The organism is Tengunoibacter tsumagoiensis (genome assembly GCF_003967535.1).
GTDB classification, from domain to species: domain Bacteria; phylum Chloroflexota; class Ktedonobacteria; order Ktedonobacterales; family Ktedonobacteraceae; genus Tengunoibacter; species Tengunoibacter tsumagoiensis.
Genome location: NZ_BIFR01000001.1, coordinates 115,344 through 576,716, shown reverse-complemented (window position 1 = coordinate 576,716; position 461,373 = coordinate 115,344). Strand labels below are relative to the sequence as shown.

Below are 461,373 nucleotides of genomic sequence, written 5' to 3'. Positions count from 1 at the left end.
GCTTACATGTTCTGACTGCTGCGCATAGTAGCGGAAACGGAAGATATCCTCATTGCTGGCACCATCATAGTTGATGGGTGAGGTCGTCGGAATTGGGCTTGGGCAAGCGTTGAAAGATGAAACTCCGCAGGCCTCCTGGTCAGCATAGGAGTCGATATCATGAGCCTGCTGAAACTGGAAGTTCCAGGCCTCATTGGTATACTCCACATACAGATGCAGGTTTGCGTTCAAAGGAGCCCAGACGGGATTACTTTGCGGGCTGGTATAGGGGGTCGTGCCATCGCTGCCATAGAGCACAAGCTGTGCCAGTTTTGTAATATAGTCATCGTTGGCCCGATCGGGTACATTAACGTACAGGTCCAGATTGGTCTCGTTGGCCAGCTTAACCATATACTCGAAAGCCATCTGGTTCCCTTCAAAGCCCGATTCACCCGGTAAGACTTTTTGCTGTGTGGCATAGTTGACCGTGGTGCGATCGGACCAATTGACGGAGCTATTCCAGTTGGTTCCACTCATAAAGCGCATGTAGCTATAGGGTGCAACGGCGCTTTCGATCCACGGCGTAAAGATCGTCGAGGACGCGAATGCAGTTGTGGAACCCTCCGAGGTGGGACGGAAGACCTGCACATTGGTGACACCTGTATTCGTTGCACTGGTGGCCGTCCGTTGCGTATTTTTGAAGGTCAACTGGAAGTTCTCAAAGCCAGTATCAGTCACAACCATATCGACGGTGGTTGTATTGGTTGATGCATTATACTGTTGATTATTGAATTGGGCATAGCTTAGCCCATTCGAGAGCGTCGCTTTTCCATTAAAGCTCAGTTTGTAGGTCCCGTCCATCTGCGTGGCGCCCTGCCAGATGTAGAGCTGAGCATCCTGGGTTGGCCAGCCATTGGCGTCAATAGCAGCATTGTTATTATCGGTTGTGTTGGTCCAGGTTCCTGAATCTTTCATCATATCGGTGAACATGTCAAATTGGAGGCCCATATTCACCCCAACATACGGTTTACTGACAGGCGTAGTCTCAGCATGGCTGGAACGCGTTGGCATCAGCCAGAACAATGCCATCATCAGCATCCCTATACTGAGAATGGTTGCTCCCACATTTACCAGCACTTTGCGAAGATAGTTTGAGCGAGCAATGGTTTTGCCATCCGTGGAGCGTGGATGGTCTGCGTTACGTCTGTGTAACAAAGCTGGTTCCTCCTTATAGCCTGACGAGCGTAGATCGGGACTGTTCGTCATAGCCTGACGAGCGTAGATCGGGACTGTTCGTCATAGCCTGACGAGCGTAGATCGGGACTGTTCGTCATAGCCTGACGAGCGTAGATCGGGACTGTTCGCCCTGCTTTTTCTCACTTTTCGCACGTAAAGCTCGGATAGTAGGTAGACCTACTGTCCGTATGACCGCATAGCTAAGCTCGAGAGCATAGAAAAGGTGAGAACGATACAGCATCCCGTGAGAAGATAGGATGGAAGCACTTCAAGGTCAATCTCCAGCGTTTAGTGTTTGCTACATAAAACTGATGATAATGGAGGACGAGGACCCTTTACAGGCGCATTGAGGATTGAGAGAGTTGCCATAGAATGTAGATGGCGCAGTGTGGCAGGTAGCATAAGGTTATCTGATCCGAAACACTGCCAATAACTTCTCTGTCCTTCCCCTCAGCATTGAAGGTGTTCAAAAACTTTTCATACAGTGAACGATTGACAACTGCTCTATAGCACTTGCTCTATAGCAGTGTAACGTGTACAATGTGATATTGTCAAGGCCTTTACTCAGTAAATCAATGCATTCCAGTGGTGAATAACAAACCTGTTCATGATATTGAGCTATCTGGGTAGTGGACTTGACAAAGTCAAGCTTTATACTTTAGTATATAGCTAATGAAGCAAACAAATAGAAATGTATTGATAAAAAGGGCGGCTTCATAAGATTGGGTAATACCCTGTAAATCAATGGCTTGATTTAATTCGTAACTTTTTCCCTTCTCAGAGATGAGAAGTTGTGTATGTCTGACTGGTGATGCTGTGAAGGGCATCCTTTTTTCATATTCATAACTAATTCATAACTAATAATGAACTATATCCATCCACATATCTGGAGTTATACAAAGAAGTATGCGCTCTATCCACATGAAAAGAATATTTCTACCAAAAAATTTCTACCTTAGCAGTGATTTCAGCAGTGATTTCAAACATCTAAATCCCTATGCTCTCAACTCCCTACTTTGAGTTTTACACTCTGGCTGTTATTACGATGACCAGGAAGGACATACGAATGACAGTACGAGGTTTAAGCATAATGTTGTGCTCAATTCTCAGCAGTTTGTATAGATACTGGAACAACAGGTAGTATGCTTCCCAACACTTTAGTAAAGAGGACGCACATTGTGGAAAGGAGAGAAAGGTCGTCCTTACGTATGGTCATGCAACAATCCTGTCATCCAATATTCATATCGGCCAGGCATTCAATGTACTGATTGCATGGTCAAGGTCCCATTGATTTCACTATGAGTAGTACCATTCGTGGCACATACGTGTGTCATATGAGGAGACATATCATGGATGATGCTCGTCGCTTTCCGGAGATCGCACCGGAAGCGCAACAGAACACCGTTGTCAGGCGACTACGAAGTCGCAAATTTTACTCTCTTATCTCATTGTTATGTATTTTCCCTTTCTTCGCCGGGGTCTTTGCCCTCGTGCAATTTCCACAGCATGTCGTAAAAGCTGCGTCAGCCAATCCAATTCCTCTGGGTGAAGAATATGGTTTTGAGTGGGTCGATCTGGTGAAGGGCGGAGTCCGCTTCCAGAAGATTTCGACAGCCACCACTGATATCACCTATGATAACAATGGCTGGCCCCAGCAGGACTTTGAGTACATCTTCCAGGATGATCGACGCAACAAGCCCTGGTCTGGTCCGGATTTTAACGCAAATCCACGCGATGATAGTGGTACCTATCATCTCTCCTTCACAGGTCAGGCCACCCTGTCCATCGGCCCTGATGTCGATGCGTCTGATTCCCTCAGCATTCAGAATGTGGTCTATGATAGCAACAGCAACACCACCACGGCTGATATCGTGGTCCCAAAGAATCGCTGGCTGCAATCGATCAACTTTACTCAGACAAAACGGCAAGCCAGTGATGCAGCCGGTAATGGCCTGACGAATATGCACCTCTACCGTCCGGGCTATTCGGCCTCAAGCACGCAGATCTTCACTGATCGCTTTGTCAATGCGCTGAGTGCGCTGCACCCAACAACACTTCGTACCTTTGACACCGGGACAACCAACTATAACATCTTCAATGGTACCAATTATGTTGCCCCCCAATGGTCGGATCGCTCGTTGCCTACCGATGGGTACTGGAACCTGCCTTCCAGAAACACTGGGGCAATTCGCGGCTTTGGCGTGCCCTGGGAATACGTCATCCAATTGAGCAATCAATTGCATGCTGATCCCTGGATCAACCTGCCTGTGACGGCGGATGATAGCTACTTTACCAGTCTGGCGAACCTGTTCAAAAATGGTGATACCGTTGGTGGTGTCAACTATCCAGGACTTGATCCCAGCCTGCATGTGTATATTGAGCTGGGCAATGAGAACTGGAACTGTGGTGACTTTACCCAGTGCTGGTATGCCAATGGTATCGCTTCTAATCAGGGTATCTCTGCATTGCAGTGGGAAGCCAAACGCACGTTCCAGATTGCCAATGATTTTGCTGGTGTGTTTGGTTCTGGTTCACTCCCAAATACCGTCCGTCCAGTGGTCATGTGGCAGTATGGACACGCCCTTGACGTACAGTCGGCCCTGCTCTGGAGCGAGGGACAGTTGAATCAACTCTCCAAAGATACGATCTATGGTATTGGTGAAGCACCCTATGTGGATTCGGGCGAGCCTATCTCTACGGATGGCTCTGAGAAAGAGGGTGGACGAGCCGCTTTCCCTGATCCAGCTGATCCCAATGCTGTGAATAATATTATCGATACCCTCTATACCTCCGCGGGTCAGCGCCGACTCTCCTTTATCGCCTGGCAGACCGCCGCCAGTTATCTGGGCGTCCACCAGGTTGGCTATGAGGCCGGTCCATCGCTGAATGCTGGTATTCAAGGAGACGCCACTCGCAGCCCTCGGCTCTCTGATTTTATTCAGCGCTACTTCCAGGAAGATTACTTTGCGACTGGTGGCGATGCTGTCAACTTCTTCGCCTTTGGACAGGGTAGCCCTGGAAACTATGGCGACTGGTATACCTTTGAGAACTATAACAACCTCAATTACGGGAAATACCAGGGTCTTCTGGCTCTGCAAGGGCAGGATCGACCTGCATTGACCGATGGCTTTGTTCTGCCATGGAGCGTCAATACAAGCGTCTCCATCGATCCAAGTCAGCATATCACCGGTGATAATCATCTGGTAGCTCCAGGGACGACCATTAGTATTGGCTGGAATACAGATGGCAGTCAGGAGTATCTGTTGCGCGTTCCTTCCTCGGGTACCTATTCAGTGAAGCTGAATGGAACCGCCAGCACCGCTACTTCTAGCGTCCAGATCTCTGTTGACCACAATTCACTGGGAACGGTTCAACTGCCTCAGGGAACAGCTGGTGATTCGTCGAGCGTCTCAGTCACCCTGACGTCTGGATTGCATACGCTGTTGCTGAATAGCAATGCAGCCTCATCCAGCGATGGTCAGAGTACCTTCTCGACAAATGGTATCGTTGTCACTCTGACCAGTGGTGGCGGTTCGGCCATTGTACCATCGGCTCCGATCAATGTCCGCTCAACGAGTGGTGATGGCTCGGTGGCACTGAACTGGGAGAATGTCACAACGGCTACCAGCTATACGATTAAACGCAGCACGACCAGTGGTGGACCATACACCCAGGTTGGCACCTCATCTACCAATAGCTTTACCGATACTGGCCTTACCAACGATACCATCTACTACTACGTCGTCACAGCTTCAAATACTGCTGGTGAGAGTGCCCTGTCGCCACAGTATCGCATTGTCCCAACGCCAGCCGGAGCTCCAGCTCAGCCAACGGGCGTGACAGGGGCAGCGGGCGGCTCTGATGCTCCCTTCCTGGGTGGTGGTGGTGAGGTTCGTATCAGCTGGCCTACGGTTCCTCATGCCGTAAGCTACAATATCAAGCGGAGCTCTTCTGCTACAGGTCCTTTCACCAAGATTCATTCACAGTACGATAACATCTACTATGATACCAGCCTGGCTCTGAATACCACGTACTACTACGTCGTCTCAGCTGTCAATGGCAATGGTGAAAGTAGCGATTCGTCGGTGATCACCCTGACACCAACGGAAACAACGCCCGATAGCCCCACGAATCTCCAGGCAACCGATAATGGGAATGGCACAGTCTCGCTGAAATGGTCTCCGTCCCAGTGGCAGGAAGCTGGCTTCAATGAGCTTTACAATCTCAAACGCGGCTCATCACAGAATGGTCCGTTCACGACGATTATCAATCTTTCGACCGATAATGTGATTGATTATGATCTGACGAGCGGTAACCAGTACTGCTATGTCGTTTCTGCGGTGAACAGCAAGGGTGAGAGCGGAAACTCGCAAGCGGCCTGTGTGACAGCCTCAGGGAATGGGACGCCGACACCAACGCCAACATCGACACCTACACCAACCCCAACGTCGACGCCAACATCGACGCCGATCCCGTCAGGCTCATTGATCGCTTCTGATCCCTTTAGTGGATCAGCTGGCGCACTTAATGGTCAGACCTCTGGAACGGGCTGGGCTGGCGCATGGTCGGTTCAGAATGCAGATACCTCTGTTCCTGGCTACGCTGTCAGTACCTCCTCTGCCCTGACCTACAGCACCCTTCAGACCTCGGGCAATTATGGGACTGGTGGCTCAGGCTACCTGACGGCTGGACGGAGTCTGGATGTCAGTGGTAGTAGCCCCTTTAGCGCTTACCTGAGCAATGGCAAGGTTGGCCAGTCGGGACAGACGCTCTGGGTTAGCGCCTTGCTCCGCAAGGATGCCAATTCCGATGATGAGGCCTCCCTTAACCTGCACAATAACTCGATCAACTGGAATTCTGGACAGGCGAGCTCTGATGTAGCCATTGGTTACTTTGGAGGAAGCTCGAATTCTGGTGGGACGCGGTATTGGAGCCTGAAAGTGGGTGGAACCGTCTATCAAACGACCACTCCCGTCCAGGTCGGACAGACAGCGCTTCTCGTGTTGCGGATTGATTTCGCGTCGACCAACGCATTGAACCTCTATGTCAATCCCAGCTCATTAGGTGGAAATGCTCCAGGCAGTGCCAGCGCTCAAACGACGACTACGACGAACATTGCGTTCCAGAGTGTCGCGTACTATGGTGGCAATGGCTCTGGCCAGAGCTCCATCGATGAAATTCGCTTTGGAACCTCGTATGGTGCCGTGACTCCTACGAACTAACAAGCGAACGACCGTGATGATTTCTCCGAGGGATGTGCAAATACAATTTGCATATCCCTCGTTTTTACTTTCCTCTCTCCATATCCTGGTTCGAAGGGTTAAGTATTGACAAACTACACCTTTATACTCTAGTATAGAGATATGCATCTTTCATGAGTAAAGGTGTAAAGCTCCTAGCTAATCTAAGCAGTCCAGCCTTAGTGATTGGGAAGAAGACATGGTTATAACTTCCTGTCTTCTTCAAGCCTGGAATTGACCAACCTACAAATAAAGAAGAGATAAGAAATAGGAAAAGATGACCAGGAATAACCAGCGTTTGCAGGGCGTGACAATGTATGAACGCATTGCTCAGGATCTTCGAGAGAAGATTCTGGATGGAAAGTGGGCGATAAATAGTGCTCTTCCAAGCCGCCCAAAGCTGGCAAGTGAATATCAGGTTGCGCCTTTGACCATCGAGCGAGCCATCAATATCCTGTTGGCGGAGGGAGTCCTACACTCGATCAATGGACGAGGAACCTTTGTACACGCACTTCCACAGTCATCTGTACAGAAGCAGAGTGTTCAAGAACTGCCAGTGCCTGAGATCTCGCATAATCATGAACATCTGGTAGGGCGGTCGGCAAAAACGAAGGCTCTGACTGTAGCTCTTATTGATGGCGATATGCCAGCTTCGCCTACCCTCTCGCCTCATCCGAATCCCGAAACCGGACAGGATTGGATGACGCTTATCCTTACCTCCCTCCAGCGGTCCTGGTCACGCATAGGCGGTCGCAGTATCTCGATCAGTCGCTTTGAGGGCATTGATCTTCACTCTGTTTTCACGCTCAAAGAGGCTCTGCTATTAGCAATTGAACAAGGGGCAACTGCTATTGCGATCTCGAATATTTTAGATGTCCAGAATGTCACATCTATAGTGCTCTCGACGATAGACATTCAGGAGATTCCAGTCGTGCTCTTTTCCTGGGAGCCATTGATTACACCTTTGCCCTATGTGATCTATGATCATGCCTACGCAGGATACAGTGCTGTTCAACATCTGTTGGCAGAGGGCTATGATCCTATTTACTATCTTGATATTATCGATTGGTGGTGGAGCAAAGAGCGTCTCCGTGGCGTAAAAGCGGCCCTGCGCGATGCCGGTCGTTCAGAAAGTGAGCTCCAACTTGTTCAAATGGATAAGCTGGCGTTTGAGACGCTGGTACAGTCTCAATCAGCCGATTCCTGGAATCCTTATGCGGAAGGATATGCTGCAGGCAAACACTTCTTTATGGCGAATAAAAAGCCTTCTCAGGCAGGGTTTATTGCTCCAAACGATTGGGCTGCTCTTGGTTGGCTCACAGCCGCTCAAGAGGTGGGTCTGAGTGCAGGGAGAGACTTTGGATTAATTGGGTTTGATAATATTCCACGTGCCGATCGATCTGGTCTGACGACTCTGGCTCCTCCGCTTGAGGAGATGGGGCAGGAAGCTGCACGTCTTTTATTGGCGATGATGCAGGGACATCCAACATCTCTTCATTCTTCTCTTCGCTCACATCTCATGATTCGAACCTCAACCCGCCGTATTCACCCTCGTATATAAGCGATTACATTGATTAATGTCTGAAATAGAGCATGATATGACAAGAAAAGTAGGGCAGGTAGCTTGTCTCCTGCCGAAATGTCCCATGCCACAATGTGAGCCCCTCCATAGCATCCTTTCCCGTTTGCCATTTCACGTTGAGCCATGGCGGGGCTCACACAGCGGAGTGGCAACAGAGGAAAGAGACAAGCGACCTTCCATACTTGACGTGTTTTTATATGTGAAAAAGATTAGGATATGACAAGAAAAGTAGGGCAGGTAGCTTGTCTCCTGCCGAAATGTCCCATGCCACAATGTGAGCCCCTCCATAGCATCCTTTCCCGTTTGCCGTTTCACGTTGAGCCATGGTGGGGCTCACACAGCGGAGTGGCAACAGAGGAAAGAGACAAGCAACTTTCCCTACTTGACGTGTTTTTATATGCGAAAAAGCTTAGGATATGACAAGAAAAGTAGGGCAGGTAGCTTGTCTCCTGCCGAAACGTCCCATGCCACAATGTGAGCCCCTCCATAGCATCCTTTCCCGTTTGCCGTTTCACGTTGAGCCATGGTGGGGCTCACACAGCGGAGTGGGAAGAGAGGAAAGAGACAAGCAACTTTCCCTACTTGACGTGTTTTTATATGCGAAAAAGCTTAGGATATGACAAGAAAAGTAGGGCAGGTAGCTTGTCTCCTGCCGAAACGTCCCATTCCGCGATGTGAACCTCACCATAGCTTCTGTCCCATTTCCAATTTCCCATTGAGCGATGGAGGGGCTCATATCACAGAACCCGAACAGAGGAAGGAGCCTCTTCAGCATACATCTGGGTATGAGCGAGATTTTCAATTGCATTTGGCCCTGAACGCAGACTTGACAAAATGAACCTATATACTTTAGTATATAGCTAGTGATATTTTGAAGAATAATTGAAGTTACGGCATCGTGTCGTTTCCTTTCGTAGAAGAAAAGAAGCTTTGAAGCATTAGCATTGTAATGCATTGATGCACTCACGATCATCCCTTATTTATAAGAAAACCTTAAACGGGCTTCTAAAAATACTCTCTCCAGATGAGAAAGTATTACAGATAATATAGCCCGAATAGTAATCCTCATTACTAAAAATACAGAGAAGTATTACACCTATAGACAGCATACAATGTTGTAACAAGTCGTAACTCTACTTTCTTTACTCGTACATCTGGTCCTTTCACGTGCATACACACTGCCTTTCTGCTGTCATTACACGATCTACGTTGGACATGTGGATGACAGTATAAGTGCTCATGCTCTTTTCGAGTATGGGGCAGTTGTATAGATATGGATAGTATGGAATAGATCAGGGAGTTTCACTGCTTCCAATAAGGATGAAAGGAGGGAGCATCTCATCCTATTTATGACAGGGGTTCGCCACTCTGCATAAACCCTTCTTTTTCAGAGGAGATTCATGCGAAGTGGTGTCGCGCTCAAGAAATTGAGTGGCCAGCACCCGCGAATGGAAGCCTTCTGTCTGTCTTCCGGTTGACCGCTTATCGAAAAGAGCGTGCATTCAACGTTGCGAATGCACGGGCATGTTCTGTGTTGTACAATTCTCGCGTTATGAGGAGACTTTGTCATGGATGATACTCGTCGCCTTCCGCTCGGCCTGGAGATCGCACCGGGCCAGCAGCCTGTCAAGCGACTGCGTAGTCGCACTCTGTACTCACTGATCTCGGTTCTTTGTGTGTTGCCCTTTGTGGTAGGATTTCTGGCAGTGGTTCCCACCGGTCAGCAGACGGCGAAAGCTCAGGCAGCGAAAAAGTCAGCTGCCGCAGTCACCAATCCTGTCCCCTTAGGAGCCGAATTTGGCTTTGAGTGGGTCGATATGGTCAAAGGGGGCCCTCGCTTTCAGAAGATCTCAACGGCGACCACGGATATTACCTATGATGTGAATGGCTGGCCTCAGCAGGATTTTGAATCCATCTTTATCGATGATCGACGCAATAAGCCCTGGTCGGGACCAGACTTTGATGGGACACCCTACGATGATAGTGGCACCTATCATCTCTCCTTCAATGGTAAAGCGACCCTGTCTATTGGCACTGATGTGGATGCGCCTGACTCCCTGAGCATCCAGAATGTGGTCTATGATAGCAACAGCAATACCACCACAGCTGATATCGTGGTTCCCAAGAATCGCTGGCTGCAATCGATCAACTTCACCCAGACTCAGCGCATGCCTGGTGATACCGCTGGCGATGGCGTCACGAATGTGCATCTGTTCCGTCCCGGCTATGATGCCAGCACGACCAAACTCTTGACGGATCGCTCGGTCAATGCGTTGGCTGCCGTCCATCCATCAACCTTACGCACATTTGATACGGGGACAACCGGCTACAACATCTTCAATGGGACTGCGTATGTCGCGCCTCAGTGGTCGGATCGTTCGTTGCCTACTGATAGCTATTGGAATCTGCCTTCCAAAAATACTGGAGCGGTTCGTGGCTTTGGGGTGCCCTGGGAATACATCATCCAGATGAGCAATCAGTTGCATGCAGATCCCTGGATCAACCTGCCGGTGACGGCGGATGATAGCTACTTTACCAGTCTGGCGAACCTGTTCAAGAATGGTGATACCGTTGGTGGGGTGACCTATCCAGGACTGGATCCCAGCCTGCATCTCTATATCGAACTGGGCAATGAGAACTGGAACTGTCAGTTCACCCAGTGCTGGTATACCAATGGGATCTCTTCGAACCAGGGAATTACGGGTCTCCAATGGGAGGCCAAGCGGACCTTCCAGATCGCCAATGACTTTGCCAGCGTGTTTGGTTCTGGTTCACTACCAAATACCATTCGTCCAGTGGTGCTGTGGCAGTATGGGCATGCATTGGATGTCCAGTCAGCCCTGCTCTGGGCTGAAGGTCAGCTGAATCAGCCCACGAAAAACACCATTTATGGCATTGGTGAGGCTCCTTATGTAGATTCAGGCGAGCCTCTTTACACCGACGGGAGCGTTGAGAAAGAGGGTGGACGAGCGCCCTTTGCTGATCCCGCTGATCCCAATGCTGTGAATAACATCATCGATACCTTCTACACTTCCGCCGGCCAGCGCCGTCTCTCCTTTATCGCCTGGCAGACCGCTGCCAGCTATCTGGGGATTCATCAGGTTGGTTATGAGTCGGGCCCATCGCTGAATGCAGGTATTCAGGGGAATGCCACTCGCAGCCCCCGCTTTGCAGACTTTATTCCGCGCTACTATCAGGAGAATTACTTCGCGATTGGTGGCGATGCCGTCAACTTCTTTGCTGTTGGGCGTGGGCGTCCAGGTGATTATGGTGACTGGTATACCTTTGAGGACTATAACAACCTCAACTATGGGAAGTACCAGGGTGTCTTGAACTTACAAGGCCAGGCGCGACCAGCGTTGACTGATGGCTTTGTTCTGCCCTGGAACGTCAGTGGTAGTGTCGCGATCGATCCCAGCCAGCACATCACTGGAGACAATAATCTGGTCGCTCCAGGCTCATCAGTGAGTATTGGTTGGAATACCAATAGCAGCGAAGAATATCTGCTGCGCGCTCCTGCGGCAGGCACCTATGCAATTAAAGTGAATGGAACCGCCAGCACGGCCACCTCAACCCTCCAAGTTCTTGTTGACAACAGCTCACTGGGGACAGTCCAGCTTCCTCAGGGAACGGCCGGAGATTCCACGAGTGTCTCGGTGACGCTCACACCCGGACTGCACACGCTGTTGTTGAATAGTACTGCAGCCTCATCTAGCGATGGACAGAACGCTCTTTCGACCGCTGGTATCGTCGTGACCCTGACCAGTGGTGGTGGTTCGGCCATCGTGCCCTCGGCTCCGATCAACGTGCGCTCAAGCGTCAGCGATAGCTCGGTAGCTCTGAACTGGGAGAGTGTCACGACGGCAACCAGTTACAGTATCAAACGCAGCACGACCAGTGGTGGACCCTACACCCAGATCGGGACATCGAATACAACGAGCTATACCGATACCACCGTGAGCAATGATACCATTTACTACTATGTAGTCTCCGCTCTGAACGCTGCTGGTGAGAGCGCCCTCTCTCCGCAGTATCGGATCGTGCCCACACCAGCGGTAGCTCCAGCTCAGCCAACGGGAGTCGTCGGACAGGCTGGTGGAAATGATGCTCCCTTCCTGGGAGGTGGCGGCGAAGTTCGGATCAGCTGGCCCGCCGTTCCGCATGCCGTCAGCTACAACATCAAGCAGAGCTCTTCTGCCACAGGACCTTTCAATAAGGTTCACTCGCAGTATGGGACCGTCTACTACGATACCAGCCTGGCGAAGGGCACAACCTACTACTATGTCGTCTCCGCTGTGAACAGCGCGGGTGAAAGTGTTGATTCTGCTGTGATTACACTGACACCAACCGAGACGGTGCCTGCAAGTCCAACCAATCTTCAGGCTGTAGCCAATACGGATGGAACGGTCTCGTTGAACTGGTCACCCGTTGCATGGCAATTGGCAGGTTTTGCAGAGCTCTACAACGTCAAACGTGGTTCATCACAGAGCGGTCCGTTTACGACGATTGTCAATCTTTCGACCGACAATCTGACAGACTATGGTCTGACGAGTGGAACGCAGTACTGCTATGTTGTCTCTGCAATCAATAACTCAGGCGAGAGTGCCAATTCACAGCCTGTCTGTGTGACGGCTTCAGGCAATGGGACCCCAACCCCGACGCCGACACCAAGTCCGACAGCGACCCCAAGTCCAACGCCAACGCCAAGCCCAACGGCGACACCAAGTCCAACACCTGTCCCAACGGGCTGGACAACGTGTGCCAATGAGGGGGGCACCTGCACTTTTAGTGGCACGCAGGTGGTCCGCTATGGAGCCAATGGGCACTACTATTATCAGACAGCGACGGGGAGCATTGGTTGCAACAATACCGTCTTTGGTGATCCCATTGTCGGCACATTTAAATCCTGCTCCGTTGCCCCTGTACCTCCAACCAGTTGGACCAAATGTGCTGACGAGAATGGAACCTGTGCAGTCACGGGAACCGTCACCGTAGCCTATGGAGCCAGCGGAAAGTTCATCTATAAGACGGAAAGTAGCAATACTGCCTGTAACAACAGCACGTTTACCGATCCTATCGTGGGAACGGTGAAGGCCTGTTATTATAAGTAGACCCATAGCGAGGCCCGGATCAGGGAAGTTCCTGACCCGGGCCTCATTCTATCCTCTATAGATTTTGTTCACGTTTCCAGTTTCTCATTGAACTATGGAGGAGCTCACACAGCGGAGTGGGAAGAGAGGAAAGAGACAAGCGACTTTCCCTACTTGACGTGTTTTTATATGTGAAAAAGATTAGGATATGATAAGACAAGTAGGGCAGGTAGCTTGTCTCCTGCCGAAACGTCCCATGCCACAATGTGAGCCCCTCCATAGCATCATTTCCCGTTTGCCGTTTCACGTTGAGCTATGGCGGGGCTCATAGAGCGGAGTGGCAACAGAGGAAAGAGACAAGCTACTTTCCCTACTTGACGTGTTTTTATATGTGAAAAAGATTAGGATATGATAAGACAAGTAGGGCAGGTAGCTTGTCTCCTGCCGAAATGTCCCATTCCACAATGGCAGCCTCACCATAATCAATGTTCAAGCTGAGCCATGAAGGAGTGACGATAGTTGAGGTGGAACAGAGGAAGAAGCTTCTTTAGCATATATCTGGATATGAGCAAGATTTTCAATTGCATTCCGCCATGAGCGTAGACTTGACAAAATGAACCTTTATACTTTAGTATATAGCTAGTGATCTTTTTGATAGTGATGTTTTGAAGCATAATTGCAGATGAAACTTAACATCGTTTGTATTTGCAGAAGAAAAAATGCTTTGAAGCACCGATATTGATAGAGCATTGTACTGTATAGATGCACTATCGTTCATATTTGTCAAGAGACCTGTATCCAGGGTATTGTGAAAGCCAGTTTGTAAAAAGTTGAAGAAATCTTTAACAGGCTTCTGGCCATACTACCATATTCGAAGAGATAGTGTTGTATAGTATATAATCTAGTATAATCCAATATAATTCAAATATGAATCCTCATTACTAAAAATACAGAGAAGTATTACACCTATAGACAGAATACAATGTTGTAAAGAGTCGTCACCCTACCTTCTTTACTCAGTACCGCTGGTACTTTCACGTGCGTACACACTGCCTTTCTTTCTGCTGTCATTGTGCTATTTACGCTGGACATGTGAATGACAGTATGAGTGCTCATGCCTTTTTTGAATAGAGGCAGTTGTATAGATATAGATAGTATGGACTAGATCAGGGAGTTTTGCTGCTTCCAATACGAATGAAAGGAGCATCTCATACTATCCTGGGATAGGAAACTTTCTTTTCAGAGGAGATCCATGCAAGTGGTGTCGCGCTCAAGAAATTGAGTGGCCAGCACCCGCGAATGGAAGCCTTCTGTCTGTCTTCCGGTTGACCGCTTATCGAAAAGAGCGTGCATTCAACGTTGCGAATGCACGAGCGTGTTCTATGTTGTACAAATCTCATGTTATGAGGAGACCTTGTCATGGATGATACTCGTCGCCTTCCGCTCGGCCTGGAGATCGCACCGGGCCAGCAGCCTGTCAAGCGACTGCGTAGTCGCACTCTGTACTCACTGATCTCGGTTCTTTGTGTGTTGCCCTTTGTGGTAGGATTTCTGGCAGTGGTTCCCACCGGTCAGCAGACGGCGAAAGCTCAGGCAGCGAAAAAGTCAGCTGCCGCAGCCACCAATCCTGTCCCCTTAGGAGCCGAATTTGGCTTTGAGTGGGTCGATATGATCAAAGGGGGCCCACGCTTTCAGAAGATCTCAACGGCGACCACGGATATTACCTATGATGTGAATGGCTGGCCTCAGCAGGATTTTGAATCCATCTTTGCCGATGATCGACGCAATAAGCCCTGGTCGGGACCAGACTTTGATGGGACACCCTACGATGATAGTGGCACCTATCATCTCTCCTTCAATGGCAAAGCGACTCTCTCGATTGGCACGGATGTGGATGCGTCTGACTCCCTGAGCATCCAGAACGTGGTCTATGATAGCAATAGCAATACCACCACGGCTGATATCGTGGTCCCCAAGAATCGCTGGTTGCTCTCGATCAACTTCACACAGACTCAGCGCATGCCTGGTGATACCGCTGGCGATGGCGTCACGAATGTGCATCTGTTCCGTCCCGGCTATGATGCCAGTACGACCAAAGTTTTCACTGATCGCTCGGTCAATGCGTTGGCCGCCGTCCATCCATCAACCTTACGCACATTTGATACGGGCACAACTGGCTACAACATCTTCAATGGGACTGCGTATGTCGCGCCTCAGTGGTCGGATCGTTCGTTGCCTACCGATAGCTATTGGAATCTGCCTTCCAAAAATACTGGAGCGGTTCGTGGCTTTGGGGTGCCCTGGGAATACATCATCCAGATGAGCAATCAGTTGCATGCAGATCCCTGGATCAACTTGCCGGTGACGGCGGATGATAGCTACTTCACCAGTCTGGCCAACCTGTTTAAGAATGGCGATACCGTCGGTGGGGTGACCTATCCAGGATTGGATCCCAGCCTGCATCTCTATATCGAACTGGGCAATGAGGACTGGAACTGTCAGTTCACCCAGTGCTGGTATACCAATGGGATCTCATCGAGCCAGGGCATTAGTGCTCTGCAGTGGGAGGCCAAGCGGACCTTCCAGATAGCCAATGACTTTGCCGGTGTCTATGGGGCAAACTCGCTGCCAGATACCATTCGTCCGGTAGTGCTGTGGCAGTATGGGCATGCATTGGATGTCCAGTCGGCTCTGCTCTGGGCTGAAGGTCAGCTGAATCAGCCCACGAAAAACACCATTTATGGTATTGGTGAGGCTCCTTATGTAGATTCAGGCGAGCCTCTTTACACCGATGGGAGCGTTGAGAAAGAGGGTGGACGAGCGCCCTTTGCTGATCCCGCTGATCCTAATGCTGTGAATAACATCATCGATACCTTCTATACCTCCGCCGGCCAGCGCCGCCTCTCCTTTATCGCCTGGCAGACTGCCGCCAGCTATCTGGGGATTCATCAGGTTGGCTATGAGTCGGGCCCATCGCTCAATGCAGGTATTCAGGGGAATGCCACTCGCAGCCCTCGCTTTGCAGACTTTATTCCGCGCTACTATCAGGAGAATTACTTCGCGATTGGTGGCGATGCCGTCAACTTCTTTTCTGTTGGGCCGGGGCGTCCAGGCGATTATGGTGACTGGTATACCTTTGAGAACTATAACAACCTCAACTATGGGAAGTACCAGGGTGTCTTGAACTTACAAGGCCAGGCGCGACCAGCGTTGACCGATGGCTTTGTTCTGCCCTGGAGCGTTAGTGATAGTGTCGCGATCGATCCCAGCCAGCACATCACTGGAGACAATAATCTGGTCGCTCCAGGTTCATCAGTGAGTATTGGTTGGAATACCAATAGCAGCGAAGAGTATCTGCTGCGTGCTCCTGCGGCAGGCACCTATTCAATTAAAGTGAATGGAACCGCCAGCACGGCCACCTCAACCCTTCAAGTTCTTGTTGACAACAGCTCACTGGGAACGGTTCAGCTTCCTCAGGGAACTGCTGGCGATTCTACGAGTGTCTCGGTGACGCTCACACCCGGACTACACACCCTGTTTTTGAATAGTACTGCAGCCTCATCCAGCGATGGACAGAACGCTCTTTCGACCGCTGGTATCGTCGTGACCCTGACCAGTGGCGGTGGTTCGGCCATCGTTCCCTCGGCTCCGATCAACGTGCGCTCAAGCGTCAGCGATGGCTCGGTAGCTCTGAACTGGGAGAATGTCACGACGGCAACCAGTTACAGTATCAAACGCAGCACGACCAGTGGTGGACCCTACACCCAGATCGGGACATCGAATACAACGAGCTATACCGATACCACCGTGAGCAATGATACCATTTACTACTATGTGGTCTCCGCTCTGAACGCTGCTGGTGAGAGCGCCCTCTCTCCGCAGTATCGGATCGTGCCCACGCCAGCAGTAGCACCAGCTCAGCCAACGGGAGTCGTCGGACAGGCTGGTGGAAATGATGCTCCCTTCCTGGGAGGTGGCGGCGAAGTTCGGATCAGCTGGCCCGCCGTTCCGCATGCCGTCAGCTACAATATCAAGCAGAGCTCTTCTGCCACGGGACCTTTCAATAAGGTTCACTCGCAGTATGGGACCGTCTACTACGATACCAGTCTGGCGAAGGGCACGACCTACTACTATGTCGTCTCCGCTGTGAACAGCGCAGGCGAAAGTGTTGACTCTGCCGTGATTACACTGACACCAACCGAGGCGGTACCTGATAGTCCAACCAATCTTCAGGCTGTCGCCAATACGGATGGAACGGTCTCGCTGAACTGGTCACCCGTTGCATGGCAATTGGCCGGGTTTGCAGAGCTCTACAACGTCAAACGTGGTTCATCACAGAGCGGTCCATTTACGACGATTGTCAATCTTTCGACCGACAATCTGACAGACTATGATCTGACGAGTGGAACACAGTACTGCTATGTTGTCTCTGCGATCAATAACGTAGGCGAGAGTGCCAATTCGCAGCCTGTCTGTGTGACGGCTTCAAATGGTACTCCAACCCCGACGCCGACACCAAGTCCGACAGCGACACCAAGTCCAACGCCAACGCCAAGCCCAACGGCGACACCAAGTCCGACAGCAACACCAAGTCCAACACCTGTTCCAACGGACTGGACCGCGTGTGCCAAGGAAGGGGGCACCTGCACCTTTAGTGGTACACAGGTGGTCCGCTATGGAGCCAATGGGCACTACAATTACCAGACGGCGACGAATAGCATTAAATGTAACAATGGTGCCTTTGGTGATCCCATCAAGGGGACGAAGAAGACATGCGATGTCGCTCCTGTTCCACCAACCAGTTGGACCAAATGTGCTGACGAGAATGGAACCTGTGCAGTTACGGGAACCGTCTCCGTAGCCTATGGAGCCAACGGAAAGTTCATCTATAAGACGGAAAGCAGCAACACTGCCTGTAACAACAGCACGTTTACCGATCCTATCCCGGGAACCGTGAAGGCCTGTTATTATAAGTAGACACGGAGTGCGTTAAAGTATCAGGCCTGGACCAGCAAATTCGCTGGTCCAGGCCATTCTGTTTCTTTCTATAGCAGAGATGCTACGCTTTTAGAAGCTATAAAAGTGCAAGCATTATTAGATAGATATGTACCATAAATAGTTGCTGTGTATAGTGCAAATGTACGTCCATGGATGTGCTTGAGAAGGCAAAGAAAAGGACGTGTGCGGGGGTCTGCAAGTTGTATATTCGAAAGAGGATACATTGCAAACACAACGACGAGCCTGGAAAGTTTTCCAGCGGTACAACGTAGTGAATTTTGTAGTGAAAACGTTTATAGCTTCAGTCTTTGGATTTGGTTTCATTGGAACACCGCTGAGAGCGCCTGTGGAGGAGATCGATGCACGACCGCTTACCACTTGCTCAAGCACTGACCAGTCCTCACTTTTGCCCAGGGCAGAGATCCTGGAGCAGATGGCAGCATTCTCGCACTATCCAGGGATGATCACGGTACCAGTTCATCCTTTGTACGTTCGCTATCTAGCACTTCATTCTACTCTCTGTGTAGATGCAAAGGGAATAACAGAGAGAGCGAGTCAGGCTGCACAGGAAACGAAAAAAGCACTTCTGGTCGTACCTAATCAGTCGCAAGCCCCGGTATTGCTGCTTAAGCAGGCGGCTCCGGCAGAGCTCATTAAGTCGACTGTTGTTCTGCACGATAGAGCTGCCCACAAACAGGTTGTGGCCTTCGGCATGGAACAGGTATTACCCTATGCACTGCTTGCCGCCGCACGAGCTGGCAGTAGAGCTAATGTGTTTCCTTATGGACAATGTACATGGTGGGCCAACCAGAGGTATTATCAAATACACGGCGTATTTGTACCCTGGCACACCAATGCTAATGCTGGTCAGTGGATTGCGCGGGCTGTCGAATACGGCTGGCGTGTCTCCGGCTATCCAACGGTAGGCTCTATCATCGTCCTTAGCGCTGGTGTGCAGGGGGCGTCTCAATGGGGTCACGTTGGTGTTGTAGAGCAGGTTCTCAATAATGGCACTTCTGTTATCGCAAGTTCGGTGAACTGGGGGAATCATCCAGAGGCGGTTACAGACTCTCAATTTTATCCAGGACCAGGAGTGGCTTTTCTCAGTCAGAGATGAGTTTTGCCGTCAGTTATCTCTGAAGATGACTGACATGTGTTTGGTCACGAATAGTTCTGTACACAGTTTCAAGACCCCATGCATATGAAGGCCGCGCATTTGTGTGAGATGCCGGCCTCCCGCAATTTTTCCTCTTCGCTTATTTCTGTTCCGATGACGATGTACAGTCTCCCCATGCTGGCAGTGGTGTTGGTGTTGGCTCATGTGACGCACCAACTGTTGCCGTCACAGAGGCAGAGTCTATCCCTGTTTCAGTTGCAGTGCTTTTAGCTTTAGGTGTGACCGCAACTGATGGCATTGTGGGTTCAATCGTGGGTGTGATGGAGATAGAACCCGATGAGTCACTGGTAGAAGGTGCTGGCGTTGGTGTCGTTTGTTCTGGCGTACACGCTGGAACTGGCGTGGAACAGGGTTTGGAGGGGATCGAAGTTGCCATTGGGGTTGGGGTTGATCCCTCAGTTGGTAGGGGTGTTGATCCCCCGGTTGGTATTGGGGTTGGCCATTTTCCTATGGAAGTAGTTGTGGCACAAGGAAACGTTCCACCGCCTGAACCAGTTCCACCTCTGGTCATTCCAGCGCGATTGAGCACAAATGCCATGCTACCAACCAGGAAAACGAGGATAATGACGGCTGCTAGAGTCGTCCAACCCTGAAAAGATGACTTTGTTGTACCTTCTTTGACTGCTTTTTGCATAGAATATTTACCGGACCTTTCAAACTTTTCTGACGTTGTAGTCTGACTGGCTGGAAGTATCGTTTCATAGTGATGGTCAATCTGCTTCCATGCTCGAGCCAGGAGCTCCTGTTTCTGTTGTGTTTCATAGTAGCTTTGAAGTTTTTTGATAAGCTGAGCACTCTTCCGCTGCTCCTCTGTATCAGCGTTTCTGGCTAGCCATTCAAGTTGCTCTTCAATGTGCTCGGGCTGAAACGGATCATCGTACGGTTTCATGCTGTTTGCCCCCTTTCTCTTGTTCGTGATAGTGCTGACGTAGGAGTCCGAGCGCGCGTGAAAGAAGCGAACGAATACTGCTTTCGCGCTTTCCGATCTGACTGGCAATCTGAGCACAGCGTAGATTCTCACCAAATCTTAGATACAAGACCCGTTGCTGAAGTGGCGGCAGGCGTTTAATCAACTGAGCCAGCATATTTTCCTCTTCTTGCTGGATGCTGATCTGTTCTGGATCTGGCATTATTTCATCGATAAACTGCTCCTGATTCTCGCGAAAAATTGAAAGAGGCGCTCTCTGTGATTTTCGATAGGTGTCAATGACTTTATTGCGGGCTACCCGCCATAACCAGGCCTGCTGTTCTGGCTCCGTTAATGACGCAAACAAGGTACTTTCAAGAGAGGCCATAAAGACATCGGTCAGAATATCTTCGGCATCCGCAAAAGAAGATACCTGTCGATAGATGTATTCCAATATCTTTGGAGCACATTGTTGATACAGATGAGCAAGATGAGCTCGCTCCAGGATTGGAGAATGTTGCGCTTTCATCCCTGTTTTGTCACCTCCAGGTTCCAGGTACGTTGAGATCTCACCCTTTCATATCGCAAAACTGTTAAAAACGCTGCAATTGGAATCAATCAGTGCTGTTGCGGTATCGTGAAGAGGCATCTCTGTGAGCAAGCGTATAGAACCCAAGAGAAAGATTGACACTCCTGGGAGCCCATGGTTACAATGAAGTAGCCAGCAATAGAAGGAGAACCAATTCCAGTGAACACGACCCAGAATGATCCAGAAGCTGCAATTATTGCATCAACCCGTATTGGTATTATCGGAGGAGGGCAGCTCGGCCTTATGCTTAGTGAGGCGGCCAGAGCTATGGGCTATGCCCGTGTGACTGTTCTTGATCCAACTCCAGATTGTCCAGCCTCAGTAGTGGCGGAACAGATTGTCGGGAGCCTCAAAGATCTCTCCTCGTTACGTCAGCTTGCCGAACAGTCTGATATTTTGACGTATGAGATTGAGCATATTAATACGGAAGCTCTGCGGACTCTTCAGGCTGAAGGTGTAAAGATCTATCCCTCGCCAGAGCTACTTGCGATTATTCAGAATAAATTTGCGCAAAAAGAATTTCTCTCCCAATATGGGATTCCAGTTGCCCCTTATCGTTCTCTCGCCTCAGCGGCTGAAATTGAGCTAGCTGTCAGGGAGTGGGGCTATCCGCTTGTGCTCAAGGCCAAGAAGGATGCTTACGATGGGCGCGGAAACGCTCGTATCAATGGACCAGAGGATATAGAAGCTGCCCTGGCCAAACTGGGCGATCGCGAGCTCTATGTCGAGAAGTGTATCGAACTGGATAAAGAACTGGGCCTGATGATTGCGCGCAATGAGCGTGGCGAGATAGCAGTCCATCCAGTTGTCGAGATGATTCATGAACGCGATATCTGTCTGACAGTCATTGCACCGGCTCCTGTTTCCCTGGAGTTACAGCAGGAGGCCCAGGCTATTGCGCATCAAGCGATCGATCATCTGAATGGGATTGGCATCTTTGGCGTTGAGTTCTTCCTTGATAAGGCAGGAAAGATCTGGCTGAACGAGATTGCGCCCCGCCCCCACAATTCGGGCCACTATAGTATTGAGGCCTGTCGAACTTCGCAGTACACCCAGCATCTTCGAGCTATTACCAATCTTCCACTTACCTCTACTGAGATGCTCTATCCAGTAGCAGTGATGGAGAATATTCTGGGGACGCACAACGGTCCTGCCGAGCCTCGCTGGTCTCAGACATATGATCCAGAGCACGTGTTTGTGCACCTCTATGGCAAGAGAGAGAGCAAATTTGATCGCAAGATGGGGCATATTACGGTTGTTGGGGATGATTCAGCAGCCGTCTATCAGCAAGCAAAGGAGGCGAGGGCAGCGCTCTCGATCTAAATAAAGATATGGCAACAGATGAACAGCATATTGCAGCTCTAGCACAGGAACATGGTGTTCTGGTCTCGCCCGAGGGAATTGGTGCGGCGGCCACAGGTGAGGCCAGAGTGTTGATTACAATGGGCAGCGACTCCGATCTTCCTTTGATGATGAAGGCAGTTGATACGCTTCGCTTTGAGTTTGGTATCTCCTGCCTCGTTCAGATCAACTCCGTCCATCGTGATCTGCGCACCGTTGTCGAACATATCGATCACCTGCCTGAATCGGTCCAGGTGATTATTTCTTGTGCTGGTGGTGCCGCACACCTGCCAGGCAATATTGCCGATCTGCGAGCAGACCTGCCAGTCATTGGCGTCCCTCGTGATCTGGGGCCTCTCAAAGGGGTGGATGCCCTCCTCTCAATGGTTCAGATGCCCGAAGGAGCCCCCGTCGCAGTAATGGCAATCGGCGAGGCCGGGGCAGTCAACGCAGCCATTCATGCCGCTAAAGAACTGGCCATCGGCGATCCCACAATTAAACAGAGATTGCTTGCATATGCCGAGAAGCGTAAAAATCGCGTCAAGGGTCAGAATGAGACATTGGAGCAGAAACTCGCTACCTTCCAGCGGCCCTCATAAGAAATTCTGCCCATTGCTCTAAGGCAGATGTGAATATTTTTGCAATGTCAGCCCACAGACTGGCTGCGAAAAAAGCGGAGGGCTCACTCGACGTTCAGGCTTAACTCTGATATAATGAAAGCACAGATTGTAGAACACTAGTTTCATGTGGGAGTGAGCCATGAGGGATCGCCTCGTTTCGCCCAAGATCAGCGAAGAGGAAGAGATTATTGAGGGGAGCCTCCGTCCACGCCGTCTGGCCGAATATATTGGTCAGGACAAAATTAAAGACAATCTTAGTATTTTGTTAGAGGCTGCTCGCCGCCGTAATGAATCATCAATCGATCATGTGTTGCTCTATGGACCGCCGGGACTGGGCAAGACCACGCTCTGTAATATTATTGCCGCTGAAATGGGCGTGAATCTGCGCACCACCTCAGGTCCTGCCATCGAACATGCGGGCGACCTGGCATCGATTCTTACAGCCCTTCAGCCGGGTGAAGTGCTGTTCATCGACGAGATTCATCGGCTTGCCCGTCCTGTCGAAGAGCGGCTCTACTCAGCGATGGAAGACTTCGCCCTTGACGTCATGATTGGGAAAGGGCCCAGCGCCAAGTCGCTTCGCCTCTCATTGCCACCCTTTACCGTCGTGGGAGCAACCACCCGTGTTGGCTCCTTAACGGCTCCGCTCCGCGATCGTTTTGGGGCTATTTATCGCATGGAATACTACGATATTGACGCACTCAAACATATTGTGACCCGCTCTGCCCGCATTCTAAAAGTACCAGCGGAGATCGATGGCATCGCTGAGATAGCCAGTCGTGCTCGCGGCACTCCCCGTATAGTGAACCGGCTCCTCAAACGTGTCCGAGACTATGCACAGGTGCGTGCAGATGGTATGATCACAAGAGACGTTGCCAGGGCAGCCCTCGATGCCATGGAGGTCGATGAGATTGGCCTGGATCAGACCGATCGCCACATGCTCCTGACAATCATTCAGAAGTTTAATGGTGGTCCCGTTGGATTGGATACTCTGGCAGCCAGCACCAGCGAAGACTCCGAAACAATCGAAGATGTTTACGAGCCCTATCTATTACAGCTAGGTTTTATTGCACGTACGCCGCGCGGACGCATCGCCATGCGAGCGGCTTATCAACACCTGGGCCTGGTCCCTCCACAAGCGGATGGGCCCACACTCTGGACACCACAACCCTGATGAATGAGATAAGAATTAGTGATTTTGATTACGAGCTACCATCCGAATATATTGCGCAGACTCCCCTGGAGCCGCGCGATTCTTCTCGTCTCCTGGTAACCCATCGCTCGACCGGTCAGATGGAGCATCGCCACTTTCGCGATATCGGTAGCTATCTTCGTCCCGGCGATCTCTTAATCGCCAACCAGAGCCGCGTCATTCCTGCTCGTCTGCTCGGTCAGAAGGCCGAGACGGGTGGGGCTGTAGAAGTGTTATTGTTGGCCGAGCGTCCAGATCTTGGACAAGATCGTTGGGAGACCCTGGTACGACCCGGTCGCAGATTGCGCGACGGGGCTCGTATCGTCTTTGGAGAGGACCCTGAGCAGCCACGTCTGCTGGCGGAGGTTGGAGAGCGGACGGAGGCAGGTGGGCGTATTGTCCATTTTACCGTTCCCGAGGGATTGAATGAGGATGATCCCTATAGCGTTATGGCTGTACGCCATCGCATCGATGAGATTGGGAATATGCCCCTGCCTCCCTATATTCATGAGCGATTGGCAGATCCAGAGCGCTATCAGACGGTCTATGCACGCATTCGTGGTTCCGCTGCTGCTCCCACGGCAGGTTTGCACTTTACCCCCCAATTACTGGATCAGCTTCGTCAGCAGGGGGTTCGCACAGGCTTTGTTACCCTGCACGTAGGCCTGGATACTTTCCGGCCCGTCGAGGTAGACAATGTCAGCGAACATAAGATGCATAGTGAAGAGATCGAGCTCGACGCTCAGACTGCCGAATTGATCAACGAAACAAAGCGTGCAGGTGGACGCGTGATTGCCGTGGGCACAACGTCGGTGCGCGTTCTGGAGAGTGTTGCCAGCCTACATGAGGGAGAGATTCAACCCTACAAAGGGAGCACAAGTCTTTTTATTACCCCGGGCTACACCTTTAAGGCAGTAGACGTGATGATTACTAACTTTCATCTGCCACGCTCAACTCTGCTTCTCCTCGTCAGTGCCTTTATGAGCAAAGGTCTGATGGAAGAGGCCTATCAGACGGCCATTAAAGAGCATTATCGCTTCTTTAGCTTTGGCGATGCCATGCTGATATTGTAAGCGATCCTCTCTCCTTAACATAGTTCAATGTGCGAAAATATATATTTTCGATATAAACAGATAATACAAGTAGGGCAGGTAGCTTGTCTCCTGCCGAAATTGCCCATTCCGCAATGGGAGCCCCGCCATAACATCATTTCCCATTTCAAGTTTCCCATTGGTCATGGAGGGGCTCACAGAGTGGAATGGGAGCAGAGGAAAGAGACAAGCGGCTTTCCCTACTTTACATTTCATAATATATTTTTTATGTAGGATATAGCAAAAGCAGTAGGGCAGGTAGCTTGTCTCCTGCCGAAATTGCCCATTCCGCAATGGGAGCCCCGCCATAACATCATTTCCCATTTCAAGTTTCCCATGAAGCGATGGAGGGGCTCACAGAGTGGAATGGGAGCAGAGGAAAGAGACAAGCGGCTTTCCCTACTTGGCATGATTTTATATCATAAATAGAGTAATTTATAACAATACAAGTAGGGCAGGTAGCTTGTCTCCTGCCTAAATTGCCCCTTCCACCATGGTAGCCCCCCCTAACATCATTTCCCATTTCAAGTTTCCCATTGGTCATGGAGGGGCTCACAGAGTGGAATGGGAAGAGAGCCCTCTTCTTAGCCTGTTTGTAAGATAATTTCGTATGGACCGTCACAGATTCGTCCCTGTTCGGTCATAGCCCCACCAATCGGCTTAGCTCTTGCTCCGCCTGCACCAGATTGCCAGCGAGGATCAGACCCATGGGATTGTTGGGCATGCGGCAGATAATGCGTGTTCCCTGCTGCTTGAGTTGCGCATCGCGTTCAGCGATCCGGTCTCGTAATTGGTAGGGATCACAATGGGCTGGCAAGACATATTTGTCGTAGGTAAAGATCCCTTCACGAATGACTGCTTGCATGCTGCTAATAGTCTGTGGGCGCTGCTGTGCTCCAATGACAGTCATAATCGCATCAGTATAGTTGGTCCAGCGTGGATTGCACTCGGCCAGATAAGGGAGCGGAGGCAGCCCACGTAATTTCTGAAGGTGTTGCTCCTGGGGTCCAGGCAAGATAATATCCAGGTTTGCCAATCCTGTAATCGTCGCAACATCGATCCCGCATCTTTGAGCAGTACAGCGCAGTAACTTTTCTAAAAATAGCGCCGTCAGTTCCTCATACTCTGCTTGCCAGCGTTCAAGTTGTGGCGTGGCTGCGACATAGCTGCTGGTCCCGGCGCAGGCTTTGCTGCCATCTCGCTGCAACTGCCCATTCCAGCCCAGTGAAGCAACCTGTTGTTCATGAAGCACAAGCGACAGACCTGGTGAGTCCAGCACGTCCACCATACGGCTAATAACAATACGTGGCTCTTTGAAGGGATCAATCGTTTGCTCCAGATGCGTTTGTGCATCCTGGAGAGCCGTCGCCCAATCAGGATAGAGAAAGGGATGGAGGCCATCTCCATCAACGATCGCAAGAATTTTCTGCTGATATTCTGAGAGCAAGACGCAGCCATAGTTGCCATCCGATTCAGCTCCCCGTATGACCACACCTGACGGATAGTCTGTCATGCCAACCTCATGGAGCAGATCTTCCAGGCCAGCCAGAAAACGGAGCGTAGCCGGTACGAGCTCAGGCAGCACTGCCACTGTATAATCAGGGACTTGAAAGCCCTCCAGTTGCAGTTCATCTAATAATTGATAAAAATCTGCTTTATTCTTCAGGATATGGACCATTGAGGAGGGCAGGCCCCAGGATTGAGCTGCTAGATCCTGCTGAATATAGCGTTCAGTTTCGGGTGTATTGATATAAGGAACGATAAGGGGAGGCTCTTCCTGTACATTACTGGCTAGCTCCACTCCGGTAATGGGCTGGACTTTCTGCTCCAGAAGCCTGCTGAGGTAAGCGATGTGGGAGCTTGTAGCCAGTGTGTGTTCAGTTACCAGCGCAAAGTGTTCACAGGCATTGAGAGGGATATGTCCGCAACGGGCACCATAGTGCGACTCGATCATGCGGATAGTGGTAGTATGGGAGGCGCGAAGCACACCACTGCCAATATTATGAAAACCCACAGCTCTTTTGTGCTGTCCAGGGATAGTAAAGAGTGGAAGATCGCGAAAGCTCATATGTCCTGTCTCTCCTCTGTCCAACTGGTTCTTTTTGCCCGGTCGTTTGCATTATCTTATCACATAAGACGGAGCATATGGTGATAGTATATGCAGATCAGTTACTAGATTAACCAGCAAGTCCTTCTTTTCGTCTTTAGAGAAGGGAACTGTGGTACAATAGCCACGAAATCGAGTGCATTGATGTAGAACTCTGTCAATTGGGCAGAGAAACCAGGCCCCCGGCGTATTTTTTTTGCTTGCAGGAGACCTTCTGAGGAGAGGAAGCGCGTGATGTTGGAACAAACAGATTTATTAGTTGGACTTAATGAACCACAGCGTAAGGCCGTCACAACCACACAGGGTCCAGTGCTCATTCTGGCAGGACCAGGCAGCGGCAAGACCCGGGTCATTACACATCGCATCGCCTATCTCGTCAAACATGAGGAGGTTAATCCCTGGCGTATTCTGGCCGTTACCTTTACCAATAAGGCAGCCCGCGAGATGCGCGAACGCCTGGAAAAATTGGTCGGGATCAATGAGTCCAAAGAGATGATGATTGGGACCTTCCATGCCATCTGTGCCCGCGTCCTGCGCACAGAAGCCGATGCTCTTATGCCCTATGGTCTTAATCGCTCATTCGCTATCTGTGATACCGATGATCAGAGTGTTCTGATTAAACAGGCAGTCAAAGAGCTAAATCTTGATGAGAAGCAGTATCGGCCTGTCCTGATGCAGTCACTGATCTCCCGCGCCAAGAACGAGATGTATGGTCCCGATCAGATGGCCGAGCAGGCAACCAAGTATACTGAAGAAGTGGCTGCCCGTGTGTATAAGGTCTATCAGAAGCTCTTGCGCAGCAATAACTGTGTCGATTTTGATGATCTACTGATGCTCACGGAACAGTTATGGCGGCGTGAGCCTGAGATCCTGAAGCGCTATCAGCGCCGCTGGCAGTATGTTCATGTTGACGAGTTTCAGGACTGCAATCTGCCGCAATATAAATTAATTCGTTTGCTCGGTTTTGGTACTGATGACAATCATGAAGGATTGGGCAACGTCTGTGTCGTTGGTGATGATGACCAGATGATCTATACCTGGCGTGGGGCAAGTTCAGAGAATGTTGTCCGCTTCGAACGCGATTTTCCACGTACCCAGATTATTATGCTGGAACAGAACTATCGCTCAACGCAGACAATTCTCGATGCCGCCCAGGGTGTAGTGCGACGCAATCGCCTGCGCAAAGACAAGAAGCTCTGGACCGAGCAGGGAAGTGGAGAGAAGATTATCTTCTACGAGGCCTTTAACGAAGAGCAGGAGGGCCTCTATACCGCACATGAGATTGTCCGTCTCCTGGCTTTAGGCGATATCAAGAGCCGCAACGATGTCGCTGTAATGTATCGTACCAACGCCCAGACGCGTGCGCTAGAAGAGCAATTTTTACGCCTGAACATTCCCTATAAAGTCATTGGCAGCCGAAAGTTCTATGAGCGTAAAGAGATCAAGGATATGCTCGCCTATATGCGTCTGCTCTCCAATCCCAATGAGGATCTGAGCCTTCAGCGCATCATCAATGTCCCCAATCGAAAAATTGGCCCGAAGACAATGAGCGAGCTCCAACTCTGGGCCAGCCAGTTGAATCAATCTCTGTATGGAAGCCTGGAACATATTCAGCGTCATCCTACGCTGGGCAAGTCAGCCAGGAACGCGCTGGAGAGCTTCCGTTCATTGATTGAAGATCTTACGCATGCGATTGAAGAGCTGAATCTGCCCGAACTTTTGGATCGTATTGCCGAACGTAGTGGTTATGGTCCCGAGCTAAGAGCGACAGGAAGTGATGAAGATATTGATCGCTGGGGGAACGTCCTTGAGCTTCGGCGTGTGGCTGAAGACTACTCAGAGATTGAGACGCGTGTGGCTCTGGAGCTCTTCTTAGAGAATGTTGCGCTCGTTGGCGGCGCAGATACAGCGCAGAATAGCGCGGATGGGACGATCGTACAAGAAGAGAGCACAGATGCAGTGACGTTGATCACCCTGCATGCGGCCAAGGGACTGGAGTATCCTGTTGTCTTCATCGTTGGTATGGATGAAGGTTCGCTTCCACACTCACGTACGCTTAACAAGCCAGAAGATATTGAAGAGGAGCGTCGGTTGGCCTATGTCGGTTTTACCAGAGCTATGCAGCGTCTCTACCTGGTTCGTGCACGCCGTCGTTCAATCTTTGGTGAGACTCAGCATACTGAGCCCTCTCGCTTCCTGGATGATATCCCTCCGCATCTCTTGAGGCAGCGCAATACTGGTAGTACCACTTCGAGCTCAACGACCAGTGCACGCAGCTCATCAGCGAGCACGGCCAGACAGCAGAATAATTGGGAAGAAGATTATAATCAAGATCCTTATGGTGATGAAGGTGGACGCGTCATTGGTAGTGGGAATGCGCCCAGGAGCCCTGCACGCTCTAATTTTTCATCGCCAGTTGTGCCTCCGAGATCAACACAGAAGAATGTCTTTAGCAAGTCTGAACCAGCTAAACCGAGACAGCAGCAGTTTAAACCGGGCGATCGCGTCCGCCATAGCGTTTTCGGAGAAGGCATTATCCTGAAAAGCGAGATGGAGCAGAATACTGAGTTTGTCGAGGTGCAATTTCCAGGTAAGTTTGGCAAGAAACGTCTCAGCCTGGATTTTGCACGTTTAGAGAAGATCTAGCTAAAGCTCTTTTACGAGCGAGATGGACCAGCCATCCATCCCTTTGCCATCACCCTCAAAGGCCTGTGCCGCATTGACCAGGCGAGGATCTGCCAGAATCAGGCGCGTATATTCGGCTGCTCCAGCCGCATGCTCATCGGGTGGAGGATTCTGAAAGGCGCGCCCGCCTCGCACGATATTATCAGCAACTATCAACGTGCCTGGTCGGCTCAATTTGAGGGCCCATTCCAGATAACGTGGATAGCTGGCCTTATCCGCATCAAGAAAAATAAGGTCAAAAGGTGCTTCACCTGCTAGCTTTGGCAACAGCTCAAGGGCTGCGCCGACACGGACTTCTGTACACTTGCTCAAACCAGCTGCGGCAAAGGTTTGACGTGCAATCTCCGCATGCTTTGGATCAAGTTCGAGAGAGATCAGCTTGCCATCGGCTGGAAGGGCGCGTGCCAGCCAGAGGCCAGAATACCCGGCCAGAGCTCCAATCTCCAGAATACGTCGTGCCCCTATCGAAAGTGCCAGTACGTGGAGCATCTTCCCCTGTAGTGGGAGAACCTGGATCGCTGGCACATTCTCAGCATGTGCGCGGGCAATCGAATCGCGCAGTACAGCATCATCTGGTGCAAAGCGCCCCTCTAACTCACGGGAGATCCAGGCGCGTGTCGCCGCATCCTCCCTCAACTGGGTGGGGTCAAACCAGGTCTGATCATCCATAGCTACCTCATAACTCATCTAAAAAAGCTCATATACCAAAATTATATCATATGAAGATACCAGCATCGTTCTACACAGTAGCTTCCATTTTATCCAGGGATGAGTGGTAAAATATCATTTTTGCATGAGAAAGCGAGCATAACAGATGGGGACAATCCTCTATCTCAACGGCAATATTTATACGATGGATACAGGCATGCCACGGGCTCAGGCGCTGGCCATTGAAAGTACAGGTGGGCGCATCCTAGCTGTAGGGAGCAACGACGAAGTGCGCCGTCTGGGTGGACAATATGCAGAGATAGTCGATCTCCGCGGTCGCACGATGGTTCCCGGCTTTATTGATGCTCATATTCATCTTTTGGAGACGGCTTATCGGGCACAGCGCGTCGACGCCTCGTTTTGTGTCAGCGAAGAAGAAGCAGCCGAGCAGGTAAGAAAGCGAGCGCTTCAGACACCAGAGGGAGAGTGGATCCAGGGTGGACGTTGGGATCGCAATCTCTGGTCGAATGGCAATTTTCCAACGCGAGCCTCGCTGGATGCAGCAGCGCCCGGTCATCCGGTGGCCCTTTCGAGCAAAGACGGTCATCTCCTCTGGGTAAACTCGCTGGCCCTCCAGCGAGCTGGTATTACGGCAGAGACTCCCGAGCCCTCAACCGGAGCAATTTTGCGCGATGGGAATGGTGAACCAACCGGAGTATTGCAGGAAGAAGGCGCGACCACATTAATCTACGATGTCATCACACCGCCTGATCCCACCACCAGTCGGCTCTTGCTGGAGCGAGCGTTGAGCGAGCTGCAGCGTAGTGGCATCACCACCATTCATGATATTGAGGGCGAGCTCCCACTCAACATCTTTCAGCAGTTGCGCGACGAAGGGAGACTGGGCGTACGGGTCCAGATGATTCTACCTCGCCAGCTCCTGCCCCAACTCCGGGAACGCGGAATCACCAATGCTCAGAATGACCTCTTACGCATTAACGGCATCAAGATCTTTGCCGATGGGACATTGGGCTCTCAGACAGCCGCAATGTTAGAGAGCTTTACTGGCAGCCCTGGCAACTACGGTATTCTCTCAGTCCCTGAGCCAGAGATGAAAGAGACCGTTCGTAGCGCCGCCGAGCTAGGACTGACCATTGCCATTCATGCCATTGGTGATCGGGCGGCTCGCGTCGCGCTCAACTCAATCGAATATGCGCAGAATATGCTTGCACAATCGGCACAACCTGATAAGGCCCCGGCTCATTTGCGTTATCGAATTGAGCATGTGCAGTTGATAGCGCCGGAAGATCTTGAGAGAATGCGCCGTTTGGGCGTTGTTGCCTCCATTCAACCCTTTCATGCCGTTGCCGATCGCGATATTGCCGAGCGTTTCTGGGGCAAGCGTCATCGTCGTGCCTATGCATATCGGACAATGCGCCAGATGGGGATTCCCATCGCCCTTGGCTCCGATGCCCCGGTTGAGATCTTCGATCCCCTCAGTATCCTCTATGCCGCCACGGTCCGTAGTGATCCCGCAACACAGCGACCATCCTGGCTTCCTGATCAGGCCCTGCCGGTGTCGGACGCCCTCTGGGGCTATACGCTTGGAGCGGCCTATGCAGGTGGAGAAGAAGATCACAAAGGCTCATTGAGCGTCGGTAAGCTGGGCGACGCCGTTGTACTGCGCAATGATCTGCTCACACAACCCCAACAGGGCATCAAAGATAATGGCGTTCAGGCCACTATTCTAGGCGGCAAGATCGTCTACGGCACCCTGTAGTCATGGGAGCTGGCATTGCGGAGCTTGATGATCAGGAAAGAGACGCCCTACTGGTATTGTCACATCATGCTCTATTTTGAATGTAAAATTACGTAAAGTAGGGAAAGTCGCTTGTCTCTTTCCTCAGTTCCCATCCCGCTCTGTGAGCCCCACCATGGCTCATTGGGAAACGGGAAATGGGAAAGGATGTTATGGAGGGGCTACCACTGTGGAGAGGCACGATTTGGAAGGAGACGAGCGACCTTCCCTACTTCTATTATCGTATCTTGTTGTATTTGTGATATAAAACGATGTAAAGTAGGGAAAGTCGCTTGTCTCTTTCCTCAGTTCCCACTCTGCTCTGTGAGCCCCTCCATGGCTTAATGAGAAACGGGAAATGGGGAAAGGATGTTATGGAGGGGCTGGCATGGTGAAGGGGCACGATCAGGAAGGAAACAAGCGACCTTCCCTACTTTTCGATCATTATATCAATAACAGCATTTTGCAGGTATAAAGCGATGTAAAGTAGGGAAAGTAGCTTGTCTCTTTCCTCAGTTCCCATCCTACTCTGGTCACCCCTCCATAGCTCAACGGGAAACGGCAAACGGGAAAGGATGCTATGGAGGGGCTGGCATGGTGGAGCTTCACGATCAGGAAGGAGACAAGCGACCTTCCCTACTTCTATTATTGTATCTTGTTGTATTTGTGATATAAAACGATGTAAAGTAGGGAAAGTAGCTTGTCTCTTTCCTCAGTTCCCACACCACTCTGGTCACACCTCCATTGCCTGATTGGAAGTGATGTTATGGAGGGGCTGGCATGGTGGAACTTCACGATCAGGAAGGAGACAAGCGACCTTCTCTACTGTTATTGTTATCTTATGATCTTTTTTTCTATAAAACCATTTCAAGTAGGGAAAGTCGCTTGTCTCTTTCCACTCTTCCCATCCCGCTCTGGTCACCCCTCCATGGCTTAATTGGAAACGAGGCGATGGGGTGCTGGCATAATGGAGGAAAGGGGCTCCTCTAAACTGGCTTCCGAGATAATGCATTTCAGTAGTGGTATACTCTGAATGATCGTGTTTGCAGATATCTAGTGAGCATTGCATCAAAAAAATATTCGCCCAGGGGTTTTATACCATGACTTTTTTACAAATGATCTTCTTATTTCTGACCGCTGTCATTGCCGGGACATTAAACTCGGTAGCTGGCGGCGGTAGTTTCTTTACTTTTCCCGCTTTAGCCGCAACTGGCGTGCCAACTATCTTAGCCAATACCACCAATACCGTTGCGCTCTGGCCTGGCTCAGTTGCCAGCATGGGGGCCTATCGTCGTGAAATTGCGGCCCAGAAGCGCAGTACACTCATCCTTATGGTCACAACCAGTCTGATTGGAGGAGTTTTTGGAGCCTTACTGCTGATCAAATCTTCGCCAAAAGCTTTTGATCTTGTCCTGCCATTTTTACTGCTCATTGCCACTCTGCTTTTCACCTTCAACGCACCTATCACAACGTATATACGTAGCCGGACAACACATAAAGGGAAGCTTTCTATTCAGGCTTTAGTTGGGGTTGTTTGCATTCAACTCATTATCGCAATCTATGGTGGTTACTTTGGAGGTGGCATCGGCATCCTTATTCTGGCAACCCTGGCCATTATGGGGATGGAAGATATTCATTTTATGAATGGATTAAAGACCCTCCTGGCAAGCTGCATTAATGGTGTAGGGGTAATTACATTTATTCTTGCGAAGGATGTCCTCTGGCCTCAGGCAATAGTGATGATCGTTGGAGCCATTATTGGTGGATATGGAGGTGCCTATTATGCGCGCAAGATCAAGCAGAGATGGATTCGTCTTTTTGTCATGATTGTAGGCTTCTCCCTGACCATGATTTTCTTTGTTAAAGCCTATCTGCTGTAATCAGTAATTACATATGGTTAGCGATCGCGACCAGATTGACCGCATTGGAGCGTCTCAATGAGAGCAGTGCCTGGCTCAGTGACATGAGGACGTGAAATCAAGCATTAAGAATAAATTGTAGCCCTATACACGAAAAGAAAATGGATACCTTCATGAAACAAGATATCCTAATTGCTGAAGAGCATTGGTGCAAATCTCATGGAGCTTGCCTCCTGTAACTCCAGGGCGTAAGTTATCTTTTATCGTTTCCATGACTTCTTTAAGGGCTAGATACGCATTTTTCCATATTTGATTATCAATATCTTCAATCAAGTAGGAGCAAGTCATATCAGATTGATATCCTCGAAATGATACACCCAAATCAACTACAAGGGGATCACCTGCAACCAATTTTCGGGTTTCAACACCAGCATATATAAGTGTAGATCGCGGTCCTGATCCGATTGAAGGTTCAAATGAAAATCCATTCCCCCCAGATGTTGCCATCGTTTTGTAGGCCGTGTAAAGTAAATCGAGCTCAGAACGGTTGGGCGTCAAATTCTGTTCTATCTCGCGGAACACAGCATGAGTAATCTCTGCTGATTTACGTAGCATAAGAATCTCCAGACGATCTTTGACCGCCATAAGATCTGATAATTTTCTTGCCACTGAAATCCATTTAATATTTGATAGTTTTTCCTCTAACTCAAGGAAATCAGAGGCAGTTAAATAGCCATCTACCCCAACGGTAATGCTCTTGTTGCCTAGATATTGAATCAGATCCTCACAGACATCTATTCCATCACTGGTGACAAGCACGTATTTAACTTCTGGTTTTCCAATCCAGTGCCGAATTCGATGATCTGTAATCAAGATGATATCAACCTCAAATTGGTACAATAAATACTGTACCTTACCTAATCTTTCTTTTTGAAATGCCTCTATGCGTTCTATTTTTGTAGCCATTGTTATACCTCCATCTTTTATGAGTGTGGCATTGGATAAAATTTGGGTACAGTATGACTCATTTGTACTTGGGTCAATCGCGGATGAGCAAGTGCGGTGAAAGCTGTTGCTGTGTTTCCGACAAGATTGGGACAAAGTACACGAACAGTACTAAATCCACTACTAGCCATATCTGGAGTAGTTAAATCTATAGAGAAAACGTCAAAACCGGCGTGTTGAAGTTGTACCAAACAATGATTTCTGATTTTATCAGGTTTTTCATTACAAAGCGGTGTTAAGCTAGTATAATATACATCTTCTCCATCAAGTCGCTGCAAAGCTTCGCTGTGAGTCGTTGGATCAAGAAAAAACTGAATATTATAAGCAAGCTGATCCATATCTAGAAAATCTGCTCTGAATACTTCAGAATACGCCCGATTGTCTTGAAATCCTTTGGTAGGAAAGGGGAATTTTTTGTGGCTTATATCCTTCCATAATTGACTATTCGCATTAAGCAAATCAAGGCTCAAACGGCGTAATTGCCATGCTTCTGCCAGAGATTTCTGAATAGCAGCATCAATTTTATGTCGTGCAGCAAAACCAATTGTCAATATGCTATGTATACGATCATATAGACACCCTGCTACAACATACGCAAATTCAGAATCTAGCAATAAACACCATTGCTCAACTGACTGAGGTGGTTCAATAAGAGATTGAATAACACGAATATCTACAATTTTTTTTCCTGGTATACCTCCGTACCACCATCGCATTGTTGCGTCGCGCTCAATAAGTTCTAGCAGTGCAGATGTTTCTGCTTCTATTCGTGTGCGATGAGCGGCAACACCAGCCAAGACAACTGGAAAATGAGCTTTGCTGCCGGTAGAACGGGTCAAGTTTAAATAAACAGCCTCCGCTGGTGCGAAACGTGAAGCCGTATGTTGTGTCAGAGCTTCTGCATTAACCCACCTAACATGTTCATCCTCTGAAATGGCGGAAAGTTTTGGCGCATAATATTCTTCTTGAGCCTTTGATAGATTTCTGAAGAGCGACTGAGATAGAAATTTAACTGCTTGTTGTGTCAGGTTAGACTCGGATTGGAAAGTCAATGTATCAGGAATAAAATTACCGCAATATCTTTCAACAGCCTCACCAATCGAAGCATTTTCAGCTTCTGGTCCAAATGACATTCCAGCACCTGTCACATCAGGAGCCCAATCTGTATACTTACCTAGATGGCCAACTGTAGATACATAACCTTGTAGCTTCTCCGGTTCTCCAGGAAATGGGTTTGCTGGCAATGTAAATAAAATAGGACCAACATATTTATCTATAAAATGTGTATTATTTAAGTGAACATTGTAAAAAGATTCATTATAGGCCTTATCAGTTCCAATAAAAATCGATGCGTAGTCAGATTGAATGTTATGTGAGGGATGATTTCCTGGAAGAGCCACTATTTGAAAAAACAATTCTTGCGTTTAGGGAAAGGACTCATTGGAGAGCAAGCATGGATGCTGGAGGATACTATGCATGGTGCCATTTTCCAGCAAAAGTTAGCGACAAAAAACAGTGCATATTCACATATTCGCTGGCACATAGATTTTCCAGCAACTCATATTTTAGCGCCTGTTGTTTCTATAGGTATCTATTTGGATGCTTCTACAGTTGCTAATGGCTGCCTGCTACTCGTTCCTGCTTCGCATCATTTTCCTCCTGGAAGATTTCAGGCTCCTGCCGAACCTATTGAGGTTGAGCCAGGTGATGTTGTTTGTCATGCGGATCGTATTTATCACGCATCAACGAGGCCAACTGAAAGTGGATCCATACGGAGAACACTTTATCTTTACATGTGTGCTGGTGAATATCCTGGCGAAAACTTACCTTTTAGTAGTGAAAAGACCAAAAAATCGGTTCGGAATCTCTTCACAGCGAATTAAAAGTGGCTTATGAAAGGAAACATTTATGGAAAACGTAGAAAACTCAGCATTTGATATGAGCATTGTCAAAGCATATCTTGACAATATTTTCAGCCCCTTGGCTACAAATCCACAGCATTCTGTAGATTGGCAACATATTTGCAATTTATTCAAACAAGTAGTCCCTTTGCTTGATGAAAATGCAATTGATGAGATTATAGGTGCTACAGCTCTACACCCTGTCCCTGAAGTACGCAAAAGAATGATAGAAGTTTTTACTCCTCAAATTGATCAGTTTCCTTCAGTACAACAATTGTTAATTTGGTGCATGCGCGATACCGATGAGCAAGTCGCCCTACATGCAATTCGAGCATGTGCATCTAGTAACAGCAGTGTGTTTTGGCCTGAACTCTACGCGTTACTTGGCCGTGATGCTAGCCGTGTGCAGGCGAATCAAGAACTAGCAACAATGGGTTTACGTGAAGCAGCTGCGCGTCAGGTTTTACGTGATGTGTATGAGAGAGGATTATTATCTGATTTTGAAGAGCTGGATCCTTATTTAGCAAAAGGTACAGGCGATAATATCCTTATCTTGAAGCATGAAGTTGATGCAACAGATATGGTATACATTGAAGCTGGCCCATTCATTAGCGGACTTCCTATTCTTTACAAAGGCGTTAGCTGGTTCGCAGTTGATGACCTTTTTCCAGAAAGTACAATTGATCTCAAGGCATTCTATATTGACAAAGACCCTGTAACAAACGAGGATTACGATTTGTTTTGTGATCAAATAGAAGAAAACGGTCATTTATGGTGTCATCCTGATGAAACTCCTGGTAAGGATCATAGAAGATCTACCCTGGGAGATGTACGTGTAGAAAAGAATCATCCAGTATGTGGAGTAGATTGGTATGATGCCTTTGCTTATGCTTCTTGGCAAGGGAAAAGCCTCCCAACAGCGCTACAATGGGAAAAAGCAGCTCGGGGATCGAATGGATACCTTTATCCTTGGGGAAACAACTATGATTCTGTACATGTGAATGATGCAGATCGAGTTTACAATTGTGAATTTAAATCTCTAGAAGCGTTATTGGAAGCACAATCATCATTTTCTTCCGAAGAACCACAACATTTCACACTTTCTATTGATGAGCTATCTGGGAATACATCCCCTTACGGCGTACATGGAATGATTGGAAATGTATGGGAGTGGACTCGGAGTAACTATCTTAATAACACCGACATTATTCCCCATTTTCGCGCATTAGAACCAGCAATAGCCATGGAAGACTGGTCATCATGGGTAGTGGTAAAAGGCGGAGCATGGAGTAGCAAGGCTGAACTGCTTCTGCCTGCCTATCGTGGTCGACGACACCTTCTTTTTCGTAGCCCTGATGTTGGCTTCCGCTGTGTTTATGAAGCCTAATCCATGAAAGATCAAAATGATGCTAAATATAATACCAAAAACATACTGTAATCTCCTGGGTCTTAAAGTGTTTCGACGCTTCTGGCTAGGCGCAACACTCTCAGCAATTGGAGATGCTATGAGCCAAATTACTATCGTTTGGCTGGCCATAGAGTTGGCACCAACATATCAAGGCATCGCAATTGCGCTGACCAGCGCTGCCTATCTAGTCCCAGGAGCTGTCAGCGGCATGCTACTTGGAAAATGGCTAGGTAAGCTAGATTGCCGTACTCTTGTTCTGATCGATTGTGGAACACGCTTCATTTTCCTCAGTGCTATTGTCTTCTTACATTCTATTGGATTGCTCTCCTTGGGAATATATATGATATTACTTATTCTCGCAGCTATCACACGCCCTATCGGTGCAGCTGGGGAACGAGTTTTACTTAAAAGTCTTATCCCTCAAGTGGACCTTTTTCCTGCCAATTCTTTATTGAGTATGGCGACACAAATAGCTTCTATTATAGGACCAGCTTGCGCTGGTCTTTTTATAGTAGTTTTTGGTACTGCTAATGTTATTGCACTGGATGCGCTTTCATTTGGTATCTTTGGTGTGATTGTTTGGACTTTATCGAGTGTAGATACTAGCATAAAAGAGTCATCTTTTTCTTCTACTTCTTTACCTCCTATTCCTTTCAAGCGCCTCCTGCAATTACGTATCATTACTGGATTATTTTTGCTTACGTGCTTTTTTCACATTTTGTACGGACCTATCGTCGTTGCACTACCTCTGTATTCCCGATTTCTAGGGGCACAAATAGGTATGTCTGGACCAGTTCTTCTAGGCATTCTATGGTCCAGTTTTGGTATAGGAGCACTACTTGGAGGGTTTGTTGCTGGATTACAACGATCTCTAGCCTCATTTATGATTGCTGCAACTATCGTAGGATTATGGGGTATAGCAGTGGTGCTCATTGGGGCAACTGCTTTGTCTTTAGTAGCAATTATTGCTATGGGAATTGGTGGTTGCATTTATGCTCCATATACTGCGATAATAGCGACAATTATTCAGCGCGAATCTCCTCCTGAGCTTTTAGCACGTGTAAGTAGCTATTGGAGTTCCATGACTAGCGTAGCATCTCCACTTGGAACGATTGTCGCTGGGATTATTGTACCTGCGATAGGTGCTCGATCAGCACTCATCGGTTCTGGACTATTAACTCTGGGAATTGCGTGTGTTTTTGGATTACCAAAATATTTTCGAAGTTGATCTCTTCGCGTACTAATAAGTAAAAGGATTTTTTCTCTATGGAAAAAGAATTACAGTCTCAGGAATACTTAAGGCGCCCATGGTTAAAAGATATTCTCGATTTTTCTGATGCGTATGTAGAGGATAATATTTTTTGTGTAAGCATTGCGTATGATGACACATCAATGAATGATGCTGCTTACCATGATATAGAAGCAGAAAATTATGATAATTACCTTGTTGAAGAAAAAACAGCTTTAGCAGAAGGTTGGATCGTTCCACGGATCGCACAGATGCTAGGTTCTGGAGTCATCGTTGATATTGGTTGTGGAACTGGACGTGTAGCAGAATATCTTGTTAAAGCAGGTAATAAAGTAATCGCAGTGGATCATTCCATGAGCATGCTTCAGAAAACTGTACATAAAATTCCATCACTTGCTCTTGCTCCATTATACGCAGATATACGGCATCTTCCACTTTATACAGGTTCATGTGACGGAGTAGTGTGTTCTGGTGTACTTCACCATACACCAGATTGGCCATTTGTGCTTAGAGAAATTGCACGTATACTTCGTCCAGGGGGGCGTTTAGTTATACGGGAGCCGAATGCTGAGTATGCTCTCAAGTTTTTCACTCCTCTCGAGAACGGATTAGCGAGATTAAACTATTGGTTCACCCGTTCTCGAAAACACCAAATAAATACAGAGCAGTACGCGGAGACTTCATATGAGATTGCTCCATACGAGCGTCATTTCTCTCTCTCAGACTTACGCAGTAACTTGCCATCTCTCTTGCATATAGAGTTTGCAACGGCTACTAAATTTTGGGGTTCATTATACCTTGAACCAGATTTTCCACTGCGAAAGGCCTACTATCAAAAGTCTAATGCAATAGATCGATGGCTATTTGATCATCATTATCCTATTAAGAGAGGTTCACTTTTGTTCGTATTAGCTACTCGTGTTCAAGTTCATTGACACATTTACGTTATATGACATTTTATTTATGTAAAATAATACTTAAAAAATTTAACCGTTATAAAATTAATAAGAAGTTTTGATGGTTGATACGGAGCAGAGAGTAAATTAAAGTGGAACATGATTTACAATCAACGGTAGAAGTGAGAAGAGGCAGAATGAAACTGTAGTCTGGCCGATCCAAGTTAAATCCCCATCATTTTGATGCAACTCAAGTCAAGCTCATCTATTCGTTCTTTTATTTTTTGTAAATTGGCTTTTTCCTTAAGCAAGTAACCACACTGGCTGTACATAGTATTCTCATTTCATCAGGCGAATTGTACCTCAAAGGATTTCGCATCATTTTCTAGGAAGTGAATAAGTCGCTCACCTTCGATAAGCAGCTCGGAACGAATTGACTTAGAAAGCAATTCGAATGGTTCCACGATGAGCTTGGCTATTTCCTTCGCACGTTGGACCTTCCACGTTCCAGCAACGAAGCCATCAACCAGGAATGTGGCACGCACACGTCCAACAGTGAGAAAAACAGAGGAGTGGAACGGCGCTGGTATAATGCGACTTCTGTTGACGTAGGCTAGTAGTAGATTATCAAACTCCGGCAGAAAACGCGGAGGGGCTGAAGCATTCGTGGTCGGTAAGGGTATATCTGGCAAATCAAAGAGTTCAGTACCTTGCTCGTCACGGTAGGTATACAACTCTGATCTCATGGCGTCAAGAACTCCTTTCAGTTTACTTAGCCCTGACCACATTTGGATATCCTTGATACTGGCAGGACCGAATGAAGCAAGATAGCACAGAATAAGATAGTGCAAGCTCTCTTCTGATCCAGCGAATGGTTTTTCAATCCAAGACTCGGCAAGAGCATGCGTCGGGCTACCTGTAAAGTTCCAAGTACCTCCTGGAAAAGTCTGAACCAGCGGCAGATGAGTACGTACAATATAGGCCATAAGTGCGGGATCAGTGTTGGGAAAAACCTCTAGTAACTTGGCACGTATCTCAACAAATGTCCGCGGCTGCTCCTGCACATATTCACGTATTACCTCAACAAACGGTATGACATCGATGCTTTTTGACTCTTTAGGGAAGAAAGCGTGCAGCGCATGTGTCAATGCTGGTTGAAGAGCTGGGCGTAGCATCATATAGTTGCTAGAACACATAAGATGAAGTGTTGAGCGCATCGTAGTAGCACGGACGGCTAACCTGTCTTGTATCAGGTTGCTCAGGTCTTCATGCTGGAATGACTTTAAGCGCGTCCATAAGCCGATTGATGGTGGATTAGCAAGCTGAGCTTGAAGCCCGACAAGCCTCTTGAGCGCTTCTGATGCTGTAAGAGGCGCACGTTCAAGAAGAAGTTGACGCGCCAATGTTGCACGGTTCAGTTCGCGTAGAGTTAGAGAGTACTTGTCCATTGTATTCAATATCCCTTTTTTATCAAATTTTGCTTGGCTCATGTGAATTCGCAAACATACGAGACTGACGCTGTACTTATGGAAAATTATACGCTTTTTTTGAGAACAAAGAAAGAGTTGCAACGCTTAGGAAGCAAAAGAATCCTTTATCTAATAGGATTAAAAATACGCATATACTTTTAATATATATAAAGTGATAGTAACTACTCAGGTGCCCATGCAATAGGAAAAGGGGATCCCTGAAAAACAGCAGCTAAAGAGCCAAGCATGGAACGTCCTTGCTTGCGCATCGTGGACAAATAACTGCAGATGGTGCAAAAGGCGGTAGCACCTTCTTCGCTGCGAAAACAGCCAGAGGTTTTCTGTTGAACTTTGATCATTCTCAAATCGCGTTCCGCCTGATTGTTGGTGAAAGGCAAGGAACAATCATCCAAAAAATCCAGGATCTCGTCGCCACGCAGAAGCAACACATCCAACAAATTCTTGGCTGCGCTTTGTTTGGGTCGTCCTTGTTTCTTGGGTCTTTTCTCCGTTTCGGGGGGAGGTGCCTGAGCTGCAAAACCCGTGGCCAGCAGCTCGAAATACTGTGCCACCCAACTGTCACGCTCCTGGCTGGGAACCCGTGTCGCTCCCTGATCACGCCATTGATGGGTTGCTGGCATCTGGTGGCCTGGCTATTGCCTGTCTTGGTCTGATCTTCATCAGCCAGCTCAATGAACATAGCTCAATCTTTGATATTGTCTGGCGTCTGATTCTGATTGGTATTGGTCAGTCGCTCTTCCAATCGCCGAATAATAGTGCGCTGCTGGGGTCAGCTCCCCGCGACTTGCAGGGAAGCGCCTCGGGATTTCTGGCGACGGGCCGTGTGTTTGGGCAGAGTCTGAGTATTGCGTTAGCCGGAGCCATCTTCGCGGGCCTGGGAGGAGCTGCGGCTGGTGCTATGTTAGCAAGCGGACATGCGAGTCCAGACCAGACACTCGCTCTCCAGCAGACATTTGTGAGTAGCTTTCGTGTAACCTTCCTGGTCTGTGCAGGAATTGCGGCTATCGGAGTCTTCACCTCGCTCATTCGTGGCAAAGATACCCGACGCTGAACTTCTCTTCACACATGCTGGCCTACCTTCGCATGTTACAACAACTGTTCAGGCGCATGGAGCTCTTTAATCGCCGAAAGTTTGCACGGCCTCATTACCACAGGCAAAGGGTATCCCGCACAGGGAAAAGGCTTAGATTGAGACTGATCTGCCACCCAAACATATCACTGACCTTCAAAGAAAAGGCTCCCTGCCAGATTGCCAGGGAGCCTTTTCTTTGAAGAGTTGCAAATCCGGATGTGTAGCAAACAGCATACAGTCACAGCAGAATACTGTTAGTGGATGGTTGGATCACTCCCAGTAAATGGCAACCCCGGAACACCATTTCTATGATAGTTGTTCCCATTGTTGTTTCCGTTGTTGTCATTATTGTTGTTGCCATTGCCGTTGTTGTCATTATTGTTGTTGCCGTTTTCATTGCTATTGCCGTTATTATCATGACTGTTGTTACCGTTGCCATTGTTGCTATTGCCATTGCCATTACCGTTCTCATTGCAATTATTACTCTGGTGATTGTTGCTCGTACAGTGAGGGAAATTTTGTTGTTCTGCAACGAAAACGGTATCAGATGCTGTAGTATCAGGCGACGTAACAATGTTGAGCGTATCAACTTTTGCTGTATCTGTGAGATAAGGAACAGCATTTTTGTTTAAAGTCCCGGTAATAGTAATAGGAGGTAGGATCTCTCCTAACGCAACGGGATAATTTCCTATGTAGACAGCCGTAATCAAAGCCGGGCTATAGTTACTACTCAACGATACCTGCCAGTCAGGGGCATTTACGGTAATGTTATAGAGACCTACAGGAATTACATCCGAGACCGTAATTGTTGTTGAGACAGTAGAATGTGTGGGGGAATTGGCGACCGTAATCACATACGTAACTTTATCCCCAACATAGAAATGACTTCCGCCCAGATTCGTTTTCGTAATTGAAAGCTCAGGAGTATTTTCAGTAGGGGTAGGAGTAACTGTTGGTGTGGTCGTCGGGGTGACCGTTGGAGTGGTTGTCGGAGTGATAGTTGGAGTGACGGTTGGGGTGACAGTTGGAGTAACAGTAGGAGTAACTGTTGGGGTGACAGTTGGAGTAACAGTAGGAGTAACTGTTGGGGTGACTGTTGGTGTGAGAGTTGGAGTAATGGTTGGTGTAACGGTAGGAGTAACAGTAGGAGTAACCGTTGGGGTAACGGTTGGTGTAACCGTAGGCGTAACAGTTGGTGTAAGCGTCGGAGTAACGGTTGGGGTAACAGTAGGAGTGGTGGTAGGAGTGACCGTCGGGGTAGCGGTAGGAGTGGTGGTAGGAGTGACCGTCGGGGTAGCGGTAGGAGTGACCGTCGGAGTAACAGTAGGAGTGACAGTCGGAGTAACGGTCGGAGTAACAGTAGGAGTGACCGTTGGGGTAACAGTAGGAGTGACCGTTGGGGTAACGGTCGGAGTAACGGTCGGAGTAACAGTAGGTGTGACCGTTGGGGTAATGGTCGGGGTGACAGTAGGCGTAACAGTAGGTGTGACAGTAGGAGTAACGGTAGGAGTGACCGTAGGAGTAACAGTGGGAGTTAATGTGCAGGGAGCGCGGGTAATTGTGTTTGTATCTAATGTTACGGCACCATTGAGGGCATAGAGGCTACCATTAGAGGTAGCACCAGTCGTGAAGGTGATAGAAGCAAGAGCTAGAATGTTCCCTGCAAACTGCGTGGCTGTACCTATCGTTGCAGAACTGCCAACCTGCCAGAAGACATTGCAAGATTGAGCGCCATTGATTAACAATACACTGGCATTGCTCGCCGTCGTGAGAGTGCTGCCTATCTGGAAAATAAAAACACTCCCAGGATTTCCCTGACCATCGAGAGTGAGTTGTCCAGTTAATTGAGCAGAAGAAGTGAAACAATAGACGCCTGACGTGAGGGTTTTGCCGCCGAGATCCTGGCCCGTCAGATTTACATCGCAGGATTGTCCAGCAGCATTCACATACGCCGCCGCTGCATCGTTGTGTGCTTGCGATGCAACCGCATCAGCAACATGGATCGTCCCATTCACGAGGCCTGGAGGAAAACCTGTGACCGCACTCCCTGGACTTACTCCCAGATCGCCAGTTACCACCGTTGGGCCTGTATTGGTAACGGTACTTCCACCAAGCACAGCGAAATTGGCAGCGGTGCCAAGAGAGGGTTGAGTTGCAGCGGGATGTGCATATACCTGTAAATAAGGAGCTAAAGAGAAAAGAAGAAGAAACAACAGTAAAGATAGCGCTACACCCGTTAGTGTCAGACTTCTTTGTAGTCTGGGAAATTTTTTCATATGACCATTCTCCTGGTGAAGAGAATACTATTTCCTTAAGATAAGGAAATGAAGGACTTCTTAATAATAGGAATCAGAAGGGTATCTGATTCAAAAATTCGTAAAAGAAGGGAAGAGGAATAGAGAAGATAATTTTTCTCTCCTTTATAAAGTGTACGCTAAAATATGTATAACAAAAATAAATATCTAAATAAAATCTATATTCGGCCATTTTACATGAGCTTCATTAAATAAAAGGGATATTTTTTGCGTAATAGACATAGATTAAAAATACTATAGCTGTCTTATTTTAAGGCAAAAAATCATATATTTAGACAATGAATTGCACAAGAGTATAAATGTGCTATTCAAGTGCAAATAATAGGTATAAAATCGTGTTATATGCGTCATATTTAATAAGGAGTGCCTGGCGTAATGAGTGTTCTGGATGGCATGAGGGAGGTTGTAGTATGGGTATCAGTCAACTTCAAAATTTCAACGGTTATCTACTGATAGGATTAATTTCAGGATTAGTACTCTTCGCAACGTTTATGTTGCTCATTCCAGCTTTTACTCTTCTTCTAACCATAGTGGCCCAATATACGAGAGACTACCGCTGGCATATTCTGGGTTATAGCATCCTGCTAGCCTTCTCGCGGCGTAATACACGTATATATCTTCAGCGTGGTTGGGCCTATCTACAACAAGAAGATTACCTGCATGCTTTGCATGATTGTAATCGTGCCATTATGTTGAGCCCACAGAACGGTTTGGCATATAACAATCGTGCGGCAGTATATATAAAATTAAAGGAATATCAGAAGGCCTTAAAAGATAGCGAACGTTTTGTTGAGCTTCAGCCTGGCATTCGACAATCCTTCTATAATCGTGCGCTGGCCCATTTTTATATGCAGGAATACGCAGCCGCCATCAAAGATTTTGATCAGACGCTGCTGCTGGACCCTGAGTATGCAAATGCCTATCATAATCGTGGCTGTGCCTATATAGGCCTGGGTAATCTGCAAGCCGCCTATCAAGATTTTGTTGAGAGCTGGCTGCTTGATCCGGATGATATCAGTCATAGCTGGATGATGGAATGGTGCAAGCTCTGCCTGGGAAAACAAGATCCCGAGATGGCTGAGCACCTGGAACAGCGAGCGGCTGAGGATAAAGCAACCGTGCTGGCAATGATCTGTTGTGGAGTAGCCTGCTGGCTCCGCGAATCTTTTGTTGAAGCTGAACAACTATTGGAGCAAGCTATTGTACTTGCATCAGATAGTGAAGATGCTCATTTCTGGCTAGGCATGACCTATGCAACCCTCGGTCGAGATAACGATGCAGCAGTTGCGATCCAACAAGCAGTACGTTATGGCCTGCTGCCAGGTCTGCTTCAGCCCCTTCAGATCCTGAAAGAGAAGCGGCCCGAGTTCTTTCAGAACTATGCCGTGACGCTGCTTCAGGAGCAGACCAGACAGGATCATTAACGTGAGCACATAGAGTCATTCTGCATGTGTTTACAGCATTGCCCGGCGGGAGGCCCATCTTTTTACTTGAAACGGACAGGAGAGAGTCAATCTCTCTTTCGACAATATTTATGGTCATCTATTGTGGCAATTCGTTAGAATAGTAAAGACTACATAAATAATAGTGTCTTTCATCTAAAATATCACTTTAATCAGGTATGTATCTATAAAAAAGCATTGACAGTAAATGGTTCGATACATTAAGATATTGATAAGCCAATATATCCACTTTGAAACTGCTCAGGCTGACATTTTTCATAAGCGATGGAAGAGCATAGGGGGGTGGCATGCAGGTTATCATTGGCTTCTGTAGTGGGATCGTCGTTCTGCTGTTTATACTCATTGCGGGGATAGATATGGTAGGGAATATGCTGATGAAGATAGAGAATCATAACCGGGCCATTACTGTCTATACCTGGCTGACGGTACTGATGCCTATGTATGGAGAGGCACGCTTCAAGCGGGGAAAGGCCTATTATCATTTACAAAATTATAAGAAAGCAGTCAACGATTTTGAACTGGCGCACCGTTTAAAGACGCGTTCAAATAGCCTGAACAAATACCTTGGCTTTAGCTGTTATGCGATGGGTGAGTACAAACAGGCCATAAGCTATTTCGACGTGTTCATTGAGCGCGATCAGACTGCTGCAAACGTATACAATGCGCGTGGCTCCTCTTATAAAGAACTTGGTCTTTACGATCAGGCCCTCCCTGATTTTCATAAAGCTCTTGAATTGAAACCCGATTATGTGCTGGCTTATAACAATCGAGCTGCGACCTATCTTAGTATGAACGATCATGAGCATGCTCTCGAAGATATAGAAAAGGCACTTGAGCTGGACCCCAATCTCTTCTGGGCTTATCAGAATCGTGGTGTCATGTATTATCGAATACAAGATTATCGCAACGCGATTCAAGAGTTTACACGTGCGATTATGCTCAATCCTCGTGAGGAAACGCTCTATCTTAATCGAGGTGCCAGTTTTATCCATGCCAAAGAATTTCGTCGTGCAGTGCAAGATTATGATCAGGCCATCGCCCTCCAGCCGGAAGGCTCAGCGGGCTATCATGGGCGAGGGTACGCCTATCTCCATTTAAATAATTTCGAGAAAGGGCAGGCCGATCTATTCAAGAGCTGGCAGATCGCTCCGCGAAAGATTGCTCATGCCTGGATGGTAGAATGGTGTGGAATGTGTTTGCGCAAACCAAATCTGGAGACGGCATTGCGTCTGGAAGCCCATGCTCAGCTTGATGCTCATGGACACGAAGACCTGCCCTTTGTCTGTCGAGGGACGGCCCTCTGGATTCGTGGCTCCTATCAAGAGGCTCTTGAGGAACTGAAACATGCATTGCAAGTGAAACCTCAGTCGGAAGATGTGCATTTCTGGTTGGCAGTTGTCTATGCCTCATTAGAGATGGAGCAAGAAGCCATGGATGCTCTAGATCAAGCATTGAACCTTCCCTTGCCTCGTATTCTGTTCAGTCCACTCTACATCCTTGAACATGAGCATCTGGAGTTTTTTCAACAGTTTACGCTCCCTTTATTCGCAATTGCTGAGGCAACCCAGAAAGGGAACACACCTATTTGAGAGCCATCTGGTAGGTAATTTTCCCTCTTTTTGGCATCTGCTCTCCCACAGACTGGATAGAAAAGTGTACAATAGGCAATGAGATCCACCTCTCATATTTACCTATCTTTCAGTCGCAAGTTCTGTTATTTTCTGGAGAGTATCATTCAGAAAAAATAACCCTTCCTACAATCGAGAACCTGAACCATTCATATCTTTTCTGAATGGATTGTCTTGAGTAGGTGAAATTGTAGTGGCAGTGAGCGACACAAAAAAGGAGCATTGCGTTCATGGCAAAATCAAAGGCAAAGCCTTCTCAGACACAGCAGAAGAAATCTGCGCCAATTGTACAGCAGAAAAAGCAAGATCCGATCGTGCAGCAGCAGCCTCAAATTCAGCAGCAGCAGCAGGCGCCAGTTGTGGCCCCAGCTACCGGAGCTCTTACTCAGCTAACGGCGCATTTCCCCGAATGGCCAACTTCTAAACCAGGCCCACGTTCAACTCCACCACCTCCGGGGATGGCACCCAGTGGTGCCCGGCGCCCAGAACAGGTTGTTGAGCTTGGGTATAATCAGGTCAGCGGTGAGCCAGGCAGTGATAGTCCTTTTCGCTCTTTACCAGATGCGCATACATCCGGACCAACCAGCTCTGATCTTCTCACAGCACAAGAAGCTTTAGGCAAGCGCAAGCAACGCTTGTAAGCACACATTGAGCCTGCTACAAGAACGTTCATTGATGCTCTTCTGCTAAACTATAACCGATGAGCTACAATAAGAAGAGAGAACCTGTTTGGAGCGGCAGGGGTATGTGTGGAGCGTTTGTGCAGTGATTGGTAACATCTCCTGGGCGAATGATGGATTCACGGGCCCTCTGTCGATTTCCAAACAAGGCCATATGTGATCAGAATAGTTTGCCAAAGGAGTCATTTTGATGGATGTGCAGACTGATAGCCCTGAACGGTTGCGCTATTGTGTTATTGGTGGGGCGGCAGGTGTGATGGGCATGCATCGAGCAGCCCTACACCTCCCCTCCGTTGAGCTCGTAGCAATCTCAGATATCAATGAGGCCCTGGGTCAACAGCGAGCAAAAGAGCTTAATTGTGAGTTTTATCGGGACCATTGTGATATGCTCGCTGCGGTGAAGCCTGATGTCACAGTTATCATGACGCCTCATCCGCTCCATGCTCGTCTGGCAATTGATGCGTTAGAAGCTGGCAGTCATGTGCTGGTAGAGAAGCCTATTGCTATTCAGGTCGCTGAGGCCGATGCGATGCTGGCTGTTGCTCAGCAGCACCAGCGCCTTCTTGGCGTTGTTTTCCAGCATCGTTTACGTCCAGAGATTCGTGCAGCTTATCAGGTCATTCAAGAGGGGCGATTGGGCCGTTTGCAACATATTGAGATGACGGCGGTCTGGACTCGGACGGCAACGTATTATCGTTCGGCTGGCTGGCGTGGCTCCTGGCGTGGTGAGGGTGGTGGCGTATTGATGAATCAGGCCCCTCATCATCTCGATCTGCTCTGCCATCTTGTTGGCATGCCTGAGCGTGTTTTCGCCTGGACCCGTCGACTGGTGCATGAGATTGAGACGGAGGATACCGTACAGGCTGCTTTAGAGTGGTCAAATGGAGCACTTGGCTCTCTACATATTAGTACTGCTGAGGCGGACCAATCTGAACACCTGAAGATTGTAGGGACACGAGGGCAACTAGAGCTCATCAATGGAATAGTGTCGTTCCGTGAGCTAGAAACTGATCTGATTGATTTTATCGCCACTCATCCCAAAGCTATGGCCGTTCCTGCCAGCCATGAGGTCTCGCTTCCCCTGACCAGTGGCAGTGGCAATCATGCAGCAGTCTATGAAGAGTTTAATCAAGCTATTCTCCATAAAAAAAGCTTTACCTCAGCAGGAGAAGAAGGACGAATGGCGCTAGAATTGGCCAATGCTATGATCTATTCCAGTCAGCGCCATTGCGAAGTTGTCTTACCTCTCAATCGGCACGACTACGCAGCCCTACTGGCAGAACTTCAGGGCTAAGAGAGGGACGTTCCTTGGCCATCATGAAAGATAGATGTTTCACCCCAGGCGATACATTGCACTTAATTGCACTTATAAGAGCGATGTATCGCATAAGGGTGTCGGGCCCATCATTCATGATGGCCGAAGCCACCCCTGATCATGGCTGTTTCTCTTCTCTTAATGATTGTTCTTCGTATTATGGCTGTTGTGATTATTTTTATGATTATTTTTTTGTTGATCATGCTGTTGAACCTGTTTGGTATGTTGATAGGGACCATGCCAGCCCGCTCCATGAACATAATAACCGGAACAGCCGATAAACAGCACAATCAGTAAGCCACAGCCTAGCACAACCCCTCCAAACCATTCATCGTCACAGCACATATGATGCCCCCATGTATAAAGTAATTCTTTAAAGCCATACATAAAAAAGCTCTTAATGTTATGTTCGGATCAGAAGAATAAAACTATAGGTATGTTTTATCTGTACATCTGTATGCTCTATTTATGTCTGGCGGTACGATGTCAGTGGGATAGCTATTTGAACTGTTCTCTCAAGCGAACAAATCATTCAACGTATCCATACAAGAAAAGAAGAAGAGAAAGAAGGAGACACCGATGGTTATGACATGGCCTCCCCAGGATGTTCCCTGGCTGGTAAATCAGATTTATCGTCAGGTCCTCGAGCGAGGTGTACTGGATCATAATGGGAGCATCATGGATGCCTCAGGTCTGATGACCCACGGCTGCCAGCTGATGAATGGTCAGGCAAGCATTCGCGATGTTGTTCGTGAACTGGCAATGTCGGCTGAATACGCCAGTAAATGCATTGATAGCGTCTCAATGCACGATGCACTTGAGATGTGCTTTGAGCGATTTCTGGGCCGCCAGATCGATGAGCCTGCTCGTCAGCACTATGGTGAGCTCTATCACCATCATCATTGGTCTATGCGAGACATCATCAATGATGTGATTAATAGTCAGGAATATACCAGCTCGTTTGGTGACAATGGCGTTCCTTACCGCCGAGCTGTCCTCGTTTAAGTTTTATCGTTTCTCTGCGCAGCGAAAAGGCCCGCTAACAGAATGATGATACGGGCCTATGAACAAGGCAAGTTGTTATGTACGACCTGCCTTCTTCATGAAGCAAACATTCTCCAGGGGCCTTCTCGCCATCGGCCTCTCTTTCCATCAACTGCAAAAAGAGTTACTCGTATTGTTTGACGAGCTTTTCGACCAGGTTGCCTATCTCGTGCCAGACATGTTTCTGATAATCGAGCATGCGAGACTGATTCAGGTCAAATTCCCGATTGGAGGCATCCTTCTTCGCGTTGTCCGCAAAGCGTTGAGCCAGCTCACCCGTCTTATCTCCACGACCATGTAAATAGACTTCTAGCTCGCGTAGATCATTGAGCAGAGCCGTATATTTTTCGTTGCTTGTTGGCATTCTAAACCTTCTCCTGAATGGAATGATAGATGATCGCTATCATGATAGCATCTCCACTCAGCCCGTGTCATCAGCACCAATACATTGAAGCTGTGGCGAGTACAACCCCCGGACAGGGCCGCAGTCCCATCCGCTGAGCGTGCTGACCCGGCCCGCCGTTCAGATTCATGGCCTCTCCAGCGAGAACTGGAAAGCTACTGTTAGTAGGGATGCATCGTATTACAGTAAAGATGTTGCCCCGGGTCCACCTGGAGAAGCTTCGTAAAATGTTGATAGAAACCGATGCGGTTGAGCACAGCATGAGAGCCAGGATGACCACATTCGCCGCCATTGATAATCATAATTGTCATGCCAAAGCCTGGTAAGCGGCCAGCCTGAATATCAGTAGTTGTTGAATGCCATGTACCACTCATGACTGAATGTGCTGATGGCTTGGGAGGTTGTGGTGTCATCCAGAACCAGAGAGCACTTAAAAAAGAGATGACTCCATCCTTTGTCAGAAGATCAGGTTGTTTGAGTAGATCTATACCCAATGCGGCCCCGGCTGCTCCATAGTTATAATTCCAGGAGAGCTGAAGTGGCCCACGACCATGATAGGTTACACCAGGCATACAGGGGTAAGCAGAATTTCCATGATAGCAGTAAGGATCCAGAATCGTGCTCTGCTCTTCTAAAAAGTAGAGCCCCCAGGCATAGGGTCCATCTGGTGCCTGATCCCAGCCGCCAGTAGTCTCGTGACCACAATTCGCAAAAAAAGCTGCCGCCTCTCTCGTACGCTGCTCCAGTGAACCTTCATTGCAGAAGAGCGGATAGCTTTGAGCGGCCTGAACCAGAGCGGCATAGCTATACAGGCTATTGCGATGCGGAAACATACTTTCATACACTGACTGAGTGATAATCTGAGTCAGGCCAGTGGACCCGGAGGGCGAAAGAATAGGGAGGCAGATGGTCTGTCCTGCATGGATAGTTTTTGCCGTTGCAGCCGTAAAAGGCGTCCCATCAGAATGTAAAATCCTGGTCCAGAGCTGTCCATTTCCTAGTTCACGTTCCGCAATCAAAAACAATGTATCCCCAGTCTGAACGGTATACGAGCGCCCCGCCGAACAGGTCATATGTTTTATCCTCTCTGCCATCTCTGGGATAAGAGCTATGGTAGTCCCTCAAAAATTTTTAATGTATAAACGCTTTTATAAGTACCATGAACGAATAATATAGAGTCATTGGTGAATAATAAAATTACATTGGTGTGTAAGATTTTTGATCAAAAATCTTTATGGAGATAGTATAAGCCAGAGATCAGGCCAATGGTCTCCATAATTTCGTGTATTTTCTGCCCGGCGCTAAAAATAGCCAGAACTAAGTAGAGATACTTTAAATGGAGAATGCACATAAAAAAAGGTTGAAATGCTGATGAATTGCGAATATTTATGGTATACTCCGCTGCTGCCAGGGAATATCTATTTGCAAGCAGAGGAAATCACACATGAGTCGAATACAGCGTCGGATTATAATTATTGCCTTCGTCAATTTTGCTTTTGTGGGGGCTGGCCTCTGGATCTGGAGTATTCTAGCAAACTCAATACTTGCTACTATTATCTCGGCTCTCTTTACAGTTACTAGCGTTACTCTCTCTATCTTACGAGCTTTGCAGCCAGCAAAGCAGTTGTATTCACCAGTAGCCCCCCCACAGACGCTGCTCAGCCGTAGCCAATCTCGTCTGATCGTAGGTATTCTCTTTATAACCTTATTATTGAGCGATAGCGGGATGCTCTGGATTGTTAAAGAGCTTTCACCTGCTCAGGCACCAGTACAAAGTGTGCGGGCAACAGATTTTCAATCTACTCTTCAACTTGCCAATCCACCTTTTCACACAGAGCCACCAACCCGATTTACCTACTCATTTGAGGATGGAGGATTAGATAGTTGGACAAAGACAGGGCATATCAGTACTCTCCAGAACACGATGGTAAATAGTGGCTTTGATGGTAGGCACAGTCTGCAAGTGACATTTTTCTCACAATCTGCACAAGATCAGCCATTTATCTCGGTGAATCCGTCTAAAGGAGGCCCATCCTCGGGTCAGGTACTCAGCGCATATGTCTATGTCCCTGGTTCCGTTCATAGCGTCATTACAGGTCAACTCTATGTGCAAGATAAGAACAATAGGTGGTCTCAAGGGGGTTTTGTTAATCTTGTTGCAGGTGAATGGAACTATCTTAGTTTTATGGTGCCACAACTTGGAGGAAGCGCACCCCAATTAGGTCTACAATTTAGCGCTATGCCCTTCAACCAGGCTGTGACAGTCTATATAGATGATATTGGGTGGAGTTAAGGCCATCATAGTAGCTTTTATTTCATGAAGGAGGTAAGCCGGGAACGGCCATCATTCATGATGGCCGAAAATGCCCCCCCCATTTCCCGTCACCCCCTCAACAAATAAATTGCCCCATTACGAGTGATTTGTCGCCCAAACACGTAAGGCCCATCATTCATGATGGCCGAAAACGCCCCCCCCTCTCTCATTCTCCCCCTGAAGGAGAGAGCCGCCATCTTGCCCTGTTTGCTATCAGGGGATGTTCAACGGCTCTAGTCTCGGCTCATCCCTTACTCACGCAGCTATCATTATGAAGGTCGTGTGCGGCTTATTTGCCAGAGCGAAAGTGAGCAATGTCGCCATCTTTAATCACGTACTCCTTGCCTTCCAGACGGAGGAGACCTTTCTTGGTAGCGGCGGCAAAAGAACCGCATTCCATAAAGTCGGTAAAGCTGGTGACCTCAGCGCGAATAAAGGTGCGCTCGATATCGGAGTGAATCTTACCAGCCGCTTCAGGCGCTTTGGCTCCCCGCGTCACCGTCCAGGCGCGGACCTCATCTTCACCAGCGGTCAGGAAGGTAATCAGATTCAGGAGTCGATAGCCGCCTTTAATGACGCTCTCAGTCCCCAACTGGGGTTTACCCAAAGACTCGAGATACTCATTCGCATCCTCTTCGGGCAATTCGGAGAGCTCAGCCTCCAGGCTGGCGGAGGTCGCCACCGCCTCAGCTTTCTCGGCCCGGGCGCGTAAGCCAACCTGAGCAATCCCCTTTAGTTCTCCCTCTAATGTTGTAGGATCAACCTGCTCGCCAGCCGCAATCTTTGCCAGCAGTTCACCGGCAGCCCCTAACGTGCCTTCAGAGACATTGAGCACATACATACGCGGCTTCACAGTGAGGAGAAACATCTCTTTCAAGAGCGCATGATCCTGCTGCGATAGCTCCATATCGCTGATGAGCTGAAGCTCCTCTAGAGTTGCCTGAAAGCGGCGCAGAATCTCTAACTCTTGAACATATTTTTTATCGCCAGACTTGGCAGAGCGTGTAGAGCGCTCAATACGGCGTTCAACCGAGGTCAGATCGGTCAATTGGAGCTCAGCATTCAAGCTATCCAGATCGCGAATGGGATCAATTGAATTGTAGGGATGCGATACATTATCGTTGGCAAAGGTGCGCAGGACAATTGCCAGAGCGTCTGCATTGCGAATATGACCAAGAAACTCAGCACTCAGACCTTTTTTCTCATTGCCAGCCTGATCCGATTGACCCATACCGGCCACGTCCACAAATTCAACTGTGGTAGGTGTGACCTTCTTCGGCTGAAAGATCTCAGCCAGGGGTTGAAGGCGTGGATCAGGAACCTGAACCACTCCTACATTCGCTTTGACCGTACTGGATGCGTACCCAATCGGGGCACCAGCTTTGGTCAGAGCATTAAAAAGCGAGGTCTTGCCACTCTGCGGCAGACCGATAATTCCTATCGTAAGGGCCATAATCCGTTCATCTCTTTCCTGACGCAGAACTGCTCAATGTGCAAATACTTTATTGTGCAGCAGTACTACAAGTAACAACCAGCGACAACTGGTGAATCGTTGAGTAGTAGGTGGCGCGCAAACAGCGCGTGATCATCTCTTTAGCTGAATCTTACCATGTTGGCTCTGAGCAAGCAATATTGAATGGGATATGCGGATACTCTGCTTGACGCTCAGACCCAACATATGGTAGCTTATTTTGTAGAGCCACTACATATTGTGATGGCCAATAAGCAAAAAGACAAAAAGCACTTGCAGGGGCGACGCTGTCGTGGCGTTGCTATATCATCATTAGTCATTGGGGAAAGTCCGGTGTGAGTCCGGCGCTGTCGCGCAACGGTTATGTAATCCAGAAAGCGGATTGCTAAGCCCGAATGCCCACCTGCGAGATTTGGATTGCTCCTTTCGCGTGAAAAGGAAAGACCAGAAAATGTGGCCTTTCGTCTTGCTCTGAGCCAGTCAGTAGATTGTTTACTGTACTTGCAATGAGATGCAGACGAATGTGCGCCTTTTTTTCTCACTTGCCTGTTCTCATGCGGAGGACAGGCTTTTTGTCGTTCTTCCACATTTGGGAAGAGGAGAGATTGAGAGATGGCGCACTCCGCAGATATTCTTATTCATACGATCCCTGCTGAGAATAGACAAAAACCAGCGTTGAGCATTCAGGATATACAGGCTATTCTGCAAGATGCCTGTCGGGATCTTACGGACATCCCCCAGCTTATGGCTGAGGTACAGTCTACAATCACAATCGAGCTCGCCTCACGAGCTGAGATCTGGCAGGCAATGATTATGGTAGCCCGGACTTATATCGAGCGTGAGCCTGAGTATACCTATGTCGCAGCCCGCCTTCTCTTGCTTTCACTCTATGATGAGATAGCCCTTGATCAGCCCCAATCTCTGAAATTACAAGATGCCCCCGACCTCTATCGCCGCTATTTTGCTACTTATCTTCAGCAAGGCATCCAGGGTGGACTCCTTGATCCGCGCCTGCTGGAATTTGATCTTGATCTGTTGAGTTCTGCCCTACAATCTGAGAATGATCTGCTCTTCGCCTATCCAGGCTTGCAGACACTGTATGATCGCTATCTGATCCAGATCAAAGGACGGCGGATTGAACTACCGCAGCTCCTCTGGATGCGCGTAGCCATGGGGCTGGCCCTCAATGAACAGAAGCGAGAGCAACGAGCGCTTGAGTTTTATCGCTGTATTGCAAACTTCTTCTTTACGCCCGCAACACCAACGCTCTTTAATGCGGGCACCTGCCATCCACAGCTCTCTTCCTGCTATCTTACAACCATACAAGATGATCTGAAACAGATCTTTAAAAGTTATCAAGACAATGCACTGCTCTCAAAATGGGCTGGTGGACTCGGCAATGATTGGACGTATGTCCGGGCATCCGGAGCTCATATTAAGGGCACGAATGGCATCAGCCAGGGAATTATCCCATTTCTTAAAGTTGCCAACGATACAGCGATTGCTGTTAATCAGGGAGGCAAGCGTAAAGGAGCGGTCTGTGCCTATCTGGAGAACTGGCATCTCGATATCGAAGAGTTTCTAGATCTGCGTCGAAATACTGGAGATGAGCGTCGCCGCACTCATGACATGCATACAGCCTGCTGGATCTCCGATGAATTTATGCAGCGGGTGCAGAATGATGAGCAGTGGACCCTTTTCAGCCCCGATGAGGTCCCCGAACTCCATGATGCCTATGGTCAACGCTTCTCTAAACTGTATCGCAACTACGAGCGACTGGCTGACGAGGGTCAGATTACACTGTTCCGTCGTCTGCCAGCGCTTGAGCTCTGGCGTAAGATGCTCACACGACTCTTTGAAACAGGTCATCCCTGGCTGACCTGGAAAGATCCAGCCAATGTGCGCTCGCCACAGGATCATGTTGGAGTCATCCATAGCAGTAATCTCTGTACCGAGATTCTTCTTAACACCGCCGAGGACGAGACAGCGGTCTGCAACCTGGGCTCGCTTAACCTTGTTGCTCATCTGCGCAATGGCCGTCTGGATGAAGAGCAGCTCGAGCAGACCATTGGGACAGCGATGAGAATGCTCGATAATGTCGTAGATATCAACTATTATCCAACCCTTGAGGCAAAGAATGCGAATCTGCGCCATCGGGCGGTCGGATTGGGTCTGATGGGATTTCAAGATGCGCTTAGCCTGCAAGGAATCAGCTATGCCAGTCAGGAAGCCATAGAGTTTGCTGATCGCAGCATGGAATGTATCTCTTACTATGCCATCCTGGCCTCAACTGCTCTGGCGGCTGAGCGAGGATGCTACTCGAGCTATAAGGGCTCAAAGTGGCAGCGAGGAATCTTACCTTGCGATAGTATCGCCCTGGTAGCTTCAGAGAGAGGCGCAGAGATCGCCATGGATCGCAGCATAGGTCGAAACTGGCAGCCCGTTCGTGATGCCATCCAGCGTTATGGCATGCGCAATAGCAACGTCATGGCGATTGCCCCCACCGCAACCATCTCCACTATTGTTGGAGTCAGCCAATCAATCGAACCAGCCTATAAAAATCTGTATGTCAGGAGCAATCTATCGGGTGAGTTTACCATCCTCAATACCTTTCTCGTTCAGGATCTCAAAGCGGTCGGCTTATGGGGTCTAGAGATGCTCGAAGCCCTCAAATACTACGATGGCTCGCTTCAAGAACTGACAATGATCCCTATCGAGATCCGTCGGCGCTATCTAACCGCAGCCGAAATAGAGCCAGAGTGGCTGATTGAATGTGCGAGTCGGCGTCAAAAATGGATCGATATGGGACAATCGCTCAACCTTTATCTTGTAGAGCCCAGCGGCAAAAAGCTCCACGATATCTATCTTCTTGCCTGGCAGAAAGGGTTAAAGACAACCTATTATCTACGGACCATGGCGGCCACCCAGATTGAGAAATCCACAGTAGACATCAATCGGTGGGGAATTCAGCCGCGCTGGATGAAGAATAGCAGCGCCTCCAGCGCCATTCAGATTGAGCGTGAACGGCCCCTGACCTGTGCCCTTGATGAGGATTGTGAAGCCTGTCAATAGTCATCGTACCAACGTCAGAAAGAGAGTATATATGTCAACGAATAAGCAGAATCTAACTGAAAAGAAACAGTTATTGCGTGGAGAGCAGGTCAATGTCAACCAACTTCTGCCCCTAAAATATCGCTGGGCGTGGGAACATTATCTCAATGGGTGTGCTAACCACTGGATGCCCAACGAAGTGCCCATGAATAAAGATATTGAGCTCTGGCATAGTCAGCGGCTCACTGAGTCTGAGCGCTTTATCATCATGCGCAACCTGGGTTTTTTTGCAACTGCCGAGACACTGGTGGGGAACAACCTTGTACTGGCAATTTTTAAGCACGTCACAAATGCTGAGTGCCGTCAATACCTGTTGCGCCAGGCCTTTGAAGAGGCCATTCATGCGCATGCTTTTCTCTATATTGTGGAGAGCCTTGGCCTCAATGAACATGAAGTCTTTACCATGTATCATACGATTCCGGCCATCCAGCGCAAAGACCAGTTTGAGATGAAGCTTACTGCCGCCCTCCTTGACCCGAATTTCTCTACAGACAGCTTTGCGGGTGCGCAACAATTTTTAGCGAATCTCATTGGCTATTATGTCATTATGGAGGGGATCTTCTTTTATAGTGGTTTTGCCATGATTTTATCGTTTCATCGTCGCAACCTGATGACAGGCATTGGAGAGCAGTTTCAATATATTATGCGCGACGAAACTACCCACCTTAACTTTGGCATCGACCTCATCAATGGCATTAAAGCTGAAAATCCTGAACTCTGGAGTCCAGCGTTTCAGCAGCATATGCTTGCATTGATCGACGAAGCGGTCGAGCTAGAGATTGCTTATGCAGAGGATTGTCTACCTTATGGCATCCTGGGACTGCAACCAGGGGCCTTTCGCCACTACGTTCAGCATATTGCTGATCGACGACTGGAACGGATTGGCTTGCCCGTTCAATATCATGCAGCCCATCCATTTCCCTGGCTGAGCGAGACCATCGATCTGAGCAAAGAGAAAAACTTTTTTGAGACGCGCGTAACCGAATATCAATCGTCCTCCGCATTGAAATGGGATTGACATTCGCAACTAGAATTATGCTACACACGTATATATAACAAAAGGAATACTAGCAGGAGGTACAAACGCTATGGTCCAGGAATCAGCGCAAAAAATGGCCTATCCGCGCAGACTAGAGCATGTCAAGCGCCTGGATATCTTTTTTCATGGCTTTAAAACACTTAAATTAGTGGGCAGATTGTTGGGCGACGGGCGTGTACCGCTGTTGAGAAAGGTGCTCTTTCTGGGTTCGATTGCCGGTCTGCTTGTACTGCTTCTGTTCCCAGATGCTCTGGGTGAGGTGGTCTTGAGCACCATCGTGCCGGTCATTGGGACGGTTGCAGGCGTGCCGATCGATGCGGGCTTTGATTGGGCTGCCTTCGCATTAGTCGTTGTGAGCCTTCTGCGCTTCTTTCCAGCCGAGATGGTCTCCGAGCATTATCGCAGCGTCTTCCACAAATAATTCTAGATCGTCATAAAGAAGCGACCAGGCGAAATTTTGCCTGGTCGCTTCTTTATGTGTCGTACTCTACTAGTTGCTAAGATGATCATTTGGCGTTGAAGGTCGGAATTTTGTGCCATCGTTCACGAACACGATCACCGTATCATTTTGTGGCGAGAGATGGATATGGATAATCATATCCGGTTTCTGATCATTGGTTACATCGCGAAACTCGAGCGTAATAGGCGCAATATCGCCGCCATCGCCTACGATAGGAGGTGCCACCGCATAGCTTACAAGCTTGCCAGGGTCACCAGCGGCAATTTCAACCACAATGGGTTGACGATGGAGATTCATCGCCACAAAATGACTTGGATGGGCGGCGCTATCGTTATTGTGTCCTACCACGGCATCAGTCTGAAAGGTACGTGGATTGCCGTAACGATAGTCATCATAGCGTTGTAAGCCCCATGAGAGGGCAGCTGACCCGATCACCCAGAGTGCGAGCGCAGCGATCATCCCCATTCCCACCAGTACCAGCCAGTGCACATTGCGTTTGGCTCTGGGTGGAGGGCTATTACGGTCAATACGCATCGGCGTCTGAGCTGTCACACGGGGTGTCTGTGTTGTCACACGCGGTGGCCGAGGAATATCCCTGGTCATCCCCGAAGGCTGGCGACGCGTTGGAATAGAATTAGTGTTATTCGCAGTTGAACGCCCGCTGGTAATACGTGGTATCGATGAGGTAGCAGAGGGCGGATTATAGCGGGTCATACTACTTGTCTGGCGTATAGTCTCACGATCATCTTCTAATTCGTAATTGACCTCGCTGTTACGCGATGCTCCTGAAGTAGTTCGGCTTATATTCCGGCCATAGTTGGGAACTGTGGTCATAGAATCCTGGCCGACTGTATTTCCTCGTGAACGTCGCTTCGGCTGAGATTCGCCATCTTGAGTCATGGCTCTCCCTTTCTCTCGCTGCGCTGCACTTCCTGCGACTAACGCTGGAAGCCATGTTCTTCTTCCTAATCCAGGCGTTCAGACTGTATCGACAGCCATCATACTATCAGAGTGATCTCACTGTCAAATAAATTGCATCACTTTATGTCAATTTAACATTTTCTTTAGTTTATAAACGATGCAGTTTATCCAAACTGGCATATCAACACTGACGCTCTTTTCGCTCCCTGTATGATGGAAACAGAGAGCATAATTCTGATCACATCACCCAGGAGGGATACGCATGTATACATCAAATTCCCAGGTAAATGGCCCCGCCTATGAACAGTATCGCAGCCTGCCAGAGGTGATGTATAGCCTCTCTAGCCTCTCCAATCTGTATGCACTTGGCCTGGGCTGCAATGCAGATATGGAGGCTCAGGAGCTCCGCTATTCCATCCTCAGCCAGATTCAACGCACCGTTCGCGCTCAAAGCGCTTGCCTCTTCCTATACTACGCAGCTCAACAGCGTCTGGTTACAGCCGTCACTCAGGGCGAGAAGCTTACTTCAAGTTTGCTTGTAAACCTGATTAATGGATTAGAGATGGAGCAGCTTGCGCTTCGCGGTCCTGGCGAGACTATCACTTCTATTAAACTGAACGAACAGCATGTTTTGTTGGTCACGTTGAGCTATAATGGTACATTGCAAGGATTGGTGGCACTTGCGATTGAGGAGGGAGCTACATTGCAGGATGAGCGTAGCCTGCTACTCACTTATATGGGGAATGTGGCGGGAGCTCTCCTGTATAATTATGAGTTGCGTGAGCGTGAGCGGAGCGCTGCCATCGAGCAGGAGCGTAAACGGATTGGGCGTGATCTTCATGATGGGATTCTACAAAACTTGAGCTATGCTCTTCATAAATTAGAATTTATTCAACGTTTGCTAGAACAGCGACAGCCTCAATTGGCAATGACAGAGGTGCCTCGGACCGCTGCAATCGTGGATGGAACGTTGCGCGATCTTCGCTACACCCTGAGCTCCCTGCTCCCCCCGCAATTAGAGCAGCAATCCTTTCAACAGGCGGTCCAGGCACTGTTCCAGGACTATCTTACCTACCATCCTCAGATCAATCTCCATGTTGACCTGTCTGCCTTTCAGAAAATTCCAGCTCACCTCGAGGCCCCCATCTTTCGTATCTTTCAAGAGGGTCTGACCAATATTAGTAAACATGCACAGGCAACCGAGATTGAGATTACGCTCTCGGTCCAGGTTACTAACTTGATGATAGAGCTCCGCGATAATGGTCGAGGGTTTTCTCTTTCGGAGGAAGGAAGCGAGGCGATTGCGGAAGATCACAGCATCCATTCTGGTATTCAGAGTAACCATGAGCAGCTTCAAGACGAAGAAAAGAAGATCCACTTTGGCATTCAGAGTATGCGCGAGCGAGTTCAGGAGGCTGGTGGCACGATGGAGCTGCTCAGTCAGGTAGGAGTTGGCACCAGGATTCGAGCGCAGTTTCCTCTTCTCAATAACCTCTCTGAATTAACGCCTCGTGAGCAGGATGTGCTGCGCCTTGTTGTTTCCGGGCTCAGCAATCGCGATATTGCTCAGCGTCTTGAGATCAGCCACGATACCGTCAAGACCCATATCCACCACATTATTCAGAAACTTCGTGTCAAAGATCGTACTCAGGCCGCTGTGATCGCCGCTCGTCATGGCTGGTTTTAATAATTGCAGCAAGATCCCGTTCTGGAAAATCTCTCCTGTTGACGAGTCGTTGAAGCATTCAGTAGAATACCTCTGAGCCCGGATGAAGTTTGCTGATAGAATATCGTGGTAGAGACCAATTCTCCTGAAAGAACGTGAGTAGAGTGCAAGCAACCGCCCAAAGAAAACCTGATACCAGAACGAATGATCCAGGTACAACGTCCTCATGGTGGACGCGGACAGATCTGTATGCCCTGCTGGCAATTATTCTGGCCACAACGCTACGCATTGGATTGATTGCCTTGAATTGGCCGCCAACAAATAGTGATGAAGGGACGATGGGGATTATGGCCCTTCACATCGCCTATCATGGCGAACATCCTTACATCTACTATGGGCAGAATTATATGGGGGTGACAGAAGCCTATCTGGGGGCTCTGTTCTTTCATCTCTTTGGGGGCCCCTCGCTGTTTGCACTCCGTCTGGGAGTCGTGCTGATGGTGACAGGCTTTTTTATCAATACCTATCTGCTCGCCCGGTTCCTCTTCTCCCCTCGCGTTGGATTAATCTCTGTTCTGACGTTGAGCATTGGCTCAATCCCTTTTCTGACGCGACAGACGATCGCTACAGGCGGTTCATCGCAGACTCTTCTCTTTGGCTCTCTTGCCTTCTTGCTGGCTAGCTGGCTGGCTGTAAGCTATCGGCGGAGGGCATCAGTGCAAACAATACTCAAGCGCTTGCTGGCGTATGGTGGTCTGGGATTAACGATCGGACTGGGGATGTGGAGCGATATGGTTGTGTTGCCAGTTCTGGCGATGGCTGGACTCCTGGTCTTGCTCTGCTGCTGGCGAGACGTACTGACCTGGGCCTGGCTGGTTGTGGGTGTTGGAGTTGTCATTGGGCTAATGCCACTCATTCGTTATGATCATGCCCAGGGACTGAATGCGATTGATATTCTACTGGGTCTGGCCCACGGATCAAATTCGGTCGCTCCCAATACACTGGCTGGTATTCTGCACAACATAAAGTCAACCTTCCTTGTTAGCATGCCAATCGCCACAGGTAATCCGTTCTGTCCAGTGATCGAGATTCCTCAATTGGGGGATAACTCTGCCCCTACAGCCAGTTGTACGTTTGCTCAGGCCAGTTGGGGGACAGGATATGGCCTGTTACTGGGAGGCGCTTTTTTAATCACGCTCTACAAATTAATCGCGAGCTTTGGAAGATGGAGAGAGGATGCACGAGCTGTTCTGACGGGACGTAAGGCTGTGTCTGTCGAGACGCGAGACTCTGGAGAAGATGAACTGGCGAACGTTGTGGAAGAGAAGAGAGGGCCTATAGCGAGAAATGCGATAGTGAGCACAGGGGCCAGACTGGCACAATTGCTGTTACTCCTATCAGCCTTGCTGGCCCTCGGTGTGTATATTATGAGCTCTGGGCCGGTCAGTTGGCCTGGCTTCCATGCTCGCTATCTTATTAGTTTGCTGATCGCTACGCCAGCTTTATTGGAGCCCCTGACACAACTGGCTTTTGTGGCGAGTAAGAGACGCTGGCAGATGTGGACCGGGCGAGCAGCTTTGATTGGCATCTGGGGACTCCTATTGATTGGGACTGGAATTGCCTTTAGCGAGGTACCAGCCGCTCAGGTAGACAGTCAGCAGCGTCAAGAGCTTATTAGCCTGCTTGAGAGTAAGGGAGTTCACCATCTCTACACTAATTATTGGACCTGCCATAATCTGGCCTTTGCGAGCAACGAGAAGGTTATCTGTGCCTCTATTGACGTAAAGGATGGAGTGTTACAGCCTTTACATAATCGCGTACCAGGCTATCTTGACCAGGTGCATGGTGATCCACAGGCATCCTATGTTTTTCCAGATCAGTTGCCGGGACCTATTCCAGCCGCTTTTCAGCATCAGGTATCGCAGACTGGCCTCGATCACTATCGTATCTGGCATATAGCAGGGTACATTGTCTATCAGCCTTCTGGACAATAGCAGAGGTTTAGAGCTCTTCGTCTGGAAGAAGGCCCTGACGGAGAGCAAAGATTGCCACCTGAGTCCGATCGCGCAGGTGTAATTTCTGAAAAATGATCGAGAGATAATTTTTCACGGTTTTCTCAGAGTATGCCAGATGTTCAGCTATCTCCTTATTGCTCATTCCAGCCGCCAGATAGCGAATAATCTCCACCTCTTTCTCAGAGAGTTGAGCGGTCTGTGGACTGCCAGGGCTCTCATGTTGCCGTTTCAGCTCATTGACGATTGCACCCGTTAGAGCAGGTGCAATCGCCATCTCTCCTTGCTGTACTGCTCGTATAGACTGTGCCAGATCATGAACGGTGCTGCTTTTGAGCAGATAGCCTCGAGCTCCGCTCTTCATCGCATCCACAATCTGCTGCTGTTGGCGATGCATCGTCAACATAATCACAGCGATGTCTGGAAATTGGGATGTAATCTGGCGTGTTACAGCGATGCCATCTACGACAGGGAGATGAATATCCATGAGCACGACCTGTGGATGCACCTGACGAATTTTCTCCAGTGCCTCAAAGCCATCTGCGGCCTCGCCGACGACCTGCATATCGCCCTCTAATGTGAGCAATTGATGGAGCCCTTCGCGCATTAAAGCATGATCATCGACAATCAGAACTGTGATAGGCTCATTGCGTCTGCGGTTCTGGGCAGCATCCATCCTCTCATCATTGCCTGCCGAGCGTTCCTGTTCAGGAGAAGTAGCCTCAGTCTCCAGCGTCGTCTCAATAATTGTTGATGGATGGTTGCGCTCATCTCGCTGAGAATGCTTTGGGTTGCCCATAAAGACTCCTTCCAGCCCATGTGCCATTTGTCTGATTTTTAGATACCAGGTAAGGCTACTGCCCTCTTATCTCTAGTATAGCTGTTACACAATGCGAGCTATGGCTTTCATGATGGTGTGTGTTTCATCAAGGAGGTAAGCCGAGATAGGGGACTTTGAGTGCCCTCTATAGCAAGGTGTACCAGAGTGGAGTGGAGTCACTGCGGCCATTATGAATGATTGTTCATCAGGATTATGCGACAGATCGTATAAAAGAGCTTGATCCGTTTCTCATCAGGATCAAGCTACCCAGACGGAGCTAAGAAAGAGAAAGATATTAATCGTAAAGAGAACCACAGAGATAACCAGCCAGCTCTCTTTAAACTGTGGACGTTTTGACCAGATGGCAAGCACGATGATGCACGGAAAAAGCATAAGGAGATAGCGTGGATCGGAAGTGAAAGGGGCCGGGCCTCCATAAGGATACAATAAAGAGTAAAGAATCAGAGCCGCTGCAAAGTAAGCATAGATCTTTGGCAGAAGTCTCCATCCAAGCAACAACACAATGATCGGAAGTAAGGTCAGCAAGAGGTCCATGAGATTGCGCTCGCGATACTGAGGGAGGAAAAGAATACTATACACAGCAGTTGGCAGTCTGCTGAAAGGGATACCCGGATAGCGCCCCCAGTGTTTCTCACCCTCGCTGAATAGGAAAGCATTTCCTTGCACAACCAAGAGGTAGAACATATAGAGCAACAGTCCCAGTGGAATCAGCATACTTGCAGCACCCTTCTGGAGCATCTCGGGCCAGTAGTAGCGCCATCTGCGTCGTTGGGGCCAGAAGCGCTGCAAGAAGGTCAGGGTAAAGGGTACGAGCAGGATCAGCCCGGTCCCTCTTGTCGCCATGGCACAACAGCCAAAACAGCCAGCCAGCCACCAGTTCCATGTTGCACCATGGCGCAGACAGAGAAAGAAGCAGAGAATCAACAACAGAAAGAGGGATTCGGTATAGCCTGCAAAAAAGAAGAGCCCCAGAGGATGAAAGGCCAGCAGAAACAGGCCAGTGCGAGCAATCTCGGGCGAAAAATCCTGGGCCACAAGATGGTAGAAAAGAACGAGCGCCAGCAAAAAGCTTAGATTAGCAATCACAAAGCTCGCGATCACATAGGCTAGATAGCTACCACCACCAATGCTCCCAAACAAGTGGATGAGAAGTGGATAGAAAGGAAAAAAAGCCGCCTCATAACGAGCAAGATCCGGATAGCCATGATAAGCGATCTCCACATAGTGGACCGTATCGAGTTTGAACCACGAGGACGAGCATTGATAAAAAACACTGAAACATTCCTGATGATGGAAAGAGCCAAAGAACGTAACTGCAAAATAGGTCAGGATGAGAATCAACAAACGACTGATTAAAAAAATAGCAATGGCATTCTTCCAGGCATCTTTTTGAAACAATGATAGCTCCTATCTATAGATATATTATTAAAATCAGTACTATCTATACCTTATTCAGAGAGTACGAGATAGTGTTATTTTATACTATCTTTAAAGCTATAGCGCAATGCTCAGACTTGAGATCTGATCTCTGCCTTTATTGAATTTCGTTAATAATTATAAGATTGTTATCCTGAAGGGGGATAGATAAAGATTGTTACCATCTGGAGCGAATTACTGATAGTGCTTTGCCAGGAGCGTTCACTTGTAAGTCTGGTTAGCTATAATTCGTATACTATATTCATACTATATTCAGGTTTCCTGATTTCACATATAACGATTTAAGGAAGGTATTGAATCTGCCATGGAAGCTATCTATGATCAGGCCGAGGTACTGGCCCAGGTTTATACTGAAGTGCAGAAGCGTTTTAAGCAATTTGTGGATCTTGCGCATGGTTGGGAACATATCAGCCGTGTTTATCAGACAGCGCTTTATCTGGCTGAGCGAGAAGGGGCTGATAGTTTCGTCGTAGGGATGGCTGCGCTGATGCATGATCTAGGTCATACCATTGCAGCGGATGAGGCCGAGAGCAAGCGTCATCATGTTGATCATTCGCTGACACTGGCTAGCGAGATCATGCAGGCCCATGCCATTCCTGATAATCAGCAGAAAGCCATCTTACATGCCATTCTGGCTCATAGTTTTAGCCGGGGCATCAAAGCCGAGACCGTTGAGGCCTATGTGGTGCAGGATGCTGATCGGCTGGACGCATTAGGAGCACTGGGCATTATGCGCTGGGCCGTCACTGGTGCTCAGCTGGCCACCGCTGAAGCGCAGCCCTATGAGCCAGAAGACCCCTTTGGAGAGCATCACACCCTGGACGATCGCCGCTATATGCTGGACCATTTTTTCTCTAAATTGCTTCGCATTGGTGAGACCATGAAGACCGAAACAGGTCGTCAACTGGCTCAGAGCCGGACAGAGTTCATGCGCCTCTACCTCCATGAATTTAAGCAAGAACTGGAACTGACCCGCTAACGGTGAGAGTCAGCTTCACACGCTCTTGAAAAGAGCTCTCCTCTGCCCGGCGAAATAAAGGTCCACCCTCACGCGATAAATCGCCCATCATAAGCGATTTATCGCACAAACATGTAGGGCCCATCATTCATGATGGCCGTTGTTCCCCTCTCACATCTTTTCACCATCATGAATAACCAACCATAAGTGATTTATCGCATAAATGTGTAGGGCCCATCATGAATGATGGTCGTCGGCTTTTACGCACACGCCATCATGATAGCTGTTGGCTCGTAATCTTTTGAGGATGAGTCATCGTCCACAGATGAGCAAAGAGCCAGACGCTTCCCAGCATAAGGAGATAGAGTCCAAGATAGATACGTGGAGACATAAAACTCGTAAAAAAGACCGTCGCCAGAGTCAGAATCACAAAGATTGGCAGATTACAGAGAATAATGATATTGAACTGCCTCACTCGGGTAGGATCGGCCTCACGTTTTAAGAGACGTGGAGCACTGGCATGAGGCTTTTTATATTTTGCATATAACCAGGCGGCAAGCAGAAAGAAAGAGGCCATCACCTGCCAGAGCCCAAAGAAGAGATCGGGCTTCAACAGAGCCTTATCCCAATTATCTGCATACAGCTTAATCGGAATAAACATCAGAATCACCGAGAGCAGAAAACAGAAGTTCAGCGTAATCAGCAGAGGATCGTGGCGGCGAATAAAGTGGAAGAGATGATAATGCAATAGCCACGAGATCCCCACAATGACAAAACCGATGAGATAAGTGTGCAACAGAGGCCAGTAACCACTGAGCGACTCAACAGCATTTTTCACATCCTCCAGCCGAACATCCGAGCCCAATGATGGAAATTCAATCTGCGCAATCGCGATCGTAATCGCAACCCCAAACACAGCATCGCTAAACAACTGAATCCGACCAATATCCGTACTACCCAGCGTCGTATTGAGATGATTGCGGTAGATACGTAGAAAGATCCAGCGCACAAAGAGAAAGAGAATGATAATTCCCAGCCCACCTAGCATGACATACACCGTTGCATTAGAGAGAGCCAGAATAATCAGCACAATCAGAGAGAGTAGAAAAGAGACAGGATGTAGAGCCAGCCGAACCAGCGTATACCGTACAAACTTAGCCGGTAAAGATCGATCAAATAAGCGATCCTGATGACTGGCATACCACCAGGTCAATGCCAGAGACAGACCAGCAATGAACTGAGAGCCCACAAAGAGCAGCGCCCCCACAATCACATCCGCCGTAATCTCCCCCTGTTTATCCTGTAAGAAACTGGTAATGCCTTGATTATCCGAACTGAATGCCATGAGCAGGCCGGACCCTGAGCCCATCAGAAAGAGCCCGATAGGGATCACAACAATCGAGACCAGGTAGACAAAGTTTAAAATAACCAGGATGATATTATTCTTCTTGATGTGATGAAAAATAGTGTGATGATCATTCCAGGAAGCTGCAACAATTAAAAATGCAATAATGTACATTGAGCAGCGAAGTAGAATCTGAGTCAGGACGTTTGGATCTAACAATTTATCGATATCTGATGGAATACGAATAGCAATGGCCGCCACAGTAATCGCGAAGGCAATGACACCATCGCTAAAGAGGATCAGGCGTTCATTCTCATTTTCGTTCTCCCGTCTTTCCTGCTCCTGCTCTAAGAAAATATTCTGTTCTAATTGGCTGGACATAAATAAAAAAAAGCCCTTTCATCGGTGTGGAGAGAAATAACAACGTCTCCCTATAGAAAGAACGATCTGTCAGCTTCTTTTTGACAGATCGTTCCACCATAAAGAGAAAAGATAGGTGCTTAACTAAGCGAAGATTTAAAGCCAGCTTCCATTAAGAAAACATCCTCATCTCTTCAGAGACATTTAAAGTCAGTTTCCATTAAGAAAACATTCTTATCTCTTCAAAGACATTTAAAGCCAGCTTCCATTGAGAAAACATCCTCTTCTCTTCAGAAACCTTCTCATTGTTTGATTGTAATTGTATAGAGAGAAGGACGATAAGAAGCGTTAACTCCATAGATACATAGATTAAGCTCCATATTTTGTGACGGTGAAGAGTGCCAGATGTTGAATATGATCATAGATCCAGATCGCGCCTCCCTGGCGATTGCCGCTAACAGGATCAAAGGCGCCATAATACATATTCATACTATTGGCGTAAAGATCGTTCAACGTATTAGAATCATCAGTTCGGTTTGCCAGCTTAATAGCGTCCTGGCGTATAGTATTGAGCTGTGCTTCTGTCTGACTCAATGCCGAATTAATCTGGAAGACCTGTTTACGTTCGTCATTGGTTGTGCCAGGTGTATTGATCAGGCCATTGAGGTGGACCCCTAGATAATTGACATAGCCCTGCGGTTGGGCATGTTCCTGGTCGCGCGTCAAGAGACCCACCTGTGATGCATGGGGATCAGCGAGAAGAGGTGTTCCCTGCGGCACATCAGGCTGTACATATTGCGAACCATCGATATAATCAAGAATCTTTACAGCATTGGTTTGCGAATAATTGGGCGTGTCGCGTGAATCTTTGGCTAACTGCATGATATGCATGGTGTTGCGACGGAACCAGTAGGTTGAGCCGCCCTGGAGGTTGAGTTTTTTTAGAACAGGATCACCATATAGGAGATGGCGCATATGGTCAATCTGTGTAGCACTGGACATGTCCATCGAAGCATTATTGCCTGACATATCCATACTGGAATTAGCACTCTGAGGAATCTCAGCTGTAAAGCGCCAGGTTCCTTTATCCGGCGATGGATTGCTGGGTGTGACCGTGTTGCTCTCCTCCGTCACCAGCAGTCGGCTATGGTTCAAGAGATTATCGTGGACTGGACTACTATAGGTTAATTGTGCAATACCATTTTTATACGTCAATGTGCCGATTGATAATACATTTGCTTCACTATGGGCATTATCTGGAAGAAGCCAGGCATAATAGTTATTGGAAGAGGAGGGTGGATTCAGATTATTGAGGATAACCGTAATGCCATCACAGACCCCTTTAGTACCAGAATCATCAAAGAGTTCAGAGCTCGTAAAGTAAGCATAGCCAACAACAGGATTAGGTGACTGTGGCTGATGAAGTAAGTTATAGACAATCGAGAAAATCAGAACGAAGATGGCAAGGCTAGAAATGGTAACTAATAAGATCCATTTTGTCCTCTGGCTGATGGCATATTGCATATCTTTAAATTTAAGCAGCCGGGGTGGAGGAGCCAGAGGTCGATCGTAACTGGGTGGTGGTGAGCTAAAATGACTGACACGCTTAATGGGAAGAGCTGGTGTGGCCGGGGCTATCTCGTTGACGGACAATTCGCCAGTGGAGCCTTGCGTTAAAGTGAATAATAATCGTTCGAGTACTTTTGGGTAGTCCTGGCCCAGATTATAGGTAGTAAGGTCAGCCCATTCAGGGGGAGCTGGAACGGTCTCAGTGGCTGAAGGGATGATGCGAAGTAAGCCCTGTAGCCCTTGCTGATCTTTGAGCTTAAGCCCTGCGCTGAAGAGCATGCGCGTACGAGGCGCTTGCAGCGTTTCCAGCGTCTGTACAAAGAAAACCCACTGACAGGTTGGTAGCTCACGAGCAATAAACTGAAAAAATTCTTCATCTGTATCGCGGCCTCCATCAACTATCACCTCAGCACCAGCGGCCCGTAGATCAGCGATGAGCTGTTGTACCAGCTGCTGCTCTAAATTGGGTTCTCGTGGTGGGTAGTAGCTAACAAAGACTCGTGGAACATTCATAGGTCGCCTCCTAGAAGTACTGAGTCATGCTGTATTTGACAAACATCACGACTGAAAGTATAACAGAGTGTGGTATGCTTATTCAAGTAGTACGATTATATCGCTATAAAATTTCTATAGCTTATTTGTTGGGATTATGAGGGTGTATGGCACTCTATTCAATTTGCTATGAAGAACAGTTGGATCAATGGTAAGCATACTTATCTGGATAGATGGTATTTGGATCAATGGTAAGCACACTTATCTAGACAGACGGTATAGTGCATCCAAAATGGGGGCTACTAGTGAATAATACATTGTATACGCAGCCAGCGACATCGCTGACCCCTGCCCTGATTATTTATTTGATCGACGCCAGTCATTCGATGAACGATCCCTGCGGGTCAATGACCAGGATTGAGCTTGTCAATCGAGCTCTCCGCGATGTTTTAAAAGATATGGTGCGCCGTTCAATGCGTGATGGCATTGTGCAGCGCAGATATAAAGTAGCTATTCTGGCTTATAGTACTGAAGTCGTGGACGTTCTTGGAGGAATACGAGATCTTCCGGATCTTGTGCGGGAAGGGACGCCAGTGCTCACTGCTGGTGGTGAGACTGATACGAGTGCGGGCTTTGCTGCGGTCGAGACGCTGTTACAGAATAATCTGCCTAAATTCCAGTCGAGTCCAGCTCCGCTGGTCTGTCATCTAACAGATGCTCTCTTTACAGAGAGTGACCCCTCACCGATTATTCGGCGCATTCAATCGATGGCTGTCAATGATGGGCCAGTCTTGATCGAAAACGTCTATGTTGCAGATAAGATGCTGCGTCTTCCGGTAGGTGATTGGCGGAACTGGGGTGGAGTGCTCAAGCCAGGTCAACTGACGAATGACTATGCCCGGCTGCTCTTTCATCTCTCTTCTCCCCTACCAGAGACCTATCGTCAGAATATTAACAACTATGGGTACCACTTGCAGAGCGGAGCAACACTCTTCTTTCCTGGGGTTCATACCGATCTGGTACGCCTGGCCTTTGCTGTCTCTTCGGCGACGCAATTGAAATAGTTCGGAAAGAGAGGCTCTTTATGCCGCAGGACCAGCCGTTCTCTGGCTCCTCAATCCTGGAAACGGACCAGGGGGAAGATCATTTTACACGGATGCCGCTGACCTCCTCGGTCGTGGCGCGTTTGCTCTCTTTCCGGAGCCGCGAGGCCCAGGAGCAGGCTCTGCCCAGTCAAGACTATGCCCGTATTGTCTACTATAAGGATGGGGGCTCCGTAAGTTTCTGTGTCTGCGATGGGGTGAGCAGCTCCTATAAGGGCGATTTTGCAGCCTACTGTCTGGCTCGTTATCTTGTGAAATGGCTACAGGGCCTTTCATCTCTAGAGCAGGCTCCTCAAGAGCTCAAAGAGGAACTGCGCAGTCAATTAACGCGTCTGGCAGGAGAGGCTCAGAAGCAGCTGGTGCGCCTGACGATTCCACATGATACTCCGACTCTAGTCCGTGAGGTGCTGGAAGAGCTCTGTGAGACATATGGCAGCGAGGCGGTCTTCCTATGTGGCCGAATCGATTATGAAGGCCCCTCTTCTGAGCAAGGGCAGATGGGGCAGGCCCTCTTCTGCTGGATGGGTAATGTTACTGCCCGCTTATTTGTGACTTCAGAACAATATATCGTTCTAGGGGAGACCAATGATCGTCATGGGCGCTGGTCGACCCTTAACGGCTGTCGAGGAGAACTTCTAACCTGGAAGCTTGCTCTACCCAATCTTGAACGTTTGATTGTGTATACGGATGGCCTGGATCAGCTTGGGAAGCAGATTCCTGCTCTGGATGATGAGCAGTGGAAAGAGCAGGCCCAGCAATTGCTCACTCTGCCAGGGAGTGATGATATGACGGCCATTGATCTGCAATGGCAATCGATCAGACCAGAAGAAGGATTACTCTCGTGAGTACATTCCAGCCTACGACAAAGAAGTTGCTGCCGATTGGCTCAGCATTCTATCAATTTTTACCCCATCCTTATTTTGAAGATGATCCTGAAGAGGTGTTCGTCATTGAAGGTGGTGAGGCCTTTGTATATAAGATTCAGCACCTTGCGAATAAAACCTTTTATGCTTTGAAGGTTATGAAGCGAGCCTATCGGGATGCCTACAGCCTGGAAGTGACGCGCTGTCTCGCACAACAGATCAACGCGCCTGGACTCTTTCTTGCGCAGCGGGTCTGCCTGACAGCGAAGCACTTCCCTGAGCTCCTGCGCCGTTATCCTGATCTTGAATATGCGGTGTTGATGCCATGGATCGAGGGGCGCACCTGGTCGGGCCTGATGTTAGACCCCATCGGGAGCGCTCTCTATACGCAGAGTAAAGCCCGGTATCTGGCCATAGCGATGGCCCAGGTACTCTGGTATTTAGAGGATCGGGCTCTTGCTCATACAGATATCGCTGGCAGCAATGTCATTTTAAGTCCAGATCTCAGGCAGGTGCAACTGATCGATCTGGATGCGCTCTATATCCGTGGCGTAAAGCCACCGAAGAAGCGCAGCCGGGGCTCACCCGGATATCAGCATCCCCACCTCGACGAACGCGGTCAATATCGTCCTGAAGGCGATCGCTTCGCAGGGGCAATCCTGCTCACCGAAATGCTTACCTGGTGGAATCCCGCAGTACGCGCCCGGACACCCGATGGCTCGGAATCCCTCTTTGCTCCTGCCGAATTACAGCGGCAGGAGCAACCGCGCTGGAAGATCGTACGTGAGACCTTACAGCTTATGCATCCCTCTCTGCTAGAGCTGTTCGATCAAGTCTGGCACGCTCAAACACTAGAGCAGTGTCCAGACTTTGGTACATGGTCAATGAACCTTATTGCATCTTTCATATAGACTCATTGCTATTTTTCGATGAGTGGTGTACATTATAGAAGTGAAAAGGCGTATGCCTTACATTGTTGTTTCAATGGTTTTAACATCATACCTGCTATGAGATGGCGCATGATACTGTATTGTGATTAAGAATCCTTTTACAAGTTATTCAGAAAGGTGATTAAAAAATGGCTGACGGTTACTTAAAGGTTGTACACGGAGAACTGACTGGAGCTGCGGCTGCATTTGATCAGCGCGTACAGGATCTCGAGGCTGCTCTTAAAGCTGTTGAAAATACTGTACAGGGATTGGCTGACCAGTGGGTTGGTCAGGGTAACGAGAGCTTTACCACTGTCATGGGGAAATGGCATACCGATGTCAATAGCCTGAATCAGACTCTTGTTGAGATCAGCAAAAATGTAAAGGGCAGCAATACGCTGTATCAGGATGTTGACCAGGATGTAAAGCGCGCCTTCAGCGGCTTCCAGGGCTAACTTCCGCCTTTGTGACGAGATTGAAGCAGGCAAGTGGCTTCTCTATCCTACGCTCATCTGATGAATATATGCTCTCTGGTAGAGATGCTGCTTGTTTGCTGATACAGGTAATCCGTTCCAGCTATGTGTTGCCAGATAGACTGGTAAGCAGCTTCCTCCCCTCCATCTGAGACGGAGAAGGGCGACCCTCTCTCTTGTTGAGGAGAATGGAGCTTATAGTTATTTATCAGGTATGCATCTTCATCAATGATTGAGCAGTTATTATGCAAACTTTACTTGTCACTATTGCCGGTCCACAGAAATCCTATGATCTAGAACTTCCTGGTGACCTTCCTATTTATGACCTTCTCCCTTTTTTGATCGAGCTGTGTTTTCCAGATGGGCTGGCGCAGGATCTCTCGGCATGGTCTCTTTATCTTCCTCTCTCCTCCACTATTTTGTCGAAAGCGCAGACGCTGATCGGGTCAGGTATTGTCGATGGAGCTGTGTTGCAACTCATGGATCAGCAAGCCCTACGGAAGGTTCAGCAACCAGAACGATCTTTTTCGCCGCGTCAGATCGCGCCGGGGCCGGGTACAGGAGGAATTGGCGTGCGTTGGAGTAAAGAGGAGCTCTAAATAGGAGACACGTGTTTATATGCATGGAACCAAATTTTATCGGCCTGCCAGGGCCTATACGGAAGTTTTGCCATCAGAGCAGATTGTGATCCTCGCTCCGCCGATGCTTGTCCCAGCTCAGAGTGGCTTTGCCAACTGGATGCAGTTTCTGATGCCGGTTGTTGGGAGTATGGGCTCAATGGTCTTTATGTTTGCCTATCGCAGTAATCCGCTTATGATCGTTGCTGGTGTGACCATGATGATCTGCTCAATCGGCGGTGGCATTGGGATGGGGATTGTACGGCGCTCAACTCAGAAGAGGCAGACGAAGCAGAATAGCGAGCTCTATTGTTCGTATCTTGCGCAATCGCGGACGCGCCTCCGCACGATTGAAACACGCCAGCGGCAGGTGAGTACGCGGCTCTATCCGCCGTATCCGCAACTGGCACAGCAGGTGCATGAACGGCTCTACCTCTGGGAGCGCAGGCCAGAGGATGCGGATTTTCTGGACGTGAGGATTGGTCTGGGGCCAGTTCCGCTTGTGAGTAGGGTCATGGTAGGGGTTGATCCGAATCCAATGGTGCAATATATGCCTGAGTTGAAGGCGCTGGCAGATTCGCTGGTCAATGAATATCTCTATCTTGATGATATGCCAGCTTCAATTGCTCTGCGGAACGTTGGTGTACTGACTATCTGTGGCGAGCGTGCGCGCACGCGCTCATTGCTGCATGCAATCATCTGCCAGATTCTGGCTTTTCAATCTCCTGAAGATGTGCGCTGCCTGGCCTATTTTCCAGTGCTGGCGACGCGTCAATGGAGCTGGTTAAAGTGGGCTCCGCATGTACGCCGCCTGCGTCAGATTAAGGCCGAGAAGAAGAATGCACCTGACCCGCTCTGTCTGCTGGCGAACTCGACTGAAGAGCTCCGCGATCTATTGCAGCAGCAGATTAAGCCCGAACTGGATCGCCGCCGCCGTCTTCTTGAAGATAGGGAGAAGAGCCAGCAACTAAAATTGAGCGATGTTACCAGACCACATATTATTCTGGCGATTGATGGTTTTCTCCCTCATGGTCCGCTGGCACAGATTGTCGAGCTGGATGATATTTTGCAGGATGCTGCTCGGTTGGGGGTAACCGTCATCTGTCTGGTGGATGAGATCAGCCATGAGCCAGCGCAGGTCCATGCTCGTCTCTCAATCTCTTCCGTGGGACGCTTAAATTATGAAGAGCTCCATCTGGGTGGTCGCCGCCTTGAGAGTCTGCTTCCTGATACAATCGAACGAAGGATCTGTGAGCAGATTGCGCGTAGCCTGGCTCCGCTCAGTCTGGGTGAGGCCAATGCTCAACAAGATCTGGCACGTGATGTACGTCTGCTTGACCTGCTGAAATTCCCCTCGGCTGATACGCTTCATGCCAGAGATAGCTGGAAGCCGCGCGAGCGAGCAGATCTTCTGCGCGTGCCTTTAGGAGTGCGGGCCGATGGCGAGCCTCTCATCCTGGACTTGAAAGAGGCTGCGGACAAAGGCATGGGCCCCCATGGTCTGGTCGTGGGAGCCACTGGCTCAGGCAAGAGCGAGCTCTTGCGTACGATGATTATTAGTCTGGCGGTTACGCATGATCCTCAGATGGTCAATTTTGTCTTGATCGACTTTAAAGGTGGTGCCTCGTTTGCGGACTTTGCCGCCCTGCCGCATGTTGCAGGCATTATCACAAACCTGCAAGGTGACCTTACGCTGGTTGATCGCGTCTATAATTCGCTCCTGGGTGAGCAGCAGCGCCGCCAGCGCATGCTTCATGAGGCTGGCAATCTAGACAATATCAAGCAATATCAGGCCAAATGGCGTCTGACTCCTGACATGGAACCCATGCCGCATCTGGTCATCATTGCCGACGAGTTTGCTGAGTTAATTGCCAATCGGCCCGATTTTCTGGATCTGTTTGTCACTATGGGGCGTGTGGGACGGAGCCTGGGCATTCACCTGCTCTTTGCCACACAGCGTATTGAAGAGGGACGTATTCGTGGTCTGGAAGGCCACCTGCGCTATCGCATCTGTCTACGGACCTTTAGCGCCTCTGAAAGCAGTTCAGTGCTGGGCAAGCCCGATGCCTATTATCTGCCCTCCGCACCTGGTATTGGCTACTTTAAAGTCGATACTGATACCTATCATATGTTTAAGACGGCCCTGATCTCGCTTCCGTTTGTCCCAGTACGAGAACAGGCCTCGCCTCTCACTCGTATTCGCGACTTTACAGCAACCGGCAAACTGGTCAAACACCAGCCTCAGGTCGCAATTTCCAGCATTGCCACCGCCATCATGGCCGAGGAGCCAAGCGATCTCCATACCGAGATGGACGTAGTGATTGGTCGTCTTGCGGCCTCGCAGACCTTACAACAGGCTCAGAGCGTCCATCAAGTCTGGCTGCCCCCTTTGAGCAAAGCCCTGCCTCTGTACGAGGTGCTGGATCGTTTAGAGGGCCGTGGCACAAATGCCCCCTTTGGACTGCTGAACGTTCCATTGGGATTACTGGATCTGCCTCTGCTTCAGGCTCAAGAACCACTCTGGTTAGATTTCTCCGGCTCTGGTGGCCATCTGGCACTGGTTGGGGCTCCACAAACTGGCAAGAGTACCTTTTTGCGGACGCTCGTTACCTCTTTTATGCTTACACACACTCCCAGGGATGTGCAACTCTACTGTATTGACCTGGGCGGAGGTCTCTTGCGTGTCTTTGAAGCAGCTCCGCATGTGGGAGTCGTCTGCGGTAAATCTGATCGAGATAAAGTACGCCGTGTCATCCGTCAGATGCGCAAGATCATTGAAGATCGTGAATTTCTTTTTCGCGAGCATAGCATTGACAGCATGAACACCTTCCGCACCAGACGGCAGGCGGGTGAACTGAGCGAGATCCCATTTGGTGACGTCTTCCTCATTATTGATAACTTTGCCCTCTTTGTGCAGGAATTTGATATGGAGACTGAGATTGCCGAACTTATCGCCAATGGTCTGACGTATGGCGTCCATATTATCCTGGCCACAAATCGGTGGGCCGAGATCCGCACCAAGTTGCGCGACAACATTGGCACCCGTCTGGAGCTACGGCTCAACGACCCTTCAGACTCCGAATTTGGTAAAGCGACCGCACAGACCATTCCAGTCGGCGTACCTGGCCGTGGCATTAACAAAGAGAAGCTTCAGTATCAGGTCGCGCTCCCGCTGGTTGAAAGCATTGCCACCGAGAATCTTGTCCAGGTCGGAGCCGCTCAGCAGGCTCTGGAAGCGTTTATTGAGCGTGTGCGTGCAGACTGGAAAGGCGAGGTTGCGCCACCAATCCGACTCTTGCCGCCTCTGGTCAAAATTCAGGAACTGCCAGAGCCATCTGCTGAGCAGCCAGCAGGTATTCCCCTGGGACTCGAAGAATTTCGCCTCGACCCCATCTCCATCGACCTTATTGGTGGAGGGCCACACTTTATGATTCTAGGCGACTCCGAGAGTGGCAAGACCACCCTTTTGCGAACCTGGATGCGTGGCATTGAACAGCGCTACACGCCCGACCAGGTCAAATTTGCGATCATCGACTATCGCAAAATGCTGGTCGACTTTGTTGATAGCAAGCATCTGCTCACCTATGTGTATAATCCGCAGACGCTGGCCGAATGCCTTGGCAACTTCCAGGTTGACCTCCAGAAACGCATGAAGACTGGTGCTGATCAGCCTTTAAACAAGCTACGTACCGTACAACGCTGGAGTGGTCGGCACTATTTCCTCTTTATTGATGACTACGACTCACTCTCTAATTCGCCCAGCACCAGTCCCATTGGCCCTCTCGTAGACTTCCTGCTCTCAGGCCGGGATATTGGTTTTCACGTCATCATTGCGCGGCGTGTGGGAGGAATGAGTCGAGCCGCCTTCGAATCCGCCATTCAGCGTCTGCGCGAGATGGGGACCGCCGCCCTCGTCATGAGTGGAGACCCACAGGAGGGCCGCATCATGCACGGAATTGGAGCCACCCAGTTGCCAGCTGGTCGTGGCTACCTCGTCCAGCCCAAGCAGCCCCCAACCCTGGTCCAGATCGCCTATAGCGAGCCCGCCTACACAACCGAAGCGGAGGTGTAGGCTCGCATGATAAATACAATTCCAGGTCGTTGTTGCCCAACCTTTGATGATTGTTTCACTCGTTAGCTAGTACTAACAAGACCTACAAAAGGAGATGTAGATCATGACAAAGTACTTTCGAGATCCAGCAGACGATGGATCAAGCCCTCAAAGCGACGTCGTAAGCTACCCACTTGATGATATGCGCCAGGCAGCCGCTAAAATTCTTGTAGATGCAGATCTGGCCCTCACAAAGCACAATACTCAGTGGTACAGTATCAAAAAATTTGTCGAGCGTTTTCCTGGATTTATGCAAGGAACTATCTTTAATGTCCTCAATCCCTATGAAAAGCGTCTTCGTGACTCCTATCAATGGCAGATGGATTTTGCCACCGCACTATTTGATACTGCTGATCAAATGGAAAATACCGATCAGACCGTGAGCGATAACTTTCAACCAACTGGATTTGATGATGGACATGGTCATCAAGTGATGTAAATATGCTTTAAAACAAGTATTTATGGTAGAAGGAGACAAGGATGAGCTCTGGAAACTGGTTAGATAGCAGATTATCGTTTTTACTCGATCCTCTCAAAGAGATTCAATCAACCCTATTGGTCCTGGATACTACTCATCAAGATGCCGTCAAAGACTTCCAAAAGACTTTTTCAGCCCTCACCAGCGGTCCTAAAGGTTTTCAAGGTGAGGGTGCCACGGCCATGATGGATCTAGTAAACAAATATGTCGCAATCGAAAACTCTGTCTCGGGAAACGTTTATAACAATTCTATATCTATACCGCACACTGGTAGCGGTGGCCCAACTATAAGTACAATTGGATCAGCTTCAGCTGCCATGGCAGTAGCTGTACTGGACGCCACTCCACCAGTAGTCGCAGCAGCAGCTGCTGAGAGTACAGAGGTAGAAGTCGAAGTAGGCCTATTGGTTGCAGATGCCGCCCAGGGAGGAGTTGACCCCATCACTGATGGTGCTTCAATCGGACTGGGCATTAAGATTGGCATTGCAATGCTTGGCGTCGTCATGACGTTGATTGGCATTATCCTTGCCTCATATCTATCCTGGAAATCGCAACTTGATATTTTAGCAAGCACTCCACTTCCCTCCTTACCCCAGAAGCCCGAAGCCCCTACCACCCAGATTGCCCATGACCAGCTTAACCCAACCGTTCCTATCCTGCACGCCCTGACCCAGACCGATCAGAATGACATCGATGACCTTGCAAAAAAGTATTCGAATATAGATGCTGAGTACATTAAAGAACTTTTTGAGATGGGGTATTCTAAAGACGAAGTTGAAAAAATTATTAAAGCTCTACTTAAAAATAAGAGCAGCTATAAAGGCAAGGGTGCTGATAATTACAATAATGCATTGAAATTTGGTTTAGCTGCTCTTCTTAAGCACATTGCTGATGGTATGACCTCGGAAGAATATCAAAAACTCAAAGATGAGAATTATACAGACGAACAGATAAGAGCTATTCTGGCAGCAAATGACCAGACTTTGCCTGAAGTTCTGGATGCTACATTAAAAGCAAAAGCTAGTGGACTTTATCAACAACTTCAAGATCAAGGATTGAGTGAAAGTGAGATTAATTCGATGTTAGGTACTATGACAAAAGATGAAGAAGGTCATAGTGGGCAGTTAAATCGATTGGAGGCTGTTCTTGAGCGCCTGGAAGCAGCAGATAAAAATGGTACTGATCAGAATGGAATGACCAAGCAGCAAATTCATGACCTTTTATTTGATAAAGATCATGGAATCATTTCTGCACTTTTTTCAGGCGAAGATTCAGTAAAACACGAAGGAAAAGTTGCTACGAGTATTATTGAGAAGGTGACTGGTTTTGAGGTGAAATTTGGTCCAGGTGGGAGTATTGGTGAGATTGATATTGAAACTAGTGACTATATAATTGAAGTAAAGAAGGCTGGTGCTAACGTAAGGGCAGACCAAATAAAAGAATTGGAGGCTAATGATATCATGAATCCAGAAATAAATGGAAAAAGAAAGAAGGTATTCATATATGCTCCTGGTTTCAAAGGAAAACAATATGACCCAGATTTATTTCGTAGTATAAGAGAGTTAAGAGAAGCTTTAGGATTAATGGATCTATCATTAATGTAAAAAATGGAGTTAACATGGAACACCCTCATATATTTTTGTCATCCGATGAGATTTCTCTCACTGATTTAGAAGGATTATTAAAGCGAGCAGGTGCACAGATGCTCTATCTGAATGGAAGATCAGGCGTCTTTATGTACGAGCAAAGTCGCGTCTGGGTGAGTCTGGAGGCACTTGAAGATAACGATAAAGAGATCCTCCTGCAAGCAGAACGAATGGTAGGTGCTCCTATTCGTTCCAGTGTCTTGCTTTTGATCTCTAAGGATGATTGGAATGTCGGGTTTCAGATTGCCTACGATTTTGTATACCTCTGCATGCAGCATTACAGAGGTATTATTGACGACTCAATCGAACAATTGCTTGAAGATGAACCTCCATTCTCCAATCTCCACGATAAAGAATGGGTAACAATGGTATATCGAGATCGATATATGTCAAAAGATGTTCCCCCATTAGTAGAAAAACCTGAGGAAGAAACAAATTAGCTCTTTCTTGAGAAGAACCCTCTCGTATAAGAAAAGGAGCCCGTCTGGAGAACCCATATACATTTTTTTCCTGTGATGAGATAAAGGAAGAGGACCTGGCTCGATTGCTCCAGAATTGTGGTGCAGTAATGCTTCATGATAGTGGATCGTTGGCGGTCTTCTCCTATGAAAAAGTCTCTGTCTGGGTGAGCCTGGACGAGGAGGAATGGGAGGCGCAAGATATTGTCCAAAATGCTCAGGCACTTTTAGGTGCTTCTATTCGTTCATCTTTCTCATTACTCAAGTCAAAGAGTAGCGGTGATATTGGAAATCAGCTTATTTATGACTTTGCGTATCTGTGCCTGCAACATTATCGAGGAGTCCTCTCAGATATTAATGGATATATGTCAGAAAGAGAGTGGATAACCCAAATCTACAAAGAACGATATATGTCAAAAGATGTTCCCCCATTAGTAGAAAAGCCTGAGGAAGAAGCAAACTAGCTCACTGTTGAGAAGAATATGAGGCATATGGAACACCCTTTTACGTTACTATCAAGTGACAGGATTCAGAAAGAAGACATTATAAGGATGCTGAAAAATTGTGGTGGGGTATTACTGTTTGACGTGTGGAGGTTGGGCGTAATTTCATACGACAAGAGTCATGTCTGGGTTAGCCTGGGAAATGTTGAAAAAGTCGATAAGAAATCGATAATAGAGGCAGAAAAGATGCTTCAAGCTCCAGTGCTTTCTACTGTTGGGCTATTAACATCTTGTCATGATCCGCAAATTACGTATCAGATGGCCTATGATTTTGCGTATCTGTGTATCCAGCATTATCACTGTGTTCTGGATGATGGGATGGACGAAATAGATGATCAGGAAGTCATTACAGCAATCTATCAAGAAAGGCGTTTTACAGATAGAGTTCCCCCATTAGTAGAAAAACCTGGGGTGTAATCGGGATAGGTATACTCCACTAACCAGGGCTTTCTATAAGCAGCTGCAAAGTTTCTTGCAAAGAAGTAAAGATTTTGTAGATAAACTCCGTAATAGGGAAAGATATGATGGCCCTTCTACGTGGGATGAGCCACGAAGGGAAGTACTTTTTGGGAGTGAGGTATTAGAAGCGGTCAGGCAGCTTACCAAATTAAGTTAGAAAAGTTAAAAAGGTGAATCAAGATTTTTATAATGATTTCTATGTTAATTTAGATAAAATTGATGGAGAGAGACTAAAACGCATCCTGACAACCATTCAAAGTGGAGAAGGAGATGTATCAGACCTTACAAGAGCAATTGAACTGTTTGGGGATGCACACTATTGGGAATCTGTTCCCGAGATGAAGCGCTTGCTTAGCCATGATCATTTTCAGGTACGTTATAGTGCATTGGAAGTGCTGACTCTTAATTTTCGTCTCCCTGAGCTTTGGGAAGTAACACATACTTTTTTAGAGCACGATCCCGATACCAGTTGTCGTATGATCGGAGCTTCCTGTTTAGGGGTGTTAAAACGAAATACAGCCGATCAAAGAACACTTGAGATCCTTGCTTGTGTCGTCGCTAATGCTTCTGAAAAAAGGATAGTTCGTGAAGTGGCTTATGAAGCTATGAAGGACGTTATTGATTATAGTCAGCATCATGCCTCAAGCAGCCCTTTGGATCTCGCTAAAGATGTTAATTGGCAACTTGTTCACCGCTATTGCAAGCAAGAAGAAGTATCTTCTAAACAGACAGATGAAGCAGGCAGCCATGAAATGCTTTTGGACCATGAAAAACCGTTCTGGTTTCTCTCCTCTGATGAAATTACGCAGCAAGATCTCGCCGGTCTGTTAGAGCGCTGTGGCGCTAAGATGTATTATCAAAAAGGATGCCTGGGTGAGATTTCCTATAGGGCGAGCCAGATCCAGATAGACCTGGAAGACCTTAAAACTCAGAATATTAATATAATTCAGAGGGCAGAAAAGGTAATAAAGGCTCCTATACGCTCATCTATTAAGTTTGTAGCTATCTCGGATGATCGAGAGGCAGGGTACCAACTGCTTTATGATTTTGCCTACCTATGTATTCAACACTATGATGGGGTGCTGGCAAACGTAATGTACTCGATTGATTATCGAGCTCCATTAGATGATGATTTTCAACATCCAGATCTTGATACTAAAGAATTCTTGACTGTAGCCTATCAATCGCGCTGGTTTGCAAAATTAGTTCCCCCATTAGTAGAAAAGCCTGAGGAAGAAGCAAACTAGCTCACTGTTGAGAAGAATATGAGGCATATGGAACGTCCTTTGGGGCGAGATGGAATGATGGCTCACCTCGGCCATTATAAATAATGGGCCTTACTCCCTCATGCAATAAATTGCACTTTAAAAGAGATTTATCGCCTAAAAAACGTAGGGCCCATCATTCATGCATCTGGTACAACTAAATTAGAAATCGAGTTGCAAAAAGCTCCAAAAAAGAGGATACTCCTATTTGGTTTCAAAATTCAAAAAACAGGAGATCCTCTTTCATGAAGCATACACCAGGCACGCAAGACCCTGCATCCCCGCACGCCAATGTCTCCCTTCAAGAGCAGATGATCGCCGTGTTTCAACACCTGCTGAACGATACCAACGCCCTCTCAGCACGTCCTTCCAAACGTGGGCGCCCTCCTGTGCTGCCCCCACTGCAGTTGTGGCTCGCCCTGCTGATGGGGATGTTCCAGGCGAAGACCAGTTTTCGCGATATCTGGCGGTTGCTCATTCTGAGCCCTCTGGGGACCTTTCCAGCTGTTCAGATGACCTACGAAGGCATGCGAAAACGCCTGGTCTCTCTGGGATCGGCAACCCTTCAAGAGGTCTATGACCATGTGCGTCTGGTGCTCGCTCAACGAGACCGGCCTGCCGCTCGCTCCGCACTCCCCCTGGCCTCCTTTGCCACCGAGATTGTCGCCCTGGACGAAACCACCCTGCACACCCTCAAACGACTCACCAGCGACCTCAAAGAGCTCCCACCCAACGATCCCCATCTCATCGTGGGAAAATTGGCCGGTCTGTTCGATCTTCGACGCCAACAATGGCGCTGCCTTCAGTTGCGCACCGATGTGTTCGCCTCCTGTTCAACCGGGGCGGCGATGCTCTTAGAGGGCTTACCACGGGCCAGTTTGATTCTGGCCGATCTGGGCTATTTTGGCTTTGCCTGGCTGGATTCTCTCACTGATGCAGGCTATTCGTATCTTTCTCGCTTGCGAGAAAATGGAACCTATGAGATCAAACATATTCTCTACCACGATGAGGAACAGCAGGTCCTGGATGCGATCGTGTGGTTAGGCGCCTATCGTGCAGATCGGGCTGCTCATGCGGTGCGGCTGGTTCAATTTGAACTGCACGGCAAACGCTACCAGTACATCACGAATGTGCTTGATCCTCTGGTCCTCCCGATCCTGGAAATCGCACAATTGTATGCACGTCGATGGGATATTGAACTGATGTTTAAGCTGCTCAAAAGGGATGTGGGGATCCGCATCTGGTGGGCAGCCAGACCAGAACTGGTCGAGATCCAGCTCTGGATTGCTCTGATTCTGGCTCAGATCGTCTGTGCCTTGCGCTTCGATCTTGCAGAACAAGCCAACGTCGATCTCTTTGATGTCTCGTTGCCTCTCCTGATCAAAGTGCTCGGGGGTCTCAAAACGTCGTCGTCTCCGCTGCTGCAAGAACTGGTGACGCATGGTCGTGCCTGGGGGGTCATTCGACCTCATCGGCGTCATACGATCCTGGTGCCTGCCCTCAAACCCCATGGGTATCGCCCTCTGCCCGAAGGGATGGTGCTGCGACGAGCACCGCGCTATGGCTGTCGACATCGGCATCCACGAAAACAGGCGTTTCTTCCACGGTACCAAGATCGGTTTCTCATAGATTCGCCCTGAGGCTTGCGCTGTCAACGAAACGAAGCCCCCATGACCATGGGCCTTTGTGGCCTTTCCGGAAGGAGCAAAAGCGAGAAAAGCAGCGAGAAAACCGTAAAACAAGCACTGCTTGCCTGATGATCGATGATTTCCTGTGGTCTGCTCTTTCTGGGCGAGCGAGAACGGCCTCTTGTTTTGGGAAACAAGAGGAGACTCCTGGCATCCCATCCTCGCTGCGATCCATTCTCTTTTTCATTTAGTTGTACCGGATGTCATTCATGATGGCCGCCGTGAGCCACCCCGCCATTACCCCCCCATTATCTCACCCCTCACGCAACAAAAATCTTCACATAAGCGATTTATCGCGCAAGAAGGTAGGGCCCATCATTCATGCATCCGGTACAACTAAATGAAAAAGAGAATGGATCGCAGCGAGGATGGGATGCCAGGAGTCTCCTCTTGTTTCCCAAAACAAGAGGCCGTTCTCGCTCGCCCAGAAAGAGCAGACCACAGGAAATCATCGATCATCAGGCAAGCAGTGCTTGTTTTACGGTTTTCTCGCTGCTTTTCTCGCTTTTGCTCCTTCCGGAAAGGCCACAAAGGCCCATGGTCATGGGGGCTTCGTTTCGTTGACAGCGCAAGCCTCAGGGCGAATCTATGAGAAACCGATCTTGGTACCGTGGAAGAAACGCCTGTTTTCGTGGATGCCGATGTCGACAGCCATAGCGCGGTGCTCGTCGCAGCACCATCCCTTCGGGCAGAGGGCGATACCCATGGGGTTTGAGGGCAGGCACCAGGATCGTATGACGCCGATGAGGTCGAATGACCCCCCAGGCACGACCATGCGTCACCAGTTCTTGCAGCAGCGGAGACGACGACGTTTTGAGACCCCCGAGCACTTTGATCAGGAGAGGCAACGAGACATCAAAGAGATCGACGTTGGCTTGTTCTGCAAGATCGAAGCGCAAGGCACAGACGATCTGAGCCAGAATCAGAGCAATCCAGAGCTGGATCTCGACCAGTTCTGGTCTGGCTGCCCACCAGATGCGGATCCCCACATCCCTTTTGAGCAGCTTAAACATCAGTTCAATATCCCATCGACGTGCATACAATTGTGCGATTTCCAGGATCGGGAGGACCAGAGGATCAAGCACATTCGTGATGTACTGGTAGCGTTTGCCGTGCAGTTCAAATTGAACCAGCCGCACCGCATGAGCAGCCCGATCTGCACGATAGGCGCCTAACCACACGATCGCATCCAGGACCTGCTGTTCCTCATCGTGGTAGAGAATATGTTTGATCTCATAGGTTCCATTTTCTCGCAAGCGAGAAAGATACGAATAGCCTGCATCAGTGAGAGAATCCAGCCAGGCAAAGCCAAAATAGCCCAGATCGGCCAGAATCAAACTGGCCCGTGGTAAGCCCTCTAAGAGCATCGCCGCCCCGGTTGAACAGGAGGCGAACACATCGGTGCGCAACTGAAGGCAGCGCCATTGTTGGCGTCGAAGATCGAACAGACCGGCCAATTTTCCCACGATGAGATGGGGATCGTTGGGTGGGAGCTCTTTGAGGTCGCTGGTGAGTCGTTTGAGGGTGTGCAGGGTGGTTTCGTCCAGGGCGACAATCTCGGTGGCAAAGGAGGCCAGGGGGAGTGCGGAGCGAGCGGCAGGCCGGTCTCGTTGAGCGAGCACCAGACGCACATGGTCATAGACCTCTTGAAGGGTTGCCGATCCCAGAGAGACCAGGCGTTTTCGCATGCCTTCGTAGGTCATCTGAACAGCTGGAAAGGTCCCCAGAGGGCTCAGAATGAGCAACCGCCAGATATCGCGAAAACTGGTCTTCGCCTGGAACATCCCCATCAGCAGGGCGAGCCACAACTGCAGTGGGGGCAGCACAGGAGGGCGCCCACGTTTGGAAGGACGTGCTGAGAGGGCGTTGGTATCGTTCAGCAGGTGTTGAAACACGGCGATCATCTGCTCTTGAAGGGAGACATTGGCGTGCGGGGATGCAGGGTCTTGCGTGCCTGGTGTATGCTTCATGAAAGAGGATCTCCTGTTTTTTGAATTTTGAAACCAAATAGGAGTATCCTCTTTTTTGGAGCTTTTTGCAACTCGATTTCTAATTTAGTTGTACCAGATGTCATTCATGATGGCCGTCGTAACCTTACAGCTCGACATCAGCAATTGAGTTAAAGATCATAGTGGGGCGATAGGGGAAACGATCGACCTGTTCGCGCGTCGTAACGCCAGTCAGAACGAGGATCGTGCGAAGACCGCTCTCCAGCCCGGCCACAACATCCGTATCCATGCGATCACCAATCATCACCGTATTTTCCGAGTGAGCATTGAGCGTCCTGAGTGCCATGCGCATCATCAGAGGATTGGGCTTGCCCACGAAATAGGGCTGCACTCCAGTCGCAGCACTGATAAGCGAAGCCACCGCGCCGGTAGCGGGAACAATGCCACCAACCCCCGGGCCCATTACATCAGGATTGGTAGCAATAAAGCGAGCGCCTGCACTAATCAGGCGGATAGCCTGAGTAATGTGGGCAAAGCTATAGGTTGTCGTCTCGCCAATCACCACATATTCGGGGTCCTGATCGGTGAGCACATAGCCAATATCGTGCAGAGCCGTCGTCAGGCCTGATTCGCCGATTGCATAGGCGCGTCCATTGGGACGTTGTGAGTGTAAGAACTGTGCAGTTGCCAGAGCCGAAGTATAAATAGCCTCACTGGGGACATCCAGACCTAAATAAGAGAGACGAACCTGAAGATCCCGAGGTGTATATTGCGAATTATTCGTCAAAATTAAGAACGGAATCCCCTCTGAACGTAAGCGCTGAATAAACTCCACCACCCCTGGAATCAGGGTAACGCCCCGTAGAAGCACTCCATCCATATCCGTTAAATAATTTGTGATACCTTCCATCTTGCTCCTCCAATAAGCATTCCTCTATATTCCCAATCTCTCGGGAAAATATATTGGGAATACTCTCAATTATTCCTGCTAGCATAGTATCACAGATTTTTGGCCTGAACCAAAATTGAAGAGCTAAACCCCTCCATCTCCTGGCTCATTTGCTCTCAGCTCTAAAGATGAACGTGAGGGGGAAAGATGAAAAATCCCCAGATACATGTACTGAAAGAAGAAAACGACTGAAATTCTCATCAAATTATCATTTTCAGTCTGTAAGATGAGAGAGGAACTGGGGAGATGAAACTCTTTCTTGCGGTAATAGTATACCAGATGCTTCATCGATCTCCAGTCCTCGTTCTATCCGATAGCTCAATCGTGATCGTGAGAATGGTCGTGGTGAGAATGTGTATGAGCATGGTTATGGTAATCATGTGACATCCCAAAGGAGCTACCAAGATAGACCCGCAGGCAATTGGGCCAGATCAGACGTTTCTGACCAAAGCCATAGCCCACCTGTTCAATCGCGATTGCAGGCATCTCAAAGGTTGCCAGAGTTGCGAGAATAGCCGCTCCTGTTGGAGTAACAAGCTCACCTTCTAATGAAGTTGGAGTCCAGGGAGCTTTAACTTGACTTAGAATCTTCAGGGTTGCAGGGGCAGGGATAGGCATCAGACCATGAGCCATACGCAGATGTCCACGCGTTAAAGGCAATGGCGAAGCATAGAGCTTCGTAATCTCCAGAGCATCAATCGCGATAGCAGCTCCCACTATATCTACAATCGAATCGAGAGCACCCACCTCATGAAAATGAATCTCTTCCAATGGGACACCATGAATGGCGGCCTCAGCCTTGCCAAGTGTGCGGAAGATAGCGCTGGCCTGTTTACAGACCGTTGGTGAAAGATCAGACTGCTCTAAAAGATGAAGAATCTCTTGCAAGCCTCGTACTGGCTGCTCCTGTTGTGCAAGCTCGACCATCAGTTGTGAGCCCGTAATTCCTTGATCACTATATGGGCGCACTTTTAATGTATACCCTTCGATTGGGAGGCTGAGCAAGCGTTGTTGCAATAGCTCAAAAGGGAGCCCTGCATCGAGCATAGCCCCCAGGAACATATCCCCACTAATGCCAGAGTGGCAATCCAGGTAAGCAATTCTGGTAGTCATAGCTGTATTGTATCTTTCCTAAATTCAGTATAAATCTCGTTCTCCACTATGCAAGTTATACGCGTTACTGTCAAGAGAAGCAGCACTCTCAAGCCCTGGTCGAATGAGACGAGCAAAAAATCTGCCAGATCTTGTTCCAGCCTCTGTCTGATTGAAAACTGGAGTCGGGCTAACTGACATAAGAACTAAGGGTTGGAATGATCAGGGAAGCATCGTACAACCGTCCAGGTGTCATTAGGCCAGGTGTTATCTACATAGAGAACATCTTTGCGTTGGCAAGAAACGTCAAAACCTGTTTTTAGAACAGCTACATAAGAAGGTGCCTGGTTTATTTTATCAACTGGAGCAAAAGGGCCAAAAAAGAACCGATTATAGCTTAAGACCCAATATTTCCCATCAATTATTTGGGTATCTGCGTGTGTATAAAAATCCTTAGGATCAGGATGGAGATAAAAAAGGGTATCAGCGTAAGTAGCCCAATCATGATTGGTATTGATATAAATATGTTCATCTTTATGCGCTTGTGATAGAGCGTGTTGAAGAGTGCTATCAAAGCCTGCATTAAATGCAGCAGCATTATCTGCATTAAACGTGCTCAATTGTGGACCGTTATCTGTAAAGTAGTATTGATAAAACAACATATTAGGCAGGAAAATGGTACCCACAAGCACAATGGTAACCACGATTTGATTGTTCAGTGGCTGTACATATTTAAGCAGACAGACGATACCATAAGCTCCAAGAACGATCAGGGGAACATAAATTGAATTAGAGCGATGGACGGTAAAGATAAAGAGGATAAATAGCGGAGAGACAGCGATGAGCCAGAAAACGAAGAGATTTTTTGATAGTGGACGCTGTTTCAAGCTAAAATACAGTCCCAATGTCGAGAACGGTGGCACCAACCATCCCAGAGCTGAGATCCATGGGACACTATTAAAAGTCCAACCATCCTGGTAACCACTAATTAAAAAGCGTAAATTGCTTTTTAAGATGCCTAGCCGCGTATATTGTTCGTTGACCTGATCTAATCGGTTAGATGGAAATAAAGGGATGCTAAATGGTAGCGAAGAGAGATGGCGGATCTGCTTATGGAGTACATAATTTTCTAATATAAAGAGAAAAAAAGGTGTTGCAATAATTAAAAAGATGACAAGACTGGCTAAAAAGCTCCATTTTTTGTGCCAGATTGTTTTATAGTTAAATAGCCAGAAGCTAAGGAGAAACAAAGTAGCTGGAACCAATGCAGTTCCATAAGCATAAAATGACAAGGCCAGGGGGATTAAAGAGAGCGGAATCCATCGTTGTCTCTCTGGCGTATCGTAGCAATAAAGTAAGGTAGCAATATTTAATAAAAAGAAAAAAGGAAGAAGATTTGACTCCATACTCCAGCGAGAGACCATCAAGTGCCATGGAAGAGTGGCCATTAAAAAAGCGGCGAGAAGACCGGTATGAACTCCATAGACTTTTTTTACCGTAAAATAAAGGAGAGGAATAGCCAAAATTCCTAAGGTAACGGGAACAATACGAATAGACAAAAGATTGAGGCCAAAAAGTTTAATAAAAGGGATGCTCAGGTATGCCTCTAAGACATTCTGTCCAGAGCCCCAGTTTGGAAAATAGATAGGGAAACGATTTCCCCAACGATCAGTACCGTTCTGTAACAGTGAATAGGCATCATATCCGTTGGTCGCTTCATCCACCCAAAGCCCGGCGGGTAGATTTGGGAACTTATATAGTCTTAAAATCGCAGCAATGGCCAGAATAAGCCAGAATGCAACTCTTTCCCAGGATGATAAAAGTTTTGTTTGCCAGTGATGTAGATTATTCTTTGATTCAGAACTGATTAGTTGTGGCTGCGTTTTATCTATTAAAGTCTCAGAATTGTTTGTCATGGCAGTAAGAATCTCCCTTCTATAGAGCCTTGAAGAGAATACTAAAGCCATTATATTAAGTCCACTGATTTATAAAATCGGGCAAGAAAACTTATGACGTCTTCAGCTTTGTGGATAAACCGATGGCTCTAAATGAATTCACAGATAGGCTTATCTCAATTTGAAATGCGATAGGCAACCTTTTTACTTCGTAATTTTCTCATTAAGAATGCAGATAGTATAATCGTAATGAAGAATACTGTCAAAAAAGGGTCTACTACACGAAAAAAGTACTGTGAAAGAGTCAAATAAAATTAATGCTATTTAATGTATTAACCAGCTTTATTGTTATTTAACACATCTTTAATGAATTATAAATCGATAATTAAGGAAAATAAAATTAATTGATCTTTTAAGGAGAATAAAAGGTAATTTATTTTATCGTGATCCTTCTATTGTTTTCAACTCTGTTTCTCTCCACAAGAGAACTCAAGGGTGATATTATACAAGAAAAATGAAATGGAGAGTCATGTATGGAAGCACATCATGAACGAACTATTCAACGCCTGATAGAGCTATTCCAGAATGATCCGCGTTTCCCCGCTTTGATTATCTCTGGCTCAATCGCTCATGGGAACGCCAATCCAACTTCAGATGTTGATGTTTTGCTGGTTGCCAGTGATGAAGAGTATGAGCGCCGTTCCGCGGCCAATGATCTCATCTATTTTAATACTGAGATCTGTGATTATCCAGGTGGCTATATTGATGGAAAGATTGTGAATCTGGCGTTTTTGCAAGCAGCGGCTGCTCATGGAAGCGAACCCACTCGCTATGCACTGATAGGTGCCTATCCTGCTTATTCACATATTCCGGGTCTTGACGAACTATTGAAACAGATTACGACCTATCCAGAGCAAGAGAGAGACCGAAAGATGGCCTCTTTCTATAGTCAGATTATGGTCATTCATGGCTATTTTATTGATCAATCAGTTAAATATGATAATGCCTATCTGTTGATTCACAGTATTAGTGATCTGGTCCTGTATGCTGGCCGCCTTCTGCTGGCCTATAATCGACGGTTTTTTCCCTGTCATAAATCGTTATTGGATGCAATCAGTCAGGTCGAACAGAAGCCAGATGATTTTATAGAGCTAGCCAATCGAGCTCTGCGCGAGCCTGATGCAGCCAATGCTAAAGCTTTAGCCAATTGTATTATGAATTATCGCGACTGGGGCATTAATTATATGGAAGCGATTAATCATTTTTCACGAGATAGTGAATGGAACTGGCTGGATGGACGTCCTCCTCTGGCTGATTGCTAATATTGGAGGTCAACCATTCTCTGATTTTGGGCTATTGAAGTGGATGATGCATCATTTTTATTTAGGATCGAGCTCTGGAAGACCAGATGGTTATTCTGAGAAAGAAGGTTATAATGTTTTTTCCTGGAGAGATCTGGCGCGATACTGCGGGCCAGCCCATTCAAGCTCATGGTGGTGGTGTGCTTTATGCGGAGGGGACCTATTACTGGTTTGGTGAGAATAAAGATAAAGATACAATCTATGGACGTGTTGATGTGGTTGGTGTCTCTTGCTACTCTTCGCAAGATCTTTATCACTGGCAGAATGAGGGTGTGGTCTTGCCAGCTGTACTGGATGATCCAAAGCACGATCTCTATCCCCGAAATGTAGCTGAACGGCCTAAAGTCATCTATAATGCACATACGAAGACCTATGTTATGTGGCTGCATGTTGATTCACCTGATTACCTGTATGCGCGCACTGGTATTGCTGTCAGTGAGCGTCCCAATGGTCCCTATCGCTATGTTGGTAGCATTCGGCCAGCGGGAGCCGATAGCCGCGATATGACCCTGTTTCAGGACGATGATGGTTCGGCCTATGTGATCTCTTCTTCTGAGATGAATCGTAATCTAACGATTGCGCGTTTAACCCCCGATTATTTGCAGACGACCGATCAATTTATTAAAGCTCTCGGAAAACCTGATGCGCACCAGGGACGCGAAGCGCCAGCCGTTTTTAAGCATCAGGGCCGCTATTATCTGATCTCATCCGGCTGTACAGGCTGGGACCCCAATATCGCTGAATGGGCGGTTGCTGATACTATGCTGGGGGAATGGAAGACAATGGGAGATCCCTGTACAGGGAAAGATGCTGAGATAACATATCATGCTCAGAGCACCTTTGTACTGCCTGTGACGGGCAGGCCGAATGCCTATATTTTTATGGCAGATCGTTGGAATCGTCACGATCTTCGCGATTCGCGTTATGTCTGGCTTCCTCTTACCTTTGTTGATGGTGCACCACAGATCACCTGGCACGATAGCTGGGATCTTTCAGTTTTTTCACGTTGAGTAGCGTCAGATCCTGCGCCATTTAGCGATATATCACCAATGGTGCAGGATCTGCTTTTACAACAATGCCCTCTGGAAAGCGGCTCAATTCCTCTTTTATCAGCCTGTCTGCCGACATATCTTCATGCTCCCATACAAGAGAGAGCGAATAGGGCATATGACCCATATCGCCAGGTATAGGTATCTATTATACTATCTTTTATAGAAGAGCTAACTATGTATATATCTGTAAATGTATTAGGACGCGTGCAGAAAGCATGGTTTAACTATGGATACATCACCACCACCACTTCGCTGTGATTGTTGCGGTACACCTGTGGATGTTCAGGCTGCTTCAGTCTGCCGCACATGTGGCTATCCCGTTGATAGGGTACAAGAGATTGTTTTTTTACAGCAGCAGGTGCAGAATCTCCAACGAGTTGCAGACCACGGGGGGGCTCAGATTACGATAGCGCAGCTCATTGAACGCTATCGCAGACGTTTACTACAGCTTACACAGGCCTCTGTGGTTGCACAGTCTCCCTCAGAGGAGAAGCCACTGGCTCCAGCGAATGCAGTGTCATCAGAGCAACCGTTGCCTGGAGATTATCCGGCAGCTACACCACCGCCATCTGCAGGATCGCCGCAAAGCTTTCTAACAGAGCAGTCCAATGTAGTCATTGCTTCCCTGGGCGCTTTTTTTATCCTGATTGGCTCCTTAAGTTTTCTTTTTACAACAAAGAATAGTGCTCAGGCCTTTATCGTCCTCCTGATAGTTCATGTCATTTTTGGAGCAATTGGAGTCGTTAGTTATCGTTTTCCACGCTTTCGAACTGTAGGTATCATCTATACAGGAATTTTTGCTTTACAGGTTCCGCTTGTAGGCTACAGTGCCTATCAGCTCGTTGTAGGAGCGGCAGCAACGCTTTCGGCTCCAACACTTGTCATGATCGCGGCCCTTTATGCAACTATCGTCTATGTTGCCCTGGCGCTGTATCAGCGTTTTTCTGTGTTTGGATATCTCGCAGCAGTAGCATTCTTCGTTGCCGATCTGGCGTTTTTGCTAGTAACCAACCTTAATTTCTGGTGGTATGCCATTATACTCTTCGTTCCAGCGTTTGTCTCGCTGGTCGAGATTCCGCGTTTACGCCTGCGACTGGATCTTCAGACGACTCATCCACCGATTCTTAGAGGGGCGCTCTTATTCTTGCGTTATACGAGCTTGATTCTCGCTTGTATCAGTGGATTTCTAACGCTGATCTATGCATTAGGCAATGGATTGGAAGTTACAAGTGGACTTCAACGAGAGATGCGGATCGCCTTTCTCGTCTTCTGCCTTCTCTTGTTTGTCTGGGTGATGGCCTACACATGGCTGGCTCGAGCAAGGGACCTGGCGGGCCTCCTGCCCTGGTTAGCGACGTTAAATGTGCTGGCGGGAGCTTACCTCTATGAGGCATCACGGATTGACTATGTGTTTATCAGTGTAGGCCTTGCGGGCATCTATCATCTAACCAGTGTAGTGCTCCCACGAAGCGGGCGACTGGCTTTTCCAGGTGTGCGGAAGCAACTGGATATTCTCACACTGTCATTGGTTCTACTTATCCCTTGCCTGGTTGATCTATTCTTACCCTTCCAGATTGTACAGCATAGCTATCATTTATCGTTGTTTTTCAACATACAACCAGATTTAAGTTGGGAGACATGGGCAGGAATTGCAAGTATATTGCTTGGTTGCTTAATCAGTATCAGCCTGGTTTTCACGCACACGGGTTTTCAGAAGGTCTTAACGCCAGAGAAGCGGAACTGGCCTTACGTCTTGATTATAAGCGGCCTGTTAGTAACCTTTGTCTATGGGCTGGTACTATTGCTGTGGGGGAAGAATGACTTTGTCTGGTGGTATCTGGCTTTGGCGCTTGTCTGGATTGTCTTTGCCATTGCTATTCGTCGTCTGGTAAACCAACACTGGGCTTATCCATTCGATTGTCTGGCGTTATTGACGACAATTGGAACATTATTATTAGGTTTTGAGCTTTCACCTGATCAAAAATTAATCGTTTTACTGGGTCTGGCGACCATTTATTACGCTGTGTTATTGTATCAACGTCGTGCGCTCTGGCTCTTCTTGCCTGTTGTTCTGGCTATCTGTGCCTTTCCATCTCTCTGGGAGAGACCATATATCCTGGCACTGTTCAGCTTTGTGTTGCCGCTGCTAACGGCTGGAGTACGGAACTGGATGGGGCATAAATCGCGGGAGATCACGCCCTGGGAGGCTCCACTCATGACGATTGCGCTGCTTTATGGGCTCCTTTTTGTGGTGCATGATGGTGGCCTGAACACGAGTAGTCTGCAATCCTGGTTGGGAAGACCTTTTGCATTGCCGTTAGAACTGGCTGGATTGGGCGCTGTGTGGTATCTTGCCGCTGTCTGGGGACGTGTCAGCTGGTGGCAATGGGCAACCATCCTCTATACAGTTCCCGCTCTCCTGTTTCCTCCTCACAACTTCTGGATCTTGATCTGGATTGCGCCAATCCTGGCGCTTCTAGGGTTTGCGGTAAGTAAAGGTTCAGGCCGGCAATGGGCGGCAGCGCCGTATAGTCTTAGTGTGCTGGCTGTGCTGATTGTTGGAACCTATTCCCTGCTCTTTCGTGAATATGATCCAAAGATTACGGCGATCGTTCCATTTGTGCTCTTCGGCTATGTGCTGATCGCTTACAGTTTAATCTTTTTAGAAAAGGTTCCGTTGCTGATCTGGCCAGTGATCGGTCTGACTGCCTGGAGTGTGTTGAGCTTCCCTGAGAGCGAACTCCATTGGGGTAGTGGTGAGATTGCGCTTCTGGCTATGCTGGTTTTCCTCTATGGGCGCTGGCAACATCGGCCTGTGCGGCAGCGAGGTTCACTGTATGGAGTTGGTCTGCTGGTAGCCTTGATAGGAACCTGGGAGCTCTGGGCCTGGCAGCAGTATGATGTGGCACTTCTCGTGCTCTTCCCGGCGAGCTACTTGATTAGTATTGCACCTTTTGTTGATCGTGATAGTGTTCTGAAATCACCAAAAGACTTGAGCAATGCCTGTGCAATTGTTGGAGCTTTACTGCTTTTGCTCCCAACCCTCTGGTCCAGTTTTGGTCCACATGATCTACTCGTGTCATTATTGCTGGTGGGAGAATCATTGCTCCTCTTTATCCTGGGTACCATTTCGCGCATACGTTTCTTCGTGTTGAGTGGGGCTGCAATTGTGATTGTAGGAGCAATCCATCTTCTGTTCCTTCCGTCGCTGGGTATTCCGACCTTTCTCGCTTTTATGCTGGTGGGTGTGCTGCTACTGGTGATGGCGACGCTGTTGCTTCTGATTCGTTCTCGCCTGACTGCTCCAACGGCTTCATAAGCAACGATTGCAAAAGTCAATTCTATAACTGTGCGGCATGGACCTTCGAAGGTCCATGCCGCACAGTTATAGAATTGACCGCTCTCTATTAACAATCTGCGGGCCAGCTTGATAGGAGAAGAGCAGTTCAGTTTGATCGCATAGAGTCAGGGTAGCATTATCTTATGCTACGCACCGATTTGTGGGTGGATGAGTGGATGGAGTACCTGCCAGCCGCGAACCAGCCCTTCATCGAAGCGTTCATTGCAATAGATAGGGTCTTCATATCTACAAGTTCTATAACTCTCTCATAGAAACATCATGCTCCTCAATGCGAGAAAAGTGGAACATGCCAGGTCTTCAACCAGGATCTGCTTTTATGATCGCGCACTCGGATGCTTGCGTAATTGGCATAAGTGCGGATAGAGAAAGTTGGAATAATATCCGGATCGTCATACGAATAGGAAAAACTGGTCAACGCTTTATCGACATGTGGACCTTTATGAGTGCCAGTATACCAGGGTGACATTAAATTCACAAAGGACACAAAGTGGTCCCCATCTCGTTCGCTGACCACGAGCCTGGGAGCCTCCCAGCCAGAATGAGTATGGCCACTGAAGAAGAGGCTTGCATTGCGATGTCGGCTCAGGATATTGCGAATCTCCTGTGAATTTTCGGGTGAGAAAAAAGACTGGAGGGAATTATAATCGCGACCCAGAGCGGGATTACGATCTAGCACAGTATTACGAAGTGGGCAATGCAGAAAGATCAACGCAGGCAGGTTGGGATGAGCAGCCAGACTTTCCTCGAGAAAAGCCTGCGTCTCTTGCGAGATAAAGACCTTCGTTGGATCGGCCAGTGTCAGAGGATCGGGATAGTCCAGCATAATAAAGAGAAGACCTTCAGCCTGCCAGGTATAGCGTGGCGGTTTATCCCAGGCCGCAGTGAAATAGCGCCTGGTTGAGCGTGGATCAATCTCGGGTTCATGATACTCATGATTCCCGATGCCAGGATAAAACGGAATCTGGCCCAGATATGTTTGTAACGTCGACTTCGCAAGATCGTAGTTTTCCTGGGCGCACGTCTCAATAATATCGCCAGGCGAGACACAGAAGGCAGGAGCACCCTCAGCCTGCCAGAGCGCCTGTAAATCTTCAAACATCAAAGCATACCGCTGAGCTTGAAATTCTCGCCAGGGGGCCAGGGCCCGAAAATGTAGATCTCCAAGGGCCCAGAAATGAAGCTGTTCACTGTTCTGATCAGTTGTATGTGCTTGCATAGTTCTTTGTGACTCTTCCTTGTAGCTAGACACTTTTCCATTATCTATTGTACCTCATCATTGTTAGATATGGATAAATCAAAAAAATCTCAAAGCAGAAATTGTGACAGAAGTATGACGAAATTGTCATTCTCTCCCCAAAACTTTTCTGGCCTATTGAAACAGATCTGTCTTAATTTGGGCACACTTTCCGGGCATAATGATCTCTGTAAGCAATTGACAATGTGAGCAGACACCATTGTATAGATTATGTATGCACTGAAAGGATCAATTTCATGAATAAATCATCAGAAAGCTTGCAAATATCAGAGGCCCAGAAAGGCGAGGCGCTGATTCAGATCGAGCATCTTTCGCGCGTTATTGAGACCCGTACAAGCAAAATTACCGTTCTTAATGACATTTCCTTTACCGTCTACCAACAGAGCCTGTTTGCAATTAACGGCCCTTCAGGGAGTGGAAAATCCACCATCCTCAATCTATTGACTGGCATTGACCGAGCGAGCAGTGGACGGATTATCTTCGCTGGGCAGGAGCTGCGCAAGATGAGTGAAGACGCGCTGGCGCGCTGGCGTGGCAAGCATGTTGGCATTGTCTTTCAATTTTTCCAGCTCATTCCTACTTTGACTGCGCTTGAGAATGTACTACTTGCCTTAGAGCTGGGAGGAGGAGCTGGTTTACGGCGTCGGGAGTGGCGTGCACGAGCGCAGGAATGCCTGGAGATTGCTCTTGTAGAGGATTGTGCTCAACGCCTTCCTGGCGAAATGTCTGGTGGTCAGCAGCAGCGTGTTGCGATTGCACGAGCGCTAGTGAACGATCCGCCTGTCATTATTGCAGACGAGCCAACAGGTAATCTCGATTCACACACCGCGCAACAGGTCTTTGCCACATTGGCGAGTCTGACCCGGCGAGGCAAGACCGTGATCTATGTCACCCATGATCTGCAACTGGCCGCTCAGGCCACCGCTCGTATTGATCTGCTGGATGGTCAGATCGTGGGAAGTCATAATGCACGCGCTACAGTTACAGGCGCATTAAAGTAACGTCTACAGGCAAGAAGGAGAGCATGAAAGCTATGCATGCAACCACACGTAAAGCACTGACAGATGTGACCCGGCGCAAAGGCCGGAGCCTGCTTGTTATCCTGGGCATTCTCATTGGCGTGCTTGGTCTGACTGCCGTAAACGTTGCCAGTACTGTCTTAGGAGCCGCCTTTAGCTATAGCAACGATCAGAGCAAGTCCCCTGATATCCAGTTGTTTGTACAGAGTATTGATCAGAAGCAGGCGGATAGTATTGCGCAGATGGAGAACGTCGATCAAGTTCAGCTAGCGACCATCTATCAGACGCGCTGGCAGATTCATAGTGCGTCCGGACATACCCAGATGCAGATCATCGCCTACCCATCATTGGAGCAGATGCGCTTCAACCCTTTTCAGTTAACAAGCGGCCATCTACCTGGTCCAGGAGAGATTGTGCTGGAGTCTGGCGATAATAGTATTCAGGCGACGCGATTGGGTGAGACCATCACAGTGACGACTCCCAATGGAGTAGCTCATCTGCGCGTCAGTGGATTTGTGCGTACGCCGGGAACATTGAGCGTTAGCCTGGGAGGGCGTGTTGGAGCTTATATGACCAGTGCGGCATTGCAAGAGTTAAGTGGGCTCTCGGCAGCGAACGTCGTACAGGTTAAAGTACATCATGTGCAACAGCGTGACGAGACGGCCAGGCAGATTCAGGCAACGCTGCGGGCTCAGCATAGCATCATCTTTGCCGTCTCTATTGGTCAGAGTACCCAATCGCAGAGCATTATCACTGGATTATTGAGCATTATGGCTACGATCGCCATAGTCGCCATCGTTCTTACCAGCTTCTTGATTATCAACACTGTTTCCATGTTAATTGCAGAGCAGACGCGAATCATTGGCTCGATGAAAGCTGTTGGTGGAACAAGTGGAAAGATCATGCGAGGCTATCTACTCTCAGTGAGCATCTATGGAGGAGTTGGCACTGTCCTGGGGATTGGACTGGGGCTTCTGCTGGGCTATCTTTTAGCGAACTATATGGCAACCATCATACTGCTCGATCTGGGTCCATTCCAGTTTCCTGCAACCGCCATCATCATTAGCCTGCTCGTTGGAATGGGTGTCCCCTGGTTAGCGGCTATCCTACCGCTCTGGACGGGGACACGAATTACTGTTCGTCAGGCAATCTCTACCTATGGAGTCAGCTCAGCCTCCAGACCCAGCTGGTCGGGTCAGCACATGACCTGGGTGCCACAGACCACCTGGCTGGGTATACGTGGACTGGTACGAAAGCCCGGGCGTCTGCTTTTAACACTCCTGGCCCTGACACTCTCAGGAGCAATGTTCCTGGCCGTACAGACCACTACGACCTCGATTGATGGGACTATGCAAGAAGTCTTTGGGACATATGATGGCGACATCTTCTTAAACGTCCAGACGACCTCTTATGCGAAATTGTTGCCTCTTTTACAGAGTGAAAGCAATATCCAGCGTATTGAGCGAACCAACGGCGACCTCATTAGAGTGTCAGGTGGACAGGCCAATCTCGTTGGATTACAGGCGGACACTCAGATCTATCATGTTAAGTTGCTAGAAGGTCGCTGGCTCAGTCAAAGCGATAAGCAAGCTCTGGTCATCACAGACAATTTTGCGCAAAAAGCACATGTGAAGGTTGGTGATATGCTTGCCATCTCGGATGGTGTAAACCAGGCCAAGTGGCGAATTGTTGGCGAAGTACATGACATCAACCAGGGATTGGGTATGTTAGGAACCGTCTTTACGCGAGTAGAGGATGTCAACGCCTTGCGTGGGCTTCCCACAGATCTTACCACTGGTGTTATGATTCGCACCCAGGATCGCTCTGAAGTAGCCGTGAACCGCCTTGCCGGTCATATTGATGAGCATTTAGGGAATGCAGGCCTGGCTCCAAATATTCTCACGCAGCAGCAGAATATCCGTATGGATCAGGCACAGTTTCAGATCATTTATGGTCTCTTCTATGCAGTAGCGGTTATTGTTGCCCTTGTTGGTATTCTAGGGCTCTTCAACACATTATCAACCTCAGTATTAGAGCGTCGACGAGAGATTGGCATACTGCGCTCGATGGGGGCTACAAGCTGGCATGTAGGTGGGATCTTCTGGCTTGAGGCCCTGACATTAGCACTGATCTCCTGGGGAATCGGAGTGATCATTGGTGTTCCCTGCGCCTATGGTTTTGTCACCTTCATCAGCGGGGTCCTCATTCCAATTGGCTTCACCTTTCAGCCGTTTAGCTTTCTGGTCATGTTGATTGTTATTCTGATCATTGCCACCCTGGCAAGTTTTACGCCTGTCATGCATGCATCAAGAATGAAGATTGTTGAGACGCTGCGCTACGAATAGCAGCGATGGAAGAGAATAAGCTCCCCGTAACCGCAGCCATATAGCACGGCTGTAGTTGGAGGGGAGCTTACAGAATGAGAGCTCGTAAGAACGCTTACAATTAGAGCTCGCCAGATTTCACACGATTATAGCGATCATTTAATTCAGTCTTGGTGCGGGAATAGAGATCGCGACCCTGAACCAGAGCCTCCTGAGCGCGAGCACGAACCTCATCATTGAGCTGCCCGGTGCGGAGTTGAATGCCCTGTTCAGCCAGCTGAGCACGTGTTGCTTCACCGGATTGAGGAGCAAAAATGATACCTACCAGCACGCCAAGTCCCAGACCAAAAAGTAATCCAGTTATAAACTTCATCGTACGATTCCTTTCTCATCTAACATGTTTTCTTCAGTATAATTGATAGTTGAAAGACCCTACAACAGAAATGACCGGAAGGTCCTCCGGTCATAAAAAAACTGGCTTCCTATCATGAATGATCGAGCAGAGACTCCACCTTATCCAGGAGAGCATTGAGCTCGAACGGCTTCCGTAAGAGATGGACATTCGTATAGAATTGTGGACTGCCCTCAATGGAACGGGTAACCTCTTCAGCCTCCAGCACAGCCGCAGTATACACGATCACGGGGATCTCTGCGGTAGCCGCATCGGATTTCAGCTGTTTAAGGACATCCTGACCCGACATATCGCCAAGCTTCAGATCGAGGATCAGCAGATCGGGAAGCATGCTCTTCGCTTTGGTAAAAGCCTCGCGTCCCTCCTGCAAGATCGAGACCTGATACTGCTCATCTTCCAGAACACGGCGCATCAGGTGCAGCAGTTCATTTCTATCATCGACAACAAGTATACGTTTTGTCACAACAATTCAGTACCAGAACCCGCACAATCAGGTTCAGAGGTACCGCCTCCTGTTCCCGCTGTCGTCTCCCTCTACATCCTCAAAAGATGCGCCTATGAACGAACAGCGTCTCTTCTTGAGTACCGCCAGTAGTGTATCACGTTACAGGGTCTGAAACAAGACATGCCAGCCAGCCAGTAGTCTACCACTGTTCCAGCATGCAAGCAAACCTTGTTTCTAGTAATAGCACGCTTCAAGGCAGTGCTTGGATACATTTTTGGCCCGATTAGATTAAGGACATTCTTTGTTTAAGTTCTTACGTTGTCTGGTGTCAGATAAAAAAAAAAGAGCACATGCTCAGAAAATAGTGGGACTGCATCGTTTTGTCGTGTCTCAGAGAGACGAAGCAAGAGTGAAGATAGTTGTCAGACAACTAGAGGAGAGTGGTGAGCGTGGTGGGGATCGAACCCACGGCAACCCGATTAAAAGTCGGATACTCTACCACTGAGTTACACGCTCGTCTCAATTGACCTTTGTTATTGTAAGGGATTTTTGGCAATTATGCAATAGGTTTAGAGAGCAAAATTTAACCGTGGCGGTCAAATTGGTTAAATTGGCCTCTTGCCGAGGATTTTTCTGCGTCATATACTTACATGGATGCATTTATTTTTGCGATTTTTAGAGATGTTTTAGGAGCAAAAGAACATTATGGCAAGCGAAGAAGTTAGTACGAAAAGTCCATTTGAGTCACTGAAGTCTGAGAAATTTATTCAGTTGACGACCTTCCGTAAGAGTGGTGTTGGTGTTGGGACGCCCGTCTGGTTTGCCTTTGATCCTCAGAATGATCAGAGATTATATGTGAATACTCCCACCACATCTGGGAAGATTAAACGTCTGAAGAATAACGATCGGGTGTTATTGGCTGCCTGCACTCAACGTGGACAGGTCCATGGTCCCGAGATTGAGGCTCGCTGCCACGTTGTCCCCGAGAGCGAGCATGTTCAGGTCAACAAGATCATGGCCAAACAATTTGGCTTTCTGTATTTTGTGTTTGGTATTATTGGGAAGATCAGCCGCTCACAGAGAACTTTTCTCGTCATTGAAGCCTAGCCTGATAAACCAGATCAGAGTCGTTCTCCACTGCAAATAGAGCGGTATCAGGTCCTTGCTTTATGCTGGAACTGGCTCTCTTTTCAGTGGAGAAAAAATGGTGCGAAAAAAAGCTTGACTTTATCGCGCCAAAATGTTATTATGTATAAGTCAAACGAAACCACCTGTATGTGCAGGTGAACCGGTGATCATAGCCAGGAAGGTACACCCGTTCCCATCCCGAACACGGTAGTTAAGCTTCTGAGCCCTGATGATACTATGCGGGCAACTGCATGGGAAAATAAGACATCGCCGTTTCACCCGCCCATGATGGGTGGTTTTTTTATATGCCTTTTCAACGCGTGGTAAGGGATGAGTCTCTCTGGCCAACCAGTCTGAAGGGGCCTGGGATCAGAGTAGGAAGCCTGTGCAAATTTTTTCCTCAGCCAGAAAAAATTGTTGCAAAAGGTATTGACGGAAGCGAAAGAACCTGATATAGTAATGTCCATGCCGAGATAGCTCAGTCGGTAGAGCATAGCACTGAAAATGCTAGTGTCGTCGGTTCGATTCCGTCTCTCGGCACTTTCTTTAAAACACAACCCACTCGAAAGCAGGTTTAAAGCCGCTTTGAGTGGGTTGTGTTTTTGTGTTAACTGTGCATTTGTAGCAACGCTGTAGCACCGTCTCTTAGTATCAAATAAAAGAAGCCCCCATCAACCTGCTTCCAGAGCAAGTTGATGGAGGCTTCTTTTATTTGGATCTACTTATGTTTTATGGGCTGCTTTATTGAAGAGCTGCTTCAGGAAATTTTTGGCTGAGATCCCTGTACAAATGGGCTTACCTGTGAATCGAGCAGGCTCCAGCTTGCATTTTGCGCATGAAATTGAAGCCCTATGGCCCACTCGCCACTGCTTCGGTTGCTGATATGGAGATCAACCGGCCCTTGTTTTTGTTCACCCTGAAGGTGCAGGCAGCTCTCTAAAAGGTTTAGTGGTTCCAGGATAGCTAAAAGCTCTTCCAATGGATCTTGATAGCCCTGTTTGCGCAGATGCTGAACTAGCAAGATCGAGAGATGATGCTGTTCGGCCAGCATTTTTAGAGGCGTAAGGGCACTATAATCTCTGGCTTTACCAGACTCACGATGATGCTCTCTCCCATGCTCTCTACTGTGTGAGCGATTAGTGGTAGGGACTCCAACCTTTGCAAGTGGATCGATCACGATGAGGCGCGTCTGCGGATGAGCATTTAGCCATTCTTCAAGGTCGGCCAATCCTCCCTGAGCAAGCGGAGCCCAGGTACTGGCCCAGGTGAAGTTAGAGGGAGCTGGAGCTCCTTGTAGAAGTCGTGCACTTCGTTCATAAATGCAGCGCATACTATCTTCCAACCCTAAAAAAAGGACCCCACCTGCACGTGTATGTAATGTGTCCAGTGCCAGCTTTCCGCCAGCAATGGCAAGCGCAAATTCCAGAGCAAGCTGTGATTTTCCCATTCGTTCACGGCCAGTAAGAAGCGTCATCCCTTCTGGCAGGAGTCCCGAGATAATCCAGGCAGGTTCCGGAAGCTGCATAGCCAGGAGCGTATCAAGCTGTAAAAGCGGAGCCGGTGGATCGACATGATCGGTTGGTTTGGATGCAGGCCAGCAGCGTGTATTGCTGGCTATCTGGAGTACTTCATCCATAGAGAGTGGAGGTCGGCATTGTAAGAGATTAAACGCGTTGAGCGCAATGCTTAATACTTCATCGCTGGCCCCTGCCTGAAGCAGCACATCAGCGATATGAATCAGTGAAGTGTTGCGGCGTCCCTGTGGAATGAGGAGTGATTCAGGGACCTGACCAAGAAATTGCTTTAAGAGAACGGTCGGCGTGCCATCCTCTTCAATAGCCTGAATGAGAGCTTGTGCCAGTAGATGAAGAGCCGTCTCCAGGGGTTCCGCTTCTTGGATTCTGGCGACATGCTTAAAATTTGGCGAGGTTAAAGCCTGGCGGGCAGAAGGATGTGAGGAGTCTTGTGGATAGAGGGGCCTGGTGTTTTTCATGCTTCTTCTCTTTTCAAAAGGACTGGAGAGAACATTACGAAAGAAAACACTACCACATTCGAGAGGCCGGTATAAAAAACAGCTATACCTGAATTCAGTATACATAGTCGCACCAAATGCAGGGGCATTCTTTTCTTAGCCCTGCTTTGCATATTGCTTAAGCAGATACAAAAGTGAGGAATATCACTACAGATTTATGAGAAAGGAACTTTCTTGATAGCTTAAAGCATGTGATTATTGACTGGTTCGGTTATTGTCACTGTAGTGTTTTTTAGGTATAATACTATTGTTTTTATCTTAATCGTTTGAGCATGCATTTTTAATGCACATACATTTTCACTCTCTTACTGATATTAGCCAGAAGGTAGGTAATCCATATGACATGTTCATCTTGTGGAAAGCCCATTCCTGCGGATGCAATCTTCTGCAATTATTGCGGGCATAAGATTGAGTCTTCAACTGATGCGACAGTAGTGAACAATCAATCTTCTGATCCACATCAGGCTGGAGTTGATGAGACCGTGATCAATGCTCCAGCCTCTCAAATAGGACAATCACAGCAGTCAGAACCATCTTACCAGGCTGTGCCCGGTCCCTATCCATCTTCATCGTTGCCAGCTACTGGTCCACAGCCATCAACGCCTTATGCTGCCCAGACGGGGCCCTATCCACCTGTTCAGCCAGTAGCTGGAGCAAGCGCTTACCCATCTCCTTCTCTCTCGCAACCGACTGGGCAGCAGCCATATTATCCTAATCCTGTGCCTTACCCTGCATCAGTGGGGACGTATCCACCAGTTCCAACAACACCCAGACCAGTTATTCTCCCTGCCCAACCAAATCTGGTGCAGAAAGTCTTGATTCGTCTCTTTCAACCAGCATTAGGAAGTAATCTCTGGCTTGGAATCGTCCTGGGCGGCATCGTTGCGGCCTTATTGGGGGTTATTACCTTCTCTATTTTCGAGCCTGTGCTGGCGAGTATTCTGCATAACCTCGTTGCAGCAAAGACTGATAACAAGTATGTAGACGAGACTGTGAATTTTCTCCTCGGACAAAATCTGTCGATTACTCCTGTACAAAACCCTTTTCGCGATATCCTGCAACTGTTCCTGTCAGCGCATGGCATTGGGCAGCATCTCCAGGCTACTTATAGCTCGACTACAGCCAATGGTGATAATACAGCATCAATAACTGAGAATTTTGCCTTTCCTTTGCATGGTCTGCTCTTTTTGCCAGCCATTTTTCTCATTATTGGTGGCTATATTGCAGCCAGTAGCGATTTTCAGAATCGCCCACGCCAGAGTCTATTGCGTGGTGCAGTGATTGCTCTGCCCTACACCTTTATCCTGTTCCTTTTATCAACACAGGTCAATGGTAACTTTAACAATATTGTGGCAAATACCACAACGCAGGATGTAAACTACACCCTTTCGGTCGATGTGCCCTCTCTCCTGGCCGCTGGTCTGTTCTGGGGAGCGCTCTTTGGCCTGCTTGGAGCCTCGTTAAAACTGGCTCAAGGCAATTGGCGATCGTTGATCCATACATTTTTACATACAAATACTCGACCACAGATGGCGGGGGCTGTAACTGGAAGCCTTGTGGCACTGGGCCTGGGTTTCGGACTCGCTTTGCTCACAGTTTATAGCTTACTTGCCTTCAGTGGTTTTTCAATCCCTTTCTTACAGACGAATCTCTGTGAAAGTACCGATTGGTATAGTATCAGCCTGTTTGGATTGGGCCAGGTACCTATTCATGCTGCAATGCTTCTGGCCTTCTCGCTGGGTGCGCCGATTGATATTACCAACTCTGGGGTTCAGTTAAGTGCTTATAGTTATAATAGTTGTTTTTATACTGCTCGAGGCCAGACCAGCGCCAGCATTAGCCTGATTGGTGGTCATATCCAACCATGGATGTATCTCCTCTTACTTATTCCGGTCATCAGTCTGTTTCTGGGTGGTCGCGTGAGTGCTGCACTTGGTCGCGTTCAGGGAACTGGTCCAGCTGCTATTCAGGGAGCGTTGATTGCTCTGCCCTTTACAGTTTTGATGATGATTCTGGTTGGGATCAGCACCATTACACATAATCAAGTCGCTGTCTTTGGTTCACAGACGCATCAGGTTACGTCTTCCATTGGTGTTGGTGTGCTGAATGTGCTGCTCTGGGCTCTGATTACCTCAGCTCTCATCGGAGCGTTGGGAGGGATGTATCAGATAAGCCAGTTGCGCCCAGGTCTGACGAGCGTTCGCCAGGCACTGGTGACCCCACTGCTGGTGATTGCAATTCCCAGTTTCTTTTTGCTCGATCGTCTGACGGGACAGCCACGTCGAACGCGACAAAGCGGTGCGCGTGCGCTCTTCTATGGAGCTATCATTTTTCTCATTCTACTGACAATCATCTCAATTCTTACTGGTGTTCAGCTAATCAGCCTTAATCATGTGATTACGCTCGATCTTAATCAGCGCATTCGAGATATTGTTGCAACGTTGTTGATTGCTATCCCTGGCTTATTCCTGCTGGCCAGCGGTGCCAGTGCTCTGGCCACTACACCAGAGGGTGTAGTGTTAGCCACACCGCAGCCGGTCTTTCCCTATCCCACTCCTTCAGGTTATCCACCAGTAGGATCACAGCCGAATTATCCACCAGTAGGATCACAGCCGAATTATCCACCGGTGGGGTCGCAGCCAAATTATCCACCAGTAGGATCACAGCCGAATTATCCACCGGTAGGGTCGCAGCCGAATTATCCACCAATAGGCTCACAGCCCGAAGCCCCTCAGACACCATCAGAAGGAGGTTTAGTATAATGTCGGTACCTATTGCGCCTCTTGAACCGGCCACATCATCCAGTGTGGCCACACTTTGGAACAAACGACTGGCCTGGATCGTCCTGCTTCTGGTTATTGTTGCGCTCATTGCAGGCAATCTTTACTGGCTCCAATGGGCTGGACAGACTGGTATTACCCTGGGCTATCCTAAACCGACCGTGAAGATTGCGTCGTTGGCCAGCAGTACTCTGACCCTTTATAAGGCAACGACTTTTAAAGCTCAGGGCAATGGTCGAGATCTGAAGTATACCTGGAATTTTGGCGATACTTCGAGCTCAGGAGGCTTCGGCGGCGGACCGGGCTCGAGCACGCCAAGCAATCAGCCAGTGAATGGCGGTTATCATGGACAGGAGATCTCCTATCAGTATCAGACAAATGGTAATCATATCATTAGCGTTACCGTCATAGATCCTTTGGGTCAAACGAGCAATGATGCAATCAGCGTCCAGGTTTTGCCGCCGCCTCCAACGGCTTCGTTCACCGCGCAGACGTCAACAAGCTACTGGTTCTACGATCAGGTCAGTTTTGATGCTTCATTAAGTGCGGCTGATCCCAGCACTCATATCGCCAGCTATACCTGGGATTTTGGCGATAATTCTAGACCTGAAACCGATACTTATTCTTCCTCAACGTATCATTATTACCAGCAAGATGGCACCTACACAGTGACACTCACCGTGACTGATGAATTGGGTCAGAGCGCGACCTATTCAAATAAAGTGACGGTTGCTAAGCCTGCCAGTAATTAGTGATCTGGTTTTTGCAATGTCAGTTGCTCAATCGTGAAGCCCGACCATGCTTGCCCCTCCATAGGCATCGTTTCCCATTAAGCCATGGAGGGGTTCACAGAGTGGAGTGGGAGCAGAGGAAAGAGACGCCCTACTCTACATCTTTTTACACGCAAAATAGAGCATCAAACAACACTAGAGTAGGGCAGGTAGCTTGTCTCCTGCCAAATCGTGAAGCTCCAGCAATGATAGCCCCACCATAGCTTCTGTTCCCGTTTCCCGTTTCCCATTGAACTATGGAGGGGCTCACAGAGCGGAGTGGGAGCAGAGGAAAGAGACAAGCGACTTTGCCTACTCTACATCTTTTTACACGCAAATAGAGCATGGTATGATAAAACAGTAGGGCAGGTAGCTTGTCTCCTGCCAAATCGTGAAGCTCCACCAATGCCAGCCCCTCCATGTCTTATGTTCCAATGAAGCCATGGAGGGGCTCACACAGTGGAATGGGACCAGAGGAAAGAGACAAGCGACTTTCCCTACTTGAAATTGTATAATATGTTTTTAAAGCATATGACAATATAAAAAGTAGGGCAGGTTGCTTGTCTCCTGCCGAAACGTCCCATTCCACCATGGTAGCCCCACCATAGCTTCTGTTCCCGTTTTCCGTTTCCCATTGAACTATGGAGGGGTGACCAGAGCGGAAGAGGAAAGAGGGGAAAGAGACAAGTGATCTTCTTTAATCGAAAGATTGAGCCTCTTCTACCATATAGCCTTCCTTACGCAGACGTTCTAAAAGCTCCTCACACTGCTTACGATCGCGCGTCTCTAACGTAATGGTCTCTTCCCGCTGCATAATTGGCAACCGGCTGGAGATACGTTGGTGGCGTACATCAATCACATTGATCCGCATCTCAGCAATGACCGAGAGCATGCGCATCAGCTCACCAGGTCGATCCGTCAGGCGTGCATGAATGACAAACGACCTGCCAGCTCCAGCCAGACCATGTTCAATAAAGCGGCTGACCAGATGAATATCGATATTTCCCCCGGTTAAAGGGACCAGAACCTTCTTGCCCTTTAGATTAACGGCACCGCTCAGCAGTGCTGCCAGACCGATTGCTCCAGCGCCCTCTACCAGCATCTTATGGCGCTCCATCAGTAAGAGCACAGCATGAATAGTGGCTTCATCTTCCACCAGAACAATATCATCCACCAGCTTTTGAATCAACGAGAACGTCAATGTGCCGGGCCGTTTGACAGCAATGCCATCAGCAATCGTTGTAATGGATGGTAAAGTGCGTAGTTCGCCGGCAGAGATAGATGCCTTGCAGCTCCCTGCCCCGGCTGCCTGTACACCAATAATAGTAATATCGGGCTTCAGAGCGCGAGCGGCAATAGCGATGCCAGAGATTAGCCCTCCACCACCGATGGGGACCACAATAGCATCCGCATCCGGCAGATCATTGAGCATCTCCAGGCCAAGCGTACCCTGACCGGCAATAATCTCAGGATCATCGAATGCATGGATAAAGGTCGCGCCAGATTGGGCCTGAAGTTCACAGCAATGTTGGTAGGCATCATCGTATGTAGCGCCATAGAGTACCACATTGGCACCATAGCTCTGCGTGGCCATGACCTTTGCCAGAGGAGCATTCTCAGGCATCACAATAGTGCAAGGCGTATTGTGTTGTGCAGCTGCAATCGCCACACCTTGAGCATGATTTCCTGCGGAGGCAGCAATCACGCCAGCCTGATATTGTTCAGGAGTCAGACGAGAGATTTTGTAGCCAGCGCCACGGACCTTAAAGGCTCCGGAGCGTTGCATATGTTCGCCTTTAAGATAGATCTCGGCCCCTGTTAGCTGGCTCAGGGTGCGCGAGTGATCCAGAGGAGTATGATGAATAAGTGGTTTAAGATATTTATAGGCTTGCCAGATATCAGCGATAGTAACGGCGGGCAGAGCCTCATGGCTAGCTCCATCGGTCGTATCATGTTCGATTAAGTGCATATTCTCTTTATGACTCCTTCTTACTCCGACGTAGGAACCTGGCCGTCATGGCAATAGCCTCAGCCTCAACGCCTGATGTATGAAAAGGATTATAGCGTAAGAGAGAAGTCGTGACAACAGAAGAGAAAGTCAAACAATCTTCCAAAAACAAAAACAGGGACGCGCGAGGCGTCCCTGTACTTCTCGCTACTCGCGAGAGCGAAAGATTTTGACCCGTCGATAGGGCTCTTTCCCGCGACTACGCGAGATAAGGTTATAGCGTGTAGCCATTTGATGCTGTAAGCGTCGAATATAAGCATTGGCAGGTGCCAGCTCGGCAGTAGTGAGCCCTTTATTCAGAACCTGATGGATCGCGTCCTCAGTCTCCAACATGGCCTGCTTCGTGGGATCATCGAACTCCGCCATCTCTGATGCTATGCCAGCGCCAGACTCCTCTGCATCCTCATCCGAGACGGGGACCTCTGGGATATCAAAGATGCGCGCGAGTGCATGTTGCATTTGCATGATTGAATTATTTTTAAGAATAATAATCAGCTTGCGCTCTTGCTCAGCCTGCTGCAAGCGTTCGGGCTGACGGCGGTAATAATTTTTCAGCGTAATGACGGCATCGGCCTCTTTTTCATTGTTTGTGACCAGGACAGGGACGCGAAGCTGGCGAGCGGACTCAGCGAGACGATCGCGATTGACGCCAAAGGGATAGACGCGGAGCGTCTTCTTAAGCGAGACATCTGTCACTGGTTCGGCAGCTTGATAGATCCCCTCCTGAATCTCGTTTACCGGACGAACAGCAGGCAGGACCGCAGTTGCAGCCGACGAAGTTCCCGTAGGAGCCAGAGCCTGAACCTGAGGAGAGACCTGTGCAGTAGTCTGGTTTCGTCCTCGTGGATTGCGTGGCCCGCCCTGGGATGGACCCTGGCGGAACTGACCAAAGCCTCCATTGGGGCCTCCGCGCTCGGGCCGTTCGCGCTCGAACATACTGCTGGTAAAGCCCTGGCCCTGGCGTCCAGCCAGATTTGAGCCACCCAGACCAGCGCCCCAGCCGGGGACATCCATTCCACCAGATGTAGCGCGACGTACCGAGACATGACCGGTCTCTTCATCGCGTGTGCGCTCCTCAGAGATAACAGGCTGGCCGCGCAGCATATTATCGACCGTATCGGCCACATCCCGATGCACCGTCACCTCTTCCCAACTCTGCTGCTCAACCACAACATCAAAGGTGGGAGGAGCTTTACGCTCCAGAATACTTTTCTGGGTATGGCGTCGGCGGGCCTCCTCATCACCAAGGGTTACCGTCTGAATGCCACCAACCAGATCAGCCAGCGTTGGATTGACTAGTAGATTGCCAAGAGAGGTTCCGTGAGCAGTTGCGACCAGTTGAACGCCGCGTTCAGCGATCGTCCGGGCGGCAGCGGCTTCGAGCTCAGTACCGATCTCATCGATAACAATGACCTGCGGCATATGGTTCTCTACGGCCTCAATCATGACCGAATGTTGTTCGGCAGTGCGTGCCACCTGCATACGTCGAGCGCGGCCAATACCAGGATGAGGAATATCCCCATCGCCAGCGATCTCATTCGAGGTATCGACCACCACCACCCGTTTATTCGCCTCGTCCGCCAGGACGCGAGCAATTTCACGCAGCAGGGTGGTTTTCCCCACGCCTGGGCGACCAAGAATCAAGATAGACTGACCCTGTTCGACAATATCACGGATCAGGGCAATACTGCCAAGCACCGCACGACCGATACGGCAGGTCAGACCGACAATTCTCCCTTTGCGATTGCGCATAGCGCTAATACGGTGGAGTGTTCGCTCAATACCAGCGCGATTATCATCGCCGAATTCCCCAATGCGTTTGACCACATATTCCAGATCGGCATAGGTCACCGGTGTTGTACTAAGGATCACCTCCCCATCAGGGAATCGGCCTTCGGCGGTGCGCCCAAGGTCCAGCACGATCTCAAGCAGTTCGCTTCGGTTGTCTAGCCGATTAACCGCGTCATGGATATCTGGCGGGAGTGTCGCCAGCAGAGCCTCCAGATCGTCAGTGATCACATGTTGCATAGGCAGTTTTATCACCTCATTATTTTTTGGCGAGAATTGACCGTCCCCAGGCCCTTCAAGCCATAGACTGCTCGTTGCTCTAGTAGGGGGACAGTGCTCTGCCTCGTAGCGAGTAAGGCTACGTGTCGCACGAGCAGGACTTTGGTGGAGGCCTGCTCAAATCCACTATTGCGTAAAGCAGTGATAACAAAAGAGTCGTACTCGCGCACCAGGCAATAGATGCGTCGTACGTCTGCTGCCAGTAGCCGCCTGATGGCAAAACGCAAAAGTGGTTCTGCCAGATCAGTGTGCTCTGGGTGAACAATCAAGGCAATACGATGCGGCTTCGATCCGTTCCCTCGATACAGCCGCACCCAGGCTCCGATGCGCACACCGACGTCACATACATAATTCTCACTCCCCTGGGAAAATACGGAAGGGCGTAGTGATCCGACCTGGAGCCGGGCGTATTCTTCGCTATTCTCCAGCAGTTCTGCCGTTAGAACGCGCTGTGGGGTTACAGCCCGATAGAGCTGATACAAGCCCCACACATGGTGGCGATTCCAACGACGAAGCGAAGGGAGGTCGGGCTCGTGCAGGGGCAGAGAGCCAGGCGCATCTGATTGCTGTGGATCATAGACATACGTCAGTTCCCGAGCATAGCGCTGAAAACCAGAGCGGTGGAACATTTCCAGCTCTGGAATATCGTCCTCGACCTTGGCGAAAACGCGGAGAATTCCATGCATGGCCGCCATCTCTAAGGTGTAGTCAAGCAGGGCGGCAAGGATGTCTTCGCTGGCTAGATTTGCCTGAGCCATCGAAGCTAAATATGAGAGCTCCCATGTTGTATGGGAGGGGCGCTCCAGAACCTGCGCAAATCCAAGTAAGCGCCAGTGATCCTCACAGATCCAGGTTCGAGCGGCAGGATGTAATGGAAGAATATGTCTCAGAATGGGAGGCGGTGGTAATGCATTCTCTACCGGCTCGAGCCAGCACACGAAGTTTGCCAGTTCGTGCTGACGGCTACGAGCCCGGTGGTCAATGGCGTAGATGATCCCCGGCAGATCGACATACAGTACCGGTCGTATCATCCAGTGCTCCTGCGTCTGGTGCTCTTCTAGACAAATGCGTAGGAAATGATCCACAGCGGGCTCATCCTACTTATGTAGAGGCTACCGATTGACGCTCTGTACTATGCGGAGAAAGTACTCATGGAAACGGGTGTCTCCAGACACTTCAGGATGAAAGGCTGTACCCAGGAAGGTACCTTCGCGGACAGCGACGATGGTTCCATCGTCGAGCGTTGCCAGCACTTCTACCGTTGGTCCGACTTTTTCAATCGAGGGACCACGAATAAAGAATGCGTGGAATGGCGCTTCACCTAAAGCGGACACCGACAGATCAGTCTCGAAACTTTCCCGCTGACTGCCAAACGCATTACGGCGGACGCGAATGTCCATGCTTGCCAACAGAGGTTGACCTGCAAGGGCGTTATCCGTCTCCTTTGCTAATAAGATCAGGCCAGCACAGGTTCCCCAGACGGGAAGCCCTTCGCGGAGCTTCTGTTGAAGTACCTCATCCAGACCATAGATGACCATTAACTTACCAATTGTGGTGCTCTCACCACCTGGTATTATTATACCATCTAATTTCTCTAGATGCTCGGGCAGGCGGACGGCTTTTCCGTCTACTCCCAGTTGCGCCAACATTTTCAGGTGGGCTTCAAAATCGCCCTGCAAAGCTAATACGCCGATGCGTGGTCTAAAGTTGTAGTTTTCCATACGAAAATTTCCACTTACCAGCCGCGACGTGCCATCTGCTGTTGCTCAGGCAACTTGTCGACATTGATACCAACCATAGGTTCGCCCAGATTACGAGAGACTTCAGCCAGAATATCCGGGTCCTGATAATGAGTGGTTGCCTTAACAATGGCCTTTGCACGCGCCATCGGGTCGCCTGATTTAAAGATACCTGAGCCTACAAAGACCCCTTCTGCTCCCAGGCGCATCATCAGGGCTGCATCAGCTGGCGTGGCTACACCACCGGCGGAGAAATTAACTACTGGCAGTTTGCCAGTACGAGCAATCTCCAGAACCAGTTCATAAGGTGCGCCCAGCTCTTTGGCTTCGGTCATCAACTGCTCTTCGGGCAGGTTTTGCAGGCGGCGAATATCATCCATGATGGTGCGCATATGGCGTACAGCCTCAATAACATCGCCGGTTCCAGCCTCACCTTTGGTACGGATCATGGCCGCGCCCTCCCCGATACGGCGCAGCGCTTCGCCCAGATTGCGTGCTCCACATACAAACGGAACGGCAAATTGATGTTTGTTGACATGATAGCGCTCATCGGCTGGCGTCAGGACCTCGGACTCGTCAATACAGTCTACACCAATGGCCTGGAGAATCTCTGCTTCGACAAAATGGCCGATACGGCACTTCGCCATTACTGGAATGGTTACTGCCTGCTTAATCTGGATGATCAGTTCGGGATCGCTCATACGTGCGACTCCACCTTGCACACGGATATCGGCGGGGACGCGCTCCAGTGCCATAACTGCGGAGGCACCGGCCTCTTCAGCAATTCTTGCCTGTTCGGCATTGACAACGTCGCAGATGACTCCACCTTTAAGCATCTCTGGGAAGCTGCGCTTAACTTGTATCGTTCCTGTCTGTTTTTGCATGACATGTCTCTCCTGGGGGGGTAGTATAGGGTAGTCTCTTTACCAAGATTCTATCACAGGCATTTGTGGCTCTGCTACAGCCAATTGCAAAGGCAGAGGCCAGCCATCTTCGATTGGCTGTCATCTATTGCCTGATTATATCTTATTCTCCCGTAGCAGCTCATTTGCTTTTTGGGTCAGCAGCAGGTAGTGAGCAACAAAAAAAGACGATATGAGAGATATCGTCTTCCAGATATGAGCGTAAGATCATAAGCCAGATATAAGATCACAAGTATTGGCGTAAGATCAAAATATAGTGATGTTGTGAGCGCAAAGATACCAGCACTTTGTTGTATTAGACATTGATACTCAGGCGTAGGGCTGCATCGACGCGATGCATCTCCTCCGCACTGATCGTGCCCCTTCTACGTACGAGGCGAGACTTTTCGATCGTCATCACCTGTTCACATTTCACATCAGTTGAATCAGTTAACCCGTTTTCTGGACTAGGATTGATCCGCACATGCAAGGGAAGCTCCCGCTCGGTGCGGCTCATGGAAGCGACAATGGTCAAAGGATATGATGGTGAGGCATTGCCACGGTCGTTCTGAATAATTAAGGCTGGGCGCATGCCTTGCTGTTCGGCACCGCGACCAGGGGACCAATTCACATCCCAGATCTCTCCACGGCGAGGGTTTGGGGTAACTGCATACGTATCCTGCTGATTCAGGCTGGGCAGAATCTGCCTGGCCTCGTTACTCATGCAAATATACCTTCAAGCCCGGCCCCAAAAAAAAAGCGCGCCTCTTCGATTGTTTCTGGTGTAGAACCGAGATAGGCGTAGGCTTCATCGAGGGAATTATTGAGGGAGGTAAGTTCACGTTCGCGTTTCTGGATAATCGCAGATTTCAATTGTTCATAGTTATCTTGTCTCATTAGATCCATTATCGTCTCCACTACATCTCCAAGCGAGGAGTCTAATTCAACAGCCAGCTCTTTTAGTTCTTTGTGCTGGTTTGAGGGAATCTGGATGGATTTACGGACGAGGTTCTCATGACGATAAAGGTCCGTATGAGCAATAGCCATGAAATTGCCTCCTAGTCATAACACAACGGCATCTCTTCTTATTGTACAAATCTCCCCCATGATTGTCAATGAATCTGCCTGCTCTATTAGCATGTTATGAGGGTCAGACATGGCCTCTCCAGCCAGATGAAGCAGTTTTTTTGCTCTGCCATCTTGCTCATTATTCCAGCTTTTCTAGTATAGTACCACTGCCCAAAAGTGTTACATGGCTGTTCGACTCAGGCGTAGTGTTAGCAATATTCCTAGCGAGACGGCCAGTAAGACCACTGCCAGGGCAATGGCCTTATCAATATCTATCTCGGTTGCTATATAGACAGCAATGGGCATGGTCTGTGTCACGCCAGGAAAGTTTCCCGCAAATGTAATTGTTGCTCCAAACTCTCCCAGCGATCGAGCCCAGGCCAGGCCCATGCCAGCCAATACGGATGGTCGAATGAGCGGTAAGGTGATGTGCCAGAAGGTATAGAAGGGAGAGGCGCGTAAGGTGTAGGCGGCTTGCTCGTAGCGGCGGTCCAGTTGCTGCAGACCTGCTTTGACGCTATTGATAAGAAAAGGGGCGGAGATGAAGACCTGCGCAAGAACAACTGCAATGGTGGTGAAAGGAATGGTGATGCCAGCTAGAGCCAGGTATCTCCCTATGAGCCCTGAGCGTCCAAAGGTCAGTAGGAGCGCAACCCCGGCCACTACAGGTGGCAGGACGGTAGGCAGAGTGATCAGCGTCTCGATGAACTGTCGGCCCGGGAAGGTGCTCCGAGCCAATACATACGCAACGGGCAATCCAAAGATAAGGGCCAGGATCGTGCTACAACTTGTTGTGAGCAAGCTGAGTTGAAGGGCCTGTAGCACATCAGGCTGCCAGAGCGCATTCCAGAGCAATGCTGGTGGCTCTCTCAGGAAGAGAGCAGCCAATGGTATCCCTATAAAGAGGCAAAAAAGGCTCGCGGCGAATCCTACGCCGATTCTAAGCAACCAGAAATGTCTTCGTCTGAAAATCAGCCTGTTATCTCTTATGAACATATGTTAATGAACCGGGATAAAATGATATTTTTTGAGAATTGCCTGACCCTGCGTTGAGAGCAGATAATCGACAAAGTTTCGAGCCTGGCTCGTCGAGGTGGCTGACTTTAACACAGCGATTGGATACTCAGCAATCACATTCAACTGATCTGGCAGATCAATCAGCTTGACTTTACTGGTAAGATCAGGCGTGACATCTGTGAGATACACAAATCCCGCATCCGCCTCGTTTAATTGCACTTTGTTAACGACCGATTTTACGTTGTCTTCCTGTGAGACAAAATTAGCTTTAACCGCACTTTCGTAGGCCGACCCATAATCGGGAGCTTTACCCAGATTATCAAGCACCTGTAGACCATATTTGCCCACTGGTACAGAAGGGGCTGCTACCACGATCTTTAAACCTGGCCTGGCCAGGTCTTTAAGCTTCTGAATGTGCGCCGGATTGCTTGCAGGAACAATCACGACCAATTTATTTTTTGCAAAGACCTGTGGTTGCTCACTAAGTCCGGCATCAGACACTTTTTTCATCGTGGCCTGATCGGCTGAGGCCAGAATATCAGCCCTGGCTCCGTTAGTCAACTGTTGAGCCAGCACCTGCGAGCCTGCAAATTGATTGGTAAAGGTAACTTCATGGTGAGAGGCGGTATACTGCTGCTGTAATTCTTTAAATGACTCTGTTAAGGATGAAGCGGCAAAAATAGTCAGCTTAACGGGCTGAGGTGTCGAGGGGTTGCTGGTCGCAGGTGCACTTCCACAGGCCGCTAGAAAACTACAGATGAGGAGTAGATACAGGCAGCCAGTGCGAAATTGAAAATGCATGCTATTCTCTCCCTTTTCCAGATGATCCAGGCATACTAAATATTCAAATACTTATAGGTTGAGTATACCATATCGAAGTACGCTACTCATGTGCATTGGCTGACTCTCATCCCATACTTTCTCTTAATATGCTGCCAGCCTCTTATGAGGATGAGTTGATCACTCTGGTGGCATAGAGCATGTATCCGTTCATTCTATTTCATCGAGAGTATCAGCTCCTGTTAGTGAATATATATTCATTTAAAGATGAATATATTTACAGTATTAAATAATATTATCTGGTGTTACTTTTTATGGTAATAGGCGTTTATAACATTGAAGGAGCTAGATACTTAGAGGCTCGATGGAAGGTAGTTGGGTAGTAAGGATCAGTAAAAAAATTTTCTCCTGACATCTTCCCCCAAAAATATTGATAGATAGACACATAGCAGATTCACGCCAGAATCAGTGCAGGACATTTTCAGTCTGGTAAAGGGTGGCAGGGTTGCAAGATGATGAGAACTCCACATGTACAGCAAGCAGGTTGTGGCAGACAGAAATTGCACAACAATTATTCCCACCCGCAATGCTGCCCTCAGAGATGTTTCGTTTTCGCCAGAATATTAAGAGCCGAATGAAAGAGGAGAGGTGCATGAACATTATATTGAAAGATGCGTAATTATTGAATCAATCCTGGACGCGTTTGGATTCATAAATCACAAGTTGTAAGGGAGGATGTATGAGTAGTAGTAGTAGTATGAATAACGCTCGTAGGTTGAACACAGAAGATGTCAGACAGGCTATTCTGGAAAAAGAAGAGGCCCCTCATGTATTGGCCGATCTGCTACCAATCCAGCGGATTGTGAGACGGCCATGGAGCTATCGGTTCAGTAAACGTTGCCTGGATATCTGTGGTGCCCTCTTAGGCCTGATAACGTTGGGAGCCTGTTTTCCTGTCATTGCCTGGAAGATCTATCAAGAAGATCATGGCCCCATTTTCTATAGTCAGAAGCGAATCGGTCGAGATGGAAGGCCATTTTTAGCTCATAAATTTCGTAGCATGGTTGTGAATGCAGATACGCTTCTTGTCCAGCAGACCGAACTTTGGGAAGAATGGCAGCGCCATGGCAAGCTACGCCATGATCCTCGCGTCACCCGGTTTGGTGCTTTCCTCCGTAAAACAAGTCTTGATGAGCTTCCCCAGATGCTCAACGTACTACGAGGTGAGATGAGCCTTGTGGGCCCTCGTGCAATTCAGTCCTCTGAGATCAAGTCGTTTGGTGAGTTGTATGAACTCTACCATGCGGTCAAGCCGGGCCTGACGGGCCTGTGGCAGATTAGTGGCCGCTCTCAGATTAATTATGAACAGCGCAGCCTCCTCGACTGCATCTATATTCTTGAACGCTCTTTTTGTAACGATCTGTTTATTCTGTTCTTGACCATCACCGTAGTCTTCCACGGCGAAGGCGCTTACTAGCAGGGTAAAGGATACATTTTTATGCAGATACATGCTACATTTCGTCATTATGGACGCGTATTTCGTCACCATGCTCGCCTGATCCTGCTCGGCGTAACTCTTGCCACCGGATTGACTGCCGCCCTGAATTTTATGCTCCCTTCTACCTATCAAGCTCGATCGCTCGTCAAAGTGAATGGGAATACAAGCACTACAGCGACAACAACGACCAATGATGTCTTTAGCGCCCAGGCTCAGGCTGTCAGCTATGCTCTCCTGGTAACGAGTCCAGAGGTTCTGCAACAGGCCAGCAAGCAATTACCTGGAGTCGCAGTAGCCGATCTGGCTCAGCAGATCAGTGCCTCGCCCCTTGACAATACTCAGATCATCGAGGTACGTGGGCAAGCGACCAGTGCACAGCAGGCGGCAGACAATACCAATGCAGTCGTCAATGCATTTTTAGCCGTTGAGCAGGCAAAAGAAGAGACACATCTGGACGATCTCTCCAATCAATTGAACCAGCAGCTCACCCAGACAAAGGTCGTGCTCGATAATGCTCAGCAGCAGGTCGCAATTTTGCAGAATAACCATGGCGATGAACAAACGATCGCACAACAAAAAAGCCTTGCGGATGCTCAGCAAGCGAGTTATACAGCTCTGCTCGCCAGTTATAATCAGTTACAGGCTCAGAAGCTGCAAGCGCTCAATATGTTACGCATCGCCCAGGTAGCAGTGCCTCCCGACAGACCTGCTAGCCCTCAGATAGCGTTAAATATCGGTCTGGCTGCTGGCCTTAGCCTGCTGGTCATGCTTGTGCTCGCTCTTGTGCTGGATTGGATGGATACAACGATTAAGACCACCGAAGATGTTGTTCAGTTGGCCGGTTTAGCTCCTCTTGGGGCTATCCCGGTTAGCACGCTGCAAAAGAACGTGCTGCTTGATTTTTCTTATGAGAGCACAGACGTGGCACGTGAGCGACTTTTCCTGCTGGGAGCCCAGTTCCAGGCTCAATATCCAGCGGTCCGTATGCTTATGGTAAGCGGCCTGCATTCTCAGGTGGGAGTAACCACTGTGGCGACATATCTGGCACTCTCGCTGGCACAATCGGGACAACGAGTCTTGCTGGTTGATGCTAATCTGAGGCGCTCATTATTACATAAAATTTTTCAACAGCCAAATGCTGGCGGGCTGGCCAATCGCTTACCAGATGTTCATCGCTTTGCGGATTATGCTGGCCATCATCCCTTTTCCTGGCTTAATCAGTGGGCAACGACCTTTCCTAATCTCTGGCTTTTACCTGCTGGCCCGGCTACTAAACAGCCAACGAGTCTTCTGCGTTTATCAGAGCTACGTCAGCTCAAAACATGGCTATTGGGCCAACATCCGCTTCAGATTGCTCATTCTTTGCCTCGTCTCGTTGATCTTATTATTTTTGATACGCCTGCCCTGGATGCTCATACGGATGCTCAGCTTCTGGCAGATATGGTAGATGGGACACTTCTGGTGTTAGAGGCTGGTAAGGAACAACGAGAGACTTTACAGGAGACTCAAGCACTGCTTCAACGCCTGGATGCTCCGATCTTAGGGGTGGTGATCAATCGTCAAAAGGCTGGTCAGCATAGCTACTTCTATGTCGATCAAGTACCGGCTAAGACTGTACTGCCTTTAAGTCCAACTGGCACTGACGCTGGCAAGCCCCCAGCTTCAGAGATTGAGCGATCTTCTGGTACAAAGGAGCCAGCCAGGGCATCTTTCTCACTAGCTGAGAAGGATTCAGGCACTCGAGAGCTTCAGTCCTTGCAGACGACTAGTGATCCATTGCCTGTTCCCCCTTTGCCGCCCAGGCGTGAGCAAAATCTTTCCACAGAGACGCCAAAACCTTTCCCTATCCCATCCAGTCAGCCACTCAGTCAGGGCCGTGCTCAAGATCGTACTCAGGATTACACTATGGATCGTACTCAGGGCCGCACTATGGAGATGCCAGCTTCATTGCCTGATCCGATAACGGAGCAGCCAGCTGTGAAAAAAATGCAGTTTCGTCCATTGCTCAAGGCACGTGGAGGATACTCTCCACTAGCGGAAAATGAGCAGACTTTATGAGGAGTACGTTTTCTCTCTTTGCATCGCCCATTGTTCCAGTGCAGACGCTTGCACAAAAGCAAAGAGTCCTTCTGGCAGTGGGATGCAGCCTGCTTTTGTTGCTCTGTATTGGATGCACGTATGCTCCCTCTCCATGGATGATGGTTGCTCTGGTTGGGGCGTTGGGATGCAGTATCGGAGCCGTTCTCAGGCCAGATTTTGCTCTCTGGCTGCTTATGTTCTGTGCCAGTTTTCCTGCTCTGGTGCTACCGTTTCCGGGTTATCATCTCCACCTTGTTGAGCCCGCTGTATTGCTCTGCCTGGTTGTCGCAATTATTCGTCATCCAAGTGGTAGATTGACTATTGCTCATCTGCTGGCAGCGATCTTTCTACTGCTGGCAGGACTCTCTTTTGTCCATGTCCCAGCTTTTGCCAGTGCAGACGCTCTCTATGCACCGGATAAACGCTTGATTGCTCTGATATTGATCTTTATTGTCTTTGTGTGTGGAACATTCTTAGTACGCTCCTTTAAGCGGACAACGGGCTTTTTGTGTATGCTTCTTTGTGCCAATCTGCCTCTTTATACGGTTGGCCTGTTTCAAGCATTGGGCATCAGATTACCCGCTTTCCTGGAGTTTGCGGGGGCACTGAATCCTCAGCAGACCCAGGGGCGGTTATGGGGACCGTTTCCATGGTCGGTGAATTTTGGCATGTATCTGGTGAATCTATTTGCTGTTGCTCTATCTTGCTGGCTGTTAGGTAAACGCAGGTCTGAGCGCTGGTCTGGCCTCTTCTTCGTGCTGATCACGTTCTTAGAGATGATAGGGACAGGTACGAAAAGCATTGTAATTGCTGCGATTCTCCTGCTGATTGTTGCTATGTTAATTGTTCGGAGCTATCGTTCCCTCCTGTTCATATTGGCTCTGGGAAGTGGAGTAGGAGGCCTGTTCTGGCAACGGATTGGGCCACTATTTCTCCATGATGAAAGCTCTAATGCTAACCGGCTGCGTATGTGGAGTGAGGTGCTTCAGCTTATCCAGAGCCATCCCTGGCTTGGGATTGGTTTGCAGCAGTTTCATGTATACTATGCTCAACTGATTGTTGGACAGATTGATCAGTTGGGACCGCAAGGCATTCACCCACATGAACAGTACCTCGAGTGGGCTCTAGAGAGTGGCCCTCTTCTGTCTCTCATTGGGATTTTACTCTTGCTCAGTATCCTTTGTCTCTGCGGACGCGCCTATCCTCGGGCAACCTCCTGGCAGAAGCCATTGTTGCTTGCAGCTCTTCTCGCCTGTCTGGGCAATCTATTGGTGGGTCTCTTCGATGCACCCCTGGATCAGTTGGAGGGACCGGTTGTACTCTTCCTACTTGCAGGGATCGCGCTGGGCTCTATCCATCAGTTTCCTGTGCCACTGACTGTACTGATGCAGCAGCACATCGCGCCTCGATTGAGAATGCCTGCCAGGAAAGCCATGTCAGGAGCAAAAAAGTCGAATAGAGAGAGTATATGTATCAAGCCCGATGGAACCTGGAAAGTTCTTCGTCCTGCCACACCGGGGACTGATCTTCGTTCAAGCGATCAGAAGCAGCCTCCAATGTCACTATCCGCCTTCAGTCAGCCCTCAGATGATAGCCTGATGAGAACAAAGAGCTCTTCTGGACAGTCATCATCCCATGGAATGAACAATGAGCAACCTCCAACGATTAACAGGACCGGACGGGCGATCCTGTTGCAATTAGTCTCCTGGGGGACACCTCTACCATTGATCTTTTTTATGACCGCGCTGCTTACACGCTATCTAGGACCAATCCAATATGGCGAATATAGCCTGACTTTCCCTTTCTTGACCGGCTTCGCAGTGTTGACCGGGACCGGTATGGATGATCTGCTGCTACGCCAATTAAGCCATCAACCACGCGCTCAATGGAGTAATCTGCTCAGCTATGCTGCTGGCACTCGTTGTTTGACCGTGGGTTTGAGCACTATTATTGCTCTTTTGCTCTGCTGGCTCTTACCATTGGGGAACGAACAGCGCACGCTCCTCCTGTTAGGAAGCACCACACTGCTCTTTAGTTTTTCATTCAATGGCCTGCGCATTGTTTATACACATGGCTTTCGAGCTGAACAGCGTATCGTCTGGCTTTGTCTGTTGGAGGCTGGAAATCGTCTTTTAACGGCCAGCCTGGTGGCCTTGATTCTGCTGTGGCATCTATCGCTTGTATGGAGTTATGCATTACTCATCTATTCAGATCTGCCAGCCTTCGTTCTGTTAGTGCTGCTGGCGACGCGACGGTTCCATATTATTCCACGGTTCAGTCTGAGGTATTGCTCAATTCATTATTGGTCGGCGGCAGCGTTAACAGGGCGCGAGTTGCTCAGATTAGGTGCCAGTCAGAGCGATCTGTTGCTGCTCTCCTTTCTGGTAGGGCCAGCGAACGTGGGACTGTATGCACTTGCTTCAAGAATTATTGATCCATTGATCATGATTGCGCTCACCTATGCCAATGGCTTCATGCCCTTGCTCTGCCATACCTTTGTTACCAATCGTACAGCCTTCTCTCACCTGTATATACAGATAGTGCGCATTCTGGCACTGCTCATTATTCCGCTGGCAGTACTCATCAGCTTTAAAGCCAATCTCATTGTGTCTGTACTCGGTGGTGTGCATTTTAGCGCCACCATTCCAGTTATTCAGTTACTAATCTGGACAATGATCCTGACCTTTTTTACAACATTGCATGAAAAAGCCTGTCTGGCGGCTCATTTAGAGCGGTCTACTCCCTGGATCACGTTGCAGGCTACGCTGAGTAATCTCCTGCTTAATCTGTGTTTAATTCCTCTCTGGCAGATCAGTGGAGCTGGCTGGGCAGCTCTCTTAAGCGAAGGTATAAGCTATCTGTTCTTTCTGCTTCTTCTGCGTAGAGAAATAGCTGTGCTTGATCTTCATCGCGTACTTTGTGGGATTGGACTTGCTAATCTGCCAGCCTGTGCTCTACTACTCTATCTGCCAGAGCTTTCGTTCTATCTTGCAATTCCACTGGCGCTTGGACTCACATTGAGCTGTTATCTGGTAGCGCGTCTACTGACTCCTGGTGATCTCATGATGATGCGGTTGTTGCTGACAAATCGTGAATCGGCCACTATATATAAAGCTGAGCAGACTCGTCATACACAAACAGACCAGTCCCTGGTTTTGCCGCAGTATAGATAACAACCGAAGTTGAAGTAGAGGGGGAGGATCGATGCTCATTGCTTTTGATATGCTTATTGTAGAACAGGAACAGGGCGAGGCTCTTTTTGCTACGCAGCTTCTTCTGGATAAACTCGCCGTTTCATCTCCAGAATACGACTATCTCATTATTACAGGAAGCCCTCAGAAATATCAGTTTCTGGCCATCAAATCCAATGTGCGGATTCATCTGGTCAAACTACGCCGCTGGCAGGGACTATTAACGCAGCACCAATTGTTATTGCCAAAAATTTTAAAACAGGTCCGTCCAGATATTCTTCATGTACCTGATGCTGCTGCTCCCATCGGCTGGAAGGGCCCGCTGGTGATGGAGATCCACAATCTTTCATACTTTGAGGAGATCTATCTAGCTTCCTATTTTCATGCCCAACTCTATTGGAAACATCTCTTGCGCGAGAGCCTCTGTCGGGCCCAAAGCATTCTTGTCTCCTCTGAAAAGGTGCGAAAAGAACTGCTTTTACGCTGGCCTATTCATTCCGAGCGGATTCACGTAGTGGCTCACCAGGAAGCGGTAGAGAGCACGTTGCGGGTCTATCGTGAGGTCCTGGAGCAGAGGGAGGTTAAGCATGTATGAAGGCGTTCGATCAGAGCAGTATCCCAGCGTCAGCATCATCATTCCCGCTTCTCGACTTCACAAAGCAGAACAAGCGCTGGCTGCACTCAGTCGGCAATGGTATCCAGGACATAGCGAGATCATCATTGTTGGGCCACCTGGCCCCTCGCTAGTGCAACGATGGGAGATTCAGACAGTTCATCCTGAACCTATTGCTGAGCCTGGACGTGCCCGGAATATCGGTGCTTGTACTGCGACTGGAGAAGTCCTCCTTTTCCTGGATGATGACATGATTGTGATGAAAGACTGGATTATGCGGAACGTGTATGAGCTCTGCCGCCCTGAGGTAGGCCTTGTGGGGGCTCGTATGCCTGGCACAGCACATACCTATTTTGCCCGGTGTGTAGATTTTACGAATTGTGGAGATTACCAGCATCGTCGTTATCGAAAACTACCAGTTGGGTCCGGCAGTATGGCTACCACAAAGGCACTTTTTCAGCAGGTAGGTGGCTTTGATGAGCGTTTGCGTTCGGGTGAAGATATCGATCTCTGTTATAGGGTGCAGAAACAGGGCTATCTAACAATCTACCAACCAGAGATAGTCGTGTTTCATGATCATGATAGGCGAACCCTGTCAGGACTACTGTCTTACAACTATCGGCATGGTCTGGCTGGAGGGCTCGTGAATAAGCTTCGGCATCGTGATCTCAAGCGTACTTATCGTTTGTTGCTGCTCTTTCAACAACCGGCAATATTTTTAATCTTACTACCATTATTGGCGTTGGGATCGACCATGCGTATCGTTCTACTTAATCTGTGTGATCAGCCTGAAGTCATAGTTTACGCTCCAGGCATAGTGCTGGGCAAGCTGGCTTATCAGTCTGGTGTCTGGATGGGTTTATGCCACAGAAAATGATACAAGAGAGGAAATAAAGGATGTGGAGAAACATTCAAAATCGTTTGCGGCGTCGGCGCTTTCGTTTCTTTCTTGCGCTCCTCGCCACCGTCCCTCGTCCGCTGACGATCCTTGATGTAGGAGGCACGCCAGATTTTTGGGAGCAGATGCAATTTGCCGATGAGGGAGTCACGCTTACCCTCTATAATCTTGACCCTCTTCAACTGGCCCCTTCACCAGGTGCGATTGGACAGATAGTTGGAGATGCGCGAAATATGACTGCCTTTGCAGATCAGCAATTTGACATCGTTTTCTCCAATTCTGTGATTGAGCATGTCGGGGATTTGCAGCAGCAAGCAGCGATGGCACAAGAGATTCAGAGGGTTGGAAGACGGTATTATATACAGACTCCCAATCGTTATTTTCCAATTGAGCCGCATGTATTGTTGCCTATGTTTCAATTCTGGCCCAGGCAGTGGCAGATCTGGATGCTCACACATTTCAAGACCCCCTGGGGTTGGCGTCTGGAGAGCCTGGAAGAGGTCAAAGAATATGTAGCAGGGATACGCCTGTTGACTGGCAACGAATTGCGACATCTCTTTCCGGGTGCGTGCCTTTATCGGGAGACATTTTTAGGATTGACCAAATCGCTAACCGCATATCGAGGGTGGTAGAGAGCGTTTACTGCGAAGAACGCATGAAGTCACAGAAGGCGAGGCCAGGACACCGCCAATGAGAGAAAGGGAATAGAGCATGCAGACATTTGGGGACAGAATGAAAATATTTTTTAAGACAGCTCAAGGGAGAGAGAAAATAATGCGTACTATGTTACACCCTGGAGACATTCGAGTGGGCCGTATCTACTCAATGTCTAAACAACAAATTTATGTTGACCTGAATGGGGCGCTTGGAGTACTTACCAGTGAAGAGGCTATGAAGGGACATAGCCAGGAGATTCAGCGCTATATCAGTCATCCCTGGGATCTCTTTCATCGAGGCCAGGAGATAGTTGTACGCATCAAAATGATCGACGATGATAAACGAATTATTCTGGGGTTTATGGATGCTCACTAATCATACACGACGCTCTGGCATAGAAAAAAGAATAGAAAGAAGAAAAGGAAGGCGAAATAGAATGGCTCTCATCTGTGGCGAAAAGATGCTCACGGTAGATAAACTCGATCACCTCGTTCTGACGGTTCGCAGTATTGCGATGACCTGTAGCTTTTACGCCCGTGTCTTAGGGATGGAAGTAGTAGAGACTGAACCGGGGCGTAAGGCCCTGAAATTTGGAGACCAGAAGATAAATCTTCATGAAGTAGGGCGTGAGCTTGAGTTGCGCGCCCATCAGCCAATTCCAGGTTCAGCCGATCTTTGCTTTATTACGCGCATGCCTCTCCAGGACGTTATTGCTCACCTCCACGCCTGCAATGTAGAGCTTATTGCGGGCCCCATTCAACGTATGGGAGCACGTCGCAAAATCTACTCCATCTATCTTCGCGATCCCGACTATAATCTCATCGAGCTAGCCAATTACGCCTGAAAGAAGCTTCCTGATACTGCATGGATGGGTCATCGCTTTGCCTATCCATGCAGAGCCTTTACTCAGCATAAAACAGAGACTCTGTGGACAGGCCAGAGCGATTTAATCATGGATTCAAGCATAAGCCAGACGAAAGTTAACGCTTAGTAAATTTCGATCAGACGATTTCTTTACATCTATCCAGGTCATCAGATATACTCTTAAATGAGACAATCTTCCTCATCCTCAAGTGCTATTTTTGCCCGAACTGACCCGACTTTATGTTGTCTCGCTCGAAACAAATTCTAACTGAAACAAATAGGCTGTGAGCAACTATTTGAGACAGATAAACTGATTGGTTCGATGGGTAGGTTGTATGAATCGAAGATTGAATAGCAAAGGATCTCCATGACAGCATACGGTTTTAGCGAACAGGTCTTTGGAGGAAAATATCGGCTGGGTGACTTGATTGGTAAGGGTGGTTTTGGGGTTGTCTATCGTGCGGAACATCTGGATCTGCATCGGCAACAAGCCATCAAAATCCTTCTCGAACAATACCTGAACGATCCTAAGTATTATGAGCGCTTCCTTCGTGAAGCTCATATTGTGGCTAATATGGACCACAAGAATATCGTCCATATCGACGATATTGGCACACAAGAGATCCGCCGTATCAAATTTCCTTACCTCGTCATGCCTTTTATTAGTGGAGGAACGCTTGAAGACCTCTTGCGTGATACACAGGGATTATCCTCATTAGAGGACGTGTCACATTTTCTTGAAGACATCTGCAATGCCCTGGAATATGCGCATTCTGAGAACATTGCGCACCTCGACCTTAAACCCCGCAACCTCCTGCTTCATCAAGATGGTCGGTTAATGTTAACAGATTTTGGGCTGGCCCATTTTGTAAGTCAGAATAGTATTAGTGGTGGCACCAGCCTGAATCATGGCACGCCGCGCTATATGGCTCCTGAGCATCTAGCAGGTAGGCCAGATCGGCGTAGTGATATTTTTTCCGTTGGTGTCCTGCTTGCAGAGATGCTGCTAGGGCTGGACGTCTTTAATGAGCAACTGCCAGCGGAATGTCCACGCCCTCAACTGCGCTCACGTCCTGAGATCCCTGCGGGCATTGAAGATGTGCTTGGAAATGCCCTGGCCAAGCAGATAAAGTATCGCTATCAGACTGCCGCTGATCTGCTCACAGATTTTAAACGGGCCATGAATCAGAAGCCAACGGCCTTCAACATTCCCATCAGCGATCGAAACGAAGGTGCCACCGGCAAAATTGATACATACCGCAATGTTGAGACTCCTACAACCAACTTTCAGGCTACCCAGATTCCACCGGGCACCAGTTTTCTGTATGTTGAAGAGGGTGGCAATAGAGGAGCAGCCTATCCACTTCCCAGCTATGACATTACCCTGGGCCGTAGCCGCGAACGGACCTACTTTATTAACGACGTCTCAGTCAGTCGTGCCCATGCGACCATCCAGGCTCTACCTGATGGTAGCTATGCTATTCGTGATGATGGGAGCGTGAATGGAACCCGTTTGAACGGCACATTTCTCAAACCGCATGTTTCTCAGATCCTTCAGGATCAAGACCAGATCTACCTGGGTTCCCATGTCCTGGTCTTTGTCTTCAACAACCCATCCTGGAACCGACCGACCCCGGCCCCGCCATCGTTTATAAGGAGCAAAGGTAATCCAACCCCTCCCCCCTCCTCTCAGCATCATGGTGCGGGTACACCCAGGCTACTGATCGAGATTGGTAGAGAGCCAGGGCGTACATATGCTTTAACAGACAAAAAGTATAGCATCGGCTCCAATGAAAATTGTAATATTACACTCAACGATCCAGATGTTGAAAGCTGGCATGCATCCATTCTACGAGCCAGCGATGGCACCTATAGCCTGAAGCATGAGAGTATGCTTAATCTCACCAAAATTAACGGGCAGGTTATCAAACGCTTTACACTCCAACCATTACAAAACGGTGATCGTATCCAGATAGGGCAACACGTCTTGGTCTTTTCAGCCTGGTACTGATGCTTAGCGCTGGAAGAGGCGTGCCAGGTTTCGCACACGGACCTCGCCCCCCCAGATTGCTAACATGTGCTCGTAGAGCGTATAAACTTCGCTAAAGGCCAGATCGCTATGAATTTCTTGAGCGGCTCTGGCCGCAGCCTCCAGATAGATACATGTCTGAATCATATTACCAAGCACCAGTGAGGTATAGGTACGATGCTTTAAAAACTCGGCTCGTACACGTGCTGGTGGTGATGGCTTGAAGTCATCAATCTGACTAAATGCCTCCCAGGCCAGGCGTGGCTGACCGAGACGCAAGAAGACCTGTCCTTGATAAAGATACAGCATCGAACGATCACATTGCGCATAGGTGATGCATGGATCATCTTCTGGATGCTCAGGGAAGACAGCAAAGGCCAGCTTAATAAATTGCATGGCCTCAGTATCACGGCCCATTGTCGCCTGAATCTCAGCCAGGCCAGCAAAGATCCAGCTATGTAACATAGGTGAGACATGATTATTGTCTGCATTGATGCGCCGTAGAGCATCGTTGTAGGCAATCAGGGCTGACCCGATCCTTTTGCGAGCAGAGAAGATAATTGCCAGCCGGATCTGAGCCGCAACATACATATTCCAATCTTTTGCCAGTTGACTATAGACCAGCGCCTGCGTCCCATTCGTCTGAGCCGACACATAATCTCCTCGTTGGAGGTCCAGAAGGGCAATTAATTGATAGACCTGTGAGGTCAGGCTGGCAGCCGTCCGTTGATCTGGTCCTGGATAGAGCGTTGGGCGGGCTAACCGGCTAAGATAGGTGGGCATGAGACGTTCAAGTTCTGTCTGCCCTCCTGCCATATACCATTGCCAGCAGGAAGTGAGGCCCATATCCCAGATGACTAAGGCCTCTGGCAGATTAGCGAGCTGCTCTTCTTCACTTACCTCCTCTTCTAGAGGCTTCTCATTTAAGAGCGGTGGTGATTTTTTTCTGTCAAACGATTGTGAAAATCCCAGCTCCTCTGGCGACATCTCAAATGTATGGCAGAGGGCAGTCAAAGAAGAGAGGCGTGGAATCTGTGCTCCGGCCTCCCAGCGAATATACGTGCTACGGCTCACTCCAACCTGGCCACTGGCAAACTCCAATGTCCAGCGTTTCTTCATCCGAGCAGATTTCAATAAATTATTCTGCTTTTCCATGTTCCTCATCCTGACCATGCACATTATCATCGCGACAGTTATAAGCCTATTTTAAAGTGCCGTCAAGTATAAAAACTATTAAAATCTGGAATTTCGCGATACAGTATGATGAAACATGATGAAAATGGCCCTATTCTATATAAAATAGTATGTTCCTATCAGGAAACATGATATTTCGATAAAACTTGTATAATGATTTTTTGTTGATACGCTTGCTTACCAGGTGCGCTCGTTCATGCTGATTCTTATCGACAGCAAGAATGGCTTCAATAGTGCTTTCATCTGAACGGCATTCGCTTCTAAAGATGGAGAGCACAAGCCTGTCTCGTATATAGCAATACGGGATGAGCTTTGCACAGATTCTCACCAGATTGTGCAGAGCTCATCCCGTATTGCAGAGGGCTTCCCAGGAATCAGGATAGAGGTGTCTCTTCAAGAACCTTTTTGTAGATATGATATTGATCAATAATCTGCATACCTGCTCGTTTATAGAGCTTATCAGCATGAGTCAGGCTATCCGCATCAACGTTGAGAACTGCTTTACGCAGGCCGCGCTGATAAAAGGCTTGAAATGAGTGACGTAACAGAGCCATTCCAAGTCCCTGACGCCGCCAGGCTCGTCGTACGCCTAAATGATCAATGACGCCTACCTGTTCATCTTTCACATAATTGAGGGCAATCCCTGCAATCTCGTCGCCATCGTAGGCCAGGAAACACAGAGTTGGATCGGCTAACGGAAGACGGACACGATAACGCCAGTCAGCCAGACTAAGAGGGAGATGATATCCTTTATCTTCTGCCGATTCTTCATCTGCTCGATACGTTGCCTGTAGATCCTTGTCCGGGTCAAACTGACGTACAGTGATCGTTGCAGGCCAGATTGGAGCCTGTGGGGGCTCGCGAAATTCTATTTCCATTTGTGAGAAGGTAATGGACCTGGTATAGCCAGACTGAGCTAGAAAGTCTCGTTGTACAGGTTTCTCACCCATGACATATGCGAGGAATGTCCCTTGAATCCCTTCAGGTAAGAGCTCCAGCAGACGTTGCTCCAGGCAGGACTGAAGATAGAGGCCAACAGACTGATCTGATAGCTCTAACGCTTGATAGATGGAAGGAATAACCACCCAATCTTTGAGGAGCTCAAACCAGGTATAGCCCAGCATCTTCCCCTCTTTATTGGTAACCAACCAGGTATCTGCCTCAAGTGTGAGTTTGCCAGAGCTTAAGCTCTCTTTTAAGAGCTCTTCCTGTAGTACCTCCTGTCCTTGCAGAAGAAGCGCGTTTGTGTGAAGAAAGGTGGTCAGAGCTGGCAGATCATCGGGCGTGACAGGGCGTACTTGAGCTTCCATGGGAAGTCCTACAATCATTGCGAATCCTTTCTCTTAAAATTTGTTATGAGCGTAGAAAATCCAGGGCAGCGCGTGTAAGCACTTCTACAGCAGTAGGGAGGGCATCCTCATCAATATTAAAGCGGGGATGATGATGTGGATAGTCCGTCTCTTTGCTTGTATTTTGCGTACCCACGATAAAATAGCAGCCAGGGGCGGCATTAAGGAAATGCCCCATATCATCGCTACCAGCCGTTAAGACGGCTTCGCCGGTCTCCACTTGATGCTCTCCAACCGTCGCCACAGCCGCCCCATAGACCAGTTGTGTCATTGCTGGATCGTTAACACAGGGTGGGCAGCCATCTTCAATCTTCACAGTACAGGAGCCACCCATTGCTGTCGCAATCCCACTGGCCACCTCTTGAATGCGACGAATGAGATGGGCTCGATGTTCGGTTGAGTAGGCTCGCATTGTTCCCAGCATCTGAGCCTGTTGAGGGATAATATTAAAGGCTGAGCCAGCCTGGATCTGGGCAATAGTAATCACTGCTGGACTAAAAGGAGATGTCTCACGGCTAATCAAGGTCTGAAGTGCTGTAATAATCTGCGCTGCAATCACCACTGGATCAACCGAGAATTGGGGCATTGCTGCATGGCCGCCCTTGCCATGTACAGTAAAAATCAACTTATCTGCACTGGCAAACACAGTTCCTGAGCGTACTCCGATGAGACCCAGGGGAAGGGCACTGATCAGGTGGAGTCCAATCACGCCGTCAACCCCTTGCATAGCCCCTTCTTCAACCATCACATGAGCGCCACCGATACTCTCTTCGGCAGGTTGAAAGAGAAATTTCACATTTCCTTTCAGCTCATGACGCCTCTTGCTGAGAATATCTGCCACAGTCAAAGCAATCGCTGTATGGCCATCATGACCACAGGCATGCATCTTGCCATCTATTTGCGAGCGATAATCAACCTCATTGAGCTCAAAGATGGGAAGGGCGTCCATGTCAGCACGAATAGCCAGTGTTCTGGCTTCCGCATCGGCTGCCTCACCTCGCAAGATCCCAACCACGCCCGTTTTTGCAACGCCGGTCTGGACCTCAAGACCGCAGGCTTTGAGACGCTGGGCCACAATCTGCGAAGTACGAACCTCTTCAAAGGCTAACTCTGGATGTTCGTGAAAGTCGCGTCGCGTCGCAATGAGATCGGGCACCCGTTCATCAATCTCAGCCTTTAAAGTGTCGCCGAAAAATATGGTCATAATTCCTCCTGCAAACTACATAGATATAAGCGTGCGGATTGGCTGGCCACTCACAGCTACTCCCTATCACAAGCAAGCAGCATATGGCTCATGCGGGATCTCTTTACCCATTATCGTATCATATAGCAGACACGACAAGGGCGCTCTCATCTGTCCCAGGATGTTCCAGTTCTTGCAGATGAGGCAAGGAATCGGGAAGAGGAAAAGAGGCGGTAATTTTCATCTTCTTCACTCATCTTCCTGATGGGAAAACCTTTTCTGCTGTCAGAGGACTCACTCAGAACTGGAATGCCCTGTATCTGTCCGAGCGTTTTGTATCTTTGTACTTGATTGTAAGATCTTGATTGCAAGATTAAGAAGAAGTTTGAAGAGTTGGTTCTGGTTTCTATGAAGCTGAAGAGGAGAGAGGTGTTTTGGAGACGGCGCTACGAGCACGATAAAGTTAGAGAAAGTGCTGACGTCGTCTCCCCTACATAACAGGCACCAGAATAGTACTAGGGATGAAAGGCTGTCCCATCATTAATGTAAACCTGTTGTTGTCCGGCAATACTTATAACCAGATCTCGTTTGCCCTGATCATCACGAATCCAACCTTTTACGGGCAAACGGTCTTGACCATTCCCCAGCAATGTCGGACCATAAAAAGCACGTAGATGAGCATTATCACCACCCGGAATCTCAATAATTTCGATGCGCCCTTTGAGATTAGTTAAGATGAAATGAGTTGGATTGGCCGAACTATCGTTATGACCAACCTCTGCATCAAATTGATAAGTCCGTGGATAACCATAGGCGACATCATCTTGATAACCCTGCCACCACGATTGGAAATAACTGATTCCAATTAATAGCAGAATAGTGATAAGCATCCCGATTGATAATGCAATGAGAGGAAAATGCTTGTTGCGTCTGGCTACTGGTGGCTCAGTACGTGGAAGTGCCACAGCAGTTGAAGGAACGGCATTTGTATTTTGAGACGTCAGACTTGATCGTCTGCGAAGTGTCGTATTCTGGCCCGTTGTTCTAACACCAGTCGTCGCGTCGTATGACGTATAGCGCCTTGTGCTACTTGGCATACGCGTCACGTATAGATTATCGCTATCCTCAACGTCGTATTGTACGGGCTGAGGGGGTTTACGGGTATACGTGGTTCCCATCACGCTACCTCCTTCTTCTCAAATTTTTTTCTTTCTTAGAACACAAGTTCTTGTCCAATAATACAATAGAATCTGCGTTCTAGTCAAGCTGAGTGGATCTTATGTCTCTTTACTGGGGAGGGCCCCCTGATCCAGCCTGATGGCTGCCCCACCTATCACTTTGTAAGGATTATAGATTAATATACTTAAGCAAAACATGCAAATATATAACCCTTAAGTCATACCTGTATGACTTACCTGCGACTTATAGATGAGGTAGTTCTCAGATTTCGCTCGTCTGATGAAGATTTTAACATGAATTCTTACAGATGTATAGATATAATAAGTACGTTTTGTCAATCCAATAGCAATTTTGTACTGTGGGGTAATGGAGGGTGTTTTAGAACATTTATTAGAACACCAGGAATTTATAAAAAAGCATCATCTGATGCATTTAATGATTTAAAAAAATTTCTTGTATAATTATCTGGCTTTTCTTGTGTAAAAACACTAAATGCTGGTAACGTGGCTATGCGTCCGGGGAGTGAGATATTATGGGCACCTGGAGAAGATAAGAGGCAGATATTCTATAGCCCACCATATAAAAAATGGTGAGCTATGATATGATCTTTGAGATTATACAATACTTGCATATTCATCGAGGGCCAGGATCTCATCCACCTGTTTTAATAGACTCTGTGCATTTGTGAATCCATAATTGACAGCGTGGGCCTTCCCTTTCATATCCAACAGAACCGTAGTTGGAACCGTCATTACTTGATAGCGATCGGTCAATTCCGGACAGTTAGAGGCATCGATATTAATCACAGAGACCACCTCGCCCCTCGCCTCTACAATCCAGCGCAAGACAGGAGCCTGCAACTGCCGACACTCTGGACTATCTTCGCTCTGAAAGGCCAGGATGCGCACGCGTGACGGCAAGAAAAAATCGCGCTCCTGCCTCCCCTCATTGGGTAGATAGTTTTCTTCATCTGGTAAAATAGCATGTAAAGGCTGACGGCGGCTCTCTACAAGCCGGCGGGCTACCCAGACAATAATAAGCGTTAACGCAACCATAGAGAGTAATACGACCAGACGCACAAGAAGATCAGACATCACACATACACTCCCCGCCAGCAGAGCCTATATCTCTGTGTGGATAGTTTTTGCATCCTCAACACAGGTATTACCCTCCAGCGCCCCAAGGTGATACTACACAAAACGACCAGCCTACAAATCAATGAGTAGAGCACCACACCCCCTCACACCAATCTTCCTTCCGAACTAACTACATTTAGACGATAGCCTCGTGTTAATACCCAGCAGATATAACTTGTTATATCTGGAACAGTCAATCACAAACAATCCAGAGCAGAGTTGAGCAATGGTGCCCTGGTCTACCGAGCGGAATGCTCACCCTTATCCTTTAGAACGTGCTGCGGGGTAACTTTTACAAAGATATTAGCGCTAACCCACATATATATAATACATGATCTATCCAAATAACACGATATACTCACCCGTTTGTCACTGGAGAGCCTGTAGAGACTGTTCATGTGCTCTTTTGATTGCTTCAATATATGTGAAATCTGGTTCCAGGGACGGGAAAAATATCTTATTGTATGGCTATGGCCTGCGTATTGGCGAGACGTTAGCTATTGAGCAGGCTTGCTCTTTTCTCACGGAGATACTGTGCAATCTCTGCTGCATCGTCATTTCGGAGAGCCGATTGTTTTAGCTCACTGATGACGGTACTCCATTGCTCTTTGGCAGGTAGATAGCGTGCATCCAGGCCTACAAGCTCTTCAAAGATGCGGCGTTCGAGCTCATGCCAGACGGTGCGATCTCGTCCATCGATATCGCCATCGTCGGGTATATAGTCCTGATCATTTGTATTATTATCGATGCGTGCGTAAAGTGGTTGAAAATAGTGCTGAACGATCTGCTCCATTGTAACCTGATCCAACGATCCTGCATCAAAGCCAAGCGTTCCAACGAGGTGAATATGCACAACAGGTTTATGCGCTGCGTAATTGGGGCCTTCGCGTCGACAATAGTCTTCTAATCGTGTGTAGAGCGTTGTGGGCTCCGTGAGGCCATCAACGCGCAGATCATAGCGAACGAACGAACGTCGCTGACTGCGGAGGTGAACGGCGTGGTGACGGCGTTCTTTTTTTTCGGGATCGATGATCCGTTCGGGCTCATCTGTATCGATCTCGACATAATAGTAGCCTCGATCATCCCATTGTGATTCTTCGGCTGCGCAGGTCTCTGTCGAGCCAGGGTTGTACATCCAGCCATCAAATTCGTAGGGTTTATGAACATGTCCTAAGGCCAGATAGTCGATACTCTCACGGAGAGGTTGAAACTGAGCCATAGTGGGGAGGCCCTGAACGCGAGCGACTTGTCCATCAACGCCAGTATGCATTGTGAGCAGCCGGTACTCAATTCCCTGGCTTTGTTCATCGGACCGTACTTTCTGTAATGCCTGTGACATTCCTTCTAATGCGCGGGCCGTCGCCGAACCTTGCCAGGGGAGCCCATAAATGCGCAGGCGGCCATCGAGCAGATCGACATACGCTCCTTGCATCTTGTCAGGGCTCCACCGATCGATCTGGGGGGTTCCATCCTGCATGATAGGGGCGAGTAGAACAATATAGTCCTGGTAGCATAAAAATTGGAGCCAGGAGAGGCCATCGCGATAATAGCTGCGATCATGATTCCCCTCAATCGCAATCACGGGAATACGCCGCTCTTTGAGCTTTCTTAAGCCTTCAATAGCATGAATCAACGTCTGCGCATCAATGGCTCTTTTATTAAACAAGTCGCCAGCTATGACCACAAAATCGACCTGTTTTTCGATCGCATCATCGACAATATTCCAGAAGGTCCGACTAAAATCATTGAAACGCTCACGTACACCATACTGCTCATATCCTAGATGGGTATCAGCAACATGAATAAAAGAAGCTCGCATATGCTCTCAACCACTCCTCTCTCTCACCTGGAATACATAGCCCCTTTACCAGGACTTGATAGTCTTAAATATTTGCCTACCAGGATGGAAAGACTACTGGACCCGTCATCCAACCTCTGACACCAGCAGCCACCATAACCAGAGCTGCGATACTATAGAACAGTACGATCTTGCGCTGGTTCTTCTCGTTCGAAGTATAACTCAGCCAGGCGAAAGGGACGGCCAGGGCAACAATGCCACCATAGACATAATGGAGATAGAATAGCCCTTCTCCACCAGCTGGTTTTTTGCCAAGCAGGACCATAATGAGTCCAAGCAAGCCTTGAAGAATGCCCAGGGCGACCGATACAATCAGAGTGATGCGCCAGGCTCGATCGGCTGGCAGATGACGAAAATAGAGCACCAGTCCCCAGATGCCTGCGACCAGGGCCGCTACCAGTATGAGATACACATTGTAGTGGTGTATGAATAAAATAAAGTCGAACAATGTCCTGTACTCCCTTGTGCCACGCAGGGTGGCTCTTCTGATCTTGCTAACGCGAAAGCAATCCAGCACTACTATAGCGCGAGTCGTGATGAAAGACAAGGGCAGTCTCTTGCCTACACAGGAGCTGGCATATAGGTATCAATAATTCTCATCACATCATCCACCACAAAGGGTTTAGGCATCATCGCATCGATCTGCAAGGGGGCCGTTTGCGAGAGCTGGTCAAGGGCTGACATGACGACAAGCACGTGTCTCTGTCGATTCTCTGGCTCTGTAGCCAGTTGCAGGCAGACCTGTCGACCATCAAGGACAGGCATCATCAAATCCAGAAAGACCAGATATGCTTGCTCGCCATTCAAAATATCGAGGGCTTCCCGCCCATTACGAGCAACTTCGACCTGATAGCCCTCCATGTCCAGAATATCTACCATCATATCACGTATGACGGCCTCATCATCCACAACTAGAATTTTCTGGAGCGGCCTGTGTTCATAAGTAAACAACATCTCAATCTACTCTCCAGCCTCTTGCGGCGGTTCAACATACGGCAGATAGAAACTAAATGTAGAGCCTACATTAGTATTACTCTGTTCTAACCAGAGCTTCCCACCCATCGCTTCAATAAAACGGCGACAGATATAGAGTCCTAAGCCAGAACCTCGGATGGGAGTGGTCAATGAACGAGGTGCGCGTACAAATTTTTCAAAGATGCGCTGTCGATCTCCAGGAAGAATACCTTCTCCTTGATCGCGCACCCGGACTAATGCCACCGGGATATCTTTGTGTTCAACTAATAGAGCCGGATCGACTTGATCATCGGAGAGTAGCTCCTGAGCCTCTGATAATTGTAGAACACTGGCGCTCACAGAGATGGCACTCTCAGGTGGAGAATATTTGACGGCATTCTCCATCAGATTCGTCAAGACTTGCCGTAGCTTAGAGGCATCCCCGCGCAGCCAGATGGTTGGAGAGACCTCCAGGAAAATATTCTGTTCGGGTGTCAGGTTTAGCATATTTTTGGCAATCTCGGCGGCTGCCAGCACCTGGACCGACTCAAGATGGAGATCGAGCTTCCGATCTGCCGGTCCAATCTGGGCTGCCTCTGTCATATTGGCCACGAGATCGATTAATTGCTGTGAGGCAACCGCAATCTTGTTCGCAAACTTCTGAACCTGTTGAGGCGTAGCGCGGGCGCTCTGGCGCTTCAGTTGACTTGAATAGCCACTGATGGCAGTTAAAGGCGTGCGGAGTTCATGAGAGGCTGTAACCAGAAACTCATCCTTTAGCTTGTTTAAGCGCTCCAATTCAGCATTTGCAATCTCACGCTGCTCAAAAAATTGTGCGTTACGGATTGCACTGGCCGCCTGTGCTGAGATAGCCAGCAGGGTCCCTACATCCTTTGGCCGAAATGACCGGCTATCTGTTGGCGTCTTGACGGCGAGGAAGCCCATGAACTCCCCCTGGTAGGACATGGGTATGATCAGCATATATTGGATACCCATCTCGCGCAAAAAAATCAACCCACCTTCACTACTCCGGTTGGCCAGCTCCTCCAATTGTGCCGGGTCCAGATAGAAAAAGCCCTCGAAGATCATCGCTTCCAGGAAGGTCCCTTTAAAAGGGATCTGAATAAGATTGATGAGTTGATCGTGCTCAGATTTATGACCATCCTGGACGATTGGCAGACCACTCCCATCGTCAATCATCTTCACGTTTGAAGGAGCATAGAGAGCGTGAGCATATAACTGACTTTTATCGGTTGAGAGCTCAAAGAAGGCACACATCTCAACATTCACAATCTGGGCTACTGAGGTGACAAGCTTATTCAGGAGTTCAGTCACATTGAGCACCGACGCAATCGATTGCAGCGTACTATTGACCGCTGCGAGCTCTGCTTCGCGCTGATTAGCTTCCGTCAAAAGGTGTCGATAGCGCTCTAGAATATCGCGATCGCGTTCATAGAGCTTGGCGTTTTCAATTCCTACCGTCACAATCTGCGTCATAGTCTCAAGCACAAGTATCTCTTCAGGATGATAGGCATGTGGGCGCATACTGGTGATACAGAGCGAACCAACAACGCGATTAAGCATCTTCATGGGTAGGAGCAGAAACGACTCAGCCTGTCGTTGATCTCCCCAGACTCCTGTGAGTAGCTCTTGATATTCAAAGGCTTTATGCGGCTCTTGAGCGGGAGAGAATAAGACGGCTCGATTATCTGGCTGAGCCTGTTGGGTAATATGCCAGAGCAGGGGGCGCTCTTCTTTACGCATCACACGAGGAGTCTCTACAATGCCATGGACGCGTCTGCCATCACGTACTGCCAGCACATCATAGAGCCGGTCCAGATCACGATCATACAATGTCAGCAACATTGAAGAGACATCGACCACGCGGGACACAAATTGATAGACGCTCTCGACCAGATCAGAGAGTTTGACCGAAGTTGGAAAGGTCGTGCTGATCCCTTGCAACAATTTAAGATATTCACTGCTGCGGTGTTGCGCACGATGCAGGCGATTATTCTGTAAATACAGAGCAACACGTTCTGAGTGATCGAGCGCATCCTCTAAATGCTGTTTATGGAGTGCAGTGCCGCTTGCATTTAATTGATAGAGTACAATCACGCCGACTAATTGAGCAGGCTGGGCAGAGCTAAAGCCCTCTTCCATCACCTCACGGATAGGGACAACCAGATAAGAGAGCGGCACAAAGTCGGGATGGATCGGCAGAGGATGATTGGCATGAAAGAGCGTGACATAATCTTCATGGCGCATCGCGTATGCTTCATTTTTATGCCAGGCATAGCCAATGAGATCCTGCCCCATGGGATAAGTCGTACCGACCGCAAAGAGCTCATTCTGCTGGGCTGTTACATCCACCAACTCATTGCTCGTCTGCTTTTTGCGTGTAGAACCGCTATTTGCATCATGAAAGAGTTTTATCGTCACCCGTCTCCCACCAGAACGGCTTCCATCGGTATTGTATTCAGACGACGAGGCTCCTCCTTTGAGCAATTTCATATTCACCAGACGTACATGCGTGTGAATACGCATCTGGCCAATACTCTCGTCATACAAAGCAATACAAGAGCCTTGAGCACCAAACTCCACCATCATCTGTTTCAGCAGAGAACGTAGCAATGCCAATGGATACATATCATCAGCGTTGGACTCAGGCCCTCTCCAGGTAGAGATAGACATCCACAACTCCTCAGTTTCTAGCCAATAGCATCAGGGCACGAAGGTTCAGGAACATGGCAGGTAAACACCAGGTAACATGCACAACTTAGCATATCACAGACCTTAACCATATTCAACACAACATATAAAACGCCCAGAGAGGCATAATTCTCTCCGTTTGTCCTGGGAAATCAACCAGCCAGCCACCCATTGATCAGACAGACGGACCATACATATTGCGTATAAGCGTATGTATGGTCCGTCTGTCTAACACAGCTCGCCTTTGGGAGGCCGGCTGCAACGTTCTTGATGCTAGCTCAGGCTAAAGTCAGTAGTTACTTCCTGAATATTATCACCTGATTGGAAATCCAGCGTATAGGTATTTGTCGATGAGGGTTTTGTTGTGAATACCAGAGAGCCAGTGATTCCCGTTGTACGAGACTTAATAATATCGAAGTTCTGATCATCAGATGAATATTCTGGTGACAGAGATGAGCCATCAACTTTCATGCGACAGAAATCACTTGGGGTGAGATACACTTCGTTATCGGTATCGTTATCAGCATTGAGCTCAATAGTCAGAAAGACCTGACCTTTTTTCGCCTGATTGCCGCCACTCGCGTAACTTTTGATCACATCCTTGATCGTCCATTGCATGCCTGCGTATGTAAACTTTTTGTTGAGAGTATAGGTTTTAGGGTTGAACTGGCTGACATCGGCATCGCTTTTTAATGCAAACTCAATCTGCTCTTCATCCCCGCGTCCAATACGCAACTTCACCTTGGAGAGATCAATGGCCCCTTTGGTTTCGAAGTCGACCCAATTGTCGCGCTTCACGCCCTTATCCGGTCCAGTGGACTCTAATGATTTCGTATAGCTACCAACGTTGCCACCATCGACAACAAGCTGGAAGCCTGTGTAGTAATCAATGTATGAAGAAGTACTGGGCGGAGTCTGCTCAGTAAAGTTCACACGAATATAGTTGGCAGTTGGATCATAAGACTTTTTTGTTGCAAAAGAATCATCATCAAAATGATCGGCCTGACTGATCTTAGAAAAAGTTATCTGATCGTCAGCATAGTTCACTGTAAGATTGAGATCTTTTGATTTAGCAAAGTTGCCACCATGGGAAGAGTTATTGTCAGTCGTTGCTGTTGCTGTGCCAGTAGTATGTATGGTGCTATTGGCCCAGTTTACGATACCATAGCTGCTGCCAATACAGGCAACGAGCACAACGACAATGATCCCAACGACGATCCAGGGCCATTTTGAACGCTTCTTTTTGGGAGCTGGAGGGACAGGATACCCCGTATTGGAATAGGTACCAGCTGAGCCCAATCCATAAGGATCACTGGGTGGTGGTGGTGGCGTGTTCTCATAAGGAGAAGAAGGCTTACTGTCATACTGTGTATGAACAGGTGGATTGCCGGGTGTAGGGACCGAACCATATTGTGGAAAGCCCTGATTGGCTGGTGTGCCATAGGCCTGACCGGAGCCTCCATAAGGTGGCTGTCCAGGGTTTGAAGGTGTTCCGCCATACGGTTGATTCGCAGGTGGTGGCGGTGTTGCTGCAACCGTGGGTGGCAACGGAGGTTGTACGTTAGAGGGACTCCCCACCACATTCTGTGCTACGGGCGAACCACAATTTTGGCAGAATCGTGTTCCAGGTTCAATTGGAGTGCCACAGGCCGAACAAACCTGTGATGGTTGTTGATACAAAGCTATGCTCCTCTTTAATACAATGATTCCAAAATGAAATGTTTGTCCATCACGTAAAGTTATTTTTTATACCATGGCTATTATAATTGCAATATTGGATTCTGTCGATAATAATACTGTTCTTTTATGAGCCTGTATGAGTCTGTGATATCAATCATATCGCTCAAAGCAGCGATTGTTACAGAAACGCGCCCCAATAACGCTTCACTTCTCTATCAAAATAGAACGGAGTTTTGTTTAACAGCTCAAACATCGAGCCTCTAGCAATATGAATTTGACAATCTTCCTATGGCGGGGCTATCATGCTATTTATAAGTACTACGCCTGGAAAGACATGTATTATGCCTGCCAATGAAGCTCAACAGGCACTACACGCCTTGCACACTGAAGGAGCAATCAATGTCAGAAGCCACAGCTAACGGCACTGTATTTCACACTCACACACTCAGCAATGGATTACAGATCGTTGGCCAGCCGATGCCCGACTTTGAATCGGTGGCCGTTTCGTTTTATGTTCGCACAGGTTCGCGCGATGAGTACGATCCACAGGTAGCAGGCGTCTCGCACTTCTTAGAACATATGGTCTTCAAAGGCACCAGCACTCTCGATTGGCAGGAGATCACGCTGGAGTTTAATAAGATTGGTGCTGAGCTTAATGCGTTTACTTCGCATGAGTCCACTGTCTATTATGCTCGTGTGCTGGGCGAATACCTGGATCGTGCAGTTACCCTGCTAAGTGATATGATGTATCCGCGTCTGGCCGAAAGCGATTTTGAGACCGAGAAAGAAGTGATCGTCAATGAGATCGCTCGTTCTGAGGACCAGCCATATAACATTACGTATCGCCGCTTAATGCAGACCTACTTTGGACAGCATCCGCTTGGCCATGATGTTCTGGGTTCGCCTGAAAGTATTCGCGGCATGAAAGTGGAGCAGATGCGAGATTATTGGCAGCGCCGTTATGCTGCTAATAATATGATCCTTTCCATCGCGGGCAAGTTTGATTGGGAGCATATCATAGAGCTGGCTGAGCAGCACTGTAGCCAGTGGCGCACTGGCGAGACCGGACGCGACGTCAGCCACTATGAGCCTGCCACACCCATCAATAATGTGATGGTGGACAAGAAGTTAAAGCAGCAGATTATGATTGTTGCGATGCCTGCTGTCGATATTAAAGATCCAGATTACTATGCGGCCTCACTGGGTGGAAGCATACTGGGCGATAGCGATGGATCACGCCTGTATTGGAATATCTACCAGCGCGGCCTGGCCGAATCTGCAAGTGCTGGTATCTGGGCCATGGAAGGAACAGGTATTCTGCTGATGGAAGCGAACTCAACCCCTGAGGATGCTCCTCGGGTCTTGAAGATGCTTCGTTCGGAGCTAGACAGCCTGCTTGAAGATGGGGTATACGAAGATGAGCTTCGTCGTGCCAAAGATAAATGGATTAGTGGTATCGTTTTGAGTAGCGAATCAACGTTCTCACGCATGCGTTCATTAGCAACGGATTGGGTGACAGAAGGGCGTCTGGTAAGCGTTGAGGAGGAGATCGAACGGATTGAGGCCGTCACCACTGAGGATGTGATGCGTGCTTTAAAGCGTTTCCCTCTCCGTGATAAACAGGTTCTAACAACCCTGGGACCTCTGAGCGAGGCTGAATTACTTGCGTAATGATTTGATGTTTGTCGTCTATCGATAGCTTCAAGAACGGTCGGGGCGACCCCACACTGGTCGCCCGCCATCTTGTATTCCACATTCTAACCATCCCCACAGCCCCAAAATATATGGCATTTGTTTGTTCCTCCACCTGCTACCAGCTCTCTCCACATTCCAAGATTGGCATACTGTTTGTTCCTCCACCTGCTACCAGCCCTCTCCACATTCCAAGATTGAGAAACCGCACCGTTTACTTCGATTCGCCACGGCTCTGTGCCTCCGCCTGTACCCCTCCACTACCTGAGAAAAAGTGAGAATAAATATATGTTCTGCTGTCTCGTTAACGACTTAGTTAGCTGACAGGAAGGCGACACCAGCGCCAGGCTTAAAGGTTGAGTTCACAACGCGAGCTCCTGAGCCAGCCCAATTCATATTGCTAGCAATAACGGAACCATTTGGTTGCACTTTCTCCACAAAGGCTACGTGGCCCAGATTGTATGCACCCTGTACCCATGGCTGTAGAACAATGATATCCCCCACCTTTGGAGTTGTTGATACAGTCCAATTATTTTCACGAGCGCGAGCAACCCACTGCCAGGCATTGGAGTTCGTCGTCCAGGGAACATAGAAGCCATGAACCTGTGAATAACGCTGGCTGGCCCAGAAGGTGCACTGACCATAAGGATAAGGATTGCCACCACCATGGCGGGCAGCAGGTGCTTTAGGAGCGACAGGAGCAGCGTATGCCAGGTCGGCGGTCTGGACGGCCACTGTATTCACCGTTGATGTCATCGTGGCTGCCTGCTGATCCTGGGGAATGCAGATCTGTTGATCGACATAAATTAAATCAGGATCGGCAATGTTGTTGTGCGTAGCCAGCGTTTGCCAGCTTGTACCATTGTTTTCGCCAATGATATTGAGTGTATCGCCAGGAACAACGGTATACGTTTTATCCCCCTGTGGGCAAGCAGCCGCAGCATGGGCATGGAACAGACCAGAGCCAAAGGCACCAGCTCCAAGTACAGCGCTAAACACGGTCATCACGACAACATATCCTAAGATAGTACTGGTGACTCGATGAGCGTTCAAATAGTTTCGGACTCGAGAGGCTTTCATTAACAACTCCTATGTATGTAAGCAAGCGACAGGGTTCGATACCTTTGGGAAGTTCTTCAAACTGAACTTCTTGTAGGTGTCCATATAGTAACGCATCCATACATGGAACACTATGAATCACAATGAAACATAGTACCAATGGTCCAGAGCTAATTCTGTATTGGAAAGTTACTTTGATAAAAACGAAGCATTGTTGAATGTTTTAGTGTATGAAAGAGAGATTTGTAACGCTTAGCAATGTTTTCGAGTGCTCAAAGGGGGGCATCGCGGTCGCTGTAAAGGCGCTTGTTTCTTTTATTGTGAAAACAAACGCCTTTACAATTGGCCGCGATAGTTTATTCCATGCGGAGGAGAGTGCGATTGAAGAGGAGCAAGAAAACTTTTCGGCTGATGGATGAACTACTTCTGATCTGAAGGCTCAGGGATAGCTCACGTTCGGACATTCCTTGGCAAGATCACACTATTCTCATTCTGATCATAGATGATCAGAAGTACCGTATATTTTCCTGTTAACAGGTAGCGATGTGAGGCATGGACAAGATACAGTCCATTATCTCCATTTGAGAGCGCCCCGGCTGTAAAATGCCCATCGCCCCAATTGATCACGGCTTTGAGATCACTCAGTGTGGCGGCCTCAGGATCGAGCAAGCTGGCATTCAGAGTAAATTGGCCAGGTCGTTTCGCAGGTTGAAGTGTATACCCCTTCATCTTGATCGTATTATTGTAATTGTAGGGATCGACAATGGTAGCGATTGCATATGAAGAGAGATGGAGACCATGCGAGCCAAACCCATCAACATAGACAGTAAAGGTCATGCTACCAGTACTCATATATGTATGTTGGACGTTCACCACTGCGCTGCCATCTGCTTGAAAGGTCAGAGACGCGTGTGTATCAACATGGCCAGAGCCCCAATCAATCTTGACAGAAGCATGATGGAGCTGGGACGCGGTAGCTGCGTCAAGCGTTGCTACTGTGCCAATATAAGGGACACATACTAACCCCAGGTAATTTTGACTGACCAGTCCAGATGCGTCAGCCTGAGCGCTTGTGGACGCTACGCTATGCAGGCTTCCTAACAGAATGGCAAGCAGGAGGATCAGACCAACCCTGGTAAGGAGTCTGCGACCCGAAGATATGATTTCTCTCATCTTTAACTCCTAACTCTATAGCAAACATCAGGATCAACTGGATGTTCTGCTTCTATTATGCTTGCCGTCTTAAATTTTGTTTGTCTATGTGAGACTTTTCATGTTTGTCGTGTACAAGAAGACATATATGGGGGGATCTTGTGAGGTCCAGCTTATTGAAGATCTGGCCTGTGTGGAAGAGCCAGGCCAGTTTTGAAGCGGATAGGAGCGTTGAAAGCATAGTACAAAAGATGGGATCTCTTGACTCCCCTATCCATTACTGCTATAACAGTAAATGTCATTTACAACAAAATTAACCCTATTGAGCCGCTAAAGCAGGCTATAGGTTTTTTTATTCGATAAAATATTTTAAAATTTCCTGCTACTAGCGTATGTAGGATATTCAGAAAGGGTTCATTCGATGAAGAAATTTGCGTTGGTTGCATTTATCCTGTCTATTGTTGCTGTTGCGAGCATTGTGGTGATCCGGAATCGAAACGCTGAAGAATAGTACCATCATATCATTTTGATAGATAAAAAGCGGAAGTGATGCATCACTTCCGCTTTTCAATTTGCCTGGAGATTGAGAGTTAGCCCAGGATATTCTGGTTAGTATAACGCTCTGCGTAATCGCCGATGACAGGTAATTTGAAGTATTTGCCCTGGAAGGCATTAACCATGCAGATAATCCAACCAACGAAGGCGGCAAGAAGCAGGAGACCCCAGACACATGATACAACAAGTACCAGGAAGCCAGGAAGAATAGCTTCTGCAACCTGCACAATAATACCAAGTATGGTCATTGCACCAGTAAACAGGATTGACTGCCAGGCATTGAAGCGCACAAAGCGGTTCTGCTTCTCGGTCAGCAGGAAGACCAATCCACCAATCCAGCCAAGAAGGTAGCTTAGACCAGCGGCCAGATTCGGATCGATGTTGAGTGTGCTGCCTGGGCGACCGCCAGGAGCACCATAGGGCTGCTGAGGCTGACCATAGGGCTGCTGATAACCAGGCTGGCCATAAGGCTGCTGAGGCTGGCCATAAGGCTGCTGGTATTGCTGTCCTCCGCTATAGGGATCAGTTGGCTGGGGCTGTTGGGGCTGCTCAGGATTGTAGCCACCACCATATTGAGAATTTGGATATTGGCCCTGCTGATTAGGATCTTGATAGCTCATAATTGCATTTCCTCTCTTTGCAACGTGAGATTTGTGCCAGGCAGACATATTTCATGAGTAGTAAACGGCCAGAGGTACTCTTTTTCACTTATTCCCTTGCGAGAGTAGATTGGCAATTTACTATATGTCTGTTTATAGTCTACCACTTCTGCTCAGAAAAGAGAAATGTAGGGTTAGTATGAATAGAAAAAGATGAGACAGGATTGTTGTACCCTTACGCGTCGCTTGCTCAGAAAAGCCTGTTAGGGGGATATCAGACTGGTACAAATTAAGTACTTTATCCCCCCTAAAAACCTCTACTGATATAATAACGAACGAGAGGGCAATTTATCCAACTTATTTCTCCTCAGTTTCGGCGCGAGCGGAATCTCCATGTTCAGGATGAGAGAACTGATAGGAACTGGAATCAAGATCTTCATTGTCCCGTTTGGATTGGCCGGTGCGTCGTCCGCCGGCGATATTCTCTTGATAAAGCAGGAGATTATCCGGACGTGCTTCTTCATTCTCCGTCAATGGGAGAGGTGGAAGAAGGGCCTGATCAAGTACCTGATCCATATTATCGACCAGCACAAAATTGACCTGTTGCCTGATCTTTGCCGGGATCTCAGCCAGATCTTTCTTGTTGGCAGCCGGGAGGATAATTGTTTTTATATGAGCCTGATGGGCTGCAAGGATCTTTTCTTTTAGGCCACCTACTCCCAGGACACTGCCGAGCAATGTGATCTCACCGGTCATCGTCACATCATTGCGGACAGAGCGATGAGTCAGTGCAGAGACGAGAGCGATAGCAATCGTAATGCCAGCCGAGGGTCCATCTTTTGAAAGTGCATTCTCAGGTAGATGAATATGCAGGTCCGTCGTATCCTGGAAATTGGGATCGATATTGAGCTCATCTGCACGTGTACGGATGTAAGAAAGAGCCGCCTGAGCGGATTCACGCATGACATCGCCCAATTGGCCAGTGATCTGTAAATCCCCTTTACCGACCATCGTAACAACTTCAACGGGCAGGAGAATTCCCCCCATCTCGGTCCAGGCTAATCCCATAGCGGCGCCAATCTGAGTCCGTTGCAGTGGTGGGGCACTGCTATAGCGAGGGGCTCCCAGATAGCTCTCAAGGTTCTTGGGGGTAATGCGAACGGGTGTATTGGGCTTCTCTAGCACTTTGAGCGCTGCTTTACGACAGATGGTTGCCAGTTGACGTTCAAGGCTGCGAACCCCGGCCTCGCGCGTATACTCAGTTACAATATGATCCATGACGGAGGGCTGCATTTTAAACTGCTCCTGGCTCAGTCCGTGTTCATGGCGCACTTTAGGGAGCAGATGGCGCAGTCCGATCTGAATTTTTTCCTCCAGAATATAGCCAGGAAGCTCAATAATATCCATGCGGTCAGCCAATGGACGTGGGATCTGAAACTTCACATTACCAGTACAGATGAAAAAGACCTCTGAGAGATCAAAGGGGAGCTCGAGATAATGATCGGTAAAATTGCTATTCTGTTCTGGATCGAGCACCTCTAGCAGGGCAGCAGCGGGATCACCACGGTACTCTGATGAGAGCTTATCGATCTCATCAAGCAGAAAGACAGGGTTCCGCACGCCGACCGTCTTCATACTTTGAATGATACGCCCGGGTAGAGCGCCCACATAGGTACGACGATGACCGCGTATCTCAGCCTCATCGCCGACGCCGCCTAGAGAGATACGAGCAAATTTACGCCCCAGAGCATCCGCAATAGATTGTCCAAGCGAAGTCTTGCCTACCCCTGGAGGTCCAATCAAGCATAAGATCTGGCCCTGGCTCTCATTTTTAAAGGCAGCGCCACGTTTTGTTGCCTGAATGCGGAGCTGGCGGACAGCTAAGAACTCAATGATGCGCTCCTTAATCCCTTCCAGGCCATAGTGATCATTATCTAGAATCTTGCGCGTCTCCTCAAGATTAAACCGATCTTCTGTGCGTTCGTTCCAGGGAAGAGCGAGCATCCAGTCGATATATGAGCGCATAACAGCGATCTCAGCGGACTGAGCGGGAGTTCGTTCGAGCCGATCGATCTCCTTTAAGACTTTCGTTGCAGCGGCAGGAGGAAGTTGTTTTTCTTTGAGCTTAAGGCGAGCTTCATCAGCCTCAGAGGAGGCCTCCATGCCAAGCTCCTCCTGGATGGCACGAAGCTGTTCGCGCAGATAAAACTCTTTTTGAGAACGATCGACCTGAGAGTGAACGCGATTGCGAATCGTCTTCTCCAGTTCAAGAATCTCGATCTCATTGCCCATAATGACGCAGATCTTTTCCAGCCGTTCGAGCGAATCCAGTGTTGAAAGAAGCTCCTGTTGTTGCTCAATATCTGTCACCAGATGTGCGGCCAACGTATCAGAGAGGCGTTGAGCTGTTTTGAGAGCGATAACAGAATTGATATCTTCGACTGAAAAGCGCCGATTAAGTTGAGCATAGCGTTCAAACAGATTTGTCGCATGGCGTACCAGCGCGTCGGATTGGGGGCCTTTAGGATGAGTTTCGGCGGCCTGAGTTGCGCGGACGCGTAAAAAGGGTTCCGTATCCAGAAATTCGTCAATCGTCATACGGCTAATGCCGCGGACCAGTATCTGGAGAGTAGAATCCTGTTGGCGATGCATAGTGAGCACCTCAGCCAGAGTTGCGGAGGTATAGATATCTTTGGGCTGAGGATCATCGATATCGGGAGAGAACTGCGTTCCAATGATCAGCAAGCGGTCGGGGCGCATCATAGCTTCCTCAAAGGCGCGAATTGTTTTTTCGCGGCCTACGGGAAGAGCGAGTCGATTATGGGGAAACGCAACAGTACTTTTTAACGCCGCAAGTGGGTATTCCTCACTCGTAGCTTGTACCACATTCGGGCGTTCTTGTTCATTCATTGAGTTTCCGCCTGTCTATTCTGACTAATGAACTTACAAAGCTTCATCAGTTTCTTTACACTTGAGACGACCCCTGCCGACAGTGTAGCGAAAGACAGACAAGCGGCAGAAACTATCGTCCACATTTAACTTGAGGCGATAACCGCTACAATTCACCGAAAAATGAAAAGATGAGCCTGCCTAAGCAGACTCATCTTCCGAATATGCCGTGTTACGGTCGCCTCGTGTCACAAGTAACGGTTTATTATGTTCGGTTAGTACTTCACCATTAATAATAACCTTCTTCACGTCTGTACGAGAAGGAATCTCATACATGACATCTTGAAGGACCTCCTCAATGATTGTACGTAATCCGCGTGCACCAGTCCGTTGTTTTAATGCACCTTCAGCGGCAGCATCCAGGGCATCATTTGTAAAGACCAGCTCGACGCGATCGAGCTGCAAGAATTTTTGATACTGCTTGATGATCGCATTTTTGGGTTCAGTCAAGATGCGGACCAGAGCGGCTTTGTCAAGATTATCCAGTGAGACATAGACTGGCAGGCGACCGACAAATTCGGGGATAAGCCCGTATTTGAGCAGGTCATCGGGGTTGAGTTGAGCCAGAATAGACGTCTCGGCTTTTTCAGTCTCAGGCTTTTCAGCGGCCAGTTCGGCTTTGCGGAAGCCCATCGACTTATTGCTGCCCAGGCGCTGTTCAACGATCTTCTCCAGCCCCTCAAATGCGCCACCGCAGATGAACAGGATATTCGCCGTATTGATCTGGATAAAATCCTGATGTGGATGTTTGCGTCCACCCTGAGGGGGAACATTGGCGATTGTCCCCTCAATAATCTTTAGCAGAGCCTGTTGTACACCTTCACCAGAGACATCGCGCGTAATGGAAGGGTTGTCAGATTTACGAGCGATCTTGTCGATCTCATCGATATAGACAATTCCACGTTCAGCGCGGGCCACATCGAAATCGGCAGTCTGAATCAAGCGGAGCAGAATATTCTCAACATCTTCACCGACATAACCGGCCTCAGTAAGAGCAGTTGCATCAGCGATACAGAAAGGAACATCGAGAATCTTCGCCAGCGTCTGAGCCAGCAACGTCTTGCCACTACCAGTTGGGCCAATCATCAAGATGTTGCTCTTGCCAAGCTCAACATCATCGATCTGATTGCCAACGCCAATACGCTTATAGTGGTTATAGACCGCCACAGAGAGCGTCTTTTTCGCCCGCTCCTGCCCAATCACATACTGGCTGAGCTGCTCGTAGATCTTCTTTGGTGTCGGGAGCTTGCCTGTTTGGAGGCGTGGCTTGGCGACGGTGGCTTGCTCTTCTTCGATGATTTCTCGACAGAGATCGATACATTCATCGCAGATATAGACCCCACCGGGACCGGCAATGAGTCGTTGCACCTGGTCCTGGCTTTTGCCACAAAAGGAGCAACGATAGGTCGTACGCATATTTTTCGAGTTTGCCACGTCTATTACCTTTCCTGCGTGTACAACAGAGCATCTGATGGTTGCATGTGATTACTCTACAGACTCCGTCTTGGCGTCAGCAGCATGAGCTGTTGTGTTTGCAGACTCCTCAGTTTGAACATCCTCAAGAGATGCGTTGGTTGCAAGAGCAGCAGCCTCGGCATTCGCGATTGTCGCTTCTTCGGCGGACTCCTCTTCCGTCTCCGCATCGGGATCGGGATCGGTTGTCAACTCGATCAGGCGGCTGAGCGTTTTCTCACGGCGATAGCTAATCATCAGAGAGCGGATCTGTTCTTCTGTCTGTGGGAGCTCCTGGCCGATCTGTGCATAGGCATTGAAAAGGGCCTCGATCTCCTCGGGTAGGACAGTAATATTCTCGCGGCGAGCCAGTTCTTCCAGAACGAGCTGACGTTTAACACGTTTCTCGGCCTCCGGGCGATTCTCTTCCATAAACTCGGCGCGGCTCTTCCGGGTCATAGTGAGATACTGATCGAACGAGAGATGCTGCTGTTCCAGCATATGACCGAACTGATGAGCCATCTCTTCGACCTCTTGTTCAATCAGAACAGGATGGATCGTAAAGGTAGACTGCTCAATCAGAGCATTGATAGCATTTTCGCGCAGCGTCTCATTGGAGCTCCGTTTTTTGGATTCGAGAATATTATCGCTGAGGCCCTTGCTCAACTCTTCCAGCGTCTCATATTGACCATCGCTTACTTTGGCAGCGAAGGCATCATCCAGAGCCGGAGACTGTTTTGTCTCAACGGAATGGACGGTGACCTCATACGCGGCCTCTTTCCCGGCCAACTTTTCGTTACTATAATCGGCAGGAATAGTCGTGGTAAAAGATTTGCTATCTCCAGCTTTCAGGCCAATCAGATGTTCGTCCATACCAGTGAAGAGGCCATGGCGTTCATTGGTGATTTCGAACGTGTTATCTTTCAGGTCCGAGATCTTCTGCTCGCCTGAAGTCAGTTTCAGATCGGCTTTAATGCGATCCCCATACTCAGCGGCGCGTTCGACTGTTTCCCAATTAGATTGTCGATTTTGCAACGACTCGAGCTCTTTATCAACCTCTTCAGAGGTGACGCCCAACTCTTCGCGATCGAAATGCATGGCGGTATAGTCAGCCAGTTCGACCGGAGTAATGATGGGTACAGTCAGGCTAAAGTGGTAGGGCTGGCCCATTTCGAAGACTGGAGCATCAACCGTAGGTTGGGTAATAGGGGTAAGGTCATGTTCTTTGAGAGCATCGCGATAGGCCTCTGAGATCAGATCATCCAGCCCCTCTTGATAAATATATTCTTTTCCGACCCTGCGCTCCAAAATCGTGCGAGGGGCCTTGCCACGTCGGAAGCCCTGGATATCGACCTTTTGTACAAGTTTGCGGTATGCCTTATCCGAAGCCTTTTCCATGTCGTCCCAAGTCACATCAACGTTCAGGACGGCCTCGCTTGTTGGCAATTTTTCAACAGAGACCTTCACGTTTCCTCCAACAGATTGTCTTAAAATGTAGTTTTGTATTTGTACTTGACGGTGTTCGACTTTGAAGTTCGATACGGGTGTGCAGCGAAAGCGGGAAAGCGCAGAGAGGCAAGACCAGAACCATAGACCACCCTCCTACAAAACCAACAACATCTAATGTGAGCATGCTGCATCATGCGATGTGATCTATGTGTGGGTTGCGTATGCGCTGACCCACAGGGGACAAAGATCCTACCAGGCCCCCTGTTGCTTAGGTTGGGAGCGGGAGACGGGGATCGAACCCGCGACTTTCTCCTTGGCAAGGAGATGCTCTACCACTGAGCCACTCCCGCAAATGGTACCACCGGGATCTCGAACGACCGACAGACAAACGAAAGAACTGTGAGCTTGCCAGTGCTCACAAAGCGGGAGACGGGGATCGAACCCGCGACTTTCTCCTTGGCAAGGAGATGCTCTACCACTGAGCCACTCCCGCAGTTTGCCGAAACCAACCAGGATGGATACCAAAAATGCATAGAAAAGATTGTGAGCTTGCCAGTGCCCACAAAGCGGGAGACGGGGATCGAACCCGCGACTTTCTCCTTGGCAAGGAGATGCTCTACCACTGAGCCACTCCCGCGTGTGTAGATTGTGTGTGTCTTGCTTCTGTACCTATGAAATGGGCGGTAAGAGACTCGAACTCTTACGGTTCATCACCAACAGATCCTAAGTCTGCCCTGTCTACCAATTTCAGCAACCGCCCAATGGAAGAAACGAGACGATTTTGCAATCCTCACTTGAGGATAATACATCAGCAACGGGACTCATGTCAAGACAATTGTCCATATCCTTCGACAGATAGAATGGTAAGAGATGAAATCTCAGCTCTACTGCACTATTCCGGCTAATTTTCAAGCAATGTTGGCATTATTTGCCACTGACCTGAATCCTTAATCTGATTGTTTGCCTGATCTATGACCTGGTAGGTTCCTCCCATGCCATCATCGGCTAAGCCAGGGCCAGGGCCCTGGTCAGGACCAGGACCCTGACCAGAAAAACTCGTCTCAGTACCGGGAGTTGATGGTCCAGGCCCTGGGCCAGGATGGCGATAGATATGACCGTTAAAAGAGAGCTTTTGATTGATATTGGGCAAAGTGACTATAAATTGAACCACTAATTCGCCATGAGGGTCATGAACATCGAAGCTCATTTGACTCTGAAATGCTTGATCCTGGCCCATTCCAACAAAATGCCCTTCAAATACAGGACTTTGCGGTTCGTGAGAGAGGTGAATAATCTTGAACTCTGTTATTTTTTTCTGATTCGTGGCCATTGTTCCTGTATAAGCCGTACAGAGGTCGGGATATCCGTCTGGTGGGTGTTGATCGGGACTATCGCCAAACGGTGGGGGACGATGGAGTGGTCTACAATCTGGTGATGGATTGGGCAGCGGGTTGCGAACTACTGATTGTGAATTGGTGTTGGCCGCAGTATTCGTGGCATTCTTTATATTAAGTGAGTAAAGGAAGAGGCCATCGATAACTGCTACTATCAGGATAAGCACGAGTAAGAGCACGAGCCAGATCTTGTGTTTAGTTGAGATTGTTCTACGTATACGTACTGTGACAGGGGTAATCATTGGGGAGTGCTCTACCTCCTCTTCTGTCTGGGGAAGATGTGGTATTTGAGGCAAAGCTGCGCGGCGCAAACGAGGGACAGTTGGTAAGGTATAGGTTTTGTGTTGTGCGCGGTTGCGCAGCCCTACATGTTGGTGTGTCGTCGCAATACAAAGCTCGCGCCAGAAATCTTCTACGCTGGCAAAACGTGAATCACTGCGAAGATGCATGGCTTGATCGATAATGCGAGCAACAGTAAAAGGAAGATGAGGGCAGAGCACATCAGGTGGAATATAAGGGTCATTATCGGTTTGATTCACGCTGCGACTGAGCGCATCAACAGGAACCACTCCCGTTAAGAGCGTATAGAGCGTCGCTCCTAAAGCATAGATATCGGTTCGTGGATTGGTGCCATGACCATATTGTTCTGGGGCCGCATACCCGGGCGTACCACAGCGAAAGACATTGGTTGTCTTATCTTCGATATACTCCTTCGCCAGACCGAAGTCAACCAGCTGCGCATCCAATGCACCGGCTGGCACGATGATATTAGCTGGCTTGATATCGCGATGAACAATAGGACGTTTGCGATTATGAAGATAACTGATGGCCTCGACAACTGGCGTGAGCAGGGTCAATGCCATCGAGAGCGAAAAGCGCTGGTCGGGCTGCTCCAGTCGCAAAACCTCTAGATTCTTGCCATCAATAAAATCCATCAGCATAAAAATACGATTCAGGCGAGTGTTCTCAAAGATTTGATAGACACGAGGCAGCGAAGGATGACCCAATCTCATTAATAGATCAGCCTCAAAAGCCAGATTGCGTCGCTCCTGAGGATTAGGATTGACGATCTCCTTCAACGCAAAAATTTTTTGTTTGTTGTAGCGTTCTCTCACACGATAGACGGCACTAAAGCCACCCTGCCCGAGAACAGCCTCGATCACATAACGCTCCCCATTCTGTCCCTGAACGATTGCTCCAATAGGAAGGATAGTATGTTCTTGTATCACTCTGTACCTCGCGTAATCCATGCATATACAGTTATCTGGATGGCGCCCTTCTCGAAAAATATCAATGTATAAACATACAGCGGCGGCGATTTAAAGTATGCCCATACATGCCTATAAAAGAATCGCAATAATAACTCATACTGATAACGAATGAAAGAAGATCATATAAAAATTGTATGAAATAAATGTATCTTAATTCCAGGAACAAGTAGGTAAGATTGTGGTTAAGGCAAGGTGTTTATTCACTTGTTTCAATGGCCATTTCTTAACTTTGATGAAAAATGTTTTTTGAATGTTTTTGTAAATGTTAAAAACTCCTGACATATTATTTTATAATTCAATAGAAAGATAGCAATAGATGTTTAAATGAAATTTCTCTCGCATTTACCTTAAAGAAATGTTATTGACCTACACAATAATAACATTATTGAAGTTACATGACTAGATAGGTGAAGATATCTTCAAGGTGTTTACTATTATGTGAAGCTACAGGAGATAAAAAATAGGTTAGATATCTATCATTATAATGGCTTTCTATACTAAATTCGAGTCCTGAAGCATAATAACAAGCATGTATGTGAACTTTGATCGACGGTTGCGAGCCCTGGCGGCTCTACCCAATAGTCATGTCGTTTTTTGTGCTCTCAGGAAGTGGTAGATTTAGCGATTGTGGAGGAAGAGAGCCTATGTCTCCTCAGTTATCCTATTTATGGAAGACCTGGTATACTGGCCCATTGTGCTTGTATTTGTTTTTCTGGTTGTGCGCACCGGCATTGGGGGTAGTGCATGCTCATCCCTCTGTCTCCTTAGCATTGCCCTCTCCTTATCTGTCAACAGATATTGGACCTGTGCAGCAAGCGGGGAGCTCCGATTACCAGGATGGGGTATTTACAGTAGCTGGTTCCGGAAGTGATATCTGGCTACAGAGCGATCAGTTTCAGTATGCCTATCAGCCTGTCACACAAGATGGAACCTATGTGGCGCGTGTGGCGAGCCAGACAACAGGGAATCCCTGGGCCAAAGCGGGAATTATGTTTCGTGATAGTCTCGACCCTGCTGCTGCTTATGCTCTGATGGCGCTTACTCCAGGCAATGGAGCGGCTTTTCAGTGGCGCAGCTCGACCGGTGCTTCTAGTTCAAATTATAATCTCAGTACAGATGGAGCGGATAATCCAATAGTTGCTCCTTACTATGTTGAGCTGATCAAAAAAGGGAATCTGATTGAGGGTCTGATCTCGAGCGATGGAGCTACTTTTACCAAAGTTGGTGCCGCAACAATTAACTTCTCTTCATCTTCGTTTGATGCAGGCTTTGCCGTGACCTCGCATGATAATGCCACCGTTGATACCGGCACGTTTGACAATGTGCAGTTTACGGCGGCTCAAACCTCCGGGACAACAACTCTTCCCTCGCCCTATCAGACGCAGGATATTGGTTCTGTCGGCTCGGCTGGAACGACCTTGTATGATAATGGAACGTTTACAGTCTCTGCGTCGGGAGCAGATATCTGGGGGACCTCTGACCAGTTTCGCTATGTCTACCAGTCATTAGACGGTGATGGACAGATTGTGGCTCATGTAGCCTCTCAAGATGACACTGATGGTGGATGGGCCAAGGCTGGTATCATGATTCGCGAGACGCTTGATCCATCATCCGCGTACGCTTTTGCCATGCTCACGCCAGGCAATGGAGCGAACTTTCAATGGAGGACTGGTTCAGGGGTGTCCAGTACGGGGGTCGGGTCGGCCTCGGCTTTTGTTGCCCCTTACTGGCTTAAGCTGACGCGCATTGGGGATGTCTTTACAGCCTATGCTTCCAGTGATAATACCCTCTTTGTTGAATTAGGGACAGTTACGATTCCGATGGCTACTACCGTCACTATTGGCATGGCTGTGACTTCCCATAATAATCAACAAGTCAATACGAGTACGTTTGACAATGTGACGATCACCGCGGTTACAGCGACGGCGACCCAGACGCCAACACCAACGCCAACTCCGACCCCGAGTCCAACTCCGACGCCTTCTGTCGTGGGTGGAGCACTCCCAGGCGGTTACCAGGCTCAAGATATTGGAGCTGTAGGAATTGCCGGTCAGGCTGCATATGACAGTGCGACTGGTACATTTAATCTGTTCTCCTCAGGGAACGATATCTGGAGCAATAGCGATCAGTTTCAGTATGTCTACCAGCCGCTCACTGGGGATGGTAGTATCGTAGCACGTGTGACCGCACAGGATAATACTGGTGGCGGTTGGGCCAAGACAGGCGTCATGATGCGTGAAACCCTTGATCCTGGCTCCGCCCATGTCTCTACTATTGTGACGCCAGGCAATGGAGCAGATTTTCAATGGCGTCCTACTGCAAGCAGTCAGAGCTTTAATCAGTTCGGGCCTGCGAACATTACTCTTCCTTATTGGGTGAAGCTCACACGAGCAGGCAATGTTTTCACCAGTTCAACCTCTAGCGATGGAACAAGCTATACCACAATTGGCACCATCACGATTCCGATGGCCAATACTATCTACGTTGGAATCGCTTCGACTTCCCATAACAATACCACCGGCAATCTCAGCTCATTAGATAATGTGTCGATCACTGGCTCAACGGCCACTCCCACGCCACTCCCAACGGGAACGGTGAGCCCGACTCCAACACCAGAGGATAATGGGCCATTACCTTCTCCTTATCAGACGCAAGATGTTGGCGCAGTTGCTCTTGGAGGGAGTGCGACCTATAACAGCATCACCGGTAAATTTACGCTCAATGGTGCTGGCATTGATATCTGGGATACAAGTGACCAGTTCCGTTATGTCTATCAGCCATTTACTGGAGATGGGACGATCATAGCCCGTGTTGTCTCGCAGGACACGACAAATGGCTGGGCCAAAGCTGGCGTGATGTTTCGTGAGGCCTTAACAACTGGTTCGGCTCAGGCTATGATGGTGTTAACACCGTTTAATGGGGTTAATTATCAGTGGCGCTCGACGACTGGAGCTCCTTCCTCTTCGATCTCTGGGGCTTCTGTAGGCGCTCCCTACTGGCTTAAATTGACCAGAAGTGGTGATACGTTTACTGGTTATGCCTCTAATGATGGCGTGAGCTATACACAGGTTGCAAGTTCTACTATTCCAATGGCCGATGCCATCTATGTTGGTCTGGTGGATACAGCTCATGACAATGGGCTCATCAATACCAGCACGTTTGATAATGTGTCGATCACTCATGTTGCTCCAACGCCAACGCCGACCCCGACATCAACGCCCACGCCATCCTCCTTACCTGCCAGTATTAATGATCTGGATGTTGGCTCAGTTGCTGCCTCTGGCTCTGCTAGCTATAACAGTGGAACAGGAACGTTCACTGTAGACGGCTCTGGTAGCGATATCTGGTTTAATGCCGACGGCTTCCATTTTGTGTATGCTTCATTAACAGGAGACGGGCAGATAGTAGCTCGGGTAGTGAGCCAGGGGAATACTGATCCATGGGCTAAAGCAGGCGTGATGATGCGTGAGACCCTGGATGCAGGCTCTAAATATGCAGCGGCTCTCGTTACTCCTGGGAATGGAGCCTTGCTACAGTGGCGAGCAGAGACCAATCAAAATGCGATAGGTGATAGTCCAATCACAGGAAGTGCCCCTTTCTGGGTCAAGATCGTTCGGTCAGGCAATGACTTTACAGCCTACGCCTCCAGCGATGGGACCACGTATGCGCAGCTCGATACGACCCAGACTATCCCGATGGCCAGTACCATCTATATTGGTCTGGCTGTGACATCTCACAACGATGGTGTTATAAGCAGTGCCACATTTGACAACGTAGACTTTAGTGGCGGTTCGCTTGTTAATACACCCACTCCTGCGCCAGCCTTTATCCCGCATAATCGCTCAAAAACGCTCTCTTTTGATCCGAGCAGTGTTCAAGGAGCCTCCAATGAGAACTTTGCTTATCTCCAGAAGGTAAGCAGCCAACCTGTGGATAGAATACATCCGCTCAAGTTCTCAGCTATGAGCCATTTTGCGATGCTGCTCATGTAACTAAATCATGGCGTCATAAAGCGGTGTTCCTCCAGTAAAATCATTGTGCTGGAGAAGCACCGCTTTATTTTGCCATCATATGTTTGTCTACCTTCACCAACAAATAGTCTCTTCTTAGAAGAAAATCATTATAAAGACTTTCTATACTAAAAATGGCACTGTGTCATAAGAATCGCTTTTTTTAATTATGACCATGCTATCTCACATTGTTGACCGTTATTGCATACAGGAAGCCAACATTTTTAACTATCTTTCAACTGTTTACAGATAGTGACAGAGGCTTTCTAAGGACAAGTAGTGGAGGAATAGAGAGTGTTTTCGAGTTTACAATCCCGACGTTTGCTCTGGCGTACTGGTCCCTTACTCATTTATCTGTTTAGCTGGCTGGTCGCACCAGCTTTGACAACGGTAAGTGCGCGTCCTCAGGAAGCCTTTGCTCTCCCTGGCAGTTATCAATCAGCCGATATTGGAACGGTGCAGACCACCGGTACAGCTGATTATCAGGGGACAACCTTTACCGTCAGTGGTTCGGGAAGTGATATCTGGTTACAGAGCGATCAGTTTCAGTATGTATATCAGCCCATTACGCAAGATGGAACCTATGTAGCGCGTGTGGCGAGCCAGACGGCGGCGAATGCCTGGGCCAAGTCGGGGATTATGTTTCGTGATAGCCTTGACCCCAATGCCGCCTATGCTCTAATGGCGCTTACACCAGGCTTTGGAGCGGCCTTCCAGTGGCGTAGTGCAACAGGTGCAACAAGTTTAAGCGTAAACATTACTTCTAACCCGCCGACCCTACCGCCAACTGACCCACCCACCATTTCAGCTCCTTATTATGTGAAGTTGATCAAACAAGGAAACCTGGTGCAGGGTCTGATCTCAAGTGATGGAACAAACTTCACCAAAGTAAGTGCTGCCACAGTAAACTTTACCTCATCATCAATCTATGTTGGATTGGTCGTAACTGCACATGATAATAGCCTGACCAATACCAGCACCTTTGACGATGTGCAATTTACCGCTGCCTCGACATCGAGCGGCTCGCTCCCCTCTCCTTTTCAGACGCAGGATATCGGTTCAGTTGGTCCAACAGGCATAGCCTCTTATGCAAATGGAACCTATGCCCTCTCTGGTTCAGGTACTGATGTCTGGAATACATCTGATCAGTTTCGCTATGTCTATCAGCCGTTAAGTGGTGATGGTCAGATCGTCGCCCGCGTTGCCTCACAGGAGAATACAGGAGGTGGTTGGGCCAAAGCAGGCGTAATGATTCGAGAAACGCTTGACCCGAGTTCGGCCTATGCTTTTGCCATGCTTACCCCAGAAAATGGAGCCAATTTCCAATGGCGCACCGCTTCTGATATCCCCAGTACAGGAATAGGAGGTCCATCAGCCTTCGTCACCCCTTATTGGTTGAAACTGACGCGTGAAGGGAATCTCTTCACAGCCTATGCGTCCAGTGATGCTAACACCTATACTGTGCTAGGGACGACTATCATCCCGATGGCGAATTCGGTTGAGATTGGACTGGCCGTCAATTCACACGATAACACCCAGATTAATACCAGCACCTTTGATAATGTCACAGTCTCTAATGTCACGGCGACGGCCACGCAGACGCCAACGCCGAGCCCAACCAGTTCAGTGCCAACGCCCACACCAACGCCATCCATTTCAGGTGGAGCTCTTCCAACTGGCTATCAGGCTCAGGATATTGGAAGCGTTGCCATTCCTGGAGAGGCTACCTATGATAGCACCAGCAATACCTTTAATACCTTTTCGTCAGGAACAGATATCTGGAATAGCAATGACCAGTTCCAGTATATCTACCAGACATTGACAGGTGATGGCAGCATCGTAGCTCGGGTTGCTTCGCAGGCCAATACTGGTGGAGGTTGGGCCAAGGCTGGTGTCATGATGCGTGAGACGCTTGACCCGAGCTCCGCTCATGCATTCATGATGCTTTCACCTGGCTATGGCACCAATTTTCAGTGGCGACCCTCTGCTTCTAGCCCTACTTTTAGCCTGGGTGGATCTGCCAGCACGACAGCCCCATATTGGGTGAAGTTGACCCGAACGGGCAATTTCTTTACCGGGAGCACCTCGAGCGATGGTGTGACGTATACCACCGTCGGCTCTGTCAACATCCCTATGGGAAGCAGCATTTATGTGGGATTGGCCTCAACCTCTCACGATAATGCCAACGCGAATATCACCTCGTTTGATAATGTGGCAATTACGGGTTCAACCGCGCCTTCAACCACTCCAACCACGACACCAACGAGCAATGGTCCTCTCCCCAGCCCATACCAGACGCAAGATGTTGGAGCTGTTAATATCGCCGGTTCTGCTACCTACGATAGCAGCAACAGTACCTTTACGTTAAAGGGCTCGGGCACAGATGTCTGGGATGTGAGCGATGCCTTCCGCTATGCTTACCAACCTATTAATGGTGATGCTACCATTATTGCTCATGTGCTTTCACAAGACACCACAGGTGGTGGATGGGCCAAAGCTGGTGTGATGATTCGCGAATCACTTACAAGTAGTTCTGCACAGGCAATGGTGCTGCTGGCACCTTCCTATGGAGCAAACTTCCAGTGGCGAGCCTCAGCAGGAGGAACAACGGTCTCTCAGACAGGCGACCCATCAGCAACAGTTCCGTATTGGGTTCAATTGACCCGAAGTGGGAATCTGTTTACGGCTTCAACTTCTAGCGATGGCACGACGTATACTCAGATTGGAACAGCGACCATTCCGATGGGAAGTTCCGTCTATGTAGGTCTGTTCGATAACTCCCATGACAACTCATTGTTGAATACAGCCAGATTTGACAACGTTTCAATTACTAACACGGCCCCAACACCAACGCCAACGCCAACAATCACGCCAAGTCCAACTCCCACGCCGAGTCCCGTTCCTTTTACAGGCACCTATCTCAGTGATCTCACACCCGCTTCTGCGACCGCAGGCTTTGGAAGCGTCGAGAAGGATCTTTCAGTCAACTTGAATCCTCTTACTTTGAGGGGAAGAGTCTATCCTAAAGGTATCGGAACACATGCGATCTCTGAGATCCACTACACATTGAATGGAAATTACAGTCGCTTCCTTTCAGATGTGGGGGTAGATGATGAAACTGGTAGCGCGGGTACAGTCGATTTCCAGGTCTATGGCGACAATACTCTTCTCTTTGATAGCGGTGTTGTGGCTGGTGGGGCACCAGTACAGACCGTGGATGTCAATGTAGCTGGCGTCAATGATCTGAACTTGCTCGTAACTGATGCTGGTGATGGTATTACCAGTGATCATGCTGATTGGGCCGACGCACGTCTGACAGGTTCAACGGTTACTCCAACGCCCTCTCTGCCAACAGGTATTACCAATCAGGATATTGGTACAGTAGGGGCGGCAGGTTCTGCAAGCTATGATAGCGGAACAGGGACCTTTACTGTCCAGGGCTCTGGCGAGGATATCTGGCAGGCAAACGATGCCTTCCATTTTGTGTATACTTCTTTGACCGGTGATGGAGAGATTATCGCTCGCGTCGTCTCACAGGACAATACGAATGCATGGGCCAAGTCTGGTGTGATGATGCGTGATACGCTGAACTCAGATTCGCTCTTTGCCATGCAGATGCTTACACCAGGCAACGGAGCTGTGTATCAGTGGCGCGATACATCGGGGCCCAATGCTCAAACTACCACCCCTGGGACGGAAACTGTACCTTATTGGGTCAAGCTTGTTCGTAGCGGAGATGTCTTCACTGGCTATGCTTCAAGCGACGGTGTGAATTATACACAGGTAACCTCACGAACGATCCCGATGGGCAGCACCATCTATGCAGGTCTGGAAGTTACGTCGCATAGTTATGGCACATTAAACACCAGCACGTTCGATAATGTGAGCATCAGTAACTCAACGACCATTCAAGCAAAGCCGCATACAGCTGTCTCTGCTCAACCACTCCCTGCGCGGAAGCTGAGCTTTACAGTCGCCGCCCTACCAGTTGTCTTGAATGATTATCGCAAGACCATCTTGTTCAGCCTGCTCTAGCCTGGTTAGAGACAGAGAATTGATCGATAAATTCTCTGTCTCTATCCTCTAACATCATTGAGCCCCACACAATCTGTCATCGGATTGTGTGGGGCTCAGTGATGTTAGCGTTATGTGTTATGAAGAGTAAAGATCGCAAATCTCGCATCTCAGGAAACGATCAGAAGTTTCATAACGGATCATTACCTATTTCATTTCGCTTAGCTCCTCCATATGCCAGCGTTGAGCGTAAAGAAGGAGCTCATAGCACTTTTTGAGGGGCGATCTGGAGCGTCGAGAGAGCGAAGCAGGTCTGATTGACTGTGATCCGATTGACTGTAAAGAAGGAGCAGTAAGCGCTACCTCTGTATAGGTGTATCCTTTGCGAAGACATTTGTAGAGCATCTCTGTGTGCAGTAAGTTATCGCCCCCCTCTAACGAGATGTTGTTAAGACAATCCCTATGGTAAAGCTTAAACGTACAGTTGATATCGCGTACCTGCAAGCCAAAGATGAACCAGACCAACTGCCGCCACAGCCAGGTCCCCATTCGCTGTAAAGATGAGATCTGGTGCTTGTCTCGATAACCAAGCACCAGATCATAGTGCTCAGTTAGCGACAGAAAGGCCTGTATGTCAGCGATCTGGAAGGCTTCATCAGCATTCATCAGCAAGATCAGATCCATTTGTGCCTGATTAATCGCTGCATACAGATTGTTGTACCATCGGACATATGGTTGTCCGGTTGCATCAGATCGCGTAGGAGACGGCTCTGTCCCTGGCTGATGAGATGGAAGATCAGGTGCAGATCGAACAACCAGTATTTCCAGTTCATCGATCAGAGTGTACAAGTTCTGCCTGATCTGCTGGATAACGGATTGAAGTTCGTAGCTATTTTGTTGTGTTGAGAGGATAACCGAAAGTTTGGGAGACTGGATAATACCAGATGAAGGCATAAATGCATCGGTTGTCTTAGAGGTGATAGCCTCTAGAAGCGTTGGCTGTTTTGCTTTTCTCTTTAGTGCCAGACCTGGAAAAGCAAAGAAGAGTAGCGATGTATGTGCCACTGAAAGCTCCAATCTAAAGTCAGGTCACCCACAAAAGCCTGTCTCTCTTCTAAGAATAAAGGTGTCATGCCGGGTGATGAACCCTTTTCATGAACATCTACCAAGATTTTGTAGTTAAGAAAGAGATTCAGCCTTTTTTGTGAGAATAGTATTGTCATGAATTGCCAGGAAGAGAGGTTAAGTAGCTGTCTCAGCAAAATAGAGGGGTTGAGACAACAGATAAACCTCTTACTCTTATTATCAAGTAGTTAGTTAAATCATAAACATCATTAATGATAATCATATTTTATGCTGTAAAGCATCGTCAGTACATAAAAATTACGTTATTTTGAGAGGATTGAGCTAAAGGGGCCAGATTAGTAGGTATACCCTCCATAACGTTGGCAAAGTTTCTCATTATTGAGGATATTGAGAGGAACGGGGCGTGATGGGAGGGTGTTGATATCATTCCGCAGATACAGGCTCAGGCCATCCTTTTCAGTGAGAACGAGCGTAAAATTATCCAGGAAAGCGTCATTATGTGCAAGAGCTTTTGCCACCAGGTCATCAGTATCTTTTGGTCGCATAATGATCCAGTCCACAATCTGTTGAGGTGCAGCTAGAGCCCGGGACCAGTAAGGATCAGAGCCTTCATAAATAATCTTTCGCAATTGAGCTCCAAAGACCTGTCCATTGACCTGAGTTGTATATTCGTCAGTCAAGAGAAAGTTTCCATTATAATGTTGTGAGAGAAAGACATGGATAGGTCGTGAAGTAGAGGAGCAGCTATGATTATAGAGGCCATCGTTGAGGGCCAGATTGCGTCCATCCCCGACATAGAGTGCCTGCCCAACAATCAACAGGATACATAGGACATAGAGAGCTCCCCGCCACTTTCTGAGCCAGTGGCGTATTGGAAGGTGTGCCAGTCCGACCCCTAGAAAGAAGGCCAGTGGGGCAACCATCTCTGAACCATAACGAACATTAAAATATTGTGGAGGAGCCCCAGGAGGCAAAGCACCCGGCAGATAGAGGATAGCCTGCCCCGAGTAAAGGCTATAACAGTAAAAGGCAAATGGCGTCAGGAACGTTGCTACAGCTAGAGTCACTGGTGTAAAACGATACCGTAGAAAGAAAAAGAGGGCAGAGAGCCAGCCTAGAAGAAAGAGCAGCCCACCAATACTTTCAAGACTATCCAGTCCATAGTAGCGAACGGACTGCCACACATTATGATAGGTATAGAGCGTATGGGCCGCCAGAAACTTCATCTGTTGAGCCTGAGCCGAATAGGGACCTCGCTGAAAATAGAGTGGATCGCCAAAGATCATCTTACACCAGGCCAGCCAGATCGCCATTCCAAGGCTTCCCATCAGTCCAAACAGAATCAGGTTCGCCTCAATTCTTTTCCAACCATGTCGTTTCCAGACACCAATCACTGCCACCAGCGCAAAGAGAATTATAAAGAGCGACCAGCCATCATAGCGAATCAGCGAGACCAACAGAATACCAAAAGCCATCAGGACCAGATCCCTTGTCTGATCCTCCTGTACCCAACGCAACACATAATAAAAAGTAAACAGAACAGCGCTCACGCACTCAATTTCGCTCAGGGCTGTCGATTGCAGATAGAGGAGATCTGGATTCAGCAGCATGACCAGAGTACCAATAAAACTGGCCATATTATTATGCGTAAGCTGGCGAATCAAGAGGAACAGATAAGCGCAACCGAGAATATAGGCGCTCATAGAAGGTATGCTGCCTGCGAAACCAGTGCGCCAGAGCGTATCATTCCAGATAAACGGGACCATCAACAGGTGATGTAGCGGTAACCAGACGCCACCGAGCTGGGCAAAGCCAGGGGTAATGCTATCGACCATACTACGAGCTATTCTTATATGTGAGTAGGCATCATCATAAATAAGTGTTTCGCTATTCATAAAAAAGCCTATGGATGCAATAACACTGGCAATACTTGCTAATAGGATCACACTGAGGAGCCAGAGATCGCGCACCAGCACAGCGGGACGGTTCAGTGCTCGTCGATCAGAATTCGAGAAGGCTGCGGGGAGACGAGGAGGAAGAAGGTTCATTAATCGTGGCAGGGGTGTAAGTTTGAGTTCAGTCACAGGGATACCAGGGGTCTCTGTCATCTCACTATCGTCAACAGGTAAGAGATCAGCATGAGCAATGGAATGAGTATTCTCGCCAGATAGATGAGCGATCGAACTGGTCCCTTCCGCTGGTAGATGAGCAACGGATGGTGCGCTCTCTTCTGCAGAGAGAACTGCTTGAAGATGGAGACCATGAATAGTTTTTTCCCAATGATGTGGTTTAAAAAATAATTGAAACAGAGCTCGCATCCCTGCGGCACTCATCAATAACCAGTAGATAGGGATCGTGAGAGCCCATTTGACCAGGGAATACTGGTAACGTCGCACGCAGCCGAACAGGTGGAGATAAATGTAGAAGAAATTGCCCAGAATCAGACAGATAGTCCCCATATACAGGACAGGAGCTGGAAAGAGGCGGTGGTAAAAACCAATAATATTAAAACGAAAAAAAAAACGTAGAAGAGCAGGACCAGCCAGAGGATAGGGTTAAGAAAGATTGTAAGCGTTCGACCCCCAATCAAAAATTGAAGGGCTAGAAATTCTCTGAACATGCCTTGCCGTAACATAAACAATGGACGGCGCATATGGACCAGATAGGTTTGCAGATAGCCTTTAATCCAGCGCGAGCGCTGCCGAATCCAATTATGGACCTGTGGATTTGCCTCTTCATACGTTGTAGAATTGAGAACGACTGTTTTGAGCTTAAATTGCGAGAGTCGAATCCCCAACTCACAATCTTCAGTGACATTAAAGGCATCCCATCCACCCAGAGCTCGCAAGACATCTGTGCGAAAGTGATTGGAGGTACCTCCCAGCGGTAACGGAAAGCGCAGATACTGGAGACCAGGTAACAGAAGATCAAACCAGGCGGAATATTCAGCGGTAAACCAGCGTGTCAGCAGGTTCTGTTTCGTATTATAAAAGTTGAGCTTGGCCTGCACACAGACCATCTCGGGACCATAATTGGCAAAGGTCAACACAGAGCGCTTCAATTGCAAAGGGTCCATCACATCTTCGGCATCGTAGATCACGACAAAATCACCGGTGGCCTGGATTAAGCCATAATTACAGGCGCGAGGCTTTGTCTTTGGAGTACCTGCGGGAACAATCACAATAGAAAAATACTCTGGTAGCTCCATCTTTTGTAAGATCTCATGTGTTTCGAGATCATCCTCTTCAATCAGTAGCAGAACCTGAAGTTTATGAGCCGGGTAGTCCAGCCGTTGTATTGCTCGTGTAAACTGCGGGATAATGGCGGCCTCTTTATAGAGAGGGCAGAGGACTGTGTAGCCAGGCCATTCGACCTCGCCCAGACCATGAATAATCGTATCATCAATATGTTCTTCAAAGTCTGCGATAAAAGTTCGCAATGACATCACAAATTGCAGTGCCAATGAACCAATATAAAGGATAGTAATAAAGAACATGAGAACAACAAGTGTGTCCATATAAGAGAAGGAGATGCCAAGGAGAAGTGCCAATATAAACAGAATGCCAGTGATTTTTTGACCTCTACTGAAGGTTGACAGAGCGGAATAGGTAGGGATAAATGGCGCAAAGGTTCGTATGGTTTTCTCTCCAACAATGACCTTGCGTTGAGCACGTTCCTGGTAACGCTCCTTTTGCTGCTGAATAAGAGCAAGCTGTTGTTGATGATTGAGCTCATGCTGCTGAAGCCACTGAGTATAGCGAGCAATCTGGCGTTGGAGATCTACCTGTGAAGGTTTTTTGCTAATGACAAGGGAAGGTGAGGTATAGATCAGATCTTCTGATAATGGATCGAACACTTTCCTGGAAGAATGTCCCTGTCCCACTATCTGCACCACCCTTTTCTTCTCTACCATTGTTTCGGTTTATGTTACCAGTCATTAGTAGTATAGAGTGCAGCATAATATCCATATGCCGATCAGTAAATATAATTTTGCCTGATGGTCAATCTCTCAAATTTGTAGAGTGCAGCATAATATTCATATGCCGATCAGTAAATATAATTTTTCTGATGGTCAATCTCTCAAATTTGTAAAGCAGAAAAAATCGTTGAGAAAACAGTGCTTTTTTCAAAATTATATGTTATACTGAGTGCACACTGTATAGTGCTTCGTCGCTCAGAATAGATAGTCTATTGTAAGCCGCACAATGCAGAAACCAAGTTGAGTTAGTTTACTCAGGAATTGAGAAAGAAGAAACATGTCATTCACAGATCAGACGCTGTATTGTCGCGACTGCGGCCAGGAGTTCGTTTTCACCGCCGGTGAGCAGGAGTTTTATCAGAGCCGTGGGCTGACCAATTCGCCAACCCGCTGCCCTTCATGCCGCTCTGCGCGCAAAGCCCAGATGGGTGGCCGTAGTGGTGGTAATAGCTACGGTGGTAACAGCTATAGTGGCGGTAGTCGTGATCGTGGCGAGCGTCAGATGTACTCTGCAACCTGCGCCAGCTGCGGCAAAGAGGCGATGGTTCCTTTCCAGCCTCGTGAAGATCGTCCGGTTTATTGTAGCGACTGCTTCCAGAGCTCCAATCCACGCTCCGGTGGCAACAATCGCCGTTCATCATCACGCTGGTAATCTCGCGGCTTACAAAGATCCAATCACACAAAACAAAAAAGATCCGGACAACAATTGCGTTGTTCGGATCTTTTTTGTTTTTATTTCTATTAAAATTTTGTTTCACTACCGTTTCTAAGCCACATAGTTCAAAATGATATGGAATTTTTGACATTTATATGCTATACAATGTAAAATTTAAGAAATGATGCTATCAGGTCTGAGCATGCAAGAGCAATTCACTAAAGAGGTATTTATACTTACTGAGTATAAATAAATTTATATGTATTTTGAATAGTGTATATAAAATCTAGAAAGTTTATTATGAATATAAATTCCAATCCAGTGAGTATTTTTATTTCTTATGTAAAGGAAGATGAAAAGTGGCTTTACGTATTAGAAACACATCTGAGTATACTTCAACGGCAGGGGATGATCTCTCTTTGGAGTGCTAAAGATATTCTTCCTGGCTCCGATTCAGTCCATATCATTGACCAGCGCCTAGAACAGGCATCAATTATTCTTTTACTGGTGAGCGCATACTTTCTAGCATCTGATAATAGTTACAACAGTGAGATGGCATGTGCACTGAAAAAACACAAACAAGGTAAAGCAAAAGTTATTCCTCTTATCATACGCTCTTGTGATTGGCAAAGTGCTCCTTTTGCGCAACTTTCCCCGTTGCCAGCTAATGCTGTAGCAGTAACTGCTTGGACTAATCAGGACGAGGCATTTATGGATATTGTCTCTGGTATTCGCAAGGTCGTTGAAAATCTATCATCACAGTCATCACATTTGACCAGGCCTTCTATTTGGAATATTCCCTATCAACATAATCCTTTCTTTACTGGACGTGATGAAGTCCTTGTAAATATTCATACTCAACTGCAAGCAGATCTAGCCACTCCATTTTTACAATTACCATATGCCATCAGCGGCCTTGGTGGAATTGGGAAAACACAGATAGCTACTGAATATGCTTATCGTTACTATCAAGACTACGAAGCAGTGTTATGGGCGCATGCTGAAGATCGAGATACGCTAATATCCTCCTATGTTGCGATTGCTACACTTCTCAAACTTCCAGAATGTACTACAGAAAAGCAGGAAATTATTATTGAGGCTGTCAAACGATGGCTACAAATCCAGCAAAAGTGGTTACTTATTCTGGATAACGTAGATGATCTGGGCATACTACCACCTTTTCTACCGCCAACTTATAGGGGCCATGTCCTTCTGACAACCCGAACGTTGGCTATGCAACGGTTTGCAACTCGTCTAGAGATAAAGGAGCTTTCTGATGAACAAGGAGCGAGAATGATCTTACGCAGAGCAGGTATACTAGCTCCTTCTCAGGAATTATCACATGCCAATGTCGAAGACCATCGATTTGCGACCCTGTTGACACAAGAGTTAGGTGGATTACCACTGGCTTTGGATCAAGCGGGAGCCTATGTAGAAGCAACTGGCATGAGCTTGCAAGAGTACTTTGAAATTTATAAGCAGTATCGACAAAAGCTGTTGTCTGATCGTCGCTCTCTCATTTTTGATCATCCTGATTCCATATCAAGCACATGGTTACTAACTTTTATCAAAGTGCAAGAAAGAAATGCAGCAGCAGCTGATCTTCTACGTTTATTCTCGTATTTTGCTCCAGATGCTATTGCAGAGGAAATTCTAACAGCAGATTCATCAGTACTTGGATCACTGCTTGCACCACTTGGCTCAGATGCATTTCAACGCAATCAGGCTATCGAAGTCTTAAGAACCTATTCGCTAATTCGACGCAATCCAGTTGAGAAAACACTCTCTATTCATCGACTGGTTCAAGCGGTACTCCAGGATAATTTCGAGAAAAGTGAAAGGCATGTCTGGGCTGAACGAGCAATGCTTGCGATTAATGCAGCATTCCCACAGGCAATACATGGTAAATGGCATAAATGTGAAAGACTTTTAATACAAGCGCTTAAAGGATCTAAAATCATCACAGAATATCAGATTATTAGACGGGAGGCCGGGCATTTACTTTTTAAAGTCGCTTCCTATATGCTTGGTCATGCCAGGTATAGAGAGGCGGAACCTCTCTATCATCAGAGTATGCAGATCTGGGAACATGTGCTGGGATCTGAGCATCTTGACATGGCATATCCACTTAATGGATTAGCCGAACTTTATCGAGAGCAAGGCAAATATAGAGAAGCAGAGCCACTCTATCAGAGAGCTATACAAATTAGGGAACAGAGTCTAGGGCCTGAGCATCCTGATGTGGCATTTATACTCACTAATCTGGCAAACCTTTATACTTTACAAGGCAAATATAGAGAAGCCGAGCTACTCTACCAGAAAACATTACGAATTAGAGAGCAGTTTCCGGGTCCAGAACATATCGATTTGGCCACTTCGCTCAATGGATTGGCAATTCTCTACACTAATCTGGGTAAATATGACGAAGCCGAGTTATCTTATCGTCAGGTTTTACTGATTTGGGAGCAATGGTTAGGGCCTGAGCATCCTAATCTAGCATCTTCACTTAATGGATTAGCCGAGCTATACCGAAAACAAGGTAAATATGTGCAAGCTGAGCAGCTTTATCAGCAGGCTTTGCAAATCAGAGAACAGAGTCTAGGGCCTGAGCATCCCGATGTGGCATTTCCACTTAATGGATTAGCAAATCTGTACTCCGAACAAGGAAACTATGAAAAGGCGGAACCTCTCTATCAGCGCGCTTTACAGATCTGGGAACAGAGCCTAGGATTTGAACATTCTGACGTAGCACTTCTACTCAACAATTTGGCAAACCTCTATATTGGCCAAGGAAACTATGAAAAGGCGGAACCTCTCTATCAGCGCGCTATAAGGATTAATGAGCAGCATCTGGGACCTGAACATCCTGATATAGCGCTTCCACTTAATGGATTAGCCAACCTCTATATTGATCAAGGAAAATATGACGAAGCAGATCTGTTGTATCAACGTGCTATAAGGATTAATGAACAGCATCTTGGACCCGAACATCCTGATATAGCACTTCCACTCAACAACCTGGGAAATCTCTACTTTCAGCAGAATAGGGACGAAGAGGCAGAGCAGCTTTATCGACGTGCCTTACTGATCATAGAACAGAGTCTGGGACCTGATCATCACCTGGCGGCGTATCCACTGATAGGCCTGGCCAATCTGTATGCCGACCAGAGCAAGGATTCTGAATCCGAACAACTCTATCAGCGGGCCCTGCGAATCCGCGAGCAGAGCCTGGGGTCCGAACATGCTCTTACACAACAAGTACAAAAAAATTATGCTCTCTTGTTACGGACAATGAACCAGGATCGAGCATAATCACCCAATAGTTCAATAAAGAAACACCATCCCATCAAACTTCACCTGAAACTGGTAGTTAAGCATATCTTTCAGGGCCCACAACGCACCAACTAGCTGCCCTCCTGCTTCTCGTAGTATTCGGTAACTCCACTAAAATATTAATGAAGGCGTGGCTATACATTTTTTATAAAACGTTGCGCAAAATTATGGATACAACATTCCTGGTCTAGTTCAGGTTGTATTGGTATCAGGAATAAATATTTTAAGGGAGTTTTTACCATGGAATTTTCACAGGCCGCCTCCTGGATCTGGTTGGATGGAGAGGCTGTTCCCCGTAATTTCTGGTTGCGTGCCCGCCAGCTTTTTCTTTGTCCACGAAACGTCTTGAAGGCCACGTTATTGTTGACCGCCGATAGCCGCTATGAGGCATTCATTAATGGTGAGCAGCTTGGCGTAGGACCAGCGCGTTCATATCCCTGGGCGTATAGTTATGATGAATATGACGTAACAGCTTTATTGCAAGAGAATGTTGAAAATGTGCTGGCGGTTCGTGTAGTGCACTGGGGGGATTCTTCTTTCCAATATATCCGTGGTCGGGCGGCCATCCTTGCGGAATTAATCATTGAGTTACAGGATGGTCAGATTCTTCATCTGGGAAGCGACGAACACTGGCTCCTCTCGCCCGATCCAGCCTATATTCGTGAGACTCAGAGAAGCGCCCCTCAGTTTGGCTATGAAGAACATTATGATGCTCGTCTGGCAGAAGATAACTGGGTGTATGCTGACTTCGCCACTCACAACTGGGAGCCCGCCACAATCCTGGGTCCAATTGGAATGGAGCCATGGACAAAGCTCGTGCCGCGTTCAATTCCTTTTCTAAGCTGCGACGATATCTTCCCTTCAAAAGTCGTAGCTGCCGAGCTAGCTCAACTCTTGCCAGGGACCTCCTGGAATTTTAACCTGAGACAGCTACCAGGTCTACCAATTCTAGGATCGGAATCGACCGAGCAAAGTGGTCGAGCTATTGTCACAGAGATCATTGCACCAGATGCCTGTTTGCTACGTATTCATCATACAGTAGATTACTCCTGGCATTCTTTTGCCTGTCGTGGACAGAAGATAAAGGGACAGAGTTGCGAGCTTCAGGCTGGAAGAAATCTCTTTGTCGTAGCTGGCAACACTGAATGGTTAAGCTTTTATTTAGAGTGTGAGCTACCGCTCCAGTTTTCTGCCACGCGGCTCCTGACCGAGCCCTCTTTGCACAAAGAAGAGCCCCCCTGGGCCGTGTTTGCTCCATTAAACGAGAAAACTGAGCTTGCAGAACTTTTGCGCACCGTCACACCTGATCAATTGCCGCCTCATCCTCGTGTAGAGCTTCGTTATGAGGATTTATTAGCGCCTGATGCCTTTCTTCTGACAAAGACCCAGCGTCATCTATTACCAGCTTCGGGTTTTTGTGATCTGCGTATTGCCGGTCCACAACCACGAACCCTTCTACCTGAGCTAACCGCGCCTCTCATTGTACAACCTGACGCCTTATTGCATCAGAATAAAGATTTTACCACTCTCTATCCACAAGCTGAGGGTGATCTTCACCTGGTCATAGAATTTGAGCGGCTCATGGTCGGCTATCTCCAATTTGAACTGGACACCTCCGAAGGAACGATTATCGATGTGAACCTGTTTGAAGAGATCGACGATAGCGGGATCTTCTGGACCGATCTGGTCCATAATAGCCTTCGCTATACCTGTCGTGAAGGTCGGCAGAGCTACCGCTCGAATGTAAGACGAGGTTTTCGCTATCTCTCATTAACCATTCGTGGTGCCAGGAGACCGATCCGCTTCTACAATCTACGGGGACTATTAAGCACCTATCCAGTTGAGAAACGAGGCTCATTTGCGTGTAGCGAGACCACCCTGACAAAGATCTGGGAAGTGGCCGCCTATACAGTGCAACTTTGCATGGAGGATACCTATACAGACTGTCCCACTTATGAACAGACCTTTTACGTGGGCGATGCGCGTAATTCAGCCCTTGTGAACGCCCTGGCCTTTGGAGCCTATGAATTGACCGAGCGCTGTTTGCGTTTGGTAGCCCAATCGCTTGATCCTCAGATTGAACGTGTAAAGAAGCCTCATGAACGTGGAAGACTTCTCTTAACCACCGATCATATTGTAAGTGGCTGGTTTAATGTCATCCCTATGTGGAGCTTTCTCTGGGTCTGGAGCGTCTGGGATCACTATCAACTGACCGGAGATCGTAAACTACTCACAGACCTGTATCCAGCCGTAAAAGAGAATCTCAAGCGCGCATTGAGCTTTCTTACCGAGCGAGCATTGCTCGATATTCCGGATGTCTCCAATCTGGTTGATTGGACGCCGATGGATATGCCACGAGAGGGCGAGATTACCGCCAATACAGTCTTGCTGGTTGAATGTTTGCGTCGTGCTGCGGCCATGGCTGAAGAGCTAGCCAACCTTCAGATGAGCAGTGGCCTGCAAGATTCCATGGACCTGTTAGCGGAAGCGAGCCAGTATATCGTAGATGCCGAGCGTATTCGTATCGCGGTCAACCAGTATTGCTGGTCTGACGAGCGCCAGGCCTATCTTGATACAGTACGAGACGAGGATGCTTACGAGCGCTATTCCTCTCGTCTGCAAGAGCGTGGAGAGCTACCTGAAACCTATGAGCGTTTTCAAGAGCGCAGCCGTATCAGTGAGCCCACCAACACCCTTGTCCTGCTCTGCCACTGTGCTCCACCTGAACGAGCAAAGCAGATCCTTCCAATGGTTTTATCGGCTCAAGAGGCTGATTATGTGAACGTCGACCCCAACTGGAAGCCAAGCTGGACACAGGACAAGCTTGTTCCGGTTGGCAGCCCCTGGTTTCTATTCTTTACCGCTGAGACGCTTGTTGCACAAGGAGAAGTTGAGGCGGCCATTCAGGTAATTAGAAGACATTGGGGCTACATGCTAGAAAAAGGGAGCACCACCTTTTGGGAGATGTTCCGCTTCTGGACCGATGAACATTGGACGCGGAGCCTCTGCCATGGTTGGGCTGGTGGTCCCGTCTACTTCCTTTCGACTCAGGTGCTTGGTGTACGGCCAGCAGAGCCTGGTTATGCAAGAGTTACAATTGAGCCACAACCATGTGGGCTCCAGTGGGCCAGAGGAAGCGTCCCTACACCACACGGAGATGTGCATGTGCGCTGGCAGATAGACGGTCAGGATTGGGAAGTGGAGCTCCAGCTGCCCGGAGGAATTAGCGGAGAGCTCTTATTAAACGAGCTTAGTGAGCGCCCTGTCCTGCTCGCCGGGTCATCAGGCGATGAGCTCGTGCAAAAACAGTCTGACTGGCAGATCAAGCTAGCCCCTGGAGCGCATGTGAAATATCGTTGTCGCCGATTAGTAGATTAATAGTTGCTAGAGAAACGGAGAGCAGTGCCGTTCACAGAGGATGAAATGAGCTTTTAGGTTTTAAAGATTGGTTACGTGAATAAACAAAGGAGGACGTCTCTTTCCTCTGCTCCCGTTTCGCTCTGGTCGTCTTCCAAGGCTCAATGGGAAACGGGCAATGATGGTATGGAGGGGCTGGCATGGTGGAGCTTCGAGATGTGGAAAGAGACAAGCGACCTTCCCTGCTTCTATTATTGTGCTATGATCTTTTTCGCATATAAAAATACGCCAAGTAGGGAAAGTTGCTTGTCTCTTTCCACTGTTCCCATTGCACTCTGTGAGCCCATCTATTGCTCGAGTGGGCAATGGACAATGGGAACAGAGGTTATGGAGGGGCTGGCATGGTGGAATGGGAAATTCAGGAAGGAAACAAGCGACCTGCCCTACTTCTATTGTCGCGCTATGATCTTTTTCGCATATAAAAGCATACCAAGTAGGGAAAGTTGCTTGTCTCTTTCCACTGCTCCCATTCTGTCCTGGTCGCCCCTCCATGGCTTAATTGGAAACGGGGAAACGGGGAAATGATGGTATGGAGGGGCTGGCATAGTGGAGCTTTGAGATGTGGAGGGAGACAAGCGACCTTCCCTACTTGATTTATCTGTTATTGTCAAAAATGAATTATATTGCCCATTAAAATCTGTTAAGTAGGGAAAGTTGCTTGTCTCTTTCCACTGCTCCCATTCTGTCCTGGTCGCCCCTCCATGGCTTAATTGGAAACGGGGAAATGGGGGAAATGATGTTATGGAGGGGTGACTATAGTGGAGCTTCAAGATTCGGAAGGAGACAAGCGACCTTCCCTACTTGAATTGTCTATTTTTGTGAAAAATATATAGTCTTGCACATTAAACTATGTCAAGTAGGGAAAGTTGCTTGTCATGGCTTTATGTGCATGCGTATACGTGCCGACTGGTGTAGGCATCATCATAGCCTACACCAGTCGGCACGTATATGTATCTACAGCTTCTAGAGAGCTTCCAGGCGCAGTAGAACATCGCCTTTTTGAACAACATTACCGCTGACGGCAACCATTTTCACCACGCGGCCACTGGTTTCGGCTGCAATCTCATTAAAGACCTTCATAGCTTCAACGAGAGCCACAACCTGTCCGACCTGTACAATATCTCCAACCGAGGCAAAAGGAGGAGTGCTAGGGGAAGCGGCGGCATAATACACACCAGTGAGAGGTGCAACGACGGGAATCGTTTTATCAGCCTCTTTTGCTGGTTTGCCTGCTGATCTGGGCGCAGGGAGGCCTGGACTCGTCACAGCGAGCGTGGGGACCTCAGATACAGCGGGAGCCAGAACCATACCGGGACTGCGTCGAATAATGATCTCAGTGCCATCCTCAGTCAGCTCCAGCTCGCCAACGCTACTGCCTTCAAGAACAGTAACGATCTCCTCAACGCGTTCCAACCATGCTGATGAAGGGTGTTTGTGTCTATCCATCTCTACCTTACTCTTCATAGCGCTTAAAGATGAGGCTAGTGTTATGACCACCAAACCCCATCACATTAGAGACCGCCACGTTCACATTTGCACGTACGGCTTCGTTCGGTGTATAGTTCAGATCGCATTCGGGATCCGGGTGATGCAGATTGATCGTAGGAGGGATAATACCATTCAGAATACTCTGAATAGAGATCACCGCCTCGACTGCACCAGCGGCGCCCAGCGTATGGCCAGTCATTGATTTGGTGGAGCTAATAGCCACGCGATAGGCATGTTCGCCAAAGCAGGCTTTAATCGCAGCCGTCTCAGTGCGATCATTGGGTCCAGTTGAAGTGCCATGGGCATTGATATAATCGACCTGATCGGGCCGCAGACCAGATTTCAGAAGAGCTTTACGCATGGCGCGGATCAACCCATCGCCACCAGGAACTGGTTCAGTCACATGGTGAGCATCGCTGGTGCAGCCATAGCCTACCAGTTCGGCCAGAATGCGAGCGCCGCGGGCCTTAGCGAACTCGAGATCTTCGAGAATCAAAGTTGCGGACCCCTCACCCATCACAAAGCCATCGCGGGTGGCATCGAAGGGACGGCTGGCCCCTTGAGGATCGTCATTGCGGCGAGAGAGCGCATGCATATTATCGAAAGCCGCCATCGCAATTGGAGTCACAGCTTTCTCGGAGCCACCTGCGATCATAACCTTCGCGTCGCCGCGGCGGATAGTCTCCCAGGCCTCACCAATGGTATTGCCACTGGTAGCACAGGCCGAGACAGCCGCCCAGTTTGGACCTTTAGCGCCTGTCAAAATCGAGACAATACCTGGAGCACCGTCGATAATCATCATATTGATAAAGAACGGGCTAACACGATCAGGCCCTTTTTCGTGTAAAGCAGTAAACTGATCATGAAGAGTGACCAGCCCGCCGATGCCGCTACCGATATAGACACCAACATCTTCAGCGATCTCATCAGTAATCTGGAGATTCGCATGAGCCAGAGCCTGTTTAGCGGTAGCAATAGCGAGCTGTTCATAGGGATCGTTACGGCGTGCCTCTTTGCGATCCATATATGGGGTTGGATCAAACGTCTTGATCTGACCAGCGAAATGGACGCGATGTCTACTGGTGTCGTAGGCAGTAATTTCACCAATGCCGGATCTACCGTGAATGATACCATCCCATGAAGATTCCAGATCATTGCCTAACGAGGTAACCAGTCCCATTCCGGTTACTACTACGCGAGACATAAAGTCACCTCCAGTTTATCTACTGAGGCATCTTATCCGCGATGCCTCGGGTTCGGTTTATGTGCCACAGGTCTATGATAGACAGTGATATCTTAGAGAGAATAATGAACAGGCTTAGATACCCAGAGCTTCAGACTCCTCCTGAATGAAACGTGTATAGGTATCGCCTCTCACAAAGCCCTCATGTTTGAGAAGGCGCTGGTGAAAGGGAATAGTGGTAGTGACACCCTCAATCACGTATTCATCGAGTGCGCGTTGCATGCGAGCAATAGCTTCCTCGCGAGTCTCAGCCCAGACTACCAGCTTGGACAGCAGGGAGTCATAGTGGGGAGGTATCTCATAGTTAGCGATCAGATGGCTATCGACGCGAACGCCAGGTCCACCAGGAGGGAGATACCGTTCGATAGTTCCGGTCTGTGGCCGAAAATCGAGATTAGCATCTTCAGCGGTAATGCGGCATTCAATCGCATGGCCTCGAAGCTGAATATCTTCCTGTTTCAACTGTAACGGCTCACCTGAGGCAATCAAGAGCTGTTGTTTCACCAGATCGAGACTCGTAACCATTTCTGTTACGGGATGTTCTACCTGAAGGCGTGTATTCATCTCCATAAAGTAATAGCGATTCTGCTCATCGACCAGGAATTCGAGAGTACCAGCGTTGCGATAACCGACCTGACGTACAGCTCTAATAGCGCGTTCACCAATCTCGTTACAGAGCTCACGTGGTAGAATCGGGCTGGGTGACTCCTCTAAAACCTTTTGATTGCGGCGCTGGCATGAACAGTTGCGTTCACCCAGGTGGACTCCATTGCCATAATTATCGACCAGAACCTGGATCTCGATATGGCGAGCGCGTGCTAAATAGCGCTCAAAGTAGATCCCATCATCATGGAAAGCCTCCCGCACCTCGTTTTGAGCTACGGTAAAGACTCGCTCTAATTCATCTGGATGGTTAATCAAGCGGATGCCTCGTCCACCACCGCCAGCGACAGCCTTGAGCATCAGGGGATACCCGATCTCTTTGGCTGCCTCTTGCGCCTCGGCCACCGTATGTAAGACGGGGGTACCTGGGAGCATGGGCAGACCAGCTTCAACCATTGCCTGACGTGCGGATACCTTATCGCCCATGATAGCCATAACTTCTGCGGATGGGCCGATAAACGTAATATTCACATCTTTGCAGATCTGAGCAAAGCTGGTGTTTTCGGACAGGAAACCATAGCCGGGATGAATAGCCTCAGCATGAGAGATAATAGCGGCGCTGATGATATTGGGAATATTCAAATAACTCTTCCCACTATTGCCGGGGCCGATGCAGATGCGTTCATCTGCCATTTGAACGGGAAGAGAATCCCGATCCGCCTCGGAGTGGGCAATGACACTACGAATTCCCATTTCGCGGCAAGCGCGAATGATACGTAGCGCAATTTCTCCACGATTAGCAATTAAAATTTTTCGAAACATATGGTGTAGATGAAAATACCCGTTTGTGCGGTTTTTCACCCTGCTCCTCTCACAAAAAGCCCTGGTGAGGGGTGTTGTAAAAGATTATATCACAGGTGAGAATATGGAGCACCACGAGTGGTACTTGAGCGTAGAAATGGCTGCAAATTTTCAAAGGTGAGAGCAAAACTTCTCTGCTTTCACCTTTGAAGACGCTAATTTTGGTCTGTACTTTCACCTGTACTATCGTCAATCCAGCAAAAATGCCTCGTCTTCTGCAAAAAGAAGGACAGAATAGTTAGAATAGAAAGAAAGTAGTAGTCTTGCCAAAAAAACATAAGTTATCCTTGATACATTTGTAGCTGTTTTGACACAGACTATGAAATTTGTTATGCTCTTCTTTGAACTATAGGTGTACTTATCATTCTCACTCTTTACAAGAAAAAAAGCAGGTCTCCTGGAGGGCCATAACTCATGCATCAATCGACCGATCCAACACAGCCAACACAGCCATCTCAGCTGCCAGAAGGATCGTCTGCTTCTGTAGATGAACAACAGATTACCGAAACACCATCTTTTACTGAGGAAGTACCCTCTGCTACTGAAGCAACAGAGGCCCCATTAACAGAGAAAGAAGAGCTCTCTCAAGAGGAAGAGGCTCCTACAGCTGATAAGGTTGAAACAGTTGATGATCCTCAAGAGGAGCAGGTTTCCGAAGCCGAAATTGATGAAGAATACGAGGACGAAGAGGTAGATGATGAGGAGCCAGAGTCACTGAAAAAATACTGGGTTATTTGTGGAGTCCTGGCTGCATTACTTGTGGTCGCATGTATAGGCATTGCAGCCTTTGTCACCCATGGTTTTCGACCAGAACCAGCAAATGGCTGGATTACTACGACCACCAATAACAATCCATCTCATCCAAAAATCGCTATTTTCATCCATTGGAAAAACGACAATGGCAAACTGAAGGGCGAATTGGAGAATGGTATTAAAGACGAAGGTATCTCTTATAGTTTCAATGGCACCTATGATTATGAGAGCCATAAAGTCAAGCTTTTTCTCAGTGTCAATGGACAGCCATTAACATTAAATGGAACTATTAAAGATAATACTTTGACAATCAACGATGACAGTGGCACCAGTGGCCTCCAGAACCTCAAACTGCACAGTGGCTCTGAAGATGATTACGAGAATACCAAATCACAATATGCCTAGCCACTAGCTCGCACTCAATCTCAAAACAGCACATTGGCGTATGATAGAGCGCCAGATGTGTCTGTATATGTTATTATGAGTCATCCCGGATTTTTGAGTAACCCCTAGAAAAAGAAGTTCTGAGAAAAGCTCACAAAAAGGGAAGACTAGGCAAAAAAGACCTCCTGCGCTACACTGTTAGAAATGAAACAAAACAGAACGCACAGGAGGTCTTTCACATCGATGCAGCCTAAGTATGACATACTTCAAGAAAAGGAACAAGATCCTCAACAGGTTTCACAGCAATTAGCGCAAGAACTCGAAAAATTTCTTTCCCCTCTTCTTCTCGTGCTGGATACCATCTTAGATAAGCGGCTTGTACGAACATTTCTTCATTGTTGCGTTGCCATCCTCCGATTCCGAAATCAAAAGCAGGGGCTTTTACTGAGTGAATTGGGATCATATCTTCCCACAAGAGAAGGATGTTCTTCTTCTGCTCCAGCAGGAACAAAAAGGATAAGTAATCTGCTTCGATCAGTGAAATGGTCTTTCTTCTCTCTTGATCGATTCTTACTTCAAGAAGCAGATAAACAGGTGAAAGATCTTTGTAGTCAAAAGAAAGATGTTCTTTGTATTTGGGATGGAAGTGTGATTGAAAAGCCCGAAAGCAATCATATTGAAGGACTTTGTTCTGTCCCTTCAAGTAAAGCAAAGCGATTATCAAGAACGAAAAAAGGGCTTGTTTTTAATCTTCCTGCAAAAAAGGCAGTGACCGTGACTGGTATGCATTGGACCGCCCTTCTGATAGGTGGGATGCAAGGCACAGTGAAAGTTGCAATGGCAAGTTGGTGGAGCACCAAGGGAGAAGAAGCAACAACCACAAGAAAAAAGGAAGAAGAATTGCTCAGGGCCTGTGTCAGGCAATGGGGAGATACGCTCCTCCATATCTTTGATCGTGGATACGCTTCAGGACCCTGGATCAAGCTTCTTCAAACATTTCGGATTCATTTTGTCATTCGATGGAAGAAATCTCACTTTTTCCGGAATGAAAAAGGGGAAGAAAAGAAACTCTGGCAAATTGGGCAAGGAAAAAAGTATCTTGATCACAAAGAAATATATGATGGCTCGACGGGAGAAAAAATGCCTTGTGATGTCTGGTGGGCACCAATCTGGCATAAACACTATGAGTATCAACTCTTTCTTGTTCGTGTTCGAGTACGAAAAAAGGTTTGGTATTTAGTCACAAATGATCCAATACGAAAAAAAGAACAGGCATGGAGGATTGTCTTTGCGTACAAAAGGCGTTGGCAAATTGAAGTGAGTTTTCGCTATGGAAAATGTGAATTAGGGATGGAAAGTCCACGCGTGTGGTCTCTCGAAAATCGCCTAAAGCTTCTTGGGATGGTCACCATTGTCTATGCATTTCTCCTTCATCTCCTCAAACCACAGTATCAATATCTTCTCAAAGCTGTTTTATTGCTCAAATGCCACCGCACAGGAAAGCGGTGCCAGAACATTCCGACACCGCTTTATCGCCTTCGATGGGCTATCAGCCGACTCTGGGACGACTATCACCCTCTTCTTGGGTGCCTCTTTCCGCCGAATCTTCACACTATTCAAGCGCTCGCATCCATTGGAAGTTGGACGTTATCCTCCGTAAATCCGGGATGACTCATATATGCGATTAGGGACGTAAATACAGACAAGTTTTGAGCAAATATACTGTTTAAAAGATCGAAATAAGTTCTCTTATCGCCCGAAAATGCTATTTTATGGAGCCTGTTACAAAATTAAGCGGCTCTCTCGGCTTGTTGAAGAGTGCGTATAATTGAGGATAGATCATTGAGTAAACGTTGTAAGACCTCTACTTTGACTTCAATCGGTTTTAAGCGGCTCATATGGTCCAATTGACGATCGATTGCCTGTAATGAGCGATAGTGGCGATCGGCCAGCTGAGGGCATTCAACTAAATAATTCATCTGGTTGCGAACGAGTTGCATACCCCGACGGATCAAGCCTGTAACCTCAGAATACTCTGCATTGAAGAATTTCAAGTGTGCCATTATAGTTCATCCCTCCTCAGTTATATATTTTATAGAGCGGCCTGCCAGTAGCACTTAATGAGTAATGGTAAAGAACGATTGTCAAACTTCTTCCTGAATTATAGAGAATCTTCGTTAAGTTGACAGTTAAATAGTTCACAAATTACTCATGCGCTTCTGTCTTTTTTGTTGATCTGCCGCTTTTAGTATGTAGAAAATACGTTCTAATTCAAAAGATCCTCTAAATAATCTTCTGTTGTTATAGACGTGGATTCTTCCAATAATTGGGGGATGGTTTGATCCTACTGTAGACTGGCATTCCGCACCTGATGTTTTAAATTCAAGCTTCATCCAGGCCAGGCAGGCCAGAGCACATTGTGGAGATGCTCTCTATCTCTGTATTCCGAAACATCCTGAACTGCCACATTACAAATTTCTTGCGGAATGGAGATTTTAGACAAATGTTTTGCTCTTTGCGAGGGTAAGTCTGGTGAGAGAAAAGATATGCTTTTTTTAAGACCAGGAGGCCAACAGAGTTATAATTGAGGAGGTTGTGAAGCGAGCAAAAAACGTCGCCCAGTCAGGCGGGTGGGATGGTAGCGCCATCTTGAAAGAAAAGGGCAAAGCAAAAACGCCGCCCAGCTAGGCGGGTGAGATGGCAGCGTCCAGCTTGAAAGAAAAATGGCAAGCAAAAACGCCGCCCAGTTAGGCGGGTGAGATGGCAGCGTCCAGCTTGAAAGAAAAGAGAGAAGCAAAAAACGCCGCCCAGTTAGGCGGGTGAGATGGCAGCGTCCAGCTTGAAAGAAAAATGGCAAGCAAAAACGCCGCCCAGTTAGGCGGGTGAGATGGCAGCGTCCATCTTGAAAGAGAAGAGAGAAGCAAAAACGCCATCCAGTTAGGCGGGTGAGATGGCAGCGTCCTATTTTCCCATGCAGTTGCCCGCAGAGTATCATCGGGGCTGAAGAGCTTAACTACCGTGTTCGGGATGGGAACGGGTGGACCCTCTTCGCTACAGCTACCAGCTCACCTGCATATCCAGGTGGCGTTTTCAACAAGACGAATACTACCAGAACCTTTGAGCTTTGTCAAGCCTTTTTTGGTGAGTTCTTTTTTTCACAGGGAGGCAAGGGGTAGGATGGTCGACCCTCCCTGTCTCGTTTCGAGGCGGGAAGAGAAACGCGAATAGGTGCTTAAATGAGTATTGAGAGCAATAAATAACACTACAAGTAGGGAAGGTTGCTTGCCTCCTTCCTCAACTGTGAGACACCGCAATGCCAGCCCCTCCATCGCTTCTTTTCACGTTGAGCTATGGAGGGGCTCACACAGCGGAGGTGGAAGAGAGGAAAGAGACAAGCGACTTTCCCTACTTGACATCATTTTATATGTGAAAAAGATCATGATGCGGTAATAGAAGTAGGGAAGGTCGCTTGTCTCCTTTCACATCTCGAAGCCCCACCATGCCAGCCCCTCCATCGCCCATGGTCACGTTGCGTTATGAAGGGGCGACCAGAGCGGAGTGGGAACAGAGAAAAGAGACAAGCGACTTTCCCTATTTAAAAGAGTAAGATATGATTTTTTGCGTGTGAGGCAAGAAAAGCAGTAGGGAAGGTCGCTTGTCTCCTTCCACATCGTGCCCCTGTACCATGGTTGCCCCTCCATAGCTTCGTTTCCCTATTTTCCGTTTTCCACTTGAGCTATGGAGGGGCTGGCAGAGTGGAGAGGGAAGAGAGGAAAGAGACAAGCAACTTTCCCTACTTGATATCATTTTATATGTGAAAAAGATTATGATGCGGCAATAGAAGTAGGGAAGGTCGCTTGTCTCCTTCCACATCTCGAAGCTCCGCAATGCCAGCCCCTCCATAGCATCATGTCCCATTGGGCCATGAAGGAGCTCACAGAGCGGAGTGGGGAACAGAGGAAAGAGACGCCCTACTTGGCAGTGTTTTATCTTTGAAATAGAGCATGATATGACAAGACAAGTAGAGCGTCTCCTTCCACAATCGTGAAGCTCCGCAATGCCAGCCCCTCCATCACCCATGGTCACGTTGCGTTATGAAGGGGCGACCAGAGCGGGCTGAAACGAGCCCCTTCCCGACGCTTCCCCGCTTCTGCACGAACCAGCAAAGCCCAGCAAAAAGTCACCCCCCTTGACAGCCCCTTTCCCGAGTGCTATACTCCGTGAGCTGTCGTTTCCAGACAATCACTCTCCTGGAGGGTGCTCCTGTCCGCAAACCCCCGGCTGTGCCACGATAACGTGGCCCCTCAGGAAGTTGTCCTTCCCGATGATGTGCACGACCACACGGTTCGTCCGTGGGTCTTTCAGCCCTCTTCAGAGGCCGGAAGCGTCCACACACTGGAGAAGAAGGACTTTTGGGGCAGGCGAAAAACTCAACAAGAAAACGCTTGACAGACCCCGAGGAATGTGAGATACTACAGCAGTCGTCGCGAGAACGCCAAAACAACGCAATCGAGCGAGACACCCGAGAGCTACGGTTCTCGATCAGTCGCACTTTGACAACTGAAGAGTGGAAAGCAGAACAGTAACTGGTTTAGTGAAGAAGTAACAAGACACCAGTTCCTGTCAATTCAATCACTTGGCTCACGCTAAGTGATGCAATCTGCGAACAAGCCAAGCAATAAAATACTTGGACTGGATCGCGAACTACACAATGCATTTTTTCATCCTCCGCTGTGAGGGTGAGGACATAAATTGGATGGCGAGTTTGATCCTGGCTCAGGATAAACGCTGGCGGCGTGCCTAACACATGCAAGTCGAACGCACTCAGCAATGAGTGAGTGGCGGACGGGTGAGTAACGCGTGGATTATCTGCCCCAAAGTGAGGAATACCGGCGAGAAATCGCCGACAATACCGCATATGCTCGCAAGAGGAAAGCTCGCAAGGGCGCTTTGGGATGGGTCTGCGTCTGATTAGCTAGTTGGTGAGGTCAAGGCTTACCAAGGCGACGATCAGTAGCTGGTCTGAGAGGACGATCAGCCACACTGGGATTGAGAACGGCCCAGACTCCTACGGGGGGCAGCAGTGAGGAATTTTCGTCAATGGGGGCAACCCTGAACGAGCAACGCCGCGTGCAGGATGACGGTTTTCGGATCGTAAACTGCTTTTCTTGGGGACGAGAACGGACGGTACCCAAGGAAGAAGCCCCGGCTAACTACGTGCCAGCAGCCGCGGTAATACGTAGGGGGCAAGCGTTGTCCGGATTTATTGGGCGTAAAGCGCACGCAGGCGGTCAGGTAAGTTTGTACTGACAATCTCCGGCTCAACTGGAGAGGGTGTATGAAGACTGCTTGACTTGAGGGCTTCAGAGGGACACGGAATTCCGGGTGGAGTGGTGAAATGCGTAGATATCCGGAGGAACACCAATGGCGAAGGCAGTGTCCTGGGAAGTACCTGACGCTCAGGTGCGAAAGCCAGGGGAGCGAACGGGATTAGATACCCCGGTAGTCCTGGCCGTAAACGATGACCACTAGGCGTTGGAGGGTTCGACCCCTTCAGTGCCGGAGCTAACGTTTGAAGTGGTCCGCCTGGGGAGTACGGTCGCAAGATTAAAACTCAAAGGAATTGACGGGGACCCGCACAAGCAGCGGAGCGTGTGGTTTAATTCGATGCAACGCGAAGAACCTTACCAGGACTTGACATGGAATTGCACCAGCGGTAACGCGCTGTCCCTTCGGGGCGGTTCCACAGGTGCTGCATGGCTGTCGTCAGCTCGTGTCGTGAGATGTTGGGTTAAGTCCCGCAACGAGCGCAACCCCTGTCGTTAGTTGAATGGTCTAACGAAACTGCCGCGATCAACGTGGAGGAAGGCGGGGATGACGTCAAGTCAGCACGGCCCTTACGTCCTGGGCGACACACACGCTACAATGGTCGAGACAAAGAGTTGCGAACCCGCGAGGGGGAGCCAATCTCGTCAAACTTGGCCTCAGTTCAGATTGGAGGCTGCAACCCGCCTCCATGAAGTGGGAGTTGCTAGTAACCGTAGGTCAGCACACTACGGTGAATACGTTCCCGGGTCTTGTACACACCGCCCGTCACACCACGAAAGTCGGCAACACCTGAAGCCGCTGGGCTAACCCTTCGGGGGGGCAAGCGTCGAGGGTGGGGTCGGTGATTGGGGTGAAGTCGTAACAAGGTAGCCGTACCGGAAGGTGCGGCTGGATCACCTCCTTTCTAGGGAGCTTTGATGGACCTTTCTCAGCAATGAGCAAGCCCCTCCATCCACTCCTAGGTCGAAACAGGAAATGGTCGTTACTTTTGCAAGCCAGAGGGCTGGCTGGTTTCCACTCTCCAGTGGTTGGGGTTTCCCCTGATCACGTGCACCTGAACAACTGAAGAGGATATTCCTTCAATTTTGCTGAGCGATGAAGATTGCAAGCACGAGTTGAAGCAGAGCAAGCAAGACACCATCAAGACCAAAGAAAGAACAAGCTACACAGAGTACGAGGTGGATGCCTTGGCACGAAAGACCGATGAAGGACGCGGAGACCGGCGAAACGTTCGAGGGGAGCTGCATACAAGCGATGAACCTCGAGATTCCGAATGGGGCAACCCATCCAGAGTGATGTCTGGATACTCCCTGTTGAACACATAGACAGGGTAGAGGGCAGCGGGCGAACTGAAACATCTCAGTAGCTCGACGAAAAGAAATCAACCGAGATTCCCGTAGTAGTGGCGAGCGAACCGGGAGGAGCCCAAACCATCCGTTCTTCGGAACGGGCGGGGTTGTAGGACCGATAACAAACAATCTCTAGCTACACGAACCTGTTGGAAAGCAGGACCAGAGCGGGTGAGAGTCCCGTAGTGAACAGCCGGAGAGCGTGGATCGGGATCCTGAGTACCACGAGGCACGTGAAACCTTGTGGGAAGCTGGGGGGACCACCCTCCAAGGCTCAACATCTTTCGTGACCGATAGCGAACAAGTACCGTGAGGGAAAGGTGAAAAGCACCCCGAGAGGGGGATGAAAGAGACCCTGAAACCACGTACTCACCAGCAGTCAGAGGCCACTGTTCCAGGAGGAACTAAGGGCTGATGGCGTGCCTTTTGTAGAATGATCCGGCGAGTGCATCGTCGTAGCAGGTTAACCAGCGGTAAAGCTGGGGAGCCAGAGGGCAACCGAGTCTGAAGTAGGCGCGCGTTGCGGCGATGCGACCCGAAACCACGTGAGCTATCCATGAGCAGAGTGAAGCGGATGTGACAGTCCGTCGAGGCTCGAACCCACCAGTGTTGCAAAACTGGGGGATGACTTGTGGATAGGGGAGAAATTCCAATCGAACGTGGAGATAGCTGGTTCTCCCCGAAATGTATTGAGGTACAGCTGCATGTGTTGTCTGTTGGAGGTAGAGCGCTGGAAAGGCTCGGGGCCCTGTGCGGGTTACCAACCCTTCTCAAACTCCGAATGCCAGCAGAGTGGAGCATGCAAGTGAGACAGTGGGGGCTAAGCTTCATTGTCAAAAGGGAAACAGCCCAGATCACCGGCTAAGGTCTCCAAATCACTGCTCAGTGTCAAAGGGAGTCAGTACGCAATAACAGCCAGGATGTTGGCTTAGAAGCAGCCATCATTGAAAGAGTGCGTAATAGCTCACTGGTCGAGTGTAGTGGCACCGACAACGTAGCGAGGCTTAAGCAGTGTACCGAAGCCGTGAATCCTGGTTTTTGACCAGGATGGTAGGGGAGCGTTCTCAAGCAGAGAAGCCAGACCGCAAGGACTGGTGGAGCGACGAGAAGTGAGAATGCCGGAATGAGTAGCGTAATCTCTGTGAAAACCAGAGACACCGAATGCCTGAGGGTTCCTGGGCACCGTCAATCGTCCCAGGGTGAGTCGGGCCCTAAGCCGAGGACGTCATAGTCGTAGGCGATGGAAAGCAGGTCAGAGATTCCTGCACTAGCGTCAGATCGTTTGTAACAATGGGGGGACGCAGTAGGGAAGGTGAACCGATCGAATGGACAGGATCGGCGTGTCGTTTGAAGTGCGAGACCGAGGCAAATCCCGGTCTCCTGTGCATGACAGCGGCACCGAGCGCGAGCAATCGTGCGGAAGTCATCGGACCCCAGGCTGCCAAGAAAAGCCTCTCGTGAGAGCTGATGCTACCCGTACCGCAAACCGACACTGGTAGGCAGGGGGAACTCCCCCAAGGTGATCGAGCGACCCTCTGTTAAGGAACTCGGCAAATTGACCCCGTACCTTCGGTAGAAGGGGTGCCCCAGTAGCGTGTTTCGATGCGTGAGGGGGCTGCAAGAAATTGGCTCAACCGACTGTTTACCAAAAACACAGGTCTCTGCGAACGCGAAAGCGGAAGTATAGGGGCTGACTCCTGCCCAGTGCCGGAAGGTTAAGCTGAGTGGTGTTCGTAGCCACGAGGTGAAGCCCCGGTGAACGGCGGCCGTAACTATAACGGTCCTAAGGTAGCGAAATTCCTTGTCGGGTAAGTTCCGACCCGCACGAAAGGAGTAACGAGTTGAGCACTGTCTCGACAGAGGACTCGGCGAAATTGAAGTACCCGTGAAGATACGGGTTACCCACGACAGGACAAAAAGACCCCGTGGAGCTTTACTACAGCTTGGCCTGGATACGAGGGACAGCGTGCGTAGCATAGGTGGGAGCCGGAGAATCCATCCTTGTGGGGGTGGAGGAGGCACTAGTGAAATACCACTCTCGTTGTGTTTTGTGTCTCACGCCAGACCGTGAACCGGTTGGCAGACAGGACCAGGTGGGTAGTTTGACTGGGGCGGTCGCCTCCCAAAGAGTAACGGAGGCGCTCAAAGGTTCTCTCCGGGTGGATGGACATCACCCTTATAGAGTGTAAAGGCAGAAGAGAGCTTGACTGCAAGGCAGACGCGCCGAGCAGGGACGAAAGTCGGACTTAGTGATCCCACATTCCCGAGTGGAAGGAGTGTGGCTCAACGGATAAAAGCTACCCCGGGGATAACAGGCTTATCTTGCCCAAGAGTTCACATCGACGGCAAGGTTTGGCACCTCGATGTCGGCTCGTCGCATCCTGGGGCTGGAGTAGGTCCCAAGGGTTGGGCTGTTCGCCCATGAAAGCGGCACGCGAGCTGGGTTCAGAACGTCGCGAGACAGTTCGGTCTCTATCCGTCGTGGGCGTAGGAAGATTGAGGGGCGTCATCTCCAGTACGAGAGGACCGAGATGGCTGAACCGCTGGTGTGCCAGTTGGCCTGCCCGGGCCACAGCTGGATAGCTATGTTCAGAAGGGATAAGCGCTGAAGGCATCTAAGCGCGAAGCCGCACCCAAGATGAGTCTTCCCATCACTTTGTGTGATCAAGATCCCAGGAAGAAGACCTGGTAGATAGACGACGCGTGGACGCCTGGTAACAGGTGGAGCGAAGTCGCCCTAATGATCGTACGGCTTGTCACTCTGGTCTTGAGTGGGTGAGCGAGCAAAAATCGGCTTGAACGCGTGGTTGCAAGCGGCGCGCTCGGCAAAATTGAGAGAATATCCTCAACAGTTGGTACCATCAGGTGCAATGGAACAAAGAGAGAGAAGTCAGGATTGTGAGATCCTGGCTTTTTTTGCGTGTGATAAGCCCGAAGTCGTCTATCCCAAAATGGAGTGAGACCTATCTGCACCCCTTATGAGGTCCTACAGGTGATAGAAGCGGTGCTTTAGACCATTTGCTCGCCAGCGAAACGCTCCCGCTTCCACCTGTAGAATTTTTGCGAAATGAGAGATCACATAAGGAGCCTTATTCCTCGTTTGCCCTGAGGAGCCGTTACTAGTGGTAAGTCTACCGTGAACAGGTAGCTCTTGTCTTGAATAAAATGGACAGCTACCCTGAGTTTTGCTCATTCCCTATACCAGCAATATGAGCTGGTGTATAACCAATAAAGTGCTTGAGAGATCTGGTCATATGAGACTGATCCGCATACCCAGCCTGATACGCCGCCTCAAGGAGCGAAACGCCTCGCTCCAGAAGAGTTACTGTCTGCTTCGCGCGTTCGATCTGCGAAATCGCTTTATACGTTAACCCGGTTGCAAATAAGAAACGACGTCTCACTGTGCGCAATGACATTTCATGTTGACTGCCAGCTAAGACCGCCTTCACGATTTCGTCAGAAACCAGCAAGTCCTCACGCACGAGCCTCTCGACAAACGTTTCAACGTTGTCATAGTTGGGAAATTGAAAGCTTGAGCCAGCAAGCTCGAAGAATCTGGTTGCGGCGAGCGACAACGTAGCCTGTTCGTCCAGAAGATTTCTTACAGGCACGATAGGCAAAAAGGTGCCAAGGCGAAACGTGACACCAAACCATGAAGTCCCTTCAGCCTGACTGACAGGAGTCGCTCTGGTTAGTGGTCCCTGCACTGAGACATTCACCTTATCATTCTGTTTGAGAAAGAGCAGATGCCAGTGACCAGATGCCGGGCAAACAGGAGCATAATTATTTCCAGCCTGGCCGCGCCAGACCGCTTCGATATATGGGGAGTCTGACTCCCTTTCCTCAAAGAGCAGATCCATATTTCTCCCTTCGATACATCAGATATGAACGCTATTCCAGCTCGGGTGCATGTCATGTAAGATGGATTAAGAATTGAGTACGGAACGCGGCAACGTATCTGGTTGCGCGTCGAGCACATTGAAGGCACCTATGCTGGGAGCACAAATAGTCTTCTACCTTTTCGTAAAAAGCATCCTTGCTTCTGTTCTTTTGTAGGGCAAGAAAGGTGGTAAATATGAAGAAGAAAGAGGATAAAAATAATTTTTATCATCGGCTGGTTAAGGATATTGAGGTCAGGTCCCTGGCTCCGCCGCATAATGATGCAGAAATCTTCTATAGAAGCGTGTAACCTACACCGGAGGCGTTTAAAAGAGCTCTCTCGATCGTAACACTTACTTATGATAGCTTCTGTTCAGATATACGCGACTCTTTGACCATCTGCCAGGCTTTGTTCTGATCGAGGATTTTATATTGAAGCTTTAAAGTGAGAAGACGGATGATAGAGGCATCGATCTGGCTAACAGAAAGCTGGCCGCTGGTCACAGCCTGTTTGAGGCCAGCGAGCATATTTTGTGTCTCATTCAACCCTCGTGGACCCAGAAGAAGGTCTGTGCCTGCCTGTACGGCTATCACAGCAGCTTGAGGGAGAGGATAGGTATTGCTAATGCCTCCCATCCAGAGCGTATCACAGATAATGACCCCTTGAAATTTCAGCGTATTACGTAAAAGATTTGTGACGACATTTGTAGAGAGGGAGGTTGGAAGCTTGGGATCTAAGGCAGGATTAAGAATATGCGTGACCATGACCATAGGGACAATCCCTGCATCGATCATTGTTTTATAGGGAACCAGATCAATACTATTGAGCTGCTCCAGGCTGCGGTCCATTGATGGGAGCGATTTATGTGGATCAATAGTTGCACTGCCCAGACCAGGGAAATGTTTGAGACAACCAACGATTCCTCCTTCGCTCAAGCCCTTTAAATAAGCTCTTCCCATAGTCGTAACGATGGTGGCATCAGAACTAAATGCACGCTGAGGTAGACCAGGATTATTTGGATTGGTTAGCACATCTACTATAGGCATAAAATTCACATTCAATCCCAGCCCCGTCAGATCTTTCGCCGCTCCATTACCAGCTTGATAAGCCATTTGAGGATCTTTACTTGCTCCAATGGTTGCATTTGACGGCCTTTCGCCTGTAATCTGTCGTAACTCGTTAACAACACCCCCTTCGTAATCGGTAGTAATAAAGAGGGGGATTTGAGAGAGCGTCTGAATCGATTGATTAAGAGCAAGCAACTGATCATGTGTTTTCGCATTGCCATTCTTATTTTCGATGAGCACTCCACCAATTGCATAGCTTTGTATCATCTTTGTAAGATCTGGCGTCGCAGTCTCTCCAGTAAATTCAACAATAGTCATCTGTCCTAGCTTTTCGTCTAGAGTCATCTCTTTCACTAAACGTGTGGCCAGATCTACAGGCGATAGCGATGTAGGGGTAGCTGTAGCGGACTGAGGCGTCGTTGGTTCGACTGTTGGAGATAAACGTAGTGTTGTATTATCCTGTTGAGGAATAATTGAGCAGGCATTGAGAAGCATTGGAAGGGTAGAGAGAGTCAGACAGAGGCTACGACGACTGATCCTATTTTGTAGTAGGGCTGTGTAATGGGTTGAAGACCTCTTATGCATAGTTTACGATCTGCTCCAATCTTATTTATCAAGCGTGCCAGAGCCACCTTATTGAATTATAACGAGCGAGGTAGCGAAGTAACGTGGTTTTGGCCATCTGGACTATTCTCTCCTTGACAACTTGGGAGACGCGACAGATACTAGCTTTGATAAGCAGCCTCTACTGAAAACAATCGACGAAAACAATCGACGAAGGAGTAAGCCTCTAAATGTTTGATAAAGACAAGCTCGGACATAGTTTTCCTCCCTTTCAATTTGAGTTAGAGCGAACCAAAATTCGCGAGCTAGCTCTGGCAATTGGTGATTCAAATCCCATTTATCAGAGCCTGGAAGCGGCTCAGGCAGCAGGGTATAGTGATATTCCGCTCTTTCCAACCGCTCCTACTATTCTTTCTTTCTGGGGCAATACACAGCTATGGGAACAATTAAAGAGTGTAGGTATTAATGTGCTGCGTATCTTACATGGTGAAGAAGAATACAGCTACCTTGCTCCTATTAACGCCGGTGATATATTGACTGGCACTACAACGATCATTGATGGTAAGACTCGTCATAGTAAGGATGGCTCTTCGATGGACATCATTACAACCGAGACGCGTTACACTAATCAGCATCAGCAGACTGTTCTCTCTGCCAAAACAATGTTTGTTGTACGTGAAGATGCCCCTCAGCAGTAGCTGAGAATTGAGGAGACGAGCGACTTATGACGACGAATAGACCTTTGTCAACGCGCCCTTATTTTGAAGATATTCAGGTTGGTGATGAGCTCCCAATCCTTGTCAAAGAGCCAGTCACGCAGGTACAACTGGTTCGCTATGCAGGCGCATCAGGAGACTTTAATCCTTTGCATACCGATCCCAAAGTTGGGGAAGAGATTGGGACAGGCGGCATTATTGCTCATGGAATGCTCATTATGGGCTTTGTCGGCCAGCTTTTGAGTAATTATGTTGGACCTGACGCACTGCGAAAATTTGGTGTGCGTTTCAAAGGAATGACTCATATTGGAGATAGTATTACCTGTAAAGGGTCCATTACCGAGAAATACGAGCTCGATGGAGAGGCATTTATCTCAGGGAAGGTTCAGGCAGTGGATCAGCATGGAGACCTGAAAGTTGCTGGCACATTCACTGCTGTTCTCCCTCGTCGTTCTTAAAATCTTTTTGATCGACACATAATTCCCAGGATGTATCCTCTGAGGTTCTCTCACCATAAGGCAGAGAACCTCATTTTTTGAGTGATGTATCCTCTGAAGTTCTCTCATCAGGAAGCAGAGACCCCCACTTTTTTTAGGGAATAGCCATTGGCTAAATATCTATGAATTTAGCCGCATTCATGATAGAATGAAGCAATAGGAATGTGACGCATTTCGAACAAATTTATTGTCGAAAGAGAGCGTTTTATCTTCTTAATTCAGGAAGAGGCTATTAAACAAGACAGAGATTGTACGCTCTTTGTTGCGTTGTTGCTGCGAAGGGAGAAAAGGAACGTGCGTTATCTCAATGCACTCCCGCGGGCTCTGCTACATTTGCCAGTGGTAGTGGGATTGTGCATCTCTGTAAGCGCGATTATAGTTTCACTTTATTCGTTTTTAGTTGTGCCATGGATTCATGAGAACCCTGTTATTTTTGTTATTCCTATTAGTCTCAGTGCCTGGATGTTTCGCAAAATAGGACTCTTCTGTTGCTTTTCCTGCTTATTGATTCCTGTCTGGATAGCCGATGCCATCCATTACCATAACTTCCTTCTACCAATGAATATCGCCCTCTATTTTGTTGTAAGTGGAATCTCGCTCTTTATTGCAGGTTTTTTTGTGTATTCTCAGCGAGACGCTTTTGATCTGGCTGATCGAGCCCAGAGGGAATTAGGAAGAGCTTATTATCAGCAACAGAGATTAAACGAGATCAAGGATCAGTTCTTACAGAACGTAAATCACGAGCTGCGCACTCCCTTGACTGCTATCTATGGCTACCTTGAACTGCTTCTGGAGCACAATGAACAGCTTGACAATAAGATACGTTCGACGTTTCTAGAGCATGCGATGCAAAGTTGTGATGAACTCCAGCTCCTTGTAAACAACGTACTGGATACTATGGGGATTGAGAGTGAGAAGAAACACATCTATGTAGAAGAGCTGGCAGTCATTGATATTATATCTGAGGTCCTGGAGCGTTTTGATCCTAAAACATTGCAGAGCCATCGAATCGTCATTGATGTTCCTGAATATATTCGTGTGCTGGCTAACGCCCAGTATACTCGTCAGATTTTAAGAAATCTCCTCTCCAATGCCTTTAAGTATGTGCCAGCTCAGACAACGATCACGCTCAGTGCTCGACTGTATGGCGATGTAGTGGCGCCTTTTCATCCCTCGCCTGAAATAGAGATCAGCGTACAGGATGAGGGTCCAGGTATTCCAAAAGATGAACAAGGATTATTGTTTGGTCAATTTGTGCGGTTGCGTCGAGATACCAATGGGCCCGTTCGGGGTTCAGGGCTGGGTCTATATTTAAGTAGGCAATTTGTCTCTTTAATGGATGGTCGGATCTGGTTAGAGAGTGAGGGTATTCCTGGCAAGGGATGTAAATTTAGTTTTACCCTGCCTTGCATTCCTATTCCCTCCGTCCCTGCTAAGACCACAAAAGCAATGCTAGATCCTCTTTACTCCATTGCTTTACCAACAGATGATTAAGGTGGTTTAAGATAATATCTAGAGCATTGGTTTTATAATCTCATGACGTGCTATACTTTGACTGAAGATTTTCCTGCACAGATGTGCTGCCTTTATTACGCATTTATTATTTTTAGATAGTTAGAAAGCTAGAGTCATTCTCTCATAAGATAAGTAGGAAGAAAGGTCCAGATCATGATACAGGCCAGGGCTTTGCATGCATTGTACAAGATTATTAATGCTGAGCAGATTGCTGTTGATCGCGCATCCCTGATTGCCTATGAGGTAGATGCTGGCTTAGATAAAGGGCTTCCTAATGGTATAGTCTTTCCGCGCACTCCAGAAGAGGTAGTTAGAATTTTACAGTGGTCGCACGAATATCAGATCCCATTGGTGGCACGTGGCGCTGGAACAGGTTTATCGGGTGGGTCGGTGGCTGATCGAGGTGGGATCATTGTGGAGTTTGCGCATATGAATCGCTTACGTGAGTTAGATATTCCTGGTCGTCGTGCTGTAGTGGAGCCGGCTTTAATTAATCTCCATTTAGCTGAACAGGTAAAGGCTGCGGGTCTTTATTTTCCTCCTGACCCCTCCAGCCAGCGAGTCTCTACTATGGGTGGGAATGTTGCAGAGAACTCTGGTGGTCCACACTGCTTTAAATATGGTGTCACTACGAACTATGTGCTGGGAATGCAGGTGGCGCTTGCGTCAGGGCGCTTACTGCAATTAGGCGGATTGGCACTGGATTACCCTGAGTATGACCTGTGTGGCCTGCTGACGGGCAGTGAGGGGCTATTGGGGCTGATCACCAGTATTGTTGTCCGTCTGGTGCGCAATCCACCAGGTGTGAAAACGCTTCTGGCCGTCTTTGAGAGTATTGAGCAGGCAGGTGAAGCGGTTTCGGCAGTGATTGCCTCAGGGCTTGTACCAGCAACTATGGAGATGATGGATCAGCGTATTGTTGGGATAATTGAGCCATTTGCGCGTGCCAATCTCCCATTGGATGCGGGAGCTGTCCTGATTGTTGAGGTTGATGGTTATCCAGCGAGCCTGACAGCCCAGATGGACGAGCTCATTCAAATCCTGGAGCGGCATGGTGGGAGACAGATGAGGATTGCCCGTGATGAAGAGGAGCGATACAAGATCTGGCTGGCTCGTAAGAGTGCTGCTGGAGCCATAGCGCGTGAGGCTCCTGCCTATTGCACAGTCGATATCACTGTACCGCGAAGTCGGCTGGCTGAAATGCTGGTTGAGGTGAATCGCATTTGTGATCTTTATCAAGTGCGTGCTGGCCATGTCTTCCATGCGGGAGATGGAAATCTGCATCCTCTCGTATTGATTCCAGATCCTGAAGATCCTGAACTCATTCAACGCGTCCATCTGGCTGGACGTGATATGGTTAATTATTGCGTTAAAATGGGTGGTAGCCTGACTGGTGAGCATGGCGTAGGCATTGAGAAGCGCGAATTTATGCCACTTATGCATACAGCCACCGAACTGATGGCGATGTGGAAGGTTAAACAAGCCTTTGATCCAGATTGCCTGCTCAACCCTGGAAAAGTCTTTCCCAGTCCTCTACCCGATGAGCCAGGACCCTATGCAGGGTATCTCGCAGAGAGCCAGATCGTGCATCAGAGCCAATATCCGTTGCCAGTTTCAGAGACCTTCAATCCATCTCATGCGTTAGAAGCTGCTGATTGGTTACATACTTTGAGCCAGCAGAAGCGTGCGGTACTGATTAGCAATCAGGCTCAGAGAGCAGAGGGAGCACGCATGAGCAGTGAAGGATTAAGGGATATTGTCTGTTATGCGCCTGAGGATATGTATATTACGGTTGGAGCGGGAGCCAGACTGAGTGAGATCCAATCTTTTCTAGCTCAATATGGTAAACAGATAGCTCTTGCATCCCCCTGGCCGATGGCCACTATAGGCGGTCTGGTTGCTGCAAATGTGAATGCGCCATTGAGAATGCGTTATGGAGCGGTGCGAGATCAGGTTCTCTGTGCGACCGTTGCATTAACTGATGGAAATGTGATCCGTACTGGACGGCCAATTGTCAAAAATGTGGCGGGTTTTGATATGACGAAGCTCTTTGTGGGTTCATACGGCACACTGGGTTTATTGACTGATCTTTCTTTGCGTATTCACCCTTTGCCACGGACCATACAGACCCTTTTGATTCCAGTAGATCGTCTGGAGCAAGGTCTGGTCTGGGGCCAGCAATTGGCAGAGATTACACTTAATGCTTCTGCACTTGTGCTCTGTTCAGAAGGACAGGATCAGGCGCGGATGGTTGGCAATAATCTTTTAATCTATACAGTAGAAGGTCTGACCGAAGACGTATCTGCCGAACTTCAACAGGTGCGCAACCTTCTGAAGCAATTAGGAGCGCCAACTCCACTTGAGGCGACCAGGGTAAGTGGTACCGCAATCTGGACCGAGACGCTTGGAAATCAGCTAGAGAACTCCTTGCTTGTGCGGATAGGACTTCCTACAAGCATACTGCATAATTATTTTTTACAGCATGCACATGTTCTGGTTCCAGGAAAAGTGGTACTAGATATCGCCAATGGCTTTTTGTATATTCGTCGTGTGTGTGCCAGTTGTGAAGAGGCTCAGGAGTGGTTAGCAGCTCTGCGTGGGCCTGCACTGGCTGATAGTGGCTATGCCGTCGTGATGGACCTGCCACTTGAATGGGAAGGGCAAATAGAGCGTTGGGGCTATCAAGCACAAAGTCTGCCTCTGATGCAGCGCTTAAAAGATCAGTTCGACCCACAGAGCATTTTAAACCCCTTAGTACTATTCTAGATCATTTTGTTGGAAAGTATCGATGCTAACGGATAAAATATGCTTATTCAATTCTTTAAAGATACATTAGAAACAAGATACCGAATATGTTTTTCGGTTGATAGATTGCCGAAGAACTGATTACGGTAGAAAAGCGCGTATGCTTTTTAGCATAGAGACCATTGGAGGAGGAAGTAGTAGGGATGAGCGAGTCGAAGAAAATTTTACTGGTTGAAGACCATCCGATGTTTACACAAATTATGCAATGTGCTTTAGAATTATACACACCTCATCAGATTTTGCATCAACAGAGTGGAGATCAGATCCTCTCTGTACTCTCCAGCTACCAACCTGATCTGCTGGTGCTAGATTACAATCTTCCAGGCATGAATGGTATTGAATTGTATGATTTTGTTCATAGCACCAAAGAATTCATGCATCTGCCGTCCTTAATGGTCAGTGCCGACCTTCCGGTCCAGGAGATTCGGCGGCGTAACCTGCCTGGATTATTTAAGCCTTTTCCTGTTTCTGAGTTCTTGCAAGCCGTTGGGGAACTACTTCAACCCGGATTGCGGAGATCAGACTATAGTCTCCCTGTCTCTTTTTAGTGATGCCACTACGTACCATTAGAGAAGATCACTACTGTATTGAGAGATAGCCATGTCCATCTGCTTGACAAGCTGGAGGCTTGTAGCCAGGCCACCTGCCAAACTACAAGCCCTGGACATGAGCAGAATTGATCAGGTAAAGAAAGAGAGAAGCGCTATGTCAGAGCAGTCTGAGAAAGCAAAGCAGCCAGAAAAAGCGATTGAGATGGATGTCTATGGTCAGCAGGGAAATCAGGGTATGTATGGGCAGGGACAATATGATAGCGAAGGCAATCCAGATCCATTGGGGAAGCAGGCTCAAGAGATCTATCCAGACGAAGCTGTAAAGCCCGTAACTCCAGAAGTAGAGCAACTTGAAATCCAACAAAAAAAGAAAGAACACCATCAAGAGTAGTGAACAACCACTGAGCGGAAGACTCAGCTTCTTCTTCGGGAGCCATGGCATCTTCCGCTATTCTTTGCATAAACATCTCTTCTTTTGTGGTTGAGAAACTACAAGCGTAAGACCCCATTGAACCAGATACTTATCTATCCTGAGAGGGGAGTTATCCACATAATAGAACATTTGTCCACATAGTTATCCACAATGTAAGATAAGCCAGCGCTAACAGCTTGAGAGAGACAGGTCGATAAGAGATCGACATAGACACATATTACTTGCCCATCTCCTCAAAGTAGCGAACAAAGCTTAGAAAATGATAAGAATCCCCTGAGATTATTCCAAGCTATGGTTAATCTCGTTAACTTATGCTTAGAGAGGCTTACAGCAGAGCTTATCGAGCTCAAAAACGCTTGTATTATCCTTCACAAGAAGCTATCCTATGGATATCACAAGAAAGTGAGGGAAAGAAAAAATGCAAGTTAAAGATCGTGTACAAACCAAAGAGACTCCAGAGATTACCGACGGTATGCTAGTGACCCGCACATTGGCAGGGGATCAGCAAGCGTTTGAAACGCTGGTACGTCGTTATAATACACCACTCTTCAATTTTATCTGCCACTGCCTTGGTGATTATGACCTGGCATGTGACGTTTCACAGCAGGTTTTCTTACAACTGTATATTTCAATGCCCACGTTGCGCACAGGTGAGCCCCTTAAAGCCTGGCTCTTTCAGGTAGCGCGCAATCGTTGTCTCGATGAATTGCGCCGTAAGAAGGCCATTCATTTTTCTGACATGGAATCCTCCAGCGAGGACGATGAGTTATCGCCATTGGCAATTCTGCCAGATAACCAGCCATTACCAGATGAGATGGCGGAGCGCAATGATCTCCAGCAGAAGCTCCGAGCAGCCATTGATGCTCTCCCACCAAAATTCCGATCGGTTGTCATGTTACGCTATACCGGTCAGTTAAGCTTCTCTGAGATTGGAAAAACCTTAAACATGCCTGAGGCAACTGCCAAAACGTATTTCCAGCGCGCACGTCCTTTGCTGCGAGCCGCTATGGGAGCGCACTGGAGACCAGAGCATCAGAAGACAGAAGCCTAGTCACACCACTGGATACTTAGCAAATTTTAAGCTTCCCTCAACCAAAAGATAAGAAACCTTGGAAAAAATGAAACTCTCCTCTTATGTGATCCGTGTCATAACCAGATGATAAATGAGAATAGCATAAGAGGAGTAAGGATATGAAGAACATTTCAACATATGATCTGGTGGCTGATGTGATGTCTGATGAGGATCTGGATGAGCTATTCTCACAGTTAGAGACCTTTGAGGCCCCCGAGATACTGGTAACGAATATTATGAACGCCGTTGCCCAATTGCCCCTCCCCGAGCGTCCCACCTTTGTTCTGCCGGGTTATCAAACTTTGATAGTAGAGATTGATGCTGCAACACAAAACTAATTGCGTGTGTAATGAACGAGTAAGGTGGGGAGGGAAGCATGAAGCCCTCCCCTTTTGTATGCATAAAGGAATATTAGCTATCTTTTTGAAGATACTCGATATAGCCCCCAAATTCGAACGTTCCAGTCTCACCTTTAAAGAGAGGATAGAGATGGCCGAGCAGCCATTCATAGACATCATCCACGTGAGCTGAACCTTTTTCAATTGTTGCAATGACCGAGCTAAGGGTAAGCAGATAGTCTGCCAGAGCTTCTGGAGTCAGGGTAACCGAATAGGTATACATCTGGCGTTCAAGCAAGTTTAGATGAAATGGTCGCAATTCTTCAGTTGTCAGCGGATGCTGTGAGTGCTGTATCACCTGTTCAGTGGTGGGAAAGCGCTGGAGAAAAGTGTTCCGATTCCATTCGGCAAACGTAGGGTTCTCCTGCATCTGGCCCAGATAGCCGTGGTTATAGAGAACCAACCATTTGCCGGGCTTGAGAACGCGCGAGGCTTCAGCTAAAAAGCTTGAACGTTCAAACCAGTGAAAAGCCATTGAGACTGTAATCAGATCAAACCAGCGATGAGGAAAAGGCAGAGCCTCAGCAGAAGCTTGCAGGTAATGAATATTAGCTTCGGATAAGGCTTCGCTCAGCATCTCTTGAGCACTATCAATCCCCACAATATTTTTAGCGATCTCTTTAAGAGCACGCGTGGATTGTCCGGTCCCGCAAGCCACATCAAGAGCTCGTCGTACAGGTTTGTGTATCTCTAATCGAGTCTTTATTTTCTGAATTACACGAGGGTGAAAGTAAGGTCGCGCAGCCGCATAGCGCCTGGCTGCTGTTGGGTACGCAAAGTAGTTCATCGACGAAAACACCTTTCTTCTGAGTGAGAAGCTTCATTGCTATCTACAATTTTCATTGTACTACTTGTAGCGCATAAATTACCAATCATTAGCATAATTGCCTATGTAGACGCAAAATCTAAGAGAAATAGCCGTGTAAAAACTGAGCAATTCTTGCCAACAATTATGTATCGTACACGCTATACTATAGACTTGGAGTTAAACGTATTGTTAATAAGCTATGATAAGCAAAACACTTTGTTCGGGCTGGTAATCGTGGTGTTCCACCATGCCAGCCCCTTTATGATCCAGCTGCAAGTAGAACCAGAAAAAGAAGAAAGAGAATGTGAATAGTCCTCAGATTACATCGCCTGTATGGCTTCGGCAAAAATCTCGATCCGCGCCTCATCTCCTACCAGGGCGATACCATCAGTAATTTTATTGTACTGCATACCAAAGTCAAGGCGATTAATAGTTGTGACGGCTGAGAGACCAATGCGCCATGCGTTGGTAAGAGGGTCGCGGCTCTGTCCTGTATATGTGACCTGAAGTGCAATCTCTTTAGTAATACCGCGGAGCGTAAAATTCCCTTTGAGGATGCAATGATTCTGATCAATAAGCTGGACCTGCGTACTTTCAAATGTAAAGGTTGGGTAGCGAGAGCTATCGAAGAAGTCAGCAGATCGGAGATGAGCATCGCGCCGCAGAGCACCAGTATGAATACTATCAGTCTTGATCACAGCTTTGATAGAAGATCGTTCGGGATTTTGAACGTTAAGATCTATAGTTCCCCGAAACTCCGAGAAGCGTCCCTTAACAATACTAATCATGAGGTGCCGGACAGAGAATTCAACAAGACTATGTAAAGGATCAATTTCAAAAATCATAAATAATACCTTTGCTATTATTCGTAGTAAGTTCAAATGATTATAAACTTATTTTTATAGTTTAATTGTGAGAATAGGAATATGTCAATACAGAGGTAGATTATACAGATGATACAGATGATACAGATTTGTACAACAGAGAGTCTTTCAACTGGATCTATGCCAGTTACTTAGACCATCCAGAAGCCTGTAAGAAATTGCAGCAAGAAAAAGATAGTCAGACTATTTGCGATCAGGGTATATGCTATAAAGCTTTTGTGAGAAGATAACAGAGAGGAAAGCACGATAAAAGCTGGAAAGACTTCCATCACTAACCGCATCTGCGATTGTAATGGAGCTCCATTATTAGAGGGAAAGAGAATGACGAAGAGAAATGCAGCTGCTCCATACAGTGCATATGCCATCGTTGATTGATGAAATCTCCAGGGTCCAACAAAGCTCAGTATAACAAGTGCCAGGATCATGCATCCTGCACTGAGATCAACCACGTTATGAATTGAGGCAAATGTCAGAGGAGGATCGGACAGAATTATTTTTAGTGAAGATAGAAATCCTAAAGGTGGAAGTCTCAGGCTACGTCCCCACACACTCTGGGCATGTGAAAAGGCCAGGAAATCATGAAAGTGCAGTTGGCAATAAACAGCGAAGATTCCCAAGCCCATTGGTATGAGCAAGGCGCCAAGGCCATCAAAACGTATTCTGCGCAGATTGAATTGACGCTGGCGCATATACTCATAGCAGAAAGGAACAAGTAGTAGAATGCCTGCTGAACGTGTCAAGCTTGCAAAAAGTCCGCATAAGCCCGCCAGCCACCAGTTGCCGTGGCGGAAGAAATAGAAGCTTGCAAGGATGCATAGCAAGAAGAGTGACTCGTTGTAGGCAGCGGCCAGAAAGAATGCCGCGGGATAGAGAGAGAGAGAAGATAGTACGCGTTGCATGCTCTTGTTTAAAATCTTGCTCAACTAATGTGTACAGAAGCAATAGCACGCCAAATCCAGCGAGATTGGCGATAAGCAGTCCAGCGATATAAGGATCTTTGACAAGGTAGGAAAGTCCATGTTCTAACAAGGGATAAAGAGGAAAAAAAGCACATTGCCAGGAACCAGTATACCCTTCAACGGCAATTCGCGTAAATTGGCTTGTATCCCAACGATTCCAATCTTGCAGGAGTAAGCTATCAGGTGCAACAGTATTGGAAAAATTTTTGAGGCTAAATAGTATCGCCAGATAGGTTACAACTATATAAATGATATGAGTTATTATATACACAAAGCTTGCTTGTTTGAAGGCCTGTTTCCAACCTCCTTCTGAACGATGGGGGATAGCGGGTATGGGTGTGGTAGGAAGATCTGGAATTGTGTGTTGTGGTGGGAGGAGCGAAGACGTATTGTAGGAAGGAGGAGTCAAAGAAGTGTGTGGGGTGATCTTCTGAGCGTGTTGAGAAGAGAAATGTGATGATTGTGTAGTATCCATAGCTTTAAGTTACTCACATGGGAGAAATATAGACGCCTCTTTAATACAAATAATGCGAGAAAAAGCAGTCTCTTTAGCCAAAAAAATGGAAAGCAGCAGTTCTAAATGCCATTTTAGCACTAAAAAAGCTCATCCATACACTTGTGTTGATAAGCGATGAACGAGCCTCTAGAGCCAGTTTATGGTGGGCGATTAGGGATTCGAACCCCAGACCTACTGCGTGTAAAGCAGCCGCTCTAACCAGCTGAGCTAATCGCCCTTGTTATTTCTCTCATACAGTGCATGCATTGGCAAAAATGCAGGCACCCGATCTGTTTTGAAGTTCCTTTTCGGATGCCCTGAAATGCTCTGTATGCCCCCGAGTGGACTCGAACCACCACGCCCTTTCGAGCACAGGCCCTCAACCTGCCGCGTATACCATTCCGCCACGAGGGCAGTCGTTTAATTGACTACGCGGGATATCATACACCTATCTGTTTACTTTGTCAACAGTTTTTGCCCTGGTTTTTCATCGATATCTCCAAATTGTTGAAGAAGTCCTCGACCGAGTGCCCGGGCTGGTCTGGACGCCTCGCCAGCGTGAGATAGTTCGACCTGAGAGAAGCTCCCCTCCTCTTTTCCTGGTTCAGTTGAACTGGTCAGAACAATACGACGTGGACGCTGTCCATAACGACTGAGCAGACCAGTCCCGGTTGGCGTCAGGCCAGGTCTCTGTGGGACAGAGGGTTGAGAGAGTGGTAATAAAGAATCCGGCTCGTGCAGTCCTGCTAAAAGTGGTTTGGGACTCTTTGGTGATGAAAGTGGTGAATATTCATTGACGTAGAGTGGCTGCAGAGTGCTGTTCTTCTGCTGTAAGATATCCGGAGCCTGTACCGATCGTGGGATTGATACGGGTAACTGTTTTCTTACGTTATAGCCTAGACCAGCAACTACCAGCGCTATCAGCAGTGCCAGCAGCACCATAGCATTTTGCCCTGTACTGGTTTTCGTGGTCTGAAGCGAAGCTTGAGGAGCTGGCTCTTGATAGGTATCGGGCCTGACTTTTAGCGAATCGGTACTGGCATCAATCAGCACATGGTTACGTTGATAGGTATCAGGGAAGGGCGTTGGCGTTGGAGTAGGCGTAGGAGGAGGAGCTTCGCTGCGATAGCGACTCATGTTATTGACGACCTTATCAGCCCAACTATAGGCGCTTGAGGTTCCTACATAAGGCGTGCAGAGGGTGTAGACCGTTGTCAAACCTCGATTGATATATCTGCTTTTAACAATATTAAACCAATCAGTAATTCCATCAGCATAGGTTGGATAAATAGTATAGCCCCCACCACCGATGGCGTAAGCACCACTACCGCGAACCCCTCCAGGATTATGATAGCCCGCCCCGACGCCTGCTGCGCCATCATTTGTCTCAGTCCACCAGACAGCGAGTGCAAAAGCGTCATCGATATTAGTGTCACGGGCAGCCTGTTCAATGACCTGTCCATTGCCAGCCATAGGGCTTCCCAGACGCTTCAGGATCGTCTCTACAGTGGCTGCTGGGAGCGAAGGTGGCCCAACGATAGTGCTGGCATCAGCATGTGTAATAGCAGCCTGTTGAGATTGCCAGGCAAGGGATAGAGCGCCGCCGAGCAGTACTAGAAGCATACTGAGAATAAAAAGATAGGAACGGGTACACCTTACTAATTTTCGTCTTGATAATTTTTGTCTTGATAAATTTTGCATAATGCTGATCCCACCTGACTCGCTTCTTTGTCTTTTCACGTCTTGATAAACAGCAGTAACATGTATTGGTGCTATAGAAATTTGCATAGTAGCTTTACTGATTAGCTTGCCTTTATCGATCCTGAATTGAAGTGAAAAGAACCATCATTATTGGCGTTTGAGGCTTCTGGATAGCCCATCTGTGTAAGAGGATATACCAGATCTCCCAATGCTTCAATGGATTCTGGAGAGATAGGCTATACTATCTTCTATGTAATTATTATGTCACTACAAAAGTGAACCAATGTGCAAAGAATGTCTTGAACGTTCGTTTTCCATAATGAACGTCTCTAATTTAGAACGTATAGTTCAAAATTCACCTTTTTTAAAACAGATAGAAGCGTCCTATAATTTATAGTAGACATTATTCCAATTGTACCATGGTATATGCTTTGCAGGCAGACTAATAGGTAGTATGTCCCAAAGGGGTATGCTATACTGAGGGCGTATCCAGGACAGATGTAGAGAAAAGAGGGGGTCTACAATCAGCGACCGATGGAATGCTCATACCGGCCAACTAGACCGGCGTACCCTGCTCCATAAACGCTATCATATTCAGCGCGTGATTGGTCGAGGAGGAATGGGTGCAGTATATCAAGCAAAAGATTTGAAGCGTCAGGGTACGATGTGTGCCATCAAAGAGATGAGCCTTTCGATGGTGCCTCCCGCTGAGCAAGGCCAGGCTATCCAGAACTTTAAAATCGAGGCCAAGATGTTATGGGGCCTCGATCATCCCTCTTTGCCTCGTGTGATGGGTTTTTTCTCTGAAAATCAACGTTATTACCTGGTTATGGAATATATAGATGGTCAGACGCTTGAGGAACTGTTGGAGCGGAATAAAGGACCATTTCCTGAGCGTCGCGTCCTGGGATGGGCGCGTCAGCTCTGCGAGGTATTAGAGTTTTTACATCAGCAGAAGCCACCAATTATCTTTCGTGATATGAAGCCTGGCAATGTGATGCTGGCACGTAATGGGCAGATTAAGCTGATCGATTTTGGCATTGCTCGTTTTTTTCGCTTTTCAGGGAATCCTGATACGCAATTATTGGGTACACCAGGCTTTGCGCCGCCTGAACAATATGGTAGGGCTCAGACTGATGAACGTTCAGATATTTATGCTCTGGGAATGACGCTCTTTCAGCTTCTGACAAATACGCTCTCGGAAACGGGCTTTGGTCTCAAAGATGTACGCTCCAATTATCCTCAGATCTCTTCAACCGTGGCACGTGCTTTAGAGAAGGCGACGGCGTTAGATGCCGAGCAACGGTATGAGAGTGTGGCGGCCTTTCGTCGCGCGATTCTTGGCGAGGGGAATTTTGTCTTTGAATCGGGTGAGATTGCTTCAACCACTGAAGAGCTTGTTGAGCTCTGTTCTAAATACCCTGAAGAAGCTTCGGATTATCTGGCGGCAGGAGAGATTGAGCTCTGGTTAGATGAGATTGGTGAGCATACGCTCTCGCAGAAGGCACGCCGCATTCATGAAAGTATCTCAGATCCTCATGAATCAATCATGCAGTTTATGAGGTTGATTGTAAGCAATAATCCTCGTGTTCGGCTTCCAATAGCGCGTAGTTCAAATGGGCAGTTGGCGGCAGTGGAGTCACGGGTGGCTGCGCCACCATATAGTCATCCTTCGCAGAGACTTCAGTTGAACCGTCGCCCTACCTCGGGTATTCTAGTAAGTCCACGTATGCTTGACTTTGGTATTGTCTATCCCGGTGGCTCCAGTCCCTTATTGCTAACCATTAGTGGTCAGCAAGGTCAGCCTGTGCGTGGTCGTATTCAGACCAGCGATAACTGGATTCGGATCGATCGCACTGTGTTTGATGGTGTCTCAACCTCTATTGATGTGCGTGTGAACACTATGCAGTTCCATCGCTATATCGGGCGCATGAATGGTTCAATTGTGCTTTTGCCCGAGGATGGTCAGTCAGAGATTGTGATCAAGGTTGAGGCTGACATTCAAGATTATAGCGCGAATGGTGGTTTTCGGCGCGGCAAGACCTGGGTGCCAGATATGGATGATGAGGAAGAAGAGGAAGAGCTGGTGGTTACTCCTTCGGGACAGGTCTTTCTGGGAAATCAACCCTTACCCCATTCCCGGCGCGTACGGGCGGCAGAGTATAAAAAATACGCGCCAGTCTCCTCATTGTCCAGAAATGGGAGCCAGCAAGCACAGTGGGACCCATGGCCAATTACTCCTGTACAACTGTTTTGGCAGCAGCGGGCTCTGACATTTGTGGCGGCCTTTATGACAAGCAGCCTGCTCTATATCCTTAGCTCGTCGCGGCAACCCTTACCTCTCGCTCCTAATCCCTGGGCGCTCTTTGTGCTAGCTGGCATGGTTCCAGCCTCTACAGTAGGGGCATTGCTGGTTGCCTGGAAGAGTGATTGGCCCTGGCAAGAGACGATTAACCGGGCCGTAACGGGAATGACGAGCGTGTTGGGGGGTTTGGCTCTTTCACGTTTGCTGTGGTTCAGCCTCTTGCCACCTTTAGGGGTCCTGCAATTGTGCGTCATGCTTGTACTGGCCGCTACCCTGGCTACAACTGGCGTTGAGGAAGAGATCAGTGTGAAGATGCTGATGGCGGTGCGCTGGTGCTTACTTCGTCTGCCACTTATCTGCAAACTAGGTGCGGTGATTGTTGGAGCATTGCTTGGTTATGCACTGACCTGGGGGGCGGTCTCCTGGGGCTTTACAGGGTTTGGTATGCTAGTTGGTATAGGGGTTATATCGGCGCTTGTCTGGCAGGTAGATTCTCTGCTTAAGCAGAAGCCGCCGCGTTGATAGCGTATTGAAACCAGAGCATTTTATAAGGTGGGTGTAAGGAGAAGAGACAGGGTCTTCTCCTTATATCCCATGGGCAGCGAAAAAGGACATATAAGCAGTGTTGCCACCATTAATTGTGGTCGAAGGGCCAACAGCATCCGGAAAAAGTGCGCTAGGAATCGCGCTGGCCCAACATTTTCAAGGTGAGATCGTCTCAGCCGATTCACGTCAGGTCTATCGTGGTCTGGATATTGGCTCCGCTAAAGTCACGCGAGAGGAACAGGCATTAGTCCCTCATCATCTTCTGGATGTGGCTGATCCACAAGAGCTCTACACTGCCTCTCAGTTTCAAACGGAGGCTATTGCGGCAATCCATGCGATTCTTGCCCGCCATCACCAGCCTTTTCTGGTTGGTGGCTCTCCACATTATATTCAGACCGTCGTTGACCACTTTGATATGCCTCATATTCCACCACAGCCAGAGCTACGTGCCCGGTTAGAATCACAGCCCTTAAGCAGCCTTGTCGAGCAACTGGAGCGGCTGGACCCACAGTCAGCCGCGACGATTGATCGAAAGAATCCGCGTCGTGTCATCCGCGCATTAGAGGTCTGCCTGCTCTCTGGACGGCCTTTCTCACAACAACGCAGGGTTGCGTCTCCTCTCTATCGCAGCCTGTTGTTAGGTATTCACTGGCCGCGTGAAGTGCTCTACCAACGTATCGATAGCCGGGTTGATGAACGCATGGGGCAGGGAATGGTGCAAGAGGTAGAGCGGCTCTTACAGCTCGGAGTGACCTATGAACGTCTGGAAGCATTTGGACTTGAATATCGCTTTATTGGTCGCTTGTTGAAGGGCGAAATTTCTTCTGAGGCCGAAATGGTACAGAAGTTAAAATATGCCATTCATGACTTTACGCGACGCCAACTGACCTGGTTGAGGCGCGATAGCCGTATCATCTGGTTAGAGGGGGGGACGCTTGCGCAATTACAGGCTGCTGCTCTGCCAATAATCGAAGCCTTTTTAGAGGCCGTGTAAGCGAGGAGTAATTCTTTGTGGGGCGCTGTCTCTGGTTAGATCATCTGAATGGTATATAATGCAAAGATACGACGTTTTGTGTTGATAAAAAAGGAAAGGTGTTGGATGGACATGGTTACTTCGGTGGTTTTAATCAATGTACAGCGCGGTCAGGTCAACGAAACCGCCCAACGTTTATTGGAGATAGAGGGTGTTGCCGAAGTCTATTCAGTGACCGGTGAGTATGATCTGGTAGCCCTGCTCCGTTTTGCAAATTATGAACATCTGGCTCAGGTTGTTCCAGAACAGATTCTGTCTATTCCAGCTATTACCCACACGAATACCTTGATGGCCTTTAAATGTTTTTCGCGGGAAGATCTGCAACAGGCCTGGGATATTGGGGTTGAATAATGCAGCTTTCTTCAGAACGTCTTGTTTTGCGTGAATTTACCGAGCAGGATTGGCCTGTAGTGCTCACATACCAATCGAATCCCGATTATCTACGGTTTTACCCCTGGGAGACACGCAATGAGCTAGAGGTACGTTCATTTGTACGCATGTTTATCGATTGGAGCCGAGAACAGCCACGCAAAAAATATCAGGTTGCCATCACCCTCAAAGAGAATGGGCAATTAATTGGAAACTGTGGCCTGCGTATGCAGAGTGCCAACTCTGGTATTGCTGAGTTGGGATATGAGATAGATCGGCACTATTGGGGCCATGGCTATGCTACTGAAGCAGCGACACTTCTCTTACGTTTTGGTTTTGAACGTCTGGCCCTTCATCGTATCTGGGCTTATTGTATTGCAGAGAATATCGCCTCAGCGCATGTCCTGGAGAAGATTGGCATGTCCTATGAAGGTTGCCTGCGTGAGAGCGAATGGATGAAGGAACGTTGGTGGAACACCCTCTATTATGCAATCCTCGACTACGAATGGCAAACACGAAGCTAATTTCCCCTTTCTTTTTTTGCCAGCATCGAAGCATCGCGTTCGACGCGACATAGCTATAAAGGGTTTATGTGTTACAAGGAAACACAGCCTTGCGTTTTTATACAGGAATGATCCTGCATGTCTCTTGTGACACAGAACAAAATTTTTATAGGTGTACTTTACAAAGGATCTTACAGTAAACCTCTTGCTAAGTAGCAGCGCCTATATATACTTGTCTATTTTTGCTCGCAAAGTCATGAAAAGTCGTGATAGGGGGAGTGTGTCGGGGATGGCAAGTTTGTTCCATAAGTGTAGTTGTAAGCTTTCTCTTTTATAGATAACTCATCTTATGTAGCTGAAGAGGCCCTACGTGAAGAGTGCTTATGCATATAGATACAGGAGAAAAAAATTTTCATGTTGAGAAGAAGAGAAAGGGAGACAACGGACGCAGAAGGATCTTTATCCGTACCTGTTGAGAGTCATCCTTCCGACGAGCCAGAGGTACTAGATGAGTCGCCAGAGCGCTCTCTTATACCCTATCTACAAAATCTTCGTGGGCGACGAATGTTGTGGATGATCTCGTTGCTGGCGATAGCTCTGCGCCTGCTCTTGCTCCCGATTGGGCATCCCTGGGATCTAACTGTTGACTATAATGTGTTTATTGACTTGATTCATAACCATTCTCCATACGATACGTTTACAACGTTATCAAATATGGCAATCGCCGGTCATTGGGATCATGTCTATGAATATTATGCCTATCCGCCAGTCCCATTGTATATGTATTATCCATTAGCAAAGATCTACGGAATACTCCACCCACATGCGCAGTATTTTATTGCTTTGCCTGGAAGTTACGCGGTCCCTTCGTTAGGTCTTGACTTCTTTTTCCTCTTTAAGTTGCCTATCTGGATCGCAGATTTTCTGATAGCAACTCTTCTTGCACGAATGGCCGGGACTATTCGGGGGTATCGTGACTACTTACTTAATCCGTTTGTCTTGCTGGTGAGTGGTGCCTGGACGTTTGACGCGATTATGTTATTGGGCCTGATTGCGGCAGTCTATGCCATCTATCGGTCTAAATTCATCTGGGCGGGTATTGCGCTTGCTTTTGGCACGATGGTCAAGTTTTTCCCTATTATTGCGCTACCGGCAATCGTCATCTATCTCATCAAGAAAAATCGTCCTTTGCGTGAGATCTTTTTCTTTGTGGGTAGCTATGTGATCGCTTGTGGAGTCATGTTGGGACCGTTTGCAAATGGCGTTCTCAATGTCCTTACCTTCCATAGCTCACGCCCTGGCGGCGGTATGAACTGGCAAGATATCTGGACCTCCGGAGCCCTCTTTGGTGATCCCAGTACCCTTCTTCCTATTTTGTTAGCCATTGGTGCTTTTGGAACGCCGATTCTGATTATCACATTCATGCTGGCCTGTCTCTACATGTGGAAGGTCGAGATGTCTTTGAATCGCATGATTATTGTGAGCGTGCTGGCCTTCTTTGTCGGATCAAAACTAATCAATGAGCAGTATGCAATGTTGATTATCCCCTTCGCCTGGTTAGAAGCACATCGGGTAAAAGGTGCCTGGGCCTGGTTCTATCGGCTCTTCTGGATTATCCCGATTGCGTTTGTGACTTTCCACGGACCAATCGACCATTTCTTATGGTTGCTCTATTATATGGTCTTTAAGTCACGTGCTGATATCACTGTGCTGACAGGGATGACTGGTTTTGAGTGGACCATGATCCCATGGAAGCATGCTCCATATGCGCAAGCAATTAGTGTGTTTCTGGGTTTTGTATTTAGTATCCTTTCACTTGTTGCGCTTTTATGGCCAGTTGCTCGTTCGACTGAGCGGTGGAAAGGGTTGCAGCGTCTCCGTTTAAAAATAGAAGCGGATCGTCTCCCCTCATAAAATGGCAGTGACACAGCTACCGATGAAGGTATCATCAAGTTACATGAACGAGTTAGAGTGTTTTGCTTCAAGCCAAAACAGGCAATTGCTTTACTCAAGAAGAATACCTATTAAAGCCTGCATGGAGAAATAGAAAGATGCAACGTACTAGAAAAACCTCCTTTACCCCTGGCCTACGAAACTTTATTTCTAAGATCATCACTCCTGCTGTGCTTGTGGCAGGGATGCTTTTATTGATTATAGTAAACTTCAACGGTGTCCTGAAGACAACAAAGACTGACGAAAACCACTTCCATAACGTAGTTGCTTTTAGCCAGGGGGCCCTTTCACTCTCATTTAAGCAGCTATCGGGGACAGAGCGGCCATTAGTTACGTATGGTGGCCATGAAGTACTGAATCTAGCCCAATGGAGCTCGTCGATTTCGGTTGATGGAACGATTACTGGATTGTGGAATGTAGATCAGGGGTACAGTGTTGATGAGGCCCACAATCGTATTTATAGTACAATGACCAGTAAAGATGGTTGGCAAGTTATTCAGACCACTACGCTGATTGATGATCATACCATCACAGTCGCTTATAGCTTCTCGGCCAGCCCCCAGGATAATGTACCGCCAGAAAAATATGTTCTGAGTATTGCCCATGTGCATAATTATTGGTACAATCCGCAGTTTGGTGGGGATGCTTTTACTGGCTATGTTATGAATACGTTGAATGGTGAAGGGTTACAGGGAGATGAAGCCCAGAATCAGGCGGCATCGCTTGGGCAAGTAAAAGTCGCTGTATCTGCTGGTGATGTTGCCCCGCCAAAGTTTGTACCAGGGAGCATGAATATTGCCGCAACGGCAGATGGAAAAGGAGCATCGTGGACAAAATCGTTTACTACTGAGTATACGATTGAACATCCAGCTCCTTCGCGTGTGATCAACCTTGGTACCGAGACCATTACCTTCTCATCAATAGATCAGACTGGAAAGCCGATAGGCGGTCCAGTTATGATCACTCCTGATGCATCGAAATCTGCCAATAAATAGCTTGAGTAGCAGTTTTCCTTCTCTATGCTGTAGCAAGCAGGGGCCCGATATCCAGTATTGGATGTCGGGCCCCTGTTTGAAGAAGACGAGAGGAGATTTTAAAGTGTCACAATGCGTTTTTCTGCTACAGATTGATACGCTCCAAGGATGACCTTAAGGACATCGATGCCTTCAACTTCCGTATTGATGGGGCGGCGCTTCTCCTGAAGGCAGCTGATGAAGTCAGCAATCTCAGCGGCAAAGGTATCAACCTCTGGGAGCTCGATTTTTACCTGCTCCTGACCACGGAGCTTGTAGAAAAGATCGCTACCGTAGCTATAGAGAGCTCCTTTTTCCGCAACGACGGAAAACTTTTCAGTGACGGATGCAGGATCATAGGCCCAGCTGGTTACCAGACTTCCAACCGCTCCATTCGCAAAGCGCACCAGCACCTGTGCCGAATCTTCTCCATCCATGAAATGGAGTCGATGGCTACTGAGCATTGCCGTAACCTCTGTTGGCGTGCTACCAGCAAGGTAGAGGAGCAGGTAGGTAGGATGATACCCTGTATCGATCAGTTCTCCACCCCCACTGAAGGCGCGATTGGCACGCCAGCCAGCATTGGCAGGATCAAAGTTATTGAAGAAACTATCAGTAGTGCGAATCTCATAAACCTGACCAAAGAGGCCCTCTTCAATTAATTCTTTCGCGTGTTTGACGGCTGGCATATAGAGTTGATTGTGGGCGCACATTAACGTAACACCATTACGTTGAACCGCCTCTTCTACTTCATTTGCCTCGTCAACGGTAAGACAGAGAGGTTTTTCACAGAGAATATGTTTGCCAGCGTTAGCAGCAGCTACGATAGCATCTTTATGTAAATGATGGGGAAGACAGATATCTACTGCATCAATGGTTGTGTTGGCAAGCATTTCATGATAATCATTAAAGATCTGTGCCCCACCTACTTGAGCTGAGCGTCTCTGGGCATTGGCTTCTACGACATCACAGACTGCAACGATCCTTGCCTGCTCTGAAATTTTTAAATAGCCTTTGACATGTGGTTCTGCGATTCCTCCGCAGCCGATAAGTCCAATTTGAATTGTCATGGTATTGACCTCCTCGTTGAGTATTTATGCTTATAAATAGTGCCAATCAATGTTTGTATGAGTAACAGGAGAGCCTGTGAACTCTCACTCATGTTTGTCGTTGTTGTTCTCGATACTGCTGCGGCGTTAGGCCCAGGCGTTTCTTGAACACATAGTGGAGATAGCTGCCACTGGTAAAGCCATGGGCGACGGCAAGCTGCTCGATAGTCTGATCTGAATGGGTCAGGGCTATACAGACCTGTGACAGGCGATAATGTTCAAGGTAACCACTAAAGGTCTCATTGGCCTCTTCATCAAGAATGCGTTGCAATTGACGCCCACAAATATGTAGCTCGTCAGCAACCTCTTCTAGAGGGAGAGCGCGGGCGTAATTATCCCGGATATATTGTGTTGCCAGCCGATAACGATAGGTATTCATATCGCGGGCGGGGAGAGCCGTCTGAATCTGAGTAACATGATGAGCTCGCGCAGCCCGCAACAGAATCTGAATGACTGCCTGACGAATAGTAGAGAAGGCACCCAGTTCTCGATCATGCCAGGCACGATAAGCGGTCAAAAACCAGCTCATCGCGTCATATTGATCAAGCGTTGGAAAAGCGGGCATGGTATCCAGTTGTCGGACACATTCTGCTGCTTCGCCTCTTTCCCATTGTTCGCCCCACCCGATGACAGGTTCATCGCCAGTAGAATGAGTCTGAGGAAGTTTGACGATATCGATATGAAGACAGAGCTCATCCATTGCTTCCCATAGATCGGCCTCTTGCTGATGAACGACTTGTGGACCAGTCAGGTAGAACATGCCCGCATGAACTGGATATCTTCCATCCTCCAGCACCAGTGTCCCTTTGCCAGCCGGAATAAAGTGAAACTCATATTCACGATGTTTATGCGCATTAATGATCTGGCCGGCAGGCATAGTGGCCAGATGGCAACGTAGAACCTGAATGCCATAGTTGCCCCAACAGAAGCGTAGATCCAGGCGATCGAGTGCATGCGGATCCTGTTGAAGCAACTTAAATTGTGCTGGATTCATATTTTTACGGTATGTTTGATACTGGGATCGGTTTAGATTTTTGGCTAGAGTCATCTCTCTCTCCTGCCCAATAGAACATAGAGCTTATGAGTGTAAATCCTCAATTCTTACAGGTCGATTGCTTTGGGCTGAGAGATTGGCAGCTTCCATGAGACGCGTGAGATCAAGGGCGGCGGCGATATTCTCTGTTGCACGTGTGCCTTGCTGAATATGCTGAACCCATTGCTGGAAGGCGGACGGCAGTTCTGCTGGTAGTTCGGTCTGTTGATGCCAGCGCTCTCCGTTGTCTCCTCCGACAAGGCTGCTGCGTAAGATGATCTCTTCATCAGGAGTGCCAAAGAAGAGACTACCTTCAGTGCCATGGATTTCAATGGTAAATGGAGAGAAGCGATTAACGAAACCAGCCTCTACGATTCCCAGTGCCCCATCGGGATAGCGCAGGGTCACGACCGCATTATCCTCTACTTCACGTCCTGTTACATAGCCAAACGAGGCACTGACACTCTCGGGAAGTCCCAGAAATAAACGTGCCAGGTACATAGGATGACAGCCAAGATCGATTAAGGCTCCGCCACCGCACTGCTCCCGATTGAAAAAATGTGCAGGAAGCCAGCCCTGAGGATGATCAGGAGTCGCAATAGCGCCATTATGGGATAGGCGCGTTCGCACAAGGGTTAGACTGCCCAGCAGGTTGCGGTCAAGGATTGTTTGAATTGCCTGTGTATAGCTTGCATAGAGTCGAGGAAGTGAGACGACCAGCGAGACTCCAGCATCAGCAACGGCGGCTAAAATTTCGTTTGCTTCCTGAAGTGTTGCAGCCACTACTTTCTCAGTAAAAATATGTTTCCCAGCATGTGCTGCGGCAATCATGACCTCATGATGAAGATTGGTAGGAGTATCAACAATGACTGCATCAATCTCAGGTTGAGCTAAAAGATCTTTGAGCTGAGCATAAAAAGGCACTCCAAGTTTAGCGGCTTCGGCCTGGCCTCTGTCGGGGAGTTCGTCCCAGACAGCCACGATCTCCGTCTCTGGATGTGAGATTACTTGTTTCGCATAGTCTCGTGCATGAACGTGCCAGAAGCTAAGCATTGCGACCCGAATCATCCCTCTTCTCCTTTGAAATTACGACTAAAGATGATCAATATATGTTCATTTTACATGCTATCCATGGGCTTTTACAATCCTATGAGGCGACACATGGGTACGAAAATGCGACAAGCGGGTCATAGATCGCGATAGAAAAGACAGGCTGGAAGGCCATCTAGAGGGCCTTCCAGCCTGTCTTTATCGGTCAATACAGGTACCACAGGGACGCTACTTATTTGAGGTACCAATCAGTACTTGTCAAGTATGGATAATGAACAGTCTTTTTTATGACGCCTTTTGGAGCAGATTGCAGGCTGTGAAATGGGTGGCCCTGCTCGACCAATAGGAGCGTATCGTGCCAGATGGGGGCTGCCCCATCCACGCCTGTTACATCGACCATTGGCGTATTATTATTATTGCCGGCCCAGACGCCAACAACATAATCGCTCGTATAGCCTACCGTCCAGTTGTCCTTAAAGTCTGTGGAGGTACCAGTCTTAGCGGCCGCATCACGGATGGGTCCTGGATTTCCTCCATAGCACTGCTGCATCGTATTGCTATACAAAAAGAGCGAGCTACACTTGCCAAACTCAAATGTACGTGCTGCGTTATCACTTAACACATCAGTGATCATGAAGGCTGCCTGTGCACTCAATACCCGGACCCCCTTAGGCACATAGCGATAAATGACATGATGCTGAGCGTCAGTAATGGTATCTACGGCATGTTTTTCGACCTTGATGCCACTATTGGCAAAGGTGCCATAGGCTGCTGTTTCATCGAGAAGATGAACGCTCAGAGTTCCCAGCACCATTGTGTAATTGGGGATGCCCTCATAATTATTCCCAATCCCCATCACCTGGGCTGTGTGGAGAGCAGGTTCAACCCCAGTCCGCAGCAGAAGCTTGACGGCAGGGATATTGAATGAGTTCTGTAGAGCATAACGATAGGTGATAAGGCCATGATAAGCCATATCATAGTTATGCGGAGAGTAGGCTGGTAGGCCACAGCAGAGCTGAACGGTTAAGGGGCCATCCATCACAGGTTCACCAGGACTGATATGCTGCTGAAAGGCTGTCGCATAGATGAACGGCTTGAAAGAGGAGCCCGGCTGACGAAATCCCTGGGAGGCCACATCGAAATCTCCATCTGTAGGACTATCTGGATTGATATTTCCTACCAGGGCACGAATGGCTCCTGTATGATAATCGATGACCGAGACGGCGGCATTAGACATATGATGCTTTTGAGCCATCTCTGCAATATGTTTTTGGGCAATTGCCAGAACCTTATTCTGGAAAGGGAGATCGAGCGTCGTCTGAACAATAACTCCTGAGCGTGACAGATCAGAGATACGCACATGAAGGTCATTGGCTACTTCGATGAGCGTATAATGAGCAAAGTGTGGTGCCAGACGATTATTAATCTTACCACGTTTAAAAAAAGTGGCTGAATGCGCCTCTTGTAGGGCATCGGTTTTCTGTTGGGCTGTAATGTAGCCCTGGACAAACATCTGTTGTAGAACCTCTTGCATTCTGGTAAATGCAGCCTGGGGATGGAGTAACGGGTCGCGGGCAATTGGTGAGCTGGGAATGCCTGCCAGCATTGCAGATTGGGCAATATCTAACTGAGAGGCTCCGCTTCCCTGGCTAGAATCCTTGAGACCAAAGTAGGCAAATGCAGCAGCCTCCGCACCGTACGCCTGCTCCCCGTAGTAAGTCGTATTCAGATACATTGTGAGTATCTGCTCTTTGGTGTAATAATGGGTGATTTCAGGCGCTAGAATGATCTCCTGTAACTTTCGTAATATTGTAGATTGATTGCCAACGATTGCATTTTTAATCAACTGCTGAGTAATCGTACTTCCGCCCGAGACCACATGCTTGGTGGTAAGATCATCGATGGCAGCACGTAGTATCCCTGTGATATCATAGCCGGGATTTTTCCAGAAGTATTGATCCTCGATTGCAATCTCTGCGTTGGCTAAATGGGGAGAGATCTGAGATAGTGGTTCACTTGTTTGTAAGCCCTGATCCATCATCTGGTAGATCTGCTGGCCATGCATATCATACTCTTTGAGATTATCCTTAGGGAGAATATCTTCCAGCGTGAGCACATCCTGCCCATAGCGCTGTTGCGTTGCCTGGACAAAGCCCACGAGGCCAACAAAGACAATCATCGTCGCCAGAAAGATGCTGAAGACCGTAAAAGCCATTGGAAGCATCGCACGCGTTCCTGTGCGCTCGGTGGCGGCGTAACGAAGCAAGCTCTGCCGAAGATTTTTCCGCTTAAGATAACGGCGTGTGCGCCATCCTGGCGGTCGTGAAAGCTTGTGTGCAACAGGATAAAAGGTGCCAGGTGTTGGTCTGGTAGGTTGATCATAGAGTCGTTGTGCTGCCGCAGCCCGGCTCTGCGGAGGCAGTTTGGCGGGAATCTTATTTGTCATTGTCATTGATACCTGCCCCTCTTCTGATTCTAATCGTTTCTCTGTTTGCATACCCAAATCTACTTTCCCCATCTTACTCTCTTCACCTGCATACAGACTCTGTCCCTATGTATGAGCTTGAATCGCATTGAATAGATAGTCTATTCAATGCCTCTGAATAAATCGGACTTATGCGGCAATAATTTGTACATATAGATGATTATTGGCGAGGCTGGACAACACTAATAAACGATTTTTTGCCAGCCAGCCCTTGCTCCATCCTCTATACTGCGCTATATGCCGCCAGAACACGCTTTGCAGCTTGCTTTCCGGATAAGAAAATCCTGAACAACTCGCGAAGTTGGATCGTACCATTTTCTATGCCTGAGCTTTTCGACGTTGAGATTACCCTGTATATGTAGTAACGCTACATATACAGAGATGGTAACGTGGCTCGAAACCTACCCATTTAGGGGCTGTATCTATAAATAGTGCATTTTATTGAAGAGGAGATGGATGGATCAGGCAACAAGAAGGGCCCCACTCTTCTTTAGATGGAGAGTGGGGCCCTGGCAGGTTCTGTGTTCGGTGAAGCTGTGAACGATGTGTTTGAGCTTACCACACGCCAGGAATAGGTGAACGTCCGTCGACATAGTCATCGGCTGGTGGTGGGAATGCATAGCTAAAGTTATTGGGACAATAGGGTTTTCCATAGGTACCACCAGAAGGTTTCTGGTCTGCTTTGGGGGTACTGGTGGGACTGGGATTTGCAGGGCTGGCTGATTTTGGGGCTGTCCCAGGCAGATACCAGTCGGTTGTCTTCACACCATCGGGATAGGTAACGTCATGGCGTTCGAGGCCACCTGGATTGGGGAAGTCTGTCACCATCGGATGACCCTGCTCGGCGGCGAGCATTGCATCGTGCCAGATTGGTGCGGCTCCCGTGACACCCAGGATCGTACCCATGGATGAGTTGTCGTTATTGCCAGCCCAGACGCCCATAACATAGTCCGTGGTGTAGCCCATGGTCCAGTTATCGTGGAAGTCATTGGTGGTGCCAGTCTTCGCAGCGGCAGCTCGTACTGCTCCACGGTTCCCACTGTAGCAATCTTTTTGAGAGTTAGAGTAGAGCTGGAGCAGGTTACAATCATAGAACTCAGGTAAGCGTGACTGGTTATCGCTCAGAACACTGGTCATCATATAGGCCAGCTGTGGGCTGATAACCTGTTTTCCTTCCTCATTGGGATGAGTATACGTCTGACCATTATTCATATTTACAACTTTGTCGATGGCATAATAAGGCATGTGTTTGCCGCCATTCGCAAAGGTACCATAGGCCGAGGTATGATCCAGTAGGTGGACATCGAGGCCACCAAGCACCAGCGAATAGCCAGGCGTTCCTGTATAGCTCGCTATGCCCATATCTTTGGCAACCTGCATTGCCTTATCGATGCCAACATGCTGAAGCACTTTTACTGCCGGAATGTTAAGCGAGTTCTGTAAAGCACAGCGCAGGGTCATATGGCCGCTGGTTGTCTGACTATAGTTCTGTGGAATGAAGTCTGGTGGATTAGATGTTGGATCGTGAATGACCAATTTATTATCATCGACTGCCTGTCCTGGTGAGGCACCATTCTCAAAGGCTGCAAGGTAGACATAGGGCTTAAATGATGATCCTGGCTGGCGATAACCCTGGGTCGCAACATCAAATTTACCATCAATGGTTTTACTATTATAGTCGACGCTTCCTAAGAGCGTTTTGATTGCACCTGTATGGAAATCAATCAATACTGAGGCTGCATTAGTGACGTGGGTATGATTAACGGGATCAGGTTTGGCCAATTCTGCGATATGATCTTGCATGATCTTCTGAATCTTATCCTGAAGGGTAATATCCAGCGTTGTATAAACGCTGAAGCCAGATACTGAGAGCTGGCTCTCAGTAAGGTGATATTGTTGTTCTAATTGACCCAGGACAAAGTAGAAGAAGTGTGGCGCACGATTTTGTATGCTCTGCGGTGGATCTTTCAGGAAGTCGGGTTTTTGAGCCTCATTCTCTGCGTCAATCATCTGTTCGCGCGTTATATAATTATTTTTGAGCATGAAGCCCAGGATGAGATCAAAGCGATCATAGGCCGCCTTGGGATGTAACTTTGGATTATAGGCTGTGGGTGAGTTAGGGATACCCGCCAGCATCGCAGATTGTGCCAGATCAAGCTGAGCAGATGCAGGCTTATCAGGTTGATCGCTGAGGCCAAAATACATGCTGGCCGCAGAGTCAATCCCTTTAATTTCTGTGCCATTGACAACGCCATAGGAGATACTATTCAGGTACATCTCCATAATATCGGATTTTGTATAGTGGCTATTGATATCTGGTGTGAGCGAGACTTCTTGAAGCTTGCGCAGGAAGTTTTGATTCTGATCCGATATGACGACGTTTTTGATCAATTGTTGCGTAATGGTGCTTCCACCTTCTACAACGTGACCATGACGCAGATCTTCGATAGCGGCGCTCAGAATACGAGTGATGTCGACGCCTGGATTGGTCCAGAAATCTTTATCCTCTGTGGCCACTGTTGCGTTAATGAGGTAGGGCGAGACTTTTTTGAGGGGGACGCTTGTATGGATGCCAAACGTTGTAAGTTCTCCAATTGGAATGCCCTGGCTGTCATACATTTTGAGATTGTCTTTGGGTAGGAGATCGCGCAGGTTCAGCACCTGACTCTGATATTGCGTCTGAGTATCGTTGTAGAAGCGATAGGCTGCATAGCTGCCACCGCCAACAATAATCAGGAATAGCAGGACCAGGGCAAGCGCCATACTGAGCAGGGTCGTCCAGAGGCGGCGGAAAGATCGTTCGTCCTGGAGGCGCACTTCGCGCATATGTTTGCGGGCAACGTGGCGCACAAGAATTTTACGGCGACGCTGGTCGCGCAGAGCCTGGGCTGAGGTTGGCTTGCGACTTCCTTCTATGAACCCATCAGACATACCCATGGCAGGGAGCTGTTCAGGTTTTCGAACTGCGCGAAATTTACCAGTGAGTATCTTTCCCAATGGCAAGAGTGTTGTTTTTTGCTCTTCGATCTCTTGTGGAAGGCGTGTGGTCGGCTGTTTCTCTACATCAAACGGACGGAATTTAACCGTAGCATCATCATCATTGGCAAATTGCTGTCCGCTGGATGGTTTAATCCGCATACGTAGGGTTGGTGGCTCTTCCACTTCTGTGTTCGCTACGACGGGCTGCTCAACAGTGGAAAGCTCAGAGTTGTCCAGAGAAGTTGATGTGACGATGGGCTGCTCAACAGTGGAAAGCTCAGAGTTGTCCAGAGAAGTTGATGTGACGACGGGCTGCTCAACAGTAGAAAGCTCAGAGTTGTCCGGAGAAGTTGGTGCTACGATGGGCTGCTCAACAGTGGAAAGCTCAGAGTTGTCTAGAGATGGTTTCTCCTCATCAGAAGAGAGTGAGATCTCCGTCTCTGATGATGGAGGTAAAATAATGGCAGGCTTTTTTGCCGTCTGAGTAAGATCATCATCAGAATCGAGAAGGTCTGGATCATCATCAGATCTGGGAGCCTCAAACGAGTCGCTTTGAGGAGTTTTGGTATCCTCTTCAAGCGAGTCGCTCTGAGGAGTTTCGGTATCCGCCTCAAACGAGTCGCTCTGAGGAGTTACAGTATCCGCTTCAAGCGAGTTGCTCTGAGGAGTTTTGGTATCCTCTTCAAACGAGTTGCTCTGAGGAGTTTTGGTATCCTCTTCAAAAGAATCTACAGAAGCAGGCTGAGTTTCAGCTATAAGCTCATTAGCTTCGTTTATCTCCTCGGCTGAGTTACTGGTCGTTTCCAGATCTTCTAAGCTCTGATCAGCCGAATCGTGTCTGATAGCCTGAGAGTCTGAAGCAGCCGGAACAATCTCTACTGGAGCTGGCTCCTCTTTGATCTGTTCGTTTGTATCTTGCTGAAGGTCAGAAGTTGTAGAGGTAGCTTCCACTGATGGAGGTTCGGCTGGTTGTTTTGATGCAGGTATGGATGGATGTGACCCTGCTGTTTGCTCGGGTTGTTGTGCATCATGTTGTCTATTCGACTGGAGAGGGAGGTTCTCCTGCGAGTCGTGTCTCTTATCTATAGGCATTGAGATCCCTCAGATCATTTTAATATTTCTTGAAAAGAAAACAAGAAAATGGACGGTAGATACAATATATTCCACTATGTTTAGAGGATAGCGTCTTAGCGGGCGAAAAAAAGCAAGGGGGTGCCATACATATAGATATACTAGATTCATCTACTGGCCAGGCCAGTCTATCTCATTGGAAAACTGGCTGCTTCCTTTGCACGCCCTTAGTATAAAGCTCTCTACTAGTAAAACGAGGAGGTAGATTAAAACGTTTCGTTTTATGGATATTTTCTGCTCGTAAGAGCCCGAGAGTACTAGTTGCGGGTTGAGGAATCACCTTCACCCTGGGCTCCTTCGATCAATGCAGGGAGGATTTCATTGGTAATGGCCTGAATCTGATGAAGTCCTTCGAGCCAGAGGAGATCATGATCGCGTGCTCCGCGAATCTCGGCGACCTGTAGTACTCCTTCATCGATCAGGGTGCGAAAATAGAGAAAAGCCCGTACTGTATCAGCCAGAGGAACATGAGATGTATAGGTAATGGAACCATAGGCATAGCCTAATTCAATGGCTTCTGTACGTAGCAGGGCAGCCTGGGTACCATCGGTAAGGGCACGTAATAAGAGATCGAGCAGACGTCGTCCTAGCTGCCGGTAGGCATCCCGGGCAGCATCATTGAAATGCTGATACCATGGTAGCGTATTAAGGGTGCCGTCAGTAAAGGCGAAGCGCACGCGCCCGAGCACGCTTTGAATGAGTAACTGAGCAGCGGGATCGGCCTTGGGCTCACTCTCCTGACGCAGACGGGCCTCAATATCTGCTTTGCGGAAACGACGATGACCACCACTCGTACGTCGTGAAGGCAGCTCATTGCGATCCGCCCATAGACGCACTGTTGCAGGATGCATCCCCAGGATCTCTGCCGCCTCGCGTAAGCTTAACCACTCTTCTCCGGTCTGTGATGACAAAATTTCCTCCTGAAGGGTGTGTGGCTCTGATATGAAAGTAGCTCAATAAAGGTGTTACAGGTAGTCTAATTGTCCTAGCATGATTTTAGAGAATTCTGCACTTATCGTCAAGTGTCTGGTGTCTATCACAGCTTTTCGCTATACTTGGAAGCAAGCTGTGATAAACAGGTGACTTTGCGCGTATGTATTGTTGCTCTGCTTTGTTGTCATGCACATATTTTAGGATGACATATGTGCAAATCTTCGGGTTGGCTAATGACCGTGAGGATAAGCCTGCTTTCCTCACTAGAAAAAAGGTGAGGAATGTCTCCTACAACCAGATCGCGTCCTCAATCGCAACAGAAGACGTGGTTGCCTACGGTTTTCACGTTGGCATTATGGCAGCTACGCCGTACATGGGGTTTATTGATGCTGGCAGGGATGGGCGTGCTAGCATCGGTAATTCTTGTGTGTGTAGCTCCTTTGTATTCTCAGGTGGCTTCAACTGCCGGTCTGCGCGATACTCTTTCGGCATCCGTCCATAATTCGACATTGATTGTGAGTGGACAGAGTACAAAGTTGTTGCCAGCAGATCAACAGGGCCTGACTTCATTGGTAGATAAGCATGTACAGGATGGGATCGCGCCTTTTATAAAATCGAAACAATTCTCAATAACGACTTCGTTCCTTCCCCTGGAAATCAGGACAACTCCTCAAGAGCCCTTGCATGTTAGCAATGATCTGTTGACCTTTGTCAGCTATCCAATGGATCAGGCACAAGGACATTTGAAGCTGGTTCAGGGGCGTCTGCCCGGCGATGGGTTAGGAGAGGATAAGACGCTGGAGATTGCGCTCACGCAAGAGAGTGCGACCAATCTGCATCTACAACTGGGTTCAGTCATTGGCACAGATATCGCTACAGCCTTTGAACCAGTCTTCCGTAAGGATAATGTCTTTCCTCTCAAGGTTGTTGGCATTTTTGAGCAGCCAGCAGCCGATGATTTTTATTGGCATGGCACAAGTTTTCTCAGTTATGTACAGAATGCCGATGCAAATATAACCCGTTATATCTATTCGCCTCTGGTCTCCAATGTAGCCTTTACCCGGGCTCTGGCCTCGCTGTGGCCAACGGGGAATCAAGTGACGTCTGGGGACCCAACGGCCCTCTCGACTCTTGAGCTGCCTATGACCCTTTCCTGGTATTATAACCTTGAGATGTTAAAAATTACCCAGGGTGATCTTAAAACCCTTACTGCGAGTCTCTCGAATGCGCAGATTGCTACAAGTAATGATCCACAGCTCTATGCAAGTCCAGAAGCCTTTAGCAAGCTAACGGTGCAGAGCCCGGTTGATGCACTGACCCATTTTAGTGATGAGTCTTCTGTCGCAACGATTCCAGTGATGGGTTTTGTCCTCATTATCTTTTTCTTAATTCTTTACTTTGTGAGCTTGATGGCGGACTTCCTGGTTGAGCGCCATGCAGGTGCTCTTGCTCTCTTGCGAAGTAGAGGGGCCAGCCGGCAACAGATCTTCGGGTCGCTACTGGTGCAAAGCAGTATCATTGCCCTTCTCTCATTTCTGAGTGGGCCCTTCCTGGCTGTTGAGGTAGTGTTGTGGTCCGCGAGAGCTCTTCTGCCTGCAAGAAGCCTTAGCGCTGTTAATGTCCTGATAGATCATCCTCTTGCGGCGGCTCTTTCTGTCTGGCTGTATGCTCTGACAACGGCGCTGATTGTCTTGCTGGCGATGATGGTTGCGATTAACAATACAACCTCTTTAGATGTGCTGGCGATGAGGCGTGAGGCTTCACGGGCAACGCGTAAGCCGCTCTGGCTGCGCTGGAATCTTGATCTCGTAGCGGTAGTCATGATGGTCGTTGGATATATTGTCACGGCTTATCTTACCAATTCCAATATTTTAGACCCTCAGCTCCGTTTACTCTTGCTTTCGCCCCTTGTTCTAGCGCGAACAATCTTCTCTGTCCTGGCTGCAATTTTACTTTTTTTACGGATTTTCCCCTATCTGTTGAGCCTGGGCTCCTGGTTAACTATTCGTAATCGGGGAGCGGCTTCGATGGTTGCTCTAGCGCAGATGTCCCGTTCGCCGCGCCAGGCATTGCGTTTAACGTTGCTTCTCTCCCTGGCGACGGCATTTGCGATCTTTGCCTTGATTTTTTATTCATCTCAGGCCCAGAGAGCTTATGATGTTGCTGCATACCAGGTGGGCTCTGATTTTAGTGGGATCCCTGTTCCTATGCTTGATCTGACGAATTTGAACGATGCAACACACAGCTATGAGAACATTCCCGGCGTCAAGTCGGCAAGTCTAGGTTATTATAGCCCTGATCTGAAAGCAGGCGCGAATCTGGACCTGTCATTGAATCTGCTGGCGGTTGACGCTGAGACATATGGGCGGACCATCTATTGGCCACAGGATAATTCAACGGCAACGGTAGGGGATCTGACCAGGCAGTTGAGCGTTCGAAGAGAGGCGGCAATCAAGAATAATCTCGTTCCTGCCATTGTCGACTCTACACTGTGGGATACCCTGGAGTTAACTCCCGGCAAGGAGTTTGTCTTGAGCGATTCAAATAGCCTGGGAACGAAGCTGAGCTTTGTCGCTCTAGCTAAGGTTCAGCATATTCCTTCGCTCCCGCTTCCTGGTGCTATGATTGTTGATGCTACTACATATATGACTGTCTATGGACAGAATGTGGCTAATAGTGCTCCTCTACATTTTAATCGCGTCTGGCTCCAGGCTCGGGACGGGAATAGTCGTACACAGATACGTATTACAACTGCTTTGCAGAACGGTTCCACTGCAGTTGATGGACTTCAGGATCGTCTGGCCCTGATTGATACTCTCCACCATGCACCACTCTATCTAGATCTGATCGGTATTCTGGCTCTTGGTCCAATGACGGTTCTTTTGCTGGCTCTGGTTGGCAATCTATTAGCAAGCTGGTTGAATGCTCATGATCGTTTGAGTAGTTTTGCACTTCTGCGCGCTCTGGGGGCTGCTCCTCGGCAGATCGCGAGTACATTAACCTGGGAGCAATCCATCATTTATACGACTGGTATGGTGTTGGGAGTGCTCTTTGGAGCGTTTGTCTCCACGATGATTGTACCGGCATTGCTATTTACCAGTTCTACAGGAGCGAATACAAGTAGTGAGGAGCTGTATCTGGCGCAGAATATTCCTCCTATTCAGATCATTGTGCCAACTCTGGTAGGGCTTGCCGTTGCAGTTCTATTGGGAGTCTGTATTCTGGCTCTGGGTATGATGATACGAATCGTCTCCCGTCCAGGTATTGCACAGACGCTTCGCCTCAACGAAGATTAGACGAAACTTACACTTGATTAATCTGAAGAATATGTGTTGTCTGCTCAGGTAACTGTTGAAGTTGTTGTTTTAAAAAGGTTGGATAGACTGCCAGTTGTTCGAGTTGAGCAACTGGTAGCCAATCGAAAATCATTGGTAGCTCTTCGTCGTCTGCGTGTCGCTCAAAGGTAGTGTCTCCCTGATAGAGGTAGCAATCATCTGGAAAGTGCATAAGAAATTGAAAATTGATTTCATGGTGGGCATGCCCTTCCTCAGTAAAAAGGTTCTCAACGACAAAGACCAGCCGTTCTACGGTTGCTTCGACTCCAAGCTCCTCCAGCATCTCTCTTTTTAGCGTCGCTTCGGCACTTTCGCCAAGTTCTGCGCGCCCACCTGGAAGAAAACCAAAGACCTCTTTCGGATCTTTCGTGGAGCGTTGAAAGAGGACATGACCGTTGTGAAAAACGATCCCTGCTACGCGATAGGTGAATTTTCGTCCTTGCTCTTTAAACGTAATCATCTTGCGTGCAGAAGTATTAGTGATCTCCATTGCTGTTCCTTGTTTTCTGTGAGCTTAGTGGGTGGGCTACAAGCGCGATACTCCAAAGACGATAATCTACGAGTTCTTTTTGGCATCTCTTTCATTTTAGCTCAACTGTCTAGTGGTTGTATAGCCGTTCGAACCTTTTGCGACTGCAACGCTCTTTGTGGGATCAGCGTGATATAACATGTGTCAGGCAGACCTGTCTCTGTCATGTACATGGAGGACTATGATCGTATCAAGCAGTAAAAAAGGATAATCTCAAGGCAGGGGAAGAGCAATACGGAAGCTAGCCCCTTCACCACTTCGACCCGAGCTCTCCAACCAGACATGGCCCCCCATGGCCTCACTAAGCTGGCGGCAAAGATACAGTCCCAGACCTGCCCCACGTTGAATACTATTCATGGCCGATTTAAGGCGCATAAATTTAAGGAACAGCAGAGGTTGTTCTTCGACTGGAATCCCCGGTCCCCAATCCTGGATGGTAATGATGGCATATTGGCGTTGAGGCGAGAGCATTGTCGTCTGTTGAAGATCTGGAAAGCGCTGTCTTGCTTCATGATAACTTAAGCAGTCCGTGAAAATTGCGATCTGTGATGGATATGACGTATATTTTAACGCATTACTGAGTAGATGGAGCAGAATCTGGCGCAACCGGAGATCATCAGCCCAGACAGTCAGATCTTCAGGAACCTGAATTGAGATCTGGCGCTCATCTCTTTTAATAATGGGGCTTAAAATCTCTACAATGGTTGTTATCGCTTCATACAGGGTTGTTGTCCCCAGTTTTAGCTCTACCTTATCCTGCTCAAGCCGACTGGCATCAATCATATTGCCAATGAGTAGAACAAGTTCCTCACTCGCAATACGAGCATTATCGACAAAGCGCCCTTTCATTTCATCGGATAGTGTCGTATGGAAGGTATCGAGGAGCTCTAAATAGCCCTGAATCGCTGTTAGAGGTGTACGCAGTTCATGAGAAGCAGTCGTTAAGAAGGTATCTTTGATCCGCTCTGAGTCTTTAGCCTGCTTGAGCGCCTTGTGGAGTGCGCTATACATTTGGGCATTTTTAATTGCCAATGCTGCCTGGATTCCGATCTCTCGGAACATATGCATATCGTCGATGGTATAACAATGCTTCTGGCGAGATTGAAGGACCAGCAAGCCTAAGGGCTCATCTCCATCAGGGATGGTCAACATCAACTGAGATTGTATCCCGGGCGCAATCTCAGGCTCAAAGCCTCTGGTAGATCTCTGCTGAAGGTAGTCAGTAAAATCTTCGTGGGTGGGAAAGACGTGATAATCTTTGCTACAATCCACAAAATCTTGGAGATAGTCTGGCGGTGACGTATCGTGAGGGTGAATAATCAGACCCTCCTCAACCACAAAATCTGTCACTAATTGCTTCGCCTCTCGATCATAGTTCAATAACATAAAGGTATCTATGGGCATCAATTGACAGATCTGCTCATAGATACTGTGATAGACCGTTTGAAGATCCTGAAGTGCCTCTGGAATAGAGAGGGCGTGGCTGACTTCAATTAAAGCTACATGTTCTTCATTGACGCGCCTGAGCTCTTCATGGAGATGGGCGCGGCTGAGGGACATGCTGAGCTGACTCGCAAAGAGCGTAAGCAGATGAAGCGTTGCCTGAGTGGTTGTTGATAATGTCGCAGCAGTTTGTAGGAACAGGAGACCCAGCAATGAGCTCGTATCACTTAGCAGAGGAACGACAATGAGCTCTTGTTTGGATGGAATTGTCGTGGTCTTCTGTCTTGCACTATCGTTGCTATTGCCTCCTGGCGAGATGAATAGTTGATAGAGTACTGCTGCCTTCGCATCAGTGAGCTCCGTTACCACTGCACCTGGGGTGCGGTTAGAGGGCTTGCCAATGAGCTCATAGACAAATTCCTGGGTCAGGGATGGTTGCAGATAATAGAAGATTGAATTGGCCTCCTTGAACGAAGACCATCTGGGGGCCAGAGTATGAGGGTCGTCAGACACCGTCTGCGTCTCCACGCGATAAAAATTTTGTGAGCCATTGAGATACACAGCCGTCTGTTCGTAGCCAGGTAAGCCTGCTACGCTGTTGACAATCTGGTCCAGTAGCGAATGAATTTCGGTATGCGAACGGAGTAGCGTACTTTGTTGAGTAATATATGCCAGCAAGCGTTCTTGTTGATCGCTATACGATCCAGTGAGCTGTTGTGGCTTACTGTACTGTGTTGAATCCTGCATGAGCTATTCTTAACCTTTATAGCTTTTATGCTACTTTCATCTCTGGATGAGCTACAGCTTTTTTATAGATCTACCTCCTAAAGCTCGATGCACTAAAGCTTTAGGTAGTATGTACATTCTTAATACTGAATTCCTCTTTGAAACTTCTGTTTTATTATACTCTGTGTTCTGAAATGAAGAAAGCCCCTGGAACAATGATAGTGACTATTGTCAATCTTGTGTATTACAGTCTAAGCGTTGTGAGAGGTATAAGAAGGAGCACGCTCATGGTAAAGAAAGCGCTATGATCCTCCTCTTAGCACTTTTCGTGCTACAATATGAGCATTCATTGACGTTATCTCTTGTAGATAAGTAAATTACTCCCGGACTTTATTCACCACTGTTTTGTAGGATGGTCGAGTAGAGTAGCTATGGTGCTGACGAAAGAGAGAGATTGTTTTGACAAAAACTTCAGCGTTACCTCATTGGAATATGAGTGTTGTCTATCCTGATCTATCATCGCAAGAGTTTGCACAGGGGATGAAAGATCTTACCGGGCAGGTGGGTGCTCTGGCCTCTCTTTTTGATGATGCCCAGGTAGGGAAGCTAGCCAGTGCACCCGGCGTACCAGCAGACTATACCCGGCTTGTCCCAACCTTTGAGAAGGTCCTTGAGAGCTATAACAACGTCCTTGAACAGGCCAGGACTATCTTTGCCTATGTGAGCTGTCTGGTGAGCACAGATTCGTACAATGATCTGGCGCAAGCGAGCATGAGCGAACTCAAGCCAGTGCAAGTGCTCCTGGCACAGTTAGGTACGCGCTTTACTGCCTGGATTGGTTCACTGGATGAAGAAGAATTATTGCGCCATTCTGCGCTGGTTCAAGCCCATGCTTATAGTTTGCGTAAAACCAAAGAACAGTCATCCCATTTGATGTCGCCTGTGGAAGAGGATCTCGCGGCCGAGCTCAACGTTAGCGCTGGCTCTGCCTGGTCAAAGCTTCATACCAACCTTACATCACAATTGCTTGTTACTCTATCTGTACAGAATGAAATGCGGTCGCTACCGATGAGTGCTATTCGTAATTTCGCGTCAGATCCCGACCGAGAGATACGCAAGCTTGCTTATGATGCTGAACTGGAGGGATGGAGACAGATCGCTTTACCATTAGCTGCTGCTTATAACAGCATCAAAGGAGAAGTCAACACGATCTCACAGCGGAGGAAGTGGGCCTCTCCATTAGAAGCCTCTCTCTTTGCCAATAGCATTGACCAGGGTATTTTGAACGCCATGTTGAACGCTGCCCGCGCAGCCTTTCCTGATTTTCGGCGTTATCTACGCGCCAAAGCGCATACGTTACAGCTACCCCAACTGGCCTGGTATGATCTCTTTGCCCCATTGGGCACGCAACAGAGAGCCTGGAGCTTTGAGGAGGCAGAGACCTTTATTATTACCCAATTTAGCACGTATTCCTCGCGTCTGGCAGATTTTGCGCAGCGTGCTTTCCGTGAGCAATGGATTGATGCCGAGCCCCGACCTGGTAAACGCGACGGTGCCTACTGCACCTCTTTACGTGGCGAAGAATCGCGCATATTTGCAAATTTTAAGTCTACCTTTGGTGAAGTAAGCACACTGGCTCATGAGCTAGGCCATGGATACCATAACCTTAATCTGGCCTCGCGCACTTCTCTGCAACGCTCGTTACCCAAGACTCTAGCGGAGACAGCCAGCATCTTTTGTGAAACAATTATCCAGCAAGCTGCTTTGCGTAATGCCAGCAGAGAAGAGCAGATCACCATCCTTGAGGCCTCATTGCAGGGCTCCTGTCAGGTTGTGGTAGATATTTGTAGCCGTTTTCTGTTTGAGCAGCGTTCATTTGAGAGGCGTCAGCGCCGAGAGCTCTCTATAGAGGAGCTCAATACATTAATGCTCGAAGCGCAGTCTGAGACGTATGGTGATGGGCTCGACCAATCCTATCTGCATCCATACATGTGGGCTGTTAAAGGACATTATTATAGTACAGGCCTTTCCTTTTATAACTATCCTTATATGTTTGGTCTGCTCTTTGGTCTCGGCCTTTATGCTCGTTATCAACAAGATCCAGAGTACTTTAAACAGAGCTACGACGACCTGCTCTCTTCAACTGGTCTGGCCGATGCTGCCACGTTAGCAGCGCGTTTTGAGATAGATCTCTATTCAGAAGCCTTCTGGACAGCGAGTCTGGACATTATTCGCCAGGATATCAACCTCTTTTGCGAATTGACGCAGTAAGAAGAGGTCAGCTTCTGGGATTGCATGTGGTTGTGATTGCGTCCTTCTGTACAGTATGCGATACTTTTAGAGCACGATTTTTTGCTGCTAATTTTCCGGGTCAACCTGGTTACTGAAGAGGACATATGGACCACCGCACTCCCTTTGCAACAGGGGCGATTGCTATCGATGAAGATTGGGAACAGGCGCTACAACAGGTGCTCGATCAATTGGGGACGCAAAGCGCTGATCTGGTCTTTCTGTTCGCAAATTATGAATATACACCGCACTTTTCGCAGATCTTGCGCCGGGTGCGTGAGACGTTGGGTTCACCCCTGCTACTTGGTTGTTCTGGTCAGGGTGTGATTGGTGATGATCAAGAGTTAGAAGATCTACCAGCGCTCTCGCTCCTGGCACTCACGCTACCAGGAGCGACCCTGAAGCCAGTCCGGCTGACGCAAGAGATGGTAGAGGATCTCACAACTCCCAACGATTGGCGAACTGCGCTGGCCTGTCCGCCTGAGGAAGTGAATTCCTGGTTACTTTTTGCTGATCCATTTCAGATGGACTGTGAGCGTCTTATTGAGAGAATGGGGAAAGCCTATCCAGGCAAACAGATGCTGGGTGGTCTTGCTTCGGGCGATAGTGAGGATCGCCGCACCTATGTCTTTCTAAATGACGAAGTCTATGATGAGGGTGGCGTGGCGCTGGCATTGGGGGGGACGTATAGTATTCTGCCCCTGGTCTCACAGGGCTGTGAGCCCATTGGTGAGGCCTGGACGATTACCAAGATTCAGGACAATGGACTGATTGCAACTATCTCCAATCGACCTGCGTATGATCTTCTCATTGATACGTTTGAAAGCCTTAGTCCAACTTTACAGCGCCGTGTGCAACGGAACCTGCTGGTAGGGCTGGCTGCCGATGAATATCAAGATACATTTACGCGTGGTAGTTTTCTTATTCGGCAGTTGCTGGGGGTTGAGAAGCGGACAGGTGCGTTGGCAATTGGCGCTCTTCCACGCGTGGGGCAGACGCTACAATTTCAGATGCGAGATGCGGCGACCGCTGATATGGATCTCCGCACTCTCTTAACACAGGCTCGACAGGAATTAGGTCAGATTCAGCCATTGGCTGGCCTGCTCTGTACCTGTAATGGTCGTGGTATGAGCATGTTTTCCGCCCCTAATCATGATGCCGAACTGGTTGAAGATCTGCTGGGCCCCTTGCCTCTAGCTGGATTGTTCTGTAATGGTGAGATTGGACCTGTTGGTAAGCGCCCATTTTTACATGGTTTTACGGCCAGTCTGGCCTTATTTGTACCAGTACACGCTTCCATCTAAAGATGGCAGCCACCATCCCTGGAGAAGATCATGGCCAGCGGCCTGCTCGAGGGGAGATCTTCTCTTCGTTTATGAGGATCTGTTAGAATAGCAGTATCGTTACAGATCGAAAGGATAAAAAGATGATTGATATTACATCGCCCGCCGGGGTGATTACTGCTCTAACGGGTCTGATTGTGGTTATTGTGGTGCCGATATGGGTATTTATTATGGCACGTGCGCGCCGCGATCAGCCTGAATAGAGGCTCCTGATAAGAATGTTCTATGTTAAAGACAAGGTAGTTCTATTATGCCCATTGGACATGGTACTGTAGCTGAGACATTGTCGTCCGAGGCTGTGCAACAGATTATAGCTCAGACATTTGCTGATCTCCCTCTGGTGGGAAAGCGCGTATTAGTGATTATCCCTGATAGCACACGTACTGCGCCTATCCCACTGCTGTTTCGACTTCTGTGCGAGCAACTGAGGGACTCAGTGGCGCGTCTGGATTATCTGATTGCTTTAGGGACGCATCCGCCAATGACAGAAGAGGCGATTGATAGATTAGTCGGTCTGTCGGCGGCTGAACGTCGGCACTATTATCCTGATGTACAGATTTTTAATCACCACTGGTCTGATCCAACCGCACTTGTACCTATTGGTACGATCTCGGGCCAGGAGATTGCTCTTTTGACAGACGGGCTCTTTTCTCAAGATGTTGCCGTGACGCTGAATCGCTTGATTCTGGACTATGATCAGATAGTAATCTGTGGTCCGGTCTTTCCCCATGAGGTTGCAGGCTTTTCGGGTGGTGCCAAGTATCTGTTTCCAGGTATTGCAGGCCCTGACATCATCAATTTTACGCATTGGCTGGGTGCCTGTATGACCAGTATGGCGACGATTGGCGTGCAGGACACGCTTGTGCGTCGTGTTATTCATCGGGCCGCCGAATTATTGCCGCGCCCACTCCTCTGTCTTACCCTGGTGATGCAGGGACAGAGCTTGCATGGAATGTATAGCGGCGACTATCGTGAGGCCTTTCAGGCGGCTGCTGCGCTGTCTGCGCAATTGAATATAGTGCATCTGCCGCAGCGGTACACGCGTGTCCTCTCTATGCCCTCTCTTATGTACGACGATCTGTGGACTGCTGCCAAGGCTATGTATAAGACTGAGCCAGTGATCGCCGATGGTGGGGAAGTAATCATTTACGCACCCCATATCACAGAGGTCTCTTATACCCATGGAAAACTTATTGACCAGATTGGGTACCATGTTCGCGACTATTTTCTCAAGCAATGGGAGCGTTTTAAAGATGTACCAGGGAGCATCCTGGCACACAGCACCCATGTGAAGGGGGCTGGTGAATATTATCTTGAAAGCGGCAGAGAAGTTCCACGGATTCAGGTCACGCTTGCTACTGGCATTCCAGAAGAGCGCTGTCGCCGTATTCAGCTAGGCTACTGTGATTATCGCACTCTGCATCCAGAAGAGTGGGTCGGGCGCGAACAAGAGGGCATTTTATTGGTTGAGCATGCTGGAGAGATGCTCTATCGTTCTCCTCATAGAGGCTAGAGGCCTTCTCGAGGCCTTCTCAATGTAGAATGGACATAGAAACATCTTGAGCTTGACGACAGACGTGACTCTCACATTCTCTACAGGGGGACTGGTAACATCGACGAGAATTGGATGGCGGTGCTTCGCGGTCGTTTGCTCCGTTATATAAATAGATGTTAGAATAAGGTCAGGGTAGAGAGATTGGGAGATTTATTCGATGGATCAGAACATAGTAGCCAAAGCTTCGACATCAGCGGTCGAGCGTCCGGATCTGTATATCAATCGAGAGCTGAGCTGGATTGAGTTTAATCGTCGGGTATTTGAGGAGGCAAAGGATAGCCGCCACCCTTTATTAGAGCGTGTAAAATTTATCTCTATCTTTGAGACAAACCTGGATGAGTTTATGATGATTCGTCTGGCTGGTTTAAAGGATCAGGTAGCTTCGCGCATTACCCGGCGTAGTCCAGATGGACAGACGGCTCAGCAGCAGTTAAAGGCTGTTCGGCAGAGGCTCTCGCCTATCATACAAGAGGTGCGTCAGTACTGGCGTAACGAACTGCTTCCCCTGCTGGCTGAACAGCACATCCATATATTGGATTACGAACAGCTTGATAAGCAACAACGAGATGCTCTGCGTGAATATTTTGAGCAGGATATTTTTCCGGTCTTAACACCCTTAGCTGTCGATACTGGACATCCTTTTCCTCATATCTCTAATCGGAGCTTGAACCTCGCCGTTGTCATTACGGATGCGACGCATAATGAATTCTTTGCGCGGCTCAAAGTCCCCCCTGTTCTGCCGCGTTTGTTGCCAGTGCCATCTGTGCAGTCCCGAGCATTTGTGTGGATTGAACAGGTTATTGCGGCCAATCTGAACCAGCTCTTCCCTGGCTTTGAGATCTGGGAATCCTACCCCTTCCGTGTGTTAAGGGATGCAGATATTGAGCTCCAGGAGGATGATGCCTCAGATCTTCTTGAATATATTGAGCAAGAGGTGAGAGAGAGACGGTTTGGAGCGGTAGTTGACCTGGCCGTTAATCCATCGATGCCCCCACGAATTCGCAGCCTCTTACTGGACAACCTGGAGATTACCTCTGATGACCTCGAGGTGATCGATGGGCCATTGGGAATGGACGGATTGGCAGAGCTGGTAAAGCTACCTATACCTGAATTGAAAGATCCCCCTTTCACCCCACGTACGCCTTCCATTATTCGTGAGCGAGAGAATCTCTTTAAAGCAATTCAAAAATACGATATTGTGCTTCATCATCCCTATGATAGTTTTAACAGCGTCGTCGATTTTATTCGTACGGCTGCCAACGATCCTCAGGTTTTAGCGATTAAGCAGACGCTCTATCGTGTTGGTTCGAACGCGCCAGTTGTGAATGCTCTCTTGCAGGCGGCGGAAAATGGGAAGCAGGTAGCAGTTTTAGTTGAGCTGAAGGCCCGTTTTGATGAGGAGAATAACATTGTCTGGGCGCGAGAGCTAGAAAAAGCTGGTGTGCACGTTGTCTATGGTCTGGTGGGACTCAAAACGCACGCCAAGGTTGCGCTTGTTGTGCGTCGTGAGGAGCAGGGTCTGCGGCGTTATGTCCATCTGGGGACTGGCAACTACAACGCCTCGACCGCAAAAATCTATGAGGATCTCTGTCTCTTCACCTGTCGTAACGATATTGGGATGGATGTGACTGCGCTATTTAATTCATTAACAGGTTATTCGAGGCAGAGCTCTTACCGTAAACTGCTGGTAGCTCCGGTGGGACTGCGTAAAGGAATTTTGGAGCGGATTCAGCGCGAGATTGACCTGCATATAGAGCATGGGGATGGTCGCATCATTTTTAAAATGAACTCACTTACCGATCCTGAGATCGTGCATGCTCTCTATCGAGCCTCGCAAGCTGGAGTCGAGATTGATCTGATTATTCGAGGCATCTGCTGTCTGAGGCCAGGGGTACGTGGAGTAAGCGATCATATTCGTGTGCGCAGTATTGTAGGTCGTTTTCTTGAGCATAGCCGGATCTACTACTTTGGAAATCATGCCCGAGAGGAGCTCTATCTGGGGAGTGCTGACATGATGCAGCGCAACCTCAATACGCGCGTTGAAGTGCTGTTTCCTATCGAATCTCAGACGCTGCGTTCAGAGCTGTATGAGCAGGTTCTCCAACCAGTTCTTTCAGACACAACCAATTCCCATGAACTGCTGGCTGATGGCAACTATATACGCCTCAGGCCAGAGCCAGGTGAAGATCCCTTTGATTGTCAGAGCTGGTTTATGGAACATCCTCTCTTTGAAGTTGATGACGAAGAGCTTGGAAGCACCACAACGATCAGTGCCATTCCTTCAAGTGCATAGAGGCCAGGTGCATAGAGGCGAGCTGCCGTATGCATAAGATCTTCCTCAGAGAGCCCTACCAGATGTGTGCTCTCTCATCCAATCGAGGCGAATACATACGCAAGAGAGGATGAGAGAGCACATAGTGGATATCTGGGCGATCATCCTACCTGCTTTAAAGAAACACCCCGACATGATACAATAGTCCCATCATAAGATTGAGACCAGCGATGCCCGGCTTAATAGTACGCCTGACAGGCCTTTTTATGCGGGCTGTAAACCATTCAAACCCTAATGTAAATCCTATAACAGTGGATGTGCAGATTTTAGCATGCTTGACATCATCATAATGCTAGCTGAAATTTTTCATGCTCAGCAGAAACAACTTTATATGGTCGGTGGCACTGTGCGGGACGTGTTGCTGCATCGCGAACACTCAAGTGATGCTGACATGGCCACCGATGCACATCCCGACGAGATCAAGCGTCTGGTCGCTCCAACCAGACCATCTGCGATTGTCCTGGTGGGCGAGCGTTTTGGCACTGTGCGCCTGCATTATGACACGGCCACTGAAACGGACAAGAGCACGCTAAGTATTATTGAGATTACGACCTTTCGTAGCGAGCGTTATAATCCCGAATCGCGCAAGCCGGAGGTGTGTTTTGGGACAAAACTGGAGGAGGACCTGAGCAGGCGCGACTTTACCATCAACGCTCTGGCCCGCAATCCGTTGACCGGCGAGATAATTGATCTCTTTCAAGGCCAGCAGGATCTCGAGCGCCAGATCATTCGTGCCGTTGGCGATGAGCCTGACAAGCGATTTGATGAGGACCCTCTGCGCCTCTTACGGGCAGTCCGTTTTGCGGCACAGCTCAATTTCACGCTTGAGAGTCAGACGCAGCAAGCCATTGCGCGTCAGGCGGCCAAGCTCCAGAAGATTAGCCGTGAACGAATTCGTGATGAGATGAATAAGCTTCTGCTGTCGGATCATCCTGCGAAGGGGCTGGATCTGCTGGTTGAGCTAGGCCTGATGGAATGGATTATTCCTGAGGTCAACGAGCTACGAGGAGTAACTCAGCAGCCGATACCACGTTCAGTCTCGACTAAAGATGTGTATGCTCATGTTTTACGGGTTGTTGAGCGCTCTACTCCACGTCTTGTCACCCGTTGGGCTGCCCTGTTGCATGATATTGCTAAGCCACGTACAAAGAGCGTTGAAGATAATAAAGTGCACTTCTTTGGCCATGAAGATGTAGGAGCCTATATGGCTCGTGATATTTTAAAGCGGCTGCACTTTGATCGTGAGTTTATTGATACCGTCTCCCGGCTGGTCAAACTCCATATGCGGGCCAACGCCTATACTTCTGATTGGACCGATGGCGCTGTCCGGCGATTAATGTTGGATTGTGGTGAGGCCTTTCCAGAGCTGCTAGATCTTTCACGCGCTGATATTACAAGCTATAGGGCAGATAAAGTCAATCGGGCGACCGCACGCGTCTCTGAGCTAGGAGAGCGCTGCCAGCGGCTTAAGGAAGAGGCCGAACGCGTGCCATTGAAGAGCCCTCTAGATGGTAATGAACTGATGGCTTTGTTTGAACGTGGACCTGGACCCTGGTTGCGGCCCGTCAAGGATCATCTGCTAGGATTGGTTATTGATGGTGTGCTTTCTCCTGATGATAAAGAAGAGGCAGAAAAAATCGCCCGCACTTTATTGGATACGTTTGAGGATTAACGAATTTATGCAGAATGAGAAGGATCTTTCCCCCTCTTCCTGGATGGCGCAGTCCGACTTCTCGGTCAGGGATACATCGCGAGCCGCCTTTTTGATTGATGGGCGGATGACAATGTTAGAGATGTGTCAGCGGTTTGTCAGTGCTCGACAAAGTATCTGTATTGCGGCCTGGGGCATGACCCCCGAGCTCTTGCTGGTACGTGGGATGCACCATCGAGCGGGACCGGATGGGTCGCCAGCCCAACAGGATCTTCTGAAGTGGCTACGTAGCCGCAATCTCTCTGATGAAGATCTGCGCTTCTGGTTCGAGTGCGAAGAGCTGAGCGTCTTAAATGTGCTCCGCTATGCAATCTCTAAAGGCGTAGAGGTCTCCGTCCTGTTATGGGACGCTCTCAGCTGGCCCTTTGCTACAGGCCCCAAACAGATCCATGAGCAGTTGGAGCAGATCGGCGTCCGCTGTCTTCGTGATGATAGCCACCTGACATTAAGCCATCCGATTGCGAGCCTGCATCAGAAGACCATTGTGGTTGATGATCGCTATGCCTTCGTTGGTGGGATTGACATGATGTCTGAAGGTGATGGCGAATATGATCGGTGGGATACCAAAGGGCATCTCTCTGATAATATACTGCGCCGCCGCAAAAATGGCGAGATCGCCCATGGATGGCATGACGTTCATCTCTTTTTTGAGGGATCAGCCGTTGCAGACGTGAAACAGAACTTTCGGCAGCGCTGGAATGATGTTGTAGAGCGCAAGCAGCTTGATCTGCCACTTTTTGCGGATCTGACCGCAGATATTGTGCAGCGGCCAATGGAGACAGAGCGCATTCCCACACAGATCGTGCGCACTATTCCTGCACAGACCTATGCCTTTACACCACCCGATGGAATAGCGACCATCCTGGAAGCCTATCAAAAAGCCTTTGCGCAGGCACAGCATTCAATTTATCTCGAGAACCAGTATTTCTGGCGTCGTACCTATCTTGGTCTGGATACGCCTTTGCTGGGATTAGAGACCACATATATGGAAGCGTTCTTTCAATCTTTGGCAGAAGCTCTGCGCCGTGGGGTAGTTGTTACATTGATATTGCCCGATCATCCAAACGTTGGGCGCGAATTTTCGGACGATGGCCTGCGCTACCTCTGCGAACTAGTGCCGGATGCGGTCGATTCTGGTACACTGCAAGTGTATACATTGGCATCCTCGTTACAGAGACAGAATGATACATACTATCGTCCTATTTATGTACATGCGAAGGTCGCGATCGTGGATGATCAATGGTTGACGCTGGGTTCAGCCAATCTCAATAATCGAGGGATGAGGGATGATGCAGAGCTCAATGTAGTTCTCCTTCAGCCAGCTATGGCTAAAGGGCTGCGCCTATTGCTGATGGCCGAACACCTGGGATTGGTGAACGAGGAAACACTGTTTAACATCGTTGATGTCATGGGGAGGACCGATCCAACTGCGGAGCTTACGCGGATGCGCGAGGACCTGTCTTCTCACTGGGCACGCTTGCATAGTCTTCTGGGCGACCCATTGGTGAGCCGTGATCTTCTTGCTAAACAGGCGCAGGCGAATCTACAGGCAATTAAGCAGCAGAGGCTCTTAGCTGGTCACCTTGTACCATATATCCGTCGTGATCTAGGCGTAGAGTATGGTTTTGAAGTCGATGCAGAGAAAGGTTGGCTCTCTCTTCTTGCCGATGCAGCGCCAGAGCAGAAGCTAGAGAGCACCGCGAGCACCTCTAACGATGAGATTGCGATGCTCTAGCTTGAAATACTCTTGAAATACGCTAAAGAGTAATGCAGCTACAAGGAATACAACAGTGGAGTCCATCAGAGGCTGGAGAGCGAGATTATCCGGGGACTCAGCGTGCTAGCCTGACAATTGAAGTTGAAGAAAGAGGTTTTCTATGACGAAAGTGAACACACCCCAGGGGAAGAAGCAGATGCAGGCTAGCGCAGCCGCGAATGCGAACCAGACGGTTGCATCTTCAGCGCCAGTCGAACTTCCTGCAAAAGCTGGTAGCAAAAAGAAAGGGAAGTCCACGCGACCTCAGATCGGAGGCACCGCTGTTGCCGGAGCGAAATCGACGCAGATACGTGAATTTTCGGGGACTAATAACCCGCAGCAGCAGCAGGAAGAGGCTGCAAATCGTCTGATGCGCCGTCGCATGCAGGCCCTTAACGGTGGGGAAGATCAGCAGGTTGAGTCAGCTCAGATGAAGCGCAAGAAGCAGATCGAGCGCCGTAAGCAACGTCTGGAAGAGCGTCGTGCAGAGCTACGAAAATCGCTGCCAAATGGCGGTAAGTTCTCCCTTGGCCGTCGTAATCTCTATTTTATTCTCGGCGTAGTTGTCATTATCGTGTTATTAATCCTGTTTGCTGTCTTACGCCAACTGCACATCTTCTAAATCTCGCAGCGTTGAGGAGGCTAAACCATGCTCCTCAACGCTTTTTTTCTTAATTTGCTCTGAAAAACCCCTTCTAGCATTAATGCTTTCCTTATCCCTCTATCCGAATTGCTTCAAAAAAAACATCTTTTCAGATCTCCCTTGTGACGATATATCGCCATAGCAAGATGATCCTACTATTGAGATCGATAGCAGCAAGAGCGCCTAAGATTTTGTAAATCCGCTTAATAGATTGATACCAATAAAGAGGTTATGCGTTAATATATATGAGTATACCGCAGAATAGTAGTCTTCTCATATGGAGTCCATTTATAAGTATTCTTACTATTCTGGATGAGTGGTATATCTTCAAGGAGGAATCATGTCAAGGTCGTTGAGTCGTAATCTTTATCTGATTGGATTAGTTATTATTATTATTGGCGTCGTTTTGATTGGAGTTGGAGCCGCTCAAGGCACAACAACAACGACTCTTAACTCTGGCGGTACAGTGACAACCCCCAATAATGCTGGTTTATTTCTGGCTGGTTTAGCCTTGACTATTATTGGAAGTATCCCAATAGCTGTAGCCTGGATTGGAGCTCTGGTTAAAACTGCTCAGCTCGGTCAATGGATCTGGTTTATTCTCTTGATTGTTTTCTCTGGAGTAACCATGCTGGTTTACATCTTTGCCGGCCCGACAACTCCTGCCAATAGCAACAATTATCCAGCTCAGACTCCCAACTATCCTCAGCAATAAAGCCCGGCACCCCTTAAGTAGCAGTCAACATAATTAATGTTTTCCTGATAAATGGACAGGGTCCAAACTCAGCCGTTGATCGGTCCCCTATGATTGCCATAGGGTCCAATCAACGGCTGAATGTAATAAATGTAAGGGCAGCTACTTGAGATTTTTATTTTCTGGTGCTATCTTTAAGGAGACCAGCTAGCATTGCTCTCTAACGAGTTACCTTTTTTGGCACTTTGACGATAAAGAAATTATCGACATTTATAGCAGATGATCTACAGTTAGTTAAACATAGACTAGCAAATTTGTATTCCACTAAATAAAAGTTTTTGCGATGAATCAGACAAAAGTGGTGTATAAACTGTACAATTTGAAACGATTTGGAGCGATTTTGCATACTACAAACAGGCGGTTGCTTGTGCTTCGCCCCACCGTGTGGTACAATTTAAATGGACTCATATAACTTATTTTGGCTTTTACTCCTGTGGTAGAGGCAGGAGTGGAGATAAATGCACTACCCGTTTTATAATGTAATGCCGCGCTTTTGTGTGGTTTAGGAGGTTTTTTATACTTTGACAACAGGAAAAATTCGACTTGTCCCACTAGGTGGCCTGGGGGAAGTTGGAAAGAATATGATGGTCGTTGAATATGGTGATGATATCATCATCATAGATGTTGGCGTGATGTTTCCAGATGAGGAAATGTTTGGGGTTGACCTGGTCATTCCCGATGCGAGCTATCTTCTTGACAAGAAGGATCGTATTCGAGGTATTCTGATTACACACGGGCATGAAGATCACGTTGGCGGTCTCCCTTATATCCTACCTATGCTGGATTTCCCCCCCATGTATGCCACCTTACTAACCCATGGCCTGATCAATGTCAAGCTCAAAGAGCATCGACTCCTCGATAAAACGAGCGTCACGGTTATTGCTCCTGGCGATCAGGTGGAGTTGGGGAGCTGTTTTGCAGAGTTCTTCCGGGTCAATCATAGCATTCCCGATGCTGTCGGTGTGGTTATTCACACTCCTATAGGAGCGGTTGTTCATACTGGCGATTATAAGTTTGACTACACACCGGTTGATGGGAAGCCTGCTGATCTGGGCGTGCTTGGTAAGATCGGTAATGAGGGTGTGCTGGTGATGATGGGTGATAGCACACGCGTCGAATCGCCAGGGTATACTCCCTCTGAGCGCGTCATTAACGATTCGCTTGATAAAATCTTTGCTAATGCGCCAGGCCGTATTCTGCTGGCAACGTTTGCTTCGCTGATCTCTCGTGTTCAGCAGGTGGTAGATACCGCGATCCGTTATGAGCGTTTTATCGCTCTGGTGGGCCGTAGTATGCAGAATAATGTCCAGATGGCGATTGAACTGGGCTATCTGACGATGCCAAAAGGGATGTTGATCCGCGTTGAGGATATCAATAAGTTCCATCCCGATCAGGTTGTGATCATCTGTACTGGTAGCCAGGGAGAACCAACCTCGGCTCTGACGCGCATTGCAAATCAGGATCATCGTCTGGTCAGTATTCAGCCAGGTGATACGGTGATTCTTTCAGCAACGCCAGTGCCAGGAAATGAGAAGTCGGTGCATCGCACCATCAATCGGCTGTTCCGGCAGGGAGCTGAAGTCTTCTATCAGGGCATTTCTAATGTCCATGTCTCTGGACACGGTGCACAGGAAGAGCTTAAGCTGATGCTTAGCCTCATTCGACCAAAGTTCTTTATGCCCGTTCATGGCGAGTATCGTCAGCTTGTGTTGCACGCCAAGCTGGGCTTCTCAATGGGCATCCCAGAGAAGAATATTGTGGTTGCTGAAGATGGCGATGTCGTTGAGTTGACGACTGATCGCATTGGTCTTGTCGGACATATTGCCTCCGGCAATGTGTTTGTGGATGGTCTCAGCGTTGGTGATGTTGGTCAGATTGTCTTGCGCGATCGTAAGGTTCTTTCGCAAGATGGAATCTTGATGGCCGTCCTTACCATTGATAAAGAGACTGGCCAGCCAGTTGCTGGCCCGGATATTGTTTCGCGTGGCTTTGTGTATATGCGCGATGCTGAAGAGCTTTTGGAGGCAGCCCGTATGCGTGTGCTTGCTTCGTTTGAGCATATGCAGCCTCGTCTCTCAGAACATAGCGGCTCAGACTGGTCCTTTGTAAAGGATAAGATCAAACATACGTTAAGCGAGTTCCTCTACGAACAAACTCGCCGCCGTCCTATGATCATTCCTGTCGTGATGGAGGTCTAGCCCTCTTTCCAGGCGATTGATGGCAAACAGATCGCGGTCGTCGTACAGGTGTTTGCTTCATGAGAAGGCAGGTTTTACACAAAACTTGCCTTGCTCTATAGGCATATACTATAATGCGGGCCCTCTGCCATTTGGCGATAAATCACCAAATGGCAGAGGGCCCGCGTTTACGACAGCCTACGATAGCCACAGCAAGATGCGGCTTTCTCTATCCCTTCTGCAAACAACTACTGTAATGAGTGCATTGGCTACGTCTGTTGCTAATTGGTTCATTGGAGAAAAACATGGAGATTACGCAAAAAGTTGTATTGCTTACTGGTGCCTCTGAGGGAATTGGTCTGGCTACGGCCCGCCTCTTCGCTCAGCAAGGTGCACGTCTGGCCCTGGCTGCACGTTCGGCTGATACATTGCAGAAAGTAGCTGCTGAGCTACCAGAGGCCCTGGCGCTTCCCACGGATATGCGTTCGGAAGAGGCTGTCAAGCAGATGGTAGCGCGAACGTATGAGCATTATGGACGTATCGATGTGCTCATCAACAATGCTGGTCAGGGTCTGCATGTGCCCATTGAACAGGTTGATCTACAGCAATATCGTTCAATCTTTGAACTCAATGTTGTGAGCGTGATTGGAGCGATGCAAGCGGTGATTCCACATCTGCGAGAACAGGGAGGTGGGGTAATTGTGAATATTAGCTCAGGCACCTCAAAAATGGTTCTTCCAGGCGTGGGACCGTATGCTTCAACCAAATATGCCCTGAATGCGATCTCTTTGACTGCTCGTCAGGAGCTGGCAAAGGATAATATTCGCGTGAGCCTTGTCCACCCTGGAATGACGAGTACGGATTTCCACAGTCACCTGGCGAATCAGGGTCCCTGGCAACCTTCTGGAGCTCGGAATGGCATAGGAGCGCGTCCAATGGATACGCCCGAACATATTGCGGACAAGATTTTAGAGGCAGTACAGACCGAGGTTGCCGAGGTTTATTCAGATAGCCTCAAAGCGTTTGCGCAACACTGATAGCAGGCCTGGCGAAGTGGGTGTGATCAACATCGATGGCAAGCCTGACAGACCGACATCGAAAGATGAGCTCAACATCGATGGCAGGCCTGACAGACCGACATCAGAAAAAGAAAGAGATAGAGCGAAAACGTATCCGTAAAACGTTCTTATCTCGTATGGTACAATGAGAGCCTAAAAGGACGCTCGACGGGCAAATCACTATCCCACAAGGAGCTATCTATGCACAAACATTCTGTATATTCTCACTATTCTCACTTTACACATAATCGCATGGCACTAACATTTATGAGTTGTGCTTTGCTTCTTTTTGTGTTAGCAGCCTGTGGAGATACCTCTACAGGATCAAAAACCCCATCTGCTCAAGAACTTATCACTAAATCACAGGCGGCCATCCAGAAAGTAACGTCTTATCACTTTAACTTGAAGACAGATAATATTGGTTCTGGTTCGGGCCCAACCTCAATTAACATTCAATCAGCCAACGGCGATGTGCTGGTGCCTGATAAATTAAAGGCGGATGCCAGTGCGTTAATCGCTGGCTTCTCCATTCAGACCACTATTATTGCCATTGGCGATAAGCAATACTATAAAGATCCATTGAGCGGTGGCTGGACGCCTACGTCCAATCTTCTTGATCCTCGCGCTCTATCGGACTCACAGACGGGGGTAGCTGCGATTATTGGTCAGATCCAAAATCCGAGCACGCCCACGGCTAGCAATGTAGATGGAACCGATTGTTGGAGCATCGATGGAAAGCTGCCAACGCAGAACCTTGCAGGTATTACTGGTGGTGGAACCCCAGCTGGTTCAACGGTTGCTACAACGGTCTGTATTGGGAAAGCTGATAACCTTCCTTACCTGATTAAGATCACTGGAGTCGCCGTAAGTGGCGATAAAACCAATACCACACGCACATTTAAGCTCTCCAATTTCAATAAACCAGTAACGATCAACGCGCCAGTCTAAACTGCCATCGTTGGTTTGCCAGATGTGACTACCTGCCACAAATTGGTCATCAATTTGTGGCAGGTAGCTACATACGTTGAAGGCAAGCCTTTCTTATCCTGGGAAAGGATCTCTGATGCAACGGCTTACTCTTAAACGCAATGGGGCGCTTCTAGCGATGCTGGCGGCCTGTGCCGCCGTTTTCTTAACGGCACTGGATCAGACGGTGGTAGTAACGGCTCTCCCACAAGTCATTACCGATCTTAAGATCTCCCCTACGCATCTGGATCGGGCCGCCTGGATTGTGAGTGGTTACCTCTTAGGCTACGTGATCGTGATGCCTCTGATGGGCAGGGTCTCTGACCTCTATGGACGACGGCGCATCTTTCTTCTCTCTCTCACGATCTTTGCTCTGGGCTCTCTCTTCTGTGGACTCGCTCCGTGGCTCGGTGACCTGCAAGATCTAGCCTTTTTGCAGAATGTGGGGGTTGACGTAAGCTCACCTGGATTAGTCTGGCTGGTAGCTGCTCGCTTTATCCAGGCTGTAGGTGGCGGTGCAGTGATCCCGATTGCAATGGCGGTGGCAGGCGATCTGTATGGATATCAGAAGCGTGCCTTGATTCTTGGTTTGATTGGGATGGTTACAGAGGCCGGAGGTGTATTGGGACCGCTATATGGCACCTTGATTATGCAGATCTGGGGCTGGCCTGCTATTTTTTATCTGAATCTTCCCATTGTTGCCTTGCTGGCAGTGCTGATTATTTTCTTTATCCCTGGCTCATTTTCGCGTACTGAACTTCGCCCACGTGGTGCGATTGATCTATGGGGAGCCTTACTCTTTGGCGCTTCCCTTCTCTGTATGAGCCTGGGTCTGGCCCAGGAGGCCGCACAGATCACGCCCCAGAGCGCAACGGCCACTACCCAGGAGACCGCACAAAATAATCCATGGTTGATTGCTGCGTCTGTGGTCTTGCTCCTTGGTTTTGTCCTGGTTGAGATCTGGCTGACTCGCCGAGGGCGCACGCCTCTGATTGATCTCACGCTGTTTAAGCGCCCAATGTTTAGTGCAGCTTCCTTAGTAAGCTTATTGATTGGGGCTGCGCTGATTATTGCCATGGTAGATATTCCCATCTTCTTCATCACCGTATTGAATCGTCCACTTATTGAGAGTGGTGTTGCGTTACTGCGGTTGACCGCCATGATTCCCGTTGGTGCTGTGTTGGGAGGATGGCTTTGTGCGAGAATCACCTGTCGCTGGACGGCTGTGCTGGGTCTGGTGCCTGCCATAGCTGGTTTTTATCTTATGTCGCTCTGGCCTGTTGATGTGGGACAGGTTCAGATTACTGTAAGCACGCTCTCAGGTGGCCTGGGATTGGGGCTGGTGATTGCTCCAATTAGCACTACTGCAATGAATGCCGCTCAACCTCAGCAGCTTGGCCTGGCTTCATCGCTTGTAACCGTTCTGCGTATGGTTGGGATGATCCTGGGCCTGGCAGCTCTCACCTCATGGGGCCTGGGGCGTTTTCGGAACGAGGCTGCGGCATTTCATCCCTCAAAAGGCGTCACCCTGGGAAGCCAGAGCTACTTTACTGAGTATGCACATTACCTGATTGGGGCCGCCCATGACATTTATACAGCCATCTTTCTGGCTGCTGGTATCTTGTGTGCAATAGCTGTAGTGCCAGCCCTCTTTCTACAAGGAAGTTCAAAGGTTGATCAGCCAGATAAAGCGCAAGCTGATAGCATCGCTTCCTCAGAAAAGGCAGAATTAGCATAGCAAAGATAGGAAAAGCGAGAAGAGCCCATGGGCAACAAAAGAGACGATGAAGAGTACTTGCCAGAGCGCCGAGCTCCTCGGCGGCGATCAGAACGAGATAGAGAGCTAGAACGCCCGGTACAACGTGGCTACCAGGGGCCTCCTCGTTCACAGCGTCAGGTTCCGCCCCCCCGCCGTCGTAGCCGCTCAGAGAACGTTGATCGTCAGGGTAGTTACAGTGACCTGCCAGAACGTCAGGATCGTTCACACAACTATAGTAAAACACAACGTCCTCGATCGTCAGGGCGCTATGACGAAGACTATGATCAGTATTATGTTAATGATGAAGTCACGTATGATGACGATTTTGACGAATTCCAGACCAACCGCCGTATGCAGCCGCGTAGCTCGCCGAGCTCATATGTATTAGAAGATGAGGAAGTGCCACGGAAGCGACGCAAAAAGCGCAGTTCCTGGCCAACGCTTTTAAGCGGTTGTGCCTTAGGGATTCTTTTTGTCATCTTAGCCATTGGAATTGTGGTTGTGGTGGTATTACGTGGCGCGCAGGGTCAGGGTCTGCCACCAGTACCCGGCTTTGGTAACAGTGGAGTAAGCAAAGCTTTTACCAAAGAAGAGAACGTAAATATTCCACTGACAGCCCTCTCTCAGATTATTCTTTGTAATAAAACCGGCAATGTCACGCTCAAAGTCGATAATCAAGTGACGCAGCCGACAATCACAACAAAAAAGACCGTCCATGCAACCAGTCAGAGCGAGGCCGATCAGAAATTTAGCCAGCTGGCCGTCCAGGTTCAGCCCCCCACCTCTGCGCTAAGTTGCACAACCAATGCCACTGGTAGCACGAGCGATGTGACACCAACTGCGACTCCTGTGGCCACAACGGCGAGTTCTGCAACAGCCTTGATTGTAAACACCATCTTTCCCACCGGCAGCAGCACCGTCAATTCCGTAGATATTAGCATTTCACTCCCACAATCGATCTTACCAGCAGATAATCCAAGCATGCAGATTAATGTTGAGTCATCAGGGAATATTGTGTTGGATGGCCTGAGTGGCACAATGAACATCAAAGGTGGGATAGGAACAGTCAGTGTACAACATAGTGTGCTGGCAGATGGCTCACGGATCAGCGCTCATGGCAAGGTAAGCTTTAGCGGCTTTCTCAATATTCCTCCCACAACTGCACCGAACTTTATCTTACAGAGCGAATATGGTATCACCGTGACCTTGCCCAGCAATGCAAATGTGGTGCTTGATGCCAATACCAACGTAGGAACAGTGAAAAGCGATTTTAATACCCCCATTCCGGCTGGAAATGGCCCGGTAAATTATCGTGGTCCATTGAATCCTGATAGCGCCTTTCAATCTCAGGCAACTCTGGTACTAGATGTGAGTACTGGCGACGTTATTATTAATAAAGCGGCCTAGAAATGCGTTTTAGCATGGGTAATCTTCTCTTTAGACAAGGTGACATTCAGTCTGGTTTTTAGCGAATGCTTGTCAATAGAAGAATACTCTACTATAATAATCCAACTTTAGTATTGTTACTTTTTTTCATTACTTATATGTATGTAAATGTTGAGTGGTAATGGTTTGTTGTTTTTTTCTGGATATTTGGAAAGGAGGAGCCGTCGTAGCCTGACCGCGCATCTGGTGATGATAGGCAATCTCTGCCATGCAAAGATTGTGATCATCCTTAAAAAGCGTAATGGATAGGTGACGGCATCATCTCATGGATGTGGTAAACGAACTTCCCTCGCTTGGTACTGTGCGTTTAATCACAGGTCCTGGGGCTGGTAATAGTTATAAAATTACCAGGCCCATCACGACAATTGGACGTGAGCCAGGCAATGATATTATCATCTCTGATCCTTCAGTCTCCCGTCAGCATGCTCAGATCATTTATAATGCAGGAAACTGGAGCATTAAGAAATTATCAGCTCAGAATATCTTAACTATCAATCAACGTGAGGTTCAGCAATCCCCTTTAAGTGATCGAGACACGGTAGGTATTGGACCTGGTTCCAGCTTTCTGTTCTACATTGAGCCTGGAGGTGCCCAGCAAGGAGTACCATCGACAGAGCGGAGTGCGGGTCCGCCACAGGGACGGCCAGCGGATGCTCATGTTGTAGCGACACCGCAAGCAGCGCCAGGAATGGGAACCCCCAATCCTCTAGGTCCCGTAAATTATCCAGTGCCAGCGAATCAGCCGCAGCAGCATATGAACTTCAATATGCCCCAGCCTTCATTGCAGCAAGGCGGACAGCCCTTTGGAGCCCAGGTCTCGACTCCGATGCCAGTGCAACCGGGTCCAAAAGAATTCGCGACGCAGCGCTCGGATTTTGCAGGCTCTTTACCGGCAGGGACCGTAGCGGCGGGAACGATCAATGAACCGATTCAGGGTATTCCATCATTAGAGATCAGCACCAATACAGATTACAAAAAAGAGGTCTATCCGCTCTACCCTGGACAACAGATCTTTGATATTGGCCGTGACCCCTCTAATTCCATTGTCATAAATCGTCCAACCGTCTCAAGCTTTCATGTGCAGCTTGTGCGCGAAGGAAACCAGCTGGTACTTGTGCATCCTCATCCCAAGCGAGGAAAAACGCTGAATGGTCTGACCTACCAGGGGCGTTCGATTGGAGGAGAGGAGCCATTTCGCAAAGTACTGACCCGTGGCGATGTCTTTCGTATCAGCGATCAGAACGGAACCTTTGTCTCTCTCGCTTATAACGATGGCAGCGGTCAGGTACAAGAGATCCTACCGGAGCTTCGTCCGATTCCATTGGGGGCACCACTGCTGACCCTTGGGCGTGCTCCTGACAATACCGTTGTATTAAGTCATCCGCAGGTCTCAAGCTATCATGCGCGGTTAGAACAGATACAGGGTGGTTATCGTATTGTGGATAACGATAGTACCAACCATGTGTATGTGAATGCTCATCGCGTCACCCATGCAACACTCAAGCCAGGGGATCAGATTCGTATCGGACCTTTTGCCCTCACCTATACAGGAACGCAATTAACGCAACACGATGAAAGCAATGGCATTCGTATCGATGCGCTCCACCTTAGAAAAGAAGGCAACAATCATACCGTTCTGATCAACGACATCTCGATTGCCATTCCACCGCGTAAATTTGTGGCTCTGGTAGGTGGTTCGGGTGCAGGTAAGTCCACCCTCATGGACGCATTGAATGGACTTCGACCGGCGCAGGGAGGAGCGGTCCTTTATAACGGCCAGGATTATTACAAGCATCTGGCCGCCTTTAGCACACAACTGGGCTATGTGCCTCAGGATGACATTATCCATCGGGATCTGACCGTTGGGCGTGCCCTTTACTACGCCGCCAAATTGCGCTTGCCCAAAGACTTTACAGAGCACCAGATCAGAGAGCGGATCGATGAAGTACTGGACGATGTAGAGATGAAGCATCGGCGCAATCTTCTCGTCAGCCGACTTTCTGGTGGGCAGCGCAAGCGTGTCTCGATTGCCTTAGAGCTGCTGGCAAATCCTAGCGTCTTCTTCCTGGATGAGCCCACCTCGGGCCTTGATCCTGGTCTGGACCGTAAAATGATGTTGCTGCTGCGCAAACTGGCTGATAAAGGCCATACAATTGTGCTGGTAACACATGCCACCAACAATATTAATGCCTGTGATTACATCTGTTTCCTGGCACAAGGCGGGCGTCTGGCATACTTTGGACCACCCAATGATGCCAAAGTATATTTCGGCAAGACCGATTTTGCCGAAATCTATAGTGCATTGGAGCCGACAGAAGAGCATCCGAATGCTCCAGTCGAAGCTGAAGAGCGTTTCAAAGGGTCGCCAGATTACCTGCGTAACGTCGTTGAGTCGTTGAACCAGGGGCCAGCCGGACGTGCTAATGTCATTCAGCAGGCAGAGGCCGTCAAGCCACCAAAGCGTGGCAATCCGTGGAAACAGTTCTTCCTGCTCTCGATGCGCTATCTGGAGCTGCTCTTAAACGACAAAGTCAATCTGGCCATCCTGATTCTGCAAGCACCGGTCATTGGATTGATTCTTTTTCTTTTAACGGCCAGTGGAACCTTTTCACCAAACAGTATCGTCACCTGTGCAGGGCCAGATCCTAATCAACCATCTAGAATAGCAGTGGTCAGTTGTCAATCGGTGGTTACAATGCTCAGTGGCCCACAGGGAGACGCGTATGCCCAACAGCAGGGCAAGACCAAAGCAGCGCTCTTTAATCAATCGATAGAATGGGGCTCTGGTGGTAATGCTCAGAAGACCCTGTTTATTATGGCCTTTGCTGCGGTAATGTTTGGTTGTATCAACGGAGCACGTGAGATCGTCAAAGAGGCAGCGATTTATAAGCGCGAGCGGAGCGTCAACCTGGGTATTGCACCCTACCTCTTCTCCAAAATTGCCGTCCTGGGAGCCTTCAGCCTGGTACAGAGCTTCATCCTTGTGTTTATGGTCAACATCAAATCACCTTTTGATCAGCTTCACGGGATAATCATTGGGAGTACCTTCCTGGAGATTTATGTGTCGCTGGCCCTGACCTCGATTGCTGGTCTGATGACGGGCCTGCTGGTCTCAGCCATCGTACCGAACAATGATCGCGCGATGAGCCTGATCCCATTGCCACTGATCCCCCAGGTCATCTTTGCAGGTGTCATCTTCTCCTTAAATGATCCGCCGCTCTTGCAGATTCCAGGAGCCTTCTTTGCAGCGCGCTGGTCGATGGCTGCAATGGGATCGACCATTGGCCTGCACGCGGACAAATCGGCAGTTGATAGTTTCTCGTATGCAGGAACCCTTTTCCCGGGCCTGGACGCCAATGGGAATCTGCTTACGAATCAGCCCTGGGCAACCACCCACCTGTTGCTCTGTTGGGGAGTCCTGGTAGTTATGATTGTAGCGCAGGGACTGGCCATTGCCTGGTTCCTCAAGCGTAAGGACGTCAGAGCTTAGCATAGCCGCCGTCACACAAGCATAGATGGTACTTCTTGGCACATATATTGTCGCGAAGTATCATCCTATGCTATTGTAGCAATGTTCCAAATTGGATAGTCCAGGTAAAGGGGCAAGAAGAGAAGGCATGTTACAGAATAGGCGGATCGTCGTAGGAGTCTGTGGAGGTATAGCCTCATATAAGGCGATTGACCTGGTAAGTAAGTTGCAGCAGGCCGGGGCGCTAGTTGATGTTATTTTAACCGAGCATGCAGAGGAGTTTATTCAGCCGCTTACCTTCTCCACTATGAGCCACAGGCCAGTCTACAACGACCTGTGGGAGCCATCTGGCCAGGCTGCCGAGCACCATATTGCCCTGGCAGAAGCCGCAGATCTTCTGATGATAGTTCCCGCGACAGCTCAGACGCTGGCAAAGCTAGCCCATGGTATGGTTGATAACATGTTAACCGCTGTAGCATTAGCGACCAGGGCTCCGATCCTTCTGGCTCCTGCCATGTACAAAGAGATGTATACCCATCCTGCGACACAGGCTAACCTTGCTCTATTGCGTGAGCGAGGGGTAACTGTTGTAGAGCCAGAGGTTGGGCGTCTGGCGTCTGGTGCAATTGGGCCGGGACGATTACCAGATACTCCGACCCTTCTGGGGGCAATTGCTACAGTTTTGGGACGACGTGGCGATCTTGCGGGGAGACGCGTCATCGTCACTGCTGGTGGTACTCATGAACCAATTGACCCTGTGCGCTACATTGGGAACCGTTCTTCAGGAAAAATGGGCTATAGTCTGGCTGAAGAAGCGCGAGATCGGGGGGCGCACGTTATATTAGTAACGGGGCCGGTTGCACTTCCTGATCCTTATGGTGTGGAGGTGCAACCGGTCGAAACGGCGTTGCAAATGCGTGATGCCGTACATCGCTTTATTGCTGACGCGGATGTCTTGATTATGAGTGCTGCTGTGGCTGACTTTCGACCTGCTACACAAGCGACACAGAAAATCAAGAAGCGCAGCAGTGGGGCGCAGGGGCGGGGGCAGAGTGAAGAGGGAGAGTTCTCTATCGAGCTGGTCCAGAATCCAGATATCTTAGGGGAGCTAGCCCAGATCCTAAATGCGCCTCCCGCGCAGAAGACAACCTGCCAACGACTCGTCCGCGTTGGCTTTGCTGCCGAGACCGAGCATCTTGTCGCTCATGCGCAAACCAAACTCCAGCAGAAACAGTTGGATTTTTTAGTGGCGAATGATGTCTCGCGCTCAGATAGTGGCTTTGGCACTGAGACCAATAAGGTGCTGCTGCTTTATGCTGATGGAAGAATTGAGGACTTACCACTCATGTCCAAAGCAAGCGTGGCAGCGGAAATCTGGGATCGTGTAGTACCACTTTTATCTGTGCAAGAACAGGGTGACGGATCGGAGTAGTCTAAAGGACGAGCGTTGAGTTGGGAGATTTTGATCTAGATTTAGATGGGTACACGAAGTACGCAGGAGGAGCCCGCTATGGATCGCAATGCTAGCAATGGTTTTGAAGGTATTGCTCAGATGTTACTTGAGCAGAAAAAATTGATGGACGCTTTAGAGTCGGAGAACCGTGAATTACGACGGCAACTCGCCGATCTGCGCCGTGGTATCGGTATTGCTGTGATTATCGAGGGGAAAACAATTCAACTCGCCAATGAAGGTGGTATTCCCAATACGCCACAATCCCAGGCTGCTTTGCAGAGCTTACAGGGGATTCAGGGAAACCCTAGCCCTTCGTCAGCCAATAATTATAGCAACCAAAATGGTCGCTCAACTGGTGGGCAGTCATCTATTGGCGGTGACAAGCGCGATAACAATGTACGTAGTCCCCTGGCCGATAGCTTTGTCTTGTAATAACAGGTGATCAGAAGAGTGCAACACAGTTAGAGTGGTGACCGCGGCCATCATAAATGATGGGCCCAACACGTTTAAGCGATAAATCGCACACAAAGAGGCGATTTATCGCCCGAGAAGGTAGGGCCCATCATTTATGATGGCCGCGTACCACGTCATTTATCATGCATAGTGGCTCTTTACCCGTTTAAGCGATGAATTGCATGAGGGTGGAACAGAGCGGAGTGGTGACCGCGGCCATCATAAATGATGGGCCCAACACGTTTAAGCGATAAATCGCCCGTAAAGGCGCAATTCATTGTATGATGTCCGCGTACCACGTCATTTATCATGCATAGTGGCTCTTTACCCGTTTAAGCAATGGATTGCATGAGGGTGGAACAGAGCGGAGTGGTGACCACGGCCATCATAAATGATGGGCCCGACACGTTTAAGCGATAAATCGCCCGTAAAGGCGCAATTCATTATATGATGTCCGCGTACCACATCATTTATCATACAATATACACTCGACAGAATTTATGGGTGAAAACCTGAAAGGTGCCCATCAGCAGACCCTTACCATCTTTCCACCTCACCTCTGGCGATATTTGATCCTTCCATAAAGCAGGCGTTTATCTAAACAGAACAAAAAGCGACTTGGGCATGAATGCTCTTCCATGCTTGTAAGTTGTTGAGAATACTGATACTATTACCCCACATGAAACAGAGAATCTTATCGAAGAAGCACTGTTTGCTGAAGGAGGTTTCTACCAATGGTCTGCCCCCGTTGTCATAGTCAGGTTGCCGATGGCGTGAAATTTTGTGGAGTGTGTGGTTCTCCCATGCAGACGCCACCGCCCTACAGTTCACCGCAACAGCCCCCGCAGGGAGCGCCCTATAGTTCACCACAACAGCCCCCGCAGAGTAATCCATATGCGCAGCAGCCTCCACAGGGTGCTTATGTGCCCCCCAATCAGTATGAGGAATATGCCAACAGCTCGTTGGGAAGCGCAGTCCCTAAAGCCGAACTCCATAACCCTAAGGGACCGTTGCGCGTAGCGGATATGACCATTACGATTGATGGTGAACTGGTGCCAGTTGTAGATATTATGCTGGGGAATCAGATGCCCATTTACTTTGAGCATCATATTCTACTTTGGAAGCATCCAGGTGTGCAGATTGGCTTTAAATCCATGCGTGGAGCCGCCAGACGTTTCTTTGCTGGACTGCAGATCTTTATCAGCGAGGCGCAAGGGCCAGGAAACATCTCCTTCTCGCGTGATTCAGTGGGGCAGATTGTCGCATTGCGTCTTCAGCCGGGCCAGATGGTTGAAGTACGTGAGCATCAATTCCTGGTCGCAACTGGAAATGTGGATTATAATTTCACCTTTGTCCAGGGAGCAGCAAATATTCTCTTCAGTCGTACAGGTATCTTTATCGATCAGTTTACGGCACAGGGGAGCGAAGGGATGCTCCTCTTACACGGTTATGGTAACGTCTTTGAGAAGGTGCTTGCTCCAGGAGAGGTGCTAGATGTCGAGCCGGGTGCCTGGCTGTGGAAAGATCCCTCGGTCCAGATGCAGGTAACCACCGTGGCCTCTTCGCAGCGTGGTGGAGGCATTCTGGGCGCTATTGGTGGTCTGATTGCCGGAGCCTCATTCACTTTGAACCGCTTTATAGGCCCTGGCCGTGTTGGAATTCAATCGATGACCTATCATCCACCTACAGCCGAAGGCTCACCGCAGGCTGGTGGACAGGCAAATATCAATCTTGGCAACCTGTTCCAATAGCCTGTACAATCCTTTCAGCTGCTAGAACTGCGAGCTCGTGGTTCTAGCAGCTGAGCCGTAAATCGCGCTCAGGCGTGAGTGGGCGGGTTCCCCTTCTCCTTATTGATACGTAGAATCTTGAGCATATACTGTTCTGAGTTTAAGTAGAAGGGATTGCGTTTGATGTATTTGCCGACTACAGAGATTGGATGGAGCTTGAGCATTTCGACGACCAGACTGGGGAGTAGTTTGCTGTGATCATAGTGCATCAGGGCAATAATGGGTGCATTTTGAAACGTAAATACAGCATCGGACGCTGCCTCATATTTGAGAATCTGTTCTGGAGTGGCCAGATCTTTTGCAAGCCAGGTCATATCGATAGAGATGCGGACAGCCGTCCAACCTTCACGTAAAGCCTGAGCAATAAAGGTCTGATGGGAAGAGAGCAAGAAATAAGGATCAAAGCGTTTACCATTGGCCAGGAACGCCTCCCGCTCCTCAAAAAGGACCAGCTGCCCTGACGCAATCAGCTCATCCACATCGACCTGGAGCTTCTCCAACTCATCACGGAGCTCCTTCACCTGGGCTGGAGCTGCGGCAAAGAGACACTTCTCCGAGAGTGAGAAGCCGACCCGCATCAAGCGTGCCGTAACGCCGGGAATCTCAACCACCTTGCTATAAAGCTGGCAGATATGTGAGCCAGGGGGGATGCGTTCCGATTTACCTTCAACACTAAGATCCATACCTACCTCCGCTGTTGCTGCTCGACTGGGCAGCCTTCTGTTCTTTCTGTATCTGTTGCAATCGCACAGATTGGTTAGTGATAAAAACAACAAACCAGGCCATTGCACCAAAAAGGATAATCTCTCCTCCTGTAACACCTGTCAGCAACAGCCAGAACCGTTGTTGGGAGCCAATGGGGAGAAAAGGCGCAATTAGCAGTGCACCGAGCAAAAAGACGAGTGGGAAACTCAACGCCCAGGTAATAATCACGCGTACACCTTGAGAGCGCGTCAGGGCTACCTCCCCGCTATAAGGAAAGAAGAAACGGCGCATCAATGAATACCGCGGTTGGTTCTGCATACAGCTATTTTAGCCCTTCTCGTTGCCGATATTCTAACCAGCGTTGTAGCATGTTTTCAGCTTGATAAAGAATCTGCACTTCGTTCTGATACGTCAGGCGGCGATAAGCCTCGGCTAGAGAGAACCATTCCACGAGATCATATTCTTGATCATGGAAAGAGGTGTCGCCTCCAATAGCCTCAAGCAAAAAGTGACGTACCTGTTTGTGATAGCGGATCTGCTCACGTACAAAAGAATAAGAGATACTACCAATATACGTGATGAGATGTACCTGTAAGCCAGTTTCTTCCTGAGCCTCGCGCACTGCCACCTGTTCAACCGTTTCGCCCGGATGAGGAGTGCCCTTAGGTAAAGACCAGATCCCAGCCTGGCTACGGCCAACGAGCACCACATCCATAGTCGCTTGTGGCTGAGGATCTAATGTAGCTGTATCTTGAACGCCCTCAGGAGTGCACATTGGAGCCAGGCGGAAAACAACACCACCTGCTGAATAAGCGCGCATGGTTCGATATCGCTCCATATGCTTGCGATCTACCCTCTCTATACCACCTGACAGGCGATGCACGTTCCGGGGCCCCGTCGTTTAGAGATGGGCCGGACCACAACTCTTGTTCTCCTCTACCACCTGACATGATGTGCTGGTTTCTCTTCTATATGTTGGCTATACTATACAACATTTTTGCGCTTGATGGTCTGGCTACTAGCTGCTATGAGCCGGAGTCGCAGCGTCTAGAGGGGACCTCTTCCAGCATGCAGAGAATTATGTGAGAGTATAGCGAATGCATCAGCCTGTGTCAAGATAACATACGCCGAATCGCTTCAATGTTGCGATTGGGAGTCTCCGGTGCGATGGCGCAACCTGCGGTTAAGAAGAAGTGCTCTTTCTCCGTAATTTCCAGTGCTTTGTGGACCTCTTCTTGAACCTGACCTGGCGAACCCGTCTTTAAGGTCGTCTGTTCGCTGAGTCCGCCCATGACTGCCTTGCCCGAGCGGCGTTTGCCTTCTGCCAGATCAGGATTACCTTCGAGCGTTGCGCTCCAGCTGATGGCCTGTACGGGATAGGAAGCGAGCAGATCAAAGTAGATATGTGGACCACAATGATGAAGAATATTGAACTTGCTGCGGCTCTTGATGGCATCCAGGAACTCTAGATCATATTGTTCACCGAATTCGCGATACTGGTCCTGTGTGAGGAGTCCCGATCGAGCCCAGCCATTAGTGGCATAGAAGATGCCGCTGGCCCCCTGTTCCAGGCAGGCAATGGCATAATTGGTCAGCGTCTCGGTGATGACCCGGAGGGCTGCGTGGAGGGCTGAGCGATCCTCTCGAATGCTATGAATAATGGGTTCATTGTGATCGCCAACCAGGTACTTCGCAACGGCCAGAGGGCAGAAGAGCGTCTGGACAAAGTAAGCATCGTAGCCCACTGTATGATTGATCAATTGGAGAGCTCGTAGCTGTTCGCCTAACGCGCCGCGATCCGGCTCCTGGGGGCGGATACGCTTCCAATCGGAGGCTCCACGAATGGGAGAGTCTTCAAACGTAGGTGGCTGATGTTTCTTTCCCGAGGGGACATATCTGGCCTTCCAACCTTCAACGAGATAGCTCGAGCGAGGAGTGACCTTGACAAAATCCCAATCATAGCGCGTATAGTTCTCGACAGTAGCATCATAGAGGCCTTGAATACTCCACTCTCGTTCATAGTCGTGGCCCCAGAGGCTTGCGGGGACGCGATCAACCTTCTCACCGCGTAGGGCTGCATCGACCCTCTCTTTTTTGTTCATGATGTAGATCCTTTCTACTTATACCTTCTCCAGTATGGTTTACACAGCATTTTTTTGTTCACCAAGCTCTTTAAAGCGATAGCCTACGCCGCGTTCGGTTAAAATGTACTGAGGATGGGCGGGATCCTTCTCCAGTTTCTGGCGTAGATAAGTGATATAGAGGCGAAGATAGTGGGATTCATCCCGATATTCACGACCCCATACCTTGGAGAGAAGAGTCTCATGGGTCAGTAGACGGCCAGCATTACTAACAAGGTGATAGAGAAGACGATATTCAGTTGGACGTAAAACTACTTTTTGGCCGCGGACAGTCACCTCACGGCGAGCAAAGTCGATCTTAAGATCAGGGTCAACCACAATCTCAGTTTTACGAGAAGGGGGAGCCATGAGAGAGCGACGGAGTAAGGCGCGAATCCGCAATAAGAGCTCGCGCGGGCTAAAGGGTTTGGCGATATAGTCATCGGCTCCGAGATCCAGGCCACGGATGCGATCCTGTTCAGTCTGGCGGACGGTGAGCATAATAACTGGTATTGTTGAGACCTCACGAATGGCCTTTAACGTTTCAAAGCCATCCATCTCTGGCATCATAACGTCTAAGACGACCAGATCGGGGAGGCTCTCGCGTAGCTGCTCCAGAGCTTCGATCCCATTACTGGCTTCGATGACACGATAGTGTTCAAGCTCCAGGTTCATGCGAACGAAGTCACGGATGCGTGGTTCATCGTCCACAATGAGAATAGTCATATCTCGTTGATCAAATGCTTCCTGTTCCATCATCAAAAAACCACCATCGGTAATTGTGCTTTCTCCTCACGCGGTAAACTAAATAAGAAGGTTGAACCTTGCCGGAGGGTGCTTTCCACCCAGATGCGCCCCCCATGTGCCTCAACGATAGCGCGGCAGATATAGAGCCCCAGACCTGCTCCAGGCGTTGGTTGGGCGAGAGGCTCACCCACGCGATGGAAGCGATTAAAGATCTGCTCTTGTTCGCGGACAGAGATTCCCATTCCATGATCGCTGACACTGACAATCACCTCTTCTCCGGTCGCAAAGCAGGCGACATCGATATGAGGTTTGCCTGGAGAATATTTCACGGCATTATCCAGAAGATTCTGTATGACCTCTTCAATGCGCTCCTGGTCGGCCATGACGGTTGGTAGTTGCGGCGGAAAAGAGAGCGAGACCTCTACATCTGGCGCTTTGGCGTGCAAGCGCCGGATCATCTTACGAATAAGATGTTCCAGGTCCAGAGAGGCGATATCCATCTGCAATCCATGGGCTTGAATGCGCGACGCATAGAGCAGATTTCCGACCAGTTTGTTGAGTCTGTCGGCCTCTTCTTCAATCGCGACCAGACGCAGGCGGAGGGCCCTGGCATCCAGCCGCGAGTCTGTTCGTGCAAGTGTAGAGGCATACCCCTTAATAATTGCAATGGGTGTCTGTAGCTCATGTGAGATCACTGAGATAAACGTTGAGCGCTGCTCCTCTTGCTGGCGTTCGCGGGTGAGATCACGAACATTGAGAATGCCATTCATTGTTTCGCCACGGGCGTTGCGTACGCAGGAGGCTGTGACGGCGACAGTAAAGCGCTGTCCATCGCGAGCGCAAATGACCATCTCACGATTGACCACCTCCTGGCCTGCAAAGGCTTGCAAGATTGGCGACTCCTCTAAGCGTAGATCGTTGCCCTGTCGATCCTGTGGGCGCAGCACTTTAAAATAGAAGCGACCCAGCACCTCATTTTCGCGCCAGCCGGTCAGGCGTTCCATTGCAGGATTAAAATCAATGATTCTCAAAGCGTTATCAACAGTTAGAATCCCTTCTGTGCTATGTTGAAAGATGGCGGCTAAGCGCCCCTGTTCTTTGACAAGCGCCTGTGAGCGCAGTGCAAAGCGGAGACCAGCCGTCAACTGAGCGATAAAGTGGAGCAGCGTTTCATCGGTTCTGGTCCCCGCCGATTCGGCTCCATGATCTTCGAAGCATGAGCGCAGGGTTGCTAATCGTAAGAAGTATAAGGTACCCAGCGAGCCATTCTGATCGTAGAGGGCCAGTGAGCAGCATTCAACTCCTTGTTGTTCGGCAGCCTCCTGTGCGATGCCAAAGCGGGCTGCCAGGGCTGGTGGTAGTGTCTCGACGACAAGCGGATGCTGTACATTGGGTTGCATCGCTTCCTGAACATACGAGAGCAGGGCAGGTAATGCCTCTTCGCTAAGATGATAGAGAGTATATTCGGCACTACTTTGCGGATCGAAAGCCTCATTAGAGACAGCAAAGACACCGGATTCACCACGCAGCAACGTAATTGCGCTACCAATTAACGTGGACATGTGATCGTATGAATCCTCTGGCAGTGGCGGCTGGGACCAGGACATAACAGACTACTCCGCTGTGGACATACAAATTTTATCAAAAAAGGTTGTTGTTTTGTACAGATCGGTGTTGTTAGGGAGAGGAATTCGCCCTTGCCCCGCGCTTTCATGCAAGTTTTCGACCATCGAGCATACAACTTGCTGATGGGGGCAACGGTGTTATTGTAACACATAATTCCAGTGTTAAACATCCATCAAGTGCGACTTGTTCTAAAATTAACGAAACGTGCCTGTAATTTTATGGAAATTACCTCTTCAGCGGCTAAAATGCCAGGGGCTAGTGATGCTATCTGGTGTGTTATAGCGGATCTTTTTTATGCAGCCTGACGCTGTTTTAGACGATCCAGCTGGATCTGGTGAGCGCTTCTCAGGCATAGTACAATAATTGGGAAGAGAAAAGGCCATCGGCGATTGATAGAGGTAAGTTGACGCATGCATTTTGATATTTTTACGCTGTTTCCGGCGATGTTTCAGGGACCGTTTACTGAGAGTATCTTGAAGCGGGCTCAGGAGCGGGACCTGCTGAGCATTGCTCTGCATAATATTCGTGATGCTACGACCGATAAGCATCATGTGGTGGATGATTATCCGTATGGTGGTGGCGCGGGCATGGTGATGAAACCTGATCCAATCTTTAGTGCGATTGAAGCAGTTCATCAGGGAGGGCCGATTATTTATCTGACCCCGCAGGGAAAGCTCTTTAATCAGCAGATGGCCCGTGAGTTTGCCCAGGAGCCGCGCCTGACATTGCTGTGTGGACACTATGAAGGGATTGACGAGCGTGTCTGCCAGCATCTTGTGACTCATGAGGTCTCAATTGGCGATTATGTGTTAACCGGAGGGGAACTGGCGGCGATGATTCTGGTTGACGCTGTGAGCCGTCTGACTCCAGGTGTCTTAACTGAGGGCTCGGCTGATGATGAGTCGCATAGCCATAACCTGCTGGAGTATCCTCAATATACGCGCCCGCCTGAATTTCGCGGCTGGCGTATCCCGGATATTCTGCTTTCTGGACATCACGAGAACATTGCCCGCTGGCGCCGCAAAGAGTCTATCAGACGTACCCGTGATCGACGGCCCGATCTCTATGCGCGCCTGGACCTCAGTAGCAAGGCTGATCGAAAGCTCTTGAAAGAACTGGCTGATGAAGAGCGTGCTTTAAAAAGCGAAGATGCAGAAGATGCATAGGAAAGAAAAACTGAAGATGCTCAGGAAAGGATTCTGAAATATGGATGTACAGACATACAAGAGCGTCCAGGCGTATCTTGCACAAGTCCAACCACTTTTGGAGGCCCGGGAAGTAGAACATTGCTTGATGCAAGGAATCGCCCTCAACATTCGGCGCTCACCAGCGCTGGAGAAGAATGCTTATTTTATTACAGTAGCTGATCAGGGAGCTGTCGTAGCCTCTGCACTGGTGACTCCACCATTTAACGTACTCTTAGGTGTTTACCAACCGGATGTGGATGCAGCCCTGGAGTTGCTGGTGGCTCGCGTCGTTGAAGAGCAGTGGCCTGTTCCTGGTGTTCTGGGCGATGTAGAAGAGAGCCTCTTTTTTGCCGAGACCTATCAGCGCTTAACAGGTCGCACCTATAGTAAGAATATGTCTGAACGGCTCTTCATGCTCACCGAAGTCGCCTTTCCACGGCCTGCGCCTGGCAGATTGCGAATGGCAACAAAAAAAGATTTTAAGCAGCTATTGGAATGGAATAGAGCCTTTTTTGCTGAGGCTCTGCCTGATATGCCACCTGAAGATGACTCTAAACAGATGATCAGCCGAATTACCCATGGCGATTATTGGATCTGGGAGACACCGGAACAAGAGCCCGTCTCCATGGCAGCCACATCGCGTGCTTTGTCTACCACAATCAGCATTGGCCTGGTTTACACACCTCCAGCGTTAAGAGGTCGGGGCTATGCAGCTAACTGTGTGGCCACCCTGAGCCAGCATCTTTTGGAGCAGGGTTGGCAATCATGTAATCTCTTTACGAATTTAGCGAATCCGATCTCGAATGCCATCTATCAGAAGATAGGCTATCGAGCTGTAAAGGATTTTCAGATCTATCGTATTGCATAAGCGCCCCTCTCTTACTCGTATTTTTGGTAGCGGGCAGCCTGTTTGCGAAGGAAATCGTTGCGTGCTCGTTCTTCCTCCAGGATCTGATCGGCCTCGTCGGCCAGGGAAGAGCGATTGGGATCATCCTGATCATAGTGGCTGCCTCCGCGATTGTCATAGACCTCACGGGCGCGACCACCATCGACCGATTGTCCAATCACGCCATGGTTCTCCAGGAGATCGATCAGGCGGGCGGCGCGTGAATAGCCAACGCGCAGGCGGCGTTGTAAGAGGGAGATCGAGGCGCGGCCATATTCGCGGACCACCTCTTCAGCCTTATCCAGCAGATCATCCTCGAGCTCGACCTCATCGGCATGCTCTTGTTTGAGCTCCCACCGGCTATCCAGAATCGTCTCAGCACCGGGATCGTTATCGGCAACGGCAGCCAGGCGTGTAGAGGCTTGCTGACGCCAGAAATCTGCCAGGGCCTGAGCCTCATCATCACTCAGGAATGCACCCTGGATGCGCTCAGGACGCCCCGCATCGGCTGGTAGATAGAGCATATCTCCACGGCCAAGTAAGCGTTCTGCACCGCCCATATCAATGATTGTGCGCGAATCAACGGCAGAGCTCACCATGAACGAGATGCGGGTTGGAATATTCGCTTTAATCAAGCCTGTAATTACATCTACAGAAGGGCGCTGCGTGGCCACCACCAGATGGATGCCGGTTGCTCGTGCCAGCTGTGCCAGGCGACAGATCATGCCCTCAACCTCTTCAGGCGCGGCCATCATCAGATCGGCCAGCTCATCAATAATGATGACAATGGCAGGAAGATTGATTAATGAAGTATCGCCCTGACCAATTTTTTCCAGGCGTAGTTTGCGATAACTATCGAGATTGCGGACACCTAGCTGTGAGAAGAGACGGTAGCGGCGCTCCATCTCATTGATAGCATTTTTCAGGAGCGAGACAACCTTATCGACCTCGATGACCACTGGTGCCAGGAGATGGGGGATCCCATTGTACATATTGAGCTCCACCATCTTGGGATCGACCATGAGCAGTCGGACATCGTCAGGAGTAGCCTGAACCAGGATACTGGCAATAATGGTATTAATGCAGACCGACTTGCCAGCCCCTGTTGCACCAGCGATCAGCAAGTGCGGCATGCGAGCAAGGTCGCCAACCCGTACGAGACCGGCGACATCCTTACCCAGCCCCATTGCCAGCTTCGATTTATTGCGAGCAGTCTGATATTCTTTGCTCTCCAGGACCTCGCGGAGCGTCACCAGACGGCTATTTTTATTGGGAATCTCCACACCGACGTAGGGGCGACCGGGGACAGGAGCCTCCATACGGATAGTTTTAGACTCAAGCACGAGAGCCAGATCGTTTTGCAGGGCCATAATCCGACTGACACGTGTGCGTGTCTCATAGATAATCTGCCCGGCAGCATCGAGGACTGGCACCATCTTCCCCGTCTTCTCATCCTTCATCATCTCAGGCTTGCCAGTTGGACGAATTCCAAAACGGATAACGGTTGGTCCAACGCTAATATCCTCTTTCCGCACCTCGGCATCTACGCGGAAGCTTCGTAGCGTATCCTGGATCATCCTTGCCAACGTATCAGTATCGTCTCCAAGCAATTGTGCTTTGGTTGCTTCTGGATTATGCAAAAGCTGTAAGTTTGGAAGAGTCCAGGAAGAGAGAATCGTAGGTAAAGCTGGATTGGAGCCAGCCGTTGCAGAGCGTTTGCTTCCTCGTGATTTGGCGACCGGCTGGAGATTGAGGGCGACCGGCTCCAGAGGAACCTCCTGTTGAGGTGAGAGAAGCGTCATGCGTTCATCTTCATCCAGTGGTAGGGGCTGCTGGCGAGCATCTAGATGTTCATCGAGAGCCATGGGATTGGGAGTGCGCAATCCACCGCGAGGCACACGGCTAATCTGCTGTTTATGGATATTGATATCATTGAGCGGATCATCCTCTTCATCCATATACGTGCTCTGATTAGTACCATCATAGGCTGGTTGATTGGGATCATCAAATTGAGGATCAAACTCAATCGTGCTATCATCGTGGATATCGGTATCATATCCAATCGCCTCTTCTTGATCAATGGTGCGGCGTGGGCGGCGAGAGATTTTGGCTTCGGGAGCCACATAAGGTCGATTGGGAAGGGCTGAGGCGCGACTCATCCCCGCTCCATAGCGGCTATATTGTGGTCGCTGATTGAGATTGAGATCATCATCTAGCTCAAGATCTGGATTGTGAAGCACAGGATCATCCAGATCAAGCTCCATCTCATCATCCTCATCTTCATAGATCTGAGTTGCTGGTTGTCGATTGCCAAGAATCTTTGACTCATCAATTGACGTAAAGCGTTCAAAGAGATGCACAATAATCATCACATGGCTAAAGGTCAGTCGGAACGTCAAGATACAGACGATAAGCAGGAGCCCCAGGATCGTCATGTGTTGTACAGGAGCTGGCCAGCTTCCGATCGGCGTAACAAGCCATTCGGCCAGAACTCCAGCCTTCATTGATCCAAGGATTAAGCGGCTCTCCAGAAGAAGCAGGAGCCAGATCAATCCAATACCGCCGACAAAGGTAGAGCGGACGAGCCGCTCCTGTCGAACGCTTTCAAGGAAGAGCGTGACTGAGAGAGCGATCAGACCAATGGCAAAGATATAAGCGGCCCAGCCCAGGAAGACCACAAAAAATTTCCCCACTCCTCCCCAACCTCCAGAACCACTTAAGAATGTTAACGAAGCAAAGAGAAAGAGAGAGAACACAAAGAGGCAGATACTTATAATGCGGCGCTGATGATGATCGGGTAGATTATTCCACTTCTGGCGTACCGATGCAATAAATTGTAGATCCTTTGGATAGGGAGCCGACGATGGCGCCATGGAAGAGGCAGGACGATATGAGCCAGGAGATGGACTTCTCCTGGTTGATCCAGCGCTCTGTTTGGGACGTGGAGCCTGGCGAGAAGGGGCAGCACTACGGCTAGCGCGCGGCGTAGCACCACGTTGATCGCCACGCATATTTTGAATATTGCGTGAACTCTGGCCTCCCGCAGCCTTGCTGACGCGGGAGCCTGATTGTTTTAGACTGGGCACCACCCGTTCATCAGCTCGTTTGACAACTTTTTTCTGACCACTGCCTGCCATATGCTGGTTCCCTCCTTACTTCAAGAGATAGATACCTTGTATGATAACGCACCTGTTCTCGAGACGCAATAGCCCGTAAAGCATTCAAGCGAAGTAGAATGACATAGAATCAGTCAAGATTAGCGAATAAGGCATATGTTTTGGGGCCTCAGAACAGGTCAATGGCGCAGTTGCTACAAGCGAGCAACTGCGCCAACTTTCTCATGGAGAGCCTGCTTAATTGTGGCTAGCTCGTTTGATAAGGTCATAGGTTGTGGGGGGAATGCCCTCACTAAAGTATGCATTAACGGTAGCGCCAAACAGCGTCACCAACGAGATCAGATAGAAAAACAGGAGGAGGATCAGGGCCTCTGTAATCTTTCCAACCACACCGCTTGTATAATTCTCACTATAAAGAGGGAACAAAATCAGACCAATCTGTAGCGCCACGGCAGCCGTAAGAGCGCCCGGCACGCTTGAGCGTAATTTTGCTGTCAGTGAATGGTGGATATTGGGCACAAACGCATAGATAATCTCGAAGAGAAAGAAAGAGACCAGTAAGCTTCCGACATGTCCGGCAATGCGATGAAGCAGTTCGGGATCGCTATAATGGGTATTTTTTGCTAAAAAGACCGCCACTGCATCAGGAGTCAGCGAGGTAAAGACCAGAATGGGTGTCAGGACCATAAAGGCAACCAGCATAGCCATGGCGACCAGATTCTTTTGGATCAGAGGGCGCTGTGGTACACGATAGATCAAGTCAAAGCAGGCCTCTAAAAGCGTAAAGAGGCGAGTGCCAAAGAAGACAGCCGTCACCAGACCAATGGATGTTAGCAGATCGGTCGCTTGTGGAAGTTTATGAAAGGCTGAATTGACGATATCCTGAGAAGTCGTTGCGAAGATAGATTGAGGCAGGACCTGCTGAACCTGAGCAATTAATTCGCGCTGAGCCTGTGGATTTAAGTTGCCTATAACCTTACTTACAAAAGCGAGCAGCAGGATAGCCAGCGGAATCAGAGAAGTTATCAGCACAAACGTAAGAGCCTGAGTAGTATGAAGCGACCAATCACGATAAAACTTTATCAACAGCTCTTTCAGAGAGCGTCCTTCGGCCTGGGCGGCTCTCGCAGTTGCCTCTGCCGGATGATTCAGGGCGTCCGCCTTTTCCAATGCTGTCATGAATACTGCTCCTTATTAGAAGAAATGAGACAAAATGAGACAAATAAATAATGCAGATAGCCATCAAGAACGATGAGATGAAGTCAACCCAATCAGAGTCTGTCCATGATATTCAATAAACTCAAGATCGGTACATAACATAAAGAGTGGTAAGCCAACGTATTGTTGTTGTATTTACAATCACTACAATCACGACCGAGCTCAGCAAATCGTTTCATGTACAAGTCAACCTTTTCATTATTTCCGCTGCACGTTATAATAAGGTGGACCGTCTAATCCTTTTCGTAGGTTTGTGCGAGGAGCAACGAGCGTTATGGTAGAAGTAGAACATCCGCGGTTCCAGATTCGTTTTTGGGGCGTGCGGGGAAGTTATCCTACTCCGGGTCTGCATACAGTGCGCCATGGGGGGAATACAGCCTGTGTGGAGGTGCAAGCGGGCCAGCATACATTAATTTTTGATGCCGGGAGTGGAATTATTCGACTGGGCGAAGAGCTGATGCGCAGGCAGCAGGGACAGGGACTGATGCAACTGGCGCTCTTTATTACCCATGGACATGGCGACCATCTTCAGGGGTTTCCATTCTTTGCTCCTCTTTTTGCGGCTGAGACAAAGGTGCATCTCTTTGGCCCTCAGCTGGGTTCAAGAAGTATTGAAGAGCTCATGACCATCCTCATGTCACCACCCTATTTTCCAGTTGATGTCCGTAAGCTCCCATCCCAACGCGTTTTCCATACGCTCACCGATGAACAGAGTATTAGCTGGCTTAACGGCTCAGACGAGCCAGGTATCTACGCCTATCCCCCCCGAAAAGAGATAGTGGGGGCCGGGGAAGTGCGCGTGAGCACCAGATTTACGACCCATCATCCAACCAATGGGGCGATTCTCTATCGGATCGAGCATGCAGGTAAGCGGATAGTGTATGCTACTGATGTAGAATGGAATGAAGGCTGTGAGCGTGAGATCCTTGAGTTTATGGAAGGTGCAGACGTCTTAATTCACGATGCACAATATACGAAGAAGGATTATCAGAAGGTCAAGCATGGATTTGGTCATTGTACAGTAGAGATGGCCATTGAGGCAGCCGCAGCCGCCCATGTGAAAGAACTCATCTTATTCCATCATGAGCCAACTTATGATGATGATCAGCTAGATGCAATGGAAGCCGAGGCGCGGGGCCGTTTTGCGCAGACGCGCTCGGCATACGAAGGTATGGAGATTGATCTTTTAGCTTAAAGGATTGAGTAAAGGCAAATGAGGACAGGTATTAATGTAGTCGTCGCCCTGATGATAATTGTCTCCTTTTTTATGGCTATTCCGCTGCATGAATGGGCACATGCACAGATGGCGGCCTGGCTTGGAGATCGCACGCCTCGTTTAGAGGGGAGACAGACGCTTAATCCACGTGTACATATTGATCCCGTGGGCACTTTGCTCTGTGTGGTGTTAGCCTTCCAGTCTTTATCTGGTATGGGATGGGGCAAGCCCGTTAAACCCGATCCCTGGAAAATGAAGGTGGGTGCGAATACAGGCGTTCTGATTGTGGCCTGTGCCGGTCCCATTTTTAGTCTGGTTGTTGGCCTGGTCACAGCAGGATTGGCGCGCTTATTTGCGCCGGTCTTTATTCTGCATGATAACTTTTTCTTTGAACGCGTGCTTCAATTTCTCATTGTGTTTGCCTGTGTCAACATTGGTATTGCACTGTTAAACCTGCTTCCATTTCATCCATTGGATGGGTATCAGATCGTCCATGCACTATTGCCCAGTAAGCAAGCTGTACAGTTTGCTCGCTCGGCTGTCTATGGCCCCTTTATTATTCTGATCCTCTTCTTTATCGTGCCTTTTATTGCGAGTCTGGTTGGATTGGGCTGGTTTCCGCTCTTTAACCTGGCCTATTATATTCAATGGGTCTCCATCAACGTTGTGGCTATGATGTTTGGTCTGCCATTTCAGACGATCGCAAATTTCTATGGTTTCTAAAGCCTCCTGGTTGGAAAAATGGTCGAGAAATGTATGACTGGGCGACAGGTAATCAAGTATCGATTGGATCAGGTTCGGCAGCAGTTGGGCTTTGTAGCGCCTTTGACAACTGATGAGCAGGAAGTAGTGAGAGCGCTGCTTCCAGAGGCGGCATGGCCCTTATTTCTTACGATGTCTCGGGCTGATCAGCAGCATAGTCTGCGTGTATGCAGAGGATTGCAAGCGCGCGGCCAGACTGACTCTGATCTTCTCGCGGCGGCTTTATTACACGATGTTGGGAAGGCTGAAGGCCGCGTGCCGTTCTGGACACGTCCAGTGATTGTGTTGGGCAAGAAGTTGGCCCCCCGGCTTCTGCGCTATCTCGCCATTGTCCCTCAGGACTTTTCATCGCGTACTCCTTCATGGCAAAGGGCCTTGAGTTATGCCTGGTGGCATGCTGAGGTCGGGGCAGAGTTGGCCAGTGCGGCGGGACTTTCAGAGCAAGCTGTGCACTATATTCGCACTCACCATCAGCCTTCTGGGCCTGCGCAAATCCTCCACGAGGTAGATGAGGTATCATAATGGTATGCTAGAACCTCTGATTCCTGCTGCGTCAATCACCGAAGAGCCAGCGCAACAGGCACGCTATATTGTCCATCTTCCCGTCTTTGAGGGCCCGCTGGATCTCCTCTTACATCTCATTGAGAAGCGGCAGATGGAGATTACTCTGATCTCCCTTATGGAGGTTACTGATCAGTATGTTGCGTATCTCCAGGGTCTGGAGGATGGGCAGATGCCGCTAGCGAATATGGCGTCATTTGTCTCCATTGCTGCTCGCCTCCTGTTTATTAAGTCACAGAGCCTCTTACCGCAAGCCCCCAGAGCGGAAGAGAACGAAGAGATGAATACAGCCGTCGAGATGGCTGAAGAGCTTCAGCGCCACCTCATTGAATACAAGCTCACTAAAGAGATTGCTCACGTGTTGCGTAAGCATGAGGAGTCAGGTTTGCAGACGCATGCTCGTTCGGGCCTGCTGGCGGGGATTGAGGCCCAGCTCGCCTGGACGCCACCCACATTAGTTGGCATGGAGGCGTCGTCTCTGGCGAGAGCTTTTCAGCGTTTATTAGAGCTCCAGACAAAAGAGAACGTGGCTGGAACAGAGCTGATGCCCACGCGAAAAGTGAGGGTCAGTGAATGTATCGCAGCAATCCGGCTTCATCTTCAGAGTCGCTCCTCTGTCCTCCTCTCTGAGATCCTGGCCGACGAAAGCTCAAGAATAGTCATTATCGTTACCTTTATCGCCGTCCTGGAGATGTGGAAGTGGCAGCGGATCGAAGTCTCTCAGGAGGACCCGATGGGCCCCCTGATGCTCGAGCGAGGCCCCCTCTGGAACGAGACCGGGCTAGAGGAAGAACTTTCGTGAAGCTCCGCCATGCCAGCCCCTCCATATCATCATTACCCATGTCCCGTTTTCCAATTCAGCCATGGAGGGGCTCACACAGCGGAGTGGGAACAGAGGAAAGAGACGCCCTACTTGACATTGCATAATACACGTTTTCAGGTGGTAAATAATAAAACAAGTAGGGCGTCTCCTTCCTAATCGTGAAGCTCCACCATGGTCGCCCCTCCATAACATTCTTTCCCATTTCCCGTTTTCCAATTCAGTTATGGAGGGGCTCACACAGCGGAGTGGGAACAGAGGAAAGAGACAAGCGGCTTTCCCTACTTGGCATTATTTTATATTCAAAATAGATCAATAAATGATAAAACAAGTAGGGAAGGTCGCTTGTCTCCTTCCGAAACGTGAAGCTCCGCAATGGTCGCCCCTCCATAACATTCTTTCCTATTTCCCGTTTTCCAATTCAGTTATGGAGGGGCTCACAGAGCGGAGAGGGAACAGAGGAAAGAGACAAGCGACTTTCCCTACTTTACATTATTTTATATTCAAAACAGATCAATAAATGATAAAAAAGTAGGGCGTCTCCTTCCACAACGTGAAGCTCCACAATTCCAGCCCCACCATAGCATCCTTTCCCATTAGCCATGGAGGGGTTCACATTGTGGAGTGGGAACAGAGGAAAGAGGCAAGCGGCTTTCCCTGCTTTAAAATGTTTTATATGTGAAATAGAGCGTAATATGACAATACAAGTAGAGCGTCTCCTTCCTGAACGTGAAGCTCCGCTCTGTGAGCCCCTCCATAACTTATTTTCAAGTTAAGTTATGGAGGGGCTCACAGAGCGGAGTGGGACCAGAGGAAAGAGACAAGCGGCTTTCCCTACTTGACATCATTTTATACGTGAAATAGAGCAATAAATGACAAGAAAAGTAGGGCGTCTCCTTCCGAAACGTGAAGCTCCGCTATGGTCGCCCCCATAACATTTTTTCCCGTTTTCCCATTGCCCATTAGCCATGGAGGGGCTCACAGAGCGGAGTGGGGATCAGAGGAAAGAGGCGCCCTACCTGGCATGGCAAGAGATAGCGCAAAAATGTACATTGCCTCCACTTCTCATTATCAACTTGACACCATGGGACTCAAGTTTTATACTGGTCTTGCAATAACACTTTGCAGATCCGCACTGGTAACGATAGATACAGCATTCAACAAGGAGTGAAACATCGTGAAAGAAGAGCAGCAGGATAAGTCTAACGTCGAGCAGACCGCCAGCGAACAGCCCACGAATGCGACCAGCGAGTCAAAGGACGCACGCGTAGCTGAACTGGAAACTCAATTGGGCCAGGCACGCAAGGAGGCCACAGACAACTGGAATAAATATCTGCGCGAACGTGCCGACTGGGATAATTTCCGTAAACGTCAGGAACGGCTCGTCTCGGATCGTGTCCAGCAGCAGAAAAAGGCCTTGTTTAACAACCTTCTTGAAGTCATGGATAACGTTGAGCGCGCCCTGGCCTTCCAGGACACGATGGACAAGCAGGCTCTTCAGCATACACTTCGCATGTTGCAGTGGCAGATGAACGAAGTCCTGCGCGGCGAGGGACTTACGCCCGTCACAAGCGTTGGTGAGACCTTTAACCCGTACCTCCATGAAGCCATCGAAGCCATTGAGAATAGCGACAAGCCAGATGGAACCATTCTGGAAGAGGTTCGTAAAGGATATACCCTGGGTGAAGAGACGCTACGCCCTGCTCGCGTCAAAGTTAGTGTAGGGAACAAGTAAGCACGCCCAGAAGGAAGAAGGGGCCTATGCGCCTGAGTAACAGCAGAAGAGGGCTGGGATATGGATTACAAAGACTACTATAAAATACTTGGTTTGGCGCGTGGGGCTAGTGCGGATGACATCAAAAAAGCCTTTCGTAAACTGGCTCGTAAGTACCATCCCGATGTAAATCCCGGCGACAAGAAAGCGGAAGAGAAGTTTAAAGAGATCAACGAAGCGTATGAAGTGCTCTCGGACCCTGAGAAGCGTCAGAAGTACGATACGCTTGGCCCCAACTGGCAGGAGCAGTTTGGTCCCAGCCCATCGGCGGCTGGCCGCAGGACGCAATATGCCGGGGGGCGAGCAAATCCGTTTGACTTTGATGCGGGTGGAACGGGTTTCTCTGATTTCTTTGAGGCACTCTTTGGGCGTACTGGCCCTGCAGGTGCGCGTCCTGGTACAATTCGTCCGGATCAGCGCAAGCGTGCGGGTGAAAACCTTGATCAGCCAGTTGAGGTCACCCTGCAAGAGGCTTATCTGGGAGGGACACGGACCTTTAATATTCAATCGACCGAGGATTGTACCACCTGTCGAGGAATGGGAGAGGTAGGCAACAAGCCCTGTCCGACCTGTGGAGGGAGTGGTTCATTGCCGCGCAACAAGCGGATTCAGGTCAAGATTCCCGCTGGCGTGGATAATGGTTCACGCATTCGCGTGGCAGGTGAGGGGCAGCCTGGGATTGGTGGTGGACCACGAGGAGACCTCTTCCTGGTGATAAGTGTCAAGCCCGATGGTAAATTTGAGCGTAAAGGCGACGATCTCTCCGTTGATGTCGAGGTTGATCTCGTCACAGCGATGTTAGGAGGGGAAGTTGCTGTCCCGACCCCTGATGGACGCAAATTGCTCTTAACCATTCCTGCCGAGACACAGAACGACCGCCCTTTTCGCTTGACTGGAAAAGGGATGCCTCGTCTCCGTGGAGAGGGCAACGGGAATCTCTATGCACGAGCCAAAGTCATCCTACCAATGAATCTGAGTGCGGAAGAGCGGAGCTTATTCGAGAAGCTAGGGCGCCTCCGTAGTGAGGCTGGGAGGGTCTAGCTGGTGCGAAAGGAAGGAGTAGGGTTGCATGTCAGAGAAAAGTGATGGCGCGTGGTACATCATCAGCGTAGCCGCTCAACGTGCTGAAGTACATGAGCAGACACTGCGCCATTACGAGCGACTTGGTCTTATCAACCCGGCTCGTAAGGGCAGTAGTCCACATAGTCCGCGACTCTATTCGGACCGAGATATTGATCGGGTTATGCAGATTCGTAGTCTCATGCGCGATCTGGGTGTAAACCTTGCTGGCGTGGAAGCCATTTTGCATATGAAAGATCGCATGGAAAAGATGCAGGAGGAGCTTGCACAAGAAATGCTCCTGCTTCGCGATCAGCATGCCGCAGAGACGAGACGCCTGAAAGAGATTATTGAGCGGCTCCAGAAAGGTTCATCCTCTTAATTTTGTGGCGGGACAGCTGGCATCAGATGGCGCTCCAATTTAAGCGTTAGAATGCGTGTAGCAGCCTCATCGACGCGCGACTGAGCCAGAGTCCCATCCTTCAATGCATTCTTTAGCGCTGTGATCATCTCCTGCATCTCTTGTGAGCCCGATGGGCCAAGTAGCATATCATCGCCTGCATTCAGCGCCATCACGCCAGCCTCGGGCATCGTAATCGCCTTCCCATTGATCTCCACGCCTTTCATGTAGAGGGCATCGGTCAGCACCACGCCATCATAGCCAAATTCTTTGCGCAGAATATCCGTCATAAAGGTATGAGAAAGCTCAGCAGGCATGACTGGATCAATCGCCGGCATCAGGAGATCGGTTGGCATAACCAGGCCAGGCTGCTCCAGGGGATCGGTGGATTGGATGAAATGCTTAAACGGCTCCAACTCAGTCGCATAGATCTCATCCTTTGTACGATTAATGATTGGAAGAGCTGCATGTGCATCCACCGTTGCGGCACCCAGACCTGGAAAATGTTTGATGCAGGCAATCACCCCATCGCTCTGCATCGCCTTCATATAGGGACCGGCGTAGTTAATAACTGAGTTAGAGGTAGCGCCAAACGTACGGGTCACCTGATCATAGCCATTCGTGAGATTAATATCGAGATCAGGAGCGAGATTGACATTAATGCCCAGCGCCAGCAGATCTTGCGCCACGTGATGTCCTTCCCGAACTGCTACCGTGGGATCGCCAGTATTTGCAATATCGGTTGCCGACATGCGCGGAGGATAGATGTTATTCAATCTATGAACGTAGGGTCCGCCCTCCTCATCGGTAGAGATAAGAAGAGGAATCTTTGCCACCTGCTGCATTCTGGCAATATCTTGCGTCGTCTGCTGTTTTGTCAGCATCTGAAACTCGTACATAATGACGCCGCCTGCGTGCATCTCTGTTAGCATAGTATTCAGATCTGCGGAATAAGAGGTATCATTATATTCAACCATAATCAATTGTCCGAGCTCCTCATCCAGACTCATCTGTGAGACATACTGTCTGGCAAGAAGGCGCATCTTCTCATGTTCGGTCAGCTGGGGATGAGGATAGGTATCTTGTGGTGCGTCCGAGGGATTGAGGGTGGCTGCGGGTGTCGCAGGAGGAGAATCGGAGCGATGAGCGCTGCTATGTGACAAGAGCTGGGGCCCAAACAGAGTACCAGCAATCACGAGAATAACAAGGATGAAGAGAGAGAGCGAGACTGAAAGTGCTCTTCGCTTCTTCTGCCTCCGTGGAGGAGGGCTCGGAGTACCTACCTGATCATCAGCATTCATTGATAAGCTCCTATATAAATAGTGTGTCATGAATTCCTATGAACTGCTCGAGATTCCTATTGATTACACATATTAATTACACATAGAAAAGGTTGCTCTCTCTAATGCCATAGATAATACACAGGAAGGAAGGTTGCTTGTCTCAGGGGAAGCCTCTGACGGAACAGAGCCAGACCCATTAGCAAAGGAAACAAGCAACCTTCCTTCCAGGGACCTCTGGTGGAGCAGAGCCAGGCCTTATTAGAGGAAGGTTGCTTTTGGAGGAGAGCGCATTAGCGTTTTTTGCGATGGCGTGGGCGCGGTCGTACATAGCCAGTCTGAGTCTCCTCTACCTGATGAGACGCTTTCTGTGGCAATTTTGTTTCGTTTCGGCGGTTCTCGCGGGCGAAATGGCTATCGGGCTCTTCAATTGTGTCAGACTGCCCGGCATAATCGTCGGGAACATCGAACGACTCCGAAGCTAGCTCCTGTGCCGCGATAGCCTCAGCGGCGGCAGCCTGATCTTCATCGAGAGGTCGTTGGACAGAAGCGGACCTCTCCACCTCTGAAGTTTGCGCCTCCTCTTCCTCAGGCTCTGCCAGCAGTTCTGAAGATTGCGGCATGGTGGGGATCTGAGTTGAAGGCTGCTCTGTAGGAAGCAGAATAGGCTGAGGACTGGTAGCCGAAGAAGTGGAAGGGCGGGAGGGTCTACGGGCGATAGGGGCATGAACCTTCTGCGCATCGTCATTAGCCTGAGCTTCCTGTGAACCCTGTTCGTCTGGAGGGAGTTTGCGGCTATAGCGCTTGCGGAGAGAGGGCATAGCCGTCGCCGTATCCTCATTGTCTGGAGTATTTGAGACATACGACATAGCAGCATTCCATGTTGCCTCATCGATAGGAGGAATAGGAGGCGTTGCCTGAATAGCAGAAGGCACAGGCGTACGTTGTTCAACTGGAGCGGCCTCGAACGCCTCCTCATCTTCGCGAGAATAATACTGTTCGGGCAGAGGTGGAATATGAGCCAGAGGATGGCGATGGCGGCCAGCAGCGCGCACATTGGGCACCACCGACGCGGGAAGGAGCGAATAATCGAACACAACCTTAATAGCGCGGCTGTCCGCTTTATTTGTAGCGGTCATCAGAGCGTGCTTATAGTTATTGAGCGCAAAATGATGAGTGATCAATTGTTCGGGATGAAGCAGGCCGCGTTGAATCAGCTCAGTTGCCACCTGGAAGGTTGACGTACGTTGTTGGCTTCCGAGCGGCCATACCTCCGTACCATGGGAAGTCGAACCGATCAGATTGATCTCCTGATACCAGACAGGAGTGAGATCGATATGCATCAGATGAAGATTGAGCCCGACCAGAACAAGCGTCCCCTGAGCGCGTGTCCAGCGAAGAGCATGATGGAGAGTATTGCGTTGTCCAACCGTATCATAAATCACATCATAGCCGCCATGGAGCATCTTATTCCCAAAGAAACCATGTGTAAGCTTCGCGCCAGTGGCTCGCTGAACACCGTGGTACGAATCCTGTGGATAAATAATGTGGGAAGCGCCTAAGCGCGTTGCCTGTTCTACCTGAAACGAGTGGCGTGCCAGCACACTTACCGTCACTTGAGGGACCAGAGCCTTCACTACTTGCAGTGTGAGCAGGCCGATGGTACCGGCCCCAATAATCAGAATATGTTCGCCTGGTTGAGGTAAGCGTCGTAAGACAGCATGTACAGCGACCGCCGTAGGTTCGAGCATGACTGCTTGCTCGTCGCTCAGATAAGAAGGAATAGAGAAAAGTTGCTGCTCATGAATAAGCATCTCCTCGCTCCATCCACCACCGATAGCATACTGGCCAATGCGAGAGCTATTGACACAGAGATTATAGCTGCCATGTGCACAGGAGCGGCAGGGTGGTTGAATGCCAGCGGCCCGACAATTTGGGCCATGCTGGAGAGCGACGCGAGCTCCTACCTGTAAGCGTTGGACATGGTCGCCAATCTCAATCACCTCACCGACAATCTCGTGACCAGGATAGCTCTGGCGAAGCCCTGGAACTGCCGTGGGAGCCGTGCGCAGATCAGCATCTCCATAGATCAGATGCAGATCAGTACCACAGATGCCTGCTAAGCGATTGCGAACCCGCACCCAGCCCATATCGGGCAGCGGCTGTCGAGGAAGATTCTGTACTTGTAATGGAGAAAAAGAAGAGAAATAAGCATCACGATAAAAACGCCCAATGAGTTGGGTTAGCAAGACCCGTCTGGCATCCAGTTCGAGAGTTGAAGTCCACATCGTCCTACCCTTACCTAAAGAGGCTGCGAGAAGCGATCCCCGAGCCCTTTTATCTGTCATTTGTTGCAGTGTACCATGGTAGACGAATCAAGGTCAAACTATCTAGGAAAGATGTATAGACAGTATATAGTTGAAGTAGCGAATTTCAACTATAGATCGAAATATACCTATCTCATCTGGGAGAAGAAGAAACTAGCTGAGAGTGGGGAGGGTAATTTTGAATTCCGTCCCTTTGTCTGGTTCATTGCAGACCGTAATGGTGCCATTGTGAGCGCGTACGATCGCTGCTGCGATCGTCAGGCCCAGACCAGTACCTGGAAGAGTTGCGTTTGAGCGTTGGCGACCGCGATAAAAGGCCTCAAAGATATGTTCAAGATCCTCTTTAGCGATGCCATAGCCATTATCAATCACAAAGATAAGAAGTTGATCCTTCTGCTTATCCAATTTCAGCGTGATGATGCCATCGGGAGCGGGCCGTCCATAGCGCAGAGCATTATCCATCAGCACAAACAGCAACTGTTTAATGCGATTTTTATCAACGCGGATGCCCATGCGTTCATCGCTAGCGACCATGAGATTAATCGTGCGTTCATCGTTGGCACGTGCGCGTGTCTGTTCAATGCTCTCCAGGGCAATCTCAACGAGATCACAATATTGCAGTTTCAGGGGATGGCGATCGTCCAGGCGTGCTAACGTAAGGATATCATTGATCAGATTCGTCATCCGTTCAGTCTCACCTTTCATGCGACCGAGGATATGGGCCCGCATTTCAGGATCATCTTTGGCTTTGCGTGTCAAGAGATCGGTAAAGCCGCGAATCGACGTCAAAGGAGTACGTAGTTGATGGGATGCATCGGAGAAGAACTGATGAAAGCGCTCCTCCGAGGCATTTTGCATCTCCTCAGCATGTTCGAGCCGCGTCACCATTACATCGATGCTACCGGAGAGGCGATCAATCTCATCTTGAGGGGGAAGTCGTAAAGGGAGGCGAGAGCGTTGTTGAAGATCGCCAACAGCAATCGCCTGGGCGGCATCAGTCAACTGCCAGAGAGGCCGAAGCAAGATCGTTGCAAGCAGGAAAGTGAGGGCAGTCCCAATACAGATCATGAGAGCTGCGCCAAAGAGAATCACCATAAACGACTCTTGGCGAGCGACCAGCAGGCAGGTAAGGATAACAACAGATGTCAGCAAAAGACTATAGATAAATGTAATCTGCACGCGCATACTGAAGAAAGGACGCAGCCACGCAGGAGATTGAGCCGAGCCTTTTGAGCGAGCGAGTGCGTGAGTCGGTTCTTCAGCAGGTGAAGGAGAACCGAATGTCTTATGCTTTGACATAGTACGACAACTCCACAGATGAGCACAGAGAGTAACAGTAACAATAGAAAAAAGAAGCTACCCTTTTAATACATATCCAATCCCACGAACAGTGACAATCATACGAGGTGAGCTAGGAGAATCTTCTATTTTCTCTCGAAGATAGCGTACATAGACCTCAATAATATTGGTCTCACCAAGAAAATCGTAGCCCCAGACGCGATTAAGAATTGTTTGTCGGTCCAAGACCTGGCGTGGATGGCTCATAAAGAGATGAAGAAGATTATACTCAGTCACCGTCAATTCAATGGGTTGACCACTGCGCGTCACCTCACGGGTCGATGTATTCATCTCGAGCTCGCCGAACTGCAGGACCTGAGAAGAGTCCTCAGCATTTGGATTCGCCTGACTGGCCCGGGCTCGACTTTGTCGGCGAAGAATCGCCTTAATACGTTCAAGGAGTTCATAGAAATCGAACGGTTTCGTGAGATAATCGTCGGCCCCGGTCTGAAGACCCAGGATGCGATCTCCAACTTCATCTTTAGCCGTCAGCATGAGAACAGGCACATCGCGCGTCGTAGGATTAGCGCGGAGCCGTCGGCAGACCTCCAGGCCATCTATTCCAGGCATCATCACATCGAGAATAACGAGATCAGGATTAATCCGTTGAGCAGCTGCAATGCCCTGTTCGCCATCGGAAGCGACCTCCACCTGGAAGCCCTCATAGCGCAGACCGAGCCGAATGAGCTCGATAATGTTATCTTCATCATCTACCACCAGAACCTTTAAAGGTGCTGGTTTCTCCTGATTGATCTGCTGCGTAGTAGCTTGATCCATAAGCGCCTCCCCTGATAAAGCCCCGGTAAGTAAAGTAAATAGGAAGCGGAGAAAGATTCATTGGGAATCCTCTATGCTTCACTATGTCAAAGATATGCCAAATAAAGACGGTACACAATAGGTATACGATAGATATAGACATTATAGAGAGCGTACGGTTCACCTGCAACCCTGAAAGGAGATCTGCGAAATATTCTCAGCAGAAATTAAGCATTGGCTTAGCGGGATAAAAGGTGAGATTGTTGAGTGATTTTGTCAAGGAAAGGGGCTGAAACCATTGACATGCATTCGTTGCTGATATATCCTAACACTAGAAAAAAAGGTTTCTAATGTCAGTCACTTTGCCCCAGTGGAAAGGTTCTCCAGCATGAAATTGACAATGAAGGGAGATTACGGCCTGCGAGCTATGCTCGACATGGCCGCTTATTATGGGCAAGGGCCGATTGAAAGCGCGGATATTGCCACCAGACAGCATATTCCAGAGCAATATCTCGATCAGATCCTCATGGTCTTACGTAAAGAAGGATTGGTGAAAAGCGTTCGTGGGCCAAAAGGTGGTCACATGTTGGCGAAGGCACCGAGCCAGATTACGATGGCTGAGGTTCTACAGGCCCTTGAAGGTTATGTTCCTCCAATGGAATGTCTCCCCAACCCAGATTTTTGCAAGCTTTCTCCTGGGTGCGCCTTGCGGGATGTGTGGCAGAAAATTGATGCCATGACGCAGCAGATCCTTACCTCGACAACGATCGAGGAGCTTGCGCAACGCCATCGCACTGGTAGTACCGAAGAGACAATGTATTATATCTAAATAAGTGATCTAAATACGTGGAGCGGCACTAAGCAAGCGACGGCGGCCACAGGTAGGGAGACCAGGACCAGAGGATGTGATGAGTAGGCAAAGGGGATGGTTGTACGTGGCAGAAGCAGTAGACAGGCGTAAACTGATCGTAATTGTTGAAGATGATCCACGGTTAGCAGAGATGTTCACTGATATACTCTCGTTATTTGGACGTTGGCGCTTGAGCATCTTCTCCGATGGACAGACTGCCAGAGACAAACTGCCAGCGATGGGAGCAGACCTGATCCTCCTGGATGTTGGCCTGCCAGTTTTAGATGGCAGTTCGCTTTACAAGATGCTACGTGGACATAGCAACACCAGGCACACACCAATCATTGTGATTACCGGTAGCCATGAATGGGAATTGCACAGGATGGGGCTACAGGCTGGCCTCCTCTTACGTAAACCGTTTAATATTCAAGAGTTGATCAGCATTATTCGAGCATTGCTACCGGACGAGAAAGAGAGTTAGCGAACGTATGGTCCAGTGGGCAAGCAATGTGGCTGATATTGTTGGTCATACCCCTTTAATCGAATTAAAGCATTTTGTTGAGCAGGCCGAGGGTAGCGTTGCTACTGTTCTGGCGAAGCTTGAGATGTTTAATCCGAGCGGAAGCTCTAAAGATCGTGTTGCCTTACAGATGGTCATTGAAGCAGAGTCTCAGGGGCTTTTGCGAGTGGGCAGCACCATAACTGAGCCAACCAGTGGGAATATGGGCCTTGCGCTGGCGGTTATTGCTGCGGCGCGGGGGTATCACTGTACTCTCACCATGCCCGATACCGTCAGTCTGGAGCGGCGCTTACTTCTCCAGCGCCTGGGTGCGCAGGTTATTTTGACTCCAGCCGCGCAGGGGATGCGAGGAGCTATTAACAAAGTCATTGAGCTTCGGACGACTCTTCCTCATACCTGGTATCCTCAACAGTTTTATAATCAGGCTAACCCTCGTGCTCATCGTGAGCATACAGCAGAAGAGATCTGGGAGCAGAGCGCTGGCCTGGTGGATATTGTCGTAATCGGCGTCGGGACAGGCGGAACGCTCACAGGCCTGGCTGAAGGGCTCCGTGCTCATAAACCTTCCATCGAGATCGTTGCCGTCGAGCCAGCAACCTGTGCGCTCCTCTCAGGAGGACGACCGGGTCCGCATCGTATTGAAGGTCTGGGATCAGGTTTTATTCCAGATACTCTGCGGGTAGATCTCATTGATCGTATTATCCCCGTCAGTGATCAGCAGGCAGTGGAGACCGCCATCGCGCTGATGAAAGCGGAGGGTCTGTCAATTGGTATTAGCAGTGGAGCAGTGGCCTGGGCCAGTATGCAAGAAGCACGCAAGGAGCAGAATCGTGGTAAAGTCATTGTAGCGATCTTTCCCAGCGGAGCGGAACGCTACCTGCAAACCATCCTTTTTGATGATCTGAGAGGACGTTCTTGACCGAAATGCGTGGATTTTCAAAATTCATCTCTACTTTTGTAACTCTTGGCATGGTCTGAATCGTTTAGGAGATAGGGGCGCAAAAAGAGCGCGAGATCCTGGGCCTTTCACTTTGAGTGTAGGAAGAAGATGCCACGAAGAAAGTAGAACAGCCAGACCATATGGAGGCCAACCATACAAGTGCTGTTGAATTGAGGGGAACATGATACACAGAGCGGACGATAGCTACAGGTTTGATCTGGATGATGCGCGATACAGCCATATTCGCAGGCTGAGCTGGCTCTTTTTAGTCACTCTCATTATCAGTGGAGTGGTAGCGGGGCTGGTAGGGCTGGCGATCTGGCAGACCTATCAACATACATTGACATTCTATCTCAAATGGCAGGATGCATTGGTCGGTCTCTCCTGGTTCTTGAGCTGCATTGCCCTGGGAGGAAGCATCCTGATCATTCGTTTTCTATCGGCTCTGCATGCGGGCAATCATGAAGGCATGGTTACCTTTGATGGGAAAGAGACCATCATGGTGCGTGATCTGTCATCAGAAAATATGAAGAGCATTTTCTGGATTATGAATAGCTCCTTCTGGTGTTTTGTGGCGGTACTGGTCGGATTGGTTCCAGATATTTTGTTGGGTTGGACACTTCAGCTTCCAGATCCTCTGCTCGTTATCTTTGCAACTGCTATTGTTGTTCTTCTTACCCTTGCGGGCCTCGTTGTCAGCATAATTTCAGCCTCATTTATCATCATTGGTATTACAGGCGGCATCTCCTTTGGTCGTAAGCTGGGATCATCCCATACCTATAAATTAAATGGCCAGGCGACTATTCGCATTGATAACTTTGTCATGACCATCATCTACCCTGGAAATCCGGAATCGATGGTGGACCTGAACCTGTTATCCTGTGAAGATCAGAAGCAACTTCTCTTCCTGTTGCGCAAACGCTGGATGGATGCTGAGCGCGTCTGGAGCCCATCTCTGGGCGAAGAGATCGAGCTTGCGCTTGAAGAAGCCGAGCAGAGTATAGCCAGCGTCGCATAGAGCCGCAGTAGTGATAGCTTGATAGCCAGGCAGGTTGGTGTGCACAACCTGCCTTCTTCATGAAGCAAACGTCATTACCCATTGAAATGATAGAATTGCTTACAAATTGGGAGCCAAAAAAGTAGAATAAATGGTCCTTTTTATGGTATACTACAGAGGATAGAGAAAGAGACATGAGAGCTCCAATTGGGGAGCCCCCACAGACAAGCCACCTTACTTCTGAAGAGCTTTTTTAGAGGAAGCCCAGAAAGTATTGACATGTGTTGACGAATGGCGTATAATTTCCCCTTGCCAGTGTATGATGCTGCAAAGAAAATGAGAGAGGCAAAATGGACAGCATGTACAGGCTTTTTTCTCATTTTTGATGGTGATTATACTAGTAATAGTAATGGTATAACGAATTCATAGCACAGGTGCAAGCAAAGGCCAAGAGACGAGGCGCAGGACGAAACAACACATTACTCCCCTAAACCATAAGTTCATGAGGATATCAATAGACCACATAGCACGTACTGGAACCCAGGCGGACCGTAAGGTTTGAGCAAGCAGAACATTGTTTTGCAGGGGTGGTACATCGTGTGGTGTTTTTTGCTGTTTCAGTTTTGCCGCTAGCCCGGCTTGTTTTTATCTCCAGTAGAGGGGATAGGCGTGTGTAGTAGACAGATTGCACGTGTAGGGGCGTAGGAGTAACTACTTATCGTAAGTGCAAGTGGTTACTTTTCTTGTCATAGACCGTTTCACAACACAGGCATTATTTAAGCAATTATCTCATTTTTAACTTTTCCGTTTTCTGTTACCCTGAGAGGGGCGGGTTTTCCGTGTCTCTCAATTTCCTCTATGGGCGATTAGGTGAGAGGAGAACACCACGTATGGCAGTAAGCACAAAGGCCGTTGCGCTCCCGGAACGTGTATCATTTGCACGTATTCCCGACATACGGCCAATGCCTGGCCTGATTCAGATTCAACTTGACTCCTTTGAATGGTTTAAAAGAGAGGGTCTACATGAACTCTTTTCTGAGATTTCCCCCATTGAAGATTTCACTGGTAAAAATCTGAGTCTGGAATTTATTGTACCACCTGAACCCTTTGGTAAGCCAAAGTATAGTGAGGACGAGTGTCGTGATCGCGATGCGAGCTTCTCTGCTCCTCTAAATGTCAAGGCTCGTTTAATTAATAAAGAGACCGGCGAAATCATCGAGAAAGATGTCTTCATGGGTGATTTCCCGTTAATGACGACTGATGGCACCTTTATCATTAATGGTGCAGAGCGTGTGGTGGTGAGCCAGCTCGTTCGTTCGCCAGGTGTCTACTTTACGGTAGATGAAGATGTAACGACGGGCAAAAAATTATATGCTGCCAAGCTCATCCCTGGTCGCGGTGCCTGGTTAGAGTTTGAGACCAGCAATAAGAACCTGTTGACTGTGAAGATCGATCGCAAGCGTAAGATCCCCGTGACGACGCTGCTGCGAGCGATCTCGAGTCTGGCCAAGGAGGTCTGGCATTCGGAGAATCTGGATCTGTCAACGGATCAGGGGATTCTGGATGCGTTTGCTGGCGTCGATAACGATGCGACCATCCGCTATATTCAGGCTACGTTGGATCGTGATCCTGTGAAAAAAGAGGATGAGGCACTTCTAGAGCTGTATAAAAAGCTCCGCCCGGGCGATCCAGCCACGTTGGATAACGCGCGCTCTCTCGTCCGTAATCTCTTCTTCAATGCTCGCCGTTATGATCTGGGGAGTGTTGGCCGCTATAAGCTCAATCGCAAGATGGACCTTTCGGTCCCTCAGAGCCAGCGCATTCTTACCCAGGATGATCTTGTCAATATTATTCGCCGCCTGGTCTCCTTGAACAATGGCCGAGGTCGTAAAGACGATATCGACCATCTGGGCAACCGACGTGTGCGTTGTGTGGGTGAGCTGATTCAGACGCAATTCCGCGTAGGTCTTCTGCGTATGGAGCGCGTGGTGAAAGAGCGTATGAGCATCCAGGAACCCGGGCAGGCCACTCCAAATGCACTGATCAATATCCGTCCAGTTGTGGCGGCGATGAAAGAGTTCTTTGGTGGAAGCCAGTTATCCCAGTTTATGGACCAGACCAACGCCCTGGCTGAGATTGGCCACAAGCGTCGTCTCTCCGCTCTTGGACCTGGTGGTCTCTCGCGTGATCGTGCAGGTTTTGATGTGCGTGACGTCCACGAATCGCACTATGGCCGTATCTGTCCAATTGAAACGCCGGAAGGTCCAAACATTGGTCTGATCGGTAACCTGGCAACGTATGCACAGATTAATCCCTATGGTTTCATCGAGACCCCGTACCGAAAAGTCTATAAGCGCCTGCCTGCCAATGATCGTCGTCTGATTGGACGCGAGTTCCGTGGTGTGTTTGGGCGTGAGCGCGAGGATGTGGTTTCAGCGTCTGGCGAGGTCTTAATTAAAGCGCGTATGAAAGTGCGCATTGATGAAGCTCTGTTCCAGCAGTTAGCTAAACAGTATGGTGAAGCGACCATTCGTGTGCGTCCGTTTGTCACAGACGAAGTTGATTATCATACTGCTGATGACGAAGAGAACTTCTGGATCGCTCAGGCGAACGCGAAGCTAAACGAAGACAATGAATTCACAGAAGATCGCGTTCTTGCCCGTTATCAGGGTGAGTTTCTGGAAGAGAGCTCAGATAATATCGACTACATGGACGTCTCGCCCCGGCAGACGGTCAGTGTGGCCACAGCTCTGATTCCCTTCCTTGAGCATGACGACGTGAACCGAGCTCTCATGGGTGCGAATATGCAGCGCCAGGCAGTGCCTTTGCTGCGTCCTCAGTCTCCTATCTGCGGCACAGGTATCGAGCGTCAGATCGCTATCGACTCTGGCCAGGTGGTTATTAGCCGGGTTGATGGCGAAGTTGTCTCAGCAACGGCTCGTCGTATCGAGATTATGGACGAAAGTGGCACCATCTACGGACATCGCCTGCGCAAGTTTGTGCGTTCAAATGCAGGTACCTGCATTAACCAGCGCCCAATTGTGAAAAAGGGTGATTACGTCAATGCTGGCCAGGTTATCGCGGACAACACGTCAACTGAAAAGGGCGAGCTGGCCCTGGGGCAGAATATTCTCGTAGCCTTTATGAGCTGGGAGGGCGGTAACTTCGAGGACGCCATCCTGATCAGCGAGCGGATCGTGCATGAAGATCTCTTTACCTCCATTCACATTGAGAAGTACGAGATCGATGCTCGAGATACCAAACTGGGACCTGAAGAGATCACACGCGATATTCCAAACGTTGGTGAAGAGGGTCTGCGCAATCTCGATGAGCGTGGCATCATCTATGTTGGAGCTGAAGTTGGACCGCAGGATATCCTCGTTGGTAAGATCACACCGAAAGGTGAGACCGAGCTGACGGCGGAAGAGAAACTGTTGCGCGCCATCTTTGGTGAAAAAGCGCGTGAAGTAAAAGACACCTCATTGCGTGTCCCTCATGGTGAGCGCGGTAAGATCGTCGAAGTCAAAGTCTTCTCACGCGAAGCGGGCGATGAGCTCTCCCCAGGCGTCAACCAGCTCGTTCGTGTCAGTATTGCGCAGAAGCGTAAGATCGGCGCGGGCGACAAAATGGCTGGACGTCACGGGAATAAGGGTGTTATCTCACGCGTCTTGCCAATTGAAGATATGCCATTCCTGCCCGATGGCACACCAGTCGACATCATTCTTAACCCATTGGGCGTACCTCACCGTATGAACATCGGTCAGATCATGGAGACCCACCTGGGCTGGGCTGCCAGCGTCCTGGGCTTCAAGATCGCCACCCCCGTTTTTGACGGTGCGACCGAAGAAGATATTGAAGAGTTCCTGCGTCGTGCAGGTCTTCCTGAGACCGGAAAAGTTCAGCTTTATGATGGACGAACAGGCGAGCCCTTTGATCATCACATCACCGTGGGTTACAACTACATGTTGAAACTGGCTCACCTGGTGGAAGACAAAGTTCATGCTCGTTCAACTGGACCATACAGCTTGATTACACAGCAGCCGCTGGGTGGTAAAGCGCAGTTTGGTGGTCAGCGTTTTGGTGAGATGGAAGTCTGGGCTCTGGAAGCCTATGGAGCAGCACATATCCTGCAAGAGATCCTGACGGTGAAGTCGGATGACGTTGTGGGGCGTGTAAAGACCTACGAAGCCATTGTGAAGGGAGAGAACATCATGGAGCCGGGCGTTCCAGAATCCTTCAAAGTGCTCGTAAAAGAATTGCAAAGTCTGGGCATCAACGTTGAGGTCCTCAATGAAGACGAACAGAAGATCCAATTTGTCGAAGATACCTCTAACGATGTGATGCCGGAACTGGGTATTAACCTGTCCGGTTTTGAAGGAGACCAATAAGATCGGGGTTGTCACTGCAAAGCTATTCATGTAGATGAAGATACTGTCATGGCAGAGCGGCGCTGAGCGAGAGCGCCGCTAACCCCTATCCCAGGAGGTAGCATGCTCGAAGTTAATGATTTTAACGCTATCCGTATTAGCCTGGCCAGCCCCGAGCAGATCCGCAGCTGGAGCTATGGCGAGGTAACGAAACCGGAGACTATTAACTATCGTACTCTCAAGCCGGAGAAAGATGGACTCTTCTGTGAGCGCATCTTTGGTCCAACCAAGGACTGGGAGTGCTATTGTGGAAAATATAAACGCGTTCGCTTTAAAGGGATCGTGTGTGATAAATGTGGCGTCGAAGTAGCCCGTTCTAAGGTGCGCCGCGAGCGCATGGGTCATATCGAACTGGCCTCTCCCGTCAGCCATATCTGGTACTTTAAAGGGACACCAAGCCGTATTGGTCTCTTGCTCGACCTGTCGCCACGTAACCTTGAGCGCATTCTCTACTTTGCCCTCTATGTTGTCACCAACGTCGACGAGGAGGCCCGTCAGGCTGAGATGATGCGGCTGGACGAAGAGATGGTCTCGCTTGAGCAGAATCTGGATGAGAAGGTTGTAGAGCGCATTCAGGACCTGCGTGCCAGACGAGATGCCGCTCTGGGCGATAGCGAACAGCGTTTTGGCGTTGTGAGCCGCAAAGAGGTCGAAGAGCGCCGAGGACGTGATCTGGAAGAGGCTCGTCATGCCGAGAGCCAGACGCTGGCAGAGCTACGCGATATCATGGGCGGTGAAGCAGAGGACGATATCCTCTTTGCTCCAACCGATCAAGTTATCGTCAAACAGGGCGAGCGCGTCACACCAAAGCATCTCGATGTGCTGGAGCGTGTGGCCGAAGTGGCCCGTAATGCCATTGCTGAGCAGGCTCGCCGTGAACTGGACTCCTCGCAGTCCGAAGGAAAGCGCGAGGCCGATCGTCTGGGCCTGGAGTACCAGAACCAGATTGACTCCGCCCAATCGCAACTGGAGAAAGAGCGCAACGAATCTCGTCAGCGCCTTGAACAGCTACGCCGCGACCTCGAGGGTCTGAAAAAGATGGACCTGCTGCAGGAGAATCGTTATCGCGAGCTGAAAGATAATTTCCCAGAGGTCTTCCGAGCTGGCATGGGAGCTGAAGCGGTGCGCGAGCTCATCTCGAACATCGATCTGGATAAGCTGTCAGGCGATCTGCGGCACGAGATCAGCTCAACCGTTGGTCAGCGCCGTAAGAAAGCCACCAAGCGTCTCAAAGTCGTAGAGGCCTTCCGCAAATCCCATACATCGCCTGAGTGGATGATCCTGACCGTCCTGCCAGTACTTCCGCCGGACCTGCGTCCGATGGTCCAGTTGGATGGTGGTCGATTTGCTACATCTGACCTCAACGACCTCTACCGTCGTGTGATCAACCGTAACAACCGTCTCAAGCGACTCCTTGAATTGGGAGCACCAGAGATCATCATCCGCAACGAGAAGCGTATGCTCCAGGAAGCCTGTGATGCGCTGATCGACAATGGTCGCCGTGGTCGTGCCGTAGCGGGTTCAGGCAACCACAAGCTCAAGAGCCTGTCCGACATGCTCAAAGGAAAGCAGGGCCGTTTCCGACAGAACCTGCTGGGTAAGCGTGTAGACTACTCTGGTCGTTCGGTAATCGTCGTTGGACCAGATCTCAAGTTGCACCAGTGTGGACTGCCAAAGCGTATGGCATTGGAGCTCTTCAAACCCTTTGTCATGCGGAAACTGGTCGAGCAGAACTTTGCCCACAACATCAAGAGTGCGAAGCGTTTTGTCGAGCGCGTCAAACCAGAAGTCTGGGATGTGCTTGAAGAAGTGATTAAGAATCACCCGGTCCTGTTGAACCGAGCTCCCACGCTGCACCGCCTGGGTATTCAGGCCTTTGAAGCCGTTCTCGTTGAAGGAAGCGCCATCCAACTGCATCCGCTCGTCTGTTCAGCCTTCAATGCTGACTTCGACGGAGACCAGATGGCCGTACACGTTCCCCTCTCTGAGAAGGCCCAGGACGAAGCGCGCCAGTTTATGATGTCGACGCGAAACCTGCTCTCACCTGCACAGGGTGATCCATCGATCGGAGCCAGCCAGGACATGGTGCTTGGTTGTTTCTATCTCACCCAGGATCGACCCAACAAAAAGGGCGAGGGCCGTGTATTCACCGACATTGGTGAAGCCATGCTGGCCTATCAGCATGGAGTCATCGAGCTCCAGGCGCCAATCAAAGTGCGTCTGGGCGAAGTTGAAGTCTACGATCAGCCGCCCCCCGAGAAGCCAGTCTTCTTCGCCAAAGGCAAGCTGGTCACCACCACCGTGGGCCGTATCATCTTTAACGAAGCGCTTCCTGAGCGTCTGCGTTTTAGAAACTACGCCATGAAAAAAGAGTACCTGCGTCAGATCATCACCGACTGTTTCCGAGAGTATGGCCGTTCAAAGACCACCGACCTGGCAGACGAAATGAAGCGCCTTGGCTTCCATTATGCCACCAAGGCTGGTTCAACCATCGCCATCAGTGACGTCAAAGTGCCGCTGGGCAAGCAAGAGGAGTTAGCGAAAGCTGACGCCAAGATTGTCGAGCTTGAAGAACAGTACCATGATGGCCTGATCACAGAGAACGAGAAATATCAGCAGACCATCGTCACATGGAGTGAAGCGACCGATAATGTTACTAAGATGGTAGAAGCGAGCCTGGACCCATTTGGTTCAATCTTCACCATTGCAAAATCGGGTGCAACAAAAGCGAAGTTCCAGCAGATTCGACAGTTGTCGGGTATGCGAGGATTAATGTCGAGTCCATCGGGCCGTATTATTCCGATTCCGATTCGTGGAAACTTCCGCGAAGGCCTGAGCGTCTTAGAGTACTTCATCAGTACCCATGGAGCGCGAAAAGGTCTGGCAGACACCGCACTGCGAACGGCAGAATCGGGTTATCTGACCCGCCGTCTGATCGACGTAGCGCAGGACGTGATCATCACGGAAGAGGATTGCGGTACCAACGATGGTATTCTCATTACCCAATACGACTCCAAGCAGATGGGACTGGAGAACAGCCGCTCGCGCATCATCGGACGCGTGCTGGCCGAAGCCATTCCTGAACTGCCGCATCTAGAAGCGGGAGAAGAGCTCACGGACGAGATGGTTGATGAGATTGTCGCAGCTGATATCAAAGCCGTACGCGTGCGTTCAGTGCTCTCGTGCCTCACCCGGCGTGGAGTCTGTCGCAAGTGTTATGGACGTGACCTGGCGGCCAACATGTTGGCGCGTATGGGAGCGGCCATGGGTATCATCGCCGCCCAATCGATTGGTGAGCCTGGAACACAGCTAACCATGCGTACCTTCCACACTGGAGGTATTGCAGGAGCGCAAGGAGACATCACGCAGGGACTTCCACGCGTAGAAGAGCTCTTTGAGGCCCGTGTACCAAAAGATAAGGCAGAGATGAGCGAAATTGATGGAGTGGTAGAGATCATCAAAGACGAAGCAACTGGTGCTCGCACCGTGCGTGTCGTCTCCACCAACATCTTCTTCGACGAATACCCACTGCCAAAGGATCTGGAGAGCAAGGTAGTAGTCAACGACCACGACCATGTGCAGAAAGATCAGATCATAGCCTTGATTGCAGGAGAGAATGGTGGAGAGGCGCAGCCAGTTCTGGCGCGTACCGAAGGCGAAGTAGTAATCAACGAGGATGGTTATCTCACCATACGCTTTGAAGAGCGTGATGAGAGATCCTACGCCGTCCCCGCAGCGAGAAACATCGCCGTCACCAATGGACAGAAGATCCAGGCAGGAATGCCAATCACCTCTGGCCAGCGAGACCCCCAGGACGTCCTACGAATCCAGGGCCGTGACGCCGTTCAATTGTACCTTGTCCAGGAGGTACAGCGTGTGTATCGAAACACCGGTGTGTATATCCATGATAAACACATCGAAGTCATCGTTCGTCAGATGCTTCGCCGCGTAAAAGTGGACATGCCTGGCGACACCGAGATGTTACCAAACGACCTGGTAGACCGTTTCGTGTATGCAGATACCAATGCAAAAGTACTGGCTGAGGGTGGAGAGCCCGCCACAGCGCAGACCGTTCTTCTGGGTGTGACCAAAGCATCCCTTAATACCGATAGCTTCTTAGCGGCTGCTTCTTTCCAGGAAACAACGCGTGTGCTGACAGAAGCGGCGATTGAGGCGCAGACGGACCACCTGGTTGGGTTGAAAGAGAACGTAATTATTGGTAAACTGATACCTGCGGGATCTGGAATAGCCCAGAGACGGAGAGACCAGATAGCGCGGCAGCAGGCAGCCGCCGCTCGTATGGCGGCAGCGACTCCAGTTGTAGCAGGTGCACTAGCGGGAAGTAGCGTTGGAAGCAACGGTACCCTTGGGTTGGCACTTGACAGCGAGGAGAATGAGTGATAGTATATGCAATCGCATATGTATGAAGAAAAGAAAGCGGAAAGACCTTCTTTCCGCTTAGCCTTAGAACAAGGACAGGGAGGATCGTTCCTTGCCGACAATTAATCAGCTGGTCCGGAAGGGCCGTTCGCACAAACAAAAAAAGGTGAAGGCCCCTGCGTTGCTTTATTCGTACAACGCATTAAAGAACAGGACCTCCCGCCTGCGTGGTTCGCCCCAGAAGCGTGGCGTCTGCACCCAGGTAAGAACCATGACGCCCAAGAAGCCAAACTCGGCAATGCGTAAGATTGCCCGTGTAAGGTTGTCGAATCAGATGGAAGTCACTGCGTACATTCCAGGTGAAGGGCATAATTTGCAGGAGCACTCGGTAGTGCTCATTCGTGGCGGTCGTGTAAAGGACCTGCCAAGCGTGCGTTACCATATTGTACGTGGTACGTTGGACAGCGAGGGCGTCTCAAAGCGTCGTCGTGGTCGCTCGAAGTACGGTGCCAAGCGTCCGAAGCCCGGTCAGGTAGCGGCACCAACCAAGGGCAAAAAGTAAGTACGCAGATCGGTAAATCACACGTCATCGCAGGCAGGCAGTGCTGGCTGTAGCCCCACGAGCGATGATTGTCGGGTGTTCTCCTGGTTCAGTCGTAGTGCTCCGGCTTGGATTATTTGTGGATCAAGAAGAAGCTGACTGGCAGTCAACATGGATAGGCACCCGCGTGTAGGCGTCCGAAAGAGATGGAGGAGCGCTCTGCTTCTCAGTCGAATCGACGCCTTTTCTGGTGTCTGCCAGCCTGAGAGGGCCATGGTAGGTGTCAGAGATGCTGACAGTCCCATGTGGGGACAAAAGATGATAAGCAAGCAGATCCGAAAGAGACACTGAGGAGGCAGAACATGCCAAGACGTAAGAGAGTGGTGCGAAGGCCGGATGTGCCGGATGCAAAGTTCAGAAGCAGGAACGTAACTCGCTTTATTAGCAAGTTAATGTATGATGGCAAACGAAGCCTGGCCGAGCGCATCATTTATGATGCATTTGATGCAATTGAGAACAAGCAGAAGCGGCCCCCGCTTGAAGTTTTTGAGCAGGCGCTGAAGAACGCCAAACCCAGCACCGAGGTAAAGCCCCGCCGTGTCGGTGGTTCTACCTACCAGGTTCCCGTCGAAGTAAGAAACGATCGAGGACTTGCGTTGGCAATGCGCTGGCTGATTAAATCGGCTCGTACTCGTAATGGCCGAAGCATGTCAGAGAAGCTTGCCAGCGAATTGATGGATGCAGCTGCGGGTCAGGGTGCAACTATTAAAAAACGTGAAGAGACCCACAAGATGGCGGAGTCCAACAAAGCCTTCGCTCATTATCGCTGGTAAAAAAACATCATGGCAAGAGAATTCCCACTCGATAAAACACGAAATATTGGTATTATCGCTCATATTGACGCTGGTAAAACGACTACCACCGAGCGTATCCTCTTCTACACCAAGAAGATTCACCGTATTGGTGAGGTGCACGAAGGGGCTGCTACGATGGACTGGATGCCACAGGAGCAAGAGCGCGGTATCACGATTACATCTGCTGCTACCACCTGTTTCTGGCAAGACCATCGTATCAATATCATCGATACCCCAGGCCACGTTGACTTTACCGCTGAGGTTGAGCGCTCGTTGCGTGTGCTCGACGGTGGCGTTGTAGTTTTCGACTCAGTTGCGGGCGTTGAGCCTCAGTCTGAGACCGTCTGGCGTCAGGCAAACAAGTATAACGTTCCACGTATCTGTTTTGTCAACAAAATGGATCGCATTGGTGCAGACTTCTGGCGCACTGTTGATATGATCAAAGAGCGTCTGGGTGCTGTGGCTGTGCCGATTCAGATTCCGATTGGTAGCGAGAGCAACTTCAAAGGTTTTATTGACCTGATTGAGCAGCAGGCTATCGTTTTCGTGGACGACCTGGGCACCAAGTCTGAGCATACAGCTATTCCAGCTGAGTTGGAAGAGCAGTTCAGGGAATATCGTGATGCCTTGATCGAGCGCGTGGCTGAGACCGATGAAGAGCTGACCCTCAAGTATCTTGAAGGCGAAGAGATCTCACCGGATGAGCTGCGGACGGCACTACGTACAGCCACCATCTCCAACACCCTGGTACCAGTACTTTGTGGTACCTCGTTGAAAAACAAAGGTGTGCAGGCGATGTTGGATGCCGTTGTGGCATTCCTGCCTTCACCATTGGATATTGAGCGCCCAACAGGTACCAATCCCGATACCGGTGAAGAGATCAGTCGCGATGTAGCTGACGAGGCTCCTTTGAGCGCGCTGGTCTTCAAAATCGTGTCGGACCCCTACGTGGGCCGCCTCTCCTACTTGCGCGTCTACTCTGGCACACTGACCAAGAGCGCCTCTGTAGAGAATACAACCAAGGGCAAAACTGAGCGTGTTGGCCGTTTGCTGCGTATGCATGCTAATCACCGTGAAGACATCGATGAGATTCGCGCCGGTGATATCTGTGCCGCGGTGGGCTTGCGTAATACGTTCACAGGTGATACACTCTCTGATGCACAGAACCCAATTGTTTTAGAGTCGATTGTCTTCCCAGAGCCTGTTATCTCGATTGCGATTGAGCCAAAAACACGCTCTGACCAGGAGAAGATGGGCATTGCGCTTGGGAAACTGGCTGAAGAAGATCCCACCTTCCGCGTTGAGACCGACCAGGAGAGTGGTCAGACTGTTATCAGTGGTATGGGTGAGCTCCACCTGGAAGTACTACAGGATCGTCTGTTCCGCGAATTTAAAGTCGAAGCAAACGTGGGTCGCCCGCAGGTTAAGTATCGCGAGACTATCACCAAACAGGCACAAGCACAGGGTAAACATGTGCGTCAGACTGGTGGTAGCGGTCAGTACGGTGACGTCTGGCTGCGCGTCGAGCCCAACGAGCGCGGTAAGGGTGTCGATTTTGTCAATGCCATCGTTGGTGGTGTCGTTCCAAGAGAATATATCAAACCAGTTGAGACCGGCGTGCGCGATGCTCTGTCAAATGGTATCATCGCAGGTTATGAGATGATCGACGTCAAGGTCACCCTCTATGATGGGTCGTACCATGAAGTTGACTCAAACGAAATGGCCTTTAAGACTGCTGGTTCGATCGGTGTGAAAGAGGCGGTTCGTAAGGCCAACCCGATCATCCTCGAGCCAATCATGCTGGTTGAAGTAACCACCTCCGAAGAGTTCTACGGAGATGTTATCGGCGACCTGAATCGCCGCCGTGGAACGATCCTGGGCATGGAGAGCCGCGGAACAATGCAAGTAGTTCGGGGACACGTTCCTATGTCCGAGATGTTTGGATATGTGAACGAGCTCCGTTCGATGACCAGTGGTCGCGCCAGCTACTCGATGGAGATGGCTCACTATGATCCAGTTCCAAAGAACATTGCAGACGAGATCATTGCGAAAAAAGCGGTTCGTTAAGCGAAACCACAGGGGGGGTCATCATACGATGACCCCTGATTCTGGAAGATAGATGTGAGCCGGGGCCATTTATTTATTGAATAAATACGAACGCTCCTAAATCAAGTCCTCCTGTCAGCAACAAGCAAGAGTGCAATCTTTTTTTGTACATACTTGAGCTCGGTGCCGAATTCAGGGAACAGGCCTACCGAGTGATGTATCTTTTTGTGTTATCTGTCTGATCCTGCTAGCATGGTTAGCCGACTGACAATATAACACCCACTACCTTGAAAGAGGAATAACATGGCAAAGAAAAAGTTCGAGCGGACAAAACCGCATGTGAACGTAGGCACGATTGGCCATATTGACCATGGTAAGACGACCCTGACTGCTGCTATCACGAAGGTGCTGGCCGCAGCCAAGCTTGCCAATTACACTGCATTTGACCAGATCGACAAAGCTCCCGAAGAGCGCGAGCGCGGTATCACTATCGCTATCGCTCACCTTGAGTATGAGACCGAGAAGCGTCACTATGCACACGTCGACTGCCCAGGCCACGCTGACTACATCAAAAATATGATCACTGGCGCAGCCCAGATGGACGGCGCGATCCTGGTCGTGAGCGCTCCTGACGGCCCTATGCCTCAGACCCGCGAGCACGTTCTGCTTGCCGAGCAGGTAGAAGTCCCCGCCATGGTTGTCTTCTTGAATAAAGTCGACATGATGGAAGACGAAGAGCTGCTGGAACTGGTCGAGCTGGAAGTCCGCGAGCTGCTCTCCAAGTACCGCTTCCCTGGCGATGACGTTCCCGTCATCCGTGGCTCCGCTCTGGGTGCTCTGGAAAGCAAAGGCGATCTCTCCCGCAACGATCCTGGTGCCAAGTGCATCTGGGAGTTGATGGATGCCGTCGATAGCTACATTCCTGATCCCCCACGTGCCACCGATCAGCCTTTCTTGATGCCCGTTGAAGACGTCTTCGGTATCAAAGGTCGCGGTACCGTGGCCACCGGACGTATCGAGCGCGGTATTGTGAAGGTTGGCGAGAACATCGAGATCATCGGCATGCGCGAGGATGTCCGCACCGTCGTCGTCACCGGCGTTGAAATGTTCCAGAAGACCCTGGATCAGGGTATGGCTGGCGACAACGTTGGCTGTCTGCTGCGTGGTGTTGAGCGTACGGATATCGAGCGTGGTCAGGTCCTGGCAAAGCCGGGCTCGATCAAACCCCACAAAAACTTCAAAGCCCAGGTATATGTCCTCTCGAAAGAAGAGGGTGGCCGCCACACCCCATTCTTCAACGGCTATCGCCCTCAGTTCTACGTTCGTACCACGGACGTCACTGGTTCGATCAAGCTGCCTGAAGGGGTTGAGATGGTCATGCCTGGTGATAACATCGAGATGACAGTCGAGTTGATCCAGCCGGTTGCGATGGAAGAGGGCGTAAAGTTCGCCATTCGCGAAGGTGGACGAACTGTCGGCGCTGGCATCTGCACACAGGTCATCAACTAAGATGTCAGATGGGATCATGGACAGAGCTCAGCACGTGTTGAGCCAGAGAGCCCTCTGATCCCAATCCCAACAGGAGAGATAAATGGCTACGGGAGTAAAACAGCGTATCCGCATTCGACTCAAGGCATACGATCATCGAATACTGGATCAGTCGGCAGTCCAGATTGTGGATACTGCGCAGCAGACAGGTGCACGTGTCTCAGGACCAGTGCCCTTGCCAACGGAGATCGACAAATACACAGTCATGCGATCCCCGTTCATCGACAAAGATGCTCGTGAACAGTTCGAGATTCGTACGCATAAGCGCTTGATTGATATCATCGATCCAACGAATAAAACTGTTGAAGCACTCACACGTTTGAATCTGCCCGCAGGCGTGGATATCGAAGTAAAACTATTGGGATAGGAATCGTCAAAGAATCCTGATAGTTGAGGAGAGGTTAAGAATATGCTGAATGCATTGTTGGGCAGGAAGGTCGGCATGACCCAGGTATTTGGGCCCAACGGAACAGTCATTCCGGTCACCGTGATTGAGGCCGGTCCCTGTGTAGTGACGCAGGTCAAGACTGCCCCCCGTGACGGATATGAGGCGGTCCAGATCGGTTTTGAAGAGACAACAACCAAGAACGTAACACGTCCTGAGTTGGGACATCTTGGACATAGCCTGCCATTATTGAAGGCACAGCGCAAGGCTCTGCAAGGACATCAGCAGGGCAAAAAAGAAGAGGCCGCAACAGAGGCTGAGAGCACCGACGAAGAGAAGGTAAGCAAGCAGATCAGTCACCTGTTAAAAGTGCAGTCGAACCGCCAGCGCCGCCCGGGCCCAGAACTGGGACCCTTCAAGGTATTGCGTGAGGTTGGCTTGCAGGATGGAGCCACGACAGAGAAAGTAGAGCTGGGAGCGTCATTTGACGTCAGCCTCTTCCGTGACGGTGAATCCGTTGACATCGTGGGTACAACCAAAGGTAAAGGTTTCCAGGGTGGAGTGAAACGCCACGGATTCAGCGGCGGACCCAAGACCCACGGTCAGTCAGACCGTCACCGTGCACCTGGTTCGATTGGTTCCGGCACGACCCCAGGTCGTGTATTGAAAGGAACCCGGATGGCGGGGCGTATGGGACATGAGCGCGTGACAGCGAAGAAATTACAGATAATTCAAGCTGATCCTGAGCGCAACCTGCTGGTGGTGAAGGGTTCGGTGCCTGGTGCCAATGGCGGCTTGCTCATGATTAAAAAGCATGTGATGAGGTAAACCGAAATGCCCTCGACTACAGTGTACAATAAGGCCGGAGAGGCCGTAGAACAGCTCGAACTGAGCGAGCAGGTGTTCGGAGTCACCCCTAATATGGCGGTCCTCCATCAGGTTGTGACAGCGCAACTGGTGAATCGTCGTCAGGGTAATGCCTCAACCAAGACTCGCAGCGAAGTCTCGGGTGGAAATAAAAAGCCCTATCGTCAGAAGGGAACGGGTCGTGCTCGTCAGGGTAGCACCCGCGCCCCTCAATTCCGCCACGGTGGTGTTGTCTGGGGTCCTCGACCTCATCCATATCACCATGACGTGCCTAAGAAGATGCGTCGCCTGGCCATCCGGTCAGTCCTATCGGATAAGGTAGCCAACGAGAACCTGATCGTCATCAATGACCTGGGACTGGAGAGCCCCCGGACCAAAGACATGATTGAGATTCTGAACAAGCTGCCTTCAAGTGCAGGCAAGCAAGTGTTGTTGGTATTGCCACAGCGCGACGAGAACGTGGTCCTATCGACGCGGAACATTGCGAGCGCGAAAGTCCAGCACGTCTCCTCGATTAACGTTGTGGAGTTGCTGAAGCACGACTACGTGATCATGCCTGTCAAGACCATCCGTTGGATCGAACTGGTCTTTGGCGAAGGTTTGAGCGCTGAGGAAGCCAGTCTCAAGATCGCCGAAGCCGGCGCTGAGAGCAACGCCTAAGGCGAGGAGGAGAAGGACTGTGGAAATCACAGAAGTGCTGCGCCAGGGTATCGTCACCGAGAAGACGGTGAGACTGCAAGAGCAGAACCAGTATACCTTTAAAGTCGCGCTACGTGCCAACAAAATTGATATCCGTCGTGCGGTAGAGACCCTTTTCAAGGTCAAGGTTGCCTCGGTAAACGTCATGCGCATGCCAGGTAAGCCCAAGTTGATTCGTCGAAGAGGCTCTGCTCCTCGTCCAGTAGAGGCCCGCGAGTGGAAGAAGGCGATTGTCACCCTTAAAGAGGGCGAGTCAATCGATGCATTAAAGGCATAGGGGATTGAGAGATGCCAACTAGACAGTATCGACCAACGTCTCCTGGACGTCGAGGCATGTCGGTATCCTCCTTTGAGGAGATTACCAAGACAAAGCCAGAGAAGTCACTGACCGTAAAGCTGAAGAAGCATGCGGGACGTAACAACCAGGGTAAGATCACCACACGCCATCATGGCGGTGGAGCGAAGCGCGCCTATCGTATTATCGATTTCAAGCGCAACAAATTTGGCGTACCAGCCAAAGTAGCTGCGATCGAGTATGATCCAAACCGATCAGCCCGTATCGCCCTGCTGCACTACCTGGATGGAGAGAAGCGGTATATCATTGCTCCACTGGGTTTAAAAGTTGGGGATCGTGTCGAGGCGGGTCCAGAGGCTGACATTCGTGTCGGTAACTCGCTCCCCCTGAAGAACATCCCAACCGGTACCACCGTTCACAACGTAGAGCTTGAGCGTGGGCGTGGTGGCCAGATGGTGCGTGGCGCAGGTGTCGGCGCACAATTGATGGCAAAAGAAGGTGACTATGCGTTGCTCCGCTTGCCATCGGGCGAGCAGCGTAATGTGCATATCCTGTGCATGGCAACCATTGGACAGGTAGGCAACACAGATCACGAGAACCGCAGTATTGGTAAAGCCGGACGCTCCCGTCACCTGGGCCGCCGTCCTACCGTTCGTGGATCGGTTATGAACCCACGCGACCATCCTCACGGTGGTGGTGAGGGCCGCGCACCAATTGGTGGGCAGCCACAGACCCCATGGGGCAAGCCAGCGATGGGCTACAAGACTCGTAGCAATAAGAGAACCGATCGCTTCATTGTCCGACGCCGCAATGCAGGTAGGAGGAAGTAGTTAATGTCGCGCTCAAGGAAAAAAGGACCATATATCCATGAGTCGCTCAGAAAGAAAGTTCTGGGCATGAAACGGAGCGGAGATCGCCGGTTGATTAAGACCTGGTCTCGCGCCTCGATGATCTTCCCTGAAATGGTTGGAATGACCATTGGAGTGCATAATGGGAAGACGCATGTGCCGATCTTCATCAGCGAAAACATGGTTGGTCACAAACTTGGTGAGTTCGCCCCCACGCGTCACTTCCGTGGCCATGCGGGTGGAAAGAATGAAAAGACCACTTCAGTCCGCTAAGAGTGGACCGAGGCTGGTTGTGTAGAGGGGGCTCGCAGTGACGGGTCCCTCCCGAGGCGTGGTTGAACAGCTCTCAGATAGAGCGACGCTCATCGCAATTGATGACAACCAGACCCCCGGGAACATTGTGAGGGTCAGATAGAGTGGCCCTTAAAGAGGTACGAGATGCAAGTCAGGGCTATTGCAAAGGATATTGGCATTCCGCCGCGCAAGATGCGTCTGGTCACGAACGCGGTGAAAGGGCTTCGGGTAAATGAGGCTCTGGCTATTCTCCAGTTCCTGCCCAATGCTGGTGCCACCCCAGTCAGTAAAGTAGTGGCATCGGCGGCAGCCAATGCGGAGAATAACTACAATCTCAATCCAGATAATCTGTATATTCTCAATATTGTGGCGGATGACTCGTTCCGGATTAAGCGCGTAAAGCCACGGTCACATGGTCGAGCGGCCAGTATTCTGCGTCGTTTCTGTCATGTAACGGTGATTGTTTCCGATGATCCGGCAGACGCTGGTCGTTAAAGGCCGCTAAGAAGGAGGACACTTTTGGGACACAAAGTACATCCCAATGGGTTCAGACTCGGCGTGGTAAAAGGCTGGCAGTCTCGCTGGTATGCCGAGCGTGATTATAAGGATATTTTTGCTGAGGATCTTCAGATCCGCAAGATTATCAATAAAGAGTTAGCCAACGCTTCAGTCTCACGCATTGAGATTGAGCGCGCCGCCGCAGACCAGGTACTGGTCAAAGTGTTTACAGCGAAACCTGGTATTGTGATTGGTAAGAACGGTGAGAAGGTCGATCGCCTTCGCGCCCTCTTAGAGACCAAGACCAAGAAGCGCCGGGTGCGGATGGATATCAATGAGATCCGCCAGCCCGAGCTGGACGCTGTCCTGGTAGGCCGTAGCATTGCCGAGCAGTTGGAGAAACGTGTCTCCTTCCGCCGCGCGATGAAACAGGCTGTCCAGAAGGCCATGCGCTCCAATGCGAAGGGTATTAAAATCATCGTTGGTGGTCGTGTTGGTGGAGCAGAAATTGCTCGTACCGAAAAAGAGGTTGAGGGGTCAGTTCCCTTGCAGACTCTGCGCGCCGACATTGATTATGGTCTGGCCGAGGCCCACACCACATTTGGTGTCATCGGTATTAAAGTCTGGATTTATAAGGGCGATATTCTCCCCAACAAACGTCGTGAGCCAGGTGAGCAGCCAGAAGCACAGCAGACATTTGCTCCCCGTGAGCGCACCGATCGCCGTGGAGGCGAGCGTAGCGATCGCGGTGGTGATCGACGTCGTGATGGAGGCCAGCAGCGCGGTGAGCGTCCGCAGGGCGGAGATCGTGGACCTCGTCCACCTCGGCCCCAGGGAGACCGACCGCAAGGTGGAGATCGTGGACCCCGCCCACAGGGTGGAGATCGCGGACCTCGCCCACCTCGGCCCCAGGGAGACCGACCGCAAGGTGGAGATCGTGGACCCCGCCCACAGGGTGGAGATCGCGGACCTCGTCCACCTCGGCCACAGGGAGATCGTCCACAGGGAGATCGGCCACCACGTCAGCCACGTCCTGAGCAGGCACCAGCCAGCACTGAAGCTACGAACGCAGCTCCAGTGAACCAGGTAGAAGTGACCCAGCCGACGCCAACGACTGATAACGGTAATACCGGGGCCGCTCAGAGCGAGTAGAGGAGAGCTAAGCCATGTTATTGGCACCATCACGTACAAAGTATCGTCGACAGCATCGCGGTCGTATGAGCGGTCAAGCCCATCGCGGTAATACGCTCTCGTTTGGCCAGTATGGTCTACAGGCTCTTGAGGCCTGTTGGATGGAGGCCCGCCAGATTGAATCCGCTCGTATTGCGCTTACCCGCTTTATGAAGCGCGGTGGTAAAGTCTGGATTCGCGTCTTCCCTGACAAACCGATCACCGCTAAACCTGCCGAGACTCGTATGGGTAGCGGTAAAGGTGCAGTAGATCACTGGGTTGCCGTCGTAAAGCCTGGCCGCATTATCTTCGAGATCAGCGGAGTAAGCGAAGAGATTGCCAAAGAGGCCGTCCGTCTGGCGAGCCACAAACTGCCTGTCAAGTCACGTTTTATTACCAAAGGGGAGGCAGAGAGTGTCGAAGCTTAAAGATCGCCGGAAGCAGATTTCCGAGTATACTGTGAGCGAGGTTCAGAAGGAACTTAAAGACCTGCGCTTGAAATTGTTCAATCTGCGCTTACAGCAACAGCGTGGCGAAGTAAAGGACAGCCGCGTATTTGCACAGACGCGCAAAGACATTGCACGTCTGTTGCAGCGCCTGACCGTGTTGGAGAACGAGTAATGACAGAGCAACACGCACCATCCACAGCGGAGCAGAGCGCGGTAAAGAGCCGCCGCCAACAAAAAGTTGGCCGTGTGGATAGCAATAAAATGGACAAGACGATTGTCGTAGTCGTCGAGTCTTTAAAGAAGCACCGCATTTACAAGCGCACGTACAAACAGACAAAACGCTTCTATGCACATGATGAGGAAAACACCTGTCAGATTGGGGACCTGGTCCGCATCGAAGAGAGCCGCCCATACAGCAAACTGAAGCGCTGGAAGCTTGTTGAAGTTGTCAAGCGTGGGAGCGGCATTGTGCCGGTGGAACAAGTTGTGGCAGAAGTTGATCCTCACCTGACCGAAGGTTCGGCGGAATAAGGGAGAGAAGTAGATGATTCAGCCACAGACTCGCCTGAAAGTTGCAGACAACACAGGCGCAAAAGAATTGATGTGTATCCGCGTGATGAGCGGTTCTGCAAAGCGCTACGCTGTCGTTGGGGATGTGATCAAAGCCTCTGTAAAGCAGGCCACCCCTAATGGACAGGTCAAAAAAGGTGAGGTTGTGAACGCTGTGATCGTGCGTGTCTCGAAAGAGTACGCACGTCCTGATGGTTCACACATCCGTTTTGACGAGAATGCCGCCGTTATCATCGCCGCAGGTAACAATCCACGTGGGACCCGTATCTTTGGACCGGTGGCCCGTGAGTTGCGCGAGAAGAACTTCACACGTCTCGTCTCGCTAGCACCTGAAGTGCTTTAACGAGGGAAAAGATGGCAACACAAGTAAAAGAGAAAAAGCCTCTCCACCTGGCCAATAAGATGAACATCAAAAAGGGTGACACCGTTTTGATCATCACTGGTAAGGATCGTGGAAAGGAAGGGGTCGTGTCTCGGGCCCTGCCACAGGTCAACAAAGTGATTGTTGAAGGCCTGAACGTCGTAAAGAAACACGTAAAGCCGCAGGGTCAGACGCGGCAGGGTGGCGTGATCGAGAAGGCAATGCCTCTTCAGGTCTCCAATGTTATGCTGAAATGCACCGAGTGCAAAGAGCCAACCCGCGTCTCGCGTGAGCGTCGTCCTTTAGGCCAAGACCAGAAGCTGCGTCCTGTGCGCGTATGCAAAAAGTGCCATAAGGTTATTGAAGACCGCACGAGGAGTTAAGGGATATGGCATCAGAATTGAAGACCAAGTACCGCCAGGAAGTCGTACCGTCCCTGCAGAAAGAGTTTAACTATACAAACTCTATGCAGGTTCCGACCATCAATAAAGTGGTCATCAATATCGGTATGGGCGAAGTCATTCAGAATGCGAAGGCTATGGATGCCGCTGTCGCCGACCTGTCGGCGATCACCGGACAGCGTCCTGTGATCACCCGCGCTAAGAAGTCGGTTGCAGCCTTTAAGCTGCGCGAAGGGATGCAGATTGGCTGCATGGTTACCCTGCGCGGCGATCGCATGTACTACTTCCTTGAGAAACTCATTAACGTAGCCCTGCCCCGCATCCGAGATTTCCAGGGGGTCTCCTCTGACGCATTCGATGGTCGCGGCAATTATACACTGGGCTTGCGTGAACAATTAGTCTTCCCTGAGATCGATTATGACAAGGTCGACAAGCTGCGCGGTATGGAAGTCAGCATTGTCACCACTGCCACAACCGACCAGGAAGGCCGACGGCTGCTCGCATTGCTGGGCATGCCCTTTAAGAAGTAACGCTGGAGGGCGGAATGGCAAAAACTTCAATGATTGTAAAGTCGCAGCGCACGCCTAAATATAAAGTGCAGCATCATAATCGCTGCCAGGTTTGCGGGCGACCCCGTGCTTACATGCGCAAATTCGGTCTCTGCCGTATCTGCTTCCGCGAGCGTGCGTTACGCGGTGAGCTGCCCGGTGTGACAAAATCGAGCTGGTAGAATCGCGCAGATGAAAGGACATGTAGGAAGAAAACCAGGGGGTTTTGACTCCTACGTGATTATGGAGGATAATCCATGAATATGACTGATCCCATTGCGGATATGCTGACGCGCATTCGTAATGCGGCTACAGCCCGTCATACTCGCGTGCTTGTCCCAGCATCGAAAATGAAGCTGGCGATCGCACGAGTACTGAAGGAAGAGGGCTACATTAAGGATATTGAGATCCTAAAAGACAATCCCCAGGGCACGTTGCGTCTGACCCTGCGCTATGCAGATAAGAAGCCAGTTGTGTCTCAGCTCAAACGCGTGAGCAAGCCTGGTCTGCGTGTCTATACCAAACAGGCTACGATTCCTCGCGTCCGTGGCGGTCTGGGCATTGCTATTCTTTCGACTCCTAAAGGCTTGATGACGGGTTCTAACGCTTACAAGCAAGGTCTTGGGGGCGAAGTCATCTGCTACGTTTGGTAGAGGAGGAAAAACATGTCTCGTATTGGACGCGCTCCTATCACTGTACCAGCCAAGGTGCAGTTGACATGGACAGAAGGGAACTTTGTGACGGTAAAAGGTCCCAAAGGCGAGCTCTCACAGCAGGTCGACCCCGCCCTGACCCTGAAGCTTGAGAATGGCACCTTAGAGGTGACCCGTCCTTCTGACAGCAAAGATCATAAATCAATCCATGGTCTCTACCGCACCCTGATCAACAATATGGTTGTCGGTGTGACCACGGGCTTTACCAAACAGCTGGAGATCCACGGTGTTGGTTATCGTGCCTCGAAGGTTGGCAATAATCTTGTCATCGTCGTTGGGTATTCGCACCCTGTTGAGGTCCAGCCACCTGCCGGGGTAACCCTGGCCGTTGATGGTGTAGATGCAGCCACGAAGGCGACAAAGATCAGCGTAAGTGGTATCGATAAGCAGGTTGTCGGCGAGGTAGCTGCCTCTATCCGCCGTATCCGCAAGCCAGAGCCTTACAAAGGCAAAGGTATTCGCTACGCCGCTGAGAAGATTCGTCGTAAGGCTGGTAAAGCTGGTAAAGTCGGCGGTAAAAAGAAATAGTGAGCGCAGTCGCGCATCTGATGAGAATTGTATCCTGTATGTGATGCGAAAGCTTCACATTCATGGTACAATCTATCACATTCGTGGTTTTGCTTCCGCGATGACAGAAATGCTCATGAAGAAGGTGGTAGAGGGGGGAAGTTCTCCTGACACACGTGCCTCCTGATGAGAGCAACAGAAATCGCATCCAGATTGTCCAACAGCATGCGCAGGCGAGGACCTTAAGAAGAAGTGACGTAGTGCCGACCACGTGACTTCACCGCTCCTCAATTGCGCAATGGAAAGAAAGGGGAATTGCAAGAGATCCGGCCAATTGTATGGTCCGTAAGATGATCTTTTGCGATGCAACTATGATTAAACGATTTGAATCCAATAAGGCTCGGCTGCGGCGGCACCAGCGTATACGACGCCATCTTGAGGGCACAACATCACGTCCACGCCTCAATGTGTTCCGCAGTGGGCAGCATATCTATGCACAGGTGATTGACGATGCCTCAGGTCGTACGCTGGCCGCGGCTTCGTCTCTTGATGAGAGCCTTCAGAACTTTAAGCCTGCTACCCCGGTAGATCAGACGAGCGATAGTCACCATGCAGCCGCTAACGAGACCGCTGAGGTTGTAGAAGCCGCTGCTGAGGTTACTCCTGCGAAGGCCAGAGGCGCCAAGTCTGAGAAGGGTGCATCAGCAAAGGCCGGAACTGGTAAAAAGACCGTTCTGCCAACCGCCGCGAAGGGTCCGAGAAAGACTCCTGTTGAGGCGCTTGCCCCTATCGCCAACAATCGAAAAGTTGCACTGGCTCGCGAGGTCGGCAAATTAGTCGCCCAGCGTGCAAAAGAGAAAGGTGTAACTCAGGTTGTTTTTGATCGTGGTGGCTACGCCTATCATGGACGAGTCGCTGCACTTGCTGAAGGCGCTCGTGAAATAGGCTTGGATTTCTAAGCCCACGAGGCAACCGTTCATGTTCGAACTGACCCCGCGCCAGGTGCATGTGAGGAGGTTCGCCGTGGACTATGAGGAGTAAGACAGAAGATATGGCAAGAATAGATGCTTCAAATCTACACCTTGAAGAGACCGTGGTGCAAGTTAGCCGCGTCTCCAAGGTGGTCAAAGGTGGTCGACGGTTCAGCATTCGCGCCCTGGTCGTTGTCGGTGACCGCAATGGTCATGTCGGCTTTGGTTTTGGCAAAGCTGGCGAATACACCGAGGCCATTCGTAAAGCTGTAGAGGATGCAAAAAAGCACCTCGTTGAAGTTCCCCTGTCTGGTACGACCATCCCTTATATGGTCACAACCAACTTTGGAGCCTCTGAGGTTCTGCTGAAGCCAGCCGCCCCTGGTACTGGCGTTATCGCTGGTGGTGCCGTTCGTGCAGTCATGGAGGCTGCGGGTATCCGCGACATCCTGACCAAGACCCTGGGTAGCACCAACAAAGCTAACACCGTACAGGCGTGCGTCAAAGGTCTGCGCGAACTCCGCTCAGCCGATGCTGAGGCTGCTCGCCGCGGTAAGACCGTTGTTGACATTCTGGGCAAGAAACGTGCTGCGCAGATCGCCGAGGCTGCTGCAAATGCAGCTGAGCTAGCCGCTGCTGCCCGTCAGGCTCGTGAAGAAGAGGCACGTGAGACCCGCGCAGTCGCTGGACGCCGTGAGCGTGGCGATCGCGGTGGTGAGCGTGGAGACCGTCGTGGTGGTGGAGACCGCCGTGGTGGTCAGAACGCCGGTGGTGATCGTCGTGGTGGCGGCGCCCCTCGCGGTCGATAGGAGTTAAGTCATGGCAAAATTACGCGTAAAATGGGTGCGCAGCGCAATTGGTCACCCAAAAGACCAGAAGGCAACAATCCAGGCTCTGGGGTTCCGCAAACTTCAGCAGACCGTTGAGCACGAAGATCATCCCGCAGTTCGCGGCATGATCCGCAAGGTGAATCATCTTGTGCAAGTAGAGGAGATTATCAGTGAAGCTCTCTGATTTGCGGCCAGCCCCCGGTTCACACAAGGCTGAGAGACGCCTTGGTCGTGGCCATGGTTCCGGTCGAGGTAAGACGGCAGGACGTGGTACTAAAGGACAGAAGGCCCGCACTGGCGGTAAAGTCCATCGTGCCTTTAATGGTGGTCAGACCCGCCTGTCGAAGCGTTTACCGTTCCTGCGTGGTTTAGGTAACAATACCGAAATTTTCCAGGATGATTATACTATTATTAATATTGTAGACCTCGACTTGTTCGAGGCCGGCAGTCAGGTTACCCCTGCGTCTCTGATCGAACAGGGCCTGGTGACAGCCGTCGAAGGCAAAGGACTGATCAAAGTCCTGGGCAATGGCGAGCTCGACCATGCTTTAACGGTAAGCGCACACAAGTTCTCAACGAGCGCTCGCGCCAAGATTGAAGCAGCAGGCGGTAGCGTAGAGATCCTTCCAGTGCGGGTCTATGAAAAGACCAAGCGCCGGAAAGATAATGCTCAGACGCCCGAAGCAGAACAGCAAGAGCAGGACCAGGGGGCCAAGGAGTAACCTCCTTGGCTTTCTGCCGTATATTTGATACTATGTCGTGACGAGAGATTGTCACGGCATAGTGCGGTGATATCATCGTGTTTTTGTTCTTCTGTTAAAGGAGGCTCTTATGTGGGAGCGCTTGCGTAGTATCTGGACAGTCCCCGACCTGCGTAACAAAATTCTCTTTACGCTGGGGATTCTGGCCATTTTCCGTATCCTCGCCCATATTACTGTACCCTTGAATCCTACTGAGAGAGCAAATCTGTTAGGATTATTTAGCAATCCCAGCCAGAGCCAGCAAGGGTTCAGTCAATTGTTCGGTCTACTAGACGTCTTTTCAGGTGGATCACTTAAAACCTTCTCAATTGTTGGCCTTTCAGTGTATCCGTATATCACCGCCACCATTGTCATGCAATTGTTGCAGCCAATCATTCCAGCGCTGCAAAATCTCTCCACGCAAGGCGAGTCCGGTCGTCTCCGCTTCAGTCAGATCACCCGTATTGTCACCGTTCCCCTGGCATTTCTTCAGGCTCTGGGCTCTTGTGCACTGTACTATCAGAACCATGTATTAGAAAACTTCAGCCTGATCGATCCCAAGTATATGTTGGAGACCTACTCTATTCTGCTGACCTTAACGGCTGGAGTCATGATTCTGGTCTGGCTGGGTGAGCTTATTACCGAGAAAGGTATTGGTAACGGTATCTCACTAATTATTTTTGGTGGTATCGTCACAAGTATTCCAACGACCGTCTACAACGGGTACACTGCTGCGACCACGAGTGGTGGCAATAGCGGTGGTATTGTCAGCATTGCCGTCTTTATCCTGGTGGGTGCATTGACGCTGCTGGGAATGGTCTATCTTTATCTTGGGCAGCGCCGTGTGCCGGTGCAGTATCCGACTAAGCGTAACGTTGGTCGTGGAATGCTTGTGGGTTCAGCTCAGACGACCTACATTCCGATGCAGATCAACAGCGCAGGTATGATCCCCTTGATCTTTGCCTCGTCGATGTTGCTCTTCCCCACAGTCATTGCGCAGTATCTCAGTGCATCGAACGTAAACTGGCTGAAGAACGCAGCAGTTTTTGTCACCACATGGGTCGTGAATCCAAGTACCTGGTGGTATTGGGTCATGAACTTCTTGCTGGTATTCGCATTCACTTACTTCTATGCCTACGTCTTGTGGCAGCAGCAAAACATACCAGAGAATCTGCAAAAGCAAGGCGCGTTTATTCCCGGGTATCGCCCTGGAGAGCCAACCAGTCGCTATTTGGGGACGATCCTCAATCGCATCACCCTGGCGGGCGCATTATTCCTGGGTTTAGCAACCGTGTTACCATTCTTCGCTCGCGTTGGAGGGCAGCAGTTGCTCGGTACAGCTTCGCTTTTAATCGTGGTGGGTGTGGTTCTGGATACCATTCGCCAGATTGAAGCGCAGATGGTGATGCGAAATTATTCTGGTTTTCTATCCTAAAACTACAGGGATCAATGGTGTCTGCTTCTGAAGCACTCCCGCTATGAGTGTATCTATGTGTTCACAGGGGGTGCAAAGAAGCACCTCCTTGGATTTCCAGCGGAGGAAAAAACGTGGATATTATCATTATCGGTGCACAGGGTTCAGGAAAAGGTACGCAAGCAGGCTATCTTGCGGAGTATCTGAAGGTTCACCATCTTTCGAGTGGTGACATGTTCCGGAAAGCTTTTGAGAACCACACTGCGTTGGGAATCAAAGCTCGGGAATATATCGACCGTGGCGAACTGGTCCCCGATAACGTCACAGTTGATATGGTACTGGAGCACATTGCCAGACCTGAGTATCGAGCTGGAGTGCTATTGGATGGCTTCCCTCGGACCATAGCGCAGTCGCAAGCACTGGATAAGGGATTGGAAGCTTTGGATCGATCAGTGACCTTTGCCATCTATCTGAACGTTCCACGTGAGGAACTGGTGCATAGATTGGCGGGCCGCTATATCTGCCGGGCTCATCAACACGTTTACAATAGCGAGACTAACCCCCCGCACGTACCAGGGATCTGTGATCTGGACGGCAGTGAGCTTTATCAGCGCTCTGACGATAAAGGAGAAGCGATTCAGAAGCGGCTGGATACGTTTTTTAGCGAAACGATCCATCTGCTCGACTTTTATCAACAGCAGGGCAAGCTGATCGAGGTCAATGGAAATCAGGGCATAGAACTGGTCAGGGAAGACATGCGCAAGGCTATCGAACGTTTTCGGCACTAGAGTGAGGTCTGTGCACGAGTCGATATTAGACAGGTCTGCACACGAGTCAATGGTGTGCCGATCTCTTCAGATCTCTTGTTGTACAGACTTGCATTTTTTTGCCAGAGCGTTATAATGACTGCTATTGTGAATAGCACAGGCTGAGCCATCAGGCTCTCGGGCATCAAAGGAAACAAGGTTTATTGACAGACCGCACGGTTAACAGCTTGTTGATCGTGCGGTCAAGCCTGAGATGGACCGGGAGAGCGGAGTATAATGGGAGTGTGAGAGAGGACCAAAAAGTTTCCCCTCTCGACTTCCGGGGAAGAGTGTGCTATAATTCGTAGTTGGCTGCAGCAGTATCAACTGCGGCCCTTTTATACTTCTCTATTCGTGCGATGAAGGCGTATCTATGGGGAAAGCGTGTAGAACGCGGAGCCCCATATGGCTGTTCCCGATCTGTCTGATCAGGTAAAAATGGCCGATCAAAGTAGATATGGTGAGCAGGCAAGAGATTGAGACGCAAGCAAGAGTTTGAATGGGAAGAATGAGACTGCCAGACCGGAGAACTGCATATATACGCGCCAGAGAAGTGTATGCTGGCTGCCATACACCCGTCCTACTGGACCCACATAGATGCAGAAGCAGGAACAGCAAGAAAGTCCCACCGTTAGGGAAAGGATGTTATGCCAAAAAAGGATGAGATTGAGGTTGAGGGTAAGGTGATTGAGTCCCTCCCCAATGCCATGTTTAAAGTTGAGATCGACGAGAGTCATCATATTCTAGCCGTCCTCTCAGGACGAATGCGCATGAATTTTATCCGCATCGTTCCAGGCGATAGGGTGCGAGTTGTGCTATCCCCCTATGATCTGACGCGAGGTAGAATAACGTGGCGTGCGAGATAGTGAAGCCGTAAACAGGCCTTTACTATTCCTTTTCTCCTATCGGTACCATTTGATGATGGAGCAGGGCAGACAAGTGGGAGAGGTATTCGTCCGTGTACCGCCTCTTGTTATTGACCAGAACTTGAAGAACCCGCTGAGTTAGCTCGGTGTGGGGAAGACAGATAAGTACGTCCCATGAGGAGGGCAAGACATGAAAGTGCGCGCCTCAGTGAAACCGCGTTGTGATAGCTGCAAGATTATCCGCCGCAATCGTGTGGTGATGGTCATTTGCAGTAAAGATCCAAAACACAAACAGAAACAGGGCTAATAGCTGTTTCGAGTTTCCTGTCTCCAGCCAGAAAGCGTGACATGGGAGCTCGAGACTCGGAGCTGGAGGAAAAGATGGCAAGAATTGCCGGCGTTGACATTCCACGTGAGAAGCGTGTGGAGATTTCGCTGTGCTATATCTACGGGATTGGGCTGACAACCAGCCAGAAGATCCTGGAGCGAACGCGCATTAATCCCGATACACGTGTGAAGAACCTGACCGAAGAAGAAGTGAATCGTCTACGAGAAGTGATCGACCGCGAATATAAAGTTGAGGGCGATCTGCGTCGCGAAGTAGACATGAACATCAAGCGCCTGATCGAGATCGGCTGCTATCGTGGAATGCGCCACCGTCGTAACCTGCCGCTGCGTGGTCAGCGTACGCGTACGAATGCACGCACGCGTCGTGGTCCAAAACGTACGGTTGCTGGTAAGAAAAAGGCTGCAGCAAAGAAGTAGCGTAGCGTAGGAGAGATCGCAAACATGGCAGAGAAGAAGAAAGTCGCTGCAGCTGGCAAAGTTCGTCGGCGTGAGCGCAAGTCTGTGCCCAGGGGCCAGGCTCATATTCAGGCAACGTTTAACAACACAATTGTGACCCTCACCGATCCCAATGGGAACGTCCTTTCCTGGGGCAGTGCTGGTGGACAGGGCTTCAAAGGCTCACGTAAGAGCACGCCCTGGGCTGCTCAGGTGACTGCTGAGGTAGCCGCCCGTAAGGCTATGGAGCATGGCCTGCGTCAGATCGAGGTGTATGTGAAGGGCCCTGGTTCCGGTCGTGAGGCTGCGATCCGCTCATTGCAGCAGGCAGGCCTTACTGTTACCTCAATTACCGACGTCACCCCCATTCCACACAATGGCTGCAGACCACCCAAACGGCGTCGTGTATAGCCCGATTGTATCACGCTGTAAGTGTGAGGAGGATAAATTTTAGATGGCACGTTATACCGGCCCCGTCTGTAAGCTCTGCAGACGTGAGGGTGTAAAACTTTTCCTAAAAGGCGACAAGTGCATGAGTCACTGCACATTGGAGCGCCGCAATACGAAGCCCGGACAGCACGGCGCGAGCAATCGCCGTAACAAAGAGTCCGAGTATGCAAAGCAGTTGCGCGAGAAGCAGCGCGTACGCCGAACCTATGGTGTCTTAGAGCGCCAGTTCAGCAAGACCTTTCACACTGCTGCGAACCGTCCTGGTCGTACCAGCGAGAACCTGTTGCAGATTCTGGAGATGCGTCTGGACAATCTGGTGTATCGCCTTGGCCTCGCCGATTCCCGCGCCCAGGCTCGCCAGCTGGTGAACCATGGTCACTTTGCTGTGAATGGTCGTAAGACCGATATCCCTTCCTTCATTGCCAAGCCCAACGACGTCATTACTGTCCGCGAGCGCAGCAAGGGGACTGAGTACTTCAAGACCCGGGCTCTGCTCCTGGCTCAAAAGGGTGTGCCCACCTGGTTAAGTCTGGATATCAATGCCCTGACAGGTCGTGTTGTGACCATTCCATCACGAGCGGATCTCGAATTGCCCTTCGATGAGCAGATGGTGGTTGAGTATTACCAGCGTTAATCAATTGAGTCGGCGGAGAATTCATGGCACATGCCTGTGCTCTCTCGTCTCTGATGAGAGGTCAGCAGTGAATCGCTACTGGCATGTGTGTTAGAAGGGTTAGATCCGTGCCTGGGTGATCCTCATGAGGTTGCTCCCGGGGCGAAAAACTCTTGGACTACCAGCGTTTCTGGGCTCTCTCTCCCTGGCTGGATGTCACGTGAGAAACATGGTTCCTGAAGCTAGTTTGGTAGAAAAAGAAAGGCAGGTTTGAACCTTGCTAGATATTGCACTGCCTCGCATTAAGAATACAAAGACCCAAGGAAATTATGCGAGCTATGATATTGAGCCGTTAGAGGCGGGCTACGGTATGACCCTGGGCAATGCTCTGCGACGCGTTTTGTTGTCATCATTGCCAGGAGCCGCTATCACCTCGATTCGGATTGAGGGTGTGCAACACGAGTTTCAGGACATCCCCAATGTGATGGAAGATGTGACTGATATTGTGCTTAACGTGAAAAGAATGCGCCTGCGGAGCTTCTCGGACCATCCCGTTTCGATGCGTCTGGAAGTGAATGGCGAGCGCGAGGTCACGGCAGCCGATATTATTGCGCCCAGCACTGTTGAGATTGTTAATCCTGAGCTGCACATTGCCACGCTCGATAACGAGAATGCTCGCCTCGATATGGAGCTGGTGGTTGAGACTGGCAGAGGCTATGTTCCTGCTGACTCAAAAGAAGATCAGCCCATTGGGGTTATTCCGGTCGATGCCATCTATACGCCTGTTCAGAAGGTGAATTACACCGTTGAGCACACGCGTGTGGGGCAGATGACCAACTTTGACAAAATAGTTCTAGAAGTGACGACGGACGGAACGATTACGCCTGATGAGGCGTTACGTCAGAGCGCGGATATTCTAGTACGCCACTTTACGTTGCTGGCAAATTACCGCGCTCTGGTGCAGGAGACTGAGAAGGCGCCGCTGAGCAGCTTGCCGATCCCACAGAAGATCTATGATACTCCGATTGAGGAGCTGGATCTCTCGGTTCGTGCCTATAACTGTCTGAAGCGCAGCAATATTACAAAGGTTGGTCAGGTACTCTCGATGAATGAAGAGGATCTGCTCGGCGTACGTAACTTTGGTGAGAAGAGTCTACAGGAATTGCGTGAGCGCCTACTGGCCCGCAATTTCTTGCCTAATCCGCGCACCAGCACCGTCGGAGCCGATATAGACGGCGATCACGAAATGGAGGAATAAGTTGAGGCACCGAATTGCCGGTAACCGGATGAATATGCCTGAGCCGCGTCGTCGTTCTGCGCGTCGCAATCTGATGGCTGGTCTCATCCGCTACGACCGTATTGAAACGACAGAAGCACGTGCTCGTGCGATCCGCGCTGAAGTTGAAAAATTAATTGACACTGCTGTAAAGGGCCGCAAGGCCGCCCAGGCCCATCTGACGTCGGTTGTCTCCGATGCAGAGCAGGCTGCAAAGGTGTTGGAGTTCGCCCGCCGTGGCCGTTTCTCTTTCAAAGCACAGGTTGCTTCGAATGAGGATCGCGCGAAACTGGAGAAGGCTCCCCTCACCGATAAGGGGCGCAAGTTCCTTGAAGAAAAGCAGAAGGCCCGCCGCGAAGAGCTCCTGCGCATTATCTCGAACGAAGAGGATGCTGAGAAGGCTTTGAATGCTGCCTATCAGGCGATGGTGATTGAGCTCCATGCTCGCCGTCAGATCCTGAGCGCTCTGCCCGATGAGCTGGTGGTGAAGAAGATGTTTGAGGAGCTGGCTCCTCGCTATGTCAATCGCCCAGGTGGTTATACGCGTATCACGAAGCTGGGTCGCCGTAAGGGCGATGCCGCTGAGATTGCGCAGATCGCCCTCGTCTAGGGACCGGGTTGATCGCGTCCAACGTACGGACACGATGATTCGCATCCGCTGGTCTTTCTTTCGGTTTAGGAACGATGAACATTGCTTGCGGTATTGAGTATGATGGCACGAGCTATCGTGGTTTTCAGCGTCAGCCAGAGAGCCATGGCGCTACTGTTCAGGGCACACTAGAGGCGGCAATTGCTCGCATCTGTGGTGAGCCTGCGGTGGTAACTGGTGCTGGACGAACCGACGCGGGGGTCCATGCAAGTGGACAGGTGGTACACTTTCGTATCCAGTCTCACTTGACTCCGACTGTCTGGGTGCGTGCGCTTAATGCAGTTCTACCCAACACCGTGGCTGTGCGCTGGGCGAAGGAGGTTCCAGACCGCTTTCACGCCCGCTTTAGCGCACTCAGTCGTTCGTATCGCTATACGATCTGGAATGATTCGGCTCCGACAGCGTTGCACGCTCTCTATAGTTATCACTATGGGCGTCCGCTAGATGTCGAGCTTATGCAAGAAGCCTGTTCCTTATTGGTGGGACGGAAAGATTTTGGAGCCTTTGGACATAGTCCTGATGATTCGAATCCTAAAAGGCCGGGGCCACATTCCTGTGTTCGGACGATGCTAGAGGCACGATGTCTGCGCGAAGGCTCACGACGACTCGTGTATTGTGATTTTACTGCGGATGCCTTTCTAACGGGGCAAGTTCGTAGAATGGTTGGCACGCTGCTGCTGGTTGGACAGAAGCGTCTCTGTCTGGAAGAATTTGCAACAATTGTGCAACGTGCGGAGAAGACGCACCCTGGTTCAGCGGCCCCACCACATGGGCTGTGTCTGGTACGGGTTGAGTATCCTGAAAAATTTGGAGTAACAAACGATGATGAAGACATATAGCGCCAAGGCCGCTGATCTGCAACCTTCCTGGTATGTCATCGATGCCGAGGGGCAGATCCTGGGCCGAGTGGCGTCGCAGATTGCGCAGATCTTGCGCGGCAAACATAAGCCTACTTTTACGCCTCATTTGCAGAGTGGTGATTTTGTGGTTGTGATCAATGCCGACAAAATTGCTGTCACTGGCAAACGTCTGGAGCAGAAAGTGTACTATCGCCACACGCAGTATCCAGGCGGTTTGAAAACAACGACTCTGCGCCAGACCCTCGAGGGCAAGCACCCCGAGCGCGCGCTGGAGCATGCTGTGCGTGGTATGGTGATGCATAATCGTCTGGGTGCCGATATCATGAAGCGCTTGAAGATCTATGCTGGCCCCAATCATCCACATGAGGCTCAGAAGCCCATCGTCTGGACCGGCCCCGAGGCCCTGTTGAAGCAGTATACTGCTGCTAAGTAGTAAAAGAGGAGACCTATCTTGGCTGATAGTTATTACTATGGCATGGGACGGCGTAAGACGGCAGTTGCCCGCGTTCGCCTCTTCCCATCTGGTGACGGTAGCATTACCGTAAATGGCAAAAGTGCTCAGGACTATTTCGGTGCTCGCGATGCACTGACTGCTACGGCTGCTGCTCCTCTGCACCTCCCTGAGATTAACGCGAATTATACATTGACTGTTCGCGTTGTCGGTGGTGGTGTGAGCGGTCAGGCTGGCGCTATTCGCCACGGTGTGGCCCGCGCTCTGGTTCGCATGAATCCTGAGTTTAAGTCTGCTCTGCGAAAAGCCGGGTATCTGACCCGCGATCCACGCATGAAGGAAAGAAAGAAACCAGGCTTGAAGCGTGCCCGTAAGGCGCCACAGTACACAAAGCGTTAATCGAAGCTCGATTACCTTTGTGGATTGGTTCTGGTTACAAAAATATCCCTGTCAAAAAGATGCTTTTGACAGGGATATTTTTTGCTTTGTAAAGCTGCTGTTATTTCATCTGGGCTACTTTGCTATAGGCTGCGGCACACCATTGGTCGCGATAGAAGTCATGTTTGCCGCGGACAACGTCAAAGTAGAGATCCTGTAGCTGCTTGCTGATAGGACCGGTCTCGCCTTTGCCAACAGGATTGTGATCGACGCTGACAACGGGGGCAATCTGGGCACCTGTGCCGCAGAGGAAGATCTCATCGGCAATGTAGAGCTCGGTGCGGTCGATTGAACGCTCGCGGGTTTTGATGCCAAGCTCGCGCTCTGCCAGTTGAATCACTGTGTCGCGGGTAATGCCCAATAGAATGTTTTCGCTGGGTGAAGGTGTGACCAGTTCGCCATTAATGATTAAGAAGATATTTTCAGCACTGCCTTCGGAGACATGGCCGTCGTGCGTGAGCATGATGGCTTCGTCAAAGCCGTTCTGGAGAGCCTCGGTCTTGGCAAAGGCTGCATTGACATAACTGCCAGTGATCTTGGCACGTGCAGGAATTGCATTGTCATCGATGCGCCGCCAGGAAGAGACGCCGCAACGCATGCCACCGAGATCGACGTAATTGCCCATTGGCTCAGAGGTCAGGATAAAGTGATCGGTCAGATTGTTCAGGCGTACTCCAATAACCTCATCGCCTTTGTAGGCCACGGGACGCAGATAGACATCGCCTTTCTGCTCGTTCCGTCTCACAAGCTCAAGGCTGATCTCAATAAGATCTTCGACGCTATAGGGCAGTTCAATCCGTAGAATCTTGCATGAGCGCAACAGGCGTTCATAGTGTTCACGCAGGCGGAACAGATAGACCTGCTGCTCCTGTTCGTTCCAATAACCACGAATGCCCTCGAAGCAGCCCGTCCCATACGAGAAGCCATGGGAGCGAACGGAGATAACTCCACGCTCTGCTGGAATGAATTCACCATTCATGTAGAGTATTTTGGCTAATCTTTCGTCCATTGTGTTGCAGATAAGCGGCAGGGGGGTCCCGGTACGAACTATGTACCAGGCTGATCGCTTATCATCTCCTCCTTTTGAACCTGCTAGGGAAGCTGCGTAACTGCTTCCGTTCCATTGAGAACCTGCTAGAGAAGCTGCGTAACTGCTTCCATCCCAATTGAGAACCTGGTAGGGAAGCTGTCTGACTGCTTCCATCCTGGAGTATAAGAATGATGCCAGATGAATAAGAACTGTCTGGCGTCAGAAAGGATTTCGCCATTGGGCAGAGTGTTTGAAAATGGCTATCTGGACTGGTAAGCGACGCTATAGAATTGTCTTGCCCAGGGCCGAAAGAGTGAGCTCGACGGCAAGCTGAGCGGTGGCGTTCTCGCGATCAAGAATGGAATTGACTTCGACGACGTCCATTGAGATCATTCGCTGAGATGCTGCGACAAGCTCCATAGCTAGATGGGCTTCGCGATAGCTCAATCCACCGCGGACGGGCGTACCGACGCCTGGAGCATCGCGTGGATCGAGCGAATCGAGGTCCAGGCTCAGATGGATGGGGGCTCCATCTATGCCTGCAATCTCAATTGCCTGTTTCATCAGAGAAGGGATGCCATGCTGATCGATGGCAGACATCGTAAAGACATGGATATGATGTTCGCGTAGTAGAGCCTGTTCACCAGGATCGATATCGCGGGCTCCAATGATCACAATCTGTTGCTTATTGATCTTGGGAGACCAGCCACCCAGATTGACGAGCTGTGGATCGCCCAGACCAGCCAGTGCAGCCAGGATCATGCCATGAATATTGCCCGAAGGCGTCGTCTCCTCTGTATTGAAATCTGTATGAGCATCCACCCAGATAATACCAACGTTTGGATGAGCTTTGGCGACGCCACTAATTGAGCCAAGAGCAATGCTGTGATCCCCACCTAAAATCAGAGGAAATTCATTTTCCTGTAGCGCCTGATAGACTTCATCTGCAAGCTCGCTGGAAGATTGGATAATCGAATCCAGATACTTTAAGCGTAGATTGCCAATGGGCCGGCTTTCAGGCTGTGGGACAGGTAGATTACCGATATCGTGAATTGTATGACCGAGACGCTTAAGGTGATCACTGAGACCAGCATAGCGAATGGCACTGGGTCCAATATCGACACCTCGTCGGTCGGCACCCAGGTCCATCGGTGCTCCAATGATACGAATATGCATGTGTGTTATGAATCCTCTGTTTTGCTGTGAACCATGTAGTCGCAAATGAATGAGCCTGTAAAGTGGCTCTTACATAGCGTTGACAGGCGCTCTGGCTGGCCATGTCTACCGTGAATGGTCAAATGGTTTACGAATGTCTTACGGGATCAGAATGCGCTCTCAGGGCTGACAACGCTATCCTGATAGCCAGGGCTTTGTTTCATTATAGTCTGTAAGTATAGACTTTGTCCACGTTGATTCTGTGCATTTGAATGCGTTGTTTCTATGTACGTTGTCTCTTGTACTTCTTTCTGAATCAATGGTATACTGGTGGCTATAGATCAGGTAGTCTGTTTATTCAGACAAAAGCGAGCTTTTAAGGTGAGCTTTTTAAGGTAAACTTTTTTTAAACTATAGAAAAAATTGTTTCTATCACGAATTGTAACGAATTGTAATAGCCCACAAACCCGGGTGACATTGTAGACACCAGGGGTAGCCTGAACCAATGGAGGTTCTCAGAAGACGATGACTACACACGTTGTAAATCCCTATGATGTGGCCGTTGCCCAATTTGATGAAGCTGCTGAGCGGCTTGGACTCTCACAGGCAATGCGCGCCATTTTACGCAAACCAAAACGTGAGCTGACTGTAAATTTTCCTGTTCGCATGGACGATGGTCGTGTTGAGATGTTTACTGGCTATCGTGTGCAACATAATATTAATCGAGGCCCTGCTAAGGGTGGGATTCGCTTTAGTCCCGAGGTCTCATTGGATGAGGTACGGGCTCTGGCGATGTGGATGACCTGGAAATGTGCCGTTGTTGGTATCCCTTTCGGCGGTGCTAAGGGCGGCGTTCTCTGCGATCCTCACTATATGTCTCCCGGCGAATTAGAGCGTTTAAGTCGCCGCTATACCACTGAGATCTCTGTTCTTCTCGGCCCCAATAGCGATATCCCTGCCCCCGATATGAATACCAATCCTCAGGTTATGGCCTGGATGATGGATACCTATTCTATGCACCAGGGCTATTCTGTCCCGGCTGTGATTACGGGCAAGCCCCTGGCAATTGGTGGGAGCGAGGGGCGCTTAGAGGCGACGGCACGTGGCGTCCGTGTTATCACCCGCGAAGCGATCCGTATGCTGGATATGCTACCCGAAAGTTGTAGCGTCGTTGTGCAGGGCTTTGGTAATGTTGGCAGCATCACTGCCCGCCTGCTGCATGAAATGGGCTGCAAGGTAGTTGGCCTCAGCGATATCAGCGGTGGCGTCTATAATCCTGAGGGGATCGATGTTCCTTTAGCTCTGCGTTACTCCAAAGAGCATGGTCAATTGTATGGTCTCCCTGGCGCTCAGATGATAACCAATCAGGCGCTATTGGAGCTACCCTGCGATATTCTGGTGCCAGCTGCGTTGGAGAACCAGCTAACGGGTGAGAATGCTGGTCGCGTGAAGGCGCGTTTGATTATTGAGGCTGCGAATGGCCCTACAACACTGGAGGCTGATCGTATTCTGAATCAAAGAGGTGTGACGATTGTGCCAGATATTCTCGCAAATGCTGGAGGAGTGACTGTCAGCTACTTTGAGTGGGTTCAGGATCTTCAGCATCTCTTCTGGACTGAGCAGGAGATCAATCAACGCCTGGAGGAGATTATGACGCGCTCCTTTGTGGCTGTACGAGAGAAAGCTCAGGAGCAAGCGACCAATCTGCGTATGGGGGCCTATCTACTGGCCGTTGCACGTGTTGCTGAGGCGACTGAGATTCGCGGCGTCTATCCGTGAGATAGCTGTAGAGATAGAGCCCACCGTTCTGATGGCGTGTTCATGGCGTGTTCATAAAGAAGGAAGCAAGGGAAGATCTACGTTTTCGCGCACAACCTGCCTCCTTACTTATGTACATGCCATGAGCATGGTGGGCTATAATCTTAGCCTCGAATGGGCTCGACATCCAGAATTTTGAGCCAGATCTCCGGCCTGCTATCATCTTCAGATGACTCCAGACGAAAGATCACATTCACATAGCTTGCACCATTGAGTTTAGGGAGCTCGGCTGCCCCGCGCAGATATGTCCCTTTATGCTGAAATTTCCCATCGAGCGAGCTCAGTCTCATTGTGAGATTCTGCTTGGTCATGCCACTCAACCATTTATCCAGAAGCTTGACCTTCTCCAATTTAAAGGTAGGTTCGGGATTGCCAGCGCCGAAAGGACTGAGTTGGCGCAGGTTCTTATATTGGGCGTAGCTGAGTAGCTCCATCCTTGTAAATAAGAGATCCACCATTTTGAGCTGATTGGTTGGAACGATCTCTTCGCTATTTTCGGACTCTGCTGGTGTCCCCGTCTGATCGGTAACGACGCCGGTCTGATCGGGCAGAGAGGTTCCCTCGATAACAGCAGGGGCAAGAGGCCCGCCATGCTCTTTCCAGCTTAAGAGATGCTCGTGTAGCTGTTCGGTCAGCTCGGTACGAATCGTAAAGCCAGCCGCCTGAGCGTGGCCGCCATAGCGTACCAGTTGATTGGCGAAGCCACGGAGGGCCTCAATAATATTAAAATCCTTCTGACTGCGGGCTGAGCCGCGGCTCAACTGAGTGCGAGGGTCCTGACTCAGCACCAGCACCGGCTTGTTAATCTCTTCCGCAAGCTTACCAGCGACCAGGCCAATAATACCCTCGTGCCAGTGCTCGCCACTGGCCAGGATAATTGTTTTATCGCTCTGGGCCAGCGACTGTTCGCGCACATTGCGTGTAAGCTCTTCAGTCTGGTGCTGGCGCAGAATATTCAGACCATCCAGTTGATCGGCCAGGGCATTGGCCTCATCTACATCATCGGTAATCATGAGCTCAAAGGCCAGGCTCGCGGTCTGCATGCGGCCAGCGGCATTGATACGGGGGGCGATCCCAAAGGCAATATCGCGCTCTTTAATGCGCCCAGGTTGGAGATTGGCCTTGCGAATCAGAGCTTGCAGACCAGGTTTCTGCGTGCGATTCAAATAGTGCATGCCCAGGCGTACCAGAGTATGGTTTTCGCCCAGGAGAGGAGCAATATCGGCTACCGTCCCAATGGCGACCAGATCCAGAAGGTCTAGCTCTTCCTGCTGAGTACGTTTATAAGCCCGATAGAGTGCCTGTGTTAGCTTGAAAGCTATTCCTACGCCGCAGAGATAGCGTTCCCCGTAGGTGCAGTCTGGACGCCAGGGATTGACCATTGCATAGGCCTGTGGACGTTGCGCTGGTGGATGGTGATGGTCAGTGATAATGACATCAATTCCTAACGTCTTTGCGTACTCTACCTGTTCTACATCGGAGCTGGCGCAATCGGTAGTAATAATGAGCGAGGTGCCCCGGGCTTTCAACTGGTCGAGGGCCGCAAGGTTGAGGCCACAACCATCGTTCTGACGATGGGGAATATGAAAATCCAGGATAGCTTCATGGTCCTTCAATGTACGCAAGGCTCGGAAGAGAAGAGAAGAAGAGGTTACCCCATCGGCATCATAATCGCCATAGACCGTAATATGTTCTTTCTCTTGGAGAGCGCGTTGAATGCGTTCCACAGCCAGAGGCATATCGATAAGAGCATTGGGATCTGGCGTCTGATCATAGCGAGCCTGGAGAAAAGCATTCATTTCCTCAGGTGTGTGGAGTCCACGGTTAGCAAGGAGCTGGGCATGCATGGCTTCTACGCCAGCTTGTTTGGCCGCTGCAAAGTCAGCGGCTGAGAGCTGTGGGTAGAGCTCCCAGGCTTCAGAATGGTGAGATGCTACGTCCAAGTGTGTTCCCTCATAGCTCGTCCGGCAGAACGAGGTAACATAAGCAGAGCCAAGGTCGCTTTACAGAAATGATAGCAGTAATTTAAGAGTAAAAAGGGTCCAGAGCCTCTCTATTTATACCCGCTCGACCCAATGTCCTCATGGAAAAACAGTTGACGTCAGACCCTTATCATAACACATCAATCTGGTAGAAGTCGGAGGAAGACTTCATTGCCCAGCAGACGGCCACGTGTGCTCAAGCGGAGCCAATCTTCGGACTCTTCAAGGAGCCCTGCCTGATCGACAAAGTGCAAGCGGTCACCAACGAATGCGGCAAAGGTCTGATGAAAGCGCTGCTCAAACGTTGGAAGATGGATTCCCATCGCTGTGCGTAGGCCAAGGAAAGCCGTCTCAGACATAGCCTGCTCTTTCTCCACTAGCTCGTCTTCCACAGTTGGACGTTGGCCGCTCTTCACCAGCTTGATATACGTATCGGGATCACGCTCATTAGAGAAGCGATGATTAGCAAAGCTCGAAGCTGCACCTGTTCCCAACCCTAGATAAGGGAGATTCTGCCAGTAGGTCAGATTATGACGGCTATGATGCCCGGGGAGAGCCCAGTTAGAGATCTCATAATTGATATAGCCCTCTGAGCGCAACCGTTCATCCGCATACTCATACATATCGGCGCAAAGATCTTCGTCACCAGGAATAATATTACCAGCATGGACCCAATCAAAGAAAGGGGTCCCCTCTTCAATGATTAACGAATAGAGCGAGAGGTGTTCGGGCCTGAGTGCCAGAGCCTGATCGAGCGTCTGTTGCCAGTGCTGCATCGTCTGATCAGGGAGTCCAAACATAAAGTCGAGATTGAGCGACGTAAAGCCAGCTGCGCGAGCAGACTGAACTGCCTGGGTAATCTCCTCAGGTGAATGAATCCGACCGAGCGTTTTTAGCAGGCCAGCATCAAAGCTCTGCGCCCCCATGCTCAAGCGATTAATCCCTGCTGAGCGAATACCTTTGAGCTGCTCTAGACTGAGCGTACCGGGATTGGCCTCCATCGTAATCTCCGCATCCGCGTCGATTGCAAACGATGCAAAGCAGGCATGTAAAAGTCGCGTGAGCTGATTTACTGTGAGGAGACTGGGAGTGCCACCACCAAAGAAGACCGTTCGCGAGCGGCGAAGCCGTCCATCGGGCTGACGAGACTGTTCGCCGACCAGTGCAATCTCTTGCAAAAGAGCGCGTACATATGGCTCGCGTAGTGGAAGCAGGCCAGCAAAGGTATTAAAATCGCAATAGTGACAGCGGGTATGACAGAAGGGGACATGAAGGTAGAGGGAAGCTGTCTCCAGAAGGTGCTCGATTGGCTCTGTTGCCTGAAGGAGTGACTGGGGAAGATTGGTTGTATGAATAGGAGCCGTCATGGGTATCTTTTCAATCCTTGTTTCTGGAGCTGAAAGCCGAGGCATTTCTCACGGAGAGAAATGCCTCATTGCTACAAAAAGCTTTACATGTGCTGTTTAGCCGCCATTAGTGCCGCCGGTTGTACCGCCAGCGCCGCCAGCGCCGGTTGGATCAATTCCGCCAGCCGAGGCTCCGCCATTGGGCAGAGACTGACCGCCAGTTGCACCAGTAGTTGGCGGCGAGGTTGGAATCCAACTGGGCATATTGAGAGGATCATTCATTTTATCGGGATCGAGCTGTCCGGGTTTATTGCCAGGCAGAGCTTTCTGTTCAACGAGCCAGCTAGTAAGAGCTGTATCGTTGCTGTTATCTCGCAAAGCGCTGGTACTTGTATCGCCCTGAACGAGCTTCAGCGTATCGCTATCGATGGCACGCGAAGGATCAATAGCAGTGATTTGCAGGACATGGAATGTTCCATTATCGCTGATAATCGGGCTGAGATCATTCACCTGGCGTGCAGAGTCAAAGAGCCATAGATCGATGGGACCGCCGCTCAGGCCATTCCCATATTTTTTGATATACTCGCGTTGAACGAGCCAGCCTAGATCGCCACCCTTGGTCTTTGTATCATTGTCGAGGGACTTTTCCTTTGCCAGATCAGCAAAGCTTTTGCCGCCTTTGACCTGATTTAAGAAATCCTGGGCATCTTTCTGAGTGCTTAAAGTGACAGCGCTTGCCTGTACCTGTTTCGCTGGTGAAGTGATCTGTGAGGCAAAGTAGAGCTGAGCATTATCGCGGCGGAGCTTCAGGGCCATCATCGTATGCATATCCCCATCGCTCACATTGGAATCGCTTAAGAACGAATCATAGCTTTTTCCGGTAGGGAAATTGGCCTTCAACTGATCGAGCGCCTTCTGAACCTGAGCATCGGTCGCATTAATCTTATTTTGTACACTGGCACTCTGCTTATTCAACCAGTTGCGCAGAAGAACATCTTCTTGCAGCCAGGTGCCGCTATCGCTACTGATCTGTGATGTTGTGTACATCACCTGCTCATTGGGGATAGTCGTCTGAGTCAGCTTCTGACCTTGAGCTGCCAGATCATCGTGCTGTTTCTTTGCATCTGCCTGTTTGCTCTGAGCATCTTTTAACTGACCCTCCAGGCTTGTGCGTTGATCGCTCGTACCGGCAGGGAGAGCAGAGATCTGTTTATTGAGATCATCGATCTTCTTCTGTTGATCATCAATAATCTTCTGCTGATCGGTGGACTTCTTCGTGAGATCGGAGATTTGAGCTTGCAGACCGTGTTTCCCCTCAATCTTATTCCGTTCCAGAGCGGCCTTCAGGGCAACCAGCTTATGGTAATCGGATTGTGGGATTGACTGTCCAGCGATAGAGGTAATGGGCTGATTGGGGACAATGATATTATTATTGATCCAGAAGCCAGCCACAACGACAACGATCAGAGTAGAGAACAAAATAATCGTCGACCAGATGGCGCGGCGCTGGAGCTGATTTTTCTCATTGCGGGAGAGGTGGGCACCCCAGCCAAAAATAAGAGGTTTTCCGTCTCGGCGGGCCTCAACGTGCGCGGTTTGTCGGGCATATTTCTTTGGGCGAGCAGAGCGCGTGGGGCGTTTTACTTCGGGCCGACGCGCCGTTTGATTTGTCATCAAAACCTCCAACGTGGATCCTGGTGTTGAGCCAGGCAGAAATGCATCATCCTGGCACGGGGGAGAGATGAGAGAGAGGGAGACCAATCCCACACCTCGGCCAGATATCCTGGGACAACCCGTGCAGCACCATAGAATGGTGAGTCAGGCCCTGGTGTGGCTACTGAGCACCCCTTATGCTATGAGTATTCTCAGTATACACACCGACAGCTAGACGGGGGTGTAAAGCGAATTACATCCCACGCATGTGCTCTGCCGTGTAGGGGAGCAGAGCCATAAAGCGAGCCTGTTTGATAGCGGTGCTCAGACCACGCTGATGCTTGGCACAAGTGCCTGTTTTGCGACGAGGCTCAATCTTTCCACGATCGGAAATGAACTTCCGCATGAAACGCCCTGCATCTTTGTAGTCGATCTCGCGGACATGGTCATGACAAAATTGACAAATTTTGCGGCGGGATGAGCGCTCGCCGCGCCCGCCTTCGCGTCGCTCGCGGCGCTGGTAGGAGCCGCCACCTTCAGAACGTCTTTGCACAGACTTTCTCCTTCATATTAGAAGGGATGTTCATCCGGATCTCCCAGGTCATCGCTCAAGAAATTCGAGCTAGAACCGGAGCCCTGGGGTTGCTGATTCTTGGGGGTCAGCATCTCCATATCGCTGATGATGACGTCCAGGCCAGTGCGCTCAACACCATTTTTATCGGTGAACTTGCGCTGCTGGAGACGGCCCTCAACGTAGATCTTCTGACCTTTTTTCAGGTAAGTGTTACACGTCTCTGCAAGCTGACGCCAGGCAACGATATTAAACCAGTCTGTCTCTTCTTGGCGTTCACCGCTTTGTGACTTGGACGTGCGATTTACAGCAAGTGAAAACTTCGTGACGGCAACACCATTTGGCGTATAACTCATATCGGGATCTTTGCCAAGATTCCCAATTAACATGATTTTGTTCATGATTCAACCAAATCCTTTCGACGTGTTATCCCACCCCAGCTCATGTTTTAGAGATTGAATGAACAGACCCAAACGTAGAGTAATTATGCCTCAGTTTCGATAGTATCCGCGTCTTCAATAGCCGGTGGAACATCATCCAGCTCCTCGCTTGAGAGGACTGTCTGCTCTTCAGCGCTGGCATGTTCTACAGGAGCGGCCTCACCCTCGGTGGCCGGGGCAGCAGCAGCAGCTTCAGCAGCGGCAGCAGCAGCAACAGCACGAGCCTCGCGCTCTTCGCGCTCCTTCTGGACGGCTTTGGGATCGCGCTTCTTCATCATATAACGAAGAACGAGCTCCGAAACCTTGAGTGTACGTTCGAGTTCAGCTACGGTCTCGGGAGTCAAGATCAGATCAATGAAAACATAGAGTCCATCGCGATGGCGCTCGATTGGATACGCCAGACGACGACGCCCCCATTGATTGACCTTTACTACTTGACCGCCATAATTTGCGACGATCTGATCGATACGATCCAGAATGGACCGTGTCTCATCTTCGCTGACTTCGGGGTTGAGAATGAAAGCTAGTTCATAATCTCGCTTCACGAAGCCACCTCCTTCCTGTGGGTATGCACCTGGTCTACAGAAATGCGCCAGGGCAGGTGGAGCACCAACATGAATCGATGCTAAAAAACTTCAGATGCCGCTTATATATCAGGTGCGGCCTCAGCAAAAAATGATCCCCACTGATAGGGGGGATCGAAGTCTTCCCATGCAGTAGTATATAAACTTTTGCACTATGGAAGCCATCAATACCCCGCATTATAACATTGTTCTCAATCTCTGACAATAGAGCCAGGTAATCTGGGCTGTTTAATCTGTTCACTATTCTATTCCGCTTGTACCTGCCAAAAATGGAAAAGTTTTCGCTCCCCCTTTTCTGCTCACTTCACTTTCAATAAGGAATTTTGCCTGCCTGGTCGGTTTTTATTGACAGTTCGAGCGCTTTCGATCATACTAAAACCGGATTCTCTACTGTTAAAAAACGATGTGTCTAAAAATCTTCTGTCTGGCGGAGAGACTATGCAGCACCATAATCCCGCTTCTGTAAAAACGAGAAGAACACAAAGTATACAGGCGGCAGGGGCGGCAGGGCCATTACGCCGCTCATCTCTTCTCGTACATTCGGATGCTCTGATGACTACTCCCCAGCCTCCTTTGCAGCGCCGTTCTTTTGCTCGTTGGTTGCTGGTATGTGCACTGGCGTTGGAGATGCTCTATCTGGCCTTGCTTTTGTTGTTGTCTGCCCAGAGGGGGGAGCCTGACCCTCTTCGTGCTTTCTGGCTCGCCCATCTCCCCTGGTTGCATCACGTGCGCGGGGTGATTGAGATAGTAAAGCCCCTGGGACTCTATGTGGGATGGCTGAACCCTACGACTGCCGTTGGTTTTGCCAATATACAATTATTCTTGCTCTGTCTGGGATTGGGCGTACTGGCCTGTGCGGTTGGACTGGTTCAGCAGGCTGCCCCTACTACGCGCTTTCTGAGTCGTCAGCCCTTAGTGTTCTGGATGATCTGTCTCTTTACGTTGCTGTTTGGGGCGACTATGGTTATAGGTCCGGCTCATCTGACTGTTTTTTCACAACAGATGCTCTTATCAGGCTTTTATGGCCAGCTTGTGGTCGAGACTCATCTTAATCCATACGTGTTTACGGCCTGGGGAAGTGTGCAGGATACGTTTCAGCAATTGCTCGTCAGCAGCCAGGCCAGTTCGGCACCGCCTATTCCGCTTCTTTCATTTGGCCCTGTCTGGTTAGATAGTAGTATTCTACTGATATTGGCGACGCATCAGAGTGTCCCTTTGTTTCTTCTGAGTATGCGTCTGGCGGCTGCATTGGGCCACCTTCTGAGCGTTGTGCTGCTCTGGCATATCCTCTCACAGGCACATCCTGCTGTCCGGAATGCCGCGACCCTTTTTTACGCCTGGAATCCTCTCATTTTGTTGCTGGGCATTTTTCAAGTCCATCAAGAGATGTTGCTGATTCCACTGATCTTATTAGCGATCTTCTTCTTTCAGCGTAACGCGCTCCTGTTGAGCTGGGTCTTTCTGTTGCTGGCGAGCCTGGTTAATTTTGCAGCTCTGCTCCTGCTGCCCTTGTTTTTGTGTGCGATGGGGCGGCGAATGCGCTTTATCTGGTGGTTCTGGAGCACTTGCTGGTGGTTGGGGCTGTTTGTGATCTCGCTGCTGGTCTTTGTGCTGGCCTATATTCCCTATTGGCAGGGGGGAGATCTGGTTGATCTTCAGGCTCGCTTAATAGAGTTATTCTTACCAACGCGTGCGCTTGGTTCGTTGGATGCTACTCTCCTTCAGGTGCCTTTACGGCTTCCTGCATTGATTCCCTGGTTGGCTCAGCCCGAACATTGGATGTTATTCACTCTCCTGGTTGTCATTATCAGTCTACTCTGTACTATCTGGCTGGTTGATACCATTGAATGGGTGCTTGCATGTAGCTGTATTGGTCTCTTCCTTTTAGTGATCTTTCTGCCAACATATTGGCCCTGGTATGTCTTCTTTCCATTGATTCTTGCCCTGTGTTCGACCCGGCGTAGTCCGATTCAACTGGCTGTTGCTCTTCTGTTCGGAGCCTTGTTGAACTACTATTTCTGGGAGCGTCATCTTGTGTGGCCTGGCCAGGGGCTGGTGACTGTTGGTCTGCCCTGTCTGCTCTGGGGCTGGATCTGGTTTTTTACATCGATCTGGGAGCGGTTACGGGCACGTGAGATGGAAGGGGTGGTGCAGCCAGTGAGCCGTCCACTGCGTCTGATACGTCCACCCTGGCTCTCGCGGCCACAGCGCGGTCTGAGTGATGATCTTTGAGCCCTGTTTACAACTCTTGCGTGTGGCGAGGGGATATGATATAATCGTGCGGCAAGCGGGATTGGGCTCTTGAAAAAGGCTTATCTGCGCCTTGGATGGAGCACAAAGAGGATCAAAGGGTCCTCAATCACGTCCTCTCATTGTCTCTAACATCTGAGATATTCTCCAATATTTCTCTCGTAGAGGCAGGCTGTGATCAACAAGTGTCCCCGCAACAAACATGGAAAGAAAGAGCTATGAAGCAGAAATTAAAAACCCACAAAGCAATGGCAAAGCGGGTAAAAGTGACCGCATCTGGCAAGTTCATGCGCCGTAAAGTGGCTTTAAACCACTTGCGCCGTAACAAATCTCCTGAGGCAGTTCGTTCGATGGACAAAGTTTTTCAGCTGAAAACTGCTGATACACGTCGTCTGAAACGTCTGCTCCCCTACGCTTTCTAGTATCAAGAGATTGAATCGAGGATAAGGAAGAACTATGCCAAGAGTAAAACGCGGAGTACCCGCACACAAAAAGCACAAAAAGTTATTACAATTTGCGGAAGGCCATCGTGGAACACGCCGCAATCTGATCCGTCCCGCTCGTGAGTCCGTCATGCGCGCCATGGCGTACATGTATCGCGACCGCCGTAACCGCAAACGCGATATGCGCTCACTCTGGATCACCCGTATCAATGCTGCCGCTCGCATGTATGGGGTCAGCTACAGCCAGCTCATTCATGCTATTCACGTCGCAAACATCGAAGTCGATCGCAAGATCCTGGCCGAGATGGCAGTGAATGATCCTTCAGCCTTTGGTGCTCTTGTGAAGACTGCACTGGATGCTGTCAAAGCATAAGAGATCTTGAAGAGCGGAGGACGCTCTGGTAAAGCCCGATGTATCAAGCAGATTAGTGATACGTCGGGCTTTTTTCTTTGTGAGAAGATAATGACACACGATACGCGCTATACGCTCATCACCAGTCCCGCTAATGCGCGGGTGAGCAAGCTCCAGACCCTCCATACCAGTCGTGGACGTAAGAAAAGTGGGCTCTTTCTGCTCGAGGGATTAAACCTTCTGGAAGCGGTATTGGAGACGCAGGTGCCTCTTCAGGAAGTGTATGTTCAGCCCGATCTCCTGCGCCGGACTCCCAAAGGTACAGCGCTGCTAGAGCGCCTGCTTCATCGTACAGATCTTCCGCCAGAGAGGCTATTTGAGGTTAACGAAAGGGTCATAGATGCCCTGGGAGAGGTTCAGAGCTCACAAGGAGTGATCTGTGTCCTGCGCCTGGATGCGCTGAATTCGGCGCAGATGCAGGATCGTCGTCAACCTGCTCACCGTCCCGTCTTGTTGATTCTGGATGATATTGCTGATCCTGGCAATATGGGGACTATCTTGCGTACTGCACTGGCGGCTGATGTGAGCCAGGTCATTCTGACGCCCAACTGTGTTGACTACTATAGCCCCAAGGTTGTACGTGCGGCTACGGGGGCTCATTTGCGGCTGCCTGTTGTTGTAGATGCTTCCTGGGCTGCGATTGCCACGCTGGTGAAGCAGCATTGTCAGGGCCAGCCTCGTGTGCTCCTGGCCGAGGCTGGAAGCTCACAGATGTACTATGAACAGGATTTTACACAGCCCTGTGTTCTGATTATGGGGAATGAAGCACATGGACCATCAGTAGAGGCCCATACACTGGCTACACACCCGGTCAGTATCCCCCTTGCTAACGATGTCGAATCGCTCAATGTCGCAATGGCAACTGGCATTATTCTGTATGAAACGGTACGCCAGCGTCAGAGGCGGTGAGGTTCGGACATTTAAAGAGGGAGCTCAGACTACAGACTACAATCCCCTCCACAGCTATCATGAATGATGATAGGCTATGGAGGGGATTGCGCCCTTCTCTGGAAGAGCTATGTAGTACTCTCTACTCTCTCTATCCTCTCTCTATTACGGATTGGATGTCTGTTCTTGATTAGAGATGGCCTCTTCCTCGGGCGGTTGGGGAAGGTGCCAGCCAGAGGGTTGGAACTGATTGGGCGTGGGTGTCATCTCTGATGTTGGTGGGAAGCCACCTGGCAGCATTGGCTCTTGCATCTGCCCCGTCTCATTGATGGGGAGTGGCCAATCAGATCCGCTCAACTGGCTGTTCTGGGTTGAGGGGATCTGTGGGAATGGATACTGTTTTTGCAGTCGGTTTATGCTTGACTGTAGCTGGTCTGGTCGTTTGATCGGAGCCATCAGAGGCGGTGGTAGTGGGATATCATCCCTCATCCAGGAGCTAAAGGTGCTCTGCTCATGCGCTCGAATTTTGCGATAGACCCCACTGACAGTAAACGGTTTATCGGGATCTTCATCCGGGTGGGTATTTGGACTATTGGCAATATAGTAGCCTTGATTTTCGCGTAGCTTAAAGGCCTCCACCGAAGCTCGTAGCTGTTCAACAAGGCGAGCAAGCCGGGCCATATGTTGTGAAGCCTCCTCCGTCTTGCCATTGCTTTCAAGGGTTGAGGCAGAGATCCGCTGCATGATGGACGAGATTGATTTTGAAGCGCTTAGTTGTCGGGCGGCGATCTGATGAATGGAATCGATCTCTCTGGCTTGATGTTCCACCGCTGCAAAGAGTGCTTCCAGTGCATTCCCGGCCTCGCGTGTCAGCCGTGTCCCCTCAACCGTTTCGCGCTCAGTATCTTGCATTGAATGGGTTACCGCTCCGATCTCCTCGCGAATATTGCGCACAATGCGCGTAATCATCTTGGCCTGATCTTTTGACAGCTCAGCCAGGCGTCGAATATCTGACGCCACAGCTCCAAAGCCCTTTCCATCATCGCCAGCCATGGCAGCTTGAATTGCGGCATCCAGAGCCAGACGATTGGTCTGATGAGCCAGGCCAGAGATAGCCTCAACGATCTCATTAATCTCGCGTGAACATTCTTCCAGCGTCAGAACTTTTGCAGCCGTTGCATGTACATTCTCGTGGATGCGTCCCATACCATTTGTTGCATGGAGGATTGATTCTCTCCCCAACTGTACATCTCTTCGAGCCCCTCTAGCGACTGTATACAGGATCTGAGAACGCTCTGAGACCTGACGTGAGGTCTTCATCATATGATGAATCTCTTCTTCAATCCCTGCAATCTGTTCCATCTCTCGTTTGCCTGTTTCGACTAACTGGGTCATCTGCGTCAAAACATTGCTGGTCGAACCATCGACCTCATACGCCACCAGCTTGACACGCACAATCAGGCTGCCCAGCTCCTCAATCATATAATTGAAAGAGTCGGCCATCACCCCAATTGCATCCGCAGTCACCTCTGCATGCACGCGGAGATTTCCCTCCCCAACGACACTCACATCGCATGCGAGCTTCTCGACACGAGCCTGTAAATGATCACGTTGAAATTGAGCCTCACGAAGGAGTAAGACAATATGATCAAGCATCGTATTCATAGAGCGAGCCACCTGTGAGATCTCATCCTTGCCTGTTACCTGTGCTCGTGCGCTGGTATCCCCCGCAGCAATGCGTTCCGTCAGTAAACTGAGCTCATGGAGAGGGCGTGTAATTGTGAGATAGACCGCATACCCAATGACCGTCACAACCAGCATTGTACTAAGAAAGGCCAGAATTGTCGCCAGAATAAGTGGATTTGTCTGGGCAGGTCCGACCTGTGTAATCTCTCGACAGAGCTGTTCGCTGATCGCCACCACCTGCTGCCAATCCTCTGCGGCCAACTGACCAGCCTGGAGGGCCTGCTGGAGCTCCTGATTCGCTATTGACGCAGATCGTTTTGTTTTAATGGAGGTGAAGAGCTTCTCTTGCGCCTGGAGATAGCCAGGCCAGGACTGCGACAGTACCTGATCGACCGCTATCTTCTGGCGTATGGGGAGCTTTGTCAAAGGATCATTATTGGTTAAAAGAGTCAGGCTCTGACCCATTATTGAGGAGTCGCTAAGAATATTTTTCTGCTTATACTGTTGAGCAGATTGTAGAAACAGCGTATCCAGTTGTTGTAGTTTTTGTATGCAGCCCTGAACTTGAGCTCTCAAGACAGGACTGGTTGTCGCGTATTGATCTTGATAGAGCTCCTTGAGGAGCTCCTGTAATTGTGGAAAATACGCTGCAGTTGTGGTTGTTGACTTGAATGCATTTATATTCATCTGAACCGCTTGACTGCGATTCTGCTGATCTTTAATAAAAGTGACGCCGAGAAGCGAGATAATAAGGCCTGGGATGACTGCCGCTAGCAGGAATGCGCCCATAAGACGACTGGAGATCTGGCCTTTGGCGATAAATGTGAGCATAGATACTTCGGTTCCTCCTCCAACACCTGTCTAATCACCACTACCTATCCACGCGAAGCAACTGCTACCAGTAAGTATTTCTTGATGTGTAACGGATGTAAGTACATTTTTTACGCATCCGCTTACATGTGTAGCCATATGACAGTGTACCCTTATTTGCAAAAAATCAAAATACTCTCAGTGCGATAGCCGAAAAATACTATTTTTGGGGTTTCTTGCATATCTTCTGAAGAAAGTAGAGCCGTGTTATGCAAGATTCGTGCTATACTGATGAAAAAGTTCATCGCTGTTTGAAGTCGAAGGAGCCTTCTTGTGGAGAATATCTCGCAATGGCCTTTTCAGAAGGTCTTGATTGCTAATCGAGGAGAGATTGCGGTACGGATTATCCGCGCCTGTCGAGAGTTAGGTCTACAGAGTGTCGCTGTTTATAGTGAGGTGGATCGCCAGGCCTTACATGTGCGGATGGCTGATGAAGCTTATGCTATTGGTCCAGCCGCCGCCGTACAAAGCTACCTTAATATCGACAAGTTATTAGAGGTTGCTCGCTTATCGGGGGCGCAGGCTGTGCATCCCGGGTATGGTTTTTTGGCCGAGAATGCACAATTTGTAGAAGCTTGTGTGCAGGCTGGCCTGATCTTTGTGGGACCATCTGCGCAGGCTCAGCGTACAATGGGCGAGAAGACCGCCGCACGCCGGACAGCTCAGGCGGCTGGTGTTCCAATTGTGCCAGGGGCTATGACGGATCTTGAAGATGAAGCTCAGGCTCTGACCCTTGCAGAGCAACTGGGCTATCCTATTTTATTAAAGGCGGCTGCTGGTGGTGGTGGAAAGGGGATACGTTTTGTGCGCAATCCGGATGAGCTGCCCGCTGCCCTTCGTACGGCCCGTAGCGAGGCTCAGAACGCCTTTGGTGATGGACGGGTCTATATTGAGAAGGCAGTCACACCGGCCCGCCATATCGAGGTGCAGTTTATTGCTGATAGCCATGGCCATGTCGTCCATCTTGGTGAGCGCGAATGTAGTATCCAGCGCCGCCATCAGAAGTTGATTGAGGAGTCCCCCTCGCCCGTTGTCCAGCCCGAGCTCCGCGAACGGATGACTTCATCTGTGCTCTCGCTGGTGCGCTCGATTAACTATGTCAATGCCGGGACCGCCGAGTTTTTACTGGGGGCTGATGGACATTTCTACTTTTTAGAGATTAATGCTCGTATTCAGGTTGAGCATCCCGTGACCGAGTGGTGTACAGGGATCGATCTGGTTCAGGAGCAGCTACGGATTGCTGCCGGCCTGCCCCTCTCTTTTACCCAGGAAGAGATCGTTCTCCGAGGTGCAGCGATTGAGTGCCGCATCTCCGCCGAAGATCCTGATAATCATTTTCTGCCAGCAACGGGAACTGTTCTTGTGTTACAAGAGCCGTCAGGGCCTGGTGTGCGCGTGGATAGCTCGCTCTATCCTGGTCTACAGGTTCCTCTGTTCTATGATCCTCTGCTTTCTAAACTCATTGTATGGGGGCGAGATCGCGCTCAGGCTATTGCGCGTATGCAGAGGGCCCTGGCAGAATATCAGATCCTTGGCGTACAGACCACTCTTCCTTTTGCTCGCTGGCTGATGCAACAGCCACGTTTTCAGGCCGCCGATTTCTCGACCGATTTTATTGCGGAAGAGTGGGGTACAGGTACGCTAAACACGAGCGAACCTTCAGCCCCTGAAGCGTCTTCTCCCGAGCAGATGGCCGCGATCATTGGAGCTCTCCTGGCTCATGAAGAGCATGAGCAAGAGCTCAAACGTCGACAACCCTCTTCTGATAGTCAAACTCAAAAGAGCCGCTGGCTTGATGCAAGTCGTAGCTCTGGCCTGCGGCGTCTGTAAGAAACGCAGGTCTGGATCTCCCTTTTGGTACACATCTTGCCCACATCATAGAGTCACGATGAGTGCATGAGTGAGAAAGGGCCTCGCTGTGGTCACTATAAACGCGGACTGTATCGCCATCTGGCGTATGGTCCGCGTTTATAGTGACCACCAAAAGTATCCGAACTATCCAAAGGTATAGACAAATCATAAATGGGATGATAGAGACTCCGTGGTGGTGTTAATACATATGGAAGAATGCATTAGCTATATTTTTAATAAGGAAACGAATGAATGGGACGGCACTTTCACTATAACTATTCTGTTCGCTATGACGAGTGTGATTACAATGGATTTCTCACCACAGAAGCTTTCTTGCGCTATCTTCAGGATATAGCGGGCCGCGATGCCGAGGAGGTCTTTCCAGACAGCGAAGGCTTCTGGGTCATTAAACGGACCCTCGTCTCTTTTAGCGAGCCCGTACAGATGCATACTGATCTGGAGATTGATACCTATGCGCTGAGCTTTACGCGTGTCTCCGCTCAGCGCGCCTATGAGGCGAGATTGAAAGGATCTGCACCCGAGAGCGAACCCGTAATTACCGCTCGTTCACTCTGGGTTTATTTAGATCAGCGTGGACGTCCGGCCAGAGTGCCCGAGCGAACCGTCCAACTCTGGTTGCCGGATGGCCCTGTTCGCCAGGTCGTTGATGAGCCATGGCCAGCTTTTCCTGCACGTGAGCCAGAGCAGAGTAGCTTCGTCGTCCCGTTCTCGGCAATTGATAATATGAAGCATATGAATAATACTGTTTATGTAGAGACGTTGGATAATGCAGCCTGGGAAAGCTATCTACAGGCAGGAATCACTCTGACAACTGCTGATCTGCGTGTGCATGATTATGAGATTGAATATAGCGAGAGTGCTCTACTGGGGGATCATCTAGAAGTACAGACCTGGTTTGAGCCTTTTCCTGTGCCGGGACAGGAATTTACGCGCTGGCAGCAGATTACGCGTAATGGAAGCCGGCTCGTGCGTGCTCGTTCTCGCTGGCACTGGACTGCTTGATACGTCTTCAGCATTGATTAGTGTACATTGGCAAAGACATTATTTTCACTGGGTAGGATCCCGAAATTGTCAGCGCTAAAGGGCCAGTAGATGAGAGTGGCTTTGCCAAGAATATTATCGCGCGGCACCAGTCCCCAATCGCGCGAATCAGAGCTATCTCCTCGATTATCTCCGAGCACAAAGTACTCATCGGGCGCTACTATATGATTGCGAAAAGAGGGATAAGGATTCTCCGGGTCCTGTTTATTAATATAATTTTCATGCAAGGTAACGCCATTAACAATAACTGTCTCATCTATCACACTGACAACATCGCCAGGGACAGCGATGACCCGTTTAATATAATTTTCGTGGGGATTAAGAGGATATTCAAAGACGATCACGTCGCCACGCTCTGGAGGGGCAAAAAGGTAGGCAGCCTTATTGACAATAATATATTCCTGATTATGGAGCGTTGGTTCCATACTGCTGCCTTGAATATGAAATTGCTGGACACTTATTCTGAATAGCATGAGCATGAATAAGAGGAGCAACAGGAAAGCCAGGCGCTGGCGGAAAGATTGTAGCTGCCGCTTCATCGAAGATTTCTGTATCACGTCTTCCCCCTCAACTTTGGACTGTAAGCGTTCACTACAGAGATGAACGCTCTCATCAAAGTATGTACTTTTTAGTATGTGCTTTATGAAGAAGGCAGGTTTTGCGTACCTACTTGCCTTACTACATAGGCACATACCATTATTCGGGTTGGCATACTAGCTAGTATAACCCTCTCTAGCTAGTATGCCAGACGTCCAATTATTTTTCTTCGACTGGAGCAGGCAATTCAAAGCGAGGAGGAATACGTCCGTGTCGTTTGGCGGCTTCGGCTTTCAAGCGCTCAACAGCCTCAACCGGGACATGGCGACCTCCGAGCTGCGTAGGGTGAATGCCAGGACCATGAAAATCTGTGCCTCCCGTAGGAATCAGGTCATACTCATCAGCCAGAGTACGAAGCTGTTGCTCTTCCTCTGGAGTATAGGGCCCATAATAGGTCTCCAGCCCAACCAGACCGGCAGAAGTCAGCTCTGGCAACCACTTTCGGAGCTCTACCAGACCAGGCAGGCCGATCGGATGAGCAATCACTGGCAGCCCATTGGCGCTAGTAATAAGATGAACTGCATCCAGAGGCGTCAACTTATAACGTGGCACATAGGCTGGACAGCCCTTACCAATATATTTATCAAATGCCTCCCCAATACTCTGGACATAGCCAGCCTCCATCAGCGCCTTTGCAACATGGGGACGACCAACCGCGCCCTGAGCCAGCTCACGTACTCGGGCCCACGAGATCTCTACCCCTTCAGCATTGAGCAGTTCAACCATGCGCTGTCCACGAAGGATACGAGCTTCACGCAGTACCTTCAAAATATTTTGAAAGGCAGGCTGTTCATATTCCAGAAAATAGCCAAGCATATGGACCTCGCCGCCACTTACATCAGTATTGATCTCAATGCCCGGAATAAAATCGATATTGAGAGCCGCCGCCGCCGCCGCCGCTTCCACCACGCCATCGGTAGTATCATGATCAGTCAGAGCTAGCGTCCCAATCTGCGCCTGTTGCGCAAGATGGAGAAGATCGGTAGGTGAATAGATTCCATCCGAAGCCGTGGAGTGCGTATGCAAATCAATTTTCTGTGCCATAAGTATGCTTCCTCTTTAATTATGGACGTCAATGAAGGAGAACGCAGGAGGCAGTTTCCCCCACTGTTTGTAGGGTTAGTGCCAGCTGCGTTCTTTCTTTCTTCTGTTATTATATGCCATCAAAGCGACAGGCGTGAGTTAGCGCGCATAATCGACAGAGCGAGTCTCGCGCACTACACAGACCTTAATCTGACCTGGATAGTCCAGGCTCTCCTCAATCTTATGTGCAATATCGCTTGCTAGCCGGGTTGAAGCATACTCATCCACCTCTTCGGGCTTCACAATAATGCGGACCTCGCGGCCAGCCTGAATAGCAAACGACTTTTCGACCCCGGTAAATGAATTGGCAATCTGTTCCAGCGCCTCTAAACGTTTGATATAAAGATCAATGGTCTCGCGACGAGCGCCTGGTCGAGCGGCTGAGATAGCATCTGCTGCCTGTACAATTGCAGCCTCTAACGTCTGAGGCTCAGTCTCGCTGGCGTGATGAGCCACCATGGCATGAATAATCTTTGGTGATTTACCAAAGCGGCGCGCTACCTCTCCACCAATAATCGCGTGAGGGCCCTCGACCTCTTGATCAATAGCTTTCCCCATATCATGTAGCAGTGCAGCCGTCTTACAGACAGTAACATCGGCCCCCAACTCATGAGCGATAGTGGCAGCGAGAATCGAGACCTCGACCGAGTGAGCCAGCACATTCTGCCCATAGCTGGTTCGGAAATGCAAGCGACCTAGGATTTTTAAAAGTTCAGGTTGGAGTCCATGAACATTGGCCTCCAGAGCAGCGTTTTCGCCAGCTTCGCGCACGATCAGATCGACCTCCTGGCGAGCTTTAGCCACCACATCCTCGATACGTGCGGGATGGATGCGGCCATCCAGGATCAACTTTGTCAATGCAAGACGAGCTACCTCGCGTCGAACCGGATCAAAGCCAGAGAGGATCACCGCCTCAGGAGTATCATCGATAATCAGATCAACGCCCGTTGCCGCCTCAAGAGCCCGGATATTGCGACCCTCTCGACCGATAATGCGACCTTTCATCTCATCATTGGGGAGTGGAACAACCGAGACTACAGCCTCGGCAACTTGATCGGAGGCACAGCGTTGAATTGCCAGAGTAATAATCTCGCGTGCGCGGGATTCGCCCTCCTCGCGGGCCTGCTCCTCAATCCGGCGAATGCGCTGGCCCGCCTCAATGCGGGTCTGTTGTTCAATCTGAGACAGAAGCAGATCACGGGCTTGATCCTGAGTAAGATTTGAGATTCGCTCCAATTCCGTTAATTGTTTCTGTTTCAGTTCCTCAACCTCAACTCGTACTTGATCGATGGAGCGCTCGCGGGTAGATACTTTTCGCTCACGTTGCTCAAGGGCATCGATCTTACGTTCAAGGTTCTCTTCTTTTTGTTGAATGCGCCGCTCTTGCCGCTGCATCTCCGTACGACGTTCCGCATTTTCGCGTTCAATCGTATTACGGAAACGAGCTGTCTCCTCGCGGGTTTCGCGCAATGCCTCGCGCTGTTGTTCCTGGACTTCCAGCAATTTGAGTTCGCTGGCTTCCTTTTGAAGGCGCAAGCTTTCTTCAAACTTGTTTTTCTGCCGCGCTGATCCGTAAAGATAGCCGGCGTAGAGCGCAATGGTTACACCAATAAGGAGAAGAATAACTCCAGCAATGAGGGCTACGACGATGTTAGTTGTCACGTCGGCCAACCTCCAGTGATAAGCGAACAGGCCCATTATAGGCTCGAATATGACCACATATGTGTACTCTATATGTTTGTGTCGGATGGGCAATGTACAAAAGTGTACTATGTGCCAAGCATACTATATAAGAGTGTTAACCATACGTCAAGAAGAAAAGCGGGGGTGAGCTATAAAATATGTGGTAGAAGCAGTGGCTCATGCTTTTGCTTCTTACACATCATATAGAAAAATAGTCTCTAGCTTCCCAACAAGCAGGGAGGCTGTGCTTTTCCATTTTTTATCGTAAAAGGGTTAGAAAGCCCAATGATTGGTAAGTAATTGACAGACCAGAAAGATCTGGAGTGGAAATGCGCACAAGAGATAGCTATGATGTAGCCATGAAAATTTTCCCAGCCGCGCTAACAGTACAAAGATCATCACAGCCCCCAATATGCTTGCCTGAAGTGAAGGAAGCGGATCGAATACATTGGTTAGCGCATTGGGGAGATGAGGGAAGCTGAGAGCAGTGAGAAGAAACAAAAAGCCAGAGAGGATCAAGCTTCCATCCTTACGCTGAAAGCGCCAGGGACCAATGCAGCAGAGCACGAGCAGAGTGAGGGCAAAGAGCAACAGGCTGAGTTCAAACAGGCTGTGGGTATTGGCAGAGGTATAGAGCGAATTGTGGAAGATCTGACCAAACAGATTGCCAACTGAACTCCAGGGTGCACTGAATTGTTCTCCATTCTGCGGATGCAGAAAGGCAAAAGTATCCTGGAATTGTTTTTGGAGAGCATACGCATAGACTCCCCAGCCAAGTGGAATCAGCAGGCTTGCAGATATCGGCACAAGCTCTCTGCTAAGGGCGAGATAGTTTCGTTGTTGCCAGGAAGGATGAAGGCGCAACTGACTAAAAAATTCATAGAGAAAGACAGGCCATAGCAGACAGCCAGAGCCATCGGTAAGTGCAGCCAGTGCGCCAAAGAGTCCGGCCAGCCACCAGGAACCTCGACGAAGGCAATAGAGGCTACTGAACGTCAGCGCCAGGAAGAGCGAGAGGCTGGTGGCGGTACTACAGAGCAGCGCAGTAGGGAAGATTGTAAGATAGAGCACGCTTCGTCTGGCCAGCGTACGGTCGAAGTTCTCTTCACTTAACTTATAGAGCACAAGCAAAGCATAGAGAAAAGCGAGATTGGAGAGTAACATTCCCAGGACCAGAGGATCAAGATGGAATAGGCTGTGAAGCGTGCGGACCAGTGCGGGGTAGAGCGGGAAAAAACCTGTTGTGCTTATATCTGTATAGCCTTGCGTTGCCAGGCTTACCTCGCGCAAGGCATCCCAGTGATACCAGGTATACAAAATACTATTGCCACTCAATGCAAAATTTGAACCATTTGGGAGCGGAAAGAGCACTCCGCCCAGATAAGTAACAATAAACAAGACAAGTCGTGTAACCAGATAGATTGGAAGCACCGCTAAGAGTGCTTCGCCCCAGGGCTGGAACGTATTGCGCCACTGAGCGCGTGGGCTGACCTGAGATGACGAAAGTGAGGGAGCTGTTAGCGCTGATTCTTCTGCATGCATACTCTATATCAACTCCTACTAGAATGAATACAACCTAAAAGAAGATTGGATGAGCTTTTTCAGGATGTGAATGCTGTTAAAATTGTGTTAAGCATAGAAATAAATTACTGTGAAAGTATACTAATTTTTTCTCTACTTGTCACCTTTACAAGAAAAGGAGCACTATCTTATGAATAAAGTGTTACGAACGACCCACGTGGTGACCTGTTTTTTGCAGAGGACTGACCTGGATCAGCCTCAAATCCTGCTGGTGCAGCGCAGTCAACGCGTTGGAAGCTATCATCAGCATTGGGCGGGGATCAGTGGTTTTGTAGAGCCGGGTGTGACTCCTGATGAGCAGGCTCTGGTGGAGATTCGGGAGGAGACCGGTCTGAATGTCGACCAGGTGCACCTGCTCAGGCGAGGGGGAGTGGTTGAACATCGGGATGAAGAACTGGGAAGACATTTTTATATCCATCCGTTCCTCTTTCTCGTCCTCGCGCCTGAAGAGATTCGTCTGGATTGGGAAGCAACTGAGATGCGCTGGGTCAAGCCTGCCGAGCTCTCCAGCTATCAGACGGTCCCCAAACTGTCAGAAGCGTATGAAGCGGCAATCAAGGGAGAATAAGCTCGAGTTTCGGGCCTGTTTCCTATTTAACAATACCTCGTCAATGCAAGAGATCTGCTTACTCAGGAGTAAGTGCCTCTCTTGCATTGATGGATCTGCCCGGCCAACCCGGGAATAAAGGAGCTTATCTGCCTTTGAAATCAGGCTTGCGCTTCTCCACAAATGCTCTCATGCCCTCACGCATATCTTCTGTTGAGAAGAGTAAAAAGAAATTTTTGCGCTCTTGTTCGAGTCCCTCTTCCAGAGAGGTTTCAAAGGCTGCCTGCACAGATTCTTTTGCCAGCCGCGCCGCAAGCGGAGCCTGGGCCGCTACGGTCTGAGCCAGTTGTAAGGCGACCGTCAGATGTTCGCCGGGGGGGACGACTCGATTAACCAGACCATGGGCGGCCAGCTCCTGGGCACTGATCTGCGCTCCTGTAAGCACCAGCTCCATTGTGCGGTACTTGCCAAGCGTACGAGCAAGACGCTGTGTACCACCAGCGCCGGGGATGACGCCAATTCCTATCTCTGGCTGACCAAAGCGAGCATTCTCTGTTGCAACGATCATATCGCAGTGCATAGCGAGCTCGCAGCCCCCGCCCAGCGCATAGCCCTGTACAGCAGCAATCAGTGGGGTATGAATTCTGCGAATCCTTTCCCACGCTGCAAAGCCGCCGCTGAACATCTCGATGGGAGTTTTGTCGGCCATCTCTTTAATATCGGCTCCGGCAGCGAAGGCCCTTTCTCCAGCACCAGTCAGAATGATACAGCGAATCTCCTCATCGCGATCTATCTCTTCAAGCGCATCTGCCAGCTCCGCAACAAGTTGAAAATTAAGCGCATTCAACTCTTTCGGTCGATTCAGAGTCACAATCCCTACCCGCTCTTTGCGCTCCACCAGGATATACTGATACTCCGCCATAAATACTCCTTTATAAGTATGGTATAAGTATGGAATAAATAACGCTACCTGTGCCAGAATGGCTCTTGTAGTATAACATGCTCTTTAAAACAGAATCTTGCTTCTCGGCGAGGTGACAGGGCGCATATGCAGACAAAACCCATAATGGCTCTCTATAGAGCTCAGAAATTGGATATGGTATAGGGGGCCGATCTTACTTTATAGTCACAGGCATGAGCAGTCTGGTATTGCATGTATTGATGGTTGCTATATCGGAAGATCTCATCGTTAACAGTCTATGAGAAGAAAGCATATGCAAGGGAGTTATAAATATGGGTTCTCTGAGACAACAAGAGAGAGCAGCACAATTGAGACAATTTCATCATCAGGCACCGCTACTGGTTCTACCAAACGTCTGGGATGCCGCCAGTGCACGTATCATCGAACAAGCAGGTTTTCCAGCGGTTGCCACGACCAGTTCTGGCGTTGCCGCCGCTTCAGGATATAACGATGGCCAGAATCTAAGCCGGGACCTGTTGATTGATGCGCTTGCACGAATTACACGTGTGGTCGAGTGCCCTGTGACAGCAGATATTGAAGCCGGGTATGGAAATACTATTGATGAGGTGCTACAGACTGTTCAAGCTGTGATCGAGACTGGTGTTGTAGGTATTAACATCGAAGATTCGCTCAAGCAGCAGAAAGATGCACTTGTAGATAGCTCTTATCAGGTTGAGCTGATTCAAGCGCTATGTGAGCTAGCGAGATCTATGGATATACCATTTGTGATTAATGCGCGTGTCGATGTGTTTTTGCTTGCTATTGGCGAGCCAGAGAGCCGCCTTGAGCATGCCATCAAAAGAGCTAATGCCTATTTGCAAGCGGGTGCTGATTGCGCGTATCCAATTGGCCGTCTTGAGCGCACAACGATTACACATCTGGTCCAAGAGATTCATGGGCCCATTAATATTATGGGTGGTTTTCCCGAACTCACACTCTCAGAACTTGCGGAGCTTGGAGTGGCTCGCGTCAGCCTTGCAGATGGGGTCATGCGTTCAGCGCTTGGTCATATACGCACAATTGCGCATGAATTGCGTGAACATGGTACCTATGCAAGCATGAATGCCGATGCTTTATCCGGTTCAGAGCTCCGGTCGCTTTTTTCGTAGCGCCTTTGCCAACGTTTTAACGCCTGCTCGCAATTCTTTGGGGGTCGCGCTGGCAAAACCAAAGAGCAGGCCATCGCGTTGAGATGGCCTGGATTGTGAGATAGGCATGATATGCAGATCATATGCCGCAGCCTGCTGAGAGGCCAGGTGAGCACTCATCCCCTCTGGAAGCCATGCCATCAGATGCATGCCTGCTTCTGGCACAGGTATGTTCAACATATCGCCCATTTCTTGTGTGAGCGCGTCTATGAGAGCATTCCGCCGCTCTATGTAGAGCAGGCGCATTCTTCGTAAGTGCCGTGTGAAATGGCCCTCGGCAATAAAATCTGCCAGCGCCATCTGCTCCAGTATGGGGTGATGTACATCAACCATACGGCGTGCGAAAAAAAGCGAAAATATACTCATAAAAACCTGAAAGGTCTGGTACTATGAATTACATTCTTTCTAAAGACGAGCTTAAACTGAATGAAACAGCCTATCGGTTCCAGGGAGAGGATTACGGGGACCTGCCTTTCTCTTTTTTCTGGGTTTTTACGGTTCCAGGTTCAGGTCCCGGCTTGCATGTTCATCCCTATGAAGAAGTCTTTGTATTGCAAAAGGGCCAGGCAACCTTTACAGTAGGAGAGGCTCAGCTTGAAATTCAGGTGGGTCAGATCGTCATTGCCCCTCCCAATACCCCCCATAAATTCATCAACTCTGGTACAGAGCCACTGCAACTGCTCTCCATCCACGCCAGTAAGCGTGTGATTCAAACCTTTCTTGAGCCTTAAGTCCGGAGCGGGTCCCGATCATTTATGAGGGTGGGAGCAGGGTGGAGTGGGTTACGACGGGGATCATGAATGATGAAGTGTGCGTGAAGAGGGAAGCGAGTGGGGATCGAAGCGGTGGAGAGCCCCGATCGATCATGAATGAGGGTGGGAGCAGGGTGGAGTGGGTTACGACGGGGATCATGAATGAGGGTGGGGAGCAAGGCGGAGTGGGTTACGACGGGGATCATGAATGAGGGTGGGGAGCAAGGCGGAGTGGGTCCCCACGGCCATCATGAATGATGGGCCCTACCTCTTTTATGCGATAAATCGCTTTTAGGGTGCAATTTATTGCGTAAGGGGTAGGAATCATCATTCATGATGGTCTTTGTTGATCGTTATAATGCCATCTTTTGAAGGAAGCGGGTTACGGTGCGGATGCCATTGTAGAATTGTGAGAGCGAATATTTTTCATTGGGAGCATGCAGGTTGTCATCTGGCAGGCCAAAGCCCATCAGAACAACGGGTACCTGTAAGATCTCATTGAACAAAGCTGCAATTGGAATCGAGCCTCCTTCACGGAGGAAGACGGGCTCTTTCCCATAGACCTCAGTCAGGGCCGCCGCTGCTGCTTTCATCGGAAGAGTATCGGGCGAGACAAGTACCCCCTCACCACTATGAAGATTCGTCACCTTTACCGTAACATCGGAAGGAGCAAGCTCCTTAACAGCCTGTTCAAACAGAGCAAAGATCTCATCAGGCTTAAACTCGGCTGGAAGACGCATACTAATCTTGGCTTTCGCCACGGCAGGAATAACTGTCTTGGCACCCTCGCCGATAAAACCACCGCTAATGCCATGGACTTCCAGCGTAGGGCGAGCGGAGATACGCTCTAGAGGAGGATATTCCAGCTCTCCAGAGAGTTGAGCTACCCCCATCTCTTCGCGCAGAGCCTCATTCATATGAAGAGGATCATGCTGCCAGAAAGACTTTTCCGCATGTGTTGGCTTATTGAGCTTCTCATAGAGGCCGGGAATATGAATATGTCCGTCAGCATCCTTGAGCCGGCTAATAATGATGGCAAGCGCATGCAGAGGGTTGGGAGCAATACCGCCATAGGTCCCAGAGTGCAGATCCTGTTGAGCTCCATAGACCTCCACCTCAGTATAAATGATGCCGCGCAGACCATAGATCAGCGCAGGGATCTCCTTGGAAGGCACATGTGTATCGCAGATAAACGCAGCATCGCACTTCAGTGGCTCAGGAGTCGTGCGAATATAGTGCTCAATGGACTCACCACCCGCCTCCTCTTCACCTTCAATGAGCACCTTCACATTGACCGGTAGTTTGCCTTCAACATTCATCAGAGCTTCCAGCGCTTTAAAGATCAGCATCACCTGACCTTTATCATCGGCTGCTCCACGCGCATAAATGTTCTCATTGCGTACCGTTGGCTCAAATGGAGGAGTTGTCCAGAGCTCAATTGGATCGACAGGTTGAACATCATAGTGCCCATAGACCAGAATCGTAGGCTTGCCTGGAGCTTGTAACCATTCGCCATAGACCAGAGGGTGTCCAGCGGTTGAGATGAGTTCAGCACGTTCAAAGCCAACGGCCTTGAGCTGATCGACTGCATATGCAGCGGCTTGATGAACATCGCCAGTATGTTCTGGCAGCGTGCTGATGCTAGGAATGCGCAGCCAACCCTTGAGATCTTCTAGAAAACGGTCTTTATGCTCTGTAATGTAGCTCTCTAATTGTGTCATGTATAGTCCTTTCTGGGAATATCTTATTGCCAGTTATGGTAGCAGGAGAGCGTCAGAATGTCCAGGTATCTTCAACAAGATTCATCAGGAGTGGGCAACTTCTAGGAGAACAGAGACTTGTAACAGTAGCTTATCGGTACTCTTATGCGTGTACGATACAGATAGCATGAATACCGCCCCTGGAGCGGCTTTAGAAGAGGAGCATATCAATGTCAGCAAAGCAATCTGATCGTATGGTAGATTACCTGTTAATTGGTGGTGGCCTGGCAGCGGCAACAGCAGCCGAGCAGATTCGCAAACAGGATAGCACCGGCAGTATTGTGCTGGTAACCAACGATGAACGCCTACCATATCACCGGCCACCACTCTCAAAAGAATACCTTCGAGGAGAGATTGGTGCAGATGGCGTCTATGGTAAAGGCGGAGTCTATGTGCAATTGCCTGATTGGTATCAGGAGCAGAATATTGAAGTTTTGCGCAACGTTGAGGCCAGAAAGCTTGATACCCAGGCGCGTACCGTCATGCTACAGGATGGGCGAACGCTTGCGTTTAAATCCTTATTGCTGGCCACTGGTGGCCGTCCGCGTGTACTGGATATCCCAGGCGTGCGGCTCCCCGGAGTATATATGTTGCGGACCCTGGCGGATGCTGATACGTTGCGAGCGAAGATTCAAAAGGGGCAGCGTATCGTCATCATTGGCTCTGGTTTTATTGGACTTGAAGGAGCGGCCAGCGCGCTCTCGAACGAGGCCAGAGTGAGCATCATCGAGCCACAGGAGCGCATCTGGCCAAAGATGGTTGCGCCAGAAATCTCAGCCTACTTTCAGAGTTACTTTGAGCGGCATGGAGCAATGTTCTACTATCAACATAGTGTCGAAGCGATCGCCAATAGCAAAGATGGAAAATTAGTCGTGAAGATTGCCCCAAAGGGGAAAGAGAGCCAGATGCAGGAAATTCCCTGTGATTTTGTCATCATTGGTATTGGTATTCAACTGAATACAGAGCTAGCAGAGTCAGGCGGGTTAGAGATCGATCCAAAGCATGGAATTATTGTAGATGAGCACCTCGAGACCAGGGTAGCAGACATCTTTGCCGCAGGTGACATTGCCGCCTATCCTGATCCACTGGCTCAGCGCATGCATTTTGAGCATTGGGATAACGCCATCGCCTCGGGCGAGATTGCCGGTACCAATATGGTGGGAGCAGATGAGCCTTACCGGCATGTCCCCTATTTTTTCTCCGACCAGTTTGACCTCTCCATTAATATGCTAGGTTATCCTACCAGCGAGGCCAGGACCATCATTCGCGGCCAGATGAACGAGAATAAGTTTACCGCAGTCTATCTTCAACAAGGGATCATTCGTGCAGCCCTGATGGTCAATGATGATGGGCAGATGGATACCTGGCGTGAATTAATCGCCGCCAGTATCCCTGCCCCACACGAGGTTAATCAATTGGCTGATCCAAACTTTAACCTCTCCTCGTTGCTACCTTCGCAATAACCTCTCAACCCGTTAGAGCCATTTTATCGATAGTGGGAGAAGAGCTCCTTCTCCCACTTTGCATCTTTGCTTATCTCTGCATGTGTTCAATGCGTACAGCACCACCCTGGACTTGGCCTCCTGGTGAGATTTCATGAGTTGTTAATCAGGATTCGGGCTCACCATCATCATCGTAGGGTCCAGAATCTGTCTCTGTATCAAAGTACACGGTTAGCAGGTCCTTTCGTACCTATTTTATGCCATGCAATAGGGGGTTTCCGCCGAAAGCGTAACTCGTAAAAGTTGCTTTGTCAATTAAGAAAATGTTAAGTCCGTTTTTTTACGTAAAAATAAGTATTGTAATACAAGAGAAACAAATTTCGAAGGAGTGAGTACATTTTCCTGTTAAACTGAGAAGGATAGCTCATCTGAGGTGATCTGTGGTATAATGCTGTTCAGAACACGCGTTCTTATTTTCCATGCTTATTTTCGATGCTTAAGGAATAAAGAAATCATGCCCATTCGACAACTTGCACCTGATGTGGCGGCCAAAATTGCTGCTGGCGAAGTAGTAGAGCGGCCAGCCTCTGTAGTAAAAGAGCTGATAGAAAATAGCATTGATGCTGGCGCAACCCAGATTCGTGTTGATCTGCTGCATGGTGGGTTGCAATTGATCCGAATTACAGATAATGGTAGTGGTATCTCGTTGGAGGAGCTCCCTCTGGCCCTGGCTCGCCATGCGACTAGTAAGGTGGCGCAGATCGATGATCTGGAGCAGATTCGCTCGTTAGGATTTCGTGGAGAGGCTCTAGCCAGCATTGCAGCGGTGGCGGAGGTGACGTTAGTAAGTCGGCAGCGAGGGGCCGAGCAGGGGGGACAGATTGGAGCCTTGAGCGGGCAGGTCACAGAAGTAACGAGAGCGGCCTCGCCTGAGGGCACAACTATTACGGTACGCAATCTGTTCAGTGCAGTGCCCGCGAGACTAAAGTTTTTAAAGAGCCGTACCACCGAGATTAGCCATTGTCATCATCTCCTGGAACAGTATGCTCTGGCCTATCCAGAGATTCGGTTTAACGTGTTTAGCGAAGGAAAACAGATTTTTTCGACTCCTGGCGATGGGCAGCTCTCCAGCGTGCTGGTCGCCGTTTATGGTTTGCAGATAGCTGAACAGATGGTGCCATTAAGCCCTGGCGATCGGACAGAGGATTCCGATGCTCCGATTGTGACAGGATACACAAGCCGACCAACCTGTTATAAAAGTACGCGTCAACATATCTCGTTTTTTGTGAATCGTCGCTGGGTATTGAGCCGCATGTTAACAACTGCGGTGGAGGGAGCCTATCATTCGCTCCTGTTGACTGGCCGCCATCCGATTGCTGTGATCAATATCGATATGGACCCGTCTCTATTGGATGTGAATGTTCATCCAGCGAAAACCGAGATTCGGTTCTTAAAAGAGCGCCGCGTCTTTGCAGCAGTGTTGCGAGCCGTTCGTGCCGCTCTGTTAGAGGAGCCCGAGATGCCAGAATGGAAGCCGAAGCAAGCTCCTCGGGCGACTGCTCACCGTGCTCTACCGGAAGCTGCGATAGCTCCAGAGGCAGCTTCTGATGAAGACGATCCTCTGATAGCAGCGCTCCAGGAGGAGACAGATGATGAAGCGGAGGAAGATACAACTTCAGAAGAAGCGTCCCCGAAGCGTTCTCGCGCTATTCCAATGGATAATCCCTGGGTAACGGTAAGCGAAGAAGAGACTGGAAGTAAGCCGCCATTATCTGGACGGCTCTGGCAGAGCCATGTGCGTCGACCAGAGACAAAGACTGAGACACCAGGGCCCGGCCCGGCCCGCCTGAACCCTCCGCCGACTTCAGAGACCTCTTCTTTGACCAGATCGCGTCAATTGGATGCGAGTGAGACAAGATCTCGTCAAGGGGATGCGCATGAGACCAGATCTCGTCAATCGGATGCGGATGAGACCAGATATGTGCAGCCAGAAGAGCAGCCAGGTGAGCAAGCAATTCTATCCAGGCAGCAGCCTGAACAGCAGTTAAGTTGGGAGAGAGAAGTTGTAGCGCTTTCGCCCGGCGTTCAGGAACCTCAAGAAGAAATCCTCTCTGGTCAGAGTATTGATCCGCATCAGCAGCGCCGTCTACCCAAATTGAGGGTCATCGGCCAGCTTTCGCAGAGCTATATTGTCACTGAGGGGGAAAACGGTATGTATCTGATTGATCAGCATGCCGCCCACGAGCGTATCTTGCTTGAGAGAATGGTCGCATCAATGAAGGCTCGTACGCCGATGTCACAGCTACTGCTTACACCACTTCGTCTAGAGCTTGCACCCGGTGAACTGGAGATGATCGAGGAGCACAAGGAGCAACTGGAGCAGATAGGTTTCCATTTTCAACTGGCGGAGGATAGTAGTCTGGAGATCAAGGCCGTCCCTGGCATCCTGGTCAAGCAGATGAATGCCCATTCGCTTCAGGAATTGATGGTCGAACTGACGGCTGAAGAGCAATTGGGTCATACCGAAACGTGGGAAGAGCGTGCACTGGCCAATGTCGCCTGTAAGGCAGCGATCAAGGCCAATTATTTTCTCACGGTGAGCGAGATGCGTGAGATGTTGGAGCAATTGGAACAGACAAAAGCTCCCTTTAGTTGTTGCCATGGACGGCCCACAATGGTGCACTTTGGCCTGACCTCCCTGGCTCGTGAATTTGAGAGGCGTTAAGCATGCTTGTTGATGTGCTGACCTCTGCGGCCAGTTGGAACACCGAGCACCCATTATTGGTCTATCAGGTTCCTGACGATCTGGAGCCTGAGATGCAATTAGGTCAACTGGTGGCTGTGCCATACGGCGAGCGGCTGGTAGAAGGGATCATCTGGTATGTTCATCTGGAGAGCGATGCCATAGATCTGCAGGAGCTCGATGAGCCTCCCCGGCTCTTACATGCTCTCCTTGATCCGATTCCCGCGCTTCTTCCGCATCAGATTGCGCTGGCACAATGGGTTGCAGAATACTATGTAACCCCGCTGGCTCAGGTAGCAATGATGATGTTGCCACCCGGTCTGATGCAGCGTTCACGTTTTGTGCTTCGTCTCTCTGAAGATGAGCAGGCTCGCTCGCAGGCCATGCAGGGCCTTTCTTTAGAGATGCGGGCACTGATTGGACTCCTGCTTTCAGAAGGTGAAGTAAATGTCGAGAGACTGCGTGAGATGCTAGGAGTCAAGCGTGCGCGTGAAGTTCTCAAGCAGGCGCGAGCCAGTGACCTTATCTCACAGGATGCTGATCTGGAAGCTCCACGAGCGAAAGCACGCATCAAACGTGTCGTTCGTTTAGTGGCCCAGGGTGATCAGTTGCAAAACTGGCAGATGCGGATGCAGGCACTGATTGAGCAGCACCTTCAGCATTCAAACGATATCGCCCTCTCTCCAGAGCCAATGCGCCGTCGACCCGGCCGCAAGAAGGGCGAAGAGCCAGCGAATCCCTGGGCGGTGCCCAGCGAGACAGCTCCAGCTCTTACTTTGACTCTGACCACACAGGATAAAGAGAGCTTACGTGCACAGCACCAGCTTGCCGCAATTGATCTGTTGTTGCATAGCCAGCATGAGCCAGCAGGCCACTGGACTCCTCATGCGCTGTGTCAGGCCAGCAAAATGACCTCAGCTCAGCTTCAGCAACTGGTTCGTGATCAGATTGTCGTGATTGAAGAGACAGAGATTCGGCGCGATCCACTTTTTGAGCGATCTCTGCTGGCAACACAGCCATTAGATTTAACGCCTGATCAATTACTGGCTTTAGAGAGTATTATTGGTCCAGATTATCAGCATCGTCCCATCTTACTGCATGGTGTGACCGGAAGTGGGAAGACCGAGGTCTATCTGCAAGCGCTGGCAGCCCTGATTGAAAGGGGTCAGCGTGGTATTATGCTGGTCCCAGAGATTGCGTTAACGACGCAGGCGGTCCTTCGTGTCGCCGGTCGTTTTCCTAATCGGGTCGCGATTATTCATAGCGAGCTGAGTGTAGGTGAGCGCTATGACGAATGGCGTCGTATTCGTGCAGGTGAAGTGGATGTAGTGATTGGTTCGCGATCGGCCCTCTTTGCACCCGTAGCTGATCTTGGCCTGATCATTGTTGACGAGGAGCATGAGCCAGCCTATAAACAGAGCGAGCGCCGTCCCACTTATCATGCTCGTGAGACAGCGATTGCTCTAAGCCGTATTATGGATATTCCCATTGTGTTAGGGAGCGCAACGCCATCTGTCGAGACCTTTTTTCGCGCCAACCTTGGTGAATATCAGCTGGTTGAGCTACCAGGACGTATCGGAGCCAGTCTGCCTCCTGTCGAGATCATTGATCTGCGCACAGAGCTCCACACAGGCAATACAAGCATCATTAGTCGACGTTTGCACGAAGAGCTAGAGCGTGTACTGGAACGGAAGCAACAGGCCATTTTATTCTTGAATCGCCGTGGCGCGGCCAGTTGTGTGCTCTGCCGTGATTGTGGCTATGTGGCCATCTGCGAGAACTGTGATATCTCATTCACCTATCACTCAACTGAGCATATTTTACTCTGCCATTATTGTGGCAGGCAGAGCAAGATCTTACATTTCTGCCCCAATTGTAAGAGTGCAGGCATGCGCTACTTTGGTTTAGGAACCGAAAAAGTGCAGGAGACCATTCAAAAGAGCTTTCCACAGGCTCGACTTTTGCGCTGGGATCGCGATACCGCTCGCAATCGGCGAGCTCATGAGCAGCTTCTGGATCGGTTTGCGAGCCGCGAGGCCGATATTCTTATCGGCACTCAAATGATCGCCAAGGGACTCGATCTCCCTGGAGTCACCCTTGTGGGCGTCGTTTCTGCTGATATTGCGCTCAACCTGCCTGATTATTCAGCCGCTGAGAGAGCATTTACACTCATGACCCAGGTAGCGGGTCGGGCTGGCCGAGGAGCCGAGCCAGGACGAGTCATTATTCAGACCTTTAGCCCACAGCATTTCTGTATTGATGCGGCTTCGCGTCACGATTATCATGAGTTTTACGCAACCGAGATCGAGACCAGGAGACGGTATGCCTATCCACCGTTTCGAAGGTTCGTAAAATTCACCTATAGTCATGAGAATCGGCATCGCTGTCAGAACGAGGCGCTGCTCCTCTATGAACGGCTCTGCGACTGGATCGAGCGGCTGGGCTTACAGGAGACCGATATCGTGGGGCCCGCGCCTGCGCTGATGGAGCGCCTGCGCGGGAAATATCACTGGCAGATGATTGCTCGCGGCCCCGACCTGCATCGTCTCTTGCGCGTCATTGATGCAGCTGGCTGGGAGATCGATATCGATCCTACCAGCACCCTCTAATGGGACCTATTGAGTTAAAAAGTTTCTGAGCAGCGGCATTGCAAAGCGGGCATGGGTGTAAAAAGCCTGATGCCCGCCATTTTTAATGGTCACCAGCTGTACATTGGGGATCTGTGATGCAAGCAGCTCTGCATCTGCATAAGGGACCTCGCCATCAGCCGTCCCATGTAAAACAAAGGTTGAAGCCTTGATCTGTGCCAGTGGATAGGGCTTTAAGGCCAGAAATTGTTCCATATCGTTTTCATACCCCTGTTGTCGGATTGAATACATCATCACCGAGCGTAAGAGATCCTCACTTGCCGCTTGCGGCGCTAAGCGAGCGAATGGCAACATGGCATAGAGCAGAGGATCAAAGAGGATCAAACGGCTATAGAACTGGCTGAACCAGCGTTGTAGAGGCGACCAGCCAGCCTGGAGCTCCTCCTCTGAATAGCTCTGTGCAACTCCACTGATGATTGCCAGTTTCTGACAGCGCTCGGGATAGCGCAGCGCAAATTGGAGAGCGGAAGGTCCACCGCCCGAGAAACCGATGATGGAGGCCTGTTGAATGCCCAATTCATCCAGCAGAGAGGCATAGAGATCCGCCTGTTCGGCAGGCGTACGGCCAGACTCAAGTGGTGTCTGTAGATAACCAGGACGAGAAAGTGAAATAAATGTATGTTTCATCGTGTTGGAGCGTGAGCGCTCCGTCATACTAAGTAGCTTACTAAAGGCAAAGCTCTGATCATACCCGCCGGGTGTGCCATGAGCGATAAGGACGGCGGGCCCTTTTCCGCTAATACGATACTCTACAGGTCCAACACCTGTGTTTACGATCTGACTCCCAGCTTGTAAACTGGCCAGAGCCTTTCGTTTCCAGGTTTTGTAAGAGGCAATGCTCCCCATGACGCTAGTCGTAGTCAGACAGATCATGGCAGCCACGAGAAGTTTTGTTTTCATGAGCAAGCTACCCTTTGTATTTCCTTGTCATCTATAACCAAAAAAGCCATCACTAATTGATACTGCTGTGTCTATTAAAAAGTTGCTGAATCATGAGTCATTTTTTTGATTTTACAAATTCTTGAGAAATAACGAACCTGATCGGCGAGACCTTGCGTATTTGCTGAGATTCCCATAGAATAACCTCTATGGGAATTTTTCTTGGCTTAATGGCGGCGATCTGTTGGGGGACCGGTGACTTTCTGGCTCGTTTTGCAACCCTTCGCCTGGGTACATATCGTACCCTTTTCTTCATTCAATTTCTTGGATTTATAGGCTTGAGCCTCTATGTACTTACCACAGGTCAGTTACAGCAGCGCTGGGCGAGTAGTCCGTGGGAGCCGTGGATCTGGGCCCTTGTGGCAGTGGTCTTAAATGTTGGTAGTTCGCTACTGCTCTATCGGGCATTTGAAGTTGGCACCCTCGCGCTTGTTTCACCAATAGCTGCCAGCTATTCTGCTGTAACGGTCATGCTGGCTTTTGTGAGCGGTGAGCATCTCTCATCTCTCCACCAGATGGCGTTGTTCGTTATTTTTATCGGCGTTGTCCTCTCTGCAACCCCTTTTAAGCGTCCAGCGAGGGGTCTGCGTCCATTTGTGTGGCGTGGAAGTTCTTTGGCTGGTATCTATCTCGCCCTGGCGGCGGCCTGTGGATATGGGGCGACATTCTGGATACTTGGTTATCACGTGACTGGCGATCTGGGTGGAATTATTCCAGTCTGGCTCATTCGTGGTCTGACTCCTTTGCTCCTGGCTATCTGTGCACCGTTGATCCGTCAGCCGCTCAAGCTGCCCCGTGGTAGCATCTGGTGGTGTATTGCGGGCATTAGCCTCTTTGACACATTGGGCTATATAGCCTATACAACCGGCCTCTTGCAGCATGGACAGCTCGCCATCGTCACGGTGCTCTCATCCCTCTATAGCGTTGTTACAGTGATCCTGGCATGGTTCTTATTGCACGATCGCTTGCAACAAAATCAATGGATGGGCATCCTTGTTATCTTTACGGGAATTGCATTGGTGAATATATAGCTGTTGTGAATTTCTGCCAGCACCAGCAGTATACAGGGATAATGGAGTTGTTAAAAGAGCCATTTTTCATATACTAAGAGAGCCATTAATCACCGTCAGGGCAATCATATGAACCTCGTTATGCATAGTGATGGCTCTAGCTATACAGCTCATATTTTGGTTGGATACGAACCTGTTCGTAGCTGTAGGTCGTGAGCATTCCACGAGTGAAGGCACCCAGACCATGGGCCATGCCATTGAGCAGCCAGCGGGTTGCCAGCCAGCAGAGCACGCCCAGGGGCGTTGCCAGGAATGAGAGCACAAACGTCAATGGATCAAAGTGCCCATCAATGTACATAAAGAGCATCCATTCATGATAGTGACTTCCAGAGGCATTGACTAAACTATAAATGTAAGTACTCAGAAGGTAACTTAACGGATTAAGCAAGAGAGTCAATGAGAGAATCGGCAGCGTCAGGGCAATCACAAATGCGCTAATGCCCAGCGGAAACTTTACCAGTACATAGAGCAGGCTGCGCCAGGTCAAAGGGTCACTGGCATTGCTCTTCAACCAGTTCCACCAGCCGCGTCCTCTCTCCCCATGATGCTCGCGCCCGGTTCGAGGCATCTCAATATGCAGCATACTTGCAGCCAGATCTCGCTCAACGATAGCGATTCCCCGTAGACCAGCCATAGTTATGAGAAGGATGGGAATGCCGATCCAGATCACGACAGTACTCATTCCTACTGCCAGGCCAATCACAACAAACAGAAAGTAGAGCAGGCTGAGCGGGAACGAAAGTAATAAGTAGAGAATAGAGAGACCAATATTCTCCTTGTGTCCATTTCTATGGCGATCGTTTGTGAATACCTGTTGCATGATATGTTCTCCTCTTGAAACTTTTTATTCTATTTAAAGGTTTGTGATTTAAAGCTTTGCGATTTAAAGGTTTGTATCTGGGTGTAGACAGTGACTCTTGTTGTGTGTCATCTCTCTGTCCATAGAATAGCTGAGGAAGATCGCAAGAATATGGCAAAAATGTTACAGTTATGTGTCTATATGGCTGGACTGATCTCCGTATGAAAAGTGTCTATTCTACAAGGCGAGAGCTCGCACATGCTATACTGAAAGCGTACGAATTAGCCTGTGTGATCTGCGCTATTGATAGAGGCCAGATTACTGAGGAAAGTGGGGAAACAACTATGGGCAGAGTTGTTGTATTAGGAAGTCTCATCACGGATCTGGTGGCTCGTGCTCCTCGATTACCCTATCCTGGCGAATCGTTGCTGGGTAATGATTTTGATACCTTTCAAGGCGGGAAAGGGATCAATCAGGCGATTGCAGCCAGACGTCTGGGAGCTCATGTCTCTTTAGTGGGCAGAGTGGGTATAGATACCTTTGGCGATGAGTTCTTTCCTATTTTAGCGGCAGAAGAGATTAGCAGCGCCTTTATTCAACGCGATCCAACCATTGGTACAGGCGTCTCGCTGGTCATTATTGCCGAAGAGACGGGACAGAATGTCATTGTCGCTAATCCACGAGCCAACCTTGCTGTTCCGGCTGAGACGGTGATCCAGGCCCTGGAGACTGCTGCTGCCGAAGCTCAAAAAGAGGGGTCTGGGACCGGCCTCTTTTTGACGCAGTGCGAGACCAGTCGCGTCTCCTATCTGGAGGGATTGCGTCATGCTCGAATGTTAGGGATGACAACGATTTTAAATGCTGCTCCGATCCCTCGCGAACCATTGAGCGACGAGCTCTTTCATCTTGTCGATATTCTTATTGTAAATGAGGTGGAAGCCGCAGCGCTGACGCAGCGTCCAGTAACCTCGCTGGAAGCGGCCCAGGAGGCAGCCGAGGACCTGTTGAAGAAAGGCCCAAAGCATGTAGTAATTACGATGGGCGAGCAAGGTGCTTTGTGGAGTACCTATCAGCAGGATAGCCCTACACCACTACCGGCAACAGAGCACCAGCATCTGCCGCCGTTTGCCGTCAAAGCGGTTGATGCAACCGCTGCTGGTGATGCTTTTTGTGGAGCCCTGGCGGCCCATCTTGTACAGAATATTCCTCTGCCTCAGGCCCTGCAACGTGCGAGTGCAGCTGGAGCCGTTACGGTGACACGTAAAGGCGCGATCGCTTCGCTTCCAACTGTCCACGAGGTTGATGAATTGTTACAGCCCCATTAAAGGTTGCTCTTCTGGTAGGGATGAGCCTGATGGTTAACGAATGGAGAGAATAACTATGTCAGAAACGACAAAGATTAAGCCCCCGGCGATTGTATCCGACCTTGAATTAACGACGAAGGATACTGGCTACACTATGACCTCGGACTCGGTCATCGGGTCACTCTTGCGGACTCTTGTAGCCTCGAAGCCAGCAGGGGTCTTTCTTGAATTAGGCACCGGAACTGGTATGGGAACAGCCTGGTTGCTTGATGGTATGGATGCGCAATCGCATCTTATTACGCTTGATAGCAATGAGAACGTCTCTACGATTGCCAAACGCTATCTGAGCAAGGATGCGAGGGTGACTATCTTGCTTGCTGAGGCTGAATCATTTATCCAGACCTTTCATGATGAGGGGAAGAGATTTGATCTCATCTTTGCTGATACTGCGCCTGGCAAATTTGTGCTTCTGGAAGAGACGCTTTCGCTGCTCAAAACGGGAGGCTTCTATGTGATTCACGATCTGCATTTCAAGCCTTCCTGGCCGCAGGGACATGCTGAGCAGGTCGATGCACTGATTGCTAATTTTGAACAGCGTACCGATGTCCAGATCACCAGATTAAATATTTCGACAGGGGTTATGATTGCGGTTAAGCTGGCCTGAGTCTGTTTAATCAGGACGCTCAGCCTCTCTCCGTTTCTCTAACCAGCGTTTGACACTGGCCTCTCTCCCTTGTTGACCTGGTTCGAAGAAGCGTCTGCCGACCAGGCTTTCCGGGAGATATTCCTGTAGTTTGCCTACAGGAGGACGTTCCGCGTCCTCAACGGACATATCCTTATAGTAGTCATGGGCATACTTATACTCCTTGCCATAGCCCAGATTCTTCATCAGGCTGGTTGGAGCATTGCGTATCCAGAGGGGAACAGGATCATTATGTCCGCTGAGGATCTCTGCGCGGATCTGATTATAGGCATTATAGACCGAGTTGCTTTTGGGTGCTGTTGCCAGATATGCTACAGCTTCGGCTAGAATAACCCCTGCTTCAGGCATGCCTACAAAATGCACTGCCTGTTGAGCCGCTACACAGATGCCGAGCGCCTGTGGATCGGCGAGCCCAATATCCTCTGAGGCCATGCGAATCACGCGGCGAGCTAGATAGAGCGGGTCTTCGCCAGCTTCAAGCATACGGATGAGCCAGTAAAGACTTCCATCGGGATCAGAGCCGCGTACAGCTTTATGCAGTGCGGAGATCATATCGTAGTGCTGATCGCCGCCTTTATCATAGAGCAGTGCACGATGCTGCATTGCGTCCTCAATCATGGGGAGCGTAATCTGCACAGGTGTCTCATCGCTGGCATCTACCTTATGGCTAAGCACTGCCAGTTCTAAGACATTCAGTGCGGTCCGAGCATCTCCGCTGGCATAGATAGCGATCTGCTGAAGCGCATCGTCGTCCAGAAGAGCGTGTAATCTGCCCAGGCCACGTTCATTATCGGTGAGCGCACGATGCAGGATTGAGACAATCTGCTCCTCATTGAGGCCATGGAGCACAAAAACGCGTGAGCGAGAGAGAAGTGCAGCATTGACCTCAAAGCTGGGGTTCTCGGTCGTAGCACCGATCAGGGTCACAGTGCCGCCCTCAACATGGGGGAGGATCGCATCCTGCTGAGCCTTATTGAAGCGGTGGATCTCATCAACAAATAGAATCGTATGTTTGCCTGTAAAGCGAAATTTTTTCGCCTCTTCCATTGTTTTGCGCAGATCCGCAACACCAGCCGAGACCGCACTCAGGCGGACAAAACGCGCATGGGTATGATTGGCGATCACCTCAGCCAATGTTGTTTTGCCACTCCCAGGAGGGCCCCAGAAGATCATCGAAGTAATCTTATCCCCCTCAATAATGCGGCGTAAGATCTTACCAGACCCTAAGAGATGCTCCTGGCCCACAATCTCATCCAGTGTGCGTGGACGCATGCGCGCAGCCAGTGGTTCGCCGGGTGCAAGAGGATTGAGCGGTTGATTTTTAGGCTGTGCGGTTGGATTGTGTTCCGGTTCCGCATCAAAGAGTGATGTTTGATGTACCATATCCACTTTTCGTTCTATTTCTGCAACGTACATTCACGTCTATTCGGTGTTATTCAGGGTAGAGATTGTGAGGCGCGTTATTGTAGCATACCACATTTCACGAAGAGAATAGAGCCAGCCCTGTCTCATAGTTTAGCATGTGTCTGAAGAGAGGAGGGTGTTTTCGGGATGTGAGACGGCTTCAGACCTGCTGTTACTATTCAGCATTCTTTTATTTCTCTACCTCATCCCAGAGAACGTTTTGACAGTGATGAGGTAAAGATGGTATGCTCCAACCAACTTCTGCTATATAGCAAGGATATATAAGGTACTATAGAATCTCAGGAGATGCTGACAATGGAGTTTACTTTTCCGCATGGATTTCTCTGGGGAACAGCAACTGCCGCCCATCAAGTGGAGGGTGGCAATTACTACAATGACAACTGGGTCATAGAGCATATTCCAGGTACACCGTATGCTGATGTCTCAGGTGATGCCTGTGATCATTATCACCGTTATCGAGATGATATCAGACTATTGGCTGATCTAGGATTTACCATGTATCGTTTCTCGCTCGAGTGGGCACGTATCGAGCCAGAAGAGGGTGAATTTTCGTTTGCCGAACTTGAGCATTATCGGAGAGTACTCCTGGCTTGCCATGAACACGGTATTACGCCGCTCGTCACCTTTCATCACTTTACATCGCCTCGTTGGCTGGCTGCTGCGGGAGGTTGGGAGTCGGCGGAGACCCCGGCCAAATTTGCTCGTTATTGTGGACGAGCCATGGCCCATCTAGGAGATCTGATCCCTGTTGCCTGTACAATGAACGAGGTCAATATTGGCCCCTTAGTCTCTGCTATCATTAACCCTCCTCTCCGCGCAGAGCGGCAGTTGGCCTGGTATCAAGCCGCAGCACGTCAGGTTGGCAGCGATGCGACAACATTTACCCCCTTTCTCTATGCAGATGACGAGCGTGGTCGTGAGGTTATTTTAGAGGCTCATCGGCAGGCCACACAGGCCATCAAGGCTGTGGCACCCGGTTGTAAAGTTGGCCTGACGTTGGCAATGCAGGATATTCAGGCGGGTCCAGGTGGTGAAGAGATGGCTGCTCGGATGCGCCATCAATTAATAGATGTTTATCTAGAAGCGGTCCATAGCGATGATTTTATAGGCGTTCAGACCTATAGTCGGCAGAGATTTGGTCCTGATGGGCCGTTGGGATCAGAAGAGGGGGTAGAGCTCACACAGATGGGCTATGAGTTCTGGCCTCAGGCGCTGGAAGCTACGGTTCGTTATGCCAGTGAGAAGACAAATATCCCCGTTCTTGTCACCGAGAATGGCCTCTCAACTACCGATGATACGCGCCGTGTAGCCTATATTGAGCAGGCATTACGCGGTATCGCAGCCTGCCTACAGGATGGTATCGAGGTGCTTGGTTATACCTATTGGTCTGCCATGGACAACTTTGAATGGAGTAGTGGCTATCTGCCAACCTTTGGATTGATAGCGGTAGATCGCAAAACGCAGGAGCGTATTCTCAAGCCAAGCGCCTATCATCTCGGTCAGATTGCCCGCACCAACGGTTTTTAGGCAGCTCCAGGCAGCGATAGTGCGGAGCCGTTTCCGATACTATAATGGGACTCACTGCTGGGCTTCTTGATGGGTGAGATTCTCCGTACCAAGATGCCTTCCGAATAGGCGAAGAATGAGGTAGGGCTAGGAGCCCGGCAGACTCTATGATATACTCATCATATAACTGGCGTCTTGTAGCAGAGAAAGGAGGGAAAGATATGGATAAAATCCTTTGTTCAACCGGGCAGTGTGTGCCCTCAATCTTTCATTGGTTTGCGAAAAAAGAAAAAGTGAGGAAAAACATCCATGATCGACCATCCTTCTGGGCTTGCACCTTTGTACAAGGGCTGGGATGTCTACCAGAACCATCTCATTCACGCCCTTACTCCACTTTCACCTGAGCAACTGACCTTCCGTGTGGGGGATGACCTGCGTTCCATTGGCATGATAGCGACTCATATTGTTGCGGTGCGTGCCCGATGGCTCTATTATGTTTTGAAGGAGGGCGATGAGCAGCTCGTCGCAATTGGTCGGTGGGATCGCGCCGACCAACCCGCCAGGTTTCCTGCGGAACTGGTAAGTGGACTTGAAATCACCTGGAAAGTGATTGAAGAGGCCTTACAGCGTTGGACTCTTGCCGATTTAGAAGAGATGGTGCGCGATGTAGATGAAGAGACTGGTGAGGAAGAGGTCTTCACGCGCCAGTGGGTAATCTGGCATCTGCTCGAACATGATCTGCACCATGGTGGAGAACTCTCATTCTCGCTTGGTATGCATGGTCTGACTGCGATCGATCTCTAGCTAGAGAACAACCAATATGTCCGGTCTGGAGATGGACTCGCTTTCATTTCCAGTCCGGACAATAATAATCGTGCCCTATCGGTACAGCACATATCCGGCCAGGCCAGCGATACCGAGAATGATCAAGAGATTGATGCGCTGGCTTGCGGCAAGAGCAATTGCTCCAACGATAATCAGCCAGGCCTTCCAATCTGCACCAGTATTGCTCAGGAGAGACCAGACAACCGTAAGTGTGAGTGCAATCACGGCCAGGGAGATGCCACGCATCAGACCAGGGACCCAGCGCTGCTTCTCGATGCTCGTATACGCTCGCTCAACGATCAGCACAAAAAACGTCGGGATAGTGAGCGCAATTAAGGCCAGCAGTGCGCCAGCCCAGCCATAGGTAAGATAGCCAAGACTGATAACCCAGAGTCCATTGGGCCCTGGACTGATCTGTCCAATCGCTATCGATTGACTAAAGTCAGCATTTTTAGCCCAGTGCAGCCCCAACAGATCCTGCCGTAAACTGGGAAGATTACTAAAGCCTCCCGAAGAGAGAAGAGAAGCCTTCAAGAAGAGAAGGAAATAGAGAAGAGGATCAATCATTGTTTGCCCCCTTCGATAGGCAAGATGTTGTGGCGATTGGTAAAGAGCACAATGCCAGCGAGACCCGCCGAAGGCAGAACGATAAAGACTGGTAATTGCACCACAATCAGAGCCACAGCACACACCAGAACGAGAAGCAGACTAAAGAAGAGACTCAGGCCACCTTCCAGTCTGGCACGTTTGTATTGTGGCAGACTAAAGCGTAGCCCGACCAGGAGCATAATCCCCCCGGTAGCTGGAATGATCCCCTTCAATATAGATTGAGTGGCATGCAGATCGCGAACCTGCGTAAAAAGAGCTGCAATCAGGCAAGTAATAATCGAACTGGGCAGAAGCATTCCCAGGAGTGAGAGCAGCATACCCCAGAACCCGCCCAGCTTTTTGCCAATAAGGATTGTCAGAGCGATAAGATTAATGCCTGGAGCAAACATACATAAATTCCACAGATGAAGATATTCTTCCATCGTTATACAAGTGCGCTTGACTGAAAATTCGCGTTGAATTAAATACGAGGTTGAGGCTCCGCCACCAAAGGATTGAAGACCAATGCCAGACCAGATGCGGAACAGTTGCCAGGCGCTTAGTTGAGGTGTTTGTGCCGTCTGCATAATGAAAAGCCTTTGTGTCAATAAAAAGAGGACAATAGACCCCTTCTTTATATCTTATTTGTTCAGCCTGTGACAACTGATCTGCCTTCGATCGGTCGTAAATTGACATCTCAGTTGTATTGACGTCATTAATAATGACAGAAGAGAATAGTCCCCCAAAAAAGGCCATGTAGAACGTAGACAAAGAGTGATGAAGTGCGTTGTCGCATAGTGTATCATCATAAATCATTTTGGATTTAGGGCAAGCGTCAACAATAGCACGCTTCTAGCTTTTTCTTCCACCTTGTTGAGTAAAACAAGCTTTCCTTTCTCATGGAATGACCTGAATCGTCAGACACAGAAAGAAAGAGAGCTTGAGCGGGATTTTTTTGTTGCACTCCGCAAGATAATCCCAGCACACTGGAAGGAGCCTTATGAGCATGCAAAAATGGGAATACATGGTCGTTACCGTTTGTGAAGGCGAGAACGAGCGAACAGTTCAGGCAGTTGATGGTAAGAATCTGCAAAGCCTTCCCATTCCAGGCTTACATATCCTGATCGATAACCTGGTCGAAGAGGGCTGGGAATTGACGGGAAGCACTGATACCAGCAATTGTCAAAATTCGGACTTATTTTTCAAGCGTGCTGTGTAGAGGTCTGTAAGGTACCGTATGAGTTTTCCGCTATCTGTATAAAACCCCTGATGATTACCCCATTGCTTCTATGGCAGCAGGATGGAGTGATCATCGCTTCCTCTCTCCTTATCTTCCAGAGAATGTTTTCAGCTTCGATGTGAATAACCTCATTTGCCAGAGGCATTAAAGTAGTTTGCGATTAGGGCTTTTGTCCTAATATCTGCTAAAATAAGGTATGCGAAATGAATTATTAGCCTGGTTTGCGCGGGAAGGCCTGGTGCTGACTTCTGTAGTGATGGAGAGCGATGAACCTGAGGAGGACGAAGTCAAAATCACCATCAAGGCACCACTGATTGCACTCAGTCGTGCCAGTAGCGATTTTCGCGAGTGCCCCGATCCCGTCCTGTTTGGCTACCCCGAAGAAGCACTCGAGATGATGAATCTTGACGATATGCATCAGTTTATCTCGACCTGGTTTGAGAAGGCCGTCGAGGCTGGCATGGGACGCTGCTTTGTGTGCAATCGCTTACTTGATATGGGAGAAGAGAAGCCATGGGACGCTGTGTTTGTTTCTACAGAGCTCTACTGCTGGTTACTGGTGCATTTTGACTGTAAGCGCTACCTGAACCGTGATCTCAAGGGGCGCCATCCTTTTGAAGTGATAGCGCAACCTCCTGAATTTTTTGATCTTACTGTCTAACAGTTGAAGAGAATGTATGAGGTAGATCGTTTTGATGGATAAAAATCAGATCGTGCAATTATTGGAAGGGATTGGGGAGTTGCTCGCACTTAAAGAGGGGAGCAGCGTCTTTGAGTTGCGTGCTTACGAGAATGGGGCTCGTGCGCTCAACAGCCTGGATGGAGATATCAAGCAACTCGTGAAAGAAGGAAAGCTCAAGGGCACGCCTGGACTGGGTCCAACTATTATCAAGCGCATTGAGGAGGCCGTTGAGACCGATCATATAGCTTTCTATGATGAACTGGTAGCGAATACACCTGCCGTAAAGCTTGATATGCTGCGCATTCCCGGGCTGGGCCCCAAGCGTATCAACACTATTTATGAGCAGGTAAAGGTCACCAGTCTGGCCGAATTGGAGCAGGCCTGCAAAGAGAATCGTGTGGCGGTCCTGCCTGGATTTGGCAAAAAGACGCAGGACAAGATCCTGCAAGGAATTGCTTTTTTAAGTGAACATGCCGATCGTTTTCTTTATCCTGTAGCTGAAGAAGAAGCGGCCAGAATTCACGAGGCCCTGGCAACGCTCCCTGAGATTGTGCGCCATCAGGTGGCTGGCAGCTTGCGTCGTCGCCGAGAGACCGTCAAAGATATAGATATGGTTGTGAGCGTAGCCGATGATGCTGGACCAGAAGCTCGGCGTAAGATCATGGAGTTCTTTACCACACAGCCCACAGTCAAAGCGATTACAGGAAAAGGCGAGACAAAATCGAGCGTTATTCTGGGGAGCGGCATTGCAATGGACCTGCGCGTCGTGGCCGATCGCCAATTTCCCTATACATTGCATCATTTTACGGGTTCACGTGAGCATCATATTCCACTGCGTCGTCGTGCGCAGAGCATGAACATGACCATTAATGACTATGGACTCTTCAAAATCAATGGCGAGCAGGAGGAGCTCGTCCCCTGTCAGACCGAGGCCGATATTTATGCAGCTCTGGGTATGGAGTATGTGGAGCCCGAACTGCGCGAGGATATGGGCGAGATCGAAGCTGCGGCTCAGCATACGCTTCCCACGCTTGTAGAAGAGAAAGATATTCGTGGCGTTTTGCATGCCCACTCCACATGGAGCGATGGTCATAATAGCATTCGCGAGATGGCAGAGGCCTGTATCGAGCGTGGCTATTCCTATCTGGGCCTGACCGACCATAGCAAAGCTGCCGCTTATGCTGGCGGACTCTCGGAAGACGATCTGATGAAGCAGGGAGAAGAGATTGATCGTTTAAACGAAGAGTTTGCAGGACGTTTTCGCATCCTCAAAGGGACGGAATGCGATATTCTCCGCGATGGCACCCTTGATTTTCCTGATCATATCCTGGCTAAACTTGACTTTGTCGTCGCATCTATTCATAGTAATTTTCAACTGTCGCCACAAGAACAGACTGAACGCATGGTACGCGCTATTGCCAATCCATACGTTTCTATAATAGGACATCCCACGGGACGCATTCTTTTAAGTCGGGAGGGATATCAGCTCGACATGGAGGCTGTTATCGAAGCCGCGGCTCGCCATGGCGTCTGCATCGAGATCAATGCCCATCCTTCGCGCCTGGATCTTGATTGGCATCTGGTCCGTAAAGCTCGTGACAAAGGGATCAAAGTCCCAATCGGCCCTGATGCTCACTCGCTTGCGGGAATCGACGTTATACGTTATGGTATAGGGGCTGCGCGTAAGGGATGGTTGCGGGCCAATGATGTGCTCAACACGCTAGAAACTGAAGCGTTATTGGCCTTCTTTCACGTACAAAGAAATAGGGGATAGTACTCACAAGGAACAATCCTCCAGGGGTCTTGATCTTTAAGAGCATGGACCCCAGACTTCTGGAGTCGGAGTGGCTCTATCAAACGAGAAAGAGGTATACTGTACTATGGCAGATAAAATTGTATTGGATGTAGCTCCACGCACAGCTGTCGGGAAAGCCAACAAGCAGTTACGGAGAAAGGGGCTCATCCCTGCAAACATCTATGGACACAAAGAAACGCCGCAAGCGCTGCAAATCGATGCGGTGGCCTTTGATCGTTTGAAACGTTCCCATAGCTCACGTAATATTGTGACTTTGCATCTTCCCGAGGGGCAAGAAGAGACGGCTCTGATCCGTCATGTACAGCATGCCCCAACGGGTCATATCTTGCATGTTGACTTTACGCGTGTGGCGTTGGGAGAGCGTATTACGGCGAACATCCCATTGAACTTTGTTGGTACGGCATTGGGAGTGAAAAACGAGGGTGGCGTTCTGCTTCCTCTTTTAGAGGCTCTTCCAGTCGAATGTACAGCGTCAGATATTGTTGAAAGCCTGGATGTGGATATTGCGGTCTTAAACGAGATCGATTCGACCCTTTATGCTCGTGATATTCCATTGCCAGCTAACTACAAATTAGTAGCAGATCCTGACGAACCTGTGGTCAAGGTAACTCCTCCGACAGTGATCCCAACCCGAGAGGAAGAGGCGGAGGCAGCTGCCCCGGCAGAGACTTCTGCTGCTCCTACTGGAGAGTAGCCTGCTAGCCTGAACACGGTTCGGAAGAAGAGAAGTGAGCGGTAGACATGCGTATAATGATTGTCACTGACCAGTATCCTCCGATGGTTGGAGGCGTTCCCAGCGTCACGCACGGTCTGGCGGTTGATTTTGCTGAACGTGGGCATCAAGTCTGGGTCGTTGCGCCCAGCTATGGTGCTCGCGACGTTCGTCGCATAGAGCAGAATGTGCGCGTCTATCGCTTCTCTTCCTTTGAGTGGCCTACCTACAAAGACCTGCGCATCCCTTTTCTGCCCTTTATGCCTGTGCGTAACCTGATTAAGCGCAGCGATCCCGATATTATTCATATTCATTCTCCCATTGTTCTGGGAAATATTGCTCAGTTGCTTGCTGGTGGTTTAAGAAAGCCTGTTATTGCCACAAATCACTATCTCCCGATAAATCTGAGCCGTTCTTTGGGCTCGGACCCATTCCTTGGCAAGCATTTTAATAACATCACCTACTCCTATTTAATCTCCTTTTGTAATCGCTGTGAATATGTGACAGCGCCCACTCAGACGGCCTTAAATTTATTATATGAGCATGGTTTACGGGCTCCTGCTGCTCCAATCTCTAATGGAGTTGACCTGAAAACCTACTCGCCGGGTCCTCGTGATCCAGAGGTATTGAGGCGTTTTGGCCTGCCTGAGGATCGTCCTTTAATTCTGCATGTGAATCGCCTGAGCGAAGAGAAACGCATTGATGTATTATTAGATGCGATGGTGAAGTTGAAGAGCAACGCACATGTCGCTCTGGTAAGCTCTGGTCCGGCTGAAGCTGAACTGCGAGAACAGGTAGAGCAGTTACAGATTGGGGACCGTGTCAGCTTCCTTGGCTTTGTGCGTGACGCTGATCTTCTGGCTCTTCGTCGTTCTGCCGACCTGTTTGTGATCCCTTCGGAGGCAGACCTTCAAAGCCTGGCGACAATGGAAGCAATGGCATGTGGATTGCCTGTGATTGCAGCCAATGCCTATGCGCTTCCAGAATTGGTTCATAACGGCGAGAATGGGTTCTTGTTCCAACCAGGTGATAGCGATGAATTGGCGCATGATATTGATATTATCTTAGGCGATGCCCAGTTACGAGCACATATGGGCTCTGAGAGCTTGCGTATCATCTCCCACCATGATCGCGTCAAAGTTCTGGATGAATGGGAGATTCTCTATCACCGCCTCTCATTTGAATTTAAAGATACACGCGAGCGCCATCTTAGACAGCGTATGAAGAATCGGCAGCAAGGCTATAAACCCAGGGCAGAACAGATCTCGACCACGCGAACGACGCGCCAGAGGCGTATGCAGCGCACCGGTGACCTGAAGCTTGATCAGCCCGATCCTAGCTATTTTGATCTCTAGCGCACCGGTGACCCGAAACTTGATCAGCGTGTTGCTGGCTACTTTTTTACGCGGAAGCAACCAGACTGAGCGTAATCTGCGCATGATCAAGGTGCAGATTACGCTCAGTCTGGTTATTGGCAAACGGTACGGTAAAGTTGTACAGAGGCCGCAGCACTGCCTGCCTCTGCTGAGAGAAGCGATCCAGCAAATTGCAGGTAGGATGCTGTTTGACGCGCCCTGGTTTATCTTTAACGCGCATTGCCTAACTCCATTTTAAGAAATTCGCGTATGATCTGCTTTTCTTGCTGAAACTGGAGCGTCACCTGGTGTTTCTCGTGATTAATGTTCCGTCAGACTGTTCTTAGTATGACCAAAACGAATATGCATACCCTCTCCCTCCCCTCTTTTTTCTTCCTCTTGTCTTTTTAATTTTAGCCTTTCTTCAAGCTTTTTTTCATCTAAAACAACTGTTTCAGGCTGTTTGAGAATTAATAAAGAAAATATATTAATAATAATATATAATATGTTAAGAAGCAAAATAACAATGATAAAAGCACTTAAGAGAATGAACCAGCCACCACGAGAAATAACATTTAATAGAACTAAAAATATTCCCACTCCAGAAGCTATTATAATATAAAGCCCACGGAGAGAACGCCTCATGTGTTTATTTTTATCGATATTTTCTTCAGTATTCACTTTATTACAGCCCTTTCTGTTTTATCTCTTTTCTAGGATTACCTGCGAACCAAACACTGTAGTACATGTCCCGCTATTCTTACAATTTTACTATTGTACAATATCGTGGAGATGGGAAGAAGCCTAAGAGAAAATTTGCTTATCTTCTACAAAAAATAGGTTTGCTCATTTCTTCATTATTAATGCAAAGGAGATCTGTTTTTAGGCCATTATATAGTTTGCCAGATATCTTAGTAGACTTTCATGAAACCTTTATTTTCAGAGGAGTTCTGATTTTTATTTGAATATGCCATGAAAATTAAGAACGAATAAAAAATATCTAAAATCATGCATTGACAAATTATAAACAAGTTCAGTATACTGTAAGCGCAGCTTTAGCCATATGGAGATGCATCTTTTTGGAGAGAATATATTATTTCCACGTGTAGATGTATAGATGATGTAGGAGTGGGAGTGGTGTCTATTGCAAGCTCCTGCGTGTAGACTGGGTAGTAGATCGGGGAAAGGGGTTAGTTATGTTGCCTGAAGATGAAGAGAAACCCGTACAGATGTCCACAGCAGATGCTGGTCGTAAGGGGGGGAGTACGGTTCGCGATAAATACGGAGAAGACTATTATCGTCGCATCGGAAAAAAGGGAGGAACCACCCTTAAAGAGAAGCGTGGTAGCGAGTATTATCGTACCATTGCTCAGAAGGGTGGGCGTGCCAACGTCGATAAATACGGGCCAGGTCATTTTTCAGAGATGGGGAAAAAGGGTGGAAATACGACCAAGTCGCGACAGGACCCGGATTTCTACAGTCGGATTGGGAAGATGGGTGGAGCCGCCAAACGCCAGAAAAAGAACCTCTCATAATGCATTCCTGGCACCCGTTATTCGCATGTCGCATGCCCGAATATCTGAGCGGCCTATTCATGAACAGTTCATTGGCATGTAGTAATTTGTCATTGTAAAGGGCCGTGGCCACCATTCTGGTGGCCGCGGAATTATATAAGGTTGTTGAGGACGAACAGGATGTGCCTTAATTTGAGTGGCTTTGAGCCTGTTGCTGCTTCTCAACCTCTTCTGGTGAATTGAGCTTAGAGAGCCCCTCAGCAATCGCTCCAGCAACTCCAGTCTCTGCCGTCTGACGTGCTACGCGCAGGGCATTTTTGATGGCCTTAGCATTTGAGCGGCCATGTGAGATGATGGCAGAGCCATTGACACCCAGCAGAGGGACACCGCCATATTCGGCATAATCCAGACGTTTGAAGACCTTACGCAGGCTCGGTCTGAGGACAGCTGCGGCCAGTTTATTGACAAAGGTGCTGGTCATCTGTTCACGGATCAGACCGAGCAGTGTCTCAGCCAGCCCTTCGCTCAATTTAAGGACCACATTCCCCACAAAGCCATCACAGACCACGACATTGACCTCACCAGTAGGGATATCGCGGCCCTCGACATTGCCGACAAAATTGAGGCCCAGGGTCCCGGCGCTGGCCTTGAGCAAGTGATGGGCATCAATTACCTGCTGATTGCCCTTGCTCTCCTCTTCTCCATTGGCGAGCAGACCGATGCGTGGGGATGAGATCTTAAAAATGCGCTCCATGTAGATAGAGCCCATCAGAGCAAACTGTTGCAAATATTCAGGTTTACAATCGGTATTTGCTCCCATATCGATGACCAGGCAGGCTCCCTCTTTCGTTGGAAAAATGCCGCCCAATGCGGGCCGATCAACGCCAGGAATGCGCTTTAATGTAAATAGGGAGGCTGCCATCATAGCGCCACTATTGCCAGCGGAGACTGCTCCCAGTGCTGCACCATCGCGTACCTGCTGTAAAGCCAGGATCATCGAAGCGTTTTTTTTGCGTCGAACAGCATTGGCAGGATGTTCATCCATCTCAATAACTTCGTCTGTATGGATGATTGGAAGATCGAGGCCAGTTGTATCGTGTTTAGCTAATTCAGCGCGAATAACCTCTTCCCGTCCAACCAGATACACCCCCATGCCATATTCACGCGCAGCTTGCACTGCACCTGAGACTGTTTCGGCAGGCGCGTTATCGCCGCCCATCACATCCAAGGCTACGCGAACAGGTGCAGTAACGGAAGCACTCATGCGTTTGTTCCCCCAGGTTCTCCAATAGTTTTCTTCACAAGCTCTACGAGCTTATCAAGGTCAAAAGGTTTATAGACGATGTGGACGACCCCTGCTTCGCGGAACTCTTTCTCTTCGTTGACCGCGCCCAGGTAGGCCGTAACGACAATCACGGGGATCTGGCGATCGACGCCCATTGTCATTAGTTTTAACTCATCACGCCCATCAAGATATGGCATCATCAGATCAAGCAGAATGAGATCTGGCTGATGTTCGCGAACGGCATCGTAGAAGCGCAGGCTCTGAGTTGTCATATGGGTCTCATAACCTTCGTCGGCCAGGGCTTCGGTCAAGAGATCGGCAATCGTTGGATCATCGTCCATGATTAGAATCTTTTTTGCCATAGAAGCATCATCCCCCTCATCTCAAAAACAACACGGTAGAAACAGGTTCGCTGGCATGACGTATGTAGAAGTTAAAGGCGGCTAGAAGATTGTCGCAAGACAGTAAGGATCATAGAATACGTTTGCTGTGCGCCTGTTCAAACATACCTTATTATAACACTAATGTCCGCTAGATAAAATCATGCAAAGCTCCCTGGATGTCAGCCCCTCCTCCATAGTTCATGTTCCCATTAAGCCATGGAGGGGCTCACATTGTGGAGTGGGAGCAGAGGAAAGAGACAAGCGACTTTCCCTACTTTACATTGTATGATATGTGTTTTCATGTGTGAGACAGCAAAAGTAGTAGGGAAGGTTGCTTGTCTCCTTCCGCCATCGTGAAGCTCCACAATGGTAGCCCCCCCATAGCATCGTTTCCCAATTTCCAGGTTCCCATTGAGCCATGGAGGGGTTTACACAGCGGAGTGGGAGCAGAGGAAAGAGACAAGCGACTTTCCCTACTTAAAAGTGCAAGTTATGTTTAATAGTATATTTTATTTCTGAGATAAGAATACAAGTAGGGAAGGTAGCTTGTCTCCTTCCGCCATCGTGAAGCTCCACCATGGTAGCCCCACCATAGCCTCTGTTCCCAATTTCCAGGTTCTCATTAAGCGATGGAGGGGCTCCCAGAGCGGAGTGGGAGCAGAGGAAAGAGACAAGCGACTTTCCCTACTTTACATTGTATGATATGTGCTTTCATGTGTGAGACAGCAAAAGTAGTATGGAAGGTCGCTTGTCTCCTTCCGCCATCGTGAAGCTCCACAATGGTAGCCCCCCCATAGCATCGTTTCCCAATTTCCAGGTTCTCATTGAGCCATGGAGGGGCTCACAGAGCGGAGTGGGAGCAGAGGAAAGAGACAAGCAACTTTCCCTACTTGAAAGCATTTTATATTTGTAATGGTTCTTGATATGACAAAACAAGTAGGGAAGGTTGACTGTCTTCTTGCTGAGCTTTCGGATTGAGCATAGAATGCCCGTTTACAATGGGGGTCCGACTGCGCTATACTACACTAGATATTAGTTCTATATGCATTGTCAGGAACCCCATGCATTCATGCGGGGGCTTGCGGTTGAGGCAAGCTTACACCTGACCAGATTTAGCTCGCAAACGAGCTTTGTTGCAGATGACATAAGGTACCAGGAGGTGCTTTGTCAGCTATCTGCTCTACCCGTTCTCGTTAAACAGGGCTACAGGGTTAGCCCGGTGCGTGAAGCGATACATCATCTGCACCATTGTCGAGGCACACAGTACCTACGAAAGTAGAGGCTCATGTTGAGCAAAGTTTTCGTTATTGATACGTTTACAAGATCGTTGAACCTGATGGATGTGTCTGGAGGAATTTGTCTGTGAAACTCACATGTAAGCAGCAGGACCTGAGTCGTGGGCTGTCGGTCGTTAGCCACGCGGTCTCAAGCCGCAGTACATTGCCAATTCTGGCCAATATTTTAATGACAACAGATCAGGGGCGCCTGAAGCTCTCAGCCACAAATTTAGAGATTGGTATTAATTGCTGGATTGAGGCTGATGTGCAGGAAGAGGGGACGACGACGGTGCCAGCGAAGACGTTCTCCGATCTGGTTAATAGTCTCACGCAAGGCCAGGTTGGTCTTACCATTCCTGAGGATTCCACGACAATCAATGTGAAGAGCGAGCGGAGTAACGCGAATATCAAAGGGATGGATGCATCTGAGTTTCCACTGATTCCCAGTGCGGAAGGTGACGAAGCTCCGATCATTCTTGAGGCTGGTCAGCTCAAAGAGATGATTGCCCATGTCGTATTCGCTGCTGCTGATGAGGATTCTCGCCCTGTGTTAACAGGCATCCTGGTCGAAGTTGCGAATGAGAAGGTCTCATTTGCCGCCGCCGACTCGTTCCGTCTGGCTCTGCGGGTTGCTCCTCTGCCTGGTCATAGCGATTCCCATAGCTCTATTTTGATTCCTGCCCGCACACTGGCAGAACTGGCCCGCATTCTTCCTTCAGAGGGTCCAGTCCAGATGGTTGTCACACCAAACCGCAGCCAGGTGCTCTTCCATACCGATCAGGTTGATCTGGTCTCGCGCCTGATTGAGGGGAGCTTCCCCAATATTCGTGCGGCGATTCCAAAAGAATACACGACCCGCGCTGTCGTTGAGACAAAAGAGTTTGCCGCTGCTGTGAAGACGGTGACGCCCTTTGCTCGTGATAGCTCTAATATTGCTCGCATCAAGATCTCGGGCGGTGGTGCAGATGGTCAGGAGCCTGGTTTACTGACGATTGAGGCCACAGCCGAGGATGTTGGTAGTAATGTAACAACCATCAATGCAGCCGTTGATGGTCCTGAGCAACAGATCATTTTCAACGTCAAATATCTTACCGATATTTTGAGCGTTATGGATACCCCTGAGGTCGCTTTAGAGCTGATCACAGCTGCGCGCCCTGGTGTGTTGAAACCAGTGAGCGCCACCGAGTATACCTATGTCATCATGCCTATGAGCAGCAACCGCTAACATTTTTCTATGAAGGGGGCAGGAGCGTATTTCTGCCCTCTCATCTTCGTTGTTTTCAGCGTGAATTATGGCTGTGCTTCGTCTTTTATCACACTTCTCACGGATGGATGCATGTATCTCTCACAGCTTACATTGAGCAACTTTCGTAACTACAAGCAGTTGACCTTGCCTCTGGGCTCGGGACTGTTTTTGTTTCATGGAGAGAATGCTCAGGGCAAGACAAATCTGCTAGAGGCCGTTGGCATGCTTGCAACGGCGACCTCATTTCATGCCTCCAATGATCGTGAGGTAGTGGGCTGGTTGGCTCCGGAGCATATCGCTCACTTGAATGGGCTGGTGCAACGGAATCAGGATGAAGTACGGATCGAGATTGCTGTCGCTGATCCAACTCCCCCCCAATTTGAGGCCGTCTCTAGCGTGACTTTGCCCACCAATATGCCTCGTAAGCGCTACAAAGTCAATGGAGTGCCGCGCCGTACCATGGATGTGATTGGACAGGTTAAGGTCGTGTTGTTCGCTCCAACTGATCTCCATCTCGTGGATGGCTCACCTGAGGAGCGACGTCGCTTTCTGGACCAGGCGCTCTGCCAGCTTTATCCCCGCTATAGTCAGGCTCTTGTGAAATACCGTAAGGTGGTAACGCAGCGCTCTGCGCTTTTAAAGCAGGTGCGTGAAAACCAGGAGAGCCCTGGAATGCTGGATTACCTTGATGAGCAGTTGACTCTCCTGGCGCAGCTCATTACCTATGAACGTCAACGGATGCTCCAAGCTTTAAACGAAGCGGCCAATGGATTTCAGCAATCGATTAGTGGTGGTCGCGAGCAGCTACAGATCGCCTATCGACCTTCCTTGAAATTGGATGAAAGCTGGGGGTTAAGCGAGCTTCAGCCGCAGTATCTGCGCCAACTGCGCGAGGTCAGGCGAAAAGAGATTCAACAGGGGGTCTGCTCTCTGGGGCCTCATCGGGATGATCTCGAATTTATTGTTAATGGCGTCAATATGCTAACGTACGGGTCTCGGGGACAGCAGCGAACAGCAGCGCTGGCAGCAAAGCTGGCCGAACTTGGATATATGCGCAAGAGCACAGGGGATGAGCCGATTCTCCTCCTTGACGATGTCTTCAGCGAACTTGATCATTTTCGGCGCGAGTATCTGCTCTGTCAGGTGGCAAAACATCAGCAGGTATTATTGACAGCTACCGACCTTACAGGCTTCCCCTCTTCTATCGTTGAGCAGGCACATATCTATCAGGTCCGCAACGGAGATATCACAGCCGATAGATAGGTGCTCCAGCTCGAGTGGCTAAGAACGTGTCTTCTGCTGTAAGATCTGCCATTGGCTGCGAATCTGCTCCACTTCAGACTCTGTTGGAACGATCTCTCCATAGCGGGTCTGCGTATAAGCATCGGTTACTACACGTAACTCTGGCTCAGCATGAGCGATATAGTGATGTAAACGCACCTTAAACTCATAGGGCGTCTCATTTTCTCTGCGCCTGACCCCATTTTTGCTGGCCCATGTGAGGAGCGCACGATAGATCTCGCGCACCGTACGGGCTCGTGGCTCACTCTCCATCATTGTCCCACCTTCAACTTCAGCCTCAACCTTGCCTCGGGCAGCTTTTTTACGGAAGAAGAAGCGCCAGAGGGCCTGTATAAAGGCTTTTAGCTGTGTCCAGAAGAGCCGCCAGGACCAGAGGCTCTCATGAATCTCAAGCTTGTTGACATTGCCCGGGATGTTACGGCGGCGTTTAATGATAAACCAGAGCACGAACATACAACCAATAATGAAGATAATGAGTATTAGCTCTGGAAAAAAATGCAAAAAGCTCTGCAATGTCGGATCTGCTGGATGCTGAACTGATTGCTGAACTGATTGCGGCTGCCTCAATCGGTCAGTGGCAGAAGGAAGATTTCCTTTCGTTCCTGATTGATCTTGCCTCTTAGAGATAGGAATAAACTGGAGTACCCACATTACCACAATGCCAATGATATTTAAGAGCCAATCGTAGGCAGTTCCAATGGGGGTCAACGCCTGCGCCAGAAAGGCTGGATTGGCAAAAAAACCAACTATGACGGCTATCGGGATCAGAATTGCACAGATACCACCAATAATGGTAAGCAGCGAGCGCTCCTGCGCTGCGGCCCCTCCATGAATCCCATCAGGATATTGGCGGCGCTTGAGGGAGGCATTGGCCAGACTATGACTAAAAAGCGTAAAGATGACAAAAGGGAAGATGAGAGATAGAAGCTCAAAGTTGCTCCCTCGTACAGTATCTGGGAGCAGCCCCACAATAATACTGACAAAAAGAAAGACGCCCAATCCAATTCCGAGCATGCGCATAACCGCAGGGGGCTCAATTGGATGACGCCAGATGGCTATCCCACGCCATGTGAGGCAGAGCACTAGAAAGATCAGCCCCAGGACATGGCTGAAATTTCCACTTGAATGTACGCTATCGCTGAGCAATTGAGCAAACCAGCGCGGATCAAGCGGCCAGTATATGGAGGCATAGATGCTGCTCCAGATAATGAAGAGCGTTAGAAGAGCCATTCCAAGAAAGAAGGTGATCGTGGTGTGGTTTGTGTGAGTTGAGTGTGCGGAACGGCGATCCAGGTCATTGAGTAGCCAGCCAGAACAAACGAGCAGGAGAAAAGGTGCCCAGAGAGGCATAGGGGAAGTCTCTAATTGTGCAATATGGAGCTCAGCAAGGCCAATAAAGAGTGCTCCGATCCAGCAGGTCTCCATAGCGGAAAAGATAACGGGAAGGATCTGTTCTCCCCAACTCTGTACAGGTATCGTTTCTACAATCTTTGTCTTACGCCACGCTTCAGCCAGTTCAGCGTCGTCCGGTGATGGTGGAGGGAGGGGGGCTGTGCTCATACAAACTTCCTTCTTCTCAGAGCGAGCGACTAATGCTATGTTTGAGAAGGGTACCATTGACCCAAAAATAGCACATTTTACCTGTTACAGCCAGAATAGTAGCGTCTGACCAGGGTTACTATTGCCAGATTACTATTGATTGTAGGGGTGTGACGCCCTCTTGTCAAGTTAGTGCTTTATGTGCTGTTCCGGACGTTTCGAGTGTTTTTTGCAACAATTGATGCCATTGAGACTACTGATCAGCCTGCGTGTTTAGAGAAGCCTCTGCCAATCCGGAGGATCGCATCTTATAGTTAAAGGCAAACGTCTTTTGTAGTAAGGGGCAGGTTCATCAAAGTTGAGGTGTTGAAGTTGAGGTGTTGAAAGGAGCGTGAGCAATGGTGCCTGAGCAGCGTGAGGCCTTAGATGAGAGTATAACCTGGATGCGTGCAGGACGAATGAGCCGGCGGCGCTTTCTTGAGCGCATGGCTACGCTTGGCCTCACCAGTACTGCCGCCGTATCGCTGCTGGAGGCATGTGGAGGCTCGGCAAATAGTCCGACTGGTAATGGAGCCGCTACCAATCTTGTCTGGCAGAGCGAGCAGGATTCAACTCCAACCTATCGTCAACTGGTCCAGACCTTTAACGAGACAATTGGGCATCAGAAAGGGATACATGTTACCTGGAATCAAGGCCCCTCGAATACCAATGATCTCTTGAGCAAGTATACAAATATGCTGCGAGCAAAGGATGCCAGTATCGATATTCTATCCATTGATATCGTTTATCCGGCCCAGTTTGCAGCCAGCCAGTGGATCAGACCTATTTCAGATAGTCAGTGGCCTGTAAGCGAACGAGAGAAGTATCTGGCTGGACCACTGAAAGGCTGTACCTATAAGGGACAGATCTGGGCGGCCCCATTTCGAACTGACGTTGGCCTGATCTATTATCGAACAGATCTCGTCTCTACTCCCCCGGCCACCTGGGATCAGCTCACCAGTACCGCTCAGCAGCAGCAGTCTCATGCAAAATATGGGTATGTCTGGCAGGGAGCTCAGTATGAGGGATTGGTCTGCAATTTTGTGGAGGTGCTTTATGGGTATGGGGGGCGGGTACTGGATCCTAACGATCCTACCCAGGTGCGGGTGAATAGCCCCGAAGGGCGTCAGGCGCTGGAGAGAATGGTGAGTTGGGTTGGGACAATCTCGCCAGAGGCGGTCACTACCTATATGGAGGATCCGGCTCGTCTGGTCTGGCAGAATGGCGATGCCGTTTTTATGCGCAACTGGCCCTATGCCTACCTCCTCTCCAATGATCCCAATCAATCGCAGATCAAAGGCAAGTTCGCTATTACTGGCATGCCACATGGAGGGAGCAATTCAACCGGGCATTCATCATTGGGAGGATGGAATCTCTCGATCAATGCCTTTTCTCCACATGCTGAACCAGCCTGGGAATTTATTAAGTATCTTTTACAACCACCAGCCCAGAAAAAAGCGATGATTGAGGCTTCACAGACCACAACGCTCAAGAGTCTGTACGATGATCATGATGTGTTAAATCGCGCTCCGCTCTTTGGTCAACTCAAACCGATCCTTGAGACCGCAGAGCCGCGTCCTGTCTCTCCGCGTTATACAGATGTCTCCGATGCCATTCAACGCCAGGTCTATCAAGCGCTCAGGCGTGAAAAGAGTCCTGATGAGGCCCTGAGAGATCTAGAAGAGGCCTTGAAAAAGTTTAGCAACTCCTATCCTGCGTAAGGCTTGATCATGAATAGAGTGGGAGATCTGGATCTCTGGAGGGATTGGTTATGGATCTGATTGCGACACGACCACGAGAAAAGCGAGCGGCCTGGTGGAGAGTATCCTTCAAGGGGCACTGGTTGCCGTATCTTTTTGTGTTGCCAACCATCTTGCTCATTCTCCTTATCGCCGTCTATCCGATGCTGGATTCGTTGCGGCTCAGTCTGCTCGATAATCCTCTCTTAAGCGCTCCACATTTTGTGGGATTGCGCAATTATAGCGACGTCCTAAGCGACCCAATCTTTATTGGCTCAATGCAGATGACACTTCTCTTTACCATCTTGAGTGTTGCAGCGGAGACGCTCTTCGGGCTAAGTATTGCACTGTTAATTAACCATGCCTTTCCAGGGCGGGGCCTCGTGCGGGCGGCTATTCTCATCCCCTGGGCTTTTCCAACGGTGGTCTCGGCTCAGATCTGGCTGTTGATGTATAACGATCAGACGGGAGTCATTACATACCTCCTCCAATCGCTCCATCTTTTGCCACCTGGCAATACCCTCCTTGGCACCCCCGCTGGAGTGCTCACTGCTGCCGTGATTACCGATGTCTGGAAGACAACCCCTTTTATGACACTACTCCTTCTGGCAGGCCTGCAGGTGATACCTGATGAACTGTATGAGGCTGCAAATGTTGATGGCACCACACGCTGGCAACGTTTTACAACTATTACCCTGCCTCTATTGTGGGCACCATTGCTTATCGCGCTGTTATTCCGTTCATTAGATTCAATTCGTGTCTTTGATCTTTTCTATGTCTTTGGGCAGCGAGCCGTTCCTTCGATGGCGTCTTATGCCAACTTTAAAATGTTTGCTGGAACGGCCTTTGATTTTGCGCCCGGGGTTGCTGCGGCTGTCATGGTGTTTCTCTATGGCCTGGCTATCAGTCTCTTTTTTGTTGTGCTATTACGGCGAGCCAATCGGTAGCCAGGAGAGGAATATGGTATGTCAACTCAGACCATCATTAATCGGCATGCTCCAGAGAGGGTACGCCGTACTCCAGCAGGGGAGCAAGGCTTTTCATGGGTTCGTTTGCTTGCAGTCATGCTCGTCGTCATCCTGGCCCTGGGACCGCTCTACTGGACTTTTATCACTTCAATTAAAAATGGAACCGAGCTTACCGCTTCTCCTCCAACATTATTTCCGCATTCGTTTGATCTGAGCAACTATGTGCAGGTTTTCAGCTCATCATTTTTTCTCCCTACCCTGCGCAATAGCGCGATTATTGCAAGCATCACAACCATTTTAGCGCTCATCTTTGGTATCCTCTGTGCCTATGCGCTTGCTCGATTAGATTTTCTGGGCAAATCCACCGTATTATCTACAGTTTTGTCGGTCAACATGTTTCCATTTATTGCAATGATTGGGCCCCTATTTGTACTTTTTACAGGGCCAATCTATCTTTACAATACCTATGTGGCGCTTATTATTCCCGATCTGGTGCTAACCTTACCATTGACAGTCTGGTTCCTCACGGCCTTTTTTCGCGACCTGCCATCAGATCTAGAAGAATCGGCGCGTGTTGATGGTGCCACCCGTTTGCAGGTGCTCTGGCTGGTGATTGTGCCACTGACAGCTCCGGGCGTTTTTGCGGCGGCTATTCTCTCGTTTATTGCCGTCTGGAATGATTTTTTGTTTGGCTTAAACCTTACCAGTAATGAGCGAGCTCAACCGGTTACAGTCGGAATTACCCGTTTTAATTCCGAACATGTTGTAGCCTATGGACAACTGGCGGCGGCTGCAATTATTGTGACTATCCCACTGGTCATTCTGGTCTTAATCTGTCAGCGTAGAATTGTGTCCGGCCTGACGGCAGGAGCAGTCAAGGGGTAAGAGCGAAAAAATTGAAAAGATGAATTTTTGCAATCAGAAGTGTTATGAAGAATGGTTTATCCACATATGCGCACAGTTATCCACAGCATATGTGGATAAGTCAAGATATTTGGGGAAAAGTACTAACTTATTTTTGGTGTTCCTTAAGGATGAGTCCCTCTACAACAGCTCTGCATAGACCTCTTCATACTCATCAAGCATCTGAGCAAAAGAGAATGAGCGTTCAACATGGCTGCGACAGGCTTTTCGTGAGAGATGAGAGAGAGCCGGAACATGCTCCGCAGCTTGCCGACAGTTGCCCGGTTGAATAAGAAAGCCAGTCTCACCATCGCGAATGACCTCGGCGGCGGCTCCACGTTGAAAGGCAATTACAGGTGTGCCAGCGGCCATCGCCTCGACCGGTGTCAGGCCAAAGGGCTCGTCCCAGGCGATAGGGAAGAGGAGCCCACGCACCTCGCCCATCAGTTGCCAGAGCGTCTCATGATCGAGCTGTCCCAGATAGCGCACATGATCGCCAGCCTGATGGATGCGTGGTAGGATACGCTGCTCATAATAATGCTGATCATAGATACCACCTGCGATCAGCAAAGGCACGCCAGCCTGTTCAGCAATCTCTATAGCCTCTTCGACCCCTTTCTCGGGCGTGATACGGCCTGCGAAGAGCAAAGGAGCACTTTCTGAAACGTGCTCTGCAAAGGGAATCTGCTCAATTTTGAGGCCATTGTAGATCACGCGATCAAACGGAGTATAGCTTGCATAGGTCTGAGCGCATGAATGAGAGACAGTGATGAGCTTAAGAGGATGATTGCGCTGGTGAAGGACACGTAGAGCTTCATTAATCTCTGGAGAGACTGCGGGAAGATGAATGGTATGAATTACAGGTATGGGTCGAACAAGGGCACTGGTAACAAAGGCGGGCCAGTCAAAGGCATGAGCATGGATCAGATCGAACTCCGTCTGGCGCTGCTGCAAATTAAGAAAAAGATCTAAAAAGATATTGGCCTGGGCAAAGAAGCCACTGTTCGCGGGCTGCTCTGCACCTGGATCTGAAAAGATAGCTGGTCGTACCTGATCAGGGACGGCCAGTTGTTCAATGGTTATACCAGGCACTGAAGAGCCAGTACGAGCAAAGAGCGTTACCGCATGGCCTCGTTGTTGTAGCCCTTGCGCAAGTTCGGCCACTAGAGCTTGCGAGCCTCCTATAAAGGGTTGAGCAATAGAAGTTACTAGTGGCGCAACTAACGCAATGCGCATCTTTATCGATCTCCCTTGTCTTATTCGCCCCGATAGGAGGCGCGATTGTTCTCGGTCTCGTGCAGGACCACTTCATAAAGCAGGCCAGCGGGAAAGTCGCGCTCGAGCCGTTCCCAGAACTTCATTGCCAGCATCTCAGCGGTGGGGATGACCCCTTCGAGCCAGGGCACATCATAATTCAGATGCTTATGATCCACCCAATCAACCACCTGTTCATTCATAATCTTTTTCATATCCGTTAGATTCATCACCATCCCGGTCTGGGGATCGGGTGTGCCGCGGACAGTGACTTCAAGGATATAGTTATGTCCATGGCCATTGGGATTGGCGCATTTATCATAGACCACCTGATTCTCCTCATCGCTCAAAGCATGGCTCCAGAGACGATGGGCAGCACTAAAAGTCACACGGCGGGTCAGGTAAACCATAGAGAAGTGGTCTCCTTCCTCATCAAGGCAAATGGCAGACTAGGCATTTGTAAACAGCTCAATATTGCTGCCGCTGAACATTTTTCCGGTATCATCGGCCAGGAAGAGCAGAATCTCTGCGAGCTCATCTGGAGTCATCCCGGCTTTTAGATGGGGAGCGGCCTGACGTAGCATCTCGGTCGCAATCGCACCCGGGCTGACCGCACTGACACGAATATTGTACGGCTTCCCCTCGACCGCTAAGATCTCCGTTAATCCAGCGACGCCTGATTTTGAGACGTTATATGCGCTCAATCCGGGGAACTTCTCTACGCCTTTTACCCCCGAAAGTGAGGAAAGATTGATAATCACGCCCTGCTGTTGCACGCTCATGATGCGGAAGGCTTCGCGACAACAGAGGAAGGTGCCACGTAGATTGGTAGCGATAACCTGATCCCAGAGCTCTGTCTCCATCTCTAGAAATGGACGAATGGCCACGATCCCTGCACAATTGACGAGAATATCGACTCGTCCATACTGTTCTTTGACCTGTTCGAAGAGCTTTAAGACATCCTCTTCTCGCGCAACGTCGCCTGCAATCGACAGAGCGCTCCCGCCTGCGGCAGTAATCTCGGCGGCCACTTCTGTAAGAGCGGAGCCTGTCCGACTGAAGAGCACGACCTGGGCCCCCTGCTGAGCAAACAGCAGGGCAGTGGAGCGGCCCACACCCCGTCCCGCGCCAGTAATAATGGCGACACGATTTTTTATACTCATACTCTGAATTATACATCATGATTCGGGAGAGTGAAAAAGGTTAAGAATTGATAGCGAGAAGACCTTCTTGCCCCTCCATAACATTATTTCCAATTGAGCTATGGAGGGGTGACCATGGCGGAGATGGAAAAAGAGACGCCCAAAATGATGATGTTTTCTATCTGAAATAGAGCATCATATACCAATGTAAGTAGGGCAGGTTGCTTGTCTCCTGCCGAAACGTCCCATTTCACGAGGTGAGCCCCTCCATCGCTTCTGTTCCCGTTTTCCGTTGCCCATTGAGCGATGGAGGGGCTCACATCTCAAAGTGGGAAGAGAGGAAAGAGACAAGCGACTTTCCCTACTTTACATTATTTTATATGTGAAATAGAGCGAAATATAACATGGCAAGTAGGGAAGGTTGCTTGTCTCCTGCCGAAACGTCCCATTCCACGATGTGAGCCCCTCTATAACGAATGCAATTTTGCGGAGGGGAAATGTTCATTTCTCGCTATCTCGTTGGAGTTGGGGCATGAAAAAGTCAGCCAGCCATCTCCAGACGCACCATTGTGCAAAGCCCTGTGGCTAAAGAGTATCTGTTGAAGAGAACAGGGCAGTGATATATAATGCAACACAGGTACTCTTTTTACCTGTACGAAGCGGAAACGATGGCGAGGTGAACGCCATCAGTGATTCGACCGCTTGGCTCAGCAAGGCACATGGGGGGCGCATGAACACAGACACTGTTCTGTCTGGTTATCTAAAAGATTTTGGTCTGGTAGAGATATTACAGATTGTTGAGATGGGCAGCATGACGGGCGCAATCCATCTTAAGCAAAGCAATGGCCGGATGGGCATCCTCTATTTCAGTGAGGGGAAGCTTGCCAATTGCTCTGAAGTTGACCCCAGTGCATTAACGCTTGGTGATGTGCTGCAACAGTTAAACATGACCACCCACAATCAGATTGAACAGGCTTTTGCGCAACAACTCCAGGACCCCCTGGGCAAACGCATTGGCGAGCGACTGGTGATGATGCGGGCGATTACAGAGTCTCAACTTCATGAAGCCCTGCGCACCAAGGCCATCTGGACGGCTCGTGAGCTCTCGCTCTGGCAAGACGGCAGCTATGATTTTATTGCCAGCCCCAACCTGCAAAAGCTCCTGCCTTACGGCGAGGCGGCCCTCGATATCGAGGTTGTACGCGCTACAATGGAGATGATCCGCTACTCTGATGAACTACAAGAGATCACAAAATTTCTTCCACAGGGCGTCCAGACGATTGTTCAGCTTTCACCAGCGATCGCCTATACAATGAACTTCGATCTACGGACACTAGAACTCTTCACGCATATTAATCTCTATCGCAAGGTACGCCGTATCGCTACTGCCCTGCGCCGACCCGAGTTAGACGTTGCTCGCGACCTCTCCCAACTGGTTCAGCAGAAGTTTGTGATGCCCATCTTCCAGGAGAATCTCCCCTACACGAATGGTCGCAAGATGCGCCTTCCAGATCCAGCCGAGAAGCTACGTCTGGAAAACTTTGCACTTCTTGACCTGATTAGCCGGATGGAGCAGGAATGGGATAATCGGCGCAATCCAACCGAACAGCTCCCTGCACTGGTTGAGTTTATTAACTGGACCATGGACGCCCTGGCTGAGACCTGTCGAGCTAATGGCATTGAACTGGACCCCAACACGCTGAATGCATTGATGCAGAACGAAGGACTCTGGCATATGGGGAGTTATCAGTTCCAGGTACACCAGAACCAGATCGATGTTGCTAATTTTAGCTTACTCTGCCATGAGATCCTCAATGGCAATATCAAAGAGGCTGCGGGCTTCTATGATGAAGCCTCGATGGTCTTGCAACGCCTGCTCTGTTGTATCTTTGATATGATTAATGCTCGCGTTGCCAATCCGCGCGAACGGATGGAGAATCAGGAAGTCTGGGAGGCGATGTTTGAGCAATTTGCTCTCCAGCGCAGTTAACTGAACTGCTTTGCGCTTTGACTCCTTTATACACATATACACAAAGGCAGAGCCGAGATACCTTCTCTTAGAAGAAGCATCTCGACTCTGCCTTTGTGTATTTTGTTGCCAGGCCTAGGCGGTCTCAATCTGTGGACTGCTCTCGGGAGCAACCGCTTCTGGAGTTGTAGGTGTGGCAGGAGTCTGCTCACTGGCCGTGGACGGAGCGGGCTCAGCATAATCACCCTCTTGCGCTGGCCGTTTGAGGATATAGTAGGCCGAATTTGATGTCAATGGTTGAATACTGACTAATTCCCAACTCTCGCGCCCCAGTTCATTGAGGTAGCGGCGCGCAAATGTGCTGCGTCGCTCTTCTCCAATTAATGTCTCCACACCCTCACATGAGATGCGGCCACGATAATCGATATACACAACCTTATAGGCCCATTGTCCCATCTTCGTCACCCCTTTCTAGCGTATACGCTCTGTTTCAAATCTGATCTTTGCAAGCGTCCAATTGAGTCCACTACCAGAAGGATAATCACCTTTGCCATATCCGATGACGAAGTTCCTCACGGAGCGCAGCCCTCCAAGGCGGGGCCGCTTCTGTTCCGAACGAAAAGCCTGAACGTTGGGTTCCACAAACAACGTCAGTTCGATTCGTTGATCCTGCTTCTGGTAGTTCCTCTGCACAGTGGTAGTATAGCCGCTAGCAAAGCCTGAGTGCGCCGCTAGTTTGACCAGTTTTCTGAACGGCTAAAATAGCCTGGAGAGAACCTGTAGAAATGGACAGGTCCTCGCAACTGGCGGGCAGTCTGGTTATCTTCTTTTTGTATCAGCCTCGATTTTGACAGGCTCGCCTAAGAGATTTCTTCGGAGCCGCCAGCCCAGCTCACCGCTAAAACCAGCAACTGCCAGAGCTGTAAGGTGCGCCATCAAGGTGAGGGCAAGAATGCCTCCAATGTAATTTCCCGATTTGGCTGCGAACTCTGGCATTTTTGTTACATAGAGGGCATCGATATAGGTTGCCAGCATGTTAATAATTGTGGCCCCAAGCCAGGCGATAATACCAACGAGGACTGCATGCCCTTTTGTGCGTTCCGCGCCCACTGCAAAAGCTGCTACCATGCCTACCATGACAGGTACAAGCAGCTCCCCAATGGTGATGAGAAGAAAATTCATGCGGAGTAAGACAATTTCACAGACAAAAAAGACAATGATGAGCAGGGCCGTTGTAATGAGAGCATTGATTACGCGTTTATTCGTGATCTCGCCGCTCTCGACGCGTGGATCGCGAAAAATACTTACCCACAGAGCTATCCAGAGCACCACAAAAGGGATCTCAGGCCACCACCAGAAAGGAGTGGTCAGACCAATAAAAGGGAACATAAGGGTGGTTGGAAGTCCGATCAGAAAAGCGAGCAGCAGTTTAATGCGCTTCGTTCCGCGGATATTTTGCACAGATGCACTATTTGCCATGAAGTCCCTCCACTGTGCTGCTTCGCACATGCAAATATGTCTTTAAAGGTTGGTTGGTTAGACGATAGATCCACAATCCCACATATGCCAATAACCATATCGTTGTGTTCTATTATAGCATGCCTGTGCCTCTTTTTTAGAGCACATCCATTGCTGGCACAGATCTTTTTACTCCTGAGAGAAGCGTATTGAGCACAGGATCTGGTTCTCCAAAGTTGAAGCTTCTTACGTTTAAGGTAGTATGTGTCGTCGGAGTGCATAGCTCTGCCATATTTCATGAAGAGCCAGCTTGATTGTTATTTTTCGGGCTCAGCAATTCTGGAGGGAGCAGCGTTGGAAACTGTGCTTAAAGCGTGGACAGGCTTTCTGGCTTCAGGTGTGGAGGGTGTTGCGGGTCTTATCATTGCTCTGGGAGCATTACAAGCCGCGGTCAACGCGCTTATCCTGTTTCTTATTCCTAAGAGGCGAGCTGGCTCGATGCAGGAACGGCAGACGGAATACATTCGTTTGCAGTTGGGGCGATGGCTGGCTCTGGCGCTCGAATTTGAGCTGGGCGCGGATATATTACGGACCGCCATTGCCCCGACCTGGGCGGAGATTGGACAACTGGCCGCAATTGCGACCATCCGAACATTTTTGAACTACTTTTTGCAGAAGGAGATCGATCGGGCCGCGCAAATTCAGTTCAGGCCAGAGACACCCTCACCTCTCCATCAATTTAAGCAGCGGGAGAGCGAAATGAAGAATGTACCTGGAAATGTTCTTCACTAACCTTTTTAACTACCTGTTCTGGGCGGAAATTATCGAATTTGTTGGCGCACTGGTGATTATTGGGTATATCGTGGCAGCGCTCATTGCTCTGATTCGACGATTGGATATTCATCAGGCTCGACTGCTGGTTATCGATGGTGTGATCAATTCGCTCAGCTTTAAAGTAGCAGGGAGCCTGTTAAAGACAATTGAACTGAGAACGTGGCAGCAGATCCTGATGTTTGTGGCTATTGCAGCTCTGCGTATCATCCTCAAACGTGTATTTGTATGGGAGCGCGCAGAACTGGCGAACCAGATCATTCCCCAACCTCCAGACGCTCCTTTAGAGTAATGCTTGTAGAGTAATGCTTGCACTGTTTAAAGATACTGCTGGCTACTCTTCCTAGGAATTCTGTGCTCGCTGCTGACCATCTTCAATGAGGCTGACAATATATTGTAGCTTTTTGATGGTATGTTCCACATTGCGTTTATTGCGTTCATAACCATCGGGGGCTAACTGCTGATACCAGAAGCGGATATCCTCGTCAGAGATATCGAACCATTTGGCATCTGCTTGCAGGCGAAGATAGACGCGCATCTGCGGATCTTGCTTCTTGCGTGTGGGTTCGGTGGTAACCACGCCAGAGGCACTCTCTTGTTCATCCATTGCGACAGCTGCGGCAAGCTCGCTGGTGGGATTGAGCTCATTATAGAGAGCCTCGACATCGCTGGCTTTAAAAAAGGATTCGCGGCCAACGCCACGGCGGGCCTTGATGCGGCCTTCTTTTACCCAATTATCCAGCGTAATCCGATCAACGCCCAGGCGACGGGCGGCATCTCCAGCATCCACAAACGCGAAACGTCCGCTACCAGGATTATTCAACATAATCTTTCTCGTTTTCTTTTCTAGTCCGGTAGGAGCAGGCCACCTGTTGGTAGGGTGCTCCCTCTAACCTGTACTTTCTCACAACAACAGAGCCAGTTCTCAGCTTTATTCCGCCGTAGCCTGTATGGCATCAGTCGCATCTGTAGATGTGGTAGAAGCCGTGACCTCATGCAGAGTAGAGCGTCGTCGATAGAACATCAACAGAGTGCTGCCATAACGACGTTCATCGATCAGATCAAGATGCAGCGGGGCGATAGCGGCTACTCCGGGTCGTTCTTTCGGATGGATCTGTATAATAACAAGGGCATCCTCAGCCATCAGAGAGGAGGAATCCGTCATTTGGAGCGCTTTGGCCGCCATCTCCTCATATTGGGGCGGAGCGATATACAGAATATTGTAGCCTCGTTGCAGACCACCGCCAACAGGTTTGCGATCGCGTGAAACTGCTTGAGAGGCAGGTTTTAACTGATACGCCTGGAGGAACTTAAAAGAATCGCCATGAATGACCTCGGCCTTTGCCGTCATCGCAGTGATCTGTAGATTCTCTCGCACCAGTTTTACAATTGGTGGACTCATCTCAATAAACGTTGCGCGTTGTGCGCCACGGCTGAGGGCCTCGATTCCTACTCCACCAGTTCCAGCAAAGAGATCGAGAAAATACGTACCTTGAATTTCGGGTGCAAGAATATCAAAGAGAGCGGTCTTAACGCGATCCATAATTGGTCGGGTGCCAACCGTCTTAGGCGATTTGAGCTTCTTCCCTTTCGCCTCACCTGTTACCACGCGCATAATTTTCTTCCTCCAGTACAGCTAAGACGGCTTCCACCTCACTTAAGAAATCATCTTCTTTGCCCCATGAGATCAACGCCTCAACCTGATCAATCTTTAACTTTTTCATCGTTGTTACATTCCAAATGCCCCGCACCAGCGTCTGAAGCTGATCCAGCGTAATCTGAGAGGTAACGACGTTACCGAGCGCTTTTAAGCGATTTTCGCTGGCGTTCGTATTTCCTTGCAACTCGCGCAGATAGCTGATCTTATTATTGGCCCGCTCCAATTCCTGAGGGGTAAACTCGGGATCGGGCTCTAAATCAATCAGATCATCGAGTTGATCATCGGGCTCAACTTCTTCATCAAAGCCACGGGTAGGATTTGGTGTTGGCGTTGGAATCGAAGTTGGGATGGCATAGTCTGAGCTATGCTCATGGACGGCCTCATCATTTTTATCTCGATCATTGGATCCCGTTACGATCCTTGTAATCTTTGTCTCTGTTTTGGCAGGTGGAATAGTGTATGAGACGGAGCGATTAGGAGCGGTTGGCCCATTATCCCTGCTATCTGCCAGTTCATCTCTCTCAATGCTCTCACCTGTAGTGCCAACCGTACGTTTGAGATGCTCCACTGCTTCTCGTAAATTGATACCTGATAAGGTCTTCACCTTTAAAATATCCATGGCCTGCTTTGGATTTAAGTCAAGGTTCTCTTTAATATATTGAATAAATTCAGGCAAGAGCATATTACCACTATTCGTATTCGTTGGGCTAAAGGCCAGCGGCATCCCTACTCCACCGCTCTGGCGCGTCTGTGGGGCAGTAGTAGCACTTCCAGCCGCTGCAAGACCATCCTGTGTCGAGACAACCTGTGTCGTTGTTTGAGGTGCAGAGACCGAGGCTGGCTTGTTACTAATTGGATTGACCCGCTGCTGTGGTGCGGTCTTTGTTGCCTGCACAGGAGTGGGGACCGTTCCCTGTGGACGTTGGACCATCTGTGGTAAACGTTGTTCCACATGATTGATCAGTTGTTGCATGCCCGCCTCGGCCTCGCGAATCAGGGCTTCGCGCGTCTCATTGTCTGCTCCCAGAGGAACAGGAATTCCCATCTCAAGGGTGTGTTGCCGCCCGTCTTTGGTATATTGGGTGGCATAACGCAACCAGATATGCTGCCCAAGCTCATCCGGATTATTCATCTCGATCTCACCTGCTTCCTTCGTGCGTATTTCTGCTACCTGTTATGGCCCTTCTCATGGCCTGCATACCTCATTATATCAAAAATGTGCTACAGGTTCATCATTTATGGACCATCTGTTCGTATGGCGCTGATCTCTTCTTGCTGGCATCCATGGCCAGCGTATGTTTACAAGCAGCCTCTGCTGAAAAAGGAGTGTTTATGCCGCGAGGTGAGGCTCTTTGATGAATGTCTCTTCGGAGCACAAAATGGCAATGGCTTTTGACCATCACTGTTCTGACGATGATGCTCTATAGAAAGACTTTATGACGATGATGCTCTATAGAAAGACTTTCTAAGGAAGGTTTTATGTGAAAGCTTTACGCTACATGTAAGATTCCCTCTTCCGAAAAAGGTGTGTTCACGCCGGATGATGAGCTCTGTTCATGAATGTCTATTTTGATAAGCACAACTAATGAAAAAGTGTATCTTGTCAAAATATTGTTTATCGGGTATGGTAAGGGTGAAAACAAGTATCTAGCCAATCCAGAAAGTTGAGGCGAGAGAAGAATGATCAGTCCTGCATCCACTCAGCCGTCGCTTCCGCCAGAGGAACAACTTCCTCCATCGCCGCCCCGCCTCCGTCCTGGTGAGCGGCCTCTAGCACAGGCCTTGAAGAGTGTATTACGCTGGCCTATTAAGCTTCTGTACTATCTGATCACGGGTATCCGCACCCACAAACTACTCGCCTTTGCACTGCTGCTCCTTCTGCTCCTTAGCATCGGAGTCACTTCCTATCTTGCTACTGGCTCAATGCCGTTCGGGATTGGTCGCGATCCTTATAAGTTCACTGGCAATACTTCGGGAAAGATTCAGAACTGGCTCTATGCTCTACGTGACGGCGACGCAGCTCACCTCCAAATGTTGGATCGCGATGTAGCGCAGCCACCTGATGTCAATCAACTGGTTACGACCTATAGTCAGGCTCGGACCCATCTGATCTGGAAAGATATTACCGTAATTGGGACGCGCCAGCAGGCTGACACCACTGTTGATAGTTTTGTACAGGTTGATATGGCTGCCAGCGGGCCTGGAGGCGACACCAAAGGCATGGTGATCTGGCATTTTATAACGGCTACATTGAATGGTCAAGAGATGCTTCTCAGCGTAAGTCTGGTTGATCAGCGCTAATGGCTAAGTATATACCTCACCTATCATCCACCTGATAATGCTGGTCTGGTTATTGCAAGCAGAAGGGTAGGCTCTTATGTCGCATAAAAAGGCTTCGGGCAACGCACAGCGGAGCGAATTGGATCGATCGATTGACCTGGGGATGGATCAGTTTGGACGCTTCCTCAAACGGTCGTGGCTCTGGCTGTTTCTGATTATTCTTGTCGCGCTCTTCTTCTCATCAGTGATTCGGATTCCAGGCGTCAATCCTGGTACAGTGCTGGCCTATGCGTTCCAGATTATCTTTGCCATCTTCTTCGTGATTATTCAGTTTGTAGCCCTCTTCTGGTTTCTGGGCCGTCCGCGCTCCTATTGGGTGCTACCGGGCGAGACGGGCGTTACATTTGCTGACTATAAAGGAAATCCGGAAGTTCTAGAGGCAGCTCGCCGTATCGTGACACTGATCGGTGGTGTCAAGGCTTTTCAAGCTATTGGCGGTCAGCCCGTAAGAGGTCTGCTTTTAACGGGTGACCCGGGTACTGGCAAGAGCTATCTGGCTCAGTGTATGAGCACTGAAGCCGGTGTACCATTTGGGTATGTGAGCGCAGCGAGCCTTCAGAGCATGTTTATGGGCATGAATGTACTGATCATTATTCGTCTGTATGCGAAGGCCCGGCGTTTTGCTCGGGAGTATGGTGGCTGTGTCCTGTTCCTGGATGAGATTGATGCTATCGGCGGGGCACGTAATAATGGCATGGGCATGGGTATGGGCATGATGGGAGGGATGATGGGTGGCGGAGGAGGTGGGCTCAATCAGCTCTTGATGGAGATGGACCCTCCCAGTATCGAGACGAACTGGTTTAAAAAGATTCTTCGTACTCTGGGACTTAGCCATGGCCGAGCACAGAGCCAGCCTGTGTTGACGATTGGAGCTACTAACGTCCCCGAATCGTTGGATCGAGCTCTTCTCCGTCCCGGTCGTTTTGATCGGAAGATCAACGTAGCCCCTCCAACCGATAAATATCGACCTGAAGTCATTGAGTATTACCTCAATAAAGTTCAGCATGAACCAGGTATCTCTATCGCTACCGTCTCAGCTCGCCTGGTTAATTATACGCCTGTCGCCATTAAACATGTTGTCAATGAGGCGGTGATTATTGCGCACTTTGCCGGTCGCGATAAGATTACCTATAAGGATCTGGTTGAGGCACAGGACGTGCATGAGTTTGGTCTGAGGCAATTGAGTGAACTGACTTCTGTTGAGCGCCGACGCCTGGCGTATCATGAGGCCGGGCATGCTGTGGCCTGCTACTACCTGATGGATCGCTACTTTCCAGCCTTTGTTACTTTACACATGCATGGTGATCTAGAGGGTGCTGCCGCCTTTGCAGCCTGGAGACAGACGGAGACGATTATTACCAATACGCGTGAAGATGTTCTGGCTCGTGTTCAGGTGTCACTGGCCTCGCGTGCAGCAGAGGAGCTGTTCCTCAACACTCAATTGAATGGTGTAACCAGTGATTTTGCCAGTGCCACGCGTCTGGCCAGCCTCTATATTGGCGCTTACGGCATGGATGGTACGCTTACTTCATACCTCGCATTTGCTGATCCAATCGCCGGGGGAACTGGAGCGATCCAGGGTCAGTCCCAATTGATGGAGCGTGTTGAAGAGCTTCTCCAATCGCAGATGCGTGCTGTCAAACAGCTGTTTTTAAATCACAGCGAGGCTCTGATGGCCGTTGCAGAAGCGCTTATTGAACATGATGAGCTGGTTGCCGAAGAGATTAAATCTTTGATTGACAATGCTGATGCCCGGACAGCAGCCCAGGCAGTCTTTAACGATTTTCAGCCACTTCTGGATTCGGCCACTAATGGCTGCGCTGGACGGAACTTGCTCAGCCACACGGTTACCAGCTTTGAGCAATCATAATAAGTTCCACAATGTTCAAGATGTGTCGCGATCGTCGCAATAGCGTTTGTGGAATGAAGGAGGCAAGAGCCGCGTAGCCTTCCTAATCATATAGGCCCCTCTTCGCACACCAGATAACACCCTGGCGTGCGAAGAGGGGCCTTGCATGATGAAGCAGGGTGAAGAAGAGGAACACCCTGCCAGATAGCATTCGAGTGCTTGATCATTTCTTACAGATCTGCTACTGTGAGGAAAGTATAGAGCAATTGCCAAACTGCCAGGAACTGGGTTGTCACAAATCTCCCTGGTGAAAAAGGGTTTCATGCCTTAAAAGCAGAAAGAAATGCATTGTATGGTGACAGAGACTGCATCACCGAAGAAAATTCACGTACCAGTAACTGCATTCCGCTTGTTTCGGAGCCCCCTGATTCTATTTGTTATTCTGAGTACACTTATCATCCTGATGGTAGGGATCTGGCTTCGATGGCATCTTTTGGAGCTACCTTTTGATCGAGATTCCTATGATGAGGGCGTCTACTGGCAATCGCTACGCGCGATGGGGTCTGGCCATGTTCTTTATCAACAGATCTTTTATTCGCAGCCGCCCTTCTTCCTGCTTACCATCTTCCCATTTTATCAGTGGTTGGGGCAGAACCTTATCGCTGCACGTGAGGGGATTGCTCTGATCTCTCTTCTGGGTCTGGGGGGAGCTTTTCTCCTGGGCAAGGCTGTACGTAACTGGCCCGGAGCCCTCTTTGCTCTTCTGCTTTGTGCTCTTGCTCCCCTCTATCTAGTCGAATCACAGACACTTCAGGCAGAGGCCCCCTCAGTTGCCTTTTCCTTTCTGTCCGTTGGATCTGCTTATCTCTGGTGGAACCATCCACATGGAAAAAGAGGTATCGTGGTAGCCAGCCTGGCATTATTTACGCTTGTACTGGGCATCCTCTGCAAACTTCTCGCCGTTTCAGCCGTTGTTCCGATTGTTATGATTGCCCTTATGCAGCTTTGGAGAAGTGCACAGACGCATTCACCAACCCTGAAACAGTTGGGGCTGACGCTTCTCATTGCCAGTTGCCTCTGTCTTTTCACCTGCATCGTCATCCTCTGGCCGTTTCGAGATTCATTCCCCACTCTCTGGCGTAGCGTGATTACATTTCATACCGATGCTCGCCAACTCTTTACAGGAAGCCAGAGTAAGAACCTGACTACGATCAAACAGTTTCTCTGGACGCCTCTTACCTTTGTGGCCATTTTCTCATGTGGCGTTGCTTTCTTGAAACGGGACTGGCAGATCCTTCCTCTGCTAGGCTGGTTTATTGCCACCCTGGCAATGCTCTGGCAGCAGGCCCCACTCTTTCCCCATCATATGGTAGCGCTTCTACCATCAATGATTAGCCTGGCCATCTTTAGCCTTCCCAGCCCATTCTGGCGTGAAGGATCGAGCAACCATCAAAGGAAGCTCTTAGCTATTATCAGCCTCTGTCTGCTTCTTCTCATGACCATCTATAATCTTTTAGCCATACAGACCTACTATCACCAGGAAGCGGCGCAGGCCCATTCGCAAAAGACAGCAAAAGACTTGAAGATAGCAGAGGATCTCCGTGGCTTGCTTCAACCTGGTCAGCTTATTATTACGGATGCTCAATTTATTGCAGGATTGGCCGATCAGAGTACGCCTGCTGCTCTGGTTGATACCTCCCTTGTACGCATCCAGACTGGGTATGTGAGCAACGAGCAACTGATCCATGAAGCCGAACAGCCACAGGTGCGAATGGTCCTCTTCTATACCGGGCGTCTCAGTACCGAAGAAGGTTTTGTGAAGTGGGTTGACGAACATTTTCAACTGACAAAAGACTATGGCAATGGTCGTATGCTATGGACTAAAATAGCGTAAGAAGAGAGTCCAATCATTGAAAGGAAACGTATAATGGAAAAGAAGAAGAGAACATTTAGCACGATGGAGATTGTCCTTGTGGGTGTTCTGGTTGGTTCGCTCATCCTCTCCTTTCTGCAGACGAAACGTGAAGAGGACCAGAAATAGTTGACACAAAGATGGAGACCTCAGTAGGGCGCAGGCCCTGTTGAGGTCTCCATCTTTGTGTCTTATAAGTTATAAGAGGCTCCCCTGATCGCCCTGGCTGCCGCTGATACTATTCCCATGTGAGTTAGAGCTACCAGCATTGCCCCCAAAGTGACTAGCGGCCTGTTGTTCAAGTTGACCCTGGAGACCATCCAGGACCCCTGCCAGGGCACGCTTGGCCTCGGGAGTAAATTGTGTGCCACCAGGAACATGGCTGGCATAATGATCGATTGCCTGTCCCATCTGATTCTCCACCTCGTGGCGTACGCCTTGCAGTGCCTCATTGGTGAATCCATTCGGATTGAAATTTGACATCACTCATTCTCCTCTGTTTTACAGCCAGTTAGAGCCACATATATTCAAAGACATTCAAAGACATTCAGGCCTGGCTAAAGAATTCAAATGTACAGTATATGCACGACTGAAAGAAGAGAATGGCTTCTGTTTTTTTTGCTGACGGGAGAGCTATTCGCTTCGCATCTCTTTTTTGAGTTCGGAGACAAAGCCAGTCATCCCCTGCACCCAGGTCATACGTTTTGGCTGACGCATCTGCTCTCGTTGGCGGAGCAAGAGATCGATGAGCAGGCCACGTCGAATCTCTTCAAGGCGTTGTAGATCATAGGCATTGCGTTTCGCCATATTGCTTAAAATATCGTATGCCTCATTAAGTTGTTTAATCGAGCCCTCTTCTGCGTGGCGGTTGACATCGGGATGATAGATGCGGGCCAATCGGCGATAGGACTGGCGGATCTGCTCTAACGTTGCGTTGGGCGAGACATCAAGAATCGCATAGTAGTCTGGTAGCGGCATAGTCATACACCTTATACACCTGTACTGCCGAAGCCTCCACGGCCCTGCCCAACCTGTTCGATCTCTTGCCAGTTGACCTGTGCAATGGGCACAAAGATCCCTTGAGCAACCCGTTCGCCACGGAGAACCGTAACGGCTTCGTCCCGAAAATTATAGACCGAGATCATCAGCTCATCGCCTTCGCCGCAGTAATCCTGATCAATAATGCCAACTCCATTAGGCATGAGCAGGCCCTTGCGTCGTGCTGTGCTACTGCGCATCGTCAGCATCAGCATATACCCTGGCGGAGTCGCCACTATCAGGTTAGCGGGTAACAGAGCAAGCTGATGAGGAGCGACCTCTGTTTCCACACGGCAGAGTAGATCAAAGCCAACTGAGCCAGCCGTTGCATAGGTTGGCAGAGGGAGCTCTGTATCGATGCGTTTAATACGTACGTTTAAAGTTTGTGTAGAGGTTTCCATGAGCTGTATTTTACACTATACCCAACTGCAAGTCACTACCAGAAAGGTCACTACCAGATCCATTCAATTTTTAGACTGACCATCCTGCTGGCCAGCCTTTCACATGCATGTACATGAGGGCTCTTGTCAAAGGCAGAGATTGTCGATAAGATGCAGGAGTAGGATGGGGGAAAATGCAAAACATATCCATAAAATATTTTCTGGTCAGTCTTTTATTTGTATTAGCTATAGGGGGGACTATCCTGGAGGCTCGTGCAACGCTGGGGGCCGTACAGAATGTGCATCAACAGCAGTTTCAGGTGAAGCATCAAGATGTGCATCTTGTGCGCTCGTGGATGACTATTCCCTATGTATCGTATGTGTATAATGTTCCTGCTACGACCCTCTGCCAATCGCTGCAAGTTCCCAATGATCATCAAATCCACCATAAGACACTTGCAATCATCGCTAATGAGAAGCATCGTCCGGTAAGTGCGGTCATTGCAACGCTTCAGGCCACGATCACAAACTATCGAAAACTCCACCCTTTGCCAACCCCTCCAGGTCAGGTTCGGCCAGCGGGGATTCCAGAGCAGAAGGGGAAAAGCCTGTGAATATCCTCCTTCCGTGGCTCTTAAACTGGCTGCAACTCTATGGCTATCCGGCCCTCTGGATGACAATATTTGTGGCAGCCATTGGACTACCATTGCCGATAAGTCTGGTTCTGCTTGCAGCAGGCGCTTTTTCCGCGCTTGGAGATTTTAACTTTCCACTGCTCATTGTCATCGCGCTTAGTGCATTAATCGCAGGAGATAGTGTTGGGTATCTTCTGGGGTATCGTTTTGGTCGTGTGGTTTTGAATTGGTTAGGAGAGAAGAAGCGTTTTGGTCTCTTCTCACCACAAGTGATTCGACGCTCGCAAGACTATTTTCAACGGAGTGGGGGAATTGCGGTCTTTTTAAGTCGCTTTCTCGTACCCGCTTTAGGCGGTTCCATCAATCTATTAGCAGGCGCTGAAAGTTATCCCTATCGCCGTTTCCTTATTTACGATACGTGTGGAGAATGTATTAGTGCGCTGCTGCCATTATCGCTTGGTTTTGTATTTGGAGAGAGTTGGGAGGCGATTGGTGATCTCCTGACAACAATATCCGGATTTGCGTTGCTCACATCGATTACTTTTTATCTGGCATTTCAGCTATACAAATTAGTGATAGGGGCCAGAAGACGTAGGGCAACCGAGGCAGGAAGACAACGAGAAAGTCGGAATCTCACAAGGCTAAAAGGCAAAAAAGAGGCACCAACCGAGATGTTACAAAAAAGGTTAGATTCTTTGCCACTTTAACTGCGGTCCAAACGTATAAAGTAAGAGATAGATTACACCCAGGTTACCGGTTTCCCATAGAAACTGCGCCAAAAAAACGGCGTAGGGGCTAGAATGAAAGGGGGACTTGCGTTATAATTGAAGTAGGTTGGATCAGGAATAAATTCTGCTGTGCCAATGTTCTCTTTCATAAGAACATTTTTAAAGACCACAGCACTGAATTCCTTCCACTCTCGGCGCTCGGACAGAAAGGTCCGTCGAAGGCTCGCTTTCCCTGAGTGTAGGACCGGACTGACAACTTATATCTTGCTGCTTAGGATATACTACTTTTCATGGAGGGCGCACAATGATAGACAGCAAGCGTGCCATGACGGGAACAACGCTTACGTTACATAAAACTGAAACACCAGATCTTGCGAAACAGTTCGACATCGTTGAGCAGCTTCTTGCAAAAGATCTTGATTATACATCTGATGATGATAACAAGGCAGGCGATAGTGAAGACGAACCTGAGCTAGACGAGGATCTTAACTCGCTTGAGACGGGTCCTCTCGACCTGGAGACAGGTCCGCTTGAGATCGAAGATATTACTGAGGTTCATGAAGATACACCTCATCCTGCCGACCTAGAAGTGGATTCCATTCTTACCCTCCCCACGATCTCTAATGAGGTTGATCATGCTGCTCGCCGTACAGCACCCATGCGCCGCCGCCGCTCGGAGGACCAGGACGAAAACTCCGTTAATGCTGCTGACGCAGGAGAGTCCGATGCGGTGATGACATACCTTCGTGAGATTGGACGCGTGCCCATGATTACCCATGAGCGCGAGATCGAACTGGCGAAAGGCATTGAGGCGGGCGATCGTGATGCGATGAAGCAGTTTATTCTTGCGAATCTGCGCCTCGTCGTAAGCATTGCCAAGCGCTATGTTGGTCGTGGGTTAACTTTGCTGGATCTGATCCAAGAGGGTAATATTGGCTTGATTCGCGCCGTTCAACGCTATGACTGGCGGCGTGGTCATCGCTTCTCTACTCATGCGACCTGGTGGATTCGTCAGGCCATCAGCCGCGCCGTTGCCGATAAAGGTCGCACGATCCGTCTCCCCGTTTATGTGAATACTGCCTTAAATCGCATTCGCCGTGAGCGTCAGCGTCTCTTGCAGGAGCTTGGGCGCGAACCTACGGAGCAGGAATTGGCTGAAGCTACTGGCCTGGACCCCATTCGCATGGTTGAGCTTCAATCGGCTCCTGGCGCTCCTGTCTCGCTTGAGCTTCCAGTTGGCGAGGATGAAGAACAGGAATTAGGCGATGTCCTGGCCGACACAGAATCAGCCTCCCCTGAAGAGCTGGCAACCACCCAGACTTTGAAGGATGAGGTACAGCGCGTGTTAGAGTCGGTGCTTACTCCTCGTGAACAGCTTGTCCTGCAACTTCGTTTTGGGCTTGGCAATGGCCAGGCTCATCCCTTAGAGCAGGTCGGTCGTGAACTGGGGATTACACGCGAACGTGTTCGACAGATTGAAGCCGGTGCACTGGCAAAGTTACGTCAACCACCTGTGCTTGAACGTCTGCGCGGCTAAACCCGCCCTGCCCATCGCTGCGAACAGAAGACAAGACAAACATAAGTCATCCCGAATTTTCAAGATGAGTTTGTAACAAGCCCATCAAAGGAGGCGGGAAGGCTAACCATAAACGGCTGAGTGCCGTTCGTAAACGATATAAGGGTGCCGTGGCTTCACGGCACTTTTTGCCTGTCCGATGACACCATGTGGTGAGAAGCCATTCTCGCCAACACGTGTATTTATCATCCAGAAGAGTCAATAAAAAGGCATACGCAAGTGTCGCTATCAAAAGAAGCTTCACCCGATTTTCCCAACTCCACAGCCGGGGGCATTCAAAACCGAACTCGCTTTTGTTGTACCTCCATGCCATTTCAATTTGCCACCGTCGAGCATAGGCAAAAACAACTCGCCATGCATCCTCTTCCGTCGTAATCTCTTCATTGGTCAGCAAGTACCAGGGTGGGCGGCCCTTGCCTGGGCGCGAGACAACAAGCCACAATGGGTGATGAGCTTCAGGATGCTGCACAGGAAGAGCGACCACTCCCGCTTGAAACCAGCAGTTTGTTCGCGCATCCCACACGTGTCGTTGTGACCAGGATTTTTTTCCTCGTGCAATCATCCACGCTTTTTTCTTCAGATGACCGTGCTCAAAGAGCTGATAATCTTTCGTCCAACGCAAGATAAAACGAAGATGGAGTTCTAAACACTCTGTCACCCAAAGACCACCAGCATAGCCACGATCAAAGATATGAAGCACGTTTGCTCCCCAGAGATGCATACACCGTTGAAGCAACCAAAGTTCTTCTTGTCGTGCGTTGCTTGCATATTTCCCGCGTGAGGTCCACCACCGCATATGAGCTAACAAAGGAGGACCTTGCCGCCCACAAAGCAAGATCGCAATCCAATGCATTCCTGGGACAAACGTTGGAGCAGAAGGAGGGCGGTAGTATCCTTTCTTGATGCGATTGAGCCGTCTCGATTTACTCGAACGGACAGGACATAATCCTTCAAGGGCGATACTTTCTGCTTTTTCCAACACACTTTCATCCCAGATACCAAGAACATCTTCATCTTTTTCCTTCACCTGATTCACAAACAGCGTGGCGCGGTCCCAAAAAAAGCGTTCAAGAAGGGATGAATCCCATTTGGGAGAACGTAACAAGTTACTTATGCGTTTTGTCCCTGCAGGAGCGTGAGCAGGAGAATCAAGATAGGCACCTAACTCACTGAGAAGTAAGGCATGACAACGATCACGGAAGGTGATAATCACTTCTACCAGTTGAGCGCAGGTTTGGACGAAACGCTTGTCAAGATGCTGATTCAATATGACGAGAAAGGGCGCTAAAAAAAGGGCTAAGTGGTTCTGGATCTGCTCTGCCATTTGGGACGACGTTTGCGTTTCGGGCTCATTTGTGGAATACTGAGAATGCATGTGAAAAACCCTTCTAGTAACTGGTGTTTGTTTCTACATCCAGTGTATCTGAGAAGGGTTTTCCTTTGCATGCTCATCCGTTCAAAATTCGGGATGACTTATGTTTGTGGAGCATGCCTACAACGTGTTTTTCTGTTTTCCTAGATCGCGCTCTACATGGAGAACATCCTTGATTCGTGCCAGACGTGTGAACAGCCATTGCAATTGGGTCAGATTCTCAACCTCAATTGTGGCATTCACCAGCACCGTCTCGCCATTGCCATCTGAGCGGAAATTGACAGACATCAGATTTGCGCCCGCATCAGAGATAACCGAAGCGAGATCCCTCATCATGCCGTTGCGATCGCGAGCCGTAATGATCACAGGGGCTGAGTAGCGCGGCTGGCTCATTCCTTGCCAGCTAACATTAATCAAACGCTCCTGTGCACGTTCGCGGTAGTTGGTCAGATTGCGGCAGTCGGCTCGATGGACAATGACGCCTTTGCCACGACTGACAAAGCCAACAATCGGATCCTCGGGCAACGGGCAGCAGCAGTTTGCTAAGCGGGTTAACAGACCACTTACCCCGGCCACCATCATCTGCGCAGTAGCAGGCTTTGCTGCAGAAGGAGAGAGCACTAAAGGCTCATTGGCCTCAACAACCTCTTCTTTATTGTCTCGTTTCTCCCAGTATTCGACAAGCTTGACGACTACCAGGCGTGGTCGCAGATCATCAGAGCCAATAGCCGCCAGGATATCCTCATAGCTAGCAAAGTTTAGTTTCTCACACAGCCAGTTCTGAAGATCCTCACTAATTACCTCTTGCGTGCGCTCGGTAATCGATTTGAGCTCGCGATCCAGTCGATCACGACCAATCTGGATATTGATCGGTCGCTCATGAATCTTGAGATAGCGGCGAATCTTATTGCGTGCAGCCGCAGTACGAGCAAAATTGAGCCAATCGCGGGTTGGGTGAGCATTGCGGCTGGTAACAATATCCACCACCTCACCACTCTTCAGCTCATAATCCAGCGGGACCATACGTGTGACCAGTCGATCGCCTTCACCATGTTCAGACTCAGAGATAATGCGAGCACCAGCACATTTATCGCCGACCTCGGAATGGACACGGTAAGCAAAATCTAAAGGCGTTGAACCGACCGGCAGATCTTTGACCTCGCCTTTGGGTGTAAAGACAAAGATCTGTTCTTGAAAGATATCATCCTTGATGGCTTCAACAAAATCGGTATCACTGGTATTAGAGGTGCGCAATTCCTGCTGCCATTCGGCCAATTGGCGCAGCCAGGTAAGCAGCTCTTTAGCAGAGGCCGAGGCTTGATCCCCGACATCCTTGTAATGCCAGTGCATCGCGACGCCATACTCAGCCATCTCGTGCATCTCATGGGTGCGAATCTGGATCTCTACCAGTTGATCATCCATGCAGAAGACAGTTGTATGTAAAGCACTATAGCCATTTGGCTTGGGATTGGCGATAAAGTCTTTAATGCGGCCATCCTTGGGTCGCCAGAGAGCGTGGATATGGCCCAGCGTGACATAGCAGTCCGTCGTCGTATCGACCAGAATGCGGAAGGCAATCAGATCGTGAATCTGACTGATATCGGCAGCCTTTTTCACCGCCTCAAAATCTTCCAGATCGCCAGCGCTCCGCATAATCTTCTTATAGAAGCTATAGGCGTGTTTAACGCGGCCAGAGACCTCAGCCTTTACGCCGATAGTTGCCATCTCCTGGCGAAGAATCTCGCAGACACGGTCAACATACGACCGCCACTGTTTGCTCTCCATCTCGACGATATTGCGGACCCAGCTATATTTATCGGGCTCCATCACCTGGAACGAGAGATCCTGGAGCTCGCTTTCAACGCGAGACATGCCCAGACGGCCTGCGAGAGGAGCATAAATCTCCTGAGTCTCCTCGGCCATCGTTAGAACCTCTGGTGAAGGAGCAGGTTGGGGCTCAACGCAGAGGCGGCGCATAGCATGCAGGCGATAGGCAAGTTTGAGCAGAACCACACGAGGATCATCGGCCATTGCCACAAACATCTTGCGGACGGCTTCAGCCTGTTGGCGTCTGAGGGCCTCACGAACACGAGGTTTTTTGCTCTCAAGAGGAACGGGAGCAAGAGAATGTTCATCATGAATTTTTTTGGTAGTTGTGGGTGAGGGGCTCTGGATAGAGAGCATCGCACCAGTTGCCACATTCTGCTTTTTGCGCTCGAGAATATTTAAGCGCAGCATGCTACCGACAATGCGGGCGGTAGGAGCACCTAAGACATGCTCCACCTGTTCAATCAGTAAGAGCTCTGCATCGACCGCTTCAAACACGAGAGCGGCTGTAATCCCAACGGCATCAACATGCATCATCTGGGCCAGAATAGTTGTTACCGCCAGAGCATGTTCCAGGGGTGGAATAGGCCGATTGGCCGTTCCAGGGACCCCTTCACAGGTCTCTAGCGCCAGATGGCATGCTTTGACCACTTGCTCGATCTCACCGGGCACCATATAAGGGCGCACCAGCTCTAGCACCTGGTTCATTACATCTGGGCAAGCATGCTCTACATACTGTTGTTCTACAGACCTATTTATCATGACTCATCTATGCATATTCTGGATATCCTGAATAGGAGCCACTCTCTGTGTCTATCTACACAAATATCCACTCTATCAAACGCCTATACTTGAACAATAGCCATGTCCTCCTCTCCCCACGCCATCACTCCCTGTTTTGATCACTCACAGTATCCAACAGACAGATTCCCTGTACTATTCCGTACGTTCATGTTCAAGATATCGTTCCCTTTGAGGGTCATGCACCATCATCTTGCTTCCAACCACCCCGGTGTCTGGCAGGTGAACGCACTCTGCTTTCTTAGTTTAGCACTCAATCCTATACGAAGAGCCTTACAATGTCCTCTCAAATGTGTGATCAAGACTTTCTGGAGGCTATCTTAGTCTTACCATAAGGATATTAAAAAGAGATCAAATCTTTCTCAAATTTGTGTCGCAGAAGCAAGCAATCGTTAAATCCTACCAGTAAGAGAGAGAGAGTCTCTGGAAAATGTTACAGAATCTATACGAAGCATACCGTATCTTGTTGGATTGTGCCAGATCAAAATAGCCTGATGGGCTATACAAAAGGCGAATGAGCTCTCTCTATGCGTAAGTGTCCTCATGCATAGAGAAGAGAGTATCATTCGCCTGAGGAGCTTGATTTCTAGCCTTATGTTATCTGGTAAGAGCGCGCTCCACGCTTACCACATTTTTCACCTGGCGGAGGCGTCGTTGGATGCGTTCGATCTGATCGAGGATCATACTGCCTTCATTGGCGATCTCTAGTGTCACAACGATGACGGCTTTATGTAAAGACGTATTGGTCTTTGAGGCGACTGCAGTCATATTGATATTGGCGTCAGCGACAATGGCTGCGACATCTCGTAAGAGTCCGGAACGATCATGTGCGACGATCGAGAGAAGAACTTGATAGTGATCAGGATGAAGCTGAAGCCAGTTCACCTCAATCATGCCAGTACCATTCTCGCCCTGATTGGCTAATTCAGTACAATCGCTGCGATGGATGACCATACCCTTGCCAGGCATAAGCTGTCCTACAATGGTATCACCTGGTATGGGGCAGCAACACTCAGCCAGTGAGATCAGGCGATGATTTTCGCCCTCTTTCTGTTGGTAGAGTCCGGCCTCATTGTTGGCAAGTGCATCGTTATCGCATCCTGGCAGTAAAGGAAGAAGATGCTCTAAGAGATCAGTAATCGAAAGGTCTTCGCGTCCCAGCGCGATATAGACATCATCCCTTGTGGCATACTTTTTAAAGGTAGCTTGAGCCTCTGGACCCTCTGTACAAAGATTCTGGAGGAGCTCACCAATCTCATCGTTAATGCCAGTGAGCCCTGAGGTCTTCAGGGCCATATCAAGCCGTTCACGGCCAAGCTGAAGATCGATCTCACGTTCATACGTCTTAAGATAGCGACGAATCTTATTCCTTGCTGCAGCCGTCCGGGCAAATGAGAGCCAATCGTGGGTAGGATGAACCGTTCGATTGGTCATAATATCAACGATCTCGCCCCCTTTGAGCTCATAGTCCAGGGGAACGAGACGTGTTACCAGGCGTCCGGTATCTTCTGTATTCGTGATAATGCGCGCACCTGCGCAGTGATCGCCGATATCGGTATGAATACGATAAGCCATATCGAGAGGAGTCGAGCCGCGAGGAAGATCTTTGACATCGCCTTTGGGAGTAAAGACAAAGATCTGCTCCTGGAAGATATCCCCTTTGACCGCTTCAACAAACTCATCTGCGCTTTGTGGCATAGCGCTCTGCCATTCGCGTAGCTGCTCGATCCATGTCACCATTTCGCGATAGGAGAGCCGCCAGCTGCGGTCGCCCTTCTCTTTTTCTCGTGTGTCTTCGTTATCCTTCCCCAAACGATCTTTCAGGTACCAATAGCTGGCCAGCCCATAGTCAGCTGTTCGCTGCATATTGTGTGTGCGAATCTGAATCTCAGCCAGACGATTTTGGAGGCAGAAGACCGTCGTATGGAGAGATTGGTAGCCATTGAGCTTAGGAGTAGCGATAAAGTCTTTGATGCGGCCATCCTTGGGCCGCCAGAGAGCGTGAATATGACCAAGAGCCAGATAACATTCATAATCGGTATCTACAAGGATGCGGAAAGAGACAAGGTCATGAATGCGGCTAAGCTCACTGCCATCCTGAAGCAACACATCTTCTAATTTACGATTAATGCTTGCCAGGTGTTTTTGCCACGCAATCACCTCTGATTTCAGGCCAGCGCGCTGCATCTCTTCTTGTAGGGTACGGCAGACCTCATCGACAAACGGCTGCCTGCGTTTCACCTCTTCTTCAACCAGGTGAGCGAGGCGATTATATTTATCGGGCTCGAGATAGGCGAAGGCCAGATCTTCCAGATCGGCCTGTACAAGCGCCATGCCCAGGCGCCGGGCCAGGGGAGCATAGATCTCGCTGGTCTCACGAGATTTATTCTGTTGTTGGGCGGGTGACATAGCACTGAGGGTGCGCATATTGTGCAGTCGATCGGCCAACTTCAGTACCACCACACGTGGATCTTCGGCCATCGCCACCAGCATCTTGCGCACCGTTTCGCTTCGTTGACGGCGTTTATCGACGAGAGAAGGTGGAGTATAGTGCGTATGATCGGGCGTGGCAGCAGAAGAATGGTCAGGCGAAGAAGTGGCAGCGTGATCGAGAGCAGAAGTGGGAGACGGACTATCCAGACCAGACACATCGGCAAGCACATCGGCCTCAGTTGGTGTAGCGGGCTTGCTAGCGAGCGCATCAAATTTGGTCACGCCATCCACAATATGGGCAACAGAGGGACCAAAGAGCTCATTGAGATCTTCCAGGGAAAAATGAGTATCTTCGACCACATCATGGAGGAGAGCAGCCACAATCCCATCGGAATCTATGCGCATGACAGCCAGGAGATGGGCAACCTCCAGAGGATGTTGAATGTATGGCTCGCCCGATTTGCGCACCGCTCCATTATGAGCCTGGTTAGCCAGGTTGTAGGCATGACGAATGTTCTCCATATCCTGTGGAGTTAGATACATGCTCGTCTCGGTTAATAAGTCTTCGAGCGTCATTTGCGAAGGAGCCAGAGTTGCCCCGAGAGTAGTCGTTGTCTTTGTCAGTGGCTTATTGGAGCGTGACTTATCAACGGCCTTTTCATAATTGGTAGCCATTCTTTATCCCCATTGCCTACATGCTGTAGCATCTGCTTTGCACCTGAACAGTTCTCCTGACGGTCTCCATAAAAAAAGTGACAGGGTAGACTCTACCCCGGCAAAACAAATGTTACTTCTCTATTATAAATAGCAAAGCATGACTGTCAAGCGGATACCGCACCGCTCAGCTCAGAGACGGCATGAGGAGGAGAAAATCAGATGTCGATGCGCATGTACAAAAGGTACATACCATTCTTCGTTCTATAAGAGGAAACACGGAACCAGCCACGCTTTATTCCGGCGCTGGAATACCCTGGACTGGGACGGTTCTTACTCTCTCGTAGTATAACAAGGTTCTGGATCATTCAAAACCCCTTTAGCCGAAATGTGCTAGCTCTGCACTTATTCCTACGTTGGAGGGTCTTTTCTCCTCTCAATGGTTTCCTCTCTTCTTCTTAACTATGGTCTTGTCCAGGCAAAGATGGGCGCGTCCATCCTTGCCTGGACAAGATCAGACTTCTTCTCATCTGAAAGCTTTCTGCTCCATTGTGAATTATAAACAGCCTGCTTCGTTGCAGCCAGCGCCTATCTACTAATAAGACTACGTTTGTGAGCAGATATTAAAAGACGATTTGAGAAAGGAGATTGAGAAAGAAGATTGAGAAAGGAAGAGAAAAAAGACCTGGCGGGAACACCCCCCGGCCAGGTCTTTCGTGTTTGAGGAAGCGCGTGGCGATGACATTGCACTCTTTGGGGAAGAAGGCAGGGCACCGCCAACAGATACGCTGTCAGGCCTCCACTGATGAGAGGTTATGCGCGAGCGCGCACCTTATCATAGCAGGGGCTGCAGTAGACGGGGCGATCATTCTTTGGTAAGAATGGCACCTGGGTCTCATTACCACATTCAGCACAAATAACAGTGTGCATCTCGCGTGGTGCGCGTTCACGGTTGCTCGATCCACCAGACGCGTTGCGGCGGTTGGCGCGGCATGATGAACAACGACCAGGCTGATTCAACAGCCCTTTTTGCTGGTAAAATTCTTGTTCACCGGCGGTGAACACAAAATCATTTCCACACTCACGGCATTTTAGGGTTTTGTCTACGAAGCTCAACTAGGGACCTCCTTGTGATATGTTGGTAATCCTCCGGGTCCATATCCTAGCAGATGTCACCAGTCTTTTGTTTCCCCTACCAGCGTGGGATTTATACCCTGGACGAGCACTGTATGCGAGACCGAGATTGGATACCGGTTGAAAGCATACACCATCTTTTTAGGATTTGCAAGGGTTTTTATGACAAATTCCGGCTATGCTACATATTTTTATGTATCTTTTATATGCAAACGGATATGAGCTCATTTGAGCCATTTTAGTCTTAATAATTGCCCACTCAATAGATTATTCTATTTCTGTAGATTGCTACATTTCTATCAGGAACATTTTCTACGAACATCGTGCTGAGGCGCTTGACGTTTATGAGAAAATAAGGTCAGTATTCCGGGCATTGGAAATCTAGTCGACGATTTTTGTAGCGCCCTTTGTTGATATTGAGAGTTGCATGCCACCATTTTCTTTTTCTATCGAGGCCGAATGTCCTGAGACCTGGGCTCGTGCCGGTACGATCCAGACTCCCCATGGCCCTATTCACACACCTATTTTTATGCCTGTGGGGACCCAGGCTACTGTGAAAAGCGTGTCGCCTGAGGAACTGCGGGCCGCTCAGGCACAGATTATTCTTTCAAATACGTATCACTTAATGCTCCGTCCTGGCTCCGATCTGATCGCGTCCTTTGGCGGATTGCATTCGTTTATGCATTGGGATGGCCCAATTCTGACTGATAGCGGCGGCTTTCAAGTCTGGAGTCTGGGCAATCTGCGCAAGCTAAATGAAGATGGTGTGGTCTTTAAATCCCACATTGATGGCTCGCTTCATACGCTGACTCCTGAGCGTGTGATGGAGATTGAGGCCGAGCTTGGCTCCGATATTGTTCTTCCCCTTGATATCTGTTCTCCATATCCCTGTACGCTCGCTGAGGCCCGCAAGGCGATGGAGTGGACTCATCGCTGGGAAGAGCGTGCTCTGGTGGCGAAAGAGCGCCATAATCCTGATCAGACGCTCTTTGGAATTGTTCAGGGGGCCTTTGAACCTGAGCTCCGTCGTGAGAGTGCTCGCATTATTGGCAATATGCCATTCAAGGGCCTCTCGATTGGTGGTCTTTCGGTTGGAGAGCCAAAGGAACAGATGTGGGGGATGTTGCGCCATGTGACTCCAGAACTGCCCCGCGATAAACCTCGTCATCTGCTGGGCGTTGGCTCGCCAGAGGATCTTGTTGAGGGTGTGGGTCTGGGGATGGATATGTTTGATTGTGTTCTGCCGACCCGTGTTGCTCGCCATGGTGGTCTATTTACACGTGATGGCCGGGTGAGCATTAAGGGAGCTCGTTTCCGGATGGAACATGGTCCAATTGAAGATGGTTGTGATTGCTATACCTGCCAGCATTATAGCGCGGCCTATGTCCATCATCTGGCGCGAGCTGAGGAACAGCTTTACTTCCGCCTGGGCACAATCCATAATATCCGTTTTATGTTACGGCTGGCCGCTGAACTACGGAGCTCCATTCTGAATGGGACCTATGTAGCGTTTCGTGAGGCGTTCCTCGCACGCTATGTTCCAGCCTCTGAAAAGGTGCGTGAGGCTCAACGCGAGAAGTGGAAAGCCGCCCGTGAACAGCGTCAGTCCTAGACGCTTGTCCTGGACTTTTTCCTCGGCTCTGTTGTTCGATCACTATCTATCCGATCATTATCTATCAAGGAACCCATTATGCAGACACAGACAGGACCTTTCCGTTTTATTGATACTGGTACCCAGGATGCCGCCTTAAATATGGCTCTTGATGAAGCTATTCTTTTGCATCATCTGCGCGGGGATGTTCCTCCAACGTTGCGCGTTTTCCGCTGGTCGCAGCCTGCGATCTCGCTGGGCCGCTTTCAGAATGTTGAGCGCGAGATTGATGTAGAGGCTTGTGAACAAGAGCAGGTAGCCCTGGTCCGTCGTCCAACGGGAGGCCGCGCTGTCTATCATCGTGATGAGTTTACCTATAGCATTGTGATAAGTAAAGAGTATGGAGTTCCTTCGGGGGTTGTGGCTGCTTATGCCTATCTGTGCCAGGGCCTGATGCTGGCTTTGCAGAAGCTCGGCGTTGCTTCCGTAATTAGTGATGAGCGCGTGAGCAAGCATCCATCAGCAGCCTGTTTTGCCTCTTCAACGCAGGCAGATCTTACAAGCAATGGTTTTAAGCTGGTTGGCAGTGCTCAGGTCTGGAAAGAGCATGCGCTTCTCCAGCAGGGCTCTCTTCCCCTGGAAGATCGTGCAGCAGAGTTTTTTCATCTCCTGCGCTATCCTTCTGAGGAGGCTCGTGCCGAGGCCCTTGCCCTCTACAATGAGAAGACAAACCCTCTGCATGCCTTTGCTCCCACTGCTCGTTGGGAAGAGGTCTCGCAGGCCTTTTGTGAAGGCTTCAGTGCTTTTCTCAGGCATCCTTTTACCGCAGGGGAACTGACGCAATCTGAGTGGGATCTGGCACAGCAACTGGTACAGGAGAAATATAGTCAACTGAACTGGCGTAAGGAGCGAATCAAGCTGACGACTGCATCTGAAGGATGAATAGTCTGCCTGCTCTAACGAAAACGGTTGCTGCTTCGTAGATAAGAAAAGATCTGGCTCATTGCGTCGTTGCAAGAGGTGCGGTACAATGGGCGCGACATAAGCACTAATGCGGATGGGGGACCTGTTCGGCTTAACGCGAGCGAGGCGCGACAGGCCCTGACTCAGCCCTCTTCCGGTGTGAAGAGTTGGCAGAAAGTAAGGAGTATCCGGGCGTGAGTATATCGATCGATCTGGCCCGCAAAGTACTGGAAGCTTGTAAAAGGCGGGCTGGTGAACTTCGCAGCCCTGTCAGCATTGCCATCGTTGATGCAGGGGGCCATCTGGTCCTTTTTGAGCGCATGATGGCCCCACATGGTTTCGCAACTGGCAATATCAGCATTGCAAAAGCCACCACAGCTGTTATGTTTAATCAATCAACCGACGCTATCGCACAATGGGGAGGGGCCATTCCTGGTTTTGCCTCCAGTCTATCTGCGATGACCGAGGGAAAATTTATTATGGCTGCTGGAGGCTGGCCTCTACGTTATAATGGTGTAACGATTGGTGGTATCGGCGTAAGTGGTGGTAATGCGCCCGGGCGTGATGATGAGATTGCTCAAGCAGGGCTATTTGTTTTAGATGCGGGCCGGCGTCAGGCTTCTCGTTCCCCTGCGCCAACTCCAGCCTCCGCTCAACCAGATCCGGCCTTCTACTCTGCTGTTCCACCTGCCATGGCAGGTGAGCGTATGGCACAAGCACAGGAAATTCCAAATATACAGCAATTGTCTGCTGGTGAGGATGATCCTTATTCTGCACTTCGTTTTAATTCATCCAATACAACCCATGAGGACCATCCAGGAGACCGCTATGAGTAACGATTTTCCCGCAAACACCACGACCAACCGCTATCGCCGCACCCGTGTCCCACGTCATCGTCCCGTACTTGTGACCGGGAATGAGACGGAAGATCAGAATCTCGCCGTAGCAACTGAAGACCTTGCTACGGAAGAGCCCACAACGGGAGCGCTTGAGGCACCTGTTGTCGCGATAGAGACCCCAGCCTCTAAACGTGCCAATCGTCTTCCCAATTTCTTCTCGAAAGTCGCTAAGACAGAAGAAGAGGTATCTCCTAAAGAGGAAGAGGTCGTTCAGGCTCGTATGGCTCGTGCAAAAGGCGCGAAGAAAGTTGCTGCCAGAACAGAGATTGCAGCCGAAGCAGCCAGAGATGAGGAGAAATTTGCCGCGAAGCCAAAGAAAGAGGCTCCTCCTCGTATCTTTAAAACCAAGCATATCTTTGGTATGATGGCCTACCTGCTTGTAGCTGAGTTTGTCCTTCCATACGAATCGCTCTTTGCAACCAGATTAGGCATTGAAAAGACGTTATTTACTTTGCCTTTATTTGGGACGAAGCTTCCTTTTACGGTCTCATTCCTGATCAATATCATCACACTCCTGCTCCTCCTTTATGTCCTGGTTCAGCTTGATCTGCTGCCTCGTAGCCTGAGTGGTGCGGCGCAGAATGCCAGGAATACAGCGAAGGGCGGCTCCAAAACAGAGGTAACTGAGAAGACTGCTCCGCCAGTGATGCGCCAGGGAGTGCAGGGCGAGCATGATGATCTCTATCGCGCTTATCGTTCCAACCAGCGCCGCAAGAAATAGAGAGTTTTTCGCCAATCGTTCAATGAGAGTAAGCAGACAAGTATTGAACTGATGACCAACGAGCCAGGATGGTTATATGAGCTATCCTGGCTCGTTGGTCATCAGTTTAAAGTACACCACTATGAAGGTTCTGTTGCTCTATGAATAAATAGCATTCCTCAATTTGTGGATTGCAGAACGATAAGAGCGTGCATCAATCATAGCAACCCCTTGATTCCACCGTTCGATGGCTTTGCGCGCTCGTTCATCAAAAAAGAAGATGACCCAACCATCTTCATTCTTCTTTGTGCCGAGGAGCTTTACCCCATAAGCCATAATATACGCTGCGATCCAATAATCCGACACTTCAACCATCTTCTTCACTCCTGTCCTATAGAAGTTCGTCTTTGAACCTCTCGTATACCTGCGGCAAGATAAGGACTTAATATCTTAAGGAAAAGATATATTTAATATGAAAAGAAAAGGTTTATTTTGCTATCCTCTACGAACATTAACATAAAAATACTGCATATGTCAATACTTTTGCAATTAAATATTTGCAAATGGCAATGCATTTGCAAATACAGAGTGTAGAGAATTCTCACGAATTGAGCAGATTTGTATTGATTATCAAAAATGTATGGGGTAGCAGAAGCGGCAATATTTGCACAAGATGAGATCTATCAAGCGGGGAAAACACGTAGAATGAGAGAGAACCATCGCTTTTACGAATGTGCAAATGGTACATTTTGTGGAATGAAGAATAAACATGTAAATCTTTATGCTATACTCTGTTTAAATAAATATGGTAAAAAGGGTGAAGTCATAAGTATGCAAGATGCGAAACGGAGCGAAGCGCTCAAGGAATTGCGCGAAGCCATCGGAACAATTTTTGCACAGCAACCTGAGCGTGACCGGTTGTTGCAGGAGACGCATATAAGTCTCTCGACGTTACGTCGCTGGCTCAATGGAGACTCAGAGCCTCGCCTGGCTAATCTTCAATTACTAGTGGAAAAGTGTCAGCCAGAAGCGCGAACCATGCTCCAAAGAAGCATTCAACAGGTCTGGCCCGGATCTGCAATGAGGGAGCCCACGCGGGAGTCAATGACTTCAAAGCTACAGTTGCCACAGGCGAGCGTTCCAGCAGAATTTTATGAACGTGTGCATGTAGCCCTTGCGGAGACGCCTGATTCTCTGCGCTTCTGGTCGGTCTGCCAATTGGTGTTAAAGCAAGCGCTTCAGCATCTAGATCCAGACCTTACTGGCTTACTGCTGACAGTTGTGCAATGTGTGCCCCCTCTTGAGTCACAGAAGATCCGCTATCTTCATGAGAGCGTGCGTGTAGGCACACCACCCTGGAAAGGGGAGTTAGAGACACGCTCTATCTTTTTAGGAGCTGAGTCGCTTCCTGGAGCAGCCATCTCATCGTTCCAGATCCTCATAGAGCAGAATAGAGGGCAAAGACACACTGAGCGAGGAAGCATTGCCGCAACGCCCATTCTACGTGCTGGACGTATTGCTGGTTGTCTTGTCGCAGAGAGCCTTCAGCCGCGTTATTTCTCATCGGCCCTCTGTAGTCTCTTAAAAAACTATGCCACCTTACTGGCTATTGCGATTGACCCTGCGGACTTTTATGAGCGTGTTCAGATCGGCCTGGTGCTCCTGCCACCTGCGGAAGAGCAGAAGGCAGTCTTGAATAGCTATCAACAGCGCAAAATGGCCGCAATGCGTACATTGCAATTGGATGGGACACAGGCCGAGCTCTATGTCCTGCAGCAGATGGGCGCTGAACTGGCGGCGTATGCTCTACAGAAAGGTGCTATCACCGATTAACGCAGATTCCCCAACAGAGTGCGTGCAATAATAATCCGTTGAATCTGATTGGCCCCTTCAAAGATCTGAGCGACTTTGATATCGCGCATATAGCGTTCGGTTGGATAGTCCCGAACGTAACCAGCCCCTCCCAGTACCTGAATGGCGTTGGTCGTCACCTCCATAGCCATATCGCTTGCAAAGCATTTAGCCATCGAGGCATAGAGCCCTCCTTGCTGTTGTGCATCAAGCTGATAGGCAGCCTTATAGACCAGCAACCTGGCTGCTTCGATCTTCATAGCCATATCGGCAAGCAGAAATTGAATTCCCTGAAAGGTTCCAATGGGGTGGGCAAATTGCTCACGCTCGCGTGCATAGGTACAGGCGGTCTCAAAGGCTGCCTGTGCGACGCCAACGGCAATGGCACCAACATTTACGCGCCCGCCATCTAAGGCTGCGAGGGCGATCTTAAAGCCCTGGTTGGCCTCACCAATTCGATTCTGTATGGGGACAAAGCAATCGGAGAAGAGAAGTTCTCGTGTGGGAGAGGAGTGGAGCCCCATCTTGCGTTCAAGTTTTCCAAAGGTAAACCCTGGTATTCCTTTTTCTACCACAAAACAGGTAATTCCCTCAGCGGTTCGGCCAGCCTGACTGCGTGCGAGCAGGAGATAGAGATCGGCCTCTCCTCCACTGGTGACCCACTGCTTTGAGCCGTTGATCAGGTAGCCATCAACCTGTTCGGTTGCACGACACTGAAGGCTTGCGGCATCTGAACCTGAGTCAGCTTCGCTAAGCGAGAACGCTCCAAAGCGCTGACCACTTGCCAGGAGCGGGAGCCAGCGCTGCTGCTGCTCAGCATCTGCCGAGCGGGCAAGCGCACCTGTAACCATATTATGGACGGCGAGGCCGACGGCGGTCCCCATATCGCCTTTCGCTAATTCCTCATAGACCAGAGCCTCTGAAAGGTGGTTGAGAGCCAGGCCACCATAGGCTTCGGGGGCGCTGAGTCCTTGCAGACCAAGATCCGCTAATCTGGCAAATACCTCGCGGGGAAAATAGTTCTGCTCATCCCAGCGTTCGGCATTGGGCGTAATCTCCTGTTCAGTAAAGTTGCGGACCAGGGCGCGAATATCGGCTTGCTCATCGGTGAGATCAAACTTCATAACCCTCCTCCTTACAATAAGACGATAACGATACCGCAATCTATGATAAGGACAGCGCAATCTGCGTCTAAACGGCCTGCCAGACGTGGATGCTGCGGTCAACCCCTGCAGAAGCGATCCGTGAATTATCGGGCGACCATGCTACAGACATTACATAGCCAGCATGTCCAAAGTAGGTGAAAGATTGCTCGCGAGACTGAACATTCCAGACATGGACCAGTTTATCGTTGCCGCCCAGTGCCAGATGTTTGCCCCCAGAGGACCAGGCAATAGTATTTTTGATGGTTGCATCATTCGTCTTCAACGTAAAGCCTTTAGCACCTTTGTGCAGACTATGGATATGCACCTGTCGGTCGCTACTGGCGGCTGCCAACTCGCGGCTATCAGGGGACCAGGCCAGCGCATAGATCTGACCTTCATATCCCTTAAGCGTTTGTGGGCCCTCCTCGAACGGAGACGAGAACAGAAAAGCCAGTAATGAACGCTTTTTGGCAACGGGGCGAGGCTCCCAGATCTTAATAATCTTATCTCGTCCAGCTGAGGCCAGATAGCGTCCGTCTGGTGACCAGGCTAGAGCCTGGACGCGATCAGTGTGTTCTGTATAGCTTACCAATAGCTCCTGTGTATCAGCCTGCCAGACATGAATACTCTTGTCATCACCTGCTGATGCTATAAGTTTACCATCGGGCGACCAGGCCACACTCGTCAGTGGTCCCTGGTGACCACGATAGATAGCTATCGTTTTGCCGGTTCCTGCCTCCCAGAGATGGACAGTGCGGCTATCGCTGGCTGTGGCCACCAGGCGGCTATCAGGAGACCAGACAAGACTGTTGATACGAGCATTGTGTTCGCTATAGGTTAACTGATGAGAGCCATTTGCGCCATTCCAGATCTGGGCCGTCTTATCATAGCTTGCGGAGGCCAGGAGCTTACCATCGGGCGACCAGGCAACGGTCGTGATACGGCTAGCGTGTCCCAGGCAGATATAGAGCGTATTGGCCTGTGGATAGACCTGCGCCTGACCTCCCGTCTTCTGAGTGCGTTTCTTTGCCACAGTCGTCTGTGTGGCTGGAATAGACTGTGTATCAGCACCACGAGGCGTCTGATATTCAGATGGCAGGGTTCGGACAGGGAGACCAGCAAGTGAATGCGAAAACGATCCTGAGAGAGCTCCTTGCTTACTTATCGTCATCGCATTAAGAATGCGTTGTAGTTCCTGGCTGACCGTAAGAATATCGGCAGGTCGTTGCGAGGGATCGACGCTCACCATGCTCATAATCAAAGGAGCCAATCCAGAGAGCGCAGGATCGCTAAAATGTAAGGGGGCAAAATGAAATGGAGAATCGGTCGGATCATTGCCGGAAAGCAATTGATGGAGGGTTGCACCCAGGCTATAGATATCGGCTCGTAAGGTCGTCTGCGATTTACCATACTGCTCGGGGGGAGCATAGCCGGAAGAACCGAGAGCCATTGTATCCTTTTCCTGACCAGGCTTAAAGTGGCGAGCAATTCCAAAGTCAATCAGAAAAAGATGGCCCGTTGGTGTGAGCATCACATTAGCGGGTTTAAGATCACGGAAGATAATCGGAGGCTGGCGCGTATGCAAATACTCTAAGACCGAGCAAAGCTGCAAAGCAATATCGAAGACTGTGCTCAGCGGGAGGCGCTGGGTGCCAGATTTTTGTAGCTGCTGTTCAAGCGTCTCACCTTCAATAAAATCCATCACCAGATAAGCGCGGCCACTATCCATAAACTGTTCATAGATACGCGGCAGATTGGGATGCGTAAGGCTGGCGAGCAAGAGAGCCTCATGACGAAACGTATCGAGAGCAGCCACCAGTTCCTGGGGCTCAAGCGTGCTCTGGCTCATCTCTTTAATCGCGACCAGTCGATGCCCAAACTCAGTATCGGAAGCTTTATAGACTGCACCAAAACCGCCGCGACCGGCCTGACCATGAACAATATAGCGTTGTTTGAGCATGGCCTGCGGTGCCAGCAAGCCAGTTTTGGTAGAAGTGAGCGAAGCGCTAAGAGTATGCAAAGGCTGTCCACAGAAACGACAGAATTGTGCTTCTAATCGATTGTGGGCTCCACATATATCACAGAAAAAATCAGCAGCCATGCAATCCCTTGCTAGTGAACTAGAATAGTGACATACAAGACAACACGAAAGTACAGTAGTACAAAAGGAATACGTTGTCAAGAGGCATCATTCGCTGCTAAAAAATGAGGTAATCTTCGTGCCAGCGTAGCAGCCAGAGGACTGTCTGATAGAGAGCAAAAAGCTCTAATGCAAAGGGAAGATACCCTGTATATCCCAGCAGAGGCATCTCGAAAATCTTCCAGAAGCCAATAAAAGGGACCGTATAGCTCCATTTCGGCAAGGCATAGAAGTTCCACATCTCCCAGAAAAAGCCGCAGCAGAGACCAGCGAGAGGAAGCACAATAAAGCGCCAGTCCCCAACTGCTATATGTGCAATTGCAGATTTGCGCCCGATGAGATTATTGATGGGGTCCAGAACCAGAACCACGCTCAGCCAGATCAGGCCAAAGCAGTAGTGCGGCAAGAGAATTGGCAGGAGCAGGCAGGCACAGCCCAGGAACTCAACCCCTAGCAAGACAGAGCCAGGCAGACGAGGACCAGCTTGATCGGCAGGGAGTTGTGGTCGTAGAGCAGGAATGTTTAGCAGCAGTTCCGCAGTCTCCAGTACAGCAGGGAGGACGGTGCTAAAGCTCAGACTGGCCAGCACAAAGTAGAGCCAGGGAGAATAGCTCTGGTCAAGATGGTAATGCCAGTTCTGAACAGGAATATTTAAGACCTCGAAGATCCACCAGAAGAGGCTGGAGATAGCAAACAGGAGGAGATAGCGGATCCCCATCCTTTTAAGGAGAGATGTCCGTTGGAGATGCAGATTGAGTGCATCCACAAACAGAATATAGCCGAGCCAGAGTGGAAAAAACGTATAACGGTAGAAAGGTTCAATACGGAGCCAGGAACAGATCCAGGCAACGAGGCATAAGATCAGGGCTACATAGCCGTACCATGGAAATCGTACGATCTTGTACAAGCGCATAGCGCTCTCTTCCCCCTCATTTTCTTGCTTATGTGGATGACCCAGAATAGTCCGTCTGTGCAAGAATCATGCTTTGTAGTTTGCTTGCAACGGTAGCGAGATCGCCACTTACATAGCAGCCAGCAATGCTTTCAATGAGATGGTCCTGATGCACGAATGCTTGCCCTCCAAAGACGAGTGTTGGTCGAGGAATGGGTATATGCTGTAGTAACTGGCTGAGCTGGACAAGATTCGATATATAATTGGGCATAGTGACGGAAAGGCAGATCAACGTGGGCTTCAGACGGCGAACAGTATGGAGGAGGCCAATTGTCTCGATCGATTGACCTAGATATGCGACACGAATGCCCTGGCGGCGTAGAAAGAGAGCGAGCATGAGCGCTGCCAGTTCATGAGCTTCCTGAGGAGCGCTGGCCACCAGAACCAATGGGCCCTGTAGAGGGCCAGGTGTGACATAGAAACGATTTGTCAGAAGGGCTCGAAAGAAATTGCTGGCAAAGTGCTCAACGGTCACCGTAATTTTGCCCTCTTCCCAGAGCTGACCTATCTTCCAGAGCGTAGGTGTAACAATTCCCAGGCAGACCTGCTCTACAGAATAGAGAGATAAGACCGAGCCCATCAGGACATGAGCCGTCTGCTCGTCTAAACTTTGAAAAATTTCAATGAGATGGTTCTGGATAATCTCCATCGTATCGTTTTTGGACGGTGGGGACTCCAGCATATCATGAGCTGAATCAAGCAGGGGATACTGTGCTTTTTCATCTGCCTTTTCTTCAGCTTCAAGCGGCTCCGCTACAGGTTGTGGAAGGGCAATAGAAAAAGCTGATGAGCTCTCTTTGGATGCTGCCGTATGTTCTTCGTTGAGGTGGCGGAACAGTGCGATGGCCTGACTGATTGACATCCCCGTATCAACCTGATCTTTAAGCCAGCGAATGAGGTTAATATCCCGTTCTGAATAAAGACGGTAGGTATTATCGGCCCTCTCAGGAGAGAGTAATTGATAGCGGCGCTCCCAGGCTCGTAGGGTTGGAGCCGGGATACCCGTCTGCTGGACGACAGCCTTCGTATTGAAGAGCGGCGTGTCCGAATAATATTCGAGTTCAGTGGCAATGGCTGTATGTTTAGTATTCATTCTCTTTCAAAGTCAGATCCGCTGCCTGATCGTATATTGACATCTATATTGGCATGTACGTTGGCACAATGTCCCTTTGACACACTATAATGGTCAGCAGCTTAAGAGATGGCATTCTGTACCATCTATTGATGAAGAAACCCTCTATCCACTCTATTATACTGTTTAGTTTAAACTTTGTACAGACTTTGCAGCATCTGAAAAAGAAGATTGCCTTCCCAAACGAGCCCGGGGGCTTACCCTCCTCTCGTTAAATAGAGGTCTCTCTAATGGAGATCAGGTCAATAGCGAGGAGGGTAAAATTTCTTCGTAGTTCCAGATACTTGCAGATCGAAGAGAAAGAGAGCCTTATGTTGTTCCTCTTCCATACTCATGGCCTTTTTTGTGAGAAGGGGGTAGAGAGTCAGAGAGTCAGGAGAGCATTGACAAGTCTGGAGATCGCTGTTATCATTGTTGAGCACTATTTTGTGCGAAATTGTCGTGCAAAAAAGACGTGCTAAGTCGCCCCCAGAGATGTTGATCCTCAAAGAGAGATGAGCAAGGGGTGCAACCCCTACGTTTGCGGGCACTCTGGCCTGCCGATTCAGTTGTGGTGAAATAACTCTTCTGAGCAAAAACTCTAGGACCAAAGGAACAGTGCTGGATGGCGCTCCACCTTTGCCTCCCACGTATCCTCCTGGACTGTGCGTAGGGACCGGACCAAAATAAGGAGAAAAGACAACATGTTTGCAGTTATCAAAAGTGGCGGACGGCAGTATAAAGTCTCTGTCGGTCAGAAGCTTGAAGTCAACCGTCTCTTAAATGTAGAAGATGGGGCTCAGCTCCGCATTGGAGAAGTGTTATTGATCTCCGATGCTGACCGCTCACTCGTTGGTGCCCCTTTTGTTGAGGGCGCTGAAGTTCTGGCCACCGTTGAGGGGCAGACTCGTGGTGAGAAGTTGATTGTCTTCAAGTACAAATCAAAGAAGCGTTATCGCCATCGCCGCGGTCATCGCCAGGAACTCACTGTTCTGACCATTAACGACATTCTGGCCGATGGTAAAAGCCTGATTTCAGGCGAGGCTCCTAAGGCTGAGAAGCAGCCAGTTGCAGCAGCTGCCACAGAGGCACCAGCTGTAGAGACCCCAGTTGCTGTTGAAGAGACGAGCGAAAAGAAGCCAGCTCGCCGGCGCCGTACTACCAAGGCAGAAAGCACAGAGGAGTAATTAAGTCATGGCACATAAAAAAGGAATGGGTAGCTCACGCAATGGTCGTGATAGCAAGCCCAAGATGCTCGGCGTCAAACGCTTTGATGGACAGCTTGTGACCGCAGGTAGCATTATTGTGCGCCAGCGTGGCACCAAAATCAAACCAGGTCCTCACATTGGTGTTGGTCGCGACCACACCCTCTTTGCTTTAATTGACGGCTACGTAAAATTCGGCCATGCCGATCGTACTCATCGTTCAGTAAGCATCGTTACCGAGTTCCCTGATCGCCCTTCCATCGCTGAATTGCTGGCAGCTCAGGAAGCTGCTCTTAGCGCAGGAGTTGAGATCTAAGTAAAAGCTTAGTAAAGCAGAAGCAGGCCATCCAGGATCTTTGGATGGCCTGCTTTTTTGTCTGGTGTCGTATGACAGGAACTTAATCCCCTCTTTCGCCAAAAAGATGTGAAGGGAGCATCACCTGAAAAAGTGATGCTCCCTTCACATCTTTTGAAGCTCGGATAATCCTTTTAATTGCCCATGCTATCGAACAGATTGCCTTTAAAAGTAGCGTTAACAGCAATGCCTTGCTTATTCATCGTCACTTTGATTGGACTCTTCTGCTTGATCAGATTCTGACAATTCAGCCCATCCTGTCCCCAGGTAGCGTTAAAGCGCTGGGCAAGGAAAGTGAATAGATTGTTCGCCACAGCAGGATCAACGGATGGCATCAACTGAGTAAAGGCCTTATCGTTCCGAATGCGAGTGGGAGCAACTGAGAGCAGATTTTTGCAGTACTGGCTCGTCGAAGCATCGTTCTTATTCTGAACCACAGGCTGGTTCACACCAACGCGATAGAGATTGAGCTTCTTCAAGCTCATGGTATCGCCAACCTTTACCATTGGATCATTGGCCGGGATGGTGGCCATGGGAGCGGCCTGATAGGTAGCTGCCTGGAGCTCATTGAGAGGCAGAGCCGGGACCATTTTACCAGGATCGGCCAGATCGGGAGCGGACCACGAGTGACAGCCGAGAGCGCCATCCATAGCACTTGAGAGCAGCCGATTATCACTACCATTGACCTGAATCGTAGCCTCTGGCAGTTGCTGGACATTGGCAGCTGTCATCTGAGCCACACGGCCCTTCCTATCAATAAGATAGGTTGTATTAACATTATCGCTTTGATCCATATCGACCACACCGAAGTCACGGACACTGGGGCAAGTCAGGCCATCATTGCCCATGCCCAATGCAGGTGGTGTTAACTTGCCCGCTTTAATAGCCGCATTGACCGCTGTAAAGAAGTCAGGAGCATTGCAGTAAGCGAACTGACCAAAGGGCGAACCTGGCAGACCATTGACGCAGTTGCCATCAGTCAGACTATTTTGAGACGATCGAAGGGTGAGCACAGTGCCATTGGAGCCAAACCAGAGTCCAACAACTGCATTCGCAGGGAGTGTTGGGACCACAGGAGGCATGGCAGGTTTCTTGCCTTTATCAACGACCAGAGGATTATAAATAGAGATCTGGTTGGTCGCAGGATCAAACACCGCCCCTTGAACAAAGGCAGCTTGTTTGGCATTGGCTTCATGGCAGGCCCCTTTATCGGGCTGTGTAGCAACCAATTGATAAGGAGTTGCCAGACCTTCAGCGGTCAATGGTTGAGGAGGAACGATGAGACTACACTCTCCATTTGGAACGGCTGCTGCGGCTTGTGAGCCAATCGTTGGTTGAGCAAAAAAGAACAGCCCCGAACCAAGAATGACCAGGAGCGTACTAAGACCTCCAACGAGCATCCAGGGCGAGAAACGTCGCCCCTTTTTTCCATACGAGGTGTTTGGAACCTCTGTCTGTTTGAATGTATGCATATGCGAACTCTCTTCCTACAGAAACAATGTGATAGGCGTAGCTGAAATGTCTGAAGAAAGGCATAGCTACGCTGTCCTCAGCCTCCTGGCAAAGAGCCAGGTACAGCGAGGAAGGCCTACGAGTAGAAGCGTCCGTGCGGAGAAGAGAGAGAGGTTTGCACAACCGGTTGTATAGGCAAACGGCACTGGCTTTCTCAAGCCAGGAAAACCCCTCTATAAACAGAGGCAGTCATAGCAAGCCGCCATGAACTGATAGAAGTCTTTACAAGGCATATTGACATAGTATGAATTGAGAGCATTGTCTCAAGAGGTATGTTACCACAGCCATTTTGAGATTGAATTGAGAGGGCAAAAAATTAGTAGCAAAGTACTAGAGGGAAGTTAAGAAATAGTATCTGCTCGATTGTATAAAAGACAGTTAAAAAGTGGAAGATAGGAAAGTGTGTCAGGGTGATTGGTTCCTCACACAAAAAAGGAGCCTTCTTGTGGAGAAGAGGGCTCCTTTTTCTTGTTGGCCTCTTAGGCGACAATTTCATCAGAGAAGAAACGCACCCAGAGTACGCAGACGGCCAGGCCACCAATAAGGGCAAAGAAGCCCACGGCTCCGCCATTATAATTGGCGGGATCCTTAAAGGGGTAGAACAGGATCAACGAAAGCCAGCTGAGTGTCAGGACCGAGGTCCAGCTCAACTTATTTGTTTCCGGGCTCGACTTATAAAGGATATGATAGAGAACGAGAATAAAGAGACCGATCAAGATGATAATGGGTTTTAAGGGGGTCAGGGTACCACGACCATCACCAGCCCAGTCGATTACCAATGTTGAGCTGACAAATAGAAAAGTACACAGCCACAACAGAGTAAGAACGACGCCCCCAATCACCTTGCGTATCTCAAAGGGATTGTTCACGATATCCGGCTCCTTTCGAGGAGGATTGTTACACGAGACTGTCCAATACGCAGACAGAAAATTCTCTTACGTAGATCGTATTGTAGTCGGTAAATCAGAATAAAGCAACATCTTTAGATTGGTAGTACGTACGAGCAAATCGCGCGGCCCACAGTGCATTGTTTAGTAGGAGAGCCTTATTGGCTACCAGGCTGGCACCAGCAGTGCTGCTCGCTACTGTGGCCAGTACAAAGGGTGTGAGAGCTGCACCACGTATCTCTTTGAGCTCTGCTTGCTCCAGGGCAGCTGTGATATGCCGTTCCAGGTCCTCGGCGGAGAGCGCATATGCCTCGGGTATCGGACAGGTTACAAGTAGTCCACCGAGTCCACACTGCCATTGCGTACGAATAATCTGAGCGAGGGCATCCAGATCAGAAACAGAGTGCGAGACTGGATAGCCGCTGCTAGCCACATAAAAAGCTGGAAAATCGGCTGTCTGCCAGCCTAGAACGGGAACGCCATAGGTTTCCAGATATTCGAGCGTTAAACGGAGATCTAAAATAGACTTTGCGCCGGCACAGATCACTGCCACTGGCGTACGACTGAGCTCCTGAAGATCGGCAGAGATATCCATACTTGTCGTAGCGCCTTGATGGACGCCCCCAATGCCGCCCGTTGCAAAAAAACGAATTCCGGCAAGATTGGCGCAGAGCATCGTTCCAGCAACCGTCGTTGCGCCCCAGCCTCCTTGCGCCAGCGTTACGGCCAGATCCCGACGGCTTACCTTTTGAATACCGTCCTGCGCTTGAGCGAGGTGATACAGCTCATCTTCCTGTAGTCCTACGAGAATCTGGCCGTCGTGAACGGCAATTGTTGCTGGACATGCCCCTTCTGCGCGGATGATTGCCTCCATTGCCCGGGCGACTTCCAGATTATCTGGATAAGGGAGTCCATGCGAGATTACCGTCGACTCGAGTGCAACAACAGCCTGTTGTTGTTGTAGCGCTAGTTGTACCTCAGTTGAAAAACGGAGATATGAATGTAGCTTATCCATCTTGATGCTAGTTTACCATATGGTAACCTCACCTAGGACCGTTTGCACCCTATGAATTGTCCATGTTATAGTAGTTCTTGAACTTGCTTTGCTCTATTCGTTCGCAGGGGTCAGATAAAAAAAGTGTGGTTAATGCGATATGCAAAGGGGTGGGGCTACGCATAGAAGTGGGGATGCGGTTGTTTGTGTGCAGACCTATTTTGGTTGATGGTAGATCAAGAAGGAAGTAGGAGCGATCAACAATGTCATTAACAAAAAAAATCTTGACCACTGGCCTGCTGGTTGGTGGAACATTAGGAGCAATGGCTATCTATAATAAGGCCACATGTGCCATGGTTGGCGAATTAGATACAGTACTGACTGGTGAAGAGCGGCGCTATCCCTGGAAATATGGTGATATGTTTTATGAGGTGAAGGGTGAGCATGAGGCCAGACCACTGGTCCTGATTCATGGTTTCAGCCCGGGAGCCTCCTCATATGAATGGCGTAAAAATATCGAGGCCCTCTCAGCCAACTTTCGCGTGTATGCTCTTGATCTGCTGGGCTTTGGCCTCTCTGATCGACCAGAGTTGTACTATACTCCAGAAATGATGGTTGATCTCCTCCATGATTTCTTAAGCGAGGTGGTTGCTCAGCCTGCTCTTGTCGTAGCTCATGATCAGAGCTGCGCGTATGCTATTGCGGTAGCTGCTCGCAATCCTCAACTCTTTGAGCGCCTCATTCTGCTCTCTCCTTCCCCCTCTCTCGTTCAGAAACCAGATACAGGCCCATTGCAGCGGATCTGGAAGGCCATTTTGAGCACGCCAATTGTTGGAGAGTTTATCTATAATCTCTTCACTTCGCGCCCGGCTATCCGAGCTTATTATGATCGCTTTGGATACCAGAACCCTGGCCTGATCAGTGATGACTTTATCGAGTATCTTTATACAAGCGCCCATCAGCCACAGAGCTTCCAGGCTGCGAATGCTGTGCTGAGTGGCTCGCTTGCTCTTGATGTACATGAGCCTCTGTCTCGCTTGCAGGTTCCTACCAACGCAATCTGGGGTCGGGAAGGGGAATTGAGCCCTGCCGAGGCCAGTGCAGCGCTCAAACGTTTCAATGCCAAAATTGATATTCATGTGATTGATAAGAGCCGGATGCATTTGCAGGAAGAGCAGGCATCCCACCTGAACCAGCTCCTCGGTACGTTTGCTCATGCTTCAGTGAACTAGAGGATTTTCTTACAGCAATGTGGGAGATCCATCCACCTGGTGATCTCCCGCATTGCTAGTAGAAATTGCTAATAGAAAGCGTGCTATTTAATACGAGCTCTTGCCCGCCGGACCCTTCTGGGCCTCATGATTCATGCCATTCTGCTGCTGTTGGCGTAGATAACTTTCCTCATATTTACGTGCCTGATCATACAGATTGAGGGCAGCGCGAGCGGGATCAAAGCTTACGGTCTGTGCAAGCACTGGATCTTTAGCGACCTCCTCAAATTTCATAGCAATACTCCGAATGGCTTGAGGATCAGTAACATGTCCATCCTGAACTTCTTTATACGCCCGTATAAGGAGATCTTCTCGCAAAGGTTTTGTTGGTGTACTGGTCGTGCCTATCGCACTGGCAGGTATAACAGCGGGAGCCACAACGTTATTTTCTGGCTTTTGTGCCGGAGGAACAGGAATTGCAGCCGTCGTTGTATGAACTTCCAGGTTCTCAGGTTGTGCTACCTGCTCAACTACTTGAGCCTGTTCAACTGGTTGAGCAATAATCTGTTGTGGTTTGATAACGTGATGTGGGATGAGCTCAACATCCAGCATCTGGACCCAATTGATCTGAACGCCCCAGGGCGCAACTTTATCGCTCAAAACAGCTAATAAACGATCATTGATCTGCTGACGTCTTTCCGCGCTTCCAATAAAATCATCGGCACTTTTCTGCACTGGTCGATAGGTTTTAGAGGCTGCCTGGAGCCCTTGAGGCCAGGTAAGAAAATCCTCTGGTTGGAACTGGAGCGCTACCTCTTGCAAATGGATAATCAGCAGGTTACGCAGACTCTCTTCCCACGAATTGACCTGCGTCATAGTAAGATAGGCATCTTCAGGCAACACCTGATATGAGATAGCTGCTCGTAAGCTCACATCCTCCTCGCGCGAAAGTTGAACCGTCTGAGTAGGACAGATCCATTGTGTCCCCTCCACATTTAATTGGGCCGCGATCGTCTCCCAGGGAAGCAGAATATTAAAGCCAGCATACAGCGTTCGGCTATATTTTTTCTGAGCAAAAATAATATCAACGAAGCCTTCGGGGACGGGATGGAGACAGTGGCGGGCAAGCCAGATACCCAAAGCTATCACAGCAATGAGCAGGAGGATGCCAGGAATTGTGCCAAATAGCGAAAAGGTCGCAATCAAGAGAAACAGGGCCAGGCCTGCGAGGGTCGTAAGTGCAAGCAGCCCTTTATCGTTACCAGCATAATAGATTGCAGTGCCCTGAGCAACGGTAATGGCAAGAATGCCCAGCAGTATAGGCCAGAAGCCCAGCCGTGGAAGAGCAGCATGCCCGGTAGCTATAAAGGGCAACACAAGAGCACAGGTCAAAGCACAAAAAAAGAACGGGATAATCAAAAGAAAAAGATACTGTGAAATCGATTGAAGTGTTCCTTGAGGAGCGGAGCGAGCTACAGGCTGGTCGTCCTCAACAGGTGAGACAATAGTATTAGCAGGAGCAAATCTGGCTGATGAGTTTTTCTGAGCAGTGCCCGTGGGCCGAAGGGACACAGGCGTAGGCTCTTGTGCATCAAAAAAGGCCCCTTGAGCAGGCCCCTGTGTTGGTCTGGGGCCTTGCCAGACGGCCCCTGGATCATGATTATCTGATGACATAGAATCACATACCTTCCTCTCAACGCACCTCGGCTACGTGATTTTGCTCTACAATTTTTTCTTCAGGCTACAAGAGCCGCATCCACCACCTTTGGACGATCCACCCTCAGAACTGGCAGTACGACTACAACCGCAAGAGCCACCGCTTCCACAACCGCCTCCAGAAGCCTGTTCCTTCGGGGGAACAGGGACATGAATAGTGGCACCGCTCTCCAGCATCACCTCAACGGAATTTTGTGGCACATTAATGGCGATTACCTTACCAGACCCACTGGGCGTCGAGAGAAAGGTGCCGATCTGAGGCATCTGTTGCTTGGCCTGGATATAATTCTCATTTTCATAGGAGAGGCAGCACATCAAGCGACCGCAGACGCCAGAAATTTTGGAGGGATTAAGTGGAAGGCCCTGTTCTTTGGCCATTTTAATTGAAACGATGCCAAAGTCGGTAATCCAGGAGCTACAGCAGAGGGTTTTGCCGCAGGGGCCGATGCCGCCCTGAAGCTTAGCTTGATCGCGAGCTCCAATCTGACGAAGTTCAATACGGGTGCGGAACGTTGCAGCGAGATCGCGAACCAGCGCGCGAAAATCGACGCGCTCATCAGCAGTAAAATAGAAGGTCAACCGGCTCCCATCGAAGGTATATTCAGCCTCCACAAGTTTCATTGGAAGCTTGTGTTGTAAGACCCGTTCGTGGCAGCGAGCTAATGCATCCTTCTCTTTACTTTTGAAAGAGAGCATCATTCGCAATTCGTCTTCGGTGGCTAAATGGAGAACCGGTTTGAGAGGATCGGTTAGATCACCCTCAGCAATGCGTTTAGAAGCCACAACGACTCGGCCAGCCTCAACCCCGCGGACCGTCTCTACAATGACATATTGGCCCGTGGTAAAAGTCTGTTCCAGCGGATCAAAATAGTAGATACGACCGGCTGGACGAAAACGAATGCCTACGACTTGAATTGTATTCTCGGGACTCATAGCAAGTGACATGAATTCATCTTATCTTGTTAGATAAGGTGAGCATGTTGCGCCATTGCAAGCATGCTAATCTCATCTCTGTAGAGCTACATTTCGTTGGTTAGTAAGATAGCTTCGGCAACTTCACGCATAGATTTGCGATTATTCATGCTGGCTTTCTGAATTTTACGGAACGCTTCCTGCTCGCTGAGGCCCTGTTTCTCCATCAAGAGACCCTTAGCGCGTTCGACAACCTTACGTGTCTCCAGTTTTTCGGCGAGCGTGCGATTCTCTTCTTCAAGAGAGCGGAACTCGCTATAACGTGCGAGGGCGACCTCGATAGCTGGTGCGACTTCGCTTTCGCGAAGGGGTTTAACGATATAATTCACAACGCCAGCCTCTTTAGCACGTTCGACCAACTGCTGATCTCCGAAGGCTGTGAGCAACAACACCGGTGCAATCTTCTCCTGAGTAAGCGTTTCGGCGGCGGCAATGCCGTCCATGTCGGGCATACGAATGTCCATGATGAGCAAGTCAGGCCGTAACTCGCGAGCGAGGTTGACAGCGCTCTGGCCATCTCCCGCTTCGCCAATTACGAGATAGCCTTGCTTGGTCAACACATCTTTCAGATCCATGCGTTGAATGGCTTCGTCATCTGCAATAATGATTCGTGTTGGCATAGTGTCTCCTCAAAGCCTTGGTCTATTCCCCACCCACTAGACTAAATACTCTTTCTACGTACAATGAGTATATCATAACTGTGCATCCTGAGTCGATAGGGCGGAGGCTAAATGTAGGACCTCATATGCCCATCTTTTAGGCCTTTGTATGAGAGAGAATGGGTGTGTACAGAGAGTTTTACGTCAGGCTACGCGAACATCGCCCTTCATGAGTTGAGTCAATAGTCGGGTCTCATGGACGATTTTCTCTAATTGAGCTGGCGTAATAGATTGACGTCCATCGCATAAGGCGCGGTCTGGATCAATATGGGTCTCGATGATCAGGCCATCGGCCTCAGCGGCAATTGCGGCGCGAGACATAACGGGGACCAGTTCGCGGCGTCCCGTCGAATGGCTTGGATCTGCGATGACTGGGAGGTGTGTCAGCTCATGCAGCAAAGGAATGCAGGTTAAGTCGAGAACATTGCGCGTCATTGGATCATAGCTACGAATACCACGTTCACAGAGAATAACATTTGGATTGCCAGCAGCAATAATATATTCGGCAGCCAGTAACCACTCATCAATGGTCGAGGATAGTCCGCGTTTGAGCAAGACCGGGAGCTTCCTGGCGTGTCGGCCTACACTCATCAGCAAAGGATAGTTCTGCATATTACGAGCTCCAACCTGGAGGATATCGACGTGCTGCGCCACCGTATCTACCATATCAGGCTCCATCACCTCTGAGATGACTGGCAGCCCGGTTACTTCGCGAGCTTCAGAGAGCATGTGCAGTCCTTCGATGCCCAGGCCCTGAAATTGATAGGGAGAGGTACGAGGCTTGAAGGCCCCCCCACGTAATACTTGCGCACCTGCCTCCTTGACCGCACGTGCGGTTGAGATGAGTTGCTCTCTTGATTCAACAGCACATGGGCCGGACATAATCACAGGGGAGGCAGTACCGCCGATCGTGACAGGTTCGCAATCGTGGGTTGTGCCGATAGTAATGCTGGTGCTGGTGGCTTGAAAGAGGCGGCTGGCGAGTTGATAGGGGGTTTTCAGGGTGTGAATGGAATCGACTGCACTTTGTTCGTTAATGGCTGTCTGGGCCTGGGCATCAATGATTGTACCGTCTAAAGCTATGACTTCTCGTTCGGTCATCATCGTCGTGGTTATCGGACGTTGACTCCCGGTAATTCGACACAGCAGCGTCATAAGCTGTGCTCGTTCTTCGCTGGTAGCTTGTGTGTGAATACTGATAATCATGAAATTACTCCCTTTTTCAACTACTAATGCGCTAATTGCTGCCTTACGTTGTAAAAACGTTCATCAATGCCCTGTGTTGTCGCGATAAGCAGGTGATCCATTTCAAAGAAACAAAAAAGCAGAGGATCAATCCTCTGCTTCTCCAGCACGCTGGTGGTTTTTTTTGCTCAGCCCAAAGGGCCCACCATCATGCTGGAGGGCTAAACCAATAATAATACGTATGTTGTGTTGTCGGTTGGTTGCTGAGCATTTGTTGTATCTTTCGTTTTTTTTGTCTGGATGCGGGTCACCTGTTGTGTTACTCCGATTCCTTTTATGAGTATAAAGGGCTGAGATAGTTACTGTCAAGCTTTTGTTTGTAAATTTCTCATGCATACGCTGTTTATAGATAGTCTGTAGTGTATGATCTCTCTCTCTATGTCTGAAATATCCAGGCGAGAGAAGTGGTATCAACCATTGCGATAGAGCACAAAGACTGCTATGCTTGATCTTATCTTGTCAAAGGTGAATCATGTTGAAAGGACCACTATCTTTCTGTGGAACAGCTTCTATTAACAAACGGTTGGGAGTGCAAACAAAGAAGCTCTGCACTGCCACTTGAAAAAGAGTTTACTGACACCGGAGAATGGCTCTCTGCACAGGTACCTGGTACTATTCATCAGGACCTTCTGGCCGCTGGTCGGATTCCTGATCCTTTCTTCGGTCTCAACGAGGAGCAGGTCCAGTGGATTGGAGAGAGTGACTGGCTCTATCGTTGTACATTCGATGTGCCTGCTGAGATTGCCGGGGGCGTAGAACAGGATCTCTGTTTTGATGGTCTGGATACCTATGCCACAGTCTGGTTAAATGGGCAGGTGATTCTGCACAGCGATAATATGTTTATTCCAGCTCGTGTGCCTGTTCGTCATCTCCTCCAGGCTGAAGGGAATGAGCTCTGGATCTTATTCGAGTCTGCGCTTCTCCGTGGTAAGGCGTTAGAGGCTGAGTTTGGGAAGCGTACGTTGTGGAACAGCGATAGTAGCCGGCTCTATGTACGTAAAGCTCAATACCATTATGGCTGGGATTGGGGTCCGACGCTTCTGACGGCTGGCCCCTGGCAGAAGATCAGGTTAGAGTCCTATCAGGTGCGCATTGCTGATCTGCACTGTCCTGTCGAGGTTGCGGAAGATCTCAAGACCGCTCGTTTTCCTATTCAGCTTCAATTGGAGGCGGCCACATCATCCGTCGAAGTTCAGGTCGTGCTGGCTCTCTATGCTCCGTCAGGTGAACAAGTGGCTGAATGGCAGCAGTCCCTGGTTGGGTGTGACGTGCACCATACCTTTGAAGTTGCGCAGCCAGAGCTCTGGTGGCCTCGTGGCTATGGCGCTCAGCCACTTTATCGTCTGGTGGCAACGGTCCAGCGCCAGGGGAATGTGCTTGATCAACAGACCCTATCCCTGGGAGCTCGCCGACTCCGCCTGGTGCAGGAGGCTTTACAGCAGGCCCCTGGCACAAGTTTCTACTTTGAGATCAATACTACTCCGATCTTCTGTGGTGGAGTTAATTGGATTCCTGCCGATTCCTTTACACCTGGTATTACCGATGAGCGCTATCGAAAGTGGTTGCAGCTAGCGGCTGATGGCAACCTGATTATGTTACGCGTCTGGGGTGGTGGGATCTACGAGTCGGATTATTTTTATCAGACTTGTGATGAGCTAGGGCTGCTGGTCTGGCAAGATTTTATGTTTGCCTGCGGCATTTATCCTGCTCATGAAGCTTTGCGCGAGAGTGTCAAGCAGGAAGCAGAGGCCAATGTGCGCCGGCTCCGGCATCACCCCTCGCTTGTAATCTGGGCTGGCAATAACGAAGATTATCTTGTTGCCGAGAGTATTCCCAACCTGGATGCAGTGCTGGATGCAGAAGATCCACTTCAGACGCCTTTTCCAGCCAGAGCTATCTATGAGCAACTTTTGCCTGCCATCTGTGCCAGGCTTGATCCTGCACGCCCTTACTGGCCTGGAAGTCCCTATGGAGGTCGACGGGCCAGCGATCCAACCATTGGGGATGTGCATGTGTGGAGTGTCTGGCATGGTGAAATGCTCCCATATCAAGATTATCCGAAGCTGGCAGCACGCTTTATAAGCGAGTTCGGTATGGCATCATATCCTGCTGTAAAGACAATTGAAGAGTTTACAGTGCCCGAGGAGCGCTATCCACAAAGCCGGACACTGGATGGCCATAACAAAGCTGGTGGCGGTGATTGGCGGATGGCCTCTTATATGATCCGCAACATTCGCTATGCAACGGATCTGGTGGGCTATACCTATGCGACCCAATTTATTCAGTCTGAGGCCCTGGGATCAGCTCTGCGTGGCTGGCGTCGGCTCTGGCAGGGTCCGGGCTGTGAGTATACCGCAGGTGCTTTAATCTGGCAGTTGAATGATTGTTGGCCTGTGAGTAGCTGGGCTACCGTCGATTACGCCTTTCGACCCAAGCCAGCTTATTATACCACAAAGCGTGAGCTGGCCCCTTTCATCATCGGTCTCGCCAGAGAAGGATTGGATCAGGCAACGGTCTGGGTCGGCAGCAGCCTTACAACTGAAGTGGCAGCAGAGATTGAACTGACCACCTGGACCCTTGATGGTAAGCTGATTGCTCAGGAACGGTGGAAGGCACCACTCGCTCCCAATCGTTCACATGACGAAAAGCTCCTGAACTATCGTGTAGCAGATCAGCACGTTATCAGTGCTCGCCTCTTGATTGATGGCGTGGTGATGGCGAGAGCAGCTCTCTGGCCCGAGCCTTTCAAATATCTGAACCTGCCAGACCCTGAGATCCGCATCGAGCGTGCAGAAGGGGTCGTTCGCGTTTCCAGCAAACGTCCAGCAAAGGGCGTCTGGTTGCAAGCGGGCGATCAGGTAAAGTGGAGCGATAACATGCTGGATGTGTTTCCTGATGATGTCCAGCCAGTAGTAGCTCTGGGATTAGAAGCAGAAGAAAAGATTGAGGTACGCTGGTTAGGATTGTAAAATCAAGATCGTGTAATTAAGATCGTACAATCTGGCAGACATGCGGGCCCTGCACCATTTGGCGATATGTATCGCTAAACAGTGCAGGGCCCGCATGTCTGCGATTTGTGGACCGTACGACATACCGTTATAGATTTAAATTAATGAGAGGGAACAGGAATAAGTTCTTTCATTAAGAAGGGAATCTTGTTACATGCTTCGATGTTGCGTTGCCGATAAGCTTGAACTGAGTCGATCATCTGTCGCAGCCTGGTGGGTTCATGCAACAGCGATGTCAGAACGGACACCTGTTCACCGGCGGTCAGGGCAATCCAACCCAGGCCATGGCGCTGAATAAATTCTAGATTTGCCTCTTCCTGACCTGGAATATAGGCGGTAGCCAGGAAGGGTTTTCCCAACGTAACTGCCTCAAAGAGCATATTGGGGCCTGCCTTCCCCATAATGAGATCAGACACAGCCATATAGGGAGCAATCTCTTTTGTAAAAGGCAAAGGGAAGAGCCGTTTGTGGCCTTGAAAACGTGTCAGCAGGGCCTGATTTGTCCCTGTCGCCAGGATAATCTGTATGCGCTCATCGATATGGAGAACGCGATTGATAGTTTCTCCAAACTGTGCAGCCCCTTCTCCACCACCCTGTACAAAAAGCGTAAAGCATGCAGGGTCCAGCCCCATTTTAGAGAAGAGGGCCAGACGTTGAGATTCATAATTTTGCGTAAATTGGAGCCGTACGGGCCAGCCGACCTGATGGAGTTTCTCGGGGGGAAAGCCAGCCTGAAGAGCCTGTTGATAGGTTTCAGCCGTTGGGGCAAAGGTAATATCGGCTCGTTTTTCAGTGAGCCAGGAGGCATGAATATGTTGTGGATCGGTGAACAGCATCCCAAAGGGGACCGGTCTTGTGCCTTTCCGAAGTGCTTCCATCACTTCAAAAGTTAAAAAAGGATACGTAGTCAGAATAAGATCAGGCTGAAAACGTTTGAGTAAACGTTCGAGTGGTCTGCGGACCAGCAAAGCAAAGATCTGATGTGCTATGTGAGCACGTACAGGAGTATTCATCAGTTGAAACTCTGCTGACCAGAGCCAGAGTGCATAACGGCTGACCATGCGATAGTGCCAATGAATAAAGCGTGACTGAGGATCAATGATCTCAATGATAGGATTGCCCTCTGCCAGTTGGTCGCGTAAAGCCTCTGCAAGGCTTACGTGACCACCTCCTGTTTTTGAGGTTAGAATCAGAATTTTTTGCTGTTCGGCCATAGATAGTTATTTTCCTCTATAGTGTTCCGGCCATTTGACTCAGATCTTGTCCGTCTCCTCTGAAAATGGAGTTTTCATTCCAGGTGATGAAGTCCTTTCCTGAAGTCCTCCTCAGGAGCACCAGTCAAATGTCCTACGTTCTGCTCTTTACCATACCCATTTATAGACGGCGAATGCAAGAGCATTCGAGAAAGATGATGCCATCGAGATGAGAAAAATTGAAACGACTTGCATCATATCTGAACGGCCTTGGCACATACAGAGTGGTATGGTAAAATATTTTGTAACACATGGATACAGTGTATTCACCAGCACAGCTATTTCTGGCCATAGGACTATTTGAAGACCTTCATCATTTTGGGCAGAATATTTGTTAGCGTCGTGATAGATGAAGGCCCGTCGTATCATTATAGAGAACAAGCATGTTTTGTAGTAGACCAATGATTTTTTCTATGATATTTTAGTGGTTTATTGCAGTAAAAAAAGTGCATGTAAAGTACTTAAGAGCGAAAGACAGAGCCTATGTTACGTTACCGACTTGAAGGAAGTGGGGCTCCACTTCTCTTAATTCATGGTTGGGGCGTGTCTTACACCATCTGGCAAAATCTAGCCCCTTTACTCACACCACATTTTCAGCTAATAATGATTGAGCTGCCTGGTATTGGTGGCTCGCCAGAAGCCGCTTCTGACCTTCCTTATTATCCGGCATGTGCTGAAGCCATTGAAGAAGTACGAAGATCGTTGGGGATCGAAAAATGGTCGCTCCTGGCCTATTCTGTGGGGACTCGAGCGGCTGAAGCCTATGTGCAGCGATATCCTGAATCGATCAGCCGAGCTATTTTTCTCTGCCCAATCTATCTATGGGAGATCTGGTCAGTTTTTGTGAGTCTGTTAAGTGCGCCTCATCCCCTTATGTTGCGCCAGTGGGTCTTTTCAGACTGGAGGCTTCACAACCTTATTCGTGCATTGGGGTTCAACTGGTTGAGCCATGACTATACTTATTTGTGGAAGCATGAGATTGAGCTTCAACCATTGGATATTCTCGTGCGCACCCTTCGTGAGATTCCGGGCTATGGACGGGCACCGTTTGAGCTTCCGCCAGTCCCGTCGCTCTTTGTATGGGGCAAGCAGGATGCTTTAATCTCACGTCCCCGCCGTCCACGCCCCAACGATGTCACGATTATTGCGAATCATAGCGCCCCTATGTTAGCGGCTCCCAATGTGGCGGAAGCCGTCCTGCCATTTTTGTTGTATGGAAAGCTTCCGGCCCCGCAGCCTCAGCGTCGCTGGCGCAGGCGTCAACCGGAGCCCCATCTGGTCGGGCGCACACGTCTCCAACCCCTGCTTAAGAAAAAAGCGACGAAAAAAGCCAGGCCGCGTCCAGTGCGCAAGATCCGCAAGATTCGGGCCTTCTGAGAAGACAGTGGCCACACACGCAAAAGCAGTGAGATGAGCGACTCTCTCTCACTGCTTTTGACATTGTATGATCAGTTGCTGCAATCTCTCTTGCTATGAATGAGCAGCAAGAGCTGTTTTGAGAGCATCCGGCTGACTACGGAATTCGCGTACTTTGGTCAGTTGATCGCTGGAGACAACTTTGTTTGTCTGGGGATCAAACACAACTTCGTCGCGGGAACAATAATACCAATTTTTCCAGGTTGCCATAGCTTTGTCCCAGGCTGGATAATAGGCGGATACCTCATTATCTCCACGGACAACGCGCTGAAAGGCATAATAGGAGACGGCCAGGGAAGTGATAATACAGACAATGGTGGTAATTACCAGAGCAAGCATTGCAGGCTGAGGAAAATTATTCTCTAAACCACCAATAAAAACGATGATGAGGAAGACACAAATACCAACAAGTACCATACAAGCTGAAATGTATGATGTCATTGTGACTTGTTTTGTGGGCATGTCTGGTGGGGCGCAGCGCGTTACGCCAGAATTATAAGCGGCTTGCGTCGTTTTTACTTTATCTGCCTGGTGGCATACCGGGCAGGTGGGTTTCGCATTTTCAGCGGACGCCATGTAGAACCTCCTTGTATCGCTCGACTTCTCAACGAGCGTTGTTTTCTTTTCGAAAATAGCATAACACGTTGTTACTCATTCGACAATGTTAAGGTTTTTGCTCTGTTCGATAGTTACCTTCTTCTGGTTGTCTCTGTCTATCCGTCGTTATCCAGGTGTGCAATTTGACAGACGGGGACCCAATCAGTACACTACTTTCCAGCATCGCAGCGTTCGTGTGGAGACAAGTAATCGATCGCCTCGATGTGCGTGAACTACCGCTGAGCTGAAGATTTCGCGGTTTTCTCGCCTTTCAAGATATAAATTACGGTGGTATGCTCCTGTTTGTACGTTTAAGAGTCTATGGCTCGGCCAGTTCCGCTGCTCTATCACTATGATACAGGCAGCCTGCCAGGTCGCTATTATCTGCCTTGCAGAGAGGATGTGTTTATCAATGACTGCTGCTATTACGATTGTTGGGCTAGGTCCGGGAAGTATTCATGATCTGACGCTAGCTGCTCAGACTCTTTTTTCCCAGGCTGCTCAACAGCAACAGACTGTCTATTTTCGTACATTGATTCATCCTACGGTTGAGTCTCTTCAACAAGATCTACCTACTTTACGTATTGAATCCTTTGACCGACTCTACGATGAATCACAAGATTGGAATACTCTCTATCAGCAGATTGCTCAAGAGGTCTGTACGCTTGCTACACAGCAGCCAGTGATCTATGCGGTCCCTGGTCATCCTTTGATTGGTGAGACCTCGGTGCAGAATCTCTTGCAGATGGCTCGTGAGCGTCAATTAAGTACTCAGATTATCTCGGGGCTTTCATTTATTGAGCCTGTCTGCTCTTTATTAGAGCTTGATCCGTTTGAGGCGGGAGCGCAGATCTTTGACGCTACGAATCTCGCGGCTCTCAGTGGAGATGAGGCTGGCGGTAAGATTATTCCCACCGTCCCATTGCTTGTTGTCCAGGTCTATAATCGCCGTCTGGCAAGTGCCGTCAAGCTAGCTCTCAGCGAGTTTTATCCTGATGAATGGCCGGTGAAGCTGGTTCGTGCTGCTGGTATTAATCAGGAGGAGAGCGTGCTAGAGCTTCCTCTCTACGAGTTGGATCGCAATACCTTTGCCAATCATCTCAGCACCCTCTATGTTCCTCCTCTGGACGAACTGACTGCCCTGCGTCTGCCTGAGACGTTGCGCTATATCACCATGCGGTTGCGCCGAGACCCCGATGGCTGTCCCTGGGACCGTCAACAGACGCATGAGAGCCTTACGCGCTATGTCATTGAAGAGACCTATGAGGTGGTTGAGGCGCTGGAAGAACAGAATATGGACAAACTGGCGGAAGAGCTTGGTGACCTTCTGCTTCAGGTCTATCTTCATGCTGAGGTTGCTCGTCAAGACGAAGAGTTTACGATTGGCGATGTCTACGAGCAGATTAATGCCAAGCTTATTCGTCGCCACCCCCATGTGTTTGGAAATATTGAAGTACAGAATGCCGGACAGGTTGTGCAGAACTGGGAGGAGATAAAACGTCAGGAGCGTGCCAATGCTGGAACCGATCTGGCTGAGGAAAGCATTCTCGATCGTGTGCCCCAGGCTACTCCAGCCCTTATGGTAGCGCAAGAATATCAGAAGCGTGTTGCAAAAGTAGGCTTTGAATTCAATCATCTCGACGAGGTCTATGCAAAACTAAATGAAGAGTTGTTGGAGCTTCAGCAGGCGAAGACTCCTGAGGAGCAGCATGAAGAGCTTGGCGATCTGCTCTTTATCGCCTCCAAGCTAGGACGCTTTCTCAAGATTGATGCCGAAGAGGCGCTTCGGGCTGCCAATCGTAAGTTCAAGCGGCGTTTTCAAGCCATGGAAGAGCTGGCCCGTCAGCAGCAGCGAGCATTACATTCGTATACCATCAGCGAATGGTCAGATTTATGGATGCAAGCTAAAAATGCAGCCCCCGACGCACCATTGATCTAAAAAGTGAGACGGACAAAGAGGATGTAGCCTTATGGGGTTGTAATGTATTGTGTGAAGGGGGTGGAATGGGTCACGGCGGCCATCATGAATGATGGGCCTTACGCGTTTGTGCGATAAATCGCTTTATGGGGTGCGATGTATTGTGTGAGATGGGGAACTGGGTGGAATGGGTCACGGCGGCCATCATGAATGATGGGCCCGACATGATTGTGCGATAAATCGCTTTATGGGGTGCGATGTATTGTGTGAGATGGGGAACAGGGTGGAGTGGGTCACGGCGGCCATCATGAATGATGGGCCTTACACGTTTATGCGATAAATCGCTTTATGAGGTGCGATGTATTGCATAATGGTGTCGTGCCCATCATTCATGATGGCCGTGAACGTCCCCATTCATTCTTTGTCCCTCGGAAGGAGAGAGGGCCAAAAATATGCCTCGTTACTGTGCCTCGTTAAAGAGGCAAACGCCTGCATTAGCGTTCGGCAAGGGGGACCCATTTGCGATCGTAGGCGCCATTGTAATTGGTCGTGGGGCGAATCAACTCATCTTCGGCATATTGTTCCAGAATATGGGCGACCCAGCCACCTACTCGTGAGATAGCGAAGACGGGTGAAAAAATCTCAGGCTCTAAGCCAATGCCATGGAGAATCAGAGCGGTATAGAACTCCACATTTGTTTTGATGCGCAAGCCTGGTTTGTATTCCTCTAATGCCTGTAGCATAGCATCCTCAACGGCTCGAGCATCGTTATAGAAGTCCAATCCACCAGTCTGTTGAAAGAGCTGTCTTACAGCGCCACCTAAGACATCAGCACGAGGGTCGCGGACACGATAGACGCGATGACCAAAGCCCATAATGCGCTCTTTTGATTGCAGTTTGGCTGTAGCCCAATCTTTCGCCTCCTCAGCCACACTGCGACCAGATCTGGCGGCTCGTTCGCGAATCTCAAACACCATATCGGCTGCTGGACCGGGTGCCCCACCATGTAAGGGGCCCTTCAAAGAACCGATCGCCCCCACGATGGCAGAGGTCATATCTGATCGGGTACTGGCGATCACGCGAGCCGTAAACGTAGAAGCATTCATCCCATGATCCACAACGGTATTGAGATACGTCTCCATGCCACGGGTAATCGCTGGTTCAGGGACCTGCCCATTCACCATATAAAGGAAATTAGCTGCATGCGAGAGATCCGAGCGAGGTGTAACAGGTTCCTGACCATGAAGCAATCGCCAGTAGGAGGCAACAATCGTGGGGAAGTGAGCCAGAAGGCGGCTGGCGCGTCGGAGATTGGCCTCAATTGATGTCGCCTCAGGCTCAGGATCAACCAGACTTAGCGTATCAACTCCCATACGTAAGGCATCCATTAATGGAAGTTTGTTCTGGGCAGCGACCTGCAAGACGGTCAATGTTGTCTCGGGCAAAGAGCGATTCGCGCTTAGCTGCTGCGTAAAAGTCGTCAGCTCGTCTGCATTAGGGAGTCGATCATGCCATAATAAGTAGAGAACCTCTTCAAAGGTTGCATGGGGAGCAAGTTCTTCCAGTGGGAAGCCAGCAATGATCAGTTTTCCAACTTCTCCATCAATCATTGACAGGCGTGTCTCGGTTAGAACAACATTGCGTAATCCACGTGCTATTTCAGCCATAAACATTGTCCTCATAGGTGCTGCGAGAGACGATAAACGCCCCTCTTCTTCATACAGTGAAAAATAAACAAGCACTTCAGGTGGTAGCCGCTTCCCATTCACAGTACTTTGAGTCACTTCACACCAGCAGTCTTCAGTGACCGCTGCGTTTAACTCCTTTGTGCTTCAAGCGTGCTCTGGTGTGCTAGACAGCAAAGCTCAAGTCTTTTAATTTGTATCATCAATACTTCTAAAAGTCAAACAAGTTTGATATACAGCCAGGGTTTTTCCATCCTCAGACCTCTATTCTACAAGAATGTGAGAAGAAGCGGCCATTCAGCATCAAAACTGAAATGTCGGTCTCTCTAACGGAGAGCTCTCTTGTAAGGAAGTGCGCACACATTGCTTCCAGGTCTCTGTCGTGCCAATATGGTAGACAGTGACTCCTGCCATCTTCAGTAACGATGGCTGCTCGCCTGCATAAAGAAGGGCAACGGCGTTTCCATGGCGGCGCAGGTGAAGGATGGCATCCAGGAGCTTTTCGTTAATAGTGCTGGTAATGATGAGAGCAGTCGTGCCAGCTAAGAGGTTGGAGCGTTCGGAAAGGATGAGCTCATCTAGCGTACAGCCCTGCGTATTTTGAATACGAGCAAGCATCTCTAAGATACGTGTGCGTTGCTCTTCTGTACTGGCGGCAGGGATGCGAATACGGCGTTCTCGAAGTATCTGTTCCGGGCTCTGGTTAAGCTTCCAGGGCTTTTCTTCGGGTTGATAAGGGACTGTATTCACATACAGGCCAACTGCATAGCCCTGATTGATGCTCCAATCGGCGATCGAGGCTGCTGCGCTGATACAGAGCTCGCGTAGCTCTGGATAGAAACCATAGTGTACATCCAGTTGCAAAGTGACATTGAGAAAGATAGCGATTGTATATGTTGTTGTCGATTCATAAATTTTGCTCTGCATGGTGAGCGTACGTGCTGTCGCTTTCCAATCGACTCTTCGTAGACTATCGCCGTAGGCATATTCGCGTACTCCAACGACACGCGATGGGTCCTCGATTAACCGTTGCTGTGAGCGATGATCGCCAAAGGGATGGCGAGCTGGAAGGTGAAAACTGGTTAGCGGAAGAATGAGTGGATAGACCAGTATGAATTGTTCGTTGTTCAGATGCCCTTCGCGCTTGAGAAAGCCAAAGCCATCGCCGCTATGCAGAGTTGTTGGGCCAAAGATATGGATGCCACGTGTGGTGCCTTGAAGGGTATAACGTCGCGTGACGCGCTCGTACCAGGAGAGATGAAAGAGGGCATTCAGGGTAACCTGATAGCTGCTGCTGCCCGTACGGACCTTCTGCTCTTTCAAGGTTAAGTCGCGTGGTAGCCTTTCCTCCAGTTCTAACCAGGGCAATGGCAAGAGTTTTATATTCTCCACGGTGAGATCTAGCATTACTTCTTCCCCAAAGAGCAGGCGTTGTTCACTGATCTCACGCTGATAAGCCAGATTGTGTAGACTAAAATGGGACCAGAGATCGGTGATACCCAGGATCAGGGTCAGCAGGCTTCCTCCTATCAGAAGAATTGGCTGCTTGATCAGTATACCCAACAGAAGGATAACGAGGCCGACTAAGTAGAGTCGGCGATCGAGCTTATCTCCTTTTGAAGAGGTCAGGAGTGCGTATTTTTTGTGCGTCGTTGATGCCTGCTGGCCAGAGCGAAGATTGATACGATTCTGATTTCGCATTATTCCACCGGCACAGGCACTGTCTGTAATACACTCTCAATGAGAAGCTCCATCCCATGTCCATGCAAGCGCGATTGATTGGTGGCAATCATACGATGGGCGAGAACAGGGATGGCGAGGCGTTTGACATCATCGGGCAGGACATAGCTGCGTCCTTGAATCGCTGCATAGGCCTGACTGGCCCGGCAGAGTGCCAGTGTTCCGCGTGGGCTGACGCCAAGTTCGACTCCATCATGTGTACGTGTCTCCTGTACAAGATCTACGATATAGTTCTCTATCCCTTCACTGATATGGACTTTGCGGATCAGGCTCTGTAAGCTCAGAAGACTTTCAGCTGAGAGGACTGGCTTCAGCTCTGCAAGCGGCTGCTCCTCACGGAAGCGTTGTAAAATCAAGCGTTCTTCCTGTCTGGTTGGATAATTCAGGCGAACGCGCATGAGAAAGCGGTCAAGTTGCGCTTCAGGAAGGGGAAACGTGCCTTCGAGCTCGACTGGATTCTGGGTGGCAATAACCAGGAAAGGTCTGGGAAGAGGGAGCGTCTCGCGTTCGATACTGATCTGGCGTTCTTCCATCGCCTCGAGCAATGCTGATTGCGTACGAGGAGTGGCGCGGTTGATCTCATCTGCCAGAACTATTTGCGTCAGGAGAGGGCCGGGCCGAAATTCAAATTCGCCCTGTTTCTGGTTATAGAAAGTGATGCCAGTGATATCGGATGGCAGGAGGTCAGGTGTAAACTGGATCCGTTGAAATGTGCATCCCAGAGATTTTGCCAGAGTTTTAGCCAGGGTCGTTTTGCCAATGCCCGGAACGTCTTCGAACAGAACATGACCCTCACAGAGGAGTGCAACGATCAGGAGATCGACGACCTCCTCTTTTCCAACGATGACCTGTGCGATATTATGTCGAACAGCGTTGACTGCACTCTGGATGCTCTGAGTATTACGAATATCTTCTATTTGCGGCATATTTCTTCCTTGTGACAACTTTTCATAAGAGGTCATTGCCAGCCAATGTCTAAGAATTATCAATTATCTATCGTATTGCACCGTAAAATTTCTACATGATACTTTATGCGCTATACTTTATACGTTTGAAAACATGCCTCTCTCACCTGTTAGCAGGAGCAAATGAAGCTCTATTGCCTGTCATACATGCAAGAAAAACTGCCATTCTGTGAGCCATCCGGCATCTTTCTTGCTGCAATGATCATTCTGACAGGGAGGAGGCATTGTTCAATTCACAATAATTTGCACCTTAATTGGCTGCGAGGTGGCAGATTGCCCGGTAGCTGATTGTGCGATAGCGGTAACGGTCGCGGTAACCTTTGTGTTATGCTGGAAAGTTTGCACTGCAATTTTCCAGGGGACAGAGGCATTACCCTGGCTGTCGGTAGTTACGGTACTGCTATTATAGAATCCTGGCAGGGCATTATAAATAACCGTAAGCTTCACACTTACACCTGGCTTGTTGGTATGAATGCTGACCGAGAGCGTGGTTCTATTTTGGGCCTGACCGGGCAGGCCATTGCAATCGACAGTGAGAGGTGTATTAGGATCTGGAGTGGGGGTAGGAGGGGCCGTTGGAGCTGTTGTAGGAAGAATGGCAGGCACAATAGTTGGAATGGGAGTTGGTTGCGCGGTCGGAACTGGTGTGGGCGTGTTCTGGCTGACAACAGACACTTTTGCTCCAGGCGTTGTAGCGCTTGCAGAATTGGTGGATGAGGGCTGAGCTGATGAAAAAATCCAGCTGGTGAGGAGAATTGCTCCAACCAGACCAGAGAGGAGAATAGTTCCTATAGCAATGAACAGTACTTTATAGGCAGGATCAGATTTCCAGAGCTGGCCCATTCTCTGTACAGGATTTTTGGGAAGGGGAGAGGCTGGCTGCCGAATAAGTTGTTCTGGCCCAATAGGTTTGCGGACAAACCGCTCTGTTGGAGCACTATGTGGTGTCCATTGTTGTGATCCAGGTTGCTGCTGGACAGGAGTAGAGGGATCTGGCTGATTATTAAACATAGTCTCGCTCCTCTTGACTGCAATCTATGCCACATTTCAATTGCGAGTTAAAATGTCATAAGCTCGTTCGTTTGAGTTTGAGTATAGGTCATAGAGTGGCAACTGTAAATGTATGGCTGTGTCTCACCCAAAAAGTGCTATCTGTTTGAGAACCTGTGTGGGCAAGAGTGAGCTGAGCTCTGATGCGGCCAGTATCGTCACGGTCGGGCCGATTGGATGCCAGTGCAGTGGATTACTGGGACCAAAGAGCGCTATAGTTGGAAGCCCTGACAGGGCCGCCAGATGTGTAATGCCACTATCGTTCCCTAGATAGCAATAGCACCGGCGTAGTTGTTGAGCTAGCTGCAACAGAGGCAGGTTGAGCCAGAGTGTGAGAGCACCTTGAAATGGTGGAACTGGCAAGAGCTCCTGGAGCAGCGAGACCCGTTCGTGTTCAGCCGGACCACCAAGGAGCACGACTGCTCTCTCTCTTTCCCATAGTCCTGTAATAACCTGCGCAAAAGCGGCTGGTGGCCAGCATTTTTCTTTGCCACCACTGCCGGGATGTATTGCTATCTGAGCTCTTTGGAGCGGTAGATCTTCCTCTCCAGGAAAGCAATCAGCTAGATAGGCATGTTGGTGTGAAAGTAGTCCGGGGAGAGCCAGCGTTCGGGCCAGATGATCGACGCAATGGAGCGTATCGTTCATCGCCGGTTTTCCTGGAGCAACAGTCACGCGTGGAATAGCGGCGGCTCTGAGATTGCGCTCGACGACCCCTTCGGTATCTTGAAGCCAGCAGATTGCCCAGTCTATCTGCTCAGGCAATCCAGCCAGAAGAGGGCGTGTTGTCATATGATGGGGAATAAAGAGTCGGCCCCAGCGGGGCTCCTCATAGTCAAAGGTTGCTGTGACCGGGCCAGTGGCTTGCAGGAGTGGGAGGAGCGCTGTATTTCCAACGAAGAGAATCTCGCATGGCGCGTACTGCTCCTGTAATGCCTGTAAGATCGGTACCACCAATAACGTATCCCCCAGCGCTCCGGGTCGGATCATCAGAATGCGCATCTCTGCCCTTCCATCTTTTATAGTTTTGCCAGCTATGGGCAGCCGTCTCCAGTTTTTTTTACTTGCGAGCCAGCCATAAGACCTCAAAAATAACGCCACCGGCCAGAAGGAGGAGACCATTAACAATGCTCCAACTGTATAAGGCCAGAAGAAGCAGGTTCAGAAGCAGCACAAACGAAACAAGGATGCTCTGATACAGAGCAGAACGTAGCCGCAGTCCATAGCCATAGTGTGCCAGGAGGCGGCGGCCTGAGACAAAAATCACGAGCGTGCCAGTACTCATGAACGCAACGAACAAGAACAGAAACACAAATGGTAGCGCCGCTGGTGCCGTGGGCGGAACAAAGCGTGTAAAGAGAAGAATACAGCCCCATGACACCAGAGCACTAAGAGCCAGAACAGCGAGCGAGAGACGCTTAGACATCCTTACCTCAACAGATTAAAGCCCCGATTTCCGTTGAGCGGAGCCTCAGTACGTTTACGGCTCTCCTGTGTCTCCTGACTAAAATAGCGCTGCCAGAGATCGGGAGCATCCTTACTTTCACCACCATGTGGAGTATAGCGCGTTCGCACACGGCAGATAACTGGTGTGTTCACCGCAGCACCAGCAACAATGACCTGACCCTTAGAGAGCGCTGGAAGGTTATCGAGCAGGTCACGTCCAACACCTTCAATGGCAGCGCCAACACTCTTCTGGTCAATCTCATTCACGATACGCATAATACATTGCGTCTGACACTGGCTGAGCACATCTGAATCCAGTTTACCTGGTCGCTGGCTAATCAGACCGACCCCAATGCCAAATTTGCGGCCCTCAGCCAGGACCTGCTTAAGAATAGCAGTTGAGACGACCTCTGTTCCACCCGGGGCAAAGTGATGAGCTTCTTCCAGTAGCACAAAGACAGGATAGGGGAGATACGACTCGCCAGATTGTACTTTGCCGCGCTCAGTATCCATACGAGCCTGGTTAAGGCGGCGCAAGAGAGTTGCAACGATGACCTGTTGATCGCGTTCATCGATCTCATTGAGCTGTAAGACCGTACATTGACCGGGCTTAAAGATTTCTGGGAGGTCGAGATGCTGTGTATCATCAAAGGTAAAGCTATGTTCAAAGCGTTGCTCCACGCGCCAGGTCAGAGCATGCACCGTACTGGAATCGTCGGCCCCTTCGCTCTCTTCATCGGTCTTCTGACGTGAGACGGCTTTAATGGCCTGTTTGAGATCGGCGGCGCTCCAGGGAGTCCCGCGTTTCCCCTCAGTAACTTTGCGCAGCGCTCGACTGAGCAGATATTGCTGTTTTTCAGTCATCTCAGGCAAGAGCTGGCGCATATCACCAATATTCAGCGTTGAGATGCGGACCTTCACCTGATCGGGTTTGTAGATGCGGACATTGGCCTGATAGCTATTGCCGCGGCCATCCCCCTCTTCCGTAAACTGGCGTGCATTAGCAATCTGATCCAGCGTACTGTATTCGCCGTGGGGATCAATGATCAGCACACAGGCCTTGTTCTGCGGCTGCATCAGCTCCTCAATCACAACGCTTGCTAAATAGCTTTTACCCGCGCCAGTGCTAGCAATAATCGCCATATGGGTACTGACAATATCCTTAACGGAGAGCACAATCGGCACCGCCCCGGGAGCGCGCGTCAAGAGAGAGCCAATCGTAGCCGAGCCTGGCTGCCCATTCTGTTTGCGCGAAAGGATCTCCGTCAGCATCTGATCATCGGCGAGATAAATTTTTTTGCCCGATTGTGGCGGAATCCAGGGATTGATAAACGAGCCAGTGGAGTGGTCATAGTAGCCCATAATTGCAACATGCAGCTCGAACAATTCATTGGTATGGGCATTGTAGCCCACCATCGCAGCTACCTCAGTGGGAGAGACCTCGGGCTCACCCAGAAACGTATCGGGGTAGAGCTGTAGAGGAACACGTTTGAGCACCCGACCGAGGACGCGGCGAACCACCGGGCCAGCGCCATTCAGAGACGTTTCAAGCAGCTCATAGTAGACATATTCGCCGTTTTTGAGCACCTGTTCATCATCGCGTGAGACAAACGTATATTCATGAGTAGATTCACCAGGGCCCTTTGTGATTCCCACAGGTTTACGTGGAGGCTGAGCAGCGGCCTGGCGGATCTGATTGATCATCATTGGACTGTTCCTTTGCTAACCTGTCGTCTCCACTTTTAGTCGCCAGGCAAAATTTCGCTTTACAATCGAAAGCACCGCCAGATTTTGTGGAAAGAGCCGTTCTAATTGATCGATAATCCGGAGGGTCACCATTGGTAGCAAGCTGCTACGTTGAGCAATAATGTGTGGAAGATAGCCCATATGCAGATAGGGCTCACCGGAGACAGCTTCAGCATTCGTCGTATCGCTAAAATAGTGGAAAGCGCAGACCTCATCATCATGCATCGTCTCAATCTCGCTTCCTAATTCAAGCGAGAGCAGCGGGACCCCATGCATAACGGAGAGCAGTTCGGCCTCCCCATCGGGCCTCTGGCGTTGTTCCATCATGCCCAGGACCATAATATAGATCAGAACAGCCTTCTCAGAGATGTAATCGGGGGAGAAGAGCTCCACCTGCGTCTCATTTGAGAGGCGTGGGCCAAGCGAGCCAAAGGCCGGATTGAGCAGAATCGTATCATAGATCACCCCTACGGCATAGGTTATTGGTTCCTGGCTCAGCCCAAGAGCATAATCAAGCGCGAGATTGGGATCTTCGTTCTGATTAGAGCGGATCGCAATCCGTACAAAACGCCCGAAGGAATAATCGGCGGGGTTGGGCTCGATCTCCACTTCTCGCGGGCCATAGATCTGGCAAACATAATTGATATGTGAATCCGACTTCACAATCTTCCCGATAAACATCGTAATCTTACATCCTCTTCCAGAGAGCATGCTCTCTGGCCCCAACTGCCTATGAGCAGAGGGGGAAGATACCGTTAAGAGAGCATCTACAAAAACAGACTAAGCGGCCTGGGTGATCCATACAAAAGGAAAGAGAGCGAAAGGGCTCAAATTTAGAACATCTGGTTTGGCGGCATTATATCACATTGAGGACTTTTGCGTTGACTGTTCAAACCAATAGTACCTCTGGGTAGAATATCATCATTTCTGGAGAGGTGATAGATCGCCACGGGTGGGAGTAGTACCTCTAGTCCAAACTGATCAGGCCTCTTGCATCTTTGAATGGCTCAGTTTAGGATAGAAGATGGTTTTAACTGCCCATTTGAACTTAATTGGAGGGATGTCATGTCCACCGAAAAACAGACAAAGGTGCCACATCGTCCATTAGAGGTTGATAGATACGTCGACGCATTCTTATCAACCGTCTGTGATACCAGTCGGCGCTATATTTTAGAGCTTCTCGCCCTGCCGATAGATGGTAAAGACCCTGACCTTCCTGAATGGCGTTCAGGCGATATTGCCAGATCAATTGGACTCTCTGCTGCAACGACCTCAGAACATCTTCGACAGCTTTCTGATGCTGGTCTGGTGGCCTCAAGGCGCGAAGGGAATGTTGTCTACTATCGTCTGCGCAATCATCTCCTTGTGCAGGCATTTCAGGATCTGCTACGTGCCCTGGATACTGATTATGCCACAAGCAGGAATGAAAATTAAGCAGGCTTACTCATAATTTATTCACAATAAAATATTCGAAACGGACAATGAGTAGTTCAACCTACGAGTTTTTCGATGGTTTGTAAGAAATCATCGAGATCAATTGGCTTGTTCATACCAAATATGTGTCGTTTTTCCAACTCTTTTTGAGGCAGACGAGCACTCATCATGAGAGCAGGAATATTGGTCAGCTCTTCATGCGCATGGAGCTGGTCATAGAGCTCTATGCCATTCATGCGTGGGAGCTGATAATCAAGGATAAACAGATTGGGTTTGATACTTTTCACAACTTTGAGAGCTTCAAACCCATCTGAAACGAGGATTGCCAGCATATCAGTCTCCTGGGTAATTGCTTCAACCAGAACTTCCCCAATATTGGCATCATCCTCGACAACAAGGACTGTTTTAGTGTTTTTCACTGTCCTCTTAATCTTCTGGTCTCCATTATGGGCCATGTACAATGCTCCACTAAAAAATAGTACCGTTAGCGCTCCTTGCCTCTACAATTTCGGCAGGAAACGAAATTGTATTTAGACTATACCACGTTTTGTTGTGGAAAGATAGTTATCTTTATTAGAAAGCCAAAAAGGGCAAATACACTCAGCCAAATAGTCCTTTTCGCAGTTTCAATCTTGTTTCGTTATCCATCATGCTAAATACGAAGAAACTATTCCAGGGGAAGAGAGTGGGCTTGCGTAATGGAGAGCCAGCTCCCTTTTTGAAAAGGGAGAGTTAGATAGCTTCGCTCCAGAAAAAGAGGACCCGGCAGCCCCGTCTGCCAGGTCCCCTCTCTTTATGCCTCAAGAAACTGCTTTAGAAGGCACCAATTCCATTGGGTGTTCCCAGGCCGGTTGGTCCGTCATAGCCATTGCCAGCCGTACAGAGGTAGGAGCCATTACAGTTTCCATTACTGCCACTAGTGACATCATTGAGATCGCCAGGATCGTTGTAGAGAGATTCTGCAGCATTGAGCGAACTGGCATTTCCTGCCAATGCATAGACACTGGCAATAATCGGTGAGGAGACGCTTGTACCACCGAAGACGAGCCAGCCAGCTACGCCATAGGTATCATAGACCGAGACGCCAGTTGCAGGATCAGCCACAGCCGAGACATCGGCGATAGTACGATGTGAGCAATCGGGGTCTGATTGCCAGGTGGGTTTACTTTCATAACTTGTGCAACCACTGCCAGCACCACTCCAGGCACTTTCGATCCAACCGCGAGGATCATTGCTGCTGGCGTGCAGAGATGTACCTCCTACTCCGACAACAGTATTATAGCCCGCAGGTACTTCGACACCATAGCCGGAATCACCAGTACTGGCAGTAATAATTACGCCCGGGTGATTGTAGTATGAAGCATAGAGGAATGATAAAAACGATTCCCCTCCACCATAACTATTGCTAACTGTCGTCGCTCCTAGACTGACTGCGGTATTTACAGCTGTTCCTAAGTTTGCGAAGGAAGCACTATCCCCTTCGACAAGTAAAATATTACATAAAGGACAAACAGCGCTCACCATATCTAAATCAAGCGAGATCTCTTCAGACCACCCGGTATTGCCAGCGGGGTAGTTTGTGCCTCCACGCTGATCCACTTTTGAGAAGCAGCCATTGGCTGTTGAACATTCTGGCAGGCCAAACTGTGCTCGATAGACCGCCAGATCAGATTCTGCATTGGGATCATCATAGGCGTCTACGATTGCGACAGTCTGCCCGCTTCCCAGAGAAGAAGAGGGAAGATTATAGGCTGACTGAAGATCTGCCGGATTGAGTCCACCGGGTGAACTGGCAAAGGGAGTCACTCCCTTGCTATTTTTATCAACAAGGATTGCATTACAATGAGCCTGTCCAGAGACAATCGTTGTGCACACATGGTGTGACACCAATTTATGGACGTTGGAGGTGACTGACTGCGCAAAAGTAGGTGTGACAGTTCCAAAGAAAGCAAAAGAGAAGACCGCAAATAGCGAGGTAAGGAGACGGAGTATGTTCTTCAAGATGGATTCCTTTCCCCATGCATCATGCACATGAGTAATTCCTACATATGCTCATTCTCACAACAAAGAGTTATGATCACAGGACAAGATAGAGCCCGCTTCACCTGGGAGGGGAAGCTGATATGGAAATCAATGAAAGGATTTGAAGCATAGAAACTCGGGGTAACTTCCATGCTGTATTCTCCGCATACAATCATTATATGCTTATTTCTATGCATCAATTATCTAGAGCACCCTACCATTCTAGAATGGAACTAGATGCTTATAAGTAATTATAATTATAAAATGACAAATGTCAATTCTAAAATTGACTGATTTGTATCACGCTTTTTAAATTGAGCAGTGGTGTTTAATATGAATAACTTTTTTTAATCTAAAAAATCAGTTTAAGGTATATATTTCATCTATATACCCTTTGCACAATGAGCGAAAGTAGAGTGATTGGATAGAAAGTAACCATTTGTGAGTCCTGGGGGCGCCCGCATTCTAGAAAGAAGGACCTTTTTTCTGTTGACGTGAAAAATTTGCGGTCATGATAAAAAAAGATAAGACGTGTCTTTGTAGAGAAATCCAATATGATATAATGGGGCGGTGACCAGAAGGGTTATTCTATGTCATTTTTATACGCCTGGGCCCTTGCCATGAGTCCCGTCCATCGCGTATAACTAAACATGTGGAAAATATCCGCTCAAAAGTGCTATGCCCGACACGTGTTGGCATAGTCAGTGATTACCTCAATAGAGCATGGGAGGTATGTGATCTCTCTCTTCTATTTGAGTAAGGAGTGATGTTTACATGGCTTTTGAACTTCCAAAATTGCCGTACGACTACAGCGCGCTCGAGCCGTACATTGATACCCAGACAATGCAGTTGCATCATGATAAGCACCATGCAACCTATGTGACCAATCTCAATAACGCTTTACAGGGCCACGACTTTGCTAATCTTCCTATCGAGCAGGTTATTCGTCGCCTGAATGAAGTGCCTGAGAGCGCCCGCACTGCTGTTCGCAATAATGGTGGTGGACATATTAACCATACCATGTTCTGGGAGATCATGACTCCTGGCGGTAGCAAGACGCCAACCGGCGAACTGGCCAGCGCTATTGATGCGACCTTCGGATCGTTTGATGCTTTCAAGACGGCTTTCAATGATGCTGGCGTGAAGCGTTTTGGTTCCGGTTGGGCCTGGCTTGTGCTGGATAAGAGTGGTAAGCTGGCAATCACCTCGACCGCCAATCAGGATAGCCCTTTCATTGATGGCAACTATCCCGTTCTTGGCAATGATGTCTGGGAGCATGCCTACTATCTGAAGTACCAGAACCGCCGCCCCGAGTACCTCGGTGCCTGGTGGAATGTGGTCAACTGGGATATCGTGGGCGATCGCTACAAGACAGCCTTAAGCCACAAGTAAGAGCCTGTTGGATCTTCTTCTTCGGGTAAGCCACTCTGGCTTACCCGATTTTTTGTCTGCACTCCTGGTAAGTATTCACTATCTTCTGGTAAGTACTCACGATCTTCGGTTCAGTGAGTAATCACAATCTCTGGCTCACTCACTCCAAAGCGCACTACACCGGCGATGCCACAGGCGATCATCGTGAGAGCACAGAGCCCGATCCCCACACCGATGCTCAGATGGGCAAAGAATGGAACGGCCAGTGAGAGTCCAAGAGCTCCCCCCACGCTGGAGAGAACCATGCGCAGACTATAGACCTTTCCTAATTCAGAGGCTGGTAGCTCGGTCTGCATCATGATTGCCATACTGATATCCTCCATCGGGCCGCCAAGTGCCGCTACGGCTGTTCCTATCATTGCCAGAGGCAGATTATGGGCCAGAGCTAGAATGAGGAAGCCAGCTCCCAGGATAATATTGCCCAGAAAGATGCTGAGGGTCCGGCGCTGTATGGTGATACTTCCAATCACGAGATTGCTGAGCACATTGCCAACCCCATAGGCACCCACAATCAGACCGTATGCCCCGACATTACCGGTCAGGGTCCGATCAACAAAGAGTGGCACGCCAACGATAAAAGCAGCCCCCCAGACAATATTGAGGATGCCGTTACTGACGATGGCCCAGGCCAATGCACGATGGCTGTGTACCAGTTGAATGGCATCGCGAATTTCATGAAGAATGCTGGCCAGTCCAGTTGTTTTGTGCACCGATTGATCTGGCCGCCAGACGAAGTTTCGTCCCAGGAAGAAGATAGCCAGAGCAGAGATGGCAAAACTGATAGCATCGAGGGTAAAAAAGTGTGGGAGAGGCAGAAAGACAATCAGAACTCCTGCCAGACTCGGTCCAATCGCCAGGGCGATGCGACTGGTGACATCCATCAGACCATTCGTCGCCTGTAAGGTTTTGACGTCTCCTGAGAGGCTGGGGAGACTGGCCTGGAGGGCTGGATTAAAAAGGGCTCCCAGGCTGCCGATGATAATGGCTGCTATGACAAGATGCCAGAGCTGCAATCTTCCAAAAAAGGCCAGAAGCGGCAGAATGGCGACCGTAACGGCGCGTATGCAATCGACTGTGAGCATCACATAGCGTCGATTCCAACGGTCGGCAAAGACTCCTCCCAGTAGACCAAAGATGAGGAGTGATCCAGTCTCTGCGGCAGCGACCAGGCCAGCTCCACTACCAGCTTGCTTCACGGCAATCCACATCACGGCAATCTGATAGAAATAATCTCCCATGGACGAGAGGACCTGGCCCACCCATAAGAGTGCAATTGCACGATTCCCCAAAGCCTTTATGAAATTCATGAATGCGCATCCTTCTTTTTTTAATCGCTGTGTATGTATATGTAGATATGTATAAGGGGGAGCTTACCGTGTTTTTGGACAGCAAGCAATTCGATTATGACTACCTTTTGCATGGGATATTTGTACAGTCCAACTATAATCCAGTCTCTCTGCTATCCATCCCCTGCTGAGAAGCAAAGCACAGCCTTGCATATCTCTCAAAACGCTCTCAGACGGCAGAATGTCTTGACACGAGCAGCAATCTCCTCTACAATCTAATTAGACTTACATCTATGTAGAAGGAGGTAAAAACTAGATGTCTGATCGGTCTGCTGGCAGCCATCGTTTTGAGTTCACCTTTTTACAAGAGTGGGCTGTGCAGCCGGAGCGTTTATTAACCGAACATGAGCAAGCCCTGCTACGAAAGACAAGATGTTTATTGCAGACTGCCGATGAAGTAGTGATCTTCTTAGGGGGCAAAGCGGGCCGTCTGGGTGAATGTGTGGTAGGGACGGGCCTGTTAGAAGCGAGTCTGCAGGCGCTGATAGCGCTAGAGAGAGCCGGGCTCCCCATCCAGATCGTCGTAGATCAAGGGAGCGTTGAACTATTTGCTGAACCATATTATCAGAGCAAATATTGGCCAGCTATCACTATTACCTCTGCCATTTCATCAGAGGAGTTAACGGAACAGATCTGCCAGACTGCTGAGCAGAAGACGGTCTTGATCCTGGATTTTCATGGAGAGCACGATGGTCTGCCTTATCTCGAACTGCGGGAGCTGGCGGATAAGCAGGTAACAATCGCAACGTTGGGGCATCTCTTTCGTGTGGGCCTGCGTAGCTATGCGCAGCGTGGACAGGATCGCCGCTATGCTGATTTTATTGAGAATCTCTTTTATCTGTCTCCTCATACGATTGATGGATCGGCTGCGCAGCCGCACATCTTGTTGTCCGACGAAGATCGAAAACTCTACGAGGAATTGGCAAGTAGATATGAGCTTGATCAAGAGGCGCTTCAGATTATCTGTTTTTTTCAATCGGTAGTGGTTGCAAAATGTTATGAGCGGTGGGATGAAGTACTTTACTTGCTCTGTTCCTATTTTGCCAGACATTTTCCGCAGCAGAAGCTCAATTTCTTGCTGGCCTGTGGTCCGGATGAGAATCTCCCAGGAGGGTTCAAGAAAGCGGATATGGAGGAATGGTTGCAGGATTTTACTGGAGTCAACCAGAATGCTCGCGTCGTTATTCAGCAGACGGATACACTCATTGAACTGAGCGTATTAACTAATCATGCGATACTGGCCCTCTCCAATGATACTGGACCAGGCCATATTGCAGGTGCATTGCGTATTCCGACGATTACGCCATTTCTGCCCGGCAACCTGTATTCACGTCGTGTCTGGTCTTCAACTACCTGGCATCGAGGTATTACAGTCGAGCCGAACCCTTACAGCTATCAACAGCTCGAGTCAGCCATCATCTGGGGAAAGACAGAGATTATCAATAGCATTCCACCAGACGAGATTTATGAGGCCGCTATCGCCAGCCTGCCACTAGAATTTCAGGTCTGCTCTACTTGCTAGCCATAGCCCATCGTTTATCTGTTGACTTGAAGCGGAAGCACCCTCTTTGATGCATCATGCTCTATCATCATTGATCAGTTATTCTGACTCAACCAAAGGTACTGGAACTCTTTGCGCCCTACGATGGTCTTGCTAAGATTCTCACTACTGGATTCTCAACAATCTGTCAGCTTCATACTGCGTCTTCTTGTACATCAATCAACCAATCTCATTCCTATATTCAGGAATATCCGGAGGAGCCTGTGAAAACTCTTTTCTGCACTACTATAACTCCCAATGCTCTGCGTTTGATCCGCCGTTATGAAGGAGACGTTGTCGAGACGGAAGCCATCGTCTGCCATTATATGACAGAGGAGCCCAGCCGAGATCGAGCCGGGAACATCGTTGATGGTGCCTATATTATGACCTTCCCCAATAAAGAGGCTATCTGCTACTCTATTTCGGGCGAGATTGCCCATCTGCCTGCTGCTATTCTTGAGTAACTCTGTGCGCTCTGCCACCTGATGTGAAACCATCATAGCACGTTATAATTTGCGAAGCTTGACCTCTTCAGTAAAATGATCCTTCCCTTTGCGAAGAATGAGTTGTGCTCTTTCTCGCGTGGGAAGGATATTTTCCTGGAGATTTGGGCCATTGATGGCCGCCCAGATGGAGTGAGCAGTCGCCATAGCCTCATCTACTGAGAGATCAGCATAGCGTTTAAAGTAGGAAGAAGGATCGCGGAATGCCGTCTCGCGCAGCGTTAAAAAACGTTCCAGATACCAGTGTTCAATAATCTTTTCTTCGGCATCCACATAGATTGTAAAGTCAAAAAAATCTGAGACGAAGGGGCGATTGTGCTGTCGTGATTGATTATCACCAGTCTGCAAGACGTTCAGGCCCTCGACAATTAAGATATCGGGCTGGTGAATCGTTTGCATCTGATCAGGGATGATGTCATAAATCAGATGAGAATACATCGGAACTTGAACCTCAGGCGTGCCAGCTTTTAGCGCCGCCAGACAACGGACCAGCCGTTTGACATCATAACTTTCTGGAAACCCTTTCTGCTGCATGAGATTGCGCTCTTCAAGGACCCGATTGGGCCAGAGAAAGCCATCGGTTGTAATCAATTCAACATGTGGCCGCGAGGGCCAGTCTGAGAGAAGCGCTTGAAGCAGACGAGCTGTAGTACTTTTGCCGACAGCCACACTCCCAGCTATGCCAATTACGTAGGGGACCTGGGCAGCAGAACGAGCCAGAAACGTAGCGGTTGCCGTATGGAGATTCTGTACCGCCGTTACATACAGATTGAGCAGGCGCGAGAGCGGCAGATAGATCTGTTCGACCTCCATCAATGAGATGCGGTCATTGAGACTACGCAGGGAGAGCAGGCGCTCTTCAGAGAGCGTAAGAGGGGTTGAGGCACGCAACCGGGCCCACTCTTCACGCGAGAAGACCAGGTAGCGTGAATGATGATCCGATTGGCGGATTGAAAAATCTTTCTGCATGATAATCGTTTGCCTGGCCAGGTCGAACCTGAGAGCATAACCTGGATCCAGCTCATCCTTTCGATATGATTTCATCAGACAGCCCCATTCAGAGTCTTCCTAATTTATCACATCTGTAGCATTCTGACGAGATCTACCCTTGACTTTTAACATTAGGGCGTGCTAATATCCGACTGTGTTGCTAGGATATTAGCACGCCCTAATGTTGCTGACTTTATTTCACATGCACGGGGCGAAAAGAGTTGTGTCACACAACGCAAAAATTTTTGTCTGGCAGGCAGTATTTTGAGCCAGACCATATAAAATAGTATTGGTTGGAGAAGAACAATGTCAAGCAGATCTATCGATGTGGCAGGAGTACGAGCGCTCTGGCGTACTG

The 461,373-nt window shown here is 49.4% G+C and carries 358 protein-coding genes, 8 tRNA genes, 4 rRNA genes and 4 pseudogenes (2 of these 374 running past the window's edge); 211 read left to right on the top strand and 163 right to left on the bottom strand.

Features of this window, described 5'->3' with window-relative positions:
• Positions 1–1,194, bottom strand: partial view of a carbohydrate-binding protein gene (locus EL628_RS02290; RefSeq protein WP_161975218.1) — the start only. It extends 2,028 nt beyond the left edge of the window; the window shows 1,194 of its 3,222 coding nt (coding positions 1–1,194); its start codon is at positions 1,192–1,194; the stop codon falls past the left edge of the window.
• 1,370 nt (positions 1,195–2,564) lie between these two features.
• Here EL628_RS02290 and EL628_RS02285 point away from each other — a divergent pair.
• The 5 genes from EL628_RS02285 (at position 2,565) to EL628_RS02265 (ending at position 19,242) form a co-directional block, all read left to right on the top strand.
• On the top strand, positions 2,565–6,437 hold the full coding sequence (locus EL628_RS02285) for a fibronectin type III domain-containing protein (RefSeq protein WP_161975217.1): 3,873 nt from the start codon (positions 2,565–2,567) through the stop codon (positions 6,435–6,437).
• A gap of 295 nt (positions 6,438–6,732) precedes the next feature.
• The gene (locus tag EL628_RS02280) at positions 6,733–8,016 is read left to right on the top strand and encodes a substrate-binding domain-containing protein (protein WP_126578181.1); all 1,284 of its coding nucleotides are present in this window, start codon (positions 6,733–6,735) and stop codon (positions 8,014–8,016) included.
• 1,589 nt (positions 8,017–9,605) lie between these two features.
• On the top strand, positions 9,606–13,148 hold the full coding sequence (locus EL628_RS02275; RefSeq protein ID WP_126578180.1) for a fibronectin type III domain-containing protein: 3,543 nt from the start codon (positions 9,606–9,608) through the stop codon (positions 13,146–13,148).
• 1,398 nt (positions 13,149–14,546) lie between these two features.
• Positions 14,547–18,104 (top strand): fibronectin type III domain-containing protein, encoded by a 3,558-nt coding sequence (locus tag EL628_RS02270; RefSeq protein ID WP_126578179.1) that lies wholly within the window; start codon positions 14,547–14,549, stop codon positions 18,102–18,104.
• Positions 18,105–18,348: 244 nt separating this feature from the next.
• Positions 18,349–19,242 carry a CHAP domain-containing protein gene (locus tag EL628_RS02265; protein ID WP_126578178.1) on the top strand — a complete coding sequence of 298 codons (894 nt, stop codon included), beginning with the start codon at positions 18,349–18,351 and terminating at the stop codon, positions 19,240–19,242.
• A gap of 139 nt (positions 19,243–19,381) precedes the next feature.
• Here the strand turns inward: EL628_RS02265 and EL628_RS02260 are convergent, their stop codons facing one another.
• Positions 19,382–20,191: a hypothetical protein gene (locus EL628_RS02260; protein WP_126578177.1), complete on the bottom strand. Its 810-nt coding sequence runs from the start codon at positions 20,189–20,191 to the stop codon at positions 19,382–19,384.
• The gene (locus EL628_RS02255; RefSeq protein ID WP_126578176.1) at positions 20,175–20,738 is read right to left on the bottom strand and encodes an RNA polymerase sigma factor; all 564 of its coding nucleotides are present in this window, start codon (positions 20,736–20,738) and stop codon (positions 20,175–20,177) included. The genes EL628_RS02260 and EL628_RS02255 overlap by 17 nt, the downstream gene beginning before the upstream one ends.
• A gap of 219 nt (positions 20,739–20,957) precedes the next feature.
• Here EL628_RS02255 and EL628_RS02250 point away from each other — a divergent pair, with 219 nt between their 5' ends.
• The 4 genes from EL628_RS02250 (at position 20,958) to queA (ending at position 25,024) form a co-directional block, all read left to right on the top strand.
• Positions 20,958–22,121 (top strand): 5-(carboxyamino)imidazole ribonucleotide synthase, encoded by a 1,164-nt coding sequence (locus EL628_RS02250; RefSeq protein ID WP_161975216.1) that lies wholly within the window; start codon positions 20,958–20,960, stop codon positions 22,119–22,121.
• 8 nt (positions 22,122–22,129) lie between these two features.
• Complete coding sequence (locus EL628_RS02245) at positions 22,130–22,738, top strand: 5-(carboxyamino)imidazole ribonucleotide mutase (protein WP_126578174.1); 609 nt, start codon at positions 22,130–22,132, stop codon at positions 22,736–22,738.
• Positions 22,739–22,898: 160 nt separating this feature from the next.
• Positions 22,899–23,933: a Holliday junction branch migration DNA helicase RuvB gene (gene ruvB / locus EL628_RS02240; RefSeq protein ID WP_126578173.1), complete on the top strand. Its 1,035-nt coding sequence runs from the start codon at positions 22,899–22,901 to the stop codon at positions 23,931–23,933.
• Positions 23,934–23,941: 8 nt separating this feature from the next.
• Positions 23,942–25,024 (top strand): tRNA preQ1(34) S-adenosylmethionine ribosyltransferase-isomerase QueA, encoded by a 1,083-nt coding sequence (gene queA / locus EL628_RS02235; RefSeq protein ID WP_126581849.1) that lies wholly within the window; start codon positions 23,942–23,944, stop codon positions 25,022–25,024.
• Positions 25,025–25,682: 658 nt separating this feature from the next.
• On the opposite strand, the gene EL628_RS02230 is transcribed toward queA, so the two are convergent.
• Positions 25,683–27,110 carry a hypothetical protein gene (locus EL628_RS02230; protein WP_126578172.1) on the bottom strand — a complete coding sequence of 476 codons (1,428 nt, stop codon included), beginning with the start codon at positions 27,108–27,110 and terminating at the stop codon, positions 25,683–25,685.
• Between the two features lie 273 nt (positions 27,111–27,383).
• Here EL628_RS02230 and EL628_RS02225 point away from each other — a divergent pair, with 273 nt between their 5' ends.
• On the top strand, positions 27,384–29,795 hold the full coding sequence (locus tag EL628_RS02225) for an ATP-dependent helicase (protein WP_126578171.1): 2,412 nt from the start codon (positions 27,384–27,386) through the stop codon (positions 29,793–29,795).
• Here the strand turns inward: EL628_RS02225 and EL628_RS02220 are convergent, their stop codons facing one another.
• The gene (locus tag EL628_RS02220; RefSeq protein ID WP_126578170.1) at positions 29,796–30,521 is read right to left on the bottom strand and encodes an O-methyltransferase; all 726 of its coding nucleotides are present in this window, start codon (positions 30,519–30,521) and stop codon (positions 29,796–29,798) included.
• A gap of 127 nt (positions 30,522–30,648) precedes the next feature.
• Here EL628_RS02220 and EL628_RS02215 point away from each other — a divergent pair, with 127 nt between their 5' ends.
• Both EL628_RS02215 and EL628_RS02210 read left to right on the top strand, forming a co-directional pair.
• Positions 30,649–32,262 carry an amidohydrolase gene (locus tag EL628_RS02215; protein WP_126578169.1) on the top strand — a complete coding sequence of 538 codons (1,614 nt, stop codon included), beginning with the start codon at positions 30,649–30,651 and terminating at the stop codon, positions 32,260–32,262.
• A gap of 1,118 nt (positions 32,263–33,380) precedes the next feature.
• Entirely contained in the window at positions 33,381–34,160 is a 780-nt protein-coding gene (locus tag EL628_RS02210) for a sulfite exporter TauE/SafE family protein (protein WP_126578168.1), read from the top strand.
• A 150-nt stretch (positions 34,161–34,310) separates the two neighbouring features.
• Here the strand turns inward: EL628_RS02210 and EL628_RS02205 are convergent, their stop codons facing one another.
• Positions 34,311–35,105 (bottom strand): M24 family metallopeptidase, encoded by a 795-nt coding sequence (locus EL628_RS02205; protein ID WP_126578167.1) that lies wholly within the window; start codon positions 35,103–35,105, stop codon positions 34,311–34,313.
• Positions 35,106–35,122: 17 nt separating this feature from the next.
• Positions 35,123–36,544, bottom strand: a complete 1,422-nt coding sequence (locus tag EL628_RS02200) for a YcaO-like family protein (protein ID WP_126578166.1) — start codon at positions 36,542–36,544, stop codon at positions 35,123–35,125.
• Positions 36,545–36,547: 3 nt separating this feature from the next.
• On the opposite strand from EL628_RS02200, the gene EL628_RS02195 reads away from it, so the two are divergent.
• Genes EL628_RS02195 through EL628_RS02180 form a run of 4 tightly spaced genes read left to right on the top strand, consistent with a single transcriptional unit; the run spans position 36,548 to position 40,637 of the window.
• A complete protein-coding gene (locus EL628_RS02195; RefSeq protein WP_161975215.1) occupies positions 36,548–37,027 on the top strand; it encodes a phytanoyl-CoA dioxygenase family protein in 480 nt (159 codons plus the stop codon).
• A 25-nt stretch (positions 37,028–37,052) separates the two neighbouring features.
• Entirely contained in the window at positions 37,053–38,432 is a 1,380-nt protein-coding gene (locus EL628_RS02190) for a formylglycine-generating enzyme family protein (protein ID WP_126578164.1), read from the top strand.
• Between the two features lie 16 nt (positions 38,433–38,448).
• Entirely contained in the window at positions 38,449–39,681 is a 1,233-nt protein-coding gene (locus EL628_RS02185; protein ID WP_126578163.1) for an MFS transporter, read from the top strand.
• 38 nt (positions 39,682–39,719) lie between these two features.
• Entirely contained in the window at positions 39,720–40,637 is a 918-nt protein-coding gene (locus EL628_RS02180) for a class I SAM-dependent methyltransferase (RefSeq protein WP_126578162.1), read from the top strand.
• Positions 40,638–40,945: 308 nt separating this feature from the next.
• Here the strand turns inward: EL628_RS02180 and EL628_RS02175 are convergent, their stop codons facing one another.
• Both EL628_RS02175 and EL628_RS02170 read right to left on the bottom strand, forming a co-directional pair.
• Complete coding sequence (locus tag EL628_RS02175) at positions 40,946–42,088, bottom strand: winged helix DNA-binding domain-containing protein (protein ID WP_126578161.1); 1,143 nt, start codon at positions 42,086–42,088, stop codon at positions 40,946–40,948.
• A gap of 161 nt (positions 42,089–42,249) precedes the next feature.
• Entirely contained in the window at positions 42,250–42,639 is a 390-nt protein-coding gene (locus tag EL628_RS02170; protein WP_161975214.1) for an IS66 family transposase, read from the bottom strand.
• Here EL628_RS02170 and EL628_RS02165 point away from each other — a divergent pair.
• The gene (locus tag EL628_RS02165) at positions 42,633–43,139 is read left to right on the top strand and encodes an MFS transporter (RefSeq protein ID WP_161975213.1); all 507 of its coding nucleotides are present in this window, start codon (positions 42,633–42,635) and stop codon (positions 43,137–43,139) included. The two genes, EL628_RS02170 and EL628_RS02165, sit on opposite strands and share 7 nt — an antisense overlap.
• Before the next feature lie 275 nt (positions 43,140–43,414).
• Here the strand turns inward: EL628_RS02165 and EL628_RS30290 are convergent, their stop codons facing one another.
• Positions 43,415–45,436 (bottom strand): ice-binding family protein, encoded by a 2,022-nt coding sequence (locus tag EL628_RS30290; protein WP_126578158.1) that lies wholly within the window; start codon positions 45,434–45,436, stop codon positions 43,415–43,417.
• A 449-nt stretch (positions 45,437–45,885) separates the two neighbouring features.
• On the opposite strand from EL628_RS30290, the gene EL628_RS02150 reads away from it, so the two are divergent.
• The 4 genes from EL628_RS02150 (at position 45,886) to EL628_RS02135 (ending at position 50,540) form a co-directional block, all read left to right on the top strand.
• The gene (locus EL628_RS02150; RefSeq protein ID WP_161975212.1) at positions 45,886–46,899 is read left to right on the top strand and encodes a tetratricopeptide repeat protein; all 1,014 of its coding nucleotides are present in this window, start codon (positions 45,886–45,888) and stop codon (positions 46,897–46,899) included.
• Positions 46,900–47,225: 326 nt separating this feature from the next.
• A complete protein-coding gene (locus EL628_RS02145; RefSeq protein WP_126578156.1) occupies positions 47,226–48,527 on the top strand; it encodes a tetratricopeptide repeat protein in 1,302 nt (433 codons plus the stop codon).
• 269 nt (positions 48,528–48,796) lie between these two features.
• On the top strand, positions 48,797–49,207 hold the full coding sequence (locus tag EL628_RS02140; RefSeq protein WP_126578155.1) for a hypothetical protein: 411 nt from the start codon (positions 48,797–48,799) through the stop codon (positions 49,205–49,207).
• Positions 49,208–49,436: 229 nt separating this feature from the next.
• Positions 49,437–50,540, top strand: coding sequence for a Gfo/Idh/MocA family protein (locus tag EL628_RS02135; protein ID WP_126578154.1), 1,104 nt, complete (start codon positions 49,437–49,439; stop codon positions 50,538–50,540).
• A 159-nt stretch (positions 50,541–50,699) separates the two neighbouring features.
• Here EL628_RS02135 and EL628_RS02130 read toward each other — a convergent pair whose 3' ends face one another.
• Complete coding sequence (locus EL628_RS02130; RefSeq protein WP_126578153.1) at positions 50,700–50,906, bottom strand: hypothetical protein; 207 nt, start codon at positions 50,904–50,906, stop codon at positions 50,700–50,702.
• A gap of 234 nt (positions 50,907–51,140) precedes the next feature.
• Between EL628_RS02130 and EL628_RS02125 the strand changes: the two genes are divergently transcribed.
• Positions 51,141–51,566: a phycobilisome rod-core linker polypeptide gene (locus tag EL628_RS02125; protein WP_126578152.1), complete on the top strand. Its 426-nt coding sequence runs from the start codon at positions 51,141–51,143 to the stop codon at positions 51,564–51,566.
• A 163-nt stretch (positions 51,567–51,729) separates the two neighbouring features.
• On the opposite strand, the gene EL628_RS02120 is transcribed toward EL628_RS02125, so the two are convergent.
• Together EL628_RS02120 and EL628_RS02115 are read right to left on the bottom strand one after the other, a co-directional pair.
• Entirely contained in the window at positions 51,730–51,969 is a 240-nt protein-coding gene (locus EL628_RS02120) for a hypothetical protein (RefSeq protein WP_126578151.1), read from the bottom strand.
• Positions 51,970–52,169: 200 nt separating this feature from the next.
• On the bottom strand, positions 52,170–53,081 hold the full coding sequence (locus tag EL628_RS02115; protein ID WP_126578150.1) for a chitinase: 912 nt from the start codon (positions 53,079–53,081) through the stop codon (positions 52,170–52,172).
• Between the two features lie 371 nt (positions 53,082–53,452).
• Here EL628_RS02115 and EL628_RS02110 point away from each other — a divergent pair, with 371 nt between their 5' ends.
• Entirely contained in the window at positions 53,453–54,301 is an 849-nt protein-coding gene (locus tag EL628_RS02110; protein WP_126578149.1) for a carbohydrate binding domain-containing protein, read from the top strand.
• Between the two features lie 310 nt (positions 54,302–54,611).
• Here the strand turns inward: EL628_RS02110 and ychF are convergent, their stop codons facing one another.
• Positions 54,612–55,775, bottom strand: a complete 1,164-nt coding sequence (gene ychF, locus EL628_RS02105; protein WP_126578148.1) for a redox-regulated ATPase YchF — start codon at positions 55,773–55,775, stop codon at positions 54,612–54,614.
• 630 nt (positions 55,776–56,405) lie between these two features.
• Between ychF and EL628_RS02100 the strand changes: the two genes are divergently transcribed.
• The 3 genes from EL628_RS02100 (at position 56,406) to EL628_RS02090 (ending at position 60,364) form a co-directional block, all read left to right on the top strand.
• Entirely contained in the window at positions 56,406–58,865 is a 2,460-nt protein-coding gene (locus EL628_RS02100; protein WP_126578147.1) for a ribonucleoside-diphosphate reductase subunit alpha, read from the top strand.
• Positions 58,866–58,896: 31 nt separating this feature from the next.
• Positions 58,897–59,922 (top strand): ribonucleotide-diphosphate reductase subunit beta, encoded by a 1,026-nt coding sequence (locus EL628_RS02095; RefSeq protein WP_126578146.1) that lies wholly within the window; start codon positions 58,897–58,899, stop codon positions 59,920–59,922.
• Positions 59,923–59,992: 70 nt separating this feature from the next.
• A complete protein-coding gene (locus EL628_RS02090) occupies positions 59,993–60,364 on the top strand; it encodes a hypothetical protein (protein ID WP_126578145.1) in 372 nt (123 codons plus the stop codon).
• 69 nt (positions 60,365–60,433) lie between these two features.
• On the opposite strand, the gene EL628_RS02085 is transcribed toward EL628_RS02090, so the two are convergent.
• Positions 60,434–61,303: a hypothetical protein gene (locus tag EL628_RS02085; protein WP_126578144.1), complete on the bottom strand. Its 870-nt coding sequence runs from the start codon at positions 61,301–61,303 to the stop codon at positions 60,434–60,436.
• Positions 61,304–61,586: 283 nt separating this feature from the next.
• On the opposite strand from EL628_RS02085, the gene EL628_RS02080 reads away from it, so the two are divergent.
• Together EL628_RS02080 and EL628_RS02075 are read left to right on the top strand one after the other, a co-directional pair.
• Complete coding sequence (locus tag EL628_RS02080) at positions 61,587–63,011, top strand: helix-turn-helix transcriptional regulator (RefSeq protein WP_126578143.1); 1,425 nt, start codon at positions 61,587–61,589, stop codon at positions 63,009–63,011.
• 143 nt (positions 63,012–63,154) lie between these two features.
• Positions 63,155–64,984 (top strand): ArnT family glycosyltransferase, encoded by a 1,830-nt coding sequence (locus EL628_RS02075; protein ID WP_126578142.1) that lies wholly within the window; start codon positions 63,155–63,157, stop codon positions 64,982–64,984.
• Positions 64,985–64,991: 7 nt separating this feature from the next.
• Here the strand turns inward: EL628_RS02075 and EL628_RS02070 are convergent, their stop codons facing one another.
• Both EL628_RS02070 and EL628_RS02065 read right to left on the bottom strand, forming a co-directional pair.
• Positions 64,992–65,801 (bottom strand): response regulator, encoded by an 810-nt coding sequence (locus EL628_RS02070; RefSeq protein WP_161975211.1) that lies wholly within the window; start codon positions 65,799–65,801, stop codon positions 64,992–64,994.
• Between the two features lie 279 nt (positions 65,802–66,080).
• The gene (locus tag EL628_RS02065) at positions 66,081–67,241 is read right to left on the bottom strand and encodes a putative hexosyltransferase (protein WP_126578140.1); all 1,161 of its coding nucleotides are present in this window, start codon (positions 67,239–67,241) and stop codon (positions 66,081–66,083) included.
• 343 nt (positions 67,242–67,584) lie between these two features.
• On the opposite strand from EL628_RS02065, the gene EL628_RS02060 reads away from it, so the two are divergent.
• Positions 67,585–68,259, top strand: coding sequence for an HD domain-containing protein (locus EL628_RS02060; RefSeq protein ID WP_126578139.1), 675 nt, complete (start codon positions 67,585–67,587; stop codon positions 68,257–68,259).
• A gap of 253 nt (positions 68,260–68,512) precedes the next feature.
• Here the strand turns inward: EL628_RS02060 and EL628_RS02055 are convergent, their stop codons facing one another.
• Together EL628_RS02055 and EL628_RS02050 are read right to left on the bottom strand one after the other, a co-directional pair.
• On the bottom strand, positions 68,513–69,964 hold the full coding sequence (locus EL628_RS02055) for a TMEM175 family protein (protein ID WP_126578138.1): 1,452 nt from the start codon (positions 69,962–69,964) through the stop codon (positions 68,513–68,515).
• A 348-nt stretch (positions 69,965–70,312) separates the two neighbouring features.
• Positions 70,313–72,025, bottom strand: a complete 1,713-nt coding sequence (locus tag EL628_RS02050) for a hypothetical protein (protein WP_126578137.1) — start codon at positions 72,023–72,025, stop codon at positions 70,313–70,315.
• Between the two features lie 284 nt (positions 72,026–72,309).
• Between EL628_RS02050 and EL628_RS02045 the strand changes: the two genes are divergently transcribed.
• The 13 genes from EL628_RS02045 (at position 72,310) to EL628_RS01985 (ending at position 86,549) form a co-directional block, all read left to right on the top strand.
• Positions 72,310–73,068: a vWA domain-containing protein gene (locus EL628_RS02045; RefSeq protein WP_126578136.1), complete on the top strand. Its 759-nt coding sequence runs from the start codon at positions 72,310–72,312 to the stop codon at positions 73,066–73,068.
• Positions 73,069–73,088: 20 nt separating this feature from the next.
• On the top strand, positions 73,089–73,952 hold the full coding sequence (locus EL628_RS02040; RefSeq protein ID WP_126578135.1) for a protein phosphatase 2C domain-containing protein: 864 nt from the start codon (positions 73,089–73,091) through the stop codon (positions 73,950–73,952).
• Complete coding sequence (locus EL628_RS02035; protein ID WP_161975210.1) at positions 73,949–74,881, top strand: protein kinase domain-containing protein; 933 nt, start codon at positions 73,949–73,951, stop codon at positions 74,879–74,881. The genes EL628_RS02040 and EL628_RS02035 overlap by 4 nt, the downstream gene beginning before the upstream one ends.
• Before the next feature lie 167 nt (positions 74,882–75,048).
• Positions 75,049–75,354, top strand: a complete 306-nt coding sequence (locus EL628_RS02030) for a WXG100 family type VII secretion target (RefSeq protein ID WP_126578133.1) — start codon at positions 75,049–75,051, stop codon at positions 75,352–75,354.
• Positions 75,355–75,617: 263 nt separating this feature from the next.
• Complete coding sequence (locus EL628_RS02025; RefSeq protein ID WP_126578132.1) at positions 75,618–75,971, top strand: EsaB/YukD family protein; 354 nt, start codon at positions 75,618–75,620, stop codon at positions 75,969–75,971.
• Positions 75,972–75,990: 19 nt separating this feature from the next.
• Positions 75,991–80,061: a type VII secretion protein EccCb gene (eccCb, locus tag EL628_RS02020; RefSeq protein ID WP_126578131.1), complete on the top strand. Its 4,071-nt coding sequence runs from the start codon at positions 75,991–75,993 to the stop codon at positions 80,059–80,061.
• Between the two features lie 103 nt (positions 80,062–80,164).
• Positions 80,165–80,539 (top strand): hypothetical protein, encoded by a 375-nt coding sequence (locus tag EL628_RS02015; protein WP_126578130.1) that lies wholly within the window; start codon positions 80,165–80,167, stop codon positions 80,537–80,539.
• A 41-nt stretch (positions 80,540–80,580) separates the two neighbouring features.
• The gene (locus EL628_RS02010) at positions 80,581–82,182 is read left to right on the top strand and encodes a hypothetical protein (protein ID WP_126578129.1); all 1,602 of its coding nucleotides are present in this window, start codon (positions 80,581–80,583) and stop codon (positions 82,180–82,182) included.
• A gap of 14 nt (positions 82,183–82,196) precedes the next feature.
• A complete protein-coding gene (locus tag EL628_RS02005; RefSeq protein ID WP_126578128.1) occupies positions 82,197–82,664 on the top strand; it encodes a hypothetical protein in 468 nt (155 codons plus the stop codon).
• Positions 82,665–82,849: 185 nt separating this feature from the next.
• A complete protein-coding gene (locus EL628_RS02000; protein WP_161975209.1) occupies positions 82,850–83,146 on the top strand; it encodes a hypothetical protein in 297 nt (98 codons plus the stop codon).
• Positions 83,147–83,173: 27 nt separating this feature from the next.
• A complete protein-coding gene (locus EL628_RS01995; RefSeq protein ID WP_126578126.1) occupies positions 83,174–83,602 on the top strand; it encodes a hypothetical protein in 429 nt (142 codons plus the stop codon).
• A 212-nt stretch (positions 83,603–83,814) separates the two neighbouring features.
• A complete protein-coding gene (locus EL628_RS01990) occupies positions 83,815–84,891 on the top strand; it encodes a HEAT repeat domain-containing protein (protein ID WP_126578125.1) in 1,077 nt (358 codons plus the stop codon).
• A 263-nt stretch (positions 84,892–85,154) separates the two neighbouring features.
• Entirely contained in the window at positions 85,155–86,549 is a 1,395-nt protein-coding gene (locus tag EL628_RS01985) for an IS4 family transposase (RefSeq protein ID WP_126578124.1), read from the top strand.
• A gap of 623 nt (positions 86,550–87,172) precedes the next feature.
• Here the strand turns inward: EL628_RS01985 and EL628_RS01980 are convergent.
• The 4 genes from EL628_RS01980 to EL628_RS01965 form a co-directional block, all read right to left on the bottom strand.
• Positions 87,173–88,567 carry an IS4 family transposase gene (locus tag EL628_RS01980; RefSeq protein WP_126578124.1) on the bottom strand — a complete coding sequence of 465 codons (1,395 nt, stop codon included), beginning with the start codon at positions 88,565–88,567 and terminating at the stop codon, positions 87,173–87,175.
• Between the two features lie 124 nt (positions 88,568–88,691).
• Positions 88,692–89,456, bottom strand: a complete 765-nt coding sequence (locus tag EL628_RS01975) for an HAD-IIA family hydrolase (RefSeq protein WP_126578123.1) — start codon at positions 89,454–89,456, stop codon at positions 88,692–88,694.
• A 357-nt stretch (positions 89,457–89,813) separates the two neighbouring features.
• Positions 89,814–90,608, bottom strand: coding sequence for a nickel pincer cofactor biosynthesis protein LarC (gene larC / locus EL628_RS01970; protein WP_126578122.1), 795 nt, complete (start codon positions 90,606–90,608; stop codon positions 89,814–89,816).
• Positions 90,609–90,793: 185 nt separating this feature from the next.
• Positions 90,794–92,503, bottom strand: coding sequence for an ArnT family glycosyltransferase (locus EL628_RS01965; RefSeq protein ID WP_161975208.1), 1,710 nt, complete (start codon positions 92,501–92,503; stop codon positions 90,794–90,796).
• A 512-nt stretch (positions 92,504–93,015) separates the two neighbouring features.
• Between EL628_RS01965 and EL628_RS01960 the strand changes: the two genes are divergently transcribed.
• From EL628_RS01960 to EL628_RS01950, 3 genes are all read left to right on the top strand, one after another.
• Positions 93,016–93,804: a nucleotidyltransferase domain-containing protein gene (locus tag EL628_RS01960; protein WP_126578120.1), complete on the top strand. Its 789-nt coding sequence runs from the start codon at positions 93,016–93,018 to the stop codon at positions 93,802–93,804.
• A 113-nt stretch (positions 93,805–93,917) separates the two neighbouring features.
• Positions 93,918–94,853: a glycoside hydrolase family 43 protein gene (locus EL628_RS01955; RefSeq protein WP_218028856.1), complete on the top strand. Its 936-nt coding sequence runs from the start codon at positions 93,918–93,920 to the stop codon at positions 94,851–94,853.
• A gap of 268 nt (positions 94,854–95,121) precedes the next feature.
• Positions 95,122–98,214 carry a hypothetical protein gene (locus EL628_RS01950; RefSeq protein ID WP_126578118.1) on the top strand — a complete coding sequence of 1,031 codons (3,093 nt, stop codon included), beginning with the start codon at positions 95,122–95,124 and terminating at the stop codon, positions 98,212–98,214.
• Positions 98,215–98,521: 307 nt separating this feature from the next.
• Here the strand turns inward: EL628_RS01950 and EL628_RS01945 are convergent, their stop codons facing one another.
• Entirely contained in the window at positions 98,522–99,472 is a 951-nt protein-coding gene (locus EL628_RS01945; RefSeq protein WP_126578117.1) for a metallophosphoesterase family protein, read from the bottom strand.
• Positions 99,473–99,747: 275 nt separating this feature from the next.
• On the opposite strand from EL628_RS01945, the gene EL628_RS01940 reads away from it, so the two are divergent.
• Both EL628_RS01940 and EL628_RS01935 read left to right on the top strand, forming a co-directional pair.
• A complete protein-coding gene (locus tag EL628_RS01940; RefSeq protein ID WP_126578116.1) occupies positions 99,748–100,512 on the top strand; it encodes an ABC transporter ATP-binding protein in 765 nt (254 codons plus the stop codon).
• A gap of 32 nt (positions 100,513–100,544) precedes the next feature.
• Positions 100,545–102,875, top strand: a complete 2,331-nt coding sequence (locus tag EL628_RS01935; RefSeq protein WP_161975207.1) for an ABC transporter permease — start codon at positions 100,545–100,547, stop codon at positions 102,873–102,875.
• A gap of 100 nt (positions 102,876–102,975) precedes the next feature.
• On the opposite strand, the gene EL628_RS01930 is transcribed toward EL628_RS01935, so the two are convergent.
• From EL628_RS01930 to EL628_RS01920, 3 genes are all read right to left on the bottom strand, one after another.
• Positions 102,976–103,227 (bottom strand): YtxH domain-containing protein, encoded by a 252-nt coding sequence (locus EL628_RS01930; protein ID WP_126578114.1) that lies wholly within the window; start codon positions 103,225–103,227, stop codon positions 102,976–102,978.
• Positions 103,228–103,339: 112 nt separating this feature from the next.
• The gene (locus EL628_RS01925) at positions 103,340–103,729 is read right to left on the bottom strand and encodes a response regulator (protein ID WP_126578113.1); all 390 of its coding nucleotides are present in this window, start codon (positions 103,727–103,729) and stop codon (positions 103,340–103,342) included.
• 423 nt (positions 103,730–104,152) lie between these two features.
• A tRNA-Lys gene (locus EL628_RS01920) sits at positions 104,153–104,227 on the bottom strand.
• Between the two features lie 189 nt (positions 104,228–104,416).
• Between EL628_RS01920 and EL628_RS01915 the strand changes: the two genes are divergently transcribed.
• The 3 genes from EL628_RS01915 to EL628_RS01905 all read left to right on the top strand — a co-directional run bounded on the left by EL628_RS01915 (position 104,417) and on the right by EL628_RS01905 (position 105,379).
• Entirely contained in the window at positions 104,417–104,818 is a 402-nt protein-coding gene (locus tag EL628_RS01915; protein WP_126578112.1) for a PPOX class F420-dependent oxidoreductase, read from the top strand.
• A gap of 180 nt (positions 104,819–104,998) precedes the next feature.
• Positions 104,999–105,115: ribosomal RNA gene (rrf, locus tag EL628_RS01910) — 5S ribosomal RNA — on the top strand.
• Between the two features lie 191 nt (positions 105,116–105,306).
• Positions 105,307–105,379, top strand: a tRNA-Phe gene (locus tag EL628_RS01905).
• A 217-nt stretch (positions 105,380–105,596) separates the two neighbouring features.
• Here the strand turns inward: EL628_RS01905 and EL628_RS01900 are convergent.
• Positions 105,597–106,832: an AAA family ATPase gene (locus EL628_RS01900; protein WP_161975206.1), complete on the bottom strand. Its 1,236-nt coding sequence runs from the start codon at positions 106,830–106,832 to the stop codon at positions 105,597–105,599.
• Between the two features lie 377 nt (positions 106,833–107,209).
• Here EL628_RS01900 and EL628_RS01895 point away from each other — a divergent pair, with 377 nt between their 5' ends.
• Positions 107,210–109,633 (top strand): zinc-ribbon domain-containing protein, encoded by a 2,424-nt coding sequence (locus EL628_RS01895; RefSeq protein WP_126578110.1) that lies wholly within the window; start codon positions 107,210–107,212, stop codon positions 109,631–109,633.
• On the top strand, positions 109,633–110,403 hold the full coding sequence (locus EL628_RS01890) for a PKD domain-containing protein (protein ID WP_126578109.1): 771 nt from the start codon (positions 109,633–109,635) through the stop codon (positions 110,401–110,403). The genes EL628_RS01895 and EL628_RS01890 overlap by 1 nt, the downstream gene beginning before the upstream one ends.
• A 715-nt stretch (positions 110,404–111,118) precedes the next feature.
• Here the strand turns inward: EL628_RS01890 and ilvA are convergent.
• From ilvA to modA, 9 genes are all read right to left on the bottom strand, one after another.
• Positions 111,119–112,390, bottom strand: a complete 1,272-nt coding sequence (gene ilvA / locus EL628_RS01885; RefSeq protein ID WP_126578108.1) for a threonine ammonia-lyase — start codon at positions 112,388–112,390, stop codon at positions 111,119–111,121.
• Between the two features lie 186 nt (positions 112,391–112,576).
• Complete coding sequence (locus EL628_RS01880; RefSeq protein WP_126578107.1) at positions 112,577–114,457, bottom strand: AAA ATPase domain-containing protein; 1,881 nt, start codon at positions 114,455–114,457, stop codon at positions 112,577–112,579.
• 11 nt (positions 114,458–114,468) lie between these two features.
• Positions 114,469–115,527, bottom strand: a complete 1,059-nt coding sequence (locus EL628_RS01875) for a hypothetical protein (RefSeq protein WP_126578106.1) — start codon at positions 115,525–115,527, stop codon at positions 114,469–114,471.
• 81 nt (positions 115,528–115,608) lie between these two features.
• Positions 115,609–116,217, bottom strand: a complete 609-nt coding sequence (pdxT, locus tag EL628_RS01870) for a pyridoxal 5'-phosphate synthase glutaminase subunit PdxT (RefSeq protein ID WP_126578105.1) — start codon at positions 116,215–116,217, stop codon at positions 115,609–115,611.
• 14 nt (positions 116,218–116,231) lie between these two features.
• Complete coding sequence (pdxS, locus tag EL628_RS01865) at positions 116,232–117,119, bottom strand: pyridoxal 5'-phosphate synthase lyase subunit PdxS (protein ID WP_126578104.1); 888 nt, start codon at positions 117,117–117,119, stop codon at positions 116,232–116,234.
• A gap of 334 nt (positions 117,120–117,453) precedes the next feature.
• The gene (locus EL628_RS01860) at positions 117,454–117,861 is read right to left on the bottom strand and encodes a type II toxin-antitoxin system PemK/MazF family toxin (RefSeq protein WP_126578103.1); all 408 of its coding nucleotides are present in this window, start codon (positions 117,859–117,861) and stop codon (positions 117,454–117,456) included.
• Positions 117,858–118,184: a hypothetical protein gene (locus EL628_RS01855; RefSeq protein ID WP_126578102.1), complete on the bottom strand. Its 327-nt coding sequence runs from the start codon at positions 118,182–118,184 to the stop codon at positions 117,858–117,860. Before EL628_RS01855 ends, EL628_RS01860 begins: the two co-directional genes overlap by 4 nt.
• 201 nt (positions 118,185–118,385) lie before the next feature.
• Positions 118,386–119,093, bottom strand: a complete 708-nt coding sequence (locus tag EL628_RS01850) for an ABC transporter permease (protein WP_245993968.1) — start codon at positions 119,091–119,093, stop codon at positions 118,386–118,388.
• A gap of 111 nt (positions 119,094–119,204) precedes the next feature.
• Positions 119,205–120,023 carry a molybdate ABC transporter substrate-binding protein gene (modA, locus tag EL628_RS01845; protein ID WP_126578100.1) on the bottom strand — a complete coding sequence of 273 codons (819 nt, stop codon included), beginning with the start codon at positions 120,021–120,023 and terminating at the stop codon, positions 119,205–119,207.
• A gap of 718 nt (positions 120,024–120,741) precedes the next feature.
• On the opposite strand from modA, the gene EL628_RS01840 reads away from it, so the two are divergent.
• From EL628_RS01840 to EL628_RS01800, 9 genes are all read left to right on the top strand, one after another.
• A complete protein-coding gene (locus EL628_RS01840) occupies positions 120,742–121,479 on the top strand; it encodes a sugar transferase (RefSeq protein ID WP_126578099.1) in 738 nt (245 codons plus the stop codon).
• Positions 121,480–121,500: 21 nt separating this feature from the next.
• Positions 121,501–123,558: a polysaccharide biosynthesis tyrosine autokinase gene (locus EL628_RS01835; protein ID WP_126578098.1), complete on the top strand. Its 2,058-nt coding sequence runs from the start codon at positions 121,501–121,503 to the stop codon at positions 123,556–123,558.
• Positions 123,555–126,752: an O-antigen ligase family protein gene (locus EL628_RS01830; protein WP_126578097.1), complete on the top strand. Its 3,198-nt coding sequence runs from the start codon at positions 123,555–123,557 to the stop codon at positions 126,750–126,752. The genes EL628_RS01835 and EL628_RS01830 overlap by 4 nt, the downstream gene beginning before the upstream one ends.
• Before the next feature lie 31 nt (positions 126,753–126,783).
• Positions 126,784–127,365, top strand: coding sequence for a glycosyltransferase (locus EL628_RS01825; protein WP_126578096.1), 582 nt, complete (start codon positions 126,784–126,786; stop codon positions 127,363–127,365).
• Positions 127,358–128,260, top strand: coding sequence for a glycosyltransferase family 2 protein (locus tag EL628_RS01820; protein WP_126578095.1), 903 nt, complete (start codon positions 127,358–127,360; stop codon positions 128,258–128,260). The genes EL628_RS01825 and EL628_RS01820 overlap by 8 nt, the downstream gene beginning before the upstream one ends.
• A gap of 20 nt (positions 128,261–128,280) precedes the next feature.
• On the top strand, positions 128,281–128,913 hold the full coding sequence (locus EL628_RS01815; RefSeq protein ID WP_126578094.1) for a class I SAM-dependent methyltransferase: 633 nt from the start codon (positions 128,281–128,283) through the stop codon (positions 128,911–128,913).
• 142 nt (positions 128,914–129,055) lie between these two features.
• A complete protein-coding gene (locus EL628_RS01810; RefSeq protein ID WP_126578093.1) occupies positions 129,056–129,313 on the top strand; it encodes a S1 domain-containing protein in 258 nt (85 codons plus the stop codon).
• A 61-nt stretch (positions 129,314–129,374) separates the two neighbouring features.
• Positions 129,375–129,782 (top strand): VOC family protein, encoded by a 408-nt coding sequence (locus EL628_RS01805; RefSeq protein ID WP_218028855.1) that lies wholly within the window; start codon positions 129,375–129,377, stop codon positions 129,780–129,782.
• 387 nt (positions 129,783–130,169) lie between these two features.
• On the top strand, positions 130,170–131,813 hold the full coding sequence (locus EL628_RS01800) for an FHA domain-containing serine/threonine-protein kinase (protein ID WP_126578092.1): 1,644 nt from the start codon (positions 130,170–130,172) through the stop codon (positions 131,811–131,813).
• Positions 131,814–131,816: 3 nt separating this feature from the next.
• Here EL628_RS01800 and EL628_RS01795 read toward each other — a convergent pair whose 3' ends face one another.
• The 10 genes from EL628_RS01795 to EL628_RS01750 form a co-directional block, all read right to left on the bottom strand.
• On the bottom strand, positions 131,817–132,986 hold the full coding sequence (locus EL628_RS01795) for a helix-turn-helix domain-containing protein (protein ID WP_161975205.1): 1,170 nt from the start codon (positions 132,984–132,986) through the stop codon (positions 131,817–131,819).
• Positions 132,987–133,399: 413 nt separating this feature from the next.
• Complete coding sequence (locus EL628_RS01790) at positions 133,400–134,353, bottom strand: GNAT family N-acetyltransferase (RefSeq protein WP_126578090.1); 954 nt, start codon at positions 134,351–134,353, stop codon at positions 133,400–133,402.
• A 25-nt stretch (positions 134,354–134,378) separates the two neighbouring features.
• Positions 134,379–135,578, bottom strand: a complete 1,200-nt coding sequence (locus EL628_RS01785; RefSeq protein WP_126578089.1) for a M20 metallopeptidase family protein — start codon at positions 135,576–135,578, stop codon at positions 134,379–134,381.
• A 494-nt stretch (positions 135,579–136,072) separates the two neighbouring features.
• Positions 136,073–136,735 carry a hypothetical protein gene (locus EL628_RS01780; protein ID WP_126578088.1) on the bottom strand — a complete coding sequence of 221 codons (663 nt, stop codon included), beginning with the start codon at positions 136,733–136,735 and terminating at the stop codon, positions 136,073–136,075.
• 615 nt (positions 136,736–137,350) lie between these two features.
• Positions 137,351–137,830 carry a thioredoxin family protein gene (locus tag EL628_RS01775; protein WP_126578087.1) on the bottom strand — a complete coding sequence of 160 codons (480 nt, stop codon included), beginning with the start codon at positions 137,828–137,830 and terminating at the stop codon, positions 137,351–137,353.
• Positions 137,831–138,365: 535 nt separating this feature from the next.
• Entirely contained in the window at positions 138,366–139,691 is a 1,326-nt protein-coding gene (locus tag EL628_RS01770; RefSeq protein WP_126578086.1) for a metallophosphoesterase family protein, read from the bottom strand.
• Positions 139,692–139,767: 76 nt separating this feature from the next.
• Entirely contained in the window at positions 139,768–140,178 is a 411-nt protein-coding gene (locus EL628_RS01765) for a hypothetical protein (protein ID WP_126578085.1), read from the bottom strand.
• A 113-nt stretch (positions 140,179–140,291) separates the two neighbouring features.
• Entirely contained in the window at positions 140,292–140,684 is a 393-nt protein-coding gene (locus EL628_RS01760) for a response regulator (protein WP_126578084.1), read from the bottom strand.
• 6 nt (positions 140,685–140,690) lie between these two features.
• Entirely contained in the window at positions 140,691–143,378 is a 2,688-nt protein-coding gene (locus tag EL628_RS01755) for a sensor histidine kinase (RefSeq protein ID WP_126578083.1), read from the bottom strand.
• 291 nt (positions 143,379–143,669) lie between these two features.
• The gene (locus tag EL628_RS01750; RefSeq protein WP_126578082.1) at positions 143,670–145,076 is read right to left on the bottom strand and encodes a zinc ribbon domain-containing protein; all 1,407 of its coding nucleotides are present in this window, start codon (positions 145,074–145,076) and stop codon (positions 143,670–143,672) included.
• Positions 145,077–145,475: 399 nt separating this feature from the next.
• On the opposite strand from EL628_RS01750, the gene EL628_RS01745 reads away from it, so the two are divergent.
• Positions 145,476–146,747, top strand: a complete 1,272-nt coding sequence (locus EL628_RS01745; protein WP_161975204.1) for a M16 family metallopeptidase — start codon at positions 145,476–145,478, stop codon at positions 146,745–146,747.
• A 333-nt stretch (positions 146,748–147,080) separates the two neighbouring features.
• Here the strand turns inward: EL628_RS01745 and EL628_RS01740 are convergent, their stop codons facing one another.
• A complete protein-coding gene (locus tag EL628_RS01740) occupies positions 147,081–147,848 on the bottom strand; it encodes a LysM peptidoglycan-binding domain-containing protein (RefSeq protein WP_126578080.1) in 768 nt (255 codons plus the stop codon).
• Positions 147,849–148,057: 209 nt separating this feature from the next.
• Between EL628_RS01740 and EL628_RS01735 the strand changes: the two genes are divergently transcribed.
• On the top strand, positions 148,058–148,246 hold the full coding sequence (locus tag EL628_RS01735) for a hypothetical protein (RefSeq protein WP_126578079.1): 189 nt from the start codon (positions 148,058–148,060) through the stop codon (positions 148,244–148,246).
• A gap of 31 nt (positions 148,247–148,277) precedes the next feature.
• Here the strand turns inward: EL628_RS01735 and EL628_RS01730 are convergent, their stop codons facing one another.
• The 10 genes from EL628_RS01730 to EL628_RS01685 form a co-directional block, all read right to left on the bottom strand.
• On the bottom strand, positions 148,278–149,000 hold the full coding sequence (locus EL628_RS01730; protein WP_126578078.1) for a hypothetical protein: 723 nt from the start codon (positions 148,998–149,000) through the stop codon (positions 148,278–148,280).
• A 569-nt stretch (positions 149,001–149,569) separates the two neighbouring features.
• Entirely contained in the window at positions 149,570–150,154 is a 585-nt protein-coding gene (locus EL628_RS30260; protein WP_126578077.1) for a DUF4870 domain-containing protein, read from the bottom strand.
• A 336-nt stretch (positions 150,155–150,490) separates the two neighbouring features.
• The gene (lon, locus tag EL628_RS01720; RefSeq protein ID WP_126578076.1) at positions 150,491–153,043 is read right to left on the bottom strand and encodes an endopeptidase La; all 2,553 of its coding nucleotides are present in this window, start codon (positions 153,041–153,043) and stop codon (positions 150,491–150,493) included.
• Positions 153,044–153,223: 180 nt separating this feature from the next.
• Positions 153,224–154,516 carry an ATP-dependent Clp protease ATP-binding subunit ClpX gene (clpX, locus tag EL628_RS01715; protein ID WP_307719286.1) on the bottom strand — a complete coding sequence of 431 codons (1,293 nt, stop codon included), beginning with the start codon at positions 154,514–154,516 and terminating at the stop codon, positions 153,224–153,226.
• A 51-nt stretch (positions 154,517–154,567) separates the two neighbouring features.
• A complete protein-coding gene (gene tig, locus EL628_RS01710; RefSeq protein WP_161975203.1) occupies positions 154,568–156,001 on the bottom strand; it encodes a trigger factor in 1,434 nt (477 codons plus the stop codon).
• Positions 156,002–156,261: 260 nt separating this feature from the next.
• Positions 156,262–156,333, bottom strand: a tRNA-Gly gene (locus EL628_RS01705).
• 71 nt (positions 156,334–156,404) lie between these two features.
• Positions 156,405–156,476 (bottom strand) — tRNA-Gly (locus EL628_RS01700).
• A 72-nt stretch (positions 156,477–156,548) separates the two neighbouring features.
• Positions 156,549–156,620 (bottom strand) — tRNA-Gly (locus EL628_RS01695).
• Positions 156,621–156,660: 40 nt separating this feature from the next.
• Positions 156,661–156,743 (bottom strand) — tRNA-Leu (locus EL628_RS01690).
• Positions 156,744–156,884: 141 nt separating this feature from the next.
• Entirely contained in the window at positions 156,885–158,606 is a 1,722-nt protein-coding gene (locus EL628_RS01685) for a serine/threonine protein kinase (protein WP_161975202.1), read from the bottom strand.
• A gap of 686 nt (positions 158,607–159,292) precedes the next feature.
• On the opposite strand from EL628_RS01685, the gene EL628_RS01680 reads away from it, so the two are divergent.
• Both EL628_RS01680 and EL628_RS01675 read left to right on the top strand, forming a co-directional pair.
• On the top strand, positions 159,293–162,640 hold the full coding sequence (locus tag EL628_RS01680) for a DUF1349 domain-containing protein (protein WP_126578073.1): 3,348 nt from the start codon (positions 159,293–159,295) through the stop codon (positions 162,638–162,640).
• 312 nt (positions 162,641–162,952) lie between these two features.
• A complete protein-coding gene (locus EL628_RS01675; RefSeq protein ID WP_126578072.1) occupies positions 162,953–166,693 on the top strand; it encodes an NPCBM/NEW2 domain-containing protein in 3,741 nt (1,246 codons plus the stop codon).
• A gap of 186 nt (positions 166,694–166,879) precedes the next feature.
• On the opposite strand, the gene EL628_RS01670 is transcribed toward EL628_RS01675, so the two are convergent.
• The 3 genes from EL628_RS01670 to EL628_RS01660 all read right to left on the bottom strand — a co-directional run bounded on the left by EL628_RS01670 (position 166,880) and on the right by EL628_RS01660 (position 171,653).
• Positions 166,880–167,737: a glycosyltransferase family protein gene (locus EL628_RS01670; protein WP_126578071.1), complete on the bottom strand. Its 858-nt coding sequence runs from the start codon at positions 167,735–167,737 to the stop codon at positions 166,880–166,882.
• Between the two features lie 356 nt (positions 167,738–168,093).
• On the bottom strand, positions 168,094–170,217 hold the full coding sequence (locus EL628_RS01665) for a hypothetical protein (protein WP_126578070.1): 2,124 nt from the start codon (positions 170,215–170,217) through the stop codon (positions 168,094–168,096).
• Positions 170,199–171,653, bottom strand: a complete 1,455-nt coding sequence (locus tag EL628_RS01660) for a glycosyltransferase (protein WP_161975201.1) — start codon at positions 171,651–171,653, stop codon at positions 170,199–170,201. The genes EL628_RS01665 and EL628_RS01660 overlap by 19 nt, the downstream gene beginning before the upstream one ends.
• 361 nt (positions 171,654–172,014) lie before the next feature.
• On the opposite strand from EL628_RS01660, the gene EL628_RS01655 reads away from it, so the two are divergent.
• The 3 genes from EL628_RS01655 (at position 172,015) to EL628_RS01645 (ending at position 179,103) form a co-directional block, all read left to right on the top strand.
• Entirely contained in the window at positions 172,015–172,389 is a 375-nt protein-coding gene (locus EL628_RS01655) for a zinc-ribbon domain containing protein (RefSeq protein ID WP_126578068.1), read from the top strand.
• Between the two features lie 303 nt (positions 172,390–172,692).
• Positions 172,693–175,704: an FxSxx-COOH system tetratricopeptide repeat protein gene (gene fxsT / locus EL628_RS01650; RefSeq protein WP_126578067.1), complete on the top strand. Its 3,012-nt coding sequence runs from the start codon at positions 172,693–172,695 to the stop codon at positions 175,702–175,704.
• Positions 175,705–175,965: 261 nt separating this feature from the next.
• Positions 175,966–179,103 carry a family 78 glycoside hydrolase catalytic domain gene (locus tag EL628_RS01645; protein WP_126578066.1) on the top strand — a complete coding sequence of 1,046 codons (3,138 nt, stop codon included), beginning with the start codon at positions 175,966–175,968 and terminating at the stop codon, positions 179,101–179,103.
• A gap of 1,002 nt (positions 179,104–180,105) precedes the next feature.
• Here EL628_RS01645 and EL628_RS01640 read toward each other — a convergent pair.
• The 3 genes from EL628_RS01640 to accC (EL628_RS01630) all read right to left on the bottom strand — a co-directional run bounded on the left by EL628_RS01640 (position 180,106) and on the right by accC (EL628_RS01630) (position 183,298).
• Positions 180,106–180,588 carry an acetyl-CoA carboxylase biotin carboxyl carrier protein gene (locus EL628_RS01640; protein ID WP_161975200.1) on the bottom strand — a complete coding sequence of 161 codons (483 nt, stop codon included), beginning with the start codon at positions 180,586–180,588 and terminating at the stop codon, positions 180,106–180,108.
• Positions 180,589–180,595: 7 nt separating this feature from the next.
• On the bottom strand, positions 180,596–181,834 hold the full coding sequence (gene fabF, locus EL628_RS01635; RefSeq protein ID WP_126578064.1) for a beta-ketoacyl-ACP synthase II: 1,239 nt from the start codon (positions 181,832–181,834) through the stop codon (positions 180,596–180,598).
• A gap of 114 nt (positions 181,835–181,948) precedes the next feature.
• A complete protein-coding gene (gene accC, locus EL628_RS01630) occupies positions 181,949–183,298 on the bottom strand; it encodes an acetyl-CoA carboxylase biotin carboxylase subunit (protein ID WP_126581846.1) in 1,350 nt (449 codons plus the stop codon).
• Positions 183,299–183,751: 453 nt separating this feature from the next.
• Here accC (EL628_RS01630) and EL628_RS01625 point away from each other — a divergent pair, with 453 nt between their 5' ends.
• The gene (locus tag EL628_RS01625) at positions 183,752–184,495 is read left to right on the top strand and encodes a hypothetical protein (protein WP_126578063.1); all 744 of its coding nucleotides are present in this window, start codon (positions 183,752–183,754) and stop codon (positions 184,493–184,495) included.
• Between the two features lie 222 nt (positions 184,496–184,717).
• Positions 184,718–186,145: a transposase gene (locus tag EL628_RS01620; RefSeq protein WP_161975199.1), complete on the top strand. Its 1,428-nt coding sequence runs from the start codon at positions 184,718–184,720 to the stop codon at positions 186,143–186,145.
• Positions 186,146–186,264: 119 nt separating this feature from the next.
• On the opposite strand, the gene EL628_RS01615 is transcribed toward EL628_RS01620, so the two are convergent.
• Positions 186,265–186,537, bottom strand: a complete 273-nt coding sequence (locus tag EL628_RS01615) for a hypothetical protein (RefSeq protein ID WP_126578061.1) — start codon at positions 186,535–186,537, stop codon at positions 186,265–186,267.
• Between the two features lie 885 nt (positions 186,538–187,422).
• Positions 187,423–187,539: ribosomal RNA gene (gene rrf, locus EL628_RS01610) — 5S ribosomal RNA — on the bottom strand.
• A 1,688-nt stretch (positions 187,540–189,227) separates the two neighbouring features.
• On the opposite strand from rrf (EL628_RS01610), the gene EL628_RS01605 reads away from it, so the two are divergent.
• Both EL628_RS01605 and EL628_RS01600 read left to right on the top strand, forming a co-directional pair.
• Positions 189,228–190,706 (top strand): 16S ribosomal RNA (locus tag EL628_RS01605).
• A 251-nt stretch (positions 190,707–190,957) separates the two neighbouring features.
• Positions 190,958–193,912: ribosomal RNA gene (locus EL628_RS01600) — 23S ribosomal RNA — on the top strand.
• 412 nt (positions 193,913–194,324) lie between these two features.
• Here EL628_RS01600 and EL628_RS01595 read toward each other — a convergent pair.
• A complete protein-coding gene (locus EL628_RS01595; RefSeq protein ID WP_126578060.1) occupies positions 194,325–195,011 on the bottom strand; it encodes a helix-turn-helix domain-containing protein in 687 nt (228 codons plus the stop codon).
• 376 nt (positions 195,012–195,387) lie between these two features.
• Positions 195,388–196,683 carry a glycoside hydrolase family 3 protein gene (locus EL628_RS01590; RefSeq protein WP_126578059.1) on the bottom strand — a complete coding sequence of 432 codons (1,296 nt, stop codon included), beginning with the start codon at positions 196,681–196,683 and terminating at the stop codon, positions 195,388–195,390.
• Between the two features lie 209 nt (positions 196,684–196,892).
• Between EL628_RS01590 and EL628_RS01585 the strand changes: the two genes are divergently transcribed.
• The 8 genes from EL628_RS01585 (at position 196,893) to EL628_RS01550 (ending at position 204,589) form a co-directional block, all read left to right on the top strand.
• The gene (locus EL628_RS01585) at positions 196,893–197,360 is read left to right on the top strand and encodes an FAS1-like dehydratase domain-containing protein (protein ID WP_126578058.1); all 468 of its coding nucleotides are present in this window, start codon (positions 196,893–196,895) and stop codon (positions 197,358–197,360) included.
• 26 nt (positions 197,361–197,386) lie between these two features.
• Positions 197,387–197,836, top strand: a complete 450-nt coding sequence (locus EL628_RS01580; protein ID WP_126578057.1) for a MaoC/PaaZ C-terminal domain-containing protein — start codon at positions 197,387–197,389, stop codon at positions 197,834–197,836.
• A gap of 333 nt (positions 197,837–198,169) precedes the next feature.
• On the top strand, positions 198,170–199,369 hold the full coding sequence (locus EL628_RS01575; RefSeq protein ID WP_126578056.1) for a sensor histidine kinase: 1,200 nt from the start codon (positions 198,170–198,172) through the stop codon (positions 199,367–199,369).
• A gap of 174 nt (positions 199,370–199,543) precedes the next feature.
• Entirely contained in the window at positions 199,544–202,156 is a 2,613-nt protein-coding gene (locus tag EL628_RS01570) for an FAD-binding oxidoreductase (protein WP_126578055.1), read from the top strand.
• A 182-nt stretch (positions 202,157–202,338) separates the two neighbouring features.
• Complete coding sequence (locus EL628_RS01565) at positions 202,339–202,743, top strand: response regulator (RefSeq protein ID WP_126578054.1); 405 nt, start codon at positions 202,339–202,341, stop codon at positions 202,741–202,743.
• A 157-nt stretch (positions 202,744–202,900) separates the two neighbouring features.
• The gene (locus EL628_RS01560) at positions 202,901–203,137 is read left to right on the top strand and encodes a hypothetical protein (protein ID WP_126578053.1); all 237 of its coding nucleotides are present in this window, start codon (positions 202,901–202,903) and stop codon (positions 203,135–203,137) included.
• 460 nt (positions 203,138–203,597) lie between these two features.
• On the top strand, positions 203,598–204,230 hold the full coding sequence (locus EL628_RS01555; RefSeq protein WP_126578052.1) for an RNA polymerase sigma factor: 633 nt from the start codon (positions 203,598–203,600) through the stop codon (positions 204,228–204,230).
• A 140-nt stretch (positions 204,231–204,370) separates the two neighbouring features.
• Positions 204,371–204,589, top strand: coding sequence for a hypothetical protein (locus tag EL628_RS01550; protein WP_126578051.1), 219 nt, complete (start codon positions 204,371–204,373; stop codon positions 204,587–204,589).
• 73 nt (positions 204,590–204,662) lie between these two features.
• On the opposite strand, the gene EL628_RS01545 is transcribed toward EL628_RS01550, so the two are convergent.
• From EL628_RS01545 to EL628_RS01515, 7 genes are all read right to left on the bottom strand, one after another.
• The gene (locus EL628_RS01545) at positions 204,663–205,436 is read right to left on the bottom strand and encodes a class I SAM-dependent methyltransferase (RefSeq protein WP_126578050.1); all 774 of its coding nucleotides are present in this window, start codon (positions 205,434–205,436) and stop codon (positions 204,663–204,665) included.
• 341 nt (positions 205,437–205,777) lie between these two features.
• Entirely contained in the window at positions 205,778–206,302 is a 525-nt protein-coding gene (locus EL628_RS01540; protein WP_126578049.1) for a YceI family protein, read from the bottom strand.
• A gap of 170 nt (positions 206,303–206,472) precedes the next feature.
• Positions 206,473–207,030 (bottom strand): hypothetical protein, encoded by a 558-nt coding sequence (locus EL628_RS01535; protein ID WP_126578048.1) that lies wholly within the window; start codon positions 207,028–207,030, stop codon positions 206,473–206,475.
• Between the two features lie 4 nt (positions 207,031–207,034).
• Complete coding sequence (locus EL628_RS01530; RefSeq protein ID WP_126578047.1) at positions 207,035–207,775, bottom strand: putative hexosyltransferase; 741 nt, start codon at positions 207,773–207,775, stop codon at positions 207,035–207,037.
• A gap of 182 nt (positions 207,776–207,957) precedes the next feature.
• Positions 207,958–208,034 (bottom strand) — tRNA-Val (locus EL628_RS01525).
• A 94-nt stretch (positions 208,035–208,128) separates the two neighbouring features.
• Positions 208,129–208,210, bottom strand: a tRNA-Leu gene (locus EL628_RS01520).
• 42 nt (positions 208,211–208,252) lie between these two features.
• A complete protein-coding gene (locus tag EL628_RS01515) occupies positions 208,253–209,497 on the bottom strand; it encodes a glucosaminidase domain-containing protein (protein ID WP_161975198.1) in 1,245 nt (414 codons plus the stop codon).
• Positions 209,498–209,984: 487 nt separating this feature from the next.
• Here EL628_RS01515 and EL628_RS01510 point away from each other — a divergent pair, with 487 nt between their 5' ends.
• The 6 genes from EL628_RS01510 (at position 209,985) to EL628_RS01485 (ending at position 217,201) form a co-directional block, all read left to right on the top strand.
• The gene (locus tag EL628_RS01510) at positions 209,985–212,324 is read left to right on the top strand and encodes a serine/threonine protein kinase (protein WP_307719299.1); all 2,340 of its coding nucleotides are present in this window, start codon (positions 209,985–209,987) and stop codon (positions 212,322–212,324) included.
• A gap of 100 nt (positions 212,325–212,424) precedes the next feature.
• Positions 212,425–213,342 carry a tRNA (adenosine(37)-N6)-dimethylallyltransferase MiaA gene (gene miaA / locus EL628_RS01505; RefSeq protein WP_126578044.1) on the top strand — a complete coding sequence of 306 codons (918 nt, stop codon included), beginning with the start codon at positions 212,425–212,427 and terminating at the stop codon, positions 213,340–213,342.
• Between the two features lie 105 nt (positions 213,343–213,447).
• Entirely contained in the window at positions 213,448–213,732 is a 285-nt protein-coding gene (locus EL628_RS01500; RefSeq protein WP_245993964.1) for an Lrp/AsnC ligand binding domain-containing protein, read from the top strand.
• A complete protein-coding gene (locus EL628_RS01495) occupies positions 213,732–214,274 on the top strand; it encodes a GNAT family N-acetyltransferase (RefSeq protein WP_126578043.1) in 543 nt (180 codons plus the stop codon). The genes EL628_RS01500 and EL628_RS01495 overlap by 1 nt, the downstream gene beginning before the upstream one ends.
• Before the next feature lie 393 nt (positions 214,275–214,667).
• Positions 214,668–216,167 (top strand): hypothetical protein, encoded by a 1,500-nt coding sequence (locus EL628_RS01490; protein WP_126578042.1) that lies wholly within the window; start codon positions 214,668–214,670, stop codon positions 216,165–216,167.
• A gap of 137 nt (positions 216,168–216,304) precedes the next feature.
• Positions 216,305–217,201 carry a hypothetical protein gene (locus tag EL628_RS01485; protein ID WP_126578041.1) on the top strand — a complete coding sequence of 299 codons (897 nt, stop codon included), beginning with the start codon at positions 216,305–216,307 and terminating at the stop codon, positions 217,199–217,201.
• Between the two features lie 98 nt (positions 217,202–217,299).
• On the opposite strand, the gene EL628_RS01480 is transcribed toward EL628_RS01485, so the two are convergent.
• From EL628_RS01480 to EL628_RS01455, 6 genes are all read right to left on the bottom strand, one after another.
• A complete protein-coding gene (locus tag EL628_RS01480; protein WP_126578040.1) occupies positions 217,300–218,289 on the bottom strand; it encodes a Gfo/Idh/MocA family protein in 990 nt (329 codons plus the stop codon).
• 88 nt (positions 218,290–218,377) lie between these two features.
• Complete coding sequence (locus EL628_RS01475; protein ID WP_126578039.1) at positions 218,378–219,376, bottom strand: AraC family transcriptional regulator; 999 nt, start codon at positions 219,374–219,376, stop codon at positions 218,378–218,380.
• 30 nt (positions 219,377–219,406) lie between these two features.
• A complete protein-coding gene (locus EL628_RS01470; RefSeq protein WP_126578038.1) occupies positions 219,407–220,429 on the bottom strand; it encodes a Gfo/Idh/MocA family protein in 1,023 nt (340 codons plus the stop codon).
• 214 nt (positions 220,430–220,643) lie between these two features.
• Positions 220,644–222,863, bottom strand: a complete 2,220-nt coding sequence (locus EL628_RS01465) for a transglycosylase domain-containing protein (RefSeq protein WP_161975197.1) — start codon at positions 222,861–222,863, stop codon at positions 220,644–220,646.
• Between the two features lie 588 nt (positions 222,864–223,451).
• On the bottom strand, positions 223,452–226,967 hold the full coding sequence (locus EL628_RS01460) for a transglycosylase domain-containing protein (RefSeq protein WP_126578036.1): 3,516 nt from the start codon (positions 226,965–226,967) through the stop codon (positions 223,452–223,454).
• Between the two features lie 296 nt (positions 226,968–227,263).
• Positions 227,264–227,917 (bottom strand): MerR family transcriptional regulator, encoded by a 654-nt coding sequence (locus EL628_RS01455; protein ID WP_126578035.1) that lies wholly within the window; start codon positions 227,915–227,917, stop codon positions 227,264–227,266.
• A 303-nt stretch (positions 227,918–228,220) separates the two neighbouring features.
• Here EL628_RS01455 and EL628_RS01450 point away from each other — a divergent pair, with 303 nt between their 5' ends.
• Positions 228,221–231,235 carry an FtsX-like permease family protein gene (locus tag EL628_RS01450; protein ID WP_126578034.1) on the top strand — a complete coding sequence of 1,005 codons (3,015 nt, stop codon included), beginning with the start codon at positions 228,221–228,223 and terminating at the stop codon, positions 231,233–231,235.
• A 7-nt stretch (positions 231,236–231,242) separates the two neighbouring features.
• Here EL628_RS01450 and EL628_RS01445 read toward each other — a convergent pair whose 3' ends face one another.
• Together EL628_RS01445 and EL628_RS01440 are read right to left on the bottom strand one after the other, a co-directional pair.
• The gene (locus EL628_RS01445; RefSeq protein WP_126578033.1) at positions 231,243–231,764 is read right to left on the bottom strand and encodes an NUDIX hydrolase; all 522 of its coding nucleotides are present in this window, start codon (positions 231,762–231,764) and stop codon (positions 231,243–231,245) included.
• Between the two features lie 252 nt (positions 231,765–232,016).
• Positions 232,017–233,993 (bottom strand): sensor histidine kinase, encoded by a 1,977-nt coding sequence (locus EL628_RS01440; RefSeq protein ID WP_126578032.1) that lies wholly within the window; start codon positions 233,991–233,993, stop codon positions 232,017–232,019.
• A 438-nt stretch (positions 233,994–234,431) separates the two neighbouring features.
• On the opposite strand from EL628_RS01440, the gene EL628_RS01435 reads away from it, so the two are divergent.
• From EL628_RS01435 to EL628_RS01360, 16 genes are all read left to right on the top strand, one after another.
• The gene (locus EL628_RS01435) at positions 234,432–236,243 is read left to right on the top strand and encodes a M3 family oligoendopeptidase (protein ID WP_126578031.1); all 1,812 of its coding nucleotides are present in this window, start codon (positions 234,432–234,434) and stop codon (positions 236,241–236,243) included.
• Between the two features lie 125 nt (positions 236,244–236,368).
• The gene (locus tag EL628_RS01430) at positions 236,369–237,565 is read left to right on the top strand and encodes an FIST signal transduction protein (RefSeq protein WP_126578030.1); all 1,197 of its coding nucleotides are present in this window, start codon (positions 236,369–236,371) and stop codon (positions 237,563–237,565) included.
• Between the two features lie 289 nt (positions 237,566–237,854).
• The gene (locus EL628_RS01425) at positions 237,855–239,117 is read left to right on the top strand and encodes a lactate racemase domain-containing protein (protein ID WP_126578029.1); all 1,263 of its coding nucleotides are present in this window, start codon (positions 237,855–237,857) and stop codon (positions 239,115–239,117) included.
• Between the two features lie 199 nt (positions 239,118–239,316).
• Complete coding sequence (gene ppk1 / locus EL628_RS01420) at positions 239,317–241,452, top strand: polyphosphate kinase 1 (protein ID WP_126578028.1); 2,136 nt, start codon at positions 239,317–239,319, stop codon at positions 241,450–241,452.
• A gap of 310 nt (positions 241,453–241,762) precedes the next feature.
• On the top strand, positions 241,763–243,163 hold the full coding sequence (locus EL628_RS01415; protein WP_126578027.1) for a CCA tRNA nucleotidyltransferase: 1,401 nt from the start codon (positions 241,763–241,765) through the stop codon (positions 243,161–243,163).
• 7 nt (positions 243,164–243,170) lie between these two features.
• On the top strand, positions 243,171–244,937 hold the full coding sequence (locus EL628_RS01410) for a phospholipase D-like domain-containing protein (RefSeq protein ID WP_161975196.1): 1,767 nt from the start codon (positions 243,171–243,173) through the stop codon (positions 244,935–244,937).
• A 142-nt stretch (positions 244,938–245,079) separates the two neighbouring features.
• Positions 245,080–245,580, top strand: coding sequence for a hypothetical protein (locus EL628_RS01405; protein ID WP_126578025.1), 501 nt, complete (start codon positions 245,080–245,082; stop codon positions 245,578–245,580).
• Positions 245,581–245,941: 361 nt separating this feature from the next.
• Entirely contained in the window at positions 245,942–246,316 is a 375-nt protein-coding gene (locus EL628_RS01400) for a hypothetical protein (RefSeq protein ID WP_126578024.1), read from the top strand.
• 560 nt (positions 246,317–246,876) lie between these two features.
• A complete protein-coding gene (locus EL628_RS01395) occupies positions 246,877–248,553 on the top strand; it encodes a ribonuclease J (protein WP_126578023.1) in 1,677 nt (558 codons plus the stop codon).
• Between the two features lie 284 nt (positions 248,554–248,837).
• Complete coding sequence (locus EL628_RS01390) at positions 248,838–249,569, top strand: SDR family oxidoreductase (RefSeq protein ID WP_126578022.1); 732 nt, start codon at positions 248,838–248,840, stop codon at positions 249,567–249,569.
• Positions 249,570–249,791: 222 nt separating this feature from the next.
• Entirely contained in the window at positions 249,792–250,538 is a 747-nt protein-coding gene (locus EL628_RS01385) for an LppX_LprAFG lipoprotein (protein ID WP_126578021.1), read from the top strand.
• Between the two features lie 115 nt (positions 250,539–250,653).
• Positions 250,654–252,294 (top strand): MFS transporter, encoded by a 1,641-nt coding sequence (locus EL628_RS01380; RefSeq protein WP_126578020.1) that lies wholly within the window; start codon positions 250,654–250,656, stop codon positions 252,292–252,294.
• 27 nt (positions 252,295–252,321) lie between these two features.
• On the top strand, positions 252,322–253,722 hold the full coding sequence (locus EL628_RS01375) for a hypothetical protein (RefSeq protein WP_126578019.1): 1,401 nt from the start codon (positions 252,322–252,324) through the stop codon (positions 253,720–253,722).
• A 304-nt stretch (positions 253,723–254,026) separates the two neighbouring features.
• Entirely contained in the window at positions 254,027–257,251 is a 3,225-nt protein-coding gene (locus tag EL628_RS01370) for an FHA domain-containing protein (RefSeq protein WP_126578018.1), read from the top strand.
• Positions 257,252–257,378: 127 nt separating this feature from the next.
• The gene (gene coaBC / locus EL628_RS01365) at positions 257,379–258,662 is read left to right on the top strand and encodes a bifunctional phosphopantothenoylcysteine decarboxylase/phosphopantothenate--cysteine ligase CoaBC (protein WP_126578017.1); all 1,284 of its coding nucleotides are present in this window, start codon (positions 257,379–257,381) and stop codon (positions 258,660–258,662) included.
• Positions 258,663–258,740: 78 nt separating this feature from the next.
• Entirely contained in the window at positions 258,741–259,115 is a 375-nt protein-coding gene (locus tag EL628_RS01360; RefSeq protein ID WP_126578016.1) for a hypothetical protein, read from the top strand.
• A gap of 179 nt (positions 259,116–259,294) precedes the next feature.
• On the opposite strand, the gene EL628_RS29675 is transcribed toward EL628_RS01360, so the two are convergent.
• On the bottom strand, positions 259,295–259,447 hold the full coding sequence (locus tag EL628_RS29675) for a hypothetical protein (RefSeq protein WP_161975195.1): 153 nt from the start codon (positions 259,445–259,447) through the stop codon (positions 259,295–259,297).
• A gap of 423 nt (positions 259,448–259,870) precedes the next feature.
• Between EL628_RS29675 and EL628_RS01355 the strand changes: the two genes are divergently transcribed.
• Positions 259,871–260,887 (top strand): AIM24 family protein, encoded by a 1,017-nt coding sequence (locus EL628_RS01355; RefSeq protein ID WP_126578015.1) that lies wholly within the window; start codon positions 259,871–259,873, stop codon positions 260,885–260,887.
• A 68-nt stretch (positions 260,888–260,955) separates the two neighbouring features.
• Here EL628_RS01355 and EL628_RS01350 read toward each other — a convergent pair whose 3' ends face one another.
• The 6 genes from EL628_RS01350 to EL628_RS01325 form a co-directional block, all read right to left on the bottom strand.
• Positions 260,956–261,609 (bottom strand): MEDS domain-containing protein, encoded by a 654-nt coding sequence (locus EL628_RS01350; protein WP_126578014.1) that lies wholly within the window; start codon positions 261,607–261,609, stop codon positions 260,956–260,958.
• Positions 261,599–261,949 (bottom strand): hypothetical protein, encoded by a 351-nt coding sequence (locus EL628_RS01345; RefSeq protein WP_126578013.1) that lies wholly within the window; start codon positions 261,947–261,949, stop codon positions 261,599–261,601. The genes EL628_RS01350 and EL628_RS01345 overlap by 11 nt, the downstream gene beginning before the upstream one ends.
• A 4-nt stretch (positions 261,950–261,953) precedes the next feature.
• A complete protein-coding gene (locus tag EL628_RS01340) occupies positions 261,954–262,451 on the bottom strand; it encodes an NUDIX hydrolase (RefSeq protein ID WP_161975194.1) in 498 nt (165 codons plus the stop codon).
• A 292-nt stretch (positions 262,452–262,743) separates the two neighbouring features.
• Entirely contained in the window at positions 262,744–263,733 is a 990-nt protein-coding gene (locus tag EL628_RS01335) for a uroporphyrinogen decarboxylase family protein (RefSeq protein WP_126578011.1), read from the bottom strand.
• Between the two features lie 39 nt (positions 263,734–263,772).
• Positions 263,773–264,507, bottom strand: a complete 735-nt coding sequence (locus EL628_RS01330) for a response regulator transcription factor (RefSeq protein ID WP_126581844.1) — start codon at positions 264,505–264,507, stop codon at positions 263,773–263,775.
• A gap of 2 nt (positions 264,508–264,509) precedes the next feature.
• On the bottom strand, positions 264,510–266,060 hold the full coding sequence (locus EL628_RS01325) for a PAS domain-containing sensor histidine kinase (RefSeq protein ID WP_161975193.1): 1,551 nt from the start codon (positions 266,058–266,060) through the stop codon (positions 264,510–264,512).
• Positions 266,061–266,534: 474 nt separating this feature from the next.
• On the opposite strand from EL628_RS01325, the gene trmD reads away from it, so the two are divergent.
• Together trmD and EL628_RS01315 are read left to right on the top strand one after the other, a co-directional pair.
• Positions 266,535–267,290, top strand: coding sequence for a tRNA (guanosine(37)-N1)-methyltransferase TrmD (gene trmD / locus EL628_RS01320; protein WP_126578009.1), 756 nt, complete (start codon positions 266,535–266,537; stop codon positions 267,288–267,290).
• Between the two features lie 40 nt (positions 267,291–267,330).
• Complete coding sequence (locus EL628_RS01315; protein WP_126578008.1) at positions 267,331–268,179, top strand: GNAT family N-acetyltransferase; 849 nt, start codon at positions 267,331–267,333, stop codon at positions 268,177–268,179.
• An 11-nt stretch (positions 268,180–268,190) separates the two neighbouring features.
• On the opposite strand, the gene EL628_RS01310 is transcribed toward EL628_RS01315, so the two are convergent.
• Together EL628_RS01310 and EL628_RS01305 are read right to left on the bottom strand one after the other, a co-directional pair.
• A complete protein-coding gene (locus EL628_RS01310) occupies positions 268,191–271,334 on the bottom strand; it encodes a DNA translocase FtsK (protein ID WP_161975192.1) in 3,144 nt (1,047 codons plus the stop codon).
• 216 nt (positions 271,335–271,550) lie between these two features.
• Positions 271,551–272,492 carry a YihY/virulence factor BrkB family protein gene (locus tag EL628_RS01305; protein ID WP_126578007.1) on the bottom strand — a complete coding sequence of 314 codons (942 nt, stop codon included), beginning with the start codon at positions 272,490–272,492 and terminating at the stop codon, positions 271,551–271,553.
• 313 nt (positions 272,493–272,805) lie between these two features.
• Here EL628_RS01305 and EL628_RS01300 point away from each other — a divergent pair, with 313 nt between their 5' ends.
• From EL628_RS01300 to EL628_RS01270, 7 genes are all read left to right on the top strand, one after another.
• Complete coding sequence (locus EL628_RS01300; RefSeq protein ID WP_126578006.1) at positions 272,806–273,726, top strand: MBL fold metallo-hydrolase; 921 nt, start codon at positions 272,806–272,808, stop codon at positions 273,724–273,726.
• 18 nt (positions 273,727–273,744) lie between these two features.
• On the top strand, positions 273,745–274,470 hold the full coding sequence (locus tag EL628_RS01295) for a site-2 protease family protein (RefSeq protein WP_126578005.1): 726 nt from the start codon (positions 273,745–273,747) through the stop codon (positions 274,468–274,470).
• 33 nt (positions 274,471–274,503) lie between these two features.
• On the top strand, positions 274,504–275,031 hold the full coding sequence (locus EL628_RS01290) for a hypothetical protein (RefSeq protein ID WP_126578004.1): 528 nt from the start codon (positions 274,504–274,506) through the stop codon (positions 275,029–275,031).
• Positions 275,032–275,035: 4 nt separating this feature from the next.
• On the top strand, positions 275,036–275,872 hold the full coding sequence (locus EL628_RS01285) for a segregation and condensation protein A (RefSeq protein WP_161975191.1): 837 nt from the start codon (positions 275,036–275,038) through the stop codon (positions 275,870–275,872).
• Positions 275,873–277,067: 1,195 nt separating this feature from the next.
• Entirely contained in the window at positions 277,068–277,625 is a 558-nt protein-coding gene (locus EL628_RS01280) for a nucleotide exchange factor GrpE (protein ID WP_161975190.1), read from the top strand.
• 60 nt (positions 277,626–277,685) lie between these two features.
• Positions 277,686–278,705: a DnaJ C-terminal domain-containing protein gene (locus tag EL628_RS01275; protein WP_126578001.1), complete on the top strand. Its 1,020-nt coding sequence runs from the start codon at positions 277,686–277,688 to the stop codon at positions 278,703–278,705.
• Between the two features lie 28 nt (positions 278,706–278,733).
• The gene (locus EL628_RS01270) at positions 278,734–279,105 is read left to right on the top strand and encodes a MerR family transcriptional regulator (protein WP_126578000.1); all 372 of its coding nucleotides are present in this window, start codon (positions 278,734–278,736) and stop codon (positions 279,103–279,105) included.
• Here EL628_RS01270 and EL628_RS01265 read toward each other — a convergent pair.
• From EL628_RS01265 to EL628_RS01250, 4 genes are all read right to left on the bottom strand, one after another.
• A complete protein-coding gene (locus EL628_RS01265; protein ID WP_161975189.1) occupies positions 279,102–280,424 on the bottom strand; it encodes a glycoside hydrolase family 3 N-terminal domain-containing protein in 1,323 nt (440 codons plus the stop codon). The genes EL628_RS01270 and EL628_RS01265 overlap by 4 nt on opposite strands.
• 272 nt (positions 280,425–280,696) lie before the next feature.
• Positions 280,697–282,691: a zinc-dependent alcohol dehydrogenase gene (locus EL628_RS01260; protein WP_161975188.1), complete on the bottom strand. Its 1,995-nt coding sequence runs from the start codon at positions 282,689–282,691 to the stop codon at positions 280,697–280,699.
• A gap of 192 nt (positions 282,692–282,883) precedes the next feature.
• Positions 282,884–284,029 carry a sensor histidine kinase gene (locus EL628_RS01255; RefSeq protein ID WP_126577997.1) on the bottom strand — a complete coding sequence of 382 codons (1,146 nt, stop codon included), beginning with the start codon at positions 284,027–284,029 and terminating at the stop codon, positions 282,884–282,886.
• Positions 284,030–284,086: 57 nt separating this feature from the next.
• Positions 284,087–284,845 (bottom strand): response regulator transcription factor, encoded by a 759-nt coding sequence (locus EL628_RS01250; protein WP_126577996.1) that lies wholly within the window; start codon positions 284,843–284,845, stop codon positions 284,087–284,089.
• A 367-nt stretch (positions 284,846–285,212) separates the two neighbouring features.
• Between EL628_RS01250 and EL628_RS01245 the strand changes: the two genes are divergently transcribed.
• The 44 genes and pseudogenes from EL628_RS01245 to rpsI all read left to right on the top strand — a co-directional run bounded on the left by EL628_RS01245 (position 285,213) and on the right by rpsI (position 321,640).
• The gene (locus tag EL628_RS01245) at positions 285,213–285,653 is read left to right on the top strand and encodes an RrF2 family transcriptional regulator (protein ID WP_126577995.1); all 441 of its coding nucleotides are present in this window, start codon (positions 285,213–285,215) and stop codon (positions 285,651–285,653) included.
• A 106-nt stretch (positions 285,654–285,759) separates the two neighbouring features.
• Positions 285,760–286,155 (top strand): response regulator transcription factor, encoded by a 396-nt coding sequence (locus EL628_RS01240; RefSeq protein WP_161975187.1) that lies wholly within the window; start codon positions 285,760–285,762, stop codon positions 286,153–286,155.
• Positions 286,156–286,162: 7 nt separating this feature from the next.
• Entirely contained in the window at positions 286,163–287,113 is a 951-nt protein-coding gene (cysK, locus tag EL628_RS01235) for a cysteine synthase A (protein WP_126577993.1), read from the top strand.
• 202 nt (positions 287,114–287,315) lie between these two features.
• The gene (locus EL628_RS01230) at positions 287,316–288,152 is read left to right on the top strand and encodes a hypothetical protein (RefSeq protein ID WP_126577992.1); all 837 of its coding nucleotides are present in this window, start codon (positions 287,316–287,318) and stop codon (positions 288,150–288,152) included.
• An 869-nt stretch (positions 288,153–289,021) separates the two neighbouring features.
• Positions 289,022–292,519 carry a DNA-directed RNA polymerase subunit beta gene (gene rpoB, locus EL628_RS01225; protein ID WP_126577991.1) on the top strand — a complete coding sequence of 1,166 codons (3,498 nt, stop codon included), beginning with the start codon at positions 289,022–289,024 and terminating at the stop codon, positions 292,517–292,519.
• Positions 292,520–292,621: 102 nt separating this feature from the next.
• Entirely contained in the window at positions 292,622–296,959 is a 4,338-nt protein-coding gene (rpoC, locus tag EL628_RS01220) for a DNA-directed RNA polymerase subunit beta' (protein WP_126577990.1), read from the top strand.
• A 91-nt stretch (positions 296,960–297,050) separates the two neighbouring features.
• The gene (gene rpsL, locus EL628_RS01215) at positions 297,051–297,500 is read left to right on the top strand and encodes a 30S ribosomal protein S12 (RefSeq protein ID WP_126577989.1); all 450 of its coding nucleotides are present in this window, start codon (positions 297,051–297,053) and stop codon (positions 297,498–297,500) included.
• A 341-nt stretch (positions 297,501–297,841) separates the two neighbouring features.
• The gene (rpsG, locus tag EL628_RS01210) at positions 297,842–298,312 is read left to right on the top strand and encodes a 30S ribosomal protein S7 (RefSeq protein ID WP_126577988.1); all 471 of its coding nucleotides are present in this window, start codon (positions 297,842–297,844) and stop codon (positions 298,310–298,312) included.
• Between the two features lie 9 nt (positions 298,313–298,321).
• Positions 298,322–300,400: an elongation factor G gene (gene fusA, locus EL628_RS01205; protein ID WP_126577987.1), complete on the top strand. Its 2,079-nt coding sequence runs from the start codon at positions 298,322–298,324 to the stop codon at positions 300,398–300,400.
• Positions 300,401–300,682: 282 nt separating this feature from the next.
• Positions 300,683–301,888 (top strand): elongation factor Tu, encoded by a 1,206-nt coding sequence (tuf, locus tag EL628_RS01200; protein ID WP_126577986.1) that lies wholly within the window; start codon positions 300,683–300,685, stop codon positions 301,886–301,888.
• A gap of 82 nt (positions 301,889–301,970) precedes the next feature.
• A complete protein-coding gene (gene rpsJ, locus EL628_RS01195; RefSeq protein WP_126577985.1) occupies positions 301,971–302,294 on the top strand; it encodes a 30S ribosomal protein S10 in 324 nt (107 codons plus the stop codon).
• Between the two features lie 42 nt (positions 302,295–302,336).
• A complete protein-coding gene (gene rplC / locus EL628_RS01190; protein ID WP_126577984.1) occupies positions 302,337–303,140 on the top strand; it encodes a 50S ribosomal protein L3 in 804 nt (267 codons plus the stop codon).
• Between the two features lie 6 nt (positions 303,141–303,146).
• Positions 303,147–303,839: a 50S ribosomal protein L4 gene (gene rplD / locus EL628_RS01185; protein WP_126577983.1), complete on the top strand. Its 693-nt coding sequence runs from the start codon at positions 303,147–303,149 to the stop codon at positions 303,837–303,839.
• A gap of 19 nt (positions 303,840–303,858) precedes the next feature.
• Entirely contained in the window at positions 303,859–304,155 is a 297-nt protein-coding gene (gene rplW / locus EL628_RS01180) for a 50S ribosomal protein L23 (RefSeq protein WP_126577982.1), read from the top strand.
• A gap of 11 nt (positions 304,156–304,166) precedes the next feature.
• Complete coding sequence (gene rplB / locus EL628_RS01175) at positions 304,167–305,003, top strand: 50S ribosomal protein L2 (protein WP_126577981.1); 837 nt, start codon at positions 304,167–304,169, stop codon at positions 305,001–305,003.
• Between the two features lie 3 nt (positions 305,004–305,006).
• Positions 305,007–305,294, top strand: a complete 288-nt coding sequence (gene rpsS, locus EL628_RS01170) for a 30S ribosomal protein S19 (RefSeq protein WP_126577980.1) — start codon at positions 305,007–305,009, stop codon at positions 305,292–305,294.
• Positions 305,295–305,459: 165 nt separating this feature from the next.
• On the top strand, positions 305,460–305,810 hold the full coding sequence (gene rplV / locus EL628_RS01165; RefSeq protein ID WP_126577979.1) for a 50S ribosomal protein L22: 351 nt from the start codon (positions 305,460–305,462) through the stop codon (positions 305,808–305,810).
• Positions 305,811–305,834: 24 nt separating this feature from the next.
• Positions 305,835–306,965, top strand: a complete 1,131-nt coding sequence (rpsC, locus tag EL628_RS30935) for a 30S ribosomal protein S3 (protein ID WP_126577978.1) — start codon at positions 305,835–305,837, stop codon at positions 306,963–306,965.
• Positions 306,966–306,979: 14 nt separating this feature from the next.
• Complete coding sequence (gene rplP, locus EL628_RS01155; protein WP_126577977.1) at positions 306,980–307,411, top strand: 50S ribosomal protein L16; 432 nt, start codon at positions 306,980–306,982, stop codon at positions 307,409–307,411.
• On the top strand, positions 307,398–307,604 hold the full coding sequence (gene rpmC, locus EL628_RS01150) for a 50S ribosomal protein L29 (RefSeq protein WP_161975186.1): 207 nt from the start codon (positions 307,398–307,400) through the stop codon (positions 307,602–307,604). The genes rplP and rpmC overlap by 14 nt, the downstream gene beginning before the upstream one ends.
• On the top strand, positions 307,604–307,963 hold the full coding sequence (gene rpsQ, locus EL628_RS01145; RefSeq protein ID WP_126577975.1) for a 30S ribosomal protein S17: 360 nt from the start codon (positions 307,604–307,606) through the stop codon (positions 307,961–307,963). The genes rpmC and rpsQ overlap by 1 nt, the downstream gene beginning before the upstream one ends.
• A 13-nt stretch (positions 307,964–307,976) precedes the next feature.
• Entirely contained in the window at positions 307,977–308,345 is a 369-nt protein-coding gene (rplN, locus tag EL628_RS01140; RefSeq protein ID WP_126577974.1) for a 50S ribosomal protein L14, read from the top strand.
• A gap of 11 nt (positions 308,346–308,356) precedes the next feature.
• On the top strand, positions 308,357–308,746 hold the full coding sequence (gene rplX / locus EL628_RS01135) for a 50S ribosomal protein L24 (RefSeq protein ID WP_245993960.1): 390 nt from the start codon (positions 308,357–308,359) through the stop codon (positions 308,744–308,746).
• Positions 308,747–308,751: 5 nt separating this feature from the next.
• Positions 308,752–309,294, top strand: a complete 543-nt coding sequence (gene rplE, locus EL628_RS01130; RefSeq protein ID WP_126577973.1) for a 50S ribosomal protein L5 — start codon at positions 308,752–308,754, stop codon at positions 309,292–309,294.
• Between the two features lie 14 nt (positions 309,295–309,308).
• A complete protein-coding gene (locus EL628_RS01125; protein ID WP_126577972.1) occupies positions 309,309–309,494 on the top strand; it encodes a type Z 30S ribosomal protein S14 in 186 nt (61 codons plus the stop codon).
• A gap of 75 nt (positions 309,495–309,569) precedes the next feature.
• A complete protein-coding gene (gene rpsH, locus EL628_RS01120) occupies positions 309,570–309,965 on the top strand; it encodes a 30S ribosomal protein S8 (protein ID WP_126577971.1) in 396 nt (131 codons plus the stop codon).
• A gap of 12 nt (positions 309,966–309,977) precedes the next feature.
• The gene (gene rplF / locus EL628_RS01115; RefSeq protein WP_126577970.1) at positions 309,978–310,553 is read left to right on the top strand and encodes a 50S ribosomal protein L6; all 576 of its coding nucleotides are present in this window, start codon (positions 309,978–309,980) and stop codon (positions 310,551–310,553) included.
• A 317-nt stretch (positions 310,554–310,870) separates the two neighbouring features.
• Positions 310,871–311,065, top strand: a pseudogene (locus EL628_RS01110) (50S ribosomal protein L18); the annotation flags it as partial.
• Between the two features lie 270 nt (positions 311,066–311,335).
• A pseudogene (locus tag EL628_RS30715) lies at positions 311,336–311,491 on the top strand (50S ribosomal protein L18); the annotation flags it as partial.
• A gap of 92 nt (positions 311,492–311,583) precedes the next feature.
• Positions 311,584–312,081, top strand: a pseudogene (gene rpsE / locus EL628_RS01100) (30S ribosomal protein S5); the annotation flags it as partial.
• A gap of 241 nt (positions 312,082–312,322) precedes the next feature.
• Positions 312,323–312,517, top strand: a complete 195-nt coding sequence (gene rpmD / locus EL628_RS01095) for a 50S ribosomal protein L30 (RefSeq protein ID WP_126577968.1) — start codon at positions 312,323–312,325, stop codon at positions 312,515–312,517.
• A pseudogene (gene rplO / locus EL628_RS01090) lies at positions 312,504–312,959 on the top strand (50S ribosomal protein L15); the annotation flags it as partial. The gene rpmD and the pseudogene rplO, both read left to right, overlap by 14 nt.
• 205 nt (positions 312,960–313,164) lie before the next feature.
• Complete coding sequence (gene secY, locus EL628_RS01085; RefSeq protein ID WP_126577966.1) at positions 313,165–314,508, top strand: preprotein translocase subunit SecY; 1,344 nt, start codon at positions 313,165–313,167, stop codon at positions 314,506–314,508.
• Between the two features lie 113 nt (positions 314,509–314,621).
• Complete coding sequence (locus EL628_RS01080) at positions 314,622–315,275, top strand: adenylate kinase (RefSeq protein WP_126577965.1); 654 nt, start codon at positions 314,622–314,624, stop codon at positions 315,273–315,275.
• Between the two features lie 665 nt (positions 315,276–315,940).
• Positions 315,941–316,159: a translation initiation factor IF-1 gene (infA, locus tag EL628_RS01075; RefSeq protein WP_126577964.1), complete on the top strand. Its 219-nt coding sequence runs from the start codon at positions 315,941–315,943 to the stop codon at positions 316,157–316,159.
• 190 nt (positions 316,160–316,349) lie between these two features.
• Positions 316,350–316,466, top strand: coding sequence for a 50S ribosomal protein L36 (rpmJ, locus tag EL628_RS01070; RefSeq protein ID WP_126577963.1), 117 nt, complete (start codon positions 316,350–316,352; stop codon positions 316,464–316,466).
• 74 nt (positions 316,467–316,540) lie between these two features.
• Entirely contained in the window at positions 316,541–316,924 is a 384-nt protein-coding gene (gene rpsM, locus EL628_RS01065; RefSeq protein WP_126577962.1) for a 30S ribosomal protein S13, read from the top strand.
• A 24-nt stretch (positions 316,925–316,948) separates the two neighbouring features.
• On the top strand, positions 316,949–317,353 hold the full coding sequence (rpsK, locus tag EL628_RS01060; RefSeq protein WP_126577961.1) for a 30S ribosomal protein S11: 405 nt from the start codon (positions 316,949–316,951) through the stop codon (positions 317,351–317,353).
• Between the two features lie 43 nt (positions 317,354–317,396).
• Positions 317,397–318,026 carry a 30S ribosomal protein S4 gene (rpsD, locus tag EL628_RS01055; RefSeq protein WP_126577960.1) on the top strand — a complete coding sequence of 210 codons (630 nt, stop codon included), beginning with the start codon at positions 317,397–317,399 and terminating at the stop codon, positions 318,024–318,026.
• A 256-nt stretch (positions 318,027–318,282) separates the two neighbouring features.
• Positions 318,283–319,263 (top strand): DNA-directed RNA polymerase subunit alpha, encoded by a 981-nt coding sequence (locus tag EL628_RS01050; RefSeq protein WP_126577959.1) that lies wholly within the window; start codon positions 318,283–318,285, stop codon positions 319,261–319,263.
• Position 319,264: 1 nt separating this feature from the next.
• Positions 319,265–319,891: a bL17 family ribosomal protein gene (locus EL628_RS01045; RefSeq protein ID WP_174719949.1), complete on the top strand. Its 627-nt coding sequence runs from the start codon at positions 319,265–319,267 to the stop codon at positions 319,889–319,891.
• Positions 319,892–319,965: 74 nt separating this feature from the next.
• Positions 319,966–320,769 (top strand): tRNA pseudouridine(38-40) synthase TruA, encoded by an 804-nt coding sequence (gene truA, locus EL628_RS01040; protein ID WP_126577958.1) that lies wholly within the window; start codon positions 319,966–319,968, stop codon positions 320,767–320,769.
• Positions 320,753–321,223 (top strand): 50S ribosomal protein L13, encoded by a 471-nt coding sequence (rplM, locus tag EL628_RS01035; RefSeq protein WP_126577957.1) that lies wholly within the window; start codon positions 320,753–320,755, stop codon positions 321,221–321,223. Before truA ends, rplM begins: the two co-directional genes overlap by 17 nt.
• A 42-nt stretch (positions 321,224–321,265) precedes the next feature.
• On the top strand, positions 321,266–321,640 hold the full coding sequence (gene rpsI / locus EL628_RS01030; protein WP_126581840.1) for a 30S ribosomal protein S9: 375 nt from the start codon (positions 321,266–321,268) through the stop codon (positions 321,638–321,640).
• A 100-nt stretch (positions 321,641–321,740) separates the two neighbouring features.
• Here rpsI and EL628_RS01025 read toward each other — a convergent pair whose 3' ends face one another.
• Positions 321,741–322,688 (bottom strand): branched-chain amino acid transaminase, encoded by a 948-nt coding sequence (locus EL628_RS01025; RefSeq protein WP_126577956.1) that lies wholly within the window; start codon positions 322,686–322,688, stop codon positions 321,741–321,743.
• A gap of 303 nt (positions 322,689–322,991) precedes the next feature.
• Positions 322,992–323,885 carry an arginase gene (gene rocF / locus EL628_RS01020; protein ID WP_126577955.1) on the bottom strand — a complete coding sequence of 298 codons (894 nt, stop codon included), beginning with the start codon at positions 323,883–323,885 and terminating at the stop codon, positions 322,992–322,994.
• Between the two features lie 504 nt (positions 323,886–324,389).
• Between rocF and EL628_RS01015 the strand changes: the two genes are divergently transcribed.
• Positions 324,390–325,643, top strand: coding sequence for a Glu/Leu/Phe/Val family dehydrogenase (locus EL628_RS01015; RefSeq protein WP_126577954.1), 1,254 nt, complete (start codon positions 324,390–324,392; stop codon positions 325,641–325,643).
• A 143-nt stretch (positions 325,644–325,786) separates the two neighbouring features.
• Here the strand turns inward: EL628_RS01015 and recJ are convergent, their stop codons facing one another.
• The 6 genes from recJ to rpsF form a co-directional block, all read right to left on the bottom strand.
• Complete coding sequence (recJ, locus tag EL628_RS01010; protein WP_126577953.1) at positions 325,787–327,625, bottom strand: single-stranded-DNA-specific exonuclease RecJ; 1,839 nt, start codon at positions 327,623–327,625, stop codon at positions 325,787–325,789.
• Between the two features lie 179 nt (positions 327,626–327,804).
• Positions 327,805–329,031, bottom strand: a complete 1,227-nt coding sequence (gene hemW, locus EL628_RS01005) for a radical SAM family heme chaperone HemW (RefSeq protein ID WP_161975185.1) — start codon at positions 329,029–329,031, stop codon at positions 327,805–327,807.
• A 96-nt stretch (positions 329,032–329,127) separates the two neighbouring features.
• On the bottom strand, positions 329,128–330,684 hold the full coding sequence (locus EL628_RS01000) for a peptidylprolyl isomerase (RefSeq protein WP_126577951.1): 1,557 nt from the start codon (positions 330,682–330,684) through the stop codon (positions 329,128–329,130).
• Between the two features lie 232 nt (positions 330,685–330,916).
• Complete coding sequence (gene rpsR, locus EL628_RS00995; protein WP_126577950.1) at positions 330,917–331,216, bottom strand: 30S ribosomal protein S18; 300 nt, start codon at positions 331,214–331,216, stop codon at positions 330,917–330,919.
• A gap of 17 nt (positions 331,217–331,233) precedes the next feature.
• Complete coding sequence (locus EL628_RS00990; protein WP_126577949.1) at positions 331,234–331,635, bottom strand: single-stranded DNA-binding protein; 402 nt, start codon at positions 331,633–331,635, stop codon at positions 331,234–331,236.
• 83 nt (positions 331,636–331,718) lie between these two features.
• Positions 331,719–332,219 carry a 30S ribosomal protein S6 gene (rpsF, locus tag EL628_RS00985; protein ID WP_126577948.1) on the bottom strand — a complete coding sequence of 167 codons (501 nt, stop codon included), beginning with the start codon at positions 332,217–332,219 and terminating at the stop codon, positions 331,719–331,721.
• Between the two features lie 477 nt (positions 332,220–332,696).
• On the opposite strand from rpsF, the gene EL628_RS00980 reads away from it, so the two are divergent.
• The 4 genes from EL628_RS00980 (at position 332,697) to EL628_RS00965 (ending at position 336,272) form a co-directional block, all read left to right on the top strand.
• Positions 332,697–334,490 (top strand): MptA/MptB family glycosyltransferase, encoded by a 1,794-nt coding sequence (locus tag EL628_RS00980; RefSeq protein ID WP_126577947.1) that lies wholly within the window; start codon positions 332,697–332,699, stop codon positions 334,488–334,490.
• Between the two features lie 236 nt (positions 334,491–334,726).
• Complete coding sequence (gene rpmI / locus EL628_RS00975; protein ID WP_126577946.1) at positions 334,727–334,930, top strand: 50S ribosomal protein L35; 204 nt, start codon at positions 334,727–334,729, stop codon at positions 334,928–334,930.
• Between the two features lie 34 nt (positions 334,931–334,964).
• Positions 334,965–335,324 (top strand): 50S ribosomal protein L20, encoded by a 360-nt coding sequence (rplT, locus tag EL628_RS00970; protein ID WP_126577945.1) that lies wholly within the window; start codon positions 334,965–334,967, stop codon positions 335,322–335,324.
• Between the two features lie 90 nt (positions 335,325–335,414).
• Positions 335,415–336,272, top strand: a complete 858-nt coding sequence (locus EL628_RS00965; protein WP_126577944.1) for a TrmH family RNA methyltransferase — start codon at positions 335,415–335,417, stop codon at positions 336,270–336,272.
• Between the two features lie 144 nt (positions 336,273–336,416).
• Here EL628_RS00965 and EL628_RS00960 read toward each other — a convergent pair whose 3' ends face one another.
• On the bottom strand, positions 336,417–338,768 hold the full coding sequence (locus tag EL628_RS00960) for a methyl-accepting chemotaxis protein (RefSeq protein ID WP_126577943.1): 2,352 nt from the start codon (positions 338,766–338,768) through the stop codon (positions 336,417–336,419).
• Positions 338,769–339,080: 312 nt separating this feature from the next.
• Between EL628_RS00960 and accC (EL628_RS00955) the strand changes: the two genes are divergently transcribed.
• Both accC (EL628_RS00955) and EL628_RS00950 read left to right on the top strand, forming a co-directional pair.
• Positions 339,081–340,637, top strand: a complete 1,557-nt coding sequence (gene accC / locus EL628_RS00955) for an acetyl-CoA carboxylase biotin carboxylase subunit (protein ID WP_245993956.1) — start codon at positions 339,081–339,083, stop codon at positions 340,635–340,637.
• Between the two features lie 273 nt (positions 340,638–340,910).
• Positions 340,911–341,681, top strand: coding sequence for an acyl-[acyl-carrier-protein] thioesterase (locus EL628_RS00950; protein ID WP_126577942.1), 771 nt, complete (start codon positions 340,911–340,913; stop codon positions 341,679–341,681).
• Between the two features lie 17 nt (positions 341,682–341,698).
• Here EL628_RS00950 and lepB read toward each other — a convergent pair whose 3' ends face one another.
• From lepB to EL628_RS00930, 4 genes are all read right to left on the bottom strand, one after another.
• Entirely contained in the window at positions 341,699–342,277 is a 579-nt protein-coding gene (lepB, locus tag EL628_RS00945) for a signal peptidase I (protein ID WP_161975184.1), read from the bottom strand.
• Positions 342,278–342,476: 199 nt separating this feature from the next.
• The gene (locus tag EL628_RS00940) at positions 342,477–343,361 is read right to left on the bottom strand and encodes a PHP domain-containing protein (protein WP_126577940.1); all 885 of its coding nucleotides are present in this window, start codon (positions 343,359–343,361) and stop codon (positions 342,477–342,479) included.
• Between the two features lie 138 nt (positions 343,362–343,499).
• Positions 343,500–345,113, bottom strand: a complete 1,614-nt coding sequence (gene rny / locus EL628_RS00935; RefSeq protein WP_371859664.1) for a ribonuclease Y — start codon at positions 345,111–345,113, stop codon at positions 343,500–343,502.
• A 243-nt stretch (positions 345,114–345,356) separates the two neighbouring features.
• Positions 345,357–346,625 (bottom strand): putative hexosyltransferase, encoded by a 1,269-nt coding sequence (locus tag EL628_RS00930; RefSeq protein ID WP_126577938.1) that lies wholly within the window; start codon positions 346,623–346,625, stop codon positions 345,357–345,359.
• A gap of 169 nt (positions 346,626–346,794) precedes the next feature.
• Between EL628_RS00930 and EL628_RS00925 the strand changes: the two genes are divergently transcribed.
• On the top strand, positions 346,795–347,232 hold the full coding sequence (locus EL628_RS00925) for an NUDIX domain-containing protein (protein ID WP_126577937.1): 438 nt from the start codon (positions 346,795–346,797) through the stop codon (positions 347,230–347,232).
• Positions 347,233–347,356: 124 nt separating this feature from the next.
• Here EL628_RS00925 and EL628_RS00920 read toward each other — a convergent pair whose 3' ends face one another.
• Positions 347,357–348,133 (bottom strand): enoyl-CoA hydratase-related protein, encoded by a 777-nt coding sequence (locus tag EL628_RS00920; protein WP_126577936.1) that lies wholly within the window; start codon positions 348,131–348,133, stop codon positions 347,357–347,359.
• 311 nt (positions 348,134–348,444) lie between these two features.
• On the opposite strand from EL628_RS00920, the gene EL628_RS00915 reads away from it, so the two are divergent.
• The gene (locus EL628_RS00915; RefSeq protein ID WP_126577935.1) at positions 348,445–349,281 is read left to right on the top strand and encodes an isocitrate lyase/PEP mutase family protein; all 837 of its coding nucleotides are present in this window, start codon (positions 348,445–348,447) and stop codon (positions 349,279–349,281) included.
• Here EL628_RS00915 and EL628_RS00910 read toward each other — a convergent pair.
• Positions 349,255–349,686: an aminotransferase-like domain-containing protein gene (locus EL628_RS00910; protein WP_126577934.1), complete on the bottom strand. Its 432-nt coding sequence runs from the start codon at positions 349,684–349,686 to the stop codon at positions 349,255–349,257. The two genes, EL628_RS00915 and EL628_RS00910, sit on opposite strands and share 27 nt — an antisense overlap.
• Before the next feature lie 23 nt (positions 349,687–349,709).
• On the opposite strand from EL628_RS00910, the gene EL628_RS00905 reads away from it, so the two are divergent.
• Complete coding sequence (locus EL628_RS00905) at positions 349,710–350,051, top strand: cupin domain-containing protein (protein ID WP_126577933.1); 342 nt, start codon at positions 349,710–349,712, stop codon at positions 350,049–350,051.
• A gap of 374 nt (positions 350,052–350,425) precedes the next feature.
• Here EL628_RS00905 and EL628_RS00900 read toward each other — a convergent pair whose 3' ends face one another.
• Positions 350,426–351,793 (bottom strand): dipeptidase, encoded by a 1,368-nt coding sequence (locus EL628_RS00900; RefSeq protein ID WP_126577932.1) that lies wholly within the window; start codon positions 351,791–351,793, stop codon positions 350,426–350,428.
• Positions 351,794–352,002: 209 nt separating this feature from the next.
• Between EL628_RS00900 and EL628_RS00895 the strand changes: the two genes are divergently transcribed.
• The 3 genes from EL628_RS00895 to priA all read left to right on the top strand — a co-directional run bounded on the left by EL628_RS00895 (position 352,003) and on the right by priA (position 358,626).
• A complete protein-coding gene (locus EL628_RS00895; RefSeq protein WP_126577931.1) occupies positions 352,003–353,295 on the top strand; it encodes an NAD(P)/FAD-dependent oxidoreductase in 1,293 nt (430 codons plus the stop codon).
• A gap of 493 nt (positions 353,296–353,788) precedes the next feature.
• Positions 353,789–355,999, top strand: a complete 2,211-nt coding sequence (gene mutL / locus EL628_RS00890) for a DNA mismatch repair endonuclease MutL (RefSeq protein ID WP_161975183.1) — start codon at positions 353,789–353,791, stop codon at positions 355,997–355,999.
• Positions 356,000–356,001: 2 nt separating this feature from the next.
• Positions 356,002–358,626 carry a replication restart helicase PriA gene (priA, locus tag EL628_RS00885; RefSeq protein ID WP_126577929.1) on the top strand — a complete coding sequence of 875 codons (2,625 nt, stop codon included), beginning with the start codon at positions 356,002–356,004 and terminating at the stop codon, positions 358,624–358,626.
• A 6-nt stretch (positions 358,627–358,632) separates the two neighbouring features.
• On the opposite strand, the gene EL628_RS00880 is transcribed toward priA, so the two are convergent.
• Positions 358,633–359,565, bottom strand: coding sequence for an alpha/beta fold hydrolase (locus EL628_RS00880; RefSeq protein ID WP_126577928.1), 933 nt, complete (start codon positions 359,563–359,565; stop codon positions 358,633–358,635).
• A 188-nt stretch (positions 359,566–359,753) separates the two neighbouring features.
• On the opposite strand from EL628_RS00880, the gene EL628_RS00875 reads away from it, so the two are divergent.
• A complete protein-coding gene (locus tag EL628_RS00875) occupies positions 359,754–360,635 on the top strand; it encodes a DMT family transporter (protein WP_126577927.1) in 882 nt (293 codons plus the stop codon).
• 136 nt (positions 360,636–360,771) lie between these two features.
• Here the strand turns inward: EL628_RS00875 and EL628_RS00870 are convergent, their stop codons facing one another.
• Positions 360,772–361,494: a sensor domain-containing protein gene (locus tag EL628_RS00870; RefSeq protein WP_126577926.1), complete on the bottom strand. Its 723-nt coding sequence runs from the start codon at positions 361,492–361,494 to the stop codon at positions 360,772–360,774.
• Positions 361,495–361,817: 323 nt separating this feature from the next.
• Between EL628_RS00870 and EL628_RS00865 the strand changes: the two genes are divergently transcribed.
• Both EL628_RS00865 and EL628_RS00860 read left to right on the top strand, forming a co-directional pair.
• Entirely contained in the window at positions 361,818–362,798 is a 981-nt protein-coding gene (locus EL628_RS00865; RefSeq protein WP_161975182.1) for a ribokinase, read from the top strand.
• A 55-nt stretch (positions 362,799–362,853) separates the two neighbouring features.
• Positions 362,854–363,441 (top strand): O-methyltransferase, encoded by a 588-nt coding sequence (locus tag EL628_RS00860; protein ID WP_126577924.1) that lies wholly within the window; start codon positions 362,854–362,856, stop codon positions 363,439–363,441.
• Positions 363,442–363,447: 6 nt separating this feature from the next.
• Here EL628_RS00860 and EL628_RS00855 read toward each other — a convergent pair whose 3' ends face one another.
• Positions 363,448–364,863 (bottom strand): replication-associated recombination protein A, encoded by a 1,416-nt coding sequence (locus EL628_RS00855; RefSeq protein ID WP_126577923.1) that lies wholly within the window; start codon positions 364,861–364,863, stop codon positions 363,448–363,450.
• 336 nt (positions 364,864–365,199) lie between these two features.
• Here EL628_RS00855 and EL628_RS00850 point away from each other — a divergent pair, with 336 nt between their 5' ends.
• Positions 365,200–366,432, top strand: a complete 1,233-nt coding sequence (locus EL628_RS00850; protein ID WP_126577922.1) for a glycoside hydrolase family 1 protein — start codon at positions 365,200–365,202, stop codon at positions 366,430–366,432.
• Positions 366,433–366,720: 288 nt separating this feature from the next.
• Positions 366,721–367,215 (top strand): DinB family protein, encoded by a 495-nt coding sequence (locus tag EL628_RS00845; protein WP_126577921.1) that lies wholly within the window; start codon positions 366,721–366,723, stop codon positions 367,213–367,215.
• 75 nt (positions 367,216–367,290) lie between these two features.
• On the opposite strand, the gene EL628_RS00840 is transcribed toward EL628_RS00845, so the two are convergent.
• On the bottom strand, positions 367,291–367,803 hold the full coding sequence (locus EL628_RS00840; protein WP_126577920.1) for a chromate transporter: 513 nt from the start codon (positions 367,801–367,803) through the stop codon (positions 367,291–367,293).
• The gene (locus EL628_RS00835; RefSeq protein WP_126577919.1) at positions 367,800–368,411 is read right to left on the bottom strand and encodes a chromate transporter; all 612 of its coding nucleotides are present in this window, start codon (positions 368,409–368,411) and stop codon (positions 367,800–367,802) included. The genes EL628_RS00840 and EL628_RS00835 overlap by 4 nt, the downstream gene beginning before the upstream one ends.
• Positions 368,412–368,824: 413 nt before the next feature.
• Here EL628_RS00835 and EL628_RS00830 point away from each other — a divergent pair, with 413 nt between their 5' ends.
• The 5 genes from EL628_RS00830 (at position 368,825) to EL628_RS00810 (ending at position 373,629) form a co-directional block, all read left to right on the top strand.
• The gene (locus EL628_RS00830; RefSeq protein ID WP_126577918.1) at positions 368,825–369,043 is read left to right on the top strand and encodes a hypothetical protein; all 219 of its coding nucleotides are present in this window, start codon (positions 368,825–368,827) and stop codon (positions 369,041–369,043) included.
• A 217-nt stretch (positions 369,044–369,260) separates the two neighbouring features.
• Positions 369,261–369,725 carry a hypothetical protein gene (locus tag EL628_RS00825; RefSeq protein WP_126577917.1) on the top strand — a complete coding sequence of 155 codons (465 nt, stop codon included), beginning with the start codon at positions 369,261–369,263 and terminating at the stop codon, positions 369,723–369,725.
• A 34-nt stretch (positions 369,726–369,759) separates the two neighbouring features.
• Entirely contained in the window at positions 369,760–371,520 is a 1,761-nt protein-coding gene (polX, locus tag EL628_RS00820) for a DNA polymerase/3'-5' exonuclease PolX (RefSeq protein ID WP_126577916.1), read from the top strand.
• 106 nt (positions 371,521–371,626) lie between these two features.
• Positions 371,627–372,256 carry a 50S ribosomal protein L25 gene (locus tag EL628_RS00815; RefSeq protein WP_126577915.1) on the top strand — a complete coding sequence of 210 codons (630 nt, stop codon included), beginning with the start codon at positions 371,627–371,629 and terminating at the stop codon, positions 372,254–372,256.
• 47 nt (positions 372,257–372,303) lie between these two features.
• Entirely contained in the window at positions 372,304–373,629 is a 1,326-nt protein-coding gene (locus EL628_RS00810) for a glycosyltransferase (RefSeq protein ID WP_126577914.1), read from the top strand.
• Between the two features lie 46 nt (positions 373,630–373,675).
• On the opposite strand, the gene EL628_RS00805 is transcribed toward EL628_RS00810, so the two are convergent.
• Both EL628_RS00805 and EL628_RS00800 read right to left on the bottom strand, forming a co-directional pair.
• Positions 373,676–373,870 (bottom strand): transposase, encoded by a 195-nt coding sequence (locus EL628_RS00805; protein WP_126577913.1) that lies wholly within the window; start codon positions 373,868–373,870, stop codon positions 373,676–373,678.
• An 80-nt stretch (positions 373,871–373,950) separates the two neighbouring features.
• Positions 373,951–374,310 carry a hypothetical protein gene (locus EL628_RS00800; protein ID WP_126577912.1) on the bottom strand — a complete coding sequence of 120 codons (360 nt, stop codon included), beginning with the start codon at positions 374,308–374,310 and terminating at the stop codon, positions 373,951–373,953.
• 515 nt (positions 374,311–374,825) lie between these two features.
• Here EL628_RS00800 and EL628_RS00795 point away from each other — a divergent pair.
• Positions 374,826–375,164 carry a general stress protein gene (locus EL628_RS00795; RefSeq protein WP_126577911.1) on the top strand — a complete coding sequence of 113 codons (339 nt, stop codon included), beginning with the start codon at positions 374,826–374,828 and terminating at the stop codon, positions 375,162–375,164.
• A 166-nt stretch (positions 375,165–375,330) separates the two neighbouring features.
• Here the strand turns inward: EL628_RS00795 and plsX are convergent, their stop codons facing one another.
• Together plsX and EL628_RS00785 are read right to left on the bottom strand one after the other, a co-directional pair.
• The gene (gene plsX / locus EL628_RS00790) at positions 375,331–376,407 is read right to left on the bottom strand and encodes a phosphate acyltransferase PlsX (protein WP_126577910.1); all 1,077 of its coding nucleotides are present in this window, start codon (positions 376,405–376,407) and stop codon (positions 375,331–375,333) included.
• Positions 376,404–376,790 carry a response regulator gene (locus tag EL628_RS00785; RefSeq protein ID WP_126577909.1) on the bottom strand — a complete coding sequence of 129 codons (387 nt, stop codon included), beginning with the start codon at positions 376,788–376,790 and terminating at the stop codon, positions 376,404–376,406. Before EL628_RS00785 ends, plsX begins: the two co-directional genes overlap by 4 nt.
• Before the next feature lie 1,383 nt (positions 376,791–378,173).
• Here EL628_RS00785 and dnaN point away from each other — a divergent pair.
• Complete coding sequence (gene dnaN / locus EL628_RS00780) at positions 378,174–379,313, top strand: DNA polymerase III subunit beta (protein WP_161975181.1); 1,140 nt, start codon at positions 378,174–378,176, stop codon at positions 379,311–379,313.
• Positions 379,314–379,424: 111 nt separating this feature from the next.
• Positions 379,425–380,597 (top strand): DNA replication/repair protein RecF, encoded by a 1,173-nt coding sequence (gene recF / locus EL628_RS00775; protein WP_161975180.1) that lies wholly within the window; start codon positions 379,425–379,427, stop codon positions 380,595–380,597.
• 18 nt (positions 380,598–380,615) lie between these two features.
• Here recF and EL628_RS00770 read toward each other — a convergent pair whose 3' ends face one another.
• Positions 380,616–382,196, bottom strand: a complete 1,581-nt coding sequence (locus tag EL628_RS00770; protein ID WP_161975179.1) for a DUF4129 domain-containing protein — start codon at positions 382,194–382,196, stop codon at positions 380,616–380,618.
• A gap of 377 nt (positions 382,197–382,573) precedes the next feature.
• Here EL628_RS00770 and EL628_RS00765 point away from each other — a divergent pair, with 377 nt between their 5' ends.
• From EL628_RS00765 to EL628_RS00755, 3 genes are read left to right on the top strand one after another with little or no spacing between them, the layout of a single operon-like run.
• Positions 382,574–383,935 (top strand): ABC transporter substrate-binding protein, encoded by a 1,362-nt coding sequence (locus tag EL628_RS00765; RefSeq protein WP_126577905.1) that lies wholly within the window; start codon positions 382,574–382,576, stop codon positions 383,933–383,935.
• A gap of 50 nt (positions 383,936–383,985) precedes the next feature.
• Positions 383,986–384,900, top strand: coding sequence for a carbohydrate ABC transporter permease (locus tag EL628_RS00760; RefSeq protein ID WP_126577904.1), 915 nt, complete (start codon positions 383,986–383,988; stop codon positions 384,898–384,900).
• Between the two features lie 18 nt (positions 384,901–384,918).
• Entirely contained in the window at positions 384,919–385,806 is an 888-nt protein-coding gene (locus EL628_RS00755) for a carbohydrate ABC transporter permease (protein ID WP_126577903.1), read from the top strand.
• Positions 385,807–385,965: 159 nt separating this feature from the next.
• On the opposite strand, the gene EL628_RS00750 is transcribed toward EL628_RS00755, so the two are convergent.
• The 3 genes from EL628_RS00750 to EL628_RS00740 are packed head-to-tail and all read right to left on the bottom strand — an operon-like array spanning position 385,966 to position 388,241.
• On the bottom strand, positions 385,966–387,060 hold the full coding sequence (locus tag EL628_RS00750) for a glycosyltransferase family 4 protein (protein WP_126577902.1): 1,095 nt from the start codon (positions 387,058–387,060) through the stop codon (positions 385,966–385,968).
• A gap of 20 nt (positions 387,061–387,080) precedes the next feature.
• Positions 387,081–387,488, bottom strand: a complete 408-nt coding sequence (locus EL628_RS00745; RefSeq protein WP_126577901.1) for a 6-carboxytetrahydropterin synthase — start codon at positions 387,486–387,488, stop codon at positions 387,081–387,083.
• 39 nt (positions 387,489–387,527) lie between these two features.
• Positions 387,528–388,241, bottom strand: a complete 714-nt coding sequence (locus tag EL628_RS00740) for an SDR family NAD(P)-dependent oxidoreductase (protein ID WP_126577900.1) — start codon at positions 388,239–388,241, stop codon at positions 387,528–387,530.
• Between the two features lie 709 nt (positions 388,242–388,950).
• Between EL628_RS00740 and EL628_RS00735 the strand changes: the two genes are divergently transcribed.
• Complete coding sequence (locus EL628_RS00735) at positions 388,951–390,210, top strand: DUF4388 domain-containing protein (protein ID WP_126577899.1); 1,260 nt, start codon at positions 388,951–388,953, stop codon at positions 390,208–390,210.
• A 114-nt stretch (positions 390,211–390,324) separates the two neighbouring features.
• Here EL628_RS00735 and EL628_RS00730 read toward each other — a convergent pair whose 3' ends face one another.
• Together EL628_RS00730 and EL628_RS00725 are read right to left on the bottom strand one after the other, a co-directional pair.
• Entirely contained in the window at positions 390,325–390,645 is a 321-nt protein-coding gene (locus EL628_RS00730; protein ID WP_126577898.1) for a DUF4177 domain-containing protein, read from the bottom strand.
• Positions 390,646–391,008: 363 nt separating this feature from the next.
• A complete protein-coding gene (locus EL628_RS00725) occupies positions 391,009–391,668 on the bottom strand; it encodes a hypothetical protein (protein ID WP_126577897.1) in 660 nt (219 codons plus the stop codon).
• Positions 391,669–392,010: 342 nt separating this feature from the next.
• Here EL628_RS00725 and EL628_RS00720 point away from each other — a divergent pair, with 342 nt between their 5' ends.
• Both EL628_RS00720 and EL628_RS00715 read left to right on the top strand, forming a co-directional pair.
• Complete coding sequence (locus EL628_RS00720) at positions 392,011–392,439, top strand: DUF1622 domain-containing protein (protein ID WP_245994202.1); 429 nt, start codon at positions 392,011–392,013, stop codon at positions 392,437–392,439.
• Complete coding sequence (locus EL628_RS00715) at positions 392,426–392,770, top strand: DUF1622 domain-containing protein (RefSeq protein ID WP_126577895.1); 345 nt, start codon at positions 392,426–392,428, stop codon at positions 392,768–392,770. The genes EL628_RS00720 and EL628_RS00715 overlap by 14 nt, the downstream gene beginning before the upstream one ends.
• 51 nt (positions 392,771–392,821) lie before the next feature.
• On the opposite strand, the gene EL628_RS00710 is transcribed toward EL628_RS00715, so the two are convergent.
• The 3 genes from EL628_RS00710 to EL628_RS00700 form a co-directional block, all read right to left on the bottom strand.
• A complete protein-coding gene (locus EL628_RS00710) occupies positions 392,822–393,304 on the bottom strand; it encodes a helix-turn-helix domain-containing protein (protein ID WP_126577894.1) in 483 nt (160 codons plus the stop codon).
• A 105-nt stretch (positions 393,305–393,409) separates the two neighbouring features.
• Positions 393,410–394,093, bottom strand: a complete 684-nt coding sequence (gene rsmD, locus EL628_RS00705) for a 16S rRNA (guanine(966)-N(2))-methyltransferase RsmD (RefSeq protein ID WP_126577893.1) — start codon at positions 394,091–394,093, stop codon at positions 393,410–393,412.
• Positions 394,074–395,270 (bottom strand): hypothetical protein, encoded by a 1,197-nt coding sequence (locus EL628_RS00700; protein WP_126577892.1) that lies wholly within the window; start codon positions 395,268–395,270, stop codon positions 394,074–394,076. Before EL628_RS00700 ends, rsmD begins: the two co-directional genes overlap by 20 nt.
• Positions 395,271–395,818: 548 nt before the next feature.
• On the opposite strand from EL628_RS00700, the gene EL628_RS00695 reads away from it, so the two are divergent.
• The 3 genes from EL628_RS00695 to EL628_RS00685 all read left to right on the top strand — a co-directional run bounded on the left by EL628_RS00695 (position 395,819) and on the right by EL628_RS00685 (position 400,221).
• Positions 395,819–396,439, top strand: a complete 621-nt coding sequence (locus tag EL628_RS00695; RefSeq protein WP_126577891.1) for a hypothetical protein — start codon at positions 395,819–395,821, stop codon at positions 396,437–396,439.
• A 76-nt stretch (positions 396,440–396,515) separates the two neighbouring features.
• Positions 396,516–398,348, top strand: a complete 1,833-nt coding sequence (locus tag EL628_RS00690) for an AAA family ATPase (protein WP_126577890.1) — start codon at positions 396,516–396,518, stop codon at positions 398,346–398,348.
• A gap of 331 nt (positions 398,349–398,679) precedes the next feature.
• Positions 398,680–400,221 carry a glycosyltransferase family protein gene (locus EL628_RS00685; protein WP_161975178.1) on the top strand — a complete coding sequence of 514 codons (1,542 nt, stop codon included), beginning with the start codon at positions 398,680–398,682 and terminating at the stop codon, positions 400,219–400,221.
• A 216-nt stretch (positions 400,222–400,437) separates the two neighbouring features.
• Here the strand turns inward: EL628_RS00685 and EL628_RS00680 are convergent, their stop codons facing one another.
• The 3 genes from EL628_RS00680 to dut all read right to left on the bottom strand — a co-directional run bounded on the left by EL628_RS00680 (position 400,438) and on the right by dut (position 401,678).
• On the bottom strand, positions 400,438–400,722 hold the full coding sequence (locus EL628_RS00680; RefSeq protein WP_126577888.1) for a hypothetical protein: 285 nt from the start codon (positions 400,720–400,722) through the stop codon (positions 400,438–400,440).
• A 150-nt stretch (positions 400,723–400,872) separates the two neighbouring features.
• On the bottom strand, positions 400,873–401,223 hold the full coding sequence (locus tag EL628_RS00675) for a J domain-containing protein (protein WP_218028853.1): 351 nt from the start codon (positions 401,221–401,223) through the stop codon (positions 400,873–400,875).
• Between the two features lie 5 nt (positions 401,224–401,228).
• On the bottom strand, positions 401,229–401,678 hold the full coding sequence (gene dut, locus EL628_RS00670; protein WP_126577887.1) for a dUTP diphosphatase: 450 nt from the start codon (positions 401,676–401,678) through the stop codon (positions 401,229–401,231).
• A 173-nt stretch (positions 401,679–401,851) separates the two neighbouring features.
• On the opposite strand from dut, the gene EL628_RS00665 reads away from it, so the two are divergent.
• From EL628_RS00665 to EL628_RS00655, 3 genes are all read left to right on the top strand, one after another.
• Positions 401,852–402,271: a hypothetical protein gene (locus EL628_RS00665; protein WP_126577886.1), complete on the top strand. Its 420-nt coding sequence runs from the start codon at positions 401,852–401,854 to the stop codon at positions 402,269–402,271.
• Positions 402,268–402,999, top strand: a complete 732-nt coding sequence (locus EL628_RS00660; protein WP_126577885.1) for a DedA family protein — start codon at positions 402,268–402,270, stop codon at positions 402,997–402,999. Before EL628_RS00665 ends, EL628_RS00660 begins: the two co-directional genes overlap by 4 nt.
• A gap of 325 nt (positions 403,000–403,324) precedes the next feature.
• Positions 403,325–404,557, top strand: a complete 1,233-nt coding sequence (locus EL628_RS00655) for a sigma-70 family RNA polymerase sigma factor (RefSeq protein ID WP_126577884.1) — start codon at positions 403,325–403,327, stop codon at positions 404,555–404,557.
• Between the two features lie 46 nt (positions 404,558–404,603).
• On the opposite strand, the gene EL628_RS00650 is transcribed toward EL628_RS00655, so the two are convergent.
• From EL628_RS00650 to EL628_RS00635, 4 genes are all read right to left on the bottom strand, one after another.
• Positions 404,604–405,971, bottom strand: a complete 1,368-nt coding sequence (locus tag EL628_RS00650; RefSeq protein WP_126577883.1) for a transposase — start codon at positions 405,969–405,971, stop codon at positions 404,604–404,606.
• A gap of 117 nt (positions 405,972–406,088) precedes the next feature.
• Positions 406,089–408,557, bottom strand: a complete 2,469-nt coding sequence (locus EL628_RS00645) for a RelA/SpoT family protein (protein WP_126577882.1) — start codon at positions 408,555–408,557, stop codon at positions 406,089–406,091.
• 636 nt (positions 408,558–409,193) lie between these two features.
• Positions 409,194–411,704, bottom strand: a complete 2,511-nt coding sequence (locus EL628_RS00640; protein ID WP_126577881.1) for a RelA/SpoT family protein — start codon at positions 411,702–411,704, stop codon at positions 409,194–409,196.
• A 792-nt stretch (positions 411,705–412,496) separates the two neighbouring features.
• Positions 412,497–412,799 (bottom strand): zinc-ribbon domain containing protein, encoded by a 303-nt coding sequence (locus EL628_RS00635; RefSeq protein WP_126577880.1) that lies wholly within the window; start codon positions 412,797–412,799, stop codon positions 412,497–412,499.
• Positions 412,800–413,244: 445 nt separating this feature from the next.
• Here EL628_RS00635 and tgt point away from each other — a divergent pair, with 445 nt between their 5' ends.
• From tgt to EL628_RS00615, 4 genes are all read left to right on the top strand, one after another.
• On the top strand, positions 413,245–414,429 hold the full coding sequence (gene tgt / locus EL628_RS00630; RefSeq protein ID WP_126577879.1) for a tRNA guanosine(34) transglycosylase Tgt: 1,185 nt from the start codon (positions 413,245–413,247) through the stop codon (positions 414,427–414,429).
• Positions 414,430–414,507: 78 nt separating this feature from the next.
• Positions 414,508–415,350, top strand: a complete 843-nt coding sequence (locus tag EL628_RS00625) for a lipoate--protein ligase family protein (RefSeq protein WP_126577878.1) — start codon at positions 414,508–414,510, stop codon at positions 415,348–415,350.
• Between the two features lie 215 nt (positions 415,351–415,565).
• Positions 415,566–416,207, top strand: coding sequence for a GlcG/HbpS family heme-binding protein (locus EL628_RS00620; protein WP_161975177.1), 642 nt, complete (start codon positions 415,566–415,568; stop codon positions 416,205–416,207).
• Positions 416,200–416,991, top strand: coding sequence for a hypothetical protein (locus EL628_RS00615; RefSeq protein WP_126577876.1), 792 nt, complete (start codon positions 416,200–416,202; stop codon positions 416,989–416,991). Before EL628_RS00620 ends, EL628_RS00615 begins: the two co-directional genes overlap by 8 nt.
• Before the next feature lie 138 nt (positions 416,992–417,129).
• Here the strand turns inward: EL628_RS00615 and EL628_RS00610 are convergent, their stop codons facing one another.
• Positions 417,130–417,345, bottom strand: coding sequence for a DUF5659 domain-containing protein (locus EL628_RS00610; protein ID WP_126577875.1), 216 nt, complete (start codon positions 417,343–417,345; stop codon positions 417,130–417,132).
• A gap of 456 nt (positions 417,346–417,801) precedes the next feature.
• On the opposite strand from EL628_RS00610, the gene EL628_RS00605 reads away from it, so the two are divergent.
• Entirely contained in the window at positions 417,802–418,803 is a 1,002-nt protein-coding gene (locus EL628_RS00605; protein ID WP_126577874.1) for a GAF domain-containing protein, read from the top strand.
• Here the strand turns inward: EL628_RS00605 and EL628_RS00600 are convergent.
• The 4 genes from EL628_RS00600 to EL628_RS00585 form a co-directional block, all read right to left on the bottom strand.
• The gene (locus EL628_RS00600) at positions 418,800–419,945 is read right to left on the bottom strand and encodes an acyl-CoA dehydrogenase family protein (RefSeq protein ID WP_126577873.1); all 1,146 of its coding nucleotides are present in this window, start codon (positions 419,943–419,945) and stop codon (positions 418,800–418,802) included. The two genes, EL628_RS00605 and EL628_RS00600, sit on opposite strands and share 4 nt — an antisense overlap.
• A 67-nt stretch (positions 419,946–420,012) precedes the next feature.
• A complete protein-coding gene (locus EL628_RS00595) occupies positions 420,013–422,067 on the bottom strand; it encodes a WD40 repeat domain-containing serine/threonine protein kinase (protein ID WP_126577872.1) in 2,055 nt (684 codons plus the stop codon).
• Positions 422,068–422,164: 97 nt separating this feature from the next.
• The gene (locus EL628_RS00590) at positions 422,165–423,019 is read right to left on the bottom strand and encodes a hypothetical protein (protein WP_126577871.1); all 855 of its coding nucleotides are present in this window, start codon (positions 423,017–423,019) and stop codon (positions 422,165–422,167) included.
• 28 nt (positions 423,020–423,047) lie between these two features.
• Entirely contained in the window at positions 423,048–424,151 is a 1,104-nt protein-coding gene (locus EL628_RS00585) for a MerR family transcriptional regulator (protein ID WP_126577870.1), read from the bottom strand.
• A gap of 722 nt (positions 424,152–424,873) precedes the next feature.
• Here EL628_RS00585 and rplU point away from each other — a divergent pair.
• Both rplU and rpmA read left to right on the top strand, forming a co-directional pair.
• Positions 424,874–425,356 (top strand): 50S ribosomal protein L21, encoded by a 483-nt coding sequence (gene rplU / locus EL628_RS00580; RefSeq protein ID WP_126577869.1) that lies wholly within the window; start codon positions 424,874–424,876, stop codon positions 425,354–425,356.
• 7 nt (positions 425,357–425,363) lie between these two features.
• Entirely contained in the window at positions 425,364–425,690 is a 327-nt protein-coding gene (rpmA, locus tag EL628_RS00575) for a 50S ribosomal protein L27 (protein ID WP_126577868.1), read from the top strand.
• Between the two features lie 173 nt (positions 425,691–425,863).
• On the opposite strand, the gene EL628_RS00570 is transcribed toward rpmA, so the two are convergent.
• The 3 genes from EL628_RS00570 to EL628_RS00560 form a co-directional block, all read right to left on the bottom strand.
• A complete protein-coding gene (locus EL628_RS00570; RefSeq protein ID WP_126577867.1) occupies positions 425,864–427,201 on the bottom strand; it encodes a hypothetical protein in 1,338 nt (445 codons plus the stop codon).
• 519 nt (positions 427,202–427,720) lie between these two features.
• On the bottom strand, positions 427,721–428,110 hold the full coding sequence (locus EL628_RS00565; RefSeq protein WP_126577866.1) for a hypothetical protein: 390 nt from the start codon (positions 428,108–428,110) through the stop codon (positions 427,721–427,723).
• A 94-nt stretch (positions 428,111–428,204) separates the two neighbouring features.
• Positions 428,205–429,143 carry a pseudouridine-5'-phosphate glycosidase gene (locus tag EL628_RS00560; RefSeq protein WP_126577865.1) on the bottom strand — a complete coding sequence of 313 codons (939 nt, stop codon included), beginning with the start codon at positions 429,141–429,143 and terminating at the stop codon, positions 428,205–428,207.
• 242 nt (positions 429,144–429,385) lie between these two features.
• Between EL628_RS00560 and EL628_RS00555 the strand changes: the two genes are divergently transcribed.
• Complete coding sequence (locus tag EL628_RS00555; RefSeq protein ID WP_126577864.1) at positions 429,386–430,354, top strand: alpha/beta fold hydrolase; 969 nt, start codon at positions 429,386–429,388, stop codon at positions 430,352–430,354.
• 87 nt (positions 430,355–430,441) lie between these two features.
• Here EL628_RS00555 and EL628_RS00550 read toward each other — a convergent pair whose 3' ends face one another.
• The 4 genes from EL628_RS00550 to aroF all read right to left on the bottom strand — a co-directional run bounded on the left by EL628_RS00550 (position 430,442) and on the right by aroF (position 434,886).
• Positions 430,442–432,007 (bottom strand): SPFH domain-containing protein, encoded by a 1,566-nt coding sequence (locus tag EL628_RS00550; protein WP_126577863.1) that lies wholly within the window; start codon positions 432,005–432,007, stop codon positions 430,442–430,444.
• Between the two features lie 48 nt (positions 432,008–432,055).
• The gene (locus tag EL628_RS00545) at positions 432,056–432,994 is read right to left on the bottom strand and encodes a PSP1 domain-containing protein (protein WP_126577862.1); all 939 of its coding nucleotides are present in this window, start codon (positions 432,992–432,994) and stop codon (positions 432,056–432,058) included.
• Positions 432,995–433,068: 74 nt separating this feature from the next.
• The gene (locus EL628_RS00540; protein WP_126577861.1) at positions 433,069–433,641 is read right to left on the bottom strand and encodes an ANTAR domain-containing response regulator; all 573 of its coding nucleotides are present in this window, start codon (positions 433,639–433,641) and stop codon (positions 433,069–433,071) included.
• A 183-nt stretch (positions 433,642–433,824) separates the two neighbouring features.
• The gene (aroF, locus tag EL628_RS00535; RefSeq protein WP_126577860.1) at positions 433,825–434,886 is read right to left on the bottom strand and encodes a 3-deoxy-7-phosphoheptulonate synthase; all 1,062 of its coding nucleotides are present in this window, start codon (positions 434,884–434,886) and stop codon (positions 433,825–433,827) included.
• Positions 434,887–435,422: 536 nt separating this feature from the next.
• On the opposite strand from aroF, the gene EL628_RS00530 reads away from it, so the two are divergent.
• Entirely contained in the window at positions 435,423–437,894 is a 2,472-nt protein-coding gene (locus EL628_RS00530; protein ID WP_126577859.1) for a beta-mannosidase, read from the top strand.
• A 140-nt stretch (positions 437,895–438,034) separates the two neighbouring features.
• Here the strand turns inward: EL628_RS00530 and EL628_RS00525 are convergent, their stop codons facing one another.
• A complete protein-coding gene (locus EL628_RS00525; RefSeq protein WP_126577858.1) occupies positions 438,035–439,147 on the bottom strand; it encodes an MGDG synthase family glycosyltransferase in 1,113 nt (370 codons plus the stop codon).
• A 522-nt stretch (positions 439,148–439,669) separates the two neighbouring features.
• Between EL628_RS00525 and EL628_RS00520 the strand changes: the two genes are divergently transcribed.
• Positions 439,670–440,563, top strand: a complete 894-nt coding sequence (locus tag EL628_RS00520; RefSeq protein ID WP_126577857.1) for an alpha/beta fold hydrolase — start codon at positions 439,670–439,672, stop codon at positions 440,561–440,563.
• Between the two features lie 93 nt (positions 440,564–440,656).
• Here the strand turns inward: EL628_RS00520 and EL628_RS00515 are convergent, their stop codons facing one another.
• Entirely contained in the window at positions 440,657–441,178 is a 522-nt protein-coding gene (locus EL628_RS00515) for a hypothetical protein (RefSeq protein ID WP_126577856.1), read from the bottom strand.
• Between the two features lie 433 nt (positions 441,179–441,611).
• Between EL628_RS00515 and yabN the strand changes: the two genes are divergently transcribed.
• Positions 441,612–443,138 carry a bifunctional methyltransferase/pyrophosphohydrolase YabN gene (gene yabN, locus EL628_RS00510; protein WP_161975176.1) on the top strand — a complete coding sequence of 509 codons (1,527 nt, stop codon included), beginning with the start codon at positions 441,612–441,614 and terminating at the stop codon, positions 443,136–443,138.
• A gap of 473 nt (positions 443,139–443,611) precedes the next feature.
• Here yabN and EL628_RS00505 read toward each other — a convergent pair whose 3' ends face one another.
• From EL628_RS00505 to EL628_RS00470, 8 genes are all read right to left on the bottom strand, one after another.
• Positions 443,612–444,784 carry a citrate/2-methylcitrate synthase gene (locus EL628_RS00505; protein ID WP_218028852.1) on the bottom strand — a complete coding sequence of 391 codons (1,173 nt, stop codon included), beginning with the start codon at positions 444,782–444,784 and terminating at the stop codon, positions 443,612–443,614.
• Between the two features lie 321 nt (positions 444,785–445,105).
• A complete protein-coding gene (locus tag EL628_RS00500; protein WP_126577854.1) occupies positions 445,106–446,503 on the bottom strand; it encodes a DUF58 domain-containing protein in 1,398 nt (465 codons plus the stop codon).
• A complete protein-coding gene (locus EL628_RS00495; RefSeq protein WP_126577853.1) occupies positions 446,503–447,468 on the bottom strand; it encodes an AAA family ATPase in 966 nt (321 codons plus the stop codon). Before EL628_RS00495 ends, EL628_RS00500 begins: the two co-directional genes overlap by 1 nt.
• Positions 447,469–447,735: 267 nt before the next feature.
• Positions 447,736–448,518: a hypothetical protein gene (locus EL628_RS00490; protein WP_126577852.1), complete on the bottom strand. Its 783-nt coding sequence runs from the start codon at positions 448,516–448,518 to the stop codon at positions 447,736–447,738.
• Between the two features lie 123 nt (positions 448,519–448,641).
• Positions 448,642–449,559 (bottom strand): glycosyltransferase family 9 protein, encoded by a 918-nt coding sequence (locus EL628_RS00485; protein ID WP_161975175.1) that lies wholly within the window; start codon positions 449,557–449,559, stop codon positions 448,642–448,644.
• 58 nt (positions 449,560–449,617) lie between these two features.
• The gene (locus EL628_RS00480) at positions 449,618–449,983 is read right to left on the bottom strand and encodes a hypothetical protein (RefSeq protein ID WP_126577850.1); all 366 of its coding nucleotides are present in this window, start codon (positions 449,981–449,983) and stop codon (positions 449,618–449,620) included.
• A 2-nt stretch (positions 449,984–449,985) separates the two neighbouring features.
• Positions 449,986–451,710 carry an ATP-binding protein gene (locus EL628_RS00475; RefSeq protein ID WP_126577849.1) on the bottom strand — a complete coding sequence of 575 codons (1,725 nt, stop codon included), beginning with the start codon at positions 451,708–451,710 and terminating at the stop codon, positions 449,986–449,988.
• 15 nt (positions 451,711–451,725) lie between these two features.
• Entirely contained in the window at positions 451,726–452,430 is a 705-nt protein-coding gene (locus tag EL628_RS00470; protein WP_126577848.1) for a DUF8166 family protein, read from the bottom strand.
• A 384-nt stretch (positions 452,431–452,814) separates the two neighbouring features.
• On the opposite strand from EL628_RS00470, the gene EL628_RS00465 reads away from it, so the two are divergent.
• The gene (locus EL628_RS00465) at positions 452,815–453,183 is read left to right on the top strand and encodes an ArsR/SmtB family transcription factor (RefSeq protein WP_161975174.1); all 369 of its coding nucleotides are present in this window, start codon (positions 452,815–452,817) and stop codon (positions 453,181–453,183) included.
• A gap of 56 nt (positions 453,184–453,239) precedes the next feature.
• Here EL628_RS00465 and EL628_RS00460 read toward each other — a convergent pair whose 3' ends face one another.
• Both EL628_RS00460 and EL628_RS00455 read right to left on the bottom strand, forming a co-directional pair.
• Positions 453,240–453,638 (bottom strand): response regulator, encoded by a 399-nt coding sequence (locus EL628_RS00460; protein ID WP_126577846.1) that lies wholly within the window; start codon positions 453,636–453,638, stop codon positions 453,240–453,242.
• Between the two features lie 358 nt (positions 453,639–453,996).
• A complete protein-coding gene (locus EL628_RS00455) occupies positions 453,997–455,184 on the bottom strand; it encodes a S53 family peptidase (RefSeq protein WP_218028851.1) in 1,188 nt (395 codons plus the stop codon).
• A 795-nt stretch (positions 455,185–455,979) separates the two neighbouring features.
• On the opposite strand from EL628_RS00455, the gene EL628_RS00450 reads away from it, so the two are divergent.
• The gene (locus EL628_RS00450; RefSeq protein ID WP_126577845.1) at positions 455,980–456,597 is read left to right on the top strand and encodes a superoxide dismutase; all 618 of its coding nucleotides are present in this window, start codon (positions 455,980–455,982) and stop codon (positions 456,595–456,597) included.
• Between the two features lie 110 nt (positions 456,598–456,707).
• On the opposite strand, the gene EL628_RS00445 is transcribed toward EL628_RS00450, so the two are convergent.
• A complete protein-coding gene (locus EL628_RS00445) occupies positions 456,708–457,943 on the bottom strand; it encodes an MFS transporter (protein WP_126577844.1) in 1,236 nt (411 codons plus the stop codon).
• Positions 457,944–458,238: 295 nt separating this feature from the next.
• Here EL628_RS00445 and EL628_RS00440 point away from each other — a divergent pair, with 295 nt between their 5' ends.
• Together EL628_RS00440 and EL628_RS00435 are read left to right on the top strand one after the other, a co-directional pair.
• Entirely contained in the window at positions 458,239–459,504 is a 1,266-nt protein-coding gene (locus EL628_RS00440; protein ID WP_126577843.1) for a glycosyltransferase family 9 protein, read from the top strand.
• Positions 459,505–459,746: 242 nt separating this feature from the next.
• Positions 459,747–459,986: a hypothetical protein gene (locus EL628_RS00435; protein WP_126577842.1), complete on the top strand. Its 240-nt coding sequence runs from the start codon at positions 459,747–459,749 to the stop codon at positions 459,984–459,986.
• A gap of 42 nt (positions 459,987–460,028) precedes the next feature.
• On the opposite strand, the gene coaA is transcribed toward EL628_RS00435, so the two are convergent.
• Positions 460,029–460,994 carry a type I pantothenate kinase gene (gene coaA, locus EL628_RS00430; RefSeq protein ID WP_126581835.1) on the bottom strand — a complete coding sequence of 322 codons (966 nt, stop codon included), beginning with the start codon at positions 460,992–460,994 and terminating at the stop codon, positions 460,029–460,031.
• Positions 460,995–461,321: 327 nt separating this feature from the next.
• On the opposite strand from coaA, the gene EL628_RS00425 reads away from it, so the two are divergent.
• Positions 461,322–461,373, top strand: the beginning of a protein-coding gene (locus EL628_RS00425) for an FTR1 family iron permease (RefSeq protein WP_126577841.1). The gene runs 971 nt beyond the window's last position; 52 of the gene's 1,023 nt are visible here — the first part of the coding sequence; it begins with the start codon at positions 461,322–461,324; its stop codon lies beyond the right edge, outside the window.

What these genes read in the sequence shown, in the direction of transcription:
- EL628_RS02285 (WP_161975217.1), top strand. Translation starts at nt 2,565, where the DNA reads ATGGATGATGCTCGTCGCTTTCCGGAGATCGCACCGGAAGCGCAACAG.
- EL628_RS02280 (WP_126578181.1), top strand. Translation starts at nt 6,733, where the DNA reads ATGACCAGGAATAACCAGCGTTTGCAGGGCGTGACAATGTATGAACGC.
- EL628_RS02275 (WP_126578180.1), top strand. Translation starts at nt 9,606, where the DNA reads ATGGATGATACTCGTCGCCTTCCGCTCGGCCTGGAGATCGCACCGGGC.
- EL628_RS02270 (WP_126578179.1), top strand. Translation starts at nt 14,547, where the DNA reads ATGGATGATACTCGTCGCCTTCCGCTCGGCCTGGAGATCGCACCGGGC.
- EL628_RS02260 (WP_126578177.1), bottom strand. Translation starts at nt 20,191, where the DNA reads ATGAAACCGTACGATGATCCGTTTCAGCCCGAGCACATTGAAGAGCAA.
- EL628_RS02255 (WP_126578176.1), bottom strand. Translation starts at nt 20,738, where the DNA reads ATGAAAGCGCAACATTCTCCAATCCTGGAGCGAGCTCATCTTGCTCAT.
- EL628_RS02245 (WP_126578174.1), top strand. Translation starts at nt 22,130, where the DNA reads ATGGCAACAGATGAACAGCATATTGCAGCTCTAGCACAGGAACATGGT.
- ruvB (WP_126578173.1), top strand. Translation starts at nt 22,899, where the DNA reads ATGAGGGATCGCCTCGTTTCGCCCAAGATCAGCGAAGAGGAAGAGATT.
- EL628_RS02230 (WP_126578172.1), bottom strand. Translation starts at nt 27,110, where the DNA reads ATGAGCTTTCGCGATCTTCCACTCTTTACTATCCCTGGACAGCACAAA.
- EL628_RS02225 (WP_126578171.1), top strand. Translation starts at nt 27,384, where the DNA reads ATGTTGGAACAAACAGATTTATTAGTTGGACTTAATGAACCACAGCGT.
- EL628_RS02220 (WP_126578170.1), bottom strand. Translation starts at nt 30,521, where the DNA reads ATGAGTTATGAGGTAGCTATGGATGATCAGACCTGGTTTGACCCCACC.
- EL628_RS02215 (WP_126578169.1), top strand. Translation starts at nt 30,649, where the DNA reads ATGGGGACAATCCTCTATCTCAACGGCAATATTTATACGATGGATACA.
- EL628_RS02210 (WP_126578168.1), top strand. Translation starts at nt 33,381, where the DNA reads ATGACTTTTTTACAAATGATCTTCTTATTTCTGACCGCTGTCATTGCC.
- EL628_RS02205 (WP_126578167.1), bottom strand. Translation starts at nt 35,105, where the DNA reads ATGGCTACAAAAATAGAACGCATAGAGGCATTTCAAAAAGAAAGATTA.
- EL628_RS02190 (WP_126578164.1), top strand. Translation starts at nt 37,053, where the DNA reads ATGGAAAACGTAGAAAACTCAGCATTTGATATGAGCATTGTCAAAGCA.
- EL628_RS02185 (WP_126578163.1), top strand. Translation starts at nt 38,449, where the DNA reads ATGATGCTAAATATAATACCAAAAACATACTGTAATCTCCTGGGTCTT.
- EL628_RS02180 (WP_126578162.1), top strand. Translation starts at nt 39,720, where the DNA reads ATGGAAAAAGAATTACAGTCTCAGGAATACTTAAGGCGCCCATGGTTA.
- EL628_RS02175 (WP_126578161.1), bottom strand. Translation starts at nt 42,088, where the DNA reads ATGAGCCAAGCAAAATTTGATAAAAAAGGGATATTGAATACAATGGAC.
- EL628_RS30290 (WP_126578158.1), bottom strand. Translation starts at nt 45,436, where the DNA reads ATGAAAAAATTTCCCAGACTACAAAGAAGTCTGACACTAACGGGTGTA.
- EL628_RS02150 (WP_161975212.1), top strand. Translation starts at nt 45,886, where the DNA reads ATGGGTATCAGTCAACTTCAAAATTTCAACGGTTATCTACTGATAGGA.
- EL628_RS02145 (WP_126578156.1), top strand. Translation starts at nt 47,226, where the DNA reads ATGCAGGTTATCATTGGCTTCTGTAGTGGGATCGTCGTTCTGCTGTTT.
- EL628_RS02140 (WP_126578155.1), top strand. Translation starts at nt 48,797, where the DNA reads ATGGCAAAATCAAAGGCAAAGCCTTCTCAGACACAGCAGAAGAAATCT.
- EL628_RS02135 (WP_126578154.1), top strand. Translation starts at nt 49,437, where the DNA reads ATGGATGTGCAGACTGATAGCCCTGAACGGTTGCGCTATTGTGTTATT.
- EL628_RS02130 (WP_126578153.1), bottom strand. Translation starts at nt 50,906, where the DNA reads ATGTGCTGTGACGATGAATGGTTTGGAGGGGTTGTGCTAGGCTGTGGC.
- EL628_RS02125 (WP_126578152.1), top strand. Translation starts at nt 51,141, where the DNA reads ATGGTTATGACATGGCCTCCCCAGGATGTTCCCTGGCTGGTAAATCAG.
- EL628_RS02120 (WP_126578151.1), bottom strand. Translation starts at nt 51,969, where the DNA reads ATGCCAACAAGCAACGAAAAATATACGGCTCTGCTCAATGATCTACGC.
- EL628_RS02115 (WP_126578150.1), bottom strand. Translation starts at nt 53,081, where the DNA reads ATGACCTGTTCGGCGGGGCGCTCGTATACCGTTCAGACTGGGGATACA.
- EL628_RS02110 (WP_126578149.1), top strand. Translation starts at nt 53,453, where the DNA reads ATGAGTCGAATACAGCGTCGGATTATAATTATTGCCTTCGTCAATTTT.
- ychF (WP_126578148.1), bottom strand. Translation starts at nt 55,775, where the DNA reads ATGGCCCTTACGATAGGAATTATCGGTCTGCCGCAGAGTGGCAAGACC.
- EL628_RS02100 (WP_126578147.1), top strand. Translation starts at nt 56,406, where the DNA reads ATGGCGCACTCCGCAGATATTCTTATTCATACGATCCCTGCTGAGAAT.
- EL628_RS02095 (WP_126578146.1), top strand. Translation starts at nt 58,897, where the DNA reads ATGTCAACGAATAAGCAGAATCTAACTGAAAAGAAACAGTTATTGCGT.
- EL628_RS02090 (WP_126578145.1), top strand. Translation starts at nt 59,993, where the DNA reads ATGGTCCAGGAATCAGCGCAAAAAATGGCCTATCCGCGCAGACTAGAG.
- EL628_RS02085 (WP_126578144.1), bottom strand. Translation starts at nt 61,303, where the DNA reads ATGACTCAAGATGGCGAATCTCAGCCGAAGCGACGTTCACGAGGAAAT.
- EL628_RS02080 (WP_126578143.1), top strand. Translation starts at nt 61,587, where the DNA reads ATGTATACATCAAATTCCCAGGTAAATGGCCCCGCCTATGAACAGTAT.
- EL628_RS02070 (WP_161975211.1), bottom strand. Translation starts at nt 65,801, where the DNA reads ATGGGCAACCCAAAGCATTCTCAGCGAGATGAGCGCAACCATCCATCA.
- EL628_RS02060 (WP_126578139.1), top strand. Translation starts at nt 67,585, where the DNA reads ATGGAAGCTATCTATGATCAGGCCGAGGTACTGGCCCAGGTTTATACT.
- EL628_RS02055 (WP_126578138.1), bottom strand. Translation starts at nt 69,964, where the DNA reads ATGTCCAGCCAATTAGAACAGAATATTTTCTTAGAGCAGGAGCAGGAA.
- EL628_RS02050 (WP_126578137.1), bottom strand. Translation starts at nt 72,025, where the DNA reads ATGAATGTTCCACGAGTCTTTGTTAGCTACTACCCACCACGAGAACCC.
- EL628_RS02040 (WP_126578135.1), top strand. Translation starts at nt 73,089, where the DNA reads ATGCCGCAGGACCAGCCGTTCTCTGGCTCCTCAATCCTGGAAACGGAC.
- EL628_RS02030 (WP_126578133.1), top strand. Translation starts at nt 75,049, where the DNA reads ATGGCTGACGGTTACTTAAAGGTTGTACACGGAGAACTGACTGGAGCT.
- EL628_RS02025 (WP_126578132.1), top strand. Translation starts at nt 75,618, where the DNA reads ATGCAAACTTTACTTGTCACTATTGCCGGTCCACAGAAATCCTATGAT.
- eccCb (WP_126578131.1), top strand. Translation starts at nt 75,991, where the DNA reads ATGCATGGAACCAAATTTTATCGGCCTGCCAGGGCCTATACGGAAGTT.
- EL628_RS02015 (WP_126578130.1), top strand. Translation starts at nt 80,165, where the DNA reads ATGACAAAGTACTTTCGAGATCCAGCAGACGATGGATCAAGCCCTCAA.
- EL628_RS02010 (WP_126578129.1), top strand. Translation starts at nt 80,581, where the DNA reads ATGAGCTCTGGAAACTGGTTAGATAGCAGATTATCGTTTTTACTCGAT.
- EL628_RS02005 (WP_126578128.1), top strand. Translation starts at nt 82,197, where the DNA reads ATGGAACACCCTCATATATTTTTGTCATCCGATGAGATTTCTCTCACT.
- EL628_RS01995 (WP_126578126.1), top strand. Translation starts at nt 83,174, where the DNA reads ATGGAACACCCTTTTACGTTACTATCAAGTGACAGGATTCAGAAAGAA.
- EL628_RS01985 (WP_126578124.1), top strand. Translation starts at nt 85,155, where the DNA reads ATGAAGCATACACCAGGCACGCAAGACCCTGCATCCCCGCACGCCAAT.
- EL628_RS01980 (WP_126578124.1), bottom strand. Translation starts at nt 88,567, where the DNA reads ATGAAGCATACACCAGGCACGCAAGACCCTGCATCCCCGCACGCCAAT.
- EL628_RS01975 (WP_126578123.1), bottom strand. Translation starts at nt 89,456, where the DNA reads ATGGAAGGTATCACAAATTATTTAACGGATATGGATGGAGTGCTTCTA.
- larC (WP_126578122.1), bottom strand. Translation starts at nt 90,608, where the DNA reads ATGACTACCAGAATTGCTTACCTGGATTGCCACTCTGGCATTAGTGGG.
- EL628_RS01965 (WP_161975208.1), bottom strand. Translation starts at nt 92,503, where the DNA reads ATGACAAACAATTCTGAGACTTTAATAGATAAAACGCAGCCACAACTA.
- EL628_RS01960 (WP_126578120.1), top strand. Translation starts at nt 93,016, where the DNA reads ATGGAAGCACATCATGAACGAACTATTCAACGCCTGATAGAGCTATTC.
- EL628_RS01955 (WP_218028856.1), top strand. Translation starts at nt 93,918, where the DNA reads ATGTTTTTTCCTGGAGAGATCTGGCGCGATACTGCGGGCCAGCCCATT.
- EL628_RS01950 (WP_126578118.1), top strand. Translation starts at nt 95,122, where the DNA reads ATGGATACATCACCACCACCACTTCGCTGTGATTGTTGCGGTACACCT.
- EL628_RS01945 (WP_126578117.1), bottom strand. Translation starts at nt 99,472, where the DNA reads ATGCAAGCACATACAACTGATCAGAACAGTGAACAGCTTCATTTCTGG.
- EL628_RS01940 (WP_126578116.1), top strand. Translation starts at nt 99,748, where the DNA reads ATGAATAAATCATCAGAAAGCTTGCAAATATCAGAGGCCCAGAAAGGC.
- EL628_RS01935 (WP_161975207.1), top strand. Translation starts at nt 100,545, where the DNA reads ATGCATGCAACCACACGTAAAGCACTGACAGATGTGACCCGGCGCAAA.
- EL628_RS01930 (WP_126578114.1), bottom strand. Translation starts at nt 103,227, where the DNA reads ATGAAGTTTATAACTGGATTACTTTTTGGTCTGGGACTTGGCGTGCTG.
- EL628_RS01915 (WP_126578112.1), top strand. Translation starts at nt 104,417, where the DNA reads ATGGCAAGCGAAGAAGTTAGTACGAAAAGTCCATTTGAGTCACTGAAG.
- EL628_RS01900 (WP_161975206.1), bottom strand. Translation starts at nt 106,832, where the DNA reads ATGAAAAACACCAGGCCCCTCTATCCACAAGACTCCTCACATCCTTCT.
- EL628_RS01895 (WP_126578110.1), top strand. Translation starts at nt 107,210, where the DNA reads ATGACATGTTCATCTTGTGGAAAGCCCATTCCTGCGGATGCAATCTTC.
- EL628_RS01890 (WP_126578109.1), top strand. Translation starts at nt 109,633, where the DNA reads ATGTCGGTACCTATTGCGCCTCTTGAACCGGCCACATCATCCAGTGTG.
- ilvA (WP_126578108.1), bottom strand. Translation starts at nt 112,390, where the DNA reads ATGCACTTAATCGAACATGATACGACCGATGGAGCTAGCCATGAGGCT.
- EL628_RS01880 (WP_126578107.1), bottom strand. Translation starts at nt 114,457, where the DNA reads ATGCAACATGTGATCACTGACGATCTGGAGGCTCTGCTGGCGACACTC.
- EL628_RS01875 (WP_126578106.1), bottom strand. Translation starts at nt 115,527, where the DNA reads ATGATACGACCGGTACTGTATGTCGATCTGCCGGGGATCATCTACGCC.
- pdxT (WP_126578105.1), bottom strand. Translation starts at nt 116,217, where the DNA reads ATGGAAAACTACAACTTTAGACCACGCATCGGCGTATTAGCTTTGCAG.
- pdxS (WP_126578104.1), bottom strand. Translation starts at nt 117,119, where the DNA reads ATGCAAAAACAGACAGGAACGATACAAGTTAAGCGCAGCTTCCCAGAG.
- EL628_RS01860 (WP_126578103.1), bottom strand. Translation starts at nt 117,861, where the DNA reads ATGAGTAACGAGGCCAGGCAGATTCTGCCCAGCCTGAATCAGCAGGAT.
- EL628_RS01855 (WP_126578102.1), bottom strand. Translation starts at nt 118,184, where the DNA reads ATGGCTATTGCTCATACGGACCTTTATCGTCATGAGAACCTCGTCCGT.
- modA (WP_126578100.1), bottom strand. Translation starts at nt 120,023, where the DNA reads ATGCATTTTCAATTTCGCACTGGCTGCCTGTATCTACTCCTCATCTGT.
- EL628_RS01840 (WP_126578099.1), top strand. Translation starts at nt 120,742, where the DNA reads ATGAGTAGTAGTAGTAGTATGAATAACGCTCGTAGGTTGAACACAGAA.
- EL628_RS01835 (WP_126578098.1), top strand. Translation starts at nt 121,501, where the DNA reads ATGCAGATACATGCTACATTTCGTCATTATGGACGCGTATTTCGTCAC.
- EL628_RS01830 (WP_126578097.1), top strand. Translation starts at nt 123,555, where the DNA reads ATGAGGAGTACGTTTTCTCTCTTTGCATCGCCCATTGTTCCAGTGCAG.
- EL628_RS01825 (WP_126578096.1), top strand. Translation starts at nt 126,784, where the DNA reads ATGCTCATTGCTTTTGATATGCTTATTGTAGAACAGGAACAGGGCGAG.
- EL628_RS01820 (WP_126578095.1), top strand. Translation starts at nt 127,358, where the DNA reads ATGTATGAAGGCGTTCGATCAGAGCAGTATCCCAGCGTCAGCATCATC.
- EL628_RS01815 (WP_126578094.1), top strand. Translation starts at nt 128,281, where the DNA reads ATGTGGAGAAACATTCAAAATCGTTTGCGGCGTCGGCGCTTTCGTTTC.
- EL628_RS01810 (WP_126578093.1), top strand. Translation starts at nt 129,056, where the DNA reads ATGCGTACTATGTTACACCCTGGAGACATTCGAGTGGGCCGTATCTAC.
- EL628_RS01805 (WP_218028855.1), top strand. Translation starts at nt 129,375, where the DNA reads ATGGCTCTCATCTGTGGCGAAAAGATGCTCACGGTAGATAAACTCGAT.
- EL628_RS01800 (WP_126578092.1), top strand. Translation starts at nt 130,170, where the DNA reads ATGACAGCATACGGTTTTAGCGAACAGGTCTTTGGAGGAAAATATCGG.
- EL628_RS01795 (WP_161975205.1), bottom strand. Translation starts at nt 132,986, where the DNA reads ATGGAAAAGCAGAATAATTTATTGAAATCTGCTCGGATGAAGAAACGC.
- EL628_RS01790 (WP_126578090.1), bottom strand. Translation starts at nt 134,353, where the DNA reads ATGATTGTAGGACTTCCCATGGAAGCTCAAGTACGCCCTGTCACGCCC.
- EL628_RS01785 (WP_126578089.1), bottom strand. Translation starts at nt 135,578, where the DNA reads ATGACCATATTTTTCGGCGACACTTTAAAGGCTGAGATTGATGAACGG.
- EL628_RS01780 (WP_126578088.1), bottom strand. Translation starts at nt 136,735, where the DNA reads ATGGGAACCACGTATACCCGTAAACCCCCTCAGCCCGTACAATACGAC.
- EL628_RS01775 (WP_126578087.1), bottom strand. Translation starts at nt 137,830, where the DNA reads ATGTCTGATCTTCTTGTGCGTCTGGTCGTATTACTCTCTATGGTTGCG.
- EL628_RS01770 (WP_126578086.1), bottom strand. Translation starts at nt 139,691, where the DNA reads ATGCGAGCTTCTTTTATTCATGTTGCTGATACCCATCTAGGATATGAG.
- EL628_RS01760 (WP_126578084.1), bottom strand. Translation starts at nt 140,684, where the DNA reads ATGTTGTTTACTTATGAACACAGGCCGCTCCAGAAAATTCTAGTTGTG.
- EL628_RS01755 (WP_126578083.1), bottom strand. Translation starts at nt 143,378, where the DNA reads ATGTCTATCTCTACCTGGAGAGGGCCTGAGTCCAACGCTGATGATATG.
- EL628_RS01745 (WP_161975204.1), top strand. Translation starts at nt 145,476, where the DNA reads ATGTCAGAAGCCACAGCTAACGGCACTGTATTTCACACTCACACACTC.
- EL628_RS01740 (WP_126578080.1), bottom strand. Translation starts at nt 147,848, where the DNA reads ATGAAAGCCTCTCGAGTCCGAAACTATTTGAACGCTCATCGAGTCACC.
- EL628_RS01735 (WP_126578079.1), top strand. Translation starts at nt 148,058, where the DNA reads ATGAAAGAGAGATTTGTAACGCTTAGCAATGTTTTCGAGTGCTCAAAG.
- EL628_RS01730 (WP_126578078.1), bottom strand. Translation starts at nt 149,000, where the DNA reads ATGAGAGAAATCATATCTTCGGGTCGCAGACTCCTTACCAGGGTTGGT.
- EL628_RS30260 (WP_126578077.1), bottom strand. Translation starts at nt 150,154, where the DNA reads ATGAGCTATCAAGATCCTAATCAGCAGGGCCAATATCCAAATTCTCAA.
- lon (WP_126578076.1), bottom strand. Translation starts at nt 153,043, where the DNA reads ATGAATGAACAAGAACGCCCGAATGTGGTACAAGCTACGAGTGAGGAA.
- EL628_RS01680 (WP_126578073.1), top strand. Translation starts at nt 159,293, where the DNA reads ATGTCTCCTCAGTTATCCTATTTATGGAAGACCTGGTATACTGGCCCA.
- EL628_RS01665 (WP_126578070.1), bottom strand. Translation starts at nt 170,217, where the DNA reads ATGGGGACTATCTGTCTGATTCTGGGCAATTTCTTCTACATTTATCTC.
- EL628_RS01655 (WP_126578068.1), top strand. Translation starts at nt 172,015, where the DNA reads ATGTCATTCACAGATCAGACGCTGTATTGTCGCGACTGCGGCCAGGAG.
- fxsT (WP_126578067.1), top strand. Translation starts at nt 172,693, where the DNA reads ATGAATATAAATTCCAATCCAGTGAGTATTTTTATTTCTTATGTAAAG.
- EL628_RS01645 (WP_126578066.1), top strand. Translation starts at nt 175,966, where the DNA reads ATGGAATTTTCACAGGCCGCCTCCTGGATCTGGTTGGATGGAGAGGCT.
- EL628_RS01640 (WP_161975200.1), bottom strand. Translation starts at nt 180,588, where the DNA reads ATGGATAGACACAAACACCCTTCATCAGCATGGTTGGAACGCGTTGAG.
- fabF (WP_126578064.1), bottom strand. Translation starts at nt 181,834, where the DNA reads ATGTCTCGCGTAGTAGTAACCGGAATGGGACTGGTTACCTCGTTAGGC.
- accC (WP_126581846.1), bottom strand. Translation starts at nt 183,298, where the DNA reads ATGTTTCGAAAAATTTTAATTGCTAATCGTGGAGAAATTGCGCTACGT.
- EL628_RS01625 (WP_126578063.1), top strand. Translation starts at nt 183,752, where the DNA reads ATGCATCAATCGACCGATCCAACACAGCCAACACAGCCATCTCAGCTG.
- EL628_RS01620 (WP_161975199.1), top strand. Translation starts at nt 184,718, where the DNA reads ATGCAGCCTAAGTATGACATACTTCAAGAAAAGGAACAAGATCCTCAA.
- EL628_RS01615 (WP_126578061.1), bottom strand. Translation starts at nt 186,537, where the DNA reads ATGGCACACTTGAAATTCTTCAATGCAGAGTATTCTGAGGTTACAGGC.
- EL628_RS01595 (WP_126578060.1), bottom strand. Translation starts at nt 195,011, where the DNA reads ATGGATCTGCTCTTTGAGGAAAGGGAGTCAGACTCCCCATATATCGAA.
- EL628_RS01590 (WP_126578059.1), bottom strand. Translation starts at nt 196,683, where the DNA reads ATGCATAAGAGGTCTTCAACCCATTACACAGCCCTACTACAAAATAGG.
- EL628_RS01585 (WP_126578058.1), top strand. Translation starts at nt 196,893, where the DNA reads ATGTTTGATAAAGACAAGCTCGGACATAGTTTTCCTCCCTTTCAATTT.
- EL628_RS01580 (WP_126578057.1), top strand. Translation starts at nt 197,387, where the DNA reads ATGACGACGAATAGACCTTTGTCAACGCGCCCTTATTTTGAAGATATT.
- EL628_RS01570 (WP_126578055.1), top strand. Translation starts at nt 199,544, where the DNA reads ATGATACAGGCCAGGGCTTTGCATGCATTGTACAAGATTATTAATGCT.
- EL628_RS01565 (WP_126578054.1), top strand. Translation starts at nt 202,339, where the DNA reads ATGAGCGAGTCGAAGAAAATTTTACTGGTTGAAGACCATCCGATGTTT.
- EL628_RS01560 (WP_126578053.1), top strand. Translation starts at nt 202,901, where the DNA reads ATGTCAGAGCAGTCTGAGAAAGCAAAGCAGCCAGAAAAAGCGATTGAG.
- EL628_RS01555 (WP_126578052.1), top strand. Translation starts at nt 203,598, where the DNA reads ATGCAAGTTAAAGATCGTGTACAAACCAAAGAGACTCCAGAGATTACC.
- EL628_RS01550 (WP_126578051.1), top strand. Translation starts at nt 204,371, where the DNA reads ATGAAGAACATTTCAACATATGATCTGGTGGCTGATGTGATGTCTGAT.
- EL628_RS01545 (WP_126578050.1), bottom strand. Translation starts at nt 205,436, where the DNA reads ATGAACTACTTTGCGTACCCAACAGCAGCCAGGCGCTATGCGGCTGCG.
- EL628_RS01540 (WP_126578049.1), bottom strand. Translation starts at nt 206,302, where the DNA reads ATGATTTTTGAAATTGATCCTTTACATAGTCTTGTTGAATTCTCTGTC.
- EL628_RS01535 (WP_126578048.1), bottom strand. Translation starts at nt 207,030, where the DNA reads ATGCGCCAGCGTCAATTCAATCTGCGCAGAATACGTTTTGATGGCCTT.
- EL628_RS01530 (WP_126578047.1), bottom strand. Translation starts at nt 207,775, where the DNA reads ATGGATACTACACAATCATCACATTTCTCTTCTCAACACGCTCAGAAG.
- EL628_RS01515 (WP_161975198.1), bottom strand. Translation starts at nt 209,497, where the DNA reads ATGCAAAATTTATCAAGACAAAAATTATCAAGACGAAAATTAGTAAGG.
- EL628_RS01500 (WP_245993964.1), top strand. Translation starts at nt 213,448, where the DNA reads ATGGACATGGTTACTTCGGTGGTTTTAATCAATGTACAGCGCGGTCAG.
- EL628_RS01495 (WP_126578043.1), top strand. Translation starts at nt 213,732, where the DNA reads ATGCAGCTTTCTTCAGAACGTCTTGTTTTGCGTGAATTTACCGAGCAG.
- EL628_RS01490 (WP_126578042.1), top strand. Translation starts at nt 214,668, where the DNA reads ATGTTGAGAAGAAGAGAAAGGGAGACAACGGACGCAGAAGGATCTTTA.
- EL628_RS01485 (WP_126578041.1), top strand. Translation starts at nt 216,305, where the DNA reads ATGCAACGTACTAGAAAAACCTCCTTTACCCCTGGCCTACGAAACTTT.
- EL628_RS01480 (WP_126578040.1), bottom strand. Translation starts at nt 218,289, where the DNA reads ATGACAATTCAAATTGGACTTATCGGCTGCGGAGGAATCGCAGAACCA.
- EL628_RS01475 (WP_126578039.1), bottom strand. Translation starts at nt 219,376, where the DNA reads ATGACTCTAGCCAAAAATCTAAACCGATCCCAGTATCAAACATACCGT.
- EL628_RS01470 (WP_126578038.1), bottom strand. Translation starts at nt 220,429, where the DNA reads ATGATTCGGGTCGCAATGCTTAGCTTCTGGCACGTTCATGCACGAGAC.
- EL628_RS01465 (WP_161975197.1), bottom strand. Translation starts at nt 222,863, where the DNA reads ATGACAATGACAAATAAGATTCCCGCCAAACTGCCTCCGCAGAGCCGG.
- EL628_RS01460 (WP_126578036.1), bottom strand. Translation starts at nt 226,967, where the DNA reads ATGCCTATAGATAAGAGACACGACTCGCAGGAGAACCTCCCTCTCCAG.
- EL628_RS01450 (WP_126578034.1), top strand. Translation starts at nt 228,221, where the DNA reads ATGTCTCCTACAACCAGATCGCGTCCTCAATCGCAACAGAAGACGTGG.
- EL628_RS01445 (WP_126578033.1), bottom strand. Translation starts at nt 231,764, where the DNA reads ATGGAGATCACTAATACTTCTGCACGCAAGATGATTACGTTTAAAGAG.
- EL628_RS01440 (WP_126578032.1), bottom strand. Translation starts at nt 233,993, where the DNA reads ATGCAGGATTCAACACAGTACAGTAAGCCACAACAGCTCACTGGATCG.
- EL628_RS01430 (WP_126578030.1), top strand. Translation starts at nt 236,369, where the DNA reads ATGGACCACCGCACTCCCTTTGCAACAGGGGCGATTGCTATCGATGAA.
- EL628_RS01425 (WP_126578029.1), top strand. Translation starts at nt 237,855, where the DNA reads ATGCCCATTGGACATGGTACTGTAGCTGAGACATTGTCGTCCGAGGCT.
- ppk1 (WP_126578028.1), top strand. Translation starts at nt 239,317, where the DNA reads ATGGATCAGAACATAGTAGCCAAAGCTTCGACATCAGCGGTCGAGCGT.
- EL628_RS01415 (WP_126578027.1), top strand. Translation starts at nt 241,763, where the DNA reads ATGCTTGACATCATCATAATGCTAGCTGAAATTTTTCATGCTCAGCAG.
- EL628_RS01410 (WP_161975196.1), top strand. Translation starts at nt 243,171, where the DNA reads ATGCAGAATGAGAAGGATCTTTCCCCCTCTTCCTGGATGGCGCAGTCC.
- EL628_RS01405 (WP_126578025.1), top strand. Translation starts at nt 245,080, where the DNA reads ATGACGAAAGTGAACACACCCCAGGGGAAGAAGCAGATGCAGGCTAGC.
- EL628_RS01400 (WP_126578024.1), top strand. Translation starts at nt 245,942, where the DNA reads ATGTCAAGGTCGTTGAGTCGTAATCTTTATCTGATTGGATTAGTTATT.
- EL628_RS01390 (WP_126578022.1), top strand. Translation starts at nt 248,838, where the DNA reads ATGGAGATTACGCAAAAAGTTGTATTGCTTACTGGTGCCTCTGAGGGA.
- EL628_RS01385 (WP_126578021.1), top strand. Translation starts at nt 249,792, where the DNA reads ATGCACAAACATTCTGTATATTCTCACTATTCTCACTTTACACATAAT.
- EL628_RS01380 (WP_126578020.1), top strand. Translation starts at nt 250,654, where the DNA reads ATGCAACGGCTTACTCTTAAACGCAATGGGGCGCTTCTAGCGATGCTG.
- EL628_RS01375 (WP_126578019.1), top strand. Translation starts at nt 252,322, where the DNA reads ATGGGCAACAAAAGAGACGATGAAGAGTACTTGCCAGAGCGCCGAGCT.
- EL628_RS01370 (WP_126578018.1), top strand. Translation starts at nt 254,027, where the DNA reads ATGGATGTGGTAAACGAACTTCCCTCGCTTGGTACTGTGCGTTTAATC.
- coaBC (WP_126578017.1), top strand. Translation starts at nt 257,379, where the DNA reads ATGTTACAGAATAGGCGGATCGTCGTAGGAGTCTGTGGAGGTATAGCC.
- EL628_RS01360 (WP_126578016.1), top strand. Translation starts at nt 258,741, where the DNA reads ATGGATCGCAATGCTAGCAATGGTTTTGAAGGTATTGCTCAGATGTTA.
- EL628_RS29675 (WP_161975195.1), bottom strand. Translation starts at nt 259,447, where the DNA reads ATGATAAATGACGTGGTACGCGGACATCATACAATGAATTGCGCCTTT.
- EL628_RS01355 (WP_126578015.1), top strand. Translation starts at nt 259,871, where the DNA reads ATGGTCTGCCCCCGTTGTCATAGTCAGGTTGCCGATGGCGTGAAATTT.
- EL628_RS01350 (WP_126578014.1), bottom strand. Translation starts at nt 261,609, where the DNA reads ATGGATCTTAGTGTTGAAGGTAAATCGGAACGCATCCCCCCTGGCTCA.
- EL628_RS01345 (WP_126578013.1), bottom strand. Translation starts at nt 261,949, where the DNA reads ATGCAGAACCAACCGCGGTATTCATTGATGCGCCGTTTCTTCTTTCCT.
- EL628_RS01340 (WP_161975194.1), bottom strand. Translation starts at nt 262,451, where the DNA reads ATGCGCGCTTATTCAGCAGGTGGTGTTGTTTTCCGCCTGGCTCCAATG.
- EL628_RS01335 (WP_126578011.1), bottom strand. Translation starts at nt 263,733, where the DNA reads ATGAACAAAAAAGAGAGGGTCGATGCAGCCCTACGCGGTGAGAAGGTT.
- EL628_RS01330 (WP_126581844.1), bottom strand. Translation starts at nt 264,507, where the DNA reads ATGGAACAGGAAGCATTTGATCAACGAGATATGACTATTCTCATTGTG.
- EL628_RS01325 (WP_161975193.1), bottom strand. Translation starts at nt 266,060, where the DNA reads ATGTCCACGTTAATTGGTAGCGCAATTACGTTGCTGCGTGGTGAATCC.
- trmD (WP_126578009.1), top strand. Translation starts at nt 266,535, where the DNA reads ATGCATTTTGATATTTTTACGCTGTTTCCGGCGATGTTTCAGGGACCG.
- EL628_RS01315 (WP_126578008.1), top strand. Translation starts at nt 267,331, where the DNA reads ATGGATGTACAGACATACAAGAGCGTCCAGGCGTATCTTGCACAAGTC.
- EL628_RS01310 (WP_161975192.1), bottom strand. Translation starts at nt 271,334, where the DNA reads ATGGCAGGCAGTGGTCAGAAAAAAGTTGTCAAACGAGCTGATGAACGG.
- EL628_RS01305 (WP_126578007.1), bottom strand. Translation starts at nt 272,492, where the DNA reads ATGACAGCATTGGAAAAGGCGGACGCCCTGAATCATCCGGCAGAGGCA.
- EL628_RS01300 (WP_126578006.1), top strand. Translation starts at nt 272,806, where the DNA reads ATGGTAGAAGTAGAACATCCGCGGTTCCAGATTCGTTTTTGGGGCGTG.
- EL628_RS01295 (WP_126578005.1), top strand. Translation starts at nt 273,745, where the DNA reads ATGAGGACAGGTATTAATGTAGTCGTCGCCCTGATGATAATTGTCTCC.
- EL628_RS01290 (WP_126578004.1), top strand. Translation starts at nt 274,504, where the DNA reads ATGACTGGGCGACAGGTAATCAAGTATCGATTGGATCAGGTTCGGCAG.
- EL628_RS01285 (WP_161975191.1), top strand. Translation starts at nt 275,036, where the DNA reads ATGCTAGAACCTCTGATTCCTGCTGCGTCAATCACCGAAGAGCCAGCG.
- EL628_RS01275 (WP_126578001.1), top strand. Translation starts at nt 277,686, where the DNA reads ATGGATTACAAAGACTACTATAAAATACTTGGTTTGGCGCGTGGGGCT.
- EL628_RS01270 (WP_126578000.1), top strand. Translation starts at nt 278,734, where the DNA reads ATGTCAGAGAAAAGTGATGGCGCGTGGTACATCATCAGCGTAGCCGCT.
- EL628_RS01265 (WP_161975189.1), bottom strand. Translation starts at nt 280,424, where the DNA reads ATGAATGCTGATGATCAGGTAGGTACTCCGAGCCCTCCTCCACGGAGG.
- EL628_RS01260 (WP_161975188.1), bottom strand. Translation starts at nt 282,691, where the DNA reads ATGTGGACTTCAACTCTCGAACTGGATGCCAGACGGGTCTTGCTAACC.
- EL628_RS01255 (WP_126577997.1), bottom strand. Translation starts at nt 284,029, where the DNA reads ATGTCAAAGCATAAGACATTCGGTTCTCCTTCACCTGCTGAAGAACCG.
- EL628_RS01250 (WP_126577996.1), bottom strand. Translation starts at nt 284,845, where the DNA reads ATGGATCAAGCTACTACGCAGCAGATCAATCAGGAGAAACCAGCACCT.
- EL628_RS01245 (WP_126577995.1), top strand. Translation starts at nt 285,213, where the DNA reads ATGAAATTGACAATGAAGGGAGATTACGGCCTGCGAGCTATGCTCGAC.
- cysK (WP_126577993.1), top strand. Translation starts at nt 286,163, where the DNA reads ATGGTCCAGTGGGCAAGCAATGTGGCTGATATTGTTGGTCATACCCCT.
- EL628_RS01230 (WP_126577992.1), top strand. Translation starts at nt 287,316, where the DNA reads ATGATACACAGAGCGGACGATAGCTACAGGTTTGATCTGGATGATGCG.
- rpoB (WP_126577991.1), top strand. Translation starts at nt 289,022, where the DNA reads ATGGCAGTAAGCACAAAGGCCGTTGCGCTCCCGGAACGTGTATCATTT.
- rpoC (WP_126577990.1), top strand. Translation starts at nt 292,622, where the DNA reads ATGCTCGAAGTTAATGATTTTAACGCTATCCGTATTAGCCTGGCCAGC.
- rpsG (WP_126577988.1), top strand. Translation starts at nt 297,842, where the DNA reads ATGCCAAGACGTAAGAGAGTGGTGCGAAGGCCGGATGTGCCGGATGCA.
- fusA (WP_126577987.1), top strand. Translation starts at nt 298,322, where the DNA reads ATGGCAAGAGAATTCCCACTCGATAAAACACGAAATATTGGTATTATC.
- tuf (WP_126577986.1), top strand. Translation starts at nt 300,683, where the DNA reads ATGGCAAAGAAAAAGTTCGAGCGGACAAAACCGCATGTGAACGTAGGC.
- rpsJ (WP_126577985.1), top strand. Translation starts at nt 301,971, where the DNA reads ATGGCTACGGGAGTAAAACAGCGTATCCGCATTCGACTCAAGGCATAC.
- rplC (WP_126577984.1), top strand. Translation starts at nt 302,337, where the DNA reads ATGCTGAATGCATTGTTGGGCAGGAAGGTCGGCATGACCCAGGTATTT.
- rplD (WP_126577983.1), top strand. Translation starts at nt 303,147, where the DNA reads ATGCCCTCGACTACAGTGTACAATAAGGCCGGAGAGGCCGTAGAACAG.
- rplB (WP_126577981.1), top strand. Translation starts at nt 304,167, where the DNA reads ATGCCAACTAGACAGTATCGACCAACGTCTCCTGGACGTCGAGGCATG.
- rpsS (WP_126577980.1), top strand. Translation starts at nt 305,007, where the DNA reads ATGTCGCGCTCAAGGAAAAAAGGACCATATATCCATGAGTCGCTCAGA.
- rplV (WP_126577979.1), top strand. Translation starts at nt 305,460, where the DNA reads ATGCAAGTCAGGGCTATTGCAAAGGATATTGGCATTCCGCCGCGCAAG.
- rplP (WP_126577977.1), top strand. Translation starts at nt 306,980, where the DNA reads ATGTTATTGGCACCATCACGTACAAAGTATCGTCGACAGCATCGCGGT.
- rpsQ (WP_126577975.1), top strand. Translation starts at nt 307,604, where the DNA reads ATGACAGAGCAACACGCACCATCCACAGCGGAGCAGAGCGCGGTAAAG.
- rplN (WP_126577974.1), top strand. Translation starts at nt 307,977, where the DNA reads ATGATTCAGCCACAGACTCGCCTGAAAGTTGCAGACAACACAGGCGCA.
- rplX (WP_245993960.1), top strand. Translation starts at nt 308,357, where the DNA reads ATGGCAACACAAGTAAAAGAGAAAAAGCCTCTCCACCTGGCCAATAAG.
- rplE (WP_126577973.1), top strand. Translation starts at nt 308,752, where the DNA reads ATGGCATCAGAATTGAAGACCAAGTACCGCCAGGAAGTCGTACCGTCC.
- EL628_RS01125 (WP_126577972.1), top strand. Translation starts at nt 309,309, where the DNA reads ATGGCAAAAACTTCAATGATTGTAAAGTCGCAGCGCACGCCTAAATAT.
- rpsH (WP_126577971.1), top strand. Translation starts at nt 309,570, where the DNA reads ATGAATATGACTGATCCCATTGCGGATATGCTGACGCGCATTCGTAAT.
- rplF (WP_126577970.1), top strand. Translation starts at nt 309,978, where the DNA reads ATGTCTCGTATTGGACGCGCTCCTATCACTGTACCAGCCAAGGTGCAG.
- rpmD (WP_126577968.1), top strand. Translation starts at nt 312,323, where the DNA reads ATGGCAAAATTACGCGTAAAATGGGTGCGCAGCGCAATTGGTCACCCA.
- secY (WP_126577966.1), top strand. Translation starts at nt 313,165, where the DNA reads ATGTGGGAGCGCTTGCGTAGTATCTGGACAGTCCCCGACCTGCGTAAC.
- infA (WP_126577964.1), top strand. Translation starts at nt 315,941, where the DNA reads ATGCCAAAAAAGGATGAGATTGAGGTTGAGGGTAAGGTGATTGAGTCC.
- rpmJ (WP_126577963.1), top strand. Translation starts at nt 316,350, where the DNA reads ATGAAAGTGCGCGCCTCAGTGAAACCGCGTTGTGATAGCTGCAAGATT.
- rpsM (WP_126577962.1), top strand. Translation starts at nt 316,541, where the DNA reads ATGGCAAGAATTGCCGGCGTTGACATTCCACGTGAGAAGCGTGTGGAG.
- rpsK (WP_126577961.1), top strand. Translation starts at nt 316,949, where the DNA reads ATGGCAGAGAAGAAGAAAGTCGCTGCAGCTGGCAAAGTTCGTCGGCGT.
- rpsD (WP_126577960.1), top strand. Translation starts at nt 317,397, where the DNA reads ATGGCACGTTATACCGGCCCCGTCTGTAAGCTCTGCAGACGTGAGGGT.
- truA (WP_126577958.1), top strand. Translation starts at nt 319,966, where the DNA reads ATGAACATTGCTTGCGGTATTGAGTATGATGGCACGAGCTATCGTGGT.
- rplM (WP_126577957.1), top strand. Translation starts at nt 320,753, where the DNA reads ATGATGAAGACATATAGCGCCAAGGCCGCTGATCTGCAACCTTCCTGG.
- rpsI (WP_126581840.1), top strand. Translation starts at nt 321,266, where the DNA reads ATGGGACGGCGTAAGACGGCAGTTGCCCGCGTTCGCCTCTTCCCATCT.
- EL628_RS01025 (WP_126577956.1), bottom strand. Translation starts at nt 322,688, where the DNA reads ATGGACGAAAGATTAGCCAAAATACTCTACATGAATGGTGAATTCATT.
- rocF (WP_126577955.1), bottom strand. Translation starts at nt 323,885, where the DNA reads ATGCATATTCGTATCATTGGAGCACCGATGGACCTGGGTGCCGACCGA.
- EL628_RS01015 (WP_126577954.1), top strand. Translation starts at nt 324,390, where the DNA reads ATGACTACACACGTTGTAAATCCCTATGATGTGGCCGTTGCCCAATTT.
- hemW (WP_161975185.1), bottom strand. Translation starts at nt 329,031, where the DNA reads ATGACGGCTCCTATTCATACAACCAATCTTCCCCAGTCACTCCTTCAG.
- EL628_RS01000 (WP_126577951.1), bottom strand. Translation starts at nt 330,684, where the DNA reads ATGACAAATCAAACGGCGCGTCGGCCCGAAGTAAAACGCCCCACGCGC.
- EL628_RS00990 (WP_126577949.1), bottom strand. Translation starts at nt 331,635, where the DNA reads ATGAACAAAATCATGTTAATTGGGAATCTTGGCAAAGATCCCGATATG.
- EL628_RS00980 (WP_126577947.1), top strand. Translation starts at nt 332,697, where the DNA reads ATGCAGCACCATAATCCCGCTTCTGTAAAAACGAGAAGAACACAAAGT.
- rpmI (WP_126577946.1), top strand. Translation starts at nt 334,727, where the DNA reads ATGAAGCAGAAATTAAAAACCCACAAAGCAATGGCAAAGCGGGTAAAA.
- rplT (WP_126577945.1), top strand. Translation starts at nt 334,965, where the DNA reads ATGCCAAGAGTAAAACGCGGAGTACCCGCACACAAAAAGCACAAAAAG.
- EL628_RS00965 (WP_126577944.1), top strand. Translation starts at nt 335,415, where the DNA reads ATGACACACGATACGCGCTATACGCTCATCACCAGTCCCGCTAATGCG.
- EL628_RS00960 (WP_126577943.1), bottom strand. Translation starts at nt 338,768, where the DNA reads ATGCTCACATTTATCGCCAAAGGCCAGATCTCCAGTCGTCTTATGGGC.
- EL628_RS00950 (WP_126577942.1), top strand. Translation starts at nt 340,911, where the DNA reads ATGGGACGGCACTTTCACTATAACTATTCTGTTCGCTATGACGAGTGT.
- EL628_RS00940 (WP_126577940.1), bottom strand. Translation starts at nt 343,361, where the DNA reads ATGGCACAGAAAATTGATTTGCATACGCACTCCACGGCTTCGGATGGA.
- EL628_RS00930 (WP_126577938.1), bottom strand. Translation starts at nt 346,625, where the DNA reads ATGCATGCAGAAGAATCAGCGCTAACAGCTCCCTCACTTTCGTCATCT.
- EL628_RS00925 (WP_126577937.1), top strand. Translation starts at nt 346,795, where the DNA reads ATGAATAAAGTGTTACGAACGACCCACGTGGTGACCTGTTTTTTGCAG.
- EL628_RS00920 (WP_126577936.1), bottom strand. Translation starts at nt 348,133, where the DNA reads ATGGCGGAGTATCAGTATATCCTGGTGGAGCGCAAAGAGCGGGTAGGG.
- EL628_RS00915 (WP_126577935.1), top strand. Translation starts at nt 348,445, where the DNA reads ATGGGTTCTCTGAGACAACAAGAGAGAGCAGCACAATTGAGACAATTT.
- EL628_RS00910 (WP_126577934.1), bottom strand. Translation starts at nt 349,686, where the DNA reads ATGAGTATATTTTCGCTTTTTTTCGCACGCCGTATGGTTGATGTACAT.
- EL628_RS00905 (WP_126577933.1), top strand. Translation starts at nt 349,710, where the DNA reads ATGAATTACATTCTTTCTAAAGACGAGCTTAAACTGAATGAAACAGCC.
- EL628_RS00900 (WP_126577932.1), bottom strand. Translation starts at nt 351,793, where the DNA reads ATGACACAATTAGAGAGCTACATTACAGAGCATAAAGACCGTTTTCTA.
- EL628_RS00895 (WP_126577931.1), top strand. Translation starts at nt 352,003, where the DNA reads ATGTCAGCAAAGCAATCTGATCGTATGGTAGATTACCTGTTAATTGGT.
- mutL (WP_161975183.1), top strand. Translation starts at nt 353,789, where the DNA reads ATGCCCATTCGACAACTTGCACCTGATGTGGCGGCCAAAATTGCTGCT.
- priA (WP_126577929.1), top strand. Translation starts at nt 356,002, where the DNA reads ATGCTTGTTGATGTGCTGACCTCTGCGGCCAGTTGGAACACCGAGCAC.
- EL628_RS00880 (WP_126577928.1), bottom strand. Translation starts at nt 359,565, where the DNA reads ATGAAAACAAAACTTCTCGTGGCTGCCATGATCTGTCTGACTACGACT.
- EL628_RS00875 (WP_126577927.1), top strand. Translation starts at nt 359,754, where the DNA reads ATGGGAATTTTTCTTGGCTTAATGGCGGCGATCTGTTGGGGGACCGGT.
- EL628_RS00870 (WP_126577926.1), bottom strand. Translation starts at nt 361,494, where the DNA reads ATGCAACAGGTATTCACAAACGATCGCCATAGAAATGGACACAAGGAG.
- EL628_RS00865 (WP_161975182.1), top strand. Translation starts at nt 361,818, where the DNA reads ATGGGCAGAGTTGTTGTATTAGGAAGTCTCATCACGGATCTGGTGGCT.
- EL628_RS00860 (WP_126577924.1), top strand. Translation starts at nt 362,854, where the DNA reads ATGTCAGAAACGACAAAGATTAAGCCCCCGGCGATTGTATCCGACCTT.
- EL628_RS00855 (WP_126577923.1), bottom strand. Translation starts at nt 364,863, where the DNA reads ATGGTACATCAAACATCACTCTTTGATGCGGAACCGGAACACAATCCA.
- EL628_RS00850 (WP_126577922.1), top strand. Translation starts at nt 365,200, where the DNA reads ATGGAGTTTACTTTTCCGCATGGATTTCTCTGGGGAACAGCAACTGCC.
- EL628_RS00845 (WP_126577921.1), top strand. Translation starts at nt 366,721, where the DNA reads ATGATCGACCATCCTTCTGGGCTTGCACCTTTGTACAAGGGCTGGGAT.
- EL628_RS00840 (WP_126577920.1), bottom strand. Translation starts at nt 367,803, where the DNA reads ATGATTGATCCTCTTCTCTATTTCCTTCTCTTCTTGAAGGCTTCTCTT.
- EL628_RS00835 (WP_126577919.1), bottom strand. Translation starts at nt 368,411, where the DNA reads ATGCAGACGGCACAAACACCTCAACTAAGCGCCTGGCAACTGTTCCGC.
- EL628_RS00830 (WP_126577918.1), top strand. Translation starts at nt 368,825, where the DNA reads ATGAGCATGCAAAAATGGGAATACATGGTCGTTACCGTTTGTGAAGGC.
- EL628_RS00825 (WP_126577917.1), top strand. Translation starts at nt 369,261, where the DNA reads ATGCGAAATGAATTATTAGCCTGGTTTGCGCGGGAAGGCCTGGTGCTG.
- polX (WP_126577916.1), top strand. Translation starts at nt 369,760, where the DNA reads ATGGATAAAAATCAGATCGTGCAATTATTGGAAGGGATTGGGGAGTTG.
- EL628_RS00815 (WP_126577915.1), top strand. Translation starts at nt 371,627, where the DNA reads ATGGCAGATAAAATTGTATTGGATGTAGCTCCACGCACAGCTGTCGGG.
- EL628_RS00810 (WP_126577914.1), top strand. Translation starts at nt 372,304, where the DNA reads ATGCGTATAATGATTGTCACTGACCAGTATCCTCCGATGGTTGGAGGC.
- EL628_RS00805 (WP_126577913.1), bottom strand. Translation starts at nt 373,870, where the DNA reads ATGCGCGTTAAAGATAAACCAGGGCGCGTCAAACAGCATCCTACCTGC.
- EL628_RS00795 (WP_126577911.1), top strand. Translation starts at nt 374,826, where the DNA reads ATGTTGCCTGAAGATGAAGAGAAACCCGTACAGATGTCCACAGCAGAT.
- plsX (WP_126577910.1), bottom strand. Translation starts at nt 376,407, where the DNA reads ATGAGTGCTTCCGTTACTGCACCTGTTCGCGTAGCCTTGGATGTGATG.
- EL628_RS00785 (WP_126577909.1), bottom strand. Translation starts at nt 376,790, where the DNA reads ATGGCAAAAAAGATTCTAATCATGGACGATGATCCAACGATTGCCGAT.
- recF (WP_161975180.1), top strand. Translation starts at nt 379,425, where the DNA reads ATGTATCTCTCACAGCTTACATTGAGCAACTTTCGTAACTACAAGCAG.
- EL628_RS00770 (WP_161975179.1), bottom strand. Translation starts at nt 382,196, where the DNA reads ATGAGCACAGCCCCCCTCCCTCCACCATCACCGGACGACGCTGAACTG.
- EL628_RS00765 (WP_126577905.1), top strand. Translation starts at nt 382,574, where the DNA reads ATGGTGCCTGAGCAGCGTGAGGCCTTAGATGAGAGTATAACCTGGATG.
- EL628_RS00760 (WP_126577904.1), top strand. Translation starts at nt 383,986, where the DNA reads ATGGATCTGATTGCGACACGACCACGAGAAAAGCGAGCGGCCTGGTGG.
- EL628_RS00755 (WP_126577903.1), top strand. Translation starts at nt 384,919, where the DNA reads ATGTCAACTCAGACCATCATTAATCGGCATGCTCCAGAGAGGGTACGC.
- EL628_RS00750 (WP_126577902.1), bottom strand. Translation starts at nt 387,060, where the DNA reads ATGCGCATTGCGTTAGTTGCGCCACTAGTAACTTCTATTGCTCAACCC.
- EL628_RS00745 (WP_126577901.1), bottom strand. Translation starts at nt 387,488, where the DNA reads ATGGTTTACCTGACCCGCCGTGTGACTTTTAGTGCTGCCCATCGTCTC.
- EL628_RS00740 (WP_126577900.1), bottom strand. Translation starts at nt 388,241, where the DNA reads ATGAGTATAAAAAATCGTGTCGCCATTATTACTGGCGCGGGACGGGGT.
- EL628_RS00735 (WP_126577899.1), top strand. Translation starts at nt 388,951, where the DNA reads ATGAACACAGACACTGTTCTGTCTGGTTATCTAAAAGATTTTGGTCTG.
- EL628_RS00730 (WP_126577898.1), bottom strand. Translation starts at nt 390,645, where the DNA reads ATGGGACAATGGGCCTATAAGGTTGTGTATATCGATTATCGTGGCCGC.
- EL628_RS00725 (WP_126577897.1), bottom strand. Translation starts at nt 391,668, where the DNA reads ATGGCAAATAGTGCATCTGTGCAAAATATCCGCGGAACGAAGCGCATT.
- EL628_RS00715 (WP_126577895.1), top strand. Translation starts at nt 392,426, where the DNA reads ATGTTCTTCACTAACCTTTTTAACTACCTGTTCTGGGCGGAAATTATC.
- EL628_RS00710 (WP_126577894.1), bottom strand. Translation starts at nt 393,304, where the DNA reads ATGTTGAATAATCCTGGTAGCGGACGTTTCGCGTTTGTGGATGCTGGA.
- rsmD (WP_126577893.1), bottom strand. Translation starts at nt 394,093, where the DNA reads ATGCGCGTGGTAACAGGTGAGGCGAAAGGGAAGAAGCTCAAATCGCCT.
- EL628_RS00700 (WP_126577892.1), bottom strand. Translation starts at nt 395,270, where the DNA reads ATGAATAATCCGGATGAGCTTGGGCAGCATATCTGGTTGCGTTATGCC.
- EL628_RS00695 (WP_126577891.1), top strand. Translation starts at nt 395,819, where the DNA reads ATGATCAGTCCTGCATCCACTCAGCCGTCGCTTCCGCCAGAGGAACAA.
- EL628_RS00690 (WP_126577890.1), top strand. Translation starts at nt 396,516, where the DNA reads ATGTCGCATAAAAAGGCTTCGGGCAACGCACAGCGGAGCGAATTGGAT.
- EL628_RS00685 (WP_161975178.1), top strand. Translation starts at nt 398,680, where the DNA reads ATGGTGACAGAGACTGCATCACCGAAGAAAATTCACGTACCAGTAACT.
- EL628_RS00680 (WP_126577888.1), bottom strand. Translation starts at nt 400,722, where the DNA reads ATGTCAAATTTCAATCCGAATGGATTCACCAATGAGGCACTGCAAGGC.
- EL628_RS00675 (WP_218028853.1), bottom strand. Translation starts at nt 401,223, where the DNA reads ATGACTATGCCGCTACCAGACTACTATGCGATTCTTGATGTCTCGCCC.
- dut (WP_126577887.1), bottom strand. Translation starts at nt 401,678, where the DNA reads ATGGAAACCTCTACACAAACTTTAAACGTACGTATTAAACGCATCGAT.
- EL628_RS00665 (WP_126577886.1), top strand. Translation starts at nt 401,852, where the DNA reads ATGCAAAACATATCCATAAAATATTTTCTGGTCAGTCTTTTATTTGTA.
- EL628_RS00655 (WP_126577884.1), top strand. Translation starts at nt 403,325, where the DNA reads ATGATAGACAGCAAGCGTGCCATGACGGGAACAACGCTTACGTTACAT.
- EL628_RS00650 (WP_126577883.1), bottom strand. Translation starts at nt 405,971, where the DNA reads ATGCATTCTCAGTATTCCACAAATGAGCCCGAAACGCAAACGTCGTCC.
- EL628_RS00645 (WP_126577882.1), bottom strand. Translation starts at nt 408,557, where the DNA reads ATGATAAATAGGTCTGTAGAACAACAGTATGTAGAGCATGCTTGCCCA.
- EL628_RS00640 (WP_126577881.1), bottom strand. Translation starts at nt 411,704, where the DNA reads ATGGCTACCAATTATGAAAAGGCCGTTGATAAGTCACGCTCCAATAAG.
- tgt (WP_126577879.1), top strand. Translation starts at nt 413,245, where the DNA reads ATGCCACCATTTTCTTTTTCTATCGAGGCCGAATGTCCTGAGACCTGG.
- EL628_RS00625 (WP_126577878.1), top strand. Translation starts at nt 414,508, where the DNA reads ATGCAGACACAGACAGGACCTTTCCGTTTTATTGATACTGGTACCCAG.
- EL628_RS00615 (WP_126577876.1), top strand. Translation starts at nt 416,200, where the DNA reads ATGAGTAACGATTTTCCCGCAAACACCACGACCAACCGCTATCGCCGC.
- EL628_RS00610 (WP_126577875.1), bottom strand. Translation starts at nt 417,345, where the DNA reads ATGGTTGAAGTGTCGGATTATTGGATCGCAGCGTATATTATGGCTTAT.
- EL628_RS00605 (WP_126577874.1), top strand. Translation starts at nt 417,802, where the DNA reads ATGCAAGATGCGAAACGGAGCGAAGCGCTCAAGGAATTGCGCGAAGCC.
- EL628_RS00600 (WP_126577873.1), bottom strand. Translation starts at nt 419,945, where the DNA reads ATGAAGTTTGATCTCACCGATGAGCAAGCCGATATTCGCGCCCTGGTC.
- EL628_RS00595 (WP_126577872.1), bottom strand. Translation starts at nt 422,067, where the DNA reads ATGGCTGCTGATTTTTTCTGTGATATATGTGGAGCCCACAATCGATTA.
- EL628_RS00590 (WP_126577871.1), bottom strand. Translation starts at nt 423,019, where the DNA reads ATGCGCTTGTACAAGATCGTACGATTTCCATGGTACGGCTATGTAGCC.
- EL628_RS00585 (WP_126577870.1), bottom strand. Translation starts at nt 424,151, where the DNA reads ATGAATACTAAACATACAGCCATTGCCACTGAACTCGAATATTATTCG.
- rplU (WP_126577869.1), top strand. Translation starts at nt 424,874, where the DNA reads ATGTTTGCAGTTATCAAAAGTGGCGGACGGCAGTATAAAGTCTCTGTC.
- rpmA (WP_126577868.1), top strand. Translation starts at nt 425,364, where the DNA reads ATGGCACATAAAAAAGGAATGGGTAGCTCACGCAATGGTCGTGATAGC.
- EL628_RS00570 (WP_126577867.1), bottom strand. Translation starts at nt 427,201, where the DNA reads ATGCATACATTCAAACAGACAGAGGTTCCAAACACCTCGTATGGAAAA.
- EL628_RS00560 (WP_126577865.1), bottom strand. Translation starts at nt 429,143, where the DNA reads ATGGATAAGCTACATTCATATCTCCGTTTTTCAACTGAGGTACAACTA.
- EL628_RS00555 (WP_126577864.1), top strand. Translation starts at nt 429,386, where the DNA reads ATGTCATTAACAAAAAAAATCTTGACCACTGGCCTGCTGGTTGGTGGA.
- EL628_RS00550 (WP_126577863.1), bottom strand. Translation starts at nt 432,007, where the DNA reads ATGTCATCAGATAATCATGATCCAGGGGCCGTCTGGCAAGGCCCCAGA.
- EL628_RS00545 (WP_126577862.1), bottom strand. Translation starts at nt 432,994, where the DNA reads ATGTCACTTGCTATGAGTCCCGAGAATACAATTCAAGTCGTAGGCATT.
- EL628_RS00540 (WP_126577861.1), bottom strand. Translation starts at nt 433,641, where the DNA reads ATGCCAACACGAATCATTATTGCAGATGACGAAGCCATTCAACGCATG.
- aroF (WP_126577860.1), bottom strand. Translation starts at nt 434,886, where the DNA reads ATGATTATCAGTATTCACACACAAGCTACCAGCGAAGAACGAGCACAG.
- EL628_RS00525 (WP_126577858.1), bottom strand. Translation starts at nt 439,147, where the DNA reads ATGGCCGAACAGCAAAAAATTCTGATTCTAACCTCAAAAACAGGAGGT.
- EL628_RS00520 (WP_126577857.1), top strand. Translation starts at nt 439,670, where the DNA reads ATGTTACGTTACCGACTTGAAGGAAGTGGGGCTCCACTTCTCTTAATT.
- EL628_RS00515 (WP_126577856.1), bottom strand. Translation starts at nt 441,178, where the DNA reads ATGGCGTCCGCTGAAAATGCGAAACCCACCTGCCCGGTATGCCACCAG.
- yabN (WP_161975176.1), top strand. Translation starts at nt 441,612, where the DNA reads ATGACTGCTGCTATTACGATTGTTGGGCTAGGTCCGGGAAGTATTCAT.
- EL628_RS00505 (WP_218028852.1), bottom strand. Translation starts at nt 444,784, where the DNA reads ATGGCTGAAATAGCACGTGGATTACGCAATGTTGTTCTAACCGAGACA.
- EL628_RS00500 (WP_126577854.1), bottom strand. Translation starts at nt 446,503, where the DNA reads ATGCGAAATCAGAATCGTATCAATCTTCGCTCTGGCCAGCAGGCATCA.
- EL628_RS00495 (WP_126577853.1), bottom strand. Translation starts at nt 447,468, where the DNA reads ATGCCGCAAATAGAAGATATTCGTAATACTCAGAGCATCCAGAGTGCA.
- EL628_RS00490 (WP_126577852.1), bottom strand. Translation starts at nt 448,518, where the DNA reads ATGTTTAATAATCAGCCAGATCCCTCTACTCCTGTCCAGCAGCAACCT.
- EL628_RS00485 (WP_161975175.1), bottom strand. Translation starts at nt 449,559, where the DNA reads ATGCGCATTCTGATGATCCGACCCGGAGCGCTGGGGGATACGTTATTG.
- EL628_RS00480 (WP_126577850.1), bottom strand. Translation starts at nt 449,983, where the DNA reads ATGTCTAAGCGTCTCTCGCTCGCTGTTCTGGCTCTTAGTGCTCTGGTG.
- EL628_RS00475 (WP_126577849.1), bottom strand. Translation starts at nt 451,710, where the DNA reads ATGATGATCAATCAGATCCGCCAGGCCGCTGCTCAGCCTCCACGTAAA.
- EL628_RS00470 (WP_126577848.1), bottom strand. Translation starts at nt 452,430, where the DNA reads ATGTTTATCGGGAAGATTGTGAAGTCGGATTCACATATCAATTATGTT.
- EL628_RS00465 (WP_161975174.1), top strand. Translation starts at nt 452,815, where the DNA reads ATGTCCACCGAAAAACAGACAAAGGTGCCACATCGTCCATTAGAGGTT.
- EL628_RS00460 (WP_126577846.1), bottom strand. Translation starts at nt 453,638, where the DNA reads ATGGCCCATAATGGAGACCAGAAGATTAAGAGGACAGTGAAAAACACT.
- EL628_RS00450 (WP_126577845.1), top strand. Translation starts at nt 455,980, where the DNA reads ATGGCTTTTGAACTTCCAAAATTGCCGTACGACTACAGCGCGCTCGAG.
- EL628_RS00445 (WP_126577844.1), bottom strand. Translation starts at nt 457,943, where the DNA reads ATGAATTTCATAAAGGCTTTGGGGAATCGTGCAATTGCACTCTTATGG.
- EL628_RS00440 (WP_126577843.1), top strand. Translation starts at nt 458,239, where the DNA reads ATGTCTGATCGGTCTGCTGGCAGCCATCGTTTTGAGTTCACCTTTTTA.
- coaA (WP_126581835.1), bottom strand. Translation starts at nt 460,994, where the DNA reads ATGCAGAAAGATTTTTCAATCCGCCAATCGGATCATCATTCACGCTAC.